Origin of the sequence: Nocardioides sp. TRM66260-LWL (assembly GCF_020075545.1) — a bacterium.
Classification (GTDB): domain Bacteria; phylum Actinomycetota; class Actinomycetes; order Propionibacteriales; family Nocardioidaceae; genus Nocardioides.
Genome location: NZ_JAIQZK010000001.1, coordinates 677,883 through 1,129,319 on the forward strand (window position 1 = coordinate 677,883; position 451,437 = coordinate 1,129,319).

General features: G+C 72.9%; 443 protein-coding genes, 4 tRNA genes, 1 other RNA gene, 1 pseudogene and 1 riboswitch (2 of these 450 running past the window's edge). Of the genes and pseudogenes, 284 read left to right on the forward strand and 165 right to left on the reverse strand.

What is annotated here, in order from left to right:
* Positions 1-490, forward strand: partial view of an aldehyde dehydrogenase family protein gene (locus tag K8Z61_RS03205; protein WP_224126615.1) — the 3' portion only. It extends 1,019 nt beyond the left edge of the window; the window shows 490 of its 1,509 coding nt (coding positions 1,020-1,509); its start codon lies beyond the left edge, outside the window; the stop codon is at positions 488-490.
* Between the two features lie 14 nt (positions 491-504).
* On the forward strand, positions 505-1,332 hold the full coding sequence (locus K8Z61_RS03210; protein WP_224126616.1) for an SDR family oxidoreductase: 828 nt from the start codon (positions 505-507) through the stop codon (positions 1,330-1,332).
* Here the strand turns inward: K8Z61_RS03210 and K8Z61_RS03215 are convergent.
* Both K8Z61_RS03215 and K8Z61_RS03220 read right to left on the reverse strand, forming a co-directional pair.
* Positions 1,305-1,661, reverse strand: a complete 357-nt coding sequence (locus tag K8Z61_RS03215; RefSeq protein ID WP_224126617.1) for a wax ester/triacylglycerol synthase family O-acyltransferase — start codon at positions 1,659-1,661, stop codon at positions 1,305-1,307. The genes K8Z61_RS03210 and K8Z61_RS03215 overlap by 28 nt on opposite strands.
* Positions 1,662-2,159: 498 nt before the next feature.
* A complete protein-coding gene (locus K8Z61_RS03220; RefSeq protein ID WP_224126618.1) occupies positions 2,160-3,305 on the reverse strand; it encodes an acyl-CoA dehydrogenase family protein in 1,146 nt (381 codons plus the stop codon).
* A 150-nt stretch (positions 3,306-3,455) separates the two neighbouring features.
* On the opposite strand from K8Z61_RS03220, the gene K8Z61_RS03225 reads away from it, so the two are divergent.
* Complete coding sequence (locus K8Z61_RS03225) at positions 3,456-4,133, forward strand: TetR/AcrR family transcriptional regulator (protein ID WP_224126619.1); 678 nt, start codon at positions 3,456-3,458, stop codon at positions 4,131-4,133.
* Between the two features lie 5 nt (positions 4,134-4,138).
* Here the strand turns inward: K8Z61_RS03225 and K8Z61_RS03230 are convergent, their stop codons facing one another.
* On the reverse strand, positions 4,139-4,600 hold the full coding sequence (locus K8Z61_RS03230; protein WP_224126620.1) for a PaaI family thioesterase: 462 nt from the start codon (positions 4,598-4,600) through the stop codon (positions 4,139-4,141).
* Between the two features lie 215 nt (positions 4,601-4,815).
* Between K8Z61_RS03230 and K8Z61_RS03235 the strand changes: the two genes are divergently transcribed.
* Positions 4,816-5,520, forward strand: coding sequence for a 1-acyl-sn-glycerol-3-phosphate acyltransferase (locus K8Z61_RS03235; protein WP_224126621.1), 705 nt, complete (start codon positions 4,816-4,818; stop codon positions 5,518-5,520).
* A 51-nt stretch (positions 5,521-5,571) separates the two neighbouring features.
* Here the strand turns inward: K8Z61_RS03235 and K8Z61_RS03240 are convergent, their stop codons facing one another.
* Together K8Z61_RS03240 and K8Z61_RS03245 are read right to left on the reverse strand one after the other, a co-directional pair.
* Positions 5,572-6,246 carry a transglutaminase family protein gene (locus K8Z61_RS03240; RefSeq protein ID WP_224126622.1) on the reverse strand — a complete coding sequence of 225 codons (675 nt, stop codon included), beginning with the start codon at positions 6,244-6,246 and terminating at the stop codon, positions 5,572-5,574.
* Positions 6,243-7,325 (reverse strand): BtrH N-terminal domain-containing protein, encoded by a 1,083-nt coding sequence (locus K8Z61_RS03245; RefSeq protein ID WP_224126623.1) that lies wholly within the window; start codon positions 7,323-7,325, stop codon positions 6,243-6,245. The genes K8Z61_RS03240 and K8Z61_RS03245 overlap by 4 nt, the downstream gene beginning before the upstream one ends.
* On the opposite strand from K8Z61_RS03245, the gene K8Z61_RS03250 reads away from it, so the two are divergent.
* The 9 genes from K8Z61_RS03250 (at position 7,324) to K8Z61_RS19210 (ending at position 17,469) form a co-directional block, all read left to right on the forward strand.
* Complete coding sequence (locus tag K8Z61_RS03250) at positions 7,324-8,109, forward strand: TetR/AcrR family transcriptional regulator (RefSeq protein ID WP_224126624.1); 786 nt, start codon at positions 7,324-7,326, stop codon at positions 8,107-8,109. The two genes, K8Z61_RS03245 and K8Z61_RS03250, sit on opposite strands and share 2 nt — an antisense overlap.
* Before the next feature lie 1,144 nt (positions 8,110-9,253).
* Entirely contained in the window at positions 9,254-10,018 is a 765-nt protein-coding gene (locus K8Z61_RS03255; RefSeq protein WP_224126625.1) for a hypothetical protein, read from the forward strand.
* Positions 10,019-10,262: 244 nt separating this feature from the next.
* Entirely contained in the window at positions 10,263-10,892 is a 630-nt protein-coding gene (locus K8Z61_RS03260; RefSeq protein WP_224126626.1) for a M15 family metallopeptidase, read from the forward strand.
* 357 nt (positions 10,893-11,249) lie between these two features.
* Entirely contained in the window at positions 11,250-11,768 is a 519-nt protein-coding gene (locus tag K8Z61_RS03265; protein ID WP_224126627.1) for a DUF3093 domain-containing protein, read from the forward strand.
* Positions 11,765-13,141, forward strand: a complete 1,377-nt coding sequence (locus K8Z61_RS03270; RefSeq protein ID WP_224126628.1) for a hypothetical protein — start codon at positions 11,765-11,767, stop codon at positions 13,139-13,141. Before K8Z61_RS03265 ends, K8Z61_RS03270 begins: the two co-directional genes overlap by 4 nt.
* Positions 13,138-13,800, forward strand: coding sequence for a hypothetical protein (locus K8Z61_RS03275; RefSeq protein WP_224126629.1), 663 nt, complete (start codon positions 13,138-13,140; stop codon positions 13,798-13,800). Before K8Z61_RS03270 ends, K8Z61_RS03275 begins: the two co-directional genes overlap by 4 nt.
* A 59-nt stretch (positions 13,801-13,859) precedes the next feature.
* Positions 13,860-14,360 carry a hypothetical protein gene (locus K8Z61_RS03280; protein ID WP_224126630.1) on the forward strand — a complete coding sequence of 167 codons (501 nt, stop codon included), beginning with the start codon at positions 13,860-13,862 and terminating at the stop codon, positions 14,358-14,360.
* A 20-nt stretch (positions 14,361-14,380) separates the two neighbouring features.
* Positions 14,381-15,691, forward strand: a complete 1,311-nt coding sequence (locus K8Z61_RS03285) for a hypothetical protein (protein WP_224126631.1) — start codon at positions 14,381-14,383, stop codon at positions 15,689-15,691.
* A gap of 254 nt (positions 15,692-15,945) precedes the next feature.
* Positions 15,946-17,469, forward strand: a complete 1,524-nt coding sequence (locus K8Z61_RS19210; protein WP_224126632.1) for a sensor histidine kinase KdpD — start codon at positions 15,946-15,948, stop codon at positions 17,467-17,469.
* Between the two features lie 82 nt (positions 17,470-17,551).
* Here K8Z61_RS19210 and lnt read toward each other — a convergent pair whose 3' ends face one another.
* Positions 17,552-19,177 (reverse strand): apolipoprotein N-acyltransferase, encoded by a 1,626-nt coding sequence (gene lnt, locus K8Z61_RS03295; protein WP_224127596.1) that lies wholly within the window; start codon positions 19,175-19,177, stop codon positions 17,552-17,554.
* A gap of 36 nt (positions 19,178-19,213) precedes the next feature.
* Positions 19,214-19,768: a TlpA disulfide reductase family protein gene (locus K8Z61_RS03300; protein ID WP_224126633.1), complete on the reverse strand. Its 555-nt coding sequence runs from the start codon at positions 19,766-19,768 to the stop codon at positions 19,214-19,216.
* A gap of 222 nt (positions 19,769-19,990) precedes the next feature.
* Here K8Z61_RS03300 and K8Z61_RS03305 point away from each other — a divergent pair, with 222 nt between their 5' ends.
* The 7 genes from K8Z61_RS03305 (at position 19,991) to K8Z61_RS03335 (ending at position 27,309) form a co-directional block, all read left to right on the forward strand.
* Positions 19,991-20,611: a DUF3105 domain-containing protein gene (locus K8Z61_RS03305; RefSeq protein WP_224126634.1), complete on the forward strand. Its 621-nt coding sequence runs from the start codon at positions 19,991-19,993 to the stop codon at positions 20,609-20,611.
* A complete protein-coding gene (locus K8Z61_RS03310; protein ID WP_224126635.1) occupies positions 20,611-21,393 on the forward strand; it encodes a DUF305 domain-containing protein in 783 nt (260 codons plus the stop codon). The genes K8Z61_RS03305 and K8Z61_RS03310 overlap by 1 nt, the downstream gene beginning before the upstream one ends.
* A gap of 146 nt (positions 21,394-21,539) precedes the next feature.
* Positions 21,540-22,010, forward strand: a complete 471-nt coding sequence (locus K8Z61_RS03315) for a TlpA disulfide reductase family protein (RefSeq protein WP_224126636.1) — start codon at positions 21,540-21,542, stop codon at positions 22,008-22,010.
* Between the two features lie 101 nt (positions 22,011-22,111).
* Entirely contained in the window at positions 22,112-23,614 is a 1,503-nt protein-coding gene (locus K8Z61_RS03320; RefSeq protein ID WP_224126637.1) for a cytochrome c biogenesis protein ResB, read from the forward strand.
* On the forward strand, positions 23,611-24,531 hold the full coding sequence (gene ccsB, locus K8Z61_RS03325) for a c-type cytochrome biogenesis protein CcsB (protein ID WP_224126638.1): 921 nt from the start codon (positions 23,611-23,613) through the stop codon (positions 24,529-24,531). The genes K8Z61_RS03320 and ccsB overlap by 4 nt, the downstream gene beginning before the upstream one ends.
* A gap of 136 nt (positions 24,532-24,667) precedes the next feature.
* Positions 24,668-25,297 (forward strand): copper resistance CopC family protein, encoded by a 630-nt coding sequence (locus K8Z61_RS03330; protein ID WP_224126639.1) that lies wholly within the window; start codon positions 24,668-24,670, stop codon positions 25,295-25,297.
* Positions 25,294-27,309, forward strand: coding sequence for a cytochrome c oxidase assembly protein (locus K8Z61_RS03335; protein ID WP_224126640.1), 2,016 nt, complete (start codon positions 25,294-25,296; stop codon positions 27,307-27,309). The genes K8Z61_RS03330 and K8Z61_RS03335 overlap by 4 nt, the downstream gene beginning before the upstream one ends.
* A 39-nt stretch (positions 27,310-27,348) precedes the next feature.
* On the opposite strand, the gene K8Z61_RS03340 is transcribed toward K8Z61_RS03335, so the two are convergent.
* From K8Z61_RS03340 to K8Z61_RS03360, 5 genes are read right to left on the reverse strand one after another with little or no spacing between them, the layout of a single operon-like run.
* Positions 27,349-28,308, reverse strand: coding sequence for a M48 family metalloprotease (locus K8Z61_RS03340; protein ID WP_224126641.1), 960 nt, complete (start codon positions 28,306-28,308; stop codon positions 27,349-27,351).
* 19 nt (positions 28,309-28,327) lie between these two features.
* Positions 28,328-29,245: a cation diffusion facilitator family transporter gene (locus K8Z61_RS03345; protein WP_224126642.1), complete on the reverse strand. Its 918-nt coding sequence runs from the start codon at positions 29,243-29,245 to the stop codon at positions 28,328-28,330.
* Positions 29,245-30,081, reverse strand: coding sequence for a cation transporter (locus tag K8Z61_RS03350; protein WP_308116739.1), 837 nt, complete (start codon positions 30,079-30,081; stop codon positions 29,245-29,247). Before K8Z61_RS03350 ends, K8Z61_RS03345 begins: the two co-directional genes overlap by 1 nt.
* Positions 30,078-30,467: a helix-turn-helix transcriptional regulator gene (locus K8Z61_RS03355; protein ID WP_224126643.1), complete on the reverse strand. Its 390-nt coding sequence runs from the start codon at positions 30,465-30,467 to the stop codon at positions 30,078-30,080. The genes K8Z61_RS03350 and K8Z61_RS03355 overlap by 4 nt, the downstream gene beginning before the upstream one ends.
* Before the next feature lie 50 nt (positions 30,468-30,517).
* The gene (locus K8Z61_RS03360) at positions 30,518-30,874 is read right to left on the reverse strand and encodes a BlaI/MecI/CopY family transcriptional regulator (RefSeq protein WP_224126644.1); all 357 of its coding nucleotides are present in this window, start codon (positions 30,872-30,874) and stop codon (positions 30,518-30,520) included.
* A 118-nt stretch (positions 30,875-30,992) separates the two neighbouring features.
* On the opposite strand from K8Z61_RS03360, the gene K8Z61_RS03365 reads away from it, so the two are divergent.
* From K8Z61_RS03365 to K8Z61_RS03380, 4 genes are all read left to right on the forward strand, one after another.
* Positions 30,993-31,805 (forward strand): cytochrome c biogenesis CcdA family protein, encoded by an 813-nt coding sequence (locus tag K8Z61_RS03365; protein WP_224126645.1) that lies wholly within the window; start codon positions 30,993-30,995, stop codon positions 31,803-31,805.
* Positions 31,806-31,916: 111 nt separating this feature from the next.
* Positions 31,917-32,534: an isoprenylcysteine carboxylmethyltransferase family protein gene (locus K8Z61_RS03370; RefSeq protein WP_224126646.1), complete on the forward strand. Its 618-nt coding sequence runs from the start codon at positions 31,917-31,919 to the stop codon at positions 32,532-32,534.
* Positions 32,535-32,611: 77 nt separating this feature from the next.
* Positions 32,612-33,253 (forward strand): thioredoxin domain-containing protein, encoded by a 642-nt coding sequence (locus K8Z61_RS03375; RefSeq protein ID WP_224126647.1) that lies wholly within the window; start codon positions 32,612-32,614, stop codon positions 33,251-33,253.
* A complete protein-coding gene (locus K8Z61_RS03380) occupies positions 33,250-33,891 on the forward strand; it encodes a vitamin K epoxide reductase family protein (RefSeq protein ID WP_224126648.1) in 642 nt (213 codons plus the stop codon). The genes K8Z61_RS03375 and K8Z61_RS03380 overlap by 4 nt, the downstream gene beginning before the upstream one ends.
* Positions 33,892-34,527: 636 nt before the next feature.
* Here the strand turns inward: K8Z61_RS03380 and K8Z61_RS03385 are convergent.
* On the reverse strand, positions 34,528-34,827 hold the full coding sequence (locus K8Z61_RS03385; protein ID WP_224126649.1) for a thioredoxin family protein: 300 nt from the start codon (positions 34,825-34,827) through the stop codon (positions 34,528-34,530).
* 293 nt (positions 34,828-35,120) lie between these two features.
* Between K8Z61_RS03385 and K8Z61_RS19215 the strand changes: the two genes are divergently transcribed.
* Complete coding sequence (locus K8Z61_RS19215; RefSeq protein ID WP_224126650.1) at positions 35,121-36,260, forward strand: copper resistance D family protein; 1,140 nt, start codon at positions 35,121-35,123, stop codon at positions 36,258-36,260.
* Positions 36,261-36,426: 166 nt separating this feature from the next.
* The gene (fliL, locus tag K8Z61_RS03395) at positions 36,427-36,771 is read left to right on the forward strand and encodes a flagellar basal body-associated protein FliL (RefSeq protein WP_224126651.1); all 345 of its coding nucleotides are present in this window, start codon (positions 36,427-36,429) and stop codon (positions 36,769-36,771) included.
* Positions 36,772-37,044: 273 nt separating this feature from the next.
* Here fliL and K8Z61_RS03400 read toward each other — a convergent pair whose 3' ends face one another.
* Together K8Z61_RS03400 and K8Z61_RS03405 are read right to left on the reverse strand one after the other, a co-directional pair.
* Complete coding sequence (locus tag K8Z61_RS03400) at positions 37,045-38,100, reverse strand: hypothetical protein (RefSeq protein WP_224126652.1); 1,056 nt, start codon at positions 38,098-38,100, stop codon at positions 37,045-37,047.
* Positions 38,101-38,328: 228 nt separating this feature from the next.
* Entirely contained in the window at positions 38,329-38,595 is a 267-nt protein-coding gene (locus tag K8Z61_RS03405) for a DUF4229 domain-containing protein (RefSeq protein ID WP_224126653.1), read from the reverse strand.
* 147 nt (positions 38,596-38,742) lie between these two features.
* On the opposite strand from K8Z61_RS03405, the gene K8Z61_RS03410 reads away from it, so the two are divergent.
* From K8Z61_RS03410 to K8Z61_RS03485, 16 genes are all read left to right on the forward strand, one after another.
* Entirely contained in the window at positions 38,743-39,189 is a 447-nt protein-coding gene (locus tag K8Z61_RS03410; protein WP_224126654.1) for a helix-turn-helix transcriptional regulator, read from the forward strand.
* Positions 39,190-39,506: 317 nt separating this feature from the next.
* On the forward strand, positions 39,507-40,187 hold the full coding sequence (locus tag K8Z61_RS03415; protein WP_224126655.1) for an SAF domain-containing protein: 681 nt from the start codon (positions 39,507-39,509) through the stop codon (positions 40,185-40,187).
* 3 nt (positions 40,188-40,190) lie between these two features.
* Positions 40,191-41,030, forward strand: a complete 840-nt coding sequence (locus K8Z61_RS03420) for a ParA family protein (protein ID WP_224126656.1) — start codon at positions 40,191-40,193, stop codon at positions 41,028-41,030.
* On the forward strand, positions 41,027-42,724 hold the full coding sequence (locus K8Z61_RS03425) for a CpaF family protein (protein ID WP_224126657.1): 1,698 nt from the start codon (positions 41,027-41,029) through the stop codon (positions 42,722-42,724). Before K8Z61_RS03420 ends, K8Z61_RS03425 begins: the two co-directional genes overlap by 4 nt.
* Positions 42,721-43,662 carry a type II secretion system F family protein gene (locus K8Z61_RS03430; protein ID WP_224126658.1) on the forward strand — a complete coding sequence of 314 codons (942 nt, stop codon included), beginning with the start codon at positions 42,721-42,723 and terminating at the stop codon, positions 43,660-43,662. Before K8Z61_RS03425 ends, K8Z61_RS03430 begins: the two co-directional genes overlap by 4 nt.
* Positions 43,659-44,573, forward strand: coding sequence for a type II secretion system F family protein (locus tag K8Z61_RS03435; protein WP_224126659.1), 915 nt, complete (start codon positions 43,659-43,661; stop codon positions 44,571-44,573). Before K8Z61_RS03430 ends, K8Z61_RS03435 begins: the two co-directional genes overlap by 4 nt.
* Before the next feature lie 71 nt (positions 44,574-44,644).
* Positions 44,645-44,848 (forward strand): hypothetical protein, encoded by a 204-nt coding sequence (locus K8Z61_RS03440; protein WP_224126660.1) that lies wholly within the window; start codon positions 44,645-44,647, stop codon positions 44,846-44,848.
* Positions 44,849-44,913: 65 nt separating this feature from the next.
* A complete protein-coding gene (locus K8Z61_RS03445) occupies positions 44,914-45,264 on the forward strand; it encodes a pilus assembly protein (RefSeq protein ID WP_308116740.1) in 351 nt (116 codons plus the stop codon).
* On the forward strand, positions 45,261-45,710 hold the full coding sequence (locus K8Z61_RS03450; protein WP_224126662.1) for a TadE/TadG family type IV pilus assembly protein: 450 nt from the start codon (positions 45,261-45,263) through the stop codon (positions 45,708-45,710). The genes K8Z61_RS03445 and K8Z61_RS03450 overlap by 4 nt, the downstream gene beginning before the upstream one ends.
* Entirely contained in the window at positions 45,707-46,156 is a 450-nt protein-coding gene (locus K8Z61_RS03455; RefSeq protein WP_224126663.1) for a pilus assembly protein TadG-related protein, read from the forward strand. The genes K8Z61_RS03450 and K8Z61_RS03455 overlap by 4 nt, the downstream gene beginning before the upstream one ends.
* The gene (locus K8Z61_RS03460; RefSeq protein WP_224126664.1) at positions 46,153-46,623 is read left to right on the forward strand and encodes a hypothetical protein; all 471 of its coding nucleotides are present in this window, start codon (positions 46,153-46,155) and stop codon (positions 46,621-46,623) included. Before K8Z61_RS03455 ends, K8Z61_RS03460 begins: the two co-directional genes overlap by 4 nt.
* Positions 46,624-46,680: 57 nt before the next feature.
* Complete coding sequence (locus K8Z61_RS03465) at positions 46,681-49,410, forward strand: LysM peptidoglycan-binding domain-containing protein (protein WP_224126665.1); 2,730 nt, start codon at positions 46,681-46,683, stop codon at positions 49,408-49,410.
* 22 nt (positions 49,411-49,432) lie between these two features.
* Positions 49,433-49,705, forward strand: a complete 273-nt coding sequence (locus K8Z61_RS03470; protein WP_224126666.1) for a hypothetical protein — start codon at positions 49,433-49,435, stop codon at positions 49,703-49,705.
* The gene (locus K8Z61_RS03475) at positions 49,702-50,265 is read left to right on the forward strand and encodes a hypothetical protein (protein WP_224126667.1); all 564 of its coding nucleotides are present in this window, start codon (positions 49,702-49,704) and stop codon (positions 50,263-50,265) included. The genes K8Z61_RS03470 and K8Z61_RS03475 overlap by 4 nt, the downstream gene beginning before the upstream one ends.
* Positions 50,266-50,348: 83 nt before the next feature.
* Entirely contained in the window at positions 50,349-51,143 is a 795-nt protein-coding gene (locus K8Z61_RS03480; RefSeq protein ID WP_224126668.1) for a hypothetical protein, read from the forward strand.
* Between the two features lie 11 nt (positions 51,144-51,154).
* On the forward strand, positions 51,155-51,634 hold the full coding sequence (locus K8Z61_RS03485; RefSeq protein WP_224126669.1) for a hypothetical protein: 480 nt from the start codon (positions 51,155-51,157) through the stop codon (positions 51,632-51,634).
* A 375-nt stretch (positions 51,635-52,009) separates the two neighbouring features.
* Here K8Z61_RS03485 and K8Z61_RS03490 read toward each other — a convergent pair whose 3' ends face one another.
* From K8Z61_RS03490 to K8Z61_RS03515, 6 genes are all read right to left on the reverse strand, one after another.
* Complete coding sequence (locus tag K8Z61_RS03490; RefSeq protein ID WP_224126670.1) at positions 52,010-52,591, reverse strand: hypothetical protein; 582 nt, start codon at positions 52,589-52,591, stop codon at positions 52,010-52,012.
* Between the two features lie 139 nt (positions 52,592-52,730).
* On the reverse strand, positions 52,731-53,372 hold the full coding sequence (locus K8Z61_RS03495; RefSeq protein ID WP_224126671.1) for a DUF305 domain-containing protein: 642 nt from the start codon (positions 53,370-53,372) through the stop codon (positions 52,731-52,733).
* Positions 53,373-53,511: 139 nt separating this feature from the next.
* Positions 53,512-54,060 (reverse strand): hypothetical protein, encoded by a 549-nt coding sequence (locus tag K8Z61_RS03500; protein ID WP_224126672.1) that lies wholly within the window; start codon positions 54,058-54,060, stop codon positions 53,512-53,514.
* 28 nt (positions 54,061-54,088) lie between these two features.
* Positions 54,089-56,506: a heavy metal translocating P-type ATPase gene (locus tag K8Z61_RS03505; protein ID WP_224126673.1), complete on the reverse strand. Its 2,418-nt coding sequence runs from the start codon at positions 56,504-56,506 to the stop codon at positions 54,089-54,091.
* A gap of 30 nt (positions 56,507-56,536) precedes the next feature.
* Positions 56,537-56,701 carry a hypothetical protein gene (locus tag K8Z61_RS03510; protein ID WP_224126674.1) on the reverse strand — a complete coding sequence of 55 codons (165 nt, stop codon included), beginning with the start codon at positions 56,699-56,701 and terminating at the stop codon, positions 56,537-56,539.
* 72 nt (positions 56,702-56,773) lie between these two features.
* Positions 56,774-56,950, reverse strand: a complete 177-nt coding sequence (locus K8Z61_RS03515; protein WP_170286128.1) for a hypothetical protein — start codon at positions 56,948-56,950, stop codon at positions 56,774-56,776.
* Positions 56,951-57,297: 347 nt separating this feature from the next.
* On the opposite strand from K8Z61_RS03515, the gene K8Z61_RS03520 reads away from it, so the two are divergent.
* The 9 genes from K8Z61_RS03520 (at position 57,298) to K8Z61_RS03560 (ending at position 66,508) form a co-directional block, all read left to right on the forward strand.
* A complete protein-coding gene (locus tag K8Z61_RS03520; RefSeq protein WP_224126675.1) occupies positions 57,298-58,251 on the forward strand; it encodes a hypothetical protein in 954 nt (317 codons plus the stop codon).
* 49 nt (positions 58,252-58,300) lie between these two features.
* On the forward strand, positions 58,301-58,534 hold the full coding sequence (locus tag K8Z61_RS03525; protein WP_224126676.1) for a hypothetical protein: 234 nt from the start codon (positions 58,301-58,303) through the stop codon (positions 58,532-58,534).
* Positions 58,531-59,376: a hypothetical protein gene (locus K8Z61_RS03530; protein ID WP_224126677.1), complete on the forward strand. Its 846-nt coding sequence runs from the start codon at positions 58,531-58,533 to the stop codon at positions 59,374-59,376. Before K8Z61_RS03525 ends, K8Z61_RS03530 begins: the two co-directional genes overlap by 4 nt.
* A gap of 38 nt (positions 59,377-59,414) precedes the next feature.
* The gene (locus tag K8Z61_RS03535) at positions 59,415-59,708 is read left to right on the forward strand and encodes a hypothetical protein (protein ID WP_224126678.1); all 294 of its coding nucleotides are present in this window, start codon (positions 59,415-59,417) and stop codon (positions 59,706-59,708) included.
* The gene (locus K8Z61_RS03540; RefSeq protein ID WP_224126679.1) at positions 59,708-60,589 is read left to right on the forward strand and encodes a hypothetical protein; all 882 of its coding nucleotides are present in this window, start codon (positions 59,708-59,710) and stop codon (positions 60,587-60,589) included. The genes K8Z61_RS03535 and K8Z61_RS03540 overlap by 1 nt, the downstream gene beginning before the upstream one ends.
* A 1-nt stretch (position 60,590) precedes the next feature.
* Positions 60,591-61,388: a hypothetical protein gene (locus K8Z61_RS03545; RefSeq protein ID WP_224126680.1), complete on the forward strand. Its 798-nt coding sequence runs from the start codon at positions 60,591-60,593 to the stop codon at positions 61,386-61,388.
* Positions 61,385-63,379, forward strand: coding sequence for a type IV secretion system protein (locus tag K8Z61_RS19220; RefSeq protein WP_224126681.1), 1,995 nt, complete (start codon positions 61,385-61,387; stop codon positions 63,377-63,379). The genes K8Z61_RS03545 and K8Z61_RS19220 overlap by 4 nt, the downstream gene beginning before the upstream one ends.
* A gap of 85 nt (positions 63,380-63,464) precedes the next feature.
* Entirely contained in the window at positions 63,465-64,970 is a 1,506-nt protein-coding gene (locus K8Z61_RS03555; protein ID WP_224126682.1) for an SCO6880 family protein, read from the forward strand.
* A 41-nt stretch (positions 64,971-65,011) separates the two neighbouring features.
* The gene (locus K8Z61_RS03560) at positions 65,012-66,508 is read left to right on the forward strand and encodes an ATP-binding protein (protein ID WP_224126683.1); all 1,497 of its coding nucleotides are present in this window, start codon (positions 65,012-65,014) and stop codon (positions 66,506-66,508) included.
* Positions 66,509-67,026: 518 nt separating this feature from the next.
* Here the strand turns inward: K8Z61_RS03560 and K8Z61_RS03565 are convergent.
* Positions 67,027-67,416 carry a four-helix bundle copper-binding protein gene (locus tag K8Z61_RS03565; RefSeq protein WP_151580648.1) on the reverse strand — a complete coding sequence of 130 codons (390 nt, stop codon included), beginning with the start codon at positions 67,414-67,416 and terminating at the stop codon, positions 67,027-67,029.
* Between the two features lie 53 nt (positions 67,417-67,469).
* On the opposite strand from K8Z61_RS03565, the gene K8Z61_RS03570 reads away from it, so the two are divergent.
* From K8Z61_RS03570 to K8Z61_RS03595, 6 genes are all read left to right on the forward strand, one after another.
* Positions 67,470-68,000: a helix-turn-helix transcriptional regulator gene (locus tag K8Z61_RS03570; protein ID WP_224126685.1), complete on the forward strand. Its 531-nt coding sequence runs from the start codon at positions 67,470-67,472 to the stop codon at positions 67,998-68,000.
* 58 nt (positions 68,001-68,058) lie between these two features.
* On the forward strand, positions 68,059-68,733 hold the full coding sequence (locus K8Z61_RS03575; protein ID WP_224126686.1) for a DUF305 domain-containing protein: 675 nt from the start codon (positions 68,059-68,061) through the stop codon (positions 68,731-68,733).
* Between the two features lie 66 nt (positions 68,734-68,799).
* Complete coding sequence (locus K8Z61_RS03580) at positions 68,800-71,181, forward strand: heavy metal translocating P-type ATPase (RefSeq protein WP_308116747.1); 2,382 nt, start codon at positions 68,800-68,802, stop codon at positions 71,179-71,181.
* Positions 71,182-71,209: 28 nt separating this feature from the next.
* Positions 71,210-71,764: a hypothetical protein gene (locus tag K8Z61_RS03585; RefSeq protein ID WP_224126688.1), complete on the forward strand. Its 555-nt coding sequence runs from the start codon at positions 71,210-71,212 to the stop codon at positions 71,762-71,764.
* A gap of 127 nt (positions 71,765-71,891) precedes the next feature.
* Positions 71,892-72,533: a DUF305 domain-containing protein gene (locus tag K8Z61_RS03590; RefSeq protein WP_224126689.1), complete on the forward strand. Its 642-nt coding sequence runs from the start codon at positions 71,892-71,894 to the stop codon at positions 72,531-72,533.
* Positions 72,534-72,653: 120 nt separating this feature from the next.
* The gene (locus K8Z61_RS03595; RefSeq protein WP_224126690.1) at positions 72,654-73,244 is read left to right on the forward strand and encodes a hypothetical protein; all 591 of its coding nucleotides are present in this window, start codon (positions 72,654-72,656) and stop codon (positions 73,242-73,244) included.
* A gap of 322 nt (positions 73,245-73,566) precedes the next feature.
* Here K8Z61_RS03595 and K8Z61_RS03600 read toward each other — a convergent pair whose 3' ends face one another.
* Genes K8Z61_RS03600 through K8Z61_RS03610 form a run of 3 tightly spaced genes read right to left on the reverse strand, consistent with a single transcriptional unit; the run spans position 73,567 to position 75,465 of the window.
* On the reverse strand, positions 73,567-74,919 hold the full coding sequence (locus tag K8Z61_RS03600; RefSeq protein ID WP_224126691.1) for an NAD(P)/FAD-dependent oxidoreductase: 1,353 nt from the start codon (positions 74,917-74,919) through the stop codon (positions 73,567-73,569).
* Positions 74,916-75,143 carry a hypothetical protein gene (locus K8Z61_RS03605; protein ID WP_224126692.1) on the reverse strand — a complete coding sequence of 76 codons (228 nt, stop codon included), beginning with the start codon at positions 75,141-75,143 and terminating at the stop codon, positions 74,916-74,918. Before K8Z61_RS03605 ends, K8Z61_RS03600 begins: the two co-directional genes overlap by 4 nt.
* A gap of 22 nt (positions 75,144-75,165) precedes the next feature.
* The gene (locus tag K8Z61_RS03610; protein WP_224126693.1) at positions 75,166-75,465 is read right to left on the reverse strand and encodes a thioredoxin family protein; all 300 of its coding nucleotides are present in this window, start codon (positions 75,463-75,465) and stop codon (positions 75,166-75,168) included.
* Between the two features lie 54 nt (positions 75,466-75,519).
* Here K8Z61_RS03610 and K8Z61_RS03615 point away from each other — a divergent pair, with 54 nt between their 5' ends.
* A complete protein-coding gene (locus K8Z61_RS03615; RefSeq protein WP_224126694.1) occupies positions 75,520-75,972 on the forward strand; it encodes a heavy metal-responsive transcriptional regulator in 453 nt (150 codons plus the stop codon).
* Positions 75,973-76,519: 547 nt separating this feature from the next.
* Here K8Z61_RS03615 and K8Z61_RS03620 read toward each other — a convergent pair.
* The 3 genes from K8Z61_RS03620 to K8Z61_RS03630 are packed head-to-tail and all read right to left on the reverse strand — an operon-like array spanning position 76,520 to position 79,840.
* Entirely contained in the window at positions 76,520-78,313 is a 1,794-nt protein-coding gene (locus K8Z61_RS03620) for a hypothetical protein (protein WP_224126695.1), read from the reverse strand.
* A gap of 38 nt (positions 78,314-78,351) precedes the next feature.
* On the reverse strand, positions 78,352-78,711 hold the full coding sequence (locus K8Z61_RS03625) for a helix-turn-helix transcriptional regulator (RefSeq protein WP_224126696.1): 360 nt from the start codon (positions 78,709-78,711) through the stop codon (positions 78,352-78,354).
* Between the two features lie 43 nt (positions 78,712-78,754).
* The gene (locus K8Z61_RS03630; RefSeq protein WP_224126697.1) at positions 78,755-79,840 is read right to left on the reverse strand and encodes a tyrosine-type recombinase/integrase; all 1,086 of its coding nucleotides are present in this window, start codon (positions 79,838-79,840) and stop codon (positions 78,755-78,757) included.
* Between the two features lie 198 nt (positions 79,841-80,038).
* Here K8Z61_RS03630 and K8Z61_RS03635 point away from each other — a divergent pair, with 198 nt between their 5' ends.
* From K8Z61_RS03635 to K8Z61_RS03670, 8 genes are all read left to right on the forward strand, one after another.
* Positions 80,039-83,158 carry a peptidoglycan DD-metalloendopeptidase family protein gene (locus K8Z61_RS03635; RefSeq protein WP_224126698.1) on the forward strand — a complete coding sequence of 1,040 codons (3,120 nt, stop codon included), beginning with the start codon at positions 80,039-80,041 and terminating at the stop codon, positions 83,156-83,158.
* Positions 83,159-83,221: 63 nt separating this feature from the next.
* The gene (locus tag K8Z61_RS03640) at positions 83,222-83,824 is read left to right on the forward strand and encodes a hypothetical protein (protein WP_224126699.1); all 603 of its coding nucleotides are present in this window, start codon (positions 83,222-83,224) and stop codon (positions 83,822-83,824) included.
* A complete protein-coding gene (locus K8Z61_RS03645) occupies positions 83,821-85,299 on the forward strand; it encodes a type IV secretory system conjugative DNA transfer family protein (protein WP_224126700.1) in 1,479 nt (492 codons plus the stop codon). The genes K8Z61_RS03640 and K8Z61_RS03645 overlap by 4 nt, the downstream gene beginning before the upstream one ends.
* Complete coding sequence (locus tag K8Z61_RS03650; protein ID WP_224126701.1) at positions 85,296-85,994, forward strand: hypothetical protein; 699 nt, start codon at positions 85,296-85,298, stop codon at positions 85,992-85,994. The genes K8Z61_RS03645 and K8Z61_RS03650 overlap by 4 nt, the downstream gene beginning before the upstream one ends.
* Positions 85,991-86,359, forward strand: coding sequence for a hypothetical protein (locus K8Z61_RS03655; protein WP_224126702.1), 369 nt, complete (start codon positions 85,991-85,993; stop codon positions 86,357-86,359). Before K8Z61_RS03650 ends, K8Z61_RS03655 begins: the two co-directional genes overlap by 4 nt.
* A 146-nt stretch (positions 86,360-86,505) precedes the next feature.
* A complete protein-coding gene (locus K8Z61_RS03660) occupies positions 86,506-87,330 on the forward strand; it encodes a M48 family metalloprotease (RefSeq protein ID WP_224126703.1) in 825 nt (274 codons plus the stop codon).
* A gap of 76 nt (positions 87,331-87,406) precedes the next feature.
* Positions 87,407-88,186 carry a YfbU family protein gene (locus K8Z61_RS03665; RefSeq protein WP_224126704.1) on the forward strand — a complete coding sequence of 260 codons (780 nt, stop codon included), beginning with the start codon at positions 87,407-87,409 and terminating at the stop codon, positions 88,184-88,186.
* A gap of 108 nt (positions 88,187-88,294) precedes the next feature.
* Positions 88,295-89,209: an Abi family protein gene (locus tag K8Z61_RS03670; protein WP_224126705.1), complete on the forward strand. Its 915-nt coding sequence runs from the start codon at positions 88,295-88,297 to the stop codon at positions 89,207-89,209.
* A gap of 63 nt (positions 89,210-89,272) precedes the next feature.
* Here the strand turns inward: K8Z61_RS03670 and K8Z61_RS03675 are convergent, their stop codons facing one another.
* The 5 genes from K8Z61_RS03675 to mobF all read right to left on the reverse strand — a co-directional run bounded on the left by K8Z61_RS03675 (position 89,273) and on the right by mobF (position 101,958).
* Positions 89,273-92,503 (reverse strand): type I restriction endonuclease subunit R, encoded by a 3,231-nt coding sequence (locus K8Z61_RS03675; RefSeq protein WP_224126706.1) that lies wholly within the window; start codon positions 92,501-92,503, stop codon positions 89,273-89,275.
* A gap of 5 nt (positions 92,504-92,508) precedes the next feature.
* Entirely contained in the window at positions 92,509-93,864 is a 1,356-nt protein-coding gene (locus K8Z61_RS03680) for a restriction endonuclease subunit S (RefSeq protein WP_224126707.1), read from the reverse strand.
* Positions 93,861-95,867: a class I SAM-dependent DNA methyltransferase gene (locus K8Z61_RS03685; RefSeq protein WP_224126708.1), complete on the reverse strand. Its 2,007-nt coding sequence runs from the start codon at positions 95,865-95,867 to the stop codon at positions 93,861-93,863. Before K8Z61_RS03685 ends, K8Z61_RS03680 begins: the two co-directional genes overlap by 4 nt.
* A 183-nt stretch (positions 95,868-96,050) precedes the next feature.
* Positions 96,051-97,469: a toprim domain-containing protein gene (locus K8Z61_RS18800; RefSeq protein WP_308116748.1), complete on the reverse strand. Its 1,419-nt coding sequence runs from the start codon at positions 97,467-97,469 to the stop codon at positions 96,051-96,053.
* Entirely contained in the window at positions 97,423-101,958 is a 4,536-nt protein-coding gene (mobF, locus tag K8Z61_RS03695; RefSeq protein ID WP_224126709.1) for a MobF family relaxase, read from the reverse strand. The genes K8Z61_RS18800 and mobF overlap by 47 nt, the downstream gene beginning before the upstream one ends.
* 383 nt (positions 101,959-102,341) lie before the next feature.
* Between mobF and K8Z61_RS03700 the strand changes: the two genes are divergently transcribed.
* Entirely contained in the window at positions 102,342-102,689 is a 348-nt protein-coding gene (locus K8Z61_RS03700) for a hypothetical protein (RefSeq protein WP_224126710.1), read from the forward strand.
* 112 nt (positions 102,690-102,801) lie between these two features.
* The gene (locus tag K8Z61_RS03705) at positions 102,802-103,194 is read left to right on the forward strand and encodes a hypothetical protein (RefSeq protein ID WP_224126711.1); all 393 of its coding nucleotides are present in this window, start codon (positions 102,802-102,804) and stop codon (positions 103,192-103,194) included.
* A 70-nt stretch (positions 103,195-103,264) separates the two neighbouring features.
* Here the strand turns inward: K8Z61_RS03705 and K8Z61_RS03710 are convergent, their stop codons facing one another.
* The 7 genes from K8Z61_RS03710 to K8Z61_RS03740 form a co-directional block, all read right to left on the reverse strand.
* Complete coding sequence (locus K8Z61_RS03710; RefSeq protein WP_224126712.1) at positions 103,265-103,639, reverse strand: hypothetical protein; 375 nt, start codon at positions 103,637-103,639, stop codon at positions 103,265-103,267.
* The gene (locus tag K8Z61_RS03715) at positions 103,636-103,887 is read right to left on the reverse strand and encodes a hypothetical protein (RefSeq protein WP_179648666.1); all 252 of its coding nucleotides are present in this window, start codon (positions 103,885-103,887) and stop codon (positions 103,636-103,638) included. Before K8Z61_RS03715 ends, K8Z61_RS03710 begins: the two co-directional genes overlap by 4 nt.
* Positions 103,884-104,189 (reverse strand): hypothetical protein, encoded by a 306-nt coding sequence (locus K8Z61_RS03720; protein WP_224126713.1) that lies wholly within the window; start codon positions 104,187-104,189, stop codon positions 103,884-103,886. The genes K8Z61_RS03715 and K8Z61_RS03720 overlap by 4 nt, the downstream gene beginning before the upstream one ends.
* Entirely contained in the window at positions 104,189-104,425 is a 237-nt protein-coding gene (locus tag K8Z61_RS03725) for a hypothetical protein (RefSeq protein ID WP_224126714.1), read from the reverse strand. The genes K8Z61_RS03720 and K8Z61_RS03725 overlap by 1 nt, the downstream gene beginning before the upstream one ends.
* Positions 104,422-104,718, reverse strand: a complete 297-nt coding sequence (locus K8Z61_RS03730) for a hypothetical protein (RefSeq protein WP_224126715.1) — start codon at positions 104,716-104,718, stop codon at positions 104,422-104,424. Before K8Z61_RS03730 ends, K8Z61_RS03725 begins: the two co-directional genes overlap by 4 nt.
* A 79-nt stretch (positions 104,719-104,797) precedes the next feature.
* On the reverse strand, positions 104,798-105,802 hold the full coding sequence (locus K8Z61_RS03735) for a DUF932 domain-containing protein (RefSeq protein ID WP_224126716.1): 1,005 nt from the start codon (positions 105,800-105,802) through the stop codon (positions 104,798-104,800).
* A 117-nt stretch (positions 105,803-105,919) separates the two neighbouring features.
* A complete protein-coding gene (locus K8Z61_RS03740; RefSeq protein ID WP_224126717.1) occupies positions 105,920-107,518 on the reverse strand; it encodes a ParB N-terminal domain-containing protein in 1,599 nt (532 codons plus the stop codon).
* Positions 107,519-107,850: 332 nt separating this feature from the next.
* On the opposite strand from K8Z61_RS03740, the gene K8Z61_RS03745 reads away from it, so the two are divergent.
* Entirely contained in the window at positions 107,851-108,306 is a 456-nt protein-coding gene (locus K8Z61_RS03745; protein ID WP_224126718.1) for a hypothetical protein, read from the forward strand.
* A 12-nt stretch (positions 108,307-108,318) separates the two neighbouring features.
* Here K8Z61_RS03745 and K8Z61_RS03750 read toward each other — a convergent pair whose 3' ends face one another.
* Positions 108,319-109,509 carry a restriction endonuclease gene (locus tag K8Z61_RS03750; protein WP_224126719.1) on the reverse strand — a complete coding sequence of 397 codons (1,191 nt, stop codon included), beginning with the start codon at positions 109,507-109,509 and terminating at the stop codon, positions 108,319-108,321.
* 110 nt (positions 109,510-109,619) lie between these two features.
* Between K8Z61_RS03750 and K8Z61_RS03755 the strand changes: the two genes are divergently transcribed.
* The 6 genes from K8Z61_RS03755 (at position 109,620) to K8Z61_RS03775 (ending at position 113,068) form a co-directional block, all read left to right on the forward strand.
* Positions 109,620-110,009 (forward strand): single-stranded DNA-binding protein, encoded by a 390-nt coding sequence (locus tag K8Z61_RS03755; RefSeq protein ID WP_179648674.1) that lies wholly within the window; start codon positions 109,620-109,622, stop codon positions 110,007-110,009.
* Positions 110,010-110,031: 22 nt separating this feature from the next.
* Entirely contained in the window at positions 110,032-111,060 is a 1,029-nt protein-coding gene (locus K8Z61_RS03760) for a DUF4192 domain-containing protein (RefSeq protein ID WP_224126720.1), read from the forward strand.
* Positions 111,061-111,073: 13 nt separating this feature from the next.
* On the forward strand, positions 111,074-111,238 hold the full coding sequence (locus K8Z61_RS03765) for a hypothetical protein (protein ID WP_224126721.1): 165 nt from the start codon (positions 111,074-111,076) through the stop codon (positions 111,236-111,238).
* Complete coding sequence (gene dprA, locus K8Z61_RS03770) at positions 111,235-112,266, forward strand: DNA-processing protein DprA (RefSeq protein ID WP_224126722.1); 1,032 nt, start codon at positions 111,235-111,237, stop codon at positions 112,264-112,266. The genes K8Z61_RS03765 and dprA overlap by 4 nt, the downstream gene beginning before the upstream one ends.
* 157 nt (positions 112,267-112,423) lie before the next feature.
* Positions 112,424-112,549 (forward strand): hypothetical protein, encoded by a 126-nt coding sequence (locus tag K8Z61_RS18805; RefSeq protein ID WP_263430402.1) that lies wholly within the window; start codon positions 112,424-112,426, stop codon positions 112,547-112,549.
* 156 nt (positions 112,550-112,705) lie between these two features.
* The gene (locus tag K8Z61_RS03775) at positions 112,706-113,068 is read left to right on the forward strand and encodes a hypothetical protein (protein ID WP_224126723.1); all 363 of its coding nucleotides are present in this window, start codon (positions 112,706-112,708) and stop codon (positions 113,066-113,068) included.
* Between the two features lie 13 nt (positions 113,069-113,081).
* Here K8Z61_RS03775 and K8Z61_RS03780 read toward each other — a convergent pair whose 3' ends face one another.
* A complete protein-coding gene (locus tag K8Z61_RS03780; RefSeq protein WP_224126724.1) occupies positions 113,082-113,339 on the reverse strand; it encodes a hypothetical protein in 258 nt (85 codons plus the stop codon).
* Between the two features lie 386 nt (positions 113,340-113,725).
* On the opposite strand from K8Z61_RS03780, the gene K8Z61_RS03785 reads away from it, so the two are divergent.
* From K8Z61_RS03785 to K8Z61_RS03800, 4 genes are read left to right on the forward strand one after another with little or no spacing between them, the layout of a single operon-like run.
* Positions 113,726-114,508, forward strand: coding sequence for a hypothetical protein (locus tag K8Z61_RS03785; RefSeq protein ID WP_224126725.1), 783 nt, complete (start codon positions 113,726-113,728; stop codon positions 114,506-114,508).
* A complete protein-coding gene (locus K8Z61_RS03790; protein WP_224126726.1) occupies positions 114,505-115,215 on the forward strand; it encodes a hypothetical protein in 711 nt (236 codons plus the stop codon). Before K8Z61_RS03785 ends, K8Z61_RS03790 begins: the two co-directional genes overlap by 4 nt.
* The gene (locus K8Z61_RS03795) at positions 115,212-116,021 is read left to right on the forward strand and encodes a GIY-YIG nuclease family protein (RefSeq protein ID WP_224126727.1); all 810 of its coding nucleotides are present in this window, start codon (positions 115,212-115,214) and stop codon (positions 116,019-116,021) included. The genes K8Z61_RS03790 and K8Z61_RS03795 overlap by 4 nt, the downstream gene beginning before the upstream one ends.
* 41 nt (positions 116,022-116,062) lie before the next feature.
* Entirely contained in the window at positions 116,063-117,289 is a 1,227-nt protein-coding gene (locus K8Z61_RS03800) for a hypothetical protein (protein ID WP_224126728.1), read from the forward strand.
* Here the strand turns inward: K8Z61_RS03800 and K8Z61_RS03805 are convergent.
* From K8Z61_RS03805 to K8Z61_RS03840, 8 genes are all read right to left on the reverse strand, one after another.
* Entirely contained in the window at positions 117,262-117,945 is a 684-nt protein-coding gene (locus tag K8Z61_RS03805) for a hypothetical protein (RefSeq protein ID WP_224126729.1), read from the reverse strand. The genes K8Z61_RS03800 and K8Z61_RS03805 overlap by 28 nt on opposite strands.
* A gap of 23 nt (positions 117,946-117,968) precedes the next feature.
* Complete coding sequence (locus K8Z61_RS03810) at positions 117,969-118,760, reverse strand: DUF3883 domain-containing protein (RefSeq protein WP_224126730.1); 792 nt, start codon at positions 118,758-118,760, stop codon at positions 117,969-117,971.
* Entirely contained in the window at positions 118,757-119,071 is a 315-nt protein-coding gene (locus tag K8Z61_RS03815) for a hypothetical protein (protein WP_224126731.1), read from the reverse strand. The genes K8Z61_RS03810 and K8Z61_RS03815 overlap by 4 nt, the downstream gene beginning before the upstream one ends.
* A complete protein-coding gene (locus K8Z61_RS03820) occupies positions 119,071-119,325 on the reverse strand; it encodes a hypothetical protein (RefSeq protein ID WP_224126732.1) in 255 nt (84 codons plus the stop codon). Before K8Z61_RS03820 ends, K8Z61_RS03815 begins: the two co-directional genes overlap by 1 nt.
* Before the next feature lie 60 nt (positions 119,326-119,385).
* On the reverse strand, positions 119,386-120,096 hold the full coding sequence (locus tag K8Z61_RS03825) for an RES domain-containing protein (RefSeq protein WP_224126733.1): 711 nt from the start codon (positions 120,094-120,096) through the stop codon (positions 119,386-119,388).
* Positions 120,097-120,103: 7 nt separating this feature from the next.
* Positions 120,104-120,505 carry a hypothetical protein gene (locus K8Z61_RS03830; RefSeq protein ID WP_224126734.1) on the reverse strand — a complete coding sequence of 134 codons (402 nt, stop codon included), beginning with the start codon at positions 120,503-120,505 and terminating at the stop codon, positions 120,104-120,106.
* Between the two features lie 179 nt (positions 120,506-120,684).
* Positions 120,685-122,139, reverse strand: a complete 1,455-nt coding sequence (locus tag K8Z61_RS03835) for a hypothetical protein (protein WP_224126735.1) — start codon at positions 122,137-122,139, stop codon at positions 120,685-120,687.
* 58 nt (positions 122,140-122,197) lie between these two features.
* Complete coding sequence (locus K8Z61_RS03840) at positions 122,198-122,560, reverse strand: hypothetical protein (RefSeq protein ID WP_224126736.1); 363 nt, start codon at positions 122,558-122,560, stop codon at positions 122,198-122,200.
* Between the two features lie 231 nt (positions 122,561-122,791).
* Here K8Z61_RS03840 and K8Z61_RS03845 point away from each other — a divergent pair, with 231 nt between their 5' ends.
* A complete protein-coding gene (locus tag K8Z61_RS03845) occupies positions 122,792-123,646 on the forward strand; it encodes a hypothetical protein (RefSeq protein WP_224126737.1) in 855 nt (284 codons plus the stop codon).
* A gap of 38 nt (positions 123,647-123,684) precedes the next feature.
* On the opposite strand, the gene K8Z61_RS03850 is transcribed toward K8Z61_RS03845, so the two are convergent.
* From K8Z61_RS03850 to glnA, 17 genes and pseudogenes are all read right to left on the reverse strand, one after another.
* Positions 123,685-123,855: a hypothetical protein gene (locus K8Z61_RS03850; protein ID WP_224126738.1), complete on the reverse strand. Its 171-nt coding sequence runs from the start codon at positions 123,853-123,855 to the stop codon at positions 123,685-123,687.
* 10 nt (positions 123,856-123,865) lie between these two features.
* A complete protein-coding gene (locus tag K8Z61_RS03855; RefSeq protein WP_224126739.1) occupies positions 123,866-124,093 on the reverse strand; it encodes a hypothetical protein in 228 nt (75 codons plus the stop codon).
* A 117-nt stretch (positions 124,094-124,210) separates the two neighbouring features.
* Positions 124,211-124,660, reverse strand: a complete 450-nt coding sequence (locus tag K8Z61_RS03860) for a hypothetical protein (protein ID WP_224126740.1) — start codon at positions 124,658-124,660, stop codon at positions 124,211-124,213.
* 16 nt (positions 124,661-124,676) lie between these two features.
* Entirely contained in the window at positions 124,677-125,213 is a 537-nt protein-coding gene (locus K8Z61_RS03865; RefSeq protein WP_224126741.1) for a thermonuclease family protein, read from the reverse strand.
* Positions 125,210-125,923, reverse strand: a complete 714-nt coding sequence (locus K8Z61_RS03870; protein ID WP_224126742.1) for a helix-turn-helix domain-containing protein — start codon at positions 125,921-125,923, stop codon at positions 125,210-125,212. The genes K8Z61_RS03865 and K8Z61_RS03870 overlap by 4 nt, the downstream gene beginning before the upstream one ends.
* Positions 125,924-126,134: 211 nt before the next feature.
* Positions 126,135-126,464 (reverse strand): annotated as a pseudogene (locus K8Z61_RS19470) (hypothetical protein); the annotation flags it as partial.
* 14 nt (positions 126,465-126,478) lie between these two features.
* The gene (locus K8Z61_RS03880; RefSeq protein WP_224126743.1) at positions 126,479-127,195 is read right to left on the reverse strand and encodes a hypothetical protein; all 717 of its coding nucleotides are present in this window, start codon (positions 127,193-127,195) and stop codon (positions 126,479-126,481) included.
* Entirely contained in the window at positions 127,192-127,359 is a 168-nt protein-coding gene (locus tag K8Z61_RS03885) for a hypothetical protein (protein WP_224126744.1), read from the reverse strand. The genes K8Z61_RS03880 and K8Z61_RS03885 overlap by 4 nt, the downstream gene beginning before the upstream one ends.
* A 112-nt stretch (positions 127,360-127,471) precedes the next feature.
* Complete coding sequence (locus K8Z61_RS03890; protein ID WP_224126745.1) at positions 127,472-127,879, reverse strand: hypothetical protein; 408 nt, start codon at positions 127,877-127,879, stop codon at positions 127,472-127,474.
* A 260-nt stretch (positions 127,880-128,139) separates the two neighbouring features.
* On the reverse strand, positions 128,140-128,268 hold the full coding sequence (locus K8Z61_RS18815) for a hypothetical protein (protein ID WP_263430404.1): 129 nt from the start codon (positions 128,266-128,268) through the stop codon (positions 128,140-128,142).
* Between the two features lie 9 nt (positions 128,269-128,277).
* The gene (locus K8Z61_RS03895; RefSeq protein ID WP_224126746.1) at positions 128,278-128,628 is read right to left on the reverse strand and encodes a hypothetical protein; all 351 of its coding nucleotides are present in this window, start codon (positions 128,626-128,628) and stop codon (positions 128,278-128,280) included.
* Positions 128,629-128,679: 51 nt separating this feature from the next.
* Positions 128,680-128,892, reverse strand: coding sequence for a hypothetical protein (locus tag K8Z61_RS03900; protein ID WP_224126747.1), 213 nt, complete (start codon positions 128,890-128,892; stop codon positions 128,680-128,682).
* Positions 128,889-129,215, reverse strand: coding sequence for a tudor domain-containing protein (locus K8Z61_RS03905; protein WP_224126748.1), 327 nt, complete (start codon positions 129,213-129,215; stop codon positions 128,889-128,891). Before K8Z61_RS03905 ends, K8Z61_RS03900 begins: the two co-directional genes overlap by 4 nt.
* The gene (locus K8Z61_RS03910) at positions 129,205-129,810 is read right to left on the reverse strand and encodes a hypothetical protein (RefSeq protein ID WP_224126749.1); all 606 of its coding nucleotides are present in this window, start codon (positions 129,808-129,810) and stop codon (positions 129,205-129,207) included. The genes K8Z61_RS03905 and K8Z61_RS03910 overlap by 11 nt, the downstream gene beginning before the upstream one ends.
* On the reverse strand, positions 129,791-131,059 hold the full coding sequence (locus K8Z61_RS03915) for a site-specific integrase (protein WP_224126750.1): 1,269 nt from the start codon (positions 131,057-131,059) through the stop codon (positions 129,791-129,793). Before K8Z61_RS03915 ends, K8Z61_RS03910 begins: the two co-directional genes overlap by 20 nt.
* A gap of 105 nt (positions 131,060-131,164) precedes the next feature.
* A complete protein-coding gene (locus K8Z61_RS03920; RefSeq protein ID WP_308116741.1) occupies positions 131,165-131,440 on the reverse strand; it encodes a helix-turn-helix domain-containing protein in 276 nt (91 codons plus the stop codon).
* A 395-nt stretch (positions 131,441-131,835) separates the two neighbouring features.
* Positions 131,836-133,257, reverse strand: a complete 1,422-nt coding sequence (gene glnA, locus K8Z61_RS03925; RefSeq protein WP_224126751.1) for a type I glutamate--ammonia ligase — start codon at positions 133,255-133,257, stop codon at positions 131,836-131,838.
* A 193-nt stretch (positions 133,258-133,450) separates the two neighbouring features.
* Between glnA and K8Z61_RS03930 the strand changes: the two genes are divergently transcribed.
* Together K8Z61_RS03930 and K8Z61_RS03935 are read left to right on the forward strand one after the other, a co-directional pair.
* On the forward strand, positions 133,451-133,858 hold the full coding sequence (locus K8Z61_RS03930) for an RDD family protein (RefSeq protein WP_224126752.1): 408 nt from the start codon (positions 133,451-133,453) through the stop codon (positions 133,856-133,858).
* Between the two features lie 58 nt (positions 133,859-133,916).
* Positions 133,917-134,783, forward strand: a complete 867-nt coding sequence (locus K8Z61_RS03935; protein WP_224126753.1) for a hypothetical protein — start codon at positions 133,917-133,919, stop codon at positions 134,781-134,783.
* A 4-nt stretch (positions 134,784-134,787) separates the two neighbouring features.
* Here the strand turns inward: K8Z61_RS03935 and K8Z61_RS03940 are convergent, their stop codons facing one another.
* The 5 genes from K8Z61_RS03940 to lipB all read right to left on the reverse strand — a co-directional run bounded on the left by K8Z61_RS03940 (position 134,788) and on the right by lipB (position 139,373).
* Positions 134,788-135,537 carry a DUF4191 domain-containing protein gene (locus K8Z61_RS03940; protein WP_224126754.1) on the reverse strand — a complete coding sequence of 250 codons (750 nt, stop codon included), beginning with the start codon at positions 135,535-135,537 and terminating at the stop codon, positions 134,788-134,790.
* 73 nt (positions 135,538-135,610) lie between these two features.
* Entirely contained in the window at positions 135,611-136,555 is a 945-nt protein-coding gene (gene lipA / locus K8Z61_RS03945; protein ID WP_224126755.1) for a lipoyl synthase, read from the reverse strand.
* Positions 136,556-136,608: 53 nt separating this feature from the next.
* Positions 136,609-137,604: a hypothetical protein gene (locus K8Z61_RS03950; RefSeq protein WP_224126756.1), complete on the reverse strand. Its 996-nt coding sequence runs from the start codon at positions 137,602-137,604 to the stop codon at positions 136,609-136,611.
* Complete coding sequence (locus K8Z61_RS03955) at positions 137,601-138,557, reverse strand: ABC transporter ATP-binding protein (RefSeq protein WP_224126757.1); 957 nt, start codon at positions 138,555-138,557, stop codon at positions 137,601-137,603. Before K8Z61_RS03955 ends, K8Z61_RS03950 begins: the two co-directional genes overlap by 4 nt.
* A gap of 84 nt (positions 138,558-138,641) precedes the next feature.
* Positions 138,642-139,373, reverse strand: coding sequence for a lipoyl(octanoyl) transferase LipB (gene lipB / locus K8Z61_RS03960; protein WP_224126758.1), 732 nt, complete (start codon positions 139,371-139,373; stop codon positions 138,642-138,644).
* Positions 139,374-139,441: 68 nt separating this feature from the next.
* On the opposite strand from lipB, the gene K8Z61_RS03965 reads away from it, so the two are divergent.
* The gene (locus K8Z61_RS03965) at positions 139,442-140,011 is read left to right on the forward strand and encodes a hypothetical protein (RefSeq protein WP_224126759.1); all 570 of its coding nucleotides are present in this window, start codon (positions 139,442-139,444) and stop codon (positions 140,009-140,011) included.
* Here the strand turns inward: K8Z61_RS03965 and K8Z61_RS03970 are convergent.
* The 3 genes from K8Z61_RS03970 to sucB all read right to left on the reverse strand — a co-directional run bounded on the left by K8Z61_RS03970 (position 139,968) and on the right by sucB (position 146,488).
* On the reverse strand, positions 139,968-140,885 hold the full coding sequence (locus K8Z61_RS03970) for a TIGR01777 family oxidoreductase (protein ID WP_224126760.1): 918 nt from the start codon (positions 140,883-140,885) through the stop codon (positions 139,968-139,970). The genes K8Z61_RS03965 and K8Z61_RS03970 overlap by 44 nt on opposite strands.
* A 61-nt stretch (positions 140,886-140,946) precedes the next feature.
* Positions 140,947-144,510, reverse strand: a complete 3,564-nt coding sequence (locus tag K8Z61_RS03975) for an ABC transporter ATP-binding protein (protein ID WP_224127601.1) — start codon at positions 144,508-144,510, stop codon at positions 140,947-140,949.
* A gap of 151 nt (positions 144,511-144,661) precedes the next feature.
* Positions 144,662-146,488, reverse strand: a complete 1,827-nt coding sequence (gene sucB / locus K8Z61_RS03980; RefSeq protein WP_224126761.1) for a 2-oxoglutarate dehydrogenase, E2 component, dihydrolipoamide succinyltransferase — start codon at positions 146,486-146,488, stop codon at positions 144,662-144,664.
* Between the two features lie 240 nt (positions 146,489-146,728).
* On the opposite strand from sucB, the gene K8Z61_RS03985 reads away from it, so the two are divergent.
* From K8Z61_RS03985 to K8Z61_RS04000, 4 genes are all read left to right on the forward strand, one after another.
* Positions 146,729-147,091, forward strand: a complete 363-nt coding sequence (locus tag K8Z61_RS03985; RefSeq protein ID WP_224126762.1) for a hypothetical protein — start codon at positions 146,729-146,731, stop codon at positions 147,089-147,091.
* A 222-nt stretch (positions 147,092-147,313) separates the two neighbouring features.
* Positions 147,314-150,001, forward strand: a complete 2,688-nt coding sequence (gene acnA, locus K8Z61_RS03990) for an aconitate hydratase AcnA (protein ID WP_224126764.1) — start codon at positions 147,314-147,316, stop codon at positions 149,999-150,001.
* 110 nt (positions 150,002-150,111) lie between these two features.
* Positions 150,112-150,411 (forward strand): thiamine-binding protein, encoded by a 300-nt coding sequence (locus K8Z61_RS03995; protein WP_224126765.1) that lies wholly within the window; start codon positions 150,112-150,114, stop codon positions 150,409-150,411.
* A 10-nt stretch (positions 150,412-150,421) separates the two neighbouring features.
* On the forward strand, positions 150,422-152,359 hold the full coding sequence (locus tag K8Z61_RS04000; protein ID WP_224126767.1) for a M3 family metallopeptidase: 1,938 nt from the start codon (positions 150,422-150,424) through the stop codon (positions 152,357-152,359).
* On the opposite strand, the gene K8Z61_RS04005 is transcribed toward K8Z61_RS04000, so the two are convergent.
* Positions 152,320-153,153: a GNAT family N-acetyltransferase gene (locus K8Z61_RS04005; RefSeq protein ID WP_224126769.1), complete on the reverse strand. Its 834-nt coding sequence runs from the start codon at positions 153,151-153,153 to the stop codon at positions 152,320-152,322. The two genes, K8Z61_RS04000 and K8Z61_RS04005, sit on opposite strands and share 40 nt — an antisense overlap.
* 97 nt (positions 153,154-153,250) lie before the next feature.
* Between K8Z61_RS04005 and K8Z61_RS04010 the strand changes: the two genes are divergently transcribed.
* The 6 genes from K8Z61_RS04010 (at position 153,251) to K8Z61_RS04035 (ending at position 160,284) form a co-directional block, all read left to right on the forward strand.
* Entirely contained in the window at positions 153,251-154,222 is a 972-nt protein-coding gene (locus K8Z61_RS04010; protein WP_224126770.1) for an SMP-30/gluconolactonase/LRE family protein, read from the forward strand.
* 10 nt (positions 154,223-154,232) lie between these two features.
* On the forward strand, positions 154,233-156,140 hold the full coding sequence (gene dxs, locus K8Z61_RS04015; RefSeq protein ID WP_224126772.1) for a 1-deoxy-D-xylulose-5-phosphate synthase: 1,908 nt from the start codon (positions 154,233-154,235) through the stop codon (positions 156,138-156,140).
* A complete protein-coding gene (locus K8Z61_RS04020) occupies positions 156,124-157,416 on the forward strand; it encodes a hypothetical protein (RefSeq protein ID WP_224126774.1) in 1,293 nt (430 codons plus the stop codon). Before dxs ends, K8Z61_RS04020 begins: the two co-directional genes overlap by 17 nt.
* Positions 157,417-157,593: 177 nt before the next feature.
* On the forward strand, positions 157,594-158,529 hold the full coding sequence (locus K8Z61_RS04025; protein ID WP_224126776.1) for a proteasome assembly chaperone family protein: 936 nt from the start codon (positions 157,594-157,596) through the stop codon (positions 158,527-158,529).
* 1 nt (position 158,530) lies between these two features.
* Positions 158,531-159,403 (forward strand): acyl-CoA thioesterase II, encoded by an 873-nt coding sequence (locus tag K8Z61_RS04030; protein WP_224126777.1) that lies wholly within the window; start codon positions 158,531-158,533, stop codon positions 159,401-159,403.
* On the forward strand, positions 159,400-160,284 hold the full coding sequence (locus tag K8Z61_RS04035; protein WP_224126779.1) for an acyl-CoA thioesterase II: 885 nt from the start codon (positions 159,400-159,402) through the stop codon (positions 160,282-160,284). Before K8Z61_RS04030 ends, K8Z61_RS04035 begins: the two co-directional genes overlap by 4 nt.
* A 184-nt stretch (positions 160,285-160,468) precedes the next feature.
* Here K8Z61_RS04035 and K8Z61_RS04040 read toward each other — a convergent pair whose 3' ends face one another.
* Together K8Z61_RS04040 and K8Z61_RS04045 are read right to left on the reverse strand one after the other, a co-directional pair.
* Complete coding sequence (locus K8Z61_RS04040) at positions 160,469-161,347, reverse strand: MaoC/PaaZ C-terminal domain-containing protein (protein ID WP_224126780.1); 879 nt, start codon at positions 161,345-161,347, stop codon at positions 160,469-160,471.
* A gap of 1 nt (position 161,348) precedes the next feature.
* A complete protein-coding gene (locus tag K8Z61_RS04045; RefSeq protein ID WP_224126782.1) occupies positions 161,349-162,683 on the reverse strand; it encodes a 3-oxoacyl-ACP reductase in 1,335 nt (444 codons plus the stop codon).
* Positions 162,684-162,859: 176 nt separating this feature from the next.
* Between K8Z61_RS04045 and K8Z61_RS04050 the strand changes: the two genes are divergently transcribed.
* Positions 162,860-164,143 carry an acetyl-CoA C-acetyltransferase gene (locus K8Z61_RS04050; RefSeq protein WP_224126784.1) on the forward strand — a complete coding sequence of 428 codons (1,284 nt, stop codon included), beginning with the start codon at positions 162,860-162,862 and terminating at the stop codon, positions 164,141-164,143.
* 80 nt (positions 164,144-164,223) lie between these two features.
* On the opposite strand, the gene K8Z61_RS04055 is transcribed toward K8Z61_RS04050, so the two are convergent.
* Both K8Z61_RS04055 and K8Z61_RS04060 read right to left on the reverse strand, forming a co-directional pair.
* Positions 164,224-164,916, reverse strand: a complete 693-nt coding sequence (locus K8Z61_RS04055) for a TetR/AcrR family transcriptional regulator (RefSeq protein ID WP_224126786.1) — start codon at positions 164,914-164,916, stop codon at positions 164,224-164,226.
* A 70-nt stretch (positions 164,917-164,986) separates the two neighbouring features.
* On the reverse strand, positions 164,987-166,510 hold the full coding sequence (locus K8Z61_RS04060) for an ATP-dependent DNA ligase (protein ID WP_224126787.1): 1,524 nt from the start codon (positions 166,508-166,510) through the stop codon (positions 164,987-164,989).
* Positions 166,511-166,712: 202 nt separating this feature from the next.
* Between K8Z61_RS04060 and K8Z61_RS04065 the strand changes: the two genes are divergently transcribed.
* Positions 166,713-169,961: a M36 family metallopeptidase gene (locus K8Z61_RS04065; RefSeq protein ID WP_224126789.1), complete on the forward strand. Its 3,249-nt coding sequence runs from the start codon at positions 166,713-166,715 to the stop codon at positions 169,959-169,961.
* A gap of 100 nt (positions 169,962-170,061) precedes the next feature.
* Here the strand turns inward: K8Z61_RS04065 and K8Z61_RS04070 are convergent, their stop codons facing one another.
* The 9 genes from K8Z61_RS04070 to K8Z61_RS04110 form a co-directional block, all read right to left on the reverse strand.
* The gene (locus K8Z61_RS04070; protein WP_224126790.1) at positions 170,062-171,165 is read right to left on the reverse strand and encodes an MSMEG_0565 family glycosyltransferase; all 1,104 of its coding nucleotides are present in this window, start codon (positions 171,163-171,165) and stop codon (positions 170,062-170,064) included.
* Positions 171,162-172,028 (reverse strand): carbon-nitrogen hydrolase family protein, encoded by an 867-nt coding sequence (locus K8Z61_RS04075; protein WP_224126792.1) that lies wholly within the window; start codon positions 172,026-172,028, stop codon positions 171,162-171,164. The genes K8Z61_RS04070 and K8Z61_RS04075 overlap by 4 nt, the downstream gene beginning before the upstream one ends.
* On the reverse strand, positions 172,025-173,332 hold the full coding sequence (locus K8Z61_RS04080) for an MSMEG_0569 family flavin-dependent oxidoreductase (RefSeq protein WP_224126793.1): 1,308 nt from the start codon (positions 173,330-173,332) through the stop codon (positions 172,025-172,027). The genes K8Z61_RS04075 and K8Z61_RS04080 overlap by 4 nt, the downstream gene beginning before the upstream one ends.
* A complete protein-coding gene (locus tag K8Z61_RS04085; RefSeq protein ID WP_224126795.1) occupies positions 173,329-173,658 on the reverse strand; it encodes an MSMEG_0570 family nitrogen starvation response protein in 330 nt (109 codons plus the stop codon). Before K8Z61_RS04085 ends, K8Z61_RS04080 begins: the two co-directional genes overlap by 4 nt.
* The gene (locus K8Z61_RS04090) at positions 173,651-174,565 is read right to left on the reverse strand and encodes a carbon-nitrogen hydrolase family protein (protein WP_224126797.1); all 915 of its coding nucleotides are present in this window, start codon (positions 174,563-174,565) and stop codon (positions 173,651-173,653) included. The genes K8Z61_RS04085 and K8Z61_RS04090 overlap by 8 nt, the downstream gene beginning before the upstream one ends.
* Complete coding sequence (locus K8Z61_RS04095) at positions 174,562-176,025, reverse strand: MSMEG_0567/sll0787 family protein (protein ID WP_224126798.1); 1,464 nt, start codon at positions 176,023-176,025, stop codon at positions 174,562-174,564. The genes K8Z61_RS04090 and K8Z61_RS04095 overlap by 4 nt, the downstream gene beginning before the upstream one ends.
* Complete coding sequence (locus tag K8Z61_RS04100; RefSeq protein WP_224126800.1) at positions 176,022-177,119, reverse strand: MSMEG_0568 family radical SAM protein; 1,098 nt, start codon at positions 177,117-177,119, stop codon at positions 176,022-176,024. The genes K8Z61_RS04095 and K8Z61_RS04100 overlap by 4 nt, the downstream gene beginning before the upstream one ends.
* 7 nt (positions 177,120-177,126) lie before the next feature.
* On the reverse strand, positions 177,127-177,651 hold the full coding sequence (locus tag K8Z61_RS04105; RefSeq protein ID WP_224126801.1) for an MSMEG_0572/Sll0783 family nitrogen starvation response protein: 525 nt from the start codon (positions 177,649-177,651) through the stop codon (positions 177,127-177,129).
* Positions 177,652-177,747: 96 nt separating this feature from the next.
* Positions 177,748-178,572, reverse strand: a complete 825-nt coding sequence (locus K8Z61_RS04110) for an amidohydrolase family protein (RefSeq protein WP_224126802.1) — start codon at positions 178,570-178,572, stop codon at positions 177,748-177,750.
* 142 nt (positions 178,573-178,714) lie between these two features.
* Between K8Z61_RS04110 and K8Z61_RS04115 the strand changes: the two genes are divergently transcribed.
* The 3 genes from K8Z61_RS04115 (at position 178,715) to K8Z61_RS04125 (ending at position 181,609) form a co-directional block, all read left to right on the forward strand.
* Positions 178,715-180,031, forward strand: a complete 1,317-nt coding sequence (locus K8Z61_RS04115) for an AMP-binding protein (protein ID WP_224126804.1) — start codon at positions 178,715-178,717, stop codon at positions 180,029-180,031.
* A 277-nt stretch (positions 180,032-180,308) separates the two neighbouring features.
* A complete protein-coding gene (locus K8Z61_RS04120; protein ID WP_224126806.1) occupies positions 180,309-181,307 on the forward strand; it encodes a 13E12 repeat family protein in 999 nt (332 codons plus the stop codon).
* Positions 181,295-181,609 (forward strand): HNH endonuclease signature motif containing protein, encoded by a 315-nt coding sequence (locus K8Z61_RS04125; protein WP_224126808.1) that lies wholly within the window; start codon positions 181,295-181,297, stop codon positions 181,607-181,609. Before K8Z61_RS04120 ends, K8Z61_RS04125 begins: the two co-directional genes overlap by 13 nt.
* 69 nt (positions 181,610-181,678) lie before the next feature.
* Here K8Z61_RS04125 and yaaA read toward each other — a convergent pair whose 3' ends face one another.
* On the reverse strand, positions 181,679-182,458 hold the full coding sequence (gene yaaA / locus K8Z61_RS04130) for a peroxide stress protein YaaA (RefSeq protein WP_224126810.1): 780 nt from the start codon (positions 182,456-182,458) through the stop codon (positions 181,679-181,681).
* 20 nt (positions 182,459-182,478) lie between these two features.
* On the opposite strand from yaaA, the gene K8Z61_RS04135 reads away from it, so the two are divergent.
* Together K8Z61_RS04135 and K8Z61_RS04140 are read left to right on the forward strand one after the other, a co-directional pair.
* Entirely contained in the window at positions 182,479-183,924 is a 1,446-nt protein-coding gene (locus K8Z61_RS04135; protein WP_224126812.1) for an RNB domain-containing ribonuclease, read from the forward strand.
* Positions 183,925-183,959: 35 nt separating this feature from the next.
* Positions 183,960-184,673, forward strand: a complete 714-nt coding sequence (locus K8Z61_RS04140) for a GAF and ANTAR domain-containing protein (RefSeq protein ID WP_224126814.1) — start codon at positions 183,960-183,962, stop codon at positions 184,671-184,673.
* Between the two features lie 12 nt (positions 184,674-184,685).
* Here the strand turns inward: K8Z61_RS04140 and K8Z61_RS04145 are convergent, their stop codons facing one another.
* The 6 genes from K8Z61_RS04145 to map form a co-directional block, all read right to left on the reverse strand.
* Complete coding sequence (locus K8Z61_RS04145; protein ID WP_224126816.1) at positions 184,686-185,426, reverse strand: helix-turn-helix transcriptional regulator; 741 nt, start codon at positions 185,424-185,426, stop codon at positions 184,686-184,688.
* A gap of 119 nt (positions 185,427-185,545) precedes the next feature.
* An RNA gene (rnpB, locus tag K8Z61_RS04150) (RNase P RNA component class A) lies at positions 185,546-185,931 on the reverse strand.
* 72 nt (positions 185,932-186,003) lie between these two features.
* Positions 186,004-186,807 carry a transglutaminase family protein gene (locus tag K8Z61_RS04155; protein WP_224126818.1) on the reverse strand — a complete coding sequence of 268 codons (804 nt, stop codon included), beginning with the start codon at positions 186,805-186,807 and terminating at the stop codon, positions 186,004-186,006.
* Positions 186,807-187,736 carry an alpha-E domain-containing protein gene (locus tag K8Z61_RS04160; protein WP_224126819.1) on the reverse strand — a complete coding sequence of 310 codons (930 nt, stop codon included), beginning with the start codon at positions 187,734-187,736 and terminating at the stop codon, positions 186,807-186,809. The genes K8Z61_RS04155 and K8Z61_RS04160 overlap by 1 nt, the downstream gene beginning before the upstream one ends.
* Positions 187,736-189,238, reverse strand: coding sequence for a circularly permuted type 2 ATP-grasp protein (locus K8Z61_RS04165; protein ID WP_224126821.1), 1,503 nt, complete (start codon positions 189,236-189,238; stop codon positions 187,736-187,738). Before K8Z61_RS04165 ends, K8Z61_RS04160 begins: the two co-directional genes overlap by 1 nt.
* 143 nt (positions 189,239-189,381) lie before the next feature.
* The gene (map, locus tag K8Z61_RS04170) at positions 189,382-190,299 is read right to left on the reverse strand and encodes a type I methionyl aminopeptidase (protein ID WP_374227896.1); all 918 of its coding nucleotides are present in this window, start codon (positions 190,297-190,299) and stop codon (positions 189,382-189,384) included.
* Here map and K8Z61_RS04175 point away from each other — a divergent pair.
* Together K8Z61_RS04175 and K8Z61_RS04180 are read left to right on the forward strand one after the other, a co-directional pair.
* Positions 190,298-190,501 (forward strand): hypothetical protein, encoded by a 204-nt coding sequence (locus K8Z61_RS04175; protein ID WP_224126824.1) that lies wholly within the window; start codon positions 190,298-190,300, stop codon positions 190,499-190,501. The two genes, map and K8Z61_RS04175, sit on opposite strands and share 2 nt — an antisense overlap.
* 11 nt (positions 190,502-190,512) lie before the next feature.
* Positions 190,513-190,797 carry a hypothetical protein gene (locus K8Z61_RS04180; RefSeq protein ID WP_224126826.1) on the forward strand — a complete coding sequence of 95 codons (285 nt, stop codon included), beginning with the start codon at positions 190,513-190,515 and terminating at the stop codon, positions 190,795-190,797.
* A 24-nt stretch (positions 190,798-190,821) separates the two neighbouring features.
* On the opposite strand, the gene K8Z61_RS04185 is transcribed toward K8Z61_RS04180, so the two are convergent.
* From K8Z61_RS04185 to K8Z61_RS04205, 5 genes are all read right to left on the reverse strand, one after another.
* Complete coding sequence (locus tag K8Z61_RS04185) at positions 190,822-192,060, reverse strand: sorbosone dehydrogenase family protein (protein WP_224126828.1); 1,239 nt, start codon at positions 192,058-192,060, stop codon at positions 190,822-190,824.
* Between the two features lie 57 nt (positions 192,061-192,117).
* Complete coding sequence (locus K8Z61_RS04190) at positions 192,118-192,915, reverse strand: ABC transporter permease (RefSeq protein ID WP_224126830.1); 798 nt, start codon at positions 192,913-192,915, stop codon at positions 192,118-192,120.
* Entirely contained in the window at positions 192,912-193,811 is a 900-nt protein-coding gene (locus tag K8Z61_RS04195) for an ABC transporter ATP-binding protein (RefSeq protein WP_224126832.1), read from the reverse strand. Before K8Z61_RS04195 ends, K8Z61_RS04190 begins: the two co-directional genes overlap by 4 nt.
* Before the next feature lie 369 nt (positions 193,812-194,180).
* Positions 194,181-195,059: a 3-methyl-2-oxobutanoate hydroxymethyltransferase gene (gene panB / locus K8Z61_RS04200; RefSeq protein ID WP_224126835.1), complete on the reverse strand. Its 879-nt coding sequence runs from the start codon at positions 195,057-195,059 to the stop codon at positions 194,181-194,183.
* Complete coding sequence (locus K8Z61_RS04205) at positions 195,056-196,414, reverse strand: lipopolysaccharide biosynthesis protein (protein ID WP_224126837.1); 1,359 nt, start codon at positions 196,412-196,414, stop codon at positions 195,056-195,058. Before K8Z61_RS04205 ends, panB begins: the two co-directional genes overlap by 4 nt.
* A gap of 88 nt (positions 196,415-196,502) precedes the next feature.
* On the opposite strand from K8Z61_RS04205, the gene K8Z61_RS04210 reads away from it, so the two are divergent.
* The 6 genes from K8Z61_RS04210 to K8Z61_RS04230 all read left to right on the forward strand — a co-directional run bounded on the left by K8Z61_RS04210 (position 196,503) and on the right by K8Z61_RS04230 (position 205,874).
* On the forward strand, positions 196,503-200,633 hold the full coding sequence (locus tag K8Z61_RS04210; RefSeq protein WP_224126839.1) for an alpha-(1->3)-arabinofuranosyltransferase family protein: 4,131 nt from the start codon (positions 196,503-196,505) through the stop codon (positions 200,631-200,633).
* The gene (locus tag K8Z61_RS04215; RefSeq protein WP_224126841.1) at positions 200,630-202,345 is read left to right on the forward strand and encodes a hypothetical protein; all 1,716 of its coding nucleotides are present in this window, start codon (positions 200,630-200,632) and stop codon (positions 202,343-202,345) included. Before K8Z61_RS04210 ends, K8Z61_RS04215 begins: the two co-directional genes overlap by 4 nt.
* A gap of 227 nt (positions 202,346-202,572) precedes the next feature.
* Positions 202,573-202,707 (forward strand): hypothetical protein, encoded by a 135-nt coding sequence (locus tag K8Z61_RS18820; protein ID WP_263430407.1) that lies wholly within the window; start codon positions 202,573-202,575, stop codon positions 202,705-202,707.
* 124 nt (positions 202,708-202,831) lie between these two features.
* Positions 202,832-203,671, forward strand: a complete 840-nt coding sequence (locus tag K8Z61_RS04220; protein WP_224126843.1) for a glycosyltransferase — start codon at positions 202,832-202,834, stop codon at positions 203,669-203,671.
* Complete coding sequence (locus K8Z61_RS04225) at positions 203,668-204,879, forward strand: glycosyltransferase family 4 protein (protein ID WP_224126844.1); 1,212 nt, start codon at positions 203,668-203,670, stop codon at positions 204,877-204,879. Before K8Z61_RS04220 ends, K8Z61_RS04225 begins: the two co-directional genes overlap by 4 nt.
* Before the next feature lie 5 nt (positions 204,880-204,884).
* The gene (locus tag K8Z61_RS04230) at positions 204,885-205,874 is read left to right on the forward strand and encodes a DUF3068 domain-containing protein (RefSeq protein WP_224126846.1); all 990 of its coding nucleotides are present in this window, start codon (positions 204,885-204,887) and stop codon (positions 205,872-205,874) included.
* Between the two features lie 3 nt (positions 205,875-205,877).
* Here the strand turns inward: K8Z61_RS04230 and K8Z61_RS04235 are convergent, their stop codons facing one another.
* The 4 genes from K8Z61_RS04235 to K8Z61_RS04250 are packed head-to-tail and all read right to left on the reverse strand — an operon-like array spanning position 205,878 to position 209,346.
* On the reverse strand, positions 205,878-206,831 hold the full coding sequence (locus K8Z61_RS04235) for a hypothetical protein (RefSeq protein WP_224126847.1): 954 nt from the start codon (positions 206,829-206,831) through the stop codon (positions 205,878-205,880).
* Complete coding sequence (locus tag K8Z61_RS04240) at positions 206,828-207,523, reverse strand: bifunctional 2-polyprenyl-6-hydroxyphenol methylase/3-demethylubiquinol 3-O-methyltransferase UbiG (RefSeq protein ID WP_224126848.1); 696 nt, start codon at positions 207,521-207,523, stop codon at positions 206,828-206,830. Before K8Z61_RS04240 ends, K8Z61_RS04235 begins: the two co-directional genes overlap by 4 nt.
* Positions 207,524-207,577: 54 nt before the next feature.
* The gene (locus K8Z61_RS04245) at positions 207,578-208,441 is read right to left on the reverse strand and encodes a class I SAM-dependent methyltransferase (RefSeq protein WP_224126851.1); all 864 of its coding nucleotides are present in this window, start codon (positions 208,439-208,441) and stop codon (positions 207,578-207,580) included.
* Positions 208,438-209,346, reverse strand: coding sequence for a hypothetical protein (locus K8Z61_RS04250; RefSeq protein ID WP_224126853.1), 909 nt, complete (start codon positions 209,344-209,346; stop codon positions 208,438-208,440). The genes K8Z61_RS04245 and K8Z61_RS04250 overlap by 4 nt, the downstream gene beginning before the upstream one ends.
* A gap of 264 nt (positions 209,347-209,610) precedes the next feature.
* Here K8Z61_RS04250 and rpsA point away from each other — a divergent pair, with 264 nt between their 5' ends.
* Positions 209,611-211,071 (forward strand): 30S ribosomal protein S1, encoded by a 1,461-nt coding sequence (rpsA, locus tag K8Z61_RS04255; RefSeq protein ID WP_224126854.1) that lies wholly within the window; start codon positions 209,611-209,613, stop codon positions 211,069-211,071.
* A 73-nt stretch (positions 211,072-211,144) separates the two neighbouring features.
* Here the strand turns inward: rpsA and K8Z61_RS04260 are convergent, their stop codons facing one another.
* Both K8Z61_RS04260 and K8Z61_RS04265 read right to left on the reverse strand, forming a co-directional pair.
* Positions 211,145-212,425 carry a class I adenylate-forming enzyme family protein gene (locus K8Z61_RS04260; protein WP_224126856.1) on the reverse strand — a complete coding sequence of 427 codons (1,281 nt, stop codon included), beginning with the start codon at positions 212,423-212,425 and terminating at the stop codon, positions 211,145-211,147.
* The gene (locus K8Z61_RS04265; RefSeq protein WP_224126858.1) at positions 212,422-213,126 is read right to left on the reverse strand and encodes a TetR/AcrR family transcriptional regulator; all 705 of its coding nucleotides are present in this window, start codon (positions 213,124-213,126) and stop codon (positions 212,422-212,424) included. Before K8Z61_RS04265 ends, K8Z61_RS04260 begins: the two co-directional genes overlap by 4 nt.
* 130 nt (positions 213,127-213,256) lie before the next feature.
* On the opposite strand from K8Z61_RS04265, the gene K8Z61_RS04270 reads away from it, so the two are divergent.
* Both K8Z61_RS04270 and coaE read left to right on the forward strand, forming a co-directional pair.
* Positions 213,257-214,201 carry an NAD-dependent epimerase/dehydratase family protein gene (locus K8Z61_RS04270; RefSeq protein WP_224126860.1) on the forward strand — a complete coding sequence of 315 codons (945 nt, stop codon included), beginning with the start codon at positions 213,257-213,259 and terminating at the stop codon, positions 214,199-214,201.
* 10 nt (positions 214,202-214,211) lie between these two features.
* Complete coding sequence (gene coaE / locus K8Z61_RS04275; protein ID WP_224126862.1) at positions 214,212-214,799, forward strand: dephospho-CoA kinase; 588 nt, start codon at positions 214,212-214,214, stop codon at positions 214,797-214,799.
* Positions 214,800-214,865: 66 nt separating this feature from the next.
* On the opposite strand, the gene K8Z61_RS04280 is transcribed toward coaE, so the two are convergent.
* Together K8Z61_RS04280 and K8Z61_RS04285 are read right to left on the reverse strand one after the other, a co-directional pair.
* Complete coding sequence (locus tag K8Z61_RS04280; protein WP_224126863.1) at positions 214,866-215,828, reverse strand: RNA polymerase sigma factor RpoD/SigA; 963 nt, start codon at positions 215,826-215,828, stop codon at positions 214,866-214,868.
* Positions 215,829-216,095: 267 nt separating this feature from the next.
* Positions 216,096-218,270 carry a S9 family peptidase gene (locus K8Z61_RS04285; protein WP_224126865.1) on the reverse strand — a complete coding sequence of 725 codons (2,175 nt, stop codon included), beginning with the start codon at positions 218,268-218,270 and terminating at the stop codon, positions 216,096-216,098.
* A gap of 78 nt (positions 218,271-218,348) precedes the next feature.
* Between K8Z61_RS04285 and K8Z61_RS04290 the strand changes: the two genes are divergently transcribed.
* The 3 genes from K8Z61_RS04290 to K8Z61_RS04300 are packed head-to-tail and all read left to right on the forward strand — an operon-like array spanning position 218,349 to position 220,556.
* Entirely contained in the window at positions 218,349-219,044 is a 696-nt protein-coding gene (locus K8Z61_RS04290; protein ID WP_224126866.1) for a 5-oxoprolinase subunit PxpA, read from the forward strand.
* A 7-nt stretch (positions 219,045-219,051) separates the two neighbouring features.
* The gene (locus K8Z61_RS04295) at positions 219,052-219,663 is read left to right on the forward strand and encodes a carboxyltransferase domain-containing protein (RefSeq protein ID WP_224126867.1); all 612 of its coding nucleotides are present in this window, start codon (positions 219,052-219,054) and stop codon (positions 219,661-219,663) included.
* On the forward strand, positions 219,660-220,556 hold the full coding sequence (locus K8Z61_RS04300) for a biotin-dependent carboxyltransferase family protein (protein ID WP_224126869.1): 897 nt from the start codon (positions 219,660-219,662) through the stop codon (positions 220,554-220,556). Before K8Z61_RS04295 ends, K8Z61_RS04300 begins: the two co-directional genes overlap by 4 nt.
* Positions 220,557-220,592: 36 nt before the next feature.
* Here K8Z61_RS04300 and K8Z61_RS04305 read toward each other — a convergent pair whose 3' ends face one another.
* Positions 220,593-222,038: a DNA polymerase IV gene (locus tag K8Z61_RS04305; RefSeq protein ID WP_224126871.1), complete on the reverse strand. Its 1,446-nt coding sequence runs from the start codon at positions 222,036-222,038 to the stop codon at positions 220,593-220,595.
* A gap of 162 nt (positions 222,039-222,200) precedes the next feature.
* On the opposite strand from K8Z61_RS04305, the gene K8Z61_RS04310 reads away from it, so the two are divergent.
* The gene (locus K8Z61_RS04310; RefSeq protein ID WP_224126873.1) at positions 222,201-223,247 is read left to right on the forward strand and encodes a DUF4192 family protein; all 1,047 of its coding nucleotides are present in this window, start codon (positions 222,201-222,203) and stop codon (positions 223,245-223,247) included.
* 78 nt (positions 223,248-223,325) lie between these two features.
* Complete coding sequence (locus tag K8Z61_RS04315) at positions 223,326-224,813, forward strand: glutamate--cysteine ligase (RefSeq protein WP_224126875.1); 1,488 nt, start codon at positions 223,326-223,328, stop codon at positions 224,811-224,813.
* Positions 224,814-224,846: 33 nt separating this feature from the next.
* Here K8Z61_RS04315 and K8Z61_RS04320 read toward each other — a convergent pair whose 3' ends face one another.
* Entirely contained in the window at positions 224,847-225,308 is a 462-nt protein-coding gene (locus tag K8Z61_RS04320) for a hypothetical protein (RefSeq protein WP_224126876.1), read from the reverse strand.
* Between the two features lie 138 nt (positions 225,309-225,446).
* Between K8Z61_RS04320 and K8Z61_RS04325 the strand changes: the two genes are divergently transcribed.
* The 4 genes from K8Z61_RS04325 to K8Z61_RS04340 all read left to right on the forward strand — a co-directional run bounded on the left by K8Z61_RS04325 (position 225,447) and on the right by K8Z61_RS04340 (position 228,712).
* Positions 225,447-225,818, forward strand: a complete 372-nt coding sequence (locus K8Z61_RS04325; RefSeq protein WP_224126878.1) for a universal stress protein — start codon at positions 225,447-225,449, stop codon at positions 225,816-225,818.
* Between the two features lie 214 nt (positions 225,819-226,032).
* On the forward strand, positions 226,033-226,362 hold the full coding sequence (locus tag K8Z61_RS04330; protein WP_224126880.1) for a hypothetical protein: 330 nt from the start codon (positions 226,033-226,035) through the stop codon (positions 226,360-226,362).
* Positions 226,363-226,376: 14 nt separating this feature from the next.
* On the forward strand, positions 226,377-226,949 hold the full coding sequence (locus K8Z61_RS04335) for an HhH-GPD-type base excision DNA repair protein (RefSeq protein ID WP_224126882.1): 573 nt from the start codon (positions 226,377-226,379) through the stop codon (positions 226,947-226,949).
* A 131-nt stretch (positions 226,950-227,080) separates the two neighbouring features.
* Positions 227,081-228,712: an RNA polymerase sigma factor gene (locus K8Z61_RS04340; RefSeq protein WP_374227897.1), complete on the forward strand. Its 1,632-nt coding sequence runs from the start codon at positions 227,081-227,083 to the stop codon at positions 228,710-228,712.
* Positions 228,713-228,773: 61 nt separating this feature from the next.
* On the opposite strand, the gene K8Z61_RS04345 is transcribed toward K8Z61_RS04340, so the two are convergent.
* The 4 genes from K8Z61_RS04345 to K8Z61_RS04360 form a co-directional block, all read right to left on the reverse strand.
* A complete protein-coding gene (locus K8Z61_RS04345; RefSeq protein ID WP_224126884.1) occupies positions 228,774-229,010 on the reverse strand; it encodes a TM2 domain-containing protein in 237 nt (78 codons plus the stop codon).
* A gap of 116 nt (positions 229,011-229,126) precedes the next feature.
* Positions 229,127-229,993 (reverse strand): EamA family transporter, encoded by an 867-nt coding sequence (locus K8Z61_RS04350; protein ID WP_224126886.1) that lies wholly within the window; start codon positions 229,991-229,993, stop codon positions 229,127-229,129.
* Positions 229,990-230,463 carry a DUF456 domain-containing protein gene (locus K8Z61_RS04355; RefSeq protein WP_224126888.1) on the reverse strand — a complete coding sequence of 158 codons (474 nt, stop codon included), beginning with the start codon at positions 230,461-230,463 and terminating at the stop codon, positions 229,990-229,992. Before K8Z61_RS04355 ends, K8Z61_RS04350 begins: the two co-directional genes overlap by 4 nt.
* 94 nt (positions 230,464-230,557) lie before the next feature.
* Positions 230,558-230,779 (reverse strand): hypothetical protein, encoded by a 222-nt coding sequence (locus tag K8Z61_RS04360; RefSeq protein ID WP_224126890.1) that lies wholly within the window; start codon positions 230,777-230,779, stop codon positions 230,558-230,560.
* Positions 230,780-231,196: 417 nt separating this feature from the next.
* On the opposite strand from K8Z61_RS04360, the gene K8Z61_RS04365 reads away from it, so the two are divergent.
* Together K8Z61_RS04365 and K8Z61_RS04370 are read left to right on the forward strand one after the other, a co-directional pair.
* Positions 231,197-233,347 carry a type IIA DNA topoisomerase subunit B gene (locus tag K8Z61_RS04365; protein WP_374227898.1) on the forward strand — a complete coding sequence of 717 codons (2,151 nt, stop codon included), beginning with the start codon at positions 231,197-231,199 and terminating at the stop codon, positions 233,345-233,347.
* 5 nt (positions 233,348-233,352) lie between these two features.
* The gene (locus K8Z61_RS04370) at positions 233,353-233,730 is read left to right on the forward strand and encodes a hypothetical protein (protein ID WP_224126892.1); all 378 of its coding nucleotides are present in this window, start codon (positions 233,353-233,355) and stop codon (positions 233,728-233,730) included.
* A 4-nt stretch (positions 233,731-233,734) separates the two neighbouring features.
* Here K8Z61_RS04370 and K8Z61_RS04375 read toward each other — a convergent pair whose 3' ends face one another.
* The 3 genes from K8Z61_RS04375 to K8Z61_RS04385 are packed head-to-tail and all read right to left on the reverse strand — an operon-like array spanning position 233,735 to position 238,838.
* Complete coding sequence (locus K8Z61_RS04375) at positions 233,735-235,564, reverse strand: MFS transporter (RefSeq protein ID WP_224126894.1); 1,830 nt, start codon at positions 235,562-235,564, stop codon at positions 233,735-233,737.
* 15 nt (positions 235,565-235,579) lie between these two features.
* Positions 235,580-236,317: an LppX_LprAFG lipoprotein gene (locus K8Z61_RS04380; RefSeq protein WP_224126896.1), complete on the reverse strand. Its 738-nt coding sequence runs from the start codon at positions 236,315-236,317 to the stop codon at positions 235,580-235,582.
* 4 nt (positions 236,318-236,321) lie between these two features.
* Positions 236,322-238,838 carry a DNA topoisomerase (ATP-hydrolyzing) subunit A gene (locus K8Z61_RS04385; RefSeq protein WP_224126898.1) on the reverse strand — a complete coding sequence of 839 codons (2,517 nt, stop codon included), beginning with the start codon at positions 238,836-238,838 and terminating at the stop codon, positions 236,322-236,324.
* A 76-nt stretch (positions 238,839-238,914) separates the two neighbouring features.
* Between K8Z61_RS04385 and K8Z61_RS04390 the strand changes: the two genes are divergently transcribed.
* From K8Z61_RS04390 to K8Z61_RS04400, 3 genes are read left to right on the forward strand one after another with little or no spacing between them, the layout of a single operon-like run.
* On the forward strand, positions 238,915-241,629 hold the full coding sequence (locus K8Z61_RS04390) for a bifunctional GNAT family N-acetyltransferase/acetate--CoA ligase family protein (RefSeq protein WP_224126900.1): 2,715 nt from the start codon (positions 238,915-238,917) through the stop codon (positions 241,627-241,629).
* A 29-nt stretch (positions 241,630-241,658) separates the two neighbouring features.
* Positions 241,659-242,258: a DUF5998 family protein gene (locus K8Z61_RS04395; RefSeq protein WP_224126902.1), complete on the forward strand. Its 600-nt coding sequence runs from the start codon at positions 241,659-241,661 to the stop codon at positions 242,256-242,258.
* Positions 242,259-242,261: 3 nt separating this feature from the next.
* Positions 242,262-243,413 carry an alkaline phosphatase family protein gene (locus tag K8Z61_RS04400; protein WP_224126903.1) on the forward strand — a complete coding sequence of 384 codons (1,152 nt, stop codon included), beginning with the start codon at positions 242,262-242,264 and terminating at the stop codon, positions 243,411-243,413.
* Positions 243,414-243,658: 245 nt separating this feature from the next.
* Here K8Z61_RS04400 and K8Z61_RS04405 read toward each other — a convergent pair whose 3' ends face one another.
* Entirely contained in the window at positions 243,659-244,348 is a 690-nt protein-coding gene (locus K8Z61_RS04405; RefSeq protein WP_224126904.1) for a thymidine kinase, read from the reverse strand.
* 53 nt (positions 244,349-244,401) lie between these two features.
* On the opposite strand from K8Z61_RS04405, the gene K8Z61_RS04410 reads away from it, so the two are divergent.
* Entirely contained in the window at positions 244,402-245,232 is an 831-nt protein-coding gene (locus K8Z61_RS04410) for a sulfurtransferase (RefSeq protein ID WP_224126906.1), read from the forward strand.
* Between the two features lie 147 nt (positions 245,233-245,379).
* Here K8Z61_RS04410 and K8Z61_RS04415 read toward each other — a convergent pair whose 3' ends face one another.
* A complete protein-coding gene (locus K8Z61_RS04415) occupies positions 245,380-247,398 on the reverse strand; it encodes an SDR family oxidoreductase (protein ID WP_224126907.1) in 2,019 nt (672 codons plus the stop codon).
* 89 nt (positions 247,399-247,487) lie between these two features.
* Positions 247,488-248,474, reverse strand: coding sequence for a septation protein SepH (sepH, locus tag K8Z61_RS04420; protein WP_308116742.1), 987 nt, complete (start codon positions 248,472-248,474; stop codon positions 247,488-247,490).
* 120 nt (positions 248,475-248,594) lie between these two features.
* Here sepH and K8Z61_RS04425 point away from each other — a divergent pair, with 120 nt between their 5' ends.
* Positions 248,595-249,230, forward strand: a complete 636-nt coding sequence (locus tag K8Z61_RS04425; RefSeq protein WP_224126911.1) for a trimeric intracellular cation channel family protein — start codon at positions 248,595-248,597, stop codon at positions 249,228-249,230.
* Between the two features lie 4 nt (positions 249,231-249,234).
* Here the strand turns inward: K8Z61_RS04425 and K8Z61_RS04430 are convergent, their stop codons facing one another.
* The 3 genes from K8Z61_RS04430 to K8Z61_RS04440 are packed head-to-tail and all read right to left on the reverse strand — an operon-like array spanning position 249,235 to position 252,360.
* The gene (locus K8Z61_RS04430) at positions 249,235-250,398 is read right to left on the reverse strand and encodes a hypothetical protein (protein ID WP_224126913.1); all 1,164 of its coding nucleotides are present in this window, start codon (positions 250,396-250,398) and stop codon (positions 249,235-249,237) included.
* Positions 250,395-251,060, reverse strand: a complete 666-nt coding sequence (locus K8Z61_RS04435) for a SigE family RNA polymerase sigma factor (protein WP_224126915.1) — start codon at positions 251,058-251,060, stop codon at positions 250,395-250,397. The genes K8Z61_RS04430 and K8Z61_RS04435 overlap by 4 nt, the downstream gene beginning before the upstream one ends.
* Positions 251,061-251,112: 52 nt before the next feature.
* Positions 251,113-252,360: an MFS transporter gene (locus tag K8Z61_RS04440; protein ID WP_224126917.1), complete on the reverse strand. Its 1,248-nt coding sequence runs from the start codon at positions 252,358-252,360 to the stop codon at positions 251,113-251,115.
* A gap of 75 nt (positions 252,361-252,435) precedes the next feature.
* Between K8Z61_RS04440 and K8Z61_RS04445 the strand changes: the two genes are divergently transcribed.
* From K8Z61_RS04445 to K8Z61_RS04455, 3 genes are all read left to right on the forward strand, one after another.
* Positions 252,436-253,572, forward strand: coding sequence for a ferrochelatase (locus K8Z61_RS04445; RefSeq protein ID WP_224126919.1), 1,137 nt, complete (start codon positions 252,436-252,438; stop codon positions 253,570-253,572).
* Entirely contained in the window at positions 253,569-254,384 is an 816-nt protein-coding gene (locus K8Z61_RS04450) for an inositol monophosphatase family protein (RefSeq protein WP_224126921.1), read from the forward strand. Before K8Z61_RS04445 ends, K8Z61_RS04450 begins: the two co-directional genes overlap by 4 nt.
* 177 nt (positions 254,385-254,561) lie before the next feature.
* Positions 254,562-254,852, forward strand: coding sequence for a DUF4193 domain-containing protein (locus tag K8Z61_RS04455; RefSeq protein WP_224126923.1), 291 nt, complete (start codon positions 254,562-254,564; stop codon positions 254,850-254,852).
* Positions 254,853-254,937: 85 nt separating this feature from the next.
* Here the strand turns inward: K8Z61_RS04455 and K8Z61_RS04460 are convergent, their stop codons facing one another.
* Both K8Z61_RS04460 and K8Z61_RS04465 read right to left on the reverse strand, forming a co-directional pair.
* The gene (locus tag K8Z61_RS04460; RefSeq protein WP_224126924.1) at positions 254,938-255,225 is read right to left on the reverse strand and encodes a DUF4235 domain-containing protein; all 288 of its coding nucleotides are present in this window, start codon (positions 255,223-255,225) and stop codon (positions 254,938-254,940) included.
* Between the two features lie 44 nt (positions 255,226-255,269).
* On the reverse strand, positions 255,270-255,749 hold the full coding sequence (locus K8Z61_RS04465; protein ID WP_224126925.1) for a DUF3093 domain-containing protein: 480 nt from the start codon (positions 255,747-255,749) through the stop codon (positions 255,270-255,272).
* An 84-nt stretch (positions 255,750-255,833) separates the two neighbouring features.
* Between K8Z61_RS04465 and dut the strand changes: the two genes are divergently transcribed.
* From dut to galE, 5 genes are read left to right on the forward strand one after another with little or no spacing between them, the layout of a single operon-like run.
* Positions 255,834-256,328 (forward strand): dUTP diphosphatase, encoded by a 495-nt coding sequence (dut, locus tag K8Z61_RS04470; RefSeq protein WP_224126927.1) that lies wholly within the window; start codon positions 255,834-255,836, stop codon positions 256,326-256,328.
* Entirely contained in the window at positions 256,325-256,981 is a 657-nt protein-coding gene (locus tag K8Z61_RS04475; RefSeq protein WP_224126928.1) for a DUF3710 domain-containing protein, read from the forward strand. The genes dut and K8Z61_RS04475 overlap by 4 nt, the downstream gene beginning before the upstream one ends.
* Positions 256,982-256,983: 2 nt before the next feature.
* Positions 256,984-257,346 (forward strand): OB-fold nucleic acid binding domain-containing protein, encoded by a 363-nt coding sequence (locus tag K8Z61_RS04480; protein WP_224126930.1) that lies wholly within the window; start codon positions 256,984-256,986, stop codon positions 257,344-257,346.
* Positions 257,343-258,059 (forward strand): DUF3159 domain-containing protein, encoded by a 717-nt coding sequence (locus K8Z61_RS04485; RefSeq protein WP_224126932.1) that lies wholly within the window; start codon positions 257,343-257,345, stop codon positions 258,057-258,059. Before K8Z61_RS04480 ends, K8Z61_RS04485 begins: the two co-directional genes overlap by 4 nt.
* A gap of 21 nt (positions 258,060-258,080) precedes the next feature.
* Entirely contained in the window at positions 258,081-259,106 is a 1,026-nt protein-coding gene (gene galE, locus K8Z61_RS04490) for a UDP-glucose 4-epimerase GalE (protein ID WP_224126934.1), read from the forward strand.
* 12 nt (positions 259,107-259,118) lie between these two features.
* Here galE and K8Z61_RS04495 read toward each other — a convergent pair whose 3' ends face one another.
* A complete protein-coding gene (locus tag K8Z61_RS04495) occupies positions 259,119-259,790 on the reverse strand; it encodes a TrkA family potassium uptake protein (RefSeq protein ID WP_224126935.1) in 672 nt (223 codons plus the stop codon).
* 1 nt (position 259,791) lies between these two features.
* Positions 259,792-260,439 carry a TrkA family potassium uptake protein gene (locus K8Z61_RS04500; RefSeq protein WP_263430630.1) on the reverse strand — a complete coding sequence of 216 codons (648 nt, stop codon included), beginning with the start codon at positions 260,437-260,439 and terminating at the stop codon, positions 259,792-259,794.
* A 106-nt stretch (positions 260,440-260,545) separates the two neighbouring features.
* Between K8Z61_RS04500 and K8Z61_RS04505 the strand changes: the two genes are divergently transcribed.
* Entirely contained in the window at positions 260,546-262,597 is a 2,052-nt protein-coding gene (locus K8Z61_RS04505; protein WP_374227899.1) for an APC family permease, read from the forward strand.
* Positions 262,594-263,742 carry a class I SAM-dependent RNA methyltransferase gene (locus K8Z61_RS04510; protein ID WP_224126939.1) on the forward strand — a complete coding sequence of 383 codons (1,149 nt, stop codon included), beginning with the start codon at positions 262,594-262,596 and terminating at the stop codon, positions 263,740-263,742. Before K8Z61_RS04505 ends, K8Z61_RS04510 begins: the two co-directional genes overlap by 4 nt.
* Before the next feature lie 36 nt (positions 263,743-263,778).
* Here K8Z61_RS04510 and K8Z61_RS04515 read toward each other — a convergent pair whose 3' ends face one another.
* On the reverse strand, positions 263,779-265,377 hold the full coding sequence (locus K8Z61_RS04515; protein ID WP_224126940.1) for a leucyl aminopeptidase: 1,599 nt from the start codon (positions 265,375-265,377) through the stop codon (positions 263,779-263,781).
* A gap of 83 nt (positions 265,378-265,460) precedes the next feature.
* Between K8Z61_RS04515 and gcvT the strand changes: the two genes are divergently transcribed.
* The 8 genes from gcvT to treZ all read left to right on the forward strand — a co-directional run bounded on the left by gcvT (position 265,461) and on the right by treZ (position 275,913).
* Complete coding sequence (gcvT, locus tag K8Z61_RS04520) at positions 265,461-266,630, forward strand: glycine cleavage system aminomethyltransferase GcvT (protein ID WP_224126942.1); 1,170 nt, start codon at positions 265,461-265,463, stop codon at positions 266,628-266,630.
* Positions 266,627-266,914, forward strand: coding sequence for a hypothetical protein (locus tag K8Z61_RS04525; RefSeq protein ID WP_224126943.1), 288 nt, complete (start codon positions 266,627-266,629; stop codon positions 266,912-266,914). Before gcvT ends, K8Z61_RS04525 begins: the two co-directional genes overlap by 4 nt.
* Positions 266,915-266,918: 4 nt before the next feature.
* Positions 266,919-267,830: a PhzF family phenazine biosynthesis protein gene (locus K8Z61_RS04530; protein ID WP_224126944.1), complete on the forward strand. Its 912-nt coding sequence runs from the start codon at positions 266,919-266,921 to the stop codon at positions 267,828-267,830.
* A gap of 9 nt (positions 267,831-267,839) precedes the next feature.
* Positions 267,840-268,652 (forward strand): thymidylate synthase, encoded by an 813-nt coding sequence (locus tag K8Z61_RS04535; RefSeq protein ID WP_224126946.1) that lies wholly within the window; start codon positions 267,840-267,842, stop codon positions 268,650-268,652.
* 10 nt (positions 268,653-268,662) lie between these two features.
* Positions 268,663-269,154, forward strand: a complete 492-nt coding sequence (locus K8Z61_RS04540; RefSeq protein WP_224126947.1) for a dihydrofolate reductase — start codon at positions 268,663-268,665, stop codon at positions 269,152-269,154.
* Positions 269,155-269,372: 218 nt separating this feature from the next.
* On the forward strand, positions 269,373-271,628 hold the full coding sequence (gene glgX, locus K8Z61_RS04545) for a glycogen debranching protein GlgX (protein WP_224126949.1): 2,256 nt from the start codon (positions 269,373-269,375) through the stop codon (positions 271,626-271,628).
* Positions 271,625-274,045, forward strand: a complete 2,421-nt coding sequence (gene treY / locus K8Z61_RS04550; RefSeq protein ID WP_224126951.1) for a malto-oligosyltrehalose synthase — start codon at positions 271,625-271,627, stop codon at positions 274,043-274,045. Before glgX ends, treY begins: the two co-directional genes overlap by 4 nt.
* A complete protein-coding gene (treZ, locus tag K8Z61_RS04555; RefSeq protein WP_224126953.1) occupies positions 274,042-275,913 on the forward strand; it encodes a malto-oligosyltrehalose trehalohydrolase in 1,872 nt (623 codons plus the stop codon). The genes treY and treZ overlap by 4 nt, the downstream gene beginning before the upstream one ends.
* A 20-nt stretch (positions 275,914-275,933) precedes the next feature.
* Here treZ and K8Z61_RS04560 read toward each other — a convergent pair whose 3' ends face one another.
* Positions 275,934-276,896: a glycosyl hydrolase gene (locus K8Z61_RS04560; protein ID WP_224126955.1), complete on the reverse strand. Its 963-nt coding sequence runs from the start codon at positions 276,894-276,896 to the stop codon at positions 275,934-275,936.
* Positions 276,897-276,980: 84 nt separating this feature from the next.
* On the opposite strand from K8Z61_RS04560, the gene K8Z61_RS04565 reads away from it, so the two are divergent.
* Genes K8Z61_RS04565 through K8Z61_RS04575 form a run of 3 tightly spaced genes read left to right on the forward strand, consistent with a single transcriptional unit; the run spans position 276,981 to position 280,548 of the window.
* Positions 276,981-277,922 carry an LLM class F420-dependent oxidoreductase gene (locus K8Z61_RS04565; RefSeq protein WP_224126957.1) on the forward strand — a complete coding sequence of 314 codons (942 nt, stop codon included), beginning with the start codon at positions 276,981-276,983 and terminating at the stop codon, positions 277,920-277,922.
* Positions 277,923-277,960: 38 nt separating this feature from the next.
* Positions 277,961-278,866: a 4-hydroxy-tetrahydrodipicolinate synthase gene (dapA, locus tag K8Z61_RS04570; RefSeq protein WP_224126958.1), complete on the forward strand. Its 906-nt coding sequence runs from the start codon at positions 277,961-277,963 to the stop codon at positions 278,864-278,866.
* The gene (locus K8Z61_RS04575) at positions 278,863-280,548 is read left to right on the forward strand and encodes a ribonuclease J (RefSeq protein ID WP_224126959.1); all 1,686 of its coding nucleotides are present in this window, start codon (positions 278,863-278,865) and stop codon (positions 280,546-280,548) included. The genes dapA and K8Z61_RS04575 overlap by 4 nt, the downstream gene beginning before the upstream one ends.
* Here the strand turns inward: K8Z61_RS04575 and K8Z61_RS04580 are convergent.
* Positions 280,535-281,587: a beta-carotene 15,15'-dioxygenase, Brp/Blh family gene (locus K8Z61_RS04580; protein ID WP_224127607.1), complete on the reverse strand. Its 1,053-nt coding sequence runs from the start codon at positions 281,585-281,587 to the stop codon at positions 280,535-280,537. The genes K8Z61_RS04575 and K8Z61_RS04580 overlap by 14 nt on opposite strands.
* A 267-nt stretch (positions 281,588-281,854) precedes the next feature.
* Between K8Z61_RS04580 and K8Z61_RS04585 the strand changes: the two genes are divergently transcribed.
* From K8Z61_RS04585 to pgsA (K8Z61_RS04605), 5 genes are all read left to right on the forward strand, one after another.
* Positions 281,855-282,673, forward strand: coding sequence for a bacteriorhodopsin-like (locus tag K8Z61_RS04585; RefSeq protein ID WP_224126960.1), 819 nt, complete (start codon positions 281,855-281,857; stop codon positions 282,671-282,673).
* 191 nt (positions 282,674-282,864) lie between these two features.
* Complete coding sequence (locus K8Z61_RS04590; RefSeq protein WP_224126961.1) at positions 282,865-285,534, forward strand: DNA translocase FtsK; 2,670 nt, start codon at positions 282,865-282,867, stop codon at positions 285,532-285,534.
* The gene (locus tag K8Z61_RS04595; protein WP_224126963.1) at positions 285,531-287,153 is read left to right on the forward strand and encodes a RodZ family helix-turn-helix domain-containing protein; all 1,623 of its coding nucleotides are present in this window, start codon (positions 285,531-285,533) and stop codon (positions 287,151-287,153) included. Before K8Z61_RS04590 ends, K8Z61_RS04595 begins: the two co-directional genes overlap by 4 nt.
* Positions 287,154-287,474: 321 nt before the next feature.
* The gene (gene rimO, locus K8Z61_RS04600) at positions 287,475-288,851 is read left to right on the forward strand and encodes a 30S ribosomal protein S12 methylthiotransferase RimO (RefSeq protein WP_224127609.1); all 1,377 of its coding nucleotides are present in this window, start codon (positions 287,475-287,477) and stop codon (positions 288,849-288,851) included.
* Positions 288,848-289,468, forward strand: a complete 621-nt coding sequence (gene pgsA, locus K8Z61_RS04605) for a CDP-diacylglycerol--glycerol-3-phosphate 3-phosphatidyltransferase (protein ID WP_224126965.1) — start codon at positions 288,848-288,850, stop codon at positions 289,466-289,468. The genes rimO and pgsA (K8Z61_RS04605) overlap by 4 nt, the downstream gene beginning before the upstream one ends.
* Before the next feature lie 27 nt (positions 289,469-289,495).
* On the opposite strand, the gene K8Z61_RS04610 is transcribed toward pgsA (K8Z61_RS04605), so the two are convergent.
* Positions 289,496-291,283, reverse strand: a complete 1,788-nt coding sequence (locus tag K8Z61_RS04610; protein ID WP_224126967.1) for a glycoside hydrolase family 15 protein — start codon at positions 291,281-291,283, stop codon at positions 289,496-289,498.
* Positions 291,284-291,470: 187 nt separating this feature from the next.
* Between K8Z61_RS04610 and K8Z61_RS04615 the strand changes: the two genes are divergently transcribed.
* Complete coding sequence (locus K8Z61_RS04615) at positions 291,471-291,779, forward strand: helix-turn-helix domain-containing protein (RefSeq protein ID WP_224126969.1); 309 nt, start codon at positions 291,471-291,473, stop codon at positions 291,777-291,779.
* A gap of 43 nt (positions 291,780-291,822) precedes the next feature.
* On the opposite strand, the gene K8Z61_RS04620 is transcribed toward K8Z61_RS04615, so the two are convergent.
* Entirely contained in the window at positions 291,823-292,614 is a 792-nt protein-coding gene (locus K8Z61_RS04620) for a DNA-formamidopyrimidine glycosylase family protein (protein WP_224126971.1), read from the reverse strand.
* The gene (locus K8Z61_RS04625; protein ID WP_224126973.1) at positions 292,607-297,415 is read right to left on the reverse strand and encodes a DEAD/DEAH box helicase; all 4,809 of its coding nucleotides are present in this window, start codon (positions 297,413-297,415) and stop codon (positions 292,607-292,609) included. Before K8Z61_RS04625 ends, K8Z61_RS04620 begins: the two co-directional genes overlap by 8 nt.
* Positions 297,416-297,507: 92 nt before the next feature.
* Here K8Z61_RS04625 and K8Z61_RS04630 point away from each other — a divergent pair, with 92 nt between their 5' ends.
* The 8 genes from K8Z61_RS04630 to K8Z61_RS04665 all read left to right on the forward strand — a co-directional run bounded on the left by K8Z61_RS04630 (position 297,508) and on the right by K8Z61_RS04665 (position 302,895).
* Positions 297,508-298,065, forward strand: a complete 558-nt coding sequence (locus K8Z61_RS04630) for a DinB family protein (RefSeq protein WP_374227900.1) — start codon at positions 297,508-297,510, stop codon at positions 298,063-298,065.
* Positions 298,066-298,072: 7 nt separating this feature from the next.
* The gene (locus K8Z61_RS04635; RefSeq protein WP_224126976.1) at positions 298,073-298,267 is read left to right on the forward strand and encodes a DUF3046 domain-containing protein; all 195 of its coding nucleotides are present in this window, start codon (positions 298,073-298,075) and stop codon (positions 298,265-298,267) included.
* A 20-nt stretch (positions 298,268-298,287) separates the two neighbouring features.
* Entirely contained in the window at positions 298,288-299,097 is an 810-nt protein-coding gene (locus tag K8Z61_RS04640; RefSeq protein WP_224126977.1) for an S-methyl-5'-thioadenosine phosphorylase, read from the forward strand.
* 195 nt (positions 299,098-299,292) lie between these two features.
* Positions 299,293-300,348 carry a recombinase RecA gene (recA, locus tag K8Z61_RS04645; protein WP_224126979.1) on the forward strand — a complete coding sequence of 352 codons (1,056 nt, stop codon included), beginning with the start codon at positions 299,293-299,295 and terminating at the stop codon, positions 300,346-300,348.
* A gap of 11 nt (positions 300,349-300,359) precedes the next feature.
* A complete protein-coding gene (locus tag K8Z61_RS04650) occupies positions 300,360-301,085 on the forward strand; it encodes a regulatory protein RecX (RefSeq protein ID WP_224126981.1) in 726 nt (241 codons plus the stop codon).
* A gap of 67 nt (positions 301,086-301,152) precedes the next feature.
* Complete coding sequence (locus tag K8Z61_RS04655; RefSeq protein WP_224126983.1) at positions 301,153-301,647, forward strand: phosphoribosyltransferase; 495 nt, start codon at positions 301,153-301,155, stop codon at positions 301,645-301,647.
* The gene (locus K8Z61_RS04660; protein WP_224126985.1) at positions 301,640-302,431 is read left to right on the forward strand and encodes a HipA family kinase; all 792 of its coding nucleotides are present in this window, start codon (positions 301,640-301,642) and stop codon (positions 302,429-302,431) included. Before K8Z61_RS04655 ends, K8Z61_RS04660 begins: the two co-directional genes overlap by 8 nt.
* Positions 302,428-302,895: a DUF3037 domain-containing protein gene (locus K8Z61_RS04665; RefSeq protein WP_224126986.1), complete on the forward strand. Its 468-nt coding sequence runs from the start codon at positions 302,428-302,430 to the stop codon at positions 302,893-302,895. The genes K8Z61_RS04660 and K8Z61_RS04665 overlap by 4 nt, the downstream gene beginning before the upstream one ends.
* Here K8Z61_RS04665 and K8Z61_RS04670 read toward each other — a convergent pair.
* The 3 genes from K8Z61_RS04670 to K8Z61_RS04680 all read right to left on the reverse strand — a co-directional run bounded on the left by K8Z61_RS04670 (position 302,859) and on the right by K8Z61_RS04680 (position 306,310).
* Complete coding sequence (locus tag K8Z61_RS04670) at positions 302,859-303,602, reverse strand: sirohydrochlorin chelatase (RefSeq protein ID WP_224126987.1); 744 nt, start codon at positions 303,600-303,602, stop codon at positions 302,859-302,861. The two genes, K8Z61_RS04665 and K8Z61_RS04670, sit on opposite strands and share 37 nt — an antisense overlap.
* Before the next feature lie 49 nt (positions 303,603-303,651).
* Complete coding sequence (locus K8Z61_RS04675) at positions 303,652-304,395, reverse strand: phosphoadenylyl-sulfate reductase (protein WP_224126989.1); 744 nt, start codon at positions 304,393-304,395, stop codon at positions 303,652-303,654.
* A gap of 196 nt (positions 304,396-304,591) precedes the next feature.
* Positions 304,592-306,310 carry a nitrite/sulfite reductase gene (locus tag K8Z61_RS04680; protein WP_224126991.1) on the reverse strand — a complete coding sequence of 573 codons (1,719 nt, stop codon included), beginning with the start codon at positions 306,308-306,310 and terminating at the stop codon, positions 304,592-304,594.
* Positions 306,311-306,668: 358 nt separating this feature from the next.
* Between K8Z61_RS04680 and K8Z61_RS04685 the strand changes: the two genes are divergently transcribed.
* A complete protein-coding gene (locus K8Z61_RS04685; protein ID WP_224126993.1) occupies positions 306,669-308,111 on the forward strand; it encodes a glycine hydroxymethyltransferase in 1,443 nt (480 codons plus the stop codon).
* A 24-nt stretch (positions 308,112-308,135) separates the two neighbouring features.
* On the opposite strand, the gene K8Z61_RS04690 is transcribed toward K8Z61_RS04685, so the two are convergent.
* Both K8Z61_RS04690 and K8Z61_RS04695 read right to left on the reverse strand, forming a co-directional pair.
* Positions 308,136-308,891, reverse strand: coding sequence for a response regulator (locus tag K8Z61_RS04690; protein ID WP_224126995.1), 756 nt, complete (start codon positions 308,889-308,891; stop codon positions 308,136-308,138).
* Positions 308,888-310,501, reverse strand: a complete 1,614-nt coding sequence (locus tag K8Z61_RS04695) for a sensor histidine kinase (RefSeq protein WP_224126997.1) — start codon at positions 310,499-310,501, stop codon at positions 308,888-308,890. The genes K8Z61_RS04690 and K8Z61_RS04695 overlap by 4 nt, the downstream gene beginning before the upstream one ends.
* 85 nt (positions 310,502-310,586) lie before the next feature.
* Between K8Z61_RS04695 and K8Z61_RS04700 the strand changes: the two genes are divergently transcribed.
* From K8Z61_RS04700 to K8Z61_RS04715, 4 genes are all read left to right on the forward strand, one after another.
* Entirely contained in the window at positions 310,587-311,969 is a 1,383-nt protein-coding gene (locus K8Z61_RS04700; protein WP_224126999.1) for a cation:dicarboxylate symporter family transporter, read from the forward strand.
* A 54-nt stretch (positions 311,970-312,023) separates the two neighbouring features.
* Positions 312,024-313,001 (forward strand): YihY/virulence factor BrkB family protein, encoded by a 978-nt coding sequence (locus tag K8Z61_RS04705; protein ID WP_224127001.1) that lies wholly within the window; start codon positions 312,024-312,026, stop codon positions 312,999-313,001.
* A gap of 9 nt (positions 313,002-313,010) precedes the next feature.
* Positions 313,011-314,108 carry a TrkA family potassium uptake protein gene (locus tag K8Z61_RS04710; protein WP_224127003.1) on the forward strand — a complete coding sequence of 366 codons (1,098 nt, stop codon included), beginning with the start codon at positions 313,011-313,013 and terminating at the stop codon, positions 314,106-314,108.
* Positions 314,109-314,341: 233 nt separating this feature from the next.
* Positions 314,342-314,842, forward strand: coding sequence for a DUF2231 domain-containing protein (locus tag K8Z61_RS04715; RefSeq protein ID WP_224127004.1), 501 nt, complete (start codon positions 314,342-314,344; stop codon positions 314,840-314,842).
* Between the two features lie 952 nt (positions 314,843-315,794).
* Here the strand turns inward: K8Z61_RS04715 and K8Z61_RS04720 are convergent.
* A tRNA-Val gene (locus tag K8Z61_RS04720) sits at positions 315,795-315,866 on the reverse strand.
* A gap of 305 nt (positions 315,867-316,171) precedes the next feature.
* On the opposite strand from K8Z61_RS04720, the gene K8Z61_RS04725 reads away from it, so the two are divergent.
* The 24 genes from K8Z61_RS04725 (at position 316,172) to K8Z61_RS04840 (ending at position 337,460) form a co-directional block, all read left to right on the forward strand.
* Positions 316,172-316,244 (forward strand) — tRNA-Gly (locus tag K8Z61_RS04725).
* Positions 316,245-316,276: 32 nt separating this feature from the next.
* Positions 316,277-316,350: transfer RNA gene (locus tag K8Z61_RS04730), tRNA-Cys, on the forward strand.
* 12 nt (positions 316,351-316,362) lie between these two features.
* A tRNA-Val gene (locus K8Z61_RS04735) sits at positions 316,363-316,437 on the forward strand.
* 160 nt (positions 316,438-316,597) lie between these two features.
* Entirely contained in the window at positions 316,598-318,586 is a 1,989-nt protein-coding gene (gene thrS, locus K8Z61_RS04740; protein WP_224127005.1) for a threonine--tRNA ligase, read from the forward strand.
* Positions 318,587-318,842: 256 nt separating this feature from the next.
* A complete protein-coding gene (locus tag K8Z61_RS04745) occupies positions 318,843-319,880 on the forward strand; it encodes a diiron oxygenase (RefSeq protein WP_224127007.1) in 1,038 nt (345 codons plus the stop codon).
* Positions 319,881-319,969: 89 nt separating this feature from the next.
* Positions 319,970-321,652, forward strand: a complete 1,683-nt coding sequence (locus K8Z61_RS04750) for an FAD-dependent oxidoreductase (protein ID WP_224127008.1) — start codon at positions 319,970-319,972, stop codon at positions 321,650-321,652.
* Position 321,653: 1 nt separating this feature from the next.
* The gene (locus K8Z61_RS04755; RefSeq protein ID WP_224127010.1) at positions 321,654-322,361 is read left to right on the forward strand and encodes a TetR/AcrR family transcriptional regulator; all 708 of its coding nucleotides are present in this window, start codon (positions 321,654-321,656) and stop codon (positions 322,359-322,361) included.
* Positions 322,358-322,876: an HIT domain-containing protein gene (locus K8Z61_RS04760; RefSeq protein WP_224127012.1), complete on the forward strand. Its 519-nt coding sequence runs from the start codon at positions 322,358-322,360 to the stop codon at positions 322,874-322,876. The genes K8Z61_RS04755 and K8Z61_RS04760 overlap by 4 nt, the downstream gene beginning before the upstream one ends.
* Before the next feature lie 9 nt (positions 322,877-322,885).
* Positions 322,886-323,503, forward strand: coding sequence for a phosphatidylinositol phosphate synthase (pgsA, locus tag K8Z61_RS04765; RefSeq protein ID WP_224127014.1), 618 nt, complete (start codon positions 322,886-322,888; stop codon positions 323,501-323,503).
* A gap of 29 nt (positions 323,504-323,532) precedes the next feature.
* The gene (gene pdxS / locus K8Z61_RS04770) at positions 323,533-324,462 is read left to right on the forward strand and encodes a pyridoxal 5'-phosphate synthase lyase subunit PdxS (protein WP_224127016.1); all 930 of its coding nucleotides are present in this window, start codon (positions 323,533-323,535) and stop codon (positions 324,460-324,462) included.
* A 186-nt stretch (positions 324,463-324,648) separates the two neighbouring features.
* Positions 324,649-325,191, forward strand: coding sequence for an alternate-type signal peptide domain-containing protein (locus tag K8Z61_RS04775; RefSeq protein ID WP_224127018.1), 543 nt, complete (start codon positions 324,649-324,651; stop codon positions 325,189-325,191).
* A 10-nt stretch (positions 325,192-325,201) separates the two neighbouring features.
* Positions 325,202-325,801, forward strand: a complete 600-nt coding sequence (locus tag K8Z61_RS04780) for a signal peptidase I (RefSeq protein WP_224127020.1) — start codon at positions 325,202-325,204, stop codon at positions 325,799-325,801.
* Positions 325,794-326,405, forward strand: coding sequence for a SipW-dependent-type signal peptide-containing protein (locus K8Z61_RS04785; RefSeq protein WP_224127022.1), 612 nt, complete (start codon positions 325,794-325,796; stop codon positions 326,403-326,405). Before K8Z61_RS04780 ends, K8Z61_RS04785 begins: the two co-directional genes overlap by 8 nt.
* Positions 326,402-326,830 carry a hypothetical protein gene (locus K8Z61_RS04790; RefSeq protein WP_224127023.1) on the forward strand — a complete coding sequence of 143 codons (429 nt, stop codon included), beginning with the start codon at positions 326,402-326,404 and terminating at the stop codon, positions 326,828-326,830. Before K8Z61_RS04785 ends, K8Z61_RS04790 begins: the two co-directional genes overlap by 4 nt.
* A 43-nt stretch (positions 326,831-326,873) precedes the next feature.
* Complete coding sequence (gene pdxT / locus K8Z61_RS04795) at positions 326,874-327,524, forward strand: pyridoxal 5'-phosphate synthase glutaminase subunit PdxT (RefSeq protein ID WP_224127024.1); 651 nt, start codon at positions 326,874-326,876, stop codon at positions 327,522-327,524.
* Positions 327,525-327,600: 76 nt separating this feature from the next.
* Complete coding sequence (locus K8Z61_RS04800; protein WP_224127026.1) at positions 327,601-328,368, forward strand: YebC/PmpR family DNA-binding transcriptional regulator; 768 nt, start codon at positions 327,601-327,603, stop codon at positions 328,366-328,368.
* A gap of 131 nt (positions 328,369-328,499) precedes the next feature.
* Complete coding sequence (gene ruvC / locus K8Z61_RS04805) at positions 328,500-329,069, forward strand: crossover junction endodeoxyribonuclease RuvC (protein ID WP_224127027.1); 570 nt, start codon at positions 328,500-328,502, stop codon at positions 329,067-329,069.
* On the forward strand, positions 329,066-329,665 hold the full coding sequence (gene ruvA, locus K8Z61_RS04810) for a Holliday junction branch migration protein RuvA (RefSeq protein WP_224127029.1): 600 nt from the start codon (positions 329,066-329,068) through the stop codon (positions 329,663-329,665). The genes ruvC and ruvA overlap by 4 nt, the downstream gene beginning before the upstream one ends.
* A gap of 1 nt (position 329,666) precedes the next feature.
* Positions 329,667-330,776 (forward strand): Holliday junction branch migration DNA helicase RuvB, encoded by a 1,110-nt coding sequence (gene ruvB, locus K8Z61_RS04815; RefSeq protein ID WP_224127031.1) that lies wholly within the window; start codon positions 329,667-329,669, stop codon positions 330,774-330,776.
* A 186-nt stretch (positions 330,777-330,962) separates the two neighbouring features.
* Positions 330,963-331,262 carry a preprotein translocase subunit YajC gene (gene yajC / locus K8Z61_RS04820; RefSeq protein WP_224127033.1) on the forward strand — a complete coding sequence of 100 codons (300 nt, stop codon included), beginning with the start codon at positions 330,963-330,965 and terminating at the stop codon, positions 331,260-331,262.
* A gap of 6 nt (positions 331,263-331,268) precedes the next feature.
* A complete protein-coding gene (gene secD / locus K8Z61_RS04825; RefSeq protein WP_224127035.1) occupies positions 331,269-333,122 on the forward strand; it encodes a protein translocase subunit SecD in 1,854 nt (617 codons plus the stop codon).
* The gene (secF, locus tag K8Z61_RS04830) at positions 333,122-334,357 is read left to right on the forward strand and encodes a protein translocase subunit SecF (protein ID WP_224127037.1); all 1,236 of its coding nucleotides are present in this window, start codon (positions 333,122-333,124) and stop codon (positions 334,355-334,357) included. The genes secD and secF overlap by 1 nt, the downstream gene beginning before the upstream one ends.
* Before the next feature lie 38 nt (positions 334,358-334,395).
* Positions 334,396-334,935, forward strand: coding sequence for an adenine phosphoribosyltransferase (locus K8Z61_RS04835; RefSeq protein WP_224127611.1), 540 nt, complete (start codon positions 334,396-334,398; stop codon positions 334,933-334,935).
* 314 nt (positions 334,936-335,249) lie between these two features.
* Complete coding sequence (locus tag K8Z61_RS04840) at positions 335,250-337,460, forward strand: bifunctional (p)ppGpp synthetase/guanosine-3',5'-bis(diphosphate) 3'-pyrophosphohydrolase (protein ID WP_224127612.1); 2,211 nt, start codon at positions 335,250-335,252, stop codon at positions 337,458-337,460.
* A 120-nt stretch (positions 337,461-337,580) separates the two neighbouring features.
* Here K8Z61_RS04840 and K8Z61_RS04845 read toward each other — a convergent pair whose 3' ends face one another.
* Positions 337,581-338,807, reverse strand: a complete 1,227-nt coding sequence (locus K8Z61_RS04845; RefSeq protein WP_224127039.1) for a DUF349 domain-containing protein — start codon at positions 338,805-338,807, stop codon at positions 337,581-337,583.
* A gap of 85 nt (positions 338,808-338,892) precedes the next feature.
* On the opposite strand from K8Z61_RS04845, the gene K8Z61_RS04850 reads away from it, so the two are divergent.
* The 46 genes from K8Z61_RS04850 (at position 338,893) to K8Z61_RS05075 (ending at position 387,927) form a co-directional block, all read left to right on the forward strand.
* Positions 338,893-339,603 (forward strand): MBL fold metallo-hydrolase, encoded by a 711-nt coding sequence (locus K8Z61_RS04850; RefSeq protein WP_224127041.1) that lies wholly within the window; start codon positions 338,893-338,895, stop codon positions 339,601-339,603.
* Positions 339,604-339,607: 4 nt separating this feature from the next.
* On the forward strand, positions 339,608-340,987 hold the full coding sequence (gene hisS / locus K8Z61_RS04855) for a histidine--tRNA ligase (RefSeq protein ID WP_224127042.1): 1,380 nt from the start codon (positions 339,608-339,610) through the stop codon (positions 340,985-340,987).
* On the forward strand, positions 340,984-342,756 hold the full coding sequence (aspS, locus tag K8Z61_RS04860; protein WP_224127043.1) for an aspartate--tRNA ligase: 1,773 nt from the start codon (positions 340,984-340,986) through the stop codon (positions 342,754-342,756). Before hisS ends, aspS begins: the two co-directional genes overlap by 4 nt.
* 117 nt (positions 342,757-342,873) lie before the next feature.
* The gene (locus tag K8Z61_RS04865) at positions 342,874-344,400 is read left to right on the forward strand and encodes an ABC transporter substrate-binding protein (RefSeq protein ID WP_224127044.1); all 1,527 of its coding nucleotides are present in this window, start codon (positions 342,874-342,876) and stop codon (positions 344,398-344,400) included.
* A 122-nt stretch (positions 344,401-344,522) separates the two neighbouring features.
* Positions 344,523-345,539 carry an ABC transporter permease gene (locus K8Z61_RS19225; RefSeq protein WP_224127046.1) on the forward strand — a complete coding sequence of 339 codons (1,017 nt, stop codon included), beginning with the start codon at positions 344,523-344,525 and terminating at the stop codon, positions 345,537-345,539.
* An 11-nt stretch (positions 345,540-345,550) separates the two neighbouring features.
* Positions 345,551-346,600, forward strand: a complete 1,050-nt coding sequence (locus tag K8Z61_RS04875) for an ABC transporter ATP-binding protein (RefSeq protein ID WP_224127048.1) — start codon at positions 345,551-345,553, stop codon at positions 346,598-346,600.
* On the forward strand, positions 346,600-347,799 hold the full coding sequence (locus tag K8Z61_RS04880; RefSeq protein WP_374227901.1) for an ABC transporter ATP-binding protein: 1,200 nt from the start codon (positions 346,600-346,602) through the stop codon (positions 347,797-347,799). Before K8Z61_RS04875 ends, K8Z61_RS04880 begins: the two co-directional genes overlap by 1 nt.
* A gap of 35 nt (positions 347,800-347,834) precedes the next feature.
* The gene (locus tag K8Z61_RS04885; RefSeq protein ID WP_224127050.1) at positions 347,835-349,211 is read left to right on the forward strand and encodes a replication-associated recombination protein A; all 1,377 of its coding nucleotides are present in this window, start codon (positions 347,835-347,837) and stop codon (positions 349,209-349,211) included.
* Between the two features lie 24 nt (positions 349,212-349,235).
* Positions 349,236-349,772 (forward strand): hypothetical protein, encoded by a 537-nt coding sequence (locus K8Z61_RS04890; RefSeq protein WP_224127052.1) that lies wholly within the window; start codon positions 349,236-349,238, stop codon positions 349,770-349,772.
* Complete coding sequence (locus K8Z61_RS04895) at positions 349,769-350,080, forward strand: DUF6167 family protein (protein ID WP_224127054.1); 312 nt, start codon at positions 349,769-349,771, stop codon at positions 350,078-350,080. Before K8Z61_RS04890 ends, K8Z61_RS04895 begins: the two co-directional genes overlap by 4 nt.
* Positions 350,080-352,755: an alanine--tRNA ligase gene (alaS, locus tag K8Z61_RS04900; RefSeq protein ID WP_224127056.1), complete on the forward strand. Its 2,676-nt coding sequence runs from the start codon at positions 350,080-350,082 to the stop codon at positions 352,753-352,755. The genes K8Z61_RS04895 and alaS overlap by 1 nt, the downstream gene beginning before the upstream one ends.
* Before the next feature lie 11 nt (positions 352,756-352,766).
* A complete protein-coding gene (gene ruvX / locus K8Z61_RS04905) occupies positions 352,767-353,255 on the forward strand; it encodes a Holliday junction resolvase RuvX (protein WP_224127057.1) in 489 nt (162 codons plus the stop codon).
* A complete protein-coding gene (gene mltG, locus K8Z61_RS04910; protein WP_224127059.1) occupies positions 353,252-354,418 on the forward strand; it encodes an endolytic transglycosylase MltG in 1,167 nt (388 codons plus the stop codon). Before ruvX ends, mltG begins: the two co-directional genes overlap by 4 nt.
* Positions 354,419-354,425: 7 nt before the next feature.
* Positions 354,426-355,232: a shikimate dehydrogenase gene (locus tag K8Z61_RS04915; protein WP_224127060.1), complete on the forward strand. Its 807-nt coding sequence runs from the start codon at positions 354,426-354,428 to the stop codon at positions 355,230-355,232.
* Between the two features lie 4 nt (positions 355,233-355,236).
* Positions 355,237-355,959: a prepilin peptidase gene (locus tag K8Z61_RS04920; RefSeq protein WP_224127061.1), complete on the forward strand. Its 723-nt coding sequence runs from the start codon at positions 355,237-355,239 to the stop codon at positions 355,957-355,959.
* Positions 355,960-356,034: 75 nt separating this feature from the next.
* Positions 356,035-357,213, forward strand: a complete 1,179-nt coding sequence (aroC, locus tag K8Z61_RS04925; RefSeq protein ID WP_224127062.1) for a chorismate synthase — start codon at positions 356,035-356,037, stop codon at positions 357,211-357,213.
* 7 nt (positions 357,214-357,220) lie between these two features.
* Positions 357,221-357,742 carry a shikimate kinase gene (locus K8Z61_RS04930; RefSeq protein ID WP_224127064.1) on the forward strand — a complete coding sequence of 174 codons (522 nt, stop codon included), beginning with the start codon at positions 357,221-357,223 and terminating at the stop codon, positions 357,740-357,742.
* Complete coding sequence (gene aroB / locus K8Z61_RS04935) at positions 357,739-358,905, forward strand: 3-dehydroquinate synthase (protein WP_224127065.1); 1,167 nt, start codon at positions 357,739-357,741, stop codon at positions 358,903-358,905. Before K8Z61_RS04930 ends, aroB begins: the two co-directional genes overlap by 4 nt.
* Positions 358,902-359,342, forward strand: coding sequence for a type II 3-dehydroquinate dehydratase (locus tag K8Z61_RS04940; RefSeq protein WP_224127067.1), 441 nt, complete (start codon positions 358,902-358,904; stop codon positions 359,340-359,342). Before aroB ends, K8Z61_RS04940 begins: the two co-directional genes overlap by 4 nt.
* 260 nt (positions 359,343-359,602) lie before the next feature.
* Positions 359,603-360,496, forward strand: coding sequence for an SIMPL domain-containing protein (locus K8Z61_RS04945; RefSeq protein WP_224127069.1), 894 nt, complete (start codon positions 359,603-359,605; stop codon positions 360,494-360,496).
* A 95-nt stretch (positions 360,497-360,591) separates the two neighbouring features.
* Positions 360,592-361,155, forward strand: a complete 564-nt coding sequence (gene efp / locus K8Z61_RS04950; protein WP_224127071.1) for an elongation factor P — start codon at positions 360,592-360,594, stop codon at positions 361,153-361,155.
* Positions 361,155-361,595 (forward strand): transcription antitermination factor NusB, encoded by a 441-nt coding sequence (gene nusB / locus K8Z61_RS04955; RefSeq protein WP_224127072.1) that lies wholly within the window; start codon positions 361,155-361,157, stop codon positions 361,593-361,595. The genes efp and nusB overlap by 1 nt, the downstream gene beginning before the upstream one ends.
* Positions 361,596-361,644: 49 nt before the next feature.
* Positions 361,645-363,087, forward strand: a complete 1,443-nt coding sequence (locus K8Z61_RS04960; protein WP_224127074.1) for an NAD(P)/FAD-dependent oxidoreductase — start codon at positions 361,645-361,647, stop codon at positions 363,085-363,087.
* A gap of 1 nt (position 363,088) precedes the next feature.
* The gene (locus tag K8Z61_RS04965) at positions 363,089-364,258 is read left to right on the forward strand and encodes a MalY/PatB family protein (RefSeq protein WP_224127076.1); all 1,170 of its coding nucleotides are present in this window, start codon (positions 363,089-363,091) and stop codon (positions 364,256-364,258) included.
* An 87-nt stretch (positions 364,259-364,345) separates the two neighbouring features.
* A complete protein-coding gene (pyrR, locus tag K8Z61_RS04970; RefSeq protein ID WP_224127078.1) occupies positions 364,346-364,906 on the forward strand; it encodes a bifunctional pyr operon transcriptional regulator/uracil phosphoribosyltransferase PyrR in 561 nt (186 codons plus the stop codon).
* Positions 364,906-365,835 (forward strand): aspartate carbamoyltransferase catalytic subunit, encoded by a 930-nt coding sequence (locus tag K8Z61_RS04975; protein WP_224127080.1) that lies wholly within the window; start codon positions 364,906-364,908, stop codon positions 365,833-365,835. Before pyrR ends, K8Z61_RS04975 begins: the two co-directional genes overlap by 1 nt.
* Entirely contained in the window at positions 365,835-367,139 is a 1,305-nt protein-coding gene (locus K8Z61_RS04980) for a dihydroorotase (RefSeq protein ID WP_224127082.1), read from the forward strand. The genes K8Z61_RS04975 and K8Z61_RS04980 overlap by 1 nt, the downstream gene beginning before the upstream one ends.
* 200 nt (positions 367,140-367,339) lie before the next feature.
* Positions 367,340-368,359, forward strand: coding sequence for an NADPH:quinone reductase (locus tag K8Z61_RS04985; protein WP_224127084.1), 1,020 nt, complete (start codon positions 367,340-367,342; stop codon positions 368,357-368,359).
* 122 nt (positions 368,360-368,481) lie between these two features.
* A complete protein-coding gene (carA, locus tag K8Z61_RS04990; protein WP_374227902.1) occupies positions 368,482-369,636 on the forward strand; it encodes a glutamine-hydrolyzing carbamoyl-phosphate synthase small subunit in 1,155 nt (384 codons plus the stop codon).
* Complete coding sequence (gene carB, locus K8Z61_RS04995; RefSeq protein ID WP_224127088.1) at positions 369,636-373,037, forward strand: carbamoyl-phosphate synthase large subunit; 3,402 nt, start codon at positions 369,636-369,638, stop codon at positions 373,035-373,037. The genes carA and carB overlap by 1 nt, the downstream gene beginning before the upstream one ends.
* Complete coding sequence (locus K8Z61_RS05000) at positions 373,034-374,095, forward strand: quinone-dependent dihydroorotate dehydrogenase (RefSeq protein ID WP_224127090.1); 1,062 nt, start codon at positions 373,034-373,036, stop codon at positions 374,093-374,095. The genes carB and K8Z61_RS05000 overlap by 4 nt, the downstream gene beginning before the upstream one ends.
* Positions 374,092-374,967: a hypothetical protein gene (locus K8Z61_RS05005; protein WP_224127091.1), complete on the forward strand. Its 876-nt coding sequence runs from the start codon at positions 374,092-374,094 to the stop codon at positions 374,965-374,967. Before K8Z61_RS05000 ends, K8Z61_RS05005 begins: the two co-directional genes overlap by 4 nt.
* On the forward strand, positions 374,964-375,839 hold the full coding sequence (locus K8Z61_RS05010; protein WP_224127092.1) for a hypothetical protein: 876 nt from the start codon (positions 374,964-374,966) through the stop codon (positions 375,837-375,839). Before K8Z61_RS05005 ends, K8Z61_RS05010 begins: the two co-directional genes overlap by 4 nt.
* The gene (gene pyrF, locus K8Z61_RS05015) at positions 375,836-376,696 is read left to right on the forward strand and encodes an orotidine-5'-phosphate decarboxylase (RefSeq protein ID WP_224127094.1); all 861 of its coding nucleotides are present in this window, start codon (positions 375,836-375,838) and stop codon (positions 376,694-376,696) included. Before K8Z61_RS05010 ends, pyrF begins: the two co-directional genes overlap by 4 nt.
* Positions 376,693-377,151 (forward strand): hypothetical protein, encoded by a 459-nt coding sequence (locus tag K8Z61_RS05020; protein ID WP_224127096.1) that lies wholly within the window; start codon positions 376,693-376,695, stop codon positions 377,149-377,151. The genes pyrF and K8Z61_RS05020 overlap by 4 nt, the downstream gene beginning before the upstream one ends.
* A 169-nt stretch (positions 377,152-377,320) precedes the next feature.
* The gene (gene mihF, locus K8Z61_RS05025) at positions 377,321-377,647 is read left to right on the forward strand and encodes an integration host factor, actinobacterial type (RefSeq protein ID WP_224127098.1); all 327 of its coding nucleotides are present in this window, start codon (positions 377,321-377,323) and stop codon (positions 377,645-377,647) included.
* Complete coding sequence (gene gmk, locus K8Z61_RS05030) at positions 377,644-378,228, forward strand: guanylate kinase (RefSeq protein ID WP_224127100.1); 585 nt, start codon at positions 377,644-377,646, stop codon at positions 378,226-378,228. Before mihF ends, gmk begins: the two co-directional genes overlap by 4 nt.
* A gap of 53 nt (positions 378,229-378,281) precedes the next feature.
* A complete protein-coding gene (gene rpoZ / locus K8Z61_RS05035) occupies positions 378,282-378,605 on the forward strand; it encodes a DNA-directed RNA polymerase subunit omega (RefSeq protein ID WP_224127102.1) in 324 nt (107 codons plus the stop codon).
* A complete protein-coding gene (gene coaBC / locus K8Z61_RS05040) occupies positions 378,602-379,858 on the forward strand; it encodes a bifunctional phosphopantothenoylcysteine decarboxylase/phosphopantothenate--cysteine ligase CoaBC (protein ID WP_224127104.1) in 1,257 nt (418 codons plus the stop codon). Before rpoZ ends, coaBC begins: the two co-directional genes overlap by 4 nt.
* A 145-nt stretch (positions 379,859-380,003) precedes the next feature.
* On the forward strand, positions 380,004-381,200 hold the full coding sequence (gene metK, locus K8Z61_RS05045; protein WP_224127106.1) for a methionine adenosyltransferase: 1,197 nt from the start codon (positions 380,004-380,006) through the stop codon (positions 381,198-381,200).
* Positions 381,201-381,404: 204 nt separating this feature from the next.
* On the forward strand, positions 381,405-382,337 hold the full coding sequence (locus tag K8Z61_RS05050) for a hypothetical protein (RefSeq protein WP_224127108.1): 933 nt from the start codon (positions 381,405-381,407) through the stop codon (positions 382,335-382,337).
* A gap of 159 nt (positions 382,338-382,496) precedes the next feature.
* Complete coding sequence (locus tag K8Z61_RS05055) at positions 382,497-384,548, forward strand: primosomal protein N' (RefSeq protein WP_224127110.1); 2,052 nt, start codon at positions 382,497-382,499, stop codon at positions 384,546-384,548.
* A gap of 59 nt (positions 384,549-384,607) precedes the next feature.
* Positions 384,608-385,165 (forward strand): peptide deformylase, encoded by a 558-nt coding sequence (gene def / locus K8Z61_RS05060; RefSeq protein WP_224127111.1) that lies wholly within the window; start codon positions 384,608-384,610, stop codon positions 385,163-385,165.
* On the forward strand, positions 385,165-386,106 hold the full coding sequence (gene fmt, locus K8Z61_RS05065) for a methionyl-tRNA formyltransferase (protein WP_224127112.1): 942 nt from the start codon (positions 385,165-385,167) through the stop codon (positions 386,104-386,106). Before def ends, fmt begins: the two co-directional genes overlap by 1 nt.
* Before the next feature lie 2 nt (positions 386,107-386,108).
* A complete protein-coding gene (locus K8Z61_RS05070) occupies positions 386,109-386,537 on the forward strand; it encodes an MmcQ/YjbR family DNA-binding protein (RefSeq protein ID WP_224127616.1) in 429 nt (142 codons plus the stop codon).
* Entirely contained in the window at positions 386,530-387,927 is a 1,398-nt protein-coding gene (locus K8Z61_RS05075; RefSeq protein ID WP_224127113.1) for an RsmB/NOP family class I SAM-dependent RNA methyltransferase, read from the forward strand. Before K8Z61_RS05070 ends, K8Z61_RS05075 begins: the two co-directional genes overlap by 8 nt.
* A 63-nt stretch (positions 387,928-387,990) precedes the next feature.
* Here K8Z61_RS05075 and K8Z61_RS05080 read toward each other — a convergent pair whose 3' ends face one another.
* Positions 387,991-388,836: a hypothetical protein gene (locus K8Z61_RS05080; RefSeq protein WP_224127115.1), complete on the reverse strand. Its 846-nt coding sequence runs from the start codon at positions 388,834-388,836 to the stop codon at positions 387,991-387,993.
* The gene (locus K8Z61_RS05085) at positions 388,833-389,396 is read right to left on the reverse strand and encodes a SigE family RNA polymerase sigma factor (protein WP_224127117.1); all 564 of its coding nucleotides are present in this window, start codon (positions 389,394-389,396) and stop codon (positions 388,833-388,835) included. Before K8Z61_RS05085 ends, K8Z61_RS05080 begins: the two co-directional genes overlap by 4 nt.
* Before the next feature lie 164 nt (positions 389,397-389,560).
* Between K8Z61_RS05085 and ligD the strand changes: the two genes are divergently transcribed.
* The 9 genes from ligD (at position 389,561) to ribH (ending at position 396,915) form a co-directional block, all read left to right on the forward strand.
* Complete coding sequence (gene ligD / locus K8Z61_RS05090) at positions 389,561-390,571, forward strand: non-homologous end-joining DNA ligase (protein ID WP_224127119.1); 1,011 nt, start codon at positions 389,561-389,563, stop codon at positions 390,569-390,571.
* A complete protein-coding gene (locus K8Z61_RS05095; protein WP_224127121.1) occupies positions 390,568-391,023 on the forward strand; it encodes a TY-Chap domain-containing protein in 456 nt (151 codons plus the stop codon). Before ligD ends, K8Z61_RS05095 begins: the two co-directional genes overlap by 4 nt.
* A 77-nt stretch (positions 391,024-391,100) precedes the next feature.
* Positions 391,101-391,769, forward strand: coding sequence for a hypothetical protein (locus K8Z61_RS05100; RefSeq protein ID WP_224127123.1), 669 nt, complete (start codon positions 391,101-391,103; stop codon positions 391,767-391,769).
* 26 nt (positions 391,770-391,795) lie between these two features.
* Positions 391,796-392,416, forward strand: coding sequence for a hypothetical protein (locus tag K8Z61_RS05105; protein WP_224127125.1), 621 nt, complete (start codon positions 391,796-391,798; stop codon positions 392,414-392,416).
* Between the two features lie 49 nt (positions 392,417-392,465).
* Entirely contained in the window at positions 392,466-393,128 is a 663-nt protein-coding gene (gene rpe, locus K8Z61_RS05110) for a ribulose-phosphate 3-epimerase (protein ID WP_224127127.1), read from the forward strand.
* 32 nt (positions 393,129-393,160) lie between these two features.
* A riboswitch (FMN riboswitch) is annotated at positions 393,161-393,290 on the forward strand.
* A gap of 77 nt (positions 393,291-393,367) precedes the next feature.
* Positions 393,368-394,444, forward strand: a complete 1,077-nt coding sequence (gene ribD, locus K8Z61_RS05115) for a bifunctional diaminohydroxyphosphoribosylaminopyrimidine deaminase/5-amino-6-(5-phosphoribosylamino)uracil reductase RibD (protein ID WP_224127129.1) — start codon at positions 393,368-393,370, stop codon at positions 394,442-394,444.
* Positions 394,444-395,034, forward strand: a complete 591-nt coding sequence (locus tag K8Z61_RS05120; RefSeq protein ID WP_224127132.1) for a riboflavin synthase — start codon at positions 394,444-394,446, stop codon at positions 395,032-395,034. The genes ribD and K8Z61_RS05120 overlap by 1 nt, the downstream gene beginning before the upstream one ends.
* 88 nt (positions 395,035-395,122) lie before the next feature.
* Positions 395,123-396,430: a bifunctional 3,4-dihydroxy-2-butanone-4-phosphate synthase/GTP cyclohydrolase II gene (locus K8Z61_RS05125; RefSeq protein ID WP_224127134.1), complete on the forward strand. Its 1,308-nt coding sequence runs from the start codon at positions 395,123-395,125 to the stop codon at positions 396,428-396,430.
* Positions 396,427-396,915, forward strand: a complete 489-nt coding sequence (ribH, locus tag K8Z61_RS05130; RefSeq protein ID WP_224127136.1) for a 6,7-dimethyl-8-ribityllumazine synthase — start codon at positions 396,427-396,429, stop codon at positions 396,913-396,915. The genes K8Z61_RS05125 and ribH overlap by 4 nt, the downstream gene beginning before the upstream one ends.
* On the opposite strand, the gene K8Z61_RS05135 is transcribed toward ribH, so the two are convergent.
* The gene (locus K8Z61_RS05135; RefSeq protein ID WP_224127138.1) at positions 396,893-397,513 is read right to left on the reverse strand and encodes a GNAT family N-acetyltransferase; all 621 of its coding nucleotides are present in this window, start codon (positions 397,511-397,513) and stop codon (positions 396,893-396,895) included. The genes ribH and K8Z61_RS05135 overlap by 23 nt on opposite strands.
* 69 nt (positions 397,514-397,582) lie before the next feature.
* Between K8Z61_RS05135 and K8Z61_RS05140 the strand changes: the two genes are divergently transcribed.
* The 3 genes from K8Z61_RS05140 to K8Z61_RS05150 all read left to right on the forward strand — a co-directional run bounded on the left by K8Z61_RS05140 (position 397,583) and on the right by K8Z61_RS05150 (position 399,166).
* Positions 397,583-397,846, forward strand: a complete 264-nt coding sequence (locus K8Z61_RS05140; RefSeq protein WP_224127140.1) for a phosphoribosyl-ATP diphosphatase — start codon at positions 397,583-397,585, stop codon at positions 397,844-397,846.
* Positions 397,847-397,860: 14 nt separating this feature from the next.
* The gene (gene hisG, locus K8Z61_RS05145) at positions 397,861-398,709 is read left to right on the forward strand and encodes an ATP phosphoribosyltransferase (RefSeq protein WP_224127141.1); all 849 of its coding nucleotides are present in this window, start codon (positions 397,861-397,863) and stop codon (positions 398,707-398,709) included.
* Between the two features lie 64 nt (positions 398,710-398,773).
* The gene (locus K8Z61_RS05150; RefSeq protein WP_224127142.1) at positions 398,774-399,166 is read left to right on the forward strand and encodes a PH domain-containing protein; all 393 of its coding nucleotides are present in this window, start codon (positions 398,774-398,776) and stop codon (positions 399,164-399,166) included.
* Positions 399,167-399,184: 18 nt separating this feature from the next.
* Here the strand turns inward: K8Z61_RS05150 and K8Z61_RS05155 are convergent, their stop codons facing one another.
* Together K8Z61_RS05155 and K8Z61_RS05160 are read right to left on the reverse strand one after the other, a co-directional pair.
* Positions 399,185-400,099: an aldose 1-epimerase family protein gene (locus tag K8Z61_RS05155; protein ID WP_224127143.1), complete on the reverse strand. Its 915-nt coding sequence runs from the start codon at positions 400,097-400,099 to the stop codon at positions 399,185-399,187.
* Positions 400,100-400,128: 29 nt separating this feature from the next.
* Complete coding sequence (locus K8Z61_RS05160; RefSeq protein WP_224127145.1) at positions 400,129-400,719, reverse strand: 4-amino-4-deoxy-L-arabinose transferase; 591 nt, start codon at positions 400,717-400,719, stop codon at positions 400,129-400,131.
* A gap of 23 nt (positions 400,720-400,742) precedes the next feature.
* On the opposite strand from K8Z61_RS05160, the gene K8Z61_RS05165 reads away from it, so the two are divergent.
* From K8Z61_RS05165 to pheT, 8 genes are all read left to right on the forward strand, one after another.
* On the forward strand, positions 400,743-401,273 hold the full coding sequence (locus K8Z61_RS05165) for an SseB family protein (protein ID WP_224127146.1): 531 nt from the start codon (positions 400,743-400,745) through the stop codon (positions 401,271-401,273).
* A gap of 311 nt (positions 401,274-401,584) precedes the next feature.
* Positions 401,585-402,331 (forward strand): translation initiation factor IF-3, encoded by a 747-nt coding sequence (gene infC / locus K8Z61_RS05170; protein WP_224127148.1) that lies wholly within the window; start codon positions 401,585-401,587, stop codon positions 402,329-402,331.
* A 106-nt stretch (positions 402,332-402,437) separates the two neighbouring features.
* Complete coding sequence (gene rpmI / locus K8Z61_RS05175; protein WP_224127150.1) at positions 402,438-402,632, forward strand: 50S ribosomal protein L35; 195 nt, start codon at positions 402,438-402,440, stop codon at positions 402,630-402,632.
* A 71-nt stretch (positions 402,633-402,703) separates the two neighbouring features.
* On the forward strand, positions 402,704-403,090 hold the full coding sequence (gene rplT / locus K8Z61_RS05180) for a 50S ribosomal protein L20 (protein ID WP_224127152.1): 387 nt from the start codon (positions 402,704-402,706) through the stop codon (positions 403,088-403,090).
* Positions 403,091-403,101: 11 nt separating this feature from the next.
* Positions 403,102-403,875 carry a TrmH family RNA methyltransferase gene (locus tag K8Z61_RS05185; protein ID WP_374227910.1) on the forward strand — a complete coding sequence of 258 codons (774 nt, stop codon included), beginning with the start codon at positions 403,102-403,104 and terminating at the stop codon, positions 403,873-403,875.
* 42 nt (positions 403,876-403,917) lie between these two features.
* Positions 403,918-404,961 carry an ATP-binding protein gene (locus K8Z61_RS05190; RefSeq protein WP_224127154.1) on the forward strand — a complete coding sequence of 348 codons (1,044 nt, stop codon included), beginning with the start codon at positions 403,918-403,920 and terminating at the stop codon, positions 404,959-404,961.
* Between the two features lie 101 nt (positions 404,962-405,062).
* Positions 405,063-406,175, forward strand: a complete 1,113-nt coding sequence (pheS, locus tag K8Z61_RS05195; RefSeq protein ID WP_224127156.1) for a phenylalanine--tRNA ligase subunit alpha — start codon at positions 405,063-405,065, stop codon at positions 406,173-406,175.
* Entirely contained in the window at positions 406,172-408,667 is a 2,496-nt protein-coding gene (gene pheT / locus K8Z61_RS05200; protein WP_224127158.1) for a phenylalanine--tRNA ligase subunit beta, read from the forward strand. Before pheS ends, pheT begins: the two co-directional genes overlap by 4 nt.
* Before the next feature lie 67 nt (positions 408,668-408,734).
* On the opposite strand, the gene K8Z61_RS05205 is transcribed toward pheT, so the two are convergent.
* From K8Z61_RS05205 to tkt, 9 genes are all read right to left on the reverse strand, one after another.
* Positions 408,735-409,058 (reverse strand): hypothetical protein, encoded by a 324-nt coding sequence (locus K8Z61_RS05205; protein WP_374227903.1) that lies wholly within the window; start codon positions 409,056-409,058, stop codon positions 408,735-408,737.
* A gap of 99 nt (positions 409,059-409,157) precedes the next feature.
* Positions 409,158-409,529, reverse strand: coding sequence for a maleylpyruvate isomerase N-terminal domain-containing protein (locus K8Z61_RS05210; protein WP_224127160.1), 372 nt, complete (start codon positions 409,527-409,529; stop codon positions 409,158-409,160).
* A gap of 104 nt (positions 409,530-409,633) precedes the next feature.
* Positions 409,634-410,272 carry a hypothetical protein gene (locus K8Z61_RS05215; RefSeq protein WP_224127161.1) on the reverse strand — a complete coding sequence of 213 codons (639 nt, stop codon included), beginning with the start codon at positions 410,270-410,272 and terminating at the stop codon, positions 409,634-409,636.
* 44 nt (positions 410,273-410,316) lie between these two features.
* Positions 410,317-411,051, reverse strand: coding sequence for a 6-phosphogluconolactonase (gene pgl, locus K8Z61_RS05220; protein ID WP_224127162.1), 735 nt, complete (start codon positions 411,049-411,051; stop codon positions 410,317-410,319).
* Positions 411,048-411,974, reverse strand: a complete 927-nt coding sequence (locus tag K8Z61_RS05225; protein WP_224127163.1) for a glucose-6-phosphate dehydrogenase assembly protein OpcA — start codon at positions 411,972-411,974, stop codon at positions 411,048-411,050. Before K8Z61_RS05225 ends, pgl begins: the two co-directional genes overlap by 4 nt.
* A gap of 49 nt (positions 411,975-412,023) precedes the next feature.
* Entirely contained in the window at positions 412,024-413,556 is a 1,533-nt protein-coding gene (gene zwf, locus K8Z61_RS05230; RefSeq protein ID WP_224127166.1) for a glucose-6-phosphate dehydrogenase, read from the reverse strand.
* Complete coding sequence (pgi, locus tag K8Z61_RS05235; RefSeq protein WP_224127168.1) at positions 413,553-415,244, reverse strand: glucose-6-phosphate isomerase; 1,692 nt, start codon at positions 415,242-415,244, stop codon at positions 413,553-413,555. The genes zwf and pgi overlap by 4 nt, the downstream gene beginning before the upstream one ends.
* On the reverse strand, positions 415,241-416,347 hold the full coding sequence (gene tal, locus K8Z61_RS05240; protein WP_224127169.1) for a transaldolase: 1,107 nt from the start codon (positions 416,345-416,347) through the stop codon (positions 415,241-415,243). Before tal ends, pgi begins: the two co-directional genes overlap by 4 nt.
* Before the next feature lie 80 nt (positions 416,348-416,427).
* Positions 416,428-418,455: a transketolase gene (tkt, locus tag K8Z61_RS05245; protein WP_374227911.1), complete on the reverse strand. Its 2,028-nt coding sequence runs from the start codon at positions 418,453-418,455 to the stop codon at positions 416,428-416,430.
* A gap of 413 nt (positions 418,456-418,868) precedes the next feature.
* Here tkt and K8Z61_RS05250 point away from each other — a divergent pair, with 413 nt between their 5' ends.
* The gene (locus K8Z61_RS05250; protein WP_224127620.1) at positions 418,869-419,783 is read left to right on the forward strand and encodes a heme o synthase; all 915 of its coding nucleotides are present in this window, start codon (positions 418,869-418,871) and stop codon (positions 419,781-419,783) included.
* A gap of 91 nt (positions 419,784-419,874) precedes the next feature.
* Here K8Z61_RS05250 and K8Z61_RS05255 read toward each other — a convergent pair whose 3' ends face one another.
* From K8Z61_RS05255 to K8Z61_RS05270, 4 genes are all read right to left on the reverse strand, one after another.
* Positions 419,875-420,813, reverse strand: a complete 939-nt coding sequence (locus K8Z61_RS05255; RefSeq protein WP_224127173.1) for a type IV toxin-antitoxin system AbiEi family antitoxin domain-containing protein — start codon at positions 420,811-420,813, stop codon at positions 419,875-419,877.
* 183 nt (positions 420,814-420,996) lie between these two features.
* Positions 420,997-421,935 (reverse strand): heme A synthase, encoded by a 939-nt coding sequence (locus tag K8Z61_RS05260; RefSeq protein ID WP_224127175.1) that lies wholly within the window; start codon positions 421,933-421,935, stop codon positions 420,997-420,999.
* 4 nt (positions 421,936-421,939) lie between these two features.
* A complete protein-coding gene (locus K8Z61_RS05265; RefSeq protein WP_224127177.1) occupies positions 421,940-422,776 on the reverse strand; it encodes an ABC transporter permease in 837 nt (278 codons plus the stop codon).
* Positions 422,773-423,723: an ABC transporter ATP-binding protein gene (locus tag K8Z61_RS05270; RefSeq protein WP_224127179.1), complete on the reverse strand. Its 951-nt coding sequence runs from the start codon at positions 423,721-423,723 to the stop codon at positions 422,773-422,775. The genes K8Z61_RS05265 and K8Z61_RS05270 overlap by 4 nt, the downstream gene beginning before the upstream one ends.
* 121 nt (positions 423,724-423,844) lie before the next feature.
* Between K8Z61_RS05270 and K8Z61_RS05275 the strand changes: the two genes are divergently transcribed.
* From K8Z61_RS05275 to K8Z61_RS05365, 19 genes are all read left to right on the forward strand, one after another.
* Positions 423,845-424,207, forward strand: a complete 363-nt coding sequence (locus K8Z61_RS05275; RefSeq protein ID WP_224127180.1) for a hypothetical protein — start codon at positions 423,845-423,847, stop codon at positions 424,205-424,207.
* The gene (locus tag K8Z61_RS05280; RefSeq protein WP_224127181.1) at positions 424,204-424,650 is read left to right on the forward strand and encodes a hypothetical protein; all 447 of its coding nucleotides are present in this window, start codon (positions 424,204-424,206) and stop codon (positions 424,648-424,650) included. Before K8Z61_RS05275 ends, K8Z61_RS05280 begins: the two co-directional genes overlap by 4 nt.
* Entirely contained in the window at positions 424,647-425,558 is a 912-nt protein-coding gene (locus tag K8Z61_RS05285; protein ID WP_224127182.1) for an alpha/beta fold hydrolase, read from the forward strand. The genes K8Z61_RS05280 and K8Z61_RS05285 overlap by 4 nt, the downstream gene beginning before the upstream one ends.
* Positions 425,559-425,670: 112 nt before the next feature.
* Positions 425,671-426,402, forward strand: coding sequence for a metalloregulator ArsR/SmtB family transcription factor (locus tag K8Z61_RS05290; protein WP_224127183.1), 732 nt, complete (start codon positions 425,671-425,673; stop codon positions 426,400-426,402).
* A complete protein-coding gene (gene sufB, locus K8Z61_RS05295; RefSeq protein ID WP_224127185.1) occupies positions 426,399-427,817 on the forward strand; it encodes a Fe-S cluster assembly protein SufB in 1,419 nt (472 codons plus the stop codon). Before K8Z61_RS05290 ends, sufB begins: the two co-directional genes overlap by 4 nt.
* On the forward strand, positions 427,817-429,022 hold the full coding sequence (gene sufD / locus K8Z61_RS05300) for a Fe-S cluster assembly protein SufD (RefSeq protein WP_224127187.1): 1,206 nt from the start codon (positions 427,817-427,819) through the stop codon (positions 429,020-429,022). The genes sufB and sufD overlap by 1 nt, the downstream gene beginning before the upstream one ends.
* Entirely contained in the window at positions 429,019-429,369 is a 351-nt protein-coding gene (locus tag K8Z61_RS05305; protein WP_224127189.1) for a non-heme iron oxygenase ferredoxin subunit, read from the forward strand. Before sufD ends, K8Z61_RS05305 begins: the two co-directional genes overlap by 4 nt.
* Positions 429,366-430,127, forward strand: coding sequence for a Fe-S cluster assembly ATPase SufC (gene sufC, locus K8Z61_RS05310; RefSeq protein WP_224127190.1), 762 nt, complete (start codon positions 429,366-429,368; stop codon positions 430,125-430,127). The genes K8Z61_RS05305 and sufC overlap by 4 nt, the downstream gene beginning before the upstream one ends.
* Positions 430,128-430,202: 75 nt before the next feature.
* Positions 430,203-431,471: a cysteine desulfurase gene (locus K8Z61_RS05315; RefSeq protein WP_224127192.1), complete on the forward strand. Its 1,269-nt coding sequence runs from the start codon at positions 430,203-430,205 to the stop codon at positions 431,469-431,471.
* Positions 431,471-431,923 (forward strand): Fe-S cluster assembly sulfur transfer protein SufU, encoded by a 453-nt coding sequence (gene sufU / locus K8Z61_RS05320; protein ID WP_224127194.1) that lies wholly within the window; start codon positions 431,471-431,473, stop codon positions 431,921-431,923. Before K8Z61_RS05315 ends, sufU begins: the two co-directional genes overlap by 1 nt.
* Positions 431,920-432,300 carry a metal-sulfur cluster assembly factor gene (locus tag K8Z61_RS05325; protein ID WP_224127196.1) on the forward strand — a complete coding sequence of 127 codons (381 nt, stop codon included), beginning with the start codon at positions 431,920-431,922 and terminating at the stop codon, positions 432,298-432,300. Before sufU ends, K8Z61_RS05325 begins: the two co-directional genes overlap by 4 nt.
* Positions 432,301-432,308: 8 nt before the next feature.
* Positions 432,309-432,929: an acVLRF1 family peptidyl-tRNA hydrolase gene (locus K8Z61_RS05330; protein ID WP_224127197.1), complete on the forward strand. Its 621-nt coding sequence runs from the start codon at positions 432,309-432,311 to the stop codon at positions 432,927-432,929.
* A gap of 18 nt (positions 432,930-432,947) precedes the next feature.
* Complete coding sequence (locus K8Z61_RS05335; protein WP_224127198.1) at positions 432,948-433,835, forward strand: ABC transporter ATP-binding protein; 888 nt, start codon at positions 432,948-432,950, stop codon at positions 433,833-433,835.
* The gene (locus tag K8Z61_RS05340; RefSeq protein WP_224127199.1) at positions 433,832-435,472 is read left to right on the forward strand and encodes an ABC transporter permease; all 1,641 of its coding nucleotides are present in this window, start codon (positions 433,832-433,834) and stop codon (positions 435,470-435,472) included. The genes K8Z61_RS05335 and K8Z61_RS05340 overlap by 4 nt, the downstream gene beginning before the upstream one ends.
* 17 nt (positions 435,473-435,489) lie before the next feature.
* Positions 435,490-436,398, forward strand: a complete 909-nt coding sequence (locus tag K8Z61_RS05345; protein WP_224127200.1) for a phosphotransferase — start codon at positions 435,490-435,492, stop codon at positions 436,396-436,398.
* Between the two features lie 312 nt (positions 436,399-436,710).
* A complete protein-coding gene (locus K8Z61_RS05350) occupies positions 436,711-437,535 on the forward strand; it encodes a hypothetical protein (protein WP_224127202.1) in 825 nt (274 codons plus the stop codon).
* Between the two features lie 309 nt (positions 437,536-437,844).
* Positions 437,845-439,443 carry an ABC-F family ATP-binding cassette domain-containing protein gene (locus tag K8Z61_RS05355; RefSeq protein ID WP_224127204.1) on the forward strand — a complete coding sequence of 533 codons (1,599 nt, stop codon included), beginning with the start codon at positions 437,845-437,847 and terminating at the stop codon, positions 439,441-439,443.
* Between the two features lie 67 nt (positions 439,444-439,510).
* The gene (locus K8Z61_RS05360; RefSeq protein WP_224127206.1) at positions 439,511-440,296 is read left to right on the forward strand and encodes an enoyl-CoA hydratase/isomerase family protein; all 786 of its coding nucleotides are present in this window, start codon (positions 439,511-439,513) and stop codon (positions 440,294-440,296) included.
* 52 nt (positions 440,297-440,348) lie between these two features.
* Positions 440,349-442,229 carry an ABC transporter ATP-binding protein gene (locus K8Z61_RS05365; protein WP_224127208.1) on the forward strand — a complete coding sequence of 627 codons (1,881 nt, stop codon included), beginning with the start codon at positions 440,349-440,351 and terminating at the stop codon, positions 442,227-442,229.
* A 15-nt stretch (positions 442,230-442,244) separates the two neighbouring features.
* On the opposite strand, the gene K8Z61_RS05370 is transcribed toward K8Z61_RS05365, so the two are convergent.
* Positions 442,245-443,225, reverse strand: coding sequence for an SURF1 family protein (locus tag K8Z61_RS05370; protein ID WP_224127209.1), 981 nt, complete (start codon positions 443,223-443,225; stop codon positions 442,245-442,247).
* 65 nt (positions 443,226-443,290) lie between these two features.
* Here K8Z61_RS05370 and moaA point away from each other — a divergent pair, with 65 nt between their 5' ends.
* Positions 443,291-444,301 carry a GTP 3',8-cyclase MoaA gene (gene moaA, locus K8Z61_RS05375; RefSeq protein WP_224127210.1) on the forward strand — a complete coding sequence of 337 codons (1,011 nt, stop codon included), beginning with the start codon at positions 443,291-443,293 and terminating at the stop codon, positions 444,299-444,301.
* Between the two features lie 16 nt (positions 444,302-444,317).
* Here moaA and K8Z61_RS05380 read toward each other — a convergent pair whose 3' ends face one another.
* Together K8Z61_RS05380 and K8Z61_RS05385 are read right to left on the reverse strand one after the other, a co-directional pair.
* Entirely contained in the window at positions 444,318-444,572 is a 255-nt protein-coding gene (locus tag K8Z61_RS05380; protein ID WP_224127212.1) for a hypothetical protein, read from the reverse strand.
* Positions 444,565-444,864 carry a DUF3099 domain-containing protein gene (locus K8Z61_RS05385; protein WP_224127214.1) on the reverse strand — a complete coding sequence of 100 codons (300 nt, stop codon included), beginning with the start codon at positions 444,862-444,864 and terminating at the stop codon, positions 444,565-444,567. The genes K8Z61_RS05380 and K8Z61_RS05385 overlap by 8 nt, the downstream gene beginning before the upstream one ends.
* Before the next feature lie 64 nt (positions 444,865-444,928).
* On the opposite strand from K8Z61_RS05385, the gene K8Z61_RS05390 reads away from it, so the two are divergent.
* The 4 genes from K8Z61_RS05390 to K8Z61_RS05405 all read left to right on the forward strand — a co-directional run bounded on the left by K8Z61_RS05390 (position 444,929) and on the right by K8Z61_RS05405 (position 447,502).
* Positions 444,929-445,141 (forward strand): dodecin, encoded by a 213-nt coding sequence (locus tag K8Z61_RS05390; protein ID WP_224127216.1) that lies wholly within the window; start codon positions 444,929-444,931, stop codon positions 445,139-445,141.
* A gap of 119 nt (positions 445,142-445,260) precedes the next feature.
* On the forward strand, positions 445,261-445,998 hold the full coding sequence (gene fabG / locus K8Z61_RS05395; RefSeq protein ID WP_224127218.1) for a 3-oxoacyl-ACP reductase FabG: 738 nt from the start codon (positions 445,261-445,263) through the stop codon (positions 445,996-445,998).
* 88 nt (positions 445,999-446,086) lie between these two features.
* Positions 446,087-446,866: an enoyl-ACP reductase FabI gene (gene fabI, locus K8Z61_RS05400; RefSeq protein WP_224127220.1), complete on the forward strand. Its 780-nt coding sequence runs from the start codon at positions 446,087-446,089 to the stop codon at positions 446,864-446,866.
* A gap of 84 nt (positions 446,867-446,950) precedes the next feature.
* Positions 446,951-447,502: a histidine phosphatase family protein gene (locus tag K8Z61_RS05405; RefSeq protein ID WP_224127621.1), complete on the forward strand. Its 552-nt coding sequence runs from the start codon at positions 446,951-446,953 to the stop codon at positions 447,500-447,502.
* 12 nt (positions 447,503-447,514) lie between these two features.
* On the opposite strand, the gene serB is transcribed toward K8Z61_RS05405, so the two are convergent.
* Together serB and K8Z61_RS05415 are read right to left on the reverse strand one after the other, a co-directional pair.
* Positions 447,515-448,741, reverse strand: a complete 1,227-nt coding sequence (serB, locus tag K8Z61_RS05410; protein WP_224127222.1) for a phosphoserine phosphatase SerB — start codon at positions 448,739-448,741, stop codon at positions 447,515-447,517.
* Between the two features lie 188 nt (positions 448,742-448,929).
* On the reverse strand, positions 448,930-449,727 hold the full coding sequence (locus K8Z61_RS05415; RefSeq protein WP_224127224.1) for a hypothetical protein: 798 nt from the start codon (positions 449,725-449,727) through the stop codon (positions 448,930-448,932).
* 53 nt (positions 449,728-449,780) lie between these two features.
* Here K8Z61_RS05415 and K8Z61_RS05420 point away from each other — a divergent pair, with 53 nt between their 5' ends.
* Positions 449,781-450,578: an ABC transporter ATP-binding protein gene (locus K8Z61_RS05420; protein WP_224127226.1), complete on the forward strand. Its 798-nt coding sequence runs from the start codon at positions 449,781-449,783 to the stop codon at positions 450,576-450,578.
* Positions 450,575-451,330 carry a sulfite exporter TauE/SafE family protein gene (locus K8Z61_RS05425; protein WP_224127227.1) on the forward strand — a complete coding sequence of 252 codons (756 nt, stop codon included), beginning with the start codon at positions 450,575-450,577 and terminating at the stop codon, positions 451,328-451,330. The genes K8Z61_RS05420 and K8Z61_RS05425 overlap by 4 nt, the downstream gene beginning before the upstream one ends.
* A gap of 54 nt (positions 451,331-451,384) precedes the next feature.
* Here the strand turns inward: K8Z61_RS05425 and K8Z61_RS05430 are convergent, their stop codons facing one another.
* A protein-coding gene (locus tag K8Z61_RS05430; protein WP_224127228.1) for a DUF4267 domain-containing protein crosses the window boundary here: on the reverse strand, positions 451,385-451,437 show its final stretch. The gene runs 472 nt beyond the window's last position; the window shows 53 of its 525 coding nt (coding positions 473-525); its start codon lies off the right edge, out of view; its stop codon occupies positions 451,385-451,387.

Sequence of the window (451,437 nt, forward strand, 5' to 3'; positions counted from 1 at the left end):
TGCGCAGGGGAACTTCTATGCACCCACCCTGCTCGTCGACGTCGACCACCGCATGGCGTGCATGACCGAGGAGACCTTCGGTCCGACGCTGCCGGTCATGAGAGCGGCGGATGAGGAGGAGGCGGTGCGCCTGGCCAACGACTCCGAGTACGGGCTCTCTGCGACGGTGTGGACGCGCGACGTCGAACGCGGACGGCGGATTGCCGACCGGCTCGACGTCGGAGCGGTCAACGTCAACGACGTCTTTAGCAACCTGTTCGCCGTCGGGCTGCCGCACAGCGGCTGGAAGTCGTCGGGACTGGGGGCACGGCTGGGCGGGGCGCAGGGCCTGCGGAAGTACTGCCGTGTCCAGGCCATCACCGAGCCGCGCATCCCGCTGACCACCAAGGAGCTCACCTGGTACCCGTACTCCGCCCGGCGTGCGGCCATCGCCGGCCGAGTGCTGCGCCTGGCCGCGGGACGCGGCCTGCGCCAGCGGCTCGGCGTCTGAAAGGAACAGGCACCATGACGACAACGACGAGATCACGGGTGGTTGCCATCACCGGCGGCGCCCGAGGGATCGGCTTCCACACCGCGCAGGAGCTGATCAGATGCGGCCACCAGGTGGCGATCGGCGACATCGACGAGATCAAGCTCAAGTCCGCTGCCGAGGACCTCGGCGTCGAGGTTGCGGTCCGACTCGACGTGACGGACCCGAAGTCGATCAGCGCTTTCCTCGACGCGACCGAGGACGCGCTCGGTCCCATCGATGTGCTTATCAACAACGCGGGGGTGATGCCGACCGGGCATGTCCACCAGGAGCCGGACGAGGTCACCCGTCGACAGGTCGAGATCAACGTCCTGGGTGTCATTTTCGGCACGAAGCTCGCGCTGCAGAGGATGCTGCCGCGGCGGCGGGGGCATATCATCAACACGGCCTCGCTGGCCGGAGAGCTGCCGGTGCCGGGCCTGGCGACCTATTGCGGCACCAAGTTCGCCGTCATCGGGTTCACCGAGGCGGCACGGTTGGAGTATCGGAAGTCGGGTGTCAGGCTGTCCACGGTGCGGCCCACCTTCACCAACACCGAGCTGGTGTCCGGGACGAGTGGGGCCAAGGGCATGCGCAATGCCGAGCCGCAGGAGATCGCGCGCGCGACGGCGGCGCTGATTGAGCGGCCACAGCCGTACGTGAGGGTTACGCGGGCGGCGGGTTCCATGGTGGCAGCGATGAAGTTCGTGCCCGAAAAGATCGCGACCCGGCTCGGCGCAATACTCGGGACCGACACGGTGTTCCTCGACCGCGTGGACACTGCTGCTCGGCATGCCTACCTGGAGCGGGTCAGCAGGAGCTGACCAGGCGGGCACCGCCGCGACGGGCCCGAGCAGGATCCGCGCAGGGGGAGACCACAGCGCAGCGTCAATGCGCCGACCTGGCCTCCCACTCCCCGCCCAGCAGGTCGTCGAGCACCGCGGCCCCGCACTCGCAAGCGGGCCATCGGTGCCCGCTCCTTTGTTCGGCGCGACCGGGGACCAACGGCGAGGAGGGGCCGGGACTTAAGATCGTCGCGACTGGTGGAGAGGCGCCGCTGGAGCAGCTTCATCGCGGTGTACCCGTCCACGAGTGCGTGGTGCATCGTGGCAGACATGGCGATGCCGTCGGCGAGACCCTCGGCGGGGTGCATCTCCCCGGGTAGCCGGGGGGCATGTCGGCCTGGGGCCGTGCAGCCTGGAGACGAAGGCGCCCAGCGTCGGACGTGGTGGTCAAGGCGATGTCCTCGTTGACGACCCACCGCTGCAACGGTCCGGGACCGAGCACTGGGTGGGCCCGGCTTGAGGTTCCACGGGCGGACGACGGCGACCGGGGCGCACCTCGTTCACCAGTTCGACCAGGTTGTGCGGGACCCGGGTCGGGCGGGGGTGAGAGGCGCAGCAGCGCCGCCCATGTGGAGCATGACGTGGGGCTCTGCGGCGAGGAAGACTCTCTCGGGGAGGGCGGCCCGCTGGTTCCCGGACCTCTTGTCCTGGGGCGCGCTGGCATGTCGGCAACGTCCGACATCCTCGGCGGTGGCGTCTTGTTCCCCCGCTCGATCCCCGTGGCAGCGACGGGCGCCGACGCGCCAATGCTCGACGCCCGTCGAGGGAACCCGCCCCGAGCCTGGGATGGTCGGTCGCGGATGGGCTCACAGGGAGCGGCTGATGATCTCCTTCATGATCTCCGAGCTGCCTGCGTAGATCTGGGAGACGCGCAGGTCGGCCCAGGCGCGGGCGATGGGGTACTCGTTCATGTAGCCATACCCGCCGTGCAGCTGGAGGCAGGCATCGGCGACTCGCTGGGCCCGCTCGGAGCACCACAACTTCGCCATGGCTGCGGTGGGGATGTCCAGTTCCCCGTCGAGGTGCAGTTCGATGCACTCATCGACGAAGGCGCGCGCGACCCGCGCCTCGGTGGCGACCTCTGCCATCTTGAACTTGGTGTTCTGGAACCCCCAGATCGGGCGTCCGAACGCGCTGCGGTCGCGCACGTAGCGCAGTGTCTCGGTCAGACAGAACTCCATGGCCGCTACGTTCGACACGGCGACGAGCAGTCGCTCCTGGGGAAGTTGTTCCATCAGCTGGACGAAACCCTGTCCTTCGGTGTGGCCGAGCAGGCTGGTGGCGGGGACGCGGACGTTGTCGAAGAAGAGTTCGGAGGTGTCTTGTCCCTTCATCCCGATCTTGTCGAGGACCCGCCCCCTTGAGAATCCCTCAGCGGCGGTGGGCACCAGCATCAGCGAGATCCCGGCGGCCTTGTCGTCGGGGTCGGTCTTGACGACGGTGAGGACGAGGTCGGCCTGTGAACCGTTGGTGATGAAGGTCTTCGAGCCGCTGACGACGTACTCGTCGCCTTCACGGATCGCCTTGGTCTTGATGTTCTGCAGGTCCGACCCGGTACCGGGCTCGGTCATCGCGATCGCTCCGACGACCTCGCCGGACGCCATCTTCGGCAACCACTGCTGCTTCTGCTCCTCGGTGCCGTAGGCGAGCAGGTAGTGTGCGACGATGCCGTTGTGCAGGGAGGCGCCCCACGAGCTGTCACCGACTCGTGCCTGCTCCTCGATGAGGATAGCTTCGTGAGCGAAGGTCCCGCCGCCGCCGCCGTACTCCTCGGGGATGGAGAGGCACAGCAGACCCACCGCTCCGGCGCGGTTCCACAGGTCCCGGTCGACGTGCTTGTCGGCGATGAAGGTCTCGATGTGCGGCCTGATCTCCTTCTCGCAGAAAGTGCGGGCCAGGTCACGCAGGTCCTCGAGGTCGTCGTCCATCCAAGGGGAACGGCGCGTGGTCATGGGAGCCTCCGGATCATTGGGTACAGGGTGTACCCCCATCAGACCACGGCCACCGACCTGGGTACAAGGTGTCCCACGTCGGCGTTGGGCGGTGCCCGGCGTTGTGCGGCACCGAGCAGAGCCGTCGCCCCGCGCCTGTAGGCTGCGGCGATGGTCGAAGTGAGACGATGGGCGGACTCGACCGTCCGACGGCGGTCGTCGCGCGACGAGCTGGATCGCAACGAGAAGCGCGAGCGCGTGGTCAAGGCCGCGATGCAGGTCATCGACGAGTCCGGGATCGGCGCCGGCACCGCCCTCATCGCGGAGCGGGCTGGCATCCCCAGGCCGCACGTCTACCGCTACTTCACCAGCCGAGACGACCTGGACGACCAGATGGCCAGGCGAGCAGCGCAGGACCTGATCGCGCGGGTACGCCCGAACCTGACCCGACGAGGCACGCCTCAGCAGGTCGTCGAGGGGTTGGTGCGCGCCTGCGCCACCTGGGCCGACGAGCATCCGCATCTCTACCGCTTCCTGGCAGCCCGTGGGCAGAGTCGGACCCTGCATCGTGCCCGGATGGGGCGGTCGCGCCTCCTCGACGAGATCGCTGCGGCTGCCCGCGGCTACACCAAATCGGGTGTGGCGAGCTTTCCTGAAGGCATTCTGGTCGGGGTGATGGGGATGGTGGATGCCACCGTCATCTGGTGGCTCGACCAGCGAGACGAGTCCCTGGACGTCATGGTCGGACGGCTCGCTGGTCACGTCACCCTCGTGCTCCAGGATGCGCTGGCCGGCCACGGGATCCCGCTCGACCCCGCGGTCGAGCTGGAGCCGTTCGTCGCGGAATGAGGATGTCAGGGACCGGTCGTGGCCATGCCCTGCTCGAAGTGCTGGAGGTCGACGACGATGAACGTCGCGTGCGCGGTGGCGACCTTGTCGCCGACTTGGTCGACCGCCTCGGCGTCCACGCGCAGTCGTCGTCCCGCATGGTCGCGGACGCGGGCCGTGAACTCGTACTCGGTCCCCAACAGGACCGGCCGGAGGTACTCGACGGTCAGTGACCGGGTCACGGCGAGCTCTCCGACGCGGTAGAGGAGGAATCCGAAGAGGTCGTCGAACGCCGCCGCCACCAGACCGCCGTGGGTGATCCCGGGCGCACCCTCCTGGCGGTGGTCAAAGCGGTGCACGCAGCGCACGCCCGCCTCGGTGGCGTCGACCTGCAGGGCGAGCCCGGCGGGGTTCTCCGTGCCGCATCCCGCGCAGGTGGGGGAGTGTGAGGGGAGGCGGCCCGATTCGGATGGCTGTGGTCGCGACATGGCACTGATCCACGCCGCCAACGTCGTCGGCGCAGCGGGACCGTGCTCGTGGTAGCCGCTCATGACGAGCGGTTCGGCTGCGCGGTCGAAGTGGCGGGAAGGTCGCTCATGATCGGCTCCTCGAGGGTCACGACGGACGGACGGACGGACGGTGACGCAAACTCTAGTTTGTCTCCACGCAGGACGTTTGCCATGCATCTGTCTACACTCGTCGGGTGATCCGAGAGGTGCTCAGGACCGATCGACGCCTCGGTGCCGAGGCCAGGGGCTTCGCGTGGTGGCTCTCGATCCTGGTGTGCAAGCCGATCCTGCTCGTGCTGCGTCGCCCGGATTGGCGTGGTGTCGAGCACGTCCCAAGGTCCGGCGGCGCGGTGCTCGCCGCGAACCACGTGTCGCACATCGACCCCCTGCTGGTCGCGGAGATGATCCTCGCCCAGCGACGGGTGCCCCGGTTCCTGGCCAAGGACAGCCTCTTCGCGGTCCCGGTCGTGGGGTGGTGGTTCCGCTCCGCAGGTCACGTCGAGGTCGACCGGTCGGCGGGACAGGCTGGCTATCGCAGTGCCGTGGAAGCCGTGGCGCGAGGTCAACTGGTCCTGGTCTACCCGGAGGGCTCCATCACGAAGCGAGAGGACGGACTGCCCATGGCGATGAAGTCCGGCGCCGTCCGCGTCGCTTTGGCGGCGTCTGTTCCCCTTCTCCCGATGGCGCAGTGGGGCGCGCAGGAGATCCTCCCTCCTTACAGTGGGCGTCTTCGCCTGGGCTGGCGTCGACGGGTGAGCCTTGTCGTGGGGCCCCCGGTCCCCCTCGACGACCTCCACGACCTGGGGGAGACCTGGGCTGTGAAGGAAGGGTGTCGGCGGTTGGAGGCCGCCATTACCGCGATGGTCGATCAGCTGGCAGGGGTCCCGGCGGATCGGTGAACCGTGCCCCTGGCGGCATCGATCGAGCGGCGTGGTCGCCGATGCTGACTCTCACGGTTCGAAGGCGGGATCCTGGCGGACCGGTCCCGCGGTGCCGCTCTGCGTCAGGCCGGGCCCGTAGGTCTCGTGCAGGGTCCGCATGATGTCGTCGTACGGGAGGTCGAGGTAGGTCCCTCTCTCTCGTACGTACTCCATGTGTCGACGACCGGCGCCGTCTGCGGCGTGGAGCAGCGCGTCCTGGGTCCCGTCGAAGTCCAGCGGGGGAACGCCGAACCGCTCACACAGCTCGGTGTTGAAGGCCGGCGAGCCCTTGTGCCAGTGACCGTTGACGTGGACGGCGGTCCACCCGTGGTAGACGAAGAGATCGGTGCCCATCACCGACAGCAGTTGTTCGCTGCTCAGGTGGTTGCGCACGTCGGAGAAGCCCAGCAGGGCCGGAATCCCGACTGCGCGCAAGCTGGCGGTGAGCAGCACCGCCTTCGGGACGCACCAGGTGGGGCCGCCGTTCAAGATGGAGCTGGCCTTGTAGTGGTCGCGATCGGGCGTGAGGCCGTACGGGTTGTAGCGAAGGCGGTCGCGGACCTCCGCGAAGAGCCGCCGGACACGCTCGCGTGGGTCGTCTGCCCCCTCCACCACCGATGAGGCGAACTGACGGATTGCCGGGTGGTCGCTGTCGACGAAGTGCCCGGACGCCACCGCATCGCTCGGCTCGTGCTGGCCGTTCACCAGACGACCGCCCGGGTGTGCGTGGCAGCCCCGGCGGCCTCGAGCGCGCGCACGAGCTCCCGCTCCAGCTCTGGGAGTGCGGCGGCGACCCGGGCTGCCTCACGGGCACGCTCGCGGGCCGGCGCCCCGTCGCTGCGCGCCTGGGACGCGACCTGCGACCAGGTCGCGGCGCAGCGACGGGCACTGTCGGACACCGCTGTGGCCGCAGGGTCGTCGGTCAGCCGGGCAATGTCGTGCGCGCCGCTGGCCAGCAGCTTGCGGAAGAGTCCGCCGCCGGTACCTGCCTTCTCGACGAACGCGCTCAGGCCGAGGAGGAGCAGGTGCAGTACGTCGTCGGGGAATACTTCGGGCCATCGCGGGAGATCGTCGGCGAACAGGTCGACGGCGGCAAGTCCGGTGGCTCCCACCGCCGGGTCGCTGCCAGAGACGATCGACGGTCCGTCCGAGGCGGTCATGGCAGCGGCCGCCTGGGCGAACGCGGCACGGCTGGCGACCCTCAGGTCAGGGAGCTTCTGGGGCCACTCGATGTCCAAGAAGGTGTGACGCGTCGGGACGGGGAAGCCCTGCGAGGACCGCGCCTTGGCCAGCGCTTCGTAGGGCACCATCTGCACGTCCTCGCGGTCGTTGTCGACGACGTGCGCGATCTGATGCTCGTCGTCGTACCCGATGACCACGATGTCGTGCCTGCTCATCTGGAGCTGGACCCGCAGGTACGGCAGTTCGGCGATGTCCGCCCACACGAGGGCTGGGCGGCCACGCTGGATGGAGTCACGCACCCAACCCCATCCCTCGCTCGGGTCGTCGGTGGCGTGCACCGAGACCGCTGCCCCCAGGCGCATCGGCAGGTCTGTCTCCAGGTCGCCTCCGCGGCCCACGAGGTAGATCGGGGGCATGAGCTCGGTGTCCCTGACGTATGCGAGGTCCAGGGAGCCGCTCAGTGCGAAGACGAGTCCTTCGTCAGGAGGGCCGTTCCACCCAAGTCCGGCCCATTCCAGCAGGTCCCGCATCGCGCCGGAGCCGCAGTGACCGCCCAGGCGGTGGGGGTAGGGGCTGACGACACGTTGCTGAGAGCTAGCCATGTACTTCATCCTAGAGACAGAAAGTGGAGGTTGTCCGAAAACGGATGCTGGCAACCTAGCTGTCACATTGTCGTGCGAGCGCGGCACCAGTCCAGAGAGTGACATTCTGGCTAGTCTGTTCATTGTGGCACCTCCAACGATGCGGGATCGGTACCGCGAACACGTCCGCGCCGCGGTCCTCGAGACCGCCCACGACCTGATCGTCAAGCGCGGATGGGAACGAGTCCGCATGGGAGAGATCGCCGACGCCGTCGGCGTCTCACGTGCCCTGCTGTACAAGGAGTTCAAGGACAAGCCCGGGTTGGGCGAGGCCGTGGTCCTCCGGGAGGCGGCGCGATTTATCGACGGAATCGAGGAGGTGCTGGCCCATCACCGCGCCGATGCCGGTCGCGGACTCGCGGCTGCCGTCGACTTCACGCTGGAGGAAGCCGAACGCAGCCCTCTCCTCAGGGCCGTGCTGATCTCTAACGGCGAGCTCTCCTCGCAGTCGGCGACCGGGATCCTGCCGTTGCTCACAACGTCAGCGCAGCTGCTCGACCTGGCGACGAGGTCGCTGGTCAACTGGGTAACCTCGAACTTCCCAGACATGGTCGCCGAAGAAGTGTCCGACGCGGCGGACGCCCTGGTCCGGCTCACGGTTAGTCACCTAGCCCTTCCCACGTGGACGCGCCCGGAGACGTCGCGAAAAATCACCGAGGTGGGTCTGAGGTACCTCGGACTCTCGGTGGCGCCGTTGCCAGGGTCTCTTTCCCAAGAGCGAGTTCGAGTACTACGTGACAAGTGATCACAGGTCGTAGTACTGACTGACTGACCCATGCTGACCTGCGCAAACTGTGAAGACGGCCTGATGTTTGCATCGGAGTTGTAACAGGCTACTCCGTTCTCTGGCCGTGCGGGCCCGGGGCGATGCGCCCAGACCTACTCGAGTACGACTGCTCTCTAGAGGGGTTGTACTTATGGGTGGCGGACGTCGTTGACGTCGTCGTTGCTCATCACGCCTGCAGCGCGGGCGGTCGAGAGGCTAGGGTGTCCAACGGTGCTCGCCCTACAGGGTGGCCCTGGGACGCTGTGTCGAACCTACGCCCGTCTCAGAGCGCTCGCAGTCGCGCCACAGCCGTGAGCGCTCCGTCCCGCTGCCGCGGCGATGGTGCGGTCCCGCGTCAGCTGCTGAGACTTCACTGCGGTCAACATCCGCAATCGTGCAGCGTCAGGTATATAGGCCACCTATCTGCCTATGGCGTTACGACTGCCCGCTGCGATCAATCGGCGCAGTCTGCTCGTCTCTCTTGGCGCACTCGCTGGTTGGCGACTTGGTGTGTCGTTCAGCTCTTCTGCAACGGCAGCATGCGTGCCGATGATCTGAAATGGCAGCAGGCGGGCGGTCGGCGGACGGCTCGGAGAATCGTCAGTGGTCGTCATGGATTGTGGTGCGGACCAGGCCGGAGAGGGTTGCCGATGCGAGACGGGCCTTCAGGTCGACCTTGCGGAGATGTCCTGTGTGAGAGCGTCCGGCGCTGTCAACTGTCCTACGGCCAATGGGGCTTCAGGCGACTTCGGATGAATGTCATGGGCCCGCCCGGCACCCTCCGCAGGAACTTGCGCGTGGAACGGCCGGCGGTCGAGTATGGCCGTCCTGCCCGCCGTGTGCGATTTGTCGAGCAGTCGACGGGCTTGGTGCGACCGTCCGGACATGGGCAGGTCGATCCAGGTTGCTCACTAGTCTTATCGGCTTCGGGAGCACCCTCATCTCCGCGAGATCAGCACTTCGGTCGTTGCGTGTTGGGCCAGTCCTCACGCCGCCCGATGGGCAACGGCCATCTACTAGGGCCGCCTCCGTTGGCATCCTCCCAATCACACGAGTCGATTGGGATCTCCACTACCGTCGCTGGTGAACTTGTCGAGTCGAGCGGTCTCGCCTCCGACCGGACATGGAGAAGGAGCACAGCATGGACGCAGTTCCCCAAGCCGCGCTTCTAACGGCATTCCCAGTTGGCGCTGCCGCACTCGGGGCAAGTGTCGCGGCTTTCCGGCAACCGCGGCCGGCGACCATGAGTGCCGTTCAGCACTTCGCGGCGGGAGTTGTGATTGCTGCCGTCGTTGGGGAGGTGCTCCCAGACCTTCGTGACCGACAGCACTGGGGATGGGCTGTGGTCGGATTCGGGGTCGGCGTCGTGCTGATGCTCACGCTCGGAGCCTTTGGCCGGCTACTGGATCGGCGACAACCGTCAGGCACGCTCGCTGTTGCGGCGCGTGCGGCGGTTCCGATAGGTCTGCTGGCGGCAGTCGCTGTCGACTTGCTTGTGGACGGCGTCCTCGTCGGGCTTGGGTCGACGCTGGGGTCGGCCCAAGCGGTGATTCTGACCGCGGCGCTCACGATCGAGATTCTGTTTCTCGCCCTGTCGGTCCAAGGCGAGCTCGTCGAGGCGGGCCTGACGAGGTTCCGGGCAGCTGGGCTGAGCGGTGGGCTGGGACTCATGACTGCGGTCGGCGCGGTCGGATCGGCGGCCGCGCTCGGCAACGCAGGCGAGGGACTGGTCGCCGCCGCACTCGCATTCGGTGCGGCCGCTCTCCTCTACCTGGCAGTCGAAGAACTTCTCGTCGAGGCGCATGAGGAGAACGAGACGGTCCTGCTGAGCGCGATGTTCTTCGTCGGATTCCTCGTCATCTACGGGCTGGCCCAGGTCGGCGGATAGCCGGCCGAGGCGCCGCAACCCGATTTGGATCACCGTCTACTACTTTCTATAGTAGAAGTTCGATTCAGCCGCGGCGCCGCAAGGAGATCCTCAGATGGGTTCGGAACCGCGGCACCGCGCGTCCGCGCCCGCGCGTCATCGAGGCACGCGACGAGCAAAGCCGCGGCGCCCTCGCTTCCCGGTCGGCATTTCGGCGGCGGTCGTTACGCTGGGGGCTGTCGCCCTGGGAAGCACTGCCTCCGTCATGGGTGTCGGCGGAGGAACCGGGGAGGCCGCGGAGGCCTCCGACCGCAACGGCCGCCGAGATCTGCAATCCACGATCCCCTCAGCAGCCGACCGCAACCTCGAGGTCGACCGGCGGCGGCTCGAGGTGACCTTGAGCCGCAGCGCTCCCCGTGCCACCTCGGGCACCGCTCGTCGTCAGCCGGCGTGGTTGGCTGCGTGTGACACGGCGCCGCAGGTCTTGCCGGATGCCAATGGCACGGTCCCGGATGCCCGTCTGTGTGAATTACCGGACGGATTCCATCTCCGAGGCGACGCAGCATTGGCATGGTCACGCCTCGCGGCCACCTATGTGCGCGAGTTCGGTGAGGAACCGTGCATGACCGACGGCTACCGCGACCTCGCCACTCAGCGCCGGCTTGCGGCGATCAAGCCCGGACTCGCTGCCCGGCCCGGAACCAGCAACCACGGCTGGGGAGTCGCGGTCGACCTGTGCGGTGGCATCGAAAAGTTCGGGACGACGCAGTACGAGTGGATGACCGCCAACGCTGAGCGCCTGGGATGGGTCAACCCGTCCTGGGCACGGTCTGGTGGATCACGTCCTGAACCGTGGCATTGGGAGTATGCGGCGGCGACGACGGGGGAGGGCTGATGTCCAGACAACGCGCCAAGGCTCCGGCTCCCGCTCCCGCTCCCGCTCCCGCTCCCGCCCCTGTTCCTCCCAGCGGGCAGGACTCTCGCTACGGGCGGACGCCGAAGTACCGCGCCCTACTGCTGGGCCTGCCGCCCGCGCTGCTTCTCATCGCACTCGGTGCCCTGTGGACTCTCCAGTCGTGGGGTGTCATCGGAGACGACGCAGGCTCCAAGTCGCTGAGCGCGGTGGGATCCATCGTGTGCGGCTTCGGCGTCGCGCTGGCCTACGTGGTCATTCGGCCGCGACGCTAGACCCATCTACTATCCTCCGTAGGAGAATGCTGGGCGCGATGCTCGCGCGGCGAGAGGCAGGGCTGTGCGAGTACGCGACGATTACCGCGAGCGTCTACGGGCGCCGGTGCGCTGGTGGCTGCTGTGGGGGCTCATGATCTGGACCTTCTGGCTCGCGATGGTCGCCGCGCTACCGGGCTCCCTCGCCTTGGGTATCGCGCTCGGGCTCTACGCCCTTCTCGCGCTGGCCCTACTGACCTATGGGTCGGTGCGGATCGTGGTGACCGATCAATGGCTCCACGTCGGTCACGCACGCATCGAGCGTCACTTCGTGGGGCACGTCGAGGCGCTCGATGCCGCACGGATGCGCGCGATCTCAGGCCCCGAAGCCGACGCGCGGGCCTACCTCGTCCTGCGCCCCTACATCAAGACGGGCGTACGCATCACCATCGACGATCCAGCCGACCCGGCGCCGTACTGGCTGGTCAGCTCACGGCGACCGGCCGCACTCGCCGCGGCTCTGAACACCCCGCAAGCCACACCGACCGAACAATCTGGACCGTTCCTCCAGGCCCGACAAATGGGAGCGGAGGGTGAGGAATGATCGAGGCGCATGGCATCGGCGGACAGGCTGATCTGCCGATCCCGCTCTCGCTCGCGGTCGGCGGTGCCGGGGTCGCGCTGGTCCTGTCGTTCGTGGTGATGACCATCGCGTGGCGATCGACCCGCTACGACGGCGAAGCCGCGCCTCAAGGGCGACCCGTCTCCAGCCGCATCGCTCGCGTGCTGCTCTCGGTCGCGTGGCGACGGACGTTGCAGACCGCCGGCATGGCGCTCTTCGCCTACACCGTCATCGTGGCGCTGTTCGGGCAGGACAGTCTCACCAATCCGTTCTTCGGCATCGTGTACGTCTGGTGGTGGGTCGGGCTCGTCTTCGCCTCGCTGCTCTTCGGGCCGGTCTGGCGATCCATCAGCCCCCTCCGCACGATCCACGCCCTCCTGAGCCGGGCCACCGGTGGCGACCGGGAGCACGGGATCTACACATACCCGGCCCAGCTCGGCTACTGGCCGGCGGCCCTGGGGCTCTTCGCGTTCGTCTGGCTCGAGCTGGTCTACGACAACAGCAGCAGCCTGGGTGACGTGCGGCTGTGGTGCACGATCTACGTCGCCATCATGCTGGTCGGCGGATCCCTGTTTGGGTCGACCTTCTACCAGAAGGCAGACCCCTTCGAGGTCTACTCGACCCTGATGGGCCGTCTCTCGCCCTGGCACATCACACACCCCGCTGCAGGCGACGGGGACACGCCCGCAACCGAGGACGACGCTCAGACCGCCACTGCGCGTCTGGTCTTGCGCAGCCCGCTCGCAAACCTCGCGGGAACTCCGCCAGTGCCTGGGCTGATCGCCGTGGTTGCGGTGCTCTTCGGAAGCACCGCCTTCGACTCCTTCGGCAACTCACCGTTTTGGATCCGGACCATCTACAACAGCTCACTGTCGGCGAACATCCTCAACAACCTCGCCCTCATCGTGTTCTGCGTGGCCGCTGGAACGCTGTTCGCCCTCGGCTCCATGCTCACGCAGCCCGGGGACGGACGGCGGCGCACTGAACTACCGGGACTGTTCGCACACTCCCTGGCTCCGATCATCGCTGCCTACGTGCTCGCGCACTACATCACGTTGTTCGCCGACTACGGTCTGCAGACACTCGGCCTGGTCAGCGACCCGTTCGGGAAGGGCTGGAACCTTTTCGGTACCGCGGCCCTGGCCCCGACCTTCTGGTTCTCCTACCATCCAACGTTGCTCGCCTCGATCAAGGTCGGCGCGGTCGTTGCCGGGCACGTCACAGCGGCCATCGCCGCCCACGACCGCGCCCTCAGCGTGCTTGCGCCCCAGCATCGAATCACCGGCCAGATCCCGCTGCTGATCACCATGGTCGGATTCACGACCGGCGGACTCCTTCTCCTGTTCTCCGCATGACCCACCATCTCCTGGTGTGGGGTAGAGCCCTGCTTCTCGCGTCCATCGCCGCCATGCTCGGCGGAACCGCCCACGTGACCGCCGGTGGCCTACTCCCGAGTCCGATCGCCCTGGCGCTCATGGTCGCCGTGCTCACCGTGCTCGCAGCGCCCGCATTGACGGTCCAAGCGACCTACCGGAGGCTGGCCGCTCTCGTCGGCGGCGGCCAGATGATCGTCCACCTGGTCCTCACCGCCACCGCGGGGCATGCCGCCCCTCATGCAGCATCGTCCCCGCGATCCGCCGTGGTTCCAGGACCGGATCGGGCCGGGGGAGTGCGCGACCAGCTGGCCGTCGTCCCGGATGCCGACGACGTCGGACCGGCGGCTGGTCAAGGGCTCCAGCACCTGCTCGATCATCTGGCCGGAACCAACGCCCTGATGGCGGCTGCGCACCTCGTCGCCGCCGCCGGCATAGCGCTGTGGCTGTGGCGCGGCGAGCAGGCACTGTGGACCCTGCTGGCCCTACTAACCCGCTGGCTCCGCCGTCCCGAGCGCCTCGCGGGATCAAACCCACGGCTGCGCTTCGGTGCCGGTTCCTTCGCCTCGCCCACTTCCCCGTTCACACGGTGGGAGGCCACCGCATCGATCTCCCGACGAGGACCGCCGGTGCTGGCCTGAGCGCCAACAACCTGAGCGCCAACAACCCGTCGTTCCCATCATCAAGGAGATCTCCCATCATGAAGCACCGTCGTTTCGCGCTGCCCGCTGCAGCGCTGCTCACCGCCATCACCCTGACCGCCTGCGGCAGCATTTCCGAGCCGAGCGAGAGTACGACCGAGCCGACCTCGGCATCGTCGGACGCCGGAGAACCCCATGCCACGGCAGGCCAGCCCACAGACCAGGTGAGCGAAGGCACGGGAACCACCACTGGCACGGACACGAGCCCTAGCGAGGAGAGCAGCCTCGCGACCCCGACAGGCCCGGCTTTCGCAGTCACGGTCAAGGGCAAGAAGGTCGGGCCCAACGCCCAGGAGCTCACCGTCGCGCCCGGCGAGAAGATCACCATCACCTTCGACACCGACCGCGGCGGGCAACTCCACGTGCACTCCAAGCCCGACCAGTACGTCGACTTCCCCGCCGGCACCTCGACCAAGGAGCTGGTCATCAAGACGCCCGGGAAGATTGAAATCGAAGAGCACGACTCCGAAGCCGTCGTCGCCGTCGTCACGGTGAAGTAGCGATGATCTCCGCTCATGGCATGGGCGGGGGCAGCGACCTACCGATCTCCGCATCCAGTGCGGTGGTCGGCGGGTCGGCTGCGCTCACGATCTCCTTCGCCGTCCTCCTCCTCGCGTGGCGAACCCCGCGCCTCGAGGGCGCCGGCAGGCAGGTTCGCGCGCTCCCGCCCCTTCCGCCCCTGACTCGTCTCGTCGACGCCACGGCCACCCGGGCGAGCCTGCGCCTGCTCGGCCTGTTCGTTCTCGCCTTCTCGGTCTGGGCTGCCCTGGCAGGTCAGGACGATGTCAGCAGCAACCCGGTCTTCGGGATCTTCTACGTCCTCCTGTGGGTAGGGCTGGTTCCCGCATCGCTGTTGCTGGGGCCCGTCATCAAGGCCGTCAGCCCGGCGCGCAGCATCGCCTTCGCGATCAGCACAGCACTTCGCCTCGACCCCCGGGTCGGCCGCTGGAGGCTCCCGGCGTGGGTTGGGCTCTGGCCGGCAGCGTTGGGCTTGTTTGCCTTCGTGTGGACCGAGCTCGTCTCACCCGACGGCACCGCGCTCGCGACCGTCACCACCTGGCTGTTCGCCTATCTGGTGCTCACGGTCGCGGGCGGGGTTGCATTCGGGGAAACGTGGTTCGAGCAGGCCGATCCGTTCGAGGTCTATTCCAACCTCCTCGCTCACCTGTCGCCGTGGCGGCGGAACGCCAACGGCGCCATCGAGCTGGTGACTCCGTTGCGGAACCTCGCCGGCATGCCGGTTCGACCAGGGCTGCTCGCGGTGACGTCGGTGCTACTCGGGTCGACGGCCTTCGACAGCTTCTCGGGGTCGACGGCCTGGTTGCAGTTCACCCAGTCCACCTCGGCGAACGTGACCCTGGTCGAGACGTTCCTGCTCGTCGGGGTGTGCGCCCTGGTCGGTGCGGCGTTCTGGCTGGCGACGATGCTGCCCTCGAGGACCGCCCGGGTTCCGGCGCGGGAGATGCCGGGCAGGCTCGCGCACTCGATGGTCCCGATCATCGTCGGCTACATGGTCGCCCATTACCTCACGTTGCTGGTCGAGAGCGGGCAGCAGACGCTGATCCAGGCCAGCGACCCGTTGGGCACCGGGCTCAACTTGTTCGGGACGGCCAACCATGAGGTCAACATCTGGCTCTCGCTCCACCCGACCTTCCTCGCCACGGTGAAGGTGATCGCGATCGTGACCGGGCACGTGCTCGGCGTGATCGCGGCACACGATCGAGCGATCGGCCTACTGCCCTCGCGCGACCACTCGACAGCTCAGCTGCCGTTGCTGCTGGTCATGGTTGCCTACACCTTCACAGGTCTCTATCTGCTCTTCGGCCTGTAGGTAGCCTGATCGCACACATCGCGTCGGATGTGCATCGTGGCCGTCGCCCCTACGCGGGGCGGCGGCCACACTCGGTTTGGGTCGAGTTCCCGGTTACAGGCGTGACTGACCGCTGCCGCACTGGACCACGGCGCCTAAGTCCCGGGTCAAACCTCGGGTCAAGTCCGACCGCCCCTCGGATCAGGTGGAGGCGGGGGGCTTCCAATCCGGAGGTTCTTGCACCCAGACCGCGACCGGGTTCCCACAATGGAGGGGTGACGGCCCAGTTGAGGGGCGGTCGGGATCGTGGCATCTCGGGGTCATCGGCCCGGCGGCTGAACGGCCGCGGCGGGGCCACGCACTCGTCGTGGTGGTGGAGTGCTGCCGTCGCGGGGTTGCTGCTCTACCCGTACCTGGTGGTCGTGCTGGTCGGGGACCCGGACGGCGAGCGGGTGGTGCTGGCCGGGCACGCGGTGATGCTGCTGTCAGATGTGCTGCTGCTCGGTGCGGGCGTCGCGATGGCCGTCGACGCCCGGCTGATGTACGACGGCCTGCGCGGCAGCATGGCCGTCGCCGCCGCCATCGTGGCCCTCCAGGACGCACCGCTGGAGGTGCTCGGGATGATCGACCGGGAGCTGAGCCCGCTCTCCTTCCGGATGACCAACGGCCACCTGGTCACAGTGCTGATCGTCCTGATCGTCATCCACCGCGGCCGCCGCGCCGCCGCGCCGCCGAAGTACCTCGTCGTGACCGGGATCCTGCTCGGTCTGACCTCCGCGACGATTACCCTCGGCCTGTACCGGTTGATGAAGGAATACATCCACGAATCCGGCGTCCTCGGCACTCACGACTCGGTCGACATCGTGATCATGGTGCTGATCGGCATGATCATGGTCGCGGTCGGGCTGCAGTTGGCCGCCTCGTCTCTGCCGGGGTGGGCGGCTGCCCGGATCGGCGCCGGGATGCTCGCGATCTTCACGGCTCGGCTGTACTCGACCCTGGTCGACGCCATGATGCCCACTCCGGCCGCGGTGGTCGGCGTGGCTGTGTTCAGCGCCTTGATCGCGACCACCGCGTCCTCACTGCTGCGGGTCGCGCTGGAGCAGATGGACGCCCGGGTGGCCCGCTACGCCCACCTGGCCGCCGAGGCCGAGGCCGAGGTGAAGCAGGACCGCGAGGTCGCCCACGAGGTCCGCTCGGCCGCTGCGGGTCTCGCCGCCGGCGCCCGGCTGCTGGCCAGTGGTCAGATCTTGCCCTTGCCCCGCCGGGCCGCGCTGGAGAAGATGGTCGACATCGAGGCCGCGCGGCTGCGGCGTACGGTCGCGGCCAAGCAGGGCCCGATGACCATCCTCGACGTGGACGCCGTCGTGTCGCCGTTCGTGGTCGCGCAGGCCGCCCTCGGCCACCACGTGGCGTGGACCCCTGGCGGCCACCGCGTGCGCGCCCGCCAGGACGCCCTCGCCGAGGTGCTGGGCACTTTGGTCAAGAACGCGGCCGACCACGCGGGCGGCCGGGGCACCACGATCACGTCACGCCTCGTCGGCGACAGGGTCGAGATCCTGGTCTCCGACGCCGGCCCGGGGCTCGACCCGGCCGTGCGCGAACGCTTGTTCTCGTGGGGCAGCCACGGCCGAGCTTCCGGCGGTCAGGGCATCGGGTTGCACCGTGCCCGCCGGATCCTCCTTGAGCAGGGTGGGACGCTCGAGCTGGGCGAGGTGCCGGTCGGTGGTGGGACGACGTTTGTGATCCGGTTGCCCTGGGCCCGGCCGCCCGATTCCGGGGATGCCGGGGATGCCTAGGAGGTCGTCATGGACACGTCCTGAGGAGCACCTCGAGCGGGTTTCGGTCGAGCGCGACCGCAGCCTGGGACTGATTGGTCTGTCAGCGGCTTCCATCCGCCGCGGCGGATGCCTCGGATGCTTCGGCGAGTTGCTCGCGTTCCGTATGCAGCGGACCTGCGGTGCGTCGCCGGGTGCGGCCCGCACCAGCCGCGACGGCAGCAACACCCAGTAGGCAGATCATCCAGGTCAACGCGGGGCCGAGCCGGACGGCGGCGGTTTGGCGGTCGATCAGGGGGACTGTGGCCATCGCGACATCGGTCGTCCGTGGTCGTAGCCGGGTGACCACGGATCCGTCCGGGGCGATCACTCCGCTGATGCCGTTGGTGGATGCCACGACGACCGTGCGCCCGGTCTCCAACGCTCGTAGCCGGCTGATGGCGAACTGTTGCTCGAGCTGGGCGGTACCGATGAAGGAGGCGTTGCTGGTCTGCACGGTCACCAGTTGCGCCCCGCGTCGTACTTGCGCCGTGACCGAGTCGTCGAAGGCGACGTCGAAGCAGATCAGATCCGCCACCAGTGCTCCCGCTATCTCCAGGGGCCGGGTGCGTGTGCCTGGGGTCATGTCTCGCGGCACCATGTCGAGGCGGCCGATCTTCAGGCCTGCGAGCTGTTTGCGGAACGGGATGTACTCGCCGAAGGGAACCGGATGTCTCTTGGTGTACCGCTCGGAGACAGTTCCGTCCGTGTTCCAGACCAGGCCCTGGTTCAACACCTCGTCCGCCCGGCGCCCATCGACGATCGCCCCCACCAGTGTGGGAACCCCGATGGCCCTAGTCGCCTGGTTGATCCCCGATCGGGTCGCTGCGTCACTGAACGGGTCGACCGCGGTCGAGTTCTCCGGCCACAGCACGAAGTCTGGTCGTAGCAGATCGCCATTGCGGAGCTGCTGCGCGAGCCTCGTGGTGGCTGTGACGTGGTTGGCCGTGACCTGCCGGTGAACCGCGACCACGTCGTTGCCGGCGCCCGGCACATCGCCCTGGACCGCAGCGACCCGGACTGACGGCTGGCCGCTCTCCCAGGACGATGCCAAGGACGGGGCGGCCACAACGACGGGGAAGCCCACCAAGCCGACGAGCCCCAGCCCGGTCAGGAGTAGCTGGCGCCCCTCGAGGCCCCGTGACGCTGCGCTGCGGGAGCGCATGCCCAACAGGGATGCGCTGAGGGCGACGACCAGAGCCCCGAGGAGGGCCCCGAGGAGGGCGACCACGAAGCTGGTGCCGGACGCCCCGATCCAGGGCAGCCACCGCGACAGGGGCGTGTCGATCGTGGTCCACGCAAGCCGGGTCCATGGGAAGCCCCCGAGCGGCCACGCAGCCATGACGGTCTCGACCGTGACCCACCATGCCGCAACCCACAGTGGCCAACAGCGCAGCCGCGCCACCACCGCGATCCCAGCCCCGGCGACGGCGTAGTAGCCGGCCGCGGCGAAGCCGATGAGGAGCCACGCATCAGTTCCGATCACCCGCATCCAGGACGCCAGCGCGAGAACGTAGGTGAGGCCGAAGATCAGGCCCACCGCCGCACCTGTTCGCAGTCGCGCGGCGCGTGCCGCTGACACGAGACCGGCCACCGCGAGCGGGGCCATCCACCGCCACTCCAGCGGCGCCGCGGCCGAAGCCGCGCCGAGGCCGGCGGCCGCGGCCAGGATGGGTCGCCACCACGACATGCCGAACACCCGAATCAGCCCCGATCCAACGCCGGCTCAGCCGGCCGTTGCGCGGTCGGCGAGCGTGGCGAGCAAGCGACCAAGTTCCTTGTCAGACACCTCGCCAATCACGCGATCGACGACGCGACCCTCTGCGTCGACGGCAAGAGTCACCGGGAGCCCGGGCACTCGTGTTGCCTCGAGCACGGTGCCCTCGGCATCAACGACCTGGGGATAGGTGACGCCGAGCTCCTCGAGGAGTGCGCCTGCCAGCTCGACATCGTCGCGGGTATCGACACCCAGGAAACCGACCTCGTTGCTGCGGCGGGCGGCCTCGGCCAGCCGCGGCAGCTCCTTACGGCACGGCGAGCACCACGACGCCCAGAGGTTGACGATGGTGGGGCCGCGCAGGGCCGCCATGTCGACCGCGCTGGACTCGTTCAGGCAGGGGAGTGTGGTGCGGGGGAGGCCTTCGGAGGGCGACGAGCTCGGGCGGCCGTCGAGATTCGCGCAGCCCTTCAGTCCGGCGACCGCCACCGGCAACGTGTCCTTGTCGGCCCGGGCCGGCTGGTCGGTGTTGGCAGCGCACCCGGTCAGTGCGCTGAGGACCACGACAATGAGCCCGCTCGCCAGTCCCCGTCGTCTGCCGACTCTTAGGCCGGGCAGCTCCGTTCGGCGCCGGCGTCCCTCCTGGCCTCTCCGGGGCATGGTTGCCACGCAGGACTCCTCCCGACTCGCCCACACTTCTGCTACTAAGTAGAGTAGTACTAAGCCCGGTCGGAGCATGCTCGCAGGCGGGCCTCACACGCTCGCGACGACAGGACCGTGCTCACCGTGAACAACCCGCTGCGGCACTTGGCCGCCTCGCCTGCCCGCAAGACCGCTCTTGCAGGGATGCTTTTCGCGACGCTGACGACATTCACCGCGTGCGGGAGCGACGTGATCGACTCCGCCGCGAACAAGAAGAAGGGCTCGCCGACCAACGCCGAGCAAGGCTCGGACGGACAGACGAGTCCCGACAGTTCGATCCTGGGCGACGTCGTCGAGTACCCCAATCTCAGCCGCAACCACGTCCAAGGAGCGGTGAACTATCCACAGAACCCACCGGTGGGCGGTGACCATGCGCCCGTGTGGATGAACTGCGGAACCTACAACGCCCCGGTGGAGCCGGGCACGGCGGTGCACTCCATGGAGCACGGCGCGGTCTGGATCACCTACGACCCCAGCCTCGCGTCGGCCGACGTCGACGTGCTGGAGGCCTTGGCGGAGCGCAACGGGTTCGTCCTCGTCTCGCCCGTCGAAGGCATGGACGAACCCGTCGTAGCGACCGCCTGGGGGCGCCAGCTCCCGCTGGGCAGCGTTGATCAAGCCACGCTGACGGCATTCGTCGACACCTTCGCGCAGGGTCCGCAGACACCCGAGCTCGGCGCACCCTGCACCGGGGGCCTCGGCTGATGTCGGGCGACGAAGACAATCCCACCAAGGACGCGCCGGGCCTCGATAGGGCCGGACAAGGCCAGCCCAGCTACCGCCGCCTGTACGCCGGACTCGCGATCATGGCTGCCTTGTTCCTGATCGTGGCCGGAGTGTTCATCGGGAGCCTGCTCCCCAGCGGGGGCTCCACGGCCGCGGAGAAGACGAAGCCTGCCCCGTCGACGATCGACGTCGGCTTCCTGCGCGACATGCAGACCCACCACTCCCAGGCCGTCGAGATGTCGGTAATGGTCCGCGACCGCACCGACGACGAGGAAGTCCGCCAGGTTGCGCTGGACATCGAGCTGACGCAACAGCAGCAGATCGGGCAGATGTACGGGCTGCTCGCGAGCTGGAACCAGTCGCAAAACAACCCGAGCCCCATGAGCTGGATGACAACCGACACCGGCGGGAGCAGCGACGACGACACCCACAGCGGCATGTCGGGCATGTCCGATATGCCCGGGGCCTCGGACGCCGGTGCCGGCGACAGCGCGAGCGCCGGTGTGATGGCCATGCCCGGGATGGCCTCTGCGGCCGACCTTCAGCGCCTCGCCTCCTTGCGCGGCCGTCCGGCCGAGCGGCTGTTCCTGGAGCTGATGATCGCCCACCACGAGGGTGGCCTCCCCATGGCCAAGTCCGCTGAAGCCCGCGCGAGCGAGCCCTGGGTTCGCACCCTGGCGCGGAGCATCGTCGAGGCACAGACCAGCGAGCTCACTGCCCTACGAACCATGCTGGACGCCCGTGGAGGGCCGCTGGGGTGAGAGGAAGCACCGGCCAGCGGGCGACTCTCCTCGGTGTCCTCGCTGTCATCACTGCTGTCGTTGCCTCAGGTTGCGGGGCGAACACCGACGGATCCCCGACCGCGACCCGACCCGTCGTCGAACAGATCGCGGAGGCTGACCGAACCATGGTCGAACCGTTCTCCGGTCGCCTGCTCGACGGCAATGACTTCGACAGCAGCGACCTCCTCGGGGCCGTTGTGGTCTACAACGTGTGGGGATCGTGGTGCGCACCGTGCCGCACTGAAGCACCCGAACTCGCCCAGGTCGCTGCCGACACCGCCGACGATGGGATCCGTTTCGTCGGGATCAACGTTCGTGACAACGACGCCGCCGCGAGGGCATTCGAGGACCGCTACGACCTCGCCTACCCGAGCCTGACCACCGACACCTCGAGCGCGGCGCTGCTCGCCTTCGGGCCGGCCCTCCCCCCGAGTGCGGTGCCCAGCACCATGGTCGTCGACGCCGATGGCCGACTGGCCGCCCGCGTCATCGGACCTGTCGACGCCTCAACGCTGCGCGCGCTCATCGCCGACGCGAGCCAGTCGACCCGGTCAACACAGCCGACCCAGCCGGCCAGCGGGACGGCGACACCATGACCGACCTCGCGCCACCGCAACCAGAGCAACAGCTGAATCAGCGTCCGAGCAAGCCCATCTCATGGGGGTGGTTCCGGTGGACCTGGCGCACGCTCACCTCGATGCGCACCGCCGTGATCCTCCTGGTGCTGCTTGCCCTCGCCGCCATCCCCGGGTCGCTGTTCCCGCAACGCAATGTCGCCTCCGACCCGGCTGCCGTGCAGCAGTACGCCGTCCGTCATCCCGACCTGGCGCCTTGGCTCGATCGGATCGGCTTCTTCGACGTCTACGCCTCGCCGTGGTTCGCCGCCATCTACGTTCTGCTGCTGGTCTCGATGACCGGTTGTGTCCTGCCGCGCTCGCTGCGGCTGTGGCGCGCCGTTCGTAGCGCGCCGCCCTCCGCGCCCCGCAACCTCGCCCGCCTGGAGGACCATCAGGCGTGGGACACCGACCGGGCGCCAGCCGAGGTCCTCGCGGCCGCGGCACGCTACCTGCGCCGCAAGCGATTCCGAGTCGTCGTCACCGACTCCGAGGTCCGTGCCGAGCGCGGCTACCTCCGCGAAGTCGGCAACCTCACGTTCCACCTGTCCCTGCTGGTGCTCCTCGTCGGCATCGCGGTCGGCAAGCTCGTCGGGTTCGAGGGCAGAGTTGCGATCGCTGAGGGCGGAACCTTCGCCAACGACCGTTCCCAGTACGACGTCTTCACGCCGTCTGCGTGGACTGATGTGGATGGCCTCGTCCCGTTGTCGTTCCGGCTCGACAAGTTCGACGTCAAGTATCAGGTTCGCGGACCCAACCCGGGTCAGCCGAGCCAGTTCAGTGCACGGATCACCTACCAGAGCGGCAGCGGAGCCCAGCAACGCACGACCGTACGGCCCAACGAGCCACTCGACGTCGACGAGACCAAGTTCTTCCTGACCGGCAACGGCTACGCCCCTCGCGTGACCGTTCGCGATGGCCGCGGCAAGGTTGTTTTCACAGGACCAGTCCTCTTCTTGCCCCTCGACGCCAACAACAGCTCCGAAGGCGTCGTGAAGGTCCCCGACGCCCAGCCGACCCAGCTCGCCTTCGAGGGCCTGTTCCTCCCGACAGCAGACGTCGGCCCCCAGGGGCCCTACTCGATGTTCCCCGACGCTCTCGACCCGCAGCTGTTCCTCACCGCGTGGACCGGCGACCTGGGCCTGGAGGACGGCGTCCCGCAGTCCGTGTTCGCCCTCGACCGCGACGGCCTCACCCAGGTCCAAGCCGACGGCAAGCCCTTCGCCCAAGCGCTCGAGGTGGGCGAGACCATGACCCTGCCCGACGGACAGGGCTCGCTGACCTTCGACGGGGTCTCCCGCTTCGCCAACTTCCAGATCGCCTACGACCCCGGCAAGGAAATCACCCTCACCGCCGCGATCGCGATCCTGATCGGCCTCACCACGTCGCTAATCATCCGACGCCGGCGGATCTGGGTACGGATCAGCCCGACGCAATCCTCCGGCTTCCTCGTCGAGACCGCCGGCCACTCACTGACACGCCGCCTCCCGCCCAGCGCAGAGATCAGCAAACTCGTCACGGCCCTTGGCGGGCCAACGTCTCCGGCAGCCCCGGCGGACCCGGCAGACAAGGACCCCCACACATGACCAACCAGACGCTCGCACAGCTCTCTAACAGCCTCGTGTACGCAGCCATCGCCGTCTACGCGCTCGCGATGCTGTCCTACTCGGCCGAAGCCGCCCGGCGCACCGCGACCGGCTCCGCGCCACCCACCGAACGCACGCGCCTCGTCGGAGCCATCGGCACCTCCTTGACCGTGCTCGCCTTCGCCCTCACCGTCGGCGGCACCATCAGCCGCGGGTTCGCCGCCGGACGCGTGCCCTGGGGCAACATGTACGAGTTCGTCCTGGTGTGCTCGGTCGCGGCCGGAGCGGCCTACCTCGCGTTTCTCACCAGGCTGCCGGTGCGGGCCTTCGGAGTGTGGATCGTCGGCCTGATCCTCCTGGCACTCGGGCTCGCGGTGACCGTGCTCTACACGCCGGCCGGGGCGCTCGTCCCCGTCCTGGACTCCTACTGGCTCGTCATCCATGTCGCCGCCGCGATCACGGGTGGGGGAGTGTTCACCGTGGGCGCCGTCGCCACCGCCTTGTTCCTCGTCCGGACCCGCCTCGAGCGACGCGCCACCGCCGACCCCAGCGGCACCTCGGACGCTTCGGGCAGCCCGCGTCGCGGCTACGCCGCCAGCCTTCCGTCGGCCTCAACCCTCGAACAGGTCGCGCACGCCGCACACATGTTCGCGTTCCCGATCTGGACCTTCGCCGTGATCGCCGGCGCCATCTGGGCCGAGAACTCCTGGGGCCGCTACTGGGGCTGGGACCCCAAGGAGACCTGGGCCTTCATCACCTGGGTCCTCTACGCAGCACACCTCCACGCCCAGGCCACCGCCGGTTGGCGCGGGACCCGGGCCGCGTGGTTCGCCCTGGCGGGCTACGCCGCCTTCCTCTTCAACTTCTTCGGCGTGAACCTGTGGATCACCGGGCTCCACTCCTATGCCGGCGTCTGACCCCCCACGAGCACAAGGAGAACCCGTGTCCCCGACAGATCACGCCTCGAGCCGCCGCTTCCTCGAGTCAGGTGGCCGAGGTACCCGTAGCGCACTAGCCACTCTCGCTTTCGGTGCCCTGGCCACCTTCCTGCTGTTGGTCGCCAGCGCGTCACCAGCGACAGCACACAGCGAGCTCGCCTCCTCGAACCCCGCTCAGGACCAGGTGCTCGATCAGATGCCGACACAGCTCCAGCTGACCTTCAACCAGAACATCGCCCCGGAGTTCGCCGCAGTCACCCTCACCCCCGTCTCGGGTGGCCAGCCGACCTCGGTCGAGGTCACCGTGAAGGGCCCCAAGGTGACTGCCGCCGTGCCCGCGGATCTTCAGACCAGCGACGCGGACCGCTGGCGGATTGCCTATCGGGTCACCTCAGCCGATGGCCACCCGATCGACGGAACCGTCGACTTCAAGGTCCGCGCCGCTGCACCGGATCCGTCTGCCACGTCTGAGCCGTCCCCGGGGCCTTCTTCGACGTCATCGTCGTCAGCCTCATCAGGGCCGGGTACGACCGGCGAGACCGATCAGGCACCTGAGTCCTCCTCGACCCAGACTCCGAGTCAGCCCTCGTCTGCCGACAGCCCTGGCCCTACTGCTGACCCCGGGCCGTCTCGTTCCACCGGCGGCGGCAGCCAGACGCTCGCCACGATCCTGATCGGCCTGATCGCCGCGATGGGCGTCACTGCGGTGCTTGTCTGGCTGACCCGCCGGAAAGAAGAGGAATGAGCACCCCCGACGGACGCGTCGCACGTGCCGGGCTCACCGCCCTGGTCCCAGCAGCCGCCGTCACCGTTGCAGGCGGAGTGGCAGTCTCGTTGCTGATCGTGACCGGGGCGATGCCGCAGGCATCAGCGGTCGGGCTCCCGGATCCCGGCGCCCTCACCCGGTGGGGACTACCCGCCAGCCGAGCAGTACGCGACACCGCGATGCTCCTCACCCTCGGTGCTCTCACGGTGGCTGTGCTGATCCTGCCCGGCAAGAAGACCGGTCTGCTGGCGGCCTCTCAGCTTCGACTCGCCTGGCTGGCGGTCGCCACGGGCACGATGTGGTTGGTCTCGGGTTGCATCCAGCTGGTGCTGAGCTTCGCCGACATCGCCGGCATCGAACCTTCATCTACGACGATGCAGCAGCTGAGGTTCTTCATCTCTGAGATGGACGCGGGGGAGTACCTCGGCTGGAACGTTGCCCTCGCCGCCGTCGTCACGTTCATCGCCCTGTCTGCACGTACGACGACCGGGCTCGCCGGGGCGGCCCTCCTGACGGTCGCCGCCCTGTGGACGGTGGCACTGACCGGTCACGCCGCCTCCGATGCCAATCACGATCTCGCGGTCAACCTCCAGTTCCTCCACGTGCTCGGTATCGGGCTGTGGTTCGGCGGACTGGTCGCACTGCTCTGGGTACGCCGCGATCCCGGTCTCGACCTCTCCGTCGCTGCACGTCGCTACTCCAGGATCGCCGGATGGTGCTTCCTTGCCATCGCGGTCTCCGGCACCGCGGCTGCGCTGCTCCGCGTTCCCCAACTTGCCGACCTCGCCAGCTCCTACGGGGCGATCCTCAGCGTGAAGGTTGTCGTCTTCGGACTCCTCGGCCTCGCTGGCTGGTGGCAGCGCTCACGGCTGCTCACCCGGCTGCAGGACACGGGAGATCGTCGTGCCTTCACCGTGATAGCGGTGGCCGAGATCCTCCTCCTCGCCGTCGCGGCCGGCGCCGGTGCCGCGTTGGGCCGCACGCCGCCGCCCGGGGCCGCAGCCTCGGCGGTGCCCACGCCTACTGAGGAGCTCCTCGGCCACGCCATGCCCCCACCGCTCGGGCTGGCCCAATGGTTCAACGTGTGGCGCATCGACTCCTTCTGGGCTCCGACTGCCGTCGCTGCCGCGGTGATCTACCTGCTGGGGGTGCGGCGGCTGCGTCGCAGGGGCGACCGCTGGTCGACCGGCCGTACGATCGCCTGGCTATTCGGCTGCTTCACGTTGCTGTGGGCAACGAGCGGTCCACCCGGAGCTTATGGAGACGTGCTCTTCAGCATGCACATGGTGCAGCACATGACGGTCGCGACCGCCGTGCCGAGCTTCCTCGTGCTCGGCGCACCGGTAACGCTCGGACTCCGGGCCCTCGTGCGCCGCGACGACGGCTCGCGCGGTGCCCGCGAATGGCTACTGCTCGCGGTCCACTCCTGGCCAGCGCGTCTGCTCGGGAACCCGATCGTCGCGGCAACCATGTTCGTGGTCGGCATGATCGCCTTCTACTACTCCTCCGCGTTCGAGTCCTCGCTGCGCGGACACACCATGCATCTACTGATGACGGCGCACTTCCTCTTCGCCGGCTATCTGTTCGCCAACGTCATCTGCGGCGTCGATCCCGGACCCAAGCGACCCATCTATCCGTTGCGCGTGCTGCTGGTGATGGTCGTGTTCGGGTTCCATGCGCTGTTCTCGATCTCCCTGATGAGCGCAACCCAGCTCCTCGCTGGAGACTGGTTCACCTCCCTCGAGCGCCCATGGGGCCGCAGTCCACAGGCAGACCAATACCTCGGGGCCTCGCTGGGCTGGGGCCTCGGCGAATACCCGCTCGCGATTCTCGCGGTCGCCGTGGTGTGGTCCTGGGTACGCGACGACCACCGAGAGGCCAAGCGCCTTGATCGCCAAGCCGACCGCGACAACGACCAGGCGCTGTCGCAGTACAACGCCTACCTGAGCTCGGCCGGCCGATCCCGGTCAGCCGATACCGAGCCCAGCTGAGCCGGACAACAGGCCGACAGCCCGCCCGGTAGCCCGGGGTCAGGTGTGGATCGGCAGCCGACAGTAGTCGAGGAGCGCCGCCTCCAGCGCCGGCGCGGCAGCGATCAAGACCGGCGCGAGCATCAAGGTGAGCGCCGTCAGACGGATCGACCACCGCTGATGCTGCGTCAGCGCCGGACCGGTGGTCAACAGACGCTGAACACGTTGAATCGCGGGCCCCCCGTTGATCGCCATCGTCCCCACCGGCTGCGGACCCGCTGCCAGCTTCACCAGCGCGGCGGCCAGCTGCGGGCGATCCGACGCAACGGCCGCACGGTCGTCAGCATGCATCTCCACCAGCATCGCGGTCTCTGCCTCGGCGACAGCGAACAGGCGGCTGCGGGGGTGGGCCCGTCGGGCGGCAGCGGCCAGAGTCAGCGCCAGGTGGTGGCGACCGGTGAGGTGCGCCTTCTCGTGGGCGAGCGCTAGAACCCGCTGCTGTGGGGTGAGAACGCTCAGTGCGCCGGTGGTGACTACCACGCGGGCGGGATGGCCGGGGATGCAGAAGACCGCGGGCCGCTCGTCGTCGACCACCCACGTGCCGCTCAGCACGTCTCGCCTGCTGACGAGAGCGAAGCCGTCACGCTGGCGAGCCCGATGACGGTGCACCGTCCGCAGTTCACCCGCCACGCTGAATCCCCAGCGCGCTGAGAGCGCCACCGCTCCCAGCAACCCGAAGAAGCCGACGACGAAGCCGCCAGGGGTTTCATAGTGCTCGCGCAGCAGCACCGCGCAGGCACCGAGAACATCGGACATGTCCTCTGCGGCGACGGGAAGCACGGGGACGGCGAGCGCGAGCCCGGCCAGGATCACCGACGCCGGCACGGCGAGGGTCACTGCCTGCCAGGCGACGACGCCCAAGCGGGGCGCGCGCCGCGGCCAGGCTGCACCGGGCAAGACCCGAAGCGCCGATATTCGGACCAGGGCGGCGAAGGCCAGCAGAGCGAGCGCCGCGGTCATCGGACGACGCCCTGGCCTGTCACCATGACAGCTCCGTGCACGCCGTGGCATCCGATTCGACCTGCAAGGTGGCGTGCTCGACGCCGTACCGATCACGCAGAGCCGCTTGGGCGGCGACGAGGACCGCGGGCGACGACCCGGGGGCCGCGACCAGGTGCGCTGTGGCGACGTTCATGCCCGACGTCAGCGTCCACAGATGCAGGTCGTGGACCTCGTCCACCCCGTCAACGCCAATGAGCGTTGCCTCGACCTCGGCGGGATCCATGCCGGCCGGTGCGTGCTGGCCGAGCACGGTCAGCACCTCTCGGCCCAGCATCACGGCGCGGACGACGACGAACGCGGCGATCGCAAGGGCGATGCCGGTGTCCCACCACACGCTGCCGGTGAGGGCCACCATCAGGCCCGCAGCGATGACCCCGACGGAACCGACGGTGTCGGCGACCACCTCGAGGTAGGCCCCCTTGACGTTGAGGCTTTCGCCGGCTCCGCCGCGCAGCAGCATCAGGGCAGCGATGTTGATCAGCAACCCGATGGTGCCGACGACCATCACTGCGCCGGACTCGAGCTCGACGCTCTGCCCGATCCGGCGCAGGCCCTCGATTGCGACGTATGCGCCGGCGCCGAGCATGAGGAGCACGGTCAGGCCGGACGCGAAGACCTCTGCTCGGTAGGAGCCGAATGTCTTGCGGCCCGTGCGGTCCTTCATCGTGGCGATCCGGGTGGCAGCGAGTGCGGCGCCGAGCGCGACGACGTCGGCGGCCATGTGGCCGGCGTCGGACAGCAGGGCCAGCGATCCCGACCAGAGGCCGGTGACGAGCTCGACGCCGAAGAACGAGCCGACGAGGCCGAAGGAGAGCCCGAGCCGCCACCGGTGTCGGCCACCGGCGTGGCCCTGAGCGGCGCCTTGGCCGTGTCCGTGTCCGTGTCCGACGCCCATCAGTTTCCACTCCGTCCAAGGGTGAGGGGGACAGTCGAGGCAGGCTGGCAGCAAGATGTGCCACACCCGTCGTCGACTGGTGCATCCTGCGGCGCTGACGCGGCCGCGGGGTGCTCGAGGCGCGCGGATTGCGCAGCAGGGAGCTCGCCGGTGTGCGCGGGACCGCAGGCGCATCCCTCTCCGCGCCAGGCCTCGATGCCCTCGCGAAGCGCAACAGCGGCGATCACCAGGCCGGCCAGCGGGTCTGCCCAGGACCACCCCAGGAGGGCGTTGAGCAGAAGTCCGGCGAGCAAAACTGCGGACAGGTAGGTGCACAACAGGGTCTGCGTGGAGTCGGCGACGACCGCGCCGGAGCCGAGCTCTCGGCCGGTGCGGCGTTGTGCCCACGACAGGAACGGCATGATCGCCAGCGACAGCGCAGCCAGGGCGATGCCGACCGTCGAGGTGTCCGGGGCGTTGCCGCCGACGAGTGCACGCAGCGACTCGAAGGTGACGTAGCCGGCGAGCGCGAAGAAGCTGAGGGCCATCAGGCGAAGTGCCTGACGCTCGCGGGACTCGGGCAGCGGGTGCCGGAACTGCCAGAGGATGACCAGGCCGCTGCTGACCTCGACGACCGAGTCGAGCCCGAAGCCGACGAGCGCGACGGAGCCGGCTACCAGGCCGGCTGTCACGGCGATGACTGCCTCGATGACGTTGTAGGTCACCGAAGCAGCTGCCAGCAGCTGTGCTCGTCGCATCAGTCGTCGGCGGCGGTCCGCGTCCAGCGCCGCCCAGGCGCCGCCGCCGGTCACGCCGCTACCTGTCACGCCGGCGTTGGGCGAGCCGGCGGTGGTCATGCCGTGGCTCCGATGCCGGAGCTGGGGCACAGGACCACGGCGTCGCCGGTGGCCGAAAGGAGTTCTTCAGTCGCGGCGAAGACCTTCACGACGGCGCCGGGCTGGGTCAGGGTGAAGACGGAGGAGCGACCCACCGGCCTCGACTCGACCAGTCCGCAGTCGCGCAGGCAGGCAAGGTGCTTGGAGACGGTGGACTGGGCCAGTCCGAGGTGCGAGGTGAGCTCGGCGACGTTGTGCTCGCCCAGCAGGAGGTGACGCACGATCGCGACCCGCGACGGGTCGCCCATTGCGCGGAACAGGCAGGACGCGGCGATCGCTGCGGCGTGCTCGTCCACCTCGCTCACCTCGTCGGCCGGGGTGGCAACACCCTCACTATGCATCGTCATGCGGCGATAATAGCGACAGGTGGCGTGGTCCCGTCAACATGGAGTCCGCGTCATTCGCGAGAGCGGTCCAGCAAGGCCCGAAGCTCGGCGGCCTCCTCGGGAGGCAGCTGTTCCACGAAGTGGACCAATGCGGCGGTCCGATCGCCGCCGGTGTCGAGCGCCTCTGACATCAGGCCCGCGACATGGGCATCGCGCGACGTGGCGGGCCTGTAGTGCCACGCCCGGCCGACGCGTTCGCGATGCACGAAGTCCTTGCGGTGGAGGTTGTCGAGCACGGTCATCACCGTCGTGTACGCCCGGTTCCGATCCTGGGGCAGCGCGTCAAGTACCTGTCGCACCGCGAGTGCAGATTCGGCCGACCACAGGATCTCCATCACCTGCGCCTCCAGCTCGCCGAGACCCTTCATGGCCTGTTGCTCCTCCCGATCGCGCCGACTACAACAACACTTATCCTATGCTCGATAGTAGATGCGCGGGCCGAAGTCCGCACTGCTCGACACGGACGCCGGGGACAACCACAGACACATGAATGCCACCGACATCGTCATGGACGGCCCCCTCCTCCTCGCCGTGGGGCTCGCCGCTGCAGCAGGGCTGGTGTCCTTCCTCTCGCCCTGCTGCCTGCCCCTGGTGCCCGGCTACCTCTCGTACGTCACCGGTATGTCCGGCGCAGAGCAACTCGACAAGCGCTCCGTCGCGGGAGTAGGGCCGGGGATGCCTGGAGCGTCGGGGGCCGGGGAGGCCCGGCGAAGTGGGCGGCGCACCATGCTGGGCGCCGTCCTGTTCGTGCTCGGCTTCGCTGCGGTCTTCACTAGCTACGGCGCGCTCTTCGGCGCCCTGGGCGGATTGCTGATCGAGCATCAAGAGGCCCTGGTTCGGGCGCTGGGGGTCGTCACGATCATCTTCGGCCTGGTGTTCAGCGGGCTGCTCTGGAGAGTCCCGCTGGCCGGCCGCAGTTTCCGGCTCACCTATCGACCGCGCGTTGGACTGGCTGGAGCCCCGCTGCTCGGCGTCATGTTCGGGCTCGGCTGGACCCCGTGCATCGGCCCGACCCTCGCCGCGGTGCTCACTCTCGCCACATCCTCGGCGGGCGCAGAAAGGGGAGCTTTGCTGTCCTTCGCCTACAGCATCGGACTCGGGATCCCGTTCGTGGTGGCGGCCTTCTCGGTAGCGCGAGTCATGGATCGACTCAGCTGGGCTCGAAAGCACGCCAACCGCGTCATGCTGCTCGGCGGGATGGCGATGGTCGCCCTGGGGGCGCTCCAGGTCAGCGGCCTGTGGTTGGAGCTGATGACGCGCCTCCAGGGAGTGGTCGCCAACTGGCAGACCCCCATCTAGGCCGGCGAGTGTACGGCGCAGGGATCGCAGGGCTGGCGCATCGCCGCCGAGCACCTCTCGTCCGGGGGTCGCTCTTGACCAGACGGTCCCGCCGGCATCTATCATCGTGGTATGTCGATACTATCGCCATATGGCGCGCTTTCTTTGTTTGCTGTCTACCTGGTTGTCGGCTTCGGGATCCGGACCTGGCTCCAGGTGCGTCGTACCGGTGACTCCGGTTTCCGTGGGCTGAGCGGACGGACCGGCTCGGCGGAGTGGTGGGCTGGGATCTTGTTTGGCGCCGCCTTGCTCCTCGGCGCCCTGGGACCGGTTGCCGGCATCCTGGGGCTGGCCGATCTCGCCGCTCTTGACCATGACTTCCTAGCGGCGGGTGGCATGGCCTTGGCGCTCCTCGCCATCGGCGGCACCCTGCTCACGCAGATGGCCATGGGGGACAGCTGGAGGGTGGGGGTCGACGAGGGGGAACGGACCGAGCTCGTGATGTCGGGTCCATTCCGGGTTGTCCGCAATCCCATCTTCACGGCGATGGTCGCGACCGGTGCAGGTCTGGTGCTGGTCGTGCCGAACATCGTTGCCGTCGTCGGTTGGCTGCTCCTGGTGTTCGCTATCGAGTTGCAGGTGCGAGTCGTCGAAGAGCCGTACCTCAGGCGACAGCACGACGAGAACTATCCCGCGTACTGCGCCCGAGTTGGACGGTTCGTGCCGGGCTTGGGTCTTGTGGAGCGCTGAGTCCGCAACCAACCGCCATCTACGATGCGCCCTAGTAGCTGTCGATCGAAGGGTGCACTGTGAAGACCCAGGTGAAGATGTCCCTGGCCCTGGTTGGGGTTTTCGTGATCGCGGTGGCGGTTCTGCTGATGACGGCAGGTCGGGACGAGGCGAGCCCCGGGTCCGACGCCCCAGGCGGGCGGACGGACAGCCGGCTGGTCCGTGCCGACAGCCGGATCCTGGGAGACAAGGGGAGCACCGACGTCACCTTCGTCGAGTTCCTCGACTTCGAGTGCGAGGCGTGTCGCGCCGCGTACCCGATCGTCGAGCAGCTGCGCGAAAAGTACGGCGACCGGGTCACCTTCGTCGCCCGCTACTTCCCGCTGCCGGGCCACTTCAACTCGGGGCGAGCTGCCCGCGCGGTCGAGTCCGCTGCCCGGCAGGGCAAGTTCCTCGAGATGTACTCCAAGATGTATGAGTCCCAGGCCGAGTGGGGGGAGAAGCAGGAGCCGCTCGACGACCTCTTCCGCAGCTTCGCCGTGGAGCTCGGGCTCGACATGACGACCTACGACACCGACTACTCCTCGGCCGAGGTTGCCTCGCGCGTGCAGCGCGACGTCGACGACGGAACCGCGCTCGGCCTCCAGGGAACACCCACCTTCTACCTCGACGGTGAGCTGCTCAGGCCTTCCTCCGTCGCGGACTTCGAGAAGGCCATCGAGGACGCACTCGCAAAGTGAACCGGCTGCCGATGAGCCCTGGCGACACCCCCGAGACCGTCGCGACGCCGACAGCCAACCGGGCACTCGCCGTCTTGCTCCTGGTCGGCGGTGCCGTCGGTCTCACTGCCGCCTTCTCCCTGGTCCTGGAGAAGATCGCACTGCTCACCGACGCCAACTACACCCCGACCTGCAGCCTCAACCCCGTCCTCAACTGCGGCTCCGTCATGAAGACGCCGCAGGCCGAGCTCTTCGGCTTTCCCAACCCGCTGCTCGGCGTCGTGGCGTTCCCGGTCCTCATCGCCACCGGAGCGATCCTCCTGGCCGGCGCACGCCCTGCCCGCTGGTACTGGCTCGGGCTACAGGCGGGAGTCACCCTCGGCATGGTGTTCGTCGGATGGCTGATCTTCCAGAGCCTCTACCGCATCGGAGCACTCTGTCCCTACTGCATGGCGGTGTGGGCAGTCGTCGTGCCGATGTTCTGGTACGTCAGCCTCCGCAATGCCACCGCCGGTGTACTGGGAGGACGAGTGGCAGGCTCGCCCGTCGTTCGCGTCCTGCGCGACTGGCACCTGTTTGGCCTCATGGTCCTCATCCTGATCGTTGTTGGACTGATCCTCGAGCAGTTCTGGTACTACTGGCGCACCGCGCTCCTCTGATTCCGTCTCTTGGGCCGGCTCCACCAGCAGGAGGACGTGGCCCGATTGGGGGCCGACCAGGCGAGCAACGCGTCAGCGACACGGAGGCGCAGTCAGTTGCTGCCGCCAACACCGGGCGCTGATGGGCGCCCGTGGACCTTGCTAACTACAGGCCGAAAGAACCGCCTCCAATCGGGATGACGAGGCAAAACATGATGAGGACGAGCGGGAACAGGATGTGCTCCTGACCTGTTCGCTTCGCACCCATCCGCAAACGGCCGACCCGGCGGCGGGCCGCCCACGGGCGGACCGGCTGATCTGGAACCGGGTCGCGTCCCTCGTCATGCGCCGCCCCGTCTGATCCTGGTCTCGGTTAGCTCCGTGCTCGTCTGGCTGTTGGTGACGTTCCCTTACGCGCTCGCCGGAAGAGGCCGCTTGCGGCCTGCGCCCATCACGGCACATTGAGGTCCGCCTTCACCTCAGCCGAGTGCGCCGAGCGGTGCCCCCACGGGAACACCCACCGGAACAGACTCAAGCCTCGACGGTGACACCAGCAGTCCTCCGAGCAGCCGCATCTCATCGCACCGAAATGTTCGGCGACCCGGTTCCCGACCGCAATGAGCAGGTAGCCACCGACGGCCACGAGCAAGACCCGCTTCACGCCAACACCTCCACCAGTTGCGCCGTGTCCGGCGCCCCCCGGAGGCCCGCCGGTGTGGCGTAGACGCGGCACGCGAGGCCAACCAGCTCCTGACCGGTCGCGAACGGATCGATCCCGTCGATCCGGATCGTCGGCGACCCCACCAAGCCGACCTCCTCGGCCTCAGCGAGTGTCTCGATCGGGCGCCGCTCAACGACGATGTCGGCGCGACCCAGCACGGTCAGCGCCTCCATCAGCCGGTCGTCGGCAACCTGCCAGTTCGGGCACCCGCTGAAATACAGCAACTCAACTTGCAACGGGATTCCTCCTCGAGGATCAACGAGACTACCTCTCACTCTGCCACCAGCCACGCGAGACCGGCCCACCCAGCAACCGAGTCGGCTGACACCAAGGCTCTGCGCCGACGCCCGGTACTGCGATCCTCAACCCGCTCCCGAGCTCCCAGCGAATCGATCCGCGTGGGCGACAAGCATCCAGCTGCAGTCTCCAACTACTATAGGAGTTAGTAGACGGCGGAGCCCGAAATGTAGCCGACGGTCGGCTAGGGGCCCTGGGGTCGTAGGAGTCGGTAGGGCGAAGGAGCAGCGGGGTGACGCACCGGTCGGCCGCTCTTGCAACGTTGGTCGGCTCCATCTTGATCGGCGGTGTGGCTTTGGCCGTCCTGACCGTGACAGATCCTCAGCCCGCCCTGGGCCTGGGCCTACCGGACGCCGGCGCGATCACGCGTTGGGGGCTTCCCGTCGCGCGGGGAGTTCGCGACCTCTCGGCGGCGGCCACGATCGGTCTGTTGTTCGTCGTGGCAGTCCTATTGCCGGACGACGCTCGCGCACGCCCTCGCCTGGCCGAGGCACGAGCTCGGGGCATCACGGCGGCGACCATTGGCGCCGGGGTGTGGGCGATCGCCAGCGCGGCGGTCCTCGTGCTCACCTACTCCGACACGGCCGGCATCCCAGTCCTCGAGCCCAGCCTGTGGTCCACGATGCCGACCTACCTCCGGAGCGTCGAGCTCGGTCAGGCCAACCTGATCGGCACCGCCATGATCACTGCCGTCGCCGTTGGCTGCCTCGTCGCTCGAAAGGTTGACGGCACCGAGGTAGCAGTCCTCCTCGGCTCGCTCGCGGCCCTGTGGCCCATCGCAACCACCGGCCACGCTTCCACCGACGCCAACCACCAGCAGTCCGTACTCCTGCTGTTCTCCCACCTCGTCGCCGTGAGCATCTGGTTCGGAGGACTGGCGGCCTTCGGATTCCTTCAAGACCAGATCGGACGCTACCGACACGCGGTGCTCCGCCGATACTCAGTCACCGCGACCTGCTGCCTGGCGCTGGTGGCCCTGTCTGGTGTGGTCAGCGCGATGCTCCGACTCGGCTCCTGGTCCGCGCTGAGCTCCCCCTACGGTGCCGTGATCGCAGCCAAAGCAACTCTGCTGCTCGTGCTGGGAGCCGTCGGCTTCCTCCACTGCCGACCACTCGTCGACAAGACGCCGACCTGGACTGCTCGAGCTCGCCGCCGATTCACCGCCCTCGCCGGCGTCGAGTTGCTCGTCATGTGCGTCGCAGTCGCCCTGGGGATCGCGCTCGGGCGCACCCCACCGCCCGACCCCGACCCCTCGCCGGCGACGACACGACACCTGGTTGATCGGTCCCAAGGGGCGACGTCCGAGCAGAGGCGAGCCGCACCGTGGTGTGGGAGGCCGAGCGGCCCGCCTCCTATTCTTCATAGTAGATAACCTCATGAATGGGGCGCGCGGCGCCGAATACACAGGGCAGAAGATCAGCCAAGCCCAGGAGTAGCCGATGCCCCAAACACCAACCGATACGAGTTCTGGGCCGCCGAAAAGTCCCCAGCCCCAGCGCAGCGGCAAAGGTCTGACCAGGTGGATAGCCCTGATCTGTGTGCTCACCGCTGCAGGCGGAGTCGCCTGGCTCAAGTTCCAGCCAGGTAAGGACAGGGAGCCAGAGCCCGGCGAAGTGATGGTCCTCGAACCCGTGCAGCTGAACCTGGCCGCCGGCAGGTACTTGAGGATCGGCATCGCCCTCCAACTCGCTGAGGGCATCAAGGAAGTCGACGGATCACAAGCGCTCGACGCCACGATCACCCGATTCTCCGGACTGCCTCTCTCAGCCGTCGACGACGCCAAGGAACGCGACCAACTGAAGGCCGCGCTGACCGACGAACTCACTCGCCTCTACCCCGACCAGGTCCTCGACAGCTACTTCGTCGAGTTCGTAACCCAATGAACGCTCCAGGTCGGCCTTCAATCGACCTGGAGCGACACGGGAGTGGGCACTTCGGCAACGCCTGACGTGCGTCTACGCCCGCCTCTGCACCCGATCCGATCGCCGGCAAGGTTGGCCTGGAAGCACTACCTCGAGGCACTCCCGGGGGTCACGCACGACCGGCGCCTGGTCTTCGTGGGAGACAACTTCACGACCGAGATCGGCCTCAGCCCGACCTGATCAGTGCGGTCCGGGCGGGCCCGGTCTCCACAGGAAATGCACCGCCGGTGACTTCTACCCTCGCTCCGAGGCTTCGTGGCCCCCATCCCGCTGGGGAATCGGACGCCGTTTGAAGATGTAAACCCCGTGTCCCACCTCGGGCGGCAGGACCATTCCGCTGAGAGTCTCCTCCATGGAGAAGTCGAAGGTCTGCTGCTGTCGATAGGACGTCCAGTTCCCGGTACTGAGCTCGCTGGTGGACGAGATCACGATGTAGAGCTCCACGCTGGGGGTGGCGAACACGTGCTTCTCGAAGTCGTTGCCGGCCGGGGGCCAGGAGCAGATCACGACCTTCGGCTGGTGCTCCCGCAACGCCGCCCGGGCATCTTGGCGAAGAACGGCACCGGGAAAGGTGATGGTGTCGTTCCAGCTGTAGTTGTCGGTCGCGGTGACATCCACGCCCGCCTCGGTCAAGAACCGTGCCAGGGTTCCGTCACCGGCCGCGATCTCGAGACACGGCCGGTCGCCGATCAGCTCCGCGAGGCGGGAAACCAGCCTAGAGGAGTAGAAGCACCAGATGCCCTTGGGCTGAACCAACGGCATCAAGAGCCGCCGCTGGGAGAGCATGGGCCACACCAGCCGGAACAACCCAAGCGCGACAGGCTTACGCTCCAAGTCGCGCTTGAACAGCAGCTTCTGGGCAACGAATCCATTGATGAGGTTGAACCGAATCCGACCCTCGGAGACGCCAGTCGAGGACCGTACGATCGCGTGCTTGAGGAGATGGACCGTCATCTGTCGCTGTGCCTCGGCCCTGACGCGCTCGCGGGCGGGGCGCACTCGACTGCCAGGGAGGTTCTGCGCAGGACGGGACGCCTCGAGGATGTAGGCCTTGATCTCCTCCTCGTCGTTCCGAGCAACCACCTGGGCGACATCGTGATGCACCCGTTCCCATACAGCCGGGAACCGCACTTTCAGGTCACTCAACGAGTGTCGCCCTCGCAGCCACTCGAGGTCCTCCACCGGCCGACCACCGCGGCGGGACTTCTTCTCGCCGGCACCCGACGGGTGGCGCTCCCCGGACGGCACCGACGACGGCACCGACGACGGCACCGACGACGTCGAACTCACCGTCCGCGGTTGCAGCTGTGCGCGAGCGGAGCGCAACGTTTTGGAATCGACTGTTGCGGCCACGCCATCTGATTCGGCAGAGACCGTGCGGAGCTGAACTGGACGGACCATTCAGTCCCCCCGGAGCCGGCCGAGGTCCCTTCCCCAGCCAATTCTGTGGTTGTTCGCTGCGGCACCCACAGCCCCACGAAGAAGCGGCACCCCAGCTCCGTGCTGGTGACCCGGGGGTCAGTCCGCGGAGCTGTCTTCCTTGGACCGCACCTCCTCGTACTTCTCGGTCATCCGCCCAGCGCGCTGCTCAACCTTCACGGCAAGAGCGTTCCGCTGACGTGCGAGGACGACGTACGACGCGAGCCCGCTAACGAGGAAGGCGAGGACGAGGACAAGCAGCAGGTTCACGTTTTCGTCGATCATGAACCACGCCCCGAACACGATGCAGAACGCGCCGACAAAAAGTCCTACGCGCAAGGCTGCGTAGATCCAAAACTCCTTCACCTCACGGAGCCTAGGCCAGACACCTACTGAAACAAGTCGCCGTAGGACCGTTGACCATTTAGAGGTTCGGCAGGGACGTGCCACGGGTGACCGAGAGGATCACTCGCGACGACAGCTCCCTCATGCTGCGACTAGTGTCTGTCAGCGATGGTTTCCGGAATTGACCCCTCAGTGCTGCGCGCCGCTCGCGAGAAGGCAGGCTTGACCCAGCATGAGTTGGCGCGTCTCGTTGGTGCCGCTGGTGGGGAGCGCATATCTCGTTGGGAGCTGGGCGCGTCGGTCCCTCGGCCGGATTTCTTGGTGAAGCTTGCTAGAGCCCTCGACATCCCGACCCTTCGTCTCATTCACATGGATGGTGAAGTTCCTGATCTCAGGGCACTTCGTTTGAAGGCCGGGCTGACGGTGCCCGAGCTGGCTGCGGCCGTCAACGTGGCTGTGCCGACCTACTACGCCTGGGAGCAAGGCCGTTGGACCCGACTCCCAGCAGCCACGCAGCGTGACAGCCTCGCCCGTGCGTTAGCGGACACCATTGACGTCGTCGTCGCGGCCTTCCAGGAAGCCCGAGAGCAGCGTCTGCGGCGCGGGCAGCTCTAGCGCTGCAGATGAGCGGTCGCTCCGAGACTGTGCGTAATCCACAAGGGGAAATTCGTACCGAAAAGTCCGCATGATCTGTGGTCCCATGGACCTGGATGTTCGGTGCGTGCCAACGCTCAATCCCATCGGGGGGACTGGGCCACGCAACCACTTCCGGTCAGGACTCGGGCGATGACATCTCGGAATCGGTCAGCTGTGGATAGCGATTCGTTCGATAGAAGTGCACTAGTGTGTTTCTGTAGATTCGGGTTGGTGATGACCGCTCCCAGCGCGTCTTGGTACGTAGGTGATCGAGGCAGGAGAGGACTCGGGGATCCATGTCGATGAACGCTGCTCAACAAGCACGGGACGAGGTTGGCGCCAGTATCAAGGCGCCTCCCGGCCACAACCATTTCCCACGGCTGAGGCGCCGCCGCAGGCGCTGGGTCCTGGCACTCTGCACGGCCCTTGTCGCTGCCGGCGGCCTGGGGAGCGCGTTCGCGTTCACCTCGGTTAACGACACCCAAGAGGTCCTGGTCGTCAGCAACGACATCAAGCGAGGTGAGACCATCGAGGCAGGCGACCTCGCCGTCGTGCGGGTCAGCGTCGACCCGGCGCTCACCCCGGTCCCCGGCAGCCGGAAGGCCGAGCTCGAGGGCAGCCGCGCCGCCGTCGAACTGTGGGCCGGCACGCTGCTCACCGAGCAGGCAGTGGCCGACAATCTGGTGCCGGGGGATGGGGCGTCCTTGGTGGGCATCAGCCTGACTCCCGCCCAGATGCCGTCAGAGCCGCTCTACGGCGGCGACGTCGTCCGGATCGTCACCACGCCCGGCGATCAGGGCGAGATCACCGACAAGGAGCCGGTCACGATAGAGGCCACCGTCGTTGGAGTTAGCCGGGTCGAAGAGACGGGGGAGACCGTCGTCGACGTCTCGGTGCCCGAAGCCGAGGCCGCCGACCTTGCGGCCCGCGCCGCCACCGGACGGGTCGCGCTCGTCCTGGACGCTCGGGAGCGCTGAGGCGTGGCGCTGATCGTCCTGGCCTCCGCGAGCGGTTCGCCCGGCGTGTCCACCACGGCGCTTGGGCTCACCCTCAACTGGCACAGACCCGTGCTGCTGGTCGACGCCGACCCGACCGGATCCTCCTCGGTCTTCGCCGGCTACTTCCAGGGCGCCCAGCAGCCGACGGGCGGCCTGATCAACCTCGCCCTCTCCCTGCGTGAGGGAGGACTGGCCGACGCATTGCCCCGCGAGACGCTGCTGCTGGACCCCGAAGCGCCGGCCGAGCGCTCGGCCTGGTTCCTGCCCGGTATCCGGTCCCACGAGCAGGCCCCCAGCCTGATGCCCCTGTGGGATCCGCTCACCGAGCAGCTGCGCGCCCTCGAGCGCAACGGCCAGGACGTCATCGTCGACGCCGGCCGGCTCGGGGTCGCCGGCTGGCCCCAGCCGCTCATCGCCGTCTCCGACCTGACCCTGCTCGTCATCCGCAGTTCGCTGCCGGCACTGGCCGGCGCCACCAGCTGGGCCAAGACCCTGCGAGGACAGTTCGCCGCGGTCGGTGGCCTGTCTCGTCTCGGGGTCCTCCTCGTCGACGAGGAACGGCGCTGGCCCACGGTGCCCACCGGAGCCCGCGTCCGCCCCTACACCGCACGCCACATCGCCAAGGCCCTGCAGATCCCCGTGGTCTCTTCCGTGGACTGGGAGCCCGAGGTGGCCGAGGTCTACTCCCACGGCGCCCGCAAGCCACGCAAGTTCGAGTCCTCTGGACTGCTGCGCGGCTACCGAGCCAGCGCCGCGGCGATCGGTTCCATCCTCGGCGCCAACCAGGCCGCCCTCGCTCCCACGAACGGAGGCCACACATGAGCACCAACGGACACCACCCAGACAGCTCGGGGACCAACGGCCGTGACCCGCTGCGCGCCGACGAGTGGCTTGAAGCACGCCACGCCGCGACCCGCGAGCAGACCTCACCGTTCGCCCGCGGCCGCGGCGCCAACGGCACGCCGCCGCCTCCGCCGCCGGTCGTCGAGGAGCACGACCCGACCTCTCTGCCGATCTTCGCCGGTGAGTGGACTAGCGAGCAGCACGCAGCGGCACGGGAGGGTCGCGCTCGCTCGGAGTTCAGCCTGCGCCCGCTGGTGACGCCGGCGGAGGACCACAGCCACGACGCGGATGGCGCTGATTCACGGGAGGTCGAGCTGGACTGGGAGCTGATCGCGCAGTACCGCGCGGAGATCTCGACGCGACTGACCGCCCGGCTCGACAAGGAGGGTGGCCGGGTCACCGAGGAGGACCGCGAGCAGATGGGCCTCGACGTCATCGAGGAGTTCATCAAGTCCGAGGCCGAGACGCTGGTCTCCACCGGTCGGCCGCCATGGACGACCGGCCAGGAGAAGGCACTCAAGTCCGCCCTCCGCGCCGCCCTGTTCGGCCTCGGCCGCCTGCAGCCCCTGGTCGAGCGCGAGGACGTCGAGAACATCATCGTCATCGCCCGCGGCCCCGTCTGCTCGGTGTGGCTGGAGCTGCTCGACGGAACCCTGGTCGAGGCCGCCCCGATCGCCGACTCCGAGGGCGATCTGCGCGAGTTCCTCGCCGACCTCGGAGCCCGGCAGAACCGGCCCTTCACCGAGGCCCGCCCGCACCTGGACCTCCGGCTGCCCGGGGGAGCGCGGCTCGCGGCCGGCTCCTGGGTGATGGCCTACACCTCGGTCGTGATCCGGCGCCACGGCATGCGCGAGGTGTCGATGGACGAGATGGTCTACGACCGCAAGGCCTGCAGCCCGGTCCTTGCCGACTTCGCCGCCGGCTGCGTGCGCGCCGGCAAGAGCATCGTCGTCTCCGGCGTCCAAGGCAGCGGCAAGACCACCTGGGTCCGCGCCCTGGCTTCGTGCATCCCGCCCTGGGAGATGATCGGCACCTTCGAGACCGAGTTCGAGCTGCACCTGCACGAGCTCGTCGACCGGCACAAGATCGTCCACGCCTGGGAGCACCGCCCCGGATCCGGCGAGGTCGGCATCGACGGCCGCCAAGCCGGCGAGTTCAGCCTCGAGGAGGCCATCCACCACTCCTTCCGGTTCAACCTCGCCCGCCAGATCGTCGGCGAGGTCCGCGGCCCCGAGGTCTGGAACATGCTCAAGGCCATGGAGTCCGGCCCGGGCTCGATCAGCACCACCCACGCCCGCAGCGCCGAGCACACCATCGAGAAGCTCGTCTCCTGCGCCATGGAAAAGGGCCCCCAGGTCACCCGCGAGCTGGCCATCAGCAAGCTCGCCGCCGCGATCGACATCGTGATCTACCTGCGCTCGGAGGTCATCCCCAACCCCGACGGCACCTTCCGCAAGCAGCGCTGGGTCGAGGAGGTCCTGGTCGTCCAGCCCAGCATCGACGCCGCCAGGGGATACGCCACCACCCCGATCTTCGCGCCCAACCAGCTCGGCCAGGCCGTCGCGACCGGCAAGCTCGACAACTTCCTCGCCCAGGAGCTGGCCCGCCACGGATTCGACCTCGAGGCGTACACGGCCGAGTCCCAGGCCAACCCGGGGGTGGCCACCTCATGAGTACCGCATCGTCAGCGTTCCTGCCCGCCGTCTTCGGCGCCCTCATCGTCATCGGCCTGATCGGGATGGTCTACGCGCTGATCCCGGCGCCCCCGAAGCCGCCGCGGCCGGTGCGGGCCCTCACCCCGTTCGGGCGGCTGGGGAAGTGGTTCGTCCGGCTCGATCGGCGCACCCGGATGCTGATGGGCGGCGGTTCCGTGGCCGGTCTCCTGGTCGCGTTGGTGACCGGCTGGGTGATCGCGATCGTGCTCGTCCCGGCCGGGATCATCGGTATCCCGCTGCTACTCACGCCTCCGCCGGCGGCCGCCAGCATCGAGAAGCTTGAGGCGCTCGAGGAGTGGACGCGGTCCCTCTCAGGCAAGCTGACCGCCGGCCAGTCCCTGCGCTCGGCGCTGATCAAGTCCCTGCAGTCCGCGCCGGCGCCGATCGAGCGCGAGGTCGGACTGATGGTCTCCCGGCTGTGGGACAACACCACGACCACCGAGGTCGTGCTACGAGCCTTCGCCGAGGACCTCAACGACTCCACCGGCGACGTCGTGGCCAGCCAGCTGATCCTGGCCGCCAGCGGCCGTGGCCAGGCCGGTCTGTCGAAGGCCCTGGACGCCCTGGCCGAGACCGTCGCCTCAGACGTGCGCGCCCGCCGCCAGATCGCCGCCGACCAGGCCAAGCCCCGCACCACCGCCCGCACCGTCACCGTGATCACCCTCGGGATGCTCGGCATGCTCGCCTTCACCGGCGACTACATCGAGCCCTACGGGACACCGCTGGGCCAGGTCATCCTCGCCGTCCTTCTCTCCGCCTACGTGGCCACGCTGCTGTGGATGCGCCGGATGGCGGTCGCCAAGCCGCTCCCGAGGTTCCTCGACCTCCCGGCCCGCAACGCGCACCGTGCCGCCCAGCGCACGGCACCGGTCGAGAACCAAGAAGCACTCGCATGACCGGCCTGCAGATTGCCCTCGCCAGCGGTGCCCTCCTCGGGCTGGCCCTCGCCCTGCTCGTGTGGCGTCTCGCGCCGTCTGACCCTGATCTGGTCGATGCCCTGGACCGTCTCTCGCCCGACCACGTCGTCCCTCGCCGCACCGCCCACGGCCTCGACGACGCCGCAACCGACACTGGATCGGCCGTCGACCGGATCGGTCTGTGGGCGATGAAGAACCTGCCCGGTGGTGCCTGGGCACACACGCCCCGCAAGGACCTGGCGCTCCTGCAGATCAGCGAGACCCGGTTCTACGGCGAGAAGGTCGTCTGGGCGATGCTCGGCCTGATCATGCCGCCGCTGCTGGCCGCGTTCTTCACGATGATCGGTCTCCCGCTGCCGTTCGCGATCCCCACGCTCGGCTCGCTGGCCCTGGCCGCCCTGTTCTGGTTCATGCCCAACTACAACGCCACCGATGACGCCAAGAAGGCGCGCATCGAGTTCAACCGCGCCCTCGGCGCCTACATCGACATGGTCGCCACCGGCGTCCGCGACGGCTCCAGCGGCCAGCAGGCGCTGCGCTCGGCCGCCGAGGTCGGCGACACCTGGGTGTTCAAGCGGATCGAGAGCGAGCTGCGCCGCGCCCGCTACATGACCCGCGCACCGTGGGACTCCCTGCACCGTCTGGCCGACGAGCTCGGCGTCCCCGAGCTCGACGACCTCGCCGACATCATGCAGCAGTCCGGCCAGGACGGAGCCCAGATCTACAACAATCTCCGGGCCCGCGCAGCCGCACTCCGCTCGGCGATGCTCAGCGCCGAGGTCGGCAAGGCCAACGCCACCTCCGAGCGCATGTACATCCCCGCCAGTCTGCTTGGCGTCGTCTTCATGGCGATCCTCGTCGCCCCCTCGATGCTCCGCTTCACCACCTGACCGACCTCACACCGACCGCGAGAACCCCGGTCACCCAGACCGCAACACCCGAACAGGAAGGAAGAACCCCGATGTTGAAGCTCTTCATCGCCCTCCAGTTGGCGGCGCTCACCGTACTCGCTTCCCTAGAGGACCGCGTCACCAGGCAGCGCGACGAGCGCGGCTCCGTCACGATCGAGCAGGTCATCTGGGCCGGCGCAGTGATTGTCATCGTCGGCATCGTCGTCGCGGCCATCAAATTCTTCGTGACCAGCGAGTCCGCCAAGATCAAGTAGCCGGAACCGACCTCGCCATGTTCGCCAGCCTCCACCGCCGCCGCAGCCGGGACGAGCGCGGGTCAGTGACCATCCAGATGGTCTTCCTGATGCCCGCGCTCTTCCTGCTGATGTTCCTCGGCCTCCAGGGCGCCCTGTACTACCACGCGAAGCAGGTAGCGCTCGCGGCCGCGCAGGAGGGCGCCCGCGAGGCAGGCAGCGAGACCGGCACCCGAGAGTCCGGTCTGGCAACGGCGAACACCTTCCTCAACCACGCCGGCGGCTCCGACGTGATGACGTCGACGAGCGTCTCGGGGTCACGCACCACGACCACCGCGACGATCACGGTCACGGGCAAGTCCCTGAGCGTGATTCCGGGGTGGCACGTCACCGTCTCCCAGAGCGCCAGCGTGCCGGTCGAGAGGCTCACCGAATGACCAGGTGGACCAGCTGGCGGCGCAGGCGCCGGGACGAGCGCGGATCGGTGGCGATCGAGGCCGCGATCGGCGTCCCGGCCTTCGGCCTGTTCATCGCGATGATCATCCTCGGCGGCCGCGTGGAGATCGCCAAGCAGTCGGTGGAGGCAGCAGCCTACGAAGCAGCCCGAGCCGCCTCCATCGAGCGGACCCAGAACGAGGCGATCAGCTCTGGCAAGTCCGCGGCCACCAGCAGCCTGCACGACCAGGGCCTGCAGTGCGCGACCACCAACGTCACGGTCAACGCTGCGGCGTTCAACGCGCCACTGGGCACCACCGCCCAGGTGACGGCCACGGTGACCTGCAAGGTCGACGTCGCCGACCTGGCCATCCCCGGCCTGCCGGGGACCAGGACGATCACCGCGACCGCCAGCAGCCCCGTCGACGCCTACCGGGAGCGCCGATGATCAGCCAGCTGCGCCGCCTCCTGGCGGGCCGGGCCCGCGACGAGCGCGGCTCCATCAGCGTGTGGTTCGCGACCGCCTCGTTCGCGATGATCATTCTCGTCGGGATGGCCGTCGACCTCGGCGGCAAGGTTCACACCCAGCAGCAGGCCCGCAGCGCCGCTGCCCAAGCCGCCCGCACCGGCGCCCAGGAGGTCCAGGGCTCGACCGCGGTGCGCGGCGAGGACCTCCGCGTCGACATCAACGCCGCCAAGGCGGCCGCGATGGACTACCTCCACGCCGCCGGCGTGGAAGGCAACGCGCGCGTCGTCGACGGCGACACCCTGATCGTCACCACCACCGACTCCTACACCAGCAAGTTCCTCGGGATCATCGGCCTGGACACCATGCAGGTCACCGGGGAGGCGTCCGCGCGGCTCATCCGCGCCGAAGGAGGCATCGAGAGATGACCACGCCCACCCACCCCACCCTGGGCCAGCGGCTCACCGGACTCGCGGCCGCGGCCGCCGTGCTCGGCATCCTCGTCGGGCTCCCTGCCCTGTTCCTCGCCATCGGTGCCAGCCCGATCCCCGACCAGGTCCCGACCCTGGACAGCATCAAGAACGCGCTCCTGGCGCCCGACGACGGCACGCTCGTCCTCGGCCTGTTCAAGGTGGTCGGCTGGGCCGCGTGGGCCTTCATGGCGCTCAGCCTCGTCGTGGAGGCCATCGCACGGCTCCGCAACATCCAGGCGCCCCAGCTGCCGGGCCTCCGGCTGCCGCAGGCCGGCGCCCGGAACCTGATCGGGCTCGCGGCACTGCTGTTCATCGCCGCACCCATCACTGCCCAGGCAGCCACCGCCGCTCCCGCCGCTGCCGCCCCGGCCGCGGTGAGCCACGTCCACGCCGGCGCCGTCGACCAGGCGCCCGTTCAGTAGGACGTCAAGGTCGAGACGAAGCAGGAGCGCCAGGCGCCCAAGACCGTCGACCACGCCGTGAAGCCGGGGGAGAGCCTCTGGTCGATCGCCGAGGACCACTTCGGCGACGGAGCCAGGTACAAGGAGATCGCCGAGCTCAACCGCGACCTGCTCGGCGCGCAGCCGAGCTTCCTCGAGCCCGGCTGGGTGCTCAAGCTGCCCGCGCCCCAGGTCAATGACGCCCCCGCACACCAGTACGGCGTCCAGGCCGGCGACACCCTCAGCCGAATCGCGCAGGAGCAGCTCGGTGACGCCGACCGGTGGCCGGAGATCTACCAGGCGTCGGCCGGCATCGATCAGCCCGGCGGAGTGCAGCTGACTGACCCCGACGTCATCGACGTCGGCTGGACGCTCAACATCCCCGGCGCCGCCAACCAGCAGCAGCCGCGTGAGGTCGAGCCCGAGAACCCCGTCAGCCCCGAGGACCAGCAGCCCGTCGACCCGCCGGCCGAGGAGAAGCCGCCGGTCGTCCAGGAGCCCGACGTGCCGGAGGTGCCCGAGACTGCGGCACCTGAGACTGAGGCACCCGAGGTCGCGCCGCCCCAGGCCGAGGAGCCGGCGGCGGCCGCCGAGGTCGACCAGGTCGACGACAGCGACGACTCGATCCTCGAGGCACCCTGGGTCCTCGCCGGTCTCACCGGCGGGGGCGTGCTGCTGTCCGGGGCCCTGCTGATGGCCCTGCGCTCGCGCCGACGCGCCGCGTTCCGCAACCGGCCGCCCGGCCGTGCGATCGCCGCCCCGTCGCCGGAGCTCGCGCCGGTGGAGATGACCCTGAACGCCACCGGCGCCGCCGCGGCCGCCACCGTGGAGTTCGCCGACGAGGCGCTGCGTCGCCTCGCGGCCGCCGTCGGCGCCCAGGGCACCACGATGCCGCCCCTCGCGGCCGTGGAGCTCGGGCACGGCAAGCTGACCCTGCACCTCAGCGCGCCGGCCACCGTCCCCGCGCCCTGGGTGGGCAGCCCCGACCAGACCCACTGGCACGTCACCACGGACACCGACGTCGACCAGCTCGGTCCCGACACCGACACCGTCGAGCCGCCCTACCCGCTGCTGGCCACCATCGGCATGAGCGACACCGGCGAGACCTGGCTGCTGAACTGTGAGGAGCTGTCCACCCTCACCATCAGCGGAGACCCCACCTACGGCCGCGACTTCGCCCGCCACCTCGCCGCCCAGCTGGCTGTGAACCCGTGGTCGCGTCGGGTGCAGGTCGACTGCATCGGCGTGGCCGAGGAGACCGTCGCCATGGACGAGCGGATCAGCTTCTACCCGACTGGGGCAGCCGGGTCGCCGGCAACCGCGGAGATCCTCGCGGCCGCGGTCACCACCGTCGACCGGGCCAAGCGCCACGACACCGACGTGTCCACGGCCCGCACCGGCAGCGTCGACGACGACACCTGGCCGGCCCGGATGCTCCTGGTCGACGCCGCCGCCGGAGATCCCGAGGACCTCGAGCAGCTGCTGCAACTGGTCACCGACCACGTCGGACAGTCGGCAACCTCCATCGTCGTCGCCGGCGAACGCCCCAACACCCCGGGCGCCGTCCTGCACATGACCAACACCGGCCGCGTCGTCCTCGAGCACGCCGGCCTCAACCTCATCGCCGTCGGCCTCACCAGCGACGAGGCCCGCGGCTGCGCCCTGGTCTACGCCCAGAGCGAGACCCCGGAGTACGTCGACACCCCGGTGGACGAGACCGCCACCGACGGCTGGGAGGCCTACACCGACACCTCCGGCGCCCTGCGCCGCGAGTACACCCTGCCGCGCAACACCCCCGCGGACGCCGTCGACGAGCCGATTTCCTCCCTCCTCGAGGGCCAGGACGAGGAGTACATCCGCGAGAGCGCGATCGTGCAGGAGGACCTCGAGGCGCTCGCGCCCAAGGTGCCGGCCCACGTCCGCGCCGAGGTCGAGGAGAAGGACCCCGACCTGGACCAGGACATCGCCGACTGGTTCTCACCCACCTGCGACCGGCCCCGGCTCACCCTGCTCGGTCCGGTCTCAGCCCGAGCCCACGGCAAGGCGCTGGCCAAGCGCAAGCCGTACTTCACCGAACTGCTGGCGTTCCTCGCCCTGCACCGCAAGCACGGCGCCACCCGCGAGCAGATCCGCGAGGCGTTCTCGATCTCCGACGGCAAGGTGCGCGACTACACCAACATCGTCCGCGACTGGCTCGGCACCAACCCCCGCACAGGCGAGGACCACCTGCCCTACGCCGACAAGGCACCGGCCGCGAAGGTCACCGGCGTCAACGTCTACCAGGTCGACGACGGCCTGCTCGTCGACCTGGACCTGTTCCTCCGGCTCCGCAAGCGCGGCCAGGCCCGAGGCGGCGCCGAAGGCGTCGCCGACCTCTGCACCGCGCTCGAGCTGGTCGGGGAAGCCCAGCCGTTCAGCCAGCTGCGCGAGGAGGGATGGTCCTGGCTGGCCAACGAGCCCGACCGCGTCGACCTCATGGCCGCCGGATGGATCGCCGACGTCGCGCTCATCGTCGTCACCGAGGCACTCGCGGCCGGTGACCTGGTCAAGGCCCGCTCCGCGGCCTACGTCGCCAACCGGGCCGACCCCGACGGCGAGAGCACCCGACTGTGCCTGGCACACGTCATGAAGGCCGAGGGCGACCAACTCGAGGCCGACCGGATCCTCCGCGAGGAGATCTGCAACCGGTCCGACGACGGCGACGCCCCCATGGAACTGTCGGAACGCACGAAGACCATCATCCGTACACACGGCTGGCTCGCGAGCTGACTCGGGAAGGGAGCCCCAGCACATGACAACGTTCGACCAGGAGCTCACCGGCCGCTACGCCGCGGCCGGCGGAGACCGTCCCGACCCGGACGCCCGACGTATCGCCCGGGCCGTGTTCGTGCGCGACACCATCCGCACCCTCTACAACGCCGACAAGAAGTTCGGCATCGACCCGGCCGACAACGGCTCGCTCGCCGAGCTCGTCGACGCCGCCGAAGAGCACCTCGAGCACATCGCCAACGACGTCAGCAGATCCGTCACCACGCTGCCCCACACAGGAGGAGACACCGCATGAGGAAGCACCACTCCGCACTCGGGGGAGTGGCCCTCGCGCTCGCTCTGGCCCTCAGCGGCTGCGGCGGCGACGACCCCGACCCCGAGGTCAAGGAGACCCCCACCCAGTCGCCCTCACCGACACCCACCAGCACGCCGACCCCGAAGACCCCCGAGGAGAAGGCCGCGGCCCAGCTGGAGGCCTACCTCGAGGTGAGAGACATCGCCTACCGAAAGCGGACGATCGACTTCAAGACTCTGAACCCGGTCGCGACCGGCGATGAGTTCCTGCAGCTGCAGCACGCGGTGGCGAGCATGACCCTGAAAAAGGTCACGGTCGAGGGCGAGTACACGCACACGCTCGACGAACCGCGGAACCGTGGGAAGGAGATGCTGATCATCGACTGCGAGGACCGCACGGGCGTGACGTGGAAGAACGACGGCGCGGTTCGGCAGCCCGACTTCACGGATCCGAATGGGAAGCCGCTTCGCAACCCAGCACCGGTCGAGTACACGCTGGTCAAGGACAAGGGCGTGTGGAAGGTCTCCGACTCAGACCTGCTGTGGGACCAGCCATGCTGAGGCGACTCGTAGCACTCATCGTTGCGTTGGCGGGATCGCTCGTAATCGTGTTCGCAACAGCGTCGATCGCCAGCGCGGACTGCGTGGCCGACCCGGTCACCGGAGAGGTTCACTGCGAAGAGGGCGAGGGCGGCAACAACGGCGGCGGCAACGGGAGCACCGGCGGCTCATCGACCTGCAAGTACAACGGGAAGGAGATCCCGTGCACGGGCCCGGGAGGCTCGGTCTGGAGTAGCAAGTATGCGTGCTGGATCGGCGAGCGCGGTCCAGACGACATGGTCCCGCCGGAGGGCCAGACCAAGGAGGACGGGTGGTGGCATGTCTGCTACTTCCCGCCGCCGGGCTCATCGTGGGAGTACATGTGGATCGAGACCGGTGAGGTCGGCATCAACCCGGTGGTCCTCGCCGAGCGAGCGATCGCCTCGATGGACCTGGACCCGATCAAGATCGGCATCGTTCCCGAGTCGGGCGCCAACCGTGCCGGGCTGGTCGGCCTCCCGGTATGGATGTGGGTCGACAGCCCGACTGAGGACACGTTCGGTCCGATCACCCGCTCCGCCAGCGAGGGATCGGTTTCGGTCAGCGCGACAGCCAGCGTCTCCAATGTCGTGTGGAACATGGGCGACGGCACCAAGGTGACCTGCACGGGCAAGGGCACGCCGTACGCAGATCACTACGGGAAGCAGCCCTCGCCGACCTGCGGCCACCGCTACGCGAAGATGTCGTCGGACCAGCCCGACGGCGCCTACCAGGTCACCGCCACGAGCCACTGGGTGGTGGAGTGGACCGGCGGCGGCCAGTCCGGAACCATCGAGTTCGACCTGACCACCGACCCGCTGCCCATCCGCATCGGGGAGGCCCAGGTGCTCACGCAGTGATGGGCGTAGACGTGGAGAACGTGTGGGCGCGGCTCACAGAGCTGCCGAGCATGCCGCCCCGGATGGGCCTGTTCACGACCCTGTCCGAGTGGCTGAACCGGGGGATCGACCCGCGGCCGCAGATGTACGACATGGCCCCCACCTGGCGGGCCTTCAAGGCCGGCCTGCTCCAGCCCGGGAACCCGGTTCAGTACCCCCGGCTGACCGGGTGGGCGCTGGACGTCGGCCGAGCTCGTGACGTCAGGATCATCGAGGCCCCGGAAGGTCGGTTCGTCGCCGAGCCCCCGGTCGTCGTGGAGGGCGAGTTCGTCGACGACCACCCGGCGGCGTGGATCGAGCGCCTGGCCAGAGACGGCGAGGCGATCGTCGCGGTGGGGGAGCAGGGACCGGATGCGTTCTCGAGCTTCGCCGAGTGGAGCGGGACATGGCACATGGGCGTCATCACTGTGGCGACCTACATGAGTCCACGAGGGGTTGGCGTCACCCCGTAGAGCACCGATCACACGAAGCAGGTCCCCGTCCTCGAGCAGGACGGGGACCTGCGTCGTTCACCCGCCCGCGGCTGCTGCTGGACGTGAAAGAGCCCCAGGCGTCTCGGGTCACCTGGGGCTCTTGGGCCAAGTAGAGCACGCACCCTGCGGTCGGCGCCGGGGAATCGGAAATCGCGGGGCAGGGTCTCTGCGGCCGGGGCCGCGAGGCCGACGTCGAGGCCGCGACAGCCTCCCGCGCCCGGTCGATCGCCGCCCGAAATCGTGTCGAGATGCAGGAAAGATGGATGCCGCGCCCGCGGGACAGTTTGGTGAGATCGGTCCTTCAGTGGCTCGTCGTCAAAGTAGGCAATCGCCCGACCTGGTATGGGCGTTGGGTCAGGGAAGGGTCAGCTGGATCTGCTGGTCGGGTTCGAGCTGCAGGTTGGCGGGGTCGCCGGGCACGGGGGTGCCGCTGCTGGTCACCTTCACCTTTTCGCCGGCGTTCGCCTTGGCGCCACCGATCTGTGTCGGCGTGAGTGCGATGCCCCACTGGGTGAACAGCTGGCCGAGGGTGAACTTCTCCCCGACGGTGTGGGCTTCGATGTGGATGGTGCCGTCGCCTTCGTGGGTGTGGACCGCGGACATGGCGCCGGTATCGGGGTCGACGCCGATGTTGGGTGGGACGGGGACCGGTTGGCCGTCGATGGTGATGGTCAGCGTGGGGTGGTAGTGCTCGGCGGTTCCCATGGGGCCGAGGTCGAGGCCGGCGGCGGCGACTCGCGCGGGAACGTCGCTGGGTGCTGGCCATGGCGGGAGCGACGTGTCGTCGGGTACAACGCCGGCGGAGCTCGACGAGCTCGAGCTGGTCTCGCTGGTGGCATCGGTGGCTGTCGGGTCCGTGCCGCATCCGGCGGCGGTGAGGGTGAGGACTGCTGTGACGGCGGCGGCCGCCAGTTGAGCGTGGGTGGGTTTGTTCACGGGGTGTCGTTCCTCTGCTGTGGTGGCGTGCCTCGGCTGCGGCTGCGGCTGCGGTTGCGGTCGCCGGGTGTGCGGGCATGTGGGGGCACAGGGACGGGCGGACGCCACCGGCACGGTGACGTCCGCCCGCGCTGCGGGCTCAGGAGTCGAGGAGGCTCTGCATCGTGTCGATCTCCTGCTGCTGGGCGTCGATGATCTGGCCGGCGAGGTCGACGGCGTCCTTGAACTGGCCGTCTTCCTGCTCGGTCTCGGCCATCTCGATGGCGCCTTCGTGGTGCTCGATCATCATCTCGAGCCACATGTCCTGGAACTCGGCGTCGGAGGCGTTCTCGAGGGCGTCCATGTCTTCGGAGGTCATCATTCCGGGCATGTCGTCGTGGCCCATGTCGTCCATGTTGTCGGACATGTCGCCCATGTCGTGGCCGGAGTTGACGTGGTCGCGCATGGTCTCGGGGACGTCTTCGCCCCACTGGGTGAGCCAGTCGGCCATGGTCTCGATCTCCGGGCCCTGGGCGTCGCGGATGTCTTCGGCGAGGGCCTGGACCTCGGGGTCGAGGTCGCGCTTCAGGGTCAGGTCAACCATCGAGAGCGCTTGGGCGTGGTGGGTGATCATGTCGCTCGCGAAGGCGACGTCGGCGTCGTTGTGCTCGGTGGTGCTGACCTCGGTCTGGCTGGCCGCGTCGGTGGTGTCCTCGCCGCAGGCGGTGACGCCGGCGCCGAGGAGGAGGGTGAGCGCGACGGCGCCGAGGGTGCGCGTACGGGTCTTGGTGTTGGTGTGCATGCGAGTTCTCCTGGAAGTCAGGTAGTCAGGTGGGGTGTTGCGGGCAGGCCGCGGCGACACCCGGCCGGCCCGCTGGCGTCGACCCGCGGAGTGGAAGCTCAGGGTCGGGTGCAGCGGTGGCGGGTGGTCGCAGGGCCTGTCAGCACCTGATGACGGAGAACTGCCACTCATGGGGTGGCCCAGTGCCACGCACCCAGCACAGCACCCGTTCGCGGACGGCTGCGGGCATGAACGCCTCCGGCTGCAGCCGCCGGCGGAAGCCGGTGGTGAGGAGTGTCAGCAACATGAGCGATGCAGCGGCGAGCATGACGACGCACAACATCACCATGCTCGCCATGCCGTGACCCGAGCCGGGACCGGGGTCAGCACCGGCGTCAACGCTGGACCCGGGGGCTGCCATCGAGGACTGCGTCGCGGTGGAGTGGGTGTGTCCGTCGTGCGAGTCCCCCGAGGCCATCGCTGCCTCGTGAGCAGAAGTCACGGCCGCCGCACCCGTCATGCTCATCGTGCTCGAGGCAGTCACGGGAGGTGCGGGAGCGCCGTGGTTGGCAAGGGCGTGCATGCCGAGGATGCCGAGGACCAGGGCCGCTACGAGGACGGCCACTGCGCTGCGGCCGGTCAGCCGCGCAGCCAGCCGCACCCGCAGGGAGTTGCGGGTGCGGCGGCTCGTCGCGGGCACGGGGCTCATCGGCTTCGATGGTACGGAGACACTGATGTCAGCCCAGCCGCTGGGTCCGCAGCCTGAGCGCGTTGATGATGACGCTGACCGACGAGAGAGCCATCGCGGCCGCGGCGATGACCGGGGACAGCAGCCACCCGAACACCGGGTACAGCACGCCGGCGGCGATGGGGATGCCGGCGGTGTTGTACCCGAACGCCAGCACCAGACCGCGGCGGACGTTGCCCATGACGGCGTGGGAGAGCGCGCGGGCGTGGGCGATGCCGTTGAGGTCGCCGCGGAGCAGAGTGACCCCGGCGGATTCGATGGCGACGTCGGTGCCGGTGCCCATCGCGAGTCCGACGTCGGCTGCGGCGAGCGCGGGGGCGTCGTTGACGCCGTCGCCGGCGAACGCGACGACGCGGCCCTCGGAGCGGAGGCGGTTGACGACGTCGGCCTTGTGGTCGGGCAGCACCTCTGCCTCGACCCGGTCGATGCCGAGGTCGGCGGCAACCGCGGCGGCGGTGACCTGGTTGTCGCCGGTGAGCATGATGACCTCGATGCCCTCCTTGCGCAGCGCCGTGAGCGCGGCCGGGGTGGTGTCCTTGACCTGGTCGGCGATGCCGATGACGCCGGCTGGGGTGCCGTCGATGGCGACGAGGACGGCGGTCGCGCCGGTGCGACGCAGCTGCTCGGCCTGGTCGGCCAGGGCGGCGGGGTCGATGTCCTGGCTCGTGAGGAACCCGGCGGTCCCGATGAGCACCTTGCGGCCCTCCACGATGCCGCGGACGCCCTTGCCGGCGGGTGCGTCGAAGTCAGCGACCTCGGGCAGCCTGCCTGCGCTGGACTCGATCCCGGCTACCAGGTTGGATTGGGCCTTGTTGACGATGGCGCGAGCCAGCGGGTGTTCCGAGGCGTTCTCCACGGCGGCCGCGAGCCGCAGCAGCTCTTCGGCGGTGTGCGTGTGGAACCCCTCGGCGAGCTCGACGGCGACGACGGCGGGTTTGCCCTCGGTCAGGGTGCCGGTCTTGTCGACGACGACGGTGTCGACCTTCTCCATCCGCTCGAGCGCTTCGGCGTTCTTGATGAGGACGCCCATCTGGGCACCGCGCCCGACGCCGACCATGATGGACATGGGTGTGGCCAGGCCCAGGGCACACGGGCACGCGATGATCAGGACGCTGACCGCGACGACGAGCGCGTGAGCCAGCTTCGGGTCGGGGCCGACGATGGCCCAGATGATGAATGCGAGCACGGCGACGCCGATGACGGCCGGCACGAAGACTGCTGCAACTCGGTCGACGGCGCGCTGAATGGGTGCGCGGGAGCGCTGGGCTTCAGCCACCATGTTCACGATGCGGGCCAGCATGGTGTCGCGACCGACCGCGTTGGCGCGCACCAGCAGGGCGCCGGTCTGGTTGAGTGTTCCGCCGATGGCGTTATCACCGACGTTCTTGGTGACGGGCATGGACTCGCCAGTGACCAGGGACTCGTCGACAGCGGACTTGCCGTCCTCGACGAGCCCGTCGACCGGGACCTTCTCGCCGGGGCGAACGCGCAGCATGTCCCCGATCTCAACCTGGTCGAGGGTGACTTCCTCCTCGGTGCCGTCCTCGCGGACGCGGCGCGCGGCCTTGGGCGAGAGATCCAAGAGGGCCTTGATGGCGCCGGAGGTCGCTTCGCGCGCGCGGAGCTCGAGGACCTGCCCGAGAAGAACGAGGGTGGTGATGACGGCGGCGGCCTCGAAGTACACCTCGACGGCCCCGTCCTCACGGAACGCGGCAGGGAAGATGCCCGGCGCGACGGTGGCGACGACGGAGAACAGCCACGCGACGCCCGTGCCCATCGCGATGAGCGTGAACATGTTGAGGTTCCGGGTCCGCACCGACGCCCAGCCGCGGACGAAGAACGGCCACCCGGCCCACAGCACCACCGGGGTCGCAAGCACGAGCTGGGTCCACGCCGACGCGGTGGCGGAGATGTTGTCGTGCAGCCACGGGACGAGGTCGCGGCCCATGCCGAGGATCACGACCGGGATGGACAGGACGACGCCGACCCAGAAGCGGCGGGTCATGTCTCGCAGCTCCTCGGACGGCCCGGTGTCCGCGGTGACGATGACGGGCTCGAGGGCCATCCCGCAGATGGGGCAGGTTCCGGGGCCGTCCTGCCGGATCTCGGGGTGCATCGGGCAGGTGTACTCGACCACCTCGCCCTCACTGGGGGTCGGCTGCACATGTCCGGGCTCAGTTGCACGCCCGGCGTGGTCACCTTCGGCATGGTCTGAGAAGCCACGGTCGATGTATCGGTCAGGGTCGGCGAGGAACTTGCCCTTGCAGCCAGCTGAGCAGAAGTAGAACTGCTCACCGCTGTGCTCGACTGCGTGTTCGGCCACGGCCGGGTCGACCGTCATGCCGCACACCGGGTCGGTGACCTGGTCCGTGGTGGCCGCGTCGGGACGATGGGTGTGCGTGTTCATGTCTTCAGCATACCCCCCTAGGGTATACGGTCAAGGCAGCTCGACGTCGAACAAGGCCAGCATGGCCAGGGCATCGCTGACGTGTCCGAGGTTGCCGGCGGCGGTTCCCTCGGAGTCCGGGACGGGACGCTGATCGGCTTCCTCCCGAGTGGTGGCCGCTCCGTTCTTCTCGATGTCCTCGATCAGCCAGTCCATGCTCCCCGAGCATCTGCATCTCGCTGGAGTGATCGCCGGGTAGGGCGTAATGCCCACGATCAGAGGTCCGGACTACGCCTCCTCTACGAGCTGGAAGCTCGGGATGGCCTCGTCAGCACCCACGCTGTGACCGAACCCAGTGCGCTGGAACAGTCGTCCTTCGTGCTCGAAGGTCTCTATGCCTGCCGGCACCTCGACCACCATGTTGATACCCGCTCCGAGAAGCCTGATGCGCTGTGTGTCACTCATGCGCACGATCATGCTCCCGCAAGTGAGTTAGCGCTGAGGCCCATGCGCGCGCGGCCGTTCTCCCGGTCGGACGTCGATGACGAAGCCGTCCGTGAAAGTCCACTCGATTAGTAGATCTTGACCGTGACAGCGAGTTGTCACGATTCGCTGCGTCTCGACAAATCGGGGCGCGCAAGGGGGTCGGCCGAAACTTCTTGAACTTTCGGGGGGACGCCCTCTGACCTGCGGAAACGCGCGTCCCCCTCAGCGTCCCCCCTCCAAATCAGGGCTTTGGGGGGGACGGATGCGGGGACGCCCGCTCGCGACCTTTCTGCCGTGCTCAGTCACGGACGAAAGGAGCGAGTGCGATGAGTGTGGGCGACCAGCTCGGCCTCGACGACAACAGCGAACTGCTCGACCAGGCCCGCCAGAAGTGGCCGGCCTGGGTGGCAGCGGATCCCCGGCTCGGGGTCGTCGAGAAGTTCGACGAGCTGCGTGCCTGGCTGCCCTCGGTGGACAGCTCAGCCTCTGACGAAGTCCTCCTGGCGCTGGCCATGCTCGCGGCCCCCGACGGTGGTGACGACATCGCCGCGGCGGCCGCGCTCGCCAAGTGCCTGCTGCCCGGTGCGTGCCGGCTTGCCGGCTGGCTGAGCACCCTGCCTCCCCGCGAGGTCTTCCGGGACAGCCAGCCCGTCGCCGCCGGCTCCTGGTCAGCCGTCGAGCGGATCGACGAGCTCGTGGCCTCCCAGCTGTGGATCGAGGTGCGGACCTTCAAGTGGCGCCGTCTGCGCAAGGTCGCCGCGAACATCTTGATCAACACCCGGGTCGGGGTGCTCCGCGAGGTCGGCGACTTCTTCCACGTCTCCCGCGCCGACCGCACCTGGGCGAACACCACCCTTGTCGAGTCGTTCTCGACCGGCGACCTGGACGCCTCGGACGGGGCGGCGTGGAGCAAGGGCGAGCTGGCGACCGAGCCGGTCGCCGGCGCCCTGCGGCACCGGCCCGAGATCCTGGCCGACGCCGGTCCCGAGCAGGAGGAGCCGTCGGCCACCGAGGAGCTGCTGGAGCTGCTGGCGTGGGCCTGCGAGAACCAGGTGATCAGCGCGGCCGACCGCTACCTGCTGCTGTGCCTGGTCGACGAAGCCGACCGGATCGAGACCCGCAACCTGACTCGCGGCTACGGCGGCCTGCTCAGCAACGAGGTGTCCAGCCGCGTCGCACCCCGCATCGGGGTGTCTGAGGCCACCGTCCGTCGCCACGGCTCGCGCACCGTGCGCGCCCTCGCCGCGGCCGCTCCGAGGAAGTTCGGCCATGACGAATGAGCGCAACCGTGATCGCTCCCACCGCCCCGCGACACATAGGCGACTGGAGGTGGTGAAGCCCATGACAAACACCCAGGACGACGGCGAGAGCCGGACGCCGGAGCAGATCGCCGAGCTGTTCGCGATCGCCGGCCGCGAGACCGAGGCGATCGAGCGGCTGACCGGCTGCGTCGCCCAGCTGCACGAGGTGCAGGCCGCCAAGGCACAGCTGGCCAGCCTCACCCCGGCCGAGGTCCGTGCCGCGCTCGAGTACCGCCGCGGCGGCCTCGGGGAGGCCCAGTGAGCACGCAGACCTCGAGCCGCCCGGTCGGCGTCGACGAGCTCAAGCGGGCCTGGAACGCGGTGAGCGCAGGCGAGTTCCGGACCGGCCCTGGCGCCGGCAAGGGACCCCGCGGCCGCGGCACCGCCGCTGCGGACAACTGGAGCCCGGCAGCGGGGGAGCACACCATCGCCGTGATCGGCTGCGCCGGTTCGGTCGGGGCCAGCACCGTCGCCCTGGCCGCCGGCCTGGCGGCCGCCAGCCCGGTCCGGGTCATCGAGTGCTGCTCGGTCACCGCCTCCGGTCTCGCCGCGGCCAGCACCGCCGAGCTCGGCCTGCACCCGACCGACTGGCGCCAGGGCAAGCGCGACCACGTCCTGCTCGAGCGGGCCAGCGAGGTCCTCGCCGGCGTCGACGAGGTTCCGCTGCCGACCGAGTCCGAGCACGAGACCCAGCTGACCATCCTCGACATCGGCTGGGAGGCCGGCCAACTTCTGGCCACCGACTGCTGGCTCGCCGAGGCCGTCCGCACCGCCGACCAGATCGTTCTGGTCACCACCGCCACCGTCCCCGGGATGCGCCGCGCCTCAGTCGCGCTCGAGCTGCTGGCCAACCACTGGCAGCCCGAGCAGATCACCCTCGCCGTGCGCGGTCCGCGCCGCAAGAAGTGGCCCCGGGGCCTCGAGCACGCAGGCGGGCCCGCCGTACGGCGCGCCCTGGTCGCAGACCGGTGCGTGGAGATCCCCGAGGACCGCGAGCTCGCGGTCAACGGCCTGGACTCCCGGCCCGTCCCGGCCCCCCTGATCTCGGCAGCCCGCCAGCTGCTCGAGCCCGCACACCTGTCCGACACCAGCGAAAGCGCCTGACCCACCGGGGGTCAGCAACCCAGAAAGGAAGTCCACCCATGGACGTCATGACCGCTGTTCTCCCGATGGCCGCCAAGGTCTGCCCGAAGGCACCCCCGGGTGCTGTCGGACCCACCAACGAGATCACCAGCTACGTGCTGTGGGGCGTCATCGTCCTGTTCGGTCTCGGCATCATCATCGCCATCGGCGCGATCATCGCCGGCCGGGTGTTCTCCCTGCCGCACGCCTCCAAGGTCGGCGTGATCTCGGTGGTCGTCGTGTTCGCTTGCGCGATCGCCTACCTGGTCCTGCCCGGCATGCTCAACGGGATCCTCGGCAAGGGCTGCATCTGATGCGGCGCGCAGCCACGAAGAAGGCCGAGGCCACCACCGAGTGGGGCCGGCGCCGGCTGCTCGGCATCCTCGCCGCCGCCGTCGCCGTGGCTGTGCTCCTGCTGGTCGGCCTCGTCTACGCGGTGTACCTGGCGATCGCCGGTATCGGGGACGAGGCGAACGCGAACACCGGCGTGGCCACCGGCGAGACCGACCACTCGACGGTGGCCCGCGGTGCCGCACACCGCGACGACATCGCGGCCGAGCCGATGCTGAGCGTCCCCGAGAGCGCGGCCTTCCCCGCCGAGACCACCAGCACCAAGGCCCCGGAGATCAAGATCCCGACCGGGACCGGAGTCAACGGACCCGCGTTCGTCATGACCGGGTTCCCGCAGACCCCCGAGGGCGCGATCGGCCAGCTCGCCCAGATCGACCTCGCGGTGCTGCAGTCGATGAGCCTGAGCACCGCCGAGGAGGTCTACAACGCCTGGGCGCTGCCCGGAGGGGTCCGGGCGGAGGACTGGTGGATCACCGCCAGCGTCCGCGCGTTCCTCTCCAGCACCGGGATGGGCGAGGTCAAGGACCCCAGCGCCTCGGTCTCCCTGGAGCCCGCCGCCGCGCTCGTCAAGGGCACCGACGGCCCCGACTGGGCCACGGTCTGCGTGCTGATGAAGGTCAGCGCCACCTACAAGTCCGAAGGCCAGATCGCCTTCGCGCACTGCGAGCGCATGCAGTGGGTCGGCGGCCGCTGGATGGTCGCCCCCGGCGCCCCGCCAGCACCTGCGCCCGCCACCTGGCCCGGCACCCAGCTGGCCCACGAGGCCGGCTGGCGCACCTGGTCCACCGACCACACCGAACCCACCAACCCCGGCGACCACGGACACCACGAAGGGGAGCACTGAGATGAGCAACCGCATGAACGACTCGATGGGGGAGTCCCGCACCACCCTGCTGCGCGTGGGCGTCCTGGTGATGATCGCCGCCCTGGTGGCGACCGCCGTCTGGCTCGGAGCGCGCAGCCGGACCGACGACAGCGGCAGCACCGACAAGACCAGCGGCGACTCCTCGAGCCAGACCGGGCAGCAGGGGCAGAATGTCTCGGTCGACCAGGTCGCCCCGGAGACCGCCCCCGCCGACGGCGTGGTGATCCCGACCGGCGCCGAGGTGGTCGACGGCCACCCGACCCGCTTCCCGGCCACGGACCTCGGTGCGGTCGCGCTGCAGGTCGAGGTCGCCAAGGCACAGCTCGGGTTCGACTACGACCAGGCCGCCGCCGTCGCCGGCCTGTACTCCGCCGCCGAGGACAAGGCGGTCTTCGAGCAGCGGGCCCGCGACGCCGTCGCGCTGCGCCGCCAGCAGGCCGGCGTCCCGAAGGAGGGCGACGTCCCGCCGCCGGCCTCGTACGCCGTGACACCGATCGCCTACACCCTCGAGGAGCTCGACACCGGCTACTACGCGGTGAACCTGCTCAGCTACGTCACCCTCACCACCGCCAACGGCAAGGTCAGCGATGGCCTCTATGCCGGCACCCAGCTGATGCGCTGGACCGAGGTCGACGGAGTAGGGGACTGGCGCCTGGTCCAGGGCAGCGATGAGGACATCGACCACCTGGTCTCCACCGGCCAGCCTCAGGCGGTCGCGCCGGGCACCCCGGAGTACAAGCAGGCCGGCTGGATCCCGATCAACGGAGCGCCCCAGTGACCGCCGCTGTCGTCGACCGAGTGACCAGGCTGGGCATCGCCGCGCTGGCCGTCCTCGTCCTCACCACGCTCCTCGGTGCCGCCACCGCGCTGCAGCCGCCCGCCGCGGCCGCGGCCGAGCCGGTGGCCCGCACGGCCGCCACGACGGCCCAGTCCGCTCCGGTGGCGGCCACCGGCCAGCTGCCGGCCCGCGACGTCAAGATGGGCTGCCCCGGCCCGGACGCGCTGTGCGACCTCGGCGGCGACGCCGTCGACTGCGCCAAGGACCCGATCGACTGCGGCAAAGACGCTGCCGGCGAGGTGAAGGACGGCGCCGGGAACGTGATCAACGGCGCCGGCGACGTCCTCGACGGCGCGACCGGACTGCTCCCGGACGGCTGCGGCATCCTCGACGCGATCTGCGACGGCGGATTGCCTGGACTCCCGGGCCTGCCGGGTGTCCCCGGGATCCCCGGTATCCCTGGCCTCCCGAACGTCGGCGACCTGTTCGGCGGCGGCATCCCCGGCCTGGGTGACATCCCCAACCCGTTCGAGGCCATCGGCGACGTCATCGCCAAGGCCGCGGCCGATGCCTGGACCGCAGCCATGCTCGCGGTCTGGAACTCCGGCCTGTTCGTGCTGCGCATCGTGCTCACGTTCAGCGAGCTGTTCTTGACCCCCGACCTGCGCGCCGACGGACCGGGCAAGGACGTCTACGCCTTCACGCTCTGGCTCGCGCTCTCCCTGGTGGTCATCTTGGCGATGATCCAGCTGGGAGCTGCCGCCTTCAAGCGCGAAGGGAAGGGCCTCGCGCGGGCGTTCATCGGCGCCGGCCAGTTCGTCGTGGTGTGCGCATGCTGGTTCGGCTACTGCGTGATGATCGTCGCTGCCTGCGGCGCCATCACCAAGGCGCTGATGAAGTCGCTGCTCAAGGTGCAGACCTGGCCCGACTGGGACCCCCTGGGCGGTCTCGGCATCGACGACATCACCGACGCCGGCGTGGCCACCGCGCTCGCGTTCCTCGGGATCTTCCTGTGGCTGGCCGCGATCGGGCACGTCCTGGTCTACCTCGCGCGCGCCGCGTCGCTGCTGGTGCTGACCGCCACCGGCCCGCTGTCGGCGGCCGGGCTGGTCGCCGACTTCACCCGCTCCTGGTTCTGGAAGTCGCTGCGCTGGTTCCACGCCGCGGCGTTCACGCCGGTGCTGATGGTGATGGTGCTGGGCATCGGCGTGCAGTTCGCCAACGGTGTCGCCGCCCACCTCGCCGACGACACCGCCAAGGCGTTCGGCACCGCACTGCCGGCGGTGATGACGATCTTGATCAGCGTCGTGGCGCCGCTGGCGCTGTTCAAGCTCCTGGCCTTCGTCGACCCGGGCACCCCCAGCGGAGCGTCGTTCCGACAGGGCATGGCCATCCAGGGTGGCCTCCAGGGCCTGCTCGGGGGCGGTGCCGGCGGAGGCTCCTCGGCCGCGTCGACCACGGATGCCAACGGCCGGTCTTCGGGTGAGCAGAGCGCGGAGGCCTCGACCGGTGACCGGTTCAACAAGTCGACCCAGGGCCTCCTCGGCAGCTTCGGGCCGGTCGGACAGGCGCTGTCGACCGGCATGGGCTGGATCAACTCCGCCGGCGCCAAGGCGACCTCGCTGATGTCGGACGAGACCAACCAGGCCGGCGTCGGGCAGAGCACCTACGGCCCGGACTTCAGTGGCATGGGAGGCCGTCAGTCCGGCGGCCAGTCCGGCGACCAGAGCAGCGGAACACACCCCGGTTCGCAGGGGGGCGGGGACGACGACCCGCAGATGCCGACTCCGCCCATGACGCCTGCTCCGCCGACACCTCCGACGCTGCCCACCGGCGGTGCGCCTGGTGGCGGCTCGGGTGGCGGTCAGGGCGGCGCTGGTGGTGCCGGAGCAGCTCCCAAGACCCCGGCCGCCGGTGGCGGTGGGGGAGCGGCGGGCGGCGCCGGTGGTGCCGGCGCGGCCGCCGGCGGGATCCCCCCGGTGGCGGTGTAGCGATGCGCCGCCGGAGCCGCCTCACGCCCCTGCCGACCATCCCCGACCTCACTGACATCCAGATTGACCCGGAAGGAAGCCGACGATGACCATCTACGCCGACTACCAGCGCGACCGCATCGGCTGGTTCTTCGGCCTCTCCGGAGGCCAGCTGATGTTCCTGGCGCTGGCCAGCCTGCCGGCGTTCTGGGCGATCAGCCGCGGGGCGTGGTTCTCCGCGTTCCTGTTCGCCCTGGTCTGGCTGTTCCTGCTGGCCATCACCGTCATCCCGGTCCGGGGCCGCTCGGCCACCGGCTGGGTGTTCGCCTCGACGGCGTACGCCGTGGGTGGGCTGCTGGGCTGGACCTCGTTTAGGGCCAAGGCCACGCAGGGCCGCGGCGAGGACCTCGACACCCCGGACCTGCCCGGGGTGCTGCAGGGGGTCCAGATCCACGACGGCCCGCCGCACGGCTCGCAGCTGCAGCGCGTCGCGGTGATCCAGGACCACGCCACCAAGACGTGGGCGGTCACGGCCGCGATCGTGCACCCCGGCATCGGCATGAAGGACGTCGAGGAGCGCAACCGCTACGGCGAGGCGCTCGCCGGGCTGCTCGACGTCGCCGGGCGTACCGAGAAGGTCGACGAGATCCTCTTCATGGTCCGCACCGTCCCCGAGGACGGCGCCGAGCGCGATCTGTGGGTCACCAAGCACCGCCGCGCCAACGCCCCGGAGCTGTCCGAGGTCGTCAATAGCGACCTCGCGGTCGGCCTCACCCAGGCGTCGGTGCGCACCGAGCAGTTCGTCACGATCGTCGTCCCGGAGACCTGGATCGCCCGGTCGGCCAAGGAGTCCGGCGGCGGGTTCGAGGGCCGCTGCCGCGAGCTCTACCTGCTCATGGCCGAGATCGAGGCCCAGCTGCGGGGCCCGATGGGCATGACGTCGGTCCGCTGGCTCACCTCACCGGAGCTCGCCCTGGCCTCCCGGACAGGGTTCGCCCCCGGCGACCGCGCCAGCATCGTCGAGGCCCTCGCCATGCGGGAGAAGGACCCGAACGTGAACGCCGACGTGCCCTGGGCGCTGGCTGGTCCCTCGGGCGCCGACGCGACGGTGCGGCACTACAGCCACGACGCGTGGAACTCGATCAGCGCCACTATCAAGCTCCCGACCCGCGGCGTCGCGATGGGCGCACTCGCACCGATCCTCACCCCCAGCGAGTCGGGGGAGCGGCGCTCGTTCGTCGTCGCCTTCCCGATCGTGTCCCAGTCCAAGGCCGACCGGCAGTCCGGCAACGCCGAGTGGGCCGCGGACCTGGCCGAGGGAATGAACGAGAAGCTCGGCCGCAAGACCCGCGCCAAGCAGCGGGACGAGGCCCACAAGGCCCGCGGCCTGGACGCCAAACTGGCCCGCGGCAACGCGCTCGTCCGGCCTTACGCGGTCTGCACGGTCACGGTTCCCAAGACGCTGCGAATCACCGAGTTCGGGCGCCGCCTGGACGCCTCGATCCGTCGCGCCGGGTTCGCGCCGCTACGCCTCGACCTCGCCCAGGACGTCGGCTTCGCCGCCTCGACCATCCCCGTCGGGATGAGCCTGACCCGGAGCGGAGACGCCTAATGCCCACCACCACCCTCCGGAACCGTGGCAGCGGCCGCGACATGGCCGCCCTGCTGTCGGACTTCGGCCACGACCTGCCCACGATCCCCACGCTCGCGCCGGAGACCAAGGAGCCCCGGATCTTCAAGTACGCCCCGCGCCGCGGGGCCGCGCGCCGCGGCCGCGGATGGGCGCCCGCCTCCGCCCCGGCGCAGGCCTGGCGGATGACCAGCGACCAGGCTCCGGTGTTCTGGCCGTTCGTGTCCGCGCCGGCCCTGCCCCCGACCGGGGCGCAGATGGGCGTCGACCAGCTCTCCGGCGGCTCGTTCTACTGCGACCCGTTCGGGTGGGTGCTGCGCGACGACGTGCCGGCGACCAACCCCAACATCTTCCAGTTCGCCAAGCCGGGAAGCGGCAAGTCCGGCACCACCAAGGCGTTCTGCACCCGGATGATGCCCTTCGGCTACCGCACCCTGGTCACCGGCGACGTCAAGGACGAGTACGAGTCCCTGTGCCGCGCGCTCGGTGTCGAGCCCTTCGTCATCGCCCCCGGCTTCTCGGCCCGGGTCAACCCGCTGTCCATGGGGCCGCTCGGCGACGGGTGGGAGAAGCTCTCGGCCGAGGAGGCCCAGAGGCGCGCCACCATCATCTTCAAGCGGTGGCTGGTCCTGGTCCGCGGCCTGGTCGGCTCCATGAAGATCGACGACGAGCGGCGGGTGCCCTTCGGCCCCGACGAGTCCGACGTCGTCCGCAACGCGCTGCAGATCCTCACCGGCTACGCCGCCGGCAACACGGTGCTGCAGGAGACGACCATCCCGCGACTGTGGGACCTGCTCCGCAACCCCACCGAGGAGCTCGTCCGGGCCTGCGAGTACGCGAACCCCCGCGTGTTCCTCGACGAGACCCGGCTGCTGCGCAACGCGCTCGGCGAGCTGGTCACCGGCACCCTGGCCGGCCTCTTCGACGACTTCACCAACATCGAGGTCGACTGGCGCGCCCCGATCCAGTCGTTCAGCCTCTCCCGGCTCGACGGCCTGGGCGACGAGGCCGTGGGCATCGCGCTGCTGTGCATGAACTCCTGGGGCCGCGGCCTGCGGGAGATCGCCGAACCCGGCGACCTGCGCATCGTCGTGCGCGACGAGGTCTGGAAGCAGATGCGTCTCGGCACCGCCGCGGTGGCCAGCTTCGACGCCGACCTGCGACTCTCCCGCGGCATGGCCGGCAAGGGCGGAGACATCCAGTTCTGCAACCTCCACAAGCCCTCCGACCTGCTCTCGGTCGGCGACGCTGACTCCCAGGCCGCGATGATCGCCAAGGACCTCCTCGAACTGGCCGACATCAAGATCCTCGGCGCCCAGAAGCCCCGCGTCGCCCGCGAGCTCGACTCGATGCTCGGGCTCGGCCCGATCGCCCAGGACCTCGTCTCCGGGTGGGCGATGCAGGACAAGGGTCGCGCGCTGTGGTGCGTCGGCGACGCCACCTACAAGGTCCAGACGGTGCTCCACCCGCTGGAGAAGAAGCTCTACTACACCAACGAGGCCATCGAGGCCGCTCTTTAGAAGTTCGCGCGAATTTTGACGGTTCTGCGACGAACCTGAGCATACGCAACGTCCTCGAGTGTGTGCGGACACTCAGGTTCGGAGAAGCCGGGGACGTGGCATTTCGTGTGCCAGATCTGGAGCCGCCACCGAGAAGGAGTAGCGGCGATCGGGCCGGCCCCGCGGGTTCACCGTTGGCGGTTCCCTTTGCGGTGATGGGGCCCTCACACCTCCGAGGGCAGGCGTCCCCGCGAGTACGTCGTAGAGCGGAACCCAGATGCCGCGCCGCGACCGCGAGCATGTTGGGCGCGCTTGCACTGCACAGTGACCGGCCAAGTGTGCGGCGGAGGCCGCGACGCGGGCCCGGTCAGCCGGGGCCCGCGTCGTCGATCATGATTCCGGTTCTCGGTGAGACAGTGCTGTATGTCGTAGTTTGGACTGCCTGACCCACGCTGACCTACGGGTCGACCCCTTGTGCCGGCTTGGAACGAACGCACCCGGCCGTGGAGCTATGGCCACGAGGGTCACCGGACCGACCTCTACGCCAGATTGGCGAGGAGGTCGCGGCAGGCTTGTTCGCAGCGTCGGCAGGCTTCGGCGCAGATACGGCAGTGCTCGTGCATGTCGGCATGGCTTTCGCACTCGTCGCCGCATGCCTTGCAGGCGGTCGCGCAGGCTTCCAGGAACGCTCGGGTCACATTCGCGTCGTACCCGGTGTGGCGTGACAACGCGTTCCCGGTGGCGACGCAGATGTCGGCGCAGTCGAGATCAGTACGAATGCACTTGGTCAATTCGGCGACCATGTCCTCCGACAGACACGCGTCGGCACACGCGGTACAAATCTGTGCGCACTCGAAACAGGCCGCGATGCACTCGGCCAGCTTTTCCTTGTCGATGTTGCCCAAGTCCTTCGGGTAAGCCTCCAGCATCTTGGTGTGAGCCACGGTTCCTCCTCTGGTTACGGCGGCGGGGTCATCCCGGCATGGTGCTCTTGATCCGCCGCTCTCCTGACGTCTGTACCCAACCGGACGAGCATCATCCGCATAGCCGCACGGATATCGGGTACTTCCGCGGGGTGACTGACGACCATCCGGTCCGCGCTCGCGTAGACGCGCCCGACCAGAACACCGGTGGCGGCGACCGGCACCAGCACCCGGTCGATCCGAGACGGGTTGCCTTGGCCCGCGAGCGCCTGCCGTCGGCAGAGGAGGGAGACCGGCTCACCAGCGTGCTCTCGCTGATGGCCGATCCCACCCGGGCACGACTGTTGTACGCGCTTGACGTGGTCGAGGAGCTTTGTGTGGGCGACCTCGCCATTGCGTTGTCGGTGAGCGAAGACGCAGTCTCCTACGGACTTCGGGTGCTGCGTACCGCCGGGCTGGTGAGACGACGCAAGGAGGGCCGGATCGTGTACTACCGGCTCGCAGAGGGCTTTCCCGAGCCACTTCGTCAGCACTGTCTACGTCAGCTCATCGAGATGTCTCGCGCTCCGATCGAGGACGACGACGTCTGACGCCGAGCTGAGCGACATCAACTACCGCAACTGACCCCCATCGGAAAGGGCAATCCCCATGTCATCGCCTCATACGCAGAAGCCGTCCGGTGCCAGCGAGCCCAGTGACCGGGAGAAGCCCGAGCAGCAGAAGGGGGACAAGGCCCATGAGCGGCGGATGTACGTACGTTTCGGGCTGATGATCGCCACCTCCACGGTGGTGATGTTCGTCTTGATGTACTCCAACGTCTTCGCCTTTGACCACGTGCGGTGGAGCGAGGAGCGGTTCTACATGGCGCTGTTGATGGGCGGCGCCATGGCGCTGGTGATGTTCGCGTTCATGCGCAGCATGATGTACAAGAACCGCGCCTACAACCTCGTGCTCGTGGCGGTGGCGCTGCTGCTCGGTGCAGGTGGGCTGTACCTCTCGCGTTCCCAGGCGTTGGTCGACGACCAGGCGTACATGAAGGGCATGATCCCGCACCACTCGATCGCCATCTTGACCAGCGAGCGGGCCGACATCGATGACGCTCGCGTTCGAGAACTCGCCGACGAGATCATCAAGGCCCAGCGCAAAGAGATTAAGGAGATGGACTGGCTGATCGAGGATATCGAGAAGAACGGCCCGGCCACCACCCAGGAGGAAGCCGATCAGCGTCCCGTCCCGAGCTTCGAGGGAACTGCCGCCAGCAGCCTCGATGATGTCAGTGATGCCCTCGCCATGTTGGCCCTGTTCGGCGTCGAACTGCTTTGACCATATACCCTAGGGGGGTATGGTGAAGTCATGAATACGCACACCCATCGTCCCGACGCCGCCACGATGGACCAGGCCACCGACCCGGTGTGCGGCATGAAGGTCGATCCGTCCGTCGCCGAGCACGCGGTCGACCACCGCGGTGAGCAGTTCTACTTCTGCTCAGCCGGCTGCAAGGGCAAGTTCCTCGCCGACCCCGGCCAGTACACCGGCCATGGCTTCCCGGACCGTGCCGCAGGTGGCCGCGCCGAGCATGCAACTGAGCCAGAACATGGGCAGACGACCCCGAGTGAGGGCGAGTCGGTCGAGTACACCTGCCCGATGCACCCCGAGATCCGCCAAGACGGCCCCGGCACCTGCCCCATCTGCGGGATGGCCCTCGAGCCCGTCATCGTCACCGCGGACACCGGCCCGTCCGAGGAACTGCGCGACATGACCCGCCGCTTCTGGGTCGGCGTCGTCCTGTCCATCCCGGTCGTGATCCTCGGCATGGGCCGCGACCTCGTCCCGTGGCTGCACGACAACATCTCCGCCACCGCGTCGGCGTGGACCCAGCTCGTGCTCGCGACCCCGGTGGTGCTGTGGGCCGGGTGGCCGTTCTTCGTCCGCGGCTGGGCATCAGTGAGGACCCGGAACCTCAACATGTTCACGCTCATCGCGATGGGCACGGGCGTCGCATGGCTGTTCTCCGTCGTCGCGACCGTCGCGCCGGGCGTCTTCCCTGCCGCGTTCCGTGAGGTCGGGGCCGTCGAGGTGTACTTCGAGGCGGCCGCCGTCATCACCACCCTCGTCCTTCTCGGGCAGGTCCTCGAGCTTCGCGCGCGCGAAGCGACCTCCGGCGCCATCAAGGCCCTCTTGGATCTCTCGCCCAAGACCGCGCGCCGTGTTCGCGAAGACGGCACCGAGGAGGAGGTCACCCTCGACCAGGTTGGAATCGGGGACATGCTGCGCGTCCGTCCCGGCGAGAAGGTCCCGGTCGACGGGCTCGTCGAGGACGGCAAGTCTGCTGTCGACGAGTCCCTCGTCACTGGCGAGTCCATGCCCGTCACCAAGAACGTCGGCGACAACGCCATCGGTGGCACCCTCAACCAGACCGGCGCCCTGCTGGTGCGCGCCAACGCGGTCGGCCGCGACACCATGCTGGCCCGCATCGTGAACATGGTGGCCGAAGCCCAGCGCTCCCGCGCACCCATTCAGCGCACCGTCGACCGAGTCTCAGCAGTGTTCGTACCCGCCGTCATCGGCGTCGCCGTGCTCGCATTCATCATCTGGGCCGTCGTGGGCCCCGACCCAAAGCTGGCTCACGCGCTCGTTGTCGCGGTCAGCGTGCTCATCATCGCCTGCCCGTGTGCCCTGGGCCTGGCCACACCCATGTCCATCATGGTCGGCGTCGGACGCGGCGCCCAGATGGGTGTCCTCATCAAGAACGCCGAAGCGCTCGAACTGATGGAGAAGGTCGACACCGTCGTTGTCGACAAGACCGGCACCCTGACCGAGGGCAAGCCCGCCGTCGTCGCCGTCGAGCTCGCCGGCGGATACACCAGCCACACGGCCGATGAGTTGCTGTGGCTCGCGGCCGCGGTGGAGAACGCCTCGGAACACCCGTTGGCTCGCGCCATCGTCGACAAGGCCCAATCCGCCCTGGCAGCCGGGACCGTGTCCAGCGGAGGCAGGCTGTCCGAGGTGGCCGACTTCGACGCACCCGCCGGCAAGGGTGTCCTCGGCATCGTCGAGGGCCGCGAGGTGCTGATCGGGACAGCCGGGTTCCTCACGAGCCAGGACATCGACCCCGCGCCCCTGGCCGACAAGGCCACCCAGCTGCGCCGCACCGGCGCGACTGCCGTCCTCGTAGCCATCGACGGCACCCCAGCCGGCGTCATCGGCATCGCCGACCAGGTCAAGGACACCACCCCGGCCGCGCTCACGGCGCTGCGCAAGGAGGGCATCGAGGTCATCATGCTCACCGGCGACAACCAGGTCACCGCCGCCGCGGTCGCCGCCGACCTAGGCATCGACCGGATCGAAGCCGAGGTCCTGCCCGACCACAAGGCCGACGTCGTCGAGGGACTCCGTGCCGAGGGCCGCGTCGTCGCGTTCGCCGGAGACGGCGTCAACGACGCCCCTGCGCTCGCCGCAGCCGACGTCGGACTGGCGATGGGCACCGGCACCGACGTCGCCATCGAATCTGCCGGAGTCACCCTGCTCCGCGGCGACCTCAACGGCATAGCCCACGCTCGACAGCTCTCACATGCCGTCATGTCCAACGTCCGACGCGGTCTGGTCCTGGCGTTCGGGTACAACACCGCCGGCATCCCCATCGCCGCCGGAGTGCTGTACCCAGTGTTCGGGTGGCTGCTGTCCCCGGTCATCGCCGCGGCCGCGATGGCTCTCTCGTCGGTCAGCGTCATCATCAACGCCCTGAGGTTGCGAACCCAGCGGCTGCCCTGATTCCAGTGTTTCCGTACCATCGAAGCCGATGAGCCCCGTGCCCGCGACCAGCCGCCGCACCCGCAACTCCCTGTGGGCGCGGACGGCTGCGCGGCTGACCGGCCGCAGCGCAGTGGCCGCCCTCGTAGCGGCCCTGGTCGTCGGCATCCTCGGCATGCACGCCCTGGCCAGCCACGGCGCTTCGCCAGCCGCCACGGTCCCAACGCCCTCAGGCACGATGAGCATGACGAGTACGGCGGCCATGACTTCTTCCCATGAGGAGGCGATGGCCTCGGGGGACTCGCACGACGGACACGCGCACTCCGCCGCGACTCAGTCCTCGATGGCAGCCCCCGAGGCCAGCGTTGAGGTCAGTGCTGACGCTGGTTCCGGCTCGGGTCACGGCATGGCGAGCATGGTGATGCTGTGCGTCGTCATGCTCGCCGCTGCAGCGCTCACGCTGCTGGCGCTCCTCGCCACCGGCTTCCTCCGGCCGCTGCAGCCGGAGGCGTTCATGCCCGCAGCCGTCCGCGAACGGGCGCTGCGGTGGGTGCGTTGCACCGGGCCACCCCATGAGTGGCAGTTCTCCGTCATCAGGTGCTGACAGGCCCTGCGACCGCCCGCCACCGCTGACCTCGACCGTCAGAGTTCGACACCAGCGTCCCGGCCGGGTGCCGCTTCCGCCTGCCCGCAACACCCCACCTGACTACCTGACTTCCAGGAGAACTCGCATGCAAATCAAGACCAAGACCCGTACGCGCGCCCTCGGCGCCGTCGCGCTCACCCTTGTCCTCGGCGCCGGCGTTACCGCCTGCGGCGACGACACCTCCGACGCGGGCGGCCAGTCCGAGGTCAGCGCCACCGAGCACAACGACGCCGACGTCGCGTTCGCGAGCGACATGATCGCCCACCACGCCCAGGCGCTGTCGATGGTTGACCTGACCATTAAGCGCGACCTCGACCCCGAGGTCCAGGCCCTCGCCGAGGACATCCGCGACGCCCAGGGCCCGGAGATCGAGACCATGGCCGACTGGCTCACCCAGTGGGGCGAAGACGTCCCCGAGACCATGCGCGACCACGTCAACTCCGGCCACGACATGGGCGACATGTCCGACAACATGGACGACATGGGCGACGACGACATGCCCGGAATGATGACCTCCGAGGACATGGACGCCCTCGAGAACGCCTCCGACGCCGAGTTCCAGGACATGTGGCTCGAGATGATGATCGAGCACCACGAAGGCGCCATTGAGATGGCCGAGACTGAGCAAGGAGACGGCCAGTTCAAGGACGCCGTCGACCTCGCTGGCCAGATCATCGACGCCCAGCAGCAGGAGATCGACATCATGCGGGGCCTCCTCGACTCCTGAACCCGCAGCGCAGGTGGACGCCACCGTGGCGGTGGCGTCCGCCCTGTTCGTGTGCCCCACGTTCCGCACGCCTCCGGCGACCCAACCGAGGCACGCCACCACAGCAAAGGGAACACCTCCATGAAGACACCCACCCCCGCTCAGCTGGCGGCCGCCGCCGTCACAGCAATCCTCACCCTCATCGCCGCCGGATGCGGCACGGACCCGGCGGTCACCGATGCCACTAGCGAGACCAGATCGAGCTCGTCGAGTTCATCGAGCTCCGCCGGCGTTGAGCCCGACGACATCTCGCTCCCGCCATGGCCAGCACCCGGCGACGTTCCGGCCCGGGTCGCCGCCGCCGGGCTCGACCTCAGCCCGATGGGCACGGCCGAGCACTACCACCCCACGCTGGCTATCACCATCGACGATCAGCCGGTCCCCGTCCCGCCCAACATCGGCGTCGACCCCGATACTGGCGCCATGTCCGCGGTCCACACCCACGAAGGTGACGGCACCATTCACATCGAAGCCCACACCGTCGGGGAGAAGTTCACCCTCGGCCAGCTGTTCACCCAGTGGGGCGTCGCCCTGACGCCGACCCAGATCGGTGGCGTCAAGGCGAACGCCGGTGAGGAGGTGAGGGTGACCAGCAACGGCGCCCCCGTGACCGGCGACCCCGGCGACCTCGAGCTCGAACCCGAGCAGGAGATCGAGCTGACCCTTCCATGACCCACGCCCACGCCGAAGTGGTCCGCGACCTCGCTGGAGGGACCGTTGAGGGTGGTTGTCCCCAGTGGCACCGCACGTACGCGCTCCGGCCTGGACGTTCCGAGAGCAGAACCGCCAGTGGCGAATCTGGTCCGCTCGGATCTTCTGTGGCGAGGTCGTCCCGGCAGGGGATCCTGCTGGGCACGCTCCGCGAGTCGATTCGCTTACGGCCACGGTGCACCACATCTGCTTGCCGTCACGCGGACGTGACCAAAGCCAGACCGTCGCTCGGAGCGTGCCACCACAAGGCCCTGCTTCGGTGCCCTGGGCCGGAGCGACGCACTCAGACCATGGATCCGAGATCGGACCCCACGGTCGGGTACGCAGCGGTGGTCGACTTGAGTTGACGGGTGGTGAGCCCGAGCGTGATGGCTAGGCCGAAGGTGTTGATGAGTTCCCCGTACTCGGGTCCCAGCAGATGGGCGCCCACGACGCGGTCCGTGGACCGGTCGATGAGGACCTTCGCGGCCGCGGTGGTCTCGCCGAGGCGGTAGTTGGAGTACCAGCCGCTGGTGTCGCTATGACGGACGGTCAGGTCGATGCCTTGCTCGCGAGCCTCCGTTTCGAGCATGCCGACGCGGGCGAGCTCGGGGATGGTGAACACCGCCGTCGGGATGCCGCTGTAGTTGGGAGCGGCCGTGGTGCCCTTGATCATGTTGGAGGAGGCGACCTTGGCCTCGATGACCGCCACCGGTGTCAGCGGCATCCCCGCGGTGTCCGCGGAGTCCCCGGCAGCCCACACGGCTGCGTTCGTGGTGCTCTGGAGATGATCCGAGACGCTCACGCCACGCTCGCCCCATTCCACCCCGGCGGCGTCGAGGGCAAGACCGGCGAGGTCCGCGACACGACCCGCGCCGTGGACGACGAGGTCGGTCTCGATGCTTTCGCAGACTCCGGCCCGGTCCAGGGTGACGATGTAGCCGCGGCTGTTCGGCTCGACAGCCACGATGCTGGTGGAGCGTCGCAGCTCGACGCCGATCTCGGCGCCACGGGCGACCAGCAGCTCGACGAGGTCGGGGTCGAATCCCTTCAAGGGTCGTTCGCCGCGGTCCACGATGACCGGGGAGGCGCCGGCGCGGGCGGCGATGTGGGCGAACTCAAACGAGATGAAGCCGCCTCCCACGAACAGGATCCGTGACGGAAGGTCGTCGAGGTCGAGGAAGCCGGTGCTGTCGATCAGGTGCTCGTGACCCGGGAAGTCCAAGGGGCGGGGCCTGGCGCCGGTGGCGATCAGGAAGCGGTCGGCGTCGTAGCGGGTGCCGTCGACGTCGATCTGTCGCTCAGCGGTGAAGCGCGCCGGGCCGTGGAGCGTCTCGACGCCGTTGCCGTTCAGGCCGGCCTCCATGTTCTCCGGCACCGGGTCGGTGAAGCCGTGCTTGTGCTTCATCAGGTCGCCCCATTTGATCGACAGGCCGCCCGCGTCGATGCCCTTGCCCTCCATCAGGCGGGCGCTGTCGATGATCTCCGCGCCGCGGCGAAGGATCTTCTTCGGGTCGCACCCCCGCAACGCGCACGTGCCGCCGTAGGGCAGCGGGTCGACGATCGCGACGCGCCACCCCTGGCTGGCGCACTTGTTCGCAGACGCCACACCGGCCATCCCGGCGCCAAGGACGATCAGGTCGTAGCTCTGGCTCATCGGCGGCTCTCCTTAAACGGGTGATTGGTGGTCTCGTCGATGTCTGACACGGGACACCGCCCGCGCCGCACCCGCGTCACCCAACCGAGGACGACGAGCACGAGGCCGACACCGATCAAGGCCCAGCTCTGGAGGGACACCCCGGCCACCGCACCGAGCACCCCCAGCGACAGCAGCACCGGCAGTCCGCAACAGATGCCGACTGCGCCGACGACCGCGGCCACGGGCCCGACAGTGCCCATCCGGTCACGCATCGGCGAGCGCCACACGGATCTGGTCGAGTGTCGGTGCGCCTTCATGGCCACCGGGAACCGCGTATCTCCGACAAGCCAGCCCGACGTGCGCGCCGGACTCGGCGAACAGGTCGACGCCGTCGATTTGGATGCTGGGTGAGCCCAGAAACCCGACGCGCTCGGCGTCCTCCGGGGTCTCAACCAGTCGGCGGGTCACCGTCACGTCGCCGCGCTCGGCTGCGATCAGCGCCAGGCGCTCGTCCGCAACCTTCCAGCTCGGGCAGTCCTCGAAATAGAGCAGCGTGATGTCCACGCCCCGACGCTAAACCTTGAACCGCGGTACAAGGTCAAGCGGTACAGTGAGATCATGCGCATCGGAGAAGTCGCCGAGGCCGTCGGGGTCCCGACCGCCACCATCCGCTTTTACGAACGCAAGGGACTGCTGCCGCAACCGCATCGAGGCCCCAACGGCTACCGCGAGTACGACGACTCGACACTCACCACGCTCGCTTTCATCCGCAACGCTCAAGCCGCCGGCCTCACCCTGGTCGAGATCGCGACGATCCTCGACCTGCGCCGCGAAGGCGCTACCCCGTGCGGTCACGTGCAGGACCTCCTCGCTGCGAAGTTGCTCGACGTGCAGCAGCGGCAATGCGAGCTGGCCACCCTCGAAGCGGATCTCGTCCACTTGATCAGCCTCAGCCGTCGGCTGGACCCGGCCAACTGCTCCGACGAGGCGATCTGCCACATCATCGCCCAACCACTGGCCTCACGACCACGCACGGACGCCGTAGGCCTGGAGGTAGGTTCACCGGCATGAGGCGCCGCATCATCATCCCGGTCACGCTCTACCTCACTGCGGCCCTGGGGAGCCGGGTCGCCGAAGCAGCGGGCTTTCACGGTGCCACTGCTCGGCGACGTGCTGGTGCCGCAAACCCCTGCTGAGCGCATTCCGCTGGGTTCTGCCTATCGGCCACCTCGACCGCTCGACCGCTCGAATCGCACGAGGGGCCGAACGGCGTACAACTCGTGACCGCGGTCCCGGACGCAACGGCGCCGGCCGACGACCGCCAGCGGATCCGCTTGCGGGACTCCCACCCACCGTCCGAGTGACCGGGTCTCAGAACTTTCTTGAAATTCGGGGGGACGCTGTCTGACCTGCGCAAACGTGGCGCGGGCTGCTGCGTCCCCCCGAGGTTGGACGGCCCGGGGGGACGGATAGGGGGACGCTGAGCCGCCACGCTGCGGCCGTGACCAAAGTCAGTGGCGTCAGAGTGTCCGATTCGTGCGCGTCACGGTTGCTTATCCGTGGCGTGAGGATGTTGCGACGACTCTCGGCCCACGCCGCGCGGGACGCAACGACATGGTCATGTCCGGTTGCCGGGGTGGTCCTTGTTCCTCAGGTCGGGGTGCTCGATCGTCTTGAGGTAGCGGGTGGCGCCTTCGACGCTGAGTCCGAAGAGGTCGTAGATGCGGCGTACGTCGCCGCCGGTGGCGTGGATCTCGTGCAGGATGCGGTCCTCTCGCAGGGCGCGCGGGCGAACGCGGCTGTCCCTCCAGGGAAAGGACGGACCGCCGGGGACGAGACGCGGCGCGGTGCGTCGGTTGATGAGCAGGTGCGGGTTCGCGGTGGCCGGCCAAGTGCGGTTGCGATGATCGAGCCAGGCGCTCAGCCGTGTCCTCACGGGTGCGGCGAGCGGGATGTCGCGGCCGTCGAGGTGCAGCCGGCCGTCCACGATGTCGGACAACTGCAGCTCACGGACCTGCTTGCCGGTCAGGCCGTGGAAGGCCACCAGCGCGACGGCGAGCGCGACGGCCGGGTTTGGCGAGTCCAGTTCCGCCCGGATCAAGGCGGGGTCCAGCGGCAGCGGAAGATTCGTCGGCACGGGGGTCAGGTCAATGTCACGCATGGGGTTAGCGAAGACGAGCCGGCGCCCCTTCAGGATCTTGAACAGCGACTTCAGACCGTTCTCCGCGAAGTGGCGGCGGCTGGTGCCGGCAGGCAGGGCCGCGAGGGCGGCCAGGATGTCGTCGGTGCTGATCTCGGCGAACGACTGGCGCCCGGCTTCGACCCATGTCTCCACGACGGGCGCGAGGCCTTGGATGTGGAGTTCGACTGTCTCGGGTTCGCGGGGCAACTGGCGGGGTGCTTGGCGGGACCCGCCGAGCATGATCTGAAGCCACAACTGGAGGTGCCCCCGCATCGTGTCCGGGAGAGCTCCGGACTCGATGAACTTGGTGTTGAAGTATCGCTCGACCCGGGTTGGGACGTCCTCGATCAGGAGTCCGGCTTCCGCGAGGACGTCGAGGGTGGAGGTAATGGTGCCGTCGTAGCGGCGCATCGCCACGACGTCGCTGGCGCGGACCTTCGCGGTAGGAGTAGGCCGCAGGATCTGCAGCAGACGCAGGGACTGGATCACCGCATTGCGCTGCCTGACGCTCCAGCCATAGCGGCGGGCGTGGTCGGCGACGATGGCCGCGCAGTACCGGGTCAGTTCGCTGTCCTCGACCAGGAGGCGTTGGCGCAGAACTTCGGGGTGGGGGTCCATGTCGAACAGCGTCAGCTGTTCGAGCGCGTGGTCGTCGAAGCTGGTGCCAGGTTGGCAGGGCATTTGATTCTTGTTCTTCTTCGACCACCGGCCATCCCAGCGGACGTAGTCGGGCACTGGTGTCACGCGCCGCTTGAAGACCATGTTGGCGAAGAACAGCTGCTGGCTGTCCTTGTTCGCCGCGGCGATATCGGGTGCTCGGCCGGGTTCCTGTTCGAGTCGGGCATTCTCGAGGCACAGGCGACAGGCTTGTCGGTCGCTGACGTGGCTGGTGCGGCCGCAGGAGGCGCAGGTGCCCTTCGGGTAGTGGGTCTGCCACCAGCGGCAGGACCAGCAGGTCCAGTTGTGGCGGGGGTAGACGCCCCAGGCCAGGCAGCCCTTGCAGGATCCGATGTGCTCAGGGCTGCGGGGATGGCACCGGCTGCACAGCCCCTGACTGAAGTAGTCGGTGCGGGCGCGGCAGCGGTTGCACGGTGGAGCTGCGAACGGGCCGCCGGGCAGGCACTGATAGCAGAAGTCGACCCTGGGGCTGGTCCAAGCGACGCGGTTGCTCTGGCACCGGTTGCACTTGGGCGGCAGCCGCAACGCCGCGTCGAGGCCGGGTGCGGGCATGCGGTGTCCGTCGTTTCGGTGGGCGATCGGGGTGCGGACTACAGCGGTGGGGTCGAACGCGGCTTGCCGAGCCGCGGGGTGACCGACGATGGCGTGCCGCCGCTGCCGTTTGGATCAGCATCCCCGTTTCCGCCGTTGCCGTTGGCGGCGTCGCTATTGCGGGGACCGCGCGCGGCGACCTTGTCCGGCTCGGGTGTCATCAGGTCGTTCGGGGTGCATTCGAGCACGGCGCAGAGCACGTCGAGCTCTTCTAGGCGCATCGTCGGCGGGGTCCCAGCCCACCACGACGACATCTTCCCGGCGGAGATCTCGAGCCCGGCCTCGGCCAGCATCCGCCGCAGCTGTGCGGACTTCCAGATCCCTCGTTCGGCGGCCCGGAGCCGCAGGCTCCACTGCATCTGGATCCTCTCCTTCGGTTCGTCGGTCGGTTCCTGGGTCAAGTCAGTCGGTGCGGAGGCTCAGGCGGGCCTCGATGCGGTCGCTCGCGCTGTTCCACGCGCGTTCGATGTGGTCACTGCGGACGTGGAGGTAGCCCGAGGTCGTTGCCAGCCACTGGTGGCCAAGGAGCTCCTGGAGCGCCTTGATGTCCATACCTGCCGCGTACAGCGACGATGCGCAGTAGTGCCGCAGCACGTGTGGCGTCATCCGTCCCGACCACGCCGGCAACCACTCGTTGACCTGGATTCCCAAGGCGCGGCGCAGTGCGTTCGCACCCACGCGTCCGCACCGATCCAGGTCGGGGTCAAATCGCTCGGACGGCAGCAGCGGCGCGTCCGGGTCGGCCCAATCGTGGCCGTACTGCGGGCGGACCTCGGCCAGCCACCAGTCGATCAACTGATTCGCGCCGTTGATTCCGGGCACCAGCCGTTGCTTGGGCCCCCGGCCGCGCGAGCCCTTGCCGTGGCGAACGTGCAGCTTGCCGAACTCACCCAGATCGGGGCGCCAGTCGCGGATGTCGAGCATGACGGTCTCGTTGATGCGCAGCCCGAGTCGGCGCCACAACGAGGCGGCGAAATAGTCGCGGGCCGCGGGAAGGTACTTGCGTGCCTGCGCAACCGACCCGCGCCAGGCGGTGAACAGCGAGTCGATCTCCTCATCGGATGGCGGCACCCGGACCTTGCCCAAGGACGCCCCGGACTGGCGATTGAACTCATCGATCGGCTGCTCGACCAAGACGCCGGTCGCGCGGCGGATCGCGCCCTCGTAGCGGACGATCACGAACTCGTAGAAGCCCGCCAACGCGCCAGCCTTGCCCGCCCGGGTCGACACGCTCAACCCCATCCGCCGTTGCTGAACCAAGAACGCGTCCGCGTCCGCGCAGGTGGCCTCCCACAGCGGAGTCGACAGCGAGCGAGCGAACTCGATGACGATCGCCCGAGTCCCGCCGATGTGGCGGTCCGTCAGACCCGCTGCCGACATCGCCAGCGCGTACTGGTCGACCAGCTCCTGCTCAAAGTCCGCGACCGCCTGCGCACCTATCAGTACCGGATCGGCAGCGCCGCCACCCGGCACCGCCACCAAACCCATCAGTCACCACCTTCAAGTGAGGCGATCATGCGTCGATTCTACAGCGAAATCGTCGGCCACAGTGACGGTTCGTCAATTCAAGTCCTGGCGGGGACTGAACCGACGCCACCTGCACAAAGCCAGATCGGAGCGCATGCACGTCCGATCGAACCTGAGTTCCTAGAGATTGCCGCCTGAGGCGCTCGGGACTGACCTGTCGTGAAGAAGCTCCTGCTCGCCGGACTGCCGGTCCTGATCATCTTCATGGGCCTGCCGCTGATGGTCTCCCTGATGGTGGTCATGAGCACGACCGCGGCCGCGGAGTGCCGCACCCAGACCAACCAGACCGCCCCCACCGAGCTCGGGGACCTCGGGGTCATCGACGGCCCGGTGGGCGGTCCGGTCAAGGGCAAGGTCACCCTGGCGCAGGCCAACATCCCGCGCCGCTCCGGCCTCGACGGCTTCCGGGCGTCCATGCCCAAGGTCCTCTCGACCAACCCTGACTTCGTCACCCTCAACGAGGCCAGCGGGTGGACCCTGGCGCAGATCGAGGCCGCCGCCCCCGGCTACGGCGCGTTTCGGGTCGCCGACCACACCGGCGACAACAACTCCATGGGCAACGTCGTGCTCTGGAAGCGCGACACCTGGTCCAAGGCCAACGGCGGCCGGGTCACCCTCGTCGTCGACGACAACACCTACTACCAGGGCCGGGCGGTCACCTGGGACCGGTTCGCCACCTGGGTGATCCTCGAGCGCGCCGACGGCGCCGTGGTCTCGGTCATCTCCACCCACCACATGACCAACCCGCACAAGTACCCCCGGCAGCACGGGAACCCGCCGCTGACCCGGCCCCAGCAGTACGGCGCTGGCATGGACATCCTGCTGCAGCTGCGCAACTCGCTGGCCACCCACGGCCCGGTGTTGATCGGCGGCGACATGAACACCCACGCCTCCTACACCGACCTGCCGTGGGCGGCGGCCGCGAGGATGAAGGCCGCCGGCTACGGCTGGCACAACCACGCGGTCGACTTCGTCTTCTTCCCCCAGCACCAGGGCGTGCGCCTCGAGCGGGGATGGTCCGGAACGATGGTCTCCGACCACCACTGGATCTCCGCCCGCCTCTCCATGAACGGTGCCGGCCCCGAGAGCGCGCCCGCGCCTGCGGCCACCAGCGATGGTGTCGTGAACGCCGCCCACACCACTAGGACGGCGGCCGAGCCGCCATCCGGGGACGTGCTCGGCCAGCTGATGCGTCTGCGGTTCGCCTCCAGCTACCCGACCATGACCGCCGAGCAGGCCCGCAATGCGATCACCATCGCTCAGGTCGCCCGCGACCTTCAGGTGCCCCGCCGCGGGCTGCAGGTCGCGATCGCCACCGCGATCCAGGAGTCCAAGCTGGTCAACCTCACCGGCGGCGACCGCGACTCCGGCGGCCTGTTCCAGCAGCGCCCCTCGCAGGGCTGGGGTAGCCGTGCCGAGGTCACCAACCCGGTCCTTGCGGCGCGGGCCTTCTTCGGTGAAGCCCAGCACACCGGCAACCCCGGCCTGCTCGACATCCCCGGCTGGCAGAAGATGCCGCTGACCCAGGCCGCCCAGGCCGTGCAGCGCTCCGGCTACCCCGACGCCTACGCCCAGTGGGAGGACGTTGCCGGCGACATCACTGACCTGCTCGGCGGCGACCTGCCCGACCTGCCCGACGACGGCTCCACCACGAACGTGGCCAACTGTCAGGGCGAGACCGTCAACCCGGTCACCGTCGGCACCCTCAACCTGCTCGGCGCCGGCCACACCGACAAGGCGGGGGAGCGGCCCGGCTATGACACCTGGGACAAGCGACTGCCCGGCGCCATGCGCACGATCGAGAACGCAGGTGTCACGATCGCGGGCCTCCAGGAGGTGCACGGCCCGCAGGCCCAGGCGCTGGAGAACCAGTACGCGGCCAAGTGGGGGATCTACCCGGCCAGCGGGAAGGCACAGAACCGGGTCATCTGGGACCGCAACGAGTGGAAGCAAACCGATGGCCGGCTCGTCGACATCCCCTACTTCGGCGGCAAGGACGTCGGCATGCCCCTGGTGCAGCTGACGTCGACCACCACCGGCCAGGTCATCTGGGTGTGGAGCATCCACAACCCGGCCAACACCCACGGGGACGCCGCCGCGCATCGCAAGGAAGCGCTGCGGCGCCAGCTGGCCACCATGACCGACGTCGCCGGCACCGGGGTCCCGGCGGTGATCCTGGGCGACTTCAACGACGGCAAGGACGGCAGCAACTCCTCACACTGCGCGCTCACCCCCGAACTCACCAACGCCTTCGGTGGATCGGCAGAACCCTGCAAGAAGCCCAAGAAGGACGCGCCGATCGACCACATCTATGGCGCCGACCTCACCTGGGCCAGCGCCGAGGTCGACAACAGCACGCAGGCCAGCAAGATCGCCGACCACCCGCTGGTGGTCGCCACCACCGCCGGCAGCAGCGCGGGCTGCGCGGTCGCGCAGGCGACCAACTACAACCTCGGCCCGGTCAAGCCGCAGCTGACGCAGCTGGTCAACATCCTCGGCCCGATGTTCGACATCAAGACCGTCGGCGGCTACCGCGAGAGCGCCACCGACCCCAACGGCCACCCGGCCGGGCTCGCGGCCGACTTCATGGTCCCGCTCACGCCCGCCGGCAAGGCCCAAGGAGACGCGCTCGTGGCGTACGCGCAGGCCCACGCTCGCGAGCTCGGGATCGACTACATCATCTGGTACCAGCGCATCTGGTCGGTCGCGCGCGCCGACGAGGGCTGGCGGCGGATGGAGGACCGAGGCTCGGCCACCGCGAACCACATGGACCACCCGCACATCAACGTGCTGCCCGACGCCAAGGTCACCCCGATCGGTCTCGACGGCGCACCCTGTGACGAGGTGGTCTACCCGGTTCCCGCGCAGTACATCGGAGCGGACCGGAAGAACTGGCACGACACCGGCCCCTACTGGTCCAACTGGCACACCGGGACCGACTTCTCCGCGCCCTGCGGCACGACGGTGTACGCCGCGCACGCCGGCACCATCGAGATCGACACCAGCCAGGGCTGGGCCGGACCGCAGCTGGTCAAGGTCACCACCGGACCCGGCTCCCTGACCACCTGGTACGCACACATGCAGAGCGTCAGCGTCAGCCGCGGCCAGACGGTCGCCGCCGGCGAGCCGATCGGCCAGGTCGGCAAGGAGGGCAACGGGAGCGGTTGCCACCTCCACTTCGAGGTCCACCTCAAGAACGGCTCGATCTACGGCCCCGACAACGTCGACCCCTCGGCCTGGCTGGCTGAGAACGCCTCCAAGCCGACCCGCTCCGTCTGATCGCTGCCCGGTCCTCTCGGCACATAGGTGACCAGCCAGAACTTTCGACCACGAGGTGAATCCATGCAGAGAGAGCGCCGACGCGATCCGTACCCCTGGACCTGGGAGATCCCTGTCGCCGTCGCCCTGGCGACGCTGTTCGTCATCGTCATCGGCATCCAGTTGGGCCGATCGGTCGCGAACCTGCTCGCCGGCGCCGGGTGGACCTGGCCGGACGCCAATGCCGGCGCGTTCCCCTCCCCGATCGGGACCGCCTTCTGGACCAGCCTCCCGGGCGTGCTCGGCGGCCACGCCGACGCCGGACTGCCCACACCCACTCCCAACGGACTGGCTGGTCGTGGTCTGGTGTGGGTTAGCCTCGCGCTCACCGAGGCCGCGCTGCTGACCGCCACGATCTGGGTTGGCGTGTGGGCCTACCAGCGCTGGGGCCCGGGACGCATGCGCGGCATGGCCACCGCCGCCGAGGCCGAGAAGCTGCTCGGAGTCACCCGGCTGCGCAAGGTCGCCGGCATCGTCCGCCCCGACCTCTATGGCAAGCACGCCACGGCCCCGGCGGCACCGATCCAGCGCTCCGCCGGCGACCTCACCGAACAACCCGGTCCACAGCTCGGCCACGGGCTCAGCCCGTGGCTCTTGGACGGCCGCCGTTCGAAGGAGGAGCGATGAAGCTGAGGTTCAACCCGCTGGACGTGGGTTGGCGCATCGGCGACGCACACGAGCCGCGCGGCGGCGAGCTGTGGGTGCCGTGGGACCGCACCGCCGGCGTGATCGGCCCGCAGGGCTCCGGCAAGACCCTCGACCTGCTCACCCCGGCGCTGCTCGGCGCTCCGGGCGCTGCCCTGGTGACCTTGACGAAGGTCGAGGACCTGCTACTCAGCCTCACCGAACGTTCCCGCGGCGACCGGCCATGCGTGGTCCTGGACCCGTTCGGGCTGGCCGAGGGTGTCATCGACGAGCTGATCTGGGATCCGATCGCCGGCTGCGTGGACCCCAAGGTCGCCGAGCGGCGAGCCAAGGCCTTCACCGCCGGCACCGTCAAGGGCGCGATCACCGGCGGCACCGGCGACGACGCCGCCCGCTTCTACGCCGCGGAGTCCGCGAAGGTCCTGCAGGGCTACTTCCACGCCGCGGCGCTGACCGGGAAGACCCTCGAGGACGTGCTGCAGTGGGTCGCGAACCCGACCGCGGCCACCCAGCCGATGGAGATCCTGCGCCGGCACCCGCACGCCGAGCCGTTCTGGCACGGCCTGCTGCACGGTGCGCTCAACGGTGACGACCGCACCGCCGGCAACACCGTCACCACCGTGCAGCAGGCGGTGTCGCTGTTCTTCCAGGCCGACATCCGCCGCCGCTGCGTACCCAGCCCCGGGCACCCGGCCACCGACCTGGCCGACGTGATCCGCCGCCGCGGCACCATCTACCTGCTGGGCCGCGAAGACCCCTACGCCTCGGCCAGCCCGCTGATGACCGCGGTGGCCGAGCACGTCCTGGACACCGGGCTGCTGCTGGCGAACAACTCCCAGTGGGGTGGCCGGCTGTGTCCACCGCTGGTCTCGGTGCTCGACGAGCTGCCGTCGACCGCGCCGCTGCCGACCCTGCGGACCCGCATGGCCAATGAGCGTGCCCTGGGGCTGTCGTTCATCTGGGCCGCCCAGACCCGCCCTCAGCTGACGAGCATCTTCGGCGAGCACGAGGCCCGGGCGCTGCTCGGCCTCACCAACACCCTGGTGATGTTCGGCGGATCCAAGGACGTCGCCTTCAACCAGGAGATCTCCGACCTGCTCGGAACGGTGCGCATAGGCCGGGTCACCCACTCGACAGGCGGGTTCAACGGCGGTAGCCGCAACTTCTCCGGCGACGACATCCCGATCATGCGGCCCGAGGAGGTCCGCCAGCTCCCCGAGCGGCGAGCCCTAGTGATCGCTGAGAACGGCAAGCCGATCATCGCCAAGCTGCACCGCTGCGTGGAGGGCAAGGCCGGCGAGAAGCTGCTGGCCGACCAGCGGGCCCTGCGGGCGCGGTTGACCAACGACCGCCGCATGGTCATCACCCCAGAGGCCCGGGCGACCGCTGCCCTCGTCGAGGCGCGTCGCCTCGGCTTCGTCGACGACGAGACCGACTCGACAAGGAGTGACCTGTGACGACCGAGCAGGCCCGACGGGCCGCACCCACCCCGATGGTCTACGCGTTCCCCGTGCCGGGGGAGCACGTCCGTCTGGCCTACCGCGAGCTCCACATCGCCATCAACGGCACCGAGGAGCAGAAGAAGGCCCTGGGCAACCACGCCCTGCTGCCCCGGCCCTGGGAGCCGGCCACGTGCCTGGACCCCGAGCTGCGCCACCAGCTGTGGGAGTGGCTCGAGGACGTCGTGATCTGGCTCAACCGCGAGTACACCTGGGACGTCTCCGGACTGATTCCCAGCTGCTGGCCCGTGCACCCGCACATGGTCCACGAGATCGCGGTCCTGGCCGACCAGCGCCGCCGCGCAGGACTTGCGATGACCAGCGACGCCCTCGAGGAGTGGCACCGCTACTGCCTGCCGGCGTTCGCCGACCGCATGCGCAACCGGCTGCGGACCCACTGCGACGACGAGCACAAGAGCTGGCCGGCCAGGCCGCGGCACAACGAGCACCTGGGCGAGGCCAGTACCCAGCGGCGTGAGAACGCCTTCGCCCACGACGTCGACGCGCTGCCCGTCAACCGGCGCGCCTACGAGCAGCCCGAGCCGACTGGGCGTCCGCGCCTGGTCGAGGTCGACCTGGACACCGGCGAGATCAAGGACGACCCGCTCGGTGCGCAGCCGCGCACACGAACTGAGAAGGGACCGCGCGAATGAGCGAGGCGACGATGCAGATGAAGGAGCGGTCGGAGGCCATCGGTCGCGCACAGCGCGCTCTCAAGGCCCTCGGCGATCACCCACGCTCGAGCAAGAAGGAGCTCGGGCACGCGCGCGAGCACCTCAACGCCTGCTACTCGCACGGCTCCGGCGAGTACGTGTGGAACGCCGTGGCGCAGGTCGAGGCGATGGCCGAGCGTCGCTACGGCGTCCCCAGCACCGAGGAGCACCGCCAGCTGGTCGATGCGGCCGGCGACCTCGAGGAGCCTGCGACAGCCGCCCGGGGCCGCGAGGCCGAGGACCGTGCCGTCGCGCCGGCGACGTCGGCACCCGATGTGGGACTTGCTCCCACCGCGTCGAGATGACCCCGAAGGCTGCATTCGGTGCGCGGATCGGGCTCAGAACGCCGCTGAGCGACCGGAACCCGGGTCTGATGGGCACCGTGGCGCGGCCGCGTTGTGTCAGAGCGATTCTGAGCGATCCCGCCGCCGCGGCCAGCAAGGCGTAGACCATGTCCGACTCGGTGGCCTACGTGCTCCTCATCGTCGTGGCGATCGCCTACCTGGGCGTCGCGGTCGTGGTGGTCGCGGCGCTGGCCAAGGTCATGCTCGCCTGGTCGCAGGGCTGGCGTGCCCGCCTTGTCGCCGAGCCGGTCGACCAGGCACTGCAACAGCGGGCCGCCGCGGCGATGGCGGCCGTCGCTGAGCGCGCGAAGGTGGCAGCGCCCGCCACGGACGTCGTCGCGATCCTCGGTGCGCCCGCCGGCGGCGACGACCGAGGCGTGGGTGTCGGCGGGCTGGCCGTGACCCGCTTCCGCGCAGGACACCCGGCCACCGTGGTGTTCGCGCAGGTCGCACTCACCGGGCTCAGCTGCGCCGCGGTGGAGAGTCTGGCTGCGCACGAGCTCGCCCACGTCCTCCGACGTGGGCGGACATCGGCCCCGGCGCGCTACGCGTGGGTGCTCGGCTACTTGGTGCTCGTGCTCGCCGGCGCCGGCCTCACCGTCACCGCGGTCGTGGCCGCGCCGCAGCTGGCCGGTCCGGCGATGGTGGCCACGATGACTGCCGCCGTGGCGTTCCTCGGCCTGCGCGCCGCCTTCGATCGCCGGGAGGAGATCGCGGCCGATCTGTTCGCCATCAGCCTGACGCGCGACCTGGACGCCGCAGCCGAACTGATGCGGTTCTACGAGGACAGCATCGTTCGACGACTGCCCGATGGTCTGCTCGACCGAGCGTGGGCGCGCCTTGAGCGGCGCTGGTTCGCCAGCCACCCCGAGCCGCAGGCGAGGCTCGCCGCCATGCACCGCCACTTGACCAGCGAGGCAACCGGCAGTTGACGCCGAAAACTCGATCCTCGCGCGCACCGTATGACGGTGCTACGCTAAGCGTCATACAGTCTTACGGGAGGCCAAGATGGCTGTTCTGAACATCCGCGTGGACGATAGGGTCCGCGAACAGCTCAAGGAGATGGCGGACGACGAGGGAGTGACCCTCAGCGAGTTCGTCCGGGACCTGCTCATGGAGGCCGTCGTGCCCGTCTACGACGAGGAGCAGGTGCGGCGGCGCAGCGAGGAGCCCGCCCCGGAGAGCATGAGGCTTGTCGACCGTCAGGTCCTCTCTCTGCTGCACAGGATCCTCGCGCGGGTCCTGCCCGAGGACGCGAACGACGTCGACGGCGACCGCGAGTACCAGCTGATGCGGGCACAGATCCTGGAGGACGGCTTCACCGGGGAGTACTCCTACGAGGTGGCCGGGTTCCGGACCGAGCTGTCGCGACGCGACTGCAAGCGGGTGATCGACATCCTGCAGATGTTCCGGATGCTGACCTACAGCATCGATCACCTGGCGAAGGAGGGCACGCCGGTCGACGAGGAGCTGGCCCGCGCCCTGGAGTTCCGGGGCTTCGACTTCAATGATTCACTCGAGGGGCACATGGCCGACTACGTCGAGTTCCAAATGCGCGAGCCCGAGCGGTGGACCGAGCTGCGCGACCAGGTCGCGCGTGCCGATGGGGGCAACTCGCACTGGCCGATGCTCGACACCTACCTGAGGATGCTGGCGGAGTACCGACGGATCATGGACGGCCGCGAGCGCCGCGGGGGACTGGACCGGCACGACTACCTGCTCTCGGCCGAGGAGCTGCAGCAGATCCGTGACGCACGGGTGCACCCGTCGCGACGCTCGGAGGACTGATCAAGATGACCTGCGAGCAGCCGAATGGTGGTAGCCTTGCGCCATCACGACCGGTTCCGCCTATTTCGGTAGGCCCAGGGCCGGTCTTCACTTTTCCGGACGGCCGCCATGCACGATGACGTGAAGGCGTTCCGCACCTACGAGGAGCAGGTCGACCTGCTCGCCGGCCGAGGCATGGTCATCGGAGACCGCGTCAAGGCGGTCGCGACGCTGCGACGAGTCAACTACTACCGGCTCAGCGGCTACTGGTACCCCTTCAGGCAGCAGGTCAGCGGGACCCGGGTCGACGACTTCTACCCGGGAACCAAGCTCGATGACGTTGTCGCGCTCTACGAGTTCGACGCACGGCTGAGGGCAGCCACATTCTCGGTACTCGCCCCAATCGAGCTGGCGCTGCGGGCCCTGCTCGGCCACGAGCTCGGCAGCGTCGATCCGTGCGCTCACCTCGACCCAGACCACCTCGGTCCCACAGCCCGCAGCGGCAACCAGTACGACAAGTGGCTCGCCGGCTACCACGACGAGCTCGCCAGGTCGCGCGAGGACTTCGTCGCCCATCACCACGACAAGTACGGCGGACGTCTCCCGGTCTGGGCAGCCGTCGAGGTCCTCGATTGGGGCGGGTTGTCCCACCTCTACGGCTTCGCTCCGCGGCAGGTCCAGGACGCTGTCGCCGACGCGTGTGGTCTGCGCGCACCGCAGCTCGCGAGCTGGCTGAAGGCGCTCAACCTGGTGCGCAACACCTGCGCCCACCACGGGCGGCTGTTCAATCGGGTTCACACGATCACGCCGAAGCTGCCCAAGGTCGGCGTGCACGCCGACCTCGATGCTGTGTCGACCGACTGGTCTCGCACGTTCGGGCAGCTGACGCTGGTCCAGTTCCTGCTCGACCGTCTACAGCTTGGGCGGACCGCCCTGCTTCCGGCTGTCTTCAAGAGCTACCCGACGACCGTGCAGGCCGTGCCGATCGCCCACACCGGTGCTCATGCCGACTGGCAGAGCTCGAGCACTCTCTGGTCGAACTGACCCGCTAGGCCCATCACCTGAGCCACAAGGCCCCGTGGCATCCGCCCGAAGATCTCCATGTCGTCATTGCAGTCGCCCGCGCTCGTCCGAGGCATCGACGTCGTCGGAATCCGCCTCGTCAGACATCCGCATGCGGCGAGACTGGTAGAGGTAGCGGCCGATGAGCCGAATCAGCTCGTCGGCGCGCTCGTTCTCGCCGGTCAGCGCGCCGGTGAGCTTGCCGAACGCGCCCTCGTTCAGTACAGCGGCGTCGGTGAGCGTCTCCCGAAGATCCGGCGAGGCCAGGAACTGATCGACTGCGTTGTGGTCGATCTGGTCGGCGATGCGGGGGTCCTCCTCGGCCATGCCGGCCGCGGCAACCACGAAGCCCTCGATCTGCGGATCGGCGAACTCAGCCCCGAACAGGGCGTTGATCCGGGCGACCACGTCGGATAGCAGCGCCTGCTGCGGATCCTGGCGCGACACCCCCGAGCCGACCCCGGAGATGCCTCCCAGCGCCGGCGTGTCTTGGTCCCCGGACAATGCGATATCGGCTTTCCCCTGGTCGATCTGCCGCACGCGGCGCAGCTCGAGGCCGGACACGTCGACGTCCGCGGACCCGTCACCATCAACTACCAGCAGCCTCGTGAGCTGCCGCAGGAACTCGGCCAGCTTCTCTAGGTCGCTGGTGCCGTAGTCGACGACCTGAGACATGAAGTCGTACAGGCGCACGTAGGAGCCGCAGTCCTTGCGGAACGTCCGCAGCTCGTCGAGAGCTTGGGTGTCCTGGCGCTCGAGCGCATCTGCCCAGCGGGTGGCGAACTCGTCGCGCGCCGGCGTCACTGCGGCCGCGAGCGCGGCGTGGGACTGCTTCGGCACCCACCATGCCGCCGCGTAGCGCTCGACGTCCGCGGGCACGTAGATTCGCGCCTGGGCCAGCTTCGTGGCCAGCCGGTGGACCAGGTTCGGGTCCGTCGCGGTCTCGACATGCGCCTCGAGATAGTAGGTCAGGAATGCCTCACGGATCTCCTCGGGATCGTTGACAAAGTCCAGCACGAACGTGCGGTCCTTCACCTCTCCTGAGGGTGCGCGGTACGTGCGGTTCAGCCGCGACAGCGTCTGCACCGCGTGCACGTCGGGGAGCCGCTTGTCGACGTACATGGCGCACAGCAGCGGCTGGTCGAAGCCGGTCTGGAACTTGTCGGCGACCAGCATCAGCCGGTACTCCGGCCGGCGGAACTCCCGAGCAAGGTCCGAACCGAGCCCGCGGTTCATCGATGCCTCGGTGGCGTCGACCAGGCCATACTCCTCGTCGCTGATCTTGTCCGAGAAGGCCACGATAGTCTGGTAGCCGTAGCGCTTCTGGGACAAGTACCTGTCGGTCTCCAGCTTGTACCGTACGGCTGCCTGCCTGGAGTCGGTCACGACCATCGCCTTGGCGTGACCGTCCAGCAGGTGCGCAACGTTGGCCCGGAAGTGCTCGACGATGATCTCCACTTTCTGCCCCACGTTGGTCGGGTGCAGGTTGGCAAATCGCATGATTTTGCGCGTTGCGACCTTCGGGTCCACCAGCCGGTCGTCCTCGTCGGTCGTGATCCCGGTGACGACGCCGTCCTGGCCGCGTTGCTCGATCTCGAAGGCTGTCTTGTAGGTCTGGTAGCCGCGTAGCACGTCAAGGATGAAGCCCTCCTCGATCGCCTGCCGCATCGGGTAGACGTCGAAGGAGACGGGCTTGCCCTCGTCGTTCTCGCGACCAAACAGCATCTTCGTCTTCGTCTTGGGCGTGGCGGTGAACGCGAGCAGTGAGACGTTCCGCGCGCCAGCCCGGGCCGCGGTCTCGGCCGCGATCTGCTCCTCGCGCGTGAGGTCGGCCTCGACCAGCTCGTTGACGACGTCCTGGGAGTCGAGCTCCTCGTCGGTCGTGAGCTGGCCGCCCTCGGTGAGTACCTTCTTCAGGTCTGCGGCGGTCTTGCCGGACTGAGAAGTGTGCGCCTCGTCAATGATTACCGCGAAGCTCCTGTCGCCCAGCGTCGTCTCCAGCAGGCCCTTCACGTACGGGAACGTCTGGATGGTCACGACGATGATCAGTGCCGACCCGGTCAGTGCGTCGAGCAGCGCCCTGGACTTCGAGCCGCCCGAACGGCGCACGGCCGCGGAGTCGATGACCGCGACGGTGCCGACGGTGTCATCGACCTGCTCGACCGCCTGCTGCAGCTGAGCATCCAACACGCGTCGGTCGGAGACGATGAGGATCTTGTCGAAGACCTTGGTGTTGGCCTCATTGTGCAGCCGGGCTAGCCGGTGCGCCGTCCACGCAATCGTGTTCGTCTTGCCCGACCCCGCTGAGTGCTCGATCAGGTAGCGCCGGCCGGGGCCTTCCACTGTGATCGTGTCGACGAGTTTCTTGACCGCGCGCCACTGGTGGTAGCGCGGGAACATCAGCGTCGTGGACCGCTTGATCCGCCCCGTCGCTGCGTCCTCCTCGGCCTCCGTCTTGAGGAACATCTGCGAGCCGAGGATGGCCAGCCAGTTGTCGCGCCGTAGAACCTGCTCCCAGAGGTACGACGTCGCAGCGCCATTCGGGTTGGCGGGATTGCCGGCAGCGCCGGTGTCCTCCTGCCCGCGGTTGAAGGGCAGGAAGTGCGTCCCTGCTCCCGCCAGCTTCGTCGTCATGTGGATCTGGTCGTCGTCGACGGCGAAGTGCACCAGCGCGCGCGTGCCAAAGCCCAGCAGCGGCTGGCCGGCCGGGTTGCGGTCGTTGCGGTACTGACTGACCGCCGTGCGCCACTCCTGCTTGAAGAACGACTTCAGCTCGATCGTCGCGACAGGCAGGCCGTTGACGAACAGGACCAGGTCGATCGAGCGCGAATCGCCGCGCTTCGGCGAGAAGTGCACCTGCCTGACCACCCGCAGGCGCACCTTGCCGTAGGCGGCGGTGACGTCGCGGTTGAGCGTGGTGGCCGGCTTGAACTGGCACATGCGCAAGTGCGCGGTAGCTCCGCGAGTGTGAGAGAACTTCCGGCGGAGCACGTTCAGCGTGCCGCCACCCGAGCTCATCGGCGTGTCCAGACGAGACACCAGCGAGTCCAGCAACGCCTCGCGGTCAGCAGCCTCCGCACTGGTGCCGACCCGGACGACCTTGGTGTACTCGTCAGGCTGCGTCTCAGAGAGCCACCAGTGTACGTCCTCTGGCCAGAGCGCACGCTCGACGTCGTAGCCGGTGTCGGTCTCGCTGTACTCCCAGCCGTGAGCGGCGAGGTACTCGGCGATCTCGGCCTCGAACGCCTCCTCGCGCGTACCGTCCGGTGCTGCCATCCTTCTCAGCTCGCCTTCCGTGCTGTCCGAACGTCGATCTGCCCGGTCACCGCCGCCGTGATCAGCGCCGAGCGCCGCTCCCTGGCGAGGGCGATGTGCTCCTGGGTCTTGGAGATGAGGGCGTCGATTTGCGTGGTCTGCTCGTTGATATGCGCGACGATGACCCGCTGCTCATCCATCGGAGGGATCGGGATCGGCAGGTTGTCCAGATCGTTCTGCTTGATCCTTCGGTCGAATGTCGTGTTGGACCGGGTGTACAGCCGGTACTGATCGAAGTACGGGGCAGAACGGAGCACAGCGTTGAGGTACCAGGGGTCGAGCACGTCCGCGATTTCGAAGACCCGATAGTCCGGGCTCACGGCTCCGCGCTTGTCGGAAACTCCGATCGCACCGCCAATGAGCCACATCGGATTCACGACGAGATCGTTCGGACGAGCGACGAAGTACCGAGGGATCGAAGCGTCTGAGGCGTTCTGCTGAACCGCCATCGTCGACCGATCAATCAGATGCCCCTTGACGGTCAGCGACAACATCAACTCGGTGCCCGCGACATTGCGCTCTTCCCGGGGCAGACAGACCGTCTTGAACCGCTCCATGCCCCAGGTGTGTGGCGCTCTCACGAGCCACGGTTCGACGGCCAGCGAACTCCCCCATCGTGTGACGTCGTGCTCGCCAGATTCCTCGCCCCGAAGGCCAGTCAGCGTCGTGGTGGTGATGACCGCAAGCCGGCGCTCCTCGAGGTGGCGGATCAGTTCCTCCTGCTTGGCCACGAGCGCGTCGATCTGGGCCGTCTCGTGATCCAGGAAATCGGCGATGGCGCGCTGCTCGTCGGGCGATGGAAGCGGGATCGTGACCTTGTTGAGATCGGTACTCCTGATCCCGACGCGGGTGACGCCGGCCGCGGTGACGCCCCACTGACGCGCAATGGGTTCGGAGTCGAGTGTCCAGTAGAGGAACTTGGGAACGACCTTCTTCGTGTGGGGCCGGATGATCGCGAGGTGGTAACCGCAGATGAGGTCGTCGGCCTCGTACTCGACGAAGGCAGGTACGCCGATGTCGTCGGCGGTCTCGGAGTCCTTGGTGATGAGGGTGTCTCCGACCCGGATGCGGAACTTCCTGATCTGCTCCCGGGTCGCGGTGGCCGCCATAAAGTCGAGCGAGTCGACAATCGAGTCGTTCTTGTAGACGTCCACGTAGTTGCAGAGCCGGACCGAAGGCTGCCCCTCGACCGAGTGCTTGTCGACGTTGCTCGTCCATGCATCTGCGACCTCGAAGAGTCGAGCCCCGGTCCAACCCGCCGGAATGTCCCCAAGCCACTTGTGAACGCGCTCGGCGACGGCATCTGCGACTACGACGCTCACGACTCCACCTCACGCAGAAGGGTCATGATCTCGCCGACGACTCGCTCGAGGTCCGCGTCGATCTCTTCGAGCGGCCGGGGCGGCTCGTAGGCGTAGAAGTGCCGTGTGAACGGGATCTCGTAGCCGGTCTTGGTCTTGTCCCAATCGATCCAGGCGTCGTCGACGTGAGGCTTCACCTCGGCATCGAAGTACGCCTGCACGGTCTCCTCGAGCGCCTCGTGCGTCTTGGGGTAGCCACCCCAGCCGAACGGGACGTTCTCTGTGTCGCGCAAGGCCGGGTCAGGCTCGATCTCGCCCTTGTTCTTGCCCGACGTGCTTCGGCAGTAGTCGGCTGTCTCGTCGTGGACGCCGATCGTCTGCCACAGGGTCTTGCGCTGCGCGGCTGTCAGGCTGACACCCTGGTCACGTAGATGGATGCCGATGTCCTTGTTGAACTTCTCGCGGTTGAGGTTGACCGCGTCGCCGAAGGACTCGAGTGCTTCATGCAGACCGTCGATCTTGCCGAGCGTCTTTTGCTCCGCGACGGCGCTGATCGTCTCCGAGGTGCACTCGAAGCGCAGCTGGAGCGGGCGCTCCACGGTGACGTTCCAGTACGCGAAGTCACGGTTGCCGAACACCTTCACCGGGACCTCAGCCCCACCGCCCGCATTCTCCAGACCGGCGAATGCCCGAACGATGTCCTTGCGGTCCTTCTCGGAGATCTCCACACGCTTGGAGCCGATCGACTTCCGCAGCTTCGAGCCCAGCCCGGTGGCGTCGATCAGCTGGACGGTGCCCTTGCGCTCTGCGGGCTTGGAGTTCGACAGGATCCACAGGTAGGTGGCGATACCGGTGTTGTAGAACATGTCGTTCGGCAGCGCGACGATCGCCTCGACCAGGTCGTTCTCGAGCATGTGCCCGCGGATCTCCGAGGGGCCGGAGCCAGCGCCGCCGTTGAACAGCGGCGAGCCGTTGAGGACGATGCCGGCCTTGCCGCCGCGGCCGGTCTCGTCGACGTCACGCATCTTGGATGCGACGTGCAGCAGGAACAGCATCGCGGCGTCGCCGACAGCCGGCAGCCCCGGAGCGAACCGGCCCTGACCCCCACGTGCGTGCTCGTTCTTTACCTCGGACTCGACGGCCTTCCAGTCGGTCCCGAACGGTGGGTTGGAGAGCACGTAGTCGAAGCGCCGGTCCTCGAACCTGTCGACGACTAGCGTGTCGCCCTGGCGGACGTTCGACGGGTCCTGACCCTTGATGAGCAGGTCGGCCTTGCAGATGGCGTAGGTGCGCGGGTTGATCTCCTGCCCGAACAGCGCGGTCGATGCGTCCGGGTTGAGGCCGTGCAGGTGCTCGTCGGCGACGGTGAGCATGCCGCCAGTGCCGACGGTCGGGTCGTAAATCGACCGAACGGTGCCGCGATCGCGCAGCGCCTCGGTGTCCTCGGCGTAGACCAGGTCCACCAGGAGCCGCACGACGTCGCGCGGCGTGTAGAACTGCCCGGCTCCGTCGTTGGCGGACTCCGCGAACCGGTAGATGAGGTTCTCGAACAGGTCACCCATGTCGGCGTTGGAGACCTCGTCGGGCGACAGGTCGATCCGCTCGAAGTGGCGAGTGACCTGCGCGAGCCGGTCGCGTGAGTCGAGCGTGCGGATCACGTTCTCGAAGTCGAAGGACTTGAAGACATCGAGGTTGGCGGAGAAGCCGCCGACGTAATCGATCAGGTTCTCTGCCAGGTTGTCTGGATCCTGTAGGGCCTTCTTCAGTGTGAAGTCGCTGGTCGTCCAGAACGAGAGCCCGGCGGAGTCCGCCGTGCGCGTCCTTATCTTCAGGTGGGTTCGCCGCTGCTGTTCTCCCTGGTACTGCGCGACGATCTCCGCCATCGCCTCGCGGTGCGGGCCCATGACGCACTCCAATCGGCGCAGGACCGTAAAGGGCAGGATCACCGAGCCGTACTCTGCCTCGGCGTACGGACCCCGGAGGGTATCGGCAACACTCCACACGAAGCTGGACAGGACGGACACGGCAGGGGGTTCTCCGGATTCTCAGACGCCAGGGCGTGCCACCTGAGCCACCGGCAGAGGCGATTCACACGACACGTGGAACCACCCTAGTGACGACGGCCGACGGAGATAGGCGACTCGAGAGAACGGGCCGAACCGGTGCCTGAGTTGCCCAGTGCGGAGGGCCGCTCAGGGCGGACGCTGTCAGCGGCGCGGAGCGTCGCGCCGCGGCGGCCGCGGACGGTTGGCGTCCTCCCGGTCGCGCGCTGCTCCCTGTGACGCGGTCGGCGCCGACGCGCCCTCGCTGCCGTCGATTGGGAGCTCGAAACGGGAGACGATCCGGTAGCGCAGATCGCGGGCGGGGCTGTCGCCCAGCGGCTTCTCGGTGACGATCGCACGGGTGGCGGCACCGACGTCGTGACCCTGCTCGTGGGCCTGCTGCAGCATCGCTGCGGTGGCCGGCCAGTCGCCCTGCTCGAGCAGGCGCGGGTCGAGCTCGCGGGCCAGTGGCGCCCACCGTTCGGCGGGCGTCTTGTCGGCCGCGGCCGCCAGACGAGCGCGGACGCCGCTGCTCTTGTGCAGTTCGGCCAGAGCCGCCTTCCGCGGGTCAGCATCCCAGGTCTTGACCGCGTCGCGCAGGTCGCGGCGGGCCTGCAGCTGGGACAGCTGCAGCCGTGCCCGCACCTGGTTGACACCCGGCTCCCAAGCCCGGCTGGGACGGGCCGAGAGGATCCGCATGGCCGCCACCCGCGCCTGCTCGGGTGCGAGGTTGTCGAGCCGCTCGGTGAGGAGCTGGTCGCCGAGGGCCCGGAAGGCGGGCTGTCCGCTGGCCACCGTGGCGGTGAGCGCGGCCGGACCGCGCTGGGCCAGCAGGTCGGCCGGGTCGAGGCCGTCGGGGAACCGGGCGAAGCCGGGGTCCATGCCGTGCGGCGTGAGCATCCAGAAGTCGCGCTCGGCAGCGACCTGGCCAGCCAGGTCGGCGTCGGTTGCCACGATCGGGTCGCGGCCCACGGCGGCCAGCTGGGCGGCTTGCTCGTCGGTCAGGGACGTGCCGAGAGGGGCCACGCCGAGGTAAAGGCCGGCGCTGGCGATCGTGACGGCGACGGCGTCCATCGGGCCCTCGACGATCACCGGGACGGCACCCTCGGCGAGCAGCTCGTCGACGACGCCGAACAACTGCGCACCCTTGTGGAACAGCGGGGTGTCGGCGGTGTTGAGGTACTTCGGTCCGGCCTTGTCGGCGTCGGTGAGGTCGGGGCGCCGCCGGCCGACGAAGCCGAGGACCTCGCCCTGGTGGATCACCGGGAACATCACGCGGTCACGAATCCGGTCGATGAGGCGGCCGGTGCTGGCCTCGGTGGCGACGCCGGTGGCCAGCATCTCTGCGTCGCTGACGCCGCGGCCGCGGAGGTGGTCGACCAGGTTGGTCCACCCGGCCGGCGCCTGGCCGGGACGGAACCGAGCGTCGCCGGCGAGGTCGATCCCGAACCGGCCGGTGAGGTAGTCGCGGCCCCACGAGTCGGTGAACCGGGACTCGAAGAAGGCCTGGGTGAGCTCGTTGATCTCGACCATGCGCTCACGCGTGACGGGGGAGGAGTGCCACTCCTCGGCCCGCTGGTACATGAGCCGGATGTCGGCCTCGGTGGGCTCCAGGCGGTTGCCGCCGAGGTCGCGGAGGTAGGCGGCCAGAGTGAGGTCGGGTTCGACGTACTGGTCCTCGTCGACATCGATGACCAGGTCCTCCTCGACCGCGTCGACCAGGTGCTCGTCGACCACGTCGGCGGGCGGCTCGAGGTCCTCGGCCAGTGGCCACTGGGCGTCGTCGGGGTGGTCGACGAACGCCGCCGGGTCGGGCTCGACGCCCTCCCACAGGTCGGCGGGCGGCTCGTCGAAGTGGACCTCGTGCGCGTGCTCGTCGGGGGCGGTCTCCAGCGCGATCGAGGTCCGCCAGACCAGCGCCTGGCACTCGTCGACGCCCTCCCAGCCGTCGCTGGGCATCGCTCGGCCGGCGCCCAGCAGGGCCTCGACCTGCCAGCCGCGCTGAACGCCGTGGTCCACGTTGGAGACAAGAGCGGGCCACCAGGTGCTGGCCTGGATGCTCGCGGCGCGCTCGGGACCGAACAACTCCACGAGGCGCGGAGTCCACTCGGTGGTGACGCTCTCGCCGTGGGAGCCGTCGCCGATCTGGGCGGCGACGGCCGGGGTCAGCTGGCGGGCCATGCGCCACCACACGGCCGCCGCGGCGTGCTCGTCGGGGAGCGGGCCGGCCGGGTGGTCGGGGGCGGTGGCGGTGCGCAGCAGTTCGTGGGCGGTGACGCCTGCGCGGGACATCGCGGCGAGACGCTCGGCCAGGAGCGGGGTGAACTCGTCGTCGCGGACCTGCGGGGCCAGCGAGTAGAGCAGCTGGCGCCATTCCTTGAGCGCCGGGGTGTGGTCTCCGGTGACGGACTTGTTGAGTCGCCGCTGCCAGGTCGCGGAGATCTTCTGCAGCTGCGGCGCGCCGGTCGGTCGCCGGTCGTCGCCGGGGACCTGCATGGCGGCTCGCCAGACCTCGACGTCGGCGATGGTGGCGGACTCGGGGCGGATGCCGTTCTGGGCCCACACCGGCAGCGCACCCTTGTCGGCCTGCTCGGTCGCGCGGGTGCTCACCTGGTCGGCGAGCTCGGTGACCAGGTGAGCACGCTGGGAGAGGTAGGCGCCCCAGTGCGGGTCCTCGGCGAGGCGGGCCGGGACCGCGGGCATCCAGGGGAGCGGTCCGGCACCGGCGTTGCGTAGCCCGGAGGCGTCCAGGCGCCAGTCCAGGACCGCGGCGCGGTCGTGCGCGGTCTCCAGCTCGCGGTCGCCGGCGGCGGCGCGGAGCGCGTCGACGGGGTTCTCTCCGGCGGCGCCGAGCAACAGCAGGTGGGCCCGCAGGGTCGGCCACGCCGCCTCCTCCGAGAGCCCCGGGCGCCAGGGTCTCGACGGCGCTGTCGAGCGCGTCGACCATGTTGACCGTCGTGCCGTCGGCCGCGGTGATGGTCTGGTGGCGCAGCAGGTCCTCGGCGGCGACGTAGAGGCTGTCGAGGTAGCGCTGGGAGGCCTCGCCGAGCCGGGTGGCCGGGTCGGCCTGCTCGCGGAGCAGGCTGGTGGCGGACCGCTGGGCGTCGTCGCGGGCCAGCATCGACTCGAGGATGTCGGTGGGGGTGAGCGGCCGGACCAGGGTCGGGTGGATCACCGAGTGCGGGTCGCCGTCTCCGACGATCTCGAGGTAGACGTGGTTGGCGTGCGCGCCGCGGGTCATCATCGTGTAGAGCTGCTGGCGCGACTCGGTGCCGGTGGCTAGGCCGTGCATGGTGTCGGCGGTGACGCCCTGGGCGGTGTGCACGGTGCACGCGTAGCCGAGCTCGGTGGAGCGGGCGACGTAGTCGGCCGGCAGCCGCACGGTGCGGCCGTGCTGGGTGTGCTGGACGGTCAGGTCGCCGCTGTCGTGGATCTCCAGGACGGTCCAGCGGTCGCCGTTCTTCACCCAGTCGGTGGCTGAGGTGCGCAGCCGGCGGTTGTTCTCGCGGGTGATGATCAGCTCGCCGATCGAGGCCTCGTTTCCGTCGGCGAGTCGGCGGACCGGGCCATTGGCGGCGACGTCGGCGGGGTTGATCCCCTCGAGGCGGTGGGCGCGGGCCTGCTGGTTCAGCTCGCTGACCAGGTCGCGGGTGGGGGCGAGCATGATCGAGTCGAGCCCGGCGGCGCGGTCGGCCTGCCAGGCGGCGAAGACGTCCTCGGTCATGGTGGCCAGGTCGCCGACGTGGACCCGGTCGCGGTCGAGGTAGAAGCCGAGTGCCTCGGCATTGCCCTCGCGCAGCGCGAGCGAGGCGGCGCCCTCGGCGGGGTCCTTGAACCGGACGAGCTCGGTCAGCTGCAGCGCCCCGTGGGTGGCGCGGATGTCGCGCAGCACGCCGCCGGCGCCGATCGCGGAGAGCTGTTGGTCGTCGCCGATCAGCCGGGCGCTGCCGCCGCGCTCGAGGATGTAGGAGACCGCCGCGTCCAGCGAGAGGGTGTCGGCCATGCCGGCCTCGTCGATGACCACGAGGGTGGAGGAGTCGATGCCGGCGACCCAGTCCGGCATCGCGGCTCCGGTCTCGCGGGCCTGCTCGAGGGAGTGGGTGAGCTTGGCCAGTGTGTCGGTCTGGGTGTCGATCTGGGAGCGCAGGGCGTCGGCGGCCGCGGCCGACGGCGCGAGGCCGATGATCGTGCCGCCGCCGTCAGCCCACGCGCTGGCCAGCGCCCGCATCGCGGTGGTCTTGCCCGACCCGGCGGGCGCGATCGCCAACTGGAGCCGTGCCCCGGAGGTGGCCATCTCCCGCACCAAGGTGGCCTGACCGGCGTTGAGGGTGATGCCGTTGGCGGTCGACTCGAGCAGCGCCAGGTCGACCGAGTCGGTCGAGACGGCGTACCCGTCGTGGCGGCCGGCGGCCGCGACCAGGCGCTCCTCGGCGCCCAGCACCTTGCTCGAGGTGAACAGCTCGGCGCCGCTCTGGGTGTAGACCGAGGCGCCGTCGGCGCGGCGCAGCTCGGCAGGCTCGCTGATCGTGTCCCACGGGCGGGCCATGCTCACCGAGCGTCCGTCGAGGACCTCGCTAACCAGCAGGTCGACCACCTGGGAGACCTGGTTGGTCGGCACGTTGGCGCCCCTGACCTGCCGCTGTGCCTCGGCGTAGACGTGCCAGTACTGCCAGGTGCTGCGCCCGCCCTCCATCGTCGACACGATCCGGTCGGTGGTCTTGGCGAACCACGCGGAGTCGGCCAGGGACCGGGCCGCGCCCTTCGGGTTGAGGGCGCCGTGGACCATCTGCTTGACCCGCTGCGGGGTGCCCAGGACCTCGACGGCCTCGCGGTTCCAGGTCTCGCGCTGCTCAGCCAGCGAGCGCGGCTCGTGCTTGGCCTCGCGGGTCTCCAGCGTCGCCTGCTGGGACAGCTGGATGGTCTCCACCGGCGTCGGCGGCCGCCCGTGGGTGGCCTGGAAGGCGGCCGCGAGGACCTTGCGGCGGTCCTCGACGCTGGCGCGGCGCTTGGAGAACCGGCGGTTCAGCTCGGGATCGACGCCGACGATCTCGCGCACCGGCCGCTTGCGGGCGTCCTCGTTCGGCCGCTCCTCGAAACGCACGCCGAGGGCGTCGACCAGGTGCCGCTCGAGCGCGGTGTTGTAGGTCTCCGAAGCCGAGACGACCGCCTTGTGCAGCGGCCGGCCGTCGATCGCCAGCCACTTGCCGTCGAGGGTCTGGACCTTGTTGGCCACCGCGACGTGGGTGTGCAGGTCGGGGTCGCCGGCACGGGAGTCGCGGTGGGTGAACGCCGTGGCGACCAGACCGCGGACGTCGACCTGGCGCACGCCGTTGGTGCCGCGGCGGGTGAACAGCGCCTTGGACTCGATGAAGGCCAGGGCGTCCTTGATCGCCGCCTGGTGGGCCCGCTCGATCACCGCGGCGGTCTTCGGGTCGGCGATCGCCCACAGCACCGAGACGCTCTTGACCGGCGAGAAGGTCAGGTCGTAGCCGGCCACCGCGTTGGTCTTGGGGCGGGAGTGCTTGGCGATCGTGGCGGCCAGCTCGCGGGCGTCGGCGGGTTCCCGGCCGTGCTCGGCACGGAAGAACTCGGCCGCGACCTCGGTGCGGACCTTGGCCCGATCGGCCGCGGGGACCGGCCAGTCGCCCGGCAGGCCGGCGGCCTCGTTGAGGGCGGCGATGCGCTTGGCGACCTCGATCCGGAACGGGCTGATGTCGTTCTCATAGACCTTGTACGGCGTGCCGAGCTGGCGGGCGGTCTTGTAGTCCGCCTCGGTCGGCCGGTCGACTCCCTCGCGGCCGATGCGCAGGTCCAGATCCTTGGTCCGCTGCGTGGCCAGCGGGTGGTGACCGGAGCCGAACAGGCTCTGCATGTGATCGGCGGTGACGATGTCGCCGGCGTCGAGGCCCTCCAGGCCCTCCATGCCCGAGCCGACCCACACCCCGGGGGTCTCGCCCTTCTCGGTGTAGTAGCTCGCCAGCCCGGTGTGGCCCTTGTCGGTGGCATCCAGCGCTGCGACCTGGCGGGTCAGGTAGTCGTACCCCGACCCCGCCGTCAGCTTGTGGAGGCTCATCGTCACGGTCCCCTACGTGCGCGCGGGCGCGCGGTGCGATCACTTCCGGCCGGATTTCTGGTGTGTTCTTTCTATTCTGCTGGCCGAGAATGCAAGAGGTGTGTGGCACTTGGAAGGTCGCGGAAATCTGGGGGGACGCTGAGGGGCGTCGGTGACGGCGAGGTCGTCGGGTTCGGACTGGCTGGGGTGGATGGGTCGGGCTGGGTTCTGGCTGGGCTGGTTCGGGGGTCGAGTGCGTCGGGTTCGGAAGTTTCTTGGCCGGTGGTGATCGCACGGGCACCGGGATTTGTCGTAGGTGACTGTCAGAGTCCATGTCGACACGGAGTGAGGACCGGATGAGTCAGCAGACGATCAAGCAGCAGGCGCGGCGTACGGCGCGGGAGATGGCCGAGAAGCGGCGCAAGGAGCGCGAGGAGCGCGAGCGCCGGGTGATCGACCTGGCCGAACAGGTCATGGTCGCGATCGGTCAGCGGGACGCGGCGGTGGCCGAGACCGAGAAGCGCGCCGGTGAGGCGCTGCGGGAGTTGACCGAGGTCGAGGGGCTGTCCCTGGGCGAGGCCGTGGAGTGGTGCGGCGAGACGGTCACCGTGCGGGAGGCGACGCGGCTGCGGCGGCTCGCCAACGCGGACGGCGAGCCGAGCGGCGACGTACGCGACGACTCGGGCGACGACGGCGCGGCGCTGGCGTCGGCCGGGAGTGGGGGAGCGGGTGCCGGTACGTCGGCTGGATGACGCCGGCCTCGCGGCGGTCGCGGCAGCGATCGCAGACCCGGCGGTGCTCACGCGGTACCGGGCGAAGGTAGCCACGGTGCCGGGCAGTGAGTGTCTGTGGTGGACCGGGGCGGTGGCCGGTCGCTCCGAGCGGGAGCGCACGGACGGCGGTGGCCATGGCCGGTTCTGGTACGCGCCGGGGCGGGTGATCATCGCCCACCGGTTCGCGTACGCAGTCATGCACGGCGTTGACGCGCTCGCGGAGGCGCGGCTGCTGGGGCACCGCTGCCACAACCCGCTGTGCCAGCGGATCGCGCCGGACCACGTCGTGGTGTCGAGCGCGGCGCAGAACCGCCGTGAGTGGTCGGTGCAGCGGCGGCTGCCGTACAGCCCGCTGGCCGACCCGCGCGGCCCGCGTCGACGTGCGCGGGAACTGCGAGACCTGGCGCGTGAGGACCCGCAGCTCGTAGCCGACGACCTCGCTCGGCTCCAGGAGCTGCTGGGCGAGCAGCTGACCTTGTGGTGACGCGCGACGCCCACGCAGAAGGGACGCCCGCAGCGATGAGCGCTGCGGGCGTCCTTGCGGTCGGAGTGGGTCAGCCGGGTTCGCCGTCGAGGAGCCGACCGAGTGTCTCCCATAGGTCGAGGTAGCCGTCCGCGTCCTCGGGTGCCTGCTCGCCCCACTGGGCGTGAAGGCCACGGATGCGGTCGAGCCAGTCCAGGCGGTCGGGCAGCGCGGTGCGGGCAGCGGCCATGAACTCCACGTCGGGCGCGTGCTCGGGAACGTCGCCCCCGCGTGGGTACGTCTTGAAGCCGAGCCGCTGCCAGTGAGCACCGGCGTAGGCGACGAGGATGTTGTCCGGGATCAGGGCGTCGGCGGCGGTGGCGCGGATCTTGTCACCGGCAGGAGTCCAGGGGCCGGGGGTCGCGCGGGCCTCCAGCGCACGCAGGGTGGCGTCGTCGTCGCTCATGCTGGCTGGTCCTCCCGGGCGGTCGCGGCGGCGAGGTCGAGCCGCCCAGCGGCGGCGGTGGCCACGGCGGTGATCCGTGCGGCGAGCGCGCGCAACTCGGCGGGCGTGCCCTGGATCGCCACCACGTCGTCTCCGGCCAGCGTCAGGACCGGTTGGCGGTGCTCACCGGCGCCCACCCAGTCCTCGCCGGGGGTGAACACCTGGACGCTGGTCTCGCGGGCGGCCAGCCACTCGATGTGCGCGCTCACGGGGTCACCTCGGCGGGTGCGGTGCCGATGAGGCGGCGGAACGCCTGCACGTCGGCCTCGAGGGAGAACAGGCGGCGTCGGTGCTGGTCGTTCTCCGTGCCGACCTTGGTCAGGACCTCGGCGAGGCCGTCGAGGAACGCCACGACGGCATCGGCGGTGACCTCCTCGCCCATCGCGGTCCACGGCTTCGGGACGCGGCTGCTGGCGGCGTACGGCATCTTCATCATGGCGGCGACGATGCGGCGCTGGTCGCGCTCGCTGATCACGGTGCCGGTCGGGTCCGGCTGGGTCTGCTCGGTCATCACTGCTCCTGTTCGGTGGTGCGGGTGGCGTACTCGGCGTGCAGGGCGTCCAGCGCGGTGGCGACGCTGGACAGGGCCGCGTCCAGGTGGGCGCGGGCGGTCTCGGGGGTCCACCGGCGCACGTCGCGCAGCCGGTGCTCGATGACGATCAGGTCGCAGGCCGTCTCGCTGAGGGTGTGCCGGTCCTTGGCGCTGCTGGCCGCGATGTCGGCGGGGGTGGCGGTCGGGTGGCTCATCGCAGGACGTCCTCGACCGCGCGGCGCATGGCCTCGTCGAGCGTCGCGGTGCGCATCCCCCAGCGCTGGCCGTAGCCGCCGTCCACGTCGGCGTAGAAGCCCGGCGCGAGGTAGGTCGTGCAGTCGCCGGGTGTGATCCGGATCAGGTAGGTGCGCCCGTGCGCGTGGACGCTGGCGGTGTGCGCGGTCCAGCGCCCCGGCCATCGGTCGTCGGCGTCCACGGCGTGCCACTCGACCGTGGCGGCGTCGGTCGGGCTGTCGGTCTGCTCGCGGGTGGTGGTCGTGTCGGTCATGGCTCCTCCTTCCGTTGGGCCGGTGGCGGGCCGGACTCGGGGTCTCAGCCCGCCACCGGAGGACTTGCGGGACGGACGGTCAGGCGAGGGCCAGCGCGGTCCAGGCGCGGCGCTTGATCCGGTCGGGGTCGTCGCTGGTGAGGACGCGGGTGGCGCGGGCGGTCTTCTCGTCGCCCTTGGTGCGGACCGGGGCGTAGTGGTCGACGTACTCCGCGACGGCCTGGTAGCCGGCCCACGCGGTGTCGCGGATGCCGGCCTGCGTGTCGGCGTCGGCGAAGAGCCAGTGCAGCCGGGAGCGGCGACGGCGCTCGGTCTCGCGCACGCGCTTGGTGGCGCTGGCCTCGGCCTTGCCGAACGTGGCGTCGATCAGGGCGTCGAACGCGGCGTCGGTCATGGTCTGCTGGATCAGCCGCTCGGCCTCGACCTGGAACGCGTCGACGTAGGTGAACGTCAGGCCGAGCGCGTCGCGGGCGGCCTGCACGGCGGCCTTGGCGTTGCGGGTGTGCCGGATCGAGAACGACGACTCGTGGTTGCGCAGGGCCGCGCTCTGGGTGTTCGCGCACACGACGCGGACCGGGGTCACGAGGATGCGGAACGCGCTGGAGCCGTCGTGGCTGTTGAGTGCGGCGATGTTCAGGTCGACGCGGTCGGTGCCGCCCACGGTGAGCGAGTCCGGCAGCTGCATGGTGATGAACACCTGCCGACCGCCGCGCAGCGACCCGGCGGTGTCGAAGATCGCGCCGGACTCGTCGGCCAGCAGGTTCAGGAACTCGGCGTGGTCCTCGTTCTGCAGCGGTGTGTAGCCGCCGCCCACGACGCCGAGCGCCTCGGGCTCGCCGGTGAACGGGTTGGTGCGGACCGTGGCGAAGCCGGGGACCTCGATCGCGGTGACGCCGCCCTCGCTCACCTCGGCGGTGGTGAGCGGCAACTTGCGGACGTCCCAGCCGCCCAGGTGACCGAGTCGCATGGCCTCTTCGGCGGTGAACGCGCGGTCGCGGACGGTGGTGCCCAGGCGGTGCCAGGCGTCCTTGCGGGCGAAGACGGCGGCGGCCTGCGTGCCGTGGGTCTCGATCTCGTGTGACATGTCGGGGTCCTCCCGGGTAGCGGATCAAACGAACTGAGTTCATTCTATGGTTTCTATTCTACTAAGGGCGGTTCTCCACAGGGAGAACCGCCCTCGGGTGGGGGAGGGGGCGACGGGTCAGGCGGCGCTGTCGCTGGCCTCGTCGGCGTTGTCGTCGGCGGCGTCGCTGGCGTCGTCGTCGGTGGTCGGCTGCTCCTCGCCGAGCAGGATTCGCTCGACCTCGCTGGGCTGGTAGCCCCACTCCACGAGCGCGCCGAGCACGCGGGCATCCCACGCGCTCGGGTTGCGCCACGAGTGCTTGCCGGTCGTGGCCTCCCACGCCGCCACGACCGCCGCGAGCGTGGTCATGGTCGCGGCCTTCGGCGTGCTCGCCTTGGTGGCGATCTTGCGGCACTCGTCATGGCCAGCGCCGTAGTAGCCGGTCGGCCGCTCGACGCCGAGCAGGGTGAACAGCATCGGGTGGCGGTGGTCCATGGCCTTGCTCAGCGAGTGGTGGCCGGTGACGACGGCCTCGCAGATCAGGGCCTCGGCTCCCTTCGGGGCGGTCTTGCGGGCCACGAACCCGGCCAGCCACTCGCGGCGCACCGTCTCCGCGCTCGCCCACGCCTTGTTGTTGGCGATCACGCGGCGGCGCTCCTGGCGCTGCTGCTCGCGCTGCGCCTCGGCCTCCTCCTCGTTCTCGCCCTCGTCGCTGCTGTCGGCGGTGCTGCTGCCGGAGCCGCCGCGACGACGCAGGCCGGAGGCGGCGAGGTCGGTCACGACCCAGACCGGCACGTACTGCTGGTAGGGCTCGGCGGGCTCGTAGTCCTCGCTCTCCTCGTCGCTGCCGTCCTCGCTCTCCTCGTCGTACTCGTCCTCGGGGTAGACCCACTCCTTGACGACCTGGACGCGAGCGCCGGGGACGTTGGGCCACTCCTCCTCGGCCAGCGGCTCGCCGTCCTCGGTGACCAGCCGCTCGATGCGCAGCACCTCGTCGGCCTGCTCGACCTCCTCGGCGGTCAGGACCGGCAGGCCCCCGGCGCGCAGGCGCTCGACCTCGGCGGCGTCGGCCTCGCGCTCGGCGGCCTCGTCGCGCAGCCGCTGGGCCTCGTGGGCGAGCGAGCGCCGCCACCGCTTCGCGTTCTCCAGCCGCTCGACGGCCTCGGGGTCGTGCTCGAACTCGGCGAAGATCGCGGCCTCCTCCAAGGTCAGGTCGCCTGAGTCGAGCCGGTTGCGGCTCTGGTCGGCCTTGGTGACCGCCAGGGCAGCGTTTACGGTCGGGCGGTCGATGCTGGTGCGCTTGGCGATCTGCGCGGCGCTCACGCCCAGCAGGGCCAGCTGCTCCACGCCCGCGACAATCTCGGCCTCGCGCATCCCGGCCCGGTGGATGTTCTCGACCATCTGGTCACCGATCCGGTCGGCGTCGGCGGGCTGGGGCACGACCCGGGCCGGGATCAGGCCGGTCGGGGTGCCGACCTCGGCGGCGGTCACCGTACGCCGCTGGCCACGCAGCAGGACGTACTGCCCGTCCTCGTCGCGGTAGACCGTGACGGCCTCCAGCACGCCGCGCTCCTTGATCGACTTGCGGAACTCCTTGTGGTCGGGCCGCAGGTCGGTGCGGACGTTGGTGCCGATGATGATCGCGGCGGGGTCGAGGTACAGGAACTCCTCGGACTGGACGGCCTCGGTGGCCTCCTCGGCGGCGCTGTCGGCGGGGGCCTGGATGGTGTCGGTCATGCTGCTGTCCTCCATGGGTAGAATAGAAAGAACTGACATGACCTAGTCTCCCAACGGGGGCCGACACCTACCGGGCCGCAGGGCGAACCTGTGGAAAGGTGGGCACGTCCGGAGGGTGGGGAAAACCCCTGCTCTCACCGGGCGCGGACTCCGCTGCGGCGGCGCGGCGCAGCTGCACCTCGTAGCTGTCTGGACGGAAGGAATCGAGCGAGAGTGGGAACGGCTGCACACGGCCCCGCCCGGGAATGCAGCGGCGTTGGTGTTAGCCGCTGCAGCTCGCCGGCGATCGCTCCCGGCACGCGGGGCAGGGGAGTGGCTGAGGTGGTGGTGGCGTGACGAGCCAGACCACGATCCCGGTCGGGATCTACTGGAAGCCCGGCGTGTGGGACCTCGCCCGCTCGGCGTACGTCGCCGACCTGGACACCGATCCCGAGTCGCCCGGTTCGTTCGTCGGCTGGCTCGCCCAGGCGCTCGAGCTGCACGCCCGACGCTCGCCCCAACAGCGGGCCGAGCTCGCGGCCGCCGGCGAGAACCATCCCGCGCTGGTCAGCGTGACCCGCAAGAGCTTCAACAAGAAGCACGACCTGCCGGCCTCGACGATGGAGACGGTGGAGGACGCCCTGGTCGCCGATCGCCAGGAGCTCGGCCGGATGCTCGCCCGGTCTGCGTTCGCCCAGGAGGCGGTCATCGCCGCGGCCGAGGACTCCCGTCGCCGGCTCGGCCGCGAGCTGCCTCCACCTCCGCAGAAGCTCAGCAACCGACCGCCGCGGCGCCGGCCCGCGCGGTAGGCGCGAGGCAGGTCACTTGAGCTGCAGGCGGAGCACGGCTGCTGCTTGCTTGAGCGTCTTCTCGGCCTCCGACAGGGTGCGTTCCTTGCGCCGCTTCTTGTAGAGCGGGTTGGCGCTGTCCCTGAGTTGCTCGAGACCGTGCAGCATCAGCTCCAAGGCACGTTGGCGCTCGACGAGCTGCTTCGCGCCACGGCGCTTCCGATCACTGATCGGCACCTTGGTCGCGGCCTCGATCTGCTGTGACCAGCGGATGGCGCGGTTCTGCCGCGACTCGAAGGTCAGCGCCCCGAACGCAGTCCTCTGATCGGGCGTCGGAGATCTCGGCGCAATGGCGCGCGCCGCGTCGTTGATGGCGACGACGAGCCCCTCAGGCGTGAACTGGAAGAGCGCAACCCCAAGCCGGTCCGCCTCGAGGATCGCCGCGGTGGTGTAGCTCGAGGCGTAGAAGATCCGACTCCTAAGGCCGTGGGCCGCCCCGATGAGCCGCTGAATGTCTGGTCGGCCCGTGGGGCCCTCGTGATACTTCACCTGCGCTGCAGCGTCGTGAGCAACCACGTCGAGTCCTGCGTCTGCTCCGCCTGGTGTGACCACAGCTCCGCTGAACCCGAGATCCGCCATGTGCGCCGCTGCAAGAAGTTCGGCTTCTTGCCAGCTCGTGACTGGCCGCCCCCATCGCCACGCGCCCGTGGAGCCGGGAGGAGGAGCCGTAGCCGCGGGATGGGCGGACGCCGACGGCTGTGGGGGAGGCGCCTGGGTGGTGGATCCAGGCCGTGAGCTGGCCCCACCGGTCATCTGCAACGCGCGGAGGTCTGGTTCCTGTAGCAGCAGGCTGAGACAAAGCCCGCGTGCGTCGATGACGTCGACCGACTGCCCGATCAGCCGCTTCTTCCCCAACACGATGGTGAAGGGGCGTTCGATCGCCTGAGTAGATCTGCCGATCATGGAGATCGTCAGGAGCCTGGAGCCGGTGGCTACGACGAGCGCAGGTGCCATGCCCGTGCTGATCGCCACCCACTCGGCACGCTCGTGCGACCGGAGATCCGCAAAGAGCCGGTCGGCAACCTTCTCAAGCTGGCGCCGAGCCCCACGGTCGCCGGCCGGCGTCGCGGTGCGGTGATCGTTGCTCAAGCGGTCCACACCGCCATCCTGCCCGGACGGTCCGACACGTGGAGTCAGAAACGGCGACCTGATCAGGCGACGCATCAACGAGACGGTGGACGAAATCTTCCCCCGAGCTGATCGCTGCGGAGCACCAATCGCACCTAGGTGACTGCGGGACCGATTCCCGTCTCGCCGTCACCTAGGAGGAAGTCATGTCCACCACCGTCACCTTCGCCGGCAACCTGGCCGAGGCTCCCGAGCTGCTCTACACCCGCGAGAACAAGCCGTTCGTCAGCTGCCGGGTCTTGGTCAACCGGCGCGTGCAGAACGACGAGGGGGAGTGGGTCAACGACGAGCCCACCGCGCACAACGTGAAGATCTTCGGCTCGGCCGCCACCCACGTCCACGACAGCTGCGGATCGGGCGACCCGATCTTCGTCCACGGCCTCGAGCGCACCGAGAGCTGGCCGGACAAGGAGACCGGCGAGAAGCGCACCAAGGACGTCGTGGTCGTCGACAACCGCTTCGGCGAGGTCGGTGTCTCGCTCAAGTACGTCTCCGCGCGCATCGAGCGCACCACCCGCCCGGCCCAGGCCAGCTGAGACCGTAAGGAGGTTCGCTCCGATGGATCTCGTCGTACAGTCCCCGGACGAGCTGCTCGCCGCGGTGCCCCACGTCCTGGGCTTCAAGCCCGAGGAGTCGATCGTCCTGGTGCCGTTCCGGCCCGGACTGCCGATCACCCGCGTCGATCTCCCGACGAACGCCGCCGACCGCGAGGCGGTCTGGGACGCCGTCAGCGGCCCCTACGGCCGTCACGCCCGCCCCGGAGCCCGGCTTGCGATCCTCTGCTTCACCGAGGACCGCCGCAGCGCCGAGCTGGCCAGCCAGCACCTGTCCAACCGCCTCGAGACCGTGGGCATCACCACCCACATCCGACTGTGGTCCGACGGCGAGCGCTGGCGGGAGTTCAACACCGGCCAGAGCGGCCTGCAGACCCAGGCGACCGCCGAGCGGATCGCGGCCGCGACCGTGCTCACCGGCGCCGCACAGCCGGCGGCCAACCGCGCCTCACTGGCGGCCTCGATGGTCGGTGACCGCGAGCCGATCGCCCAGCTGATCCCCGCAGCTCGAGCAGCAGCCGCCGCCAGCAGCCCCGTCGTCGAGCAGGACTGGGCACTCGACCGCCTCGAGCAGTTCCACTCCGACGGCAACCGGCTCTCCGACGTCGACGGGGCCCGGATGCTCGTCGCGCTGGAGACGATCAGCACCCGCGACGCGCTCTGGGAGGACATGAGCCGGGAGAACCACACCTCCCACATGGTGATCTGGAACGACCTCACTCGTCGCGCGCCGGACGAGGTCCGCGCGGCCCCGGCCTCCATGCTCGGCTTCGCCAGCTGGCTGCACGGCGACGGTGCCAAGGCCTGGTGCGCGCTGGACCAGGTCCCCGCCGACCGGCCCTACTCCATGGCCGCCATCGTCGCCTCTGCCCTGCAGAACGGCATCCACCCGCGCGAGTGGGAGAGGTACCAGAGCCACATGCGCGACCTCGCCGGCGAGCTCGACGAGTCCTTCGTCCCCCAGCCTCCGAGCCAGCAGCCCGACCTACCGGGCACCCGGCCCACCACCGACCGCCCCGCACCGGGCCGCTAAGGAGGAAACCGCCATGAACCACGACGACACCGACCCGATCGCCCCGGTCCAGCCCAGCGCCACCGAGCGCCAGCTGCGCCGCCTAGTGGTGCCTGAGCCCGCGGCCTACGCCCCAGACAAGCGCCTCGACGTCATCCACGAACCCGACCTCGAGCTGCTGTGGGGAGGCCAGGCATGAGCGGCGACGTCGACGAGGCCGACCGGCTCGCCAGAGTGACCCTGAGTCGGGCGATCGAGCCCGGCGACCTCCGCGTCACCGGCTTGGTCAGCGAGCTCGGCGCCAGCAAGGTCCTCGGCTACCTCGATGCCGCGGCCGAGGTCGAGTCCCACTGGGGCTTCGGGATCGCCCAGGAACTCGGCCGCGTCGACCCCGCCCAGGTCCTCGAGCAGGCAGCCGCCCGCGGCATCCGCTTCATCATCCCCGGCGACGCCGAGTGGCCCACCCAGCTCGGCGCACTCCGCGACGCCGGCGCCCTCCACGACTGCGGCGGTGAACCCGTCGGCCTGTGGGTCCTCGGATCACACGACCTGCGCCACCTCGCCGGCAACGCCGTCGCGGTCGTCGGCTCACGAGCCGCCACCAGCTACGGCACCGAACAGGCCACCGAGCTGAGCCGCGACCTCGCGACGATGGGCCACACCGTCATCAGCGGCGCCGCGTTCGGCGTCGACCAGGCCGCACACCGCGGCGCCCTCCTCGCGGGCGGCCCGACCATCGCAGTCATGCCCGGCGGCGTCGACCGGCCCTACCCGGCCGCGCACGCCCAACTGCTCGAGACGATCGCCGAACGCGGCCTGGTCGTCTCGGAAGCACCTCCGGGCGCCGGACCAACCCGGACCCGCTTCCTGGCGCGGAACCGGATCACCGCCGGCCTCGCCGAGGGCACCGTGGTCGTCGAGGGAGCCGTACGCAGCGGCGCGATGAACACCGCCCACTGGACCACCAACCTGCACCGGCCCCTCATGGGCGTCCCCGGCCCCGTCAGCAGCGTGGCGTCCACCGGCGTCAACCAGCTGATCCGACTCGGCTCTGCCAGCGCGGTCGCCAACGCTCAAGACGTCATCGCCGACGTCATGACACACGCCGCCCGGGCCGCCGGCGACGGCGCAGACCCGGTCGACGAGTCGTTCGTCCCCGGTCCCGTGCGGTCCGGCCCGCAGGCGGTCCCTGCGGGTGCATCACCGTCCGCCACACCGCGGCGATGACCCCTCCGCCGGCCCCCTGTGGATAACCCGATTCGCGTCGGAATCGGCACCTACTCTGCTGAGAGTTCCTAGGCCCGGCCGGCGACGTCGACCAGGAACCGCACTCGGGAGCAACACCCAACCCAAGCCGCCCGAACGTCACAGGAAGGAACCGCCCATGATCACCCTGACCACCCAGCCGCCGGCTGTCCGCGTCGACTGGATGTGGACCGTCAGCGTCGAGCGCGTCTTGGACGCAGCACCCGACCTGCTCAGCTGGGCCAACGCACCTCGCACCGATTGAGCCGACGATGCGCTCGAGGAGCTCGACGACCAGAACGCGGTCGGCGAGCTCGAGGTTGCCCTGAATCCGTCCTTCCGGCCGGGCGTCTCAGCTCGGCGGAGCGGGTCATCGCGGTTCTACGGACGTGTGTCGGATCCCGCTGCAAGACTCAGCGCCATGTCGTGGGAACAGGATGTCGTCGCCAAGCACGGGCGGCCGCTGGCTGAGATCGAGGGACACGTCTACGTGCTCCACTACGAGACTCCGCAGGTGGTGAAGTCGGTGAGCAGTGAGTACGCGGCCGTCCCGCCTCAGCAGGACCAGGACGGCTTTCTCTCGGCCACGGCGATCCGGCACTACGTCGGCTGGACGCAGCAGGCGAACCCGCGAAAGCGGATCAACCGCCACGGCCGTGCCGCCCAGCGCGAGATCGTCTACCTGGAGCCGGGCACGCTGCGCGACGAGGAGACGATGAAGCGTGCGGGCGTCTGCCCCAAGTGCGGCGAGGACCTGCGGGACTCCTTCGCTGCACGGTCCTGAACGCCGCGAAGGGTCAGTGGTCGGGACCGGTCCAGTTCGGGTCGACCGGGACCGGGATCAGGTCCTCGATCCGCAGCCAGTCCATCTTGACGACCGGCTTGAGCGCGGCGTCGTCGTGCCAGACCACGAGGGCCTCCCAGCGCCGGCCTTCGCGCTTCCAGTCGAGGATGAGGCCCCGTGACGGCTTGAGCCGGCCGGTGTTCCGGATCAGCACGAACCGCACGTCGCCGTACGGCCGCCACGCGTCGTTATTCGGCGGGTTGGCAGACACGTCGGCGCTCACTCGGTGGTGAGCAGCTCGGCCGGGATCCACTCCTCGACCGTGGCCCAGCGGCCTGGTCGCAGCTGCGCAACGTAGACGACCCTGCCCTCCCACAGGTGCCCCGCTCGCCGCCATTCCAGGAGTAGTCCTGGCCGCGGCTGCGACGCGTCGCCGGGCACGCTGACCCAACAGTGACGCCCGGGATGCTCGGGACCAGCTGCAGCTGCGGGAGGCCGCGCTGAGTTCTGGTCGGTGTGGTCGACGCGCACACGATCCTTCAAGGGGATGCCTGCCCCGCGCCCGTAACCGCCGCCCGCCATGACATCTAGGGTAGAACACATGTTCGAAGACTGAACCGGCTCACTTGTGCCGGCCGGGTGCCGTAGTTTCTGGCCATGAGCAGTCAGGGCCGTGCGGCGATTCGGTTCACCTTGAACGGCCAGCGGCACGAGTTGACGCGCGAGGACGTCGAGGCTCGCTTGGTCGAGGTAGTCCCGGGCGCGATCCGCAAGCATGCTGTGAGGGTCAACGACACCTGGTTCCCCGCCGTCCAGGCCTTCGAGGTCGCTACCGGCATCCCGCGCTCGGAGTTCATCTCCCACACCGCGCGCCGGCATCTGGCCGCGCTGGGGTTCGAGGTCGCCGGCGACGTCGAACCACGCACGACGCCGTTGCCCGCCGGCTCTGCCGCTCCGGTGCCAGCTGCGTCGGCCGCGCGACCTACCGCCGCAGCCCCAGCGGAGCTCGGGGGAGGGGAGTGGCACACCGAGGCCAACGTCCAAGCGGCCCTGGTCACCGCCCTGGCCGGCGAGGGCTGGCGGATCCTCTCGGTGGCCAACACCGGCACCAAGGAGCACGGCATCGACGTCATCGCCTCCCGCGACGGCCTCACCGTCGGTGTGGAGGTCAAGGGGTTCCCCAGCCGCAACTACGCCGACCCCGCTCGCGCCGGCGAGGCCAAGCGCACCAGCCCGAGCACCCAGGCTGGCCACTGGTACTCCCAGGCAGTGCTGGCCGCGATGCGGCTCCGCGGCAAGGAGCCGGCATGGGGCAGCGTGATCGCCCTGCCGGACTTCCCCCGCTACCGCGACCTGCACGCCGAGACCGCCGGGTCGCTCGCCGCGGCTCAAATCGAGGTCTGGTGGGTCGACCAGGCCGGAACGGTCCACCGTCCGTGACTACCCCGAAGTGGTACCGCCGCCCGGAAGGAGAGGGCACGGTGCTCCGGAAGGTGCCGCGCCTGGCCAGCTGGAACAAGTCGACCGACCCCGACCAGGTGCGGCTCCGCGACTACCTCGAGGACACCGCACAGCTGGTCCCGCCTCGACTGACGGGCAGCGGCCCATGGGCGCTGCTGCTCGAGGTCGGGCTGCCGGCTACGCGCGACCTGGTCGACATGGCTGACCTGGACAACTACGCCTTCCCGCTGGCCACCCGGCTCCGCAACGAAGACCTGGTGGCGGTGTGGTGCACGAAGAGGCACGCCGAGACCTCACGAGTCCTCGCCGCGCCCGCGCACGAGACGACCGGCCCCGGCACGACCTACATGGTCCGCACCACCGCCTCAACCTCGACGACGGCCTACAAGGAGCAGGTCCGATCCGCCGTGGCCCACGCCGCGGAGATCCCCACCGGCCCAGTGCAGCTGCAGCTGGCCTTCGTCGTCGGGCCGCCGCGCAACTGGCTGACCCTCTGGAAGCCCACGATCGACGCGCTCGACCCGCTCCTGGGCCGCACCCGCGAGGACCGTGACTGGCACCCAAAGGACGGCCGGATCACCGACCTCGGCCTGCACGTCACCGTCGACGCCTCGCTCGGCCACGACGTGCTGCTCAGCATCGCCGCGGCCCCAGCCGCCGCTCCCAGAACGGACGATCCCCGATGACACTGACCTTCGCTGCAATCCTCGCCAGCGCGGGTCTCGACCCGGCCGAGGCCCTCGTCATCCGGCACGCCTACGTACGCGAGCACGAGGACGGGACCGTTGGCATCCACGGCGACTCCTCCGACGCCGAGATCCTCGCCTACACCAGCGTCCAGTCCGCCAACACCCGCACCTTCCCGGCCGCGCCTCCCCGGATCTGGATCGTGTTCCGACCCGAGGGCGGTGATCGTGCACGGCTGTGGTCGGTCCTGGTGAACCACGGCGAGACGGATCACGACGGGCTACGGCGCACCTTCCACCTCGAGCACTCCGAGCTGATGGCCGACCTGCGGAACCGGCTGGTGATCCAGTGGCGCTCCCCGCGCACCTGGCGGATCAACGCGACCACCGCGGCCGCGTACCCGGTGATGGAGATCGCCGACTCCGAGCCGGTGCGGTTCCCAGGGTTCGACGCCCTGACGCTGGACTACCCCCAGCTGCAGGCCGTCATCCGTGAGCATCGCTACGCCGCGTGGCGAACGGCGCTGTCCTCCGTCATCGGGATCTACCTGATCACTGACACCCGAGACGGCCGCCACTACGTCGGCAAGGCTGACGGCGCCGAGACCATCTGGCAGCGCTGGGCCGCATACGCCACCAACGGCCACGGAGGCAACGTCGAGCTCCGCAACCTCGACCCTTCGAGCTACCGGCTGTCGGTGCTGCGGGTGTTCGACCCTGCGACCCCGACCAGGGAGATCGACGCGGCCGAGAGCCACTTCAAGCACGCGCTGGACTCCCGCCGTCACGGGCTCAATCGCAACTGAACCGGCCACATCTGTCGGACCGCTCCGGCAGAGTTCGACTCGTGCCACTGACGGCGCAGCACGCCCAGGCGGGCGTGCTCGACGCAACCGTTGACCCGCTCGGCGAGGGGACGTCCTGGGAGACGATCCACCGAGCGCGACCCCGCGCGCCCCTGACCTGCCGCGAATGTGGGCACGGGCTTCACCCCAAGCTCTCACCCAAGGGACTGCGGTTCTTCGCCCACGACCGGGCCGCGCCAACCTGTTCCCTGGTCGGCGAGACCATGGCCCACCGACTGCTCAAGCTGCAGCTGGCCTCAGCGATCCGCGAGGCCGGCTGGTACGCCGAACTCGAGGTCGCCGGCGACGGCTGGCGCGCCGACGTGCTGGCCACCAGCCCCGACGGCGCCAGGAGGATGGCCTGGGAGGCGCAACTGGCCCAGATCACCGTCGACGAGCTACGTCAGCGCACGTCGCGGATGCAGGCCTCCGAGGTGCCGGTGTGCTGGGTCACCGACGACGACCGACCATGGATCGGAGCCGTCCCAGCCATTCAGATCACCGTGCCCGCCGAACCAGGGCCCGCCGATGCCCAGATCGTCAACGGAGCCGCCGTCTTCCGCGAATCCTGGTGCCCGCGCCGGCGCTGCGAGAACGATGGCGGAGCGCCCGGCCCATGCCCCGGCCACGGCTGGTGGGGACCGGTCCCCGAAGCAGTCAACCTCGAGACCTTCGTCGCCGGCGTTCTGGCCGGCACGATCAGGATTCACCAGGTGGCGGTGCGCAAGTACCTGCGACTGCCGACAGCTGCGCGGACCGTGTGGACCACACGCCAGCACGTCATCACCGAACGAGCCCAGATGGAAGCCAGCGCGCGCCGGCGTGAACGCGACGAGCTGGCGGCCGCGGAGCACGAGCGCCACCTGGCTGCGATCGCGGCCAAACTCGCCCGCCAGCAGGCACTCACACCGCCGGCGGTCGACCTCGTCGGACGAGAGGCTCGCGGCTATGTCGGGGTGCGCGACGCGACGCCCGAGTGGGCGATGGGGGTGCCGTTGTTCGTCCACGACATGCCGCAAGGAGTCATCAGCCCGGTCGTCAGCAGGGTCTCGGCCGAGGTCCTCGCGCGATTCCGGGGCCTGACCCTGTTCGTCGCCACCGAGGCCGAGCGACGTGCCCTCGCACGGGCGTGCGAGCCCGCCCAGCGGATCGTGCTGTTCGAGGTGGAGGTCCCGGCCCAGCCGCGGCCGCCAGCGGTGACCTACGGCAGGGCCGGGCGGGTGCGGTAGACCTGCACCTGGTCGCGCAGCTCGGTGCTGGCGATCGCCAACCCGGCGTACGCTGCGGCCGCCGCGGCGAGGTTGAACGACGACGCCGGCGTGCACATGACGTCGGAGGCACTCAGTGAGCCGTCCTCGAGACGCTCGGCGAACGTGTCGGCGGCCGCGGCCGCGTCAGCTGCGTGCTGGGTGATCCCCGCAGGCACAGGCTTGCCGGTGCCGGACACGAAGGCCTCCCACACGAACAGCTCGGCGTCGCCCGCCAGCCACGGCTCGGGCCGCGTGGTGCACCGCAGCCCGGGGAACCCGGACCCGACCCGCTCGAGCACCCACGCCATCTGCACCAGCCCGGTGGCCAGCGCGCCACTGCCGGCGCCAGCCGACCAAGGCCGCGGGCGGCCGTCGACGGTCTCGCCCTGGCGCGCCTGCCCCAGCGTCCGCCACCCGTCGCCGGGCCCGACCGGGCTGACCGGAACCATCAGAGGAGCCTCGAACCCGAGCGCCACGGGCACGCCGGCGTCGAGCGCCTCGAGGACCGATAGGGCCGCGCCCTCGGGGTGGCTGCCTCCTTCGCCGACCGGTCGACGGCCGGGCAGGTCGAGGGCTGCCCAGGCGAAGTTGCTCCGGACGGATCCGACGTCGACCGCGACAACTCGTGGGGACATCAGCGCAGCGTTCCTTCTCGCGGTCACAGGGACAGGTTGACCCGGTAGACGGACGGGTCGGCGGCCGCCACGACGGTCTGCCGTTCGTACTCGACAAGTGTGGGGTCGGTGAGGGCGCCGGTCACCACGGCCAAGGACCAGTCGGGATCGGTCTCAGCGGTGCGCAGCTCGTTGCGGGTCAGGAGCACCGAGGGCATGGAGCTGGAGACGCCCTTGACCTCGAGGTGGCGCTCCTCGTCGTGGCGCGTCGCGGTGAGATCCCAGCCGCACTTGAGGTGCGCGACGCGAGTGATCGTCCATCCTGCTGCCTCGTAGTGGCGTTGGACCGCGTCCTCGGCGGCCAGCTCGACCTGGCGATTCGTGGCGGGGTCCCCGAAGCCGGCTCCCCACGTGCCGACCGCGATCGTGCTCGAGGTCTCGCGCGGGTCGCCGGGGTGAACGGGGGGCTCGAGGACACCGCTGTACTCCCGGACCAGCACCGGCACCGATCGTGGGTGTGTCCGGTAGCCGAGGCCGCGCTCCGTGAGGAGCTTGACCAGGTCGGTGCGGAGCGGAATCAGGCGGTGGCGCGTCTCGGTGCCGATCTCGAGCAACTCCGCCCACAGGGTCATGATGTTGCCCGGGGAGCGGTGCCAGGCATCGTCGTAGGGCGCTGCGGTGTCCCACAGGTAGGCGTGCAGGAGGGTCAGGAGCTCGTCTTGCTCCTCGGCCGGGAAGAGCTTGAGCGGGACGCGTGCGAGGCCGGCGTCGTCAGCTCGCGCCAGGCCGTCGCGGATCAGCTCGACCAGCCGGGCGTTGGAGTCCTGTGAGGTCACGACGATCGCTCACGGCCTCGCGGGTACTCGACGTCGAAGTGGTCGGCGATGATCTGCGTGGTCTCGCACCCCCAGCCGGCGCGTCGGTCCATCGGGTGCGGTTCATCATCGAGGGAGTCGCAGACGCCGGTGCCGGATCCGCAGTCGCGGTGGAGGGTCAAGAGCTTGCGGGCGAGCGGGTCGTTGATCGTGTTGAGTCGACGCATGGCGTCGACCCATCGCGAGACGGGAGCGGTGGAGTCGTTGACCTCGTGCACGACGTCCATGCGCCACGCTGCGCTGGCCTCCTCGTCGTACTCGTAGCGCGTCATCAACGCATCCCGAAGAACGACGTGATCCGGTCGACCTGCTTCTGGTCCAGTAGCGCCGGCCTGCACGCCCCGTAGGCGTTGGTCAGGTCGATGACGAGCTGGCGCGTCTGGTCGAGGCTGAGGTCGATGGTCGCCGTCTCGCCGTCGGTGCTGGTGACTTTGAGGTCGACGCGCTGCACGTCCTCATCGACGTATCGGGCGTGTGCGCCAATCTTCTTGGCCCGGCCGGCCTCGCTGCGCTTGAAGATTCCCACGCTCGCATCGTGGCATGGCGACCCGTTGCGCGGGGGCGGAACGGTGGCGGCACGCGCGGCTCAGGTGGTCGACCAGCTGAGGCCGAGGATCCGGAAGGCCTCTTGGATGTCGGGGTGCTCGGGGGAGAGGGCGTGGTGCTCGATCGCGTCGAGTGTCCGGCTGATCGCGGGGTCCTCGGCTCGCTCGAACACCGCCCATAGCGTGAGGTCGTCGCCGTGGCGGGAGGCGAACGTGACGCCGTTGAGGTCGGTGGTCGCGTGCAAGTAGGTGGCCACCGACTGGGTGAGCGCTCGCGGCCGCCCGTCCTTGAGCGCGGCCGCGTCGAAGTCGTGCAGGTTCAGCAGGTGCGCGAGCGCGACGAACTGCGGCCGCAGGGCCGCGATCGACTCCGCGGCCGTCACCGCGCAGAACCGAGCCGACAGCGTCGCGCTCGCCGCCGAGCGCGGCTCGAGCCACGAGTAGGAGATCTCCCCGGCGCGGGCCGTCGGGTGCATCGCGGCGTCCTCGTCGTCCTCCTCGATGTCGTCGAGCTTGAGCGCGAGGGTCGGGTCGGGTCGGAAGCCGGCGAGGACCTCGAGCAGGCAAGCCAAGAGGGTGGAGCCGGCGTAGATGGTGCGGAAGTTTCCCTGCCGGTCGTCCCATCGGCCGTGGAACCTGCCATCGGCGCCGGCCCACTCCCAACCCGACCAGGCCCAGGGCTCCGGCTTGAAGCCGACGCGCCAGACCTGCTCGGCCGCGTTGACGACGACCAGCTGAGGTGCCTCGGTCACCCGCGAGTCACCCGGCCGCAGCGAATGCGCGCGCGGCCGCCAGGACACTGGGACCGATCTGCTCCAGGTCGCCCTCACGCAGCAGCCGTGCCGGCGCGACGTCGTCGAGGCGCGGGTTCATGCCCTGGAACCACGTCTGGACGACCGCCGCCGAGTCCTTTTCGCGCAGCAGAGCCGCGATCCGGTACGCCATCCGCAGCCGGTTGACCACCTCGGTTGACGGGGTCCGTGCGTCGGCCGAGTCGGCCCACTGGCGCACGGCGCGGGTCTCCTGGACCGAGCCCAGGTAGGCCACGAGCTTGGCTCCGAGCAGATCGCGCAGCCGTTCGACGAGTTCCGGCGTGGGCAGCCGAACCGACTCCTCGTAGGCGCGAAGGTCGCCGCGGGCGATGGTCGACTGGTTGTTCATACCTGCAGTGTGCCACTGCGGGGTGCGCAAACCAAGGGAAATCACAGGTTAAATCACATCCAAAAACCCACGTCGGACGGCGGCGTTCCTGTACCGCGGCGTCGCGAAGGAGAGCCCGTGGAGCCTGTGCTCCCGGGCCGGCGAATTGCCCCACTCGCCTGAACCCGGCGTCGTGCGGGTCATCGTCGAGCCGCAGCGGGCGTAGGGATTGGTGGGCGCCTGCCCTCAGGTGCGGCCCTGCTGCGCGAGCCAGGGACCGCGTCAGTCCTTGCCGGCTTGTGGTGGCGCTGATGCAGTGTGGCAGCTGCGGAGGCCGAGTTAGTCGCGTCTATTGCTGCGTCGCTGGCCGCTCGCAGGGTTTCTGAGACGGGCGGGGGGAGCAAGACCAGACGCTTGGCGAGGATGTCGGCCGGCGAGACCCAGACGACGTCGCCTTCGGCGGGAGGGGTGGCCAGTCCGGACTCGACGTCGTTGTGCGCTCGACGGGACAGTGCCCGGGCAGGTCCGATGAGGTTGGGGTTGTCCGCTCGCTCCGCGACTACGACCGCGAGTTCGGAGGAGGCCTCGACGGCGCGCAGGGTCGCTGTCACGGCTTGGGGGAGCCCCGGGCGTTCCGCGATCACCTCGGGGCTGGCGAGGGTGGTGGTGTCGTGGGTGATCTGGCGGTACGCGGCGCGGACCTCCGCGGCCGCGCGGGCCAGCGGCTCTTGGATCCGAGCGCCCGGGGGAGCGAGGTCGCCCCAGCGGCTGGCCAGGTTGCTCCAGGAGTAGCCGGCGTTGGCGATTGCGGGGACGAGCCGGTCGGAGGGCTCGAGGATGCCGGCAGTGGCGGCCGCGTCGACGAGCACCATGCTCGCGCCGGCGATGAGGCTCTGGGTGCGGGTGATGAGGAGGATGTTGGAGGGCTCGAGCTGACGGACCAGAGCTCGGTGGGCCTGGATGTCCCAGTTGGCCAGCGCCTGGAACAGTCGACTGGGGTCCTCGACAGGCCGGACCGCTTCGCCGGCGAGGGCCTGGGTGAACTGGTCGCTCAGGTAGCTGTGGGCGGTGTTCTCGCACGCAGTCATGCGGTCAAGCCATGCTCCGATGGGCGCGACGGCGTAAGGGGAGTGGTGCTGGGCGAGGCGGGCGCGGCGGCCGGACTCGCGGGCGTCGTTCACGCGGTCGCGGCCGTTGTCATGCAGCGCGACGTTGACTGCGTGAGCGGTCAGATAGAGCCCGTGCATGATCCTGGTGCGAGCTGCCTCGAGGTCGCGGTGGGCGTCGGACTGCTCTAGGGGGATCTCCGCGCCGTAAAGGCGCACAAGGGCCGCGGCGTTAACGAGAGTCTGGGTCATCTGGTCGAGCCGCGGGTTGGTCGGTCCTTGGCCCGGCCAGGCCGTGCGGCCGGTCAGGCTGGCCTCGATGGTGGCGGCCTGCGCAGCGAGGCTGGTCATCGGTCGGTCGCGCTCGTCGACGCCCGGCCGCCGGCCCGGCAGTGAGGCCCACAGGTCCTCCGCGGCCGCGACCATCGTGGGCCAGCTGCGCAGCAGGGTGCCGGCGTCGTCGCCGTCGACGTCGATGAGCAGCTGGCGGGCGAGGTAGTCGACGTCGAAGAGCATCTCGCCGATGCTGCGCACGTCGCGCGTGGTCATCGGGATCTGGTCGACGTCGAAGAGCTCCTGGTCGATGTCGGCGTACGCCAGGCGCAGGTCAGTAGCCAAGGCCGCGCGCTTCCCTGATGAGGTCGCACAGGTCGACGACCAGCTGTGAGCCGTGGATCAGGTCCGGCTGGTGCAGCGGCAGCGGCCGGGTCAGCTCCTCGGCGTCGGTGAGCAGTTGCAGCGGCGTGCGCTCCTCGAGCCTCTCGGCGTCGACGTCGGGCAGCTCGTAGTCCTCAGGCAGCAGGGTGCTGGCCTGGGAGTGCGCGAGGTAGACACCGAGCCCGAGGTCGTGCAGCGGCGAGTCGGCGGTGGCCCTGTCGGCGTCGCTCCACACCTGGGTGGCGGCCTGGTGTAGCAGGTGCGCGATCGAGCTGAGGCGGTCCCAGGTGCTGTCCGGGTTGAGGGTGTCCACAGGTGTTCCTTTCGATTGGAGGTCGGTCTGGCCCATGAACCCACGTCCTGGTCGGTCCTCGCTCCGCTGAGCGCGGGCTGTGGATAACTCGGGGTGGTGTCGGCGGCTGGGCACAAACTGGTCTCGTTCGCCTATGTCGTTCGGCGGTCGCCGAACGATCACCGCGAGCAAAGTCAAGAGATGCGCACTAGTGCTGATAGTTGGAGGGGGGTCGTGATGATGAGGTTCCCGATGACCGTGCTGAGGGTGGTGACACTGGTGCCGGCGCTGCTGGTGAGCTTCGTCCTGACCGTGGTGGTGTGCGCCCTGCTCCCTCCGGCGCTGGGCCTGCTGGCGTTCATGGCTGCCGGCGGGGTCCTGGTCGCGCTGGCCATGGGCCAGCTGCAGCGGCCGGCGATCGCGGCGCTGACCAGCTCGCGGCCGGCGACCGAGGCCGAGTTCCGGGTGATGGCGCCGGTGCTGGCAGAGCTGGGCGGCCGCGGCGTCGACATCGCCACACTGTTCGTACGCCGGGCGCAGCGTCCAAGCACCCCGGTGGCGGTGGCGATCGGGCGGCGCACCGTGGTGGTCAGCCCGGGCCTGGTCGACGCGACGTACCGCGGCGGCGTGACCGGGACGGAGGCGGCCGCAGCGCTGGCCCATGCGGTCGGCCGACACCGGGCTCTGCGGCCGCGGCTGGAGCTGGCGGTGCTCGCGGCGACGACGCCCTGGCGGCTGATCGTGGCTGCGTTCCGCGGCATCGGCCGGGCCTTCGCCTGGCTGCCGTTCATGCGGCTGGCCTGGACGCTGCGCGGCGTCGTGGGCGTGATCTGCGTGGTGCAGTCCGTGGCCGAGGGCCGGTCCTGGGCCGGGCTCCTCGGGGGCGTGGTCATCGCGCTGACCTACGTGGTGCCGGTGGCCGGTCGGCGGATCGACCTGCGTGCTGAGGCAGAGGCCGACCAGTTCGTGCTCGGACTCGGTCTCGGCCCCGTGCTGGCGGGGCTGCTGCGGCGCTACGGCCACCCGATGACGTTCGAGCGGATGCAGCGCCTGGAGACGGCCGCCGGGCAGCCTCAGCGGCCGCGGCTGCACCTGGTGCACGGCTGAGGCTGTTTCTCGGGCGGTTTCGGCGGCCGACGTCCGGGCTACTCGTCGTCCTGGAAGCCGGACGTGGAGTGGTGCACGCAGCCGCGGCCGTTGCCCTCGTGCGGCTTGTGGTTCATGCACGGCAGCGATCCGAGCTTGTGTGAGCAGTCGACCCACCGGATGTTCGAGACGTTCGAGGACTTGACGGTCGGCGCGAGCGCGGTTGCCATGGCTGCTTCCTCACCGGCGCGGGCCGCGGCGGCCGGGCTGGGGCCGCTGGTAGGCGGCCGTGTCGGTGTGGTCGTGCTGCCGGCCGGACCGGTGCACCTGCGCGATCTCGGCGTCGGGGGAGGGGCCGGTGTCAGTGGCCGCGGCCTGGGCAGCGGCAGCCTCGGTGGCACTGATCTCCTCGGCGCGCTGGCGGGCCTCTTCCTCGAGCGCGGCTTCCTCGAGCGCGGCTTCACTCATGTGAACTCCTGGATCCCGTGGACCGGCACCGGCTGCGCCAGTCCTCCTTGGTCTCCTAAGTGCGAGCCGAGGCCCGGAGCGATCACCTCGGCCGATCCGTGTTCTCGGCCGGGCCAGTCAGGCCGGCTGCGCCAGCAGCGTGGCTCCCAGCCGCTGCGCGGTGTGCTCGAGGATCGCCCGGGATCCGCTCGTACCGGGCCGGTCGCAGGACGGGTGAGTGTCGAAGCCCTCCTCAACGACGATCCGGTGCAGCTGGCCACCGCAGGCACGACAGCGCCGGTCAGTGTGAGTGGGGCACTCCTCGACCGACACGGCGCAGGGCACGCATGCCGCGGTCGGCGGAGGGCTCACCTGGTGGTCGCGGTCCCAGTCGCGCCGCTGGCGCAGCAGCGTGGCGGTCTGTTCCCACAGCGCCTGCTCGAGGTGAGCCGTGGCCGGTCGGCCGAGCGCTTGGTCGACCGCGGCCTTGCGCAACTGCTCACCGCACCCGAGTACGCGTTCATCGACGCCGCGGCGGTAGCACCATCGGGCCAGTGTCTTCGCCGCGGTGGCCAGCTGCTCGTCCATGTGGGCCGCCCGGCTCTCAGCAGCTGCCCCACAGGCCGCGGCCAGCGTCCTGGGCATCGTCGACGGCCGTGGAGTAGGACTCCTCGCGGGCCAGCGCCGGCCCGGCCTCGTAGCGACGGGCGGCGCCACTGGCCAGGAGCTCGCCGGCCACGTCGACGTCATCGGCGCTTGTCGAGCGGTCGACGTAGCGCAGCAGCCGGTGGTAGCGATCACGGTTGGGCTGGCCGGTGTCGGTGACGAGCTCGGCGGTGCTGCCGACCGGAGCGAGCTGCTCGAGGAGCCTGGTGGCGTCCTCTGCGTAGCACTCGGCCGGCCCCGGCGGGTGCGCGACTTCGGGGGCGTCGATCCCGAGCAGCCGGACTCGGCCGAGCTGGCGGCCGCCGAGCGTCTCGACCCGGATCGTGTCGCCGTCGACGACGGCGGTCACACGCACCTGGGTGGTCGCGCCCTCGGTCGGCTCGGGGCCCGTCTGAGTGCCGGGTAGCGCGGCCTCGATCCCGCCGGCGGTCAGCGCGACGATCGCGGCCGCGGCCAGGCCGATCAGGGCCTTCACCGGGCGACCCTCAGCTGGGGGCGCTCAGCGGCGACAGGGACCGCTCGCTGCTGCTCGCGCAGGCCGGGGGAGCTGTGACCGGGCTCGGGGACATGCTCGACGACGTCACCGGCGCCGATGCTGCTGGCTGGCTGCTCGGGGAGATCCGCAGCGATCTTCGCGGCCAGGTCCCGCAGCGGCGGGGTCTTCTCGATGCGCCGGGTCGCGGACAGCACCGCGGTGTGGTCGCGGTCGAAGTGACGCGCGATCGCCGGCAGGCTGTGGCCGTGGATGCGGGCCGCGGTCATGGCCACGGCACGAGCGTCGGCGGCCGCCCGGCTGCGGTCGGCACCCAGGAGTACCTCCGGGGTGGTGCCGAAGGCCTCCGCGGCCGCGACTACGGCGTGCTCGACCGGCCCGTCAGGCTCGAAGGTCGAGGTCGGCGCCGCGGCGGGGATGTCCGCAGCAACGGGCGGAGGGTCATCGGGGAGGTCGGCGGCGATCTTCTCGGCCAGGCCGTTCAGTGCGGGGGACTTCGCGATGCGACGGGTCGCCTGGAGCACCGTGGTGTGGTCGCGGTCGAAGTGACGCGCGATCGCCGGCAGGCTGTGCCCCTGGATGCGGGCCGCGGTCATCGCGACCGCACGGCCGTCGGCGGCCGCCCGGCTGCGGTCGGCACCCAGCAGGACCTCCGGTGGTCCCGAAGGCCTCCGCGGCCGCCACGACCGCATGCTCGACCGGGCCGTCAGGCTCGAACGTCGACGCCGGCGGGTGCAGGGGGACCACCGTGGCCCCGGGGCGGGGGAGTTGGGCGGTGTAGCGGTCGTTGACGTGCGCGGTGACGCGCGCCGCGGCGTCGGCCAGGCGCGGTCGCTCGGCCGTGCGGCGTACGGCGTGGATCACCGAGCCGTGGTCCTTGTCGAAGTGCTCGGCAATCACCGGCAGGGACAGACCGACCTCGCGTGCGGCGGTCATGGCCACCGCCCGGGCGTCGCTGACCGGTCGGCTGCGTTCGGCGCTGCGGATCGCCTCCGGAGTGGTGCCGAACATCGGGGCGGCAGCGTTGATCGCCAGCTCGCACACCGCGGCGGGGCCGGTCGCGGAGGAAGTGGGTGCGCTCTGGTCGACCTGGACGGCCAGCACCGTCACCAGGGACCGCAGCTGCTCGGCGTCGAGCGGTGCGATCAGCTCGGCGACCTGGTCGTGCTCGCCGTTGCTGGCCGCATCGAGGATGAGGCCCGCCAGCTGGCGGCCGCCCTGGTCGAGGTCCATGACGCGCCTCTCGCCTACCGCGCCGGGGATCCGACGCTCGGTGCTGCCTGATGCGGGATCTGGACGCGGCCCGGCTCGGCCATGCGCCGGCGGGCGTTGTCGGTGATCTCGGTCGCGATGCCGGCCGACTGGCGGGCGCTGGCTGCGGCGTGGTCGACGACGTTCTCGAGCAGGCGCACGTCCTCGTCGGCGCGGCCCAGCTCCTTGCCGGCGGTCGCGATGCTTCGCTCGAGGGTGACCGGCTCCAGCAGCGACGGCGGAGTCACCTGCTGAGCGGCCAGGTGCGCGCTCTCGACATGCTGGGCGGCCAGCCGAGCCATCGGCTTGGCCAGGTCGATCATCTCGCCGACAACCGCAAGCCGCGGCTTCAGCTGCGCGACGTCGCGGGCGCGAGCGGGATCGGTGGTGTCGGCGTCCAGCAGGAGGAGGTCGTGGGCGTCGATGACCGCCTGCGAGGCGCGTTCCAGGTGCCCGGTGAGCTCGTCGGTCAGCTCGGCGTTGTCGCTGCAGCGGCGCTGCAGGCGGCTCAGGTGCTCGGCGGCGGCCTCGAGGTAGTAGTCGCCGCGGTCGGAGAGTCGCGCCTTGGCCGAGTCGAGCTCGGCGTCGTCGAGCACCCGTAGCGCGGAGTTGATCGTGGTGTGCAGCTCCTCGACGACATGGCGGGCCCGGCTCACCGCCTGCTCGGCCATGAAGACGGCGTCGGCGGCGTGGAGGGCGGTGTCGGTGGTCATGCCGGGTCACCGCCTCGTGCTCGGGCGGGGGAGGTGCTGCCCGCTGGGGGCAGGACCTCGCGGAGCCGATCGAGCGCGGCCAGCGCCTGCTCGAGGTGGTTGCGGGCCTCCTGAACCGGGTCACGGTCGGCCGCGGCGGACGGGGATTCGGTGGGCGTGCTCACGGGCAGCTCCTTGGTGGACCGGGGTCATCTCTCAGTCACCAAAGGAAGGTCGACCCGTCGGGGCGATCACCCGACGCGAAGAAATCTCGCGGCCGCGCGGCGGGGCCTTGGGTCAGGGCTGGTCCCAGGGCATCGACTCCTGCCCGTCGTCGACGCCCTGGCTGATGGTGTGGGCCGTGGCGTTGCGCGCGGCGTCGAGGTGCTTGAGGAGGTCGACCGCGAGGCCCCGGGCTTCCTCCAGGTGCAGGCGCGCCACGCCGATGGCCATGGCTGGGTCGGACTCGTCGGTCATCGTTTCCATGCTGAGCACCTGGTGGGCCCGGGCCTGCTCGAGCGCGCTGGAGAGCTGCGAGAACGCTTGGGGGAGCGCGGCCGCGAGTTCGGCGAACTCCGCGAGCTGGTCAGAGGTCTCGGACGGGATCTGGTCCTGCTCCCACATGGTGGCGCGGTTGAAGCCGTTGACGTTCGCGCGGGCCGCCTGCGCGTGCCCGCCGGCGCCGAGCTGGTCGTTGCCGTCCACTGACGTGCCCTTCCTGCCGTGAGGTAGGGCTTGAGTCTCGCGGATCTTGCTGCCCGGTGCGCGCGACCGGTGGCGGGGCTGTGGACAACCGCAGGGTCCCTTCCAGGCGTGCGGGGCGGGAGACTGATCGGCCATGGACGACCAGGCGGCCTTGATCGCACGGCGGGTCGCGCTCGCCGCGGCGGCCTGGTATAACGAGCCGGCCGACGTCGAGGCCTATCGCCGGCTCGCCGCGGCGGTGGGAGTGGAACGCCTACACCTCATTGCAGCTCGAGGCCGGCGACGTCGACGAGCTGCTCGACGACCTGGCCGACGTCGCCCCGCCGACTCAGCTCGGGCAGGGCGTTGCCGAGCTGGAGGCTGTCCGACGCAGACAGGCCCCTGCTCAAGCTCTGAGATCAGCGGGCGATGCCCGGGCCCCAGCTACCTGGGGTGTCGCCAGCGGGCGCCGTCCTCGGCGAGAGCCGGCGGCGGGCCGCCTCGTCGGGGCTCTCGGCCGGCGGCCCGACCTCCTCGACGTCGAGGTCGACCAAGGATGCGCGGCCAGCTGGTTGGGCGGTCGCGCTCAGTGATTCGGCCAGGTCCTCGATGTCGGCCTCCAGGACCTGCTCGAGGATGTCGGCGATGCTCGCGGGGGAGCCGTCGCAGTCGGCTGCCAGGGCCTCAGCCAGTTGATCGAGGGCGGCGTTGCCGCGGGCGGTGAAGGTTACGACTCCGGGGACCGGGATCTCGGCTGGGGAAGTGCTCATGGTCCACCTCGCTTTCCTGATCACCTACGTGCACAGGAGGGGCGGGAGCGATCAGCTCCCAGGGACCAGTTCGCGCTCGACCCGCAGGGAGATGATCCGCCAGCCCTCAGGAACGCGCCGGCGCGCTGCCTCGAGCGCCTGGTCGTAGTCGACGTCCTCGACGATCAACTCGTCTCGGCCGAGGGCGTAGTCGCCGCGGGGGTCGGGCGGGATCTCCTGCACCGTGGCGTGCAGGGTGAGCTTCTGTTCCGCGGCGTCGATCACAGGGCCTGAGAGTAGGGCCGCAGCTCGTGGTGATCGCGCCAGGCCTGGTCGCCGTCGTCGAACTCGACTGTCCATTCGTCGACCGCGGTCCGCTCGACGATCGTGGCTGGAACCCAGACCGCCGCGGTGTCGCGGTGGAGGCCGCCGGGGACCTCGACGCGCGAGCCGTCGGCGAAGGGGTTGTGAGATCCCAGGTACTCGCTGACGGTCTCCTCAAGCGGGGTGTTGCCGCCCCGGGGCGCTGCGTTGACCCACTGCTCAAGCGGGTCGGTCCGGGCCCAGCTCAGCGCGAGGCCCGCGACGTAGTTCGCATCAGTTGCCACTGCCGTTCTCCTCGCCCTGGCGGAACATGGTGCGGGCGCGCTCGTGGCTGATGTGTCCGTTGGGGTCAGTGCCCTCGGTCCACAACTGCTGGCGGTAGCCGTCGCCCTCTGGGGTGGCGCCGACGTAGTCCGGGATCGACCCGTTCGGGAACGGCGGGTAGGTGGCTGAGATGCCCCGCTCACCCTTCACCACGGCGTCTAGGGAGAAGGTCAGTGCGCGCGGGTAGTGGCGGCGCACCCACGTATCAGTCCGGCTCCGGACGGCGTCGTAGGCGTCCTGGTCGCCGCGGCCGTCGTTGGCCTCGACGGCCGTGCGGTAGGCCTGCCAGATGTCGTAGGCCTCGCGGTCCTTCGCGCGGTTCTCGATGAGCACCGGGAGGCAGCCGCACTCCTCGCCCTCGTCGTGGTGGAAGCCGATGCAGCGGTCGTCGCTGCAGCCGCACTCGTCTCCGCGCCATTCGGTCTCCGGCACCCACTGGCGTTCGTCGGCCTCGTCGGTCATCTCTTTGAGCCACCCGCCGTAGGCGATCCAGTCGCGCACGGTGATGCCCGCGTGCGCCAGGATTCGGCGGGCTTCACTGTTGAGCTTCGTCATCGGTGGCCTCAGTGGTCGAAGGGGATAGGAACAGTCTGGTAGCGGGGGCAGCACTGCTCTGGGTTTTCCACAGGGGCTGTTCGAGTTCCGTCTTAGGCCGGTCGCACGCGCGGCGCCCGGCGTCAAACGCTGCATCCACAGCCGCTCGCGTTCGCTCAGAACTGCTGGGCATCAGGTGCGTGTAGGTGCGCAAGGTGAAGCCCGGGTCGCTGTGGCCGAGGTACTCCGACACCGCGCGAATCGATTCGCCAGCATCCAGGAGTACGGACGCGTACCAGTGACGTAGGGCGTGCATGCCGTTGTCGCGCGATTGCTCGATGCCCACCGCGGCTTGGGCGGGCTTCCACAGCCGCGTGTTGAAGTAGTTGCGGTTGAGGGCTGAGCGTTCGCGTGTGGTGAGGATGAGTCCTGCGCTCGCTTGCCTCTCCGCCTGGGGCATTCCCCATGGAAGGGTGACGCTGCGGCGTGGGTAGGTCGCGAGATGGTTGCTGAGTTCCGTCGCGACGCTCTGGGGCAAGGGCACGGTTCGGGTCTTGTTGCCCTTTGGGAGGCCAAACGCCAGGCGGTTGCCTCCGAATACCTTCACCTGCCGCCTGACCTCCACGACTCCGCGGAGGAAGTCGACGTCTTCGACCGCGAGTCCGAATACCTCGCCTTGACGTAGCCCCAGCCCCGAGCCCAACGTGACTGCAATCCTGTACTGCGGCGGAAGCGCATCGTGCATGGAGGAGACCCAGTCGGTGGGCCAGGGAACCACCTTGCGGCGCGACGTGGTGGGCCGCGTGACGGAACTGGCCTTGCACGGATTCTTCGCGATCATGTCGTCGTCAACAGCGGCCGAGAAGATGGCGGAGACGTTGGAGAAGATGACGCTCCGGTAGGTCTCGGCCATCTCCATCGATCGCAGGAGCTTCTGGATCGTCGATGGTTTGATCTGGCGCAGTTCGAGGTGGCCCAGGGTCGGGAAGACGTGGAGCCTGAGTCGGATTTCGGTCGCTTCGTATGTCAGCGGACTGAAGGTCCGACTTTCCAACCACTCCTCGGCGTAGGTCCGAAACGACAACTTGCCAGCGTCGACGTCGAGATAAGTCCCCCTGAGTTTGTCCGCCTCGACAGTGTTGCGGAAAGCGACGGCCTCGGACTTACGCCTGAAGGTCTTGCGGCGTTGCCGGCCTTCGGGATCGCGGTAGTTGACGACGTACCGGGGGGTGCCGTCATCGGCTGGCCTGCCCGCACTAATGCTGGCCATGGCTGTCCTTCGCACAGTCCGACGTACGCGCAAGGTTGGCTGAAGACCGTCTCCCCGTCTGGGACGATGTGACCGATGCTCGGCCAGACCGAGGAACTGGCGCGATCACGGATTCTCTTCGAGTTGAACCGTCCAGTTGATGACGGTTGCTGCTCGCCAGCGCAGGTGTTTGCCGACACGGAAACCGGCAGGCCCGTATCCCGTCGTACGCCAGGAGTAGATGGTCTGTTTGGTGATGCCCAAGTAGGACGCGACATCGTCGATGTCCCACAGCTCCTGAGCGTCGACAAGCCTGGGTGACCGGCCGCGGGGGACTCCCCGACGTCGGGGGCCGAAGGTCCCTGGCTCTGCAGCCGGTGCGTTCGAGTTCGTTGCCATCATCAAGCCCCTCCTTGCGGCGTTGACGGACGTTTGGTCTACGGGCACCTACGTCCGACGACGGGTCGGGAGCGATCAAACTGAAGGAACGGATCTGGCAGCGACCCGGTCGAGCCGGCGGGGGACAGGTCGCTAGGCCGAGCGAAGCGACGGAGCTGACTCGGGCGCCTGGGCTGCTGCATCGGACGCGCCCGGGTGCGTCGCTGGGCGACGGCGAGGAATCAAGTGTCGCGCAAGGCGATGGTCCCGAGATTTGTACCGAATTTGTAACCGACCAGCGGCTAACAACAGCAAACGCCGCCGAGTGACCAAAGGGTCGCTCGACGGCGTTTCTGCAGGTCGGCGGCTGTTGGTTGCGGTCATTCGGCGTTGCTGAAGGACCGGAGCCGGCGGCCCGGTTAGATGTCGTAATACAGCTCGAACTCGTGCGGGTGCGGCCGCAGCTGCACGGGCGCGATCTCGTTGGTGCGCTTGTAGTCCACCCAGGTCTCGATCAGGTCGGGGGTGAACACGTCGCCGCGGGTGAGGAACTCGTGGTCCTCCTCGAGGGCGTCGAGGACGGCGCCGAGCGAGGTCGGCACCTGGGCGATGTCGGCCATCTCGTCCGGCGGGAGCTCGTAGATGTCCTTGTCGATCGGGGCAGCGGGCTCGATCTTGTTCTGGATGCCGTCGAGGCCGGCGAGCATCAGGGCCGAGAACGCGAGGTAGGGGTTCGCCGACGGGTCGGGGAACCGGGTCTCGATGCGCTTGGCCTTCGGGTTCGAGCCGGTGATCGGGATGCGCACCGACGCGGAGCGGTTGCGCGAGGAGTACACCAGCGAGATCGGGGCCTCGTAGCCCGGCACCAGGCGGTGGTAGGAGTTCACGGTCGGGTTGGTGAACGCCAGCAGCGCCGGGGCGTGCTTGAGGATGCCGCCGATGTACCAGCGGGCCAGGTCGGAGAGGCCGCCGTAGCCGGTCTCGTCGTAGAAGAGCGGCGAGCCGTCCTTCCACAGCGACTGGTGCACGTGCATGCCCGAGCCGTTGTCGCCGAAGATCGGCTTCGGCATGAACGTCACCGACTTGCCCTGCTGCCAGGCGGTGTTCTTGATCAGGTACTTGAACTTCATGACGTCGTCCGCGGCCTTGAGCAGCGTGTCGAAGCGGTAGTTGATCTCCGCCTGACCGGCCGTGCCGACCTCGTGGTGGGCGCGCTCGACCTGCAGGCCGCACGCCTCGAGGTTCTTGACCATGTCGGCGCGCAGGTCGCTGTAGTGGTCGTAGGGCTCGACGGGGAAGTAGCCGCCCTTGAGGCGGGTCTTGTAGCCCAGGTTGTCCTCGCCCTCCTTGCCCGAGTTCCACCAGCCCTCGACCGAGTCGATGTGGTAGAAGCCCTCGTTCACGCCGGTGGAGTAGCGGACGTTGTCGAAGATGTAGAACTCCGCCTCGGGGGCGAAGAACGCGGTGTCGGCGATGCCCGTGGTGCCGAGGTAGGCGAGCGCCTTCTTCGCGATGTTGCGCGGGTCGCGCGAGTACGCCTCGCCCGTGATCGGGTCGTGGATGAAGAAGTTCAGGTTGAGCGTCTTCGCCTTGCGGAACGGGTCGATGTAGGCGGTGGTCGGGTCCGGGAACAGCGACATGTCGGACTCGTTGATGGCCTGGAAGCCGCGGATCGACGAGCCGTCGAAGCCGAGACCGTCGTCGAAGACCGACTGGTCGAACGACGAGGTCGGCACCGTGAAGTGCTGCATGACGCCGGGAAGGTCGCAGAAGCGGACATCGATCATCTCGACGCCCTCGTCCTTGACGTACTTGAGCAGCTCCTCGCTGTTCTGGAACATTCGTCCTCCTTGGCCGTCCGCGAGGCCGGCCGCCACAGGTGTAGGTGGTCGCAGGGCGGGCACCCTGCGGGTCCGGCCACTGTAGGAGCGGGCCGGTTTCGGGACCGTATCGCCTTTGTTACGCGCATGTGACGAGTGCCGCGCCGGTCTCCGCCCGTGGGACGACGAGGAGCGGCCCCCTAGGCTCGGCACCGTGAAGGACGCCGCCGTCGAGACCGCATCCTGGACGCGCCGCATCGGCGCGCTGATCGTCGACTGGGCCGCGTGCCTGCTCGCCCTGGCCGTCTTCGTGCCCGTCTACGGCGGGGATGCCCCGCGCTGGGTGAACTTCGCGACCCTCGGCGTCTTCGTGCTCGAGTCGGCCGTCTTCACCGCGCTCGCCGGCGGCTCCTTCGGCCAGCTCGCCACCCGTCTGCGCGTCGTCCAGGCCGACGGCCGCCCGCAGCCGCCGTCGCTGCTCGTCGCCCTGGCCCGCCAGATCCTCGTCGCGCTGGTCATCCCGCCGCTGGTCTTCCGCCCCGACGGCCGCGGCCTGCACGACCTCATGGCGCGCACCGCGACGGTGCCGCTGGAGGAGTACCGTCGCCTCGCCGGTCGCTGACCGCCCTCCCCGGGCCTCCGGCCCACCCGCCCGTCCGCGCCCGTCCCGGAGGACCCGCATGCGATCCCCCCGCCTCGCCGTCGCCGCGCTCGCGGCGCTGACGCTCCCGCTCACCGCGTGCGGCGGGGGCGACGAGCTGCCCACCGTCTCGCAGACGCCGGGCATCGACGCCTCCGACCTGCCGAGCACCTCGACGCGGCCCGGCAGCGGCGCGTCGGGCAGCGCGGGCGCGGCCGACTCCGAGGGACGCGTGCCCGGCGCCCGGGTCTCGCGCCAGCAGGTGGTCGGCCTCTACACCGACGCGCTGATGGACGCCACCACCGTGCGCATCGCCCTCGACACCACCTCCACGAGCCTCGGCGTGCGGGGGAGCGGCACCGCCGACATCGGCCCGGACGGCCCGCTGCTGCAGTTCCGCGTCAGCCTTCCGCAGCTCGGCGACCAGCAGGTCGAGCTGCGCGTGCTGCGCGACCGCGTCTACCTCAGGGCCGCCGCGCTCGGCCCCCAGTGGTTCTCCGCGCCGCTCACCAGCCTCGTCGGCCCGCAGGGGGAGCAGGTCACCTCGCTGCTGCGCCAGTTCGACCCGCGCCAGCTCATCCAGGCCGTCGACGACGGGTTCGTCTCGGCCACCTTCCGCGACCGGGAGAAGGTCGACGGCCGCACCGCCGACCGCTACCGCCTCACTCTCGACACCGACGCCGTGCTGCGCCAGGTGCAGGGCCTGCGCGGCAGCGCGCTGCGCAAGGCCGAGGCGGGCCTGCCGAAGCGGAGCACCCAGGACGTCTGGTTCGCCGTCGACGGCGGCGACCTGCTGCGCGTGCGCACCGCCGGCGGGCAGGGCAGCACCGACGTCCGCTACACGCGGTGGGGCGACCCCGTGAGCATCACGGCGCCGCCCGCCTCGCAGGTCAAGCGGCTGAAGTAGCGGCTCAGCGGCCCCGCATGTTCTGCCGCAGGCCCTTCATGTTGGTGGGCACCGGGCCCTTGGGCAGCGGGATCTTGCCGCGCTGGCTGTCGAGCGCCTTGAGCCGCATCAGCACGTCGGTCTGCTCGGCCGGCTTGATCTTGCGGCCCAGCTTCTGCACGTGACGCATCAGCTTCGGCAGCGGCACCTGACCGTCCTCACGACCCACGATCACCTCGTGCACCGGCACGTCGGCGACGACCCGCTCGTGCTTGCGCCGCTCGGCGGTGAGCAGGGTGCGCACGCGGGTGGGGTTGCCCTCGCCGACCAGCACGATGCCCGGAGGGCCGACGACGCGGTGCACGACGTCCTGCTGCCGGGTGAAGGCGACGGCGGGCTCGACCTTCCAGCCGCGCCTCAGCATGCCCAGCGCGGCGGCGCCGGCGCCCGGCTGACCCTCCATCTGCGCGTACGCGGAGCTCTGCGCACGACGCGAGAAGACGATCATCGTGGCCAGCAGGCCGATCAGCAGCGCGCCGATGCCGGCGAGCACGTAGGAGACCACCCCGCTGCCGGGCAGCAGCCAGAACAGCCCGAAGCCGACCGCGGCCGCGACCACGAACGTCACCAGCAGGCGCACGCCGATGGTGGGGTCGTTGCGCTTGGTGATGCGGTAGGTCTCGACGAGCTGCTGGCGCCGCTTCATCTGACCGGGAGCGGGAGCCGCGCCCTTCGTGCTCGCAGCGGCGTTCTTCGGGTCGTTCTTCTTGGCCATCCGGGCGTGCTGCCTTCGTCTCGCGAGCGGTGTGGGGGCGGGGCTGGTGGGGTGGGGCGGCCCGGGGGCCGGCTCAGCCGACGGACGCGCCCGAGCGGGCGTCCATCGCCTGACGGTACAGGCGTCCGGCGCGGTACGACGAACGCACCAGCGGCCCGGACAGCACGCCCGCGAAGCCGATCTCCTCGGCCTCCGCGGCGAGCTCGACGAACTCCTCGGGCTTCACCCACCGCTCGACGGGGTGGTGGCGCACCGAGGGCCGCAGGTACTGGGTGATCGTGACCAGCTCGCAGCCGGCCTCGTGCAGGTCGCGCAGGGCCTGCGAGACCTCCTCGCGGGTCTCGCCCATGCCGAGGATGAGGTTCGACTTGGTGACCAGGCCGAACGCCCGCGCCTGGGTGAGCACGTCGAGCGAGCGCTCGTAGCGGAACGCCGGACGGATGCGCTTGAAGATGCGCGGCACCGTCTCGACGTTGTGCGCCAGCACCTCGGGGCGCGACTCGAAGACCTCGGCCAGCAGCTCGGGCCGGCCGTTGAAGTCGGGGATCAGGTTCTCGACGCCGGTGCCCGGGTTGAGCTCGTGGATCGCGCGCACGGTCTCGGCGTACAGCCACGCGCCGCCGTCCTCGAGGTCGTCGCGGGCGACGCCGGTGATGGTCGCGTAGCGCAGGCCCATCGTGCGCACCGACTCGGCGACGCGGCGGGGCTCGTCGCGGTCGAGCGCCTGCGGCTTGCCGGTGTCGATCTGGCAGAAGTCGCAGCGCCGGGTGCACTGGTCGCCGCCGATGAGGAAGGTGGCCTCGCGGTCCTCCCAGCACTCGTAGATGTTGGGGCAGCCGGCCTCCTGGCACACCGTGTGCAGGCCCTCGGACTTCACCAGGCCCTGCAGGTGCTGGTACTCCGGGCCCATCTTCGCGCGGGTCTTGATCCACTCGGGCTTGCGCTCGATGGGGGTCTCCGCGTTGCGGACCTCGAGTCGGAGGAGCTTCCTGCCGTCGGACGTGGGCGATGCGGTCACGCCCTTCACCCTACGCCGGTGAGCCAGGTCTCCCGGCGTCCGGGCGGAGGGCCTCAGACGTCCCGTCGGCGGAAGGCGACGAGCGACGCCGCGCCCACCGCGGCGAGCAGCCCGCCGGCGTACCCGACGCCGCCCGCGAGGCCCAGCTGCCGGGTGCTGAGGCAGGCGGGGTCGCCCTCGGCCTCCCCGGTCGAGCCGTTCGGGTCGGCCGAGGCGGTGCTGCACCGCTCGGGCACGTCGACGTAGTAGCTGGTGCCGTCGAGGACGATCGCCTCCAGGTTCACGTCCGGCGCCCACCGGGGGCTCAGGCCGAGGGCGCCCAGGGCGAGGCCGGTGCCGACGGCGACCGCGAAGAGCACGCCGATCGTCGCGCCGGTGCTGCGCAGCAGCGTGGTGAGGGCGAAGCCGCCGAGCGCCGCGCCCGCGACGAGCAGGCTCGACCGCACCACCTGCAGCACGAGGTCGCCGGTGCCGTGCTCGCGGGTGCCCAGCGGCGGCAGGCCGCGGGCGTCGACCACCGTGGTGACGACCACCCAGAAGCCGGTCAGCACGACCGCCGTGACGACGAGGCCGACCAGCGTGACGGCGGCCGCCTTCGCCGCCCACACCCGGCCGCGGCGGGCCTCGAAGAGCAGCTGGTTGGTGATCGAGCCGGTGGCCCAGTCGTGCCCCGCGAACGTGGCACCGACCAGCAGCAGCAGGCCGGCGAGCAGCCCGACCAGGCCGACCACGGTGCCGGTGAACTCGCTGTCGACGTCGAGCTGCTCCTGGTAGCCGGTGGTCGCGATCGCCTCGCACGCCGCCTGCGCCTCCGCCGTGCCCGGACGCGCGGTCGAGCCGGCGAAGTCGGAGGGCTGCTGCACGCACTCGGCGATCAGGCCGGCGTTCGCGTCGAGGAGCGCGGCGCGGTCGGCATCGGTGAGCGGCGCGGTGCCGTGGATGCGGGCGAAGGTGAGCGCGGCGGGCAGCAGGATCGCCAGCGCGACCAGCGCCAGGACGCCGCGGCGCCAGCGCAGGCGGGTCAGCTCGACCCGCAGCAGCCCGATCACGCCGCCCCCATCTCGGTGCCGGAGGTGAGCTCGAGGAACACCGACTCCAGGTCGCGGCGCAGCGGGGTGAGCTCGCTGAGCCACAGGCCGGCGCCGGCCAGGGCGCGGGTGACGTCCTCGGGACGCTCGGTGGTCACCGTCAGCCCGCCCGTGGGGCTCGCGCCGGGCGGGCCGACGTCGAACCCGGCGTCGCGCAGCACCCGGCGGGCGTCGTCCAGGGAGCCGCCGGCGGGCAGGGCGACCCGGTAGGCGGACGTGCCGCCGACCAGCTCCTCCACGCGCCCGGACGCCAGCAGCCGGCCCCGGCCGATGATCGTCGCCGAGGTGCACACCTGCTGCACCTCGGCGAGGATGTGCGAGCTCAGCAGCACCGTGACGCCGGACGCGCCGAGGTCGCGGATCGTCTCCCGGATCTCCCGGATGCCGGCGGGGTCGAGGCCGTTGGTCGGCTCGTCGAGGATCAGCAGGTCCGGGTCCTTGAGCAGGGTCGCCGCGATCGCCAGCCGCTGCTTCATGCCCAGCGAGTACGAGCGGTAGGCGTCGCCGTCGCGGCCGGTGAGCCCGACGGTCTCGACGGCCTTGGCCACCTGCGCGGCGGGCGTCCCGCGGCCGGCGGCGTCGGTCTCGAGACTGCGGGCGAGCAGCAGCAGGTTGCGCCGGCCGCTCAGGTGCGGGGAGAACTTCGGGCTCTCCACGACCGCGCCGACGCGGTGCATCACGGCCGGCAGCCGCTGCGGCACGGGCTCGCCGAGCAGCCGCATCGTCCCCGAGGTCGGGCGCGCGAGCCCGAGCAGCATGCGGATCGTCGTCGTCTTGCCCGAGCCGTTGGGCCCCAGGAACCCGTGGACGCCGCCGCGCGGCACCGCGAGGTCGAGGTCGTCGACGGCCACCCGGACGCCGTGGCGGGTCGCGTACTGCTTGCGCAGCCGCTCGGTCTGGATCACGAGCTCCATGACGGGAGCCAACCAGCGTCCTTTACCTTCGCGCGAGCGGACGCGCCGGAGCGCCGGCGCCGACCTCTCGCGGTCTAGCGCGGTCTAGCGCGGTGCGATCAGCTCGACGCGGGGCCCGCGGCCCGGCTCGGGGCGCGGGTCGTAGTCGGGCGTCGCCTCGTAGGGCTCCCAGGCGAGCATGCGGGTCAGGTGCGTCTGCAGCACCGGCAGCACCTCGGTGACGGGGACGTCGCGCCCGAGCTCGCGGCTCAGCGAGGTGACCCCGGCGTCGGCGATGCCGCACGGCACGAACCCGTCGTACCAGCCGAGGTCGACGTCGCAGTTGAGCGAGATGCCGTGCATCGTGACGCCCTGGCTGACCCGCAGCCCGATCGCGCCGACCTTGCGCTCGGGCCGCCCGTCGGGCGTCGCGCGCAGCCACACGCCGCTGCGACCGGGCACCCGGGCGGTGGCGACGCCGAGCTCGCCGCAGGTGCCGATCATCGCCTCCTCGAGGCGGCGCACGAAGTCGACCACGAGCACGTGGTCGGGCAGCCGGACGATCGGGTAGGCCACCAGCTGGCCGGGACCGTGGAAGGTGATCTTGCCGCCGCGGTCGACGTCGACCACCGGCGCGCCGCCGGTGTCGACCGGACGCTCGTGGGCGTCGGTGCGCTTGCCGGCGGTGAAGGTCGGCGGGTGCTCGAGCAGGAGCACGGTGTCGGGTCGGGTGCCGGCGACGACCTCGGCGTGCACCGAGCGCTGCACCTCCCACGCGGCCAGGTAGTCGACCGCGTCGGCGCCCAGGCCGACGACCTCCCACTGCGTCTGCGCCATGCGCCCGAGCCTACGCCCGGCTGTGGACGCGGCCGCTCGCGCCGGCGCGCCCGGGGTAGGCGGACGGCGTGCCTCGCCCGCTGCCGCTCCTTCCGACTCTCGTGATCCTCCTGCCGGTCCTGCTGCTCGGTGGGTGCAGCCGCGGCACCGACGCCGCGCCGGTCTCGTCGGAGCCCGCGGCCACGTCGGCCGCGACGACGGAGGACGTCGGGGCGCCGGCCGTCCAGCGGGCCCTGGCGGCCTGGCGCACCTGGGACGCCGCCCGCGCGGCCGCCTGGCGCGACGCGGACCCCGCCGCCCTCGCCCGGCTCTACCGGCCGGGCGCCGCGGCGGGCCGGGCCGACGTCGCGGCGCTGCGGGCGTGGAGCGACGCCGGGTGGCGGGTCGAGGGCCTGACGACGCGGCTCGTCGCGGTGCGCCGGGTCGCCCGCGCGGGCGACGGCTGGGGGCTCGAGCTCGACGCCCAGGTGGCCCCCGGTGCGGCGGCGATCCGCCGGGACGCGCGGCTGCCCCTGCCGCGCGACCCGCTGCGACGTCGCGTGGTCGTGCTCGAGCGCGTCGACGCCGGCTGGCGGGCCGTGCGGCTGACCGGCGTCAGCCCGCGTGACCGGCCAGACCGGTCGCGATCACCTCGCTGACGCCCGGGTCGGAGAAGACGTACCCGGCGTCGAGCAGGGTCTGCGGGCGGACGTTCACCGAGCCGAGCAGCTCCGGCGCCATCCGTCCGGTCGCGGTGCGGATGATCGGCGCCGGCACCGCGGCGAACGCCGGACGGTGCAGCGCCTTGGCCAGGGTGCGGGTGAACTCGGCGTTCGTCGGAGTCGTGACGCAGCACAGGTTCGCCGGGCCGGACGCGCTCGGGTGCTCGGCCAGGTGCGCGACGCCGCCGAGCCAGTCGCGCAGCGAGATCATCGGCATGTGCTGGCGGCCCGAGCCGAGACGCCCGCCGAGGCCCGTCCGGAACAGCAGCGAGAGGGGCTTCAGCGGGGCGCTGGTGCGATCCATGACGGGCGCGGTGCGCAGCAGCACGACTCGCGCGCCGGCGTTCGCGGCCGGCGCGGTGGCGCCCTCCCACTGGCGGCACACCTCGGTGAGCAGGGCGTGGCCCCGGGTGTCGGCGGTCTCGGTGAGCACCTGGTCGGCGTGGTCGCCGTAGTAGGCGATGCCGCTGCCCGCGAGGAACGCCGGCGGGCTGCCGGCCGCCGCGATCGCTTCGGCCAGCACCCGGGTCGTCGTCACCCGCGAGCGCAGCAGCTCGTCGGACCACTTCCTGCTGTGCGGGTTGCCCAGCGTGGGGGAGCCGGCGAGGTTCACCACGACGTCGGCCGCCGCGATCAGCGCGGGGTCGAGCCGCTTCTCGGGGTCGTCGGCGTACGGGTCCCAGGTCGACTCCTTCGGCCCCGCGGGACGACGCACGAGGGTCGTCACGCTGTGCCCGCGCTCGCGCAGGGTGCGGACGAGGTGAGTGCCGAGGAACCCCGACGAGCCGGCGACGACGACGTGGAGACTCATGGCGTCAGGGTGGCAGACGGCCGGTGACCGGCTGCTCACCCAGCGGTGCCCCCGCCGCGGCTCAGCCGGCCAGGTGGCTCCACCTAGACGCGAGGCTCGGCCACGGGCCGACGGCCGCCACCCGGCCGGCCTGCAGCACGACCACCCGGTCGGCGCGGGCCAGCGCCGCCGCCTTCGAGGTGGCGCCCAGCACCGCGCCGCCGCGCTCGCGCAGCGCCGCCCAGAGCTCGAGCTCGGTGGCGGCGTCGAGCGCCGAGGAGACGTCGTCGGCGAGCAGCAGGTCGGCGTCGCACGCCAGCGCCCGGGCGAGCGCGAGCCGCTGCACCTGGCCGCCCGAGAGCCGCACGCCGCGATGGCCGACGAGCGCCTCCGGTCCGCCGGCCGCGGCGAGGTCGCGCCCGAGCCGGGCGGCCGCGAGCGCCGGCTCGATGCGCCGGTCGGGGTGGTCGAGGCGGATGTTGTCGATGAACGAGCCCGACAGCACCCGGGGCACCTGCGCGACGTGCGCGACGTGCGGCGGGCGCAGCCAGGTCTCGGGATCGTCGACGACCCGGTCGTTCCAGCGGAGCTCGCCGCGGGTGCTGATCAGGCCGGCCAGCGCGCCGAGCAGGCTGGACTTGCCCGAGCCGATCGGCCCGAGCAGCAGCACGAGCTCGCCGGGGGCGAGGTCGAGGTCGACGTCGGCGACGCCGATCGTGCCGTCGTCGTGCACCGCAGTGAGCCCGCGCAGCGACAGCGAGCGCAGCGGCTCGTGCGCGGCCGCGGTCGGCGCCGGCGCGACGCCCGAGATCAGGTCGACGCCGTCGGGCAGCTCGGTGAGCAGGCCGCCGCCGGCCAGCGGGCTGGTGGCCGCCAGCCAGGCGCGGGTGCCGGGCGCCTCGGTGATCGCCGAGCCCGCGACCCGGCCGAACCAGTCGAAGCCGGCCACGGCGTTGGCGACGAGCAGGGTCGTGGCCAGGCCCCAGACGCCGAGGTCGAACGCGGCCCACGCCGCGACGATGCCGGCCTGCACCATGACGATCGGGACGCCCTCGAGCAGCGCCTTGACGCGGTACTCCATGACGGTGGCCTCGACGCGGCCGCCGTCGACCTCGCCGAGGTGCCGGTGCACGTGGTCGGTGGCGCCGGCGAGCTTGACGGTGCGCACGCACTCCATCGCCGAGACCAGCGCCCGGCCGAACCCGGCGCGGGCGGTGGCGGACGCCGCGGCCGAGCGGCCCGCGACCCGGCGGCCGAGCGCGGACGACCCCGCGGAGGCGACCATGACCGCGACGAGCACCAGGCCGGCCAGCGGGGTGCCGGCCACGACCATGGTGATGACGACGATGCCGGCGCCGTTGAGCAGGTCGACCCAGCGGTCGGAGTACTGCGCGAGCCGGTCGGCGTCCATGGCGCGGCTGACGACCTCGCCCGGCGGGGTGCGCAGCAGGCGCCGCGGCGTCACCTGGCCGGCGAGCACCGCGGCCCGCACCCGCAGCTTCACGTCGACCCACCAGCGCACGTAGACCACCAGCGCCTGCGAGAGCAGCACGGGGCCGGCGAGCAGGAAGACGACGACGACCGCGGTGAGCGCCCACGGCGTGGTGCCGGCCTGGAGGTCGGTGACCACGTGGCCCCACACCCAGCCGGTGAGCGCGCCGAACGCCCCGAGCACGGCGGAGAGCAGGAAGAGCAGGAGCCCGGTGAGGCTCCAGCGCGGCATCGACAGCAGCGCCGCGGTGGTCGAGCGGGTGAGGCTCGGCACCTCCTCGGTGGCAGGCGGCTCGGGCGCGGCGGAGGTGCGGCGGACGCCGCCGACCGCCGTCCGCGCGGGCTCGCCCGCGGGCGCCGTGGAACCCGGGGACCGGTCGGCACCCGCGGCCGGAACGGCGTCGGGCAGCGTCGAGACCGGCGCGCCGCCGCGCTCGTCGGAGGCGGTGAGCAGGTCGCGGAACGGTCCGGGGACCAGCGCCAGCTCGGCGCGGGCGCCGCTCTGGACGACGCGTCCGTCGTCGAGCACGGCCAGGCGCTCGGCCCGGGCGGTGGTGGAGAGTCGGTGGGCCACGAGCAGGCCGGTGCGTCCGCGCAGCAGGCGGTCGGCCGCGCGGACGACCTGCGCCTCGGTGACGGGGTCCATGCGGGCGGTGGCCTCGTCGAGCACGACGATGCGCACGTCGCGCACCAGCAGCCGGGCGAAGGCCACGAGCTGCTCCTCGCCGGCCGACAGCGTGGTGCCGCCGGCGCCGAGCGGGGTGTCGAGCCCCTGGGGCAGCCCGGCGACCCAGGCCTCGAGGCCCAGCTCGGCCACGGCGGCCTCGACCCGCTCGCGCGGCAGGTCGGCGAAGAGCGTGATGTTCTCCGCGACCGTGCCCGCGAGGATCTCGGTGCGCTGGGTGACCACGCCGATGCCCGAGCGCAGCTGCTGCAGGTCGAGGTCGCGGACGTCGACGCCGCCGATCAGGACGCTGCCGCGCGGCGGCTCCACGGCCCGCGACACCAGGGAGGCCAGCGTCGACTTGCCCGAGCCGGTGCGCCCGACGAGCGCGCAGGTCTGGCCCGCGGGCACGTGCAGGTCGACGCCGGCCAGCGCGAAGCGTCCGGTGCCGTAGCTGAAGCGCAGGTCGCGGAACTCGACGTCGAGCAGCCCGTCGGGTAGCGGACGGCCGCCCACCGGCTCGGGCTCGACCTCGAGCAGGGAGCGCAGGCGCAGCACGGCGCCGAAGCCGGCCTGGATCTCGGGCAGGTGCCGGGCGACCATGTCGACCTGGCCGACGAAGTTGCCGGCCACCAGGAACAGGGTGACCAGCGAGGCGGTCGAGAGCCGGTCGGAGCCGGCCAGGGCCACGCCCACGACCGCCACCACGACCAGCAGGCTGTGCAGCACCACCCCGGTGCGCAGGCTGATCGAGCGCTGCAGCAGCGAGACCCGCCAGAACCGCTCGTGGACGACGGCCGCGAGCTCGCTGGAGCGGCGCAGCACGTGCGCCTGGCCGAGGCTGGTGCGCAGGTCGTCGCGGGCGGCGATGCCCTCCTCGGTGATCGCGGCGTGGTCGGTCCAGGCGATCTCCTCGGCGACCTTGCGGTCGGTGACGGCGCGCAGCAGCGGCCGCACCCACAGCAGCGCGGCCGCGGCGACGATCGGGAACAGGAGGAACGCCGGCCACCAGGTGAGTCCGGCGATGATCCACAGCGGTCCGGCGCCGAGCACGGCGCGCAGCGTCATCCAGCCGATCTGCCGCAGGAACCGGCCGACCTCCCAGGTGTCGTCGTCGACGCGGTCGAGGATCTCGCCGACGGCGGTCTCGCCGAGCGCGGCGAGCGGCTGGGCGAGCGCGGCGTCGAGGAGGTCGGCGCGCAGCTCGCCCTCGGCGCGGGTGACCACGGCCGACCAGCCGGTGCGGGCGGCGGTCTCGACCAGCGCCCCGCCGAGCGCGCAGATCGCGAGCAGGCCGATCAGGCCGGCGCCGGGGCCGTCGGCGATCCGCCCCGCCACGACGCTGGCGAGGGCGGCGCCGAGGGCGCCGATCACGCAGCCGAGCAGGCAGAGGGCCGTCGCGGGGCGCGCCAGTCGGCGCCAGTCGACCGGGCGTCGGTCGGGCGCGTGCGCCGTCCCCCCGGTGACGTCGGCCCGAGCATCCGTCGTCATCGTCACGGGGCCGACGCTATCCGTTGGCGACGACAACCTTCGAATCGTTTTCCGGCCCGGGCGGGTGTCCGCCGGACGGACTGCGGCCCCGTCTCGCCGGAGCGGGACGGGGCCGCAGGGTGCCGCAGCGTGCCTGGGTGCGAGCCGGAGGTCAGACCTCGAACGCGCCGGCCTCGAGGCGGACCTTGACGTCCTGCAGGAACCGGCCGGCGTCGGCGCCGTCGATCAGCTGGTGGTCGTAGGTGAGCGCCAGGTACACCATGTGGCGCACCGCGATCGTCTCGCCGAGGTTCGGGTCGTCGATGACGACCGGGCGCTTGACCACCGCGCCCGGGCCGAGGATCGCGACCTGCGGCTTGTTGATGATCGGGGTGTCCCACAGCGCGCCGACCGAGCCGAGGTTCGTGATCGTGAACGTGCCGCCGGACAGCTCGTCGGGGCCGATCTTGTTCGTGCGGGTGCGCGCGGCGATGTCGGCGATCTTCTTCGCCAGGCCGGCGATCGAGAGGTCGCCGGCGTCCTTGACCACGGGGGTGATGAGGCCCTTGTCGGTGTCGACGGCCAGCGCGAGGTGCTCGCTGTCGTGGTAGGTGACCTCGCCCTTCTCGGTGTCGATCGTCGCGTTGAGCTTCGGGTGCGCCTTGAGGGCGTCGATCGAGGCCTTGGCGAAGAACGGCAGGTACGAGAGCTTGACGCCCTCGCGGGCCAGGAAGTCGGCCTTCACGCTGTCGCGCAGGCGCGCGATGTTGGTGACGTCGACCTCGACGACCTGGGTGAGCTGGGCCGAGGTGTGCAGCGAGTCGACCATGCGCGTGGCGATGATCTTGCGCAGCCGCGAGAGCGGCTCGGTGGTGCCGCGCAGCGGCGACGGGGTGACCGACGCGCCCGCGGGGGCGGCCGGGGCCGACGCGGCGGGGGCGGCCGGGGCCGCAGGCGCCGGGGCGGCGGCCTTCGCGGCCGCGGCGGCGTCGAGGACGTCCTGCTTGCGGATGCGCCCGCCGACGCCGGTGCCGGTGACCGACGCGAGGTCGACGCCGTGCTGCGCGGCCAGCTTGCGCACCAGGGGAGTGACGTACCCGGCGCCACCGGGGACGGACGCGGCCGCCGGGGCTGCGGGAGCCGGGGCAGCCGGAGCCGGAGCGGGCGCCGCCGGGGCAGGCGGAGCGGCGTGGGCAGGGGGAGCCGGGGGAGCGGCGGGCGCCTGGGCGGCGGCCGCAGGAGCCGGAGTCGCGGCGGGGGCGGGCTCGGGCTCGGGCTCGGGCTCGGCGGGGGCCGCGGGCGCGGCCGGCGCGGGAGCGGCGGAGCCGTCGCCGATGACGGCGAGCTCGGCGCCGACCTCGACCGTCTCGTCCTCGGCGACGGTGATGCGCAGCAGCGTGCCGGCGACGGGGCTGGGGATCTCGGTGTCGACCTTGTCGGTGGAGACCTCGAGCAGCGGCTCGTCGACGGCGACCTCGTCGCCGACCTGCTTGAGCCAGCGGGTGACGGTGCCCTCGGTGACCGACTCGCCCAGCGCGGGGAGCGTCACGGAGGTGCCGGACGCCTCGCCGGAGCCGGAGGACGCCGCAGGCGCGGCCGGGGCGGCGGCGGGGGACTCGGGCTGCGGGTCGCCGGGCGGCAGCGAGCCGGTCTCCTCGACGATCTGCTGCTCCTGCTCGGCCTTCTTCGCGGCCTCCTCCTCGTTCGCGGGCTGCGCGACGGGGGTGGCGGAGTCGGTGGGCGCGTCGGCGGGGGACTCGCCCGCGTCGCCGATGACGGCGAGGATCGCGCCGACCTCGACGGTGTCGTCCTCGTTGGCGCGGATCTCCAGCAGGGTGCCGGCCACGGGGCTGGGGATCTCGGTGTCGACCTTGTCGGTGGAGACCTCGAGCAGGGGCTCGTCGACGGCCACGGTGTCGCCGACCTGCTTGAGCCAGCGGGTGACGGTGCCCTCGGTGACGGACTCTCCCAGAGCGGGGAGGTTGACTTCGGTGGCCACGGCGGTTCCTTCTTCTCGAGACGTCCGGGTGCGAGCGGGTGCGCTCAGGCGGGCTCATCCTTGCACTCCCGGCGCGTGCGGCCACACCGGGCCGGGTGACCCGCGAGTAGGTTCCGCACCTCGCCGCCGGGGCCTCGGCTGGGGCGTCGGATCGCGGGTCGCGCCGCGCGGCCGCCGGCCTGCGGGCACACTGGAGCCATGGGATGGACCGATCGCTTCCGCCGCCGTTCGGGTACCCGCATGAGCCGTCCGCTCGCGGACGGCGCGCGCACCGGCTCGACGCGCGTCCGCGCCGCCGACGACGTCGACCTCGAGCACCTCGAGACCTGGGTGTCCGCTCGCCGCGGCGTCGAGGGCTTCGTCGAGCCGCGCACCGCCGTCAGCGAGGTGACGCTCCTGCTCGTCGCCCACGACGGCGAGTGGACGCGCCGCCGCGTCCCGGCCGTCGAGTGGGCGCACAAGTTCTGCAACAAGCACCAGATCCCGTCCTATGACGCCGCGGTGGTGGGCATCCCGCAGCGCATGCGCGACTTCAACTCCCGGCGCAAGCGCGAGCAGCAGGCCCGCCGCGACGGGCTGGGCTCGTCCGGCTCGCCGTCCTGATCCTGGACGAGCCGCTTCCGAGGTCCCTCGACGTCATGTATCTTGATGTCAAGACAAATCGCGTCGAGCCGGATGCTCGGGACCACGACGGGTCACCGGAGGTCGGCCTCTCCTCGGACTGAGGCGAGCCTTACTTCCGCAGGACTCGCCGTCGGCGGCAGGATGGGATCCAGCCCGCCGGCGTCGACCCGGCGCGACGATCCCCAGAGGAGAGGAACGGCTGTGGCCAGTCAGGACAGCTTCGGTGCCAAGAGCACCCTGGACGTGCAGGGCACGTCGTACGAGATCTTCCGCCTCGACGCGGTGACCGGCGAGGGCCTCGACGTCGCCTCGCTGCCGTTCAGCCTCAAGGTGCTGCTGGAGAACCTCCTGCGCACCGAGGACGGCGCCGACATCACCGCCGACGACATCCGCGCCCTGGCCGGCTGGGACGAGACCGCCCAGCCCGACAAGGAGATCCAGTTCACGCCCGCCCGCGTGATCATGCAGGACTTCACCGGCGTGCCCTGCGTCGTCGACCTCGCCACCATGCGCGAGGCGATGGCCGAGCTCGGGGGCGACGCCTCGAAGATCAACCCGCTCGCGCCGGCCGAGATGGTCATCGACCACTCCGTCATGGCCGACGTCTTCGGCACCCCCGAGGCGTTCCAGCGCAACGTCGAGATCGAGTACGAGCGCAACCGCGAGCGGTACCAGTTCCTCCGCTGGGGCCAGGGCGCCTTCGACGACTTCAAGGTCGTCCCGCCGGGCACCGGCATCGTCCACCAGGTCAACATCGAGCACCTGGCCCGCACCATCTTCACCCGCACCGTCGACGGCGCGCTGCAGGCCTACCCCGACACCTGCGTCGGCACCGACTCCCACACCACGATGGTCAACGGCATCGGCGTGGTCGGCTGGGGCGTCGGCGGCATCGAGGCCGAGGCCGCGATGCTCGGCCAGCCGGTCTCGATGCTCATCCCGCGCGTCGTGGGCTTCAAGCTCTCCGGCTCGCTGCCCGAGGGCTCGACCGCCACCGACCTCGTCCTCACGATCACCGAGATGGTGCGCAAGCACGGCGTCGTCGGGAAGTTCGTGGAGTTCTACGGCCCCGGCGTCTCCGCGCTGCCGCTGGCCAACCGCGCCACGATCGGCAACATGAGCCCCGAGTTCGGCTCCACGATCGCGGTCTTCCCGATCGACGACGAGACGATCAAGTACCTCAAGCTCACCGGCCGCTCCGAGGAGCAGCTGGCCCTCGTCGAGGCCTACGCCAAGGAGCAGGGCCTCTGGCACGACCCGTCGGCCGAGCCCCGCTACTCCGAGAAGCTCGAGCTCGACCTCTCCACCGTCGTCCCGAGCCTCGCCGGCCCGAAGCGTCCCCAGGACCGCGTCGAGCTGTCGAACGCCGCCGCCGCGTTCGCGAGCGACCTGCCCACCTACTCGTCCAACGTGGACGCGAAGGTGCCGGTCACCCTCGAGGACGGCACCAGCTTCGAGCTCGAGAACGGCGCGGTGACGATCGCCTCGATCACCTCCTGCACCAACACCTCGAACCCGTCGGTGATGATCGGCGCGGCCCTGCTGGCCAAGAAGGCCGTCGAGAAGGGCCTGCAGCGCAAGCCGTGGGTCAAGACCACGCTCGCGCCCGGCTCGAAGGTCGTCTCCGACTACTACGAGAAGGCCGGCCTGACGCCGTATCTCGACAAGCTCGGCTTCAACCTCGTGGGCTACGGCTGCGTCACCTGCATCGGCAACTCCGGCCCGCTCATCCCCGAGGTCTCGGCCGCGGTCAACGAGAACGACCTCGCCGTCGTCTCGGTGCTCTCCGGCAACCGCAACTTCGAGGGCCGCATCAGCCCCGACATCAAGATGAACTACCTGGCCAGCCCGCCGCTGGTCGTGGCGTACGCCCTCGCCGGCTCGATGAAGGTCGACCTGTTCAACGACCCGATCGGCCAGGACGCCGACGGCCAGGACGTCTTCCTCAAGGACATCTGGCCCTCGCCGGCCGAGATCGAGGAGACCATCCGCGGCGCGATCGACTCCGACATGTTCGACGAGTCGTACGCCGACGTCTTCGCCGGCGACGAGCGGTGGCGCTCGCTGCCCACCCCCGAGGGCAACACCTTCACCTGGGACCCCTCGTCCACCTACGTCCGCAAGGCGCCGTACTTCGAGGGCATGCCCGAGAGCCCGGCTCCCGTCACCGACATCAGCGGCGCCCGGGTGCTGCTCAAGCTCGGCGACTCGGTCACCACCGACCACATCAGCCCGGCCGGTGCGATCAAGAAGGACTCGCCGGCGGGCCTGTACCTGACCGAGAACGGCGTCGAGCCGCGCGACTTCAACTCCTACGGCTCGCGCCGCGGCAATCACGAGGTGATGATCCGGGGCACGTTCGCCAACATCCGCCTGCGCAACCAGATCGCGCCGGGCACCGAGGGCGGCTTCACCCGCGACTTCACCCAGGCCGACGGCCCCGTCACCACCGTCTACGACGCGTCGGTCAACTACCAGGCCGCGGGCACCCCGCTCGTCGTCCTGGCGGGCAAGGAGTACGGCTCGGGCTCCTCGCGCGACTGGGCGGCCAAGGGCACCTCGCTGCTCGGCGTCAAGGCCGTGATCGCGGAGTCCTACGAGCGCATCCACCGCTCGAACCTGATCGGCATGGGCGTCATCCCGCTGCAGTTCCCGGCGGGCCAGAACGCCGAGTCGCTCGGCCTCACCGGCGAGGAGACCTTCTCCATCACCGGCATCACCGCGCTCAACGAGGGCACCACGCCGAAGACCGTCAAGGTCGTCGCCGAGGGCCCGAACGGCACGGTGGAGCTCGACGCGGTGGTCCGCATCGACACCCCCGGCGAGGCGAACTACTACCGCAACGGCGGCATCATGCAGTACGTGCTGCGCAACCTGCTGCGCGGCTGATCCTGCGCCGTCCAGGCGTCGCGACCGACCCCGTCCGTGCTCGTCACGGGCGGGGTCGGTCACGTCCGGACGCGCGTCGGCAGGTCGCCGGGCCCGCGTAGGTTCGGGGCATGATCGTCGCCTTCAGCATCGCCCCGTCCACCGCCGACGAGACCGGCAGCGTCTCGGAGGCCGTGGCCGCCGCCGTGCGCGTCGTCCGCGCCTCCGGGCTGCCGAACCGCACGTCCTCGATGTTCACCGAGATCGAGGGGGAGTGGGACGAGGTGATGGCGGTGGTCAAGCAGGCGGTCGACGTGGTCTCGGCGGTCTCGCCGCGCACGTCGCTGGTGCTCAAGGCCGACATCCGCCCCGGCTTCACCGGCGAGCTGGACGGCAAGGTCGAGCGCGTGGAGCGCCTGCTCGCCGAGTAGGTTCGGGCGCATGGCTCCTGCGACCCCCACCCCGCTGGCCCTGCCGACCGACGCCGACCCGCAGGTCTGGCGCACGTTCCTCGACGAGCGGGCCGGCGGCCACCTCGACGAGGCCCGTCGCCTCGCCGACGACCTGCGCGCCCTCGAGCCGGGCGACGACGCCGCCCTCTCCGTGTGGAACGACCTCGGCGTCGCCCTCGGCAACGCCTCCGCGGTCTGCTCGCTGCTCTCCTCGGTGCACCCCGACGTCGACCTGCGCGCTCGGGCCGAGGACCTCGTTGCCGATCTCAGCCGCTTCCAGACCGACCTGATGCTCGACGGCGCGGTCTTCGCGCGGCTCGACGCCGTGCGGGCCGAGGGGCTCGACGAGCGGCTCGGCGACGGCGCGACGCGGGTGCTGGACGACGCGCTGCGCGGCTTCCGGCGCAGCGGCGTCGACCGCGACGACGCCACCCGCGAGCGGCTGCGCGCCCTGGCAGAGCGCTCCACCGAGCTCGAGCAGACCTTCGCCCGCACCATCCGCGAGGGTCGTCGCACCACCCGGGTGCCGGCGGCCGCGCTCGACGGCCTGCCCGACGACTACCGCGAGGCGCACCCCGCGGACGCCGACGGCACGGTCGAGATCGGCACCGACTACCCCGACACCAACCCGTTCCTGGCCTTCTCCACCGACCGCGAGGCCCGTCACGCGGTGCACGCGACCTTCCTCGACCTCGGCTGGCCGGCCAACGACGCCGTGCTCGGCGAGCTCCTCGACCTGCGCGACGAGCGGGCCCGGCTGCTCGGCTACGACGGCTGGGCCGACTTCGACGCCGAGGTGAAGATGATCGGCTCGGGCGCTGCGATCCCCGAGTTCGTCGACCGGATCGCCGCCGACGCCACGCCCGCCGCCGAGCGCGACCGCGACATCCTGCTCGCCCGCGCCCGCGAGGACCACCCCGGCCTGACGGCGCTGGACGTCAGCGACGCCCGCTACTACGGCGAGGTCGTGCGGCGCGAGCGGTTCGACGTCGACGCGCAGCAGGTGCGGGCCTACTTCGACTTCCAGCGCGTCCGGCAGGGGCTGCTCGACGTCACCGGACGCCTCTTCGGGCTCGTCTACACCGACGTCGACGCCGCGAGCTGGCACGACGACGTCAGCGTGCACGATGTCCACCTCGACGGCGTCCACCTGGGCCGCATCCATCTCGACCTGCACCCGCGCGAGGGCAAGTACAACCACGCCGCCCAGTTCGACCTCGTGCCGGGCGTCGCCGGCCGCCAGCTGCCCGAGGGGGTGCTGGTGTGCAACTTCGGCCGCGGCCGGATGGAGCACAGCGAGGTCGTCACGCTGTTCCACGAGTTCGGCCACCTGCTGCACCACGTGCTCGCCGGCCGTCACCCGTGGGCCCGCTTCAGCGGCGTGGCCACCGAGTGGGACTTCGTCGAGGCGCCCAGCCAGATGCTCGAGGAGTGGGCCTGGGACGCCGCGGTGCTGCAGACCTTCGCCACCGACGACGCCGGCACCCCGATCCCGGCGGCGCTGGTCGCGCGCATGCGCGAGGCCGAGGAGTTCGGCCAGGGCTGCTACGCCCGCACCCAGATGTTCTACGCGGCGGTGTCGTACCGCTTCCACGCCGACCGCCCGGCCGACCGCACCGCCGCGCTGCGCGAGCTCTCGGAGCGGTACGCGATCTTCGAGGCGCTGCCGTCGAGCCACTTCCACTGCGGCTTCGGCCACCTGGCCGGCTACACCTCGGCGTACTACACCTACATGTGGAGCCTGGTGATCGCGAAGGACCTCTTCTCGGCCTTCGACGCCGACGACCTCTTCGCCCCCGACGTCGCCCGGCGCTACCGCGACACGGTGCTCGCCGCGGGCGGCAGCCGGGACGCCGCCGACCTGGTCGAGGCGTTCCTGGGCCGCCCCTACGACTCCGCGGCGTTCCGGGCCTGGCTCGGCCGCTGAGCCCCGAGGCCGTCCCGCTCGGCCTGCAGCCGACGTCCGGCGTCGGCGAAGCCGAGGGAGCGCCACAGCTCGACCGACGGGTGGTGGGGGTCCGCGACGGCGACGAGCGTGGCGGACCCGTCGCCGGCGCGGACGTGCGCGGCCGCCGCGTGCAGCAGCGCCTGCTCCAGGGTGCGACCGCGCAGGCGTCGCGGCACCTCGACCCCGTGCAGCCGGGCGAGCCCGGGCGCGGCCGGGACGACGCCGAGGACGCCCAGCAGGCACTCCTCGTCGAACGCCCCGAACCAGGCGCCGCCGAGGTCGACCATCGCGCGCTCCTCGGCCGCCCGGGCGCGGAGGTACTCCAGGTGCACCGGGTCCGGACGCAGGCTCGAGCCGACGCTGAGGCGCACCCGCTGCTCCCAGTCGGCGTCGTCGAGCAGGGGGCGGAGGTGGAGCGCGGTGGCCGCCGCCGGTCGCGGGAGGGGCGTGTCGGGCCCGGCGACGAGCACGACGGCGCTCGAGGTCGTGAAGCCGGCGCCGCGGAACGGAGCGAGGTCGGCGGGGTCCCCGGTCGGGTCGTCGAGGCCGAAGGCCTCGTGCCGCGCCTCGGGCAGGTGGTGGGCGAAGGCGGCCCGCACCAGCGGCAGGTCGCGGGTCAGCGGGCGGCGTCGCAGCAGCAGGAAGTTGCCCCAGCGCCGCTGCGGGGCGTCCGGGGTGCGCACGACGACGAAGGTGGGGTGGTGCTCCACCTCGCTGCCGCGGGCCGCGAGCAGGGCGAGGTCGGTGCGCCAGGCCAGCGAGACGACGTCCATGGCCGGACGCTAGGGGGCTCGCGAGGCGCCGATGTTTCCGCGGCGTGACGGGCACGTCGCACTTCCCTCCGGCGGCGACGTCGGCGAGGGTGGGGCGATGCGCATCCCCGCGGCCCAGGTCGGCCTGGAGGTCCACCCCGTCGACGCCCACGGAGCCGAGGACGTCGTCGTCGTCCCGTCCGGCGCCCACGAGGGCGCGGTGCTCACCGGCACCGCCGACGGCACGATCTGGCGGGTCGCGCACGACGGCTCGCGCACCGAGCGCGTCGCCCACACCGGCGGTCGTCCGCTGGGCCTGGAGCTGGACGCCGACGGGCGCCTGCTGGTCTGCGACGCCCACCGCGGCCTGCTGCGCGTCGACCTGCGCGACGGCGCGATCGAGCCGGTGCTCCGCGAGGTCGACGGCACGGCCATGGTGTTCTGCAACAACGCCGCGATCGCCGAGGACGGCACGGTCTGGTTCTCCGACTCCTCGACCCGCTACGGCATCGAGCGGTGGAAGGACGACTTCGTCCAGGACACCCGCACCGGCCGCCTGCTGCGCCTGGACCCCGACGGCACGGTCGCCGTCGTCCTCACCGGGCTGGCCTTCGCCAACGGCGTCGCCCTGGCCCCCGACGGGTCGTGCGTGGTCGTGGCTGAGACCGCCGCCCGCACGCTGGTGCGGTGGTGGATCACGGGGGAGCGGGCCGGCACCCGCGACCTGCTCGCCGCCGACCTGCCCGGCTACCCCGACAACATCGCGCGCGGCTCCGACGGCCTGGTGTGGGTGAGCATCGCCTCCCCGCGCGACCCCGTCGTCGAGCGGCTGCAGCGAGGACCCCTCTGGGTGAGGCGCGCCGCGACGTCGATCCCGCAGCCGCTGCAGCCCAAGCCGAAGCGCACCGTGCGGGTGCAGGCCTACGAGCTGGGTCGCGTCCCAGGTCAGCCCGGCCGTCTCGTGCACGACCTCGACGTCGACGCGCCCGGCTACCACATGGTCACCGGCGTGCGGGAGCACGAGGGGCGCGTCTGGCTCGGCAGCCTGGAGGAGCCGGCGGTGGCGGTCCTGCAGGTGCCCGGCACGTAGACTCGGACGCATGGGAGTCCTCGCGTCGATCACCGGCCCCCGCGATCTCCGCGGCCTGGCCGACGACCAGCTCACCACCCTCGCCGCCGAGATCCGCGACCTGCTCGTCAGCACCTGCGCGCGCACCGGCGGCCACCTGGGCCCGAACCTCGGCGTCGTCGAGCTCACCCTCGCGATCCACCGGGTCTTCGACTCCCCGCGCGACCGCGTCGTCTTCGACACCGGCCACCAGAGCTACGTCCACAAGCTGCTCACCGGACGCGTCGGCGACTTCCAGGGCCTGCGCCAGGAGGGCGGCCTCTCGGGCTATCCCAGCCAGGCCGAGTCGCCGCACGACATCGTCGAGAACTCCCACGCCTCCACCGCGCTGAGCTACGCCGACGGGCTCGCGAAGGCCTACCGCATCCGCGGCGAGGACCGTCACGTCGTCGCGGTCATCGGCGACGGCGCGCTCACCGGCGGCATGGCCTGGGAGGCGCTGAACAACATCGCCGTGGCCAAGGACTCCCGGCTGGTCATCGTGGTCAACGACAACGGCCGCTCCTACACGCCCACCGTCGGCGGCCTGGCCACGGCGCTCGCGGGCCTGCGCACCAACCCCCGCTACGAGCAGGTGCTCGACCTGGTCAAGAAGCGGCTCAACGCCGTGCCCGGCGTCGGCGCCCCCGCCTACGACGCCCTGCACGCGATGAAGAAGGGCCTCAAGGACGCCCTGGCGCCGCAGGGCCTCTTCGAGGACCTCGGCCTCAAGTACGTCGGCCCCGTCGACGGCCACGACCGCGCCGCGATGGAGGGCGCGCTGGCCCGCGCGAAGCGGTTCGGCGGTCCCGTCATCGTGCACGCGATCACCCGCAAGGGCTTCGGCTACGACGCCGCCGAGCAGCACGAGGCCGACCAGTTCCACTCGCCCGGCCCGTTCGACGTCGAGACCGGCGAGGAGCGGCCCAAGGGCGCGATCTGGACCGACGTCTTCGCCGAGCACGTCGTGCGCATCGGCGAGCGCCGGCGCGACGTCGTCGCGATCACCGCGGCGATGATGCACCCCGTCGGCCTGCACCACTTCGAGCAGCGCTTCCCCGAGCGCACCTTCGACGTCGGCATCGCCGAGCAGCACGCCGCCACCTCCGCGGCGGGTCTGGCGCTGGGCGGCCTGCACCCGATCGTCGCCGTCTACGCGACCTTCCTCAACCGCGCCTTCGACCAGGTGCTCATGGACGTCGCGCTGCACCGCTGCGGCGTCACCTTCGTGCTCGACCGCTCGGGCGTCACCGGCGACGACGGCGCGAGCCACAACGGCATGTGGGACATGTCGATGCTCCAGCTCGTCCCGGGCCTGCGCCTGGCCGCCCCGCGCGACGCCGCCCGCCTGCGCGAGCTGCTCGACGAGGCCGTCGAGGTCTCCGACGCGCCGACCGTCGTCCGGTTCCCCAAGGGCCCGCCGCCGGCCGACCTCGAGGCGGTCGGCCGTGCCGGCGGCGCGGACGTGCTCGTGCGCAGCGGCGAGCGGGACGTCCTGATCGTCGCCGTCGGCGCCATGGCGACGACCGCGGTCGAGGTCGCCTCCCGGCTCGAGGCGCAGGGCATCGGCGTCACCGTCGTCGACCCCCGCTGGGTCAAGCCGGTCGACCCCGCGATCGTCGAGCTCGCGCGGCAGCACCGTCACGTGGTGAGCATCGAGGACAACGGCGAGACCGGCGGCTGCGGCGCGGTGCTGCTGCAGACCCTCACCGCCGCCGGCGTGCGCACGCCGTTCCGGCTCCACGCCATCCCGCAGCAGTTCCTCGACCACGCCAAGCGCGCGGTCATCCTCGAGCGCATCGGCCTCACCGCGCAGGCCATCGCGCTCGGGATCGTCGAGGACGTCGCGTCGGCGGGCGTCGTCCCCGCCGCCGTCGACGCTCGTGACGCGCGCGCCTGACGCCCTCCCGCCCCGGCGGGGCGGCGCTGTCCTGCCGCCGGCGGCACTGGCGCTGGTGCTGCTGCTCGCCTCCCTCGGCCTGGTCGCGTGCTCCGGCGGCTCGGACGACCAGCGGCCCGCGGCGACCGCACCGAGCCCGTCCGACCGGATCGACGCGCTGCTGCGCGTCCGCGCCGCGGCCGTGCGCGACGGCGACCGGCGCGCCTTCCTGGCCACCGTGGCCGGCGGCACGACGCTGCGCCGCGAGCAGAGCGCGCTGTTCGACCGGCTGCGCGCGCTGCCGCTGCGCGACTACCGCCTGCGGGTCGAGCCCGCCGGCGTCGTCCGCGAGGGCCGACGCTTCCGCGCGGTCGTCGAGGAGACCAGCCGCCTCTCGGGCTTCGACAACGCGTCGGTGCGCTCCCGGGCGAGGTACCTGCTGGTGCCCGGGCCGCGCTCCGGCAGCCTGCGGATCGCGAGCACGGTCGACGGCGCCTGGCAGCGCCGCAACCGGGTCGTCCCGCAGCCGTGGAGCCTGCCCGGCGTGCGGGTCGTCCGCGAGGGACCCGTCCTCGCCTTCCTCGACGCCGCCTCGGCGCCGGTCGCCCCGACGCTCCTGGGCGCGGTGCGCCGCAGCATCGCCGACGTCGCGCAGGTCGTCCCGCCGCCGTCCGACGGCACCCCGTGGGACGGCCTGGTCGTCGTCTCGGCGCTCGCCGACCCCTCGCTCCTCGACGCCGCCGCGCCCGCGCGCGGCGGGGAGGTCGGCTCGCTCGACGGCGTCGCCTACGAGGTGCCCACGGACGCGACCCGCGTCGGCTCGCGGGTGGCCGCGACCCGGGTCGTGCTGGCGCCCCGCATCCTGCGCGCCGACCCGGTCTCGCGCGACCGGCTGCTGCGCCACGAGCTGACCCACGTGGCGCTCGGCACCCGGGACGACCGCGCGCCGCTGTGGCTGCAGGAGGGGCTGGCCGAGTGGGTCTCCACGCGTGCGCTCCCGCCCGGTCGCCGCACCGTGCCCGCCGCCGCGATCGCGGTGGCCCGCAGCGACCCCCGGGCCCTGCCGACGCTCGCCGACTTCGCCGGCCCGGCCGCCCCGGCCGCCTACGCGGTGTCGTGGTGGGCGTGCCAGGCGATCGTCGACGCCGCGGGGGAGAGCACGCTGTGGTCGCTGCTGGACGCCTTCCGCGACGGATCCGACGACCCAGACGGCGTCGTGCGCGACGTGGTGGGCATCGCCCCGCGCTGGCTGGTGGCGCGGGCCGCCCGCGACCTCGTCGACACCTACGCGCGCTGACCCGCGGTCTCGCGGGCCTGCGGCGCGGTGACGTCGGCCACGCCCGCGACGGCGGCACGGCGATGGCTGGACGGCGTGGGACCGACGCTGGAATATCGTGAGCCCGCGCGGCGCTCGGACCGGCGCACGACCCGCCCGCCCGGGCGGGCCCACCCACCCCAGCACGAGAGGACCCCGGTGAGCGGACGCCTGGTGCACATCGTCGACGAGGTGCCGGAGCTCGACTCCTCCGGCCAGCACCTGACGATGGTGGTGGCGCTCGACGGCTTCCTCGACGCCGGCAACGCCTCGGCCCGCGCAGCCCAGCACCTCGTCGACCTCGCGGAGACCACGGGCGAGGCCCGCGTCGTGGCGACCTTCGACGTCGACGAGCTGCACGACTACCGGGCCCGTCGTCCGGCCGTGTCGTTCGTCCGCGACCACTACGACGCCTACGACGCGCCGCGCCTGGTCGTCCGGCTGCTGCGCGACCTCGGCGACACCCCGTTCCTGCTGCTCCACGGCCCCGAGCCCGACGTCCGGTGGGAGGCCTTCTGCCGGGCCGTGGGCGAGGTCGTCGAGCGGTTCGGCGTCGACCGCGTCGTCCAGATGGGCTCGGTGCCGATGGCGGTGCCGCACACCCGCCCGATCGCGCTGACCCACCACGCCAACGACCCGTCGCTGCTCAGCGGCGAGAGCATGTGGAGCGGCGAGCTGCGCGTGCCGAGCAGCGCCCAGGCCCTGCTGGAGATCCGACTCGGCGAGCAGGGGCACGCGGCGCTCGGCTTCGTCGCGCACATCCCGCACTACCTCGCCCAGCTCGACTACCCCCGCGCCTCGGCGGCGCTGCTCGAGCAGGTCGAGCTGGCCGGCCGGCTGACCCTCGACCTCTCGGGGCTGCACGCCGAGGCCGAGGACCGCGACGTCGAGATCGCCGCCCACCTCGCGGCCAACCCCGAGATCGCGGAGGTCGTCACGGCCCTGGAGCGCCAGTACGACACCTTCCGCCGCGCGGAGGACTCCGGCGGCAACCTGCTGGCCGACGACCAGCCGCTGCCGACCGGCGAGGAGATCGGCAAGGAGTTCGAGCAGTTCCTGGCCGGCCTCGAGAACCGCGACGACGAGGACGGCTGAGGTGCCGCGCACCGTCGAGGAGCTCACCGCGCTGCTCGACCTCGAGACGATCGACCAGAACCTCTTCCGCGGCGAGCAGCAGCCGTCCAACCTCGAGCGGGTCTTCGGCGGGCAGGTCGCCGCGCAGGCGCTCGTGGCCGCCGACCGCACGGTCGACGACTCCTACGTCGTCCACTCCCTGCACGCCTACTTCCTGCAGCCCGGCGACACCGCCGCCCGGATCGTCTACGACGTCGAGCGGCTGCGCGACGGACGGTCGTTCGCGACCCGCCGCGTGCTCGCCCGGCAGCACGGGCGGCCGATCTTCGCGATGACCGTCGACCTCCAGCGTCCCGAGGAGGGACGCGACCACCAGGACGTCATGCCCGACGTCCCCGCTCCCGAGGACTGCCTCGACCCGCGCACGCTGCCGGGCTCGGACGACCTCGCCGAGTGGGACTCCGTGCAGTTCCGCTACGTCGGCTCGTCCGCGGACCTGCTGCCGCCCGACCGCGAGCGTCCCGGACGCCAGCGGTTCTGGCTGCGCGTCGCCGACCGGCTGCCGGACGAGCCGCTGGCCCACACCGCCGGCTTCGCCTACCTCTCCGACCTCACGCTGATGGGCGCGGCGCTGGCCCCGCACGGTCTGCGGATGGGCGGCCGGCACACCCTCGTCGCGTCGCTGGACCACGCGATCTGGTTCCACCGGCCCTTCCGGGTCGACGAGTGGCTGCTCTACGACCAGGTCAGCCCGGCCGGCGCCGGTGCGCGCGGGCTGGTGACGGCGCGGGTGTTCACGCAGGACGGCACGCTCGTCGCCTCGGTCGCGCAGGAGGCGCTGCTGCGTCCGCTCGCCGAGCGTCCCACGGTGGACACGGCAGGAGCCCAGGGGTGAGCGGCTCGCTGCTGCCGCCGATCGGCGGCCAGGAGGCCGTCGACGAGCTGATCGGGCTGCTCGACCTCGAGACCATCGAGCCCGACCTCTTCCGCGGCGCCACGCTCGACACCGGTCGCGGACGCGTCTACGGCGGTCACGTGGCCGCCCAGGCTCTCGTGGCGGGCGTCCGCACGGTCGCCGACGACCTGCACGTGCACTCTCTGCACTCCTACTTCCTGCTCGCCGGCGACCCCACCCGTCCGATCGTCTACGACGTCGAGCGCATCCGCGACGGGCGCTCCTTCGCGACCCGGCGCGTGGCCGCCCGACAGCACGGCAAGCCGATCTACTACCTGACCGCGAACTTCCAGCGGCACGAGGACGGCTTCGACCACCAGGACGCCATGCCCGAGGTCGCCGCCCCCGAGACCGGCGTCGACTTCATGGCGCTGATGGTCGAGCGCGGCAACACCGAGGGCGAGCAGCTCGGTCGGGAGTGGGCCTCGATGGAGGCGCGCTGGATGGGCAACTCGCGTCACGGCCTGCCCGCCGACCCCGAGCGTCCCTCGCGCGCCCGGCTGTGGCTGCGCGCCGCCGGCCGGCTGCCGGACGAGCCGCTGGCCCACCTCGGCGCGTTCGCCTACGCCAGCGACATCAGCCTGCTCGGCTCGACGCTCGCCGCGCACGACGTGCCGGGCCACCGCACCCAGATGGCCTCCCTCGACCACACGATCTGGTTCCACCGCCCTTTCCGCGCCGACGAGTGGTGGCTCTACGACCAGTGGTCGCCGTCGGCCAGCGGCGCCCGCGGCCTCGCCCTCGGCCGGGTCTTCACCCGTGACGGCGTGCTCGTCGCCACCGTGGCCCAGGAGGGGCTGATCCGTCCGCCTCGGGGCTGAGCCGCCCGGGCAGGTTTCCCCGGATATCCGGGGAAACCGGACGTTGTCAGGTGAAGTTTCCCCTGAGAACGTCCAGATTCCCCTGACATCACCCCGTCCGCGACCCGCGGCGCGCCCGCCCGGGACGTCACGAGGCCCCCGGACCGACTCGGTCCGGGGGCCTCGCGATCGAGCGGGACGCGGCTCAGAGCGCCCAGGTGCGGCCGGCCAGGTGCGGCGCGCCGCTGCGGGGGCTGCTGAGCGAGAACGCGAAGCCGTCGTCGAGCACGCGGGAGCCGAAGGCCACCGCGCCCGGCAGGAACACCGGCTTCTTGAACGCGACGTCGACCTTCACCGCGCCCGGCAGGCGGTTCTCCAGTGCCGCGACGCAGCGGGCCATCGTCCACATGCCGTGGGCGATCTGACGCTGGAAGCCCAGTGCCTTCGCCGTGAGCGGGTAGAGGTGGATGGGGTTGGCGTCGCCGGAGACCGCCGCGTAGCGCCGGCCGAGGTCACCGGGGAGCCGCCACACGATGCCGGTCGGGTCGGCGTCGGGGAAGGACGAGCCGGACGGCGCGTCCGGGGTGCCCTTGCCGCGGCGCAGGTAGGTGGAGACCGACTCCCACACCAGCTCGCCGCCGGCGTGCACCTCGGTGGAGAACTCGAAGATCGTGCCCTTGGGGTGCGGCAGCGGGGCGCTGACGCGGGCGGCGACCTCGAGCTCCTCGCCGACCAGGATCGGCCGGTGCCCGGTGATCGAGTTCTCCAGGTGCACGGTGCCGATGGCCGGGGCCGGGAAGGCGGCGTCGGTCATGATCGCCATGTGCAGCGGGAACGCGAGCATGTGCGGGTACGGCAGCGGGACGGCGTCCTTGGTCGGGAAGCCGCACACGCGGGCGTACGCCTCGACGTGCGCGCGGTCGATCCGCACGGCCGGACGCTGGTACCCCAGGCCCTCGAAGCCCTGCGAGGACGCCTTCTTGACGCCGGGCAGCGAGCCGACGACCGGCAGGGAGGGCAGCGCGGCCTTCAGCAGCACGGACGCGCCGGTGGCGCCGTCCCAGGTCTTGGTCTCGACGGCCATCTCAGGCGCCCAGCATCATCTGGCCGCAGACGCGGACGACGTTGCCGTTGACCGCCGAGGAGGCGGGGCTGGCGTACCAGGCGATGGTCTCGGCGACGTCGACGGGCAGGCCGCCCTGCGACATCGCGTTGAGCCGCTGGCCGACCTCGCGGGTCGCGAACGGCACGGCGGCGGTCATCGCGGTGATGATGAAGCCGGGGGCGACGGCGTTGATCGTGATGCCGTCCTCCAGCTCCTCGGCGAGGGAGTCGACGAAGCCGATGACGCCGGCCTTCGAGGCCGCGTAGGACGTCTGGCCGAGGTTGCCCGCGATGCCGGCGATCGAGGCGACGCCGATGATCCGGCCGTTGGCGTTGACGACCTTCTGCGCCAGCAGCTCGGCGGTGATGCGCTCGGGGGCCTCGAGGTTGATCTGGAGGACCTTGCCGAAGCGGTCGGGGTTCTGGTTGGCCAGCTTCTTGTCCAGCGTGACGCCGGCGTTGTGGACGACGACGTCGACGCCGCCGTGCTTATCCTTGAGGTGCTGGGCGATGCGCTGCGGGGCGTCCTTGGCGGTGATGTCGAGGGTCAGCCAGTCGCCGTCGATCTCCTTCATCACCTTCTGCAGGTCGCTGGCGGCCTGCGGCACGTCGAGGCCGACGACGGTGGCGCCGTCGCGGTGCAGCACGCGGGCGATCTCCTCGCCGATGCCGCGGCTCGCGCCGGTGACGAAGGCGACCTTGCCGGCCAGCGGCTTCGTCCAGTCGGCGACGTCCGCGCCGTGCTTCTCGCCGTGGGCGCCGATGCGCACGACCTGGCCCGAGACGTAGGCCGACTTGGGGGAGAGCAGGAAGCCCAGGGTGGAGAGCAGGGAGTCCTCGTAGCCCTCGGCCACGTAGACGAGCTGGACGGTGCCGCCCTTGCCGATCTCCTTGCCGAGGCTGCGGGTGAAGCCCTCGAGCGCGCGCTGCGCGATGCGGGCGCTGCCCTCGAGCGACGCCGGCGGGGTGCCGAGGACGACGACCCGCGCGCAGCTGCTCAGGCTGCGCAGCAGCGGGGTGAAGAACGCCTGCAGCTCGACGAGGTCCTCGACGGTCTCGAGGCCGGTGGCGTCGAAGACCAGGCCCTTGTAGCGCTCGCCGTCGGCCTTCTCGGTGGCCGACGCGATGCCCAGCACGTCGAGCAGGCCCGGGAGGGACTCGCCCACGCGGCCCTTGCCGCCGACCAGCACGGTGCCCTGGACGAGCGGGTCGCCCGCGGTGTAGCGGTCGAGCTTCGTCGGGTTGGGCAGGCCGAGGTTCTTGACCAGCAGCTTGCCGAGGGGGGAGTCGGTGAAGGCCTGGTACTTGTCGCTCATGGTGTCCTCTTCGTGTGGCGCGTGACGTGACGATCGGTCGGTGAAGTCCGTGGGGCTCCGTCCGAGGGCACGCGGAGCCGCGAACATGTAACTCCAGGTGTAACTCGGTGTCCACATTTCGTGACGTGGCACTCAGAGACTTCCCGCCAAGGCTACTCGCCAGTAATGATGCGTGCATGCAGACCACCACCCGCCGCGTCGTCGTGGTCGGAGGGAACCGGATTCCCTTCGCCCGGTCGAACACCGTCTACAGCACCGCGTCCAACCAGGAGATGCTCACCGCAGCCCTCGACGGCCTCGTCGAGCGCTTCGGCCTGGAGGGGGAGCGCATCGGCGAGTTCGTCGCCGGCGCCGTCCTCAAGCACTCGCGCGACTTCAACCTCGCCCGCGAGACCGTCCTCGGCTCCAAGCTCTCGCCGGAGTCGCCCGCCACCGACATCCAGCAGGCGTGCGGCACCGGCCTGCAGGCCGCGATCTACGTGGCCAACAAGATCGCCCTGGGTCAGATCGACGTCGGCATCGCCGGCGGCTCCGACACCACCTCCGACGCGCCGATCGCGATCTCGGAGAAGCTGCGCAAGAAGCTGATCAAGCTCAACAACGCCAAGACCACCAAGGACCGCCTCGCGATCCTGGCCTCGATCCGCCCCGGCGACATCGGCCTGGCCATCCCGTCCAACGGCGAGCCGCGCACCGGCCTGTCGATGGGCGAGCACCAGGCGCTGACCGCCCTGGAGTGGCAGATCACCCGCGAGGCGCAGGACGATCTCGCGGCCACGTCGCACCAGAACCTCGGCAAGGCGTACGAGGAGGGCTGGCAGGACGACCTGATCACGCCGTTCCGCGGCGTCGAGCGCGACAACAACCTGCGTCCCGACTCCAGCGTCGAGAAGCTCGCCAAGCTCAAGCCGGTCTTCGGCAAGGGCGAGGCCGCCACGATGACGGCCGGCAACTCCACCCCGCTGACCGACGGCGCGTCCGTCGTGCTGCTGGCCAGCGAGGAGTGGGCCAAGGAGCGCGGCCTGCCGATCCTGGCGTACTTCACCGCCTACGAGACCGCCGCGGTCGACTACCTCCACGGTGGCGAGGGCCTGCTCATGGCCCCCGCGTACGCGATGGCCCGGATGCTCGAGCGCGAGGGCTACAAGCTGCAGGACTTCGACTTCTACGAGATCCACGAGGCCTTCGCCTCGCAGGTGCTCTCGACCCTCAAGGCGTGGGAGGACCCGGTGTTCTGCAAGGAGCGCCTCGGTCTCGACGCCCCGCTGGGCTCGATCGACCGCAGCAAGCTCAACGTCAAGGGCTCCTCGCTCGGTGCCGGCCACCCGTTCGCCGCCACCGGCGCGCGGATCGTCGCCAACGCCGCGAAGCTGCTCGCCGAGAAGGGCTCCGGCAAGGCGGTCATCTCCGTCTGCGCCGCCGGCGGCCAGGGCGTCACCGCCATCCTCGAGCGCCCCTGATCGCACCACCTCGCCTGACGACGACGGCCGGTCACCCCGTGGGGGTGGCCGGCCGTCGTGCGTGCTGGGCGTCGTGCGGGTCAGGCGGGCGTGCGACGCCCCGCGAGCGCGAGCGCGGAGTCGACGAGGTAGGCGCGCACCTGGTCAGCGGAGATCTCGCCGACGGTGGGGACGCCGGGTGCCGCCTCGGTGACCAGGATGCCGACCCGCGCGAGCTGCAGCGCGCCGAGCCCGCTGGCGTAGAGCGTGTTGGCGAGCAGGTCGGGGTCGGCGACGTCGAAGACGCCCCGCTCGACGCCGTCGCGGATGCAGCTGGAGAGCACGCTCAGGCAGCTCGAGATGCCGCGACCGAGGCGGAACAGCGCGGACTCGGAGATCTCGTCGAGCAGCTCGGGCCCGGAGCGCCGCATCAGCGCCTGGGCGCAGTCGACGAACGCCGGGTGCGCGAGGGCGTAGTCGACGAAGGCCGTGACGATGCGGCTGAGCCGCTCGGCGTGGGGGAGCGCGTCGTCCGCGGCCTCGAGGAGGTCGGTGCGGAGCTCGTCGAGGTAGCCGACGAGGGTCAGCGCGAAGATCTCCTCCTTGCCGGTGAAGTGCCGGTAGACGATGGCGCGGTTGATGCCGACGGACTTGGCGATGTCCTCGATCTGGGCGTCGCGGACGCCGCGCTCGTCGAACAGCGCACGCGTGGCGGCGACGATCTCGGCCTCGCGCGCGCGGCGGCGCGCGGCGGCGGCGGATCGACGTCCGTCGGTGGCGGGTGCGTGGGCCATGGCGGCATGGTACGACGTGTGCAACTCGGAGTTGCACATCTGTGACGGAAGCCCTCCGGACGCCGCCTCGTCAGCCGAGGGCGCGCACCGCGTCGATCGTGTCGGCCTGCTGGGCGGTCTTGTCGTCGCGGTAGCGGACGACCCGGGCGAACCGCAGCGCGACGCCGCCGGGGTAGCGGGTGGAGCGCTGGACGCCGTCGAGGGCGATCTCGACGACCTGCTCGGGGCGGACGTGGACGACGTGGCCCTCGTGGTGGGTCTGGAGCGCGAGGAAGCGCTCGGTCTGCCAGGCGAGCATCTCGTCGGTCATGCCCTTGAACGTCTTGCCGACCATCACCGGCGGACCGCCCTGGGGGTCGCGGGCGCCGAGGTGGATGTTGGAGAGCAGGCCCTTGCGGCGGCCCGAGCCCCACTCGACCGCCAGCACGACGAGGTCGAGGGTGTGGACGGGCTTGACCTTCACCCAGGCCGCGCCGCGGCGTCCGGCCTCGTAGGGGGCGGTGAGGCTCTTGACGACGACGCCCTCGTGGCCGTCGGCGACGACCTGGGCGGCGAAGGCCTCGGCGGCGTCGGGGTCGTCGGTGACCAGGCGCCGCACCCGGTGGGCCTCGGGGACGAGCGCCTCCAGGGCGGCGAGCCGGTCGGCGGCGGGGGCGTCGAGCAGGTCGACGTCGTCGAGGTGCAGCAGGTCGAAGAACCACGGGACGACGAGCTCGGTGCCGCCGCTGCGGCGGGAGGTGCGCGAGGCGGTGTCCTGGAACGGGCGGGGGCGGCCGTCGTCGGCCAGCGTGAGGGCCTCGCCGTCGAGCACGACGCGGCGGGCGGGCAGCGCCCGGACGACGTCGACGACGTCGGGCAGGCGGGCGGTGAGGTCCTCCAGGCTGCGGCTGGCAATGCGGACGTCGTCGCCGTCGCGGTGCACCTGGATGCGGATGCCGTCCAGCTTGGCGTCCACTGACACCGGCCCGCCGTCGCGGTCCACGAGCGCGGCGACCGCGGAGGCCACCGAGGTGTCGGACGACGCCAGCATCGGCAGCACCGGGCGTCCGACGGTGAGGCCCACGGCCGCCAGCGCGTCCTCGCCGGCGAAGGCCAGCGGCGCGATCGCGACGGTCGACCCGGCCAGCATGGCGGCCCGCCGGACGGCGGCCAGCGGCACGTCGCCGGCCCTCGCCAGCGCCTCCTGGACCAGCGCGTCGAGCGCCCCCTGCCGCACCTCGCCCAACGCCAGCGAGCGCAGCCACGGCTGCTCGACCTCGGTGGCCCGGCCGAAGAGCGACTCGACGGCGGCGGAGCGCATGGCCGCGGAGCCGGGACCGGCGAGGGCGGCCATCGCGGCGAACGCGGCATCGGTCTCCGCGACGGTGAGCGTGGCCTCGGCGGCGGGCGCCGGCAGCGCGGTCATCGAGCGCCACCCCAGGCCGGTGCGGCGCTGGCGCAGCGCCCCGCCGAGGTAGGAGGTGACGATCGCCAGGGTCTCCTCGCCCTCGGCCGCCGCCTCGGCCAGCACGGGCGCGAGCAGCGCGACCTTGGCGGTGCGCGATCGGGTGGCGGCGAGCCCGGCGGAGCAGGCGGCGAGATCGGCGAGCAGCACGTCGCCAGTGTGTCGGCAGGGTCGAAGCGGGCGGCCCGCCCGACCGGGCGGGCCGACGGGTGTGACGACCTTCGCAGGGTTTCCTGCACCGGGGACGGTCGGGGGCCGTAGCCCCGACGGCGGCGGCGCGTTGAGGCGACAACCCATCCTCCCCACGCCGTCGGTCCCGCTCGGGCGTCGGCCAGACCGGACAAGGTCCCCCATGAATCGTCTGCCCCGGCGCCTGCGGCGCCCGTCCTTCCTCCGTCCGATGGTGGCCGGCACCGCGCTCGCGGTGATCGCCGCGCCGGCCCTGCACCAGGCGGCGGTGGCCGCCCCGCAGTCGTCGCCGTCGGCGGTCGCGCCCGTCGGCGCGGTGCCCTTCGCGGGCGATGCGCTCGCCCACCTCGAGTTCGACAGCCGTGCCGCGGCGGCGCCGCTGGCCCCGACCGCGGCGCAGCGTCGGGCGGTGGCCGCGCTCGGTGACGTCGTCGTCCGGTGGAACGCCACCGGCACCCCGCGGACCATCGACGCCGGTGCGGGCTTCCTGTCGGGGCCCTCGTCCGCTGCTCCGCTGACGATCGCTCGCGCCTGGCTCGCGCGGCACGCCGCGGCCTTCGGCCTCACGTCCGCCCAGGTGCGCGCTCTGCGGGTCGTCCGCGACCACCCGCTGCCCGGCGTCGGCGCCCGCGTGATCAGCCTCGCCCAGACCTTCGACGGCGTGCCGTCGGGCTACGGCGCGATCATGACGCTCCTGATCGACCGGCGCGGTCGGGTGGCGAGCTACGCCGGCGACACGGTGCGCGGTGCCGACCTCGGCGGCTCCTTCGACCTCACGCCCCGGCAGGCGCTCACCGCCGCTGTCGCGGCGCTCGCACCGGACCTGACCGGCTTCGCGCCCGTCGACACCGGCACCGTCGCCGGCGGCTACCGGGTCTTCGACGGGGGCGTCCTGGGCGCCAGGCAGTACGTCCGCCGGGTCGCCTTCCCGACCGCGCAGGGCGCGCGGGCGGCGTACGCGGTGCTGTCGATCCTCGGCGCCGACCACGCCTACGCGACGATCGTCGACGCCCGCACCGGACGCCCGCTGCTGCGCAAGTCCCTCGTCCAGTGGGAGTCCGACGGCACGGTCTTCGAGAACTACCCGGGCGCGCCGCGCGGCGGCAAGCCCGTCGTTCGGAGCTTCGGCCCGACCGCGCAGTCGCCGGGCGGCTACGTCGACCCCAGCGGCACGGCGGGGGCACCCGGCGTCACCCTGCTCGGCAACAACGCCGACGCCGCCAAGGCCTGGACGGTGCCGCTCGTCGCGGCCGACCAGTACAACCGGACGGTCTCGCCGACCTCGTCGTTCCGCTTCGACTTCCCCGACGCCTGGCGCCGCTCGAAGGGCGCGACCGGCTCGTTCGTCCAGGACGCCGACGCCGCCTCGACCAACCTGTTCTGGCACCACAACCGGATCCACGACGAGTACTACCAGTTCGGCTTCACCGAGAGCGGGGGCGACTTCCAGCTGCTGAACACGGGCGGCGGCAGCACGCCCGCCGGTGGCGACCCGATCGTCGGCGGCGCCCAGTCGGGCGCGCTGAACCTCACCAGCGAGGTGATCGACCTCGGTCGCAACAACGCCAACATGCTCACCCTGCCCGACGGCATCCCGGGCTTCACCAACATGTACCTCTGGGAGCCGGTCGACGACGCGTTCGAGGGCCAGCCGCGGGACGGCGACTTCGACGCCACGATCATCCAGCACGAGTACAGCCACGGCCTCTCGAACCGCTACGTCGGCGGTGGCGGCCTCGGCTCGCTGGGCACCACCGAGTCCGGTGCCATGGGCGAGGGCTGGGGCGACTGGTACGCCATGAACCACCTCTTCCGCGAGGGCCTGAGCCGGACCGCCGTCGTCGCGGCCTACGTCGGCGACCCGCACCGCGGCATCCGCAACTGGAACTACGCCGAGAGCCCGCTGACCCTCGGCGACTACGGCTACGACCTCACCGGACCGGAGGTGCACGCCGACGGCGAGATCTGGACCGCCACCCTCTGGGAGCTGCGCAGCCAGATCCTCCGGGCCGTCGGCGGCGACCAGCGCCGGGCCAGCGACGTCGCAGAGCACCTCGTCACCGACGCCATGCCGATCAGCCCGCAGGCGCCGTCGATGCTCGACATGCGCGACGCGATCGTGAAGGCCGCGCGGCTGCGCTACGGCACCCGCTACCTCGACGCCGTGTGGACGGCGTTCGCGAACCGCGGCATGGGCGTCTCCGCCAAGGTCGCGGGGGAGACCGACACCGACCCCAGGCCCGGCTTCGACGTGCCGACCGCGGCGCGCAACGGCCGGCTGCGGTTCGTCGTCACCAACGCCTCCACGGGGCGTCCGGTCGAGGGCGTGCGGCTGCTCGGCGGCGAGTTCGAGGCTCGCGCGACTCCCTTCGCCACCACCGACGCCGCCGGTCGGGCGAGGGCCGCGTTCGTGCGCGGCTCGCACCTGCTGACGATCCAGGCCCCCGGCTTCGGCCTCACCCACACGACCCTCAGGGTCACCGGCTCCCGCACCGTCCGCCTGGCGATCCGGCCGAACGTGCTCTCGGCGCAGACCGGCGCGAAGGTCGTGAAGGTCACCAGCGAGCAGGACGCCACCCCGGCCGCCGCGCTGCTGGACGACACCGAGGCCACCTCGTGGCGCACCGCCGACGCGGGCACCGCGTACAACGCGGGCAGGAAGGCGCAGGCGACGATAAGGCTCGGCCGCTCGGCGCGGATCGACACCCTCGCGGTGAGCGTCTACAAGCCGACCAACGCCCCGCGCTTCGCCGCCGCCCGGCAGGTGAGGGTGGAGACCTCGCGCGACGGACGCCGCTGGACGACCGCGAAGGTCGCGTCGTTCTCCTTCGACGGCCCCCGGCCCACGGCACCCGACCTGAACCTGCAGACGCTGCGGCTGGCCGAGCCCGTCACCGCGTCGTTCGTGCGGGTGACCCCGCTCAGGACGTTCGGCGACGGCGCCGCCAACGCCGGCACCGCGATCGTCGCCGAGGTGCAGGCCTTCGGTCCGACCCGCGGCATCACCCCGACCAGGCCGAGGCCTGACCGGCCGCGGACCGTGTCGGGCAGCGTCGCGGTCGGCAACCCGGCCCAGGGCTCGCTCGTCGGCCTCGACCCGTACAAGCCCGGCGTCACCGAGGCGAGCTGGACCTGCCCCGACCTGCCGAGCGCCAACGGCGTCGACGCCTCGTTCAGCCGGATCCCGAAGGGCTTCGGCGACGGCACCCACCAGGCTCGGGTGAAGGCCGACGTGCCGATCGGCGAGTACCAGCTGTGGTTCTACGACTCCTCGTGCGCGGCGATCGACGGCGGCGGGTTCGTGACGAACGGCGAGACGACCACCATCCCGGCCGGGGCCGCCTACGTCGGCTTCCTGCTCGGCTACGGCGCGCAGGCGACGTACACGATCAGGCTCACCGACCCGAGTTGATCCGCGCTCTGCTCGACCCGACGGCCCGCTCGTCGCCCCTCGGGGCGGTGGGCGGGCCGTCGGCGTCGGCGTCCGGGTGGGCACCGACGGCGCGCACGGGTCAGGGGAGCCGCGCGTAGAGCTCCAGGTGGGCGCGGGCGGCCGCCGTCCAGGTGTACGACGCGGCGAGGACGCGTCCGGGCGCCGGGTCGTGGTCGGTCCGGCCGTCGACGGCCTCGGCGAGCGCGCGGGCGATGCAAGGCACGTCGGCGCCGTAGCGGACGGTCGGCCCGAGCACCTCGCGCAGCACCGGGAGGTCGCGGGCCACGACGGGGACGCCGGCGGCCAGCGCCTCGAGGGCGGCCAGGCCGAAGCCCTCGCGGGTCGAGACCATCGCCAGGGCGTCGGCCTGGGCCACCAGCGTCGGCAGCTCGTCCTCGGTGAGCGTGCCGAGGACGACCGGCTCGACCCCCAACGCGGCGCAGCGGGCGTCGAAGGCTGCCCGGTAGTCGCGGTAGTCGAAGAGGGTCTCGCCGCCGCCGAAGACCAGCCGCAGGTCGTGTCCGGTCGGCTGGTCGCGGAGGCGGGCGAACGCCTCGAGCAGGTCGAGGCTGCCCTTGCGCGGCTCGATGCCGCCCAGCGCCAGCACGTAGCGGCCGAGTCGTCCGGCCCAGGCGGCGCGTCCGGCGACCGCGTCGGGTGACGCGGCGGCGGCCGCGGCGAACCTGGCGGCGTCGACGCCGTTCGGGATGACGACGGGGGAGAGCCCCCAGCCCTCGCGCACCTCCTCGGCGACGACCCGCGAGACGCAGACCCGCGCGCTGGGCGCGACGACCGCCCGCTCGTGGCAGGCGGCCAGCTCGGGGGTGGTGAAGTGGTCGAGGTGGTGGATCGTGCGCAGGCAGGGCAGGGCGGCGTTCGCCGAGATGCAGTCCTGGGCGTGCACGACGTCGTAGCGGTCGCGCTCCGCGGCGAACGCGTCGCTGAGCACCGCGATCGAGCGGGTGATGCGCCGGCCGACGTCGGCGTCGGGGTCGTCGAACGGCACCGCCCGGACACCGACGCGCGGGTCGACCGGTCGGAAGAACGTGGTGTCGCCGCCGCGGCCGAGCGTCCAGACGTCGACCTCGACGTCCGGCTCCGCGGCCAGCGCCTCCGCCAGGGCGAGGGTGTGCACGACGCCGCCGCGCGGGCGGGTCGAGTAGGTGAGCAGGGCGATCCTCACGCGTCCTCCCGGTGCCCGGCCACGGCGGTGCGATAGGCGTCCGGACGCAGCTCGGCCAGGTGGTGCAGGAGCCGACGGGAGCGGGCCACCTCGGCCGCGACGTCGACCTCCGCCACCGCCAGGCCGCCCTTGGACGACGTGCGCGCCAGCACGTCCCCGCCCGGTCCGACGATCTTCGCCTGACCGAGGAAGCGCAGCCCGCCGAGCACGCCGGTCTGGTTCGACGAGACCCACACGACCTGGTTCTCCGCGGCCCGCGCGCAGTCGTAGAGGTCGAAGAGCCGCGACTGGCGGTCCTGGGGCAGCCGGGACGCCCGGTCGGTGACCGACGCCGGCCACGCCGACAGGCAGGCGATGGTCTGGGCGCCGTCGAGGGCGAGGGCGCGGGCGGCCTCGGGGAAGGTCTTGTCGTAGTCGATCAGCAGCCCGAGCCGGCCGACGGGGGTCTCGAAGGCCGCGAACTCCTCGCCGGCGGCATAGACGAGCGACTCGCCGGCCGGCTGGTGCACCTTGCGGTGACGACCGAGGACGCCGTCCCCGCTGAGGCACAGGGCGGTGTTGAACAGCCGCTCGGTGCCCGAGGCCGCCGCGCCGTCGCGCTCGGTGAGGCCGACGCAGACCACCATCGGCCCCGCGAGGGCGGCCAGCCGACGCACCGGCAGGTCGTCCTCCGTCAGCGCCGGAGGCAGCGCGGCGGGGTCGGGACGGCGCAGGTCGGAGAGGTAGCCGCCAAGGGTCGCGTCGGGCAGGGCGAGCAGCTCGACGCCGGCTGCGCGCGCGTCGCCGAGGATGCCCTCGAGCTTCGCGAGCGCCCGGTCGAGATCGCGTCCGAAGTGCGCGGCCACCGCCCCGATGCGGGTCACGACGCCGGTCGCTCGCCCGCCAGGATCGCCACCGCGGAGAGCTCGCGCCGCTCTGCGAGCCGCGCGGCACGCTGCTCGAGGATGCGCTCGACGAGGTGCTCGGCGTCGCGCGCGATGCCGTGGAAGCGGCCGGAGCCCCAGGTGTGCAGCCAGGGCAGGCCGAGCACGTAGAGGCCGTCCGACGGCGTCACGCCGCGCTCGTGCGCGGGCCGCCCGGAGCCGTCGAAGACCGGGACGCCGACCCAGCGGTAGTCGGGCCGGTAGCCGATGGCCCACACGATGCTGGTGACGCCCTCGGCGACGAGGTCGAGCGCGAGCGGCTCCTCGTCCGGCTCCCACACCGGCGCGTACGGCTGGGCCGGCGGGGCGTCGACGCCCTGCGCCTCGATCCAGCGGTCGATGTCGCGGTTGATCGAGGAGTAGACGGCGTCGGCGGCGTCGAGCGCGGCGCGCAGGGTCGGCTGGAAGGCCAGCTGCGTGCCCCGACCGCCGTCGAGCAGCCCGTAGAGCCGCATGCCGTCGCGGGCGAAGGCGCGCAGGTCGACGTCGCGGCCGCCGTCGCGTCCGGTGACGTAGTGGTTGGTCTTCTCCCTTGCGGCCAGGCCGCCGGGGTAGCGGGCGACGGGCGTGTCGTAGAGCCCCATCTCGGCCAGCCAGGTCATGCAGTCGCGACCGCGGTGGAAGCGGGCGACCCGCGGTGCGTCGCCCACGGCGAGGTGCACCTGGCGTCCGGCGAGGTGGAGGTCCTCGGCGATCTGCGCGCCCGACTGCCCGGTGCCGACGACCAGCACGGCGCCCTCGGGCAGCCCGCCGGGGTTGCGGTAGTCGGCCGACTGCAGCTGGAGGATCGACGGATCCAGTGCGGAGGCCCACGGCGGGACGATCGGCGTGTGGTAGCCGCCGGTGGCGATGACGACCTGCGCCGCCTGCCAGGCCTCCGGGCCGTCGGGGCCGGTCGCGTCGACCTCGTAGCCGTCTCCGTCGGCGGCGGGGCGCAGGGCCGTGACGCGGGTGTGCTCGCGCACCGGCGGGTCGAAGGAGGCGACGTAGCCGGCGAGCCAGGCGACCACCTCGTCGCGGGTCATGAAGCCGTCGGGGTCGGGGCCCTCGTAGGCGTAGCCGGGCAGCCGGCAGTGCCAGTTGGGCGTCACGAGGGTGAAGGAGTCCCAGCGGGTGTCGGCCCACTCGTGGGCCGCCGTGTGCGCCTCGAGCAGCACGTGGTCGACGCCCTCGCGGGTGAGCAGCCAGCTGGTCGCCAGGCCGGCCTGGCCGGCGCCGACGACGAGCACCTCGGTGCGGTTCACGACGCGCTCCCGTCCCGGCCGGCAGCCCGGGCGGCCTCGACGGGCAGCGGCGGCCACATGCGCAGCACCTCGACCTGCCCCGTCGGCTGGCGCCGGGCGACCGAGCGGACGGCGTCCAGCGTGGCGGCCGCCGACGTGCAGGCGAAGCCGTACCGGGCGCGGACGCGCTCGCTGGCGATGCCGAGCGCGGTGGCGGTGCGCTCGACGAACTCGGCGACCTCGTACCGCGCGCCGGCCGCGAGGTGGTCGTGCAGCACGAGGGACGGCGAGTAGCAGTCCTGCACGCGGCCGTCGGGCCAGCGCACGGTCATGGTCATCTCAGGCATCGACGGTCTCCCGGAGGGCGGCGTAGGCGGCCGGACGGCGGTCGCCGAGGTGGAACATCGCGCGGCGCGCGGTGCTGAGGGTCTCGTCCAGGTCGAGACGGGCGACGGCGAGGCCGGAGCCGATGCCGGTGTCGGCGAGCACGTCGCCGCCCGGGCCGATCACCTTGGCGTGGCCGACGAACCGCAGCCGGCCGAAGGTGCCGGTCTGGTTCGCCGAGACCCAGACGACCTGGTTCTCCAGCGCGCGGGCGGCGTCGAAGAGGTTGTGGCGGTGGGTCCAGCGGTCGTCGGCGAGGCTCTCGGCCGTGGCCGTGCGGGACGCCGGCCATGCCGAGATGCAGGCGATCGTGCGGGCGCCGTCCAGCGCGAGCGCGCGGGCGGCCTCCGGGAAGGCCTTGTCGTAGCAGATCAGCAGGCCGAGCCGTCCGACGGGCGTGTCGTGGGCGGCGAAGCCGTCGCCGGCGTCGTAGAAGAGGTGCTCGCCCAGCGGCTGGTGCACCTTGCGGTGGACGCCGTGCACGCCGTCGCCGCTGAGCGCGACGGCCGAGTTGAACCGGCGGGAGCCGTCGCTCTCGCAGAGCCCGACCACGAGGGTCATCTCGCGGGCGATCCGCACCAGGGCGGCGATCTCGGGGCCGTCGACGTCCATCGCCGGCGGCAGGCTGTCGGGCGCCTCCGCGTGGCTGCCGTCGCGTCCGGAGCCGAGCGTGGAGAGGTAGCCGCCCAGGCAGGCCTCGGGCAGGGCGAGCAGCCGGACGCCGCGGGCGCGGGCCGCGGCCACGTGCCGGCCGATGAGGGCGAGGTTCTCCCCGACGTCGCGGCCGAAGTGGTCGGCGACCGCGGCGAGGCCCAGGGCGCCGGGGGTGCTCCCGGGAGTCGTGCCGGGAGTGGTGCCGTGGGTGCTCATGCCGCCCCCAGCCCGGTGACGGGGCCCTCGACGGCCTCGGTGACGACGCCGTCGGGCCAGCGCAGCCCGACGCCGGCGCCCGGCTCGAGGCCGCCGCAGACGGCGCTGGAGAGGAAGCCGGCGTCCGGGGGGAGCACGGGGTCGGGACGTCCGGCGGGCTCCGCGGTGATCATCGCGAAGCCGGGGAAGCAGGTGAGCCAGTCCGCGGCGCGGGCGTCCGCGGGGACCGGGACGGCGGCGACGTCGAGCACGGCCCGGCAGCCGCTGGCCTCGGCGAGCATGCCGGCGGTGCCGACCAAGCCGCTCATCGAGACGTCCTTGGCGGCGCTCGGCGCCAGGGCCGGGACGACGCCGCGCAGCGCCCGCAGCTCGGTGGGGGTGCGGTGGCTGGTGGAGTCCCACTGCGTGGCGCCCTGGCCGCGGCGCCAGCCGCCGCCGAGGTCGGCGGTGAGCCGCAGGACCTCGCCGGGGGAGCCGCCGCCCCCGGGCACGGGAGCGTCGACCCGGCCGAGCGCGGTGACCGACAGCGCGGCGTTGACGCCGAGCTGGGTGTGGCCGCCGAGCACGGGCACGCCGTAGGCGTCCGCGGCGTCGGCGAGGCCGCGCAGGATGCGCCGGGCGAACGAGGCGTCGCGGGCCGCGACGGCGTCGAGCAGGCCGAGCGGCTCGGCGCCCATGGCCAGCACGTCGTTGACGTTGACGAGCACCGCGCACCAGCCGGCCCACTCGGGGTCGCGCTCGACCATCGAGGGGAGGATGGCGTCGCAGGCGGCGACCATCCCGGGCGCGGTGCCGACGCCGACGCCGACGCCGGTGCCGGGCACGAGCGCGGCGTCGTCGCCGCGCAGGTCGGGGCCGAGCAGCGCGCCGACGAGGGAGCCGAGCGGCTCCTTGGTGGCCGCGACCAGCCGCTGCACGCGGGCGATCGGCCAGTCCATGACGACGTGCGGACGTCCCGCCACCTCGGCGGTCGCGACGGCCCGCCAGCCGAGTCGCTCGAAGAGCGGCACGTGGGTGGGCTGCACGGTGGCGTCGAAGCGCAGGGCGCCGGCGGACTCCGCGGCCGCGCAGGCCGCACGCACCAGCGCCGAGCCGACGCCGGCCGTCGGGCCGCGTCGGGCCCCTGCCGCGACGACCAGTCGGCCGCCGCGCCACCAGCCGAGGTCGCGCTCGTCGGGGGCGTCCGGGTGGACGACGGGGTGCAGCCGCACGCCGCCGACGACGGCGCCGTCCGGCGTGAGCGCCACCAGCACGCGGGTGCGCGGGTCGTCGTCGATCGCGTCGCGGTCGGAGCCGACGAACAGCCCCTGCTCCTCGACGAACGCGGCATGGCGCAGGGCGCGGTGGGCGGCGAGCAGCCGCGCGTCGGCCTCGACGATGGTGAACGGAGCGGACGCGGAGGCCGGGCGCACGCGGCCGAGCAGGACGACGTCGCGCGGGTCGCGCACCTGGACGCTCACGACGCGGTCTCCTGACAGGCGGCCGCGCCGGACGACTCCAGCGCGGAGCAGGCGCCGCACGCCGCGCAGCCGGCGGCCTGGTCGGCGCCGGACATGCCCGCGGCGCGCAGGGCGGCCGCCACCCGGGCGGTGACGCGGTAGGTGGTCTCGGCCGGCGGCGCCGTGGCGCCGTCGACCTCGGTGGCGAGCGTGCCGGCCAGCGGCCGGAACGGGACGACGAACGGGTAGACGCCCATCGCGATCAGCTCCTCGGCGCCGGCGATCAGCTCGTCGGGGTCCTCGCCGAGGCCGACCATGAGGTACGTCGAGACCTGGTTCCAGCCGAAGACGCGCACCGCCTCGGCCCAGGCCGCGCGGTACTCCGCCATCGGCACCGAGCCCTTGCCGGGCATCCAGCGGCGCCGCACCTCGTCGTCCAGCGACTCCACGTGGATGCCGATGGAGCGGGCGCCCGCCTCGTGCAGCTCGGCGATCACGCCGAGGTCGGCGGGCGGCTCGCACTGCACCTGGATCGGCAGGTCGGGCACGGCCTCGTGCACGGCCCGCACGCAGCGGGCGAGGTGCACCGCGCCGCGGTCGCGGCCACGCGAGGTGCCGGTGGTCATGACCATCTGCGTGACGCCGTCGAGCTCGACGGCGGCGCGCGCCACCTCGGCCAGCTGGGCCGGGGTCTTGACCGCGATCGTCGCGCCGCTGGCCAGCGACTCCTCGATCGCGCAGAACCGGCAGCGCTCGGACTCGTCGTACCGGGCGCAGGTCTGGACGACGGTGGTGGCGAGCACGCGGTCGGAGTGCAGCCGGGCGATCTGCTCGTAGCGGACGCCGTCGGCGGTTGTCAGGTCGTAGAAGCGGGGTCGGGCGACGGCCTCGACGCCGACGCCGGTGTCGGCGCCGTCGAGCAGCAGGCGTCCGCCCCTGACGGAGTAGGGACTGCGCGGGTTGAGCGGGACGGCCGCGCCGACCCCGTCCAGCAGCAGGTGCCCGTCGTCGCTCGGCCCCGCTCCCGCGCGGCGGGAGACGGGTGCGTCGAGCAGACGGATGCCCTGGATGGCGATGTCGACGCGCGTGCGTCCGGACGGGGTCGGGGCGGTCATCGCGCGGTCACAGGTTGTAGGTGGAGTTGATGATGGCGCCCTTGCGGGCGTAGTGGATGATCGCGTCCTGCACGTCCAGCGGGTGCGCCGGCACGACGCCCTCGATGAGGTCCTCCTCGCGCAGGCCGTGCAGCGCCATGCCGAAGCGACAGCAGAAGACCGTGCCGCCCTCCTTGATGTAGGTCTCGATGGCGCCGTTGAGGTTGAGCTCGCCCGGGAAGCCGGCGTCGCCCATGGTCGGGAAGCCGCGGCTGGCCATGCACGCGAGCGTGCCGGGGCCGTAGAAGTAGATGGCGGTGTCGAAGCCCTTGCGCAGCGCGCGGGTGGCCTGGAGGACGGCCACGAAGCTCACCGACGACTCGTGCGGGATGCCGTGGATGAGGGTGAAGTACGACTCGCCCTCCTCGGCCTGGTAGTCCGGGAAGATCTTGGTGGAGCCGTAGAGGTTGGTGCCCGGGGGCTGGGAGGGGTGCGGGATCTCCGCGACGGACGTCTGGATCGCCGCCATGATCTCGTCGTCGAACTGGGCCATCGGTGCTCCTGGTGTCTCGGGCCGGGTGTCGGGTGGTGCGGGTGGTGCCGTGGTGCTGCGGTGCGGTCCCTCGGGGAGGGCTGCCGCGACGTCCGCTCAGCCGTAGAGCTGCTCGAAGGTGCCGCGGAAGAACTGGTGGGCGAGCTCGCCGTCGCCCGCGGCGTCGGCGAGCCGGTGGAACTCGCCGGCGAAGTCGCCCCAGGGCGTGTCGGTGGCGAACAGGACGCGGTCGTGTCCGACGCCGCGACGCTCGATCTCCTGCACGAGCCAGCGCGGCGCGAAGCCGATCGCCCAGCTGGTGTCGGTGTAGACCTGCTTGCCGGCGTCGATCCAGTCGAAGAGCCGGTGGCCGATCAGCTTGAGGTGGCCGCTCATGCCGCCGCCGAGGTGCACCAGGTGGATGCGGGTGGCGTCGCCGTACTGCTCGACCAGCCGGCCGATGCGATCGACGTCGGACGCGGCGCCGGGCGAGGTGTGCAGGTGCACGGTGAGGTCGTGGGCGGCGGCGGTGGTGAAGATTCGGTCGAGCTGCTCGGCGCAGTCGGGATCGTCGGGCGCGCCGCCGAGCAGGAAGCTGGTCTTGAGCGCCCGGACGCCGTGCTCCCCGACCAGCGCGAGAGCGCCGTCGTTCCGCGCGGCGTCGGACGCCTTCGGGCTGACCCACAGCCCGCACGAGACGCGCTCGTCGCGCTGGGCGGCATCGAGGGCGAGGTGGTTGAGGCCGAAGGCGACGTCGGGGTCCGGCACGCCGTAGTTCGGCAGCACCAGGCAGCGCTCCACTCCCTCGGCGTCCAGGCTTGCGAGGAACTCCTCGACGGTGGCCTTCGCGGTGGTGTCGGGGGTGATCGGCGGGCCGCCGTAGAACCCGTACGACGGCAGCGCGCCGATGTGGCGGTGGGCGTCGTGCGGCCGGATCTGCATGACGTCAACGTTGAGGGCGGGATGTTTCCGACTGGTTCCGGCCGGAACACGATCGCGCTCCCGGTCGTAAGGTCCACGTGAACGACGACGCCGCGGCGCTCGGCGCCTTCGGCCCACGCCGACCGCGACCTACGGTCGCGGCATGGCCGTCATGACGATCGGCCGGGCGTTCTCCCGGCTCGCGCAGCTCGCCCCCGACGCCGTCGCCGTGCGCTGCGGGGACGAGGTGCTGACGCGGGCCGGGCTGGAGCGCCACGCGTCGGCGCTGGCGTCCCGCTGGGTGCGCGAGGGCCTCGAGCCCGACGACGTCGTCGCGGTCGCGCTGCCCAACGGCGTCCCGTTCGTCGTCGCGTGCGTGGCGGCGTGGAAGGCCGGCGCGTGCGTGCAGCCGGCCCGTCCGGATCGTCCGGTGCCGGGCCGGCCCGCGCTCGTGGTGGGGCCGTCGACCTCGCTGGAGGCCGAGCCGGGCGCGCCGCCCCCGGATCTCGCCGCCGCCCACTGGAAGGTCTCGCCGACCAGCGGCAGCACCGGGGAGCCGCGGCTGGTGTGGGCGCCGGCGCCGGCGCGGATCGACCCCGAGCGGTGCGTCCCGGAGTTCATGCCGCCCACCGGCGTGCAGCTGGTCGCGGGTCCGCTCGGGCACGCGGCGCCGTTCACCTACGCGATGCGCGGGCTGATGAGCGGACACGAGCTGGTGCTCCTGCCGGCGTTCGAGCCGGACGCCTGGCTCGCGGCGGCGGAGTCGCACGCCGTCACCTGGGCGCTGGTGACGCCGTCGATGATGCGGGCGGTGCTGCCGGCCCTGTCGTCGCCGCCGGTGCCTGCGCTGCCCGCGCTGGAGCGGGTCGTGCACCTCGGCGCGCGCTGCCCGGAGCCGGTGAAGCGGGCCTGGCTCGACTGGCTCGGCCCCGAGCGGGTCTGGGAGGTCTACGCCGGCACCGAGGCGTACGGCCTGACGCTGGTGGGCGGCCGGGAGTGGCTCGAGCACCCGGGCACGGTGGGGCGCGGCATCGCGGGCACCCGGCTGCGCATCGAGCGCGCCGACGGCACGCAGGCACCGACGGGGGAGGTCGGCCTGGTCATGATGCGCCGCTCCGACGACATGCCGTGGCGCACCCAGGGGGACCTCGGACGGCTCGACGCCGACGGCCGGCTGCATCTGGCCGATCGCGCGGCCGACGTGGTGCGCCTCGGCGACCGCGACGTCCACCCGGCCGACGTGGAGGAGGTGCTCGAGGCGCACCCCCGCGTGCGGGCCGCGGTGGTCGTCGGACGGGACGGCGTGCTGACGGCGGTGGTGCAGCCGATCGCGCCCGACGCGGTGGCGCTCGACGGTCCGGACGGGCTGCTGGCCTGGTGCGAGCGGCTGCCGCTGGGGCTGCGACCGGCCGCTGTCGTCCTCACCGACGAGGACCTGCGGGACGAGCTCGGCAAGGCGCGCCGCTCGCGGTGGCGGTGAGCGCCGGTGGTCGAGCTTGTCGAGACCCCCGCACCCGAATGCTGACGGCGACGGGTAGTCGGCCAGCCGTGGTCGGCTCGCCGCTTGTCGCTGGTCGCCGTGGCGGTCATGGCACTCGGTGGTCGCTCGCCGTCTCGGTACAGCGGGTGTTCCCCGTTCGCCGTCGCCGGCTGCGCCGTTCGTCTCTCTCAGTTGTCCATGGCTGAGGTTCTCAAAACCCCGCCTGATCTGGGGATATCCACTTCTCTTCGAACGCTTGTTCGCATAGAATCAAGCCATGCCCTCTCGGACCCCTCGGCTGCTGCGCGACAGCGACGCCCTGCGCGCTGCCATGGCCGCGCGGGCTGCCGAGGAGCAGTCGGCCCGCGAGGTCTTCATCGCCGCCGCCGATTGGGCGATCGCGCACGTGGCCGGCAGCGGTGACGTGGCGGGCTACGTCATCGACACCGGGATGATGCTCCCCGTCGCCGGCCCGGGCGCACCGGAGGTGCAGGAGCACGCGGTCACCGAGTTCACCACCGCGATCGGGATGACCCAGCAGGCCGGGTCGTTCTACGTCGGGCACGCCCTCGAGGCGTGCGTCCGACTCCCGCGGGTGTGGTCTCGCCTGGTGAAGGGCGAGCTCGCGGTGTGGCAGGTCCGCCGGATCACCGAGGACACCATCCCGCTCTCTGCTGAGGCCGCTGACCTCGTGGACGCGCGGATCGCGGCCTACGCGCACCAGGTGTCCCGGAATCAGATCAGCAACATCTGCCGGGTCGCCCAGGAGCACACCGACCCCGAGGAGGCGATCCTGCGTCAGGCCCGCGAAGCCGAGCACCGCCGGTTCGACGTCTGGCTCGGCCAAACCGGCTTCGACGGCACCGTCGACGTCAGCGCGATCCTCGACCAGCCCGACGCCGCCGACCTCGAACGCGCTATAGCAGCCCTGGCCGAGCAGCTCAAGAAGGCCGGCTCCGAGGAGACGCTGGACGTCCGGCGCGCGAAGGCCGCGGGCATGCTCGCCCGCGGCGAGCATGCACTTCCGCTCGACACCTCCGCGGCCGAGACGACCACGAGGACGCGCTCACGGCATCTCACGCTCTACGTGCACCTGTCGGTCGACGCGGTCACCGGAGCCCTCGGCGACGTCGCCCGGAGCGAGGCGACCCGCTCGCCGCTCGGCATCGACGTCATCAAGGCGTGGTGCCAGGCCGCCGGGACCAGCGTCACCGTCCGGCCGATCCTCGACCTCGGGCCGAGCGGTACAGCGACGCCTACGAGGTGCCGGACCTGATCCGCGAGCAGATCATCCTCCGCGACCACACCTGCGTCTTCCCGTACTGCCGCCGACCCGCCCGGTCCTGCGACGCCGACCACATCGACCCCTACGAGGCCGGCGGCCCGACCGCGTCATCCAACCTGGCGCCGCTGTGCAGGAAGCACCACCGCCACAAGACCCACGACGGCTGGAGATACAAGCCAGCAGGACCCGACCAACCCGGGGTCTACCTCTGGCGCAGCCCGAACGGCGTCCGATTCCGACGCGACCGCCACGGCACCACCCTCCTCGACCCACCCGAGCCCGACGGCGGCTGAGCCCCACCGCTACGCACGCCCCACAGCCCGACACCACCCGGTGATCGGGCTGCCGGCGCGCCCGGAGCCTCAGAGCTCGGCGACGACGACGTCGAGCCGGGTGCCCTTGGCGGTGGGGTCGGCCACCTCGACGGTCCAGCCGAGGTCGCGGATGGCGTCGGCGAGCGCGAGCGGAGTGCGGGGAGCCGCGCCGTCCTCGAGCAGGGCGCGGACGATGCGGCCCTTCGTCGCCTTGTTGAAGTGGCTGACGACCTTGCGTGCGCCGTCCACCTCGTGCAGCACGCGGACGGTCGCGAGGCGTGGGCCCACCTCGGGGCCCGGACGCCAGAACGCGGCGTAGGAGGTCGAGCGCAGGTCGACCAGCAGACCCGAGCCGAGCGCGTCGAGCACCGCGTCGCCGAGCACCTCGCGCCACACGCCGGCGACGGGCCCGAGTCCGGGGAGCGTGGTGTCGCCGGAGAGCCGGTACGACGGGATGCGGTCGCTGGGCCGGACCAGGCCGAAGAGGCTCGACACGACGCCGACCCGGGCCGTGGCGCGGCGGCGCGCGGCGGGGGAGAGCGAGGCCAGGCCGAGCGCGTCGTACAGCACCCCGGTGTAGACGGCGTCGGCTCGCGCGGTCGGCGCGCTGCGGAGACCGGCGTCCAGCTCGACCAGGTCGTGCTGGGTGGGTCCGATGCCGAGCACGGCGGCGGCCGCGGCGGGGTCGCCGCTGCAGAGCCCGACGAGGGCGTCGAGCACCCGGACGCGAGCGTCGGTGAGCGTGGGGGAGGAGAGCGAGCCCAGGTCGAGCGGGGCGCCGCGCCGCGGCACCGCCTTGCCCTCGCTGGGCGGCAGGAGGATCAGCATGGTGTGGCTATGGTGCCCCCATGCCGAGCAATCGCGTGCTCCGGGTCCGCTCCTCCGTGCCACCGCTCGGCGACGGCGTCGCCGCCCTCCAACGCGAGCTCGAGCTGCCGGGATCGTTCCCGGACGAGGTGCTGGCGGCGGCGCAGGCGGCGGCCGCCGCGCCGCGTCTGCCCGACCTCGACCGCACGGACCTGCCGTTCGTGACGATCGACCCCGAGGGCGCTCGCGACCTCGACCAGGCGCTCCACCTCGACCGCGACGCCGACGGCTACGTGGTGCACTACGCCATCGCCGACGTCGCGGCCTTCGTCTCCCCGGGCGACCCGATCGATCGCGAGGCGCACCGACGGGGGGAGACCCTCTACGGGGCCGACGCGAAGATCCCCCTGCACCCGGCGGTGCTGAGCGAGGACGCCGCGTCCCTGCTCGCCGGGCAGGTGCGCCCCGCGCTGCTGTGGACCCTGCGACTCGCCCCCGACGGGAGCCTGCGCGAGGCGAGCGTCGAGCGCGCCCGCGTCCGCTCGACCCGGCAGCTGGCCTACGACGAGGTGCAGGCGCTGGTCGGCACGCCCGACGAGCCGGCGTGGCTCCGGCTGCTCGGCGAGGTCGGACGGCTGCGCCAGGAGCGCGAGGCCGAGCGCGGCGGCATCTCGCTCGCGCTCCCCGAGCAGGAGGTCGACGTCGCCGACGGACGATGGAGCCTGGCCTTCCGCCGCCAGAGCCCGGTGGAGGAGTGGAACGCCCAGATCTCCCTGCTGACCGGCTTCGCGGCCGCCGAGATGATGCTGCGCGCCGGCGTCGGCCTGCTGCGCACCCTGCCGCCGGCCGACCCGCGCGACGTGGAGCGACTGCGTCGCACCGCGGCGGCCCTCGGCCTGCACTGGCCCGACGACGTGCCGCACCCCGAGCTGATCCGTGCGCTGGACCCCGGTCGACCCGCCGACGCCGCCATGCTCGTCGCCTGCACCCGCCTGCTCCGCGGCAGCGGCTACACCGCCTTCGACGGGGAGGCGCCGGCGCAGGCGCAGCACGCGGCCCTGGCCGCCGCCTACGCCCACGCGACCGCGCCGCTGCGTCGGCTCGGCGACCGCTACGTCGGCGAGGTCTGCCTCGCGATCTGCGCCGACGTCCCGGTGCCCGACTGGGCCCGGCGAGCGCTGCCCGCGCTGCCGGACGAGCTGGCGGCGGCCGGACGCCGGGCGTCGGCCTACGAGCGCGGCCTGCTCGACCTGGTCGAGGCCGCGGTGCTGGCCGGCCGGGTCGGCGAGCGCTGGCACGGCACGGTCGTCGACGTGCGCGACGACGTCCGCGGCACGGTGATGATCGCCGACCCCGCGGTCGAGGCCCGGGTCGACGCCGCCCCCGGTGCCCGGCTGCCGCTGGGGGAGGCGATCGAGGTCGAGCTGGTCGAGGCCGATCCGGCCCGCCGCACCGTCCGCTTCGCGCAGACCTCCGCGATCGGGTGATTCCCCCGAGCGCGCGGGCCGCGATACTCCGGCCCGTGACGCCCAGGGACGAGCGCGACGCGCCCTACTTCGCCCGGCTGGTGGCCGGACTCGCCGTCGAGCGGACCCCCGAGGACACCCTCGAGCAGGTCGTGGCCCGGTGCCTCGAGGTCGTCGAGGCCGCCGACTCGGCCAGCCTGACCCTGCGACGCGCCCGCGGTCGGCTCGAGACCGTCGGCGCCACCGAGGAGGTCGCGCGCCGCGCCGACGCAGCCCAGCTCGAGGTCGGCGAGGGACCGTGCCTGGACTCCGCGCTCAGCCGCGAGCCGCACCTCGTGCAGGACACCGCCACCGATCCGCGGTGGCCCCGATGGAGCCGTGCGGCGGCAGCGCTCGGCGTCCGGTCGGTGGTGAGCGTGCAGCTGCCTGCGCCGCAGAGCGACGACCCGGCTCCGCGGCCGGTCGGCGCGATCAACCTCTACTCGACCCGCCCGGGGGCGTTCGACCGCGACGACCTCGACCTCGCCGAGGTGTACGCCACGCACGCCGCCCTCGCGCTCAGCTCCGCACGGGTCGTCGACGGGCTGGAGCAGGCCGTCCGCTCGCGCCACCTCATCGGCGCCGCCCAGGGCATGCTGATGCAGCGCTACGACCTCGACCTCGACCAGTCGTTCCAGGTGCTCCTGCGGTGGTCGAGCCACCGCAACCAGCCGCTGCGCGACCTCGCGGAGGCCATCGTCGAGCGTCGCGAGTCCCTCGACGAGGCCTGAGCCGAGCGCCGCTCAGGCGGGCTCCGACCCGGCCTCGACGTCGCGCACCAGCCCTGGCGCCTCGACCTCCCGTCCGAGCAGCGCGGGGCTCAGGCCGTGCTGGACGCACCAGCTCACGGCCTGCGAGCGCCGGTTGACGGCGACCTTGCGGTAGGCGGCCCGGATGTAGGTCTTCACCGAGTTGACGCTGACCTCGAGCTCGGCGCCGATCTCGCGGTTGGTGAGCCCGTGGCCGACGAGCGCGAGCACCTGCTCCTCGCGTCGCGACAGGCGATGGGCCAGGCCGACCGACGTCACCGCGCTGGTGGGCGTGGCGGGGGGCACCCACAGCGCCTCCGGCACCGACGACACGGCCCGGTCGGTCTCGGGGTCCTGCAGTGCGGAGTCGAGGCGCGCCTGTCGGGTGCGGCGCCGCTCGCGGACGAGCTCCTCGAGCCGGGCGACGAGCTCGACCGCGCCGAGGGTCTTGGGCACGAACGGCTGGTGGCGACGGCCCGCGTCGTCCCAGCCGTACGCGACGCGCAGGCAGTGGGCGTCGGCCTCGAGTCGCTCGAGCAGGTCACGGTGGTCGGGGGAGAGCCGGGAGGGCTCGAAGAGGACGAGGTCGGGGAACGGGGCGTCGTCGGCGCCCGGCTCGACGAGGCGGATGCGATGGGCGTGGGGGGCCAGCAGGTGGCGCAGCCCCGCGACGGCCACGGAGTAGTCGTCGAGGTGGAGCACGACCAGGGGGCGACGCAGCGCGTCGAGGGACATGGAGCTCCCGAGGGAGGGCCCCTGGATGCCGGCTTCTTCAGCGTCGGAGCGGACGGCGCGCAGGCCGTCCCCGTCAACCTACCCCAGGCGGCCTCAGAAGGCGCGTCGGCGTGTCGGTGCGGACAGGCTGGCCTGTAGGCCGGGTTCTGTCCCCGGGACCCTCGCGGGTCGTCGGGGGGCGACCATCCATCTCGGCCCACCGTCGCCGATGGGCTCCAGCGGTCTACCCGCACACTCGGGCGGGCCGCCCTCGAGCGTGTGCTGTTCGACCTTGCTCCGCGTGGGGTTTGCCTAGCCGGCCGGGTCACCCCGGTCGCTGGTGGGCTCTTACCCCACCCTTTCACCCTCACCGCCCCGCTCGCGCGGGGAGGCGGTCTGCTCTCTGTGGCACTGTCCCGCGGGTCACCCCGGGTGGGCGTTACCCACCACGCTGCCCTGTGGAGCCCGGACCTTCCTCGGCGTCCCTCCCTCTCGTTCGGGACGACGCGGTCGCCCGGCCAGCCTGTCCGCGGGCGTGAGCCTAGGACCGCGGGGTCGGGATCGGCCAGTCGTCGCCCAGGGACGACCGCAGCCGCCGTCAGGCGAGTCGCGTGACGTCGACCTCGACGCTCAGCGAGGTCGTCTCCGCGCCGGCCCAGATGCCCGCCACCGGCTTGACGTCCCGCAGGTCGCGGCCGGCCGCGACGGTGACGAACCGGTCGTCCGGCACCAGGGCGTTGGTGGGGTCGAAGGCCTGCCAGCCGGCGTCCCACCACTCCAGCCACGCGTGGGCGTGGGCCCGGACGGTCTCGCCGACGGCGGGCTGCTCGTGCGGGTGGAAGTAGCCGGAGACGTACCGCGCCGGCACCCCGAGGTGGCGCAGCGCCCCGAGCGCCCGGTGCACGACCTGGCTGACGGGGATCGGCGTGGTGAGGTCGAGCTCGGCGTGCAGCCGCTCGCACACGCCCCGGGCCGCGTGGCCGGGCGTCGCGGAGCCGGCCCGCACCTCCTCGGCGAGCGCACGCACGGCGTCGTCGGGCGCGACCGGCTCGTCGAGGACGAGGTACTCCGTCCAGCGGTCGGCGACCTCGCGGTCGTCGAGGTCGGCCCACGCGAGCGTCGGCGGCGGCGCCGGGGTGCGGGCGGCCGTCCGCTGGGTCTGGACAGTGGAGGTGGCGACGACCGTCATCGCGTCGTGCGGCTCGGAGATCTCGAAGGCCGTCACCAGCGTGCCGAAGTAGTCGCGGTACTCGTGCACGTACGCCGTGGGGGACACCTCGATGCGGGTGTGGACGACGATCTGCTCCGGCGTCGTCGGCGGCGTCAGGCGCGCCTGGTGGTGGGCGGCCGCGGCACGACCGTCGTAGCCGATCGTGGTGCGGTGGACGATGCGCAGCTGCATCAGTCTGCGACCCCCTGCCAGGACAGGGCCGGCGTCGCCGCGAAGTAGCGGCGGGTCAGGGCCTCGGTGGCGAGCGCGCAGGTGCGCTGCAGACGCTCCATCTCGGTGGGCAGGTCGCTGAGGACGTCGGCGAGCGCCCGGTACTCCAGCTCGGCGCGCATCCGGCCGAGCAGCCGCTGCGCCTCGCTCTGGAAGCCCGCCCGCTGGGAGGACGCCTCCAGGTTCTCCACGCACTGCTCGGCGCGGTTGAGCGCGAAGACGACCGACCGCGGGAAGAGCCGGTCGAGCAGCAGGAACTCCGCCGCTCCCCGCTCGGTCTCCAGGCCGCGGTAGGTGCGCAGGAACGCCTCGTAGGCGCCGCACGCGCGCAGCGTGGTGGTCCACTGGCCGCCCGAGGAGGCCAGCGAGGTCGTGGCGACCAGCCGCGAGGTCATGTCGGCCCGCTCGACGCAGCGGCCGAGCATGAGGAAGTGCCAGCCCTCGTCGCGGGTCATCGTCGCGTCGGCCGTGCCGTTCACGAGCGCCGCGCGCTCGCGCACCCACTGGAAGGCGCCCGGCGTGCGCATCGTGTGGAAGTGACCCGACTGGATCGCCCGGTAGGTGGTGTTGATCGCCTCCCACATCGGCACCGACAGCGTCTCCCTGGCCCGGCGCGCGCTCTCCCGCGCCATGGCCAGGGAGGAGGCGATCGAGCTCGACGACTCCGGCGACCACGCCAGCAGCTCGAGCACCTCGGGCAGCGCCGGCCGCGCGTCCGGCTCCAGCTCGATGCCCATGATCGAGAGCAGGCCGCGGCAGGCCGCGGTCTGGTCGACGCCGGCGTCCTCGAGCATCAGCTGGGTCTGCACGTCGAGGATCCGCGCGGTGTCCTCCGCGCGCTCGACGTAGCGGCCGATCCAGAACAGCGACTCCGCGATCCGGCTGAGCATCACGCCACCTCGTCCGCGTCGTCGGCGGCGGCGTCCTGCGAGGACGACTGGCCCTGGACGGCGCCGGGCGTCGGCTCGGCGAGCACCCAGGTGTCCTTCGAGCCGCCGCCGCGCGAGGAGTTGACGATCAGCTCGCCGCGCGCCAGCGCCACCCGGGTCAGGCCGCCCGGCAGCACCCAGACCCGCTGCCCGTCGTTGACCGCGAACGGCCGCAGGTCGACGTGGCGCGGGCCGAGCTCGCCGTCGACGAACGTCGGCACGGTCGAGAGCTGGACGACCGGCTGCGCGATCCACGAGCGCGGGTCCTCGAGCACCTTGGCGCGCAGCTCGTCGAGCTCGGCGGCGGTGGCGCGCGGACCGATCACGATGCCCTTGCCGCCCGAGCCGTCGACCGGCTTGAGGACGAGCTCGTCGAGCCGGTCGAGCACCTCCTCGCGGGCGTCGGCGTCGCCGCAGCGCCAGGTGTCGACGTTGCGCAGGATCGGCTCCTCGCCGAGGTGGTAGCGGATGAGGTCGGGCAGGTAGGTGTAGACGAGCTTGTCGTCGGCCACGCCGTTGCCGACCGCGTTGGCGATGGTCACGTCGCCGGCGCGCGCGGCGTCGATCAGGCCCGGGCAGCCGAGCACCGAGTCGGGCCGGAAGTGCACGGGGTCGAGGAACTCGTCGTCGACGCGGCGGTAGATGACGTGCACCGGCTCCAGGCCCTTGGTGGTGCGCATCAGCACCTGGCCGCGCCGGCACTCCAGGTCGCGGCCCTCGACCAGCTCGACGCCCATCGTCCGCGCCAGCAGGGCGTGCTCGAAGTAGGCGCCGTTGTAGACGCCGGGCGTCAGCACGACCACGGTCGGGTCGTCGACGCCGGCGGGGGCGGCCGCCCGCAGCGCCGCCAGCAGTCGCTGCGGGTAGCCGGCGACCGGGCGGATGCGGTGCTCGGCGAAGGTCTCGGGCAGCGCGGCGGAGATCGCGCGTCGGTTGGTCATCACGTACGAGACCCCCGACGGCACCCGGACGTTGTCCTCGAGCACGCGGAACTCGCCGGCGTCGTCGCGCACCAGGTCGATGCCCGACACGTGCACCCGCACGCCGTTCGCCGGCCGGACGCCCGCGGCCGCCCGGTGGTAGTGCGAGGAGGTCGTGATGACGCGCCGGGGGATCACGCCGTCGTCGAAGACCTGGCCGGCGTCGTACACGTCGGCCAGGAACGCCTCCAGCGCCCGGACGCGCTGCTGCACGCCGCGCTCGATGACCGACCAGGTGTCGGCCTCGATGACCCGCGGCAGGATGTCGAGCGGGAAGGCCCGCTCCTCGCCGCCGATGTCGAAGGTGACGCCCTGGTCGAGGTAGCTGGCCTGGAGCGCCTCGACCCGGCTGATCAGCTCGGGGGTGGTCACCGCCTTGAGCGAGGCTCGCAGCCGCTGGTACGGCGGGCGCAGGGCGTCGCCGTCGAACATCTCGTCGAAGGCGGGCCCGCTGGCGCGGTAGCCCTCGAACATGCCGCTCATCGGCGCCGGTCGGCGGTCAGGTGACGGGGCGGGCGGCTCATGGGTGGACAGTACAAAGCCCCGTGTGTCGCTCGTGTTCACCCGAAGCGCGGGGTGTGACGGCTGTGTAAACGCTTCCTGCCACCGGGCTGCGCCCATGTGGGTCAGGGGACGGTGAGCACCTCGGCGCCGTCGGCGGTGACGAGCAGCGTGTGCTCGAACTGCGCGCTGCGCCGGCGGTCGCGCGTGACGACGGTCCACCCGTCGTCCCACATCTCCCACTCGTGGGTGCCGAGGTTGAGCATCGGCTCGATGGTGAAGGTCATGCCCGCGGAGATGACGTCGGACCCGTAGCCGCCCTCGTCGTCGGCGCCCGGCGCCTCGACGTCGTAGTGCGGCACGACCAGGCCGGAGTGGAACGACGTGCCGATGCCGTGGCCGGTGAACTCGCGCACCACGCCGTAGCCGAAGCGGGACGCGTAGGCCTCGATCACCCGGCCGATCACGCTGATCCGGCGGCCGGGACGCACCGCCCGGATGCCGCGCTCGAGCGCCTCGCGGGTGCGCTCGACCAGCAGGCGCGTCTCCTCGTCGACGTCGCCGGCCAGGAAGGTGGCGTTGGTGTCGCCGTGCACGCCGTCGAGGTAGGCGGTGATGTCGATGTTGACGATGTCGCCGTCCTCGACGACCCGGCTGTCGGGGATGCCGTGGCAGACGACCTCGTTGACGCTGGCGCACAGCGACTTCGGGAAGCCGCGGTAGCCCAGCGTCGAGGGGTAGGCGCCGTGGTCGCAGAGGAACTCGTGGCCGATGCGGTCAAGCTCGTCGGTCGTGACGCCGGGCGCGACGTGCCGTCCGACCTCCTCCCGCGCCCGGGCGGCCAGCGTGCAGGCCGCGCGCATCCGCTCGATCGTCTCGGCGTCCTTGACCTCCGACCCGGTGAACGGCTGCGGGGCCGGCCGGTCGACGTACTCCGGCCGGGCGATGGAGGACGGGACGGGGCGGCGCGGCGAGATCGTGCCGGGACGGACGGGCGTGGTCACGGGGGAGGAGTCTAGGCGCGCGGGTAGGTTGACCCGCATGAGCGAAGGCGGCCGCCCCGACGAGTACTGGTTCTGCACCAAGCACCACCGCGTGGAGACGGTCGAGAACCTCTGCCCGGCCAAGCACCGTCTCGGCCCCTACGGCACCGAGGCCCAGGCCGCCCGGGCGCTCGAGATCGCCCAGGAGCGCAACGAGGCCTGGGAGGCCGCCGACCGCGACGACGACGAGCCGTCGTCCTGACTGATCCGCCCGTGAGCTCGTTCGAGCCGCGCCCGCCGGTGCGGGAGCCGCTCTCGCCCTGGCCGTTCGCCGGCCTGGTCGTCTTCCTCGTCTCGCTCTACCTGGTGGCCGCGAGCGGCCCGGTGACGCCGTGGTGGGGCCAGCTGCTGCTCCTGGGCCTGTGGGCGGCGGCCCTGGCGCGCGGCCTCGCCTGGTGGAGCACACGGCCCTGGGCGGTGCTGGCGTCCGCGATCGGCTCGATCGTCGTGTGGTTCGCCGCGATCAACCTCGGAGCCGCGCTGCTCGGCTGGGGCTGAGCCCGGGGTCCGCCGTGGGGCGCCTCACCGCGGGGTGACCAGCAGGATCGCGTCGTCCCCGCCGCCGTTGTCGGTGGTGACGAGCAGGTCGCCGTTCGCGCGCTGGTGCACGGTGCGGATGCGGCCGTCCTGCTGCAGCTCGCTCGGCTCGCGGGTGCCGGTCAGCCTGCCCTTGGAGTCGAAGCGGAGGAACACCACGCGGCCCGCCTTGAGCGCCGCGACCGCGAGCGTGCCGTCGTAGGCGCCCCAGCGGGTGCCGTCGACGAAGTCGCCGCCGGAGGTGGCCAGGGTCGGGTCGCCCGAGCGCCAGCGGGCCGGCCACTGGTAGCCGGGCAGGCTCTGGTCGGTCATCGGGCGCGACTCGTCGTAGCCCGGGCCCGGGTTCCAGCCGTAGTCGCGGCCGCGGGCGAGGTAGTTGACCTCGTCGTCGCGGTTCGTGCCCTGCTCGATCGACCAGATCGAGCCGTCGCGTCGCTGCGCCAGGCCCTGCACGTTGCGGTGGCCGTAGGTGAAGACGTACCGCTTGGCCTTCACGGCGCTGCGGATCCAGCGGTTCGTCGGCCAGGGGGCGCCGGTGCGGCGGTCGAGGCGCAGGGTCTTGCCGCCGAGGCTGGTGAGGCTGCGCGACGTGCCGGTGGTGGCGGCGTCGCCGGTGCCGACGTACAGCGAGCCGTCCTTCGCGATCAGCAGGCGGCAGCCGCCGTGGCGGCCCGGCTGCTGCCTGCTGACCGGCAGCCCCTTCACCAGGGTGCGGGCGTAGGTGGCGGTGCGGTAGGCGTCGTCGAGGCGCCACGCGACGACCCGCACGTCGTGGCCGCCGCCGGTCGTCGTGGCGCCCTGGCAGGTGTAGACCCGGCGGGTGCGGGCGAAGTCGGGGTCGACCTCGAGGCCCATCAGGCCGGTCTCGCCGGACACCCAGACCGACGAGGACGGGAACCGCAGCGTCGTGCTGCGGCCGTCGCGCCAGATCGACAGGGTCGCGCGCTCGCGCTGGGTGTAGATCAGCCGGCCGCCGGGGAGCTCGCGCACGTCCCACGGGTGGTCGAGGCCGGTGACGAGCCGGCTGACCGCCAGCCGCGGGACGGCCCGGGCCGCGGCCGCGGTGCCGCCCGATCCGGACGCCGTCGCCTCCGGGACGGCGAGGTCGCCGCTGGCGGTCGTCGACGGAGCCGACCCCGCGGCCGAGTCGGCCTGCGAGGAGCCGCCGCAGGCGATCAGCGGGCCGAGGAGGAGCGGGAGGACGAGGACCGAGAGGCGACGCATGTCACGACCGTACGCGCCGATCCGACGATGCGGCAGCCCCTCGTCGACCGGGCGGGGTCAGACCCGCGCGGTGTCGCGGCTCATCTGCCAGGCCGCGCCCGCGACGAAGGCCAGCAGCCAGCCCACGGCGTTGACCACCGCGTACCACGGCAGCTCGTGGGTCAGCGGCGCCCGCGCGACCTCCGCGACGCCGTACATCGGGGTGAGCACGGCGATGTGCCAGATGGTGCTGCCGACGTCGAGCGGGATGAACACGCCGCCGAGGAACGACAGCAGCGCCAGGCCCGGGCCGAGGATCTGCATGACGTTCTCGCCGGGCACCAGGTAGCCGGCGAAGACGCCGAGGGCGGCGAAGGTCAGCGTGCTCACCAGCGTCACGGCCGCGCAGGCCACCCACGTGCCGGCGGGCATGTCGGGCCGCCCCTGCAGCAGCCCGGTGACGTTGACCGCCACGATCGCGATCGCGCCGATCGCCAGGGCGACGAGCGTCTTCGTGACGACGTATGCAGCCGGGTGCAGCGGCGTGAGGCGGAGCTGACGCGACCAGCCCAGCGAGCGCTCCATCGCGACCATCGCGCCGGACGCGGCCGCGGTGAGCGCCGCGCCGTAGAGCCCCATCGAGACCATGATGTAGGCCGCGACGTTGCCCGACCCGACCCGGTCGGAGGCCTGCCCGGTGGAGCCGAAGGAGAGGAACAGGCCGGCCGGAAGCAGGATGGTGAAGACGATCGTGCGTCGGTTGCGCAGCATCCGCCGCAGCTCCAGGCCCAGCAGCGTGCGGTTGAAGCCGCCCCAGCGCGGCGGCGTGCGTCCGGCGGGGTCGTAGGCGTCGGCGGGGTGCGTCGGCGTGCTCATCGCGCCTCCTGGGTGAGGGAGAGGAAGGCGTCCTCGAGGTTGCGGGAGGTGATCTCGACGTCGTGCGCGTCGGTGGCGGTCAGCAGGTGCCGGGCGACGAGGTCGCTGTCGCCCGCGTGGACGTGCACCTGCTCGCCGCGCGCCTCCACCCGGTCGACCGTGGGGAGGGCGCGCAGCCGCCCCAGGAGCGTCTCGTCGAGCCCCGGGACGGTCGCCCGCACCGAGCGTCCGCCCGCCAGCGCGCGGACCTCCGCGCCGGTGCCGTCGGCGACCACGCGGCCGTGGCTGATCAGCACGATGCGGTCGGCGTGCTGATCGGCCTCCTCGAGGTAGTGGGTGGCGAAGAGGATCGTGCGGCCGCGCGCGGCGTCGCGGCGGATGGCGGCCCAGAAGGCGCGGCGTCCCTCGACGTCCATGCCGGTGGTCGGCTCGTCCAGCAGGAGCAGGGCCGGATCGCTCAGCAGGGCGATCGCGAAGCGCAGCCGCTGCTGCTCGCCGCCGGAGCACAGGCCGACACGGCGGCCGGCCAGGTCGGCGATGCCGGCCTCCTCGAGCACGGCGCTGCTGCGGTCGGCGTGCCCGAAGAGGCTGCCGACGTAGCGCACGGTCTCGCCGACCGTGAGGTCCTTGAGCAGGCCGCCGGTCTGCATCACCGCGGCGACCAGACCGCGGGCGACGGCCTCGCGCGGCGGCAGGCCGAGCACCTCGACGGCGCCGGACGTCGGCTGGGAGAGCCCGAGGACGCAGTCGAGGGTCGTCGTCTTGCCGGCGCCGTTCGGGCCGAGGAAGGCGACGATCTCGCCGCGGTCGACGGTGAGGTCGAGGCCGCGCACGGCCTCCACCTCGCCGAAGCGACGGGTGAGCGCGGTCAGGCGGACGGCGGGCGGGCTGGTCACGCCTCCCACCCTCGCGCACCGACGGCGGGATCGTCAGCCCGGGGGCGGGCGTGTCGCGTTACCGAGCCGTGGGCGAGTCGCTGACGAGCCGTGGAGCCTGCGCTGATGACGCACGGTCGTCGTCGCGACTAGGTTCGGAGACGTCGCCGCAGCCGGTCGGGGAGGGCCGGAGGCGGCGGACGCAGAGCCTGGGAGGGCAGCAGGGACGCCGGTCGGGGGGACCGGATCCCTCGGAGTCGACGGTCGGGGGGCCGTGGGCGCCGAGCCGTCCCGGAGATGAGGCAGAGCCCGGTCGGCGGGACGCATGGGGGGACCGCCGACCGGGCTCTCCGCCTGTCCGGGCGCGGACGCGCTGGGCGAGACCGCCGCTCAGAAGGTGTGCTCGGGCCCCGGGAACGTGCCGCCGCGGACGTCGTCGGCGTAGGCGCGGGCGGCGTCGAGCAGCGTGGCGCGCAGGTCGGCGTACTGCTTGACGAAGCGCGGCATGCGGCCGGTGCGCAGGCCGAAGGCGTCCTGCCAGACGAGCACCTGGCCGTCGCAGCGATCGCCGGCGCCGATGCCGATCGTCGGGATCGAGACGGCGGCGGTGACCTCGGCCGCGACGTCGCCCGGCACCATCTCCATGACCAGCGCGAACGCGCCGGCCTCCTCGAGCGCCCGCGCCTCCGCGATCACCTGGGCCCCGGCCTCGCCGCGTCCCTGCACCCGGTAGCCGCCGAGCGCGTGCTCGGACTGCGGGGTGAAGCCGATGTGGCCCATCACCGGGACGCCGCCGTCGACCAGCAGCCGGACGGCGGGCGCCATCGGCAGGCCGCCCTCGAGCTTGACCGCGTGCGCGCCGGCCTCCTTCATGAACCGGACGGCCGTCAGGTAGGCCTGCTGGGGCGAGGCCTGGTAGCTGCCGAACGGCAGGTCGGCGACGACCAGCGCCCGACGCGCGCTGCGCGTGACGGCGCGGGTGAGCGGCAGCAGCTCGTCGACGGTGACCGGCAGGGACGACTCGTTGCCGTAGACGTTGTTCGACGCGCTGTCGCCGACGAGGAGCACCTCGATGCCGGCCTCGTCGAAGATCTGCGCGGTGTACTGGTCGTAGGCGGTGAGCATCGCGAAGCGCTCGCCCCGCTGCTTGAGCTCGCGCAGGTGGTGGGTGCGGATGCGGCGCGGGCCGGTGGACGTCGGGGCGGGGGCGCCGCCGTACGGCGCGGGCTCCTCGGCGGGCGTGCCGGCGGGCGCGGGCTCGGTGCTCATGCGGGGCTCCCGGTGGTGCCGGCGGTGTCGGTGGTGTCGGTCGCCGGCGGGGCGGCGGGCGGCGTCGGCTCGAGCGCGTCGGCCTCGTCCGCCCGGATGCGGGCCAGGCTCAGCGCGAGGATGGCGCCGACCAGCACGGCGTCGACGGCGATGACGGTGAGGGCCAGGCCGGTGAGCGAGCTGGCCGCCAGACCGGCGGCGACCAGGACGGCGGCACCGACCCAGACGAGGTAGCCGCTGCGGGTGCCCTGCCGGGCGAGCACCGAGTAGACGACCAGCTGCGCGATGGCCAGCAGCGTGCCGAGGATCGCGAACAGCCACAGCCGGCCCTGCACGTCGACGTACTCGGCGCCGCCGACGAAGACCAGCGCGAGGCGGCTGAGGATCCAGGCGCCGAGCGTGCAGACCACGCCGATGGCGCCGACGAGGGCGACGCTGCGCAGCAGCGCGCGGCGGCGCTCGGCCACCGTGGACATGGCCGGGAAGGCCACGACGACGACGAACTGGGGCAGGAACAGCACGGCCTTGGTGAGGATCAGGCCGCCGGCGTAGAGGCCGGCGTCGTGGCTGTCGAGCACGTGCCGGGCCACGACGATGTCGACGTTGGAGAGGCTCAGGAAGGCCAGCAGCGCCATCGAGGCGGCGAGCGTCTCGCGGACGATCGGCCGGGCGCGGTGCTCCGGGCTGAGGTCGACCGCCGGGGCGTGCGCGCGGCCCTGCCGCAGCACCCACCAGCCGATGGCGACCGGCACGAGCAGGCCGAGGAGCACGCCGACCATGGCGCTGGTCTCCGAGGGACGCACGTAGATCGCGGCGGTGCCGAAGACCAGGCGGGGCACGCCGACGGCCAGGTAGACCGCGGCCAGCGGCCCCCAGCGACGCTCGCCCTGGAGGATGCCGGCCTGGCCGCCCATGAGGGTCAGCGGGACGGCGGCGACCGCCATCAGCAGCGCCGGGACGATGCTGTCGAGGACGAGCAGCTTCCACACCAGCGGCGAGAGCACGAGCATCAGCAGGCCCAGCGCGAGCGAGGCGCGGACGGTGACCCGCCAGACGACGTCCTCGATCTGCTCGACGTGCTCGGGCTCGGCCGAGACGCGCCGGGCGGCGGTGGCCTGCAGGCCGAGCTGCACGACCGCGACGACCATGAGCAGCGCCATCATCGAGGCGATGGCGCCGTAGTCGGCCGGGCCGAGCACGCGCGCGGCGACCATCTGGAACCCGTAGGTGCCGATGTTGGTGACGGCCATAGCGACCGCGATGCCGGCGCTGCCGCGCAGCAGGTCTCGCCAGCCGCCGGAGGACCGGGGGGAGTCGAGGTCCTGGACGTCCGGCGTCTCCGTCGGGGTGGTCACCGGGTGAGACTAGATCAGGACGACCGGTCGTGTGCACTCCGCGAGGCCTGCCGCGGCGCGGTGTGATCGGGGCTACGGTGTCCGGGCCATGGACGCGACCGCCTCGACCCGCCGCGTCGCGGCGCTCCGCTGGACGCTCTACCTCGCGCTGGCGATCGTCCTGCTCACCGAGCAGTGGGGGCGCACCACCACCGACACCCGGATGGAGCTCTCGACCCGTCCGGGGCGGTTCCTGCGCGACGCGCTGTCGCTGTGGGACCCGTCGGTCTCGCTCGGGCAGATCCAGAACCAGGCCTACGGCTACCTGGTGCCCCAGGGGCTGGTGGCGGTGCTCGCCGACGCCGCGCACGTCCCGCTCTGGCTGGCCCAGCGCGGCTGGTCGGTGCTGCTGCTGGTGCTCGCCTGCGAGGGCGCGCGGCTGGTGGCGCGGGAGATCGGCTGCGGAGCCGGCGCGGCGACGCTGGCGGGCCTGGCGTACGGCCTGACGCCGCGCCTGGTCGCGGAGGTCGGCGTCCGCAGCGCCGAGATCCTCCCGGCCGTGGTGCTGCCGTGGGCCGTCCTGCCGCTCCTGCACCTGCTGCGCGGACGGCAGCGCGCGGGCGCCGCCGCGCTGCTCTCGGCCGCGGCGTTCGGCCTCGGCGGCGGGGTCAACGGCACCGCGACGGCCGCGCCCGCCGGGCTGCTGGCGGTGCTCGTCTGCTGGGCCTGGGCCACCGGCCGCGTCGACCGCCGGTTCGTGGCCGCGTGGGCGGCTCTGATGGTGGCCGTCAACGCGTGGTGGGCGGTCGCGCTCAGCCGGCTCGGCGCCGTCAGCCCGCCCTTCTTCGACTACGTCGAGGACGCCCGCACGACCACCTCGACGGCCGGGGCGTCCGCGGGACTGCGCGGAGCCAGCAACTGGGTCGACTACCTGACCGTGGGCGGCGCCCGGTGGTGGCCGGCGGGCTACGACGTGTCGTTCGCGCCGTACGTCGTCGCCGGCTCGGCGCTCGTGGCCGCGGCGGGCGTGATCGGCCTGGCGCGCACCCGCTCGTGGCTGCGCACCCCGCTGCTCCTGGCGCTCGGGCTGGGCTTCTCCCTCGTCACGATCGCGCACGTCGGCCCCCTGACCTCGCCGCTCGCGCCGGGGCTGCGCGACCTGCTCGACGGTCCGCTGGCGCCGCTGCGCAACGTGCCGAAGGCCGACCCGATCCTGCGGCTCCCGCTCGCGCTGGGGCTCGGGCTGCTCGCCCAGGAGGCGCTCGAGCGGGTCGGCGCGTCCGTACCCGGGCGCCGGCGGGCTCCGCGGCTGCGGCCGGTCCTCGCCGGCGGCGTCGTGGCCGCGCTGGTGGCCGGGCTGCTGGGCGCGGGCTGGCCGCTGCTCGCCGGACGCTCCCGCACGCCCGGGTGGACCGCGATCCCGTCGGCCTGGCAGCAGGCGTCCGCCCGGCTCGACGCGGGCACGGCCGCGGGCGACGCCGGCGCGGTGTGGGTCGTCCCGGGATCCGGCTTCGGCATCCAGACCTGGGGCTGGACGATGGAGGAGCCCCTCCAGGTGCTCGGCCGGACGCCGTGGGTCACCCGCTCGCAGGTGCCGCTGACGCCGGCGGCGACGATCCGGATGCTGTCCTCGCTGGAGGACTACCTCGAGACCGGCACGGGCTCCCCGTTCCTGGCCACGGCGCTGCGCCGCATCGGCATCGACCGCGTGCTGCTGCGCCACGACCTGGCGCCGGCCGCCCAGAGCATCGACCCCGGCCTGGTGTCGCGGGCCCTGGCCCGCTCGCCGGGCATCCGGCGCACCGCCACCTTCGGCCGCGCCGGGCTCGGGCCGGCCATCGAGCTCTTCGACGTCGGCGGTGGCGAGGGCCCGGGCGGCGGCTTCCGGGCGCGTCCGGCCGCGGAGGTCGTCACCGTCTCGCCCTCGGTCGAGGACGTCGTCGCCGCCGTCGGCTCGGGCCTGCTGGACGACGACCGGCCTGCGCAGGTGCCCGGCGGCGTGGGCGTGCCGAGCGGCGTCCGCTCCGAGGTCGTCGGCGACGGGCTGCGCCGCCGGGAGCGCAACTTCGGCCGCGTGCACGACGCCACGTCCAGCCTGATGACCGCCGACGACCCCACCCGCACCGGCCGGCTGGTGCCCGACTACCCCGGCCCGCCGGGCGCCCGCCTCGCCACGGCGGCCTACCCGGGGCTGTCGGGGGTCACCGCGACCAGCTCGACCGGGTACGCCGACGTCCTCGGCCCGGTGCGCCCCGAGACCGGGCCCTGGGCGGCGCTCGACGGCGACCCCTCGACGGCGTGGCTGAGCGCCCCCTACCTCGACGCCGTGGGGCAGGGGATCACGCTGCGGTTCGCGAGCCCGCGCCGCCTCGGCCGGGTCACGCTGGCCCAGCCGCTCGCGGCGATCGGGCTCCAGCAGGTGCGCGCCTGGCGGGTCGTGGCCGCCGGGGTCGAGCGCACCGCGACCGTCGACCCCTTCACCGGCGTCGCGACGCTCGATCTGGGCGGGGTCGAGGCGGGCTCGGTCGAGGTCGAGGCGGCCGACGTCCCCGACCCCGGGGCGCAGGTCGGACTCGCCGAGATCGGCGGTCTCGGCGTGGCTCCCCGCACCCTCGACGTGCCGGCAGTGCCGACCGCGCGGGGCGCATCGATCGTGCTCGCCGCGGCGCCCGAGACCCGCGCCTGCGCGCCGACCCTCCTCGGTCCGGACTGCTCGGCGACCCGGGCGCGGCCGAGCGAGGAGGCCACCGGCATCGACCGCACGATCACCCTCGACCGGCCGACCTCGGCCACGCTCGTCGGCGCGGTCGTGGCCCGCTCACGGGCCGGAACCCTCGCGCTGCTCGACCCCGCCTCCGGGGTGCGGATCCGGGCGAGCAGCTGGTTCGGGCAGGATCCCGCGGCGTCGCCCCGCATGCTCACCGACGACGACGCCCGGACGTCCTGGCTGGCCGATCCGCGCGACCCCGCGCCGACGCTGCGGCTCGACCTGGGGCGCACCCGCACGGTCTCCGGCGTCCGCCTCGGCACCCCGACGGGAGGCGGCGTGCTGCCGTCGGCCGTCGTGGTCTCCGGCGGCGGCGCGCGGCGCGTCCTCGACCTCGGCTCCGGCACGCTGGCGGCCGACGGGGTGCTCGGCTTCGAGCCGCTGCGCGCGCGGCGGCTGACCCTCACCCTCACGCCGCCGGACGGGACGACGGGCGATCCGGCCGCGCGCCCGCCCGTCGGGCTCTCGTCGCTGCGGCTGCGGGGCGCGGATCTCGTCCAGCCCCTCGACGGCGGCGCCGCGACCGGGGCGGCCTGCGGTCTCGGCCCGCCCGTCGTGGTCGACGGCGTCACCCGCGAGAGCCGGGTCGACGGTCGGATCGGCGCGGTGCTCGGCGACGCCGACCTCGGCCTCCGGCTGTGCGGCGGACCGCTGCGGCTGGCCGCCGGCGCCCACCGGATCGCGATCCGCTCCACCGAGCAGTTCCAGCCCGTGGCCGTGCAGCTGCGCGGCGGGACGGCCCGCACCACGGCGTCGAGCGGCACCGTGCGGGAGCGCACGGTCCGCGTCGAGACGCGCGACCGCACGACGGCGGTCCTCGCGGTCGGGGCGGGGCCGGACGCGCTGCTCTCCGCGCCCTGGAGCATCAACGCCGGCTGGCGGGCGGTGCTCGTGACGCCGCAGGGGCGCACGCCGCTGGCGCCGATCGAGCTCGACGGCTGGGCCCAGGGCTGGCGGCTGCCCGCGGGCGAGGGCGGGCGGGTCGAGCTGACCTTCGCGCCGCAGCGGCGCTTCGAGATCGGCCTGGTCGTCGGGCTCGCGCTGCTCGCCGTCGTCCTGCTGGCCGCCGCTGTGACGCTGGTGCGCCGTCGGCCGTCGGCGCCCCCGGCACCGGAGGCCGGGACCGGCTCGGAGGGCGACGGCGGGCCGACGCCCCGGCGTCGGGCGCTCGCGCTGGCCGGCGTGGTGGTCGCCGCCGGCCTGGTGTCGGGGCCGGTGGCGCTGCTAGCGGCGCTCCTCGGGGGCGGTCTCGCGCTGCACCGGCACCCCCGGGCGGCGCTGGTGGTCTCCGCCGCGCTGCTGGCGATCGGCGCCGTCGTGCTCGTCGTCGACCTGCTCCGCGCGCCCACGCTGCCGAGCACGACCGCCGACCAGGCGACGGCCTGCGGGCTGTGGCTGGCGCTCGCGCTCGGCCTGCTGCGTCGGGGCCCGACGGCGCCGGCCGCACCGCCGGCGGGGTCGGCGGCCGGATGACCCGGGAGCGCGCGCCGGTGCTGGTCTGGCTCGGCGTCCTCACGGCGTTGGTGCTCGGGCCGCTGCTCGGCTCGACCGGCTACTGGCTCACCGGCGACATGGTGTTCGTGCCGCGGCAGCCGTGGAAGGACGCGTGGCTCGGCGGCGGGGGAGCGCTCCCGCGGGCGGTGCCCATGGACGCCCTGGTCTCGGCGCTGACCGCGGTGGTGCCGGGCTGGGTGGTGCAGCGCCTGCTGCTCGCGGGCCCGCTCCTGGCCGGCGGCGTCGGGATGCTGCTGCTGGTCGACGCCCTGCTGCTCGACCCCGCGGCGGAGACGGCGCCGCGGTCGCGCGGCCACGCGACCCTCGTCCGGCTCGCCGGCGTCACCGCGCTGCTGTGGAGCCCCTGGGTGCACGACCGGCTCGCGATGGGCCAGTGGGCGATCCTGGCCGGTCACCTGCTGCTGCCCTGGGTCGCGCTCGCGGCCCATCGCCGTCGGATCGCGTTCCTGGCTCCCGGACCGCGTGGACGGCCCGGGCGCGGATGGGCGGGGCTGGCTCTGGCGCTGTTCGCGACCGCGGTCTGCAGCCCGTCGAGCGGGGTGATGGCCGCCGCGGTCGCGCTCGCGGTGGTCGCCTCGCGCGGGCCCGCCGGACGACGGGCCGTCGCGACCACGGCCGGGCTCGCGCTGCTGGCGAACCTGCCCTGGCTGCTCGCGGCGGCGCGCGCCGACGGCGTGCGGGTCAGCGCGGACGGGGTGTTCGCTGCGTTCGCGCCGCGCGCCGAGTCGTCCGCCGGGCTGCTGCCGAGCCTGCTCTCGCTGGGGGGCACCTGGAAGAGCGCGGTGGTCGCGCCGGAGCGGCAGCAGGCGCCGATCGTGCTGCTGGCGGCGGCGCTCGTCGTCGTCGGCCTGGTGGCGCTGGGACGCCGTCGGGTCGGGCTCGCGGCCGCGGGGGAGCGGGCCCGGGCCTCGACCGTCCTGCGGCTGCTGGCGATCGCGGGCGCGGCATTGGTCGTCGCCCTGCTCCCCGTCTTGCCGGGTGGCGCAGCGGCCCTCGAGCGGCTCGCCGGCACTGTGCCGCCGGTGGCGCTGCTGCGCGACGCCGAGCGGTACCTCTCGCCGGCCGCCCTCGCGGTCGCGCTCGGGGCGGCGTCGGCCGCGGACCTCGCCTGGCGCGCGGCCCGACCCGGTCGCGGCTCGCTGCGGGCCGTGGCGGTGCTGGTGGCGCTGGCGCCGCTCGTCCTGCTGCCGCGGCTGGCCTGGGGGCTCGGCGGCGAGCTGCGTCCGGTCGCCTTCGCGCCCGGCTGGGGGGAGGTGCTGGCGCGGGTGTCGGCGGCCCCGGACCCGGTGACGGTGGTGCTGCCGTGGCGCGGCTCGTACCGCTCGCTGGCCTGGGTCGCGGACGCCGGCGCCGACCCGGGCGCGGCGGTCCTGGACCCCGCGCCGCGGCTGCTGCCCGGCGAGGTGGTCGTCGACGATCGGCTGCTCCTCGTCCGGGACGGCGCGACCGTCACGGTGCCCTCCGAGGATCCTCGCGTCCGGGCCGTCGACGTCGCGCTGGCGGCGCCGGACGCCACCGCCCGGGCGCAGGCGCTGCGGGCCCTCGGCGTGCGCTTCGTGCTCGTCGAGGGACCCTCTGGCGGACCCGGCACCCGCGAGGTCCGACTCGCCGGCGCGGTGGTCGTCCGGCAGGGACCGCTGACGCTGCTCGACCTGTCGACACCGCGCTGACCTGCGATCTCCTCCGTCCGCCGGACCGGCATGGCCCGTTCGGGCCAGGCCCCGATCGGGCGTTCGGTCGGACCTCGCCGAACCCGTTAACACGGCGTTCATCCGACGGCTTCGCGTGTGTATGGTCGAGGTCACATCGCGATCGTGCCCCGGGAGAGCGCACGATCCGCACCGGCTGGCCCGGACCCGGTGGGAGCGGGTCGCGGGCCCTTGGGAGGAGCCCCGGAATGAACCTCGTCGTGTCCGCCGTCATCGGCGGCGTCCTCGCCACCGCCGCCGTCTTCGGCGGCGTGCACGCCGCCTCGGGCGGCGACCAGAGGAACGTCGACTCCACGACGCTCTTCTCCTACAGCAGCAGGTGACGGCCTAGCCGTCGCCCGCCCGGCTCTCGGCCGGGCTCACGGGGTCGCAGGCCCCGTCCACGCCTCACCGGCCCTCTGGGGGGACGGCCGGTGGTGCGCCGTCGCATCGGGTTGGGAGGTCCAGATGCACCAGATCGTCATCCCTGCCTTCGACGAGGAGGCCCGGCTGCCGCGCACGCTGCGCGAGCTGCGCCGGCACGTCGTCCGCTCGCGTGCGCTGCTCGGCCCGGTCGAGGTGATCGTGGTCGACAACGCGAGCACCGACGCCACCGCGCGGGTCGCCGCCGAGGCCGACTCCGACGCGCTGCCCGTGCGCGTGGTCGCGTGCGCGACGCGCGGCAAGGGCGCCGCCGTCCGCGCGGGCCTGCTCGCCACCACGGCGCCGACCGTCTCCTTCATGGACGCCGACGGCGCCACCCGCCTCGACGCGCTCGATCGCGCGCTGCGACTGCTCGCGGACGGCGGGGTCGACGTCGTCGTCGGCTCGCGGGCCATCGCCGGCGCGGAGACCGAGGCCCGGCACAGCCGGGTGCGCGACCGCGGCGCGCGGGCCTATCGCGCCTGCGCCGCCCGCATCGTCCCGGGCATCGCCGACACCCAGTGCGGCTTCAAGGTGCTCCGCGGCGACCTCGCCCGGGCGATCGCCGCCGAGCTGGAGAGCCCCGGCTTCGCCTTCGACGTCGAGCTGCTCGCCCGGGCGCTGGCGCACGGCGCCCGGCTGCACGAGCTGCCGGTCTGGTGGGTCGACGTGCCCGGCTCGACCTTCGACCCGGTGCGGCACGGCGTCGACTCCTTCGCCGAGCTGGCCCGGATCGCCTGGCGGGCGCGCCGCGGCGGCTTCGCGCCGGTCGTCGTGCCGCTGCCCGCGCGGCCGCTGGCGCCCGTCCCGCCCGTCGCGGCCACGCTCGGACTCCCGACGCGGCCCGCCGTCGGGCTGGAGCTCCCGCTGCGGAGCGAGGGATGAGCGGCCCGCTCGCCGGACGGCGCGTCGTCGTCGTCAACTGGCGCGACCTGGCGCACCCCAGCGCCGGCGGCTCCGAGCACCACGCCTGGCACCTCGCCCGCGGCCTGGTCGAGGCGGGCGCCGAGGTCGAGCTGCTCACCGCGCGCCCGCGCGGCCAGGCGCGGTGCGAGCTGCGCGACGGCATCACCGTCGACCGCGCCGGCGGCACGCTCGGCTTCTACCCGCTGGCCCTGCTGCGCCTCCTGCGCCGCCGCCGACGGATCGACGCCGTCGTCGACCCCTCGTGCGGCATCCCGACCTTCACGCCGCTGGTGCTGCGCCGTCGCACCCCGGTGCTGCTGGTGGTGCACCACGTGCACCAGGACCAGTTCGGCCTGTACTTCCCCGCGCCGCTCGCCTGGCTCGGCCGGGTCCTGGAGCGCCGCGCGATGCCGCGGGTCTACCGCCGGGCCCGCACCGTCGCGGTCTCCGACTCCACCCGTGCCGAGATGCGCGCACGGCTCGGCTGGCGCGGCGAGGTCGGCCTGCTCCCCAACGGCGCCGACCTGCCCGAGCGGGCGGTGGAGGCCGCGGAGAAGGACCCCGCGCGGATCGTCGTCCTGGGGCGCCTGGTCGCGCACAAGCGCGTCGACGCCGTGCTCGAGGCCTTCGCCGCGGTCGCCGCGGAGCGTCCCGTGACGCTCGACGTCGTCGGCGCCGGCCCCGAGCTCGAGCCGCTGCGCGCCGAGGCGGCGCGCCGCGGCCTCGCCGACCGCGTGACCCTGCACGGCTTCGTAGACGACGCCCGCAAGGCCGAGCTGCTGGCCCGGGCCGCCGTGCACGTGTGCGCCTCCGACGCCGAGGGCTGGGGTCAGGTCGTCGTCGAGGCGGCCGCCCACGGCACGCCGACGATCGCCCGCGACGTCCCCGGCCTGCGCGACTCCGTCGTCGACGGCGTCACCGGCCGGCTCCTGCCGGAGACCGCCGCGCCGCTCGCGCAGCGGCTCGCCGCCGGGCTGCGGGCCGAGCTCGACGCCCTGGAGGCCCCCGGCGCCCGCGCCACCACGGCCCGGGCGTGCCGCGCCCACGCCGACGCCTACGGGTGGCCCCGCATGCGACGTGACGCCGCCGCGCTCGTCGCCTCCCTGCTCGGCGCCGACGCGCCGGCGCACCCCGTCCCGCACGACCGTCCGCGACCCGCTGCCGCGGGCGTCCTGACCGAGAGGTGAACCCCATGCGTCCGACCCTGCGAGCCCGTCCGGGCCGCTCCCGCCTGCTGGGGCCGACCCTCGTCGGCCTCGGCTCCTGCCTGCTGCTGCTCGGGCTGCTGGTGCGCTTCTACGCCTACCCGGCGCTGGCCCGGGTGCCGGCCAACTACGACTCGACGTCGAACCTCGCCGGCACCGGCGTCCAGGTCTTCGACACCGACCCGTCGGTGCTGAAGCCGGTGACGACCGATCTGTCGGTCAGCGCGCACATCGTCGCCGGCGACTACCCGGACGCGCCGCAGGGCGTCGTCGTCTGGGCCGACTCCACCACCGTGACCCGCGCCGACGGCACCATCGTGCAGCGCTCCACCGAGCTCGCGCCGTTCGACGCCGTGAGCGGCGTGGCCAGCACCTACCCGGTGGGCTTCTCCTCCGAGACCGAGGGGCGGCGTGACGCCGTCCAGCGCAGCGGCCAGATCTACAAGATGCCGTTCGACACCCGCCAGCAGGACTACCAGTGGTGGGACGGTACGATCGGCCGCGCCACCCCCGCGGTGTACACCGGCGAGGGCACGGTCGACGGCCTGAAGGTCTACACCTTCGTGCAGACCATCGCGCCGACCGCGGTCGACACCGTCGACGTGCCGGGCTCGGTCTTCGGCTCGTCCGCGCCGAGCGTCAAGGCCACGATGATGTACGGGATGAAGCGCACGATCACCGTCGAGCCGGCCACCGGCAGCCCGGTGAACCTCGTCGAGCAGCGCGACCAGTACCTCACCTACGGCGGTCGCCAGGTGCCCGCGTTCGTCGGCACCGTCGCGTTCACGCCCGAGACGACGGCCTCGCTCGTCGACTCGCTGCGCTCCAAGGCCATGGTGCTCTCCGCGGCGCGGATGGCGCTGCCGCTGGGCCTCGGCCTGGTCGGCCTGGTCCTGCTCGTCGCGGGCGTCGTCGTGGGACGTCGTCCGGTGGCTCGCACCGAGACCCCCGAGACGCGGGAGCTCGTGCACGCCTGAGCCTCACCCGTCGTCGGAGGCGTCCAGCCGGCCGACGACCTCCTCCAGCAGCGCGTCGAGGGCGGCGGTGCTCCAGCCGCCCTCGGCGCGGAGAACCAGGTGGGTGCGGCCCCGCAGCCCGACGGCGCCCAGCGCCAGCCCGCCGCTGCCGGTGACGGGCGCGAACCAGATCTCCCGCGGCTCCTCGGCGGCGCCGTCCGGAGGCGCCAGCTCGCCGAGGTGCGAGACCAGCGCCGTCGAGCCGAGGCGCCGGCTCAGGACGCCGAGCGTCGCGGCCGCCAGCCGTCGTCCGCGGCGGCCCGTCCAGGCCGGCGGCTCCAGCGGCGCCGTGCGCAGCGCGTCGGCGATCTGCGCGCGGTCGAGCGCGGCGACGTCGGTGAGCCGCAGGAGGGCGCTCCGATCGGCGATCGCCTCCCCGGCGGCGTCCGCTGCGCCGCTCAGACGGCCCGCGCCCACGGCGATCGCGACGCGACGACGTTCGGCGGGGCCCAGACGGCCGGCGGCGACGGCGGCCACGGCGTGCACGAGCTCGCTTGTGCGCACCCGGCGCTCAAGCGTCGCGCGGGCCAGCCGGGTCCCCGCGGCCGTGGACGGCGCCTCCAGCCGCGCGGGCGGTCGCAGCAGCGCCTCGGCGAGGCGACGTCGCCGTCCGCCCGCGGCGAGCGGACGGCCGGCCACGCCGCGCGCGTCGGTGCGCAGCGTCAGCCCGAGCGCGTCGCTCGCCAGCGCGAGCAGTCCGAGTCCGTCGGCGCGGTCGTGGTCGGCGAGCGCGAGCAGCCGCGTGGCGGGCTCGTCGTCGACCAGCACGGCGACGGCGGGCCCGTGCTCGGCCAGCGCCCCGGCGAGGTCCGCGGTCGCGCGGCCGGTGGCGCCGCGGGCGTCCCGCGGTCGCGCCGTCACCAGCTCCAGGCCGATCCGCCAGCGCGTGCGCGGGTCGCGCACGGGCGGGGACGTCACCGGCGCACGGCGAGCGCGACCAGGCTGATGCCGGGCAGCCCCTGCACGGGCAGCACCCGCTCGCTGGCCACGGCCAACCGCAGCGCGGCGTTGACGACGGGGTGCACCTGCTCCATCTCCGAGTCGCCGTCGTTGTGCCGGCGGCGCAGCCGGGCGATCGGCCGCAGCAGCACGTTCCACGAGCGCAGCGACACGACCTCCAGGCCGGCGTCCTCCATCACCCGGGTCAGGCCGGCGCGGTCGTAGCGACGCAGGTGGCCGAGGGCGACGTCGTGGCCGCTCCACAGGTCCATGCCGGCCGGCACCGCGACCAGCGCGCGACCCCCGGGTCGCAGCACCCGGACGGTCTCGCGGGCCACCGCGGCGTCGTCGTCGACGTGCTCCCACATGTCGGTGGACATGACGAGGTCCATCGAGCCGTCCGCGAAGGGCAGGCGCCGGGCGTCGCCCCGCACGATCGAGAGGCCCCGGCCGCGGGCCAGGCGCGCCGCGACGGGGGAGTGCTCCAGGCCGACGACGTCCCAGCCGAGGTCGCGCAGCACCCCGGTGTTGCCCCCGCCGCCGCAGCCGACGTCGAGCGCCCGGCCCGGGGTGAGGGGTCCGACCAGGCGCCGCACCAGCGAGCGGCGCTCGGCGTACCACCAGTGCCGCTGCTCGAGGTCGGCCGACTTGCGGATCTCCTGCTCGTCCACCCCGCGAGCCTAGTCGTGGCCACCGGCCGGCCGATCCGGCGGTCGGGCGGCGGGTCAGGCCAGGTCGGCCCCGAGGATCGCGGTGCCCGGCGAGAGGCGTCCGCGCAGACGTGACCAGCCGCCCCAGACCCGGTCGTGGTGCTCGGGCCACTCCGGCTCGAGCAGGGTGGTGAGGCGGAAGCCGTGGCCGGCGAGCAGGCCGACCCAGTCGCCGAGCGTGCGGTGGTGCTCGACGTAGGCGACCTCGCCGGTGGCTTCGTCGACCTCGACGTACGGCGTGCGGTCCCAGTAGCTCTGGCTGACCACCAGGCCGGCCTCGCCCGGGTCGTCCGGCAGCATCCAGCGGGTCGGGTGGGTGATGGAGAAGGCGAACCGGCCGCCGGGACGCAGCACGCGGGCCGTCTCGGCGACGGCGCGCTCGATGTCGTGCACGAACTGCAGGGCGCCGAAGGAGGAGAAGACGACGTCGAAGGTCCGGTCGGCGAAGGGCAGGTGGGTCGCCGTCGCGCGGACGGTCGGCACGCCGAGCCCCGTGGCGTCGTCGATGCGCCGGGAGTGCTGCAGCTGCCGGTGGGAGAGGTCGAGCCCGACGGGCCGGCCGCCCTGGGCCAGCACCCAGCGCGAGCACTGGCCGCCGCCGGAGCCGACCTCCAGGACGTCGCGGTCGCGCACCGGCCCCAGCACGCCCGCCTGCTCCTCGGTCAGGCCCTCCGGGCCCCACACGAAGCCGACGTCGCCGAGGAACTCGCCGTGGCTGGCCTGGTACTCGTCGGCGTAGCGGTCCCAGTCGGCGCCGTTGGCGTGGCGCGACTCGTCCTCGTCGGCGGCCCGTCGCTCGACGCGCACCGGCGGCGCGGGCGTGTGGCTGCGCGAGTCGGGGGCCACGGGCGGGGTGGCGTCCGCCCCGCCCGCGCTCATCGGGAGGCCTCCACCGCCGCGGCGGGGTCGACCGACTCCGGGACCGTCGCGGCGGCGCGCTCGCCGCGGCGGCGCAGCGGCAGGCGTCCGGCGAGGTCGCCGAGCGGACCGACGGAGCGGTGCAGGGTCTCGGCGGCCTCCGAGAGCGCCGGCACGAGGGCGGCCAGCTCGGAGAGGCGCGGCTTGATGTCCTCGAGGGTGTCGCCGAGCGCGACGAGCTGGTCGAGCGTGCCGCCGTCGGCCAGCAGCTTCTCGACGAAGCCGTCGTCGGTGAGCATGCGATCGGCCAGGCCGCCGGGGCGCAGCAGCTGGTCGAGCACCCCGTCGGGCTCGGTCAGCCGGTCGAGGGTGCCGCCGGTGCGCAGCAGGCGGTCGAGCAGGCCCTCCTCCTCGATCAGCCGGTCGAGCGCGCCGCCCTCGGAGAGCAGCCGCTCCAGGGCGCCGTCGGGACGCAGGAGCCGGTCGACGGGGCCCTCGGCCGCCAGCAGCCGCTCGAGGTTGCCGTCGCGGGAGATCAGTCGGGTCAGCGGGCCGTCCTCGGCCAGCAGCCGGTCGACGACGCCGTCGCGCTGCAGCATCCGCGCGAGCGGACGCTCCGGCGCGACGAGGTCGCCCAGCACCTCCGCGAGGCGCAGCGGCCCGCCCTCGACCAGCAGCACGTCGGCGAGCTGCTCGACGTACCCGCCGCGTCCGATCACCCGCTGGACGAGGTCGGCGTAGCCGCCGGGGCGGCGGATCGGCCCGTCGGGCGCGGCGAGGCGGCCGACGGCGAGGGTCGCCTGGGTCGCGGCGACCGCGAGCCGGCCGGGGAGCAGCGCCGCGTCCACGACGCGCGCCACCAGCGGCGCCGGGACGGCGGATCGGGGCGCGGGGGACGTCGGGGTGCGGGTGGCGGCGACGGTCACGCGGGTCACGGTACGCGTCGGATCCGGCGGCCCGGACGCCGTCCGTCGGGACCGTCGCGTCGCCGGTTGGACGCCCGCGCGCACGCGGGCGTAGGCTCACACTGCGCCTGAAGTCTGCCTGCGTCCCGGACCTAGCGGACGAGGCTCGCTCTCCAGATCCCCTCGTCGATCCGCCGTGCACGGTCGGGGCGAGTGCCCCGGAGGTGAACCAAGGACCTCACGCGTGCCCGCACGACTTCTGCCCACCGAGGAACCCTTTCCCTTATGACGAGCACCATCTCCGCCTCCACGGACTTCGACGCGCCCCAGGTCGCGATCAACGACATCGGGTCCGAAGAGGACTTCCTGGCCGCCATCGACCAGACGATCAAGTACTTCAACGACGGTGACATCGTCGCCGGCACCATCGTGAAGGTCGACCGCGACGAGGTCCTGCTGGACATCGGCTACAAGACCGAGGGCGTCATCCCCTCGCGCGAGCTGTCGATCAAGCACGACGTCGACCCCTCCGAGGTCGTCGCGGTCGGCGACGAGGTCGAGGCCCTGGTCCTCCAGAAGGAGGACAAGGAGGGTCGTCTGATCCTGTCCAAGAAGCGCGCCCAGTACGAGCGCGCCTGGGGCACGATCGAGCAGGTCAAGGAGGAGGACGGCGTCGTCGAGGGCACCGTCATCGAGGTCGTCAAGGGCGGCCTGATCCTCGACATCGGCCTGCGCGGCTTCCTCCCGGCGTCGCTGGTGGAGATGCGTCGCGTCCGCGACCTGCAGCCCTACGTCGGCCAGCGCCTCGAGGCGAAGATCATCGAGCTCGACAAGAACCGCAACAACGTGGTCCTGTCGCGCCGCGCCTGGCTCGAGCAGACCCAGTCCGAGGTCCGCCACGGCTTCCTCACCCAGCTGCAGAAGGGCCAGATCCGCAAGGGCGTCGTGTCCTCGATCGTCAACTTCGGCGCGTTCGTCGACCTCGGCGGCGTCGACGGTCTGGTGCACGTCTCCGAGCTGTCCTGGAAGCACATCGACCACCCCTCCGAGGTCGTGGCCGTGGGCGACGAGGTCACCGTCGAGGTCCTCGACGTCGACATGGACCGCGAGCGGGTCTCGCTGTCGCTCAAGGCGACGCAGGAGGACCCCTGGCAGCACTTCGCCCGCACCCACCAGATCGGCCAGATCGTGCCGGGCAAGGTCACCAAGCTGGTGCCCTTCGGCTCGTTCGTCCGCGTCGAGGAGGGCATCGAGGGCCTGGTGCACATCTCCGAGCTCGCCGAGCGTCACGTCGAGATCCCCGAGCAGGTCGTCCAGGTCAACGACGACGTCATGGTCAAGATCATCGACATCGACCTCGAGCGTCGCCGGATCTCGCTGTCGTTGAAGCAGGCCAACGAGACCGCCGTCGCCACCGACATCGAGGAGTTCGACCCCACGCTGTACGGCATGGCGGCGACCTACGACGAGCAGGGCAACTACGTCTACCCCGAGGGCTTCGACCCCGAGACGGGCGAGTGGCTCGAGGGCTACGACGAGCAGCGCGCGGTCTGGGAGGAGCAGTACGCCCAGGCGCACGCCCGCTGGGAGGCGCACGTCAAGCAGCAGGCCGAGGCCAAGCAGGCCGAGGTCGAGGCCGGCGAGGCCACCTCGTACTCCTCGGCTCCGGCCGAGGACGCCGGCGGCTCGCTCGCCAGCGACGAGGCCCTGCAGGCCCTGCGCGAGAAGCTCACCGGCGGCAACTGAGTCCACCGGCTCGACGACCCCCGCTCCCGTCCGGGAGCGGGGGTCGTCCCGTCTCCGGGGTGCTGGGCGCGGCTCAGCCGCCGGCGAGGCGGGCGCGCAGGTCGTCGCGGCGCACCTTGCCGGTGAGCGTGCGCGGCAGCTCGTCGAGCAGCAGCCAGGTCTTGGGCCGCTTCGGCGGCGCGAGGCGGCCGCGGGCGAAGGCGGTGAGCGCCTCGGGGGAGAGGTCGGCCGTGCCGCCGGGCGCGACGGCCGCGCACACCCGCTGCCCCCAGGCGGGGTCGTCGACGCCGAAGACGCACACGTCGGCCACGCCGTCGAGCTCGCGCAGCGCCTCCTCGACCTCGAGGGGGTAGACGTTGACGCCGCCCGAGATCACGAGGTCCTCGCGGCGGCCGTCGAGGTAGAGGTAGCCGTCGGCGTCGAGCCGGCCGAGGTCGCCGACGGTGAACGCCGGACCCCGCGGCGTCTCGCGCCACGCCGCGGCGGTCTTCTCGGGTGCGCCGAAGTAGGCGAACCGGGCGTGGGGAGGCACCGTGCACCAGATCTGGCCGTCGTCGTCCACGGAGAGCACCCGACCGGGCCGCGCGCGGCCGACGGTGCCGGGACGCTCACGCCACTCCTCGCTGCGGCAGGCGGTGAACTGGCCCTCGGTGGAGCCGTAGAACTCCCAGGTGCTCCCGGCCGGGAAGGTCGCGATGAGCCGCTCCTTGACCTCGCGCGGGCAGGGTGCGCCGGCGTGGGCCAGCAGGCGCACCGACGACACGTCCGGGGTGCCGACGGCGTCCCAGTGGGCGAACAGCCGCTGCAGGTGGGTGGGCACGCAGAAGAGCGTGGTCGGCCGCTCGCGGGCGAGGGCGTCGGTGACCAGCGCCGGGTCGAAGGGGCCCGGGATCACCACGCGACCCCCGGCGAGCCGGGTGCCCATGGCGAACCGCAGGGGAGCCGAGTGGTAGAGCGGGCTGAGGACGAGGTTGACGTCCTCGGGCGCGAAGCCCCACAGGTCGCGCTCCTCGGCGACCAGCGCCGCCGCGGCCTCGTCGTCGAGCAGGCCCGACCACACGCCCTTCGGCACGCCGGTCGTCCCGCTCGTGCAGTGCATCGGCCGCGCGCGCGGGAGCGCCCCGGGCGTCCAGGGATGGGCGGCGACCAGGGCGTCCAGCGTGGCCTCGTCCTCCACGCGCAGCGCGGGGGAGAGCGGCTCGAGGATCCGGGTGCGCTCGGCGTCGGTCAGGCGCGGGTCCAGTGGGATCGGCACGAGGCCGACGGCGAGCAGTCCGAGCACGGCGTCGAGGTAGCGCTGCGACCCCGGGACGAGCAGCGCCACCCGGTCGCCCTCGGCGAGCGGCGGGATCATGCGTCGTCCCCGGTGAGGCCGAGGTCGCGGACGAGCTGCTCGACGACCTGCCGGAAGTGCCGGTCGTAGTCGAGGATCCCGCGGTGCATGTGGCCGAACAGCTCGAGGCTGAGGTGGCCGAAGAGCAGCGCCCAGGCCATCAGCCAGCGCACCAGGCGCTCGTCGGAGACCTCCAGCGGCAGCAGGGCGCGGATGCCGCCGAGGGCGTCGCGCTCGGACGGATCGGCCGGCACCGTCGGCGCCATCACGTGGCCGGCGCGCTCGGACGCCTCGGCCAGCGTCATCAGCACGCCGGTGACCCGGCCGGCGGCCGGCGTCGTCGTGTCGGGCGCGGCGTAGCCCGGGACGGGCGAGCCGTAGAGCAGCGCGTACTCATGGGGATGCGCCACCGACCAGGCCCGCAGGGCGAGGCAGACGGCTCGCAGGCGGGCGGCCACGTCGTCGGCGGGGACGGCGGCGTCGGCGACCTCCAGGGCGGCGCCGAGCTCGTCGTAGGCCTCGGTGATCAGCGCGGTGAGCAGCTCGTCGCGGCTCGGGAAGTAGCGGTAGACCGCGGAGGACACCATGCCGACCTCCCGGGCGATCGCGCGCAGCGACAGCGCCGCCGGACCGACCTCCCCGAGGTGGCGTCGCGCGGTGTCCTGGATGGTGCGGGTGATCTCGACGCGGGCGCGGTCGCGGGCGGTGGTGGCAGCGGACACGTCCCGATCCTGCCCGCTGGCGAGAGCGCCGACAACAGAAGAGAGCAGTGCTCTTGCTTTCGTGGACGGTCGATGTCAGGCTGATCGCGAACCGAGAGCACCGCTCTCGAAATTGTCGAGAGGATCCGCCATGCCCGCCCATCACGTCGTCGTCGGCGCCGGCCCCGTCGGTCGCGCCACCGCCTCCCTGCTCGCCTCCGGCGGCGAGCGCGTCCTGCTGGTCAGCCGCTCCGGCACCGGCCCGGAGCTGCCCGGGGTCGAGCGGGTCGCCGCCGACGTCGCCGACGCCTCCCGGCTCACCCGTCTCGCCGACGGCGCCGCCGCGCTCTACGACGCGGTCAACCCGCCGTCCTACGACGTGTGGCCCTCGTGGTGGCCGCCGGTCGCCGAGTCCTTCCTCCTGGCCGCGGAGCGCACCGGCGCGGTGCTCGCGACCGCGTCCTGCCTCTACGCCTACGGCCCGGTCGACGGGCCGATGGTCGAGGGCCTCCCCGACGCGGCGCCGGGCGTGAAGGGTCGCATCCGTGCCGGGATGTGGGCCGACGCCCTCGCCGCCCACCGGGCGGGTCGGCTGCGCGCGGTCGAGGTGCGGGCGTCGGACTTCATGGGCCCCGGCGTCACCAACGCCCACGTGCCGGTCGTCGTGCCGAAGGCACTGGCGGGCAGGACCGTCCGGCTGTTCGGGGACCCGTCCCTGCCGCACTCCTTCACCGACGTGCGCGACCTCGCTCGCGCGCTGGTCGTCACGGCCGCCACCCCGACGGCCTGGGGTCGGGTGTGGCACGCGCCGACCAACCCCGCCCGCAGCGGGGTGGAGACCGTCGCGGACGTCTGCCGTGCCGCCGGCGTCGCGCCCGCGGTCGTCCGGTCGTGGCCGCGGGCGATGCTCACGGTGGGCGGGCTGGCGGTGCCCTTCCTGCGGGAGATGCGCGAGACGGTGTACCAGTTCGAGCGCCCCTACGTGCTGGACTCCTCGGCCGCCGAGCGCGAGCTGGGCCTGACGCCGACGCCCTGGGACGAGGTCTGCCGCGCGACCGCCGAGACCGCCGGCGCGCGGGTGCCCGTCGCGCTCTAGCGTGGCGCCCATGCGAGTGGGACTCACCGGTGGCATCGCCTCGGGCAAGAGCACCGTGGCCGGCATCCTCGCCGGGCTCGGCGCGGTCGTGATCGACGCCGACCAGCTGGCGCGCGACGTCGTCGCCCGGGGCACGCCGGGCCTCGCCCGGGTCGTGGAGCTGTTCGGCCCGGAGGTGCTCACGCCCGAGGGCGACCTCGACCGGCCCACCGTCGGCCGGATCGTCTTCGGCGACGAGGCGCAGCGGAAGGCGCTGGAGGCGATCGTCCACCCGCTCGTGTTCGAGCGCTACGCCGCGCTCGAGGAGGGCGCGCCTGCGGGCGCGCTGGTGGTGCACGACATCCCGTTGCTGGCCGAGTCGGGACGTGCCGAGGGGTTCGACGCCGTGCTGGTCGTCGACGTGCCGGTCGAGACCCAGGTCGAGCGGATGCTGCGCGACCGCGGCATGACCCGCGAGGACGCCGAGGCGCGGATCGCCGCCCAGGCCACCCGCGAGCAGCGACGCGCGGTGGCCACCCACGTCATCGAGAACACGGGCACGCTCGCCGAGCTGCGGGCGCGGGTCGAGCAGGTCCACGCCGAGCTTGCGTCCCGCTGATCCCCGGACGCACGACGGCCCCCGTCCCTCGCGGGACGGGGGCCGTCGTCGAGGCCCGGCGTCGGGTCAGGCCGCCAGGTCGGGGTCGGCGAAGCGACGCAGCTTCTGCAGCGCCTCCCGCTCCAGCTGGCGGACGCGCTCGGCGGAGATGCCGTGCTTGACGCCGATGTCGGCCAGCTTGTGCTGGCGGCCGTCGACGAGCCCGTAGCGGCTGCGGATGATGTCGGCGGCCCGCTCGTCGAGCTGGCCGACGAGGCTGTTGAGCCGCTCGCGCGACTCGACGTCGAGCACCGTGAGGTCCGGGCCCGGCGCGGTCTCCTGCGCCATCAGGTCGCCGAGCGAGGTGTCGCCGTCCTCGTCGACCGGGGTGTCGAGGCTGACGTGCTCGCGGCCCCACGAGAGCAGGTCGAGCACGCGCTCGACCTCCATGCCGAGCTCGGCGGCGATCTCGGCCGGCTCGGGGTCGCGGCCCAGCTGCCGCTCGAGGGTGCGGCGGGCGCCGCCGACCTGGTTGAGCTCCTCGACCACGTGCACGGGAAGCCGGACGACGCGCGCCTGCTGGGCGATGCCCCGGGTGATGGCCTGGCGCACCCACCACGTGGCGTAGGTGGAGAACTTGTAGCCCTTGGTGTAGTCGAACTTCTCGACCGCGCGGATCAGGCCGGTGTTGCCCTCCTGGATCAGGTCGAGCATCGGCATCTGCGCGCGGCCGTACTTGCGCGCGATGGAGACGACCAGGCGCAGGTTCGCGGTGATGAACTGGTCGACGGCGCGGCGGCCCTCCTCGGCCATCCACTCCAGCTCCTCCTGGGTCGCCTGCCCGGGTGCGCCACCCTTGCGACGGCCGACGCGGCCCTGGGCGAGCAGGTGCTCGGCCATCAGGCCGGCCTCGATCGTCTTCGAGAGCTCGACCTCGGCTGCGGCGTCCAGGAGGGGGTTGCGGGCGATCTCGTCCAGGTAGAGGCCGACGGAGTCGCGGCCTTCGATCTCTCGTCCGGTCGAGCGGGTGGCGGGGGCGGTGCTAGCCATGTGAACCCTCCTCGTGGTGTCCCCCTGATGGGGGTCACTGAACCAACGCCCGTCCCCTTGCTCGGGATTCCCGTCCGGCAATCCACCGAGGGGGTGGGCTCTCGCGAGTAAGGACGTCCGGGCGGCGGTGCTGATTCCCGGCCGGGTCGAAACTCAGCCACTTCTCAGACCGCCGTCAGGAGCCTGCCTCGTGGTGCCGTTCGGAGCCGTGACCTGCACGGATGGGCGGCCTCGGTCAGCGCCCGAACGGGTGAGAGGGGGTGAGCGTCAGCCGCGCGGGGCGACGTCGGCCAGGCCCATGCGGTCGAGGATCCACGCGAGGCTGAAGGCGCGGTCGTGCCAGGCCTGGTACCGCCCCGAGACGCCCCCGTGCCCCGCCGACATCTCGGTGCGCAGCAGCACGTCCGGACGCCGGTCGTCGGCCGTGGCCCGCAGGCGGGCGACCCACTTGGCGGGCTCGACGTAGAGCACGCGGGTGTCGTTGAGCGAGGTCTCGGCCAGGATCGGCGGGTACGCCTGCGCGGTGACGTTGTCGTAGGGCGCGTAGGCGGCGATGTAGTCGTAGACCTCGGGGTCGGCCTCGGGGTTGCCCCACTCGTCGTACTCGGTGACGGTCAGCGGCAGCGAGGCGTCGAGCATGGTGGTCAGGTTGTCGACGAACGGCACGGCCGCGACGATGCCGCCGAAGGCGTCGGGCGCCTGGTTGGCCACCGCGCCCATCAGCAGGCCGCCCGCGCTGCCGCCCTCGGCGATCAGCACCTCGGGCCGCGTCCAGCCCTCGTCGACGAGGTGGCGGGCGCAGGCGATGAAGTCGTCGAACGTGTGCTGCTTCGCCAGCAGCTTGCCGTCGTCGTACCAGCGTCGACCCATCTCGCCGCCGCCGCGCACGTGGGCGATGGCGAAGGCCGCGCCCCGGTCGAGCAGGGAGAGGCGGGCGACCGAGAAGTACGGGTCCATGGACGCCTCGTAGGAGCCGTAGCCGTAGAGCAGCGTCGGCACCGGCTCGCCGGCCGCGCGGACGTCGCGGCGCACCACCAGCGAGATCGGCACGCGCTCGCCGTCGGGCGCGGTGGCCCACAGCCGGTGCTCCTCGTAGGCGTCGGGGTCGTAGTCGCCGAGCACCGGGGTGCGCTTGAGCAGGCGCAGCTCGCGGGTGGCGACCGTGTAGTCGTAGACCGAGGAGGGCACGGCGAGGGTGCCGTAGCCGAGCCGCACGGTGGGCTGGTCGAAGCCCGGGTTCGAGCCCGAGCCGATCGTGTAGATCTCGTGCTCGAACTCCACGAGGTGGTCGTCGGCGACGCCCTGCGGCCCGAGCTCGAGGATGCGCAGCTGGGTCATGCCCGCGCTGCGCTGGTGGACGACGAGGTGGCCGGCGAAGGCGTCGACGTCCTCGATCCGCACCGCCGGGTCGTGCGGCACCAGCGGACGCCAGCCGGCGGCCGGCGTCGGCTCGAGCGGCGCGACGCCGATCTCGAAGTCGGGCCCGGTGGCGTTGTGGGTGACCAGGAAGACGTCCTCGCCGGCCAGCACGGCGTGGTCGAGGGAGTACTCCAGGCCCTCGACCCGCTCGGCGAAGACCCGCCAGCCGTTTTCGGGCCGGTCGGCGTCGAGGTAGCGGTACTCCGAGGTGGTCTTGGAGCCGGACACCGCGACCAGGAAGCGGTCGGAGCGGGTGCGGCCGACGCCGACGAAGAAGCGGCCGTCGGGCTCGTGATGCACCAGCTCGTCGTCGGCCTGCGCGGTGCCGAGGCGGTGGCGCCACACCTTGTCGGGCCGCCACGACTCGTCGACGGTGGAGTAGTAGAGGCTCTCGCCGGCGCGGTCCCACGTGCCGCCACCGAGCACGCCGGTGAGCTCGTCGTCGAGCAGCTCGCCGGTGCGGAGGTCCTTGACCCGCACGGTGAAGCGCTCGTCGCCGACGACGTCGACGGCGTAGGCCAGCAGGTGGCCGTCGGGGCTGATGCTCGAGCCGCCCAGGGAGAAGAAGTCGTGTCCCTCGGCGAGCGCGTCGAGGTCGAGCAGGATCTCCTCGCCCGGCAGCGCGGGCTGGTCGGGGTCGCAGTCCTCCGCGGGGGTCGGGGGCGTCCAGTCGTCGGGGCCGGCGACGGGCACCCGGCAGGTGGCGCCGTACTCGCGGCCGGCGAAGGAGCGGCCGTAGTACCAGTGGCCGCGGTTGCGCGTGGGCACCGACAGGTCGGTCTCGCGGGTGCGGGTGCGGATCTCCTCGAAGATGCGTCCGCGCAGATCGGCCAGATGCGCGGTACGCGCCTGCGTCCACGCGTTCTCGGCGTCGAGGAGCGCCCGCACCTCGGGCGCCTCCTTCTCGCGCAGCCACTCGTAGTCGTCGTGCCGCTCGCGGCCGTGGTGGACGGCGACGGTCGGGCGCCGCTCGGCGAGCGGGGGCTGCGGAGCGGGCTGCTGCGGGACGGTGGGGCTCGACATGCGTCCGACCCTACGGGTGGCGTCCGACAGCGCGGCGGCGACCGGCGCGCGGCCTCGGGGGACGCTAGGTTCGGCCGGGTGAGGCCGATCGACCTGAACGCCGATCTCGGCGAGGAGGTCACCGACGACGCGGCACTGCTGACCGTCGTGACCAGCGCCAACGTCGCCTGCGGCTACCACGCCGGGAGCGAGGCGATCATGCGCGCGGTCTGCCGGGACGCCGCGGCGCGCGGCGTCAGCGTGGGCGCGCAGGTCTCCTACGACGACCGGCCGGGCTTCGGCCGCGTCGCCCTCGACGTGCCGTACGCGACGCTGCGGGCGCAGGTGGCCGACCAGGTGCGCACGCTCGCCGCGCTCGCGCGCGAGGCCGGCACCGAGGTGCGCTACGTCAAGCCGCACGGCGCGCTCTACCACCGCGTGCTCGACGACGAGGAGCAGGCGCGGGCCGTGCTCGACGGCTCGGTGGTCGACGGCGTCGGCCTGCCGGTCCTCGGCATGCCCGGGGTCCTGCTGCGGCTCGCCGAGGAGGCGGGCCGCGCGACGCACCGGGAGGGGTTCCCCGATCGCGGCGTCCTGGCCTCGGGGCGGCTGCTGCCGCGCGACCGGCCCGGTGCGGTGCTCCACGACCCGGCCGCGATCGCGGCCCGGGCGGTCGAGCTGGCGAGCGACGTGCGGAGCGTCTGCGTGCACGGCGACCACCCGGGGGCGGTCGACACCGCACGTGCGGTGCGCCGGGCGCTCGAGGCGGGCGGGCTCGCGCTGGTGGGGCTGTGAGGCGGCGGTGACCGGGCGACTGGTGCGCTGCGGTCCGGGGGCGCTGGTCGTCGAGGTCGACGGACCCGCCACGGCCGCGGGCCTGGCGTCCCGCCTGCGGACGCGCCTGCCGCTTCTCGGCGTCGTCCCGGGGGCTGAGTCGGTGCTGGTGCAGGCGGCTCACGGCTCCCTGCCCGACGACGTCGCGGCCGTCGTCGCCGCCGCGCTGGCGGAGCCCGCGGACGCGGACCCCGGATCGGGACGGCTGGTCGAGCTGCCGGTGCACTGGGACGGCCCCGACCTCGACGACGTCGCCGCGCGCTGGGGCACCGACGCGTCGGGGGTCGTGGCGCGGTTGGAGGCCACCGAGCTGACCTCGGCGTTCTGCGGCTTCGCGCCGGGATTCGCCTACCTGGCCGGCCTGCCCGCCGAGCTCGCCGTGCCCCGCCTGGCCGCTCCGCGACCCCGGGTGCCCGCCGGCTCGGTCGCGCTCGCCGACGCCTGGTGCGGCGTCTACCCGGGCGCCTCGCCGGGCGGCTGGCGCCTGGTCGGCCGCACCGACGTCGCCCTGTGGGACCTCGACGCCGACCCGCCCGCGCTGCTCGCCCCGGGCACGCGGGTGCGGCTGGTCCCGGCATGACCGATCGGCCCGCGGGCGCGCTGGAGATCCTCGGGATCGGCGCCTCAGCGCTGGTGCAGGACCTCGGCCGGCCCTCGCTCGGGCACCTGGGCGTGCCGGCGTCCGGAGCGCTGGACGTCGCCGCGCTGCGGGCCGCGAACCGGCTCCTCGGCCAGGGCGAGGGCGCGCCGATCGTCGAGGCGCTGCTCGGCGGGCTGACGGTGCGGCTCCACGGCCCCGGGCGCTGGTTCGCGACGGCCGGCGCCGTCGTCGCGGTGTCGACGGACGGACGTCCGCGGGCCTGGGGCGAGGCCGTCCGCGTGCCGTCGGGCGGGGTGCTGCGGCTGGGCCGTCCGGTTCGCGGCGCCCGGACGACGCTCGCGGTGCAGGGCGGCGTGCGGCCCGCGGCCGTGCTCGGGTCCTGCTCCACCGACACGCTGTCCGGCCTGGGGCCCGCGCCCCTGCGGGTCGGCGACCTCGTGCCGCTGGGGCCGACGACCGGGGCGCCCGCCGTCGGTGCTCTCGTGCCGGGCGGCCCGGGCGGTGCAGGCGGCCCGGGCGGGAGAGTCGATCCCGTGCGGCTGCGGCTGCACCCGGGGCCGCACGGCTCCTGGTTCCCCGAGGGACGGTCGGCCGTCGCCGGCGGTCCGCGGACCGTGTCCGCCACCTCCGATCGCGTCGGGCTGCGGCTCGAGGGCCCGCCGATCCCGCGCCGCCCCGGCGAGGTGCCGAGCCTCGGGCTGCCCCCCGGCGCGGTGCAGGTGCCGCCCGACGGCCGGCCGGTGGTGCTGCTGGCCGATCGGCCCACGACCGGCGGCTACCCGATCCTCGGCGTCGTCGATCCGCGCGACCTCGACGCGTGCGCGCAGCTGCTGCCGGGCGACGCGGTCGAGCTGAGGCCCGTGCGCGGCTGAGCGCGGCGCCGCTCCGCGGGATCGGGCCCGTGCGGCTCAGCCCGCCGGCGCGGTCCCGTCGTCCGCCTCGTCCGCCTCGTCATCGGAGGGCCAGGGCACGCGCCGCAGCGCCGGGTCGTCGTCCCTGAACGAGCGCACCGGGCCCGCGGGCGAGTCGGCGGTCTCGAACCGCACGGTGACGACGCCGCGGCCCGCTCCCCACACCCAGCCGCGTCCGTGCTCCTCGTGCTCGACGTCGAGGCCCGGCGGCCAGGCGCGCCCGCGCGGCTCGGGCGGAACGGGCGGAGCATCCGCGTCGGGCGTCGCCCCGAGGATCGCGTCGGGCTCACCAGGCTCACCAGGGTCACCGGGGTCGCCGCGCTGGTCCGGGTCGGACGTCTCGATGCCCAGATCGCCGAAGAGGTCCTCCTGCACCCAGTCGGCCAGCCCGGAGACGCCCACGCCGAGCAGCCGGACGCCGCCGGCGGTCACCTGCTGGTCGATCAGGTCGCCGAGCAGGGTGCGGGCGAGCCGTCCGATCGCCGGCCCGCTGTCGGTGGGGGAGGGCAGGGTCGCGGAGCGGCTCAGCGTGGTGAAGTCGTGCAGCCGCACCTTGAGCGTCACCGTGCGGCCGGCCTGGCCGGCCTTCGCCAGCCGGGCGGCGACCTCGCCGGCCTGTCGCGTCACGATGCTCTCGAGCAGTCGGCGCTCCATCAGGTCGGTGTCGTAGGTGCTCTCGACGCTGACCGACTTGGCCTCGCGCTCGGCGACGACCGGTCGGTCGTCCTCGGCCCGCGCGAGCCGGTGCAGGCCCTCGCCGTGCGCGCGGCCCAGGAGCGTCACCAGCTCGGGCACCGAGGCGTCGGCCACGTCGGCCACGGTGTGGAGCCCCGCGCGGCGCAGCCGTTCGACGGTGGCGGGCCCGACGCCGGGGATCACCGAGGCGGGCATGGGGTCCAGCAGGGCCCGCTCCGTGCCCGGGGCGACGACGACCAGGCCGTCGGGCTTGCGCAGGTCGCTGGCGATCTTGGCCATCAGCTTGCTGGTGCCGACGCCGACCGAGGCCGTCAGCCCGCCGCTGGCCTCGTGCACCCGCTCGCGCAGGAGCTCGGCGAAGGCGGTGACCGTCGGCACCTCGAGGTCGGGCAGGTCGGGGGAGTCCACGGCCTCGAGGTCGACGTACGCCTCGTCCAGGGACAACGGCTCGACCAGCGGCGACACCGCGCGCAGCACCGCCATCACGGCCCGGCTGGTCGCGCGGTACGCGGGGAAGCGGCCGGAGAGGAACGCCGCGTGCGGACACCGGGCCCGGGCCTCGCGGGTCGACATCGCCGAGCGCACCCCGAAGCGCCGGGCCTCGTAGGACGCCGTGGCCACCACCCCGCGCCCGCCGACGCCGCCGACGATCACGGGTCGTCCGCGCAGCGACGGCTTGTCGCGCTGCTCCACGGCGGCGAAGAAGGCGTCGAGGTCCAGGTGCAGGACCGAGGCCGACGCGCGCACCCGCGCAACCTACCCCGCTGCCGTCGACCGCCCCCGCGGCCGGGCACGCGGTCGGGCACGCGGTCGAGCCGCTCGTCGTCCACCGGCCGCTCCGGGACGGCGTCGTCCCCAGATCCGCGTCGAGCCTCGCGATCGACGCCGCGCCGCGGCGAGCGTGGACGCATGACCTCCTCCGTCCCCTCCCGTCCGCCGCGGCCCTCCCGCGGTCCCCGTGCCCTCCGCGCCGTCCCGGCAGCTGCGCCCGATCCGTCGCGTGCCGACCCGAGGCTCGTCCTGCGGGCGAGCGATCCGCAGGACCTCGTGGCGGCCGCCTGGGTGGCGCTCGGCTTCGAGCCCACCGAGTCGGTCGTCCTGCTCACCTTCGGCGCGGGTCCCTCGTTCCACGCCCGGGCCGACCTGCCGCCCGCCCGAGCCTCCCGGCAGCACGTCGAGGACCTCGTCGCGGTGCTGCTCGAGCCGGCCGTGCGGCACGCGGTCCAGCGGGTCGCCGTGGTGCTCTGCTCGGCCGACGTCGCCCGCACCGATCCGCTCGCCGGCGCTCTGGCCGCCTCCTTCGAGGCTGTGGGCATCGAGGTGGTGGCGCAGGTGCGCTACGCCGCGGGTCGGGTGCACCGCCTGGACGTCCCCGGCGCCCCCGATCCGGACGACCCGGGCGAGCCGTGCGACCCGTCCTCGCATGCGTTCCTGGTGCGCGCCGTGCTCGCCGGTCACGTCGTGGCGGGCTCGCGGGCCGACGTCGAGCGGCTGGTCGCTCCCGACCCGGCTCGCGCGCTGGCGGTGCGCGCCGCCCTGCTGGACGCCGCGGGCGCCATCGGCCCCGAGGCCGACGAGGCAGTCGACGTGGTCGACCTCGTCCGGACGCTCGCGGCTGCTCGCACCGTGCCCGCCGCCCGCGACGTCGCGGTGCTGCTGCGGCTGCTCGGCGATCCGGTGCAGGCCCAGCGGGCCTGGTGTCCGCGCTCGCGGGTCGAGGCCCGGGCCCACGCCGACCTGTGGGCGTCGGTCGTCCGGGCGAGCCCGGAGGAGTCCGTGGCGTCCGCCGCCGGACTCCTGGCGCTCGCCGCGGCCTACGCGGGCGACGGCGCGCTCGCCTGGTGCGCCGTCGATCGGGCCCAGGCCGCGCAGCCGGGCCACCGACTGACCGCCCTCATCGGCCGCCATCTCGCGGCGGCGACCCGTCCGGAGGCGTACGCGCCCGCGGCGCGCTGACCCGGCCCGCCACGAGGCGGGCACCCGTCCACCCCGACGGTCGCTGCCGCGGCCCGACGGGACCCCTACGGTGACGCCGTGGGCGAGGAGATCGAGGCGCAGCGCTTCACCGGGGCCGACCGCACCCGGCACCGGGAGAAGATCCGGGCCTGCCTGGCGGTGCTGGGGCAGATGCTCGCGGACGGCCGCTTCGACGCCGCCCGGCCGATGGTCGGGCTCGAGCTCGAGCTGAACCTCGTCGACGGCGACGAGCGCCCCTCGCTGCGCGGGGCCGACGTGCTCGCCGCGCTCGACGACGACGCGTTCCAGACCGAGCTCGGCCGGTTCAACCTCGAGGTCAACCTGCCACCGGCGCGACTCGACGAGGGCGCGCTGGCGGGCTTCGAGGAGCAGATCGGCCGGCGCCTGGCCCAGGCCGACGCCGCCGCCCGCACGCTCGACGCCCGGGTGGTCTCCATCGGCGTCCTGCCGACGCTCGAGGCCGACGACCTCGACGCCGACGCGCTCAGCGAGGACGCCCGCTACCACCTGCTGAGCGAGCAGATCCTCGACGCGCGCGGCGAGGACGTCCGCATCGACGTGGCGGGGGAGGAGCGGGTCCGGCTCAGCACCTCGACGATCGTGCCGGAGGCCGCCTGCACCAGCACCCAGGTGCACCTGCAGACCTCCCCGGCGCAGTTCGCGGCGACCTGGAACGCCGCCCAGGCCGCCTCCGGGGTCCAGGTGGCGCTGGCGGCGAACGCGCCCTTCCTGCTCGGCCGCGAGACCTGGCACGAGACCCGCATCCCGCTGTTCACCCAGGCCACCGACACCCGCCCCGACGAGCTGCGGGCCCAGGGCGTGCGGCCCCGGGTGTGGTTCGGCGAGCGGTGGATCACCTCGGTCTTCGACCTCTTCGAGGAGAACCTGCGCTACTTCCCGGCGCTGCTGCCCGTCGTCGACGAGGAGGACCCCGCCGCCGAGCTCGCCGCGGGCCGCACGCCGTCGCTGGCGGAGCTGACGCTGCACAACGGCACGGTCTACCGCTGGAACCGGCCGGTCTACGACGTCGTCGACGGCCTGGCGCACCTGCGGGTCGAGAGCCGCGTGCTGCCCGCCGGGCCGAGCGCGGTCGACGTCGCCGCCGACGCCGCGCTGTTCCTCGGGCTGGTCCGGGCGCTCGCGGAGCAGGAGCGGCCGGTCTGGGCAGCCCTGCCGTTCGGCGCCGCGCGCGCCAACCTGGTGGCCGCGGCGCGCCACGGGCTCGGCGCGACCCTCGCGTGGCCGGACGAGCGCGCACCGGGGCTCGACCCGCACGAGCTCGACGTCACCACCCTGGTCCGCGAGCGCCTGCTGCCGCTGGTCGAGCAGGGCCTCGCCGACGCCGGGGTGTCGCGGCAGGAGCGGGACCGCTACCTCGCCGTCCTCGAGGGTCGCTGCGCCAGCGGCGTCAACGGCGCGGTGTGGTCGCTGCGCACCGTCGAGCGGCACGAGGCCGGCGGCGCGTCCCGACGCGAGGCGCTGCGGCGCATGCTCGCGGAGTACCGGGAGCGGCAGGCCGACGGGGCTCCGGTCCACACCTGGTAGCGGGGCGGGGCCCCGGGTCGGCCGCGCCGCCGCTCAGAGGCGGAGCCGGCGCCACCGCCGGCGAGCGCCGCTGATCGGGTCGCGCCAGCCGTGACGGGTGACGACCACGAAGCGGACGGGGCGGCCGGTCTCGCGGTGCGCGCTGCGGACCGCGGCGGCCCACGCCAGGTCGGCGTCCTCGAGGTCGAGCTCGCCGGGGCGGGTCAGCCAGACCAGCGTGCGGACCGGCTCGTCGGACGGCCGGGCGCGTCCGAGCAGCGCCTCGACCAGGTCGGTGCGGAGCGCGTGGTCGAGCGGCCCGGTGCGCAGGAGGCCGAGCACGACCTCGGTGCCGGGCGGTCCGCCGGGCACCCCGGCGTGCAGCGCGGCGGGGAATTGCAGGCGCTGCTCGGCCCGACCGTGCAGGCCGACGGCGCGACGCAGCAGCTCCAGCTCGCCGGCGTCCGGCGGCTCGAGCAGGAGGTCGGTCAGGACGGGCGGGTCGAGTCGTGCCACGGCGGGTCTCCTCTCGCTCCGGCCGGGCCAGCCTGCCCGAGCCGGCAGCCGGCGCGTCGGGGTCCTCCACAGCGCCCGGTCGTCCGACCGGACGTCCGGTCGGCTAGGTTGCGCGTACCCGAGCGAAGGAGCCAGCCCATGGCCGAGGTCGTCGTGGCGTACGCGCCGACGCCCGAGGGGGAGGCCGCGCTCGCGGCCGGCGTCGCCGAGGCGTCCACCCGCGGCAGCGGGTTGGTCGTGGCCCAGGCGCCGCGCAGCTCTCGGCGGGGCGCCGACGACGCCCTTGAGCGGCTCCTGGCCGACCCGCCCGTCCCTGTCGAGGTGCGGCGGGCCTCGGAGGCCACCGAGCCCGCCGACCACGTCCTGGCGATCTGCGAGGACATCGACGCCGTGCTGCTCGTCATCGGGCTTCGCCGCCGCTCCCCGGTCGGCAAGCTGATCCTCGGCACCAACGCCCAGCGCATCCTCCTCGACGCGCCGTGCCCCGTCCTGGCGGTGCGGGCGGGCTGACGTCCCGGGCCCAGGCCCGCGCGGCCCGCGCGGCTCGCGCGGTCGGCGCGGCTCGCGCGGCCCGGGCGACTCGGCGGCCTCTGGCACGATCGGCGCCATGGCGCTCCAGATCGCCCAGGACCCCACCGCCGACCGCGTGCTCGCCGAGCACCCGTTCGCGCTGCTCGCCGGCAGGATGCTCGACCAGCGGCGCTCCTGACCACGAGATTCGAGCGTGAAGATCAAGCGGCGTCCCGAGCTGCGCGCTCGCGTCCGCTGGCAGAGCACCGGAGACCTCTACTTTCCGTGGGCGGCCGACCTCGAGGGCGTCTGGTGGGTGCTGCGCCTCAACAGCTGGCCTGATCATCCGATGTACACGCTCTTCGTCGCGGGCTCGCGGCGTCTCGACCTGGACGACATCCCGCCTCGCTGGAAGGAGGGCGAATCGGGCGCGGCCGAGCTGCCGGAGATCGACGTCGCCACGGCCCTTCGTCCGGTCCGCGCACTCCTGGCGTATGGGAGCGAAGTCGGCCAGCCCTGTGCCAACCCCTTCTGCTGCGGCTGAGGCAGGATGGCGTTATGGCCCTCCAGATCGCCCAGGACCCCACCGCCGACCGCGTGCTCGCCGAGCACCCGTTCGCGCTGCTCGCCGGCATGATGCTCGACCAGCAGTACCCCATGGAGCACGCCTTCCGCGGGCCGGCCAAGGTGCTCGAGCGACTCGGCACGTTCGACCCCTCGGCGATCGCCGACACCGACGCCGAGGAGTTCGCCGCGCTCTGCGCGCAGACCCCCGCGATCCACCGCTTCCCGGGCTCGATGGCCGCACGGCTGCAGGAGCTCGCCCGCGTGGTGGTCGACGAGTACGACGGCGACGCCGCCCGCATCTGGACCGAGGCCGCCAGCGGCGCCGACCTGCTCAAGCGGATCCAGGGCCTGCCCGGCTTCGGCCGGCAGAAGGCGCAGATCTTCACCGCGCTGGTCGCCAAGCAGCTCGGGGTGCGCCCCGACGGGTGGGAGAGGGCGGCGGGCGACTACGCGCTCGAGGGTCACCGGTCCGTGGCCGACGTCGTCGACGGCGACTCGCTGCAGAAGGTGCGCGACTTCAAGCAGGCCGCCAAGGCCGCGAAGAAGGCGGCCTCGGCCGGCTGACGGGCCGTGCGTCCGCCCCGCAGGTGCGCCCTCGGCGTCAAGATCCTTTCGGGCCCATGGCAGAATGTGAGTGCGGCTCTTGACGACTCCGGGCCTCGCCGCGCCCATCTCCTGCCCCACGAGAGGTGTTCGTGTCCTCGAACGCGCGAAAGATCCCTGCCGAGGTGCTCTCCCACCCCGCCATCACCGACCTCATCGAGCGTGCCGCCCCCACCGGCACCCTCACCCCTGACGAGGTCCGGCAGGCCAGCGAGGACGCCGCGATCGAGCCGCGCCACCTCAAGTCGCTGCTCGCGCACCTGAGCGGGCTGGGCATCACGGTCGCGCTCGGCGCGGTGTCGACCTCGCGCGCGGTCGCCGCCACGTCCACCCGCAAGACGACCACCGCGAAGGCCACCAAGGCGCCGGCCCGCAAGGCCGCGGCCGTCGCCGAGGAGGCCGAGGACGCCCCGGCGTCCAAGCCCGCCGCCAAGACCGCGACCAAGACGGCCGCGAAGAAGACCGCCACCAAGGCGGCCGCGAAGAAGGCCGCCCCGGCGAAGACGGCGGCGACGGACGAGGCCGGCGACGACGCGCCCGAGATCGACGACGAGCCCGTCGTCCTCGACGACCTCGAGGTCGACCTCGAGGTCGAGGACGACGCCGCCGACGCCACCGACGCGGTCGACGCCGCCGCGGCGCCCGCCGCCGTCGGCCCCGACGGCAAGAAGATCCTCCCGGACATCCCCGACGACCAGTTCGAGAAGGACGTCAAGGCCGACCCGACGATCGTCGAGGACGAGAAGCAGGCGACCTTCGTCGTCTCCGCCGCGGACGACACCGACGAGCCCGAGCAGCAGGTCATGGTCGCCGGCGCGACCGCCGACCCGGTCAAGGACTACCTCAAGCAGATCGGCAAGGTCCCGCTGCTCAACGCCGAGATGGAGGTCGAGCTCGCCAAGCGCATCGAGGCCGGCCTGTTCTCGGAGGAGAAGCTCGGCAAGGGCGGCAAGATCTCCGAGAAGCTCCGCGAGGAGCTCGAGTGGATCGCCGAGGACGGCCGCCGCGCCAAGAACCACCTGCTCGAGGCCAACCTGCGCCTCGTCGTCTCGCTGGCCAAGCGCTACACCGGGCGCGGCATGCTCTTCCTCGACCTGATCCAGGAGGGCAACCTGGGCCTGATCCGCGCGGTCGAGAAGTTCGACTACACCAAGGGCTACAAGTTCTCGACCTACGCGACCTGGTGGATCCGTCAGGCCATCACCCGCGCGATGGCCGACCAGGCCCGCACCATCCGCATCCCGGTGCACATGGTCGAGGTCATCAACAAGCTCGCGCGCGTGCAGCGCCAGATGCTGCAGGACCTCGGCCGGGAGCCCACGCCCGAGGAGCTCGCCAAGGAGCTCGACATGACCCCCGAGAAGGTCATCGAGGTGCAGAAGTACGGCCGTGAGCCGATCTCGCTGCACACGCCCCTCGGCGAGGACGGCGACTCCGAGTTCGGCGACCTGATCGAGGACTCCGAGGCCATCGTCCCGGCCGACGCCGTGTCGTTCACGCTGCTCCAGGAGCAGCTGCACGCCGTGCTCGACACGCTCTCCGAGCGCGAGGCGGGCGTCGTCAGCATGCGCTTCGGCCTCACCGACGGCCAGCCCAAGACCCTCGACGAGATCGGCAAGGTCTACGGCGTGACGCGCGAGCGCATCCGGCAGATCGAGTCCAAGACGATGTCGAAGCTGCGCCACCCGAGCCGCTCGCAGGTGCTGCGCGACTATCTCGACTGACGCCACCGACGCGAAGGGCCCCGATCCGCGATGCGGATCGGGGCCCTTCGTGCGTGACGGGTCAGGCCAGGGGGCGGCCGTGCGCGTCGGTGTCGATCTTCCCGACGAGGATCAGGACGCCCTCGACGAAGCCCCAGATCGCGCCGATGCCGACGGTGACGGCGCTGACGACCAGCTGGAGGACGCCCTTCTTCGGGTTGCCGAGGTAGAAGGAGTGGGCGCCGAGTCCGCCGAGGAGGATCCCGAGCAGGCCGGCGACGATCTTCGACTTCGCGGGTGCGGTGACGGGGCTGGACATGGTGGTCTCCTTCGATGGTGGTGCCGGCGACGGTGCCGGACCGGGCGGCGCCGGTGCCACCCGTGATCGCCGACCGTAGCGACGGGCGGGGGTCGTCGCCGCTGTTCCGGGAGGACTTAACCCGCCGCGACCAGCGCCACCGCGAGTCCGCACAGGGCGAGCCCGAGCCCCTGCAGCCGGTGGATCGGCTCGCGCAGGACGCCGGCGGCGAGCAGCACCGTCCCCGCGGGGTAGAGAGCGGCGATGACGGCGACGACCGTCAGGTAGCCGTGGTGGGTGGCGGTGAGGAAGAGCAGCACGGCCAGTGCGCCGAGCAGGCCGGTGAGCGCACCGAGGGCGGCGCCGCGGCGTGCGCCGGCCAGCGCCGCCGAGCCCAGGCCGCCGCTCGCGGCGGCCAGCAGGCCCAGGGTGAGGGCGCCGCCGGTCTGGCTGGCGGCCAGCGGCAGGGCGCCGGCGGCGTCCGGCACCTGGGCGATCGCGGCGAAGAGCAGGCCGAAGCCGAGACCGGCCAGGAGGCCGTCGCGCAGCCCGTCGGCCGGGGAGGCGGCGTCGGGCACGGAGTGCGGGTCGGCGCCCGGCTCGCTGGCCACCAGCCAGATCGCGGGCACGGCGGCGAGCATGCCGAGGAGCACGAGGACGCCCGGCCGCTCGCCCGACGCGAGGCCGACGACGACCGGCACGACGGCGGCGGCGACGCCCGACACCGGCGCCACCACGCCCATGCGTCCGGACGCCAGACCGCGGTAGAGGAAGGCGACGCCGAAGCCGTTGCCGAGCCCGGCCAGGAGTCCCCAGGCGAGATCGGCCCGGGTCGGGTCGCCGGTCACGAGCGTGACGCCGAGCAGCGCCACGAGCAGCGCGCCGGCGAGCTGGCCGGCGATGCCGACCGTCCAGGCCGAGGCGCGCTTGGAGGCGAGGCCGCCGAGGAAGTCCGAGAGCCCGTACGCGGCCGCCGAGGCGAGCGCCAGGCCGACGGCGATCACGCGGCCACCGCGCCGACGACCCAGGTGCCGGCCGCGAGCAGCCCCGCGACCAGCTCGAGCAGGATGCTGAGCCCGACGGCGGCCAGGGCGTCCTTGGTCGACGCCCAGGCGCGCGCGGCGCCGAGCCGCCGGACCTCGGCCAGGTAGACGCCGAGCACGAACCCCAGCGGCAGCCCGACGATCGGCACCACGAAGAACCCGACCACGCCGAGGACGGCGCCAGCGAGCTGGGTCGACCCCGGGACGCCGGCGCGCTGGAGGCGGCGGCCGGGCACCGCGTACTTCACGACCGTGCCGAGGACGAGGACGGCCAGGGCGAGGGAGAGCGTGATCCAGCCCGTGCTGCTGGACTCCACCACGGCCCACACGAGGATCGCCCCGCCGATCAGCGTCGTGCCGGGCAGCAGCGGGACCAGCACGCCCACCAGGCCGACGGCGATGACCAGGGCGATGACGACGTCGAGCAGCACGACGTCAGCCTGCCATCCCGCCGTGCGAAGCCTGGAGAAGCACGACGGCCCCGGTCACGGGGACCGGGGCCGTCGGGGACGGATGCAGGTGGGGTCAGTCGGCGCTGATGGCCGGGGATCCGGTGAGCTTGTGCGTCTCGTCGACGACGGTGATCGCCAGCTCCTTGATCTTGTCGCCGTGCTCGCGCGCGTGGTGGGCGCAGAAGAGGAGCTCGCCACCGGAACGCAGCTCCACCCGAAGGTAGGCCTGGGCTCCGCAACGGTCACAGCGGTCCGCAGCGGTCAGCGGGTTGCTGGGGGCAACGGCAGTGGTCACATCGGCCTCATTTCCTCGTCTCGGTGTCCTGCTCAACGTAACGACGGGGGTCAAGATTCCCGTCGTCGTGTGGCGCAGGCCACCTGCATCCCATCATGGATCCTCGGGCTGGCCCCTGCGCGGCGGTACTGGTGGGTTCGGCAGGGCAGCCGTCGGGTTGAGCGGTTGTGCTGGTACGGGTTCCTCGCCGGGGCCCGTTCCACGCCCGCGAAGGGGTGGGACGTCTGACGCGGCTTCCGCGGAGTCGACCCGACGCCGTCGTCGGTCCGGCTCCTCTGGCCACCAGTGCTGACGACCAGTGTGACGGCGACGCCTCGACTCTCGTCGGGGATTCGGTGCGATCGCCCTCACGGATGCCTCGACGGTAGCCGGGGCCACCGACAGCGCCGTGCAGGCGAGCCTGCACCGGGCCGCGGCGTGTCGTCGCCTAGATTGGCCTCGCGCCCGAGGGCGCGGCCCGCGGCGTCGCGGGCGACGTCGAACCACCGCACCAGGAGCCCCACGATCGCCGAGAACGCCTACAACGCCGCGCACCTGCTCGTCCTCGAGGGGCTCGAGGCCGTCCGCAAGCGGCCCGGCATGTACATCGGCTCCACCGACACCCGCGGCCTCATGCACTGCCTGTGGGAGATCATCGACAACGGCGTCGACGAGGCGCTGGCCGGCGCGGCGTCCCGCGTCGAGGTGACCCTGCACGCCGACGGCTCCGCGGAGGTGCACGACGACGGTCGCGGCATCCCGACCGACAAGGAGCCCAAGACGGGGCTCCCGGGCGTCGAGGTCGTCGCCACGAAGCTGCACGCCGGCGGCAAGTTCGGCGGCGGCTCCTACGTCGCCACGGGCGGCCTGCACGGCGTCGGCCTCTCGGTCGTCAACGCGCTCTCGAGCCGCATGGACATCGACGTCGAGCGCTCGCCCGCGGTGCAGGGCCTCTCGTTCCAGCGTGGCGTGCCCGGCGTCTTCGACGCCGAGGGCCTGGGCGGGGCGTTCACCCCGCAGTCGGGCCTGACCCGCAAGGGCGGCCGCGTGGCCAAGGGACGCAGCGGCACGCTCATCCGCTTCTGGCCCGACCGGCAGATCTTCACGAAGGACGCCCGGTTCGTCTACGACGAGCTGGTCACCCGCGCCCGCCAGACCTCCTTCATCGTGCCGGGCCTGGAGATCGTCCTGCGCGACCTGCGCGGGGAGGAGCCGGTGGAGGAGTCGTTCCTGCACGCCGGCGGCATCGGCGAGTTCGCGGAGTTCCTGGCCGCCGACGAGCCGGTCACCGGCGTCCTGCGGCTGCAGGGCACCGACACGTTCAAGGAGACCGTGCCGCTGCTCGACGAGCAGGGCCACATGACGCCGCAAGAGGTCGAGCGCGAGCTCGGCGTCGACGTCGCGGTGCGCTGGGGCATGGGCTACGACACCGAGCTGCGCTCGTTCGTCAACGTGATCGCCACGCCCAAGGGCGGCACGCACGTGAGCGGCTTCGAGGCCGCGCTCACCAAGACGTTCAACGAGGTCATGCGGGCCGCCAAGGTGCTCAAGACCGCCGACGACGACGTGATCAAGGACGACGTGCTCGAGGGCCTCACCGCCGTCGTCACCGTGCGCTTGGCCGAGCCGCAGTTCGAGGGCCAGACCAAGGAGATCCTCGGCACCCCGGCGGTGCGCGCGATCGTCCGCAAGGTCGTCGCCGCCGAGCTCAAGGCGTTCCTGACCTCGACCAAGCGCGACGAGAAGGCGCAGGCGCGGCTCGTCATGGAGAAGGTCGCCGGCGCGGCCAAGACCCGGCTCGCGGCCCGCCAGCACAAGGAGAACCAGCGTCGCAAGAACGCGCTGGAGTCGTCCTCGCTGCCGGCCAAGCTCGCCGACTGCCGCTCCAGCGACGCCGACCGCACCGAGCTGTTCATCGTCGAGGGCGACTCCGCGCTCGGCACCGCCAAGCTGGCGCGCAACTCGGAGTTCCAGGCGCTGCTGCCCATCCGCGGCAAGATCCTCAACGTCCAGAAGGCGTCCGTGGGCGACATGCTCAAGAACGCCGAGTGCGCCTCGATCATCCAGGTCGTCGGGGCCGGATCGGGGCGCACCTTCGACCTCGACGCCGCCCGCTACGGTCGGATCATCTTCATGGCCGACGCCGACTCCGACGGCGCGCACATCCGCTGCCTGCTGGCAACGCTGTTCTTCAAGTACATGCCCGACCTCGTGCGCGAGGGCCGCGTCTACTCCGCCGTGCCGCCGCTGCACCGCATCGAGCTGTCCAACCCCAAGAAGGGCATGGACAAGTACCTCTACACCTACTCCGACGACGAGCTGCAGCGCACGCTCGCCGACCTGCGGCGCCGCAACGTCCGCTGGAAGGACCCCATCCAGCGCTACAAGGGCCTCGGCGAGATGGACGCCGACCAGCTGGCCGAGACCACCATGGACCCGCGCCACCGCACCCTGCGTCGCATCACCGTCGACGACGCCGACGCCGCCTCGCAGGTCTTCGAGCTGCTGATGGGCTCGGAGGTCGCGCCCCGCAAGGAGTTCATCGTCCAGGGGGCCTACGAGGTCGACGTCGAGGCGCTGGACGCCTGACGCCGGTGATCTCCCCGAAGGACCGCACCGCCGCGTTGGCGCTGCTCAAGGCGCGCGGCGCGAAGCCGCGCAAGGGCACGCCGCGGCTCGTCGTCGGCGACCTGCACTGGTACGTCGGCCTGCGGGCCTCCGGACGCGGACCGGACGCCGGGTGGCTGCTCGAGGTCGGCTGCTGGCTGCCCCGGCTCACGCCGGAGCCCGAGGCCGGGGCGATCGACTGCCCGGCGATGCTCGACGTCGCGGCCGGCGACGACCTGCTCGCGACGCTGACCGGCGTCGTCGACGGGATCGCCGACGTCGGCGACCTCGACGCGCTGCGCGGCTGGCTCGCCGCCCACCCGGAGGCCGTCGTCGACCGGGTGCTGCGCGACCGGCTCGGCTGACGCCTCAGGCGCCGGGCGCCAGCGCCTCCGTCGGGGACACCGTGCGGGTGTCGGCGCGGCGGTAGACCAGCACGGCGACCGCGGCGGCGACGAGGGCGCACAGGGCGGCGCCGAGGAAGACCGTGTGCTCCTGGGCGATGCCGGCGGTGGTCAGCAGGTCGGTGTAGGCGTCGCACCGCGACCTGCCCCCACAGACCTCCTGCGCGGGCGGGATGCCGGCCGACTCCGCGTAGTAGCGGCGCAGGCCGAGCGTGGTGAGCGCCGAGATGCCGACCAGCATGCCGACCATGCGGGCCACCACGACCAGCGCCGAGGCGAGCCCGTGGACGGCGGCGTCGGTGCTGGCCAGCACGGCGGCGTTGACCGGCGCGAGCGCGAGACCGAAGCCGAGGCCCCCGATCACCAGCGGCAGCGTGGCGGTGGCGCTGCGCAGGGCGTCGGCGTCCCACTGGGCCATGGCGTAGAAGGAGCCGGCCGCCAGGATCATGCCGACGGCGGTGACGGTGCCGGCCGGCACGGTGCGGGTGAGCCAGCCGCCGAGGATCGCGCCCACCGGCAGCGCGATCAGGAACCGGACGAGCACCAGCGCGGCGAGCAGCTGGGAGTCCTGGTAGATCGTCGTGCGGGCGAAGAGCGGGATGTCGATCAGCGCCGCCACCAGCGCCGCGCCGACGAAGAGGCTGACGACCAGCGAGCCCCACGCGGGCGTGGCTCGCAGCGCGCCGCGGGGGAGCAGCGGGCTCTCGGCGCGTCGCAGGTGGGCCAGGAACGCCGCCGCGGCGACGCCGGCCCCGAGCAGGTACCAGCGGCCCTGGGGCGAGAACACCTCGACCTTCGGGTCGGCGGTCGCGAACGCCAGGATGACGCCGGCCAGCGCCAGCCCGAGCAGCGCGGCGCCGAACACGTCGGCCTCGCGGAGGCTCGAGCCCCAGGCGCGCAGGTCGACCAGCGGACGGGACGCGGTCAGGCACCGCGCCAGCAGCAGGAGCAGCGCGACGACGGCGACCAGGCCGACCGGCGTCGACCAGCGCTCGCCGAGCCAGCCGAGCCCGGTGGTGGGGATGTAGAGGCGCCCCCACTGGACGTCCTGCACCAGCGCCGGCGGCGCGACGACGACCAGCGCGGCGGCGACCAGCAGCAGCGCGACCAGGACGAGCCCGACGGGGTCCGGCAGCCGGCGTCGTCCCGGCCCGGTCGCAGGCGCGAGGCCGCGCGCGCCGTCGGCGACGTCCGCCTTCGCCAGCGCCACCCGGACGCTGGCGGCGAGCACCAGCCCGACGGCGAGGTTGAGCCCGAAGATCGCCCGCCAGTCGGCGACGGCGAGGACGGCGGCGCCGAGCAGGGGTCCGAGCACGCTGCCGATCTCCTGGACGGCGCTGACGACGCCGAGCGGCACGCCGCGCCGCTCGCGCGGGTAGAGGTCGGCGACCAGCGCCAGGGTGGCGGGCACCAGCCCGCCGCCGCCGACGCCCTGGAGGAAGCGCCCGAGCACCAGCGTCTGCAGGTCGTAGGAGGCCGCGGTGACCAGCGAGCCGACCGCGAACAGGCCGAGGGAGGCGACGAGCACCGGGCCGCGGCCGCGCAGGTCGGCGATGCGGCCGATCAGCGGCAGCATCGCGACGTACCCGAGGAGGAACCCCGAGACGATCGGCGCCGCCTTCTGCAGCTGGTCGGGGGAGAGGCCGACGCCCTGCATCATGTCGACCAGCGCGAGCACGACGACGTAGGTGTCGGCGGCCGCGAACGCCACGGCCACCGCGGCGAGCGTCAGCAGAGTGCGCGCGGAGCGGGGCACGGCGGCGACGCCGGACGGCGGGGCGGGCCGGGTGGTCACCTGCGGGTCACCGGCTCACTTGGTGTCGGGCGCGGTGATCGTCGGGTTCGAGCCGTAGTCGCTGAAGGCGATCGTGTAGGTCGTGTCGCTGCCCTTGCCGTAGAAGTCGCCGACGACCTTCATCGTGCGCAGCTGGTCGCCCTCGCCGATCGTGTAGGTGACGTCGAAGTCGCCGGTGGCGCCGGGCAGGATCGTCTTCGCGGCGGTCTGGTCGATGGTGCCGGTGTAGGTGGTCAGCACCTCCTTGTTGTCCTCGCCCCCGCGCACCTGCTCGCCCTTCGTCGGGCCGGTGGTCGCGGTGAGCAGGGAGGAGAAGCCGCCGTCCTTCGCGAGCAGGGTCGAGGGGTCGGGCGCGCCGAACTCCTTCGGGTCGATGGTCTGCCAGCCCGGGGAGAGCGGCACCTGCGCGTACACCTTGCCGTCGACCGCGATGACCGGGACGGTCGGCTCCAGGCCGGAGAACGCCACCTTGATCTGGCCGTCGAAGGCGGGGGCGTGGGTGCCGTCGCCGGACGCGCCCAGCAGCGCGGTGGTGTCGGCGGGGACGTTCTCGGAGGTGATCTCCAGGTGCACGCCGCTGGTGTCGTCGAGCGCCTTCTTGGCCGCGGCCAGCGCGGCCGCGGGGTCGTCGGAGGAGCCGGACGAGGAGTCCGAGCCCGAGCATCCGGCGAGGGTCAGCGCGGCGAGCAGCGCGAGCAGCGCCGTGAGCGCGACGGAGCGGGCCGGGCGGGCGGGGGAGGTGCGCACGTGCATGGGATCAGCCTTCCACAGGGGTGGCGACGGCGGCCCCGACCTGGCGCGCTACCGGCCCGGCGCAGGAGGCGACCGCCTGGGGCAGCGGGGTGCCGGAGCCGTCGCGCCGGCCGTCGGGACGCGGGAGCGGGACGGGCGCGCCGCTCGCGGCGGCGGCCCGGGCGGGACCGGTGCCGACCCAGGCGAGGACGAGGGCGTCCTCGCCCTTGAGGAACCGGTGGCAGCGGACGCCGCCGGTGGCGCGTCCCTTGGCGGGGTACTCGGCGAATGGCGCGACCTTCGCGGCGCCGGTCTCGGTGCCGGGCAGCGCCGTGCAGGCGCCGGAGATCGTGACGACGACGGGACCCACCTCGGCGCCGTCGGCCCCGTCGGTTCCGGACGCGGCGGTGGCGTCGACCGCGCCGAACCACACCACGTGGGCGCCCGCGGCCAGGCGGATGCCGGCGACGCCGCCGCCCGCGCGGCCCTGCGGACGCACGGCGTCGGCGCCGAAGTGCAGCAACTGCGCGTCGGAGGTGACGAAGCACAGCGCCTCGTCGCCGGTGGCGAGCTCGACCGCGCCGACGACGGCGTCGCCGTCGGCGAGCCGGATGACCTCCCAGTCGTCGCGGTTGACCACCTCGGGGTTGACCCGCTTGACCACGCCCTGCCGGGTGCCGAGCGCGAGACCGGGCCCGTCGGCGGTGATGCGGCACAGGCACAGCGCCCGCTCGCCGGGCTCCAGCACCACCAGCTCCGAGAGCGGCAGCCCGCCCTGGAGGTGGGGGTCGTTGGCCGACGGCGGCAGCGTCGGCAGCTCCAGCACCCCGAGCCGCACCAGGCGTCCGCGATCGGTGACGACGCCGATCTCGCCGCGCGCGGTCGTCCGCACCACCGAGGTGACGACGTCGTGCTGGGCGCGGTCACCGCCCTCGCCCGGCGCCTCGTCGGAGGCGGAGCGGGCGATCAGGCCGGTGCCCGAGAGGTAGACGAAGCACGGGTCGTCGGCGACCTCGAGCGGTTGGGCCGCGGTGACGGCGACGCCCGCCGAGGCCAGCAGCACGGTGCGCCGCGGCGTGCCGTAGGTCGAGGCGACCTCGGCGAGCTCGTCGCTCACGACCTGCCGCAGCCGGCCCTCGTCGGCGAGGATCGCGTCGAGCTCCTCGATCTCGCGGCGCAGCTCCTCCTGCTCCTTCTCCAGCTCGATCCGGCTGAAGCGGGTGAGCCGGCGCAGCTGCATCTCGAGGATGTACTCGGCCTGCGGCTGGGAGAGGTCGAAGACTCCCATCAGCCGCTCGCGGGCGGCCGCGGTGTCGTCGCTGGAGCGGATGACCGCGATGACCTCGTCGATGTCGAGCAGCGCGACGAGCAGGCCGTCGACGAGGTGCAGCCGCTCGGCCCGGCGGGCGCGCCGGTAGCTCGAGCGGCGCCGCACGACGTCGTAGCGGTGGCCGAGGAACACCTCGAGCATGTCCTTGAGCCCCAGGGTGCGGGGCTGGCCGTCGACCAGCGCGACGGCGTTGATGCCGAAGGAGTCCTCCATCGGCGTCTGCTTGTAGAGCTGCTCGAGCAGCGCCTCGGGGACGAAGCCGTTCTTCACCTCGATCACCAGCCGCAGGCCGTGCTCGCGGTCGGTGAGGTCCTTGACGTCGGAGATGCCCTGCAGCTTCTTGCCCTGCACGAGGGTCTTGATCCGCTCGATGACCTTCTCGGTGCCGACGCCGTAGGGCAGCTCGGTGACCACGATCGCCTTGCGTCGTCCCACGGTCTCGATGCGCGCGGTGGCGCGCATGCGGAAGCTGCCGCGGCCGCTCTCGTAGGCGTCGCGGATGCCGTCGAGGCCGACGATCTTGCCGCCGGTGGGCAGGTCGGGGCCGGGGACGAAGCGCATGAGGTCGTCGAGGGTCGCGCGCGGGTTCGCGATGAGGTGCCGCAGCGCCTGGACGACCTCGACGAGGTTGTGCGGCGCGCAGTTGGTGGCCATGCCGACCGCGATGCCGGTGGTGCCGTTGACGATGAGGTTCGGGATCGCGGCGGGCAGCACCGTCGGCTCGAGCTCGCGGGAGTCGTAGTTGGGCCGGAAGTCGACGGTGTCCTCGTCGATGCCGGCCGTCATCGCCGCCGCCGGCGGCGCCATGCGGCACTCGGTGTAGCGCATCGCGGCCGGCGAGTCGTCGAGGGAGCCGAAGTTGCCGTGGCCGTCGATCATCGGCAGCCGCATCGACCACGGCTGCGCCATCCGCACCAGGGCGTCGTAGATGGCGGAGTCGCCGTGCGGGTGCAGACGGCCCATGACCTCGCCGACCACGCGGGCCGACTTCACGTGACCGCGGTCGGGCCGCAGGCCCATGTCGTTCATCGTGTAGAGGATGCGGCGCTGCACCGGCTTCAGGCCGTCGCGCGCGTCGGGCAGCGCCCGGGAGTAGATGACCGAGTAGGCGTACTCCAGGAACGAGGAGCGCATCTCGTCGCCGACGTCGATGTCGAGGATGTGCTCCTCGAAGTCGTCGTCGGGCGGTGCGGGGGTGCTGCTCTTGGCCATGGCCGCATTCTCCCGTGGGCGGCTCGCCGTCCGGCACCGGGCACGCCGAAGCCCCCGGGACGACTAGATTCGCCGTGTGACCTCCGCCGAGTCCGCCGAGCAGCCGACGCCCACCCCGCCGCCGCGGCACTGGGAGGCCGACGTGCTCCTGCGCGACGGGGGCACCGCGCACATCCGCCCGATCACCCCCGACGACGCGCAGCTGCTCGTCGAGTTCTACGCGCGGGTCTCCGAGCGCTCGAAGTACTACCGGTTCTTCTCGCCGATGCCCGAGCTCTCCGACCGCGACGTCGTCCGGTTCACCACCGTCGACCACCACGACCGCGTCGCGCTGGTGCTGACGCTGCAGGACCAGATGATCGCGGTCGGCCGCTACGACGTCGTCCGCCCCGGCGAGGCCGAGGTGGCCTTCCTGGTCGAGGACGCCCACCAGGGCCGCGGCATCGGCCAGCTGCTGCTCGAGCACCTCGCCCAGGCCGCCCGCGAGCGCGACCTCGACCGGTTCGTCGCCGAGGTGCTGCCCGACAACGTCCGGATGATCCAGACCTTCCGCGACGCCGGCTACCGGGTGGCCAGCGAGTACGAGGACGGCGTCCTCGTACTCGAGTTCCCGATCACCCCCACCGACACCGCCATCGGCGTCATGCAGGACCGCGAGCACCGGGCCGAGGCCGCCTCGATCGAGCGGTTCTTCAACCCGCGCAGCGTCGCGGTCATCGGCGCCTCCCGCCGCTCCGACACCATCGGCCAGACCCTGGTGCGCAACCTCGTCACCGGCGACTTCACCGGCCGCGTGTACGCGGTGAACCCCTCCGCGCGGGCCGTCTCGGGCCTGCCCACCTACGCCTCGGTCAACGAGATCCCCGACGAGGTCGACGTCGCGATCGTGGCGGTGCCCGCCGAGGCGGTGCAGGACGTCGTGCTCGACTGCGCGGCCAAGGGCGTCCACGGGCTCGTGGTGATCTCCTCGGGCTTCGCCGAGACCGGCGAGGAGGGCCGGGCGCGGCAGCGCCGGCTCGTGGGCCTGAGCCGCTCGTACGGCCTGCGGCTGATCGGCCCCAACTGCCTCGGCGTGATCAACACCGACCCCGCGGTGTCGATCAACGCCTCGCTGTCCTCGGTGATGCCGCCGCGCGGTCGCGCCGGGTTCTTCTGCCAGTCCGGCGCGCTCGGCTCGGCGATCCTGGAGAAGGTGCAGAACCGCGGCCTGGGCCTCTCGACGTTCGTCAGCGCCGGCAACCGCGCCGACGTCTCCGGCAACGACCTGCTGCAGTACTGGGAGGAGGACGACTCCACCGAGGTCGTCCTGCTCTACCTGGAGTCGATCGGCAACCCGCGCAAGTTCTCCCGCATCGCCCGGCGCGTCTCGCTGCGCAAGCCGATCATCGCGGTGCGCTCGGGCCGCACGACGCAGGGCGTCCCGATGGGCCACGCGGTGCGGCGCATCGCCGCCCCGCCGCCGGCCGTCGACGCGATGTTCCGGCAGGCCGGCATCATCCAGGTCGACACGCTGGAGGAGATGTTCGACGTCGCCCAGCTCGTGGCCCACCAGCCCCTGCCGCGTGGACGCCGGGTCGCGATCGTCGGCAACTCCGACGCCCTGGGCCTGCTCGCCGCCGACGCCGCGGCCGCCGTCGGGCTGGTGGTCAACCGCTCCGTCGCCCTCGGTGCCGAGGCCACCGCCGAGGACTTCGAGGACGCCCTCGACGCCGCCATCGACTCGCCCGACGTCGACTCGGTCGTCGCGGTCTACATCCCGCCGCTGAACGTCTCCGGCGAGGAGGTCGCCAACGTGCTCGCCGCGATCGGCGAGCAGTCCGACAAGCCGCTCGTCTCCACCTTCCTCGGGGTCGAGGGCGTGCCCGAGCTGCTCCGGGTGCCCGACGTCGCCGGCTCGACCGCCGGCCGCGGCTCCGTGCCGTCCTACCCGGCGGTCGAGGCCGCGGTGCGCGCGCTGGCCCGCGTCGTCGAGTACGCCGTGTGGCTGCGCGCGCCCGAGACCGTCCCGTTCGAGGACGACGGGGTCGACGAGGAGGCCGCCCGCGCCGAGGTGAGCCGGCTGCTCACCGAGCACCCCGACGGCACCGACGTGCCGCAGGACGCGCTGACCCGCCTGCTCGGCGCGTACGGCATCGACCTGTGGCCGACGCTGCCGGCCGTCGACCTCGAGGAGGCGCGGGCCGCGGGGGCCTCGCTCGGCTGGGACGTCGTGCTGAAGGCGACCGCCGACCACCTCCGCGAGCGTCCCGACCTCGCCCACGTGTGGCGCAACATCGACTCCGCCGAGGCGATGGGCGACGCCTGGCGCGCGCTCGTCGAGCTCGTCGGCGACGCCGACCGCGCCGGATTCGTGGTGCAGAAGCACGCCCCGCCGGGCGTCCCGATCACGGTGCGCAGCTTCGAGGACCCCCTCTTCGGGCCGGTCGTCTCCTTCGGCATCTCCGGCCCGATCATCGAGCTGCTGGCCGACAAGGCCTACCGCATCCCGCCGCTCACCCCGCGCGACGCCGCGGCGATGGTGCGCGAGATCAAGTCCGCGCCGATGCTCTTCGGCTACCGCGGCAGCGACGTCGTCGACGTCGCGGAGGTCGAGCGGCTGATCCTGCGGGTCTCCCAGCTGCAGCACGACCTGCCGCAGATCAGCTCCCTCGAGCTCGGCCTGGTGCTCGCGGGCGCCGACGGCTCGACGGTGCTCACGGCGTCGGCGCGGGTCGACAGCGTCGGCGACGCGCGCTCCGACTGGTTCGTGCGGCGCATGCCGACGCCCATCGGCGACACCCTGCCGACCTGACCCGCCGCCGCGGTGACAGACTCACCCGCATGCGCACCACCCGCACCGACGACGACCGGCCCCGGGACCGCCAGCGCGACCTGCGCGCCAGCATCGACCGCACCGGCTACTACCCCGACATCGTCGCGGCGGCGGTCGAGGACGCCGTGGCCGGCGAGGCGGTCGTCTCCTACTTCGTGCAGCACGAGCCGACCTTCGAGCACGACGAGGTGCGCCGGCACCTCTCGGTCGTGGTGCTGACGCCCTCGCGGCTCGTCCTCGCCCACACCGACGAGCACCCGGGCGACGACCTGCTGCCCGAGCCCTACACCTCGACCTCCACCGAGGCGGTCGCGCTCGACGCGGTGAAGTCGGTGGTGGTCACGCGCATGGTCACCAGCCCGGCGAAGGGCCCGGGACGGCTGGCCGAGGTGAACCTGACGGTCGGCTGGGGCGGCGTCGCCCGCGTCGACCTCGAGCCCGCCGGCTGCGCCGACCCCGAGTGCGACGCCGACCACGGCTACACCGGCACGCTGTCGTCCGACGACTTCACCCTGCGGGTGTCCGCGGCCGCCGACGGGCACGACGCGGTGGGCGAGCTGGTCGCCTTCGCCGCCGCGCTGTCCGCGCGCACGCACGTCGGCGCCTGAGGCGTGCCCGCCGTCCCGGAGTCGGGCGAGGGGTTCCTCGAGCCGGCCTACGGCGAGCGCTCGCTGGGCGACGTCGTCCCGGCGGTGGCCCGGGCACTCGGCGTCGCCTGGGACGAGCCCCGCCCCGGCGCGCTCGCCCTGCCGGAAGCCCGGGCCTACGTCGTCTTCCTCGTCGACGGGCTGGGCTCGCGGCTGCTCGAGCGGTACGCCCACGCCGCGCCCTACCTCTCCTCGCTGCGGTCGGCGGCGCCCGGCACCACCTGCGCGGTGCCGTCGACGACCGCCACCAGCCTCACCTCCCTCGGCACCGGCCTCGTGCCGGGCGCCCACGGCGTCGTCGGGTTCACCAGCCGGGTGCCGGGCACCGACCGGCTGCTCAACGCGCTGCAGTGGGACAAGCGCGTCGACCCGCTGGAGTGGCAGCCGCACCCCACCTCCTTCGACCGGCTCAGCGCGGCCGGCGCCTCGGTCACGGTGGTGAACAAGCGCGAGTTCCGCGGCAGCGGGCTCACCGTGGCCGCCCATCGCGGCGGGGAGTACGTCGGCGCCGACCGGGTCGGCGAGCGGATCGCCGCTGCGCTGGCCGCCACCGCCGATCGCGCCGAGCGCCCGGCGCTGGCCTACCTCTACGACGGCGACCTCGACTGGACCGGCCACCGGCACGGCGTCGCGTCCATCCCGTGGCTCCAGCAGCTCGCGATGATCGACGCCGAGGCCGAGCAGCTGCGCGAGTCGCTGCCGTCCGACGTCCGGCTGGTCGTCGTGGCCGACCACGGCATGGTCGACTGCCCGCCGGAGAGCCGCGTCGACGTCGACGCCGTCACCGGCCTGCGCGACGGCGTGCTGCTCCTCGGCGGCGAGGCGCGGTTCCGGCAGCTCTACTGCGCTGGGGGAGCCGTCGACGACGTGATCGTCGCCTGGCGCGAGGTGCTCGGCGACCGCGCCGAGGTGCTCGCCCGCGACGACGCGGTGGCCCGCGGCTGGTTCGGCACGCCGGACCCGCGGGTGCTGCCGCGGCTCGGCGACGTCCTCGTGGCGTGCCGCGATGACGTCGCGGTGCTCTCGACCGTCGACTGGCCCTACGAGGCGACCCTCGTGGGCCTCCATGGCTCGCTGACCCCGGCCGAGATGCTCATCCCCGTGCTGGTCGACTGATCGACCCGCCCGGCGCCGGGCCGGGTGGCCGGGCGATGCCTCGGCGGTCGGGCGATGCGTCGGTGGTCGAGCTTGTCGAGACCCCTGGGCGGACGCAGGGCGGCGGGCGCGAGCGGTCGGGTGCGGGGATCTCGACAGGCTCGATCAGCTCGGTCGGCGGCGGCGCCAGGGCAGCCACCGGCGCCGCACTCGCCACCGTCGGCCCTCGGGATCCCGCACGCGCATCGGATGTCCTTCCCTCGGTCTCAGCCGAACGGCAACGGCTGCTCGGGCGCCAGCGAGACCGCTCGGGCGCGGGCGGCCGTCAGGCGACGCCGGTGGTGCTGGCGGCAGAGCACCTCGTAGGCGACGTCGGTCTCGGCCTCGGAGACCCCGGCGAGCGTCGGCTGGCCGGGATCCGTCGGCTGGTCGATGTCGCCGACGACGATGACGTCGCCCTCGACGACCATGACGCCGTTCTCGGTGCGGGCGTTGTGCGTGGCTCGCTTGCCGCACCAGCACAGCGCCTCCACCTGGAGGGCGTGCATGCGGTCGGCGAGCTCGACCAGGCGCGCGGAGCCGGGGAACAGCTGGGTGCGGAAGTCGGTGAGGATGCCGAAGGCGAAGACGTCCAGCTGCAGCTCGTCGACGATCTTCGCGAGATCCTCGACCTGGGCGCCGGTGTAGAACTGCGCCTCGTCGCACACCAGGTAGTCGAGGCGTCCGCCGCGGGTCAGGGTGTCGACCACGTGGCGCCAGAAGGAGAAGCCGGGGTCGACCTCGATCGCCTCGTGCGTGAGGCCGAGTCGGCTGGAGATCAGGCCGCGGCCCGCGCGGTCGCGGGTGACGAAGATGTGCCCGACGCGGCCCCGTGCGGCGTGGTTGTGGTTGGTCTGCAGGGCGAGCGTGCTCTTGCCGGAGTCCATCGTGCCGGTGAAGAAGTGCAGCTCGGCCATGGGCGCAGATCCTGCCACGGACCGCTGCGGCAGCACCCGGCAGGATGGACGGCATGACCGGCCCGCTGATCTCCGCCCACGAGCTCCTGGCCCTGCTCGCCGCGCCGCCGTCGGCGGCGGCGCTGCCGACGCTGCTCGACGTCCGGTGGCGCCTCGGCGGGCCGCCGGGGGAGACCGAGTACGCGGCCGGCCACGTGCCCGGCGCCGTCTACGTCGACCTGGACGCGGCGCTGGCCGCCCCGCCGGGTGCCGGCGGTCGGCACCCGCTGCCCCACCCGGAGGACTTCGGGGCCGCGATGCGCGCCGCCGGCGTGCGCGCGGACCGGCCGGTGGTCGTCTACGACGACTGGTCGGGCCTGGCCGCCGCCCGCGCCTGGTGGCTCCTGCGCTTCCACGGCCACGCCGACGTGCGGGTGCTCGACGGGGGCTGGGGCGCCTGGGTCGCCGCCGGCGGGCCGCGTCAGGCGATCGTGCCGCGGGTCGAGCCCGGCGACTTCACCGCGTGTTCGGGCGCGCTGCCGGTCGTCGAGGCGGACGAGGTGCCCACCGTGGCGACGCTCGTCGACGCCCGGGCGCCGGAGCGGTTCCGCGGCGACGTGGAGCCGGTCGACCCGGTGGCCGGCCACATCCCCGGCGCCGTCAACGTGCCGACCTCGACGAACCTGCGCGCCGACGGCACCTTCCGCTCGGCCGACGAGCTGCGGGCGCTCTACGCGGCGGCGGGCGTCACCGGCGAGGACGACGTCGCCGTCTACTGCGGCTCCGGCGTCACCGCCGCGCACGACGTGCTGGCGCTGGAGCTGGCCGGCGTCACCGCCGCGCTCTACCCGGGCAGCTGGAGCGGCTGGATCACCGACCCCGCGCGTCCGGTCGAGCGGGGCTGACCCGCCAGCGGCGGTGGCTGGACAGGACGCATGTAACGCGGGGTTCGCCTGATCTGTGCACCCCATATACGGGGTGCACAGATCGCCTGAACCCCGCGTTACAGCGGTCCGAGGTCGCCCGTCAGGGGAGCCGCTCGGCGGTGGCGATCACCAGTGCACGCCCTTGAACAGCCGCGCGAGGAGGATCTGCTCGCTCTCCCGCGAGCCCTCGGCCTGGCCGCGGGCGGCCGCGGAGTCCGGGAACACGTGGTAGGCCAGGTTGAGCACCCGGAACGCCACCTGCGGGGCGACGGTGTGGGCGATCGCGCCGGCGTTGCCGAGCAGCGTGTTGATCTCGTGCGGGCGCTCGACCATCGCCTCGACCAGCAGGTCGGCGGCCTGGGCGGGGGAGATGGTGGGGAACTTGTCGTAGATCTTGGTGGGCGCGATCATCGGCGTCCGCACCAGCGGCATGTGGATGCCGGTGAAGGTGATGCCCTCGCCGATCAGCTCCGAGGACACCACGTTGCTCCACGCGTCGAGCGCTGCCTTCGAGGCGATGTAGGCCGAGAAGCGCGGCGGGTTGGTCTGCACCCCGATCGACGAGACGTTGACGACGTGCCCGCCGCCGCCGGCGCGCATGGCCGGGATCAGCCCGATGACCAGCCGGATCGCGCCGAAGTAGTTGAGCTGCATGGTGCGCTCGAAGTCGTGGAAGCGGTCCTGGGAGAGGCGCAGGGAGCGGCGGATCGAGCGGCCGGCGTTGTTCACGACGAAGTCGACCGACGGCAGGTCCTCGGTCAGCTGCTCGCACAGCCGGTCGATCGCCTCGAGGTCGGAGAGGTCGCAGGGGTAGACGTGGGCGGTGCCGCCGCGCAGCTCGATGGTCGCCCGGGTCTCCTCGAGCTTGTCCTTGCCGCGGGCCACGAGCACGGGGATGCCGCCCGCCTGGGCGACCTTGAGCGCCGTCACCTGGCCGATGCCCGACGACGCGCCGGTGATGACGACGTGCTTGCCCGCCAAGGCGCGCCGGGCGTCGGCGTCGCGGCCGGTGGAGTCGTCGAGGTGCTCCTCCCAGTACGTCCAGAGCGTGCGGGCGTAGCTCTCCAGGTCGGGCACCGCGATGCCGGAGCCGGCCAGCGCCCGCTCGGTGGCGCGGGAGTCGAAGACCGCGGTGAACGAGCTGTGGCCGAGCACCTCAGCAGGGATGCCGAGCCGCGAGGTGAGCGGGTCGAGCACCGACTGGACGGCCTTCGTCTGCACCGCCGCGTTGAAGGCCTGCAGCGGACGCAGCCGCCGCGGCACCAGGCTGAGCGGGGCCGCCAGCGGGCCGGCCAGCCCGCCGAGTCGGCGATCGATCGGGGTGAACAGGCGCGGGGCGCCGGCGGCGGAGCAGAACGCGTTCAGCGTCTCGACGACCGGCTGCGGCTCGGGGTTCACCAGGTGGAAGGCGCGGCCGTCGTGCCCGGGCAGGTGGGCGAGGTGGTCCATCGCCTTGGCGACGTAGTCGACCGGCACCATGTTGGTGTCGCCGAGGTCGACGCCCACCAGCGGCAGCCACGACGGCAGCCGGTCGCGCAGCGTCTTGACCAGCGGCAGGAAGTAGTACGGGCCGTCGACCTTGTCCATCGCGCCGGTCTCGCTGTGCCCGACGACGATCGCCGGCCGGTAGACCCGCCACGGCACCGCGCACTCCTCGCGCACGATCCGCTCGGACTCGAACTTCGTCCGGTGGTAGGGCGACGGCAGGCGCTGGCCCTCGTCGAACATCTCCTCGGTGAACACGCCGTGGTGCTCGCCCGCGGCCGCCACGGACGAGACGTGGTGGAAGCAGCCGGCCTGCACGGCCTCGGCCAGCTCCAGGGCGTGCCGGGTGCCGCCGACGTTGAGCACCTCGTTGGTCGCGTCGTCCGCGGTCATGTCGTAGATCGCGGCCAGGTGCATGACGTGGTCGATCGTGCCGGCGTGCTCGGCGATCCAGGCCGGGTCGACGCCGAGCGACGGCGCCCCGAGGTCGCCCACGACCGGACGCACCCGGTCGCCGCCCCAGCGGCGCATGAGGGTCTCGAGCCGGCCCAGCGAGCCCGCACGGACGAGCACGTGGATCTCGCCGTCGCGGTGGGCGAGCAGCTCCTCGACGAGGTGGCGTCCGATGAACCCTGTGGCGCCGGTCACGAAGTACGACATGCGCGGAGGGTACTCCCGCGGACGGGTCGCGCCAGGGGAGTCCGCTCAGCAGTCCCGCCGCCAGTCCCGCCGGTCGCGGCCGGTCGCGGTCACTCCTGCTTGCCGCCGCCGAACATGATCTCGTCCCAGCTGGGCACCGACGCGCGTCCGCGCCGGCCCTTGGCCGGGCGACGCGGCGCCGTCGGCGGCTGGTCGGCGGTGGCCGGGAGGGTCTCGGTGTCGTCCTGGGCCTCGGGCGGGGCGACCTCGGCGGCGCCCGCCTCGGCGGCCTCGCCGGCGCGTCGCCGCTCGTCGGCGACGACGTCGGGCTCGCGGGCGGGGTCGGGCGCCTCGGTCTCGAGGAACGCCTCGACCGGGTGGCTCTCAGCCTCCTGCACCAGCCCCAGCGCGTCGTCGCCGAGCAGGGGCTGGTCGGCGACGGAGGCGCCCGGCTCGTCGCGTCCGGCCAGGCGGCGCCGGCGGACGTCCTCGAGGTCGTCGCGCGGGGCCGGCGCCTGCTCGAGGACCTCGCCGACCAGCCAGCGGGCGTCGTCGTCCTCGAGCAGCACGAAGCTGCCCGGCATGTCGTAGGTGAACCGGGCGGTGCCGGTGCGCTTGATCGTCGCGAACTCCGCGGTGAGGGTCCAGCGGCCGTCCTCGCGGCGCCAGGCGTCCCAGACGACGGACTCGGGGTCGACGTCCTGACCGCGCAGGTGCGCGGCGACGGCGTCGCCCAGGATCCGAGCGCCGCCGCCGGCGTCGGCGCCGCGGCGACGCAGCGAGGAGCGCTGCGCCCGCTCGGCGACGTGCTGGCGCTCGGCGAGCACCGGCCCGGCGAAGGGGAGGATGCGCTCGAGGCTGGTCTGGGCGGCCTCGGCCACGGCCTCGGGGGTCTCGCCGGCTCGGATGCGGGCCTGGATGTCGCGGGGGCGCAGGACGCTGTCCATGGGGATCTCCAACTGGCCGAGGCGTGAGGTCTCGCCGCGCAGGGCGGCGCGCAGACGGTGGTCGACGTCGAGGGTGAACTCGTTCCCGGCGGGGTCGACGAGCAGGAGTCGTCGGCGATCGGCGCTCATCCCGGCCAGGGTCAGGTGCACCGTGCGTCCACCTCCCCTGCGCTCGTACGGCCCGGGTGCCGTCTGGGGGCCGAGCCTACGCCAGCGGACGGACGCGGCCGCGCAGGCGGGCGGGTGCGCCGCGCCGCTAGGGTTCGGCCCGTGGCGACCCCGAGTGCCGGCTCCATCCTCGTCGTCCTCGACCTCGTGGGCATCGCCGTGTTCGCGATCTCCGGCGCGCTCGTGGCGGTGCGCAAGGAGCTCGACCTGTTCGGCGTCCTCGTGCTCGCCGGCGCCACCGGCCTCGGTGGCGGGTTCCTGCGCGACGTGCTGATCGGGGCGACCCCGCCGGCGGCCCTCGACGACTGGCGCTACCTGCTCGTGCCGACGGCCGCGGGGCTCGTCACCTTCGTCTACCACCCGACGCTGGGACGGATGGAGCGGCTGGTCACGTTCTTCGACGCCGCGGGCCTGGCGCTCTTCTGCGTGGCCGGGGCGCTCAAGGCGCTCGACTACGGGCTGAGCCCGCTGCCGGCGGCGCTGATGGGCATGACCACCGGCATCGGCGGCGGCATCCTGCGCGACGTGCTGGCCGGCCGGGTGCCGGTGGTCTTCCGCGGGGAGCTCTACGCCACGCCGGCCCTCGCCGGGGCCGGCGTCGCGGTGGTCGCCCACGAGCTCGGGGTCACCGCCCTGGTCGGGACGGTCGGCGGCGCCGCGGTCTGCCTGGTCTGGCGGCTGCTGGCCGTCCGCCGCGGCTGGCAGGCCCCGATGCCCTCGGGGCCCGCCAGCGTGTGAGGCCTCAGCCGAGCCGCTCGCCGGTCGGCAGCACCAGTCCGTCGGGGGAGTCCAGGCGCACCTCGGTGCCACAGGCCCGCGAGTAGACGTCGCAGCGCAGCAGCGCGTACGGCCCCTGCGCGGCCTCGGCGGCGAGGACGGCGACGGTCGAGTCGTCGATCCAGCGGTACACCGTGGAGAAGTAGGCGTAGCGCGAGCCGACGTCCGGGGTGAGGTCGAGGTCGGCCTTCCCGGTCGCGCGCACGACGGTGACGTGGTCGAGATCGGGGGCGTAGCCCGAGCCGGTCGGCGACACCAGTCCACGCGAGCCCAGGATCGGACGGCCGTCGGTGGTCAGCGTGCGGGTGCGACCGTCCTGGTCCGTCGCGGTGGTGCCGTCGCCGACGGTCCGCACCACCGTGCCGCCGCGCACGTCGACGACCCAGTCGCCGGCGCCACTCGGGAGGGGCGCGACCTGCTGGGCCCCCGGTGAGTCGAGCCGCATCGGGAAGACGCCCTCGGCGAGCCGCACGTAGGCCGTGCCGTCGGAGATCGAGATCAGCGGGGAGGCGTCCGTCGTGCCGAGTCCGGCGAGGGAGGTGGTCCGCGGCGCGCTGCCGTCGTCGAGGAGGCTGACGACGTGCAGCTGCACGTCCCCGGCGCGGGGAGCGGTGACCCAGCCGACCCAGGCGTAGCCGTCGGTGACCAGCCGCGGCGCGAAGCGGTCGCCGATCGGCGGCGCGCTCGGGTCCAGCAGGGTCTCGTCAGGGCTGCCGGCGTCGAGGCGGCGGACGCGGCCGTCGGTGCCGAGCACGATCAGCCCGTCGGCGCTCTGGAGGAAGGCGTCGACGCCGTGGGCGGGGCGCACGGTCTCCTCGCCGAGGTGGACGACGCCGTCGCGGGCCCAGGCCAGCGGCGCGTCGGAGGTGGGGGCCGGGCCGGTGGAGGTGCCGGCGGGCTCGAGGTCCCGCGAGGCCGGGGGACGCGACCCGACGGCCAGGCCGAGGCCCGCGCCGATCACGGCGAGGGCCGCCAGGGCGGCGACGCCGGAGGCCATCCGGCGGCGGGTGCGTAGACGGTTGCCGCGGCCGACGACGGCGTCGAGGTCGACGGCGCGGAAGGACGGCGCGTCGGCGGCGCGGTCGAGGCGCTCGCGCAGGTCGGGCAGGTCGGGGGTCTCGGTGCTCATCGGGTCGCTCCGGGGATGTCGGTGGGGTCGCTCGGGCCGGTGCCGCGAGCGGTGCCGGCGGTGCCGCCGGCGTGGTGGGGGTCGGCGGCGTCGGGGCCGACCAGGCCGGGGTCGAGCCGCAGCTTCGCGAGCGCGGCGGAGACCTGGCTCTTCACGGTGCCGACGGCGCAGCCGAGCACGTCGGCGGTCTGCGCCTCGGTGAGGTCCTCGTAGTAGCGCAGGACGACGGCGGCGCGCTGGCGGGCCGGGAGCCGGCGCAGGGCGTCGACGACGCGGCCGGTCTCGGCCAAAGCGTCCCCGGGGTCGCGCAGGTGGTCGGGCACGCGTGCCGGCGGACCGGCCGGCGTCTCCGGGAGCTCGCCGGTGGCCCGCTCGCCGCGCCAGGAGCGCCGGCGCGACCAGCTGATCGCGGTGGTGGTCAGGGCCCGCCGGACGTAGGCCTCGGGGTCGTCCTGCTGCTGCACCTTCGACCAGCGCGCGTAGGTCTTGGCCAGCGCCTCCTGGACGAGGTCCTCGGCCAGGTGCGCGTCGCCGACGAGCAGGTAGGCGCAGCGCTGCAGGGCGTGCTGACGGGCGTGGACGAAGGACGCGAAGTCGGCGTAGCCGCCGTCGGGCGCGCCCGCGCGACGGGGCCGGTCGACCTCGGGTGGCGGTGCGGCCATCGGAGCAGCCTCCCGGACGGCTGGGGGCGAGATGTGGGGAACGGTCACGTCCCTAGGACGCGACGGGGGCCTCGGAGGGTTCGTCGGTGCGGCGCGACTCCGGACCGGCGCCCTCGGGTGAGCCGGACGCCGCGGATCGAGGCACCACCTGGGCCGCGAGCGCCGCGACGACGCCCGCCGTCAGCGACACCAGGTAGGCCGCCGAGGCGCCGTGGGCGTCGATGACGACGCCGCTGATCGTCGCCCCCGGGGCCACCCCGGCGACCAGGCCGGTCTGGGCGATCGCCATGCCCTCGGTGAGCCGTGCGGCCGGCACCGAGCGCTCGATCAAGGAGAGCCCGGCCACCATCGTCGGGGCGATCGCGACCCCGCCGACCAGCAGGAGCAGGCCCATGAGCGGCAGGGAGTCGACGAGGAACAGCGGCGCCATGGCCAGCGCCATGCCCACCGCCCCGATCCGCAGTCGGGACGCCGGGCCGCGCCGCCAGGCGATCGCGCCCGTCACCAGGCCCGACACCATGCTGCCCAGGGCCCACAGCGCCAGCAGGCCGCCCGACCAGGAGCGGTGGCCCTGCTCGTCGGCGAACGCGACCGTCGTCACCTCGGCGGCGCCGAACAGCACGCCGAGCGCGGCGAACACGACCGCGAGCGGCAGCACGGTGCGCCACGGCATCGGCGGGCGCGGGCCGTCGGTGCCGGCGCGCCGCACCGGCGGCTCGGTGCCGCGCTGCGCGGCGAAGGCGAGGCCGCCGACGGTGCCCGCGACGGTGGCCGCGGCGACGCCGGCGATCGGGTCGACCGCGGTGGCGAGCACCGTCACCAGGATGGGGCCGGTGATGAAGACCGCCTCGTCGAGCACCGACTCCAGGGCGTAGGCGGTCTGCACCTGCGGCGGGGCGTCCAGCACGTGCGACCAGCGGGCCCGCACGCACGAGCCGATCTGCGGGAGGCTGCCGCCGGCCAGCGCGGCGGTGACGAAGGTCGCCGTCCGCGGCCAGTCGGCGCTGACGCTGACGACCAGCAGGCTCATCGCGACGGCGAACACGACGCTCGCCACCGCCAGCACGCGGCCCTGGCCGACGCGGTCGAGCAGGCGTCCCTGCAAGATCGCCAGGACGGCGTTGCTGACCATGTAGGCCGCCGACACCGCGCCCGCGACGCCGTAGGAGCCGGACTGCGCCTGCACCAGCAGGACGATGCCGAGCCCGGCCATCGAGATCGGCAGTCGGGCGACGAGCCCGGTGGCGCTGAAGGCCAGCGCGCCGGGCCGGGAGAGCACCTGGCGGTAGGAGGACAGCACGCCTCGACGGTAGGCCGAGCGCCGGGCCGGACGCCAAACGGCGCACCCCTTCGGCGGCTCCCTACGATGGTGGCCATGAGCGGCCCGAGCGCGCTGGACGCGACCCCCTACGACGCCCTGCTGCTGGTCTCCTTCGGCGGCCCCGAGAAGCCCGAGGACGTCGTGCCGTTCCTCGAGAACGTCACCCGCGGACGCGGCATCCCGCGCGAGCGCCTCGAGGAGGTCGGCGAGCACTACTTCCTCTTCGGCGGCCGCTCGCCGATCAACGACCAGAACCGCGAGTTCCTCGCCGCGCTGCGCGCCGACTTCGCCGAGCACGGCCTCGACCTGCCGATCTACTGGGGCAACCGCAACTGGGACCCCTACCTGGCCGACACGCTGAAGGAGATGGCGGCGGACGGCGTCCGGCGGGCGATCTGCTTCGTCACCAGCGCGTACTCCTCCTACTCCTCCTGCCGGCAGTACCGCGAGAACCTCTTCGACGCGACGCAGGCCGCCGCCGGGGCCGGCGTGCAGGCCCCCGAGCTGCAGAAGCTGCGGCACTACTTCAACCACCCCGGCTTCGTGGAGCCCAACGTCGACGCCACGGTGGCGGCGCTGGCCGACCTGCCCGAGGACGTCCGCTCCGAGGCCCGCCTGCTCTTCGTCACGCACTCGATCCCCACGGCGATGAACGACGCCAGCGGCGATCCCGAGCACGGCGGCGGCGCGTACGAGCGCCAGCACCTCGACGTCGCGGAGGTCGTCACCGCGCGCGTCGCGGAGGTCACCGGCATCCGGCACGAGCACGAGCTCGTCTACTGCTCGCGCTCCGGCGCCCCGCACATCCCGTGGCTGGAGCCGGACGTCAACGACCGGCTCGAGGAGCTGAAGGCCGAGGGCGCGGCGGCGGTCGTGCTGATCCCGGTCGGGTTCGTCTCCGACCACATGGAGGTCATCTACGACCTCGACACCGAGGCCACGGAGACCGCCGAGCGGCTCGGGCTGCCGCTGCGGCGCGCCGCCACCGCCGGGGTCGACCCGCGCTTCGTCGCCACCGTGCGCGAGCTGGTCCTCGAGCGGGCCGCCATCGAGCGGGGCGAGGCCGACGGCACCGCCGCCGATCGTCCGGCGCTGGGCGAGACCGGGCCGATGTGGAACCAGTGCCCGGTCGGCTGCTGCCGCAACCAGCGCGGCGAGCGTCCTGCGCTGTGCGGCTCGGACCCGCTGTGAGCGACGCCGGCGACCGCGCCCTGGCCGATCTCGCCCTCGAGGTCGCGCGGGAGGCCGCCGAGCTGATCGCCGAGCACCGCCGCGGCGAGGTCAGCGTGGCCGCCACCAAGACCAGCGACATCGACATCGTCACCGAGGTCGACCGTGCCGCCGAGCGGCTGATCCGCGAGCGGCTCGCGGCCCGGCGTCCCGACGACGCCTTCCTCGGCGAGGAGGGCGACGACGTCGCGGGCACCAGCGGCGTCCGGTGGGTCATCGACCCGATCGACGGCACCGTCAACTTCCTCTACCGGCTGCCGCAGTACGCGGTGTCGATCGCCGCCGAGGTCGACGGCGAGGTGCGCGCCGGCGTGGTGCTCAACGTCGAGACCGGCACGGAGTACGTCGGCTGGATCGACGAGTGCGGCGTGGCCCGCTCGACCCGCGACGGCGAGCCGATCGCCGTCGCCGCCGCCCAGCCGCTGGCGACGATGCTGGTGGCCACCGGCTTCTCCTACGACCGCGAGGTGCGGGCGGTGCAGGCGCAGGCCGTCATGCGCCTGCTGCCGCAGATCCGCGACCTGCGCCGGCTCGGCTCCTGCGCGCTCGACCTCTGCCACGTCGCGGAGGGTCGTCTCGACGCCTACGTCGAGGAGGGCGTCAACCTGTGGGACCACGCCGCGGCCGGGCTGATCGCCCGCGCGGCCGGCGCCCGCACCGAGCTGCTGCCGGGCGCGGGCGGCCTCACCCTGCTGGCCTGCGCCCCGGCCGCGGCCTGGGACGAGTTCCGCCACGCCGTCGTGACCTGCGGTTTCACCGCCGACAACGGCTGAGGGCGCCCGGTCTCGACGGGAATAGCGACCCGTCACGAGATGTTCACGAGCCGCCACACCGAACCGGTGTGCGAGGCCCGGCCCCCATGGTGCACAATCTGGCGCCGACGAGGGCGGTCGGTCCGCTTCAGGACCGGACGCCGCTGGGAGCCGGAGGGACGAGGGGAGTGAACGAGGATGGCGACTGACTACGACGCGCCGCGCAAGAACGAGGAAGAGCAGTCCGAGGAGAGCATCGAGGAGCTCAAGGCCCGGCGCCACGACAAGAACTCGGGCAAGGTCGACGAGGACGAGGCCGAGGCCGCCGAGGCGTTCGAGCTGCCCGGCGCCGACCTCTCCCACGAGGAGCTCGCGGTCGAGGTCAAGCCGAAGCAGGACGACGAGTTCACCTGCATGAGCTGCTTCCTGGTGCACCACCGCTCGCAGCTGGCCGACGCCACGAAGATGATCTGCCGCGACTGCGTCTGAGCGCACCCGACGCGCACGAGGCCCCCATCCCGATCCGGGATGGGGGCCTCGTGCGCGTCCCAGGCGGGCCGAGCGGCCCGCCGCGTCACTTCCCGTCGGCGGCCAGCTGCGGCGGGAGCTGGCCGGTGGAGCGCACGTAGTAGTCGGCGGCGCGACGCTGGGCGAGCATCCGCACCAGCGCGACGGTCGCGCCGGAGGCGACCGCCCACGCCACCGCCTCGCCGACCGCGACGTCGGGGTCGGCCGGGTTCACCGGGGGCTTGCGGCCGGTGGCCGCCTTCCAGGTCGTGTCGAGCGCCCGCTTGGCGACCTGCGCCGCCACCAGGGCCGAGACGACCGACATCATCGAGAACGCACGCGAGCTGCCAGCCATGGCCGCACCCTACCGAGCGGGGTGCGCGCCGTGGTCGGGACGCCTCACCCGCGCGGACGGGCCGGGCGCGCCGCCTCGATCGCGGCGGCCAGCTCCGTCGGCCGCCGCGTGCTGATCAGCCAGTACGGCGTGGGGTCGCGCGGGTCGACGATCCGCACCCGCACCGAGCGCTTGCGGTAGGGCCGCAGCAGCAGGTACGCGCGGACGTCGGCGTCCCGGCCGAAGGCGAGCCGGGTCGACTCCGCGTCGAGGGGCTCGACGGCGCCCACGTGGGCGAGGTCGATGCGCGCGCGACCGGCGCGCAGGCGTCCGTCGGCCACCTCGACGAGCGCGGAGCCGTAGGAGAGGAAGAGGGCCGCCATGAGGCCCACGGCGATGGCGGTGATGATCCAGGCGCCGACCGGGGGGACGGCGACGAAGACCGCGAGCCAGAGCGTCGCGATCAGCATCGTGCCCTGCGCCCACCAGCGGATCGGCACGCTGAGCCGCTCGCGGTAGGCGGGGGCGGGGGGCGCGCTGCTCACGCGTCCATCCTCCCATCCGGACGGAGGAGGTCGATCCTCGGGCCCGCGGCCGAGCCCGCCGGTGCGCGCACTAGCCTGGCGGGCGTGCCCCTGGACGTCGCGCTGCGCCGCCTCGACCCCGATCTGCCGCCGCCCGCCTACGCCCATCCGGGCGACGCGGGAGCCGACCTCCACGCCGCGGTCGACGTCCGGCTCGAGCCGGGCGAGCGGGCGCTCGTGCCGACCGGCATCGCGCTGGCGCTGCCCGAGGGGTTCGTCGCGCTGGTGCACCCGCGCTCGGGGCTCGCGGCCCGGCACGGCCTCTCGATCGTCAACACCCCGGGCACCGTCGACGCGGGCTACCGCGGCGAGATCAAGGTGCTGCTGGTCAACCTCGACCCGCGCGAGCCGGTCGAGCTGCGCCGCGGCGACCGCATCGCCCAGCTGGTGATCCAGCGGGTCGAGCAGGCGCGGTTCGTCGAGGTCGACACCCTTCCCGACTCGGTGCGCGGCGCCGGCGGCTACGGTTCTACCGGCGGCTTCGCGTCCGCGAGCGCCGCCTCCGCCGAACGACGCCCGCTGCCAGGAGAAGAGCCGTGAGATTCCGCCGCAAGTCCGCCGAGGCCGAGACCACGGAGCAGGTCGACGCGGCGCCGGCCGACGCGCTCCCGGAGGCGGGGGACGCTCCGGAGCCGGCCGCGGGCGCCGTCGCGCTCGACGTCGACGACCTCGACGAGGAGCAGCTCGCCGCCCGAGTCGACCTCGGCTCCCTGCTCATCGCGCCGCAGGAGGGCGCCGAGCTGCGCCTGCAGGTCGACGAGGAGAGCGGCACGGTGCAGTCGGTGGTGCTCGCGGGCAGCGACTCCGCGGTCGACGTGCGCGCCTTCGCGGCCTCCCGCAACGGCGACCTGTGGAGCGAGGTGCGTCCGCTGATCGCCGCCGACATGGCCCGGCGCGGCGGCATCGCCACCGAGGTCGAGGGCAGCTTCGGCACCGAGATCCACTGCGAGATCACCGCGGAGATGGAGGACGGCCGCACCGGCGTCCAGGCCTCCCGCATCGTCGGCGTCAACGGCCCGCGGTGGCTGCTGCGCGCGACGTTCCTCGGCGCCGCCGCCCACGGCGGTCCGGCCGCGGAGCCGTGGGAGGCGATGGTGCGCGACATCGCCGTGCGTCGCGGCGCCGGCGCCCTGCCCCCGGGCGAGGTGCTGCCGCTCGAGCTGCCCGACCAGGCGCGTCGGCTGGACTCCTAGGCATGGGCGAGCGCAGCCGGCTGCGGCGCAGCATCAGCGCCTGGGCCAACAGCACCGACCAGCACGCGCGCGACATGCGCACCACCTACACGACCCCCGGGCTCGACTGCATCGCCGACGCGCCCACCCGCGCGCGCGTGCGGCTCAAGGGCACCCTGCGCACGGTCACGCTGCGCCCGCGCGGCGGCGTCCCGGCCCTGGAGGCCGAGCTGTACGACGGCAGCGGCGTGCTCACCGTCATCTGGCTCGGCCGGCGGCAGATCACCGGCATCGGTCCCGGCGTCTCGCTGCTGGTCGAGGGCCGCATCGGGGAGCAGGACGCCCAGCGCGTCATCTACAACCCGCGCTACGAGCTGATGCCGTGAGCGAGCCCGCCGCGACGCCGGCGCCCTCCGCGGGCACCGTCGAGGCCGTCGTCCGCGCCCAGCTGGCCAAGGCCCTGGGCGGTCGGCGGGGCATGGTCGAGGCGGCCGTCCCGACGCTGCTGTTCACCGTCGTCTGGCTCACCACCAAGCAGCTGCCGTGGGCGCTGGGCGTGAGCGTGGGCGCGGCCGTGGCGATGCTGGTGGTGCGGCTGGTGCAGCGCTCCTCGGTGCAGTTCTGCGTCAACGCCCTCGTCGGCATCGGCATCGGCTGGCTCTTCGTGCACCTCGCGGCCCGCGGCGGCGGCGACGCCGACGACCAGGCGCTCGCCTACTTCCTGCCGGGCCTGCTCTACAACACCGCCTACGCCGTGGGCATGGTGCTCAGCTGCGTCGTGCGCTGGCCGCTGGTCGGGTTCATGGTCGGCAGCGTCACCGGCGACCCCACCGCCTGGCACGCGGACCGGCAGGTCGTCCGGCTGTGCACGACGCTCACCTGGCTGCTGGCGGTGCCCTGCGTGCTGCGGGTCGTGGTCCAGGGGCCGATCTGGCTGGGCGCCCACGGCGGGGCCCTCGAGGCGAGCACCGCGGTCGCCGCGCTCGGCGTGCTGAAGATCGTGCTCGGCTGGCCGCTGCAGCTGCTCACCCTGGGCGGCATGCTCTGGGTGCTCGGCCGCGACCGCACGCCGGTGCAGCCCGGGCCCGCGTCGGCCTGATCCCGGCCCTAGGCTGCCGCCATGCGCGTCCTGGTCTCCGGCGGGGCCGGCTACATCGGCTCCCACACCGTCCTCGCCCTGGTCGAGGCGGGGCACGACGTCGTCGTCGTCGACGACTTCTCCAACAGCAAGCCGACGGTCATCGCGCGGCTGGAGTCGCTCTCGGGCGTCCACGTGCCCGTGCACGCCTTCGACCTCACCGACGTCGACAAGACCAACGCCCTGTTCGCCGTCGAGGAGATCGACGCGGTCATCCACTTCGCCGGCCTGAAGGCGGTGGGGGAGAGCGTGCGACGTCCGCTCGACTACTACCGCACCAACCTCGACTCCACCTTCGCGCTGCTCGAGGCGATGCGCCGCCACGACGTCACCCGGCTGGTCTTCTCCTCCTCCGCGACGGTGTACGGCGAGCGGGCCCCCGTGCCGTACATCGAGGAGTTCGACCAGCTGGCCTCCTCCAGCCCGTACGGCCGCAGCAAGGTGATGAACGAGCAGGTGCTCACCGACGTCACCCTCGCGACGCCGGGCCAGCGGGTCGCGCTGCTGCGCTACTTCAACCCCGTCGGCGCGCACCCGTCGGGACGCATCGGCGAGGACCCCCAGGGCATCCCGAACAACCTCATGCCGTTCATCGCGCAGGTGGCGGTCGGGCGACGCGAGCGGCTGCAGGTCTTCGGCGGCGACTACCCGACGGCCGACGGCACCGCCGAGCGCGACTACCTGCACGTCATGGATCTCGCCGAGGGCCACGTCGCCGCGCTGGAGCACCTCGACGCGATGCCCGAGCGCGTGCGCGCCTTCAACCTCGGCACCGGCACCGGCACGAGCGTCCTGCAGCTGTTCCGCGCCTTCGAGCGCGCCGTCGGCCGCGAGCTGCCCTACGAGATCGTCGGGCGCCGGGCCGGCGACCTGCCGGCGTTCTGGGCCGACGCCACGCGCGCGCACGAGGAGCTCGGCTGGCGCGCCACCCGGACGATCGACGACATGTGCGCCGACACCTGGCGCTGGCAGTCGCAGAACCCCGAGGGCTATCCCGACGGCGAGTGACCCCGCCGGGCGTCAGCCGCCGTGGGTCGAGGGGGCGAGGAGCCGCTCGAGCTCGTCCTCGCGGTCGGCCGGCACGACGAACAGCAGCTCGTCGCCGGCCTCGATCGGCTGCTCCGCGGTCGGCACGTAGACCTGTCCGTCGCGGATGATCGTCACCAGGGCGCAGTTGTCGGGCAGCGGCACCAGGCCGACGGGCTTGCCGACGTAGGGCGAGTCCGCGGGCAGCGTCATCTCGGCCAGGTTGGCGTCGCCCTGGCGGAAGGTGAACAGGCGCACGAGGTCGCCGACGCTCACCGCCTCCTCGACCAGCGCGGACATGATGCGCGGCGTCGAGACGCTGACGTCGACGCCCCAGGCCTCGGTGAACAGCCACTCGTTGGACGGGTGGTTGACCCGGCCCACGGTGCGCGGGACGCCGAACTCGGTCTTGGCCAGCAGCGAGGCGACGAGGTTGGCCTTGTCGTCGCCGGTGGCCGAGATCAGGATGTCGCAGCGCTCGAGCCGCGCCTCCTGCAGCGAGGACATCTCGCAGCAGTCGGCGAGCAGCCACTCGGCGTCCGGGACGCGCTCGGGCTTGATCGAGGCCGGCGACTTGTCGATGAGCAGCACCTCGTGACCGTTGCCGATCAGCTCGCGGGCGATCGAGCGGCCCACCGCGCCGGCTCCGGCGATGGCGACGCGCATGTCAGTGCTCCTCGGGTCCGGCCGTCAGGACGGCGTAGGCGTGCTCGGCGTCGGCCTCGCGGATGACCAGGTGGAGGTAGTCGCCCTCCTGCAGGACGCTCTCGCGGCTGGGCAGCATGCCCTCGCCGAGCCGGTCGATCCACGCGATCCGGCTGCGCGACTGCTCCTGGAAGGCGACGGTGCGGTGGCCGATCCACGCCTGCGGCACGGGCACCTGGTCGACGCGGATGGTGCCCGACGGGTCGCGGAAGTCGGGCTCGGCGCCCGCGGGGAGCAGGCGGCGCAGCACCTGGTCGGCGGTCCACTTGACCGTCGCGACCGTGGTGATGCCGAGGCGCTGGTAGACCTCGGCGCGGCCGGGGTCGTAGATGCGGGCGACGACCTGCTGGATGCCGAAGGTCTCGCGGGCCACCCGGGCGGCGATGATGTTGGAGTTGTCGCCGCTGGAGACCGCGGCGAACGCGTCGGCGCGGCGGATGCCGGCCTTCTCCAGGACCTCCTGGTCGAACCCCATGCCGGCGACCTTGTCGCCGTTGAAGCCCGGCCCGAGGCGCCGGAACGCGTCGGGGTCGCTGTCGATGATCGACACCGTGTGGTCGCGGTCCTCGAGGCTCCGGGCCAGGGTCGAGCCCACGCGTCCGCAGCCCATGATCACAACGTGCACCCCGGAACCGTAGCGTCCCGGCGCCGCCGACGCGGGGTCGGTGCGCCGCTCGCTCGTCGCCGGGGCGATGCCTCGCCTAGGGTTGCGCCCCGTGAGCGTCGGAGATGTGTCCAAGCGGATCCTGCTGGGCCGCAAGCTGCGCAGCTCCCAGCTGGGGGAGACGCTGCTCCCCAAGCGGATCGCGCTGCCGGTGTTCGCCTCCGACGCGCTCTCCTCGGTGGCCTACGCCCCCGACGAGGTCTTCATCATGCTCTCGCTGGCCGGCGTCGCGCAGTACGTGTGGTCGTGGAAGATCGCGATCGCGGTGGCGCTGGTGATGGCCGCCGTCATCGCCTCGTACCGCCAGACCGTGCACGCCTACCCGAGCGGCGGCGGCGACTACGAGGTCGCCACCGTCAACCTCGGCCGTACCGCCGGGACGACGGTGGCCAGCGCGCTGCTCGTCGACTACGTGCTCACGGTGGCCGTCTCGATCTCCTCCGGCGCGCAGTACGCGGCCTCCGCGCTGCCGGCGCTGCAGGGCCACGAGGCCCTGCTGGCGTCGGTGCTCGTGGTGATCCTGATGGCGATCAACCTGCGGGGCATCCGCGAGTCGGGCTCGGTGTTCGCGGTGCCCACCTACGCGTTCATGGTGGCGATCCTCGGCATGTGCGCCGTGGGCTTCGCCCGGATGCTGGCCGGCAACCTGCCCGACGTCGAGTCGGCGCGCTTCGACATCACCCCCGAGCCGGGGCTCGGCGGACAGCTGACCGGCTTCGCGCTGGTGTTCCTGCTGGCCCGCGCGTTCTCGTCCGGCTGTGCGGCGCTGACCGGCGTCGAGGCGATCAGCAACGGCGTCCCGGCCTTCCAGCGGCCCAAGAGCAGGAACGCCGCGACCACGCTGCTGCTGCTCGGCATGATCGCGATCTCGATGATGCTCAGCGTCATCGTGCTGGCCAAGGAGATGGGGCTGCGCTACGTCGACCCCGCCGACCTCGGCCGGCTCACGATCGACGGGCAGCCGGTGCCGGCCGACTACGACCAGCACGCGGTGATCGCCCAGATCGCCGACGCGGTGTTCTCCGGCTTCCCGGTGGGCTTCTACCTGGTCGTCACCGTCACCGGCATCATCCTGGTGCTCGCGGCGAACACCGCCTTCAACGGCTTCCCGGTGCTCGGCTCGATCCTGGCCAAGGACGGCTTCGCGCCCCGTGCGCTCGGCAACCGCGGCGACCGCCTCGCGTACAGCAACGGCATCCTGATGCTCGCGATCATGGCGATCGTCCTGATCGTGCTCTTCGACGCCGAGACGACCCGGCTGATCCAGCTCTACATCGTCGGGGTCTTCGTCTCCTTCAACCTCAGCCAGCTCGGCATGATCCGCCACTGGACGCGGCTGCTGCGCACCGAGACCGACCCCGCGCAGCGGCGGCGGATGGTGCGCTCGCGCACGATCAACGCGATCGGCCTGTCGTTCACCGCGGTGGTGCTCGTGATCGTGCTGGTCACCAAGTTCCTCGCCGGCGCCTGGATCACCATCCTCGCGATGCTGTTCTTCTTCCTCGTCATGCGCGGCATCCGCCGCCACTACGACAACGTGGAGGCCGAGCTCGCCGCCGACGAGGACGACAGCGTGCTGCCCACCCGCGTCCACGCGATCGTGCTGGTCTCCAAGCTGCACAAGCCGACGCTGCGGGCGCTGGCCTACGCCAAGGCGACCCGTCCCAACGTGCTCGAGGGCGTCTACGTCTCGGTCGACGACGACGCCACCCGGCGCCTGCTGGAGGACTGGGACGCCCGCGGGCTCGACCTGCCGCTCAAGGTGCTGCACTCGCCCTACCGCGAGCTCGTCCGACCCGTGGCCCAGTACGCCGCGGAGATCCGCAAGGCCAACCCCCGTGGCGTCGTCGCGGTCTACATCCCGGAGTACGTCGTGGGTCGATGGTGGGAGCAGCTCCTGCACAACCAGACGGCGCTGCGGCTCAAGGGCCGGCTGCTGTTCAGCCCCGGCGTCATGGTCACCTCGGTGCCCTTCCAGCTGCGCTCCTCGGAGATCGCGCGGCAGCGCGAGAGGCGCGACGAGCTGCGGGTGCGGCCCGGCGACCTCCGGTCCGGACGCGCGCGCGAGCGCCGCTCCTCGCGCGGCGGGCAGATCCAGCGATGAGCCGCGAGCAGCGCCGCGCCCCCGGACGCCGGGTCAACCGGCCGCGCGCCGACCGGGGCCGCTCCCGCGTCGGCGAGCGGTTCGAGGCCGAGGTGGGGCCGATCGCCCACGGCGGCCACTGCGTCGTCCGGCTGCCCGAGCCCGAGGCGCGGGTCGTCTTCACCCGGCACTGCCTGCCCGGCGAGCGGGTGGTCCTGGAGATCACCGAGGGCTCCGAGGGCGACCGGTTCTGGCGGGCCGACGCCGTGGAGGTGCTCGACGCCTCGCCCGACCGCGTCCAGGCACCCTGCCCGGTGGCCGGGCCGGGCGGCTGCGGCGGCTGCGACCTCCAGCACGCCTCCCTGCCGGCCCAGCGGCGGCTCAAGGCGGCCGTGGTCGCCGAGCAGCTGCGGCGCCTCGCCGGGCTGGAGCTCGACGTCGTCGTCGAGCCGGTCGGCGGCGACGACCCGCAGCTGCGGCGCGGTCTGCGCTGGCGCACCCGGCAGCGCTACGTCGACCTCGGCGAGGGCCGTAAGGGCCTGCGCAAGCACCGCTCGCACGACGTCGTCGAGATCGACGACTGCCTGATCACCGGCGCGCCGTCCGACCACGTGGTGGCCGGGCCGTCGGGGGAGCCGGTGGCCTTTGAGGTGGCCGACGACGGCTTCTGGCAGGTGCACCCCTCCGCGCCGTCGGTGCTCGTCGCGACCGTGCTCGAGATGCTGCGCCCCCAGCCCGGCGAGCGGGCGCTGGACCTCTACGCCGGCGTCGGGCTCTTCGGCCGGTTCCTCGCCGACGCGATCGGCGAGCCCGGACGCGTGGTGCTGGTCGAGGCCGACGCCGCCGCGTGCCGACACGCCAAGCGCAACGTCCCGGGGGCCCGCGTCGTCGCCGGCGCGGTCGAGCCGGTGCTGGCCGAGCAGCTCGACGAGCCGTTCGACGTCGTCGTCCTCGACCCGCCCCGCGAGGGCGCGCGCCGGGCCGTGTGCGCGGCGATCGCCGACCGGGCGCCCCGGGCGATCGCCTACGTGGCCTGCGACCCCGCCGCGCTGGCCCGCGACGTCGCGTTCCTGGCCGAGCACGGGTACCGGCTCACGGCGCTGCGCGCCTTCGACCTGTTCCCGATGACGCACCACGTGGAGTGCGTGGCGCTGCTGGAGCGCTGAGCGGCCGGCGCGTGGGCTGCGACGGGGCGCCCCCGCTCAGGCGCCGGCGTCCCCGGCGGCCCGCAGGAACTCCACCAGCGTGGCGACCGCGACGCCGGTGCCGCCCGGCGTCACGTGGCCGCGCGCGGCGCCGCCGGTGAACGACGGGCCGGCGATGTCGAGGTGCGCCCACGGCCTCCCGGCGACGAACTCGCGCAGGAACGCGGCGGCGTAGAGGCCGCCGCCCCAGCGCACCCAGTCGACCTGGGCGAGGTCGGCGACCTTCGAGGAGCGCACGCGCTGGCGCATCTCCTCGGGGATCGGCATCGGCCACATGGTCTCGCCGGCCCGGTCGGCGGCCGCGAGCACGGCGTCGACGGTGGCCTGCTCGCCGAGCACGCCGGTGACCCGGTCGCCCAGCGCGACGACCATCGCGCCGGTGAGGGTGGCGACGTCGAGGATCGCGTCGGGCTCGACCTCGGTGGCGCGGACGAGGGCGTCGGCGAGAATCATCCGGCCCTCGGCGTCGGTGTTCTGCATCTCGACCGTGGTGCCGCCGTAGATGCGGGCGACGTCGCCGGGACGCGCGGCCGAGCCGGAGAGCATGTTCTCGGCCATCGGCGCGAAGGTGGAGATGCGGATCGGCAGCTGCAGCCGCGCGGCCAGCAGGGTGGCCTGCAGGACGGCGGCGGCGCCGGCCATGTCGGACTTCATCTCGTGCATGCCCTGCGCCGGCTTGATGCTCAGGCCGCCGGAGTCGAAGGTGATGCCCTTGCCGACCAGCGCGACGTGCGCGGTGGCGTTCTTCGGCGCGTAGGTGAGCTCGACCAGGCGCGGCGGGGCCGAGGAGCCGCCGCCGACGGCGAGGATGCCGCCGCAGCCGAGCTCGGCGAGCGCGGCCTCGTCGTGCACGGTGATCCCGATCTTCGTGGCGCCCCGGCCGAGGTCCTTGTTCAGCGCCGCCACGGCCGCGGCCACGGAGTCGGCGAAGGCCGGCGGACGCAGGTCGCCGGGCGCGGTGTTGACCCAGTCGCGGGCGCCGGCCACCGCGGCGGCCCGGTGCTGGGACTCGTCGAACGCGGACGTCACCTCGCTGCGCCGTGCGGCCGGGGAGAGCACCACGACCTCGCTGGGGGCGACGGGGTCGGTGGCGGACTCGGTGCGGTAGGCGGTGAAGCGGTAGCCGCCGAGCAGCCAGCCCTCGGTGGCGGCGCCGACCAGCGCGGCGGAGTCGGCGGGCAGCGCGAGGGCCACGGACGCGGCGTTGGTGACCGCGCGGGCCGCCGAGCCCGCGGCGTCCCGGACGGCGGTGGGGGCGACGGTGCCGTCGGCGTCCGGCGCGCCCAGGCCGACGAGCACCAGGAGGGGCGCGCCGATGACGCCGGCCGTGGGCACCTTGGCCACCTCGCCGGCGGCGCCGGTGTGGCCGATCGAGGCGAGCAGCGGTGCCAGGCGCCGGCCGTAGGCCTCGGCGACGTCCTCGGCCCCGGGCGCCAGGCGCACCGGCTCGGCGTCCGGTGCCGCCTTCGCGCGGCCGCGGCCCCGGCCCTTGACGGCGGGCGCCGGCTCGGCGGCCTCCGCGGGCAGCACGCCGACGACGACGGCGTCGGCCTTGGTCTTGGCGGGGCTGGCGGAGCGCAGGGCGAAGGTCGTCACCCGGCGAGGATAGCCACGGCCGGCGCCCGGGCCGCGCCCTCGTCGGGAGGGTCCTGTCGGCGCCCTGCAGTAGGTTCGCCGACATGTCCGACCAGCCCGGTCCCTCGCCGATCACGTCGCCGATCACCTCGCCGCTCCATGCGCGGCACGAGGCCCTCGGCGCCCGGCTCTCGGAGTTCGGTGGCTGGCTGATGCCGCTGGAGTACGCGGCCGGCACCGTCCGCGAGCACACCGCCGTCCGCGAGGCCGTCGGCCTGTTCGACGTCAGCCACCTGGGCAAGGTGGCGGTGCGGGGCCCGGGCGCCGTCGCGCTGGTCGACTCCTGCCTCACCGCCGATCTCGGCCGCATCGGCGCCGGGCAGGCCCAGTACTCGCTGTGCTGCGACGACGCCACCGGTGGCATCGTCGACGACCTGATCGCCTATCGGCGCGCCGACGACGACGTCCTGCTGGTGCCGAACGCCGCCAACAGCGCCGAGGTGGCCCGCCGCCTGCGCACGGCGGCCGCCGAGCGGGCGCCGGAGGTCGAGGTGCTCGACCTGCACCGCGACCTCGTCGTCCTCGCCGTCCAGGGCCCGCGCAGCGACGCGGTGCTCGCCGGGGTCGGCCTGCCGGCGGGGCACGAGTACCTCTCGTTCGTCGAGGCCGTGCCCGGCGCCGCGCCCGGCGTCGGCGAGGTCGTCGTGTGCCGCACCGGGTACACCGGCGAGCGCGGCTACGAGCTGCTGGCCGCGGCCGCCGACGCCGAGGCGCTGTGGGACGCGCTGGTCGCGGCGGGCGAGCCGCACGGCCTGCTCCCGGCCGGTCTCGGCGCCCGCGACACGCTGCGCACCGAGATGGGCTACGCCCTGCACGGGCAGGACATCGGCCCCGAGGTCACGCCGCTCGAGGCGCGGCTGGGCTGGGCCGTCGGGTGGTCGAAGCCGGCGTTCTGGGGCCGCGAGGTGCTGCTGGCCGCCCGCGAGGCCGGCGCGTCCCGGCTGCTGCGCGGGCTGGTCGCCTCCGGGCGCGGCATCCCGCGCCCGCACATGCGGGTGCTGACCGCCGCCGACGGGCTCGACGGCGCCGTGGTCGGCGAGCTCACCTCGGGCACCTTCTCGCCGACGCTGCGCCGCGGCGTCGGCCTCGCCCTGCTCGACGCCTCGGTGCCGGTCGGCGCCGAGGTGGTCGTCGACGTGCGCGGTCGTCCCGAGCCGTTCACCGTCACCACGCCGCCGTTCGTCCCCTCATCGGTCCGGGAGGCCACCGCATGAACCTGCCTGACGACCCCGCCACGTTCCGTCCGCCGACGCCGCAGGAGCGGCCGTGGGCCTGGCGCCTGCTCGACGCCGCGGGCGCCGAGGTCGGCGCGGGCGCGCTGACCCCGCCCGAGGGCGTCGACGTGCGCGAGCTCGTCGACCAGCGCTTCACCCAGCAGGGCGACGCCGAGTCGTGGCTCGGCGAGGTGTGGCGCGAGCTCCGGGCCTCGGGCGTCGCCTCGGTCACGCTCCTCGAGCTCGACCGCGAGGTCTACGGCCCGATGGGCCTGGACGCCTGATCCGGTGACCGTCCGACCCTTCCGTCAGGTCGACGTCTTCGGCTCCGGCCCGCTCGGCGCGCGCGGCAACCCTGTCGCGGTCGTCCACGACGCCGACGACCTCGACGACGACGCCATGGCCGCGTTCGCCCGCTGGACCAACCTCTCCGAGACGACCTTCCTGCTCGCGCCGAGCGACCCGACGGCCGACTACCGCGTCCGCATCTGGACGCCCGGCGGCGAGCTGCCGTTCGCCGGCCACCCCACCCTCGGGTCCGCGCACGCATGGCTCGAGGCCGGCGGCGTGCCCCGGGACGAGGGCGTCGTCGTCCAGGAATGCGGGGTCGGACCGGTCCGCCTGCGGCGCGACGAGGTCCTCTCGTTCGCTGCCCCGCTGCTGCTGCGGTCCGGGCCGGTGGAGCCCGAGCACCTCGACCGCATCCTCGCGGCGCTCTCGCTCACCGGCGACGACGTGCTCGACGCCGCCTGGCTCGACAACGGACCGGGATGGATCGGCGTCCTGCTCCGCGACGCCGCGACCGTGCTGGCCCTGCGACCCGATCTGCCCGCGCTCGGCGAGCTGCGGGTCGGCGTCGCCGGCCTGCACGGGCCCGACCCCGCGGCCGAGTCCGCGGCCGATCCCGCGGAGGACCCCACGGCTGATCCCGCGGAGGACGCACCCGCCGTCGAGGTGCGCGCCTTCGTCCCCAGCCTGGGCGTGGGGGAGGACCCCGTCACGGGGAGCCTCAACGCCGGGCTCGGCCAGTGGCTCGCCGGACGCGTCCTGCCGCAGCGCTACGTGGCGGCGCAGGGCACGGTGCTCGGCCGCGCCGGGCGCGTGCTCGTCGAGCGGCGCGGCGACGACGTCTGGGTCGGCGGGACCACGGTCTCGACGATCGTCGGGCAGGTGCGCCTCGGCGCCGGGCCGGTTCGATAGGTTCGCCGCATGCAGGGCTACCACGACCTCCTCACCCGCATCCTCGACGAGGGGGTCGAGCGGTCCGACCGCACCGGCACCGGCACGCTCTCGGTCTTCGGCCACCAGCTGCGCTTCGACCTCGGTGCGGGGTTCCCGCTGGTGACCACCAAGAAGGTGCACACCCGCTCGGTCTTCGGCGAGCTCCTGTGGTTCCTGCGGGGCGACACCAACGTCGCCTGGCTGCACGAGCGCGGCATCTCGATCTGGGACGAGTGGGCCGACGAGGCCGGCGACCTCGGCCCGATCTACGGGCGGCAGTGGCGCTCGTGGCCGACGCCCGACGGCGGCCACGTCGACCAGCTGGCCCGCATCGTCGAGCAGATCCGCACCGACCCGTACTCGCGCCGGCACGTCGTCTCGGCCTGGAACGTCGCGGAGCTGCCGCAGATGGCGCTCGCGCCGTGTCACACGCTGTTCCAGTTCCACGTCGCGCCCTCGCCCGACGGCGGCCCCGGGCGGCTGAGCTGCCAGCTCTACCAGCGCTCCGCCGACGTGTTCCTCGGGGTGCCGTTCAACATCGCCTCGTACGCGCTGCTGACCCACCTCGTCGCGCAGGTCACCGGACTGGTGCCGGGCGACTTCGTCCACACCTTCGGCGACGCCCACCTCTACCTCAACCACCTCGACCAGGCCCGGCTGCAGCTCACCCGCGAGCACCGGCCGCTGCCGACGCTGCGGCTCGACCCGTCCGTCACCGACCTGGACGCCTTCGACCTCGAGCACCTCGTCCTCGAGGGCTACGACCCGCACCCGGCCATCTCCGCGCCGGTGGCGGTGTGAGGGGGCAGGCGTGAAGCGGGTTATCTGCGTGGCGGCGGTCGCGCGCAACGGCGTCATCGGCGACGGACCCGACATCCCGTGGTCGGTGCCGGGGGAGCAGCGGCTGTTCAAGGAGGTCACCCTCGGGCACACGCTCGTCATGGGGCGCACCACCTACGAGTCGATCGGCCGCCCGCTGCCCGGCCGCACCACCATCGTCCTCACCCGCGACCGCGCCTGGCGTCCGGCTCCGGCGCCCGGCAGCGACGCCGTCCTCGTCGCCCACGGCCTCGAGCGGGCCCTGATGAAGGCCGCGCTCCACGAGGGCGAGGTGATCATCGCCGGCGGCGCCCAGGTCTACGCGGCCGCCCTGCCCCTGGCCAGCGAGCAGATCCTCAGCATCATCCCGCTCGACCCGCCCGGTGACGCCCGCTACCCGGAGTTCGCGGAGAAGGACTGGGAGGAGACCGATCGCGAGGTCTTCGACGGGTTCGAGCGGGTGTGGCTGCGCCGGGTGGTCTGACCGGTGACGGCGCCAGTTTCATCGGTCAACCGATGAAACTGGCACCTGCACGCTGAAGTTTCATCGTCCAAGCGCGAGTTTCGTCGGTCAGCCGATGAAACCGCGAACGTCGCCTGCTCCACCCCGACGCTCCACCCCGCCCCCCGCCCGGGTGGGGACGAGGCCCGCGACACCCTGATTGGATCGTTCAAGTAGATCCGCCGACGCAGGGAGAGCACGTGGAGACTTGGCCGGGCAGCGCGTATCCGCTGGGGGCGACCTTCGACGGTCGCGGCACGAACTTCGCGGTGTTCAGCGAGGTGGCGGAGAAGGTCGTGCTCTGTCTGTTCGACGACGGCGAGGACGGCGGCCTGACCGAGGAGTGCGTCGAGCTCACCGAGGTCGACGCCCACGTGTGGCACGCCTACCTGCCGCAGGTGCAGCCGGGTCAGCGGTACGGCTACCGCGTGCACGGGCCGTGGGATCCCTCCCAGGGCCTGCGGTGCAACCCGGCCAAGCTGCTGCTCGACCCGTACGCCAAGGCCACGACCCGCGACCTCGACTGGGACGCGAGCCTGTTCAGCTACCCCTTCGGCGACGAGGACGCGCGCAACGACGACGACTCCGCGGCGCACATGATGCTGGCCGTCGTCATCAACCCGTTCTTCGACTGGGAGGGCGACCGCGCCCCGCGCCGGCCCTACAACGAGACGGTCATCTACGAGGCCCACGTCAAGGGCCTGACCCGCCTGCACCCGGAGATCCCCGAGGAGCAGCAGGGCACCTACGCCGCGATGGGCCACCCGGCGGTCGTCGAGCACCTCCAGCGGCTCGGCGTCACGGCGGTCGAGCTGATGCCGGTGCACCAGTTCATCCAGGACCACGCGCTGCTCGAGCGGGGCCTGCGCAACTACTGGGGCTACAACACGATCGGCTTCTTCGCCCCCCACGCCGACTACTCCGCGGCCGACCGCGCCGAGCCGGGCCGCGGCCTGCAGGTGCAGGAGTTCAAGTCGATGGTCAAGGCGCTGCACGCCGCCGGCATCGAGGTCATCCTCGACGTCGTCTACAACCACACCGCCGAGGGCAACCACCTCGGGCCGACGCTGAGCATGAAGGGCATCGACAACCAGGCGTACTACCGCCTGGTCGAGGACGACCCGCGCTACTACATGGACTACACGGGCACCGGCAACAGCCTCAACGTGCGCCACCCGCACTCGCTGCAGCTGATCATGGACTCCCTGCGCTACTGGGTCACCGAGATGCACGTCGACGGGTTCCGCTTCGACCTCGCCGCCACCCTGGCCCGGGAGTTCTACGAGGTCGACCGGCTGGCCACCTTCTTCGAGCTGGTGCAGCAGGACCCGGTGGTCAGCCAGGTGAAGCTGATCGCCGAGCCGTGGGACGTCGGCCCCGGCGGCTACCAGGTCGGCGGCTTCCCGCCGCAGTGGTCGGAGTGGAACGGCAAGTTCCGCGACTCCGTGCGCGACTTCTGGCGCGGCGAGCCGAGCCTCGGCGAGCTCGCCAGCCGCCTGGCCGGCTCCGCCGACCTCTACGAGCACTCCGGACGCCGGCCGTTCGCGTCGATCAACTTCGTCACCGCGCACGACGGCTTCACCCTCCGCGACTTGGTCTCCTACGACAGCAAGCACAACGAGGCCAACGGCGAGGACAACAACGACGGCGAGAGCCACAACCGCTCCCAGAGCTTTGGCGTCGAGGGCCCCACCGACGACCCCGAGATCCTGCGCCTGCGCGCCCTGACCCAGCGCAACGTGCTCGCGACCCTGCTGCTCTCCCAGGGCGTGCCGATGCTGCTGCACGGCGACGAGGTCGGCCGCACGCAGGACGGCAACAACAACACCTACGCGCAGGACTCCGAGATCGCCTGGATGCACTGGGACCGCATCGACGAGCCGCTGCTGGAGTTCACCGCCGCCGTCGCCCGGCTGCGGCGCGACCACCCGACGTTCCGTCGCCGGCGCTTCTTCACCGGCTCGCCGACCGCCGAGCCGGTCGAGGGACGCGAGGGCGCGGGGGGCGACGGCCTCGACGACATCGTCTGGCTGCACCCCGAGGGCCGCCCGATGGTCGACGGCGACTGGACGAGCGGATCGCAAGTGCTCGGCATGTACCTCAACGGCGACGCCATCGCGGGCGCCGACGAGCGGGGACGCGCGGTCGTCGACGACCACTTCCTGCTCTGGTTCAACGCCGGCGCGGACGACGTCGACGCGGTGCTCCCCGACGCCGCGTACGCCGAGCGCTGGCAGGTCGCGCTCGACACCGCCGGCGTCCTCGCGACCGGGGACGACGCGCTCGAGTCGGGCGCGCCACTGCGCCTGCCGGGCCGCAGCGTCCTGGTGCTGCAGCAGCACGCGCCGGCCGCGCCGGCCGTCGACGTCTCGGCGGACGCCTCGGTCGCCGCGCTCACCTCGGCCGGCCAGGAGGCCCAGACCGCCGACGAGCCGGTCGAGGGGGCCGAGGCGTGACCCGCCCGCCCGCCCGCCGTCCGACGTCGACCTACCGCCTGCAGATCACCGCCGACCTCGACCTGCACGAGGCCGCCCGGCGGGTGCCGTACCTGCGGTCGCTCGGCGTCGACTGGGTCTACCTCTCGCCGATCCTCGCCGCCGAGCCCGGCTCCACCCACGGCTACGACGTCGTCGCCCACGACCGGCTCGACGACGACCGCGGCGGCGCGGCGGGGCTGGCGTCCGTGGCGTCCGCGGCGCACGGCGCGCGGATGGGCGTGCTGGTCGACATCGTGCCGAACCACGTCGGCGTCGCGACGCCGGTCGAGGACCCGTGGTGGTGGGAGGTGCTGCGCGACGGGCGCGAGGCCGAGCACGCGCACGTCTTCGACATCGACTGGGACGCCGCCGGCCAGCGGCTGCGCATCCCGGTGGTCGGCGACGACGACCTCCAGCCGGCCCGCGACGCGATCGACCACCTGCGACTCGTCGAGGCCGAGGCCCCGGACGGCGAGCGGGTGCTCCAGCTGCACTACTGGGACCAGGCCTTCCCCGTGGCCCCGGGCACCGCCTCCGGCGTCGAGGAAGATCCCGACGCCGTGCACGCCCGCCAGCACTACGAGCTCGTCTCGTGGCGCGAGGCCGACGACGCCCTGAACTACCGCCGGTTCTTCGCGGTCAACACGCTCGCCGCGGTGCGGGTCGAGGAGGCCGACGTCTTCGCCGACACCCACGTCGAGATCGGCCGCTGGTTCCGCGAGGGCCTGGTCGACGGGCTGCGCGTCGACCACCCCGACGGCCTGCGCGACCCGCGGGGCTACCTCGCCGATCTCGCGGCGCTCACCGGCGACGCCTACGTGCTGATCGAGAAGATCCTGGAACCCGGCGAGCGGCTGCCGGACGGCTGGGCCACCGACGGCACCACCGGCTACGACGTCCTCGCGCTGGTCGACCGCGTGCTCACCGACCCGGCGGGGGAGGAGCCGCTGGACACCCTCGAGGCGCGGCTGCACGGGCTCCCGGACGGCGAGCGCGTCGACTGGGCGGCGATGGTGCACGACCTCAAGCGCGAGGTCGCCGACGGCATCCTGCACAGCGAGGTCAAGCGCATCGTCCGCGACCTGCGCCGCCACCTGCCCACGCTGCCCGCCCACCGCGCCGAGGACGCCGTCGCCGAGCTGCTCGCGTGCTTCCCCGTCTACCGCTCCTACCTGCCCGACGGCGTCGAGCACCTCGAGCAGGCCCTGGCCGCCGCGCGCAGTGGGCGCCCCGACCTCGTCCCGACGCTCGACGTGCTCGAGCCCTGGCTGCGCGACCCCGACCTCGCCGCCGCCAAGCGGTTCCAGCAGACCAGCGGCATGGTGATGGCCAAGGGCGTCGAGGACTGCGCCTTCTACCGCTACGCCCGGCTGACCTCGCTCACCGAGGTCGGCGCCGATCCGTCGGTCTTCGCGATCGCCCCCGACGAGCTGCACCGCGCCATGGCCGAGCGGCAGGAGCGCTGGCCGCACGCCATGACCACGCTCAGCACCCACGACACCAAGCGCGGCGAGGACGTCCGGGCGCGGATCGCGGTGCTCGCCGAGTGCCCGCGGCAGTGGAGCGAGGCGCTCGAGCGGCTCCTCGCGCTCGTCCCGTCGCCCGATCCGGTGCTGGCCTCGCTGCTGTGGCAGGCCGTCATCGGCGCCTGGCCGGCCGCGGACGGACTCGACGACTACCGCGACCGCCTGCACGCCTATGCCGAGAAGGCGATGCGCGAGGCCGGCTCCGGCACCACCTGGACCGCGCCGGACGAGGCGTTCGAGGCCCGCGCGCACGCCCTGGTCGACGCCGCCTTCGACGACCCGCAGGTGCGGGAGGCGCTCGACGGACTGCTCGACCTCGTCGTCGACCCCGGCTGGAGCAACGCGCTGGCCGCCCGGCTGCTCGCGCTGACGCTGCCCGGCGTCCCGGACGTCTACCAGGGCGCCGAGCTGTGGGAGCAGTCGCTCGTCGACCCCGACAACCGGCGCCCGGTCGACCTCGACCTGCGGGAGCGCCTGCTCGCCGACCTCGACGCCGGGACGCTGCGCGCCGAGCGCCCGCGCGGGCTGGACGACCCGGGCGCCGCCAAGCTCCACCTGACCGCGACGGCGCTGCGACTGCGGCGCGACCGTCCCGGGCTGCTGACGTCGTACGCGCCGCTCGCGGCGGCCGGCCCCGCCGCCGAGCACGCGGTGGCCTACGACCGCGGTGGCCTGCTGGCCGTCGCGACCCGGCTGCCGCTCGGCCTGGCCGCCCGCGGCGGCTGGGGCGACACCGAGCTGCCCCTGCCGGAGGGCCGCTGGCGCGACCACCTCGCCCCGGACCAGGCGCCGGTCCACGAGGACGCCGTGCGCCTGGCCGACCTGCTCGCCGACCTGCCCGTCGCCCTCCTCGTCCGGGAGGACGCATGAGCACCCCCGCCCCCGGCCGTCCCCGCCCGCCTCGGGCGGCCGGTCTGCTCTCGGCGCTCGACCTGGCCACCCGGCCCGACCCGCGCTCGACCCACGCCACCCGCCCGGTGCTCGACGTCTGGGGGCCGCGCCCCGAGCGCGTGCGGCTGCTCGTCCGGCCCGCCGGCGGCGCTCCCGGCGACCCGGGGGAGCGGATCGTCCCGATGGCCCGCGACGACGCCGGCTGGTGGACCCCCGACACGCCCGCCGCCGAGCTGCTGGCCGGCGGGGAGCTCGACTACGGCTACCTGCTCGACGGCGAGGAGACGCCGCGTCCGGACCCGCGCTCGCGGCGGCAGCCCGACGGCGTCCACGGCCTTTCGCGGACCGTCGACCCGAGCGCGTTCCCCTGGACCGACCACGCCTGGACCGGCCGCCCGCTGGCCGGCTCGGTCGTCTACGAGCTGCACGTCGGCACGTTCACGCCCGAGGGCACCCTCGACGCGGCCATCGGCCGGCTCGGGCACCTGGTCTCCCTCGGCGTCGACCTCGTCGAGCTGCTGCCGGTCAACGCGGTCAACGGCACGCACAACTGGGGCTACGACGGCGTCGGCTGGTTCGCGGTCAGTGAGGCCTACGGCGGGCCGGAGGCGTACGCGCGATTCGTCGACGCCGCGCACGGCGCCGGGCTCGGGGTGATCCAGGACGTCGTCCACAACCACCTCGGGCCGTCCGGCAACTACCTGCCGCTGTTCGGCCCCTACCTCAAGGACGGCCGCAGCACCTGGGGCGACCTGGTGAACCTCGACGGCGACGGCTCCGACGAGGTGCGCCGCCTGATCCTCGACGACGCCGCGATGTTCGCCCTCGACCTCCACGTCGACGGCCTGCGCCTCGACGCCGTGCACGCGCTGCGCGACGCCTCTCCCCGGCACCTGCTCGAGGAGCTCGCCGTCGAGACCGACGCGCTGGCCGCCCACCTGCGCCGCCCGCTCACGCTGATCGCCGAGTCCGACCTCAACGACCCCCGCCTGGTGACGCCGCGGGAGGCGGGCGGCCTCGGGCTGCACGCGCAGTGGAGCGACGACGTCCACCACGCGCTGCACGTCGCGATCACCGGCGAGACCGACGGCTACTACGCCGACTTCGCCGACCCCGGCGCGCTGCCGAAGGTGATGACGCGGGGCTTCCTGCACGACGGCACGTGGAGCAGCTTCCGCGGCCGACCGCACGGCGTCCCGATCGACACCGCCACGACGCCCGCGTGGCGCTTCGTCGTCACGACCCAGAACCACGACCAGGTGGGCAACCGGGCCGTCGGGGACCGACCCGACGCCCACCTCGACGAGGGGCTCGTCGCCTGCTCGGCGCTGCTGCTGCTGACCTCGCCGTTCACCCCGATGCTCTTCCAGGGGCAGGAGTGGGCCGCGTCGACCCCCTTCTGCTTCTTCACCTCCCACCCGGAGCCCGAGCTCGGGAAGGCGACCGCCGAGGGCCGGCTCGCCGAGTTCGAGGCGATGGGCTGGGATCCCGACGTCGTGCCGGACCCCCAGGACCCCGCGACCTTCGAGCGCTCGCGCCTGGACTGGCGGGAGTCCACCGAGGGCCGGCACGCCCGCACGCTGGAGCGGTACCGCGCGCTGATCGCGCTGCGGCGCGCGCGCCCCGAGCTCACCGACCCGTCGTTCGTCGCCACGACCTGCACGGTCGACGACGGGCTGGTGCGCCTTGGGCGCGGCCCGACCACCGTGCTGGCGAACCTCGGCGACGCGCCCGTCACCGTGCCGGTCGGGGACGCCGCCCTCCTCCTCGCGACGCAGGACGACGTCCGGCTCGCCGACGGCGAGCTGGTCCTGCCGGCGCACGCGGGAGCCGTGGTCGGCGACTGAGTCGGGACGACCCGACCGGCTCAGGCGTGCAGCGCCGCCCGGAAGGCCTGCAGCGAGCGGTCGCTGGAGAGCACCCGCCAGTCGGCCTCCTTGGCGAAGTCGAACCAGGTGGCGGTGCGGATCTCGGGGTGCGCGCGCAGGTGGGCGAACATGCCCCGCACCCACGCGGCTTTGTCGCCGCCCTGCTCGGCGCACGCCGTCTCGTCGACGTGCAGCGGACGCCGGCTCAGCGCCGCGAACCGCTCGGCCGTGGGCGCCACCAGCCGTCGGAACGACTGCCAGTGCGACCAGCCCTGGCTGGTGCCGAAGTTGTAGGCGTCGACGCCGACCGAGTCGACGAACCGGTCGCCGGGGTAGTAGCGCTCCCAGCGCGGCGAGCCCGGCACGGTGGCGCTGCACACGCAGAACCGCAGGCCGACGTTGCGCGCACCGGCGTCGGCGAGCACCCCGTGGACGTGCCGCCAGGCGCGGACGTAGTCGCGCGGGGTGTTGCCGTTGACGCCCACCGCCCACGGGTACCAGGAGCCGTTCGGCTCGTGCATCAGCCGCAGCACGACCCGGCCCTCGTAGCGGCGCAGCTCGCGGGCGAAGCGCCGCAGGTAGGCGTCGTGGCGGCCGGCGGCGATCCGGGCCAGCCGGTAGGCCGGCTGCTCCGGCCCGCCGGCGGGGTCCCACGGCTCCCACGTCAGCACCGGGACGCTGCGGGTGCGGGCGAGCCCGCGCACCAGGTCGGCCGGGAAGGCCGGCTCGCCCGCCCAGGACATGAAGAACGTGGCGCTGACCGGCGCGATGCCGAGCGCCCCGGAGGTCTCCCGGAAGGCCTGCTCCGAGGACGGCAGCCCGGGGGAGGCCAGGCCGATCCGCCGCGCGAGGGGGACGCTCGCCGCCTCGGCGGGCAGGCCGACGTCCGGCAGCACGCCGAGCAGGCCGGGGCCGAGCACGGCGGAGGCCCCCGTCCCGAGCAGCAGGCGGCGCGTCAGCACGCGCCCATCCTCGCCGACGAGGACGGCCGCGTCCGGCGGTTCCGCGGGATGGGAGCGACGGGGCGGCCGTGGCAGGGTGGGGCCATGGAGCTGCGCGTGTTCACCGAGCCCCAGCAGGGCGCCACCTACGACGACCTCCTCGCGGTGGCGCAGGAGGCCGAGCGGCTCGGCTTCGGCGCCTTCTTCCGCTCCGACCACTACCTCGGCATGGGCACGCCCGGGCTGCCGGGCCCGACCGACGCCTGGCTCACCCTCGCCGCGCTCGCCCGGGAGACCTCCACCATCCGGCTCGGCACCCTGATGACCAGCGCGACCTTCCGGCACCCCGGCCCGCTGGCGATCTCCGTCGCCCAGGTCGACCAGATGAGCGGCGGCCGGGTCGAGCTGGGGCTGGGCGCCGGCTGGTTCGCCCAGGAGCACGAGCGCTACGCCATCCCGTTCCCCGACACCCGCACCCGCTTCGACCGCTTCGAGGAGCAGCTCGCCGTCGTCACCGGCCTGTGGGGCGCCACCGGCCCCGACGGGTTCTCCTTCGCCGGCGAGCACTACACGGTGGTCGACTCCCCGGGCCTGCCCAAGCCGGTGCAGACCTCCGGCGTCGCCGGCGGCCCGCCCGTCCTGATCGGGGGTGGCGGCAAGCGCCGCACCCCGGCGCTCGCGGCCCGGTACGCCGACGAGTTCAACGTGCCCTTCATGTCCTTCGACGACGGGCAGGCCCAGGTCGAGCGGGTGCGCCGCGCCTGCGAGGAGATCGGACGCGATCCCGCGACGATGACGTGGTCGACCGCGCTCGTCCTGTGCGTGGCCGAGACCGAGGCCGAGCTGGCGCGTCGCGCCGCGGCGATCGGCCGCGAGGTCGACGAGCTGCGCGAGAACGGCCTGGCGGGTCTGGTGCCCGAGGTCGTCGACCGCATCGGGCGCTACGCCGAGGCCGGCCACGACCGGCTCTACCTGCAGACCCTCGACCTCGCCGACCTCGACCACCTGCGCCTGGTGGCCGCCGAGGTGCTCCCCGCGGTGTCGTGATGCCGGGCCAGCACCTCCCGAGCGCTAGCCTGACCCCCGTGACCGACGCCCCGATCGCCCCCGCCGCGCCGTTCGGGCGCATGCTCACCGCGATGGCGACGCCGTTCCACCGTGACGGCTCGCTCGACCTCGACTCCGTCCAGCGGCTGGCCAAGCACCTGGTCGCGACGGGCAACGACGGCCTGGTCGTCTCCGGCACCACGGGCGAGTCGCCCACCACCACGCCCGAGGAGGACGGCGAGACGCTGGCCGCGGTGCGCGACGCCGTGGGCCCGGACGTCCACCTCGTCGCCGGGGTGGGCACCAACGACACCCGCACGTCGCTCTCGCTGGCGCGGCAGGCCCGCGAGCGCGGAGCCGACGGCGTCCTGCTCGTCACGCCGTACTACAACAAGCCCGGCCAGCGCGGCATCCTGCAGCACTTCCGCCACGTCGTCGACGCCGCCGAGCTGCCCGTCATGCTCTACGACGTCCCCGGCCGCACGGGCAGCACGATCGCCCTGGAGACCTACGCCGAGACCGCCGCCTGGGAGCAGGTCGTGGCGGTGAAGGACGCCGTCGGCGACATGCCGCGGGCCGCGCGCATCGCCGAGCTCGGCCTGGCCGTCTACTCCGGCGACGACGCTAACACCCTCGGCTTCCTGGCTCACGGCGCCTGCGGGCTGGTCTCCGTGGTCGGCCACGCCGCGGGCCGTGAGCTCGCCTCGATGATCGACGACTTCCTCGCCGGCGACACCGCCGGCGCGCTCGCCACGTACCGCCGGCTGCTGCCGGTCTTCGACGCCGTCATGGGCGTCCCGAACTACGGCGCCACCACCGCCAAGGGCGCCCTCGAGCTGCTCGGGGTGCTCGAGCACCGCACCGTGCGCTCGCCCCTCGTGCCGCTGGACGACGACGAGCTCGCCGCCCTGCGCTCCGCCCTCTCGACGGCAGGACTCCTGTGAGCCACTCCCACCCCGAGCTGACCGCCCCCCAGCCGCTCGCCCCCGGCGGGCTGCGGGTCACCCCCTTCGGCGGCCTGGGCGACGTCGGCCGCAACATGACGACCTTCGAGTACGACGGCCGCCTGCTGATCGTCGACTGCGGCGTGCTCTTCCCCGAGGACCACCAGCCCGGCGTCGACCTCATCCTCCCCGACTGGTCCTCGATCCGCGACCGGCTCGACGCCGTCGAGGGCCTCGTCCTCACCCACGGCCACGAGGACCACATCGGCGCCACGCCCTACCTGCTGCGCGAGCGCCAGGACATCCCGCTGATCGGCTCCGAGCTCACCCTGGCGCTGCTCACCTCGAAGCTGCGCGAGCACCGGCTGCGCGAGACGGTGCACCACCAGGTGCGGGAGGGCGACCGGCTCACCCTCGGCCCCTTCGAGCTCGAGTTCGTCGCGGTCAACCACTCCATCCCCGACGCGCTGGCCGTCGCGATCCGCACCCCCGCCGGCCTCGTGCTGCACACCGGCGACTTCAAGATGGACCAGCTGCCGCTCGACGGTCGCATCACCGACCTGCGCGCGTTCGCGCGGCTCGGCGAGGAGGGGGTCGACCTCTTCCTCACCGACTCCACCAACGCCGAGACGCCGGGGTTCACGCCGGCGGAGAAGCAGATCACGCCGGTCGTCGACCAGGTCTTCCGCGAGTCGCGCCAGCGCATCATCGTCGCCTGCTTCGCCTCGCACGTGCACCGTGTGCAGCAGATCCTCGACGCCGCCTACGCCCACGAGCGGCAGGTGGCGTACGTCGGACGCTCCATGGTGCGCAACATGGCGATCGCGGCGGAGCTCGGCTACCTCAAGGTGCCGCCGAACACGCTGGTCGACGCCAAGGAGCTCGCCGACCTGCCGCCGCAGCACCAGGTGCTGATCTCCACCGGCTCGCAGGGCGAGCCGATGTCGGCGCTCTCGCGGATCGCGCAGCGCAACCACCACTTCGTGCACATCGAGGAGGGCGACACCGTCCTGCTCGCCTCGAGCCTGATCCCCGGCAACGAGAACGCGGTGTACCGGGTCATCAACGGCCTGGCCCGGTGGGGTGCGCGGGTCGTGCACAAGGGCAACGCCATGGTGCACGTCTCGGGCCACGCGAGCGCCGGCGAGCTGCTCTACTGCTACAACATCGTGCGTCCCCGCAACGTGCTGCCGGTGCACGGCGAGATCCGCCACCTCCTCGCGAACGGCGACCTCGCCCGGCAGACCGGCGTCGAGAGCGTCGTGATCGCCGAGGACGGCATGGTCGTCGACCTCGTCGAGGGTCGCGCTCAGGTCGCCGGCAAGGTCGAGTGCGGCTACGTGTTCGTCGACGGGTCGTCGGTCGGCGACATCACCGAGTCCGACCTCAAGGACCGTCGCATCCTCGGCGAGGAGGGCTTCATCTCCGTCATCGTGGTGGTCGACTCGGTCACCGGCAAGGTCGTGAGCGGCCCCGAGGTGCACGCCCGCGGCAACACCCTCGACGACGCCGACTTCGACGAGGTGAAGCCCGCGATCGCCGACGCCCTCGACCGTGCGATCGCGGAGGGCAACACCGACGCCTACCAGCTGCAGCAGACGGTGCGTCGCGTGATCGGCCGCTGGGTCAACACCGCGCACCGCCGTCGGCCGATGATCATCCCGGTGGTCATCGAGGCCTGAGCGCGCGCCCGGCGGCGGGCCGCCGAGTCCGCTCGGTCCGCCAGGTCCGCAGGTCCATCCACAGGACCACCGCCATGTGCGGCACCGTCAGCGCCAGCAGCGTGACGAGGGTCCCGCCGAGGGCCGCCGTCGGGTCGCCCGCTCTTGCCGTCAGCACGAGCAGCGCCACGACGGTGGCGGCCGCGGCCAGCGACGGCGCGGCGGCGATCCGGGCCAGGTGACGGGCGGCGGGCCCGACGCCCTCGCGCTCGAGGAGGCGCGCGGACCCCGGCTCGGCTCCGAGCAGCCGCGCGAGGTGCCGCACGCCGTGCCAGCCGCCGAACCACCAGGCGAAGGCGAGCAGCGGGGGAGCGAGGGTCCCGAGCGCCGCGACGAGCAGCAGGTCGCGCGCCACGTCGGATCGTCCCGCCCGCCAGGCGGCGGCGACCGCGACGAGCAGCGCCGCACCCCAGACCGCGATCAGGCCCAGGCGGGCCGCCGGCGAGGACAGCACCGCGCCCAGCGTCGGCGAGATGGAGGTCGCGACCCCCACGAGATCGTCCCCCGCCCGGGCCAGCGGGACGAGGAGCGCGCCCGTCCCGGCGAGCGCGAGCGCCGCCGCGACCGCCGGCGCGGGGTGCCAGGCGGCGTCGGCCCGGAAGACCTCGAGCTCGCCGAGGCCGAAGTGCAGCAGGCTCAGCGCCAGCACCCCGACGAGGGTGGCGGCTCCGACGCCGTGGGGCGCGTGCAGCAGCCCCCAGGTCGCCGCGGCCACCGCCCCGTAGGCCGCGGCGGCCACCGGCAGCGACCACCCGGTCATCCGGGCGGCCAGCACGTGGTCGATCGAGCCGTGCGGCAGCCCGACCAGGAGACCGAGGCCGACCAGCGACCAGGTGAGGGCCTCGGCCGGGCCGGACGCGAGGCCGACTGCCGCCGCGCCGGTCAGCAGGGCGCCGACGCCGACCCCGACGAGCGCGGCCCGACGCGAGCCGATGACCCCGGCGCGCAGCGCACGGAGCGGGCTGGAGGCGGGGACGGGGGCCGGTACCGGACGGAGCATCGTCACTGCCGGCCTCCCTCGCTCGTCGGGCGCGCCATCGCGTCCCGACCCCGAGTGTACAAATCTCAACACTGGCCGAAGGTAGATGTCGAGATTCACTGTGACGGCGCACACTGGCGAGTGATCGCACTGAGCCCGCCGGGTGCCTTCGACCTTGAATCAGCAGTTCAGAGCAGTCCAGAAGCACGAGCCTGATCAAGTCCCGCCGCGGCAGAACCTCAACAGACGGATGGGAACACCATCCGAAACCTCAACGGAGGAAGTCCAGTGATTCCCGATCAACTCACCCAGGGGCAGTACGACACCGTCTACAACCTGCTCTCCCTGGTCATCGCCTCGCAGCTGTTCACCGCGCTGTTCCTCGTGGCCGCGCAGAACCGGGTGCTGCCGCGCTACCGCTCGGCGCTCCTCGTCTCGGCCACCGTGTGCGGCATCGCGGCCTACCACTACTTCCGCATCTTCAACTCCTTCAAGGAGGCCTTCGTCACCGACGCCATCGGCGGTCGCGGCGTCTACACGCAGGCGCCCGGTGCGTCGTTCAACGAGGGCTACCGCTACGTCGACTGGTTCCTCACGGTGCCGCTGCTGCTCGTCGAGCTCGTCGTCGTGCTGGCCCTGGCCAAGAAGCTCCAGGCCTCGCTCCTCGCGCGGCTCGTGCCCGCGTCGGCCCTGATGATCGCGCTCGGCTACCCGGGTGAGATCGCCACCAGCGACGCCGCCCGCAACGTCTGGGGCCTGCTCTCGACGATCCCCTTCCTCTACATCCTCTACGTCCTCTTCGTCGAGCTCACCCGCTCGCTCGACCGTCAGCCGGTCGCGGTGCGCAACACCGTCTCGAAGCTCCGCATCCTGCTGTTCGCGACCTGGGGCGTGTACCCGATCGCCTACCTCGTGCCGCTGCTCGGCATCGACGGCGCCAACGCGTGGGTGGGCAAGCAGGCCGGATACTCCTTCGCCGACATCCTCGCCAAGTGCCTCTACGGCCTGATCATCTACCGCATCGCCCGGCTCAAGTCCTTCGCCGACGACCCGCAGTTCGCGGCCGAGGAGGAGGGCCACGAGGACCTGCAAGGCTCTCGCGCCTGATCCTCGTCCTCCCCGCTCCGGGTCGCCCCGGACGCACCGGCACCCCGTACGTCGCCGTCCCCCCGGCCGACGTGCGGGGCGTCGTGCGTCCGGCGGCCTCCGCGGTGCCGCTGGGGAGGGGAGCGCGACACTCGCCTGTGGGGCGCCTGATATCCCTGTGACGGGAGTGACGAGCCCGTAGGTTGGACGCCATGGCGACCCGTACGTCTTCCCCGCCGGGCTCGCGGAACAGCAGCGCCTCCTCGCGAGGCGGCTCGGGCCGCACCCGGAGTACCCAGACCGCAGCCGCACCGGCGCGCTCCTCGAACGCGCGCAAGGGCACCGGCAAGCGGCCCGCCCCGGCGGGCCGGCGTCCGGCCTCCCGCGGCGGTCGCCCGGCCCCGCGCTCGGTGCGGACGGGCCCGAACCCCGTCGCCCGCCTGCTCGGCGCCGTGCTGCGCGCGGTCGCGGCCTGCTGGCTCGGCGTCGCCCACGGCCTCGGCGCGCTCGCCCGCGGCGTCGGCCGGGGCGCCCGCGATCTCGACCCCGCCCACCGTCGCGACGGCGCGGGCCTGGCCCTGTGGGCGCTGGCGGTCGCGGTCGCCGGGGCGGTCTGGTTCCAGATCGGCGGCTCGGCCCTCGCGGCCGTGCGCACGGCCGTCACCGGCAGCGTCGGCACGCTCGGCTGGCTGGTGCCGGTCGCGCTCGCCTACGTGGGCTGGCGCACGATGCGCGACCCGGAGGCCAACGGCCCGGTCGGTCGCCAGGTGATCGGCTGGTCGGCGCTGCTCTTCGGCCTGCTCGGGCTCGTGCACATCGCCAACGGCTCGCCGCAGCCGGTGCAGGGCGACTCCAGCCCGCTGCAGCGTGGCGGCGGCGCGATCGGCTACGTGGTCTCCTCGCTCCTGCTCGACCTGCTGCAGTCGGCGATCGTCGTCGTCCCGCTGCTGCTGCTGCTCGCCTTCTTCGGGGTGCTGGTCATCACCGGCACCCCGCTCTACCAGGTGCCCGTGCGGCTCGCCGCGCTGCGCGACCTCGCCGTCGGGCGTCCTTCCGACGCCGCGGAGCACGAGACCGAGCTCGAGCGGTCGGGCGACCCCGCCTACGACACCCCGGTGCTGCCCGACGTCGACGCCGCTCCCCGACGTCGCAAGCGCCGCGACCCCCTCGACGTCGCGCTCGAGCACGGCGACGAGCCCGTCGCCGACGCCCCGGCCGTCGGCCTGACGCCGGAGGCGGAGTCGGCGCTGACCCGGCGTCGCCTGCGCGCCTCCGCGACCCCCGCTGCTGCTCCTGACACGACCGAGGCCGCTCCCGAGCCGCCGGCCTTCACCGTCCACGAGCCGCGCGAGCTGACCCCGCCCGAGCACGCGCCCCTGCCGCCGCGGGTCGAGCAGCTGGCGCTCTCCGGCGACATCGTCTACAGCCTGCCGGCGGCCGAGGTGCTCAAGCCCGGCTCGGTGCACAAGGCCCGCTCGGAGGCCTCCGACGCGGTGGTCGGCCGGCTGACCCAGGTGCTCGACGAGTTCGGCATCGACGCCGCCGTCACCGGCTACACCCGCGGACCGACCGTCACCCGCTACGAGGTGGAGCTCGGCGCGGGCGTCAAGGTCGAGAAGATCACCGGCATCCAGAAGAACATCGCGTACGCGGTGGCCTCCGCCGACGTCCGCATCCTCAGCCCCATCCCGGGCAAGTCGGCGGTCGGCGTCGAGATCCCGAACGTCGACAAGGAGATCGTGTCTCTCGGCGACGTGCTGCGGTCGAACACGGCCCGCTCCGACCACCACCCGATGATCGCGGGGCTCGGCAAGGACGTCGAGGGCGGCTTCGTGGTGGCCAACCTCGCCAAGATGCCGCACCTGCTGGTCGCGGGCGCCACCGGCTCGGGCAAGTCGAGCTTCATCAACTCGATGATCACCTCGGTGCTGATGCGGGCGACCCCTGACGAGGTGCGGATGATCATGGTCGACCCCAAGCGGGTCGAGCTGAACGCCTACGAGGGCGTCCCGCACCTGATCACGCCGATCATCACCAACCCGAAGAAGGCCGCCGAGGCCCTCGCCTGGGTCGTGCGCGAGATGGACCTGCGCTACGACGACCTCGCGAACTTCGGCTTCCGCCACGTCGACGACTTCAACAAGGCGGTGCGCGCCGGCAAGGTCGAGCTGCCGCCGGGCAGCGAGCGGACGCTCGAGCCGTACCCGTACCTGCTGGTGATCGTCGACGAGCTCGCCGACCTGATGATGGTCGCCCCGCGCGACGTCGAGGACGCCGTCGTGCGGATCACCCAGCTGGCCCGCGCGGCCGGCATCCACCTGGTGCTCGCCACCCAGCGGCCCAGCGTCGACGTCGTCACCGGTCTGATCAAGGCCAACGTGCCGAGCCGTCTCGCCTTCGCGACCTCCAGCCTGGCCGACAGCCGGGTCATCCTCGACCAGCCGGGCGCCGAGAAGCTGGTCGGCCAGGGCGACGGCCTGTTCCTGCCGATGGGCGCCTCCAAGCCGATCCGCGTGCAGGGCTCGTGGGTCACCGAGGCGGAGATCGCCCAGGTGGTGAAGCACTGCAAGGGCCAGCTCGAGCCGTCGTACCGCGAGGACGTCACGGCACCGGCGAAGTCCGACCGCGTGCTCGACGACGAGATCGGCGACGACCTCGACCTCGTCATCCAGGCCACCGAGCTGATCGTCTCCACCCAGTTCGGCTCGACCTCGATGCTGCAGCGCAAGCTGCGCGTCGGGTTCGCCAAGGCCGGCCGCCTCATGGACATCCTGGAGAGCCGTGGCGTGGTCGGTCCCAGCGAGGGCTCCAAGGCCCGCGACGTCCTGGTGAAGCCGGACGAGCTCGACTCCGTCATCGCGACCCTGCAGGGGGAGATGTGACCACGCGCATGCCCGAGGCCCACGGGGCCTCCGAGACCCACGAGGCCCACCGGACCCACGAGAGCCCCGGGGGCCGCCCCGGTGGGGACGCGACGTCCGGCGCGATCGAGGTGCGCCGCCATGTCGGCGTCTCCGGTGCGATCGGCGGCGCCGCCGGCGTCGTCGGCCTGGCCTACCTGATCCGGGCGATCTCGGGCGGACCCGCCCTCGACTGGCTGGTGCTGCTCGTCCTCGCCGGCATCGCCGCGCTCCACCTGCGCTCCTGCTGGGACGCCCGCGCTCCGCTGGCGGTGGCCGACGACCTCGGCATCCGGGTGCGCACCGGCGCCGACTGGCACGGCCTGCCCTGGGAGCGGATCGCCGGCGTCGAGGTCCTGCCCCGTCGTCGGTGGCGCGACGGCTCCCTCGACGTCCTCGTCGCACCAGGCGACCCCGCGCTGCCGGACGACGGGCTGGAGCCGCTCGCGGTGCCGCTCACCCTCGCGACCCGGGTGGTCGGCGCCGTCGACCTCGTGGCCGGGCTCGATCGCCTGGCGGCCGGCCGCACCCCCGTCGTCGAGATCGCCGGCTACGAGTACGTCGACGACGCCGAGTACGCCGCCTCCCTGGGCGCCCCGGTGGTCGAGTCCGAGTCGGTGGTCGAGCCCGCTGCCCCGGTGGTCGAGCCTGTCGAGACCACCGCACCGGCGCAGGGGTCGGCGCTCGAGCCCGGCCCGGTGGTCGAGCCCGCCGCGGTGGTCGAGCCCCTCTCGGTGGCCGAGCCTGTCGAGACCCCTCACGTCGAGCCGGCGCGCGATCCGTCCCCGGCCGTCCGCGCGGAGGTGCTCAGCGCGCCGGAGCGGACGCTGCACCGACCCGGCAGCGTCGACCTCGTCCAGGACGCCGTCGTGTGGGCCGACCGCGCCCCCGCGGAGCCCGAGCCCGAGCGTCCCGAGCCGGTGATCGGCCCGCAGCTGCGTGCGGCGCGGATGCGACTCGGTCTCGGCGTCGACCAGCTGGCCGACCGCACCCGCATCCGCCCCCACGTGATCGAGTCGATCGAGGTCGACGACTTCGCGCCCTGCGGCGGCGACTTCTACGCCCGGGGCCACCTGCGCACCCTGGCCCGCGTGCTCGGCCTCGACGCCGCGCCGCTGGTCGCGCTGCACGACGACCGCTACGCCGACGCGCCGATCGACCCCCGTCGCGTCTTCGAGGCCGAGCTCGCCGGTGGCGCGATCCGCGGCACGCGGGGCGGGCCGAACTGGTCGGTCCTGACGGCCGCCGTCATGGCCGTCGTCCTCGCGTGGTCGATCGCCCGGCTCGTCACCCACGACGACCCGCCGCAGCCGGCCGGCGCGTTCTCCCCGGCCGGCAGCGTGTCCGGCGCCGGACCGACGGTACCCGTCGAGCTGACCGCGGCCGGCGGCCAGGCCCGCGTGGTCGTCCGCGACGCGCGCGACCGCGTCGTCTACCAGGGGAGCCTGGCCTTCGGGCAGACCAAGCGCCTGCGTGCGGTGAGCCAGCCGATCCGGGTGCAGACCAGCGACGGCTCGCTCCAGGTGCGCGTGGGCGAGCAGGATCTCGGGGCGATCGGCACCACGGGTCGTCCCGCCCAGGCGACGCTCCCGAGTCGCTGAGCGACGCCGCGCGACACGCGGAACGATCGATCGGTCGGGTCCGGCTGGGGATCGTGGCGGTCGCGGGGTAGTGTGCTCGCGACGGGCCTCACGGCCCGTCCCACAGACGCCCTGGGGAGGGCGAGACAGCGAAGGCCGGCGCCGCAGCGATGCGGTCGCCGGCCTTCGTGCGTCGTCGTCCGGCCTCGGTTTCGACGCGCGCCCGCCCGCGGCGGCATACTCGAGGGGATGCACCCACGCATGAGCACCGACGCGCCCAGCCGGACCGATCGTCGCGGCGAGGCCGAGACCACCCCGGAGCAGCCCCGTCTCTCGGTCGCGATGGTCACCCTCGGGTGCGCGCGCAACGAGGTCGACTCCGAGGAGCTCGCGGGCCGGCTGGCGGCGGGCGGCTTCACGCTCGTCGACGATCCCGCCGAGGCCGACAGCGTGGTCGTCAACACCTGCGGGTTCGTCGAGGCCGCCAAGAAGGACTCCATCGACTCCCTGCTGGCCGCGGCCGACCTCAAGGCCGACGGCGGACGCGCCCAGGCCGTCGTCGCGGTCGGCTGCCTGGCCGAGCGCTACGGCCACGAGCTGGCCGAGTCGCTGCCCGAGGCGGACGCCGTGCTCGGCTTCGACGCCTATCCCGACATCGCCGCCCGGCTCCAGGCGATCGTGGCCGGGGAGCGTCCGGCCGCGCACACGCCCCAGGACCGCCGGCTCCTGCTCCCCATCACGCCGGTGGAGCGCTCGCTCTCCGACGCCGCCGTGCCCGGCCACGCGTCCGGCCCCGCGTCGGTCCGCCGCCGGCTCGACTCCGGCCCGACGGCGGCGCTGAAGCTGGCCAGCGGCTGCGACCGGCGCTGCACCTTCTGCGCGATCCCGAGCTTCCGGGGCGCCTTCGTCAGCCGCCGCCCCTCCGACGTCCTGGCCGAGGGGCGCTGGCTGGCCGAGCAGGGGGCCCGCGAGCTGTTCCTCGTCAGCGAGAACTCCACCTCCTACGGCAAGGACCTCGGCGACCTGCGCCTGCTGGAGACGCTGCTGCCCGAGCTGGCCGCGATCGACGGCGTCGAGCGGGTGCGAGTGTCCTACCTTCAGCCGGCCGAGACCCGGCCCGGGCTCCTCGAGGCGATCGCGACGACGCCCGGCGTCGTCCCCTACTTCGACCTGTCGTTCCAGCACGCGAGCGCCTCGGTGCTGCGCCGCATGCGTCGCTTCGGCGACCCCGAGTCCTTCCTCGACCTCCTCGCCCGCATCCGGGCGCTCGCGCCGACCGCCGGCGTCCGCTCGAACGTCATCGTCGGCTTCCCCGGCGAGACCGAGGACGACCTGCAGACGCTCTGCGACTTCCTGGTCGAGGCCCGGATGGACGTGACGGGCGTGTTCGGCTACTCCGACGAGGACGGCACCGAGGCGGCCGGCTTCGACGGCAAGCTCGACGACGACGAGATCCGGGCCCGTGCCGAGCACGTCACCGCGCTGGTCGAGGAGCTCAACGCCCAGCGTGCCGAGGAGCGCATCGGCGAGACCGTCCGCGTGCTCGTCGAGGAGCGCGACGGCGAGGACCTCGTCGGCCGCGGCGAGCACCAGGGACCCGAGGTCGACGGCACGGTGCGGCTCGTGGGGGCGTCGGGCTCGCTCGGGATCGGCGCGATCGTCGAGGCGCTCGTGGTGGCCTCGGAGGGCGTCGACCTCGTCGCGGAGCCGCGCGGATGACCTCCCAGCCCCAGCCCCAGCAGCAGGCCCCGACGCTCAACATCGCCAACGTCCTGACGACGCTGCGCATCCTGCTCGTGCCGTTCTTCGGCTACGCCCTGCTGCACGACGGCGGCGAGTCCGCGCCGTGGCGGGTCGCCGCGTACGTGGTCTTCGCCGTCGCGATGATCACCGACAAGATCGACGGCGACCTCGCGCGCAGCCGCGGGCTGGTCACCGACTTCGGCAAGATCGCCGACCCGATCGCCGACAAGGCGGTCACCGGCATGGCGCTGATCGGCCTCTCGGTGCTCGGCGACGTGTGGTGGTGGGTGACGATCGTGATCCTCGCCCGCGAGCTCAGCGTCACGGTGCTGCGGCTCTCGATCGCCCGGCGGGTCGTGCTCGCCGCCAAGGACCTCGGCAAGCTGAAGACCACCGTGCAGGGGCTGGCGCTGGGCGGTCTCTGCCTGCCCGGCCGCGACCCCGACCTCCCGGCCTGGCTCGACGTGCCCGGCCAAGTCCTGTTCTACGCCTCGCAGACGCTGCTCGCGGTGGCGCTGGCGCTCACCCTGTTCTCCGGGGCCGAGTTCTACCGCGACGTGTGGCGCCAGCGCGCGCTCCTGCGGTCGCGCTGACCCCGGCCGGCCCCCTCTCGGGGGCCCTCACGCCTCGGCGAGCGAGAACGCGGCGCGCACCAGCGCCAGGTGGCTGAACGCCTGGGGGAAGTTGCCGACGGCGCGCCCCGTCGTCGGATCGTGCTCCTCGGCGAGCAGCCCGACGTCGTTGGCGAGGTCGACGAGTCGGTCCAGCAGCGCGTGGGCGTCGTCGAGCCGCCCCGCGCCCGCGTACGCGGTGACCAGCCAGAAGGAGCAGGCCAGGAACGGGTGCTCCTCGCCGTCGAGCCCGTCGACGCCGGAGTCGGTGCGGTAGCGCAGCACCAGGCCCTCGTGTAGCAGCTCGCGCTCGACCGCCTCAATGGTGCCGAGCATCCGCGGATCGTCCGGCGCGATCAGGCCGTGCCACGGGAGCATGAGCACCGAGGCGTCCAGGTCGCGGCCGTCGTAGTGCTGCACGAAGCAGTTGCGCTCGGCGTCGTAGCCGCGGGTGAGCACCTCCTCGCGCACCTCGTCGCGGATGCGCCGCCACTCCTCCAGCGGACCGTCGAGGCCGTGGGTCTCGATCGCGCGCACCGCGCGGTCGAAGGCGACCCACACCATCGCCCGGGAGTGGGTGAAGTGCCGCGGCTCGCCGCGGATCTCCCAGATGCCGCGGTCCGGCTCGCGCCAGTGCTTGGCCAGGTCGTCGACCAGCGCCCGCTGCAGCGCCCAGGCGTTGCCGTCCGGATCGTCGCCGCGCTCGCGCAGCTGGGCCATCGCCTCCATCACCTCGCCGAGCACGTCGTGCTGGCGCTGGGTGACCGCGCCGTTGCCGATCCGCACCGGCCGCGACCCCTCGTACCCGGGCAGGTGCTCCAGCTCGTGCTCGGTCAGCCTGCGGGCGCCGTCGACCGCGTAGAGCACCTGCAGGTCCTCGGGATCGCCGGCCACCGCCCGCAGCAGCCAGTCGCGCCACAGCCGCGCCTCGTCCTGGTACCCGGCCTCCAGCAGCGCGCCGATGGTCAGCGCGGCGTCCCGCAGCCAGCAGAAGCGGTAGTCCCAGTTGCGAGAGCCGCCGAACGCCTCGGGCAGGGAGGTCGTCGGCGCCGCGACGATGCCGCCGGTCTCCTCGTGCGTCATCAGGCGCAGGGTCAGCAGCGAGCGCCGCACGGCGTCGGCGTGCGGCACCCGGGAGCAGCCGTCGCGCAGCCACGCCTCGTCCTCGGCGCGGGTGCGGTCGACGACGTCCTCCAGCGGGCCGAGGTCGGTCAGCGGCTCGTGCGAGGGCATCCAGACGCAGGCGAAGAGCAGGGAGTCGCCCTCCGCGACGTCGAAGCGGTCGGTGTGGGTGTGGTCGGTGGCGTGCGGCAGGCGGGGGCCGCGGAGCACGAGCCGGTCGGGCCCGCCGATCGCGGTGATGACGTGCTCGTCCGGCCGGCCGTCGCCTCCGGGCAGCACCTCGCGGCGCACCCACGGGCGCACGGAGCCGTAGTCGAGGCGGACCCGCCACTCGTGCCGCATCTCGACCCGACCCGTGACGCCCTCGAGCCTGCGGATGACGTCCGCCCGCCGATCGCCGCGCGGCATCAGGTCGGTGAGGCGGACGGTGCCGCTCGCGGTGGTGAACGTGGTCTCCAGGACCCCCGAGTCGCCGACGTAGCGCCGCGACGTCTCGTAGGCCTCCGCCGGCTCCAGCTGCCAGTGACCGTGGTCGTCGGTGCCGAGGAGGCCGGCGAAGCAGGCGGGGGAGTCGAAGCGCGGGAGGCACAGCCAGTCGATCGAGCCGTTGCGTCCCACCAGGGCGGCGGTGCGCCGGTCGCCGATGAGCGCGTAGTCCTCGATCCGCAGGGGCATGGCCGCGAGCGTACGGCCGGGGATCCTCCGTTCGGGTCTCCTTTGGTGGCGAGCCCGGGTGGCGAGCGCGGTCCTCCCGGTCCGGCTCCGGGCCGATCGCGGCGGCCGGCGACGTCCGGTGGCGCCGGGTCCCGCGGGAAGAACCAGCCCTCCGGTAGCGTTGCGCCCACGACGCGAGGAGGTCTCCATGGTGCTGTTTCGTCGAATGCTCGGCGACGTGCTCCGCGATGAGCGGATGCAGCGTGGCATGACCCTGCGCGAGGTCTCCGCCGAGGCCCGCGTGAGCCTCGGCTACATCTCCGAGATCGAGCGCGGTCAGAAGGAGGCGTCCTCCGAGCTGCTGGCCTCGCTGTGCTCCGCGCTGGGCGTGCCGCTCTCGTCGGTCCTCCGCTCGGTCTCCGACGCCGTAGCCACCGAGGAGCGTGCCGTCGCCGAGGCGCTCGGCGCCACGCCGATGCCGGTGCCGCGGGTCGAGCCCGTCGCCTCCGCCGCCTGATCGGCACCGGCCGACCGCGCGCGCGGATGGCCAGCCGCGCGGCTCAGGTCTGGCAGGTCGGACAGAAGTAGACGGTCCGCTCCTGACCCGCGGGGCCCTGCTGCTCGACCCGGATGCGTCCACCGCAGCGACGACACGGAGCCGTGTCGCGCCGGTAGACCCAGTGCCGCTCCCGGTCGCGCAGATCGCCGGTGGTGGTCTGGATCGCGCGCTCCTTGTTGAGGTCGAGCATCTGGCGTCCGCGGCGCACCATCCGCGGCAGCCGGTCGGCGATCTCGCCGACGGGGCGCATCGGGTGGACGCCGGAGACGAAGAGCAGCTCGGCGACGTACATGTTGCCCAGGCCGGCCAGGTTCCGCTGGTCGCGCAGGGCCTCGCCGATCGGACGCTCCGGGTCGGCGGTGAGTCGACGCAGGGCCTCCGCCTCGTCGAAGTCGCCGAGCAGGTCGGGGCCGAGATGGCCGATGGCACCCCCTTCGGCCGAGCGCGGGACGAGCTCGACCACCCCCAGCGAGAAGCCGACGGCGAGCACGCGATCGGCGCCGAGCACCACCCGGGCCTGGTGCTCGGGCCGCGACCAGGGCTGCCCGGGCCGGAAGAGGCGCCAGGAGCCCTCCATCCGCAGGTGGGTGTGGAGCGTCCAGGCGCCGAGGTCGTCGTGGTCGATGCGGGTGAGCAGGTGCTTGCCGTAGGACGCCGTGCCGCGGACGAGGCCGCCGACGAGGTCGACGGTGGCCAGGGACGGCACCCGCAGGTCGGTGCGGGTGAGCGTGCGGCCGGCGAGCCCGCGGTCGAGCAGCCGGGCCGCCCGGTAGACGGTGTCGCCCTCAGGCATGCTCGAGGTCCTGACCGGCGCCGCGGCCGTCGCGGCCCTCCCGGGCATCGAGACGCAGACCCCGTGGCGTGGCCACGAAGCCGGCGTTCTCGAGCGCGCCGCGCAGGGGGGAGGCGCCCTGCCCGAGGAGCGGTCGGCCGTCGGCCTTCTCGACGGTGAGTCGGCCCAGCGCCCCGCGGGCGCCGACGGCGGCGAGGCCCGCGGCGGCGGGCTCGAGCAGGGCGGGGTCCTCGCTCCAGCTGAGCAGCGTGCGGCCGCCGCGCTCGACGTACAGCACCAGGCGTCCGTCGACGAGCACCACCATCGCCCCGGCCTTGCGACCCGGACGATGGCCGTCGCCCTCGGTCGGCCGCTCGGGCCAGGCGAGCGCCGCGCCGTACGGGTTCGCCGGGTCCGTGGCGGCCAGCGCGATCGTCTCGGGCGGCGTGCCGCCCGGAGCGCCGGGCTGGCCGGCCCCGTCGAGCGCGCTCTCGGAGAAGGTGCGCAGCCGGTCGATCGCCCCGGCCGAGCCGAACTGCGCGGCGCCGAGGCCGGCGACGAAGTAGCCGCGTCGGCATCGCCCCGACTCCTCGAAGGCCGCCAGCACCTTGTAGACGCCCGCGAACCCGCCGTCGATCCGCTCGCCCACCACCGCTCCGCGGGTGACGACGCCGTGCCGCTCCAGCAGTCGCTCGGCCGTGGCGTGGGCGCGCCGGGTGGGATCGGCGTCGACCTCGGGCAGGAGCGACCACCGGCCGGCGGTCTCCGGCGGGCCGGTGCGCACGGTGCGTGCTCCGCGCAGGCCGCGCGGGCCGCTGCCGGTGGTGGTGCTGGCCAGACGCGGCCGGGGCGGAGGACGCCGGCTGCGGTGCGCGGGGGTGCCGCCGCGCACCAGCGCCCGCAGCGGCACGAGCGTGTCGTTGCCGACCAGCCCGGCCCAGACGAGCTCCCACAGGGCTGCGGACAGGTCGGCGTCGGTGGCGCGGTGGCCGGCGGCGGCGACCTGGTCGGCGAGCTGGCGGAAGAACCACGCGCCCCCGCCGCCCAGGGCGTCCAGCAGCGCGCGGGCGAGCTCGGAGACGGGCGCGACGTCGGGCACGGGGAGGGTCAGCGGGGCGTGGTCGGCCAGGTGCAGCGAGACCCAGCCGTCGGCGCCTGCGAGGGTGCCCTCGCCGGCCCAGAGGACCTCGCCGGTGGCGGTGAGCTCGTCGAGGAAGGACGGCTCGTAGTCGCGCACCCGGGAGGCGAGCACCAGGGACTCCAGCGCGCTCGCCGGCACCGCGCAGCCCGCGAGCTGGTCGACCGCCGCGAGCACGCCGTCGACGCCCCACCAGCCGCGGCGCCTGCCGGAGGCGCCGCGCCCGCGCGTGGGGGCGGGCGCGATCTGCTGCCAGGCCGGCAGGAACCGGGCCAGGGCCTCGGGATCGACCGGCTCGACCTCCTGCCGCAGCCGGGCCAGCGAGCGGCGACGCAGCCGGCGCAGCACCTCGGCGTCGCACCACTCGCTGCCGCTTCCGGCGGGACGGAACTCGCCCTCGAGCACGCGCCCGGACGCGGCCAGCCGCTGCAGCGTCATCCGGACGACCGCGGCCCCCAGGCCGAGCCGCGCCGCGACGTCGTCGACGGCGAACGGCCCGTGCGTGCGGGCGAACCGCCCGACGAGGTCGCCGAGCGGGTCCTCGACCGGGTCGGCGAACGCCTCCGGGGTGCCCGGCGGCACGGGCACGCCGAGGCCGTCCCGCAGGCGCGCGACGTCCTCGACGGCGGCCCAGCGCTCCTCGCCGGCGACCCGCACCTCGACCGCGCGCCGGGCCGCGGCGAGCTCGGCGAGCCAGCCGGCGACGTCGGCTCCGGGCACGCACCGCGCCTCGACCTCGGCGCTCGCGAGCGGGCCGAGCAGCCGCAGGAGGTCGGCGACCCCCTCGGCGTCGCGCGCGCGGCGATCGTCCGCGGTGCGCTGGAGCTCGGCCTCGAGCTCGGCCAGCACGTCGGGATCGAGGAGCTCGCGCAGCTCGGCCCGGCCGAGGAGCTCGGCGAGCAGCCCCTGGTCGAGGGAGAGGGCGGCCGCGCGTCGCTCGGCCAGCGGGGAGTCGCCCTCGTAGACGAACTGCGCCACGTACCCGAAGAGCAGCGTGCGGGCGAACGGCGACGGCGACGGCGTCGCGACGTCGGCCACCTGCACCTCGCGGCGCTCGATGCGGCGCATCAGCCCGACGAGGGAGGGGAGGTCGTAGACGTCCTGCAGGCACTCGCGGACGGCCTCGAGCACGATCGGGAAGGACGGGTAGCGCGAGGCCACCTCCAGCAGCGCCGCGGCCCGCTGCCGCTGCTGCCAGAGCGGGGAGCGACGGCCCGGGTCGCGGCGGGGCAGGAGCAGGGCGCGTGCGGCGCACTCGCGGAAGCGCGCGGCGAAGAGGGCCGACCCGCCGACCTCCTGGGTGACCAGCTGGTCGATCTCGTCGGGCTCGAAGACCAGCAGCTCGGCGGTGGGCGGCTCGGCGTCGGAGTCGGGGATGCGGATGACGATGCCGTCGTCGGAGGCCATCGCCTGACCGTCGACGCCGAGCCGCTCGCGCAGCCGGGCGTTGATCGCCAGCGCCCACGGGGCGTGCACCGGCGTGCCGTAGGGGGAGTGCAGCACCAGGCGCCAGTCGCCCAGCTCGTCGCGGAAGCGCTCCAGCAGGATGGTGGTGTCGCCGGGCAGCACTCGGGTGGCCTCGACCTGCTCGTGCAGGTAGCCGACGAGGTTGGTGGCGGCGTTCGCGTCGAGGCCCTGAGCCCGGGCGCGGGCCTCCGCCTGGGCGCGCGGCAGCGCCGCGAGCTCGCGGCTGAACGCGCCGATCGCCTCGCCGAGCTCGGCCGGGCGGCCCGGCGCGTCGCCCTTCCAGAACGGCAGGCGCCCCGGCACGCCGGGCGCGGGCGTCACGAGGACGCGGTCGTGGGTGATGTCCTGGATGCGCCAGCTGGTGGCGCCGAGCGCGAAGACGTCGCCCACCCGCGACTCGTAGACCATCTCCTCGTCGAGCTCGCCGACGCGCTTGCCCGGCCCCTCGGCCCCGGCCAGGAACACGCCGAACAGGCCGCGGTCGGGGATGGTGCCGCCGCTGGTGACCGCGAGGCGCTGCGCCCCGGGACGACCGGTGAGCGTGCCGGCCACGCGGTCCCAGACGATCCGCGGGCGCAGCTCGGCGAACTCGTCGGACGGGTACCGCCCGGCCAGCAGGTCGAGCGTGGCCTCGTACGCGGCGCGGGGCAGGGAGACGAACGGCGCGCTGCGCCGCATCAGTCCGTAGAGGTCGTCGACGTCCCACGCCTCGAGCGCGCAGGTGGCCACCACCTGCTGGGCGAGCACGTCGAGCGGGTTCGTCGGCACGCGCAGCGACTCGATCGCCCCCGAGCGCATCCGCTGGACCGCGACGGCCGTCTGGGCGAGGTCGCCCCGGTGCTTGGGGAACAGGACGCCACGCGACACCTCGCCGACCTGGTGGCCGGCGCGTCCGACCCGCTGCAGCGCGCTCGCCACGCTCGGCGGCGACTCGATCTGGACGACGAGGTCGACCGCGCCCATGTCGATGCCCAGCTCGAGGCTGCTCGTCGCGACGACGGCGGGCAGACGTCCGCGCTTGAGGTCGTCCTCGATCAGCGCGCGCTGCTCCTTCGAGACCGAGCCGTGGTGGGCCTTCGCGATCACCACCTCGCCGTCCGGTGGCGGCTCGTCGCCGCGCGGGGAGTCGGTGTGCCCGCTCTGCGCCATCTTGCTCGCGGGCGGCGCGCCCACCGGCACCGCGCCGGCCCGACGGGTGGCGATCTCGTTCAGCCGCGCGGTGAGCCGCTCGGAGAGCCGGCGCGAGTTGGCGAAGACCAGGGTCGAGCGGTGCTGCTCGATCAGGTCGACGACCCGCTCCTCCACGTGCGGCCACAGCGACGTCGCCTGCGCGGGCTCCTCGCTCGGCGCGGTGTCGAAGGGGTCGTCGAACGGGTCGTCGGGCAGGTCGTCGGGCAGGCCGTCGGGCAGGCCCTCGGCCGGGTCGACGCGGCGCGGCTCGCCGGAGGGCCGCGGGTGCGCGGGCGGCGGTGGGGGAGCGGTCATGTCCTCCACCGGGACGACGACCTGCAGGTCCCACTCCTTCGACGCCGGCGGCGCCACGACGTCGACCGGCGCGGTGCCCCCGAGGTAGCGCGCGACCTCCTCGAGCGGACGCACCGTCGCCGAGAGGCCGATGCGCTGCGCGGGCCGTTCCAGCATCGCGTCGAGCCGCTCCAGCGTGACCGCCAGGTGCGCGCCGCGCTTGGTGCCCGCGACGGCGTGCACCTCGTCGACGATGACCGTCTCGACGCCCTGCAGCGACTCCCGCGCCTGCGAGGTGAGCATGAGGAACAGCGACTCGGGGGTGGTGATGAGGATGTCGGGCGGTCGCGTGCTGAGCCGGCGCCGGTCGGCCGCGGCGGTGTCGCCCGAGCGGACGCCGACCTCGACGTCGTTGACGGGCACGCCGAGCCGCTCGGCGGTGTGGCGGATGCCGGCCAGCGGGGCCCGCAGGTTGCGCTCGACGTCGACGGCGAGCGCCTTGAGCGGCGAGACGTAGAGGACGCGGCAGCGCTGGCTGCGCTGGTCGGGACGCGGGCGGGTGAGCAGCCGGTCGAGGGACCAGAGGAACGCGCTGAGCGTCTTGCCCGAGCCGGTCGGCGCGACCACCAGCGCGTGGCGGCCGGCCCCGATGGCCTCCCACGCGCCCTGCTGGGCGGGCGTGGGCGCGGCGAACGCCGCGGCGAACCACGTGCTCGTGGCGTCGCTGAAGCGCTCGAGGGCCGGATGCGTCACCCGCCCATCCTGACAAACGGCGCCGACAGTCCCGGTCGCCCATCCGGCGGGCTCGACCGCCCGCCGCGCGCGGACCTGGGAGGATGCGGCCCGTGATCACGCCGGACGTCAAGGACTGGACCTGGGTGCTCGAGCGCCCGTGCGCCGCGTGCGGCTACGACGCCGCCTCGGTCGCGCCGCACCAGATCGCTCCGCTCGTGCGCGCGAACCGTGACGCCTGGCTGCGGGTGCTGGCTCGCCCCGAGGACGCCGTGCGTCGACGGCCGCGCCCGGACGTGTGGTCGCCGCTGGAGTACGCCTGTCACGTGCGCGACGTCCACGAGGTCTTCGCCGGGCGCGTGCGGCGGATGCTGGCCGAGGACGCGCCGGCCTTCGCCAACTGGGACCAGGACGCCACGGCCGTCGAGCGCGAGTACGCGGCCGACGACCCCGCCCGGGTGGCCACCGCGCTCGCCGCCGGCGCCGAGCGGCTCGCCGCGCTCTACGACGGCATGGACGACGAGGACCGCGCGCGCCCGGGGCTGCGCAGCGACGGCAGCGCCTTCACCCTCGCCAGCCTCGGCCTCTACCTGCTGCACGACCTCGAGCACCACCTGGTCGACGTGGGGGAGCCCCGCGCCGGCGCGAGGGCCGAGGGCGCCCCGGCATGATGGCCCGGTGAGGCACACCGAGTTCTGGGCCCGGCTCGAGCACGCCGTCGGCGCCGGGTACGCCCCGACGTGGGCGTCCATGCACGTCATGGCGTCCCTGGGCGGCCGCACCGCCCAGCAGGCCCTCGATGCCGGCGTGGCGCCCAAGGAGGTCTGGGCGGCCGTGTGGGAGGCCCTCGACCTCCCCGCGAGCGAGCGCTGAGCCCCTGGCAGGCTGGGCCCATGAGCGCCCCCTCGTCCGCCCGCGCCGACGTCGCCGTCATCGGCGGCACCGGCTTCTACTCCTTCCTCGACGGCGGTGCCGAGGAGGTGCAGGTCGACACGCCCTACGGCCCGACGTCGGCGCCGATCTCGCTGGGCGAGGTCGCCGGACGCCGGGTGGCGTTCCTGCCCCGCCACGGCCGCCACCACGACTTCCCGCCGCACGCGGTGCCCTACCGCGCGAACCTGTGGGCGCTGGCGTCCCTCGGCGTGCGCCAGGTGCTCGCGCCGTGCGCGGTCGGCGGCCTGCGTCCCGAGGTGGCGCCGGGCGACGTCGTCGTGCCCGACCAGCTGGTCGACCGCACGCACCGACGCGTGTCGAGCTATGTCGAGAGCGGCGCGATCCACCTGCCCTTCGCCGATCCCTACTGCCCCGGCGTGCGCCGCGCGGTGCTCGACGCCGACCCGGGCCTGCGCGACGGCGGCACGATGGTGGTCATCGAGGGCCCGCGCTTCTCCACCCGGGCCGAGTCGCAGGCCTACGCCGCCAGCGGCTGGACGCTGATCAACATGACCGGCCACCCCGAGGCGCCGCTGGCCCGCGAGCTCGGGCTCTGCTACGCCGCGATCGCGCTGGTCACCGACATGGACGCCGGGGCCGAGACCGGCGAGGGCGTCGACCAGGAGGCCGTGTTCGCCCTCTTCCGCGCCAACCTGGAGCGCCTCACCGGGCTGCTCGCCTCGGCCGTGGCGGGCCTGCCGGACCCGAGCGGCTGCTCGTGCTCGACCTGGGCCGAGGGCCTCGACCTGCCGTACCTGCCGCCGGCCTGAGATCCCCGGCGCGTCGCGCTCGGCGTCGAACAGGTGTTCACCTACAGTGGTGGTCCACAGGCGACGTGCCGACGCCGTCCTCCCCAGATCGCGATCCGGGGCTCCGAGACTGTCGGCGGTCTGACCTAGCGTCCACGACGACGAGAACAGACCCCGTCGGGCGGCTCCGCCCGAGAGATCCACCGAGGAGACACCATGGCAGGCGCAGACCGCGAGAAGGCCCTCGAGGCGGCCCTCGCAGGCATCGAGAAGCAGTTCGGCAAGGGCTCGGTCATGCGACTGGGCGAGGAGACCCGGGCGCCGCTCGAGGTCATCCCCACCGGCGCGATCGCGCTCGACATCGCGCTCGGCATCGGCGGTCTCCCGCGGGGCCGCGTCGTCGAGATCTACGGCCCGGAGTCCTCCGGAAAGACCACCGTGGCCCTGCACGCGGTCGCGAACGCCCAGCGCAACGGCGGCCTCGTCGCGTTCATCGACGCCGAGCACGCCCTCGACCCCGAGTACGCGAAGTCCCTCGGCGTCGACACCGACGCCCTGCTGGTCTCCCAGCCCGACTCCGGCGAGCAGGCGCTCGAGATCGCCGACATGCTCGTGCGCTCCGGTGCGCTCTCCCTCATCGTCATCGACTCGGTGGCCGCGCTCGTCCCGCGCGCCGAGATCGAGGGCGAGATGGGCGACAGCCACGTCGGCCTCCAGGCCCGCCTGATGAGCCAGGCGCTGCGCAAGATGACCGGCGCCCTGAACAACTCCGGCACCACCGCCATCTTCATCAACCAGCTGCGCGAGAAGATCGGCGTCATGTTCGGCTCGCCCGAGACCACCACCGGTGGTCGGGCGCTGAAGTTCTACTCCTCGGTCCGGCTCGACGTGCGGCGCATCGAGACGCTCAAGGACGGCCAGGAGATGGTCGGCAACCGCACCCGGGTCAAGGTCGTGAAGAACAAGGTCGCCCCGCCGTTCAAGCAGGCCGAGTTCGACATCATGTACGGCAAGGGCATCAGCCGCGAGGGCGGTCTGATCGACGTCGGCGTCGAGGCGGGCCTCGTCCGCAAGGCCGGCGCCTGGTACACCTACGAGGGCGACCAGCTCGGCCAGGGCAAGGAGAACGCCCGCGGCTTCCTGCGCGACAACCCCGACCTCGCCAACGAGCTCGAGAAGAAGATCCTCGAGAAGCTCGGCATCGGCGCCACCGTCGACAACGACGAGTTCGCGGGTCTGCCGGACGAGCCGATCGGGGTCGGCGACTTCTGAGTCGCCCGGCGATGACGAACGGCAGCCGCGACGCCTGGCGCGACGAGCGTCCCGCGCCCGCGTGGCTGGGCGACGTGGCTGCCGGCGTCGAGGCCTGGACCCAGGGCGCGGCCCCGTCGACCGGCGAACCGGATCGCGAGCGGTCCAGCGGCAAGCGCAGCCGCTCCGGGGGCTCGTCCAGCGCGCGTGGAGGCCGGCGGGCCTCGCCCCCGCCGGACGATCCGGCTCGGCTCGGTCCGGAGGCCGATCCCGAGTCGGTGGCGCGCACCATCCTGCTCGACCAGCTCACGGGTCGGGCTCGGAGTCGTCGCGAGCTGGCCGACAAGCTCGCGTCCCGCGAGGTGCCCGACGACGTGGCCGCCCGTCTGCTCGACCGGTTCGAGGAGGTGGGGCTGGTCGACGACGCCGCGTTCACCCGGCTCTGGGTCTCGGCGCGAGGCGCCGGCACGAGCCGGGGCCTGGCCCGGCGTGCGCTCGCCTCCGAGTTGCGGCGCAAGGGTGTGGCCGACGAGGTGGTCCGCGACGCCCTCGAGGAGGTCGAGGACGATGACGAGCACGCCACGGCGACGGCCCTCGTCGAGCGGCGGCTCCGCTCGCTCCAGCGGGTCGACGACGCCACCGCGGCGCGACGGCTCGTCGGCATGCTCGCCCGCAAGGGCTATCCCGCCGGTCTCTGCCACCGGGTGGTGCGCGAGGTGCTCGCCGAGGCCCGCCGCGACGTCCCCGACGATCTCTGACGATCTCTGACCGAGGGCAGCCGGACCCGGCTCGACGGCGTCGCGGCTGGACCGCCAGAATGCGTCCGTGGCCGACGAGCGCGAGATCCTCTCCTACGAGCTGTTCGGCGGGGCGGTCCGCGATCTCGCCCAGCAGGTGGTCGACTCGGGCTACGAGCCCGACCTGGTGCTCGCGATCGCCCGCGGCGGGCTCGGCCTCGCCATGGGGCTCGGGTACGCGCTCGACGTGAAGAACCTCTCGACGGTCAACGTCGAGTTCTACACCGGCGTCGACGAGCGCCTCGACGTACCGATCATGCTGCCGCCGACGCCCGCGGCGGTCGACCTCTCCGGTCTGAAGGTGCTGATCGCCGACGACGTCGCCGACTCGGGCCGCACGCTGGAGATCGTCCAGGAGTTCTGCGCCGGGCACGTCGCCGAGGCGCGCACCGCGGTGATCTACGAGAAGCCGTGGTCGGTGGTGAAGCCCGACTACGCCTGGCGCCGCACCGACCGCTGGATCAACTTCCCCTGGTCCACCGAGCCGCCCCTCGTGCGGCGCTCGACGGTCGTCGATGCCTGAGCACCCGGCGCTCCCGCCGCTGCCGTTGATCGAGGTCACGCGCTACGTCACCCCGCTGCGTGAGGGCGGCAGCCTGCCCGGCGTGGTCGAGGCGGAGGACCTCGGCACCTACGTCTGCAAGTTCCGCGGGGCGGGGCAGGGCGTGCGGGTCCTCGTCGCCGAGGTGATCGTCAGCGGGCTCGCCGAGCTGCTCGGCCTGCGCACGCCGCGGCTGGCCGTCCTCGAGCTCCCCGCCGATCTCGCCCGCTACGAGGCGGACGAGGAGGTCCAGGACCTCCTCGTGGCGAGCGTCGGTCGCAACCTCGGGATCGACTTCCTGCCCGGCGCGTTCGGCTACGACGGTTCCGTCGCGGTCGAGCCCTCGCGCGAGGCCGCGACCGTGCTCTGGCTCGACGCGTTCTGCGCAAACGTCGACCGCTCGTGGCGCAACCCGAACCTGCTGGTCTGGCACGGCGCGCTCTGGGTCATCGACCACGGCGCGAGCCTCTACTTCCACCATGGCTGGGCCGGCGGGGTCACGGATCCCGCCCGGTTCGCCGCGCAGCGCTGGAGCGCGGACGACCACGTCCTCGCAGCGGCTGCGCCGCTGCTGGGGGAGATCGACGAGTCCGTCGGTCCGCTGCTGACGCAGGACGCGCTGGAGCGCGTGGTCGCCCGCGTGCCGGACGCGTGGCTCGAGCCGGTGCCGGGCGCGGAGACGCCGGCCGCGCTGCGCGAGGCCTACGTCGCGTTCCTGACGGCCCGGCTCGGCACGCGCCAGTGGCTCCCGGGAGCGGCGGGATGACCGCCGTGGACCCGGCGTCGCCGGCAGGCGTCGTCACGCGCCACCCGTACCAGTACGTCGTGTTGCGCTGCGTGCCGCGGGTGGAGCGCGAGGAGTTCGTGAACGTCGGCGTCGTCGTGTTCTGCCATGCGACCGATCACCTGGTCGTGGCCTGGCACCTCGACGAGCACCGGCTCAGCGCGCTGGCACCCGGCCTGGAGCTCGGCCAGGTGCGCGCCGCGCTGGACTTCGTCGACGCGGTGTGTGCGGCCGATCCGCGCGCGGGTGCCGTGGCCGGCGAGCCGGTGAGTCGTCGTTTCGGGTTCCTCAAGGCGCCGCGCAGCACGGTGCTGCAGCCGGGCCCGGTCCACGGCGGGCTGTCCGAGCGCCCCGACGGCGAGGCGCGGCGGCTGCTGGCCCGGCTCGTGCTGCCGGACGCCCCGCGCGCTCAGACCGGGACGAGCTCCACCGCGCCCACGGCGTAGCGGGCGAGGATGGTCCGGGCGACGACCGGGTGGGCGCCCATCGGCTCGGCGACGGCGATCGCGCCGGCCTCCAGGGCGAGCTCGCTGGCGCGGTCGGGCAGGAAGCCCGGCGCGAGGAACAGCGAGGCGACGGCGATGTGCCGCCGACCCTCGCCGCGGAAGGCGCGGACGGCCTCGCCGGCGGCCGGCGGGGCGGCGGAGGCGTAGGCGGCGGTGACGGGCAGCCGGTGGTGCGTGCCCCAGACCCGGGCCAGCCGGGCCACGGCCTGGTTGGCGAGCGGGTCGCTGGAGCCCGCCGCGGTCAGCACCAGCGCGTCGAGCTCGCGGACGCGGGACGCGGCGAGCGCCTCGCGCATCCGGACGTCGAGCACCTCGAGGAAGCAGGTCTCGAGACCGAGGATCGAGGTCGCGCGGATCTGCAGGTGCGGGTGCCGCTCGGTGGCGGCGGCGATGGCCTGCGGCACGTCGATGCGCGCGTGGTAGGACTCGGTGAGCAGGAGCGGCACGACGACGATCTCGTCGTGTCCGGCCCGGACGAGCCGGTCGACGACGGTCTGGAACGCCGGCTTGGAGAGATCGAGGAACGCCAGCTCGATGCGCAGGTCGGGGCGCAGGGCGCGGGCCTCGGCGACGAGCGCCGTGTAGGCGGCGGCCGAGCGGGGGTCCCGGCTGCCGTGGGCGAGGGCCACGAGTGCGGGAGCAGCCATGGTGGGGGTTCCTCTCTGGGATGGAGCGCGGCGCGTCGGAGTCGGCGACTCAGACGTGGATGCCGCACTCGGTCTTGTTCGTGCCGGCCCAGCGGCCGCTACGGGGGTCGTCGCCGGGGGCGACGCGGCGGGTGCAGGGGGCGCACCCGATCGACGGGTAGCCGTCGTAGACCAGCGGGTTGACCAGCACGCCGTTGTCGACGATGTACTGCTCGACCTGCTCGTCGGTCCAGCGGGCGATGGGGGAGACCTTCACCTTCTGCTTCTTCGCGTCCCACCCGATCACCGGCGCGATGACCCGGTTGCGGGTCTCCGAGCGACGCAGGCCGGTGGCCCAGGCGTCGTAGCCGTCGAGCGAGCGGGCGAGCGGCTCGACCTTGCGCAGCGCGCAGCACAGGTCGGGGTCGGTGCGGTAGAGCTCGGGGCCGTACTGCGCGTCCTGCTCGGCCACGCTCTGCACGGGGGTGATCGTGATGAGGTTGACCGGCAGCGTCGCCTCGACGGCGTCCCGGGTGCCGATGGTCTCGACGAAGTGGTAGCCGGTGTCGAGGAAGACCACGTCGATGTCCGGCACGACGCTGGAGGCCAGGTGCGCGAGCACGGCGTCGCCCATCGAGGACGTGACGCAGAACCGCTCGCCGAAGGTGGCCGCGGCCCACTCGATGATGGTCTCGGCGGGCGCGAGCTCGAGCTCGGCGCCCCAGTGGCTGACGAGGTCGCGGAGCTCCTCGGGCGAGCGGCCCTCGGTGTCGGTGCCGCGGTACGCGCGGGCGGCCTGGGTGGTGCTGATCATCGGTTGTCCCCCTCCGTAGCGGTGGCGGCGCTGGGACGGAGGAGCCCCAGCAGCCGGAGGGAGAAGGCCCGCAGACAGGCCCGGCATTCCCAGCTCCCGTGAGGGGAGGAGACCTCACCGGACTCCGAGACCACCTCGTGCGGGCGCAGGTCCTCGTCCCCGCAGAAGGGGCAGTGGAAGGGGACGGCGCGACCGCTCACGAACGGGCTCCGGCGAGGGGCTCGCCGCGCAGCAGCGACTCGTCGGCACGGTGCACCCACGTGCTGAACGACTCGCCCTCCTCGCGGCCGGCGAGGAAGGCCTCGACGAGGCTGGAGACGTAGTCGTCGAGTCCGGCGGAGGTGACCTTGTGGGCCCGGAGCTTGCGGCCGAAGTTCGCGTTCAGGCCGGTGGCGCCGCCCAGGTGCACCTGGAAGCCCTCGACCTGGCGGTCGCCGTCCATCACCAGTTGGCCCTTGAGGCCGATGTCGGCGATCTGCGTGCGGGCGCAGGCGTTCGGACAGCCGTTGACGTTGACGGTGATCGGGGTGTCGAGGTCGGGGTGGCGACGCTCGAGCTCGCTGACGAGGTCGCGAGCGCGGTTCTTGGTGTCGACGATCGCGAGCTTGCAGAACTCGATGCCGGTGCACGCCATGGTGTTGCGACGCCAGTTGGACGGACGCGCGGAGAGCCCGATGGCCTCGAGGTCGGCCACGACGTCCTCGACCCGCTCGGGGTCGGCGCCGATCAGCACGATCTTCTGGTACGGCGTGAGCCGCGCGCCGGCGAGCCCGTGCTTCTCGATCAGGTCGGCGAGGGCGATCAGCAGCGTCCCGGAGACCCGGCCCGCCACGGGGGCGACGCCGACGTACTTGCGGCCGTCCTTCTGGTCGTGGACGCCGATGTGGTCGCGGTGCCCGACCGGCGACTCCGGCGAGGCGAGGGTCACGAGCTCGCGGCCGAGGTACTCCTTCTCGAGCACCTCGCGGAACTTGGCGATGCCCCAGTCGGCGACGAGGAACTTCAGGCGGGCCCGCGAGCGGAGTCGCCGGTAGCCGTAGTCGCGGAAGATCGACGCGACGCCCTCCCAGACGTCGGCGACGTCGTCGAGCGGGATCCAGACGCCCATCTTCTGCGCGAGCATCGGGTTGGTCGAGAGCCCGCCGCCGACCCACAGGTCGAAGCCCGGGCCGTGCTCGGGGTGCACCGTGCCGACGAAGGAGATGTCGTTGGTCTCGGGGGAGACGTCGTGGCTCGGGTGCCCGGTGAGCGCGGTCTTGAACTTGCGCGGGAAGTTGGCGAAGTCGGGGTCGCCGAGGAAGCGACGCGCGATCTCGTCGAGCGCGGGGGTGCCGTCGATGATCTCGTCGGCCGCGACGCCGGCCACGGGGGAGCCCAGGAAGGGACGCGGGGAGTCGCCGCACGCCTCGAGCGTGGAGAGGCCGCCGGCCTCGAGGCGCTCCCAGATGGCCGGGACGTCCTCGACCCGGATCCAGTGGTACTGGATGTTCTCGCGGTCGGTGACGTCGGCGGTGTCGCGGGCGTAGTCGCGGCCGATCTCGCCGAGGGCGCGGACGGTGTCGGCGCTCAGCAGCCGCCCGTCGGAGCGCACGCGCATCATGAAGAACGGCGCGTCCAGCTCCTCCTCGGGGACGGTGGCGGTCTTGCCGCCGTCGAAGCCCTCGGCGCGCTGGGTGTAGAGGCCCATCCAGCGGAAGCGACCGCGGAGGTCCGCCGGGTCGATCGAGGCGAAGCCGCGCTTGGAGTAGATGTGCAGGATCCGGTCGCGGACGTTGAGCGGCGAGTCGTCCTTCTTGGACTGCTCGTTCTTGTTCAGCGGCTCGGTGTAGCCGAGCGCCCACTGGCCCTCGCCTCGCTTGGGCCGGGGGATCTCGGTGTGCTGGGCCCGCTTGGCGGTGTAGCGCAGATCGCTCATGGGTCGGGTGGTCCTGCTTCCTCGGGTGGTGTCCGGCGGGGAGGGTCCGTCGTGGACGGGGGCGTCAGATGGAGGCGGGACAGATCATGCTGCGCGTACGTCCGAGGTCGACGTGGCGTCGAGCCACCAGGAACACCTCGGTCGCAGCGCTGGTCACGGGTCCGAGTCTCAGAGCGTGGACGGGCGCCCACAAGGCGAAATCCCGTGATGTGAGACGCGCGTCTGGAATGCGAGACGAACGGCGTGTTTCGTGAGCGTGAACCGGTCAAGCCGTGAGTCGCAGGTCACATGCCGTCGCACGACCGGGACGACGCGTCGGGAATCCCCGTCCTCGGGTGCGGCTCACTACGATTGGCCCATGGCCGACATCGACGCCCTCACCAGCAGCGCCTACGCCCACGCCCTCGAGGTCATCGCCTCGGTCGAGCCCCGCATCGCCGAGGCCACGCGTGCCGAGCTCGCCGACCAGCGCGGCTCCCTCAAGCTGATCGCCAGCGAGAACTACGCCTCCCCGGCGGTCCTGCTGACGATGGGCACCTGGTTCTCCGACAAGTACGCCGAGGGCACCGTCGGCCACCGCTTCTACGCCGGCTGCCAGAACGTCGACACCGTCGAGTCGCTCGCGGCCGAGCACGCCCGCGAGCTGTTCGGCGCCGAGTACGCCTACGTGCAGCCGCACTCGGGCATCGACGCCAACCTGGTGGCCTTCTGGTCGATCCTGGCCCACCGCGTCGAGGGGCCGTGGCTGGAGAAGTACGGCGCCAAGAACGTCAACGACCTCACCGAGGCCGACTGGGAGGCGCTGCGCCACGAGCTCGGCAACCAGCGTCTGCTGGGCATGAGCCTGGACGCCGGCGGCCACCTCACCCACGGCTTCCGTCCCAACATCAGCGGCAAGATGTTCCACCAGCAGCAGTACGGCACCGACCCCGAGACCGGCCTGATCGACTACGACGCCGTGCGGGCCAAGGCGCGCGAATTCAAGCCGCTGATCCTGGTGGCCGGCTACTCGGCCTACCCGCGCCGGGTGAACTTCGCGACGATGCGCGAGATCGCCGACGAGGTCGGCGCCACGCTGATGGTCGACATGGCGCACTTCTCCGGCCTCGTGGCCGGCAAGGTCTTCACCGGCGACGAGGACCCGGTGCCGCACGCGCACATCGTCACCTCCACCACGCACAAGTCGCTGCGGGGCCCGCGCGGCGGTCTCGTCCTGGCCCAGGAGGAGCTCGCCCCGTCGGTCGACCGAGGCTGCCCGATGGTGCTCGGCGGCCCGCTCTCGCACGTGATGGCCGCCAAGGCCGTCGCCTTCGCCGAGGCGCGCACGCCGGAGTTCCGCGCGTACGCCCAGCAGGTGGCCGACAACGCCCAGTCGCTCGCCGAGGGCTTCCTGCGCCGGGGCGCGAACCTCGTCACCGGCGGCACCGACAACCACCTCGTGCTCCTCGACGTCACGTCCTTCGGCCTCACCGGCCGGCAGGCCGAGTCGGCGCTCCTCGACGCGGGCATCGTCACCAACCGCAACTCGGTGCCGGCCGACCCGAACGGCGCCTGGTACACCTCCGGCGTCCGGCTGGGCACCTCCGCGCTCACGACGCGCGGCTTCGGCGGCGCCGAGTTCGAGCGCGTCGCCGAGCTCATCGTCGACGTGCTGTCGAACACCGAGGCCGGCACGACCAAGGCGGGCGGCCCGTCCAAGGCGTCCTACTCCGTCGCCGACGGCACCGTCGAGCGGGTCAAGGCGGCCTCGGGCGAGCTGCTCGACAAGCACCCGCTCTACCCGGGCATCGACCTGGCCTGAGTCGATCCGACGCCGTCCCGGGGCTCAGCGCCACTCGTACTCGAGCTCCGGGCGGCCGGCCGTGCCCAGGCGGGGACGCCGGACGACGCGACCCGCGTCGGCGAGGGCTTCGAGGTAGCGCCGCGCGGTCACCCGGGACCCGCCGATCAGCTGGGCGGCCTCGGTCGCCGACAGGGGCCGGGGGGCCGTGCGCAGCGCGGTCACGACCCGCTCCATCGTCTCGGGGCTGAGTCCCTTCGGCAGGGCGGCCCGCTGCGCGTCGCGTCCGGGGCGCAGGGTCGCGAGGAGCGCGTCGACCTCCGTCTGCGCGACCTCGCCGCTGGCGGTGCGCGCCCAGGCCTCGCGGTAGGTCGCGTACTGCTCGAGCTTCGCCCGGAACGCCGGCTGGGCGAACGGCTTGAGCAGGTAGAGGACGACCCCCTGCGCGACCGCGTGCCGCACCACCTCGGCGTCCCGCGCGGCGGTGACGGCGATCGCGTCGCACAGGTGCCCCTGCGCGCGGAGCCGCTGCAGCAGCCCGAGCCCGTGGCCGTCGGGCAGGTGGAGGTCGAGGACCAGCAGATCGACCGGACGTCCGGCGTCGCGCGCCGCCCCGGCGATCCGGACGGCCTCGACCGCCGAGCGGGCCCAGCCGGCCACCGCGAAGCCCGGGGTGCGCTCGACGTAGGCGACGTGGGCCTCGCCGGCCACCTGCTCGTCCTCGACGACGAGCACCCGCAGCACGGGCACCCCGGGGACCTCGGGGATCTCGGGCACCCCGGGCGGCGCCGGCGCGCTCATGCGTCCCACTCCAGCGCCAGCTCGGCGCCGCCGAGAGCACTGCGACCCAGCCGCAGCGTGGCGCCGGTGCGGCGCGCCGCCTGGGCCACCAGCGCCAGGCCGACGCCGCGGCCCACGGCTGGGTCCGCCGCGATCTTCGTGGTCCATCCGGCCTCCAGCACGGCGTGGAGGTCGTGCTCCGGCAGCCCGGGGCCGCTGTCGCCCACGGCCAGGCGTCGCTCGCCGAGGGTGACGCGCACCCGCCGCTCCCCGAGGGGGGACGCCGCGACCGCGTCGAGCGCGTTGTCGACCAGGTTGCCCAGCACGGTCACGAGATCGCGAGGCGAGAGCCGCGCCGACTCCGGCCAGACCCCGACGACCTGCAGCTCGACGCCGCGCTCGGCGGCGTCGGCCGTCTTGCCCAGGAGAAGTGCGGACGCCACGGGGTCGTCGACGGCGGCCACGACGTGATCGGCGAGCAGCTGCGCCACCTGGAGCTCCTCGACGGCGAAGTCCACCGCCTCCTCGGCCCGGCCCATCTCGATCAGCGACACCACGGTGTGCAGGCGGTTCGCGGACTCGTGGTTCTGCGCGCGCAGCGACTCGGTCAGCCGACGCACGGCCTCCAGCTCGCCGGTGACGCCGCGCAGCTCGGTGTGGTCGCGCAGCGTCACGACCGCGCCGACCGCGCGGCCGTCCCAGTCCGCCGGAGCCGCGCTCACCAGCAGCAGGCGATCCCCGGCCAGGTAGAGCTCGTCATCGGTCACCGCGCGCCCGCGCGCCGCCTCGACCAGCGCGGGCGCGAGCCCGAGGTCGGCCAGCGGCCGCCCGACGACCTCGTCGCGCCCCGTCGCGGCGTCGACGGCGGGGAGCGTGAGCAGGCGTCGGGCCTCGTCGTTGGCCAGCTGGACGCGACCGTCGACGTCGACCAGCAGCAGCCCCTCGCGCACCGCGTGCAGCACCGCCGCGTAGTACTCGTACATCCGGGCCAGCTCGCGCTCTCCGAGGCCGTGGGTCTGTCGCCGCAGCCGCCGCGCCACCAGCGTCGCCCCGCCGGCGCCGGCCGTCAGCACGGCCGCCGCGGCGAGGGCCAGGGGCAGGACGTCGTCGTGCAGCTGCCGATCGATCCGGTCGAGCGTGATGCCGACGGCCACCAGGGCGACCACGCGACCGCGGGAGTCGAGCACGGGGACGACGGCCCGCATGGAGGGGCCCAGCGTGCCCGCGTACTCCTGGGTGAACGGACGTCCCCGGGGAGCGTCGCCGACGTCGCCGATGAACGGGCGGCCGATGTTGGCGGGGTCGGGATGGCTGTAGCGGATGCGGTCGGGGGACATGACGGTGACGAAGTCGACCCCGGCGTCACGGCGGACCTGCTCGGCGAGCGGCTGGATGCGACGGCTCGGCTGCGGCCCCGCCAGGGCGGAGACCAGCGCGGGGGAGTCGGCGAGCGTGCGCGCGACCGCCAGGGCGCGCTCGGTCGCGGACGCGCGGGCGTCTCGCCGGGCGTCCAGCGCGGCCAGGCCCACCGACGTCAGCACGAGCACCGCCACCACCGCGACCTGCAGGACCAGCACCTGCCGCGCCACCGACCAGCCGGAGCCCGGGCGGGCGGAGCGACGACGCAGCACCGCGTCATCCTCGCCCGTGACCGCGGGTCGTGACCACTACGACCGCAAGGGTGACGTCGGTCACTCCGGGCCCGAGGCTCGGAGCATGAGCAGCCCCTCCTCCGGCCCGACGGCGGCCCCGGCGCGCAGCCGCACCCACTACCTCTACCTGGCCGTGATCGTCGCGGTGGTCCTCGGCATCGCGCTCGGCCTCGCGGCGCCCGACGTCGCCGTGGAGCTCAAGCCCCTCGGCACCGCCTTCGTGGCGCTGATCAAGATGATGATCCAGCCGGTCATCTTCTGCACGATCGTCATCGGCGTCGGCTCGGTGGCCAGCGCCGCCAAGGTCGGCAAGGTCGGCGGTCTCGCGCTCGCCTACTTCCTCGCGCTCTCGACCGTCGCCCTGGCGATCGGCCTCGTGGTCGGCAACCTGCTGCACCCCGGCACCGGCCTGCGGCTCACCGAGGCGGTCGCGGGTGCCGGGCAGAAGCAGGCCGCGGCGGGCCACGGCAGCACCACCGACTTCCTGCTGGGCATCATCCCGACCTCGATGGTCTCCTCGCTGACCTCGGGGGAGGTGCTCCAGACGCTGCTCGTCGCGCTGCTCGTCGGGTTCGCGCTGCAGCAGATGGGCGCCGCCGGCCAGCCGGTGCTGCGCGGCGTCGCGTCCCTGCAGCGGGTCGTGTTCCGGGTGCTGTCGATGATCATGTGGGCGGCGCCGATCGGCGCGTTCGGCGCGATCGCGGGCGTCGTCGGGGAGACCGGCGTCGACGCGCTCCGCAGCCTGTTCGTGCTGATGCTCGGCTTCTACGTCACCTGCTTCCTGTTCGTCTTCGTCGTGCTCGGCGTCGTGCTGCGGGTCGTGGCCGGCATCCACGTGTGGCCGCTGCTGCGCTACCTGGGCCGCGAGTTCCTGCTGATCCTCTCGACGTCGTCCTCGGAGTCGGCGCTGCCGCGGCTGATCGCGAAGATGGAGCACGCCGGCGTCGACCGCGCGACGGTGGGCGTCGTCGTCCCGACCGGCTACTCCTTCAACCTCGACGGCACCGCGATCTACCTGACCATGGCGTCGCTGTTCATCGCGGAGGCGCTCGGCGACCCGCTCTCGATCGGCGAGCAGGTCTCGCTGCTGCTGTTCATGATGATCGCCTCCAAGGGCGCCGCCGGCGTCACCGGCGCGGGCATGGCCACGCTGGCGGGCGGTCTCTCGTCGCACCGCCCCGAGCTGGTGGACGGCGTGGGCCTGATCGTCGGCATCGACCGGTTCATGTCCGAGGCCCGGGCGCTGACGAACTTCGCGGGCAACGCGATCGCGACCGTCGTCATCGGGCAGTGGACGGGGACCGTCGACCGCGACCGCCTCGACCGCGTGCTGCGCGGCGAGGAGCCGTTCGACGAGGCGACGATGATCGACGACGGGCACGGCGACGGAGCCGTCCCTGAGGCGCGTCCCGCGACCGCGGCCGTGGAGGCCCGGGGCGACGTCTGAGTCGCCCGGGCGCGGCTCCGCGGAGGCGGGGCCGCCCCGGGTTAGCGTGCGGCCATGGCGGAGGCTCGGACGACGCGGACCGCTCGCGCGCCCGGCGCCCCGGCCGCGAGTGCCGCGCTCACGGCGCGGATCGCCCGAGGTCGTCACCGCCTCTGGCGGGTCGTCACCGCCACGGTCGAGGCATGCCTGCGCTACCGCGTGACCGGCCTGGCCGCGGAGGCCGCGTTCTTCGCGGTGCTGTCGGTGCCGCCGCTGATCTTCGCCCTCGCGGGCGCCATCGGCTTCGTCACCGGGCGCTTCTCCGCCGACCAGGTCGAGCGCATCCGCGACTCGGTGCTGGAGCTCTCCGGCCGGCTGCTCACCGACTCCGCGGTGCGCGACGTGATCGCGCCGACGATCGACGACGTGCTGCGCGGCGGACGCTTCGACGTCATCTCCGTCGGCTTCGTGCTGGCCCTGTGGTCGGGCTCGCGCGCGCTCAACGTCTTCGTCGACACCATCACGATCATGCACGGGCTCGGCGGTCGGCGCGGGATCCTGCGGGCCCGGGCGCTCTCCTTCGGGCTCTATCTCCTCGCCGTGTTGACGGGCGTCGCGGCCATCCCGCTGGTCGTCGCGGGCCCGTCGCTGGTCGGGCGGTGGCTGCCGCCGCGGCTGGACGTGCTGATGGCCGCCTACTGGCCGGCGGTCGTCCTGCTGTGCGTGTGCTTCCTGGCCACGCTCTACCACGTGTCGGTGCCGGTGCCGACCGCCTGGCGCGCGATGCTCCCGGGCGCCGCCTTCTCGCTGGCGGCCTGGCTGCTGGGCTCGACCTGGCTGCGCTGGGTGCTCACCGCGACGGCCTCCGACTCGCGCTCGGTCTACGGCCCCTTGGCCGCTCCGATCGCCGTGCTCATCTGGCTCTACCTGCTGGCGATCGCCGTGCTCATCGGGGCCGCGGTCAACGCGTCCGTCGCGCGGCTGCACCCCGACTCCCGCCTGGTCCGACCGCGCGGGCGCCGGGCGGACGACCGGCGACCGCCCATGGCCTAGGGTGCCGACGTGTCCCACGACCAGGTCGCCCTGCCGCCCGTCGGCAACCGCGGCCGGGTCTCGTTGCCCGAGCGGGTGCGCTCGCCGTGGTGGCAGCTGGGTCGCCGCGTCCTGCTGGCGGCGGCGATCCTCATCGGCACCGTGCTGCTCGTCTGGCTCGACCGCGCCGCCTACCGCGACAACAACGACCCGACGGCGCGGGTCGACCTCGTCGACGCGATCTACTACACGACGGTCACGCTGAGCACGACCGGCTACGGCGACATCGCCCCGGTCGCGCCCCACGCCCGGATGATCAACGCCTTCGTCATCACCCCGGCCCGCATCGCGTTCCTGGTGCTCCTGATCGGCACCACGCTCGAGGTGCTGGCCTCCCAGGGCCGCGAGATGGTCCGCGTCGCCCGCTGGAGGAAGCGCATGTCCGACCACGTCGTCGTCATCGGCTACGGCACCAAGGGCCGCAGCGCGGTCGAGACGCTGCTCAACAACGGTCTCGACCGCGAGGCGATCGTCGTCGTCGATCCCAGCGCCGCGGCCCTGCAGGACGCCCACGCCGACGGCTTCGCCGTCGTCACCGGCGACGCGACCCGACGCGAGGTGCTCAGCCGGGCGGGCGTCGACACCGCCGCGCAGGTGATCATCACGACCGACCGGGACGACTCCAACGTGCTCGCGACGCTCACCGTGCGCCAGCTGAACCCGGACGCCTACATCGTCGCCGCGGTGCGCGAGCAGGAGAACGTGCCGCTGATGAAGCAGTCGGGCGCGAGCTCGGTGATCACCAGCTCCGACGCCGTCGGCCGCCTGCTCGGCCTGTCCTCGATGTCGCCGGCGCTCGGCTCGGTGATGGAGGACCTCCTCACCTACGGCGACGGCCTCGAGGTCGCCGAGCGCGACCTGCTCGTCTCCGAGGTCGGACGTCAGCCGCAGACCCTGCCCGACCAGGTCATCGCGGTGGTCCGCGACGAGCGGGTCTACCGCTACTTCGACCCCGTCGTCACCCAGCTGGCGCGGGGCGACCGGCTGGTGGTCGTGCGGCCCGCCCGCGAGCGCCCGTGGGCGCCGCGCCCCGGGACGCACGGCGAGGACGCCGCCGACGAGGACTGAGCGAGACCGCAGTGGTGGTCTAGATCTCGACGGACTGTCGAGGTTTGGTGTTCATCTGTTGAGGGCAAGGTGCCGCCAGGCACCCAGTACACAGGAGCCGCCCTCGCGCAGCCCCCGCTCGGGAGAGGCGCGCGAGGGCGGCTCCTCGCCGTTCCTGGTCGATCTGCACGACACGCCCCTCATCCGAACGGCGGTTCAGGTCGTTTGCAGGTCTGAGGAGCCATGCTCAGGGCATGTTCGACCTCATCAACGGCCTTCCCTGGCACCCCCTCGTCGTGCACGCGGTGGTGGTCCTGCTCCCGCTGGCGGTGCTCGGCACGATCGCGATCGCGATCCGCCCCGCATGGCGCCTCGCGTACGGTCCGCTGGTCGTGGCGTTCGCCGCGATCTCCGTGATCCTCATCCCCATCGCCACCTCGAGCGGCGAGTCCCTCGAGAAGCGCGTCGGCGATCCCGGCAAGCACGCCGAGCTCGGCGACCAGCTGATCTGGTTCGCGATCCCGCTGCTCGTGCTCGTGCTGGCGCTGGTCGTCCTGGAGCGGCGTCGTGCGGGCGGCAAGCCCGCGATCGGCCCCGGCGCGCTGCCGACGATCGTGGCCGGTCTGGCCGTCCTGGTGGCGCTGGCGAACGTCGTGCAGGTCTACCGCATCGGCGACTCCGGCGCGAAGGCCGTCTGGAGCGACCAGGTCAGCAGCCAGTCCGGCGGGGGAGAGGGCGACGGCGACGCCGGCTGATCCCACCCGCATCCGTCCGACGAGGGGCGGCTCGGCGCGAGGCGCCGGGCCGCCCCTCGTCGCGTCTCGGCTGCGCGACGGGGCACTGCGGATCACGACAGATCACGACGGCGCACGACGGGAGATGCCGAAACGCCCCGCCCGATCCTGCGCGATCGAGCGGGGCGGTGGCGGGAGCGCAGCCTTGTGACTCCCCAGCCGACCCCGCTGCGCTCCGCGGCGGTCTCCCGCCGTGCACCTGATCCTGTCGCGTCCCGCATGCCGCGTGCAGGGCAGCGCGGCCCTCGGGCCGGGGACCTTCGTCCCACGTCTGCCGGGACCCATCGGAGGCGGAGCGCTCTTGCCGGGGCGGCGCCGCGCGGTCAGGTTGCTGTCATGTGCGGCGGCCTACCTTCTCCTCACACCCGGGATCGACCCGATGAGGGGGGTCTCGTCAGGATCTCGATCCCGTTCCGGGTGACCTGTCGGCGGCGGACCTCGGTCCGCCGCCGACGTCGTTCTCGGGGACGCCGCCGCGCGTCCGTCCGGGACCGCGTGCTCTCCACGAGCCTCAGCCCCGTCGATCCGTGGCCGTCGACCGCCTCGCGCGGCGAACGCCGCGCTCGTGGGGCGACCGGAGGAGCGGACGAGGGACCTCGGCCGGCCGCGGGTCCCCTCCCCAGGGGTCCTCTCCCGCGGCCGGCCGAGCGGGTCAGCGGCCAGCCCGCTGTCCCTCAGGGACCGGCCGGCGGATGCACCTGCGCTCGGCATCCGTCAGCTCGCGGTCCAGGGGGCCGATCCGAGGACCGGCCCGGGGGAATCATGGCCCACGTCGGGCCCGGACGCCACGGCGGCACACCGACGATGGACAACGCTGTCTGCTGATCATGCGATCGGTCAGCCGCATGCCAGGCGGAGATGCGGAAGGGCCCCCGCCCGGGGTGTCCGGAGCGAGGGCCCTGTCGCGGTGCGGTGGGCGATACTGGGTTCGAACCAGTGACCTCTTCGGTGTGAACGAAGCGCGCTACCACTGCGCCAATCGCCCGCTGCGGCTCGGCCGCGGTGGCCGACTGTAGCGCATGCCGCGGGCGCCGATCACATCGACGCCACCGAGGCCGACGACCCGCCTCCGGCGGGACTCGAGCAGGCCTCGAGCAGGCCGACGGGCGTCGAGGAGCCGGCTCGCGATCGGACCAGCGACCATCGTTCCGGGCCGGTGCGAGGGGGCGTCGGCCGCGTGCCCGGAGCCGTCGGCAACCCTCGCGAAACGCCGTCGTCACCCGGATTTGGCGCCCCTGCACCTCTCGGCTAATGTTCCATCTCGCACGCCGGGCCCGGCCCGGAGCGCAAGCGGACGTAGCTCAGTTGGTAGAGCGCAACCTTGCCAAGGTTGAGGTCGCGAGTTCGAGCCTCGTCGTCCGCTCGGAGAGGTCTCTCTCTTGGTTGGGCCTCCGTGGTGGGTTGGCCGAGAGGCGAGGCAACGGACTGCAAATCCGTGTACACGGGTTCAAATCCCGTACCCACCTCCACAGCATCACCCCGGGCGATTGGCGCAGTGGTAGCGCGCTTCCTTGACACGGAAGAGGTCACTGGTTCAAACCCAGTATCGCCCACCACGCAGTCGAGGCCGGTCCCGTCGGGGCCGGCCTCCTCGTCTTTCCAGGGCAGGCGCCCGGGCCGGTGCGCGCGAATCCGGCGCGACCGCAGCGCCGTCGCGTCGATAGGATCGCGGCGCCCGCGCAGCCGCCGGGCGCATGCCCAGGCGAGGAGTCACCCGTGTCCGAGATCCAGGTCGTCCGACATCACGCGCAGCAGCGTGAGGAGCGGACGGTCACGACCGGCACCAAGGCCTGGGAGCTGTTCGCCGACGACCCCGCGATCATCGCGGCGCGGGTCGGGGGAGCGCTCAAGGACCTGTCCTACGAGCTGGCCGAGGGCGACGAGGTCGAGGGCGTGGCGATCGACTCCGCCGACGGTCACGACATCCTGCGCCACTCCTGCGCGCACGTGATGGCCCAGGCCGTCCAGGACCTCTTCCCGCAGGCGCGGCTGGGCATCGGCCCGCCGATCCGCGACGGCTTCTACTACGACTTCGACGTCGAGACGCCGTTCACCCCGGCCGATCTGGAGAAGATCGAGACCCGGATGCGCAAGATCGTCAAGGAGGGCCAGCGGTTCTCCCGCCGCGTCACCACCGACGCCGACGCCCTCGTCGAGCTGGCCGACGAGCCCTACAAGGTCGAGCTGATCGGCCTCAAGGGCGCGGGCGCGTCCGACGACGCCGCAGAAGGCGCGAGCGTCGAGGTCGGCGCCGGCGAGCTGACGATCTACGACAACGTCCGCCGCGACGGCGAGGTCGCCTGGAGCGACCTGTGCCGAGGCCCGCACCTGCCGACCACCAAGCGCATCCCGGCGTTCAAGCTCATGCGCAGCGCCGCGGCCTACTGGCGCGGCGACGAGAAGAACAAGCAGCTCCAGCGGATCTACGGCACCGCGTGGGAGTCCAAGGAGGCGCTCGAGGAGCACCTGCACCGGCTCGAGGAGGCCGAGAAGCGCGACCACCGCAAGCTCGGTCGCGAGCTCGACCTGTTCTCCTTCCCCGACGAGATCGGCTCCGGCCTGCCGGTGTTCCACCCCCGGGGCGGCGTGATCAAGCGGGTGATGGAGGACTACGTCCGCCAGCGGCACATCGAGGAGGGATTCTCCTACGTCGGCACCCCGCACATCAGCAAGGACGGCCTCTTCCACACCTCGGGCCACCTGCCGTACTACGCCGACACGATGTTCCCGCCGATGGAGTTCGAGGGCGCGAACTACCAGCTCAAGGCGATGAACTGCCCGATGCACAACCTCATCTTCAGCTCGCGCGGACGCTCCTACCGCGAGCTCCCGCTGCGCCTCTTCGAGTTCGGCAGCGTGTACCGGTACGAGAAGTCCGGCGTCATCCACGGCCTGACCCGCGTCCGCGGGTTCGCGCAGGACGACTCCCACTCCTACTGCACCCCCGAGCAGGCCCCGGCGGAGGTCAAGCACCTGCTCGACTTCATGCTGGGGGTGCTGCGCGACTTCGGCCTCGACGACTTCTACCTCGAGCTCTCGACCCGCGACGACTCCAAGCCCGACAAGTTCGTCGGCTCCGACGACGACTGGGCCACCGCCACGGCGATCCTCGAGGACGTCGCCCACGCCTCGGGTCTCGAGCTCGTCCCCGACCCCGGCGGTGCCGCGTTCTACGGCCCGAAGGTCTCGGTGCAGGCCAGGGACGCCATCGGTCGCACCTGGCAGATGGGCACGGTGCAGTACGACTTCAACCAGCCCGCGCGCTTCGGCCTGGAGTACAACTCCTCGGACGGCACCAAGAAGCAGCCGGTGATGATCCACTCGGCCAAGTTCGGCTCGATCGAGCGGTTCCTCGGCGTCCTGGTCGAGCACTACGCCGGCGCGTTCCCCCCGTGGCTGGCGCCCGTGCAGGTGCAGGCCATCCCGGTGGCCGAGGCGTTCTCCGAGCACCTGCACGACGTCGCGCGGCGGATGCGGGCGCGCGGCCTGCGCGTCGAGGTCGACGACTCCGACGACCGCATGCAGAAGAAGATCCGCAACGCGCAGCTGCAGAAGGTGCCGTTCATGCTGATCGCCGGCGCGGACGACGTCGCGGCGGGTGCGGTGTCGTTCCGCTACCGCGACGGACGCCAGGACAACGGCGTCCCGATCGACGAGGCGATCCAGCGGGTGCTCGACGCCGTGGCCTCGCGCGAGCAGGTCTGACGCCGCACGGCGTCGCACGACGTCGACGACCGCTGCGACGGCAGCGACGGCAGCGACGGCAGCGACGAGGCGTCCCCGACGGGGCCGGGCCAGCGTGGCCCGGCCCCGTCGTGCTGTCGTCCGTCTGTGACCTGAGTTACCGGCGGGTAACGTAAATGCGACACGATGTCGCGCAAACCCTTGTAACCGGACGCCATGTCGCATTAACCTCGTGAGTGACCTGCTCCACACGTGTCACGACCCGAGGTGATCCGCGATGACTGCCACCCAGCTCCCCACCGACTCCGCCGCCGTGCTCGCCTCCTTGGAGGAGATCGAGGCGCAGACCGCCCGCATGGTGGCCGAGAAGTCCTACGAGGACCGGCTCCGGACGCTCTCGCAGGCCTCCGTCGAGCGGCACTTCGACGCCTTCGTCGACATCGACTGGGACGCCCCCGAGAACGCGATCCGCCTCGACGACACCCGCTGGGTGCTCCCCGAGGTCGACGTCCTCGGTCGCACCGAGTGGTACCGCTCGCTCCCCGTCGAGGAGCAGATCCGCGTCGGCCTCTACCGCCAGGCCAACATCACCAAGGTGGGCCTGCAGTTCGAGCAGGTGCTGATCGCCGGCCTGATGAACTACGCCTTCCGGCTGCCGAACGGCTCCCCGGAGTTCCGGTACGCCACGCACGAGGCGACCGAGGAGTGCCACCACACGCAGATGTTCCAGGAGTTCACGAACCGCTCCGGCATGCCGGTCGAGGGCGGTCACTGGCTGCTGCGCAAGCTGGCCCCGTTCCTGCCGCTGGCCGCCCGCTGGGTGCCGTTCGGCTTCTTCTGGGGCGTGCTCGCGGGCGAGGAGCCGATCGACCACGTCCAGAAGTCGATCCTGCGCGCCGGCAACGAGATGCACCCGCTGCTGCAGCGGATCATGCAGATCCACGTCGCCGAGGAGGCGCGTCACATCGGCTTCGCCCACCAGTACCTCGAGCACCACGCGCCGCGCCTGAGCCGGGTGCAGCGCGGCGTCCTCTCGGTCGCGATCCCCGTGATCATGCGCTGGCTGTGCGACGAGATCCTCGTCCCCAGCAAGAAGGCGCAGCGCGACATGGGCATCCCGAAGAGCGTCGTCAAGGAGCTCTACTGGGACGCCCCGGAGTCGCAGAAGTTCCTGCGCGACCTCTTCGGCGACGTCCGGATGCTCGCCGAGGACACCGGCATGATGAACCCGGTCTCGCGCCGGGTCTGGAACCTCCTCGGCATCGGCGGTCGGCCCTCGCGCTTCCGCAGCGAGGTCGCCTCGGCCGCAGCCTGACGCACGTCGGCGCGTGGGGCCCCACGGCCCCGCGCGCCGCGTCCTGTGCGCACCGCCCGCCACCGCTCCCCAGGATCCCGAGGTCACCCGTGCCCTACGTCGTCACGCAGCCCTGCTGCGCCGACGCCTCGTGCGTCGTCGCCTGCCCGGTCAACTGCATCCACCCCGCCCCGGGCGAGCCCGGCTTCGGCACCAGCGAGATGGTCTACATCGACCCGCGCTCGTGCGTGGGCTGCGGCGCGTGCGTCACCGCCTGCCCGGTCGAGGCGATCAAGCCCGACACGGCGCTGACGCCGGCCGAGCAGCCGTTCGCGGCGCTCAACGCCGCCTACTACGACGCCTTCCCGCACGCCGACCGGGCACCGCTGCACGTCGTCGCGCCCCAGCGGCGGCTCGCGTCCTCACAGCCGCGGCGGGTGGCGATCGTGGGCGCCGGACCGGCGGGCCTCTACGTCGCCGACGAGCTGCTCAAGCACCCCGAGGTGAGCGTCGACGTCCTCGATCGGCTGCCCACCCCGTACGGCCTGGTGCGCGCGGGCGTCGCCCCCGACCACCAGCACACCAAGCGCGCCACCGACCTCTTCGGAGCCATCGAGCGCGAGCGCGGGTTCTCCTACCTGCTCGGCGTCGAGGTCGGTCGCGACGTCACGCTCGCCGAGCTCGAGGAGCGCTACGACGCCGTCGTGTACGCCGTCGGCGCCGCCGCGGACCGTCCGCTCGGCATCCCCGGCGAGGACCTCGACGGCTCGCTCTCGGCCACCGATCTCGTCGGCTGGTACAACGGGCACCCCGACAAGCAGGACCTCGCCGTGGCGCTCGACCACCCGCGGGCGGTCGTCGTCGGCAACGGCAACGTCGCGCTCGACGTCGCCCGCATCCTGACCGCCGACCCGGACGCGCTGAGCGCGACCGACGTCGCCCGGCTGCCGTGGGCCCAGCTGGCCGCGAGCGCGGTGCGCGAGGTCGTGGTGCTCGGACGCCGCGGACCCGAGCAGGCCGCGTTCACCATGCCCGAGCTCATCGGACTGGTGGCGCTGAGCCGCGCGGGCCGGCTCAACGTCGTGGTCGAGGCGGGCGACGCGCCGCTCGGCGACGACGCGCGCGGCGACCTGCTCGCCGAGCTCCGCGACCGACCGCGCGAGCCCCACCTCCGCACGCTGGTGCTGCGCTTCCTCGCGGCCCCGGTGCGCCTGGTACCCGACGCCTCCGGCGCGCGGGTCGGCGCGGTCGAGATCGCCCGCACCCGGCTGGAGGCCGACGGCGAGGGCGTGCGCGCGGTCGCGACGGGGGAGACCGAGGTGCTCGAGACCGGCCTCGTCCTGCGCTCGGTCGGCTACCGCGGCCTGCCCGTCGCCGACCTGCCCCACGACGAGCGCACCGGCACCGTCCCGAACGACCACGGGCGGGTGCGCCCGGGCGTCTACGTCGCCGGGTGGGTCAAGCGTGGGCCGAGCGGGTTCATCGGCTCCAACAAGGCGTGCGCCCAGGACACCGTCACAGCGCTGCTGGACGACGCCGACGCGGGGCTCCTGCCGGCTCCCGCCGTGAAGGGCGATCTCGCCGCGGAGCTGCGGGAGCGGGGCGTCGACGTCGTCGACCGCGACGACTGGCACGCGCTCGACGCCGAGGAGCGCCGCCGCGGCGCGTCCGCCGGGCGACCCCGCACGAAGATCGTCGACCGGGCCGAGATGACGCGGGTGGTCGCCGACGCCCGACGCGGGTCCGGATACGCTGCGCAGCGCAGGCGACGCAGACCTTTCGATCGGAGCTGAGATGGCCACCAGCGACACCGCGCGTCCCGACGGACGCCAGGTCCGCTGGGATCGGCACAACCAGGAGCGACGTCAGCGCATCATCGACGCCGCCATCGAGGTGATCAGCGAGAGCGAGCCGGGCGCGGAGTTCCACGTCCAGCAGATCGCCGAGCGGGCCGGGCTGTCGCGCACCGTCATCTACCGCCACTTCAGCGATCGCGCGGACCTCGACCGCGAGATCCAGGTGGCGATCCTCGACGACCTGTGGGCCCGGCTGCTGCCGGCCGTCACGCTCGACGGCACCGTGCCCGACATCATCTCCCGCATCGTCTCGGTCTACGTCCGATGGGCGGTCGAGCACCCGGCGCTGCACCGCATCGCCGAGCAGGACACCCCGGGGGACAGCCCGCTCCAGCAGGGCATCGAGGTCATCGCGCAGCAGCTCGTCGAGCTGATCGAGACCGCCGTCGACCTGCTGCGCGTCGATCCGGCGCCCGAGCTGCGCGCGGCCATCGACCCGCTCGTCTTCGGCCTGGTCGGCGCGGTGTTCGCCGCGGTCCGTCGGTGGGTCAGCCGGCCCGAGCGCACCCCCGACGCCGAGCTGCTCGTCGAGCTGGTCACCGAGTCGGTCTGGTTCATCATCGTCGGCCACGCCCGCGCGCTGGGCCTGGAGCTGCGCCGCGACCAGCCGGTCGAGGAGCTGCTGGCCAGCGTGGAGGCGTCGTGACCGACCCCGACGGCCTCGATCGGCTCTGGACGCCGCACCGCCTCGCGTACGTCCGCACCGCCGGACCCGAGGCCGAGGAGCCGGGCTGCCCGTTCTGCCGCATCGGCGCCGCCGCGGCCGGCGGCGAGGACGACCTCGTCGTCGCCCGTGGCTCGTCGGTCTACGCGGTGCTCAACCTCTACCCGTACAACCCCGGCCACCTGATGGTGCTGCCCTACCGGCACGTGGCCGACTACGCCGACCTCGACGACGTCGAGACCGCCGAGCTCGCGGCGTTCACCAAGGCCGCGCTCGGCGCGATCCGCGCGGTCAGCCGCCCGCACGCCTTCAACGTCGGCCTGAACCTCGGAGGTCCCGCCGGCGGCTCCCTCTCGGAGCACCTGCACCAGCACGTCGTCCCGCGCTGGTCGGGCGACGCCAACTTCATGACGGTCGTCGCCGGCACCAAGACCCTGCCGCAGCTCCTGGGGGACACCCGCGACCTGCTCGCCGACGCCTGGCCGACGAGTCGGTAGCCTGCGCGCATGCTGGACCGCTTCAAGGGCTTCTGGCAGGGCGTCATGCTGGCGCCCTTCGTCAGGCTCTTCATCCGCCTCGGCGTCTCACCCGACGCCGTCACCTTCGTCGGCACCCTCGGGGTCTGCGCAGGCGCGCTCGTGTTCTTCCCGCAGGGGCACCTGCTCACCGGCGTGCTGGTGATCACCGCGTTCGTGTTCAGCGACCTCATCGACGGCCAGATGGCCCGCGAGACCGGCCGGTCGACGAAGTTCGGCGCGTTCTGGGACTCCACCCTCGACCGCATCGGCGACGGCGCGATCTTCGGCGGCCTGGTGCTCTACTTCGCCGGCCCCGGCGACTTCTACCTCTACGCCTGCCTCTCGCTGTACTGCCTGGTGATGGGCTCGGTGACGTCCTACGCCCGCGCCCGCGCGGAGTCGCTCGGCATGGACGCCAAGGGCGGCATCGCCGAGCGGGCCGACCGACTCGTCGCGATCCTCGTGATGACCGGCCTCGGGGCGATCTTCGACCTGCCGATCCTGATGTACCTGACCCTGTGGGTGCTGGCCTTCGCCAATACCTACACGGTGGTGTTCCGGGTGCGGAAGGTGCATGCCCAGGCGGTGCTGGACGCAGCCCTGTGACGGGTCGGCCCCGAACGTAGAATCGGGGCATGTCCGAGACCGCTCAGAGCCCCGAGACCACCGACAGCCCCGGCGTCACCGCCACCGGCACGTCGCGCGTGAAGCGCGGCATGGCCGAGATGCTCAAGGGCGGCGTCATCATGGACGTCGTCACCCCCGAGCAGGCGCGCATCGCCGAGGACGCCGGCGCGGTCGCCGTGATGGCGCTCGAGCGCGTGCCCGCCGACATCCGCGCCCAGGGCGGCGTGGCCCGCATGTCCGACCCCGACATGATCGAGGGCATCAAGGCCACCGTCTCGATCCCGGTGATGGCCAAGGCCCGCATCGGCCACTTCGCCGAGGCGCAGGTGCTGCAGTCCCTCGGCGTCGACTACATCGACGAGTCCGAGGTGCTGACCCCGGCCGACTACGCCAACCACATCGACAAGTGGGCCTTCACGGCCCCCTTCGTGTGCGGCGCCACCAACCTGGGCGAGGCGCTGCGGCGCATCACCGAGGGCGCGGCGATGATCCGCTCCAAGGGCGAGGCCGGCACCGGCGACGTCTCGAACGCGGTGGGCCACATGCGCACCATCCGCAAGCAGATCCGCCAGCTCGCGGCGCTGGCCGAGGACGAGCTCTACGTCGCGGCCAAGGAGCTCCAGGCGCCGTACCAGCTGGTCGCCGAGGTCGCGGCCGCCGGACGCCTGCCCGTCGTCCTGTTCACCGCCGGCGGCATCGCGACCCCGGCCGACGCCGCGCTGATGATGCAGCTCGGCGCGGACGGCGTGTTCGTCGGCTCGGGCATCTTCAAGTCCGGCGACCCGGTCAAGCGCGCCGAGGCGATCGTCAAGGCCACGACCTTCTACGACGACCCCGACATGGTCGCCAAGGTCTCCCGCGGTCTGGGCGAGGCGATGGTCGGCATCAACGTCGACGAGATCCCGGAGCCGCACCGGCTCGCCGAGCGCGGCTGGTGAGCCTGCGCCGCTGAGCGCCGCTGAGCGTCCTGAGCGTCCTGACGGCCCGTCCCTCCCGAGGGGCGGGCCGTCGGCGCGTCGGGCCGCGGACTCGGCGGTCCAGACCAGCGGTCAGGTCGGTCCGACCCGCGCCGATGCATCCGGACGACGGGCCGAGAGCCGGCCCGCTGACGACGAGAGCCCGACATGCGCCACTCCCTCAAGGGAGCGCTCGCAGCCGCAGGTGCGGTGGTCGTGCTGGTCGGGGGGTCCGGGACCCTCGCCTTCTGGACCGACGCCGTGACGCTGCCCGGCGGCACCGGCATCGCGAGCGGCTCCCTCAAGCTCACCGACACCACCACCGGCGGCTGCGCCGCAGCAGGCTGGGTCCTCGACTCGGCCGCCTCGCCCGCCGGGGCGACGTTCGTGCCCGCGACCGGGCGGCTCGTGCCCGGCGACGTCCTGACCAAGACGTGCACCTTCACCGTCGCGGCGACCGGCACCCACCTGACGGCGGGCATCGCGGTCACGCAGCCCACCAAGACGGGGTCGCTCGCCTCCGCGCTCACGGTGGCGGGCACCTTCACCTCCGGCGGCTCGCCGGTGACGACGCTGACCTCGGCGAACGACGGGGCCACCATCACGGCCCGGATCACGCTGACCTTCGACCCCGCGTCCGGCAACGCGACCCAGCTCACCAGCGCGGACATCGGCGACTACGGCGTCGCCGTCACCCAGACCCACGCATGAGGCCCTCGGGATGCGCGGGCTGAGCAGGACGCTGGGCCGCCTGGCGTCGGCCCTGGTCGTGCTCGTCGCCGTGCTGGTGGCGGCGCTCGCGATCGTCGCGGGGGTCGTGCCCCGTCTGGTCGGCGGAGGCGCCTACGCCGTGCTCACCTCCTCGATGGCCCCCGGCCTGCCGCCCGGGACGCTGGTGGTGACGCGCGGCGTCGACCCCGATGACGTCGGCATCGGCGACGTCGTCACCTACCAGCTCGTGTCGGGGGAGCCCGCGGTCGTGACCCACCGCGTGGTCGGCCTGCGCACGGGCGCCGACGGCGCCCTGCAGTACGTGACGCGGGGCGACGCCAACCCGGTCGACGATCCCGCTCCGGTCCGGGCCGCGCAGGTGCGCGGCACGCTGTGGTTCGCGGTGCCGTGGGTCGGGCGCGCGACGGTGCTGCTCGGGCCCGCGGCGCGGCAGGACGCGTCCCGCGCCCTCGCCGCGCTGCTCGCGCTGGTGGCGGCGCGCGAGACGATCCGCGCGTGGCGTGGTCGGGGGAGTCGCCCCGGGAGCGGCTCGACCTCCGCCGCGACCCGCCGGGACGGGGCGGCCCGCGTCGGAGCGCACCGTGGCTAGCCGTGGGCGCCACCGCGCGAGGCGACGGCCGCGGCGCGGCTGGATCGTCCTCGCGGCCTCCGGGCTGGCGGTGCTGCTCGGCGTCCCGGGCACCTGGGCCGCCTGGACCGACGCCGCCGGCGTCACGGGCACGAGCGTGACGGCCGGCACGATCGACCTGAAGGTCGACAACGGCGACTCCGTGACCACCTCGACCCTCTCGATGAGCGCGATGGTGCCCGGTGCCACCAGCGCCCAGGTGCTCACCCTGCGCAACGCCGGCACCGCCCCGCTGAAGTGGACCGCGGCGGGGGGCGTGTCGGGCACCGACGCCGGCGCCTACGCGAGCGCCGGCGCCCTGCAGCTGCGGCTGGTCGTGGGCGGCACGCGCAGCGGCTCCGGGAACGCGGCGACGTGCTCCGGCGGCACCGTGCTGCTCGGCTCCACCGCCCTGACGGCGTCGACCTCGACCTCGCTCGTGAGCACGCGCCAGGGGCCGCTCGCGGCCGCGGCGACGACCGCCCTCTGCGTCGAGCTGACCTTCGACGCCAACGCCCCGCAGACCCTGGCCGGCGCGACGGCGGGCCTCACCCTGACGCTGACCGCCACCTCGGACGTCTCGTGAGATCGCGAGCGCGCGGCGGCCACGGGGCCCGGAGGCTGCGGCGCGTCGCGCTGCCGAGCGTCGGCCTGCTGGCGCTGGCGCCGGCCGCCTGGGCGGCGCCCTGGACCGACCCCGCGAGCGCCACCGGCACCGTGCTCACGGCCGTCACGCCGGTCGCCCCGACGGTGGCGTGTCCGGGCGCCCTCGGCATCGGCTCGATCACCTTCGCCTGGCCGGCGGTGCCGAACGCCACCGGCTACACCGTCGCCTACGGGCTCGGCGGCGGCCAGAGCACCACCGTGACCTCCCCGAGCATCACCCTCACCGGGCTGGTCAGCGGCGGGAGGCTGAGCGTCCGCACCGACTACGGTGCCTGGCGCTCGGCGCCGTCCTCGCCGACCCGCACCTACTCGGTGCTGCTGGCGGCGGTGAGCACCTGCTCCTGAGCCGCTCCCGGGAGGTCCGGGCGCGCGGCCTAGGCTTCGGCGCGTGCCGACCGCCCCCGACCGCGCCCCGACCGCCCCGACGATCGGCGTCCTGGCGCTCCAGGGCGACGTCCGCGAGCACCTGCGTCATCTCGACGCCCTCGGCGTCGCGACCCTCGCCGTGCGCCGGGTCGAGGAGCTCGAGCGGTGCGACGGCCTCGTGCTGCCGGGCGGGGAGTCGACCACGATCGTCCGCCTGGCCCGGATCTTCGGCCTGCTCGAGCCGCTGCGCGCGGCCATCGCCGCCGGTCTGCCGGTGCTCGGCACCTGCGCCGGGATGATCCTGCTCGCCGACCGCGTGCTCGACGGCGAGCCCGGACAGGAGACCCTCGGAGGTCTCGACGTCACGGTGCGGCGCAACGCCTTCGGTCGCCAGGTCGACTCCTTCGAGGGCCCCGTGCGCATGGTCGGGCTGGACGAGCCGGTGCACGGGATCTTCATCCGCGCGCCGTGGGTCGAGGAGGCCGGGCCGGACGTCGAGGTGCTGGCCCGCGTCGAGGGGGAGGCCCTCGCGGGGGCCGCCGACGGTAGGATCGTCGCCGTCCGCGCGGGCCACCTGCTGGCCACGTCGTTCCACCCCGAGGTCGGGGACGACCTGAGGGTGCACCGGCTGCTGCTCGACCTCGTCGAGCGGCGTGCGACCGCCGGCCGCTGAGGCCCACCGCGGACCCAGGATCAGCCAGCCACGATCTGTCGCGATCAGCGAGGATCCCGAGCCAGAAGAGGTACCGATGTCCGGCCACTCGAAATGGGCGACCACCAAGCACAAGAAGGCCGCCATCGACGCCAAGCGCGGCAAGCTGTTCGCCAAGCTGATCAAGAACATCGAGATCGCCGCGCGGATGGGCGGGCCCGACGCGTCCGGCAACCCGACGCTGTACGACGCCATCCAGAAGGCGAAGAAGCAGTCGGTGCCGAACGACAACATCGACCGCGCGGTCAAGCGCGGGGGCGGCCTCGAGGCCGGCGGCGCCGACTACGCCACGATCATGTACGAGGTCTACGGCCCGCAGGGCGTCGCGCTGCTGATCGAGTGCCTCACCGACAACAAGAACCGCGCCGCCATGGAGGTGCGCACGGCCGTCACCCGCAACGGCGGCACGATGGCCGACCCCGGCTCGGTCTCGCGGCTCTTCGAGCGCAAGGGCGTCGTGGTCGTCACGAAGTCGCAGGAGGGGCGCACCGTCGAGGAGGACGACCTGCTCGAGGCGACCCTGGACGCCGGCGCCGAGGACGTCGCCGACCACGGCGAGACCTTCGAGATCACCTCCGCGCCCGGCGACGTCGTGGCCGTGCGCAGCGCCCTCCAGGCCGCCGGCATCGACTACGACTCCGCCGACGTGCTGTTCGTCGCCTCGATGGACATCCCGGTGGCCGACCCGACCGCGGCCATGAAGGTCTTCAAGCTCGTCGACGCGGTCGACGACCTCGACGACGTGCAGAACGTCTTCTCCAACGCCGACATCCCCGAGGACGTCCTCGAGGCCATCGACGCCTGAGCCGGCCGGACCGGCCGGGCCGGCCGGCCCGGCCCGCCCCGCGTGTCGTCCACTCGGACGGCCGCGGGCGGGCTACGTTGGGAGCGAACAGACGTTCGATCCCGGCCGGTCCGGGTGGAGAGGAGCCAGCGGTGCGCGTGCTCGGCATCGACCCCGGTCTGACCCGCTGCGGGCTGGGCCTCGTCGAGGGCTCGGTCGGTCGGCCGCTGCACCTGATCGACGTCGGCGTCGTGCGCACCAGCGCCCAGCTGCCGGTGGCGGAGCGGCTCGTCACCATCGAGCGGGGCGTCGAGGCGTGGATCGAGGAGCACCGTCCCGACGCCGTCGCGGTGGAGCGGGTGTTCGCGCGCTCCGACGTCAGCACGGTCATGGGCACCGCCCAGGCCAGCGGCATCGCCATGGTGGTCGCGGCTCGTCGCGGCATCCCGCTGGCGCTGCACACGCCGTCGGAGGTGAAGGCCGCCGTCACGGGCAACGGTCGGGCCGACAAGCAGCAGGTCGGCGCGATGGTCACGCGCATCCTGCGCCTCGACGCCGTGCCCAAGCCGGCCGACGCCGCCGATGCGCTGGCCCTCGCGATCACCCACGTCTGGCGCGGAGGCGCCCAGGCCCGCCTCGAGCAGGCGCAGGCCCGGCTGGGTCGCGGCACCGCCCCCGCGACCATCACCGGCACGAGCACGTCCACGAGGAGCATCCGATGATCGCGTTCGTCCGCGGCCGCGTGGCGGCCGTGACCCTCTCGACCGCCGTGGTCGACGTCGGGGGCGTCGGCTTCGAGGTGCAGTGCACCCCCGCCACCCTCGCGACGCTGCGCGAGGGCGCGAGCGCCACGCTGCCCACCAGCATGGTGGTGCGGGAGGACTCCCTGACCCTCTTCGGCTTCCTCGACGTCGAGGAGCGCGCCACCTTCGAGCTCCTGCAGACGGCGTCGGGCGTGGGCCCCAAGCTCGCCCAGGCGATGCTCGCCGTGCTGGGGCCGGACGACCTGCGCCGGGCCGTGGCCGGCGAGGACGTCAAGACGCTGACGCGGGTGCCCGGCATCGGCCAGAAGGGCGCTCAGCGGATCATCCTCGAGCTCAAGGACCGCATCGGTCCCGTCGTCGGCGCCGGGCGCCCGGCCCTCCCGACGCCGGGGGAGGAGCCGTGGCGCGAGCAGGTCACCCAGGGGCTGATGGGCCTGGGGTGGTCGGCCCGCGACGCCGCGGGCGCGGTCGACGCGGTCGCCGACCAGGCGGGCGACCGTCCCGACGTCGGTGCGCTGCTGCGCGCCGCGCTGCGTACGCTGGCCCGGGGCTGAGATGGATCCCGATCTCGATCCGCTCGACCCGCTCTCCCGGGCGGAGGCGGCCCACCTCGCCGCCCGCGGCTCGCTGACCGACGCCGACGCCAGCGGCGACGAGCGCGCGATCGAGGCGGCGCTGCGTCCGCGCAGCCTGGCCGAGATCGTCGGCCAGGCGCGCGTCCGCGACCAGCTCGGCCTGGTGCTCGAGGCGGCGCGGCTGCGCGGCCGTGCCCCCGACCACGTGCTGCTCTCGGGCCCGCCCGGCCTCGGCAAGACCACCCTGGCCATGATCATCGCCGCCGAGATGAGCGCGCCGCTGCGGCTGACCTCCGGCCCCGCGATCACCCATGCCGGCGACCTCGCGGCGATCCTGTCGGGCATGAACGAGGGCGACGTCCTCTTCATCGACGAGATCCACCGCATGTCGCGTCCGGCCGAGGAGATGCTCTACATGGCGATGGAGGACTTCCGGGTCGACGTCGTCATCGGCAAGGGCCCCGGCGCCACCGCGATCCCGCTGGAGATCCCGCCCTTCACCCTCGTCGGCGCGACCACCCGGGCCGGGCTGCTGCCCGGGCCGCTGCGCGACCGGTTCGGCTTCACCGCCCAGCTGGAGTTCTACGAGCCCGACGAGCTCGATCGCATCGTGCACCGCTCGGCCGGTCTCCTGGGCGTCGAGCTCACCGCCGAGGGATCGGCGCAGATCGCCTCGCGCTCGCGCGGCACCCCGCGCATCGCGAACCGCCTGCTGCGCCGGGTGCGCGACTTCGCCCAGGTCCGCGCCGACGGCGTCGTGACCCTGGAGGTCGCCGAGGCGGCGCTCGAGCTCTACGAGGTCGACCGGCTCGGCCTCGACCGCCTCGACCGCGCCGTCATCGACGCGCTGTGCCGACGCTTCGGCGGCGGACCCGTCGGCATCGCCACGCTCGCCGTGGCGGTCGGCGAGGAGCGTGAGACGGTCGAGGAGGTCGCCGAGCCGTTCCTCGTCCGGCTCGGCTTCCTGGCCCGCACCCCGCGAGGGCGCATCGCCACGCCCGCGGCCTGGGCGCACCTGGGCCTGCGAGCCCCGGCGCCCGATCCGTCGGTCGGGCCGTCGGACGCCGAGCAGATGCTCTTCGACGGCTGAGCGGAGCCGTCCCGGCGACGTCGCGATGAACGACCGGCGACGACGGCGTGCCGGGGTCGGACGGTCGCGGGGCGGGGCGGGCCCGCGTCGCGTGCGCGGTTACACTGGCGCGTCGCGCTTCGACCGCCCTCTCGGGTGGTGCGCGTCCCCATCGTCACCGTCGTCTCATCGAAGGGCCCGCCGTCCGTGAAGGACCTCGTCTCGCTGCTGCCGCTCGTCGGCATCGCACTGGTCTTCTGGCTGCTGCTGTTCCGTCCGCAGCAGCGGCGCGTGCGGGAACTCGGGGCGCTGCAGCAGTCGTTGACGATGGGTGAGGAGATCATCCTGACCTCGGGTGTGTACGGCGTGGTCCGCCGCCTCGAGGACGACCATGTCCGGGTCGAGATCGCCCCGGGCGTCGAGATCAAGGTCGCGCGCGGTGCCGTCGGTGGCGTCGTCCGGCCCGATGCCGCGTCGGACGAGCCGACGCGGCCTGAGGAGAGCTGACACACGATGGCACGCAGAACTCCCCGGCCGGGACGCACGCTGGTGGCGTTCTTCCTCGGGGTCGCCGTCCTCTACGGCCTGGTGGCCGTGGGCGGCACCTGGAAGCCCGCGCTGGGCCTGGACCTCGAGGGCGGCACGCGGATCACGCTGATCGCCAAGGGGAACCCGACCACGGAGAGCCTCGCCGAGGCCAAGAACATCATCGACCGACGCGTCAACGGGTCGGGCGTCTCCGAGGCCGAGGTCACCACCCAGGGCAACCGGTTCATCATCGTCGAGATCCCCGGCCAGTCGCGCCGCGACCTGATCGAGACCGTGCAGCGTCAGTCGCAGCTGCGCTTCCGCCTCGTCGCCTGCCTTCCCGGCCTCGGCCCCTGCGGCGCCTCCGCCGCCGGCGCGGGCGGCACCGGCGGGGCCATCCCGGGTCTGACCCCGGGCTCGCCGGCGACGGGCGGCTCGGGCGGCTCCGGTGGCTCCGGCGGCTCCGGCGCCGGGTCGAACCGGCCCGCGCCGGCGTTCGGCCGCCTGCCCGCCGCCGACGCCTCGCCGTCCGCCAGCCCGAGCAGCAGCCCGTCCAGCCCCGCCGCCTCGCCGTCCGACGCCGGGCAGGTCTCCGACTCCGCGACCAGCACCGCGTCGCCGTCGGCCTCCGCCGAGCCCGCGGGCACCGTCGCGAGGCTGTCCGCCGATCAGCAGAAGCTGGTCGACTCGTGCCTGGCCTCCGCGGCCAAGGACCCGAACATCGGCAAGCCGCTCGACTGGTACAAGAAGCCCACCAGCCAGTGCGTCGCCGCCTACAACGCCTACCAGTGCCCGCAGGCGGCCCCGTTCCAGGCGATGGAGGACAACCCGTCCCTGCCGCTGATCACCTGCGGTGACGACGGCACGCCGTACCTGCTCTCCGCCGCGGCGGTCGAGGGCACCGAGCTCTCGGGCGCGGGCGTCGCGACGCCCCAGAACGGCATCGGCACCGTGGTGACCCTGCAGTTCAACGGCACCGGCACCAAGCAGTTCGCCGACATCTCGACCGCGCTGGTCGGCACCGGCGACCGCTTCGGCATCGTGCTCGACGGCACGGTGCTGAGCGCGCCCAGCATGGAGGGCCGCATCGTCGACGGCAACGCGCAGATCTCCGGCGACTTCACCCAGGAGAGCGCGAACAGCCTGGCGACGAGCCTGCGCTACGGCTCGCTGCCGATCGCCTTCGAGAAGCCCTCGACCCAGACCATCGGCCCGTCGCTCGCGGGCGACCAGCTCAGCGCCGGCATCGTCGCGGGCCTCGCCGGTCTGATCCTGGTGGCGATCTACTGCCTGGTCTACTACCGCGGCCTCGGCCTGGTCGTCCTCGGCTCGCTGGCGGTCGCGGCGGCCATCACCTACGCGCTGGTGCTGCTGCTCGGCGTGAGCGCGGGCTTCACGCTCACGCTCCCCGGCATCGCCGGCCTGATCATCGCGGTGGGCATCACCGCCGACTCCTTCATCATCTTCTTCGAGCGCATCCGCGACGAGATGCGCGAGGGCAAGTCGATGCGGGTCGCGGTCGAGTCGGGCTGGCAGCGGGCACGGGTCACGCGTCTGGCCGCCAACGTGGTCTCGCTGCTCTCCGCGAGCGTGCTCTACATCTTCGCCACGGGCGTGGTGAAGGGCTTCGGCTTCGCGCTGGGCCTCTCCACGCTCATCGACCTCGCCGTGCTGTTCTGGTTCACCAAGCCGGCCGTGTCGTTCCTCGCCCGCTACCGCTTCTTCAACGGCGGCGGACGGATGTCCGGCCTCAGCCCGGAGTCGCTCGGCATGGACGCCGCCGCGATCCCGAGGTCGGCCTCCCTCAGCTCCAAGCTCTCGGCAGGAGGCAACGCCTGATGGGCAAGTTCTCGCGGCTCGGCAACGAGCTCTACAACGGTCGCCGCTCGATCGACTTCGTCGGTCGTCGGCGCACCTTCTACGCGATCTCGCTGGTCCTCGTGGCCGGCGCCATCGCGATCATCCTGCTCAAGGGCATGAACTTCGGCGTCGAGTTCACCGGCGGCGTGCAGTACCAGGCCACCGTCCAGCCGGGCGCGGCCACGCAGGGCGCCGCCGACGACCTGCGCCAGAAGATCGCCGACTCCGGCGTCGAGGGCGCCGGCAACCCGAGCGTCACCACCGCGGGCGACGCCGGGCTGATCGTCCAGGTCGAGGACCTCAGCACCGAGGCGAACGACCAGCTGGCCGGCATCATCACCCAGCAGCTCGGCATCCCGGCCTCGTCGCTGTCGCAGGACGAGATCGGCGCCAGCTGGGGCAAGGAGGTCGGGCAGCGGGCCGCGATCGGCGTCCTGGTGTTCCTGGTGCTGACGGTGCTGTTCATCTGGGGCTACTTCCGCGAGTGGAAGATGTCCGTGGCGGCGCTGGTCGCGCTGTTCCACGACATCGCGCTCACCGTCGGCGTGTACGCGATCTCGGGGTTCACGGTGACGCCGTCGGCGGTCACCGGACTGCTCGCGATCCTGGGCTTCTCGCTCTACGACACCGTCGTGGTCTTCGACAAGATCCGCGAGAACACCAAGGACCTGCGGACCTCGCGCACGACCTACGCGGCGGCCGCGAACCTGGCGGTCAACCAGACGCTGGTCCGCTCGATCAACACCTCGATCGTGGCCCTCATCCCGATCGGCGCGATCCTCTACGTCGCCACCGTCCAGCTGGGCGCCAGCTCGCTGCAGGACCTCGCGCTCGCGCAGTTCGTCGGCATGGCCGTCGGCGTGTACTCCTCGGTGTTCCTCGCGCCCCGCGTGCTGGTGCACCTGAAGTCCACGGAGGACGACGTGAAGGCCGCCGAGAAGCGGGCGAAGGCGCGGGCCAAGGCGCAGGCCGACAAGTACGCCGCCGTGCCGGCCTTCTCCGAGGACCTCGCGGTCGCCGACGAGCCCGACGAGCTGCGCGAGGACGACGACCGCAGCGTCGCCGCCGCGCCGCGATCGGCCCCGCCGCGGCAGCAGGAGGCGCTCGGACGCGGCCGCACCGCGCCGGCGTCCCGCGGCCCCGTCGCCCCGACGAACGCCGCCGGTCGCGCGCAGCCCAGTCGTCAGCCCAAGTCGAAGCGCGGCAAGCGCTGAGCACCGCCGGAGCCGACCGGGCCGCCCGGGCCGACACGCTGGCCCGGGCGCGCGCGGCGCTGGCCGAGCACCTGCGCGACGTGCCGGACTTCCCCGAGCCCGGCGTGGTGTTCAAGGACATCACGCCGGTGCTCGGCGACCCCGAGGCGCTGCACCGGATCGTCGCCGGACTCGCCGTCGCCGGCCGTGACGACGACGGCGCCCCGCGCGTCGACGCCGTGCTCGGCATGGAGGCCCGCGGGTTCATCCTCGGCGCGCCCGTCGCGATGGCGCTCGGCACCGGCTTCGTGCCGGTGCGCAAGGCGGGCAAGCTGCCCCGGGAGACGCACGCGGTCTCCTACGACCTGGAGTACGGCTCCGCGACCCTGGAGCTGCACCGCGACGCGATCCGTCCCGGGCAGCGGGTGCTCCTGGTCGACGACGTACTCGCCACCGGCGGCACGGCGCGAGCCACCTGCGACCTGGTCGCGGCCGCCGGGGGAGAGGTCGTCGGCGTCGCGGTGCTGATGGACCTCTCGTTCCTGCCGTGGCGCGAGGCGCTCGCCGGGGTGCCGGTCACCTCGCTGCTCTCGGTCTGAGCCGCCGTTCCCCGGGCCCGGCGCGGGGATGCGCCTAGACTGACGGGGTGAGCGAGGAACCGCGCGGATCGGCTGTCGGAGCGGCACCGGAGCGCGCGGTGCCCGAGGCGGCCGCGCCCGCCGACGGGCCCGCCACCGAGCGTCCGACGTCGAGGCCGACTCGTCCCGACCGGGTCGAGCGCGCCACCGGTCAGGCGGCCGCGGGTGCTCCGGTCCCGGCGCCCAGCGGTGCGCGCTCCGCCGCGGCGCGCGGCGCGGCCGTGACGCCGAGCGGCCCGAACTCCGGCCGCTCGGTGCGCGCTCGGCTCGCGCGGATGGGCACCCGCAGCCAGCCGACGAACCCGGTGCTCGAGCCGCTCTTCCGGGCCGTGCGCGCCCACCATCCCAAGGCCGACCTCGCGCTGCTGGAGCGCGCGTACCTCACGGCCGAGCAGATGCATGGCACGCAGATGCGCAAGAGCGGCGACCCGTACATCACCCACCCGCTCGCGGTGACGACGATCCTGGCGGGCATCGGCATGACCGAGCCGACGCTGGCCGCGGCCCTGCTGCACGACACGGTCGAGGACACCCCCTACACCCTCGAGCAGCTGCGCGCGGACTTCGGCGACGAGGTCGCGCTGCTCGTCGACGGCGTCACCAAGCTCGACAAGGTCGTCTACGGCGACTCCGCGCAGGCGGAGACGATCCGCAAGATGATCGTCGCGATGTCGCGCGACATCCGGGTGCTCGTCATCAAGCTGGCCGATCGGCTGCACAACATGCGCACGCTGCGCTTCGTCCCGCAGGCCAGCCAGGAGCGCACCGCCCGCGAGACCCTCGACATCTACGCTCCGCTGGCCCACCGCCTCGGCATGAACACGATCAAGTGGGAGCTGGAGGACCTCGCGTTCGCCACGCTGCACCCCAAGATCTACGACGAGATCGTGCGGATGGTCGCCGAGCGCGCCCCCTCGCGCGACCAGTTCATGGCCGAGGTGATCAGCCAGGTCGAGGACGACCTGCGCGAGGCGAGGCTGAAGGCGAAGGTCACCGGCCGCCCGAAGCACTACTACTCGATCTACCAGAAGATGATCGTGGGCGGCCGCGACTTCTCCGACATCTACGACCTCGTCGGCATCCGCGTGCTCGTGGAGGAGATGCGCGACTGCTATGCGGTGCTCGGCGTGCTGCACGCGCGCTGGAATCCGGTGCTCGGCCGGTTCAAGGACTACGTCGCGATGCCGAAGTTCAACATGTACCAGTCGCTGCACACGACCGTCATGGGCCCGCAGGGCAAGCCGGTGGAGATGCAGATCCGCACCTTCGGCATGCACCGCCGCGCCGAGTACGGCGTCGCGGCGCACTGGAAGTACAAGGAGGACGGCCGGGCCGGCGTCGACACCGAGCGGCGCGGCGACCTCGAGGACATGGCGTGGGTGCGCCAGCTGCTCGACTGGCAGTCCGAGGTCGAGGACCCGGGCGAGTTCCTGGAGTCCCTGCGCTTCGAGATCAACCGCGCGGAGACCTACGTGTTCACGCCGCGCGGCGACGTCATCGCGCTGCCGGCCGGCGCGACCCCCGTCGACTTCGCCTACGCCGTGCACACCGAGGTCGGCCACCGCACCATCGGCGCCCGGGTCAACGGCCGGCTCGTCCCGCTCGACTCCACGCTGCAGAACGGCGACTCGGTGGAGGTCTTCACCTCCAAGGCCCCGACCGCGGGCCCGTCGCAGGACTGGCTCGGCTTCGTCCGCTCCCCGCGCGCCAAGTCGAAGATCCGGCAGTGGTTCACCAAGGAGCGACGCGAGGTCGCGATCGAGCAGGGCAAGGAGCAGATCGCCAAGCTCATGCGCAAGGAGGGCCTGCCCCTCAAGCGCTTGATGTCGCACGAGTCGCTCATGCTCGCCGCCGAGCACTTCAAGCTGGCCGACGTCTCGGCGCTGTACGCCGCGGTCAGCGAGAGCAACCTCTCCGCGCAGGCGGTCGTCCACCGCGTGATCGAGGCGCACGGCGGCACCGAGGGGGCGCAGGAGGACCTCGCCGAGGCGATCACGATCACCGCGCCGCGCCGCCGCTCGAAGGTCGCCTCCGGCGACGACGTCGGCGTCGTGGTCAAGGGCGCCCCGGACGTGTGGGTGAAGCTCGCGAAGTGCTGCACCCCGGTGCCTCCGGACGAGATCCTCGGCTTCGTCACGAAGGGCGGCGGGGTCTCGGTGCACCGCGGCGACTGCACGAACGCCGCCGAGCTGCGCACCCAGCCCGAGAAGCTGCTCGAGGTCGAGTGGGCGCCGAACTCCAAGTCGAGCTTCCTGGTCAACATCCAGGTCGAGGCGCTCGACCGCTCGCGGCTGCTCTCGGACATCACCATGGCGCTCTCCGACGCGCACGTGAACATCCTGTCCGCACAGCTCTCGACCACGCGCGACCGGATCGCGCGCAGCCGGTTCTCCTTCGAGATGGCCGAGACCATGCACCTCGACAGCGTGCTGCGCTCGGTGCGCAACGTGGCCGGCGTCTTCGACGCCTACCGCGTCACGCAGTAGCGACCCGGCGACCCCGCGACCCCGCGACCCCGCGACCCGCGAACCCGGCGAAGCCGCAATGCGGACGGCCCCGCACCCGGTGAGGGTGCGGGGCCGTCGCTGCGTGCGTCGGGGCGCGGCTCAGCCGAAGTCGGCGCTGGCGCGACGCGCGGTGTCGAGGAACAGGCGGCGCGACTCGAGGTTCTCCTCCAGCTCGCGCACCTTCTTCTCCTGGCCCGCGGCGCGAGCCTGCTCGAGGTCGGCCTCGACCTTCGCGATCGCCGCCTCGAGCTTGCCGATCATGTCGTCGGCGCGCGCGGACTTCTCGGGGTCGGAGCGCCGCCACTGCTCGTCCTCGACCGAGCGGATCTCCTGCTCGATGCGCCGGAAGCGTCCCTCGAGCTCCTTCATCCGGTCGCGGGGCACCTTCCCGGCGGCGTCCCAGCGGTCGGCGAGATCGCGGAAGGCGCGCTTGGCCGCGTCGAGGTCCTGCACGGGCAGGAGACCCTCGGCCTCGACCAGCAGCGCCTCCTTGACCTCGGCGTTCGCGGCGAACTCCTGGTCGGCGGCCGCGTTCGCGGCGTCGCGCGCACCGAAGAAGGCGTCCTGCGCGCCGCGGAACCGCTTCCAGAGCGCGTCGTCGACCTCGCGGGGGGCCGGGCCGGCCTCCTTCCACTGACGCATGAGCTCGCGGTAGCGGCCGGCGGTGGCGCCCCACTCGGTGGACGTGGCGAGCTCCTCGGCCTCGGCGGCCAGGCGCTCCTTGACGACGCGGGCCCCCTCGCGCTTCTCGGCCTGCTCGGAGAAGTGCGCCTTGCGCCGGCGGGTGTACGAGGTGCGGGCGGTCGAGAAGCGACGCCACAGGGCGTCGTCCGACGCGCGGTCGAGCCGCGGCACCTTCTTCCACTCCTCCAGCAGGTCGCGCAGGCGGTTGGCGCCGTTGCGCCAGTCGTTGCCGAGCGCGAGCCGCTCGGCCTCGGCGACCAGCCGCTCCTTGGCCTCCTTGGCCTCCGCGGACCGGGCCGCACGCTCGGCGCGCCGGGCCTCGCGCTGCGCCTCGATGGTCGGCGCGAGGGCGTCGAGCCGAGCCTCGAGGGCGGCGAGGTCGCCGACCGCGTTGGCCCCGGAGACCTGCGTGCGCACCGTGGCCACCGACTCGGCGGCCTCGTCCGGCGAGAGCCGACCCGAGGCCACGCGCTGCTCGAGCAGCCCGACCTCGAACGCGAGCGCCGCGTACCGCTCGGTGAAGAAGGCCAGGGCCTCCTCGGGCGTGCCCTCCGGGTACTGCCCGACGGCCCGCTCACCCTCGGCCGTGCGCACGTAGACGGTGCGGTCGTCGTCGACTCGGCCCCACTCGTTGCTGGTCACGCGCTCATGCTAGTGGCCGGGTCGCGGGCCGGGGCGGGCGGTCACCCGGGCGGTCCGGCCCCGAGGGATGCCCTAGGCTGACCCGGTGCTGATCGCCGGCTTCCCCGCAGGTCCCTGGGGCACCAACTGCTACGTCGTGGCCAGCGGTCCCGGCAGCGAGTGCGTCGTCGTCGACCCGGGCAAGGACGCCGCCGCCGGTGTCGCCGAGGTCGTGCGCGAGCACCGGCTCAAGCCCGTCGCGGTGCTCGTCACGCACGGCCACGTCGACCACATGTGGTGCGTCGCGCCGGTCGCCGGCACCTACGACGCGACGGCGTGGATCCACCCCGCCGACCGTCACCTGCTGGCCGACCCGATGGCCGGGATGTCCCGCGAGACCTCCCAGATGCTGCTCGGCGGCGCGTACTCGTGGGCCGAGCCCGACGACGTGCGCGAGCTGGCCGACGCGCAGGAGCTCGAGCTCGCCGGCCTGCGGTTCCTGGTCGACCACACGCCGGGACACACCCAGGGCTCGGTCGCCTTCCGCACTCCCTATGCTACGGCCGACGTCTCGGAGGTCATGTTCTCCGGCGACCTGCTCTTCGCCGGCTCGATCGGCCGCACCGACCTGCCCGGCGGCGACCACCCCACCATGCTGCGCTCGCTGACCGAGAAGGTGCTGCCCCTGGCCGACGACGTCGTCGTCCTGCCCGGCCACGGTTCGCAGACCTCCATCGGCCACGAGCGCCTGACCAACCCGTACCTGCTCGACCTCCAGGAGGAGGGCCGCGCGGGTCGGGTCACCCGAGGACTCTGACGCGATGGCCACCGGCAAGAAGCCCACCCCGCTCAGCGGGTTCCCCGAGCTGCTCCCCGCGCAGCGGGCCGTCGAGCAGCAGGTGCTCGACACGCTGCGCCGCGTCTTCGAGCTGCACGGCTTCGGCAACGTCGAGACGCGCGCGGTCGAGCCGCTCGACCAGCTGCTGCGCAAGGGCGACACCTCCAAGGAGGTCTACCTGCTGCGCCGCCTGCACGAGGACTCCGCGGAGGGCCACGCGGGCCTCGGGCTGCACTTCGACCTCACCGTGCCGTTCGCGCGCTACGTGCTCGAGCACGCCGGCCACCTGGAGTTCCCCTTCCGGCGGCACCAGATCCAGAAGGTGTGGCGCGGCGAGCGGCCGCAGGACGGCCGGTACCGCGAGTTCACCCAGGCCGACATCGACATCGTCGGGCGCGACGAGCTCGGCGTGCACCACGACGTCGAGGTGGCCCGGGTCATGCTCGACGCGCTCGGCCGGCTCGACTTCCTGCCGCCGGTGCGGCTGCAGGTCAACAACCGCAAGCTGATCCAGGGCTTCTACGCCGGGCTCGGCGCCGCCGACCTCGACGAGGTCATGCGGCTGGTCGACAAGCTCGACAAGCTCGCCCCGGAGCAGGTGCACGGTCTGCTCGTGAGCGAGGCCGGGCTGGACGCTCGGCAGGCCGACGCGTGCCTGGCGCTGGCGACGATCCGCGCCTCGGACGAGTCCTTCGTCGATCGGGTCCGTGCCCTGGCCGCCGAGCACGGCGTCGACCACCCGCTGCTCGACGAGGGGCTCGAGGAGCTCGCGGCGCTCGTGCGCGGCTGCGCGTCGCTGGCGGGGGAGCGGGCCACGATCGAGGCCGACCTCTCGATCGCCCGTGGCCTCGACTACTACACCGGCACCGTCTTCGAGACCCGCCTGCTGGGGCACGAGTCGCTCGGCTCGATCTGCTCGGGCGGTCGCTACGACGCCCTGGCCGCCGACCACCGCGCCACCTATCCCGGCGTGGGCATCTCGCTGGGCGTGAGCCGCCTGCTGGTGCCCCTGCTCAACGCCGGCGCGCTCGTGGCCGACCGCAGCGTCCCGAGCGCGGTGCTCGTCGCGCTCGCCGACGAGGCCGCGCGCCCCGCGGCCGACGCGCTGGCCGACCGGCTGCGCGCCCGCGACATCGCCTGCGAGGTCGCCCCGTCGCCGCAGCGGTTCGGCAAGCAGATCCGCTTCGCCGAGCGCCGCGGCATCCCGTACGTCTGGTTCACCGGCGACGACGGCGCCCACCAGGTCAAGGACATCCGCTCCGGCGAGCAGACCGACGCCGACCCCGACGTCTGGACCCCGCCCGCCCCCGACCTGCGACCGCAGGTCCTCGCCACCGCATCCTCCGAGGAGACCCACCCGTGATCCGCACCCAGGACGCCGGCGCGCTGCGCGCCGAGCACGTCGGCCAGAACGTGACCCTCGCCGGATGGGTCGCGAACCGGCGCGATCACGGCGGCGTCGCCTTCCTCGACCTGCGCGAGGCCAGCGGCGTCGTCCAGGTCGTGGTGCGCGACGAGGCGGTGGCCTCGAGCCTGCGCTCGGAGTACTGCCTGCGGGTCACCGGCGAGGTCACGGCGCGGCTGGCCGGCAACGAGAACCCGAACCTGGCCACCGGCGCGATCGAGGTCGTCGCCACCGACGTCGAGGTGCTCAGCGCCGCGGCGCCGCTGCCGTTCCCGATCAGCGACCACGTCGAGGTCGGCGAGGACGTCCGCCTGCGCCACCGCTACCTCGACCTGCGCCGCAGCGGCCCGGCGTCCGCCATCCGCCTGCGCAGCCGGGTGAACAAGGCGGCGCGCGACGTGCTGGCCGCCCACGACTTCGTCGAGGTCGAGACGCCGACCCTGACCCGTTCGACCCCCGAGGGCGCCCGCGACTTCCTGGTGCCGGCGCGGCTCGCCCCGGGCAGCTGGTACGCGCTGCCGCAGAGCCCCCAGCTGTTCAAGCAGCTGCTCATGGTGGGCGGGCTCGAGCGGTACTACCAGATCGCCCGCTGCTACCGCGACGAGGACTTCCGCGCCGACCGGCAGCCGGAGTTCACCCAGCTCGACATCGAGATGAGCTTCGTGACCCAGGACGACGTCATCGCCCTGGGCGAGGAGATCGTCGCCGCCCTGTGGCGCCTCATCGGCCACGAGGTGCCGCTGCCCCTGCCGCGGATGACCTACGCGGAGGCCATGCGTCGCTTCGGCTCCGACAAGCCCGACCTGCGGATGGGCCTCGAGCTCGTCGAGTGCACCGACTACTTCGCGCAGACGACCTTCCGGGTCTTCCAGGCGCCGTACGTCGGCGCCGTGGTCATGCCGGGCGGGGCCGGCCAGCCGCGCAAGCAGCTCGACGCCTGGCAGGAGTGGGCCAAGCAGCGCGGCGCCCGCGGCCTGGCCTACGTGCTGGTCGGCGAGGACGGCGAGCTCGGCGGTCCCGTGGCCAAGAACCTCTCCGAGGAGGAGAAGGCCGGCCTGGCCGCCCACGTCGGCGCGAGCCCGGGCGACTGCATCTTCTTCGCCGCCGGCGCCGTGCGCTCCAGCCGCGCCCTGCTCGGCGCCGCGCGCCTGGAGATCGGCCGCCGCACCGGCCTGCTCGACGAGAGCGCCTGGAGCTTCCTGTGGGTCGTCGACGCGCCGCTGTTCGAGCCGGCCGACGAGGCCACGGCGGCCGGCGACGTCGCCGTGGGCGCCGGCGCCTGGACGGCGGTGCACCACGCCTTCACCTCCCCGCAGGACCTCGAGACGTTCGACCAGCAGCCGGGCGAGGCGCTCGCCTGGGCCTACGACATCGTCTGCAACGGCAACGAGATCGGCGGCGGCTCGATCCGCATCCACCGCGAGGACGTGCAGAAGCGCGTCTTCGAGGTCATGGGCATCTCCGAGGCCGAGGCCGAGGAGAAGTTCGGCTTCCTCCTCGAGGCGTTCAAGTACGGCGCTCCGCCGCACGGCGGCATCGCCTTCGGCTGGGACCGCGTGACGGCGCTGCTCGCCGGCGTCGACTCGATCCGCGACGTCATCGCCTTCCCGAAGACCGGCGGCGGCTACGACCCGCTCACCGCGGCGCCGGCGCCGATCACCGCCCAGCAGCGCAAGGAGGCCGGGGTCGACGCCCGTCCGGCGGAGGACGTCCCGCCGTCGGCGTGATCGGCCGGACGATCGGGTGACCGGTCGAGCTCGTCGAGCGCCTCGGGCCCGGCGACCGAGGGCGGCACGGTCTACTACCTGACGCGCGACAAGGTCGAGCACCTCGACCCGCAGCGCATGTACATCGGTCGCGACCTGGCCAACGCCAACCGGCTGTTCTACCGCAGCCTCGTGAGCTTCCCCCTGTCGGCGGACCCGAAGGAGGCCACCACCCCGGTGCCCGACCTCGCCACCGACACCGGCAAGGCCAACGCCGACGCCACCGAGTGGTCCTTCACCCTGCGTGACGGCGTCACCTGGCAGGACGGCAAGCCGATCACCTGCGAGGACCTCAAGTACGGCGTGTCGCGCACCTTCGCGCAGGACGTCATCACCGGCGGCCCGAACTACATCCTCGGCTACCTCGACCTGCCGAAGTCGGGCTACGACGGGCCCTACAAGAAGGACGGCCAGGCCGACTTCGACAAGGCCGTCACCTGCGACGGCAACACGATCACCTACAAGTTCAACAAGCCGTGGGCCGACTTCCCGCTGGCCATCGCCTCGCTCCGCGCCTTCGACCCCTACCGGGCCGACCAGGACAAGGGCGACAAGTCGAACTTCTCCGTCTTCGCCAACGGCCCCTACAAGCTGCAGGGCACCTGGGACGAGGCGCAGGGCGGCACGTTCGTGCGCAACGACGCCTGGAAGCAGGACAGCGACCCGCTGCGCAAGCCGCTGCCGGAGAAGATCGTCTTCCAGCAGGGCCTCACCGACGACATCATCGGCCAGCGCCTGATCGCCGACTCCGGCGACGACCAGTTCGCCGTCACCGACATCCCGGTGCTCCCGGCCCAGTACTCGCAGGTCACCGGCCCGATCGCGAACCGCGCGGTGCTCGTCGACTCGCCGTTCACCAACTACCTGGTGCCGAACTTCAAGACGATCACCGACCTCAAGGTCCGTCAGGCGCTGCTCGCCTCGACCAACCAGGAGGGCTGGATCGCCGCCGCCGGTGGCGACAAGGCGGCCGCGCCGTCGAAGTCGATCGTCAACCCGGCGCTCGTCGGCTACGCGGACAACCCGAACTTCACCTACCCGCCCGCGGGTGACGTCGACGCCGCGAAGAAGCTCCTCGCCGAGGCCGGCGTCAAGACGCCCTACAAGATCACCTTCACGTACCGCTCGAACCCGACCCGCGACAAGGGCGCCTCGGCGCTGCAGAACACGTGGAACCAGGCCGGCTTCGACGTCACGCTGAACCCGCTGCCCGACACCTACTACGCCGACATCCAGAAGCCGTCCGTCGTCGGCGACGTGTTCTGGGCCGGCTGGGGTGCCGACTGGCCGTCCATCGCGTCGGTCATCCCGCCGCTGTTCGACAGCCGGATCAACCTCTCGGCCGAGACCAAGGGCCAGGACTACGGCAGCTACGAGTCCGACACCGTGAACAAGCTGATCGACGAGGCCGCGTCCAAGTCGACCGTCGACGAGGCCGCCAAGGTCTACGCCCAGATCGACGACCAGCTCGGCAAGGACGTCGCCTACATCCCGCTGCAGGTGCAGAAGTTCTACCTGCTGCGCGGCTCCAAGGTCGGCGGCTACCAGGCCGGCGCCGCCACCAGCGGCTACCCCGACCTGGGCACGATCGGCGTCACCGGCTGATCGAGGTCCATGCGTCCGGGGGGAGTCGGGAGACCGGCTCCCCCCGGACCTGCGGTCGGCGGACGCGCATCCGCTGACCCTCGTCCCCTCACTCGGCGCAAGCCCGGAAAGGCAGGTCCCCCGTGGGCGCCTACATCGTGCGACGCATCCTCGTCGGCGCGGCCCTCCTGGTGACGATGTCCCTCGTCACCTTCCTCCTCTTCTTCGCGACGCCGGTCGACTACGCCCGGCTCGCCTGCGGCAAGACCTGCCAGCCGGCGCAGATCGAGGAGGTGCGCAAGTCCCTCGGCTACGACGACCCGGTGCTGGTGCAGTGGGGCAAGTTCATGAAGGGCGTCGCCGTCGGACGCGAGTTCCCCGACGACCCGGCCCTGCGGGCCGCGGCCCCGCAGCTCGTCACCGAGTGCCCGGCCCCGTGCCTGGGCTACTCGACCCAGACCAACTCGCTGGTCGGCACCACGATCAAGGAGCGGCTCCCCGTCTCCCTCTCCCTGGCCCTGGTCGCGTTCATCCTGTGGATCGTCGTCGGCGTCGCGTTCGGCGTGATCGCCGCCCTGCGCAAGGGCACGCTGATCGACCGCGGCATCGTCGGCATCGCGCTGTTCTTCTTCGCCTTCCCGACCTTCTTCGTCGGCCTGTTCCTCTACACCTACTTCGCGATCAAGTGGCAGGTCTTCCCGATCCCGCGCTACACGCCGATCGCCGACGGCGGCGTATGGCCCTGGCTGCAGAACCTGCTGCTGCCCGGCGCGACGCTCGCGCTCTTCTACATGGCCGGCTACGTGCGCATCACCCGCGCCTTCGTGCTGGAGTCGATGGGGGAGGACTACGTCCGCACCGCGCGCGCCAAGGGCCTGCCGAAGGGCGTCATCCTGCGCAAGCACACGATGCGCGCCGCCCTGACGCCGCTGGTCACGATGGCCGGCCTCGACCTCGCGAGCCTCGCCGGTGGCGCGATCATCACCGAGGCGGTCTTCAACTACCAGGGCCTGGGCCTGCTCGCCGGCACCGCCGCCCGCAACGGCGACCTCTCGATGAGCGTCGGCATCGTGGTCACGCTCGCCGCGTTCGTCATCGCCGCCAACATCATCGTCGACGTGCTGTACGCGGTCATCGACCCGCGCGTCCGCGTCGGCTGAACGGGGGAACCATGTCCACCAGCTTCCTGTCGGTCAACGACCTCAAGGTGCACTTCCCGACCGAGGACGGCCTGGTCAAGGCCACCGACGGCCTCTCCTTCGACCTCGAGCGCGGCGAGACCCTCGGCATCGTCGGCGAGTCGGGCTCCGGCAAGTCGGTCTCGAGCTCCACCATCCTCGGCCTGCACCGCGGCTCGAAGGCCCGGGTGTCGGGGGAGATCCTGCTCGACGGCGTCGACCTGCTCACGCTCAGCGACGAGGAGATGCGTCAGCGTCGCGGCAAGGACGTCGCGATGATCTTCCAGGACCCGCTCTCGGCGATGCACCCGTACTACACCGTCGGCAACCAGATCGCCGAGGCCTACCGGGTGCACCACGACGTGTCGAAGAAGGCCGCGAAGGCGCGCGCGGTCGAGATGCTCGAGCGCGTCGGCATCCCGCAGCCCGATCGGCGCGTCGACGACTACCCGCACCAGTTCTCCGGCGGCATGCGCCAGCGCGCGATGATCGCGATGGGCCTGATCAACGACCCCAGCCTGGTGATCGCCGACGAGCCCACCACCGCCCTCGACGTCACGGTGCAGGCGCAGATCCTCGACCTGCTGCAGGACCTCCAGACGGAGTTCCAGACCGCGATCATCCTGATCACCCACGACCTCGGCGTGGTCGCCGAGATGGCCGACGACGTGCTCGTGATGTACGCCGGTCGAGCCGTGGAGTACGGCACGGTCAAGGAGATCCTGACCCATCCGGAGATGCCCTACACGTGGGGTCTGCTCTCCAGCGTCCCCGACGTGAGCGGCGACCCCGACGCCGCGCTGCTGCCGATCCCGGGCAACCCGCCGTCGCTGCTCAACCCGCCGTCCGGCTGCGCCTTCCACCCGCGCTGCACGCACCGCGACAAGGTCGCCGGCGACCTGTGCCGCACCCAGCTGCCCGACCTCGTGCCGGGCCCGCGGGGCGGGGTGCATCTCAAGCGGTGCCACCTGTCCGACCCCGACGTGATCTACCGCGCCGAGATCCTGCCCGAGATCGCCCCCGACCTCGTCGAGGAGCTGTGATGGAGACCCCGATGACCCAGGACGTCCCCGCCGGACGCCACTCCGCCCCGTCCGGCTCCGCGGCGCCGCTGCTCGAGGTCGACGACCTGCGCATGTGGTTCCCCGTGAAGGGCTCCGGGCTGATCCGGCGCACGGTGGGCCACGTGCAGGCCGTCGACGGCGTGTCCTTCCAGGTCCGTGCCGGCCAGTCCCTGGGCCTGGTCGGCGAGTCCGGCTGCGGCAAGTCGACGACCGGACGCCTGATCACCCGGCTCTACGAGCCCACCGGCGGCGCCATCCGGTTCGAGGGCGAGGACATCGCCCACCGCTCGGCCCGTCGACTGCAGCCGCTGCGCCGGGAGATCCAGATGATCTTCCAGGACCCCTACACCTCGCTGAACCCGCGGCACACCGTCGGCACGATCATCGGCGCCCCGCTGGCGATCCACCAGGTCGTGCCCAAGGACAAGATCCTCGGCCGGGTGCAGGAGCTGCTCGAGATCGTCGGCCTCAACCCCGAGCACTACAACCGCTACCCGCACGAGTTCTCCGGCGGTCAGCGGCAGCGCATCGGCATCGCGCGGGCGCTGACCCTGCAGCCGAAGCTGCTGGTGGCCGACGAGCCGGTCTCCGCGCTCGACGTGTCGATCCAGGCGCAGGTGATCAACCTGCTCAGCGACCTGCAGCGCGAGTTCGGCATCGCGTTCCTCTTCATCGCCCACGACCTCGCGATCGTGCGGCACTTCTGCCCCGAGATCGCGGTCATGTACCTCGGCAAGATCGTCGAGATCGGCGATCGCGACTCGCTGTACTCCCACCCCTCCCACCCCTACACCCAGGCGCTGCTCTCGGCGGTGCCCGACGTGCGCCAGGCGGCCGTCGGCGGCCGACGCGAGCGGATCCGTCTGACCGGCGACGTGCCCAGCCCGATCAACCCGCCGTCCGGCTGCCGGTTCCGCACCCGCTGCCACCTGGCCCAGGAGATCTGCGCCAAGGTCGAGCCGCCGCTGCTGCAGATCGGCCCGAAGCACAAGGTCGCCTGCCACTTCCCCGGCGAGATCGGCAAGGCGCCGGAGCAGCCGATCACCGCGCGTCTGCTGGGCGTCGACCAGCACGGCACGCCTGACCCCGGCGCCGAGTCGGTCACCGAGCTCGGCACCGGGCCCGGCTACTCCGACACCTGGCTCGACCTGCAGAACCGCACGGTCGTCTCCGGCTGAGCCGCCACGGCGGCGGTGGGGCAGACTCGGGCGCGATGGACGGACTCTTCGACGTGCCCGGCGCCGCCGCCCCCCGCCGCGGGGGCGGTGGCTCGCTGCAGTCCACCGGCCACGCGTCCGAGCCGCTCGCGGTGCGGATGCGTCCGCGCACCCTCGACGAGCTCGTCGGCCAGGCGCAGCTGCGCGAGCCCGGCTCGCCGCTGCGCCAGCTGATCGACGACCAGCGCTCGCTGTCGCTGCTGCTGTGGGGTCCGCCGGGCACCGGCAAGACCACGATCGCGGCGATCGTCAGCCACCAGACCGACCGGCGGTTCGTGGAGATCTCGGCGGTCAGCGCCGGCGTCAAGGAGGTGCGGGCGGCGATCGAGGCCGCCCGGGCCGAGCTCGTCGCCACCGGCGAGGAGACCGTGCTCTTCGTCGACGAGGTGCACCGGTTCTCCAAGGCCCAGCAGGACGCCCTGCTGCCGGGCGTGGAGAACCGCTGGGTGACCCTCGTCGCGGCCACCACGGAGAACCCGTTCTTCTCCGTCATCTCGCCCCTGCTCTCGCGCTCCCTGCTGCTGCGCCTCGAGCCGCTCTCGGACGCCGACGTGCGCGCGGTGATCGAGCAGGCGCTCGTCGACGAGCGCGGCCTCGGCGGGGCGGTGGGGCTCGACGAGGACGCCGCCGACCACCTCGTCCGGCTGGCGGGCGGCGACGCGCGGCGCGCCCTCACCTACCTGGAGGCGGCCGCGGGCGCGGCGCGCTCGACCGGCGCCGACGCCGTCTCGCTGGCGATCGCCGAGACGGCCGTCGACCAGGCCGCCGTCCGCTACGACCGGCAGGGCGACCAGCACTACGACGTCGTCAGCGCCTTCATCAAGTCCGTGCGGGGCTCCGACGTCGACGCGGCGCTCCACTACCTGGCCCGGATGATCGAGGCGGGGGAGGACCCGCGCTTCATCGCCCGCCGCCTGGTGATCGCCGCCAGCGAGGACGTCGGCCTCGCCGACCCGTCCGCGCTGCAGACCGCCGTGGCGGCGGCCCAGGCCGTCCAGCTGATCGGGATGCCCGAGGCTGGGCTCAACCTCGCGCACGCGACCATCGCCCTGGCGGTGGCGCCGAAGTCGAACGCCGTGACGACCGCGCTCGCCGCGGCCACCGCCGACGTCCGCGCGGGCCGGCTGGGCAGCGTCCCGCCGCACCTGCGCGACGGCCACTACGCCGGCGCGAAGCGGCTCGGCCACGCCGCGGGCGCGCCGGAGCCGTACAAGTACAGCCACGACGAGCCGTTCGGCATCGCCACCCAGCAGTACGCGCCCGACCCCGTGGCCGACGCCGTCTACTACCGGCCGACGACCCACGGCGCCGAGGCCGGCATCCGCGAGCGCTGGGAGCGCGTGCGGGCGATCATCCGGGGCACCGACGCCTGACGGCGCGCGATAGGGTCGTCGATCGTGAGCGAGCACTGGACGGTCCCGGCGTGGGCGGCGGCCGGCGTCCTGGTCGCCACCGCGCTGCTGGTGCTCCTCGGCCTCGGCCTGGCGATCGCCGCCCACCGCACCGTGCGCCGTCGCCGTGCGGAGCTCGACGTGCTGCGGGCCGGCGTCGAGGCCGCCGAGGCCGCGCGCGCCGAGCTCGAGGCGCGCCTGGCCCGGGTGGAGCGCGCCCAGCGGCCCGCGACGGCGGGTGGCTCGTCCACCGCGCCGCACGTCATCACCCACCTCGGCGAGCCGTCCGCGGCGACCCGCGACGAGCCGGTCGAGGCCGTCCGCATCGAGGGCCCGCTGCTCGCCGATCTCGTCCTGCGCGAGTCCGCCGTCCAGGTCGGCTCGCTGGCCGCCGGCCTGCGCCGCGCCCTGGCGCCTGAGGGCCGCGCCCGGGTCCGCGCCGAGATGCGCCGCGACCTCCGCTCCTCGCGCAAGCAGCGGCGCGCCGACCTGCGCGCGGCCCGACGCGACGTCGCGGCCCGGCGCCGCACGGTGAGCCCGTGAGCCGCGCCGTCTGGTTCGCGGCCGGCGCCGGCGCCGCGGTCTACACGATGGTCCGGGCCCGCCGTGCCGCCGAGCTCCTCACGCCCGAGGGCCTGGAGGACCGCGTGCACGCGCTGATCGTCGGCGCCCGGGTGCTCCGCGAGGAGATCGCCCAGGGACGCGCCGACGCCGAGCCCGTCCTGCGGGAGCGCCTGCGCTCGCCCGCCCCCGGGGTCCGGCTGGAGCTCGGACCGGCCGGCCCCGAGTCCCCGCCGCGCGCCGACGCCGCGCACCCCGTCCCGCACCGCACCCAGGAGGACCCCCGCTGATGGACACCGCCGAGATCCGCCGCCGCTTCATCGCGCACTTCGAGCGGCACGGGCACACGGTCGTCCCGTCGGCCTCGCTGCTGCTCGACGACCCGAACCTGCTGTTCGTCAACGCCGGCATGGTGCCGTTCAAGCCGTACTTCCTCGGCCAGGAGACCCCCGTGTGGTCGACGGCGACGAGCGTCCAGAAGTGCGTGCGCACCCTCGACATCGAGGAGGTCGGCAAGACCACGCGGCACGGCACCTTCTTCCAGATGTGCGGCAACTTCTCCTTCGGCGACTACTTCAAGGAGGGGGCGATCCGCTTCGCGTGGACGCTCGTCACCGGCGCGGTCGAGGACGGCGGCTACGGCTTCGACCCCGAGAAGATCTGGGTCACGGTGCTGCCCAGCGACACCGAGGCCAAGCAGATCTGGCACGAGGTGGCCGGCCTGCCGTTCGAGCGCATCCAGGAGCGCGGCCTGAAGGACAACTACTGGAGCATGGGCGTGCCGGGCCCCGGCGGCCCGTGCTCGGAGATCTACGTCGACCGCGGCCCCGCCTACGGCCCCGACGGCGGCCCGAACGCCGACGAGGACCGCTTCCTGGAGATCTGGAACCTGGTCTTCATGCAGGAGGAGCTCTCCGCGGTCCGGGCGAAGGACGACTTCGACGTCGCGGGCCCCCTGCCCGCCAAGAACATCGACACCGGCATGGGCCTCGAGCGCGTCGCGTACCTCCTGCAGGGCAAGGAGAACATGTACGAGATCGACGAGGTGTTCCCCGTCATCGAGCGCGCCTGCGAGCTCACCGGCAAGCGGTACGGCGCCGACGAGGGCGACGACGTGCGGTTCCGGGTGGTGGCCGACCACGTGCGCTCCGCGCTGATGCTCATCGGCGACGGCGTCACCCCGGGCAACGAGGCCCGCGGCTACGTGCTGCGCCGCCTGCTGCGGCGCGCGATCCGCTCGATGCGCCTGCTCGGCTTCGAGGGGCGTGCGCTGCCCGAGCTGCTGCCGGTGAGCATGCAGCGGATGAAGGCGTCCTACCCCGAGCTCGAGACCGGCTTCGAGCGCATCGAGCGCGTGGCCTACGCCGAGGAGGAGGCGTTCCGCAAGACCCTCGCCGCCGGCACCGCGATCTTCGACACCGCCGCCGAGGAGACCCGCGCGTCCGGCGCGTCGCTGCTCTCGGGCGAGCGCGCCTTCGCCCTGCACGACACCTACGGCTTCCCGATCGACCTGACCCTCGAGATGGCCTCCGAGGCCGGGCTGAGCGTCGACGAGGCGGGCTTCCGCGCGCTCATGACCGAGCAGCGCGAGCGGGCCAAGGCCGACGCCCGGGCGAAGAAGGGCCAGCACGCCGACACCGGCGTCTACCGCGGCGTCCTCGACGCCCACGGCCCGACCGAGTGGCTCGCCTACTCGACGCTGGAGACCGAGTCGCGGGTGCTCGCGCTGCTCGCCGGCGGCGCGGCCACGCCCGTGCTGCGCAGCGGCGAGGTGGGCGAGGTCGTGCTCGACCGCACCCCGTTCTACGCCGAGTCGGGCGGCCAGGCCGCCGACGCCGGCCACCTCGACTTCGACGGCGGACGCCTGGAGGTGCTCGATGTCCAGCGCCCGGTGAAGGGCCTGGTCGTCCACCAGGTGCGGGTGCTCGACGGCGAGCTCACGCAGGACGCCGTCCTGCACGCGCGGGTCGACCCCGAGTGGCGTCTCGGCGCCCGCCAGGCGCACTCGGGCACGCACGTCGTCCACGCCGCCCTGCGCGAGGTGCTCGGCCCCACGGCCCTGCAGGCGGGCTCCTACAACCGGCCCGGCTACCTGCGCCTCGACTTCGGCTGGACCTCGGGCCTCAGCACCGAGCAGGTGCGCGACATCGAGCAGGTCAGCAACCAGGCGCTCCGCGCCGACCTGCCGGTCAGCTGGCAGTACATGACCCTGCCCGAGGCGCGCGACTGGGGGGCGATCGCGCTGTTCGGCGAGACCTACGACGAGTCGCAGGTGCGGGTCGTCGAGATCGGCGGCCCCTGGTCGCGCGAGCTCTGCGGCGGCACCCACGTCGACCACTCCAGCCAGATCGGCACCGTCGTCGTCACCGGCGAGTCGTCGGTCGGCTCGGGCAACCGGCGCATCGAGGCGCTGACCGGCGTCGAGGGCTTCGCCTACCTCGCCCGCGAGCGCGACGTCGTCGCGCAGCTCACCGGCCTGCTGAAGGCCCAGCCCGACGATCTCGTCGACCGCGTCGGCGACCTCGTCACGCGGCTGCGCAGCGCCGAGAAGGAGATCGAGCGGGTGCGGGTGGCGCAGCTGCTCGCCGGCGGCGCGGCGCTCGCCGAGTCCGCCCAGCGGGTCGGCCCGGCGCTGGTCGTCGCGCACCGCGTCGACGGCGCCGCGGGCGGCGACGTCCGCACGCTCGCGCTCGACGTCCGCGGCCGGCTGCCGCAGGGCGAGCCGGGCGTCGTGGTGATCCTCGGCGTCGCCGACGGCAAGGTCTCGGTCGTCGCCGCGACCACCGATGAGGCGCGGGCCCGGGGGCTGTCGGCGGGCGCGCTGGTCAAGGCCGTCGGTCCGCTGCTCGGCGGCAAGGGCGGCGGCAAGGACGACGTCGCCCAGGGCGGCGGCACGGACGCCTCGCGCGTCGACGAGGCGCTCGGGCTCGTCGTCATCGAGGTCGGCCGCGTCGTGGCCGGCTGACGGGCGACGCGGTGCGTCACGGCACACGGCTCGGACTCGACCCCGGCGACGCCCGCATCGGCGTCGCCCGCAGCGACCCGTCCGGCATGCTCGCCACGCCGGTCGAGACGGTGCGGCGCGGCAAGGGCGATCTCGCGCGCCTCGGACGCATCCTGCGCGACATCGCCGCGGACGCGGGCGCCGAGGAGCCGGCCGACGTCGTCGTCGAGATCGTCGTGGGCCTGCCCCGCTCGCTCGCCGGCGGCGAGGGACCCGCGGCGCTCAAGGTCCGCGACTTCGCCGCGACGGTCGCCGCCCGGGTCGCGCCGATCCCGGTGCGGCTGGTCGACGAGCGGCTCACGACCGTCAGCGCGGAGGCTATGCTCCGCGACCAGCGCAAGGGGGCGCGTCGTCGCGAGGTCATCGACCAGGCCGCGGCGGTGCTGATCCTGCAGCACGCGCTCGACACCGAACGCGCCACCGGCATCGCGCCCGGCGAGACCGTGGAGGCACCCGCATGAGCAGTCCCGAGCACGAGCCCGAGGACGTCGGGCTGGCGATGCTCCCGGTCGGTCCGCGTGCCGGAGCAGGCCGGCGCCGGCGGCGACGCTCGCGGCTGCCGGTGCTGCTGCTGGTGGTGGCGCTGCTCGTCGTCCTCGGCGGCGGGCTCTACGTCGGCGGCAGCCGCGTGGTCGACGCGATCGGCAGCCGTCTGGGCGGCGGCGACGACTACGCGGGCCCGGGCTCGGGCTCCGTGGAGATCGAGGTCCGCCGGGGCGACTCCGCGACCGCGATCTGCCGCACCCTGGCGAAGGCCGACGTCGTGGCCTCGGTCGACGCCTGCGTCTCGGCCGCGGACGCCAACCCCGACGCGCTCGGCATCCAGGTGGGCACCTACGCGCTGCGCTCGCAGATGAAGGCGTCCGACGCGATCGCGGTGCTGGCGGATCCCGCCAACATCGTGGCGAGCCGGGTGACGGTGCCCGAGGGCCTGACGGTCGAGCAGACCGTCGCGATCCTGGTCAAGGCCACCAAGGTGTCGAAGGCCGCCTTCGAGCGCGAGCTCGCCCGGCCCTCGGGGCTGGGCCTGCCCTCGTACGCCGACGGGCCCGAGGGCTACCTGTTCCCCTCCACCTACTCCTTCCCGCCGAAGGCCACGGCCCGACAGATGCTGCGCGCGATGGTGGCGCGGTGGCGCCAGGCGGCCGACGAGGTCGACCTCGAGGCCAGCGCGAAGCGCAACGGCCTCACGCCCGCCGAGCTGATGACGGTCGCGAGCCTGGTCGAGGCGGAGGGTCGCGGCGACGTGATGCCCAAGATCGCCCGGGTCGTCTACAACCGGCTCGAGACGACCGGCCCGCCGACCAACGGGCTGCTGCAGATCGACGCCACGGTCAACTACGCCCTGAAGCGCTCGCTCGTCGCGGTGCCGTCGGCCGCCGACCTGCGGGTCGACAGCCCGTACAACACCTATCGCAACCCGGGGCTCCCGCCGGGGCCGATCGAGGCCCCGGGCGACGAGGCGCTCGCGGCGGCGGCGCGGCCGGCGTCGGGGGACTGGCTCTTCTACGTGACGACGAACCTCGCGACCGGCGAGACCAAGTTCACCCGGGACTACCAGCAGTTCCTCGCCTACAAGGCCGAGCTGCGGCGCTACTGCGCGACGCAGTCCGACCGCTGCTGAGGCCGTCGTGCGCTGCGCCGTCCTGGGTGATCCGATCGCTCACTCGCTCTCGCCGGTGCTGCACCGCGCCGGCTACGCGGCCGCCGGTCTCGACTGGGCCTACGAGGCGGTCCGCGTCGACGAGGCGGGCCTGCCGGGCTTCCTCGCCGGGCTCGACGACGGGTGGCGCGGGCTGTCGCTGACCATGCCGCTGAAGCGGGCCGTGCTGCCGCTGGCGACGCGGGTCGGCGAGCTCGCGCGGCTCGCCGGCGCCGCCAACACCCTGGTGCTCGTCGACGGCGAGCGGCACGTCGACAACACCGATCTCCCGGGAGCCATGGCGGCGATCGCGGAGCGCTACGACGGTCCGCTGGAGTCGGTGGCCGTGCTCGGCGGCGGTGCGACGGCGGCCTCGATCGGGCTCGCGACCGTGATGCTCGGCGCCCGCGAGGTGGTCGTCCTGGCGCGCCGGCCCGACCGTGCGGCGGAGACCGTGGCGGCGATCGCGGCCCATCCGTCGGCGCCGCGGGTCGAGGCGCGCCCGCTGGACGACGTGCCGCGCGCCGACGCGCTCGTCTCCACCGTCCCGGCCGAGGCCCAGACGCCCGAGCTGGTCGCCCGGTGGGGCGCGGCCCCGCTGGTCTTCGAGGCGCTCTACGAGCCGTGGCCGACGCCCCTGGCCCGCGCCGCGTCCCTGGGCGGCGCGGCCCTGGTGAGCGGCCTGGACCTCCTGGTGCACCAGGCCGCGCTTCAGTTCACCGCCTTCACCGGGCTCGCGGCGCCCCTGGCGTCGATGCGCGCCGCCGGCGAGGCGGCCCTGGCCGAGCGGGGCTGAGCCGGTGGACCCCGCCACGACGGCGGTCGGCGTCGCCGGCGTCCTCGGCTGCGGGCTGGCGGGCCTGGCCGCGCCGGCGCTGGTCGTCCGGCTGCCCGACCCGTCCCCGTCCCCCTCTTTGCCGGCCGACGAGGAGCCGCCGCCGACCTACGCCGAGGTGGCCACCGAGCCCGGCCTCGCTCGGCGGGCGGCGGCGTGGGGCGTGGGGGCCGCGGCGCTGGTGGTGCTCACGGTGCCGTCCGGCTGGCCCTGGCTGCTGTGGCTGCCGCTGGTGCCGGTGCTCGTCACGCTCGCCCTGGTCGACGCCCGGACGCGGCTGCTGCCGCGCGCGGTCGTGCTCCCGGCCACCACCTGGGCGCTGGGCGTGCTCCTGGTGGAGGGCGCCGTCACCGGCGACGCCCGCCGGCTGCTCGTGGCGGTGGCGTGCGGGCTGGTGGCGCGCTCGGTCTTCTGGCTCCTGTGGTGGCTGCGGTCGGCCGGCCTGGGCTTCGGGGACGTGCGGCTCGTGGCGGTGCTGGGGCTGCTGCTCGGTCGGCTCGGACCGGCCGAGACCCTCACCGGCCTCTACCTCGCCTTCCTCGTGCTCGGCGTGCCCGGCCTGGCCCTGGCGCTCGTCCGGCGCGACCGGTCGCTGCTGCGCCGGGCCCGGCCGTTCGGTCCCGCCCTGGTCGTCGGCACGCTCCTCGGGCCGGCCGTCGGACCGGTCCTCGCCGCGCTGCTGGGCTGAGCCGAGCCGCCGGCGGGGGTCTCGCCACCGCTCACCCGCGACGTCGCGCCGTGGTGCGCATGGGAGGATGCAGCCATGCTGCGTTGGCTCACTGCGGGCGAGTCCCACGGCCCGTCCCTCGTCGCCGTGCTCGAGGGCCTGCCGGCCCACGTGCGCATCACCACCGACGACATCGCCGACTCGCTGGCTCGGCGTCGGCTCGGCCACGGGCGCGGCGCGCGGATGAAGTTCGAGCAGGACGCCGTGACGATCTCCGGCGGCGTGCGGCACGGCGAGACCCAGGGCGGTCCGGTGGCGCTGATCGTCGGCAACACCGAGTGGCCGAAGTGGGAGAAGGTCATGTCGGCCGACCCGGTCGACGCCGACGAGCTGGCCGCGCTGGCCCGCAACGCGCCGCTGACGCGACCGCGCCCCGGACACGCCGACCTCGCCGGCATGCAGAAGTACGACTTCGACGAGGCGCGGCCCGTCCTCGAGCGCGCGTCCGCCCGCGAGACCGCCGCCCGCGTCGCGCTCGGGCGCGTGGCGTCCAACTTCCTCGAGCAGGCGGTCGGCGCCCGGATCGTCAGCCACGTCGTCGAGCTCGGCGGGGTGCCGGCGCCGAAGGGCCTCGTCCCGGCCGCCGACGACGTCGAGCGGCTCGACGCCGACCCGGTGCGCTGCCTGGACCCCGAGGCGAGCGCCGCGATGGTCGAGCGGATCGAGCAGGCGCACAAGGACGGCGACACGCTCGGCGGCGTCGTCGAGGTCGTCGTGCACGGGCTCCCGCCGGGCCTCGGCTCGCACGTCCACTGGGACCGCCGGCTCGACGCTCGCCTGGCCGGCGCGCTCATGGGCGTCCAGGCGATCAAGGGCGTCGAGGTCGGCGACGGCTTCGAGCTCGCGGCCACCCCGGGCTCCCTGGCCCACGACGAGATCGAGCCGACGCCCGAGGGCATCCGACGCACGTCGGGCCGCTCCGGAGGCACCGAGGGCGGCATGACCACCGGCGAGATCCTGCGGGTGCGGGCGGCGATGAAGCCGATCGCCACCGTGCCGCGCGCCCTGCGCACCGTCGACGTCAGCACCGGTGAGGCGGCCGTGGCCCACCACCAGCGCTCCGACGTGTGCGCCGTCCCGGCGGCCGGCATCGTCGCCGAGGCGATGGTGGCGCTGGTGCTGGCCGACGCCGTGCTCGAGAAGTTCGGCGGCGACTCGGTGGGGGAGACGCGGCGCAACGCCGAGGCCTACCTCGCCGCGCTCGCGTACCGGTGAGCCGGGCATGACCGCGCCTCGCGCGGTGCTCGTCGGCCCGATGGGCGCCGGCAAGACCACCGTCGCCTCGCTGCTGGGCGCGCGCTGGGGCGTCGCGGTGCGCGACACCGACCACGACGTGGAGGCGACCGAGGGACGCAGCGTCGCCGACGTCTTCGTGGAGTCGGGCGAGGCGCGCTTCCGCGAGCTCGAGCGGGACGCCGTCGCCCGGGCCCTGCGCGAGCACGACGGCGTGCTGGCGCTCGGCGGCGGCGCGGTGCTCGATCCGGCCACCCGCGAGGCGCTCGTCGGGCACCGCGTGGTGTTCCTGCGGGTCGGCCTCGCCGCGGCGGCCGAGCGCGTCGGGCTCGGCGCCTCACGGCCGCTGCTGCTCGGCAACGTGCGGGGCCGGATCAAGCAGCTGCTGGACGAGCGGACCCCGGTCTACGAGGCCGTCGCGACGGTGGTCGTCGACACCGACGGCCGGACGCCCGACGCCGTGGCCGACGCCGTGGCCGCCGCCCTGGACGAGCTCGAGGAGACACCATGACCGCGTCGACCGCCGGAGCCGCCGGAGCCACCGGAGCCGCCGCAGCGACCGTCCTGCCCGTCGGCGGGGCCTCGCCCTACGACGTGATCGTCGGTCACGGCGTCAGCGCGCGGGTCGTCGACCTGCTGGGCGACGCCCCGACCCGGGTCGCGCTGGTCGTCGGCGAGCCGCTGCGCGCCCTCGCGGCGCCGGTGCTGGCGGCGCTGGAGGAGCGCTACGCCGTCACCGTGCTCCCGGTGCCCGACGGCGAGTCCGCCAAGACGGTGTCCACGGCCGCCGCGTGCTGGGAGGCCCTCGGCGAGGCCGGCTTCACCCGCTCGGACGCCGTCGTGACCTTCGGCGGCGGGGCGACCACCGACCTCGGCGGGTTCGTCGCAGCGAGCTGGCTGCGCGGCGTCCGGGTCGTCCACGTGCCGACCACCCTGCTCGCCATGGTCGACGCGGCCGTCGGCGGCAAGACCGGCGTCAACACCGGCGCGGGCAAGAACCTCGTCGGCGCCTTCCACGAGCCCGCCGGCGTGCTCTGCGACCTCGCGCTGCTGGCGTCGCTGCCGCGCGCCGAGCTGGTGGCCGGTCTCGGCGAGGTCGTGAAGTGCGGCTTCATCGCCGACCCTGCGATCCTCGACCTGGTGGAGGACGCCGCCGTCGAGACGATCCTCGACCCCGCCGGCCCGGTGCTGCGGGAGCTCGTCGAGCGGGCGATCGCGGTGAAGATCGACGTCGTCGTGGGCGACCTCAAGGAGGCCGGCGGCAGCGAGGCCACGGGCGGTCACCCCGGCCGGGAGGCGCTCAACTACGGCCACACCCTCGCCCACGCGATCGAGCGGGCCGAGCACTACGGCATCCGGCACGGCGAGGCGGTGGCGATCGGCTGCGTGTACGTCGCCGAGGTGGCCTATCGGGTCGGGCTGATCGACGAGGCGACCCTGACCCGCCACCGCTCGGCCTTCGGCCGGGTCGGCCTGCCGGTGGGCTACGCCGCCGCGCCGTTCGAGGACCTGCTGGCGACGATGCGCGTGGACAAGAAGTCGCGCGGGTCGCGACTGCGGCTGATCGTCCTGGCCCAGGACGGCGAGACGCTTCGTCCGCGGGTGCTGGCGGGCCCCGACGAGCAGGTGCTGGTCGACGCCTACGCCGCGCTGGCGCCGGGAGCCCCGGCATGACGCGCGCGCTGGTGCTGAACGGCCCGAACCTCGGGCGCCTGGGACGCCGCCAGCCGGAGATCTACGGCACGACGACCCACGCCGAGCTCGTCTCGCTGTGCGAGGGATGGGGTCGCGAGCTGGGGCTCGAGGTGGAGGTGCGGCAGACCAACCACGAGGGCGAGCTGCTCGACTGGCTCAACGACGCCGCCGACGACCGGACGCCCGTCGTCCTGAACGCCGCTGCCTGGACCCACTACTCGTACGCGATCTACGACGCCTGCGCCCAGCTCGAGGCGCCGCTGATCGAGGTGCACCTCAGCGAGCCGCTCCAGCGGCCGGAGGTCTTCCGTCACACCTCCGTCGTCACGCCCCACGCGGACCGGGTGATCGCCGGGCTCGGCGTCGAGGGGTACCGACAGGCCCTGGTCGCGATCGCGGAGCTGCTCGGGGTGTGAGGCCCGCCCGGGCCGTCGCCCGCGGGTCGCCGAGGTCGGCGGACTCGATCGGGGGCGATCTGGTCAGGGGAACCTGGACGTTGTCAGGGGAAACTTCACCTGACAACGTCCGGTTTCCCCGGATATCCGGGGAAACCTGCGCACTCGAGGGGCCCCTGAGGCGGAGGAGGCGGAGCGTGACCGCGCCGGGAACCGGACCACACCGAGGCGCGTCCGACCCCCGAGCGCCGGCGCCCGACCGGCGCCGGAGAGGCCCCACGATGAGCTCCGCCCCGATCCCGCCCACCCCGGGCAACCCCACCGCGCCCGGCGCCACCCCGGCCGGCCCCACCGCGCCGGCGTCCCGCATCGGCGCCCCGATCCTCGCGCTCGCGGCGGCCGTGCTGGTGCTGGCCGTCGCGCTGGCCTACGTCCTCGGGGGCGGGGGAGGAGCGGCCGTGGCCGCCCCGACGCCCGCGACGCCCCTGACGCCCGCGGCGGCGTCCGACTCCCTCGCCGGCCAGGCGCGCACCCTCACGATGACGGGCCGCGGCGAGGCCACCGTCGTGCCCGACCAGGTGCGCTTCGACGTCGCGGTCTCGCTCGTGCGTGACGACCTGGCCACGGCGCTCGACGCGGCGGGGAGCCGCCTGCAGCAGGTCACGAACGCGGTGCGCCGCGCCGGCGTCCAGCGCTCGGACGTGCAGACCGCCGGCCTGGACATGGACCCGGAGTACGACTACGCCGGACGCACGCCGCGCCTGGTCGGCTACCGGGTGACGCAGCGCGCCACCGTGCTGGTGCGCGAGCTGCGCCGAGGCGGTCGGGCGGTGACCGAGGCGGTGGCCGCGGGCGGCGACGCGGTGCGCGTGAGCGGTCTGCGACTCCAGGTCTCGGACCCGAGCGCGGCGCAGGAGCGGGCGCGCCGGGCGGCCGTGGCCGACGCGACGGCGAAGGCCGAGCAGTACGCCGCGGCGACCGGCCAGGGCCTCGGCCGCGTGCTGACCCTGCGCGAGGCCTCCGCCGCCGCGCCCCGGGCCGTGGTGCCGCAGGCCTCCTACGCCCTCGACCGCCTGGCCTTTGCGCGCGACGTCGACCTGCAGATCCGCGCGGGCAAGGACGACGTGGCGGTGCGCGTCGAGGTCGTCTGGGAGTTCGGAGCCGCCTCCCAGTAGGCTGCGCTGTCGGCCGTCACCGCCCGCGCGCCCCCGTGGCCCAGCGCGGGCGGGGCCGACCCCCGATCCCGCGAGAAGAAGGCTGACACGCGCGCATGGCAACGACGAACGACCTCAAGAACGGCATGGTCCTCAACATCGACGGTCAGCTCTGGGCCGTCGTGGAGTTCCAGCACGTCAAGCCGGGCAAGGGCCCCGCGTTCGTGCGCACCAAGCTCCGCAACGTCGAGTCGGGCAAGAACGTCGACAAGACCTTCAACGCCGGCACCAAGGTCGAGACCGCCACGGTCGACCGCCGCACGATGCAGTACCTCTACAACGACGGCTCGAGCTTCGTGTTCATGGACGTCCAGAGCTACGACCAGATCGAGGTCGCCCCCGAGATCGTCGGCGACGCCGCGAACTTCATGCTCGAGAACCAGGAGGCGATCGTCGCCACCAACGAGGGCCGCGTGCTGTTCATCGAGCTGCCCGCCTCGGTCGAGCTGCTCGTCACCTACACCGAGCCCGGCGTGGTCGGCGACTCCGCCACCGGCCGCACCAAGCCCGCCACCCTCGAGACCGGCCACGAGATCCAGGTGCCGCTCTTCGTCAACCAGGGCGAGAAGGTCAAGGTCGACACCCGCGACTCCTCCTACCTGGGCCGCGTCAAGGCCTGATGGCCGACGCCCAGGACCGCAGCCCGGGTCGCGTCTCGGCCCGCACCAAGGCGCGCAAGCGAGCCCTCGACCTGCTGTTCGCCTCGGAGATGCGGGGCGAGTCGGCGGTCGAGGCGCTCGAGCGGGCGATCGCCGACGGCGAGGGCCCGACGAACCCCTACACCGGCGTCGTCGTGCGCGGCGTCGTCGAGCACGCCGCCCGCATCGACGAGCTGCTCGCGCAGTACGCGCAGGGCTGGACGCTGGCCCGCATGCCCGCGGTCGACCGCAACGTCCTGCGCATCGGCGTCTGGGAGCTCCTGTGGGCCGAGGACCTGCCCGAGGGCGTGGCGGTCAGCGAGGCGATCTCGCTGACCCGCGACCTCTCCACCGACGACAGCCCGCAGTTCGTCAACGGCGTGCTCGGCGCGATCCAGCGCGATCGGGCCCAGCTCGTCTAGCACCCCGCCGGGTCTGGGACGACCGGCCGCGGACTGACAGGGTGGCGCCATGAGCGTCGACGCCCGCCCCCCGTCCGAGCAGTCCGAGCAGTCCCAGCAGTCCAGGGACGTCGAGCAGGTCGACGTCGTCGTCGTCGGGCTCGGCCCCGGCGGCGAGGCGCTCGCCACCGCGGTCGCGCAGGCCGGGCTGAGCGTCGTCGCGATCGACAAGCACCTGGTCGGTGGCGAGTGCCCGTACTACGGCTGCGTGCCGACCAAGATGATGGTGCGGGCCTCCGACGCCCTCGCCGAGGCCCACCGGGCGGGCGAGCTGGCCGGCGAGGTGAGCGTCACCCGCGCCTGGACGCCGGTGGCGGAGCGGATCGCCGCCCAGGCCACCGACCACTGGGACGACCGCGTCGCCGTCGAGCGGCTCGAGGACGCCGGCGCCACGGTGCTGCACGGCGTCGGACGCCTGGCCGGGCCGGGCCGCGTCGACGTCGAGCTCGCCGACGGCGGCACGCGCTCGTTCGCGGCCGGTCGCGGCGTGGTGCTCAACCCCGGCACCCGGCCGGCCGTGCCGCCGGTGCCGGGCCTGGCCGACGTCCCGCACTGGACCAACCGCGAGATCGTCCGCGCCACCGAGCTGCCCGGCTCGCTGATCGTCGTCGGCGGCGGCCCCATCGGCGCCGAGATGGCCCAGGTGATGAGCCGGTTCGGCGTGCGCGTCACGATCGTGGAGGTCGGCGAGCGGCTGCTCGGCCCGAGCGAGCCGGAGGCCGGCGAGCTGCTGGGCGAGGTCTTCGCCCATGAGGGGATCCGGGTGGTCACGCGGGCCACGATCGCCTCGGCGTCGGTCGACGACGCGGACGGCTCGATCGTGCTCGACCTCGGCGAGGAGACCCTGCGCGCGGAGAAGGTGCTCGTGGCCGCGGGTCGCACCCCGAACCTCGACGACGTGGGCCTGGAGACCGTCGGCCTCGACCCCACCGCGCGGCGCCTCGACGTCGACGACCGCATGCGGGTCGCCGGCGTCGAGGGCCTCTGGGCGATCGGCGACGTGGTCGGCCACGGCGCCTTCACCCACGTCTCGATGTACCAGTCGGCGATCGCGCGCCGCGACCTGCTCGGCCAGGACGGTCCGCCGGCGCGCTACCACGCGCTGCCGCACGTCACCTTCACCGACCCCGAGGTCGGCGGCGTCGGCCTCACCGAGCGGGCCGCGCGCGAGGCGGGCCTGACGGTGCGCACCGCCTCGACGCCGCTGGAGCAGTCCTCGCGCGGCTTCACCCACGGACCCGGCGCCCAGGGACTGATCAAGCTCGTGGCCGACGCCGACCGCGGCGTCCTGGTCGGGGCGACGGCGATGGGTCCCGCGGGCGGGGAGATCCTCGGCCTGCTGGCGCTCGCGGTGCACGCCGAGGTGCCGCTGGAGACCCTCGGCACGATGATCTACGCCTACCCGACGTTCCACCGCGCGATCGAGACCGCGGTCGGCGAGCTGCTGGGCTGAGGTGACCGTCCTGCCCGAGGCCCCGGACGCGCTGGTCCGCGACCTGACCGACGAGGAGGCCCGCGCGGCGCTGGTGTGCAAGTGGGGGCTCGTCGCCCCCGACGTGCTCCCGGCCTGGGTCGCGGAGATGGACTACGCGCTCGCCGAGCCGATCGTCGGGGCCCTGCAGCGGGCGGTCGCGCAGGGACGCACCGGCTACCCGGCGTTCGTCGAGGGCGGGCCGCTGGGGGAGGCCTATGCGGGCTTCGCGCAGCGGCGGTTCGGGCACGCGGTGGATCCCGAGCGGGTGATCGCGACGGTCGACGTCACCGCCGGCGTCCGACTCGCGCTGGACGTCGTCGTGCCGCCGGGCCCGCTGGTGCTGCCGGTGCCGGCGTACCGCCCGCAGCTCGCGCTGGCCGGCATCTGCGGACGCGAGCGCCGCGACCTCCTCGTCGACCCGGCGGCCGAGCGCGCCGAGCTCGACCTCGACGCGCTCGAGGCGCACTTCGCGGCGGGGGCGCGAGTGCTGCTCCTGACGCAGCCGCACAACCCGTGGGGCCGCGTGTTCACCCGCGCCGAGCTCGAGGCCGTGCGCGACGTCGTGACGCGCCACGGGGGCTGGGTGGTCAGCGACGAGATCCACGCGCCGCTGACCCTCGACGGACGGCCCCACGTGCCCTACCTCTCGCTCGAGGGCACCGCCGAGCACGCCGTCGCGGTGGTCGCGGCGTCGAAGGCCTTCAACGTGGCCGGCCTGAGGTGCGCGCAGCTGGTCGCCGCCGATGCGGGGATCGCCGAGCGGCTGGTCCGCACCGAGATGGCCCGCAACGACTCCTGGTCGGTGCTGGGCGTCGAGGCCTCGATCGCGGCCTACGCCGAGGGCGACGCCTGGCTCGACGCCCTGCGTCACCGACTCGCCGCGATGCGCGACCTGTTCGTCGCCGAGCTCGCCCGCGAGCTGCCGCAGGCCCGGATGCGTCCGCTCGAGGCCACCTACCTCGCCTGGGTCGACCTGCGGGCCTACGGCCACGACGACCCCGCCGCCCGCGCGCTCGACGTCGGCCGGCTGCGGGTCAACGCCGGCCACGACTTCCACCCCGGCCTCGCCGGGCACGTCCGGGTCAACCTCGCGACGAGCGCGGAGCGGGTGCGCGAGATCGTCCGCCGGCTCGCGCTGGCGCTGCGCTGAGGGCTGCTGGCGCGACGCGACGTGCGCGCTAGGGTGAGCGCCGTCGTCCTTTAACGAGCCGTCCCGTGAGGCGGAGAAGGAGATCCGATGAGCACGCCCTCCGGCTCGCCGCCGCAGGAGCCCGCCGGCCGCGTCGTCCTCGACGCCCGCGACATCGCCCGGGCCCTCACCCGCATCTCGCACGAGATCCTCGAGCGCAACAAGGGGGCCGAGGGTCTGGTGCTGCTCGGCATCCCGACCCGTGGGGTGGGGCTCGCCGAGCGGATCGCCGCCCGGCTCGCCGAGACCGAGGGCGTCGAGGTGCCCGTCGGCTCGCTGGACATCACGCTCTACCGCGACGACCTGCGCCGCCAGCCGGCCCGCGGGCCGCAGCCGACGTCCCTGCCGGCCGGCGGCATCGACGGCCGGACGGTCGTGCTGGTCGACGACGTCCTGTACTCCGGTCGCACCGTGCGGGCGGCGCTCGACGCGATGAACGACCTCGGGCGTCCCGACGTCGTCCGGCTCGCGGTGCTCGTCGACCGCGGGCACCGCGAGCTGCCCATCCGCGCCGACCACGTCGGCAAGAACCTGCCCAGCGCCCGCACCGAGCGCGTGATGGTGCGGCTGCAGGAGACCGACGGCCAGGAAGGCGTGTGGATCAGCTGATGGAGCGGCACCTGCTCTCGATCGACGACCTCTCCGTCGATGACATCACCACCTTGTTCGCGACCGCCGCCGAGATGCACGACGTGCAGCGCCGCGAGGTCAAGAAGCTGCCCGCGCTGCGCGGTCGCACCGTGATCAACCTGTTCTTCGAGGACTCCACGCGCACCCGCTCGAGCTTCGAGATCGCCGGCAAGTGGCTCTCGGCCGACACCATCAACATCACCGGCAAGGGATCCTCGACCTCGAAGGGCGAGAGCCTGCGCGACACCGTGCTCACGATCGCCTCGATGGGCGTCGACGCGCTCGTCATGCGCCACCACGCCAGCGGGGCGGCGCACCAGGTGGCGCAGTGGATCGACGCGGCGGTGATCAACGCCGGCGACGGCACGCACGAGCACCCCACCCAGGCGCTCCTCGACGCGTACACGCTCACGCGCCGCCTCGGCTCGCTCGAGGGACGCCACGTGGTGATCGTGGGCGACCTCACCCACAGCCGGGTCTTCCGCAGCAACATCGGGTGCCTGACCCGGCTCGGGGCGCGGGTCACCGTCGTCGCGCCGCCGACGCTGATGCCCAGCGGCGTGGCGGCCTGGTCGGCCGCGGACGGGTTCGCGACGTCCTACGACCTCGACGAGGTGCTGCCCACCGCCGACGCGGTGATGATGCTGCGGGTGCAGCGGGAGCGGATGAGCGGCGGCTTCTTCCCCTCGCCCCGCGAGTACGCCGTCGGCTACGGGCTGACCCGCGACCGGCTCGCGACCCTCGGCCCCGACGTCCCGATCTGCCACCCCGGCCCGATGAACCGCGGCCTGGAGATCGCCGCCGACGCCGCCGACGCCGCGCAGTCGGCGATCCTCGAGCAGGTCTCGGCCGGCGTCGCGATCCGCATGTCCGTGCTCTACCACCTGCTCGCCGGGGAGGCCTCCTGATGACCGACGTGACCCTCCTGCGCGCGGCCCGTCCGCTCGGCGGGCTCCCCGCCGACCTGCTCCTCGCCGACGGCGTCATCGCCGAGGTGGGCGCCGCCGGCACGGTCGACGCCCCGGACGGGGCCCGTGTGGTCGACGCCGAGGGCCTCGTCGCGCTCCCGGGCCTGGTCGACCTGCACACCCACCTGCGCGAGCCCGGCCGCGAGGACGCCGAGACCGTGCTGAGCGGCTCGCGCGCGGCCGCGCTGGGCGGGTTCGCCGCGGTGCTCGCCATGGCCAACACGAGCCCGGTCACCGACACCGCCGAGGCCGCGGAGCGCGTCCACGACCTCGGCCGGGCCGCGGGGCTGGTCGACGTCGTGGCGGTGGGCGCCGTCACCAAGGGCCTCGCCGGCGAGGAGCTCGCCGAGCTGGGGCTGATGGCGCGCTCGCGGGCCGGCGTCCGGGTCTTCTCCGACGACGGCCGCTGCGTGGCCGACGCCCGCGTCATGCGCCGCGCGCTGGAGTACGTCAAGGCGTTCGGCGGCGTGATCAGCCAGCACGCGCAGGAGCCGTCGCTGGCCGGGCCGAGCTCCTGCTGCCACGAGGGCGAGCTGTCGGGGCGCCTCGGGCTGCCGGGGTGGCCGGGGGTCGCCGAGGAGGTCATCGTCGCTCGTGACGTGATGCTCGCCCGGCACACCGGCTCGCGGGTGCACGTCGCCCACGTCTCCACCGCGGGCAGCGTCGAGGTCGTGCGCTGGGCCAAGGCGCAGGGCATCGCCGTCACCGCGGAGGTGACGCCGCACCACCTGCTGCTCACCACGGACCTGCTTGCGGGCTACGACCCCACGTTCAAGGTGAACCCGCCGCTGCGGCCGAGCGAGGACGTCGAGACGCTGCGCGCCGCCCTGGCCGACGGCACGATCGACGCGGTCGCGACCGACCATGCGCCGCACGCCCGGCACGACAAGGAGCACGCGTTCGTCGACGCCGCCTTCGGGATGCTCGGCCTGGAGACCGCGCTGCCGGTCGTCGCGACCGTGATGGTCGGCACCGGGCTGCTCGACTGGGCCGGCGTGGCGCGGGTCATGTCGACCAGCCCCGCCCGGATCGCCGGGCTCGACGACCACGGCCGCGACCTCGTCGTCGGCGCCCCGGCGACCGTCACGCTCGTCGACCCCGACGCGTCGGTCGTCGTCGACCGCGACGCGTCGGCGTCGCTCTCGCGCAACAACCCCTGGCACGGACGCACGCTCACCGGCGCGGTGCGGGCCACGTTCCTGCGGGGCCGGGCCACGGTGCTCGACGGGGCGCTCGCGGGCTGAGGGCGGCGGGGCCGGCTGGGACGCCGTGCGCCGCGGTGCGCCGCGCCAGGGTCGGCGCGCTGTGTACATGAAACTGGCGCCTGGACGATGAAGTTTCAGCGTGCAGCCGCCAGTTTCATCGGTCAGCCGATGAAACTGCACGAGAGCCCCGCCCACCCCGCCAGGGGAACACGAGGCCCAGCGACCGACGTTGCGCCGACATGCGTGCCGTCGTCTACCGCCACACCGGTCCCTCGTCCGTGCTCGAGCTCGTCGAGCGTCCCGAGCCGCAGGCCGGGCCGGGGGAGGTCCTGGTGCGGGTGGTCCGCGCCGGGGTGAACCCCACGGACTGGAAGTTCCGCGCCGGCATGATGTCCGGCCACGACGAGGTGAGCCCCGGCCAGGACGGCGCGGGCGTCGTCGAGGCCGTGGGCGAGGGCGTCGAGCACGTGGCGCCGGGCGACCGCGTCTGGCTGCTCCTGGCCCAGCACGGCCGGCCCTACGGCACGGCGACCGAGCTCACCGTCCAGCCGTCCGAGCGGGTGGTGCCGCTGCCGGACAGCGCGTCGTTCGACCTCGGCGCCAGCCTCGGCGTCCCGTTCGTCACCGCGCACCGGCTGCTCACCTCCGGCGACGTCGCCCGCCTGTCCCCGGGCTCGCTGCACGGTCGGACGGTGCTCGTCGCCGGCGGGGCCGGCGCCGTCGGCAACGCCGCGATCCAGCTGGCCCGGTGGGCCGGCGCGACCGTCGTCACGACCGTGAGCGGCCCGGAGAAGGCGCGACTGGCCGAGGCCGCCGGCGCCCACCACGTCGTCACCTACACCGACGGCACGGCCGACGAGGTCGCCCAGCGGATCCTCGCCGTCGCGCCCGACGGCGTCGACCTCGTCGCCGAGGTCGCGCCCGCGCAGAACGTCGCGCTCGACCTCGCCGTCACGCGGGTGCATGGCACCGTCGCGGTCTACGCCAACAACGGCGGTGACGACCTCGTCCTGCCCCTGCGCGCCACCTTCAGCCGCAACCTGCGCTGGCAGTTCGTCATCCTCTACACCCTCGACCCGCACCTGCTGCAGGCCGCGATCGAGGACCTCACCGCCGCCATCGGCGACGGCGCGATCGGCGTCGGTGAGGAGGCCGGCCTCCCGCTGCACCACCGACCGCTGGCGCAGACCGCCGAGGCCCACGACGACGTCGAGGGCGGCGCCGTCGGCAAGGTGCTGATCGACGTCGCCGAGGCGTGATCCGCTCCTGATCAGCTCCTGATCCGTTCGCGGGCCGCCCCGCCGCGAGGGCCCCGAGCGCTGCTAGGGTGAGCGCGCTCGACATCCTTTAACGACCCGTCCTGTGAGGCGGAGAAGGAGGTATGGGGTTGCCCTCGCATGCCCCCACACCGGCGATCCTCGTCCTGGAGGACGGTCGGGTCTTCCGCGGCGACTCCTACGGCGCCACCGGCGAGACGTTCGGCGAGGCCGTCTTCAACACCGGCATGACCGGCTACCAGGAGACGCTCACCGATCCGTCCTACCACCGGCAGATCGTCACGATGACGGCACCGCACATCGGCAACACCGGGGTGAACGACGAGGACCCGGAGTCCTCGCGCATCTGGGTCGCCGGCTACGTCGTCCGCGATCCCGCGCGCGTGCCGTCGAGCTGGCGCTCGCGTCGCAGCCTCGACGACGAGCTGCGCGCCCAGGGCGTCGTCGGCATCTCGGGCGTCGACACCCGCGCGCTGACCCGCCACCTGCGCGAGCGCGGCGCCATGCGCGCGGGCATCTCCACCGTCGAGACCGACGCCGAGGCGCTGCTGGCGAGGGTGCGGGCCTCGGGCGCGATGGCCGGCGCGGAGCTCTCCGGCGAGGTCTCCACCGACGCCGCCTACGTCGTCCCGGCCCGTCCAGGCCCCTGGGGCGAGGCGAAGCGGTTCACCGTCGTCGCCCTCGACCTCGGCATCAAGACCATGACGCCGGCCCGCATGGCCGAGCGCGGCATCGAGGTGCACGTCCTCCCCGCCACGGCGAGCATCGAGGACGTGCTCGCCGTCGAGCCCGACGGTCTCTTCTTCTCCAACGGCCCGGGCGACCCCGCCGCGACCACCGGCCAGGTCGCGCTGCTCCAGGACGCGCTGGGCCGCGGCCTGCCGTACTTCGGCATCTGCTTCGGCAACCAGCTCTTCGGCCGCGCGCTGGGCTTCGGCACCTACAAGCTCGTCTACGGCCACCGGGGCATCAACCAGCCGGTCATGGACCGCACCACCGGCAAGGTCGAGGTCACCGCGCACAACCACGGCTTCGCCGTCGACGCGCCGCTCGACCGCGACACCGAGACCCCCTACGGCGTCGCCAGCGTCAGCCACGTGTGCCTCAACGACGACGTCGTCGAGGGCCTCGAGCTGCGCGACGCCGCGGGCGCCCTGCGCGCGTTCTCCGTGCAGTACCACCCCGAGGCCGCGGCCGGCCCCCACGACGCCGCGTACCTCTTCGACCGCTTCTGCGACCTGATGGAGGGCCGGGCCTGATGCCCAAGCGCGACGACATCCGCTCCGTCCTGGTCATCGGCTCCGGGCCGATCGTCATCGGCCAGGCCTGCGAGTTCGACTACTCCGGCACCCAGGCCTGCCGCGTGCTGCGCGACGAGGGCCTGCGCGTGGTGCTGGTGAACTCCAACCCGGCCACGATCATGACCGACCCCGAGTTCGCCGACGCCACCTACGTCGAGCCGATCACGCCGGAGTTCGTCGAGAAGGTGATCGCCAAGGAGCGGCCGGACGCGCTGCTGGCCACCCTCGGCGGCCAGACCGCGCTCAACACCGCGATCGCGCTGCACGCCAACGGCGTGCTGGAGAAGTACGGCGTCGAGCTGATCGGCGCCTCCGTCGAGGCGATCGACCGCGGCGAGAACCGGCAGGTCTTCAAGACCATCGTCGAGGAGCTCGGCGGCGAGGTGGCCCGCTCGGTCATCTGCAACGCCGAGGGCGCCCCCGCGGGGGCCGACGAGCGGGCGCAGGTCGCGCTCGGCCTGCAGCGCTGCCTCGACGCCGTCGACCACCTCGGCGGCTACCCGGTCGTGGTGCGCCCCTCGTTCACGATGGGCGGCACCGGCTCGGGCATCGCCTACGACGAGGCCGACCTGCGCCGCATCGCCGGTGCCGGCCTGGCGGCCAGCCCGACCACCGAGGTGCTCCTCGAGGAGTCGATCATCGGCTGGAAGGAGTACGAGCTGGAGGTGATGCGCGACACCAAGGACAACGTCGTCATCATCTGCTCGATCGAGAACCTCGACCCGATGGGCGTCCACACCGGCGACTCCATCACCGTCGCGCCGGCGATGACCCTCACCGACCGCGAGTACCAGCACCTGCGCGACCTGGCGATCGGCATCATCCGCTCGGTCGGCGTCGACACCGGCGGCTGCAACATCCAGTACGCCGTGAACCCGCGCGACGGGCGGGTGGTCGTCATCGAGATGAATCCGCGCGTCTCCCGCTCCTCGGCGCTGGCCTCGAAGGCCACCGGCTTCCCGATCGCCAAGATCGCCGCCAAGGTCGCCATCGGCTACACGCTCGACGAGATCCCCAACGACATCACGACGCGTCCCGACGGCTCCTCGACGCCGGCGTCCTTCGAGCCGACCCTCGACTACGTGGTGGTCAAGGTGCCGCGGTTCGCGTTCGAGAAGTTCCCCGGCGCCGACCGCACGCTCACCACCCACATGAAGTCGGTGGGCGAGGCGATGGCGATCGGACGCAGCTTCACCGAGGCGCTGCAGAAGGCGCTGCGCTCGCTGGAGTCGCGCACGGCGCCGTTCGACTGGTCGCAGACCCACGTCGACCTCGACCGTGACGCCCTGCTCGCCGAGATCCGCGTCCCCCACGACGGCCGGCTGCGCAAGGTGATGGACGCGCTGCGCGCCGGCGCGAGCGCCGAGGACGTCGTGGCCGCCACCGGCATCGACCCGTGGTTCGTCGACCAGCTCGTGCTGATCGACGAGATCGCCCAGGAGCTCATCGCCGCGCCCGAGCTGACCCCGCCGCTGCTGCGGCGCGCCAAGCGCCACGGCTTCTCCGACGACCAGCTCGGCCGCATCCGGGGCACCAGCGCCGACGTCATCCGCGGCGTGCGGCACGCGCTGGGCGTCCGGCCGGTCTTCAAGACCGTCGACACCTGCGCGGCCGAGTTCGCCGCGGCGACGCCGTACCACTACTCGACCTATGACGAGGAGACCGAGGTCGCGCCGCGCGAGCGTCCGGCCGTGATCATCCTCGGCTCGGGCCCCAACCGCATCGGCCAGGGCATCGAGTTCGACTACTCCTGCGTGCACGCCTCGCTGGCCCTCTCGGCGGCCAAGGGCGGCGCGGGCTACGACACCGTGATGGTCAACTGCAACCCCGAGACCGTCTCCACCGACTACGACACCTCCGACCGGCTGTACTTCGAGCCGCTGACGCTGGAGGACGTGCTGGAGATCGTGCACGCCGAGCAGCAGGCCGGTCCGGTGGCCGGCGTGATCTGCCAGCTCGGCGGGCAGACGCCGCTGGGCCTGGCCCAGGGCCTGGCGGCCAACGGCGTCCCGATCGTCGGCACCTCGCCGGACGCGATCGACCTCGCCGAGGAGCGCGGCGCCTTCGGCCGCGTGCTCGCCGAGGCCGGTCTGGTGGCGCCCAAGCACGGCACGGCCACGACCTTCGACGAGGCCCGCGCGATCGCCGCCGAGATCGGCTACCCGGTGCTCGTCCGGCCGTCCTACGTGCTCGGCGGTCGCGGCATGGAGATCGTCTACGGCGAGGACGCGCTGCGCGCGTACCTGGAGAAGCACGTCGAGGGCGGGCTCATCTCCACCGCCGCGCCGGTGCTGGTCGACCGGTTCCTCGACGACGCGGTCGAGATCGACGTCGACGCGCTGTTCGACGGCGAGGAGCTCTTCCTCGGCGGCGTCATGGAGCACATCGAGGAGGCCGGCATCCACTCCGGCGACTCCTCGTGCGCGCTGCCGCCGATCACGCTGGGAGCGCACGAGATCGGTCGCATCCGCGAGGCCACCGAGGCGATCGCCCGCGGCGTCGGGGTGCGCGGCCTGCTGAACATCCAGTTCGCCTGGAGCTCCGACATCCTCTACGTGCTCGAGGCCAACCCGCGGGCCAGCCGCACCGTGCCGTTCGTCTCCAAGGCCACAGCGGTGCCGCTGGCCAAGGCCGCGGCTCGCGTGATGCTGGGCGAGTCGATCGCCGACCTCCGCGCGGCCGGCGTCCTGCCCGCCGTGGGCGACGGCGGCCGCCTGCCCTCCGACGCGCCGATCGCGGTCAAGGAGGCGGTGATGCCGTTCAACCGGTTCCGCACCCCCGACGGCCAGCAGGTCGACACCGTGCTCGGTCCGGAGATGAAGTCGACCGGCGAGGTCATGGGCTTCGACCGCGACTTCGGCACCGCGTTCGCCAAGTCGCAGGCCGCGGCCTTCGGTCCGCTCCCGGACTCCGGGCGGGTGTTCGTCTCGATGGCCAACCGCGACAAGCGCTCGATGATCTTCCCGGTGAAGGTCCTGGCCGACCTCGGCTTCGAGATCCTCGCCACCCAGGGCACCGCCGAGGTGCTGCGGCGCAACGGCGTGGCCTGCACGGTCGTCCGCAAGCACTTCGAGGGCACCGGGCCCGACGGCGAGCGCACCACCGTCCAGCTGATCCACGACGGCGAGATCCAGCTGATCGTCAACACGCCCTACGGCGCGGCCGGCGGCGGCGAGTCCGGGCAGGCCCGACTCGACGGCTACGAGATCCGCACCGCGGCGGTGATGGCCAACGTCCCGTGCATCACCACGGTGCAGGGGCTCGGCGCCGCCGTGCAGGGAATCGAGGCGCAGCGGCGCGGCGACATCGGCGTCCGGTCGCTGCAGGAGTGGGCGGCCACGATCGCGGAGCGCGCGTGATCTACCGGCAGCTCTTCGACCGCGTCCTGGTGCACAGCGACCCCGAGCGGGCGCACCACCAGGGCTTCGCGGCGATCCGCGCCGCGGGCCCCGCGCTGCGGGCGCTGCCGACGCCCGGCGCGCCCGTCGAGGCGCTGGGCCTGCGATTCCCCAACGCGCTCGGGCTGGCGGCCGGGTTCGACAAGAACGCCGTCGGCATCGACGCGCTCGGCGGGCTCGGCTTCGGGCACGTCGAGGTCGGCACCGTCACCGCGCTGGCCCAGCCCGGCAACCCCGCGCCGCGGCTGTTCCGGCTCACCGCCGACCGCGCGGTGGTCAACCGCATGGGCTTCAACAACGACGGCGCCGACGCCGTGGCCGCCCGGCTGGCCCGGCGCGCCGAGCGTCGGCGGCGCAGCGGGGCGGGCGGGCCGGTGCTCGGCGTCAACATCGGCAAGTCCAAGGTCGTGCCCGAGGACGACCAGGCCGCCGTCGAGGCCGACTACGAGCACTCCGCCCGCCTGCTGACCCCGTTCGCCGACTACCTGGTCGTCAACGTCTCCTCGCCCAACACCCCGGGCCTGCGCACGCTGCAGGCCGTCGAGCGGCTCGAGCCGCTGCTGGCCCACGTCCGCCGGGTCGCCGACGACGCCTCGCCCCGGCGTCGCGTGCCGCTGCTGGTCAAGATCGCGCCCGACCTGGCCGACGAGGACGTCGACGCCGTGGCCGACCTCGCGCTCGCCCAGGGGCTCGACGGCGTCATCGCCACCAACACCACGATCGGACGCGCCGGCCTGCGCAGCCCCGCCGCGCTCGTCGAGGCCGCCGGCGCGGGCGGGCTGTCGGGCGCGCCGCTGACGGCCCGCTCCGAGGAGGTGCTGCGTCGGCTGCGATCCCGGGTCGGCGACCGGCTGACCCTGATCGGCGTCGGCGGCATCGGCACCCCGGACGAGGCCGTGCGCCGGCTCGCGGCGGGCGCCGACCTGGTGCAGGCCTACACCGCGTTCATCTACGAGGGGCCGCTGTGGCCCCGTCGGGTGGCGAGCGCGCTCGCCCGGGGCGGTGCCGCGGCGGGATGAGCGTGCACGTCACCGCCGAGGTGCTGATGACCAAGCGGATCGGTGCCCACCAGCACCTGACCCTGGTCGCGCCCGGCGTGGGCGAGCTCGTCCGGCCCGGGTCGTTCCTGGCCGCCTCGATCGGTCGTCCCGGCGAGGCGACGGCCCACCTCGCCCGACGTCCGCTGTGGATCCACAAGGTGCAGCCCATGGCCGGCTACGGCGCCACCGTGCAGGTGGTCGTCGAGCCCGTCGGGCCCGGCACCCGCTGGCTGGCCGGCCTCGCGGTCGGCGATCGCCTCGACGTCACCGGCCCTCTCGGCCGTCCCTTCGCCCTGCCGCGCGAGCCCGTCGCGACGCTGCTGGTGGGGGAGGCCCACGGGGTGGCCGCGCTGCAGCTGCTCGCCGAGCGCCTGCACGAGCGCGGCTGCCCGGTCTCGCTGCTGCTCGGCGCCCCCGACGAGGCGCGCCTGCTGCCCGATCTCGAGCTGCGCCGCACGGCGCGCTCGGTGGTGGTCGTGACCGCCGACGGCTCCGTCGGTCAGCGCGGCGACGTGGCCGACCTCGTCGGCGAGACGCTGCGCCGCTCCGAGGCGCAGGTCGTCTACGCCGCCGCCGGCCTCCCCGCGCTCCACGCGGTGGCCCGGGCCGCGGAGGAGCACGGGGCCTGGAGCCAGACGGCCGTCGCGATGCCGCTGCCCTGCGCCACCGGGCTCTGCCAGGGCTGCCCGCTGCCGGTGGTGGCCGAGGACGGCGTCCAGCGGACGGTGCGGGGCTGCGTCGAGGGGCCGGTGGTGCGCGGCGACCGCGTGCGCTGGGACGACCTGCGGGCCCAGGCCGCCGCGGTCCCAGGTCCCGTGGGCAGCGCGGGCCGCGCCGGGACGCGCCCATGAGCGCGGTGCGCGTCAGCGGGCTCTCGCTCCGCTCGCCCGTGCTCGTGGCCGCCGGCTGCGGCGGACGCGAGCTGCACGCGTGGTCGCCGCTGGACGCCCTCGGCGCCGTCGTCACCCGCACGGTGACCCTCGACGCGCGCCCGGGGGCCCGGTGGCCGCGCGTGGTGGAGAGCCCGGCCGGCCTCCTGCACGCCACGGGTCGTCCGAACCCCGGCCTCGAGGGCTTCCTGGCCGGCGAGCTGCCCGAGCTCGTCCGCCTGGGCGCGCGGGTCGTCGTCTCCGTCGCGGGCGTCGCGGCGCTGCCCGGTCAGTCCGACGGCCTCGTCCCGCTCGCCCGGCGCCTCGGCGCGCTGCCCGGCGTCGCGGCGCTCGAGCTCGACCTCGCCACGCCCGAGGCCGCCCACCAGGGACTGCTGAGCGCGGAGGAGCCCCATGCGGTCGCCCTCGCCGTCGGCGCGGTGGTGCGCGAGCTGCCCCCGGGCGTCCCGCTGTGGGCCAAGCTGCCCGGCCGGCCCGGCGTCGTCGCGGCGGCCCGGGCGGCGGCCGAGGCGGGCGCGGGCGCGGTCGTCGTCGGGGGAGCGGTGCCCGCCGCGCTGCCCGACGGCCGGCCGTGCGGGCTCAGCGGCCCCGCGATCGGCGGCGTCACCCGTCGCTGGGTGCGCGAGGTGTGCGACGCGCTGCCGGCCCTCGACGTCGTCGCCTCCGGCGGCGTCGCCGGCGTCGACGACGTCCGGGCGCTGCGCGCGCTGGGCGCCGTCGCGGTGCAGGTCGGATCGGTCGCGCTGCACGACCCGGCGGCGCCGGGCCGGATCGCGGCCGAGCTGGCCGTCCGGCCGTCCCCGTCCCCCGACTCCCGAGGAGGAGCCGCATGACCGCCGTCCCGCCCGTCCCCTTCGGCGCCCGGCTCGAGGCCGCCATGGCCGCCCGTGGCCCGCTCTGCGCGGGCATCGATCCGCACGCCTCGCTGCTCGCGTCCTGGGGCCTCCCGGACGACGTCGCGGGCCTCGAGCGGTTCGCGCTGACGGCCACCGAGGCGCTCGCGCCCGCGAGCGCGGTGATCAAGCCGCAGTCGGCGTTCTTCGAGCGCTTCGGCTCCCGCGGCGTCGCCGTGCTCGAGCGGGTGGTGGACCTGGCGCGCGCCGCGGGCGCGCTGGTGCTCCTCGACGTCAAGCGCGGCGACATCGGCTCGACCTCCCAGGCCTACGCCGACGCCTACCTCGACCCCGCCAGCCCCCTCGCCGCCGACGCCGCCACCGTCAGCCCCTACCTGGGGTTCGGCTCCCTGACGCCGTTCGTGGACACGGCACGCCGCCACGGCGCCGGCCTCTTCGTCCTCGCCCTGACCTCGAACCCCGAGGGACCGGAGGTGCAGCACGCGCGCACCGGCGACGGCGGCACGGTGGCCGGACGGGTGCTCGCGCAGCTCGCCGAGCTCAACCGCGCGGAGGCGCCCGGCCTGGGGTCCTTCGGCGCCGTCGTGGGCGCCACGATCGCCCCGCCGACCCCCGACCAGGGCGTCGACCTCGACTGCGGCGGCGCCCTCCTGGCCCCCGGGTTCGGCGCCCAGGGCGGCACGATCGCCGACCTGCGCCGCGTCTTCGGCGCCGCGACCCGGCGCGTGCTCGTCAGCTCCTCCCGCGAGCTCCTCGCGCCCGGACCCGACCCTGGCGCGCTGCGGGACGCCGTCTCGCGCACCGTCGAGCAGCTCGCCGGGCTGGGGGAGGCGTGAGCCGCCGGCCGGTCGTCGCGGGCGTCCTGCTCGCCCTCGTCGGTCCGGCGCTGACGGCCTGCAGCGGTCTGCCGGGACTGGGCGGCGACGGCTACTGCGACGCGGTGCGCTCGCACCAGCGCGAGCTCGGCGAGGCGGTGGCGCGGGGCGGCCAGGCGTCCCTGCTCTCCGTGCTGCCCGCGCTCGAGGACCTGCGCTCGAAGGCCCCCGCCGACGTCGGCGACGAGTGGCAGCAGGTGGTCGGACGCCTGGAGGCCCTCGACTCGGCGCTCCGGGCGGCCGGCGTCGACCCCGCCGGCTACGACGCCGCGAAGCCGCCGACGGGTCTCACGGCCGCGCAGCGCGACGCCATCACCGCGGCCGCCACCGAGCTCGCCCGACCGGAGACGGCGGACGCCCTCGCCGCCGTGCAGCAGCAGGTGCGCGACGTGTGCCAGACCTCGCTGACCGGGTGAGCCGGGGCCGGCGCGGCACGCAGTCCCTCACGGGGTCCGCGACGGGACCCCGCGCGCTCGGGTGAGGGGCGGGCCGCCGGCCGTCTCGGAGGCGGAGGCGCGTTGCCGCCGTCCAGCACGTCTGACTAGGGTGACCCCCACCTGTCGACGACCCGAAGGACACGTCTCCGTGGCACTCCCGCCCCTCACCCCCGAACAACGTCAGGCCGCCCTCCAGAAGGCCGCCGCGAGCCGTCGGGAGCGGGCCGAGGTGAAGAACCGGCTCAAGAACTCCGGCGTGTCGGTCGTCGAGGTGCTGCGCGAGGGCCAGACCAACGAGGTCATCGGCAAGATGCGCGTCGTCGACCTCCTGCAGTCGATGCCCGGCCTGGGCAAGGTGCGGGCCCGCCAGACCATGGAGCGGCTGGGCATCGCCGAGTCGCGCAGGGTCCGCGGGCTCGGCGCCAAGCAGGTCGCCGCGCTCGAGAAGGAGTTCGGCGCCCGAGACGCCGGGTGAGCGGCCCGAGCCGGCTGGTCGTCCTGGCCGGCCCGACCGCCGTCGGCAAGGGCACGGTCGCCGCGGCCGTCCGCGCCGAGCACCCCGAGGTCTGGATCTCGGTGTCGGCGACCACCCGCGCGCCGCGTCCGGGTGAGGTCGACGGCGTGCACTACCACTTCGTCGACGACGCTGCGTTCGACCGCCTGGTCGCCGACGGGCAGATGCTGGAGTGGGCCGTCGTGCACGGCACGCACCGGTACGGCACCCCACGCGGCCCGGTCGAGGAGGCGCTGGCCGCCGGGCGTCCCGCGATGCTCGAGATCGACCTGCAGGGCGCTCGCCAGGTGCGGGCCACGATGCCCGAGGCGCTCTTCGTCTTCCTCGCCCCGCCGAGCTGGGACGAGCTCGTGCGTCGCCTCGTCGGCCGCGGCACCGAGACCGCCGAGGAGCGCGAGCGCCGCCTCGCCACGGCGCGCCTGGAGCTGGCCGCGGAGCCCGAGTTCGACACCACGATCGTCAACCACGAAGTTCGTGCCGCCGCGGCCGAGTTGGTAGCCTTGTTCGGGCTGCCGGCCGCCGACGCCACGCGTCGCGACTGACCCGGCCCGTCCGCGGGGTGTCCCGCGGTCCCATCGCCCACCTGTGAGGTCCTGTGTCTTCGCCCACCATCGCCGCCGTCGGGGTCACCAACCCCCCGATCGACGACCTGCTCTCCAAGACCGACAGCAAGTACCAGCTGGTGCTCTACGCGGCCAAGCGGGCGCGGCAGATCAACGCCTACTACTCCCAGCTGGGCGAGGGCCTGCTGGAGTACGTCGGCCCGCTGGTCGAGACCCAGGTGCAGGAGAAGCCGCTGTCGATCGCGCTGCGCGAGATCAGCCAGGACCTCCTGACCTGCGAGGAGGTCGACCCGGCCGAGCTTGCCGCCGAGGCGGCCGCAGCCGAGGCCGCGGCCACCGACTTCCTCGCCGAGTGACCTCCGGCACCGACACCGCGACGACCGCGTCCCCCTCGGGGGCGCGGTCGCGCGTCGTTCTGGGCGTCGGCGGCGGCATCGCGGCCTACAAGGCCTGTGAGGTCCTGCGGCGGCTCGCCGAGTCCGGGCACGACGTCACGGTGGTGCCGACGTCCGCGGCGCTGGAGTTCGTCGGCGCCCCGACCTGGTCGGCGCTCTCGGGCAAGCCGGTCTCGTCGAGCGTGTGGGACGCCGTCCACGAGGTGCCGCACGTCCGCATCGGGCAGGAGGCCGACCTCGTCGTCGTCGCGCCCACCACCGCCGACCTGCTGGCGAAGGCCGCCCACGGCATCGCCGACGACCTGCTCACGAACACGCTGCTGACGGCCCGCTGCCCGGTGGTCCTGGTCCCGGCGATGCACACCGAGATGTGGGAGCACCCCGCCACGGTCGCCAACGTCGCCACGCTGCGCGCCCGGGGCGTGCTCGTCGTCGAGCCGGCCGTCGGCCGGCTGACCGGGAAGGACTCCGGCAAGGGGCGTCTGCCGGAGCCGGCCGAGATCGTCGAGCTGGCCCGCGACGTCCTGGCCCGGGGCGGCGGGCCAGCCGACCTCGCCGGCCGGCACGTGCTCGTCAGCGCGGGAGGCACCCGCGAGTACCTCGACCCGGTGCGCTACCTCGGCAACCGCAGCTCCGGCCTCCAGGGATGGGCCCTGGCCCGGGCCGCCCTGGCCCGGGGCGCGCGGGTGACGGTCGTCGCGGCCAACGTCGCCCTGCCCGACCCCGCCGGCGCCGACGTCGTCCGGGTCGAGACCACCGCGCAGCTGCGCGAGGCCGTGCTGGCCGCCGCCCCGCAGGCCGACGCCGTCGTCATGGCCGCGGCGCCGGCCGACTTCCGGCCCGCCGAGGTCGCGACCGCCAAGATCAAGAAGGCCGACGACGGCTCGGCGCCCACGGTGCACCTGGTGCAGAACCCTGACGTCCTGGCCGAGCTGTCGTCGTCGCGGGTGCGCCCCGACGCGGTCGTGGTGGGCTTCGCCGCCGAGACCGGCGACGAGCGCGGCGGCGTCCTCGACCACGCGCGGGCCAAGCTGGCGCGCAAGGGCTGCGACCTGCTGGTCGTCAACGACGTCAGCGGCGGGGCGGTCTTCGGCAGCCCCGACAACGAGGCCGTCATCCTCGGCGCCGACGGCCGCAGCGTGCCCGTCGCCCGCGGGTCGAAGGCGCGGGTGGCCCATGCGATCTGGGACGAGGTCCTGCGCACCGAGCGATGAGCCATCCGGCTGGTCGTGCGGCTCCGAAGGGTGGTCGTCGGCGGCTCGACCCACCCGGGTGATGCCGCAGCCCCGATGAAGTCGAGCGCGCCACTGCGGTTAGGGTGGCTCGCAGTCCCGCCCCGTGAAGTGAGAGAGAGTTCCCGTGTCCGGTCGCCTGTTCACCTCGGAGTCCGTCACCGAGGGTCATCCCGACAAGATCGCCGACCAGATCAGCGACTCCGTCCTCGACGCCATGCTCGAGCAGGACCCCCACGCGCGGGTCGCCGTCGAGACCCTCCTCACCACCGGCCTGGTGGTCGTCGCGGGCGAGGTCAGCACGACCGGTTACGTCGACGTCAAGCAGATCGTCCGCGAGCGCATCCTCGAGATCGGCTACGACCACTCCGAGAAGGGCTTCGACGGCGCCAGCTGCGGCGTCATGGTGGCCATCGGCGGCCAGTCCGGCGACATCGCCCAGGGCGTCGACACCGGCTACGAGTCGCGGCTCGAGGAGTCCGTCGACGCGATGGACAAGCAGGGCGCCGGCGACCAGGGCCTGATGTTCGGCTACGCCTGCGACGACACCCCCGAGCTCATGCCGCTGCCGATCAAGATCGCGCAGACGCTCTCCGAGCGGCTCTCGGCGGTCCGCAAGGACGGCACGCTCGACTACCTGCGTCCCGACGGCAAGACCCAGGTGACGATCGAGTACGACGCCGACAACCGGCCGGTGCGCATCGACACCGTCGTGCTCTCCACCCAGCACGCCGAGGAGGTCGACCTCGCCACGACGCTCCAGCCCGACATCAAGAAGCACGTCATCGACCCCGTGCTCGCCACCTTCGACATCCCGTCCGAGGGCTACCGGCTGCTCGTCAACCCGACCGGGCGCTTCGTCGTCGGCGGTCCGATGGGCGACGCCGGGCTCACCGGCCGCAAGATCATCGTCGACACCTACGGCGGCATGGCCCGCCACGGCGGCGGCGCCTTCTCCGGCAAGGACCCGTCGAAGGTCGACCGCTCCGCCGCGTACGCGATGCGCTGGGTGGCCAAGAACGTGGTCGCCGCCGGCCTCGCCCGCCGCTGCGAGGCGCAGGTCGCCTACGCCATCGGCAAGGCCCAGCCGGTCGGCGTCTTCATCGAGACGTTCGGCACCGGCACCGTCCCGGACGAGCAGATCCAGCGCGCCGTGCTCCAGGTCTTCGACCTGCGTCCGGCCGCGATCATCGCCGACCTCGACCTCCTGCGTCCGATCTACGCCCGCACCGCCGCGTACGGTCACTTCGGCCGCGAGCTCCCCGAGTTCACCTGGGAGCGCACCGACCGCGCCGACGCGCTGAAGGCCGCTGTCGCGGGCTGACTCGTCGGCTTCCCACCTGGTTCGACGGTTTCCCCGGTCGACCGGGGAAACCGATGGTTGACGGGCGAAACTTCGCCCGTCAACGATCGATTTTGCCTGTCCTGACAGGTCGCGCGCCTCTCACAGGCCTGCCTCGGACCCAGGTTCCCCACAGATTCGTGATCGGCGTGTCCTGGCGGCCAGCGGGGCTTCGAGCATGGTGCTGTGAACGCCGCCATCATCGATCTGAGCCAGATCCGGACCCGCGCTGCATTGATCGACGCCGGGTTGACGGACGGACACATTCGCAAGGCCGTACAGCGAGGGAATCTCGTTCGCGTCCGCCACGGTGCCTACGTCGAGGGGGAGCTCTGGCGGAGGATCTCGTCAACCGATCAGCATCGCCTTCGTGCTAGAGCGGTCCTGCTGAATGCGGGCACCCGGGTCGTGCTGTCCCATGTCAGTGCCGCGCTGGAACACGGCGCGAGCGGCTGGGGCCTCTCCCTCGCCGATGTGCACATCACCAGGCTCGACGGCCGCACGGGGAGAAGGGAAGCCGGTGTCGCCCAGCACCGGGGCGAGCTCGGGGACGCGAGCATGACGGTCGCCGACGTCGCCGTCACCAGCCCGGCGAGATGCGTGGCCGAGCTGCTCGGACCCGGTACGGGCGAGGCATGTCTGGTGCTTGCCCACGAGCTGATCCGGCGCGGCCTGACGACTGCGGGCGCGATCGACGCCGGTCTCGCGACGACCGGTCGATGGCCTGGGGCGCTCTCGCATCCGGGCTTCCGGCGCTTGCTCGGAGAGCCATGCGAGAGCGTGGCAGAGAGTCGCTTCCTCCACCTCGTCCGTCGCGCCGGACTTCCCATGCCCGTCATCCAGATGGCCATCCACGACGAGGGCGGGCGGATGGTCGCGCGTCTCGACGCCGCCTGGCCGGACCTGGGCGTCTTCGTCGAGGTGGACGGTCGCATCAAGTACGACCTGCCCTTCGGTGATGCTGATCCCGGGCTCGTCCTCTGGCGCGAGAAGCGCCGGGAGGACGAGGTGCGGCGGATCACCGGTTGGCGCTGCCTCCGGGTGACCTGGGCTGACCTCGAGCGCCCCGAACGGTTGATCGGCCTCCTACGCTCGCTGCTGGGCTCCCGCGCCGCCTAGGCGGGGAGCCGTGGCCGCGACATCGTGAAGGGGTCATGACGGGCAAAGTTGATCGATGTCAGGCGAAATGTTGCCTGTCATCGATCGGTTTCCCCGGTCGACCGGGGAAACCGACGGTGCCCGACCCACCTGTCACCCCACCCTGGTAGACATCCGGCCGTGACGTCGGACGCCGGAGGCTCGCAGCCCGAGCTGCCGGGCATGGTGCGGCGCACGGTGGCGGAGTCCCAGGCCAGGGCCCGGGCGACGCGCGAGCGCAAGGCGGCCGAGGCGCAGGCGACCGAGGTCGACCCGATCGCGCGCGTGCTGGTCGACGTCGGCCCGGCCCACCTCGACAAGGTCTTCGACTACACGGTCCCGGTCGCGCTGGCCGACGCGGCCCGGCCCGGCGTCCGGGTGAAGGTGCGGTTCGCCGGCAAGGAGGCCGACGGGTACCTGCTGGAGCGGGTGGCCGAGAGCGACCACCCGGGCAGGCTGCAGCCGCTGCGACGGGTGGTCGGCACCGAGGCGGTGCTGACGCCCGAGATCGCGGCGCTGTCGGAGGCGATCGCCGAGCGGTACGCCGGCACCCGCACCGACGTCCTGCGGCTGGCGGTCCCGCCGCGCCACGCGAGCGTCGAGAAGGAGCCACCCGGCGAGCCGGCGACGGCGGTGGGCGATCTGCCGCGGGCCGAGGGCGCCTGGGGCGACCACGCGCACGGACCTGCCTTCGTCCGCGGGCTGGCTGCCGGACGACGTCCGCGGGCGGTCTGGAACCCGCCCCCGGGCGCGGACTGGCCGACGCTGCTCGCGGAGGCGGCGCTGCTGGCGCCGGGAGGCGTCGTGCTGTGCGTGCCCGACCACCGCGACGTGGCCCGGGTCAGCGCCGCGCTGACCCGGCTCGGCGCGGGCGACGCGCACGTCACCCTCACCGCCGACGCGGGCCCGGCGCGCCGCTACCGCGCGTTCCTCCAGGTGCTGCGAGGTGAGCGGCGGATCGTCGTCGGCACGCGGTCGGCGGCTTTCGCGCCGGTGCCCGATCTCGCGCTCGCCGTGGTCTGGGACGACGGCGACGACCTGCATGCCGAGCCGCGGGCGCCCTATCCCCACACCCGCGAGGTGCTGCTCGAGCGCGCGCAGGAGCAGGGAGCCGCCGTCCTCGTCGGCGGGTTCGCCCGCAGCGTCGAGGCCGACTGGCTGGTGCGCACCGGCTGGGCGCACGACCTGCTGCCCACCCGCGAGGCGGTGCGTGCCGCACTGCGCGTCGACGTCACCGGCGCCACCGACCGCCAGCTCGAGCGCGACCCCTTCACGCACGCCAGCCGCATGCCTCGCCAGGTCTACGACGCGGTGCGCGAGGGCCTCGCCGACGGGCCCGTCCTGGTCCTGACGCCCCGCCGCGGGTACGCCGTCCACCTGGCCTGCGAGCGCTGTCGGACGCCGGCCCGATGCGGGGTCTGCACCGGCCCGCTCGCCCAGGCCCACGCGCTGAGCCGCATCGCGTGCCGCTGGTGCGACGCGCCCGCCGGGGCGCCCGACGCGTCCGGCTGGACCTGCCCGGAGTGCGGGCACCACGGGCTGCGGGCTCCGGTGGTGGGGGAGGAGCGCACCGCCGAGGAGCTCGGGCGCACGTTCCCGGGCGTCCCGGTGCGCACCTCCGGCGGCGGCACGGTGGTGCCCGAGGTCCCGGCCCGACCGGCGATCGTGGTCTCCACCCCGGGCGCGGAGCCGGTGGCCGTCGGCGGCTACGCGGCGGTCGTGCTGCTCGACACCTGGCTGTGGCTGGGCCGGCCGGAGCTGCGCGGCGACGAGGAGGCGGTCCGACGCTGGGCGCAGGCCCTCGGCCTGGTGCGCCCGGGCGGTCGCGGGCTGGTCGTCGGCGACCCGGCCCATCCGGCCGTCCAGTCCCTCGTCCGATGGGACCCCGCCGGGTTCGCGCGCCGCGAGGCCGAGGAGCGGCTCGCGGCGCACCTGCCGCCCGCGTCGCGCCTCGCCACCCTCACCGGCTCCCTCGACGCCCTCGACGACGCCCTCGTGCTGCTCGACGCGCCGCCGGGCGCCGAGGTGCTCGGCCCCGTGCCGATGGACGACGAGGTGGCGCGGGTCGTCGTGCGCGTGCCCCGCGCCCACGGGGTGGCGCTCGGACGCGCGCTCGGGCTGCTGCAGCGGGCGCGCGCCGCCCGGCGTCTGACCCCGGTGCGGATCCAGGTCGACCCGCCGTCCCTAGACTGACCCCTCGAGCGCCGTCGCGCGCCCCGCACCACCGTCGTCCAGCGTTCAGGAGTCCCGCCGTGGCCGTCCAGCCCATCCGCCTCTTCGGTGACCCGGTGCTGCGCCGGCCCGCCGTCGAGGTCGTCGACTTCGACAAGGAGCTGCGCCGCCTGGTCGAGGACCTCACCGACACCATGCTCGAGGCGCCCGGCGCCGGGCTCGCGGCCCCGCAGATCGGCGTCGGGCTGCGGGTCTTCACCTACCACGTCGACGGCGTCCTCGGGCACCTCGTCAACCCGCGCCTGACCCTCGGCGAGGAGATCCAGGACGGCCCCGAGGGCTGCCTGTCGATCCCCGGCCTCACGATCGACTGCCGCCGCGCGCTGCAGGTCGTCGCCACCGGCTTCGACATGCACGGCGAGCCGGTGGTCATCGACGGCACCGACATGCTCGCCCGGGCGATCCAGCACGAGACCGACCACCTCGACGGCGTGCTGTTCGTCGACCGGCTCGACGCCGAGGCCCGCAAGGTCGCCATGAAGGCCATCCGCGAGGCGGAGTGGTTCGGCCTCGACGGCGCGCCCGCCACCCCCGTCGTCAAGCTCAGCCCGCACGCCACGGGCGGGAGGGCCTACTGATGCGCGTCGTCTTCGCCGGCACCCCCGAGGTCGCCCTGCCGCCGCTGGACGCGATCGCCGCGTCCGGACACGAGCTGGTCGGCGTCGTCACCCGGCCCGACGCCCCGGCCGGCCGCGGTCGCCGCCTGGTGGCGAGCCCGGTCGCCCAGCGTGCCGAGGAGCTCGGCGTGCCCGTGCTCAAGCCCGAGCACCCGCGCGACCCCGAGTTCCAGGCCGCGCTGCGCGCGCTCGAGCCCGACTGCTGCCCGGTGGTCGCCTACGGCGCGCTGCTGCCGCAGTCGGCGCTCGACATCCCGCCCCACGGCTGGGTCAACCTGCACTTCTCCTGCCTGCCCGCCTGGCGGGGCGCCGCCCCCGTGCAGCACTCGATCTGGGCCGGCGACGAGGTCACGGGCGCGACCACGTTCCGCATCGTCAAGGAGATGGACGCCGGGCCGGTCTTCGGCGTCATGACCGAGCGGATCCGTCCCACCGACACCGCCGGCGACCTGCTCGCGCGGCTCGCCGAGGGCGGGGCCGGGCTCCTGGTGGCCACCCTCGACGGCATCGCCGACGGCTCCCTCGAGGCCCGTCCGCAGCAGGAGGAGGGCGTCAGCATGGCGCCCAAGATCCTCGTCGAGGACGCTCGCGTCGACTGGACCGAGCCGGCCGTCGCGATCGACCGGCGGGTGCGGGCCTGCACCCCCGGCCCAGGGGCCTGGACGCTGCTCGACGGAGAGCGGTTCAAGGTCGGTCCCGTCGCGCTGCCCGGGCCGGACGCCGAGGTCCCGACGCTCGCCCCCGGAGAGCTCGCGGTCACCAAGAGCGCGCTGCTCGTCGGCACCGGCACCGTCCCGGTGCGGCTGGGCGAGGTCAAGCCGTTCGGCAAGAAGCAGATGGCCGCCGCCGACTGGGCACGCGGAGCCCGGGTCGAGTCCGGCACCCGCTTCGACGCCGAGTGACGATGGTCCGCGGCGCCGCCCGTCCGGAGCGTCCGGCGCGCCCGGCGGACGTCGAGGAGATCTGCCTGGGTCTCCCCGAGGTCGTGCTGGGCCGCTCGTGGGGCGACGTGCCGACCTTCCTGGTGCGGGGCAAGGGGTTCGTCCGGTACCGGCCGCCGCGGAGCGACGCGCTGGATCCCGTCACCGGCGAGCCGTACGACGACCTGCTCGTCGTGGAGACCAGCGGACCGGCCGCGCATGCCGAGCTGGTCGACGATCCCGCGTCGCCGTTCTTCACGATCGAGCACTTCACGCGCAGCCGGAGCCACGCGGTGCTCGTGCGGCTGAGCCGGCTCGGGGAGATCAGCCGTGCCGAGCTGGCCGAGATCCTCACCGAGGCCTGGGCCGCCCGGGCGCCGAAGACCCTCGTCCGGGGGCTGCTCGGTGGCTGACCGACGCGCGGCGCGGCGTCCGGCGTCCCGACCCCGCGTCGACCCCGCCCGGCAGGCGGCGCTCGAGGTGCTCACGGCCGTCCGGGTCGAGGACGCCTACGCCAACCTCGTCCTGCCGGCCGTGCTGCGCAGCCGCGGGCTGGTCGGCCGCGACGCGGGCCTGGTCACCGAGCTGGTGGCCGGCACCCTGCGCGGTCGCGGCACCTACGACGCCGTGCTCGCGGCCTGCATCGACCGCCCGCTGCGCAAGGTGCAGGTGAAGGTCCTCGACGTGCTGCGCCTCGGCGCGCACCAGCTGCTCGCGATGCGCGTGCCGACGCACGCCGCGATCTCCACCTCGGTCGACCTCGCCAAGGCGGCCGCCGGCCAGGGCGCCGGCGGGTTCGTCAACGCCGTGCTGCGCAAGGTCGCCGCCGACGACCTCGCGGGCTGGACCGGACGCCTGGCCGCCGCGGCGCCGGACGACGACGCCCGGCTGGCGCTCGCGCACAGCCACCCGGCGTGGGTCGTCGCCGAGCTGCGGCGGGCGGTCGGCGACGACGAGCTGCCCGCGCTGCTGGCCGCCGACAACGCGCCGCCGCGGGTCACGCTGGTCGCGCGCCCCGGCCGCGCGACGCCCGACGAGCTGCCGGGCACGCCGACCCGCTGGTCGCCGCACGGCGTCACGCTCGACGGTGGCGACCCCACGTCGGTCCCGGCCGTCGCCGAGGGGCGCGCCGGCGTCCAGGACGAGGGCTCGCAGCTGGTCGCCCTGCTGGCCGCCGCCGTGCCGGTGGTCGGCGACGACGCCGTCTGGGTCGACCTCTGCGCCGGCCCCGGCGGCAAGAGCGCCCTGCTCGCCGCCCTCGCGGCCGGGCGGGACGCCCGGCTGCTGGCCGTCGAGCGACAGCCGCACCGCGCCCGGCTGGTCGCGCGCAATCTCGGTCTGCGCCCGGGCGCGCCGCTGCCGGACGGAGTCGCGGGCGTCGTCACGGCCGACGGCACGCGCCCGCCGCTGCGACCCGGGAGCGTCGACCGGGTGCTCGTCGACGCGCCGTGCACCGGCCTCGGCGCGCTGCGGCGGCGTCCGGAGGCGCGGTGGCGCCGCCGCCCGGAGGACGTCACGGAGCTCGTGCCGCTCCAGCGCGCCCTGCTCGCCTCGGCCCTCGACCTGGCCCGTCCGGGCGGCGTCGTGCTCTACGCGACCTGCTCGCCGGTGCTGGCCGAGACGGCCGAGGTGGTCTCCGCCGTGCTCGACGCCCGCCCGGATGCCGCGCTCGTCGACCTGCGCCCGACCGCCGCGGCGTTCGGGCTCGACGACGCCGTCGGCGCGCTGCCGGGCAGCGTCCAGCTGTGGCCGCACCGGCACGGCACCGACGCGATGTTCGTGGCGGCGCTGCACCGCAGCTGATCAGCGGTCGATCAGCGGTCGGTCAGCGGTCGATCACCGGCCGAGAGACGGCTCGGCCGTGCCTCACGCGTCCCAGACCAGGCTGCGCCCGATGAGATCGGCGCTCGCGGGATCCCCGCGGATGGTCGAGACGGTCGCGAACCAGCGTCCGTGCACCGCGCTGACGTAGCTGCCGGATCCCTTGTCGGTGCCCGCGTACTCGTCGTGCTCGGCGGCCGGACGCCAGGTGACGACGACGCCGTCGGCGCCGTCGCCGCAGATGAACTTCTCGTCCGCCGCGGGATCGCACGTCCAGCCCGCGCGCCGCACGGACACCGGGGAGGCCTCTCCGGCAGGGGTGGTCGACGACGGGGTGACGCTCGGACTCGGGCGGGTCGGCGGCGGCGTCCCGGCCGGGAGGCCGGAGGCCGTCGAGCTCGGGGGCGCGGTCGCGGAGGCGGACGCCGAGGAGGGGATCGCCGGCGGCGGGACCTGCGAAGCCCGGTCGACCAGGGGCGTCGCCGAGGCGGTCGCGGTGACCGGGCCCCGACGCGGCGCGTCGACCGTGGTGGTGGCGGTCGGCGAGCGGTCCGGCGCCGGCGCCAGCGTGAGGCCCGGCTCGACCGGCTCGACCGCCGGCGCGGTGTCGACGGCGCGACTGACCGCGTCGGGCAGGGAGAGCAGCGCCGCGGTGACGGCGGCGGCCCCCAGCAGCGCGCCACCGGCGGCGACGACGCGACGACCGCGCCGGACGCGCAGCCCGTCCCGGCGCGCGCCGGCGAGCAGGCGGTCGAGGTCGAGGGCGGAGGAGGCCGGGTCGCGGTGGTCCAGGGCCACGGCCAGGCGGGCGCCGAGGTCGGCCTCCTCCGTGGGCGACAGGGGAGCGGAGCGCTCGGTCGGCGGGACGGCTCGCAGGTGCGGGCGGCTCATCGGGTGATCCTCTCGGGCTGGCCGACGGGCACGGTCGCCGCACTCCCCGCGGAGCCGGGAGCGACGTCGGACTCGGCGAGCAGCGGTCGCAGCCGCTTCAGCGCCCGGTGGGCGCGGGTGCGCACCGCGACGGCGCTCATCGAGAGCTCGCTCGCGGTCTCCTCGACGCTGCGGTCGTCCCAGTAGCGCAGGACGACGATCGCGCGGTCCAGCGGCGGCAGCGTGGCCAGCGCCCGTTCGAGGTCCACCCGCACCCCCGCGTCCGGCGTGCCCGGGGCGGGGCGCAGCCGATGCGCGTCGGTGTGGAAGTCCGTCGGCCGCTCGCCCGAGCGACGCAGCCGGCGGTGGGACAGGAAGGAGTTGAGCAGCACGGTGCGCGCGTACGCGACGGGATCGTCGGCCCGCCGCACCCGCGGCCACGACGCGTACACCTTGGCGTACGCGATCTGGGTGAGGTCCTCGGCCAGCTGGTGCTCGCCGGCGAGCAGGACGGCCGCCCGATGCAGTCGTGGGGCGGTCGCCCGCACGAACTCCTCGAACTCCTCCTCGTGCATGGTCATGCCCCCTTGGACGCGCCGAGCGCGCAGGTCGTGACAGCCGGATCCGGGCGGGATCCGACGGGTCGCGCCGCCCGAGCCGGCGCACGCGTCCGAGGAGGGCCTACCCCGGTCGATCCCGGGTCATGCCGGGGCGGCTCTCCGTGGCGGTTGGCTAGGTTGCCCCCATGCCCTCCAGCGCCCCCGCCGTCGAGATCGAGGTGGAGGGTCGCGTCGTGCGGGTCAGCAACCCCGACCGCGTGTACTTCCCGGAGTCCGGCCTCACCAAGCTCGACCTGGTCGAGTACTACCGCAGCGTCGGGCCGGGCATCGTCACCGCGCTGTGGGAGCGGCCGTGCATGCTGCACCGCTTCCCGAAGGGCCTGGGCGGGCCGAAGGTGCACCAGAAGCGGCTGCCCGCGGGCGCGCCGCCGTGGGTCGAGACCGTCCAGCTGCACTTCCCGCGGTGGAACCGCACCGCCGACGAGCTGTGCGTCACCGAGCTGGCCTCGGTGCTGTGGGCGGTGCAGATGTCGACCGTCGAGTTCCACCCGTGGAACAGCCGGCGCGGTCACACCGAGCAGCCCGACGAGTGGCGCATCGACCTCGACCCCGGCCCGGAGTGCGACTACGCGCGGGTCCGCCGGGTCGCCCACGTGGTGCACGAGGTGCTCGACGAGCTCGGCGCCGTGGGCTTCCCGAAGACCAGCGGCAGCCGCGGCCTGCACGTCTACGTGCGCATCCCGCCCGAGCACGGCTTCGCGGACGTCCGGCGCGCGGCGCTGGCCTTCGCCCGCGAGGTCGAGCGCCGCGCTCCGTCGGAGGTCACCACGACCTGGTGGACCAAGGACCGCGACCCGGCCGCGCTCTTCGTCGACTACAACCAGAACGCCCGCGACCACACGATCGCCGCCGCCTACTCGGTGCGCGGCCTGCCCGACGCCCGCGTCTCGACGCCGCTGCGCTGGGACGAGCTCGACGACGCCGACCCGCGCGACCTCACCGTCCACACGGTGCCCGCCCGGTTCGCCGAGCTCGGCGACCTGCATGCCGACCTCGACGCCCACCCCTTCCCGATCGCCCCGCTGCTCGCGTGGGCCGAGCGCGACGAGCGGGACGGCGCCGCGTCCCCGCCGGAGCCGGACGCCGTGACGGACGCCGAGCCGGACGCCGGGGTCAGCCCGGGGGAGGCGCCGTGAGCGGCGACGCGACCCCACGTCAGCAGGCCTGGGACGCGCTGAACCGGCGCCTCGTCGGCGCGCTGCTCGCCCTCGACCTCGACGACGTCCTCACCCTGCGCGAGCCCGCCGGTCCCGACGAGCGGCCGCGCGGGCTGCTCGGCCGCCGCAAGGGCCCGCTGCCGCCGCGCCGCTTCGTGAGCGCCACCGCAGGCCAGTCGGTGCTCGTGCTGGAGACCATCGGCTCGACGTCGTTCGGCGGCGCCTGGCCGATGACGGCCGAGCAGGAGCAGCGCCTCGAGCGGCTCGGGTGGGAGCGGCCGTGGAACGACGAGCTCACCACCTGGCTGCGCGACGTCCCCGTGCTCGACGCCCCCCGCGCCGCGCTGGCGCTCGTCCGGGCGCTGCAGGTGCTCGACGTCGACCCGACCTCGCTGGAGCAGAGCCTCGACCACGTGCCGCACGGCGGATGAGGCGGACCGCCCCAGGGGTCTGTCGACGCGCCGTCGAGGCCGCTACGGTGGGCCGACCCGCTCGGAGGAGGACCCCCATGCCCCGTCCCGCCCGCATCGCCGTCGCCGTCGCCGCGGCAGCCGCTCTGCCGACCTCGGTGCTCGCGACGCCGTCCGACGCCGCCGGCCCCTCGGCCCGCGTCGTGCTCCGTCAGGTCGACGCGACGCACGACTCCGCGGTGACGATCCTCCGCGGTCCCGACGCCGAGCGCCGCACCGACGGGGTCCTGAACGACATCCGCCGCGTCACCGTGTCGGTCGTCGGCGATCGGCTCCGGGTCGCCCTCAGCACCCGGTTCGACTACGGCGAGGACTACCGCGCCGACCTGCGCATCACCACCGCAGCGGGCCGCGTCTTCCATGCCGGTCGCTACTCGAACGTCAACGCCCTGCCGGTCACCGGGAACTTCTTCTCGCGCCGCGGCACGAGGAAGGTCGCCTGCCACGTCCGCTCGGTGCGCAACGACGGCGGCCTGGTGGTCGAGGTGCCGCTGTCGTGCCTCGGCGACCCGTCGCGCATACGGCTCGGCGTCGAGACCTGGGGGATCGTGCCGTATCCGGAGGTGAACCCGACCGGCGAGGCCATCTCCTACGACGACGCGTTCCGCACCGGACCGTCCTCGGCCGCCCGGGCCGCGCAGCGCCGTGATCGGCTCTACGTCGGCCGCGGCTACGGCACCATGTCGGCCGCGTTCGACCTGCGCTGATGGGTGATCTGTGGCACCGTGCCGACATGACGTCTCGGATCCGCCATGCCCGCCCCGCCCTCGCCGCGGCGCTCCTCGGGCCCGCCCTCCTGGTCGGCGCCGCAGCCGCGTCCAGCGCCGACACGCTCGTCCACCGCGATCCCGCGCACGACGTCGTCGTCACCAGCTACGACCGGGCATCGGGATTCCAGCGGCGCATCGACGCCGGCCAGCGCGATCCCGACCTCACGCTGGTGCGCGTCGAGAAGTCGGCCCGTCAGCTCGCGATCACGACCAACCTGCTGGAGCTCACCGGGGTCGACAGCCGGTGGTCGGCGGTCGTCGTCACCTCGAAGGGCGACCGGTTCGACTTCCAGCGCAGCGTCAGCACCGGCGCCGAGACCCCCGGTCCGGCGATCGTCGTGCTGCGCAACGGGCACCGCTTCTCCTGTGACGGCCTCCTCGTCACCCGCACCCGCGCGGGCATGATCGTCCGCGCTCCGTCGGCCTGTCTGGGCGACGCCTGGCGCGTCCGCGTGGGCGTGAAGGTGAGCGCGACCTACCGCGAGGACGGGGTGGGCGACCAGTACGGCGACGACGACGCGTTCCGCGTGGGCGGCGGGGACGACCGGCGACCGGTCACGCTGAGCAGCTGGGTCGCCCGCTGATCCGACCGCCGTCCGGGGCTGCTCGGCCGATCTGGGAGACTCCGCGCTCGTGGGCCTCCAGATCACGCCGAGCATCCTCAACGCCGACTTCTCCCGCCTCGGGGAGGAGGTGGCGCGCATCCCGAGCGCCGACATGATCCACGTCGACGTCATGGACAACCACTTCGTGCCGAACCTGACGTTCGGCCCGACGATGGTCGAGGCGCTGGCCCGCAGCACCGACACTCCGCTCGACGCGCACCTGATGATCGAGGACCCCGACCGGCACGCGCCCGGCTACGTCGAGGCCGGCTGCGCGTCGGTCACCTTCCACGTCGAGGCGGCCAAGGCGCCGGTGCGGCTGGCCCGCGAGATCCGCGCGCAGGGCGGCCGGGCGAGCATGGCGCTCAAGCCGGCCACGCCGATCGAGCCCTACGAGGACCTCCTGCCCGAGCTCGACATGCTGCTGGTCATGACCGTCGAGCCCGGCTTCGGCGGCCAGCGGTTCCTCGACCTGTGCCTGCCGAAGATCCGCCGGGCTCGCGCGCTGCTCCAGCGGCACGGCATCGAGACCTGGCTCCAGGTCGACGGCGGCGTCTCGCTGGAGACGATCGAGCGGTGCGCCGAGGCCGGCGCGGACGTCTTCGTGGCCGGCTCGGCCGTCTACTCCGCGGAGGACCCCGACGCCATGGTGAACGCCCTGCGCGAGACCGCCGCCCGCGCCCTGGGCTGACCTGGCTATCCTGAGCGCCACGAGCGACGAGCTCGCGTGCTCTGGGGTCGGTGAAATTCCGAGCCGGCGGTGAAAGTCCGCGACCCGCACACAGCCAGTGGGCGGTTGACCAGGTGGAACTCCTGGACCGACGGTCAAAGTCCGGATGGGAAGAACACGCGCTGGTCGTCCGCCGCGTCCTGACGCGTGCGGAGGCAGGCGGTGACCCCGGAGTCCACGAGCGGACCCGAGGAGACCCGATGACCGGCCCCGAGGCCAGCACGGCCGCACCCGACGACGAGCACCTGCTCGCCGCGATGCGCCGCGCCCTCGTCCTGGCCGCGACTCCGGGCGTTCCGCTCGGCCCGAACCCGCGCGTGGGCTGCGTGCTGCTCGACGACGCCGGCGTGACGATCGCCGAGGGCCACCACCGCGGGGCCGGGACGCCGCACGCCGAGGTCGACGCGCTGCGCGCCGCGGGGGAGCGGGCCCGGGGAGCGACCGCCGTCGTCACCCTCGAGCCCTGCGACCACACCGGACGCACCGGCCCGTGCTCGCGGGCCCTGGTCGAGGCAGGGGTGCGCAGCGTGGTCTTCGCCCAGCCCGACCCGAACCCCCAGGCCACCGGCGGGGCCGACACGCTCCGTGCGGCCGGCGTCGAGGTGCGTGGCGGACTCCTCGCCGAGGAGTCCGAGCAGGTCAACCGGGTGTGGAGCGCCGCCATGCGGCTCCAGCGGCCGTTCGTCACCTGGAAGGCCGCCGCGACGCTGGACGCCCGCACCGCCGCCGCCGACGGCTCGAGCCGGTGGATCTCCAACGCCGCCTCCCGGCGCGAGGTGCACCGGCTGCGTGCGGAGGTCGACGCCGTGCTCGTGGGCGCCGGCACCCTGCTGGCCGACGACCCCGCGCTGACCGTCCGCGACCACGCCGGGCGTCCGGTCGGACGCCAGCCCCTGCGCGCTGTGATGGGGGAGCGGCCGATCCCGGCCGGCGCCCGCCTGCTCGCGCCGGTCGACGGCGCCGAGCCGGCGCTCCACCTCGCCACCCGCGACCCCCACGAGGCGCTCGCGGCGCTGTGGGGGCGCGAGCGCCGCCACGTCCTGCTGGAGGGCGGCGCGACGCTGGCCGCCGCGTTCCTCGCCGCCGGCCTGGTCGACGAGATCGTCCTCTACCTCGCCCCGCTGCTGCTCGGCGCCGGACCGTCCCTCGTGGGCGATCTGGGAATCACCGGGCTCGCCGCGGCGCTGCCCCTGCGGATCCGCGACCTCGCCCTCGTCGGCGACGACGCGGAGCCCCCGAACGTGCGGCTCGTCCTCGAGCCGCGGAAGGAGTCCTGATGTTCACCGGTCTGGTCGAGGAGCTCGGCACCGTCGCCGCCATCGAGCCGCAGGGCGACGCGCTGCGGCTGACCATCCGCGCCACCACCGTGCTGGAGGACGCCGGGCTCGGCGACTCCATCGCCGTCAACGGCTGCTGCCTCACCGTCGCGGAGCGCACCGACGACACCTGGACCGCCGACGTCATGCAGGAGACGCTCGACAAGACCAGCCTGGCCGGCATCGCGCCCGGCGACCGGGTCAACCTCGAGCGGGCCGTCACCGCCGGCACCCGCCTCGGCGGCCACATCGTCCAGGGCCACGTCGACGGCGTGGGCGAGATCGTCCGGCGCAGCCCGTCGGAGCACTGGGAGGTCGTCGAGATCACCTTGCCGCCGCACCTGGCCCGCTACCTGGTCGACAAGGGCTCGGTGACGGTCGACGGCACCAGCCTGACGGTCGTCGAGGCCGGGGCCGAGTCCTTCACCATCAGCCTGATCCCCGAGACCCTCGCCCGCACCACGCTCGGCCTCAAGCAGCCCGGCGAGCGGGTGAACCTCGAGGTCGACGTGATCGCGAAGTACGTCGAGAAGCTGCTCGGCGACCGATGATCACCCGCGCCACCCGCGCCACCCGCGCCATCCCCCACCGCACCGCCACCCGCCACCGCACCACCGGCCGAACCCGAGAGGTCACCGCATGAGCACGTCCATCCGCCTCGACACCGTCGAGCGGGCGATCGCCGACATCGCCGCCGGCAAGGCGGTCGTCGTCGTCGACGACGAGGACCGCGAGAACGAGGGCGACATCATCTTCGCCGCCGCGAAGGCGACGACCGAGCTGATGGCCTTCACGATCCGCCACTCCAGCGGCGTCATCTGCGTGCCGATGCCGGGCGAGATGCTCGACCGGCTCGAGATCCCGCTCATGACGCCGCACAACAAGGACCGTCTGCGCACCGCGTACACGATCACCGTCGACGCGCGCGACGGCGTCAGCACCGGCATCAGCGCCGCTGACCGCGCCCACACCGCCCGTGTGCTCGCCGACTCCGCCACCGAGCCGTGGGAGCTCACGCGCCCCGGCCACGTGCTGCCGCTGCGCTACCGCGAGGGCGGCGTCCTCGTGCGCCGCGGCCACACCGAGGCCGCCGTCGATCTCGCCCGCCTGGCCGGTCTCACCCCGGCCGGCGTGCTGGTGGAGGTCGTGAACGACGACGGCACGATGAAGCGCGGCCCCGAGCTGCGGGCGTTCGCCGACGAGCACGGCCTGGCGATGATCTCGATCGAGGACCTCGTCCGCTACCGGCGGCGGCACGAGCGGCACGTCGAGCGGGCCGCCGTCACCGAGCTGCCGACGCGGGCGGGCGACTTCACCGCCGTCGGCTACCGCATCACCGTCGACGGCTCCGAGCACGTCGCGCTGGTGTACGGCGGCCTCGACGCGCTGCGCAGCGGCGAGCCCGTGCTCACCCGCGTGCACTCCGAGTGCCTCACCGGCGACGTCTTCGGCTCGGCGCGGTGCGACTGCGGCCCGCAGCTCGACGAGGCGATGGAGCGCGTGGTGGCGGAGGGTCGCGGCGTGATCGTCTACCTGCGCGGCCACGAGGGCCGCGGCATCGGCCTGCTCGCCAAGCTGCAGGCCTACCAGCTGCAGGACGGCGGCCGCGACACCGTCGACGCCAACCTCGACCTCGGCCTGCCCGCCGATGCGCGTCACTACGGCACCGCCACCCAGATCCTCAAGGACCTCGGCGTCGCCTCGGTGCGGCTGCTGACGAACAACCTAGAGAAGGTGCACGACCTCCAGGAGTACGGCATCGACGTGGCCGAGCGCGTCCCGCTGGCCACCCGGCCGAACGACCACAACCTCGCCTACCTGCTCACCAAGCGCGACCGCATGGGCCACGTGCTCCCGGACCTGCCGGCGGCGCCCGAGGTGCCGGTGCCCACGCCCACCACCCCCGCGCGCGACGCCGCGGACGTCATCGAAGGAGCCGACGCATGAGCGGTCACGGAGCCCCCGACCTCGGACCCGAGCACGCCACCGACTGCAGCGACCTGAGGGTCGCCGTCGTCGCCGCCAGCTGGCACACCCAGGTGATGGACGGCCTGCTCGACGGAACCCGCCGCGCGCTCGCCGACCACCGGGTCGAGAGCGCGCTCGAGGTGCGCGTGCCCGGCACCTTCGAGCTGCCCGTCGTCGCCGCGACCCTGGCCACCCAGGGCTACGACGCCGTCGTCGCGCTCGGCGTGGTCATCCGGGGCGGCACCCCGCACTTCGAGTACGTCTGCTCGGCCGCCACCGACGGCCTGACCCGGGTGGCGCTCGACCACCACGTCGCGGTCGGGTTCGGCGTGTTGACCTGCGACACCGAGGCCCAGGCGCTCGACCGTGCCGGGCTCGAGGGCTCGGCGGAGGACAAGGGCTACGAGGCGGCCGCCGCGGCGCTGGCCACCGCCCGGGTGGTCAAGCAGATCCGCTCGGCCTGACGAACCGGGCCAGGGCGGTCAGCGGCGTCGTCCACTCCTCGGCCGTCACGCCGTAGGCGAGCGAGTCGCACCACCCCAGGTCGCGGTGCAGCGCGTCGCGCACCAGGTGCGCCTCGCGCCGCATCCCGACCCGCTCGAGGAGTCGCGCGGACGCCCGGTTGTCGGCGAACAGGTCGGCGCTGACCCGGTGCAGCCCGAGCCCGGCGACGCGGTCGAAGGCGACGGCGAGGAGCGCTCGGACGGCCTCGGTCGCCAGCCCTCGTCCGCCGGCGGTCGGGTGCATGACGTAGCCGAGGGTCGCGTGCCGGTCGCGCGCGCCCTCGGCGACCTCGGCCTGCGCCCACGCGTCGTCGACCCGCAGCATCACCTCGCCCACGACGACGCCGTCGGCCTCGACGACGAGCGTGCGCGGGGTGCGCTCGGGATCCAGGATCCGCGTCCGGTGCGCCTCGAGGTCGGCGGGCGCGGCCGGCAGCCACCGGGTCACCTCGGGGAGGCGCCAGTAGTCCCAGGTCGGCTCCAGGTCGTCCTCGCGGACCGGACGCAGCAGCGTCCGTCCCGTGCGCAGGGGCCAGGGCAGGTCCAGCAGGCGGGTCACGGGGCCATGCTGCCGCGGCCCCGAGACCGACGCGGGGTCGCCGCGCCCGACCCCGTAGGCTGACGCCCTGTGAAGACGTTCGAGGAGCTGTGGTCCGAGCTCAGCGAGAAGGCGCGCACGCGCCCCGAGGGCTCCGGCACCGTCAAGCATCTCGACGCCGGCGTGCACGCGATCGGCAAGAAGCTCGTCGAGGAGGCCGCCGAGTCCTGGATGGCCGCCGAGCACGAGGGTCGCGAGCGCACCGCCGAGGAGATCAGCCAGCTGCTCTACCACGCCCAGTGCCTGATGCTCGCCAGCGGCCTGCGGCTCGACGACGTCTACGCCCACCTCTGATCCCCGGAGCCCCCATGTCCCTGCTGCGCATCGCCGTCCCGAACAAGGGCGCGCTCTCGGTGGCCGCCTCGGAGATCCTCCGCGAGTCCGGCTACCGCCAGCGCGACGACGCCAAGGTCCTCTCGCTGGTCGACGCCGAGAACGGCGTCGAGTTCTTCTACCTGCGCCCGCGCGACATCGCGCTGTACGTGGGGGAGGGCACCCTCGACCTCGGCATCACCGGTCGCGACCTGCTCCAGGACTCCGGCGCCAAGGCCGAGGAGATCCTCACCCTCGGCTTCGGCCGCAGCCGCTTCCGGTTCGCCGGGCCGGCGGGCCGGTTCGCCAGCCTCGACGAGCTCGCCGGGCAGCGGATCGCCACGTCGTACGTCGGCGTCGTCACCGCCTTCCTGCAGCAGCGCGGCATCGACGCGTCGGTCGTCCGGCTCGACGGCGCCGTCGAGACCTCGATTGCGCTCGGCGTGGCCGACGTGATCGCCGACGTCGTCGAGACCGGCAGCACGCTGCGGCGGGCGGGCCTGGAGGTCTTCGGCGAGACCATCCTCGACTCCGAGGCGGTGCTGATCAGCCGCACCGGCGCCGTGCCGTCGGGCTTCGAGCACTTCCAACGGCGGATCGAGGGCGTCCTCGTGGCCCGCACCTACGTGATGATGGACTACGACATCCCCACCGACCGGCTGCCCGACGCGGTCCAGCACACCCCCGGCATCGAGGGCCCGACCGTGGCCCCGCTGCACAAGGAGGGCTGGTCGGCCGTGCGCGCGATGGTGCCCCGCGAGGGCGCCCAGCGGCTCATGGACGACCTCTACGACCTCGGCGCCCGCGCGATCCTGCTGACGGACATCCATGCCTGCCGCCTCTGAATCCGGGAGCCCGTCGGGCGCCCTGCCGGCGCTGCCGCGCACGTGGCGCCCCTTCGGAGCGCGGATGGTCGGCAGCATCCTCTTCGTCGGACTCGTCTCGATCTTCGCGGTCACCTGGGTCACCTTCCCGCCCGAGACCCGCGCGAAGTTCACGGCCTTCCAGATCGGCACGGTGTTCTTCATCGTCGGGCTGGCCGGCTCGGTGATCCTCGCGATCGTCCGGTCGAAGGCAGTGGCCAGCGCGTCGGGCCTCGTCGTGGTCAACGGCTACCGACGCCGCGAGCTGGCGTGGGCCCAGATCCTCCACGTCCGCATGCCCCAGGGCGCTCCGTGGGTCAGCCTCGACCTCTCCGACGGCTCCACGCTGTCGGTGTTCGCGATCCAGGCCTCCGACGGCCAGATCGCCCGACGCGCCGTTCGCGAGCTGCGCGCCTGCGTGCACGACCTCGCCGGCTGACGCTGGCCGGCCGCGGGCTCAGCCCAGCGCCCGGATGCCCCACGTGACGTGGTGCTCCGCGCCCGGCTCGAGCATGACGAGGTGCTCGCCGGAGTTGAACGCGTCGGCCGGCGCGGTCATCGGCTCGACGGCGAGCGAGCGGCGCAGGCCCGCGCCCGGCCCCGGCGCGGTGTAGAGCTGCAGCACGGGGTGCGCGTCGTCGGCCCACAGCGCGACGCCGCGACCGTCCTCGGGCGCGCGGAGCTCGACGACGACGCGGCCCTCGGCGTCGCGGTCGAGGTCGGTGACCGCGACGTCGACGGTGAGGTCGCGGATCGGGCGCGGCACGCGGAAGTCCAGCGGCCCGCCGTCCAGCGCCTCGCGTCCGATCGGCAGCAGGCGCTCGTCCAGCACGTAGCGGGTCGACGCGGGCACGAGCAGCTCCAGCTCGTCGACGAGGCGGTGGTCGACGGTCAGGTAGGGGTGGGCGCCGCTCGCGTAGGGCGCGGGCGAGTCGGCGAGGTTGGTGGCCGACTGCGTGACGGTCAGCCCGTCGGCCGAGAGGTCGTAGACCACGACGAGGTCGAGCGCCCACGGGTAGCCGGTCTGCGCCATGCAGCGGTAGCGCAGGCTGACGGTGCGCGCGGTGTGCTCCTCCAGCGTCCAGGCGACCCACCGAGCCAGGCCGTGGGAGGCATTGCTCCGCGAGGGCTCGGTCAGCGGCAGCTGCAGCTCCACGCCGTCGACCGCGTAGCGGCCGTCACGGATCCGGTTCGGCCACGGCATGAGCACCTGGCCGCGCCCGGAGTCGGCGATGGCGTCCTCGGCGAAGCCCGCGATCAGGGGCCGGCCGTCGTGCTCGAGCACGCGCAGCGCGGCGCCGCTCTCGGTGATCACGGCGCGGTAGCCGGCTGCGCTGATCTCGTACTGCTCTCCGCTGGGGGCGACGCTCACGGGGAGACCCTAGGGGCAGGGGGGCGTCGTCAGGTCGAGACGACCAGATCGGCGCGTCCGCGGGTGCCCTCGGCCGCGTGGTGGCGGTCCTCGGCGTCCCACCAGCGCTCCAGGAGCGGACGCGTCGCCTCCCCGTCGCGGGCCAGGGCGCGGGCCCGGCGCACCGACCGCTCGGCCTCGCACCACACCAGCAGCGTGGCGTGCGCGACGAGCGCGCGGTCGCCGGCGCCGACCCCCTCCAGGACGACCAGCTCCCCGGGCGAAGGAGGACGCAGCTCGGCCGGGACCTCCGCCCAGTCGCCGGCGTGCCAGTCCCAGGTGGGGACCCGGGCCGTCCCGCCCGCGGCGAGCCGGTCCAGTGCGGCCGCCAGGCGCGCGCCGACGCCGGGCAGGCCGTCCCACCCCTCGTAGTGGGCCTCGAGGTGCACCACCCGGGCGTCGAGCCCCCGGCGCCGGGCCGTGGCGACGACGGCGTCCGCGAGGGTCGTCTTGCCCGATCCCGAGGGGCCGTCGAGGAGCACCAGACGGCCGGGCCCGAGTCGTGCCGGCCGGTCGAGGGCGGCCTCGACGACCCGCTCCGCGTGGGGGACGCCGCGCTCCGGGTCGGGGGAGGGGCTCACGTCGCGCAGCCTAGGCTGGGGGCATGGTCGAGGGACGAGGACGACGCCTGGCCGCTCCGGCGGTCCCCGACGACGACGGGCGGGCCGACCCCGTCCTCACGACGGCGCTCGCCGCCTACGACGCGGCGCCCGAGGCGCTCGACCGCTGGTGCGAGGTGCTCTCGGTGCTCACCGACCCGAGCCACGACCGTCTGCTCGTCCCGGTGGTGGCGGTGCTCGGCGAGGCCGAGACCGACGCGGCCGGGCTGGTGCACGACAAGTCCAGCGACATGGCCGCCGTGCTGCTCACGGGCGCCGACGGACGGCGGGCGCTGCTCGCGTTCACCAGCCTGGAGACCCTCGCCCGGTGGGACCCCGCCGCGCGCCCCGTGCCGGTGCGCGCCGCGCTCGCCGCTGTCTCCGCGGTCCAGGAGGACGCCGCGGCGCTGGTCGTCGACGTCGCCGGACCGGTGCGGTTCGTCGTCCAGGGCGACGACCTCACCGCGCTCGGCGCCGGCTACCGCATGGTGCGGCTCGACGACGGCCGCCACGGCTGGGCGCGCGTCGGCGGCTGAGCCTCCGAGCACGGCCGCGGCCGCGCTGGCCCTGCGCTGCCTCGGCCGCCGCGATTCGGTGGCCGGGAACACCTCGGGTAGGGTGCGGTGTTGACCGATCAGTCCATCGCCGTCGGGTCCGCCCGGCAGCACGGATCGATCCTCAAGCGGAGACCGGCACGATCGTCTCCCACCCGCACGACCGCCACAGGTCGTCGGGTCCGGTCCGGGAGGGTGCCGCGGCTCGCCGCACGCATCCGCTCGTGGTGGGCTCCCCGTGGGGGGAGACCGTCGGACTGGCCTCCGCTTGCGTCAGCGCGGGGGCCTTCGTCATGTCCGGGCCGCTCAGCGGCCCGTCCGGCCGGCCTCCGCTCCCATTCCCCACAGGAGGACCCATCAGCACCGAGCTCCGCATCAACGACCGGATCCGCGTCAGCGAGGTCCGGCTCGTCGGCCCCAACGGCGAGACCGTCGGCATCGTCCCCACCGCCGACGCGCTCCGCCTCGCCCAGGAGGCCGACCTCGACCTCGTCGAGATCGCGCCCCAGGGCAAGCCGCCCGTGTGCAAGCTCATGGACTACGGGAAGTTCAAGTACGAGAACGCCCAGAAGGCCCGTGAGGCGCGCCGCAACCAGACCAACGTCGTCATCAAGGAGATGAAGCTCCGGCCGAAGATCGACGCGCACGACTACGAGACCAAGAAGGGTCACGTGGTGCGCTTCCTCAAGGCGGGCGACAAGGTCAAGATCACGATCATGTTCCGCGGACGCGAGCAGCACCGCCCCGAGCTGGGCTTCCGGCTGCTGCAGCGGCTGGCCGACGACGTCGCCGAGCTCGGCTTCGTGGAGTCCTCGCCCAAGCAGGACGGCCGCAACATGATCATGGTCCTCGGCCCCCACAAGAAGAAGGCCGACGCCAAGGTCGACGCCGAGGCCGCCAAGCAGGCCAAGGCCGACGAGCGGGCCGCCGACCAGGCCGCCGAGCGGGCCGAGCGCGAGGCCGCGCACGCCGCCGGGCCGGTCGCGGCGAAGAAGGAGCGCGGTCGCTCCGAGAACCTCGATCCCGAGATCGAGGCCTGACGCACCCGCCGTCGTCGCCGTCCCCGTGCGGGGTCGGCGACGACGGCCGCCCGAGCCGGCCGCGGATCACCGCGGGCCGGCCGACACCCGAGAGAAGAGAGACGAGATGCCGAAGAACAAGAGCCACTCCGGAGCCGGCAAGCGCTTCCGTGTGACCGGCAGCGGCAAGATCCTGCGCGAGAAGGCGGGCAAGCGCCACAACCTCGAGAAGAAGGCCTCGAAGGTCACCCGGCGCATGACCGGCACCACCGAGGTCGCCGCCAACGACGTCCCGCGCGCGAAGCGCCTGCTGGGCCGCTGACCCCTGCGGTCAGCCCCCGCCGTTCCACCGCCGACGGCATCTCGCCCGGCAGACACCCCTAGGAGTACAAGATGGCTCGCGTCAAGCGCGCAGTGAACGCCCACAAGAAGCGTCGGACCACCCTCGAGCGCGCCAGCGGCTACCGCGGCCAGCGCTCGCGGCTCTACCGCAAGGCCAAGGAGCAGGTCACCCACTCCCTGGTCTACAGCTACAACGACCGCCGCAAGAACAAGGGCAACTTCCGTCGCCTCTGGATCCAGCGCATCAACGCCGCCGCGCGTGCGCAGGGCATGACCTACAACCGCTTCATCCAGGGCCTGAACCTGGCCGGCGTCGAGGTCGACCGCAAGATCCTCGCCGACCTGGCCGTCAACGACGTCGCCGCGTTCAACGCGCTCGTCGCCACGGCGAAGGCCGCCCTGCCGGCCGACGTGAACGCGCCCAAGGTCTCGGCCTGAGCCACGTCGTCCTGACGGCGGGCAACGCCCGCGTCAAGCAGCTGCGACGCCTGAGCCGCCGCTCCGAACGCTCGGAGCGGCGGCTCTTCCTCGCCGAGGGCCGCAACGCCGTCGAGGCCGCGCTGGCCTCCGGTGTCGTGCGCGAGGTGTTCGCCCGACCCGACCTGGCCTGGGCGCCGCTCGGGGCGCTGCCGCACGGCGTCCCGCTCACCTACGTCGACGAGCGGGCGCTGGGCGCGCTCACCGACGCCGTGACCCCGGACGGCGTGGTCGCCCTCTGCGGGCTCCTCGACGTGCCGCTGGCCGACGCCCTGGTCGGCGGGGTCGTCGCGCTCTGCGCCGGCGTCGCGGACCCGGGGAACGCCGGCACGGTCATCCGTTGCGCCGACGCGGCGGGCGCGGGGGGCGTCGTCCTGGCGGGCGACTCCGTCGACGTGCACAACGCCAAGACGATCCGCGCGAGCGCGGGCAGCGTCTTCCACCTCCCCGTCGCGACCGGCGTCGCCGTGCGGGAGGCGATCGGCGCGGCTCGCGACGCCGGCTACCAGGTGCTCGCCACCGTCGCGTCGGGCGACGTGGGCCTCTTCGAGCCCGCCGCCGCCGCGGTGCTCGCCCGGCCCACGGTCTGGCTCTTCGGCAACGAGGCCCACGGGCTGTCCGATGACCTGCTCGGGCTCGCCGACCACCGGGTCGCGATCCCGATCCACGGCCGTGCCGAGAGCCTCAACCTCTCCACCGCCGCGGCCCTGTGCCTCTACGCCTCGGCCACCGCGCAGCGCCGCTGAGCGCTCCGGGGCGCCCCCGTCGGCGCACGTAGGGTGGGCGGCATGGCCCACCCGCTGCTGGACGTCCTGCCCGACGGCGTCGTCGTCGCCGACGCCGACCAGCGGGTCGAGGCGATCTCGGCGGTCGCGGCCTCGATGCTCGGCGTCGACGCCGACGCCGCGATCGGCGCGCCGCTGGCCGACGTCCTGCGCCTGCAGGACCAGGACGGCCAGGACTGGCTGACCCACAACTGCCCCTACGGCGGGCTCACCACCCGCAGCGGCCTCACCGAGCAGGCCTGGCTGCTGCCGAACGGCACCGAGGTGCTCGTCACCGCGCGCATGCACCGGTCGCGACGCGGAGGGCCGGTGGAGCGGGTCGCCCTGGTCATCCGCTCGGGTCGGGGCCGCGCCCGGCTCGACCGCGAGCGCTCCGACCTCGTCGCCACCGTCGCCCACGAGCTGCGCTCGCCGCTGACGGGCGTCAAGGGGTTCGTCCAGGTGATGCTGAACCGCTGGGACCGGCTCAGCGACGAGCAGAAGAAGCTGATGCTCACGACCGTGTCCGTCGACTCCGACCGGCTCTCGCGGCTGATCGCCGAGCTGCTCGACGTCGCCCGCATCGACACCGGACGCCTCCAGCTGCACCGGCGCCCCACCGACGCGGGCGCGCTCGCGACGCGGGTCGTGGAGTCGGTGCGCGCCGGGACGCCCCGGACGATCGAGCTCGACGTCGCCGAGTCGCTGCCGGCCGTCGGCGCCGACCCCGACAAGCTCGTGCAGGTCGTGACGAACCTCGTCGAGAACGCCGTGCGGCACGGCGAGGGCGTCGTGCGCGTGACGCTGGCGCCGCTCGAGGCCGACGCCGCGCTCGAGCGGGGCGGGGTGCGCCTCGTGGTCGAGGACGACGGCGAGGGCATCGCCCCGGCCCTGCGTCGCACGGTGTTCACGAAGTTCTGGAAGACCGGCGAGCGCGGCGGCTCCGGGCTCGGCCTCTACGTCGTCAACGGGCTGGTGCGCGCCCACGGCGGGCGGGTGCGGATCGAGGACGCCGCCTCGGGCGGAGCGCGGATGGTCGTCGACTGGCCCGCCGCCGAGCCGCTCTGAGCCGCGACCGGAACCGGTTCGCCAGTCGTCGCGGCGGCTTCCTAGACTGACCCGTCGGCGCAGGTCCGGATCGCGCCGTCCTCCCTCCGCGAAAGGCCGTCATGTCGGGACCCAACACCGAGTACGACCCCGTCGAGGTCACCCCGCTCCAGGCCGCCGAGGTCGAGGCCGCCCGCGACGCCGCCCTCGCGGCCATCGCGGCCGCCGCGGACCTCGAGCAGCTCAAGGCGGTGCGGCTGGAGCACGCGGGCGACCGCTCCGCGCTCGCGCTGGCCAACCGCGAGATCGGCGCGCTCCCGCCCCAGGCCCGCAAGGAGGCCGGGCAGCGCGTGGGCCAGGCCCGCGGCGCCGTCAACCAGGCGCTCGCGGCCCGCCAGGCGGTGCTCGAGGTCGAGCACGAGGAGCGGATGCTGGCCGAGGAGACCGTCGACGTCACCCTGCCGACCGACCGCGTCCCGGCGGGCGCGCGGCACCCGCTGACGACCGGCGCGGAGCTGATCGCCGACATCTTCGTCGCGATGGGCTGGGAGATCGCCGAGGGGCCGGTCATGGAGGCCGAGTGGCTCAACTTCGACGCCCTCAACCTCGGTCCCGACCACCCGGCCCGCACCATGCAGGACACCTTCTGGGTGGCCCCCGCCGACAGCGGCGTCGTGCTGCGCACCCAGACCTCGCCGGTGCAGGCGCGCAGCATGCTCACCCGCACGCCGCCCATCTACGTCGCGTGCCCCGGACGCGTGTTCCGCACCGACGAGTACGACGCCACCCACAGCCCGGTCTTCCACCAGGTCGAGGGCCTGGCGATCGACGAGGGCCTGACGATGGCGCACCTCAAGGGCACCCTCGACCACCTCGTCTCCAGCCTGTTCGGCGAGGGCATCTCGACGCGGTTCCGGCCGTCGTACTTCCCCTTCACCGAGCCGAGCGCCGAGATGGACATGGTCTGCTTCGTCTGCAGCGGCTCGACGCTCGACGCCGAGGGCACCGGCCCCTGCCGCACGTGTCGGGGCGAGGGCTGGATCGAGCTCGGCGGCTGCGGCGTCGTCAACCCGCGGGTGCTGGTCGCGTGCGGCGTCGACCCCGAGCGCTACACCGGCTTCGCGTTCGGCTTCGGCATCGACCGGATGCTGATGTTCCGCTCGGGCATCGACGACCTGCGCGCCTTCTGGGAGGGCGACGTCCGATTCACCACTGCGTTCGGGAGCGAGCTGTGAAGGCACCCCTGTCCTGGATCCGCGAGCACGTCGACCTGCCTGCGGACCTCACGACCGAGCAGATCACCGATCGGCTCACCGCGCTCGGCCTCAAGCTCGAGGCGATCGAGTCGCCGGGCAGCGAGATCACCGGCCCGCTGGTCGTGGGCCGGGTGCTCACCCAGGAGCCCGAGCCGCAGAAGAACGGCAAGACGATCAACTGGTGCACCGTCGACGTCGGCGACGCCAACGGCACCGGCGAGCCGCAGGGCATCGTCTGCGGCGCGCACAACTTCGGCGCGGGCGACCTCGTCGTCGTCGTGCTGCCCGGCGGCGTGCTGCCGGGCGGGTTCGCGATCTCCGCGCGCAAGACCTACGGCCACGTCTCGGCCGGCATGATCTGCTCGGCCGCGGAGCTCGGCATCTCCGACGACCACGACGGCATCATCGTGCTGCCCGAGGGCGCCGGGGCGCCCGGTGACGACGCGCGTCCGCTCCTGGGGCTCGACGAGGAGATCATCGAGTTCGAGATCAACCCCGACCGCGCCTACGCGCTGTCGATCCGGGGGCTCGCCCGCGAGGCCGCCCTCGGCTTCGACGCGCCGTTCCGCGACCCGGCCGCGCGCGACGTCCCGGCCGCCGACGACGCGGGGCACCCGGTCGTGATCGACGACCCCGACGGCTGCCCGCTCTTCGTGGCCCGCACGGTCTCGGGCTTCGACCCCACGGCCCCGACGCCCGACTGGATGGTGCAGCGCATCGTCGCGGCCGGCATGCGCCCGATCTCCCTGGCCGTCGACGTCACCAACTACGTGATGCTCGAGCTCGGCCGGCCGATCCACGGCTACGACGCCGACAAGGTCGCCGGGGCGCTGCGCGTGCGCCGCGCCGCCGCGGGGGAGCGGCTCACCACCCTGGACGGCACCGAGCGCACCCTCCACCCGGAGGACCTCGTGGTGTGCGACGACACCGGCGCGATCGGCCTGGGCGGCGTGATGGGCGGGGAGTCGACCGAGATCTCCTCCTCGACCACCCGCGTGCTCGTCGAGGCCGCCCACTGGGACGCCACCTCGATGTTCCGCACCGGCAAGCGCCAGCGCATCTCCTCCGAGGCCGGCAAGCGCAACGAGCGCGGCGTCGACCCTGCGATCACCGAGGCGGCCGCCGACCGCGTCGTCGAGCTGCTGGTCGCGCACGGCGGCGCCACCGCCGAGCCGGGCGTCACCGTGGTGGGCTCGGTGCCCGCGCGCGCCGCGATCGAGATCGACGTCGACCTGCCGGCGCGGGTCAGCGGCATCGCCGTCGACGACGCCACGACGGTGCGCCACCTCGAGGCCGTCGGCTGCGCCGTGGAGGTGATCGGCCCGCGCCTGCGCGCCGTCCCGCCGACCTGGCGTCCGGACCTCGAGGACCCCTTCGACCTGGTCGAGGAGGTCGTCCGCGTCGTCGGCTACGACCAGGTGCCCTCGGTGCTCCCGACGCCGAACGCCGGCCGCGGACTCACTCGCCCGCAGCGCCTGCGCCGCCGCATCGGCCGCACCCTGGCCGCGGCCGGCTGCGTGGAGGTCGTGAGCTTCCCGTTCGTGGGCGACGCCGCGCTCGACGCCCTGGGGCTGCCGGCCGACGACGCGCGACGGGCGACCGTGCCGCTGGCGAACCCGATGTCGAGCGAGGAGCCGGGCTTCACCACCACCCTGCTCCCGGGGGTGCTGCGTCAGGCCGGCCGCAACCTCTCCCGCGGCCAGGCCGGGGTCGCGCTCTTCGAGACCGGCAGCGTCGTGGTCTCCTCCGGTCCGGTGAAGGCGCCGATCTACGGCGTCGACCGTCGGCCCTCCGAGGCCGAGCTCGACGCGCTGCTCGCCGCCGTCCCCGCGCAGCCGCTCCACCTCGCGGCGGTGCTGGCCGGCGAGCGCGAGCCTGCCGGCTGGTGGGGCCCCGCGCGTACGGCCGGGTGGTCCGACGCCCTGGCGATCGTCCGGCGTCTGGCCGACGAGCTGTCCGTGGCGGTCGATATCCGTCCGGCCGCCCTGGCGCCCTGGCACCCCGGTCGGTGCGCCGAGATCGTCGCCGTCGGTGGCGCGAGCCCGGTCGTGCTGGGCCACGCGGGCGAGCTGCACCCGCGGGTGTGCGCCGCGCACGGGCTGCCGGCCCGCTCCGCGGCGCTCGAGCTGGACCTCGACGCGCTGATCGCCGCCACCCCCGACGTCCCGCCCGCGCCGAGGTTCTCCACGTTCCCGGTCGCCAAGGAGGACGTCGCGCTGGTCGTCGCCGACGCGACGCCGGTGGCCGACGTCGAGGCGGCCCTGCGCGAGGGCGCCGGACCGCTGCTGGAGTCGGTGCGGCTCTTCGACGTCTACCGCGGCGAGCAGATCGGGGCCGGACGCCGCTCGCTGGCGTTCGCGCTGCGCTTCCGCGCGCCCGACCGCACCCTGACCGACGAGGAGACCACGGCGGCGCGCACCGCCGCCGTGGCGCTCGCGGCGGAGCGGACGGGCGCCGAGCAGCGCGCCTGATCCGCCGACCGTCGGCCGCTGCCGGCGGCTGCCTGCGGCGCCCGGTGGTCGGCCGCGCGCCCGTCGATCAGTCGATCGGCGGGCGCACCGCCGCGAGGAACGCCTCGCGGCCGGTCGGGTCGCCGCTCCACGCGACGACGTCGTCACCCGCGCGCTTCCACAGCCAGCGATCGACGTCGGCGGCCGTGCCGGCCACCACCGTCGTCGGCTCGGCGTACTCCTCCGTGAGCAGCAGGTGCGCGCCGGTGAGGTCGCGACCGTCCTCCGCGCGTCCGACGAGCCGGCCGACGGCGACCCGCAGGGTCCGGTCGACGTCGGTGAGGCGCACCCCGACGAGTCCCGGCCGGCGCTCGAAGACCACGCCGGCGGGCGGCTCGCCGCCGTACATCACGTCGAGGACCTCGGCGACGCCGTCGGCGGCGAGCGACGGATCGATCGTGGCGTGCCGGACGCCCGCGCAGAGCTCGGCGTCGAGGCGGTGGACCAGCGCCTAGTGGGCCTGACGGCGCAGGGTGAACCCGACGGTCTGCTCCGTCGCCCACGACCAGGCCGGCTCCGCGGGGTCCGCGGCGGCGAGCAGCCGACGCAGGTCGGCCGAGGCGGCTCGCAGATGGGCGAGCAGCGCCGCCCGGTCCTCGGGTCGTACGACCCGGGCGGGCAGCGCGTCCGGGCCGGCGGGCCGGTGCTCGAGGATCCGGGCCCAGAACCACTGCACCTCGCCGAGGTGCCACAGCAGGTCGTCGGCGTCCCAGTCGGGGCACGAGGGCACGCGCGCGCCCGCAGGCGCGCCGGCCAGCACCTCCAGCAGGCGGTCGGTCTCGCGGGAGATCGCGGTCAGGAGGGACTCGCGCGGCGGTCGCATCGGCTCAACCTACGCCCGGCGCCGACGGCGAGGGCCGGGGGAGAGGCCCCGACGGGTGGCCGACGTGCTGGTCGATCCGCATCCACGTGGCGAGGACGCGTGCGTCAACCGCGCCGCTCGCCGGCGGACGCCTGCTGCTCCACGGTCGTGCAGCGGTACTGGAGCTCGGCGAAGGGGATCGTCGTCGTGACCGTCTTCGACGAGCCGTGGGCGACTCCTGCGGTGCGCTGGGGACGGAAGTAGTCCGTGCCGAACGTGCAGCGGACGTCACCGGTCATCACCGTCCGGCCGTCGGCGTCCTTGACGGGTCGATTGCGGTTGACGAGCTTGAACCCCGTGCGGGTCCTCGTCACCTCGATGCGAGTCACCCGCACGACCTTGACGGTGAACCGCCTCTCCTCGCTGATGCCGTCCCCGAGGTCGCAGAGTCGATAGCCCACCACCGCCTCGGTGGGCCGCTGGGCGCGGACGAAGATCTGGCCCCCGATGTCGTAGGAGTTGATGCCGCCCCCTCGCACGGTGTGGACGAAGCAGAAGGCGCTGCCCTTCCCGCTTCCGGCGTCCCCGGCCCCGGTCAGGATCAGCTGGGGATCACCGTCGATGTTGGCGTAGAGGATGGCGGTCCTCGTCCGATCGAGGGGGATCTCGTCACCGCTCGCCGAGGACGAGGCGACGAGCAGACCTCCGAGCACCAGGAGGACGATCGCGGTGAGCCGAGTCCGGGTGCTGAGCGCCGTGGTCATGGCCGGGAGCCTAGGGCCGCGGACGGCTCCTGTCCGCCGGTCGGCTACAGCCGCGAGGCCGCCGCCTGATCGAGGAACCAGGTGGTCTCCTCGGTGCCCTGGACGCCGGCGGCCGGCACCTGTCGCGGGTCGGGCGCCGGCTCGGCGAGCGCGGCCGCGACCGCCTCGGCCTTGCCCTCGCCGCTCACCAGGAACCAGACCGATCGTCCCCGCCGGAGGGTGTCGAAGGTCAGGCTGACGCGCAGCGGGGGCGGCTTGGGGGAGTCGTGGACCGCGATGGCGCCGGCCCCGTCGTGCCCGTCGTCGGCCGCGCCGGGGTGGCCGGGGAAGAGCGAGGCGACGTGCGCGTCCGGCCCGACGCCGAGCATGACGACGTCGAAGCCGTGCTCGTCGAGCCCGGCCAGCATCGCGGCGTAGCCGGCGGCGGCGTCCTCGGGCGTGGCGACCTCGTCGGCCGCGGGCACCGCATGGACGAGGGCCTGCGGCACGGCGTGCAGGAAGGCGGTGTGGGCCTGGCCGACGTTGCGGTCCTCGGAGTCGGCGGGCACGAACCGCTCGTCGCCGAACCAGAAGGCCACCCGCGACCAGTCGACGTCCGCCTCGGGCGCCAGCCGGGCCAGCTCGCGGTGCACGAGGTCGGCGATGGTGCCGCCGGTGAGCACGATCTGCGGCACCCGGCCGGCCGCCTGCACGTCGCGCAGCCGCTCGACCAGCTCGCCGGCCACCGCCGTCGCGAGCGCGTCGGCGTCCGGCTGCACCTCGATCAGCGGCGCCGTCATCGAGAGGCCCTGCCCGTGCCCGACGAGCCCTTCAGCAGCGCCTTGACCACGCCCGCGTACACGTCGTCCTCGTCGAGGCGTCGCAGCTCCTCGGCCAGCAGGTCGTGCGGCGAGCGGCGCTTCAGCGCGATCGGCCGGTCGGGGTGGCCGGGCGTCGAGAACGTCGCGAGCCGGCCGTCGGTGCGGGCGATGCGGATCGGTCCGTCCTTGGTCTCGAGCTCCACCTCGGTGAGGCCTGGGCCGTCGGAGGTGCGCCGCTCGACGTCGACCCGCAGCCGCCAGCCGAGCCACGCCCCGAGCAGGTCGGCGCTGGGGTTGACCTTCTCGGCGGTGACGACGGCGCCGGTGACCTTCGCGTGCGACTGGTCGAGGGCGGCGGCCAGGAGCGCGCGCCACGGGGTCAGACGCGTCCAGGCGAGGTCGGTGTTGCCGCGCGTGTAGGCCTCGCACTGGGCGTGCAGCGCGGTCGCGCGGGCCTTGGTCGCCGCGGCCGCGTCGGTGATGCGCCGCTGCGCGAGCCGCCCGAGCGGGTCGTTGGCCGGGTCGGCGGGGGCGTCCACCGGCCACCACACGACGACGGGGGAGTCGGGCAGCAGCAGCGGCAGGACGACCGACTCCGGGTGGTGCGCCACCTCGCCGGAGAGACGGATCAACGCGGTCTCGCCGGCCCAGCCGTCGCCGATGCCGACCTGCGCGTTGACGGTGCCCTTGCCGCGCGTGGAGCCGAGGATGACGCCGAGGACCCGCGCCGGGTGCTCCTGCGAGGCCTCGCGAGCCGTGGCCATCGCCTGCTCGGAGCTCTCCTCGTCGACGACGAAGACCAGCGTCATGACCATGCCCATGGCCGGGGAGCCGGCGCGCGAGCGGGCGCGGACGAACTCGGCCGCGATCGCCGAGGAGGTGGTGTCGGTGAGCTCGATCATCGGAGGACCTCCGGTCGGACGGGAGTGGCGCGGGCGGACGACGCGGCGCTCACGGCCGCCGCCAGGTGCGACCGTCGCGGGCGAGCATCCGCTCGGCGGACTCCGGGCCCCAGCCGCCCGCCGCGTACGGCTCCGGCTCGCCCTTGGCCGCCCAGTGCTCGAGCACGGGATCGAGGATCTTCCAGGACAGCTCGACCTCCTCGTGCCGCGGGAACAGCGGCGGGTCGCCGAGGAGCACGTCGAGGATGAGTCGCTCGTAGGCCTCCGGCGAGGCCTCGGTGAAGGTGCCGCCGTAGGTGAAGTCCATGCTGACGTCGCGGATCTCCATCGCGGTGCCGGGCACCTTGGACCCGAACCGGACGGTCATGCCCTCGTCCGGCTGGATGCGGATGACCAGCGCGTTCTGGGTGAGGTCCTCGACGGCGGTCTCGGAGAACGGCTGGTAGGGCGCCTTCTTGAACACGACCGCCACCTCGGTGACGCGACGGGCCAGGCGCTTGCCGGTGCGCAGGTAGAAGGGGACGCCCGCCCAGCGGCGGTTCTCGACGTGCAGCGTGATCGCCGCGAAGGTCTCGGTGGTGGAGTCGGCGGCGATGCCGTCCTCGTCGAAGAAGCCGGCGACCTTGGCGCCGCCGGCCCAGCCGCCCTCGTACTGACCGCGCGCGGTGGTGAGGTCGAGCCGGCGGGGGAGCGTGACCGAGGCGAGGAGCTTCTGCTTCTCGATCTGCAGCGCGTGCGGCTCGAAGGAGGTCGGCTCCTCCATCGCCACCAGCGCCATCAGCTGGAGCAGGTGGTTCTGGATGACGTCGCGGGCGGCGCCGATGCCGTCGTAGTAGCCGGCCCGGCCGCCGATGCCGGCGTCCTCGGCCATCGTGATCTGCACGTGGTCGATGTGGTGGTTGTTCCACAGCGGCTCGAACATCGTGTTCGCGAAGCGGGTCGCGAGGATGTTCTGCACCGTCTCCTTGCCGAGGTAGTGGTCGATGCGGAAGATCGTCTCGGGCGGGAAGACCGCGTCCAGCGCGGCGTTGAGCTCGCGGGCCGAGGCGAGGTCGTGGCCGAACGGCTTCTCGATGACCACCCGGCGCCAGGCGTCCGGCCGGTCCGCCGGGGCGTCGGTGAGCCCGTGCTCCTGCAGCTGCTGGGCGACGGTGCCGAACGCTCCCGGCGGGATGGCGAGGTAGAAGGCGTGGTTGCCGTCGGTGCCGCGGACCTCGTCGAGCTCCTCGATGGTGCGTCGCAGGTTCTCGAACGCCGCGTCGTCGTCGAAGCTGCCCGGCACGAACCGGAAGCCCTCGGCGAGCTGCTTCCAGACCTCCTCGCGGAACTCGGTGCGCGCGTGCTGCTTCACCGAGTCGTGGACGATCTGGGCGAAGTCCTGGTCGGCCCAGTCGCGGCGGGCGAAGCCGACGAGGCTGAAGCCGGGGGGCAGCAGGCCGCGGTTGGCGAGGTCGTAGATCGCCGGCATGACCTTCTTGCGCGAGAGGTCGCCCGTGACGCCGAACAGCACCAGGCCGCAGGGTCCGGCGATCCGCGGCAGCCGGCGGTCCTGCGGGTCGCGCAGCGGGTTGACGTGGCTCATCGGGACTCCTCCGAGGACGAGCCGCGATGGGCCCGGTAGTAGGCGATCAGCGCCTGCGTCGAGGCGTCCTGCTGGGCGAGGGCCTCGGCGTCGCCGGCGATGGCGGGGCCCACCTGCGTCGCGAGCTGCTTGCCGAGCTCGACGCCCCACTGGTCGAAGCTGTCGATGCCCCACACGGCGCCCTGGGTGAACGTGATGTGCTCGTAGAGCGCGACCAGCTGGCCCAGCACCGACGGCGTCAGCGCGGGGGCCATGATCGAGGTGGTGGGCCGGTTGCCCGGGAAGGTGCGGGCCGGCACGACCGCCTCGTCGACGCCCTCGGCGCGGACCTCCTCGGCCGTCTTGCCGAAGGCCAGGGCCCGGGTCTGGGCGAGGAAGTTGGCCAGGAACAGCTCGTGGACGTCGGTGTCTCCGTCGCGCAGGGGATGCGCGGGGGTCGCGACGGCGATGAAGTCGGCCGGGATCAGCCGGGTGCCCTGGTGGATCAGCTGGTAGAAGGCGTGCTGGCCGTTGGTGCCGGGCTCGCCCCAGAACACCTCGCCGGTGGTCGTCGTGACCGGGCTGCCGTCCCACCGCACCGACTTGCCGTTGGACTCCATCGTCAGCTGCTGGAGGTACGCCGGGAAGCGGTGGAGCAGCTGCGCGTAGGGCAGCACGGCGTGGCTCTGCGCCCCGAGGAAGTTCGCGTACCAGACGTTCAGCAGCCCCATCAGCAGCGGGACGTTGCGCTCCGGGGGAGCGGTGCGGAAGTGCTCGTCGATCGCGTGGAAGCCGGCCAGCATCTCGGCGAACCGCTCCGGCCCGATCGCCAGCACCAGCGAGGTGCCGATCGCGGAGTCCAGGGAGTAGCGCCCGCCGACCCAGTCCCAGAACCCGAAGGCGTTGTCGGGGTCGATGCCGAAGTCGGCGACCTTGTCGAGGGCGGTCGAGACGGCGACGAAGTGCCGCGCGACGGCGTCCTGCTCGTCCACGCTCCCGTCGTCGGCCGCGGCGCGCAGGCCGTCGAGCAGCCAGCGGCGGCACAGCCGGGCGTTGGTGAGCGTCTCGAGGGTCCCGAAGGTCTTGCTGGAGACGATGAAGAGCGTGGACGCCGGGTCGAGGTCGGCCAGCGTGGTGGCGGCGTCGGTGGGGTCGATGTTGCTGATGAACCGCACCTCGGGCCCGCCGTCGCGGTAGGGCTGCAGGGCCTCGTAGGCCATGACCGGGCCGAGGTCGGACCCGCCGATGCCGATGTTGACGACCGTGCGCACCGGCTGACCCGTCGCGCCGGTCCACTCCCCGCTGCGGACGCGTCGGGCGAAGGCGTAGATGCGCTCGAGCACCTGGTGCACGCCGGCCACGACATCCTCGCCGTCGACCACCAGGCTGGCGTCGGCCGGCAGCCGCAGCGCCGTGTGCAGCACGGAGCGCCCCTCGGTGACGTTGACCGGCTCGCCGCGCAGCATCGCGTCGCGGTGGGCCGCGACGCCGGTCTGCTCGGCGAGCTCGAGGAGCGCCTCGAGGACCTCGTCGGTCAGCAGCGCCTTGGAGAGGTCGACGTGCAGGTCCGCCGCGACGTGGGTGTGGCGCTCGACGCGGTCGGCGTCCGCGGCGAACCACCCGCGCAGGTCGGGCTCGAGGCCCGCCGCGAGGGTGGTCAGCCGCGACCAGGCCGGTGTCGTCGTGGGATCCACCGGCGCGGTGCTCACTGCGCCGCCGCCCCCATCTGGCCCCGGACGGTCTCGACCAGCTCGTGCCACGAGCCGACGAACTTCTCCACGCCCTCGTCCTCGAGCGCCACGAAGACGTCGTCGAGGTCGATGCCGACGGCGGTGAGCGCGTCGAAGACCCGCTGGGCCTCGGCGGCGGTGCCGGTGACCGCGTCGCCGTGCACCTCGCCGTGGTCGGCGACCGCGTCGAGGGTCTTCTCCGGCATCGTGTTGACCGTGCCGGCCACGACGAGCTCGGTGACGTAGAGCGTGTCGGAGTAGTCGGGGTTCTTCACGCCCGTCGACGCCCACAGCGGCCGCTGCGGGTTCGCGCCGGCCTCGGCGAGCTGGCGCCAGCGGTCGGACTGCAGCACCTCCTGGTAGGCGGCGTAGGCGAGGCGGGCGTTGGCCACCGCGGCCTGGCCGCGCAGGCCCAGGGCCTCCTCGCCGCCGATCGCCTCGAGCCGCTTGTCGATCTCGGTGTCGACGCGGGAGACGAAGAACGACGCGACCGAGTGGATCGTCGAGAGGTCGAGACCGGCGTCGCGCGCCTGCTCGAGGCCCGACATGTAGGCGTCCATGACCGCCCGGTAGCGCTCGACGCTGAAGATCAGCGTGACGTTGACCGAGATGCCCTGGGCGATCACCGCCGTGATCGCGGGAATGCCCTCGCGGGTGGCCGGGATCTTGATCAGCGCGTTGGGCCGGTCGACGGCCTGCCACAGCCGCTGCGCGGAGGCGATGGTGCCCTCGGTGTCGGTGGCCAGGGTCGGCTCGACCTCGATCGAGACGCGACCGTCCCAGGCCGCCTCCTGGTGCACCGGCGCCAGGATGTCGCAGGCGTTGCGGACGTCCTCGGTGGTGAGCTCGAAGATCACCTCGTCGACGTCGGCGCCCTTCTCGACGAGCTGGCGCACCTGCGCGTCGTACCGCTCGCCGTTCGCGATGGCGCCGGCGAAGATCGTCGGGTTGGTGGTGACGCCGACGACCGACCTCTCCGCGACGAGCGTGGCGAGGTTGCCGGACTCGACCCGCTCGCGCGAGAGGTCGTCGAGCCAGATGGAGACGCCCGCGTCGGCGAGGGTCTTGAGACGGTCGGACATGTGTTCCTCCTGCTGCAGGGATGGACAGGGGACGGACGGGGATCGGGCCGGTGGCGGCGGCGGGGGTCGCCCGCCGGAGGTCAGCCCGAGACGGAGGTGAGGCTGTCGCGCGCGGCGGCGACGACGGCCTCGGTCGTGAGCCCGTACTCCTGGTAGAGGCGGGCGTAGTCGGCGGAGCCGCCGAAGTGGTCGATCGAGACGATCCGGCCGAGGTCGCCGACGTACTCGCGCCAGCCCTGGCGGACGCCGGCCTCGACCGACACCCGGGCCCGGACCGACGGCAGGAGCACGCTGTCGCGGTAAGCCTGGTCCTGGGCCTCGAACCACTCCAGGCACGGCATCGAGACGACGCGCGCCTGCACGCCGTCCTGCGCCAGCCGCTCGCGGGCCTCGACGGCGATCTGCACCTCGGACCCGGTGGCCATCAGGATGACGTCGGGGGTGCCCTCGGCGTCGACCAGCACGTAGCCGCCGCGCTTCACCTCGTCGAGCCCGGCGAAGCCGTCCTCGCCGCGGGGGAACACCGGGACGTTCTGACGCGTCAGCGCGAGCGCGGCGGGACGGTCGGTGTGGCCGAGGATCGTCAGCCAGGCGGCGGCGGTCTCGTTGGCGTCGGCCGGGCGGACGACGTCGAGCCCCGGGATCGCCCGGAGGGCGGCGAGGTGCTCGATCGGCTGGTGCGTCGGGCCGTCCTCGCCGAGGCCGATCGAGTCGTGCGTCCAGACGTAGGTGACCGGGACGCCCATGAGGGCGGCCACGCGGACGGCGCCGCGCATGTAGTCGGAGAAGGTCATGAACGTGCCGCCGAAGACCCGCGTCAGGCCGGTGACCGCGATGCCGTTCATGATCGCGCCCATCGCGTGCTCGCGGATGCCGAAGTGCAGCACGCGGCCCTGGTGGGGGTCGGTCTGCCAGTCGTGCGTCGCCCGGTCGGTCGGGCCGAAGGAGGGCACGTCGGCGATCGTGGTGTTGTTCGAGCCGGCGAGGTCGGCCGAGCCGCCCCACAGCTCGGGCATGACGGGCGCCAGCGCATTGATCACCTTGCCGGAGGCCGAGCGGGTCGCGACGCCCTTGGCGTCGGCCGGGAAGGTCGGCAGAGCGGCGGCGGCCTCGGCCGGCAGGTCGTGCGCCTTCAGCCGGTGCAGGAGGGTCTCGAGCTCCGGGTTCGCCTCGGCCCAGGCGCGGTAGCGCTCGTCCCACTCGCGACCGGCCGCGGCGCCGCGCTCGCGCAGGGCGCGGGTGTGCGCGAGCACCTGCTCGTCGACGGCGAAGTGCTGCTCGGGGTCGAAGCCGAGCACCTTCTTCGTGGCCGCGACCTCCTCCGCGCCCAGGGCGCTGCCGTGGGCGGCCTCGGTGCCCTGGGCGGTGGGCGCCGGCCAGGCGATGATCGTGTCGAGCACGATCAGCGACGGCTGGTCGGTGACGCCGCGGGCCGTCTGGATCGCCTCGTGGAGGGCGTGGACGTCCTCGACGTACTCGGTGCCGCCGTTGGTCCAGTCGATCGTCTGCACGTGCCAGCCGTAGGCCTCGTAGCGCTTCGCGACGTCCTCGGTGAAGGCGATGTCGGTGTCGCCCTCGATCGAGATCTTGTTGCGGTCGTAGATGACGGTGAGGTTGCCGAGTCGCTGGGTGCCGGCGATCGAGCTGGCCTCGCCGCTCACGCCCTCCTGGAGGTCGCCGTCGGAGCAGAGCACGAAGACGTCGTGGTCGAAGAGCGACTCGCCGGCTGGGGCCTCGGGGTCGAGCAGCCCGTGGACGCGGCGCGCGGCCATCGCCATGCCGACGGAGTTCGCCACGCCCTGGCCCAGCGGGCCGGTGGTGACCTCGACGCCCGCGGTGTGGCCGTACTCGGGGTGGCCGGGGGTCTTGCTGCCCCAGGTGCGCAGCGCCTTGAGGTCCTCGATCTCCAGGCCGAAGCCGCCCAGGTACAGCTGGGTGTAGAGCGTGATGCTCGAGTGGCCGCACGACAGCACGAACCGGTCGCGGGCGATCCACGACGGGTCGGCCGGGTCGTGGCGCATGACCTTCTGGAAGAGCAGGTACGCGACGGGCGCGAGGCTCATCGCCGTGCCCGGGTGGCCGTTGCCGACCTTCTGGACGGAGTCCATGGCGAGGACACGGGCGGTGTCGACCGCGCGCTGGTCCAGGTCGGTCCACTCGAGCGGGGCGGGAGAGGTCACGTGCGTCCTTCGGGTGCGGAGGGAGAGGGATCCCGCGCCGGACGGCTCGTGGGCGGGGCCCTCGATGGTGGTGGAGCTTCGTGCTGGGTCGCTGTGGTGCAGTGGTGCTGTGGGCTTGCTCACCGACGCCGCGTGGGCCCGAGAGACGGCAGGTCAGCGATTCCGACCCTACTGAATCGCGCGGCTAGACTCCTAGGCGAGACTGCACGTCCACCCTCACGGGGGGCGTTCCCCCTGCCCTGCGAGGATGCTGCGTGACCCACGTCGGTGAGCAACCGTCCGCCGAGCCGCTCGTCGGCCCGGACGGCAGCGGCTCCTCCGCCCGTCGGCCGCGCCGGTCGGTGCCGGCTGCCGAGGCCGCCGGCAAGACCTGGCGCGACGTCGTCGCGGCCTACGTCGGCCTCACCAAGCCGCGGGTCATCGAGCTGCTCCTGCTCACCACGGTGCCGGTCATGTTCTACGCCGCGCGCGGCGTCCCCGACCTCGGCCTGGTCGTCGCGACGGTCGTCGGCGGCACGCTGTCGGCCGGCTCCGCGTCGGTGTTCAACTGCGTCTACGACCGCGACATCGACGAGCAGATGCGGCGCACCCGTCGACGCGCCCTGCCGCGGCACATCGTCAGCCCGCGGGCGGCGCTGGTCTTCGGCACGGTCCTCGGCGTCGTCTCGACCGCCGTCCTGCTCGCCTTCGTCAATCCGCTGAGCGCGGCCCTCTCGGTCGGCGCCAACGCCTTCTACGTCTTCGGCTACACGATGCTGCTCAAGCGGCGCACCACCCAGAACATCGTCTGGGGCGGCATCGCCGGCTGCTTCCCGGCCCTCATCGGGTGGACCGCCGTCACGGGCTCCCTCGCCTGGACTCCCTTCGTGCTCTTCCTGGTCGTCTTCTTCTGGACGCCGCCGCACACCTGGGCGCTCGCCCTGCGCTACCGCGAGGACTACCGCAACGTCGACGTCCCGATGCTGCCCGTCGTCGCCTCGGCCTCCGACGTGGGCCGCCGCATCGTCGCCTACAGCTGGGTCATGGTGGCCACCTCGCTGGTGCTGTGGCCCGTCGCCGGCACCGGCCCGGCCTACCCGATCGCCGCCGTCCTGCTCGGCGCCGTGTTCCTCGTCGAGGCGCACCGCATGTGGGCCCGCACCCGCACCAGCGACGACCTGAGCGTCATCCAGCCGATGCGGCTCTTCCACTCGTCCAACCTGTACCTGTCGCTGCTGTTCGTCGCCGTGGCGTTGGACCCGCTGCTGCGGTTCTGAGGTGCGCAGGTTTCCCCGGATATCCGGGGAAACCGGACGTTGTCAGGCGAAGTTTCCCCTGACAACGTCCAGTTTCCCCTGACCAGTGGGCTCAAGCGGCGGCGGAATGGTCGAGCATGGCGCGGAGCCGTCGGATCAGCCGAGCCGGATTCTCCAGGTCGGCCCAGGTGATGCGGATGCAGCGCCAGCCGGTGATGCGGCGGATCTCGTCCTCACGCGCCTTCTCGTCCCACAGGAGGTCGCGCGGACTGCGCCCGGACGCCAACCCAGAGTCGTACTTGGCTCGTCCGTCGACCTCGAAGAAGACGCCGTGCTCGGGCCACGCGCCGTCGACCCTGCCGACGAGGCGCCCGTCCTCGTCGTAGATCGACATCTGCGTAGTCGGCAACGGCAGGCCCGCCGACTGGATCAGGTGGATGAAGCGACTCTCGGCGATGCTCTCGCATGGGATCGGCAGCAGACGCAGGAATCGGTGCGCGCCGAGGGATCCCGGCCACCGCGTCAGCCTCGAGACGGCCGTCCTGATCTCCTCCACCGACGTGACGCGGCGGAAGACGAGCTCGTGGGCCAGCGCCGTGCCCGCTGCGTCGCCATGTCGGTTGACGACCTCGGCGACGCATCGTGCGGGCGACGTCGCGAGCACGTCGCCGACGAGCACGACGTCCTCTGCCGCGGGGAGTCCGCGATGCTGGACCACGCCCGCTTCTCGGCGTCCGGCGAGCCTGTCCTCACGGGTCACATGGACGCGCTCCAGATCGAGGTGCCAGCCCGAGGCCCCGTGCTCCAGTGCGGCGGTGTCATGGGAGAGGACGGCCTCGGTGCCCGCTCGCATGAGGACCGCTCGGGCGACCAGGCGCCGGCGATCGATCTGACTCAGCCCCGCCCACACTTGGCCGTCGACATAGGCCCCCTGACGGATGCGGACCAGGTCGCCCGTGCGGACGAGCCGAGCGAGCACACGGTCCGAGTAGCCGGCGGCCACCAGGTCGGCGCGGAGGTGCACGAGGGAGCGGTCGACGACGTCGGTCATGCACCCAGGGTGCGAGATCCGCGCCGATGATGGCGCTCCGTGGGTGGGAGCCTGTGGATGGACGGTCGATGCCGGCCAGGCGTCGAGGGACTGGTCAGGGGAAGTGGACGTTGTCAGGCGAAACTTCCCCTGACAACGTCCAATTTCCCCGGATATCCGGGGAAACCTGCCGGAGCGGCTGCGTCAGACCGACGCAGCGTCGACCGGATGCCGCACGGCGAGCAGCACCCAGGTGGTGACGGCGACGAGGACCCCGGCGCCGAGCATGTGGGCGCCGACGAGGATCTCGGGCAGGCCGGTGAAGTACTGCACGAAGCCGATGGCGCTCTGGCCGAGCGTGACGGCGACGAGGAGCAGGGCGGCGCGACGGGCGGGGGCGTCGCGCAGGACTGTCGCGAGGGCAAGCAGGCCGAGGGTCAGGCCGACGAAGAGCATGACGACGTCGGCGTGCAGTTGGCTCGTCTGCAGCGGGTCGAGGCCGTTGCGGGGGGCGTTCGCGTCGCCGGCGTGCGGGCCGCTGCCGGTGACGACGGTGCCGACGTAGAGCACGACCCAGGCGAGGGCGAAGGTGCCCCACGCCAGCGCCGTGACCGCGGTGTGGCGCGCGGCGGGGAGCGGGCCGGGCAGGAGCCGCAGGAACAGCACGGCGACCGCGGTGATCACCATGGAGAGCATCAGGTGGAGCGAGACGATCCACGGGTTCAGGTCGGCGAGCACGGTGATGCCGCCGATGATCGCCTGCAGCGGGATGCCGAGCGCCATGCCGATCGCGAGCCAGCGCAGGTCGCGACGGCGGCTCGACCACGCGGCGACGACGGTCGCGATCGCGATCGCCACCAGCACGAAGGTGAGCAGCCGGTTGCCGAACTCGATCGCCGCGTGGACGCTGTAGGCGCCGTGGGGCGTGTAGCCGGCGTCGGTGCAGCGCGGCCAGGTCGGGCAGCCGAGCCCCGAGCCCGTGAGCCGCACCGCGCCGCCGGTGACCACGATGCCGATGTTCGCCACGATCGAGGCCCACGCGGCCAGCGGCAGGAGGCGGGCGAGCCGGCCCGGCTCGCGGGGCGCCGGGACGGGGACGGCCGGGGCGGCGGGCGACGGGCCGGTGCGGTCGATCAGGCTCACGGGGTCACTCCCACTTGAAGGTGCGCGCGGTCAGCGCGGTGCCGAGCACGGCCCACAGCGCGAGGACGAGGAGGTGGCCGACGGCGACGTGACCGTCGAGCAGGGCGGCCCGGGCGGCGCCGCCCAGGGCGCCGGAGGGCAGCCAGTCGACGACGTGGCCGACCGCGCCGTACGCGGTGGTGGGCAGCACGACCGCGCCTCCGGCGAGCAGCAGCAGGTAGACCAGGTTGGCGGCGGCGAGCGTCGCCTCGGCCCGCAGGACCCCGGCGACGAACAGCCCCAGCGAGGCGAACGCGAAGGTGCCGACCACCAGGGTCAGGACGGCGCCGACGAGCGCTCCGGGCGAGACCTCGGGGCGCCAGCCCAGCGCGAGGCCCACGGAGCCGACGACGACCATCTGGAGCGCCTCGACCAGCAGGAGCGCGAGGGCCTTGCCCGCCAGCAGGCCGGCCCGCGGCAGCGGGGAGGCGCCGAGGCGCTTGATCACGCCGTAGCGACGCTCGAAGCCGGTCGCGATCGCGAGCGAGGTGAACGCCGTCGACATCACGGCCAGCGCCAGGACGCCGGGGGTGAACACGTCGACCGGGGAGCGGTCGGCGCGGCCGAGGGAGAGACCGATGCGGTGCGACCCCTCGACCGCGCCGAACAGCACGATGACGGGGATGACGACGGCCAGCAGGAGCTGCTCGCCGTTGCGCAGCGTCAGCCGGGCCTCCATCGACGCCTGGGCCAGCACCTGGCGCAGCAGCGGCGCCGAGCCGGGGCGGGGCGCGAAGGTCCCGGAGCCGGGCGTGCGGGCGGGGGCGATCGAGCCGCTCGCCTGCGGGTCGACGGCGGTCACGCGACCAGCTCCCGTCCGGTGAGGTCGAGGAAGACGTCCTCGAGGGTGCGTCGGCCGAGGGTCAGCGACTCCGGCAGGACGCCCTGGGCCTCGCACCAGGCCGAGACCCGGGCCAGGGTCGAGGCGTCGGCGGGCCCGGTGACGACCAGGCTGAGCTCGTCGATCGCCTGCACGTCGATCGCGGGGCCGAGCGCGGCGCGCAGCGACTCCGGCGCACCGGGCGGGAAGGGCCGCGTGACGACGAGGCGGATCGTCGCGGACTCGCCGCCGCGGGTGAGCTCGAGCGGCGTGCCGGAGGCGATCAGCCGCCCGTGGTCGACGATGTGGATGCGGTCGGCGAGGCGCTCGGCCTCGTCCATGTAGTGGGTGGTGAGCACGACGGTGACGCCGTCGTGCCGCAGCTCGTCGAGCAGCTCCCAGGTGGTGCGGCGGGCCTGCGGGTCCATGCCCGCGGTCGGCTCGTCGACGAAGACCAGCTCGGGACGCCCGACGATCGCCATCGCCAGCCCGAGGCGCTGCTGCTGGCCGCCGGAGAGACGTCGGTACGGCGTGCGGCCGCAGTCGTGCAGTCCGAGCCGGTCGGCGAGCATCCCGACGTCGAGCGGGTCGGAGTGCAGCCGCGCGACGTGGGCGAGCATCTCCATCGCCCGCGCGCCGCTCCAGGCGCCGCTGCCCTGCAGCATGACGCCGATGCGGGGGAGCAGCGCCCGCCGCTGCGCGACGGGATCGAGTCCGAGCACGCGCACGGAGCCGGCCTGGGGGCGCCGGAAGCCCTCGCAGGTCTCGAGCGTCGTGGTCTTGCCGGCGCCGTTGGGGCCGAGGACGGCGGTGATGCTGGCCCGCTCGACCCCGAGCGAGAGGCCGTCGACGGCGGTCTTCTCGCCGTACCGCATCACGAGCCCGTCGACGACGACGGCGAGGTCGGCGTCCGCCACGTCAGCACTCACCCTCCCAGTGTAGGAGCGGGGCAGCAGCGGGACCCGCCGCGGTCGCGGTCGGACGCTGAGGCGCTCGCCACGTGCGGGTGAGCGGCGCGGGACGCCAGGGCCGTCGTCCTAGGCTGCCGACGTGCTCATCTGGCTCACCCTCCTCGTGGCCCTGGTCGCGGCGGTCGCCCTGGTCGGGGCGGTCGTGATGATCGTCCGCGACGAGAGCCCGCCCAGCGACCGCTACTTCGTGGTGCTCGGCGTCCTGCTGCTGCTTCTGCTCGGCCAGGCCGTCGGCGGATGCATCGCGCTGGCGGCCACCGAGCGGGCCGTCGAGGGCGTCACGTTCGTGGCCTACCTCTGGACCGCCGCCCTGGTGGTGCCCGTCGGCGCCGGCCTGGCGCTGGTCGAGCGCAGCCGCTGGGGCAGCGGCGTGCTGGTGGTCATGGCGCTGACCGTGCTGGCCTGCCAGCTGCGCCTGCACGACCTGTGGGTCGCGGCATGAGCGCCGAGGACGTCCGCGACGACGCGCGGCTCGCCCTGGCCGCAGGACCGGGTCGGGTGCTGGTCGCGGTCTACGGCGTCTTCGCGATCGCGGCGACGGGTCGCTCGCTCACCCAGCTCGGCCTCGACGCCGGACGCGCGCCCTTCGCCTACTCGCTCTCGCTGGTGGCCGCCGTCGTCTACCTCGTGGCCACCACGTGCCTGCTGCGCGGCGGCGCCCGCGCCTGGCGGATCGCCCTGGTCGCGGTCGTGGTCGAGGCCGTCGGGGTGATCGGCATCGGGGTCCTCAGCTACGTCGACACCGCGCTGTTCCCCGACCGCACCGTGTGGTCCCACTTCGGGCAGGGCTACGGCTACCTGCCGCTCGTCCTGCCCTTCGCCGGCCTCGCCTGGCTGCGCGCCACCCGCCCGTCCGTCCGCGTCCCCGGAGGATCCCCCTCATGAGCACCCACCCCGCGCCGCCCGTCGACTGGACCCGCCTCGACGTGCCGACCCCCGACGGCCGCACGCTCGAGGTGCTGCTGCACGGGCCGGACGACGCGCTGCCGCTGGTCTTCCACCACGGCACCCCCCAGGCGGCCTGGCCCACCGCGTCGATGGCCGCCGCGGTCGACGCCGCCGGTCTGCGGGTCGTGCTCGTCTCCCGCCCGGGCTACGGCACCTCGACGCCGCGTGCCGCCGCCGCGCGCATCGTCGACGACGTGACCGACACCGTCACGGTGCTCGACCACCTCGGCCTCGACGCGTTCGTGACGGCCGGGTGGTCCGGCGGCGGGCCCCGCTCGCTCGCCTGCGCTGCGCTGCTGCCCGGACGCTGCGTGGCGGCGGTGAGCGGCGTCGGCGTGGCGCCCTACGTCGGCTTCGAGGACGACTTCCTCGCGGGCATGGGCGAGGAGAACGTCGAGGAGTTCGGGGCGGCGCTCGCCGGGGAGGGGCCGCTGCGCGCGCTGCTCGAGCAGTGGCGTCCGCAGTTCACCGGCATGACCGCCGACACGGTGGTCGAGGCGATGGGCGACCTCCTGCCCGACGTCGACCGCGCCTTCCTCACCGACGAGGCGGCCGAGGAGAACGCCGCCACCTTCCGGCACGCGCTGCTGCGCGGGGTCGAGGGCTGGCTCCACGACGACCTCGCGTTCGTCGCGCCGTGGGGCTTCGAGCCCGAGGACGTCCGGGCGCCCGTCGCGATCTGGCAGGGCCGGCAGGACCGCATGGTGCCGCTCGCCCACGCCGAGCTGCTCGCCCGTCGGGTGCCCGGCGCGGAGGTGCACCTCTCGGACGTCGACGGGCACCTGTCGCTGCTCGCCCGGCTGCCCGAGATCCTCCTCGACCTGCGGCGGCTCGCCGGCCGCTGAGCGGCGCTGGCCCCCGGGTGTCGACCCGGTGGCGACCCGGTGGCGACCCGGTGGCGACGGGTAAGGGTGACCTTCCTTGAACGGCTCGCAGCATTAACGACACAATGACGTTGTGGAATTCGAGGCCAGCGATCTGACGACGCGCGAGCGCGTCGCCCGCAGCCTCCTGGTCGACGGTCCGTCCACCGCCGCCTCGCTCGCCGAGCGGCTCGACCTGACGCCCGCCGCCGTCCGTCGTCACCTCGACCAGCTGCTCGACGACGGCGCCGTCGTCGCCCGGGAGCCGCGCTCGCGCGCCGGAGCCCAGCGCGGCCGGGGCCGTCCCGCCAAGGAGTTCGCGCTCACCGAGCGCGGACGCGAGGGCTTCGACCAGCAGTACGACGACCTCGCGGTGCAGGCGCTGCGCTTCCTGGCCGAGACCGGCGGCGAGCGCTCGCTGCGGGAATTCGCCGAGCGGCGCGTGGCGTTCATCGAGGAGCGGTTCCCCCTCGTGCAGGAGTCCGACCCGAGCCTGAGCCCCGCGCAGGTGCTCGCCCGGGTCTTCACCGACGAGGGGTACGTCGCGAGCGTCAAGGCGCTCCCGGACGCCGTGGCGGGCGAGCAGCTGTGCCAGCAGCACTGCCCCGTCAGCCACGTCGCCCACGAGTTCCCGCAGCTCTGCGAGGCCGAGACCGCGGCGATCAGCCGCGTGCTCGACCGCCACGTCCAGCGCCTGGCCACCATCGCCCACGGCGACGGCGTGTGCACCACCTGCATCCCGGTGCCGCGCGCGTCCGCCCAGCCCGCCGACACCACGAAGCACCTGAAGCCCAGCAACGACGAGAGGAAGAAGGTCGTCTCATGACCTCCATCGAGGAGCTCAACCCCGAGTTGAAGGGGATCGGCCGCTACGACTTCGGCTGGGCCGACCCCGACGTCGCCGGCGCCTCGGCGCGCCGCGGCCTCGACGAGGACGTCGTCCGCGACATCTCGGCGAAGAAGGGCGAGCCGCAGTGGATGCTCGACCTGCGGCTCAAGGGCCTCAAGCTCTTCCACCGCAAGCCGATGCCGTCGTGGGGCTCGGACCTCTCGGGCATCGACTTCGACAACATCAAGTACTTCGTGCGCTCCTCGGAGAAGCAGGCCGGCTCCTGGGAGGACCTGCCCGAGGACATCAAGAACACCTACGACAAGCTCGGCATCCCGGAGGCGGAGAAGCAGCGCCTGGTCGCCGGCGTCGCCGCCCAGTACGAGTCCGAGGTCGTCTACCACTCGATCCGCGAGGACCTCGAGGCGCAGGGCGTGCTCTTCCTCGACACCGACACCGCGCTGAAGGAGCAGCCCGAGCTGTTCCAGGAGTACTTCGGCACCGTGATCCCGGTGGGCGACAACAAGTTCGCCGCGCTCAACACCTCGGTGTGGTCGGGCGGCTCGTTCATCTACGTGCCGAAGGGCGTGCACGTCGACATCCCGCTGCAGGCCTACTTCCGCATCAACACCGAGAACATGGGCCAGTTCGAGCGGACGCTGATCATCGTCGACGAGGACGCCTACGTGCACTACGTCGAGGGCTGCACCGCGCCGATCTACTCCTCGGACTCGCTGCACTCCGCGGTCGTGGAGATCATCGTGAAGAAGGGCGGCCGCTGTCGCTACACGACGATCCAGAACTGGTCGAACAACGTCTACAACCTCGTCACCAAGCGCGCGGTCTGCGAGGCCGGCGCGACGATGGAGTGGGTCGACGGCAACATCGGCTCCAAGGTGACGATGAAGTACCCGGCGGTCTACCTGATGGGCGAGCACGCCAAGGGCGAGACGCTCTCGATCGCGTTCGCCGGCGAGGGCCAGCACCAGGACGCCGGCGCCAAGATGGTGCACGCCGCGCCGCACACCTCGTCCTCGATCCTGAGCAAGTCGGTCGCGCGCGGCGGCGGCCGCACGTCGTACCGCGGCCTGATCCAGGTCAACGAGGGCGCCCACGGCTCGAAGTCCAACGTGCTGTGCGACGCGCTGCTGGTCGACCAGATCAGCCGCTCCGACACCTACCCCTACGTCGACATCCGCGAGGACGACGTGTCGATGGGCCACGAGGCGAGCGTCTCGAAGGTCTCCGACGACCAGCTCTTCTACCTCATGTCGCGCGGCATGGAGGAGGACGAGGCGATGGCGATGATCGTCCGCGGCTTCGTCGAGCCGATCGCCAAGGAGCTCCCGATGGAGTACGCCCTCGAGCTCAACCGGCTCATCGAGCTGCAGATGGAAGGAGCCGTCGGCTGATGACGGTCACCCAGACCCCGGCCGAGACCGTCGCCGGGGCGGTCGAGGCCGCCCCGGGCGCGCAGATCGAGTCGCACCTCAACCCGCCGCCGTCCTACGACCTCGGCGACCACCCCGCCCCGACGGGCCGCGAGGAGATCTGGCGGTTCACGCCGCTGAAGCGCCTCGGCGGGCTGCTCGAGGCGCCCGCCTCCGCGCCGGTCGACCTCGGCTGGGCGGCCGCGGGCGACGCCCTGCCGGCCGGCGTGACGCTGACGACCGTCAGCGACGCCGAGGCCCGCGAGCTGGGCGAGGTCCCGCCGAACGACCGGCCCTCCGCGCTGGTCGTCGAGCACGCCGACGTGGTGCGGCTGCTCGACGTGCCGGCCGAGGCCGAGCTCGACGAGCCGATCGTCCTCGACCTGCGCGGCACGAGCGCCGAGGACGTCTCCCTGAGCCGCACGATCGTGCGGATCGGACGCTTCGCCCAGGCCACGATCGTCCTGCTGCACAGCGGCTCGGCGCGGCACTCGGCGCTGACCTCCTACCTCGTCGGCGACGGCGCCAACGTCACCGTCCTGACCCTGCAGGACTGGGACGACGACGCGGTGCACCTGGGCCGCGACGCCATCCGCGTCGGCCGTGACGCCACGGTCCGGCACGCCGCCGTCACCTTCGGCGGCGACCTCGTGCGCCTCAACGCCAACGTCGAGTACGACGGCCCCGGCGGCTCCGCCGAGCTCCTCGGCCTCTACTTCGCCGACGCCGGACAGCACCTCGAGCACCGGCTGTTCGTCGACCACAACCAGCCGCGCACCTCCAGCAACGTCGTCTACAAGGGCGCGCTGCAGGGGGAGAGGGCGCACACGGTGTGGATCGGCAACGTGCTCATCCGCAAGGTCGCGGAGGGCATCGAGACCTACGAGGAGAACCGCAACCTGGTGCTCACCGACGGCTGCCAGGCCGACTCGGTGCCCAACCTGGAGATCGAGACCGGCGAGATCGAAGGCGCCGGCCACGCCTCGGCCACCGCGCGCTTCGACGACGAGCAGCTGTTCTACCTGCGCAGCCGCGGCATCGCCGACGACGAGGCCCGCCGCCTCGTGCTCGAGGGCTTCTTCGCCGACCTGATCCGCAAGGTCGGCGTGCCGGCCCTGGAGGAGCGGATGACCGCCTCGGTCGAGCGCGAGCTGGCCCGGACGGTCCGCGCTGGGGAGACCGCGTGAGCCTGCAGCGCGTCGCCGCCCTCGCCGACGTGCCCGACGACGAGGGCCTCGCGGTCCAGGTCGGGCCCTACACCGTCGCGATCGCCCGCGACGGCGAGGACGTCTACGCCCTGCAGGATCTCTGCTCCCACGCCTCGGTCTCGCTGAGCGAGGGCGAGGTCGCCGACTGCCAGATCGAGTGTTGGCTGCACGGCTCCCGCTTCGACCTGCGCACCGGCAAGCCCCTCGGCCTCCCGGCCACCGAGCCCGTCGCCACCTTCCCCGTGGAGCTGCGACCCACCGACACCGGTGACGTCGACGTGTACGTCGACGTCACCACCACCCTGAACGGAGTCACCCCCGCATGAGCAAGCTCGAGATCCGCGACCTCCAGGTGTCCGTCGACACCGAGGACGGCCCGAAGGAGATCCTCAAGGGCGTCACCCTGACCATCGAGTCGGGCCAGACCCACGCGATCATGGGCCCGAACGGCTCCGGCAAGTCGACCACCGCCTACTCCATCGCCGGCCACCCCAAGTACACCGTCACCGGCGGCGAGGTGCTCCTCGACGGCGAGGACGTGCTGTCGATGAGCGTCGACGAGCGCGCCCGCGCCGGTCTCTTCCTCGCCATGCAGTACCCCGTCGAGGTGCCCGGCGTCTCGATGGCCAACTTCCTGCGCACCGCGAAGACCGCGCTCGACGGCGAGGCCCCGAAGCTGCGCACCTGGGTCAAGGACGTCAACGGCGCGCTCGACCGGATGCGCCTCGACACCGCCTTCTCGGCCCGCTCCGTCAACGAGGGCTTCTCCGGCGGCGAGAAGAAGCGCGCCGAGATCGCCCAGCTCGACCTGCTCGACCCGAAGTTCGCGATCCTCGACGAGATCGACTCCGGTCTCGACATCGACGCCCTCAAGGTCGTCTCCGACGGCATCAACGCCTTCTCCGGCCGCGACGGCAAGGGCCTGCTGCTCATCACGCACTACACCCGGATCCTGCGCTACGTGCAGCCCGACGTCGTGCACGTGTTCGTCGACGGCCGCGTCGCCGAGTCCGGCGGCCCCGAGCTCGCCGACGAGCTGGAGGCCAACGGCTACGACCGGTTCCTCCACGCCCCGTTGGCCTGACCCGGCACCGCCTCTCGCGTCGCCGGTCCCGAGAACCACAGAGATCTGCCCGCCCGTCCCGAAAGGAGTCCCCGGATGATCCCCGGACTGCTGCCTGAGCTCCAGGTGATCCGCAAGGACTTCCCGATCCTCGAGCGCACGCTCGCGGGCGGGCAGCCGCTGGTCTACCTCGACAGCGCGAACACCTCGCAGAAGCCCCAGGTCGTCATCGACGCGATGGTCGACCACCTCGAGCGGCACAACGCGAACGTCGCGCGGGCGATGCACCAGCTCGGCGCGGAGTCGTCCGAGGCGTTCGAGGCCGCCCGCGACAAGGTCGCGGCCTTCCTCGGCGCCCCGGAGCGCGACGAGGTGATCTTCACCAAGAACGCCTCCGAGGCGCTCAACCTCGTCGCCAACACCCTGGCGTGGGCCGGCCCGCGTCAGCTGCGCGAGGGCGACGAGATCGTGATCACCGAGATGGAGCACCACTCCAACATCGTCCCGTGGCAGCTGGTCGCCCAGCGCTCCGGCGCGACGCTGCGCTGGTTCGGCCTCACCGACGACGGCCGGCTCGACCTCTCGCGGATCGACGAGCTGATCACCGAGCGCACGAAGGTCGTCTCCTTTACCTGGGTCTCGAACATGCTCGGCACCGTCAACCCGGTGGCCGAGCTGACCCGGCGGGCGCACGCGGTGGGGGCGATCGTCGTCGTCGACGCCTCGCAGGCCGCGCCGCAGCTGCCGATCGACCTCGCCGCCATGGCGCCCGAGGAGCGGCCCGACGCCCTGGTCTTCACCGGCCACAAGGTCGTCGGCCCCACGGGCATCGGCGTGCTCTGGGGCTCGCGGGCGCTGCTCGAGGAGCTGCCGCCCTTCCTCGGCGGCGGCGACATGATCGAGACCGTGGCCATGGAGCGCTCCACCTTCGCCGCGATCCCGCACAAGTTCGAGGCCGGCACCCCGCCGATCGTCGAGGCCGTCGGACTGGGCGCCGCGGTCGACTACCTGCGCAGCGTCGGGCTCGACGCCGTGCACGAGCACGAGCGGGCCATCACGGCGTACGCGCTCGAGGGCCTCGCCACGGTGCCGGGGGCGAAGGTCCTCGGTCCGCTCGACGCCGCCGAGCGCGGGGGAGCGATCTCCTTCGAGCTGGCCGGCGTGCACCCGCACGACATCGCCCAGGTGCTCGACGTCCGCGGCGTGGCCGTGCGCGCCGGGCACCACTGCGCCAAGCCGGCCCACGCCCGCTTCGGCGTGCAGAGCTCGGCGCGCATGTCGTCGTACCTCTACACCACGCCCGAGGAGATCGACGCCTTCATCGAGGCGCTCCACTACACCCGCTCGTACTTCAAGGTGGCCTGATGAGCCAGGAGCTCGACGCCCTCTACCAGGAGATCATCCTGGACCACTACAAGAACCCCCACCACGCCGGGCTCCGCGAGCCCTTCGAGGCGGAGGTGCACCACGTCAACCCCACCTGCGGCGACGAGATCACGCTGCGCGTGCACGTCAACGACGGCGTCGTCGACGACGTCTCCTACGACGCGCTCGGCTGCTCGATCTCGCAGGCGTCGGCGTCGGTGATGACCGATCTCGTGATCGGCCGCACGGTCGACGACGCGCTCTCGATCCACGAGGAGTTCCTCACCCTGATGCAGGGCAAGGGCTCGGTCGAGCCCGACGAGGACGTCCTCGAGGACGGCATCGCGTTCGCCGGCGTCGCCAAGTTCCCCGCGCGCGTGAAGTGCGCGCTGCTGTCGTGGATGGCCTGGAAGGACGCCACGGCCCGATCCCTGGAGGCCTCAGCCCGATGAGCGACACCACTCCCGCCGTCGACCACGGCGACCTGCCCGACGTCCCCGCCTCCGCCGGCGGCGCCGGCACGGTGACGATCGAGGACGTCACCGAGGCGATGAAGGACGTCGTCGACCCCGAGCTCGGCATCAACGTCGTCGACCTCGGCCTCGTCTACGGCGTGCACCTCGACGAGCACGCCAACGCCGTCATCGACATGACCCTCACCTCGGCCGCCTGCCCGCTGACCGACGTCATCCAGGACCAGACCGACTCCGCCCTGGAGGGCCTGGTCAACGACGTCGCGATCAACTGGGTCTGGATGCCGCCGTGGGGTCCGGACAAGATCACCGAGGACGGACGCGAGCAGCTGCGCGCCCTCGGCTTCAACGTCTGATCCGTCAGATGTCGGCCCAGCGGCTGCTGCTCCCCGCGGAGCGGGTCGTCCGCTGGGTCGCCAACGTCGCCGACCGCCACCCCGGCCTCGACCTCGCGGTCGAGGCCGGTGCGCTGTGCGGCCGATGCGACGACGGGACCACCTTCACGCTGACGCCGCCCTTCGGCGTCCGGTTCGACGGTGATCCCACGCCCGAGGCGCTCGTCGGCGCCCTGGTGGCGCCGGACGACTGGGGCGTCCTGCTGGTGCGCAAGGGCGGCTTCGCGGTGGCCCGGCTGCACGGTCGGCGAGTCGTGGCGAGCAAGGTCGGTCAGCGGCACGTCCAGGGGCGTACCAAGGCCGGCGGGCAGAGCCAGCAGCGCTTCGCGCGGCGTCGCGACAACCAGGCGCGGCAGGCCTACGACGCGGCCGCCGACCACGCGGTGCGGCTGCTGGAGGACCTCGACGGGCCGCTGGTGTGCGGCGGCGACCGTCCCGCGGTCGACGCGGTGCTCGCCGATCCCCGACTGCGCCGGCCACGGCCGGACGCCCGCTGGCTGCCCGTGCCCGACCCGCGTCGGGCGGTGCTCGAGCAGGCCGTGGTCGACGCGCTCGCCGTCGAGGCGCTCGTCGACGACCCGACCCGGTGACGGTGGCATCCTGACGTCGTGACGACACCGGCGATCGAGGCGTCCGGCCTGGTGAAGGCCTTCGGCGCGACGCGGGCCCTGGACGGCCTCGAGCTCACGGTGGCGGCCGGCGAGGTGCACGGGTTCCTCGGTCCGAACGGCGCCGGCAAGTCGACGACCATCCGCGCGCTGCTCGGGATGCTGCGGCTCGACCGTGGCACGCTGCGCCTGCTCGGCAGCGACCCGTGGCGCGACGCGACGTCCCTGCACGCGCGCCTGGCCTACGTCCCCGGCGACGTCGCGCTGTGGCCCCGGCTGACGGGCGGCGAGGTGATCGACCTGCTGCTCCGCGCCCGTGGCCTCGAGCCCGCCCGCACCGACCGCGACGTCCTGGTCGAGCGCTTCGGCCTCGACCCGTCGAAGCGCTGCCGCACCTACTCCAAGGGCAACCGGCAGAAGGTCGCGCTGGTCGCGGCCTTCGCGGCGCCGGTCGAGCTGCTCGTGCTCGACGAGCCGACCTCGGGTCTCGACCCGCTCGTCGCCGAGGTCTTCGCCGCCTGCGTGCGCGAGCACGTCGACGCGGGCGCCGCCGTGCTGCTGTCGAGCCACGTGCTCGGGGAGGTCGACCACCTGGCCGAGCGCGTGACGATCATCCGCGCCGGTCGCACGGTCACCACCGGACGGCTCGACGAGCTGCGGCACCTGCACCGCACCCGCGTGCGGGCGCGGCTGCCGGAGGGCGTGGAGCCGAGGCTGCCGGCCGGCGTCGAGCTCGACCGCGACGGCGCGATCGTCCGGCTCTCGGTCGAGCCGGCGGCGCTGCCCGCGGTGCTCGGGGCGCTGGCCGAGGCGGGCGTCACCGAGCTCACGGCCGCCCCGCCGAGCCTCGAGGAGCTGTTCCTCGACGCCTACCGGCCGCCCGCATGACGTCCCCCCACGCGGTGACCGGCTCGCCCCGCCGCCTGCTGCTGCGTGCGGCGCTGCGCCGGGACGCGACGCTCGTCGGCGCCTGGAGCCTCGTGCTGCTCGCCGTGGTCGCCGCCTCGGCCATCGCCACGCCCGGGCTGTACCCGGATGCCGCGTCGCGCGTTCGAGCCGCCGAGGCCATCGACGCCAGTCCGGCGCTCGTCGCGCTCTACGGCCCGATCCTCGACCCCCGTAACCCGGGGGAGCTGGCGATGGCGAAGCTCACGGTGCTCTACGCGCTCGCGCTCGCGGCGCTGGTCGTCGTCGTGGTGCGCCGGCACACCCGCGGCGACGAGGAGGCCGGACGCACCGAGCTGCTCGCCTCGACGCGTCTGGGCCGCACCGCCCAGCTCGACGCCGCCGTCCTCCTCGGCGCAGGCGTCGCCCTGGGCGTCGGAGCGCTGGCCGCGGGCGTCGACGTCGCCTCCGGGCTCTCGCTCACGGGCAGCGCGGCGTTCGGCGCCTCCTGGGCCGGGCTCGGCCTGGTCTGCGTCGGCCTGACGGCGGTGGCGGCGCAGATCGCGACGACGGCGCGGGGCACGTCCGCGCTCGTCCTGGTCGTGCTCGGCCTCTGGTTCGCGCTGCGCGCGGTCGCCGACGTCGCCGCGATCGGACGCCCGGAGCCCGGGGCGTGGTCGACCGCGCTCGGCTGGGCGTCGCCGCTGGGCTGGGGCACCCGCCTGCACGCCTGGGGCGAGCCGCGGTGGTGGCTCCTGGGCCTGTGGGCCGGGCTCGCCGTCGCGCTCACGCTCCTCGCCCGACGGCTGGCCGATCGCCGCGATCTCGGGTCGGGGATCGTCGCGGATCGCCCGGGCCCGGCTCGCGGCCGCCTGACCGCACCGCTGGGCCTCGCGCTGCGGGTGCAGCGCGGCGCGCTCCTCGGGTGGTCGGCGGCGCTGCTCGGCACGGGGCTGCTCGCCGGCGCGCTCGCCCCCGGGGTCGGCGACCTGCTCGACACGGCCGGAGGGCGCGACGTGCTGCGTCGCCTGGGCGGCGCCGGTGCCCTCGGCGACGCGCTGATCGGCGCCGTGTGCGCCCTGGCGGGCATCGCCGTCGCCGCCTGGGGCATCGGCGTGGTCGCCCGCGCCGACGACGACGAGCAGAGCGGGCGTCTGGAGCTGCTCGCGGCGACCCCGATCTCGCGGATGCGGACCGCCCGGACCGTGGCGCTGACGGCGCTGGCGCCACCCCTGGGGCTGCTCGGGCTGGTGGGCGTCGGCTGCCTGGTCGCGCTGACCCTCGGCGGCGCACCCGCCCCGCCCACGCGGGTCCTCGGCGCGGCGCTCGCCCCCTGGCCGGCGGCGGCGCTGGTCGTCGCCGTGGCGCTCTGCGGGTGGGCCGTCCGTCCGGCGGTCCTCGGGGGCGCTCTGCGCGGACCCGTCGTGGGCTGGCTGACCCTCGCCGCCTCGGTGGTGCTGGGCGAGCTCGGACCCCTGCTGCGGCTGCCGGGATGGATCGTCGGGCTCTCGCCGTTCGACCACGTGCCGGCGGCGCCCTCCGTGCCGGCCTGGTCGGCGGCGCAGGGCGTCATGGCGTTGCTGGCCGCAGTGCTGACCGCGATCGCGGTCCGGCGGTTCTCCCGGCGTGACCTGGGCTGACGGGCTACCGTCGGGCCATGTGGCAGCCCGAGCCCGGCTGGCATCCCGTGCCGGCCGGCAGCGGTCCGTCCACCGTCGGCGTGTGGCGCACGGCGCTGGAGGGCCAGCCGATCGTCGTCAAGCGCTTCGCCGCGCCGCACGAGGACGACCCGGCCGAGCTCTCCGACCGGTCCCACTTCGCCTGGTGGCGTCGCGGCGCGGACGCGCTGGAGAGCGGGCTGGTGCGCGACACACCAGGGCTGCGCGGACCCGAGCGCTGCTGGGTCGAGGAGGACGACGAGGGCCTCACCCTCTTCCAGACGTGGGTCGAGGACGCCGCGCTCAACGGCCTCTTCCGGGCCCACGCCCTCGGCCGGTTCGCGGGGGTCGACCTGGGCGGGCGGCCGTGGCTGGCCCGCGGCCAGCTCGCGGCCCGGCTCCGTCGGGTCGAGCACCGCGGCGGGTGGCGGACGCTCGCCCGCACCACCGTGGCCGACGTCGCCGACCACCTGTGGGGCCGCCGGCAGCGGCTGCTCGCCGAGCTCGACGCCCTGCCGCAGGTGGCCCAGCACGGTGACCCGACGCCCGGCAACCTGCCGGGCCGCAGCGGCGACGACGTCGTCGCCCTCGACTGGGCGACCCTCGGCACGGGTCCGGTGGGCGGCGACCTCGGCTACCTCCTGCTCTCGGCGCGCGAGGAGCTCGACCCGCTGCTCGACGCCTATCTCCTCGGCCTGCCCGACGGGCTCGCCGACCGCGACGAGGCGCTGCACGGGGCGCGGGTGACCGCCGTCCTCACGGCGCTGACCCGAGCCGACTGGGCCCTCGCGCGGGTCGCCGACGGCGAGGGCCCCCTGGCCGCCAAGTTCCGCCACCCCGCCGTCGAGCCCTACCTGCGGGCGCTGCAGCGTCAGGCGGCGCTGATCGAGGGGCTGGTGAGGGGCTGAGTCGGGCCCGCGCGTGCAGGTTTCCCCGGATATCCGGGGATTCCTGCACTCCGTGACGCGTCCGGCACCCCGACGTCCGCCTCACGGTGCCGTACGCGTCACGGAGCCCAGCAGCGGGCGTGGTCCACAGATCCTGGGAGCCGGCTCGGCGACCGAGCGCTGGCGGGGAACGACTGCCTCATGGAACTGGCCTCCGGACCCGCCGGCGTCGCCGGCGAGCGTGGTGTCCTCCGTCCCGTCCGAGTCGGGGGGCCGCACGGGCCGACGCGCGGTGAGGCCCGCGGACCGAGGTGGCGACGGGTCGGACGCGGGATGTACGTGCCGGCTGCGGCGACGGACGAGGACGTCGACCAGCGGATCGTCGAGGCTGCGGCGCGCCTGACGGCCGACGGCGCCGTCACCGGGTGGGCCGCCCTCCGCTGGTGTGGAGTGCCCTACGTCGACGGCCTTGACTCGGACGGGCGGGCGCCCCTGCCGGTGCCGCTCGCGCTCGGGCGCGGCCGGGGACGCGCGCCCGCGGGCGCGATGGCGACCCGGGCCGCGCTGGGAGTCGACGACGTCGCGGTCGTCGACGGTCTGCGGGTCACCGCGCCGCTGCGCGCGTTGGTGGACCAGGCACGGTGGTGCGACGACCCGCGGGAGCTCGTCGTCCTGCTCGACCAGACCCGCGGGGCGGGACTGGTGACCCGCGTCGAGCTCGCCCGCGATCCGGTCGGTCGTCGTGCGTCGCCGGCGCAGGGGAGGCTGCGGTCGGTGCTCGCGCTGTCGTCGGCGCGGTCGAGGTCGCCGCAGGAGACGCGGCTGCGCCTGGTGTGCCGGCTCGACCTCGGGATCGAGCGGCTGCTCGAGAACGCCACGATCCTCGATCCGGCCGGCCGGTTCGTGGCGGAGGTCGACCTGCTCGACCCCGATCACGGCGTCGCGCTCGAGTACGACGGCTCCGTCCACCGCAGCGCGGCTCGCCACGCGTCCGACGTCGCGCGCTCGGAGTCGCTGCTCGACGTCGGACTCGAGGTCGTCTCCGTGGTGGGTCGGGCCGGACTCGACCCGGTCGTCCTCGGGCGCCGGCTCGCCTCGGCTCGGCGGCGCGCGCAGCGGCTCGTGCCCCGGTTCCGGGCCGTGATCCGCCCGCTGTGAGGCTTCCGTGACGCGCTGGGCACCTCGGCGGACCTCGCGCGGTGCCGTACGCGTCTCGCAGCGACGGTTTCCCCGGTCGACCGGGGAAACCGACACGTCGGCACCCAGCAGAACGCGCCCGGCCCGTCTCGGACAGGCGTCCACCCGACCCGGGACCTTCCCTGACGCGCCCGGCACCCCAGGAGCGCCGAGGAGGTGCCGTGCGCGTCACGGAACGCAGGTTTCCCCGGATATCCGGGGATTCCTGCGCTCCCGCCCCCGGCGACGAATCAACCCGCGCGCCGTCCCGCACCTAGACTCGGGGTCCTCATGATCACCGCGCATCAGCTGGAGGTCCGCGCGGGTGCGCGGCTCCTCATGGAGAACGTCTCGTTCCGGGTCGGTCCGGGCGACAAGGTCGGCCTCGTCGGCCGCAACGGCGCCGGCAAGACCACGCTCACCCGGGTGCTGTCGGGAGAGTCGCTGCCGGCGTCGGGCAGCGTCCAGATCAGCGGCGAGGTCGGCTACCTGCCGCAGGACCCGCGCACGGGCGACCCCGAGGTCCTGGCGCGCGACCGCATCCTCTCGGCCCGTGGGCTCGACGACGTCGTCCGGCGGCTGCGGCAGGCCGAGATCGAGATGGCGAGCGACGACCCGCAGGTGCGCGATCGCGCGATGCGGCGCTATTCGCGTGCGGACGACGAGATGCACGCCGGCGGCGGGTACGCCGCGGAGTCGGAGGCCGCGCAGATCGCGGCGAGCCTCGCGATCCCCGAGCGCATCCTGGCGCAGCCGCTGAAGACGCTGTCGGGCGGTCAGCGGCGTCGCGTCGAGCTGGCTCGGATCCTGTTCTCGGGCGCCGAGGTGATGATCCTCGACGAGCCCACCAACCACCTCGACGCCGACTCGATCGTGTGGCTGCGCGACTTCCTGCGCTCGCACAGCGGCGGCTTCATCGTGATCAGCCACGACACCGACCTGCTCGACGCCACCGTCAACAAGGTGCTGCACCTCGACGCCAACCGCGCGGTGATCGACGTCTACAGCATGGGCTGGAAGGCCTACCTGACGCAGCGGGAGACCGACGAGAAGCGTCGCCGCCGGGAGCGGATGAACGCCGAGAACAAGGCGAAGACCCTCACCGACCAGGCCAACAAGATGCGCGCCAAGGCCACGAAGGCGCAGGCCGCGCAGTCGATGCTGAAGCGGGCCGAGAAGATGATGGCCGGCATCGAGGGGGAGCGGGCCGTCGACAAGGTCGCCCGCATCGCCTTCCCGGCCCCCGCGCCCTGCGGTCGCACCCCCCTCACGGCCCACGACCTCTCCAAGGCCTACGGCTCGCTGGAGGTGTTCACCGGCGTCGACCTCGCCATCGACCGCGGCACCCGCGTCGTCATCCTGGGCCTCAACGGCGCCGGCAAGACGACGATGCTGCGCATCCTGGCCGGGGTCGACCGTCCCGACACCGGGGAGGTCGTTCCTGGGCACGGGCTCAAGGTCGGCTACTACGCCCAGGAGCACGAGACCCTCGACACCTCCCGCAGCGTGCTGGAGAACATGCAGAGCGCCGCGCCGCAGCTCACCGACACCGAGGCCCGCAGCGTGCTCGGCTCGTTCCTGTTCTCCGGCGACGACGTCCACAAGCCCGCCGGCGTGCTGTCGGGCGGGGAGAAGACCCGGCTCGCCCTGGCGTCCCTGGTCGTGTCCAGCGCCAACGTGCTGCTGCTCGACGAGCCCACCAACAACCTCGACCCCGCCTCGCGCGAGGAGGTCCTCGAGGCGATCCGCTCCTACGAGGGCGCGATCGTGCTGGTCACCCACGACGAGGGCGCGGTGCACGCGCTCGAGCCCGACCGCGTGCTGATCCTCCCCGACGGGGTCGAGGACCTCTGGAACGAGAGCTACGGCGACCTCGTCTCGCTCGCCTGACGCCGGCCGGGTGGCGCCGACCGCCAGCAGCGGCGGGAGCGTCGGCGGCGCCGCCTAGACTCCGGCCATGACGCTGCCCTCCGCCGACGCGCTCGCCGCGGCCGGTCTCGAGCTCGAGATCGCCGGCCCCCTCGCCACCCTGACGCTGCACCGGCCCGAGGTCCGCAACGCGCAGACGCCGACGATGTGGCGCACCATGGCGGCGATCGGCGCCGGGCTCTCCGACGACGTCCGGGTGGTCGTGGTGCGCGGTGCCGGGGGCACCTTCTCCGCGGGTCTCGACCGCGCCATGCTCGACCCGACGACCACCGGCGTCGAGACCGTCACCGACCTGCTGACGCTCACCGACGCGGAGATGTCGGCCACGATCGACGCCTACCAGCAGGGCTTCACCTGGCTGCGCGACCCGCGGCGCATCTCCATCGCCGCCGTGCAGGGCCACGCCGTCGGCGCGGGCTTCCAGCTCGCCCTCTCCTGCGACCTGCGCGTGCTCGCCGACGACGCGCTGCTGTGCATGAAGGAGGCCGCGCTCGGCCTCGTCCCCGACCTGACGGGAACAAAGCCGCTGGTCGAGGCGGTTGGCTACTCCCGGGCGCTGGAGATCTGCGTCACCGCTCGCACCGTCGCGGCCGACGAGGCGCAGGCCATCGGCCTGGCCCTCACGGTCGTCCCGGCCGAGCGGCTGGAGCAGACGGTCTCCGACCTCGTCGGCGCCCTCACCGCGCCGCTCCCGGGGGCGGTGCGCGAGATCAAGGCCCTCCTGCTCGGAGCGGCCGAGACCGACCTCGAGACGCACCGGCGGCTCGAGCGCGAGGCCCAGGGCCGACGCTTCCGCGAGATCGCCGGAGGCTGAGGCCGGGTCCGGCACGGCCCGCCACAGCACACAGCGAGCTCAGGAGGCAGCGATGTCAGGGATGATGGGAGCCGCGCACGCGTGGCGGACGCTGCGCACCGACCGGAGCGTCGCCGAGCACCGGCTCGGCCGCGACACGGTCCGGCGCGTGCTGTCGTTCGCCCGCCCGCACCGACGGCTGATCGCGGCCTTCCTCGCGGTCACGATCATCGACGCGGGCACCGTGGTCGTCACCCCGCTGCTCATCCGCCACGTCGTCGACGACGGCATCCTGGCCGGCGACCGCGGCGTCATCACCTGGCTGGCGCTGGCCATGGGCCTGTTCGCGGTCGTCACCGCGGTGCTGAGCGTGCTCTCGGGCTGGCTGTCCTCGCGCATCGGCGAGGGCCTCATCTTCGACCTGCGCACCCGGGTCTTCGGGCACGTGCAGCGGCAGTCGCTCGCGTTCTTCACCCGCACCCAGACCGGCGCGCTGGTCAGCCGGCTCAACAACGACGTCATCGGCGCCCAGCGCGCCTTCACCGCCACCCTCGGCAGCGTGGTCTCCAACGCGATCGCCGCGGTGGTCGTCGGCGTCACGATGGTGGCGCTGAGCTGGCAGGTCACGCTCCTGTGCCTGGCCGTCTTCCCGATCCTGGTGCTCGCCTCGCGCTACGTGTCGGCCCGACTGGTGGGCCTGACCCGCGCCCAGATGGACGGCAACGCCGAGATGGGCACGGTGATGACCGAGCGGTTCAACGTCGGCGGCGCCATGCTGCTCAAGCTCTTCGGACGGCGCCCCGAGGAGGACGCGCTCTTCGCCGGCAAGGCCGCCCGCGTCCGCGACCTCGGCGTGCGCATCGCGCTGACGACCCGGATCTTCGGCGCGGCCATGCTGCTGGTGCCCGCGCTCGCCACCGCGCTCGTGTACGGCGTCGGCGGCCAGCTCGCGGTCTCCGGGGCGCTGAGCGTCGGCACGCTGCTCGCGCTCGCGACCCTGCTGCTGCGCCTGCTCGGCCCCTTGCAGGGTCTCTCGAACGTGCGGGTCGACGTCATGACCGCGCTGGTCAGCTTCGAGCGCGTCTTCGAGGTGCTCGACCTGCCCTCGCTGATCGTCGAGCGACCCGGAGCCCGCGCGGTGCCGATCGGCGCCGACGGCTCGGTGGGCCTGGAGTTCGACGCCGTGCGCTTCGCCTACCCCCGGGCCGACGAGGTCTCGCTGGCCTCGCTGGAGGCCGTGGCGCGCCCCGAGGGCGTCCGGGAGCGCACCGAGGTGCTGCGCGAGGTCTCCTTCCGCGCCGAGCCCGGTCAGCTGGTGGCGCTCGTCGGCCCCTCGGGCGCCGGCAAGTCGACCATCACCCACCTGGTCTCGCGCCTCTACGACGTCTCCGACGGCGTCGTGCGGGTCGGGGGCGTCGATGTGCGCGACCTGGCGCTCGACTCGCTCGAGGACGCCGTCGGCTACGTCACCCAGGACGCCCACCTGTTCCACGACACGATCGGCGCCAACCTGCGCTACGCGCGGCCCGGCGCCACCGACGAGCAGCTGTGGGACGCCCTGCGCGCCGCCCAGGTCGCCGATCTCGTCGAGAGCCTGCCCGACCGCCTCGACACCGTCGTCGGCGACCGCGGCTACCGGCTCTCCGGCGGCGAGCGCCAGCGGCTCGCGATCGCCCGGCTCCTGCTCAAGGCGCCGCCGATCGTCGTGCTCGACGAGGCCACCGCCCACCTCGACTCCGAGTCCGAGGCGGCGGTGCAGCGGGCGCTCGACGCGGCGCTGGAGGGACGCACGTCGCTGGTCATCGCCCACCGGCTCTCGACCGTGCGCCACGCCGACCAGATCCTCGTGCTCGACGGCGGCCGCATCGTCCAGCGCGGCACGCACGAGGAGCTGCTCGCCGCCGGTGGGCTCTACGCCGACCTCCACCGCACGCAGTTCAGCACGGCCGGCTGAGCCGCAGCCCCCGGCTCAGCCGGAGCGGTCGGCCGCCTGACGCTCCGCCTCGCGGCGCGCGGCCTCCTCGGCCGCGGCGCGTGCCTCGGCCTCGGCCCGCATCCGGGCGTACGGGTGGTTGGTCTGGCGCGGCTTCTTGGCCTTCGGCGGACGACCGCCGAACGGCCCGGCCAGCCGCTGGGCGAGCGGGTCGCCGGTCGCGGCCACGGCGTCCTGCCCGGCGACGTCAGCGCCGTCGGCGCCGCCGGCGCGGCTGCGGGTGCCCCGGGGGCCCCGGCGCCACTCGTCGTAGAGCAGGTAGAAGAAGCCGAACACGGCCAGGACGCCGAAGAACCACCACTGCAGGCCGTAGAAGAAGTGCGGGCCGTTGTCGAGCTCGGGCAGCTCGACGGACCGGAGGCCCTCGGCCGGCCGGCCGTCCTCGGAGCGCAGCTCGACCCAGCCGCCGTAGACGGTGCGCTGCTGGGCCGCGGCGATGGCGGTGCTCGAGACCGCGCGCACCGAGTTGGCGTCGACGGTCGTGGAGTCGCCGCTGCCGTCGGCGCGGACGTAGCCCTGCACCTCGACCTCGCCGGTCGGCGGCTGCGGCGCGTTCGGGGGCAGCGGGCCGCCCGCGTTGTCGGTGGGCAGCCAGCCCCGATCGACCAGCAGCGTCGTGCCGTCGGCGGTGACCAGCGGCACCAGCAGGTCGACGCCCGACGCGCCGTCGCGGGTGCGGTAGCGCACGACGATCGTCCGGGCGGCGTCGTAGGTGCCGCGCGCGGAGACGACGCGCCACTCGTCGGCCTTGGCCACCGGACGTCCCGGAGCGAGGACGTCCTGCACCGGCGTGGGCGCGAGCGCCTCGTTGGTGCGGACGATCGCGTTGTTCTCCTTGCGGTCGGCCAGGCGGCCGAACTGCCACTCGCCGAGCCACCACGTGGCGTAGGCGATGAGCACGACCGCGACGGCGAAGAGCGCCCAGCGTCGGCTGATCAGGAAGCGGAGCGAACCCACCGCTCCAGGCTAGCCGGGGGACCCGAGACGTCCGGCCGGCAGGGAGGCACCCGTAGGCTCGTCGCATGACCCCCTTCCGGCTCGAGGACCGCTTCGGGCGCGTCGCCACCGACCTGCGGGTCTCCCTGACCGACCGATGCAACCTGCGCTGCACCTACTGCATGCCGGCCGAGGGCCTCGACTGGCTGCCCGACGACGTCACGCTCACCGACGACGAGGTCGTCCGGCTGATCACCGTGGCCGTGGAGCGCCTCGGCGTCGACGAGGTGCGCTTCACCGGCGGCGAGCCGCTGGTGCGTCGCGGCCTGGTCGACATCGTCGCCCGCACCCGCGAGGCCGGGGAGCGCCTGGGCCGTCCGCTGGAGCTCTCCCTCACCACGAACGGCCTCGGCCTGGCCCGCACCGCGGCCTCGCTCGCCGCCGCGGGCCTCGACCGGGTCAACGTCAGCCTCGACACCGTCCGAGCGGAGACGTTCGCCGAGATCACCCGCCGCGACCGCCTCCACGACGTCGTGGCCGGCCTGGAGGCTGCGGCGGAGGCCGGCATGACGCCGGTGAAGGTCAACGCCGTGCTGCTGCGCGACGTCAACGACGACCAGGCCGGCGAGCTGCTCGACTGGTGCCTCGAGCGCTCCTACGAGCTGCGGTTCATCGAGCAGATGCCGCTGGACGCCCAGCACGGGTGGTCGCGCTCGACGATGATCACCGCCGAGGAGATCCTCGAGCGGCTGGGTCGCACCCACACGCTGACGCCCGCCGTCGAGCCGCGGGGCAGCGCCCCGGCCGAGCGCTGGCTGGTCGACGGCGGGCCGGCCACCGTCGGCGTCATCGCCTCGGTCACCCGACCGTTCTGCGGCGACTGCGACCGCGTGCGGCTCACCGCCGACGGGCAGGTGCGCACCTGCCTGTTCGCGCGGGAGGAGTCCGACCTGCGCACCGCGATGCGCGCCGGGGCCGACGACGCCGAGCTGGCCGACCGCTGGGTCACCGCCATGCGCGGCAAGGCCGCCGGCCACGGCATCGACGACCCGACCTTCCTGCAGCCCGACCGGCCGATGTCGGCGATCGGCGGCTGAGCGGAGTCCCGGCGCCTCAGGCGCCGGGCGCGGCCTCGGGGAACGGCACGACGTCCTTGAGGAAGCCGCGGGAGGACAGGAACGACGACAGCGACGTCCGGTGCTCCTCGCAGGCCAGCCAGGTCTTGCGCCGGTCGGGCGTGTGGAGCCGCGGGTTGTTCCACTGCAGCGCGGACGTCGCGGGCTCCACGCACCCCTTGGCCGAGCAGACGTCGGGCCCCGTGGCGGAGGGCTCCAACGGCGCGCGGCCGGGGACGGGCTGCTCAGCCACCGAGCTCGCGGTGGTCGATCGTCCGGCGCAGCTCGAAGGAGTCGGTGCGCTGGGTCGACACGTTCGCCAGCACGACGGCGAAGTAGGGGAGGATGATCGCGCCGGCGATCAGGATCGGCCAGAGCCAGCCGATGCCCGCGAGGCCGGCGATCACCGCGCCCACGAAGCACAGCGAGCGCAGGCTCATGCTGAGCAGGTAGCGCTTCTGCCGGGTCGCGATGTCGTCGGAGCGGTTGCCGCCCACCGTGGTGATGCGGATGGGCTCGGCTGCTGGGGTACGAGACTTGGCCACCTCTCCAGCGTACGTGCGCACCACTAGGATCGGCCCGTCCCGTCCCGCCCCCGAGAGGCCACCGATGTCCAACCGCACGTACCGCATCACCGAGATCGTGGGCACCTCGCCCGACGGCATCGAGGAGGCCATCCGCAACGGCGTCGAGCGCGCCTCCCGCACCCTGCGTCACCTCGACTGGTTCGAGGTCACCCAGGTGCGCGGTCACATCAAGGACGGCGGCGTCGAGCACTTCCAGGTCGGCATGAAGATCGGCTTCCGGCTCGAGGACGACTGACCGTCCCGACTCCGTCGCGCCTCCCTCACGACCCGTGCCGCGTCCCCGATCCGGGGGCGCGGCACGCGTCGTCCCGGGCGCTTAGGCGTACCTGGCGGTAATCACTACGGTCGGGACGCGTGAGTCAGCAGCCCGCCGTCGCGTCCGCCACCGCCCCCCGCTCCGTGCTCGTCACCGGAGGCAACCGCGGCATCGGCCGGGCCATCGCCGAGGCGTTCCTCGCCCAGGGCGACCTGGTCGCGGTCACCACCCGCAGCGGCGGCGCGCCCGAGGGAGCGCTCGACGTGCGCTGCGACGTCACCGATCCCGCCGCCGTCGACGCCGCGTTCGCGGACGTCGAGGCCGCCCACGGGCCCGTCGAGGTGCTCGTCGCGAACGCCGGCGTCACCGCCGACACCCTGCTCCTGCGGATGAGCGAGGACGACTGGTCGCGCGTCCTCGAGACGAACCTCACCGGCTCCTACCGGCTGACCAAGCGGGCCGCGAAGGGCATGCTCCGGCTTAAGCGGGGCCGCATCGTGCTCGTCTCCTCGGTCGTCGGGCTGCTCGGCTCCGCGGGCCAGGCCAACTACGCCGCGTCCAAGGCCGGGCTGGTCGGGCTCGCCCGTTCGGTGGCCCGCGAGCTCGGCTCGCGCGGCATCACCGCCAACGTCGTCGCCCCGGGCTTCGTCGAGACCGACATGACGGCCGTGCTGCCCGAGGCGCAGCGCGAGCAGATCCGCGCCTCCGTGCCGCTGCAGCGCTACGCCTCGCCCGACGAGGTCGCCGCGGCGGTCGTCTGGCTGGCGGGGCCGGGAGCCGCCTACGTCACCGGCGCGGTGATCCCGGTCGACGGCGGCCTCGGCATGGGCCACTGACGGCCCGTCCGCACCCTCCGAACCAGACCACCGCGGGCCCGCGCCCGACCCCACCGACACCCCACCGACACGTCAGGAGCACGTCACCATGGGAATCCTCGAGGGCAAGCGCATCCTCGTCGCCGGCGTCACGATGGACACCTCCATCGGCTTCGCCACCGCCCGCTTCGCCCAGGAGCAGGGGGCCACGGTCCTCATCTCCAACTTCGGCCGGGCCCTGGGCATCACCCGGCGCATCGCCAAGCGTCTCCCCGCCGAGCCGCCGGTGCTGGAGCTCGACGTCACCGATCCGGCGCACCTCGAGCGCCTGCCGGCGCTGGTCCGCGAGCACCTGGGCGAGGACGCCCGGCTCGACGGCGTCGTCCACTCGATCGCCTACGGCAACCCCGAGACGCTGCTCGGCGGCCGCTTCCTCGACGGGCCGTGGGACGACGTCGCGCAGGCCGTCCAGGTGTCGGCCTACTCGCTGAAGTCCCTCGCCGCCGCCTGCCGGCCGCTGATGGGCGAGGGCGGCTCGATCGTGGGGCTCACCTTCGACGCCACGGTCGCCTGGCCGGCCTACGACTGGATGGGCGTGGCGAAGGCCGGGCTCGAGTCGTGCGCGCGTTACCTCGCCCGCGACCTCGGCCCCGAGGGCATCCGGGTCAACCTGGTCAGCGCCGGCCCGCTGCGCACGCTGGCGGCGAAGGCGATCCCCGGCTTCTCCGACCTCGAGGAGCTCTGGGCCACCCGTGCCCCGCTGGGCTGGGACAACACCGACCAGGAGCCGACCGCCCGCGCGGTGTGCGCGCTGCTGAGCGATCTGTTCCCGGCCACGTCCGGCGAGATCGTCCACGTCGACGGCGGCTTCCACGCGATGGGCGCGTGACGCGGCTCGCGTCCTGACGCCGCCTGCGGGGAGGGGGCGGTCGACGGGTGCGGGGGTGCCTGTCACCATTCCCGCGTGAGCGAGATGAGCGACGAGGCCGTCCCGACGCGTGGCCGGAGCACGGTGCGCCGCCGGCTGGTGGTGATGCGCCACGCCAAGGCCGAGCAGGCCGGGGCCTCCGACTTCGTCCGCGAGCTCAGCGCGCGCGGCGTCGCCGACGCCGAGGCGACCGGGCGCTGGCTGGTCGAGCAGGGCGTCGAGCCCGACCACGCGCTCGTCTCGGCCGCCGTGCGCACCAGCCAGACGTGGGAGTCCGTGGCCGCGGCCGCCGGCTGGAGCGACGACGCGACCTACGAGGACGCCCTCTACGAGGCGGGGCCGGAGACCGCGCTCGACCTCATCCGCGAGACTCCCGACGAGGCGCGCACCCTGATGGTCGTCGGCCACAACCCGACGATGGCCTACCTCGTCCAGCTGCTCGACGACGGCGACGGCGACGAGGACGCCTCCGCGGCCATCTCCACCGGCTATCCGACGGCGGCCGTCACGGTCTTCGACCTCGAGGGCGACTGGACCGACGTCGAGGAGCAGTGCGCCACGCTCGTGGCGCACCACGTGGCGCGCGCCGCGGGCTGACGCGGGGCTCGCTCAGGGGAGCGGCGCCAGCGGGGGAGCCGGGGTGACGAAGCCGGCCTCCTCGTCGGCCAGCTCGATCTCCTCGCGGCTGATGCCGAGCAGGTACATGATCGTGTCGAGGTAGGGCACGTTCACCGAGGTGTCGGCCGCCTCCCGCACCACCGGTCGCGCGTTGTAGGCGATGCCGAGCCCTGCGGCCTCGAGCATGTCGAGGTCGTTGGCGCCGTCGCCGATCGCGACCGTCGCCGCCTGCGGGACGCCGATCTCCGCGGCGATCTCGCGCAGCGCACGGGCCTTGCCGGGACGGTCGACGATCTCGCCGACGACCCGGCCGGTGAGCCGGCCGTCCACGATCTCGAGGGTGTTGGCGCGGGCGTAGTGGATGCCGAGCTCGGCCGCGAGCCGATCGGTGATCTGGGTGAAGCCACCGGAGACGATGGCGAACCGGTAGCCGAGCCGGCGCAGGGTGCGCACCATCGTCCGCGCCCCGGGGTTGACGACGATGCGGCCGTACACCTCGTCCAACGCCTCGACGGGCACGCCCTCGAGCAGGGCGACGCGCGAGCGCAGCGACTCGGCGAAGTCGAGCTCGCCGCGCATGGCGCGCTCGGTGACCTCCGCGACCTCGGCCTCGCACCCCGCGTGGGCGGCGATCATCTCGATCACCTCGCCCTGGATGAGCGTGGAGTCGACGTCCATGACGATCAGCCGCATGCCGCGACGCAGGAGGTTGGCCGGCTGCACCGCGACGTCGACGCCCTGCCGCGCGGCCTCGACGGCGAGCGCGGTGCGCAGCTCCTCGGGCGCGGCGCCGGAGACGTGCAGGTCGATGGCGGTGACGGGATAGCGCGCCATGCGCTGGATGCGGTCGATGTTCGCGCCGGTCTCGGCGATCCGCCGGGCCAGCGCCGCCATCGCCGCGGCGGTCAGCGGCGTGCCGAGGACGGTGACGTGCGCGCGTCCGGCGGGCCGGCGGTGGCTGTCGCCGGTGCCGCGCTCGATCTCCACGCTCATGCCGAGCCCGTCGGCCGTCGCCTGCACCGCGGCGCCGAGGGCGTCGAGGTCGGCGCCCGTGGCCGGCGAGGTGACGAGCACGCCGAGCACCAGCCGGCCCCGCAGCACGATCTGCTCGAGGTCGACGACCTCCACCCCGGCCTCGGCGAGGGTGGCGAAGACGGCCGAGGTGACGCCGGGCCGGTCTTTGCCCGTGAGCGTGATGAGCAGCGTGTCGGGGTTCATCGGGCCCGAGGCTAGCGGCTGGGCGCCGTCGACCGGCCCTCCGCGAGGCGCGCGTCCGCGGGCTGATCACCTCCGCCTGACGCTCCGTGACGCGTGGCGCACCTCCGGCTGCCGCTCGGCGTGCCGTGCGCGTCACGGAATGCAGGAATCCCCGGATATCCGGGGAATCCTGCGTTCGGCGGCCCGGATCACGCCGGCGGCCAGACCTCCGGGGAGCCCGCGGCGACGAGGGCATGGCGGGCGGCGGACGCCAGGGGACGCAGGGCGTCGCGGCGCAGGGCGATCTCGGAGGCCGACACGGCGCCGCCGTCGTCCTCGAGCGCCAGGTCGACGATCGCCTCGGCGACCAGCGCCCGGGCGGCGAGGTCGACGCACCGGGCCGGGACGCCGTCCGGCGCGGCGATCGGTGCCCGGTGGCGCAAGTCGAGCAGCACGTCGGCGACCTCCGGACGCCATCGCGCGACGTCCAGCGCGGCGAGGCGGTCGGCGGTCTCGGGCAGCACCCGGCGCAGCGCGCGGTCGGCCTCCCCGACGTCGGGCAGCTGGCGGCGGCGCGCCTCGAACCTCACCCATGCGGTGGCGGCGCCGACCGTCTCGGGCACCAGGCCCAGCCCGGCCTCCCAGGCCACGACGGCCTCCCCGGCCTCGAGCGCCGCCGCGGTGAACGCCGCGGGGCCGCCCAGCCCGACCGGGTCGCCCTCGACGGGGAAGGCGACGCCGAGCGCCATCGCCCCGGCGCTCCGCAGGCGTCCGAGGCCGAGGGCCAGGGGATGCGTGCCGTCGGCGTCGACGAGGGTGTGGGTGGCCTGGTCGCCGATCACCGCGTCGATCGTCTCGTCGAGGGACACCCGCCCCTGCAGCCAGGCCGTGCCCCACCAGGCGAGCCGCAGCGCGGCCGGCAGACCCGACCCCGGGGACGCCGGCTCCGCCTCGTGACGCGGACGTGCGCCGGCGCGCGATCGGGGGTCGGGACGGGGCTGCTCCACGCCCGCCGACGGTACGCGCCGGACCCTGAGCGGCACTCGCTAGGGTGACGGCCATGGCCGCCGTGATCGACTTCGAGGACGTCACCCTCCGCCGCGGACAGGCCCTCCTGCTCGACCGGGTCAGCTGGACGGTCGAGGAGGACGAGCGGTGGGTCGTGCTCGGCCCCAACGGCGCCGGCAAGACCACGCTGCTGCAGCTCGCCGCCGCCCAGCTGCACCCGACCTCCGGACGCGCCGGCCTGCTCGAGGAGACGCTCGGGCGCGTCGACGTCTTCGAGCTGCGTCCGCGCATCGGCGTCACCAGCGCCGCGCTCGCCGAGCGGCTGCCGCGCGCGGAGCGCGTGCACGACGTCGTCGTCTCGGCCTCCTACGGCATCACCGGCCGCTGGCGCGAGCAGTACGACGACGCCGACCACGAGCGCGCCACCTCGCTGCTGCGCGAGCTCGGCGTCCTGCACCTCGCCGAGCGCACCTTCGGCACGCTCAGCGAGGGCGAGCGCAAGCGGGTGCAGATCGCCCGGGCGCTGATGACCGACCCCGAGCTGCTCCTGCTCGACGAGCCGGCCGCCGGCCTCGACCTGGGCGGCCGCGAGGACCTCGTCTCGACCCTGAGCGTGCTGGCCCACGATCCCGACTCCCCGGCCACGGTGCTCGTCTCGCACCACCTCGAGGAGATCCCCCCGGGCTTCAGCCACGCCCTGCTGCTGCGCGGCGGCCGGGTCGTCGACGCGGGCCTGCTCACCGACGTGCTCACCGAGGTCAACCTCGCCGCGACGTTCGGGCTGCCGCTCGTCGTCACGCACAGCGACGACGACCGCTGGTCGGCGCGGCGCCGCACCCGCGCACGGTGACGCCGACCGACCTCGGCATCGTCGGCGCCCTGGGCGTCTTCGCGGGCGTCGTGAACAGCCTCGTCGGCTCGGCGACGCTGGTGACCTTCCCCGTGCTGCTCTCGCTCGGCGTCCCGCCGGTGGTCGCGAACGTCTCGAACAACATCGGCCTGGTGCCCGGCTCGGCGGTCGGCGCGTGGGGCTATCGACGTGAGCTCGCCGGGCAGGGCGGCCGGGTGCTGAGGTGGGGCGCGATCGCGGCGCTCGGCTCGCTCGTCGGCGCCGTCACGCTGCTCGCGCTGCCGCCCGCGGCCTTCGAGGCGGTCGTGCCCGCGCTGGTGCTGCTGGGCGTGGTCCTGGTGGCCGCGGGGCCTCCGCTCTCGCGCCGCGTCGCCGGTCGCGGTCGCCGCACGGGGGAGCGCGAGCCCCGCTGGCTGCGCCCGGCGATCGGCGTCACCGGCGTGTACGGCGGCTACTTCGGCGCCGCCCAGGGCGTGATGCTGATCGGCGTGCTCGGCGTCGGCTACAGCCCGGACCTCCAGCGGGTGAACGCCATGAAGAACGCGCTGGCGGCCGCGATCAACGGCGTGGCCGGCGTCCTCTTCGCCCTCGTCGCCGACGTCGAGTGGCGGGTGGCCGGGCTCCTGGCGCTCGGCTCCGCGGTCGGCGGCCTGCTCGGCTCGTCGGTCGGACGCCGGCTCCCGCCCCCGCTGCTGCGCGCGGCGGTCGTGGCGGTGGGGCTCGCGGCGTTCGTGTCGATCCTGGTGACCTGAGCTCGCCGGCCGCCGCGGAACACGGACGACGGCCGGCGGGCTCGGGCGGACGGCTCAGCGGGCCTTGGCCAGCGCCTTCGACGCCTTGGCGGCCGCCTTGCCGGCGG

Excerpts from the sequence above, each read along its gene's own strand:
- K8Z61_RS03210 (WP_224126616.1), top strand. The coding sequence starts at position 505 with ATGACGACAACGACGAGATCACGGGTGGTTGCCATCACCGGCGGCGCC.
- K8Z61_RS03215 (WP_224126617.1), bottom strand. The coding sequence starts at position 1,661 with ATGCACCCCGCCGAGGGTCTCGCCGACGGCATCGCCATGTCTGCCACG.
- K8Z61_RS03220 (WP_224126618.1), bottom strand. The coding sequence starts at position 3,305 with ATGACCACGCGCCGTTCCCCTTGGATGGACGACGACCTCGAGGACCTG.
- K8Z61_RS03225 (WP_224126619.1), top strand. The coding sequence starts at position 3,456 with ATGGTCGAAGTGAGACGATGGGCGGACTCGACCGTCCGACGGCGGTCG.
- K8Z61_RS03230 (WP_224126620.1), bottom strand. The coding sequence starts at position 4,600 with ATGTCGCGACCACAGCCATCCGAATCGGGCCGCCTCCCCTCACACTCC.
- K8Z61_RS03250 (WP_224126624.1), top strand. The coding sequence starts at position 7,324 with ATGTACTTCATCCTAGAGACAGAAAGTGGAGGTTGTCCGAAAACGGAT.
- K8Z61_RS03245 (WP_224126623.1), bottom strand. The coding sequence starts at position 7,325 with ATGGCTAGCTCTCAGCAACGTGTCGTCAGCCCCTACCCCCACCGCCTG.
- K8Z61_RS03255 (WP_224126625.1), top strand. The coding sequence starts at position 9,254 with ATGGAGAAGGAGCACAGCATGGACGCAGTTCCCCAAGCCGCGCTTCTA.
- K8Z61_RS03260 (WP_224126626.1), top strand. The coding sequence starts at position 10,263 with ATGGGTGTCGGCGGAGGAACCGGGGAGGCCGCGGAGGCCTCCGACCGC.
- K8Z61_RS03270 (WP_224126628.1), top strand. The coding sequence starts at position 11,765 with ATGATCGAGGCGCATGGCATCGGCGGACAGGCTGATCTGCCGATCCCG.
- K8Z61_RS03275 (WP_224126629.1), top strand. The coding sequence starts at position 13,138 with ATGACCCACCATCTCCTGGTGTGGGGTAGAGCCCTGCTTCTCGCGTCC.
- K8Z61_RS03280 (WP_224126630.1), top strand. The coding sequence starts at position 13,860 with ATGAAGCACCGTCGTTTCGCGCTGCCCGCTGCAGCGCTGCTCACCGCC.
- K8Z61_RS03285 (WP_224126631.1), top strand. The coding sequence starts at position 14,381 with ATGGGCGGGGGCAGCGACCTACCGATCTCCGCATCCAGTGCGGTGGTC.
- lnt (WP_224127596.1), bottom strand. The coding sequence starts at position 19,177 with ATGTCGTGGTGGCGACCCATCCTGGCCGCGGCCGCCGGCCTCGGCGCG.
- K8Z61_RS03310 (WP_224126635.1), top strand. The coding sequence starts at position 20,611 with ATGTCGGGCGACGAAGACAATCCCACCAAGGACGCGCCGGGCCTCGAT.
- K8Z61_RS03315 (WP_224126636.1), top strand. The coding sequence starts at position 21,540 with ATGGTCGAACCGTTCTCCGGTCGCCTGCTCGACGGCAATGACTTCGAC.
- K8Z61_RS03320 (WP_224126637.1), top strand. The coding sequence starts at position 22,112 with ATGCGCACCGCCGTGATCCTCCTGGTGCTGCTTGCCCTCGCCGCCATC.
- ccsB (WP_224126638.1), top strand. The coding sequence starts at position 23,611 with ATGACCAACCAGACGCTCGCACAGCTCTCTAACAGCCTCGTGTACGCA.
- K8Z61_RS03335 (WP_224126640.1), top strand. The coding sequence starts at position 25,294 with ATGAGCACCCCCGACGGACGCGTCGCACGTGCCGGGCTCACCGCCCTG.
- K8Z61_RS03340 (WP_224126641.1), bottom strand. The coding sequence starts at position 28,308 with ATGACCGCGGCGCTCGCTCTGCTGGCCTTCGCCGCCCTGGTCCGAATA.
- K8Z61_RS03345 (WP_224126642.1), bottom strand. The coding sequence starts at position 29,245 with ATGGGCGTCGGACACGGACACGGACACGGCCAAGGCGCCGCTCAGGGC.
- K8Z61_RS03350 (WP_308116739.1), bottom strand. The coding sequence starts at position 30,081 with ATGACCACCGCCGGCTCGCCCAACGCCGGCGTGACAGGTAGCGGCGTG.
- K8Z61_RS03355 (WP_224126643.1), bottom strand. The coding sequence starts at position 30,467 with ATGACGATGCATAGTGAGGGTGTTGCCACCCCGGCCGACGAGGTGAGC.
- K8Z61_RS03360 (WP_224126644.1), bottom strand. The coding sequence starts at position 30,874 with ATGAAGGGTCTCGGCGAGCTGGAGGCGCAGGTGATGGAGATCCTGTGG.
- K8Z61_RS03365 (WP_224126645.1), top strand. The coding sequence starts at position 30,993 with ATGAATGCCACCGACATCGTCATGGACGGCCCCCTCCTCCTCGCCGTG.
- K8Z61_RS03370 (WP_224126646.1), top strand. The coding sequence starts at position 31,917 with ATGTCGATACTATCGCCATATGGCGCGCTTTCTTTGTTTGCTGTCTAC.
- K8Z61_RS03375 (WP_224126647.1), top strand. The coding sequence starts at position 32,612 with ATGTCCCTGGCCCTGGTTGGGGTTTTCGTGATCGCGGTGGCGGTTCTG.
- K8Z61_RS03410 (WP_224126654.1), top strand. The coding sequence starts at position 38,743 with ATGGTTTCCGGAATTGACCCCTCAGTGCTGCGCGCCGCTCGCGAGAAG.
- K8Z61_RS03415 (WP_224126655.1), top strand. The coding sequence starts at position 39,507 with ATGTCGATGAACGCTGCTCAACAAGCACGGGACGAGGTTGGCGCCAGT.
- K8Z61_RS03425 (WP_224126657.1), top strand. The coding sequence starts at position 41,027 with ATGAGCACCAACGGACACCACCCAGACAGCTCGGGGACCAACGGCCGT.
- K8Z61_RS03430 (WP_224126658.1), top strand. The coding sequence starts at position 42,721 with ATGAGTACCGCATCGTCAGCGTTCCTGCCCGCCGTCTTCGGCGCCCTC.
- K8Z61_RS03435 (WP_224126659.1), top strand. The coding sequence starts at position 43,659 with ATGACCGGCCTGCAGATTGCCCTCGCCAGCGGTGCCCTCCTCGGGCTG.
- K8Z61_RS03440 (WP_224126660.1), top strand. The coding sequence starts at position 44,645 with ATGTTGAAGCTCTTCATCGCCCTCCAGTTGGCGGCGCTCACCGTACTC.
- K8Z61_RS03450 (WP_224126662.1), top strand. The coding sequence starts at position 45,261 with ATGACCAGGTGGACCAGCTGGCGGCGCAGGCGCCGGGACGAGCGCGGA.
- K8Z61_RS03455 (WP_224126663.1), top strand. The coding sequence starts at position 45,707 with ATGATCAGCCAGCTGCGCCGCCTCCTGGCGGGCCGGGCCCGCGACGAG.
- K8Z61_RS03460 (WP_224126664.1), top strand. The coding sequence starts at position 46,153 with ATGACCACGCCCACCCACCCCACCCTGGGCCAGCGGCTCACCGGACTC.
- K8Z61_RS03470 (WP_224126666.1), top strand. The coding sequence starts at position 49,433 with ATGACAACGTTCGACCAGGAGCTCACCGGCCGCTACGCCGCGGCCGGC.
- K8Z61_RS03475 (WP_224126667.1), top strand. The coding sequence starts at position 49,702 with ATGAGGAAGCACCACTCCGCACTCGGGGGAGTGGCCCTCGCGCTCGCT.
- K8Z61_RS03495 (WP_224126671.1), bottom strand. The coding sequence starts at position 53,372 with ATGCACACCAACACCAAGACCCGTACGCGCACCCTCGGCGCCGTCGCG.
- K8Z61_RS03500 (WP_224126672.1), bottom strand. The coding sequence starts at position 54,060 with ATGAGCCCCGTGCCCGCGACGAGCCGCCGCACCCGCAACTCCCTGCGG.
- K8Z61_RS03505 (WP_224126673.1), bottom strand. The coding sequence starts at position 56,506 with ATGAACACGCACACCCATCGTCCCGACGCGGCCACCACGGACCAGGTC.
- K8Z61_RS03510 (WP_224126674.1), bottom strand. The coding sequence starts at position 56,701 with ATGGACTGGCTGATCGAGGACATCGAGAAGAACGGAGCGGCCACCACT.
- K8Z61_RS03515 (WP_170286128.1), bottom strand. The coding sequence starts at position 56,950 with ATGAGTGACACACAGCGCATCAGGCTTCTCGGAGCGGGTATCAACATG.
- K8Z61_RS03520 (WP_224126675.1), top strand. The coding sequence starts at position 57,298 with ATGAGTGTGGGCGACCAGCTCGGCCTCGACGACAACAGCGAACTGCTC.
- K8Z61_RS03535 (WP_224126678.1), top strand. The coding sequence starts at position 59,415 with ATGGACGTCATGACCGCTGTTCTCCCGATGGCCGCCAAGGTCTGCCCG.
- K8Z61_RS03540 (WP_224126679.1), top strand. The coding sequence starts at position 59,708 with ATGCGGCGCGCAGCCACGAAGAAGGCCGAGGCCACCACCGAGTGGGGC.
- K8Z61_RS03545 (WP_224126680.1), top strand. The coding sequence starts at position 60,591 with ATGAGCAACCGCATGAACGACTCGATGGGGGAGTCCCGCACCACCCTG.
- K8Z61_RS03555 (WP_224126682.1), top strand. The coding sequence starts at position 63,465 with ATGACCATCTACGCCGACTACCAGCGCGACCGCATCGGCTGGTTCTTC.
- K8Z61_RS03560 (WP_224126683.1), top strand. The coding sequence starts at position 65,012 with ATGGCCGCCCTGCTGTCGGACTTCGGCCACGACCTGCCCACGATCCCC.
- K8Z61_RS03565 (WP_151580648.1), bottom strand. The coding sequence starts at position 67,416 with ATGCTGGAGGCTTACCCGAAGGACTTGGGCAACATCGACAAGGAAAAG.
- K8Z61_RS03570 (WP_224126685.1), top strand. The coding sequence starts at position 67,470 with ATGGTGCTCTTGATCCGCCGCTCTCCTGACGTCTGTACCCAACCGGAC.
- K8Z61_RS03575 (WP_224126686.1), top strand. The coding sequence starts at position 68,059 with ATGTCATCGCCTCATACGCAGAAGCCGTCCGGTGCCAGCGAGCCCAGT.
- K8Z61_RS03580 (WP_308116747.1), top strand. The coding sequence starts at position 68,800 with ATGGACCAGGCCACCGACCCGGTGTGCGGCATGAAGGTCGATCCGTCC.
- K8Z61_RS03585 (WP_224126688.1), top strand. The coding sequence starts at position 71,210 with ATGAGCCCCGTGCCCGCGACCAGCCGCCGCACCCGCAACTCCCTGTGG.
- K8Z61_RS03590 (WP_224126689.1), top strand. The coding sequence starts at position 71,892 with ATGCAAATCAAGACCAAGACCCGTACGCGCGCCCTCGGCGCCGTCGCG.
- K8Z61_RS03595 (WP_224126690.1), top strand. The coding sequence starts at position 72,654 with ATGAAGACACCCACCCCCGCTCAGCTGGCGGCCGCCGCCGTCACAGCA.
- K8Z61_RS03600 (WP_224126691.1), bottom strand. The coding sequence starts at position 74,919 with ATGAGCCAGAGCTACGACCTGATCGTCCTTGGCGCCGGGATGGCCGGT.
- K8Z61_RS03615 (WP_224126694.1), top strand. The coding sequence starts at position 75,520 with ATGCGCATCGGAGAAGTCGCCGAGGCCGTCGGGGTCCCGACCGCCACC.
- K8Z61_RS03620 (WP_224126695.1), bottom strand. The coding sequence starts at position 78,313 with ATGCCCGCACCCGGCCTCGACGCGGCGTTGCGGCTGCCGCCCAAGTGC.
- K8Z61_RS03625 (WP_224126696.1), bottom strand. The coding sequence starts at position 78,711 with ATGCAGTGGAGCCTGCGGCTCCGGGCCGCCGAACGAGGGATCTGGAAG.
- K8Z61_RS03630 (WP_224126697.1), bottom strand. The coding sequence starts at position 79,840 with ATGGGTTTGGTGGCGGTGCCGGGTGGCGGCGCTGCCGATCCGGTACTG.
- K8Z61_RS03640 (WP_224126699.1), top strand. The coding sequence starts at position 83,222 with ATGCAGAGAGAGCGCCGACGCGATCCGTACCCCTGGACCTGGGAGATC.
- K8Z61_RS03645 (WP_224126700.1), top strand. The coding sequence starts at position 83,821 with ATGAAGCTGAGGTTCAACCCGCTGGACGTGGGTTGGCGCATCGGCGAC.
- K8Z61_RS03655 (WP_224126702.1), top strand. The coding sequence starts at position 85,991 with ATGAGCGAGGCGACGATGCAGATGAAGGAGCGGTCGGAGGCCATCGGT.
- K8Z61_RS03660 (WP_224126703.1), top strand. The coding sequence starts at position 86,506 with ATGTCCGACTCGGTGGCCTACGTGCTCCTCATCGTCGTGGCGATCGCC.
- K8Z61_RS03665 (WP_224126704.1), top strand. The coding sequence starts at position 87,407 with ATGGCTGTTCTGAACATCCGCGTGGACGATAGGGTCCGCGAACAGCTC.
- K8Z61_RS03670 (WP_224126705.1), top strand. The coding sequence starts at position 88,295 with ATGCACGATGACGTGAAGGCGTTCCGCACCTACGAGGAGCAGGTCGAC.
- K8Z61_RS03675 (WP_224126706.1), bottom strand. The coding sequence starts at position 92,503 with ATGGCAGCACCGGACGGTACGCGCGAGGAGGCGTTCGAGGCCGAGATC.
- K8Z61_RS18800 (WP_308116748.1), bottom strand. The coding sequence starts at position 97,469 with ATGTACCAGCGGGCCGAGGAGTGGCACTCCTCCCCCGTCACGCGTGAG.
- mobF (WP_224126709.1), bottom strand. The coding sequence starts at position 101,958 with ATGAGCCTCCACAAGCTGACGGCGGGGTCGGGGTACGACTACCTGACC.
- K8Z61_RS03700 (WP_224126710.1), top strand. The coding sequence starts at position 102,342 with ATGGCCGAGAAGCGGCGCAAGGAGCGCGAGGAGCGCGAGCGCCGGGTG.
- K8Z61_RS03710 (WP_224126712.1), bottom strand. The coding sequence starts at position 103,639 with ATGAGCGACGACGACGCCACCCTGCGTGCGCTGGAGGCCCGCGCGACC.
- K8Z61_RS03720 (WP_224126713.1), bottom strand. The coding sequence starts at position 104,189 with ATGACCGAGCAGACCCAGCCGGACCCGACCGGCACCGTGATCAGCGAG.
- K8Z61_RS03725 (WP_224126714.1), bottom strand. The coding sequence starts at position 104,425 with ATGAGCCACCCGACCGCCACCCCCGCCGACATCGCGGCCAGCAGCGCC.
- K8Z61_RS03730 (WP_224126715.1), bottom strand. The coding sequence starts at position 104,718 with ATGACCGACACGACCACCACCCGCGAGCAGACCGACAGCCCGACCGAC.
- K8Z61_RS03735 (WP_224126716.1), bottom strand. The coding sequence starts at position 105,802 with ATGTCACACGAGATCGAGACCCACGGCACGCAGGCCGCCGCCGTCTTC.
- K8Z61_RS03740 (WP_224126717.1), bottom strand. The coding sequence starts at position 107,518 with ATGACCGACACCATCCAGGCCCCCGCCGACAGCGCCGCCGAGGAGGCC.
- K8Z61_RS03750 (WP_224126719.1), bottom strand. The coding sequence starts at position 109,509 with ATGCGTCGCCTGATCAGGTCGCCGTTTCTGACTCCACGTGTCGGACCG.
- K8Z61_RS03755 (WP_179648674.1), top strand. The coding sequence starts at position 109,620 with ATGTCCACCACCGTCACCTTCGCCGGCAACCTGGCCGAGGCTCCCGAG.
- K8Z61_RS03760 (WP_224126720.1), top strand. The coding sequence starts at position 110,032 with ATGGATCTCGTCGTACAGTCCCCGGACGAGCTGCTCGCCGCGGTGCCC.
- K8Z61_RS03765 (WP_224126721.1), top strand. The coding sequence starts at position 111,074 with ATGAACCACGACGACACCGACCCGATCGCCCCGGTCCAGCCCAGCGCC.
- dprA (WP_224126722.1), top strand. The coding sequence starts at position 111,235 with ATGAGCGGCGACGTCGACGAGGCCGACCGGCTCGCCAGAGTGACCCTG.
- K8Z61_RS18805 (WP_263430402.1), top strand. The coding sequence starts at position 112,424 with ATGATCACCCTGACCACCCAGCCGCCGGCTGTCCGCGTCGACTGGATG.
- K8Z61_RS03775 (WP_224126723.1), top strand. The coding sequence starts at position 112,706 with ATGTCGTGGGAACAGGATGTCGTCGCCAAGCACGGGCGGCCGCTGGCT.
- K8Z61_RS03785 (WP_224126725.1), top strand. The coding sequence starts at position 113,726 with ATGAGCAGTCAGGGCCGTGCGGCGATTCGGTTCACCTTGAACGGCCAG.
- K8Z61_RS03795 (WP_224126727.1), top strand. The coding sequence starts at position 115,212 with ATGACACTGACCTTCGCTGCAATCCTCGCCAGCGCGGGTCTCGACCCG.
- K8Z61_RS03805 (WP_224126729.1), bottom strand. The coding sequence starts at position 117,945 with ATGTCCCCACGAGTTGTCGCGGTCGACGTCGGATCCGTCCGGAGCAAC.
- K8Z61_RS03815 (WP_224126731.1), bottom strand. The coding sequence starts at position 119,071 with ATGACGCGCTACGAGTACGACGAGGAGGCCAGCGCAGCGTGGCGCATG.
- K8Z61_RS03830 (WP_224126734.1), bottom strand. The coding sequence starts at position 120,505 with ATGAACAACCAGTCGACCATCGCCCGCGGCGACCTTCGCGCCTACGAG.
- K8Z61_RS03835 (WP_224126735.1), bottom strand. The coding sequence starts at position 122,139 with ATGACCACGCGCGACGTGCGCAGCATCGGCGAGATGCTCTTCGACGTC.
- K8Z61_RS03845 (WP_224126737.1), top strand. The coding sequence starts at position 122,792 with ATGACCGTGCTGAGGGTGGTGACACTGGTGCCGGCGCTGCTGGTGAGC.
- K8Z61_RS03850 (WP_224126738.1), bottom strand. The coding sequence starts at position 123,855 with ATGGCAACCGCGCTCGCGCCGACCGTCAAGTCCTCGAACGTCTCGAAC.
- K8Z61_RS03855 (WP_224126739.1), bottom strand. The coding sequence starts at position 124,093 with ATGAGTGAAGCCGCGCTCGAGGAAGCCGCGCTCGAGGAAGAGGCCCGC.
- K8Z61_RS03860 (WP_224126740.1), bottom strand. The coding sequence starts at position 124,660 with ATGGACGAGCAGCTGGCCACCGCGGCGAAGACACTGGCCCGATGGTGC.
- K8Z61_RS03870 (WP_224126742.1), bottom strand. The coding sequence starts at position 125,923 with ATGCGGTCGTGGCGGCCGCGGAGGCCTTCGGGACCACCGGAGGTCCTG.
- K8Z61_RS03880 (WP_224126743.1), bottom strand. The coding sequence starts at position 127,195 with ATGACCACCGACACCGCCCTCCACGCCGCCGACGCCGTCTTCATGGCC.
- K8Z61_RS03895 (WP_224126746.1), bottom strand. The coding sequence starts at position 128,628 with ATGAGCACTTCCCCAGCCGAGATCCCGGTCCCCGGAGTCGTAACCTTC.
- K8Z61_RS03910 (WP_224126749.1), bottom strand. The coding sequence starts at position 129,810 with ATGACGAAGCTCAACAGTGAAGCCCGCCGAATCCTGGCGCACGCGGGC.
- K8Z61_RS03915 (WP_224126750.1), bottom strand. The coding sequence starts at position 131,059 with ATGGCCAGCATTAGTGCGGGCAGGCCAGCCGATGACGGCACCCCCCGG.
- K8Z61_RS03920 (WP_308116741.1), bottom strand. The coding sequence starts at position 131,440 with ATGATGGCAACGAACTCGAACGCACCGGCTGCAGAGCCAGGGACCTTC.
- glnA (WP_224126751.1), bottom strand. The coding sequence starts at position 133,257 with ATGTTCCAGAACAGCGAGGAGCTGCTCAAGTACGTCAAGGACGAGGGC.
- K8Z61_RS03935 (WP_224126753.1), top strand. The coding sequence starts at position 133,917 with ATGCGATCCCCCCGCCTCGCCGTCGCCGCGCTCGCGGCGCTGACGCTC.
- K8Z61_RS03940 (WP_224126754.1), bottom strand. The coding sequence starts at position 135,537 with ATGGCCAAGAAGAACGACCCGAAGAACGCCGCTGCGAGCACGAAGGGC.
- K8Z61_RS03955 (WP_224126757.1), bottom strand. The coding sequence starts at position 138,557 with ATGGAGCTCGTGATCCAGACCGAGCGGCTGCGCAAGCAGTACGCGACC.
- lipB (WP_224126758.1), bottom strand. The coding sequence starts at position 139,373 with ATGGCGCAGACGCAGTGGGAGGTCGTCGGCCTGGGCGCCGACGCGGTC.
- K8Z61_RS03970 (WP_224126760.1), bottom strand. The coding sequence starts at position 140,885 with ATGAGTCTCCACGTCGTCGTCGCCGGCTCGTCGGGGTTCCTCGGCACT.
- K8Z61_RS03975 (WP_224127601.1), bottom strand. The coding sequence starts at position 144,510 with ATGACGACGGATGCTCGGGCCGACGTCACCGGGGGGACGGCGCACGCG.
- K8Z61_RS03985 (WP_224126762.1), top strand. The coding sequence starts at position 146,729 with ATGAGCCGTCCGCTCGCGGACGGCGCGCGCACCGGCTCGACGCGCGTC.
- K8Z61_RS03995 (WP_224126765.1), top strand. The coding sequence starts at position 150,112 with ATGATCGTCGCCTTCAGCATCGCCCCGTCCACCGCCGACGAGACCGGC.
- K8Z61_RS04000 (WP_224126767.1), top strand. The coding sequence starts at position 150,422 with ATGGCTCCTGCGACCCCCACCCCGCTGGCCCTGCCGACCGACGCCGAC.
- K8Z61_RS04005 (WP_224126769.1), bottom strand. The coding sequence starts at position 153,153 with ATGGACGTCGTCTCGCTGGCCTGGCGCACCGACCTCGCCCTGCTCGCG.
- K8Z61_RS04010 (WP_224126770.1), top strand. The coding sequence starts at position 153,251 with ATGCGCATCCCCGCGGCCCAGGTCGGCCTGGAGGTCCACCCCGTCGAC.
- dxs (WP_224126772.1), top strand. The coding sequence starts at position 154,233 with ATGGGAGTCCTCGCGTCGATCACCGGCCCCCGCGATCTCCGCGGCCTG.
- K8Z61_RS04040 (WP_224126780.1), bottom strand. The coding sequence starts at position 161,347 with ATGGCCGTCGAGACCAAGACCTGGGACGGCGCCACCGGCGCGTCCGTG.
- K8Z61_RS04045 (WP_224126782.1), bottom strand. The coding sequence starts at position 162,683 with ATGAGCGACAAGTACCAGGCCTTCACCGACTCCCCCCTCGGCAAGCTG.
- K8Z61_RS04050 (WP_224126784.1), top strand. The coding sequence starts at position 162,860 with ATGCAGACCACCACCCGCCGCGTCGTCGTGGTCGGAGGGAACCGGATT.
- K8Z61_RS04055 (WP_224126786.1), bottom strand. The coding sequence starts at position 164,916 with ATGGCCCACGCACCCGCCACCGACGGACGTCGATCCGCCGCCGCCGCG.
- K8Z61_RS04065 (WP_224126789.1), top strand. The coding sequence starts at position 166,713 with ATGAATCGTCTGCCCCGGCGCCTGCGGCGCCCGTCCTTCCTCCGTCCG.
- K8Z61_RS04085 (WP_224126795.1), bottom strand. The coding sequence starts at position 173,658 with ATGCCTGAGATGACCATGACCGTGCGCTGGCCCGACGGCCGCGTGCAG.
- K8Z61_RS04090 (WP_224126797.1), bottom strand. The coding sequence starts at position 174,565 with ATGAGCACCCACGGCACCACTCCCGGCACGACTCCCGGGAGCACCCCC.
- K8Z61_RS04100 (WP_224126800.1), bottom strand. The coding sequence starts at position 177,119 with ATGACCGCCCCGACCCCGTCCGGACGCACGCGCGTCGACATCGCCATC.
- K8Z61_RS04105 (WP_224126801.1), bottom strand. The coding sequence starts at position 177,651 with ATGGCCCAGTTCGACGACGAGATCATGGCGGCGATCCAGACGTCCGTC.
- K8Z61_RS04110 (WP_224126802.1), bottom strand. The coding sequence starts at position 178,572 with ATGCAGATCCGGCCGCACGACGCCCACCGCCACATCGGCGCGCTGCCG.
- K8Z61_RS04115 (WP_224126804.1), top strand. The coding sequence starts at position 178,715 with ATGGCCGTCATGACGATCGGCCGGGCGTTCTCCCGGCTCGCGCAGCTC.
- K8Z61_RS04120 (WP_224126806.1), top strand. The coding sequence starts at position 180,309 with ATGCCCTCTCGGACCCCTCGGCTGCTGCGCGACAGCGACGCCCTGCGC.
- yaaA (WP_224126810.1), bottom strand. The coding sequence starts at position 182,458 with ATGCTGATCCTCCTGCCGCCCAGCGAGGGCAAGGCGGTGCCGCGGCGC.
- K8Z61_RS04135 (WP_224126812.1), top strand. The coding sequence starts at position 182,479 with ATGCCGAGCAATCGCGTGCTCCGGGTCCGCTCCTCCGTGCCACCGCTC.
- K8Z61_RS04145 (WP_224126816.1), bottom strand. The coding sequence starts at position 185,426 with ATGTCCCTCGACGCGCTGCGTCGCCCCCTGGTCGTGCTCCACCTCGAC.
- K8Z61_RS04155 (WP_224126818.1), bottom strand. The coding sequence starts at position 186,807 with ATGCAGCTGCGCATCGTCCACCGCACCACGATCGGCTACGACGGTCGT.
- K8Z61_RS04160 (WP_224126819.1), bottom strand. The coding sequence starts at position 187,736 with ATGCTCAGCCGGATCGCGGAGTCGCTGTTCTGGATCGGCCGCTACGTC.
- K8Z61_RS04165 (WP_224126821.1), bottom strand. The coding sequence starts at position 189,238 with ATGAGCGGCATGTTCGAGGGCTACCGCGCCAGCGGGCCCGCCTTCGAC.
- K8Z61_RS04175 (WP_224126824.1), top strand. The coding sequence starts at position 190,298 with ATGAGCGAAGGCGGCCGCCCCGACGAGTACTGGTTCTGCACCAAGCAC.
- map (WP_374227896.1), bottom strand. The coding sequence starts at position 190,299 with ATGCGGGTCAACCTACCCGCGCGCCTAGACTCCTCCCCCGTGACCACG.
- K8Z61_RS04185 (WP_224126828.1), bottom strand. The coding sequence starts at position 192,060 with ATGCGTCGCCTCTCGGTCCTCGTCCTCCCGCTCCTCCTCGGCCCGCTG.
- K8Z61_RS04190 (WP_224126830.1), bottom strand. The coding sequence starts at position 192,915 with ATGAGCACGCCGACGCACCCCGCCGACGCCTACGACCCCGCCGGACGC.
- panB (WP_224126835.1), bottom strand. The coding sequence starts at position 195,059 with ATGAGCACCGAGCCCGCGCCCGCCGGCACGCCCGCCGAGGAGCCCGCG.
- K8Z61_RS04210 (WP_224126839.1), top strand. The coding sequence starts at position 196,503 with ATGGACGCGACCGCCTCGACCCGCCGCGTCGCGGCGCTCCGCTGGACG.
- K8Z61_RS04215 (WP_224126841.1), top strand. The coding sequence starts at position 200,630 with ATGACCCGGGAGCGCGCGCCGGTGCTGGTCTGGCTCGGCGTCCTCACG.
- K8Z61_RS18820 (WP_263430407.1), top strand. The coding sequence starts at position 202,573 with ATGAACCTCGTCGTGTCCGCCGTCATCGGCGGCGTCCTCGCCACCGCC.
- K8Z61_RS04220 (WP_224126843.1), top strand. The coding sequence starts at position 202,832 with ATGCACCAGATCGTCATCCCTGCCTTCGACGAGGAGGCCCGGCTGCCG.
- K8Z61_RS04225 (WP_224126844.1), top strand. The coding sequence starts at position 203,668 with ATGAGCGGCCCGCTCGCCGGACGGCGCGTCGTCGTCGTCAACTGGCGC.
- K8Z61_RS04230 (WP_224126846.1), top strand. The coding sequence starts at position 204,885 with ATGCGTCCGACCCTGCGAGCCCGTCCGGGCCGCTCCCGCCTGCTGGGG.
- K8Z61_RS04245 (WP_224126851.1), bottom strand. The coding sequence starts at position 208,441 with ATGAGCGCGGGCGGGGCGGACGCCACCCCGCCCGTGGCCCCCGACTCG.
- rpsA (WP_224126854.1), top strand. The coding sequence starts at position 209,611 with ATGACGAGCACCATCTCCGCCTCCACGGACTTCGACGCGCCCCAGGTC.
- K8Z61_RS04260 (WP_224126856.1), bottom strand. The coding sequence starts at position 212,425 with ATGATCCCGCCGCTCGCCGAGGGCGACCGGGTGGCGCTGCTCGTCCCG.
- K8Z61_RS04270 (WP_224126860.1), top strand. The coding sequence starts at position 213,257 with ATGCCCGCCCATCACGTCGTCGTCGGCGCCGGCCCCGTCGGTCGCGCC.
- coaE (WP_224126862.1), top strand. The coding sequence starts at position 214,212 with ATGCGAGTGGGACTCACCGGTGGCATCGCCTCGGGCAAGAGCACCGTG.
- K8Z61_RS04280 (WP_224126863.1), bottom strand. The coding sequence starts at position 215,828 with ATGGCTAGCACCGCCCCCGCCACCCGCTCGACCGGACGAGAGATCGAA.
- K8Z61_RS04285 (WP_224126865.1), bottom strand. The coding sequence starts at position 218,270 with ATGTCGAGCCCCACCGTCCCGCAGCAGCCCGCTCCGCAGCCCCCGCTC.
- K8Z61_RS04300 (WP_224126869.1), top strand. The coding sequence starts at position 219,660 with ATGACCGATCGGCCCGCGGGCGCGCTGGAGATCCTCGGGATCGGCGCC.
- K8Z61_RS04310 (WP_224126873.1), top strand. The coding sequence starts at position 222,201 with ATGACCTCCTCCGTCCCCTCCCGTCCGCCGCGGCCCTCCCGCGGTCCC.
- K8Z61_RS04325 (WP_224126878.1), top strand. The coding sequence starts at position 225,447 with ATGGCCGAGGTCGTCGTGGCGTACGCGCCGACGCCCGAGGGGGAGGCC.
- K8Z61_RS04335 (WP_224126882.1), top strand. The coding sequence starts at position 226,377 with ATGGCCCTCCAGATCGCCCAGGACCCCACCGCCGACCGCGTGCTCGCC.
- K8Z61_RS04345 (WP_224126884.1), bottom strand. The coding sequence starts at position 229,010 with ATGTCCAGCCCCGTCACCGCACCCGCGAAGTCGAAGATCGTCGCCGGC.
- K8Z61_RS04380 (WP_224126896.1), bottom strand. The coding sequence starts at position 236,317 with ATGCACGTGCGCACCTCCCCCGCCCGCCCGGCCCGCTCCGTCGCGCTC.
- K8Z61_RS04385 (WP_224126898.1), bottom strand. The coding sequence starts at position 238,838 with ATGGCCAAGAGCAGCACCCCCGCACCGCCCGACGACGACTTCGAGGAG.
- K8Z61_RS04395 (WP_224126902.1), top strand. The coding sequence starts at position 241,659 with ATGCGCACCACCCGCACCGACGACGACCGGCCCCGGGACCGCCAGCGC.
- K8Z61_RS04405 (WP_224126904.1), bottom strand. The coding sequence starts at position 244,348 with ATGGCCGAGCTGCACTTCTTCACCGGCACGATGGACTCCGGCAAGAGC.
- K8Z61_RS04410 (WP_224126906.1), top strand. The coding sequence starts at position 244,402 with ATGACCGGCCCGCTGATCTCCGCCCACGAGCTCCTGGCCCTGCTCGCC.
- K8Z61_RS04415 (WP_224126907.1), bottom strand. The coding sequence starts at position 247,398 with ATGTCGTACTTCGTGACCGGCGCCACAGGGTTCATCGGACGCCACCTC.
- K8Z61_RS04430 (WP_224126913.1), bottom strand. The coding sequence starts at position 250,398 with ATGAGCACCGAGACCCCCGACCTGCCCGACCTGCGCGAGCGCCTCGAC.
- K8Z61_RS04435 (WP_224126915.1), bottom strand. The coding sequence starts at position 251,060 with ATGGCCGCACCGCCACCCGAGGTCGACCGGCCCCGTCGCGCGGGCGCG.
- K8Z61_RS04445 (WP_224126919.1), top strand. The coding sequence starts at position 252,436 with ATGAGCGGCCCGAGCGCGCTGGACGCGACCCCCTACGACGCCCTGCTG.
- K8Z61_RS04455 (WP_224126923.1), top strand. The coding sequence starts at position 254,562 with ATGGCGACTGACTACGACGCGCCGCGCAAGAACGAGGAAGAGCAGTCC.
- K8Z61_RS04460 (WP_224126924.1), bottom strand. The coding sequence starts at position 255,225 with ATGGCTGGCAGCTCGCGTGCGTTCTCGATGATGTCGGTCGTCTCGGCC.
- K8Z61_RS04480 (WP_224126930.1), top strand. The coding sequence starts at position 256,984 with ATGGGCGAGCGCAGCCGGCTGCGGCGCAGCATCAGCGCCTGGGCCAAC.
- galE (WP_224126934.1), top strand. The coding sequence starts at position 258,081 with ATGCGCGTCCTGGTCTCCGGCGGGGCCGGCTACATCGGCTCCCACACC.
- K8Z61_RS04495 (WP_224126935.1), bottom strand. The coding sequence starts at position 259,790 with ATGCGCGTCGCCATCGCCGGAGCCGGCGCGGTGGGCCGCTCGATCGCC.
- K8Z61_RS04500 (WP_263430630.1), bottom strand. The coding sequence starts at position 260,439 with ATGGGCTGCGGACGCGTGGGCTCGACCCTGGCCCGGAGCCTCGAGGAC.
- K8Z61_RS04510 (WP_224126939.1), top strand. The coding sequence starts at position 262,594 with ATGAGCCGCGAGCAGCGCCGCGCCCCCGGACGCCGGGTCAACCGGCCG.
- gcvT (WP_224126942.1), top strand. The coding sequence starts at position 265,461 with ATGTCCGACCAGCCCGGTCCCTCGCCGATCACGTCGCCGATCACCTCG.
- K8Z61_RS04525 (WP_224126943.1), top strand. The coding sequence starts at position 266,627 with ATGAACCTGCCTGACGACCCCGCCACGTTCCGTCCGCCGACGCCGCAG.
- K8Z61_RS04535 (WP_224126946.1), top strand. The coding sequence starts at position 267,840 with ATGCAGGGCTACCACGACCTCCTCACCCGCATCCTCGACGAGGGGGTC.
- treZ (WP_224126953.1), top strand. The coding sequence starts at position 274,042 with ATGAGCACCCCCGCCCCCGGCCGTCCCCGCCCGCCTCGGGCGGCCGGT.
- K8Z61_RS04565 (WP_224126957.1), top strand. The coding sequence starts at position 276,981 with ATGGAGCTGCGCGTGTTCACCGAGCCCCAGCAGGGCGCCACCTACGAC.
- K8Z61_RS04580 (WP_224127607.1), bottom strand. The coding sequence starts at position 281,587 with ATGCTCCGTCCGGTACCGGCCCCCGTCCCCGCCTCCAGCCCGCTCCGT.
- K8Z61_RS04590 (WP_224126961.1), top strand. The coding sequence starts at position 282,865 with ATGGCGACCCGTACGTCTTCCCCGCCGGGCTCGCGGAACAGCAGCGCC.
- rimO (WP_224127609.1), top strand. The coding sequence starts at position 287,475 with ATGGTCACCCTCGGGTGCGCGCGCAACGAGGTCGACTCCGAGGAGCTC.
- pgsA (WP_224126965.1), top strand. The coding sequence starts at position 288,848 with ATGACCTCCCAGCCCCAGCCCCAGCAGCAGGCCCCGACGCTCAACATC.
- K8Z61_RS04610 (WP_224126967.1), bottom strand. The coding sequence starts at position 291,283 with ATGCCCCTGCGGATCGAGGACTACGCGCTCATCGGCGACCGGCGCACC.
- K8Z61_RS04615 (WP_224126969.1), top strand. The coding sequence starts at position 291,471 with ATGGTGCTGTTTCGTCGAATGCTCGGCGACGTGCTCCGCGATGAGCGG.
- K8Z61_RS04620 (WP_224126971.1), bottom strand. The coding sequence starts at position 292,614 with ATGCCTGAGGGCGACACCGTCTACCGGGCGGCCCGGCTGCTCGACCGC.
- K8Z61_RS04640 (WP_224126977.1), top strand. The coding sequence starts at position 298,288 with ATGAGCGCCCCCTCGTCCGCCCGCGCCGACGTCGCCGTCATCGGCGGC.
- recA (WP_224126979.1), top strand. The coding sequence starts at position 299,293 with ATGGCAGGCGCAGACCGCGAGAAGGCCCTCGAGGCGGCCCTCGCAGGC.
- K8Z61_RS04650 (WP_224126981.1), top strand. The coding sequence starts at position 300,360 with ATGACGAACGGCAGCCGCGACGCCTGGCGCGACGAGCGTCCCGCGCCC.
- K8Z61_RS04660 (WP_224126985.1), top strand. The coding sequence starts at position 301,640 with ATGCCTGAGCACCCGGCGCTCCCGCCGCTGCCGTTGATCGAGGTCACG.
- K8Z61_RS04665 (WP_224126986.1), top strand. The coding sequence starts at position 302,428 with ATGACCGCCGTGGACCCGGCGTCGCCGGCAGGCGTCGTCACGCGCCAC.
- K8Z61_RS04670 (WP_224126987.1), bottom strand. The coding sequence starts at position 303,602 with ATGGCTGCTCCCGCACTCGTGGCCCTCGCCCACGGCAGCCGGGACCCC.
- K8Z61_RS04675 (WP_224126989.1), bottom strand. The coding sequence starts at position 304,395 with ATGATCAGCACCACCCAGGCCGCCCGCGCGTACCGCGGCACCGACACC.
- K8Z61_RS04680 (WP_224126991.1), bottom strand. The coding sequence starts at position 306,310 with ATGAGCGATCTGCGCTACACCGCCAAGCGGGCCCAGCACACCGAGATC.
- K8Z61_RS04685 (WP_224126993.1), top strand. The coding sequence starts at position 306,669 with ATGGCCGACATCGACGCCCTCACCAGCAGCGCCTACGCCCACGCCCTC.
- K8Z61_RS04690 (WP_224126995.1), bottom strand. The coding sequence starts at position 308,891 with ATGAGCGCGCCGGCGCCGCCCGGGGTGCCCGAGATCCCCGAGGTCCCC.
- K8Z61_RS04700 (WP_224126999.1), top strand. The coding sequence starts at position 310,587 with ATGAGCAGCCCCTCCTCCGGCCCGACGGCGGCCCCGGCGCGCAGCCGC.
- K8Z61_RS04705 (WP_224127001.1), top strand. The coding sequence starts at position 312,024 with ATGGCGGAGGCTCGGACGACGCGGACCGCTCGCGCGCCCGGCGCCCCG.
- K8Z61_RS04715 (WP_224127004.1), top strand. The coding sequence starts at position 314,342 with ATGTTCGACCTCATCAACGGCCTTCCCTGGCACCCCCTCGTCGTGCAC.
- K8Z61_RS04745 (WP_224127007.1), top strand. The coding sequence starts at position 318,843 with ATGACTGCCACCCAGCTCCCCACCGACTCCGCCGCCGTGCTCGCCTCC.
- K8Z61_RS04755 (WP_224127010.1), top strand. The coding sequence starts at position 321,654 with ATGGCCACCAGCGACACCGCGCGTCCCGACGGACGCCAGGTCCGCTGG.
- pgsA (WP_224127014.1), top strand. The coding sequence starts at position 322,886 with ATGCTGGACCGCTTCAAGGGCTTCTGGCAGGGCGTCATGCTGGCGCCC.
- pdxS (WP_224127016.1), top strand. The coding sequence starts at position 323,533 with ATGTCCGAGACCGCTCAGAGCCCCGAGACCACCGACAGCCCCGGCGTC.
- K8Z61_RS04775 (WP_224127018.1), top strand. The coding sequence starts at position 324,649 with ATGCGCCACTCCCTCAAGGGAGCGCTCGCAGCCGCAGGTGCGGTGGTC.
- K8Z61_RS04780 (WP_224127020.1), top strand. The coding sequence starts at position 325,202 with ATGCGCGGGCTGAGCAGGACGCTGGGCCGCCTGGCGTCGGCCCTGGTC.
- K8Z61_RS04800 (WP_224127026.1), top strand. The coding sequence starts at position 327,601 with ATGTCCGGCCACTCGAAATGGGCGACCACCAAGCACAAGAAGGCCGCC.
- ruvA (WP_224127029.1), top strand. The coding sequence starts at position 329,066 with ATGATCGCGTTCGTCCGCGGCCGCGTGGCGGCCGTGACCCTCTCGACC.
- ruvB (WP_224127031.1), top strand. The coding sequence starts at position 329,667 with ATGGATCCCGATCTCGATCCGCTCGACCCGCTCTCCCGGGCGGAGGCG.
- secD (WP_224127035.1), top strand. The coding sequence starts at position 331,269 with ATGGCACGCAGAACTCCCCGGCCGGGACGCACGCTGGTGGCGTTCTTC.
- secF (WP_224127037.1), top strand. The coding sequence starts at position 333,122 with ATGGGCAAGTTCTCGCGGCTCGGCAACGAGCTCTACAACGGTCGCCGC.
- K8Z61_RS04840 (WP_224127612.1), top strand. The coding sequence starts at position 335,250 with ATGGGCACCCGCAGCCAGCCGACGAACCCGGTGCTCGAGCCGCTCTTC.
- hisS (WP_224127042.1), top strand. The coding sequence starts at position 339,608 with ATGGCCACCGGCAAGAAGCCCACCCCGCTCAGCGGGTTCCCCGAGCTG.
- K8Z61_RS04865 (WP_224127044.1), top strand. The coding sequence starts at position 342,874 with ATGTACATCGGTCGCGACCTGGCCAACGCCAACCGGCTGTTCTACCGC.
- K8Z61_RS04875 (WP_224127048.1), top strand. The coding sequence starts at position 345,551 with ATGTCCACCAGCTTCCTGTCGGTCAACGACCTCAAGGTGCACTTCCCG.
- K8Z61_RS04880 (WP_374227901.1), top strand. The coding sequence starts at position 346,600 with ATGGAGACCCCGATGACCCAGGACGTCCCCGCCGGACGCCACTCCGCC.
- K8Z61_RS04885 (WP_224127050.1), top strand. The coding sequence starts at position 347,835 with ATGGACGGACTCTTCGACGTGCCCGGCGCCGCCGCCCCCCGCCGCGGG.
- alaS (WP_224127056.1), top strand. The coding sequence starts at position 350,080 with ATGGACACCGCCGAGATCCGCCGCCGCTTCATCGCGCACTTCGAGCGG.
- mltG (WP_224127059.1), top strand. The coding sequence starts at position 353,252 with ATGAGCAGTCCCGAGCACGAGCCCGAGGACGTCGGGCTGGCGATGCTC.
- aroC (WP_224127062.1), top strand. The coding sequence starts at position 356,035 with ATGCTGCGTTGGCTCACTGCGGGCGAGTCCCACGGCCCGTCCCTCGTC.
- K8Z61_RS04930 (WP_224127064.1), top strand. The coding sequence starts at position 357,221 with ATGACCGCGCCTCGCGCGGTGCTCGTCGGCCCGATGGGCGCCGGCAAG.
- aroB (WP_224127065.1), top strand. The coding sequence starts at position 357,739 with ATGACCGCGTCGACCGCCGGAGCCGCCGGAGCCACCGGAGCCGCCGCA.
- K8Z61_RS04940 (WP_224127067.1), top strand. The coding sequence starts at position 358,902 with ATGACGCGCGCGCTGGTGCTGAACGGCCCGAACCTCGGGCGCCTGGGA.
- K8Z61_RS04945 (WP_224127069.1), top strand. The coding sequence starts at position 359,603 with ATGAGCTCCGCCCCGATCCCGCCCACCCCGGGCAACCCCACCGCGCCC.
- efp (WP_224127071.1), top strand. The coding sequence starts at position 360,592 with ATGGCAACGACGAACGACCTCAAGAACGGCATGGTCCTCAACATCGAC.
- nusB (WP_224127072.1), top strand. The coding sequence starts at position 361,155 with ATGGCCGACGCCCAGGACCGCAGCCCGGGTCGCGTCTCGGCCCGCACC.
- K8Z61_RS04960 (WP_224127074.1), top strand. The coding sequence starts at position 361,645 with ATGAGCGTCGACGCCCGCCCCCCGTCCGAGCAGTCCGAGCAGTCCCAG.
- pyrR (WP_224127078.1), top strand. The coding sequence starts at position 364,346 with ATGAGCACGCCCTCCGGCTCGCCGCCGCAGGAGCCCGCCGGCCGCGTC.
- K8Z61_RS04975 (WP_224127080.1), top strand. The coding sequence starts at position 364,906 with ATGGAGCGGCACCTGCTCTCGATCGACGACCTCTCCGTCGATGACATC.
- K8Z61_RS04980 (WP_224127082.1), top strand. The coding sequence starts at position 365,835 with ATGACCGACGTGACCCTCCTGCGCGCGGCCCGTCCGCTCGGCGGGCTC.
- K8Z61_RS04985 (WP_224127084.1), top strand. The coding sequence starts at position 367,340 with ATGCGTGCCGTCGTCTACCGCCACACCGGTCCCTCGTCCGTGCTCGAG.
- carA (WP_374227902.1), top strand. The coding sequence starts at position 368,482 with ATGGGGTTGCCCTCGCATGCCCCCACACCGGCGATCCTCGTCCTGGAG.
- carB (WP_224127088.1), top strand. The coding sequence starts at position 369,636 with ATGCCCAAGCGCGACGACATCCGCTCCGTCCTGGTCATCGGCTCCGGG.
- K8Z61_RS05005 (WP_224127091.1), top strand. The coding sequence starts at position 374,092 with ATGAGCGTGCACGTCACCGCCGAGGTGCTGATGACCAAGCGGATCGGT.
- K8Z61_RS05010 (WP_224127092.1), top strand. The coding sequence starts at position 374,964 with ATGAGCGCGGTGCGCGTCAGCGGGCTCTCGCTCCGCTCGCCCGTGCTC.
- pyrF (WP_224127094.1), top strand. The coding sequence starts at position 375,836 with ATGACCGCCGTCCCGCCCGTCCCCTTCGGCGCCCGGCTCGAGGCCGCC.
- fmt (WP_224127112.1), top strand. The coding sequence starts at position 385,165 with ATGCGCGTCGTCTTCGCCGGCACCCCCGAGGTCGCCCTGCCGCCGCTG.
- K8Z61_RS05070 (WP_224127616.1), top strand. The coding sequence starts at position 386,109 with ATGGTCCGCGGCGCCGCCCGTCCGGAGCGTCCGGCGCGCCCGGCGGAC.
- K8Z61_RS05080 (WP_224127115.1), bottom strand. The coding sequence starts at position 388,836 with ATGAGCCGCCCGCACCTGCGAGCCGTCCCGCCGACCGAGCGCTCCGCT.
- K8Z61_RS05085 (WP_224127117.1), bottom strand. The coding sequence starts at position 389,396 with ATGACCATGCACGAGGAGGAGTTCGAGGAGTTCGTGCGGGCGACCGCC.
- ligD (WP_224127119.1), top strand. The coding sequence starts at position 389,561 with ATGCCCTCCAGCGCCCCCGCCGTCGAGATCGAGGTGGAGGGTCGCGTC.
- K8Z61_RS05100 (WP_224127123.1), top strand. The coding sequence starts at position 391,101 with ATGCCCCGTCCCGCCCGCATCGCCGTCGCCGTCGCCGCGGCAGCCGCT.
- K8Z61_RS05105 (WP_224127125.1), top strand. The coding sequence starts at position 391,796 with ATGACGTCTCGGATCCGCCATGCCCGCCCCGCCCTCGCCGCGGCGCTC.
- ribD (WP_224127129.1), top strand. The coding sequence starts at position 393,368 with ATGACCGGCCCCGAGGCCAGCACGGCCGCACCCGACGACGAGCACCTG.
- K8Z61_RS05120 (WP_224127132.1), top strand. The coding sequence starts at position 394,444 with ATGTTCACCGGTCTGGTCGAGGAGCTCGGCACCGTCGCCGCCATCGAG.
- K8Z61_RS05125 (WP_224127134.1), top strand. The coding sequence starts at position 395,123 with ATGAGCACGTCCATCCGCCTCGACACCGTCGAGCGGGCGATCGCCGAC.
- ribH (WP_224127136.1), top strand. The coding sequence starts at position 396,427 with ATGAGCGGTCACGGAGCCCCCGACCTCGGACCCGAGCACGCCACCGAC.
- hisG (WP_224127141.1), top strand. The coding sequence starts at position 397,861 with ATGTCCCTGCTGCGCATCGCCGTCCCGAACAAGGGCGCGCTCTCGGTG.
- K8Z61_RS05150 (WP_224127142.1), top strand. The coding sequence starts at position 398,774 with ATGGTCGGCAGCATCCTCTTCGTCGGACTCGTCTCGATCTTCGCGGTC.
- K8Z61_RS05165 (WP_224127146.1), top strand. The coding sequence starts at position 400,743 with ATGGTCGAGGGACGAGGACGACGCCTGGCCGCTCCGGCGGTCCCCGAC.
- infC (WP_224127148.1), top strand. The coding sequence starts at position 401,585 with ATGTCCGGGCCGCTCAGCGGCCCGTCCGGCCGGCCTCCGCTCCCATTC.
- rpmI (WP_224127150.1), top strand. The coding sequence starts at position 402,438 with ATGCCGAAGAACAAGAGCCACTCCGGAGCCGGCAAGCGCTTCCGTGTG.
- rplT (WP_224127152.1), top strand. The coding sequence starts at position 402,704 with ATGGCTCGCGTCAAGCGCGCAGTGAACGCCCACAAGAAGCGTCGGACC.
- K8Z61_RS05190 (WP_224127154.1), top strand. The coding sequence starts at position 403,918 with ATGGCCCACCCGCTGCTGGACGTCCTGCCCGACGGCGTCGTCGTCGCC.
- pheS (WP_224127156.1), top strand. The coding sequence starts at position 405,063 with ATGTCGGGACCCAACACCGAGTACGACCCCGTCGAGGTCACCCCGCTC.
- K8Z61_RS05210 (WP_224127160.1), bottom strand. The coding sequence starts at position 409,529 with ATGCGACCGCCGCGCGAGTCCCTCCTGACCGCGATCTCCCGCGAGACC.
- K8Z61_RS05215 (WP_224127161.1), bottom strand. The coding sequence starts at position 410,272 with ATGACCACGGCGCTCAGCACCCGGACTCGGCTCACCGCGATCGTCCTC.
- pgl (WP_224127162.1), bottom strand. The coding sequence starts at position 411,051 with ATGACGGCGCCGCTGATCGAGGTGCAGCCGGACGCCGACGCGCTCGCG.
- K8Z61_RS05225 (WP_224127163.1), bottom strand. The coding sequence starts at position 411,974 with ATGATCGAGCTCACCGACACCACCTCCTCGGCGATCGCGGCCGAGTTC.
- zwf (WP_224127166.1), bottom strand. The coding sequence starts at position 413,556 with ATGAGCCACGTCAACCCGCTGCGCGACCCGCAGGACCGCCGGCTGCCG.
- tal (WP_224127169.1), bottom strand. The coding sequence starts at position 416,347 with ATGTCCGACCGTCTCAAGACCCTCGCCGACGCGGGCGTCTCCATCTGG.
- tkt (WP_374227911.1), bottom strand. The coding sequence starts at position 418,455 with ATGGACTCCGTCCAGAAGGTCGGCAACGGCCACCCGGGCACGGCGATG.
- K8Z61_RS05255 (WP_224127173.1), bottom strand. The coding sequence starts at position 420,813 with ATGACCGACGTCGTCGACCGCTCCCTCGTGCACCTCCGCGCCGACCTG.
- K8Z61_RS05280 (WP_224127181.1), top strand. The coding sequence starts at position 424,204 with ATGAGCGCCGAGGACGTCCGCGACGACGCGCGGCTCGCCCTGGCCGCA.
- K8Z61_RS05285 (WP_224127182.1), top strand. The coding sequence starts at position 424,647 with ATGAGCACCCACCCCGCGCCGCCCGTCGACTGGACCCGCCTCGACGTG.
- sufB (WP_224127185.1), top strand. The coding sequence starts at position 426,399 with ATGACCTCCATCGAGGAGCTCAACCCCGAGTTGAAGGGGATCGGCCGC.
- sufD (WP_224127187.1), top strand. The coding sequence starts at position 427,817 with ATGACGGTCACCCAGACCCCGGCCGAGACCGTCGCCGGGGCGGTCGAG.
- sufC (WP_224127190.1), top strand. The coding sequence starts at position 429,366 with ATGAGCAAGCTCGAGATCCGCGACCTCCAGGTGTCCGTCGACACCGAG.
- K8Z61_RS05315 (WP_224127192.1), top strand. The coding sequence starts at position 430,203 with ATGATCCCCGGACTGCTGCCTGAGCTCCAGGTGATCCGCAAGGACTTC.
- sufU (WP_224127194.1), top strand. The coding sequence starts at position 431,471 with ATGAGCCAGGAGCTCGACGCCCTCTACCAGGAGATCATCCTGGACCAC.
- K8Z61_RS05325 (WP_224127196.1), top strand. The coding sequence starts at position 431,920 with ATGAGCGACACCACTCCCGCCGTCGACCACGGCGACCTGCCCGACGTC.
- K8Z61_RS05330 (WP_224127197.1), top strand. The coding sequence starts at position 432,309 with ATGTCGGCCCAGCGGCTGCTGCTCCCCGCGGAGCGGGTCGTCCGCTGG.
- K8Z61_RS05340 (WP_224127199.1), top strand. The coding sequence starts at position 433,832 with ATGACGTCCCCCCACGCGGTGACCGGCTCGCCCCGCCGCCTGCTGCTG.
- K8Z61_RS05345 (WP_224127200.1), top strand. The coding sequence starts at position 435,490 with ATGTGGCAGCCCGAGCCCGGCTGGCATCCCGTGCCGGCCGGCAGCGGT.
- K8Z61_RS05350 (WP_224127202.1), top strand. The coding sequence starts at position 436,711 with ATGTACGTGCCGGCTGCGGCGACGGACGAGGACGTCGACCAGCGGATC.
- K8Z61_RS05355 (WP_224127204.1), top strand. The coding sequence starts at position 437,845 with ATGATCACCGCGCATCAGCTGGAGGTCCGCGCGGGTGCGCGGCTCCTC.
- K8Z61_RS05360 (WP_224127206.1), top strand. The coding sequence starts at position 439,511 with ATGACGCTGCCCTCCGCCGACGCGCTCGCCGCGGCCGGTCTCGAGCTC.
- K8Z61_RS05365 (WP_224127208.1), top strand. The coding sequence starts at position 440,349 with ATGTCAGGGATGATGGGAGCCGCGCACGCGTGGCGGACGCTGCGCACC.
- moaA (WP_224127210.1), top strand. The coding sequence starts at position 443,291 with ATGACCCCCTTCCGGCTCGAGGACCGCTTCGGGCGCGTCGCCACCGAC.
- K8Z61_RS05390 (WP_224127216.1), top strand. The coding sequence starts at position 444,929 with ATGTCCAACCGCACGTACCGCATCACCGAGATCGTGGGCACCTCGCCC.
- fabI (WP_224127220.1), top strand. The coding sequence starts at position 446,087 with ATGGGAATCCTCGAGGGCAAGCGCATCCTCGTCGCCGGCGTCACGATG.
- K8Z61_RS05405 (WP_224127621.1), top strand. The coding sequence starts at position 446,951 with ATGAGCGACGAGGCCGTCCCGACGCGTGGCCGGAGCACGGTGCGCCGC.
- serB (WP_224127222.1), bottom strand. The coding sequence starts at position 448,741 with ATGAACCCCGACACGCTGCTCATCACGCTCACGGGCAAAGACCGGCCC.
- K8Z61_RS05420 (WP_224127226.1), top strand. The coding sequence starts at position 449,781 with ATGGCCGCCGTGATCGACTTCGAGGACGTCACCCTCCGCCGCGGACAG.